This is a genomic window from Devosia sp. (genome assembly GCF_965229025.1).
Classification (GTDB): domain Bacteria; phylum Pseudomonadota; class Alphaproteobacteria; order Rhizobiales; family Devosiaceae; genus Devosia_A.
The window spans coordinates 3,058,314-3,511,573 of the sequence record NZ_OZ245853.1 but is presented as its reverse complement, the minus strand read 5'-3'; the positions used below and the strand labels follow the sequence as shown (position 1 = coordinate 3,511,573).

The window sequence follows — 453,260 nt, the reverse complement described above, 5'->3', positions numbered from 1 at the left end:
GGGCACCGAGCTCAGCGAGGCAGTAAAGAGCGGGGTGAAGACCAGCGCCAGCCCCAGCGACATCACCACATGGCCGGCAAGGATAGCCCAGACCGAGGTGTTGGGATCGACCAGTGTCAGCGCCCAGAGGACGAGACTGACGAGCACCGTGCCGGGAATTAGCAGCGGTCGCGTGCCGTATTTGTCATAGAGCCGGCCGACAACCGGACCGAGCAGGCCCATCAACAGACTGCCCGGCAGCAACAGCAGGCCGGTCTTCAGCGTATCGAGACCGAGCACGTTCACCAGATAGAGCGGCAAGAGAATGATGGCGCCGAACAGCGACATCATAGCGATGCCCATAGTGATGACTGAGAGCGTGTAATTGGCCGACTTGAAGGTGCGGAGGTCAAGTAGCGCCTTGTCATCGGTCTGCAATTTCAACTGGCGAAAAACAAAAACCCCCATGGCGACGATGCCGATGGCGAGCGGCATCCAGCTCGGGAAGGCGTGGGTGACGCCCACTTCGCCAAGGCTCGAAAGTCCGTAGACGATTCCGCCAAAGGCCAGCGCCGAAAGGACGACCGACAACACATCGAGCGGTGCAAAGCGTGGTGTGGTGACGTTCTTCATCAGCCGCGCGCCCAGTGCGAGAGAAGCAATGGCGATCGGAAGCACCAGGATGAACATCCAGCGCCAATCGAGATTGGTGAGGATGATGCCCGAGATGGTCGGGCCGATGGCCGGGGCCACCGACATCACGATCGAGATATTGCCCATGGTCTTGCCGCGCCCTTCGGGCGGCACCAGGGTCATGACAGTAGTCATCAGCAGCGGCATCATGATGGCGGTGCCAGTGGCCTGGATGACGCGGCCGAAGACCAGCAATTCAAGGCCGGGCGAGACGGCGCAGATCAGCGTGCCGACAGAAAAGATCGACATGGCGAGCATGAAGATTGGTCGGGTGTTCATGCGCTGCAGCAGGAACCCGGTGATCGGAATAACCACCGCCATGGTGAGGAGGAACGCCGTGGTCAGCCACTGCGCGGCACTGGCCGTGACTCCGAGGTCGCCCATCAGGTGCGGGATCGCGACGCTCATTATGGTTTCGTTGAGAAACACCACGAAGGTCGAGATCAGGAGCAGCGCGATCACCAGGCGATTGCGCGCCGCAGTCGACGCGTCGATTGGCGTGGCAGCGACGGCGGAGGGGTCGGCAAAGGTTTCGGAGGTCATGGCTAGGCCTGTCCTGAAATTGCTGTCGAAAACGGAAAGTCGCCCATGCGACCGAAACCGGCTAGCCCGGACGGCACATAGAGAGGATGCACGGGCTGCACATTCATTATGGCAGCACCATAGCTATGACGAATGACACGGCGTCATTTCGACAGACGCTGTGTCACAATCAGTTAAGCTGATACTTAACTGTCGAAACCACGGCCTGTCAATGCCGTAAAACACCAAGGCCGGGAGACACCCCGGCCCTGACCAAACCCATGATTTGGGGCGCCTGCAACCTACCTGAAACGGTAGGTGAGGCGGCCCTTGGTCAGATCGTAGGGGGTCATTTCGCACAGCACCTTGTCGCCGGTGAGGACGCGGATGCGGTTCTTACGCAGCCGACCGGCGCTGTGGGCGATGATCTCGTGGTCGTTCTCCAGCTTGACGCGAAACGTCGCGTTGGGCAGCAGTTCGGTCACTACGCCGGGGAACTCGAGAAATTCTTCCTTGGCCATTAAGTCTCCTGGGGCCCGCCAGCGCAGGCCGAGGGGTTCGGCGGGCCGCTTCCGGGGATGTGCATCAATGCCGCATGATGCCGAGGGCTTCGCCCCGGCCAGCACGATCGGCAAGACTGTTGAAGTAAGAGGGTATATAGGCAGTTCGACGCGTTTTGGAAACAGGCGCGGTGCAATTGGGGTTGCCAGCGGATTGACGGACAAGCAAAGCCGCGGCCAACCGCATGATCCTGCCAAGTTCATTGCCCAGAATTTGCGGCTGGAACCTGTGTCCGCCGTTCCCGAGATATCTCTCTATACAGCACATTCAGCCAGCGGGCTGTGGCGGCTGACCGGCCGCGACGGTCCCCCGCCCTACTGGGCGTATCGCTGGGCCGGGGGAACGGTGCTGGCGCGCTATCTGATCGACCATCCCGACGCCGTGCGCGGCAAGCGTGTGCTCGATCTGGGCGCCGGGTCCGGGATCGTCGGGATCGCGGCGGCGATGAGGGGTGCTGCCAGCGTTGTAGCGGCGGAGGTCGACCCAAATGGCATTGCGGCGTTGAAGCTCAATGCCGCGGCGAACGGCGTCGCCATCACCCCGATCGGGGATGATCTGCTCGATGGTCTGCCGCCGCATGTCGAATTGGTTGCGGTAGGGGACCTGTTCTATGAGGCTGCACTGGCGGTACGGGTGGCGGGCTTTCTCGACCGGTGCCTTGCCGCAGGGATCGCATGCCTCGTCGGCGATCCCGGTCGGGCGCCGCTGCCACTGCACCGGCTGGAGCGGATCGCAGAGTATGACGTGCCTGACTTCGGCGGAGGGCATGGCGGGTTGAGCAGAGTGTATCGGTTCGTCGCGGACCCTGCCCGACCAGGCTGACGGGCGCGGCTGGATATGGCAGTTTCAGATGATGCCGTAGCGACGGAACCCCGATGCCCCCGCCCCTCCACACCCCCTATGACGGATCTGCACGTCCGTTCCAGATTGGACTGAAGCCGCTCGACCCGGATACGTGGATCGATGTTGATGGGCGGCTGGGCGAGTATCTCGACGAGAAGGCGCGGCTGCGGGGGAGCCATCGCGACGAGGTGTTTGTCGCCGAGGCGGGCACCGAAGCGGCGCAGGGTGAGGTGCTTGCGATGCTGGTCGAGCATCTGCCGCGCCGATTTCCTGAGATTTATCAGCGGCGTGGGACGGAGATGGAGATTATTCCGCTCCGCCGCGCGGTTCCCCTGGCGGAAGCTGGCCTCGCGCCGCTGCAGGTGGCGGCGAGCCTGGTGCAGGAAGACCTGGTGCTGCTTCGGAGGAGCGAGAACGGCTGGCGGCTGGTGGCGGCGGCGCTGGATTTTCCGTCGTCTTGGTCGCTGAGGGCGAAGTTCGGGCGGCCGATGCATGAGGTGCATGGGCCGGTGCCCGGCTTTGGCGTGGGGACACGAAATGCCGCAATGATCGAGCGGATGTTCGACCATTTGCGGGTCGAAATGCCGGTCATAAGATGGAATTGGTCGTTGTTTGGCGATGAACGTCTGTTCCATCCCGAGGGCGGGCACCCGGACCAGCCGCGTTTCGGAGTGGATGGCGAGAGCGTCTACCTGCGGGTCGAGCGGCAGACGCTGCGTAAGCTGCCGGTGAGCGGCGACATTCTCTTCACCATCCGCATTTCGGTCGACCCGCTGGCGGCGCTGACCCAGCATGCGGAGGCCGCGACGATCGCCACGGCGCTGATCGAGCAACTCGAGGCGCTGAGTCCGGAGCAGGTGCGCTATAAGGGGCTACGGCACGACCGGGAGGCACTGGTGGCGCGGCTGAGTGCGATGGCTGGGCGGGCGCAATAGGCCCTCGCCCGAACGCCGCTGCAGCTACTTCATCACGCTGTAGGTCGAAACCACATTGCCCTTCGATGTCCGCTCGCTGGAGACCAGCGTGAGACGGGTCACCGGGTCATCGGCGGCGAAGAGGTGGCGGTAGCCTTTGCCGGCGATGACCGGATGGGTGATCAGCGTCAGCTCATCGAGGAGGCCGGCGAGGAACAGGTGGCGGACCACCGAGATAGAGGCCATGACCGAAATCTCGCCGCCGGTTGTGCCCTTGAGCTCGGCAACGAACGCATCGAGATCGCCCGCGATCAGGCTGGAATTCTGCCAGGCGAGCGGCGCAGTGAGGGTGCGCGAGGCGACATGCTTGGGCACAGCGTTGATGAAATCGCCAAAGGCGCCATCCTGCGTGGCATTGGGCCAGTAGCCCGCCCACTCGGAATAGCCCTTGCGGCCCATGATGACCTTATCGACACGGCTCAGGACGCCACCCAGCATCGCGCCCAACTCGTCATCGAATCGATCAAACTGCCACTCATTGGGCGCCTCGACGGCGCCATCGATCGAGTGAAATAGGCCGGCGGTTAGTTTGCGCATGGTGTTGTCCTCTCACTGCACGACGCCCTTTAAGGCGCCTTCACTAACATGACGAGTGGGGTGAGGAGAAATCGACAGGCAAGACGAAGAAATATCAATTGGTCCCTCTCGCGACCCGAGGGCACAAGAGGCCCCTGTAGCGCGCGATCTACTTTCAAGATGGAGAAAAGTTATTCCTGCTGATAAATGGGCATTTACAAACCCAACGGTCCAGCAGTAACGATGAAAGTCATTTCGTCGTTACTGCTGGACCGTTGCCAATCTAGTTGGGCATCACTCGGACGCTACTAACGCATTGATTTTAATCGCGAATGATATTCCGCAAGCCTCCAACTCACCGTCGTTGCAAGAAACGGCAGCACCCGGTAACGTCTCTGTAATGAGCGACCGCATGACGATTGAACTGCAGGCTAGGCGTGAAAGACTGGAGGTAGCATTGCGCGCCCTCCAAGAAGAACTCGCACTGGTGAACACCGAACTGGCAAAGCGGCCGGAGCAACCCGCGCTCAACGATGTATTCTTTTTTGAGCGCATTGTGCCACATCTGGTTCGTGTGAGCGGAGGACTGACGAGTTCCGCAATAATGGCGGCCTTAGTACGAAACGGACACGAAATAACTGAGGGGAGCTTGCGAACGTTCCTCAGTCGCCTAAAGGCGAGGGGCGACCTTACGACGTTTGGAGTTTCTCGGCCATTCAAATGGCAGGTCGGCCCTAAGTATGCGGAAAAGATCAGCAAGCTCGGTGTCGTGGTAGCTGAGCAACCCGCTAGCTGGCGGAATAAGTGATATGAGCGTGCGCTCAAAAAAGAAACCGTCCAGGGCGGTAACCCCGGACGTATGGAAGGTTGTCGGAACCCCCAGCACCACCGCTCCCATTGCAAAGGGAAACCGTGTTCCCCCTTACGGCGGCAAGGCGGTTACCTGGTCCCTGGTTAGCTACGCCTAACCAACAGCCTACCTCGCCGATGCCTTCGGCATCCCGGTGGAGGTTTCGTTTATCTGGCAGAATAGTCCAAAGCCTGCCCTACCGGGTCAGGCAGGACGGATGATGGTGGGATCGTCCATCACGAGATAGCGGCGCAGCTCGATAGATCGAGCACCGTAGGTTCTAGGATAGGTCAGCTCACACTTTCCTATACCGCCTTGGAGGTTGGAGGTGCAACTCCTCTCGCCGCTCCCAAAAAACGGAAGAAGCCCGGGATCACTCCCGGGCTTCGCTCTAATACGCCGGTGTCGAGCCTTAAGCAGCCCCACCCATATGCGCCAATACCGCCAGCAGCAGCAGGGCCACGATGTTCGTGATCTTGATCATTGGGTTCACTGCGGGACCGGCCGTGTCCTTGTAGGGGTCGCCGACGGTGTCGCCGGTGACGGAGGCCTTGTGGGCGTCGGAGCCCTTGTAGTGCTTGACGCCGTGGCTGTCGGTGAAGCCGTCTTCGAAGCTCTTTTTGGCGTTATCCCAGGCGCCGCCACCGGCGGTCATCGAGATGGCAACGAAGAGGCCGGTGACGATGACGCCCATCAGCATGGCGCCGAGCGCGGCAAAGCCTTCGGCGCGGCCGGCGATCCAGAAGATCAAAACGAAGATCACGATCGGCGACAGCACCGGCAGCAGCGAGGGGACGATCATTTCCTTGATCGCCGCCTTGGTGAGCATATCCACCGCCCGTGCATAATCGGGCTTCGAGGTACCGGCCATGATGCCGGGATCGGCCTTGAACTGGCGGCGGACTTCGACCACCACGCTCATCGCTGCACGGCCCACGGCGGTCATTGCCATGCCACCGAAGAGGAACGGCAGCAGGCCGCCGAACAGCAGGCCGACGACGACATAGGGGTTGGCGAGCGAGAAGTTGACCGCCGCCATGCCGTAAAAGAACGAGCCTTCAACAGCGTTGGCGACAAAGTACTGCAGATCCTGCGTGTAGGCTGCGAACAGCACCAGCGCGCCGAGGCCGGCCGAACCAATGGCATAGCCCTTGGTGATGGCCTTGGTGGTGTTGCCCACCGCATCGAGCGCATCGGTATTGTGGCGCACTTCCTTGGGGAGGCCCGCCATTTCGGCAATGCCACCGGCATTGTCGGTGACGGGGCCGAACGCATCGAGCGCCACCACGATACCGGCGAGTGCCAGCATGGTTGCAGCGGCAAAGGCGATGCCGAAGAGGCCAGCAAGGTTATAGGTGACGATGATGCCGGCGATGATGACGATGGCCGGCAGCGCCGTCGATTCGAGCGAGACCGCAAGGCCCTGGATGACGTTGGTGCCGTGGCCGGTAACCGAGGCTTCGGCAATCGAGTTGACCGGGCGACGGTTGGTGCCGGTGTAATACTCGGTGATGACGATGATCAGGCCGGTGATCACCAGACCGACGACACCGCACCAGAACAGGCTCCACGGTGTGAAGGCTTTTTCAGCTGTGCCGAGCGCGGCATTGAGATCGCCGAAGACGAGATAGAGCACCGGGAGCAGCGCGACCAGCGACAGGATGCCGGTGGCGATAATGCCCTTGTAGAGCGCGCCCATGATGTTGTTATTGGCGCTGAGCTTGACGAAATAGGTGCCGATAATCGAGGTGATGACGCACGCGCCGCCGATGGCCAGCGGCAAGACCATGCCGGCGAGCTTGAAGGCATCGGGCAGAACGATTGCGGCCAGCACCATGGTAGCAACGATGGTCACCACGTAGGTTTCGAACAGATCGGCCGCCATGCCAGCGCAATCACCGACATTGTCGCCGACGTTATCGGCGATGGTCGCCGGGTTGCGCGGATCATCTTCCGGAATGCCGGCTTCGACCTTGCCGACCATGTCGCCGCCGACGTCTGCACCCTTGGTGAAGATGCCGCCGCCGAGACGGGCGAAGATCGAGATCAGCGAGGCGCCGAAGCTGAGGGCCACCAGCGAATCGATGACGGTACGGCTGGTGAACTCGAAGCCGAGGAACTGGGTGAGGACGATGAAATAGAGCGCCACGCCCAAAAGCCCGAGGCCCGCCACGAGGAGCCCGGTAATCGCACCGGCCTTGAAGCTCAGATCGAGGCCCTTGGCGAGCGAGGTGGTGGCCGCCTGGGCGACGCGCACGTTGGCGCGGACCGAGACGTTCATGCCGATGAAACCAGCGGCGCCCGAGAGCACCGCGCCGATCAGGAACCCAATCGCTGCGTAGATGCCGAGGAAGAAGAACGCCAGCACCAGGATGACGAGGCCGACAATACCGATGGTGGTGTATTGGCGCTTGAGATAGGCCGATGCGCCTTCGCGCACGGCGGCGGAAATTTCCTGCATCCGGGCCGAGCCTGAATCGGCCGCCAGCAGGGTTTGCGTCGTGATGACGCCATATACGATCGAGAGTGCTCCGCACACCACGATCGCCCAAAGCAATAAAGTCATAGAAGGATCCCTCGGTTCAAAATTCCCGAGGGACGCTCCGTAGTTGTGGCAGAGGGGCCAAACCCGCCCTGCCCCTCCCCGCCCCCCAGGAATGGTCACTAGGTTGTGCCAAAATGTCACAATAGACGCAATGGAATTGCTGCGTCGGGCGTTCGGGGCGCCGGGATAATTCGGCGCCCCCGCAAATAGCCCTCAGGCTGCGCTGGCTTTGGCCGCAGTGTAGCGCGGCGCGGGAATAGACAGGGAGAGATGGGGCCAGAGGTCGGCGCGCTTTTCGACCCAGGCATCGAAGGCTGCCGGCGATTCGAGCGAGGGGATGGTGACGAGCTCGCCGCTATCGAAGCCAGCCAGTGCCGCATCGACCATCGCGTCAGCATCCATCACCACGGAATCGGGGAGACCGGCACCATCGCTGATCATCGGCGTGCGGGTGTAGCCCGGCAACACCGCCTGCACCTGTACGCCCTTGGGCTTCACGTCGAGATCGAGCGACAGGGAGAGGCTGAGGACATAGGCCTTGGAAGCGGCGTAGGCAGCGGCCCCGGCATTGTCGATCAGCGCCATGGCGGAGGCGAGATTGATGATGGCGCCGGTACCGCGGGCGGAAAATACCTTGGCGGCGACAGAAGCAAGGCGGGTGAGAGCCACGACATTGACCGCCAGCATCTGGCTCAGCGCATCGAGGTTGCCATCGCTCAGTGGCCCGCCGCCGATCAAACCGGCGGAATTGACCAGCAGCGTAATCGAGGCGTCGCTATCGAGGCGGCGTTCGACCTCGGAGAGACCAGCGGCGTCGCCAAGATCGGCGACAAGCGACTCGACCTTGACGCCGTGCTTAGCGGCTAGGCTGCTGGCGAGAGTACCGAGCTTTTCGGCATTGCGGCCGACCAGCACCAGATCATAGCCGCGCCGCGCGAGGCGATCGGCATAAAGTTCTCCTATGCCCGAAGAGGCTCCGGTTACGAGGGCGGTTCCGTGACGTGCGGCCATGATCAAACTCCTTCAAATGGCGACTGCAGAGTTAGATGATGATCATACTTTAACAGCGCAAGGGGCAGGCAGACTATTCTTTTCGGCGCAGCAGGCTCTCTACCGCGGAGCTCAGAATTTCGTCTGACATCACCGGATCGACAACCGTCCTGGAAAGCGTCAGGGCGCCCAGCATGGTGGCATAGATGGCCATGGCCTGGCCGCGCGACACCCCACCGAACTCGACCATCAGGTCGAGATAGCCCTCGATGCCGGCTTCGAACGCCGATCTCAACTCAGGGCTGCCACGCGTGGCGTCCTGGGACAACGCGGCGACTGCGCATCCCGCTTCCAGTGCGTCGCGGTGCTCGGGGGAGATATAAAGACGGATTATGGCAGCGAGCGGATCGGCCGCGCCCACGGCGACTTCCCGCAGCCGATCCCTGGTCTCGGCAAAGACACGCTCTACCGCTTCGACAGCCAGCGCGTCCTTACTCGGGAAATTATTGTAAAAGCCCCCATGGGTCAGGCCCGCAGCGTTCATCAGGTCAGCGACACCGATGCCGTCAAAGCCATGCTTGCGGAATTGTGTGCCGGCAACGTCCACGACATGGACCCGGTTCCTGGCAGCTTGCTCGCGACTGACCTTCATAGAACGCCCCAGTATAGATGCTGGGTGTAATATATGCGTTCAGATGAGTTTTGCGACAGCTGCGGCCAATATACCGGGGTCACCGGCGATAAAAACGGTCTTTTGACGCGCTGTATCGCCGCTGACGACACTGATCTGGGACTTTGACGTACCCAGCGCTTTGGCGAGCAGTACGATGACCGCTGCGTTGGCCTTGCCCTTGTCGGGCACCGCCTTGACCCGGAGCCTGAGCACTTCGTGCCCGTCGTCCCGGGTCTCGAACCCTTCGATGCGGTCGAGCCCGGCATTGGGCGTGACGCGCAGGTGCAGCGTCAGCCCGCCGGGCTCAACCCGATAGGGCGCCATTGGCCGCTAGATGATGCGCCCGACCGCGATCGAGGCGATCCAGTTCTGCAGAAAGAAGATGATCACGAACACGATGATCGGGGAGAGATCGAGCCCGCCCATCGGAGGGATCACGCGGCGGATCGGCCTGAGGATCGGCTCGGTGATCTGGTTCAGCACCCGCCAGACGTTGGCGACGAACTGGTTGCGCGTGTTGATCACGTTGAAATTGATCAGCCAGCTCATGATGATGACGATCAGGAAGATCCACCACACCAGGTTCAGGATGAAGCTCAGCGTCTGCAGCAAGGCGAATAGCATCGGGGCGGCCCTCGGTTTCAACGCCTATTTAGGGGGCGCTGTGCGAAGCGGCAAGCGGATCAGGGGATTATCCCGGCTCGTCGCGACAAAATGGCTGGCTAGCGGCTGCTGCTCGGACGCCAGGTAGCGAGGCGGAAGGCATAGAGCGCAACGACAGCGACCAGCACGGCCAGGGTCACGGGGTCGAGCCAGGCTTCAACGAGGTGATAGTGATCGGCGAGGAGATAGCCTGCGCCCGCCAGCAGCGTGTTCCAGACGACGATACCGACCAGCGAAGCCGCAAAGAAGAGAGGCGGCGGCATGCGTGCGAGGCCGGCCGGCACGGAGATCAGCGTGCGGATGATCGGCAAGAGGCGCCCGAACAGCACGATGGCGGGGCCGAACCGCTTGAACCAGCCGGTGGCGAGGTCGATCTCATCGGCATTGAGGGTGAACCAGCGGCCATAGCGATCGGCCAGTGCCCGCACGCGGCCCAGCCCGAACAGGCGCCCGGCGAAGTACCACGGGATCATGCCGGCGACGGAGCCGAGGGAGGCGGCTGCGACGACACCGATGAAGTTGAGATCGCCGTTGATCACCGAAAAGCCGGCAAACGGGATTATCAATTCCGACGGGATGGGCGGAAACACCGCCTCGACCAGCATCAACAGGAAGATGCCGAAATAACCGAGGCTCGAGATCGTCTCGATGATCCAGTGGGCCATGGGGGCGGGGGCTCCAGGGCGAAAGGGTGTGGTCCCTCGCGAGGGACCACACAGAGTTCAAAATCAGCTGGCCTTGGCCGACCGCATCTGGCGCTTGCGATCATTGGGATCGAGCCAGATCTTGCGCAGGCGGATCGACTTGGGCGTCACCTCGACATACTCGTCGTCGGCGATGTAGCCGAGCGACTGCTCGAGGGTGAGCTTCTTCGGGGTCGTCAGGCGCACCGCTTCGTCCTTGGACGTGGTGCGGATGTTGGTCAGCTGCTTGCCCTTGAGCGCGTTGACCTCAAGGTCATTCTCACGCACATGCTCGCCGATGATCATGCCTTCGTAGATGTCGACGCCGGCATCGATCATGATCGGGCCGCGGTCTTCGAGGTTCCACAAGGCGAACGCTACGGACTGGCCGGTGCCATTCGAGATCAGGACGCCTGTGCGGCGGCCCGGCAGGGCACCCTTGTAGGGCTGGTACTCATGGAACAGGCGGTTGAAGATCGCCGTGCCGCGGGTATCCGAGAGCAATTCCGGCTGGTAGCCGATGAGCGAACGGGTCGGCACGTGGAAGCGCAGGCGGCTGCGGCCGACGCCCGACGGACGGAGATCCACCAGGTCGCCCTTGCGCTCGGTGAGCTTCTGGACGACGACGCCGGTGTGCTCGTCATCAACGTCGATGATCACTTCCTCGATCGGCTCAAGCTTTTCGCCGTTCTCTTCCTTCATCACGACGCGCGGGCGGCCGATGGTCAGCTCGAAGCCTTCGCGACGCATGTTTTCGATCAGCACCGCGAGCTGCAATTCGCCGCGGCCAGCAACTTCGAACGAATCGTTGTCGGTGCCTTCGGTGATCTTGATCGCGACGTTGCCTTCAGCTTCGCGCATCAGGCGTTCACGGATGACGCGCGACTGCACCTTGTCGCCTTCGCGACCAGCGAGCGGGCCGTCATTGATGCGGAACGTCACCGACAGCGTGGGCGGATCGATCGGCTTACTCGGCAGTGGGACGTTGTTGGATGGAATGGTCAGCGTGTCGGCAACGGTCGTGATCTCGAGCCCGGCGATGGCGACGATGTCGCCAGCCTCGGCCTGGTCAACAGGAACCCGCTCGAGGCCGCGGAACGCCAGCACCTTCGAGACGCGGCCCTTTTCCACTTCCTTGCCGTCACGGCTGAGCGCGTGGATGGAGTCGCCGGCCTTAACCGAACCCGAAAAGATCCGGCCAGTCAGGATGCGGCCGAGGAACGCGTTGCGCTCGATGGTGGTGACGAGCATCCGGAACGGGCCCTCTTCCACCTTCGGCTCAGGCACGTATTCCAGCACTTTGTCGAGCAGGGGCCCAAGCGAGTCCTTCGGGCCTTCCGGCTTCTCGCTCATCCAGCCGAGCTTGGCGGCGCCGTACAGCACCGGGAAATCGAGCTGCTCGGGAGTAGCATCAAGCGCGATGAAGAGGTCGAAGATTTCCTCGAGCACTTCGAGGTGGCGCTCGTCGGGACGGTCGATCTTGTTGATCGCAACGATCGGGCGCAGCCCCTGCGCCAGCGCCTTGCCGAGCACGAACTTGGTTTGCGGCATCGGGCCTTCAGCGGCATCGACGAGGATCACCACGCCATCCACCATGGAGAGGATGCGCTCGACTTCGCCGCCGAAATCGGCGTGGCCGGGCGTATCGACGATATTGATGCGCGTGTCTTTCCAGACCAGCGAGGTTACCTTGGCAAGGATGGTGATGCCGCGCTCACGCTCCAGGTCGTTGGAGTCCATCGCCCGCTCTTCAACGCGCTGATTTTCGCGGAAGGAACCGGACTGCTTGAGCAGGACGTCGATCATGGTGGTCTTGCCATGGTCAACGTGGGCGATGATCGCAATATTGCGCAAAGGCATGTGGGACGGCCGATCGAAGAAGGGGAGCTTAGCGCGCCCCCATATCGGAGCGGCATTGCATTCTCAAGACAATTCGCCGAATGGCAGGTCTGCATGCGCCCAATGGTAAAGACCTGAAGAGAGCCTTGAGGGCTGACTCTGCCGCAGATTGGGCTCAGGACGCCCGGCGGAGAAGGGCCGGCACCGGCTTCTGCGCCGCCAGCATCTCGCGCACGGACGCAGCCGAGATCGGCGGCGAGAACAGGAACCCCTGCACCTCGTCGCACCCCTGCGCTCGCACGGCTGCCAGTTGGTCCTCGGTCTCGATACCTTCGGCCGTAGTCGACATGCCGAGCGACTGGCCAAGCCCAATCACAGCCTTGATGATTGCAAGGCTGTCGCCCTTCGACTTCAGATCCCGCATGAAGGTGCGGTCGATCTTGATCTTGTCGAACGGAAAGCTGCGGAGGTAGCTGAGTGAAGAATACCCCGTGCCGAAATCATCCATCGAGATGCGAATGCCGAGCGCCCGCAGGCGGTGAAGCGTCTTCAGCGTCGTGTCGTTGTCATCGAGCAGCAGAGACTCAGTGATTTCAAGTTCAAGCCGCTTGGGGCTGAGACCGGTCTCGCTGAGCGTGCGGACCACGGTTTCGTAGAGCTGCTTGTTGCGGAACTGCACGGCCGAAAGGTTGACGGCGACGCGGACGTCGGCTGGCCAGGTCACGGCGGTACGACACGCTTCCTCCAGCACCCATTGCCCAATTGCGACAATGAGACCGGTTTCTTCGGCCACCGGGATGAACTCGGCAGGCGAGATCTTGCCGCGATCCGGGTTTTCCCACCGTAGCAGTGCCTCAAGGCACGTCACCCGGTTCTGCTTCAGCCCGATCAGCGGCTGGTAGAGGACGCGCAACTCGTTCCGCTCCAGCGCGGTCCTGAGACCTGCCTCGATCGAGCGTCGCCGCTGGATGGAAGCATCCATGCTCGGCTCGAAGAAGTGGAAGGTGGAGCGCCCCTCGTTCTTGGCCTTGTAGAGCGCCAGGTCAGCGTTCTTCATCAGCGCCTCGGCAGTGTCCCCGTCCTGCGGCGCCATGGCAATGCCAACGCTTGAGCCGATGACAATCTGGTGGCCATCAATGGTGAACGGGGTCGCCATGACCTTGACGATCCGATCTGCTGTGGCAGCGGCGTCTGCCGGACGATCCGTGTTGCGCATCAACAGCGCAAACTCGTCGCCACCCAGACGGGCCAGCATATCGTCCTCGCGCGTTGCGCCCCACAGACGGGCCGAAACCTGCTGCAGCAGTTTGTCTCCGAGCGTGTGGCCGAGCGTATCGTTGACAGTTTTGAAGTGGTCGAGGTCGATGTAAAGCACCGCGAGTTTCTCGCCCCGCGAGATGCCCGCCTCGCTTGCTGCCATTTCCTCCAGAAACTGCAGTCGGTTTGGCAGCTGTGTCAGCGCATCGTGACGGGCCATGTGGAAGATCCGCTCCTCCTGCTGGCGCTGTTCGGTGATGTCTTCGTGCGTCGTGACCCATCCGCCATCCTTCATCGGATGATGCTGCATCAGGATGATGCGGCCGTTGAGTTCGTGGATGTTCTTGCCGTACTCGCCCTTTGAAATCACTTCGCGCCGCCACCGGACGTATTCCTCGCGGTCGCCGCCGGCATGCATGCCGTGTTCGAACAGGTAGCCGAGGATATCGTCGAGTTGGGTGCCGGGCTTCAGCAGCGTTTCAGGGAGGTTGTAGATCCGCTGGTAGGGCTGGTTGCAGATCACCAGCCGTCCCTTGGGGTCGTACATGCAGAGACCCTGGGAGATATTGTTCACCGCCGCATCGAGCCGAATGTTCTGCCGCTCGAGTTCGCGCTTGCGCTTCTGGACGATCTCGCTAGTAGCGATTTCTTCGGTGACATCTTCGTGGGTAACAACCCAGCCGAGACCCGGCGAATAGACGTGCCCCGTCTCGATAGTACGGCCGCCGCTCACCAGTTCGCGCACCTTGGCCCGGGCGCCGGACCGGTTCGCGAGCAGCTCTTTCTTGTAACCGGCAAGGAAATCAGCTGGGCCAATATCGGGGTGATTGCCCAGTTCGTCGGAAAGCTTGACGACAGCCGCCAGCGTCATCCCCTTGCGGATACGGCGCTTTGGAAAGCCATAGATGTCGAGGTAGTTCTGGTTCCACATCACCAGGTGAAAATTCGGCGACCAGACGCAAAAGCCGTAGGGAATCGTCTGCATTGCTGCGTCAAGCAGCAATGCATTGTCCCCCTCGACAGCTGGTTGCGTCGTTTTCGCCGTCACGCCGGACAGTCCTGATAGCCCAAATGCGGGTTCCGCGAGGCTATTCGCGCAGCGTTAACGGCCCATTAAATGTGAAGTATGCGTCAGCTTTTGTGATCAGCTGAAAAGGGACGTAACTCGAAAAAGTCGGGCTACGTCCCCATTCGTATTGTCAGAGCCTGCCTTTGAGCTTGAGCTGACGCGCCGCATAGGTCTTGAGCCTGAGCCCGTTGAGCCGGATGAAGCCTTCGGCATCGTGGTGATCGTAAGCCACGGCGCCTTCTTCAAAGGTGACGAGATCCATGTTGTAGAGCGAGTTTTCCGAACTGCGCGCGATGACGCTGGCCGAGCCCTTGTAGAGCTTCACGGTGACTTCACCCGCCACGAATTCCTGGCTCTTGTCGATCAGCGCCTGCAGCATTTCGCGCTCGGGCGAATACCAGAAGCCATTATAGATGAGCTCGGCATATTTCGGCATCAGCTCATCCTTGAGATGCGCCTGGCCACGGTCGAGCGTAATCGACTCGATGCCTCGATGCGCCGCAAGGAGGATCGTACCGCCGGGTGTCTCATAGAGCCCGCGGCTCTTCATGCCGACGAAGCGGTTCTCGACGAGGTCGAGCCGACCGACGCCATGCTTGCCGCCCAGTTCGTTGAGCTTGGTCAAGAGTGCCGCCGGCGACAACGCCACACCGTTGACCGACACCGGATCGCCCTTTTCAAAGCCGATGGTGATGATCTCGGGCGTATTGGGCGCCTTTTCGGGGTCGGTCGTGCGCTGAGCGACGTAGTCGGGAGCGGGGATGGCCGGATCTTCGAGCACCATGCCTTCGGACGAGGTGTGCAGGAGGTTGGCGTCGACCGAGAACGGCGCTTCGCCGCGCTTGTCCTTGGCGATCGGGATCTGGTGCTGTTCGGCGTAGCTCAACAGCGCTGTGCGCGACCGCAGGTCCCATTCGCGCCAGGGCGCGATGACCTTGAGTTCTGGCATCAGCGCGTTAGCTGTGAGCTCGAACCGAACCTGGTCGTTGCCCTTGCCGGTGGCGCCATGCGCAATGGCGTCGGCGCCGGTTTCGCGAGCGATGTCCACGAGATGCTTGGCGATCACCGGGCGGGCGATCGAGGTGCCGAGCAGATACTGGCCCTCATAGAGCGCGTTGGCGCGGAACATCGGGAAGACGAAGTCGCGCACGAATTCCTCGCGTACGTCGACGATACGGATGTCCTTGATGCCGAACATCTCGGCCTTCTTCCGTGCCGGCTCAAGCTCTTCGCCCTGGCCCAGATCGGCGGTGAAGGTGATGATCTCGGCCTGGTAGTGCTCCTGCAGCCATTTCAGCATGATGGAGGTATCGAGCCCACCCGAATAGGAGAGGACGATCTTCTTGATGTCTTTTGCCATGGGATGCGTTCCAACAAATGAGAGCGACAGGATAAACCGAGCGCCGCGCAACTATCTTGCGATTATCGCAAGCTAAGCGCAGTGTGTGGCACAATATGCCAATATGGAGCAATAGGTACGCAGCTCATGCCAGATACCCTGGATGCCATCGACCGCCGTATCCTCATGGCGCTGCAGCGTAACGGGCGCATCTCCAATGTCGAACTGGCCAATGAAGTGGGTCTGTCGCCCTCGCCATGTCTGCGCCGGGTAAAGCTCCTGGAGGAGTCTGGTGTGATCGACCAGTATGTCGCCGTGCTCAATGGCGCCAAGGTCGGGCTGGGGCTGACGGTGTTTGTGCGGGTGTGGTTCAAGACCCAGGATGCGGCCATCACCCAGCAGTTCGCCGAGACGGTGCGAGGCTTTCCCGAAGTGCTTGAATGCTATCTCACCACTGGCGAGTGTGACGCAATCATGCGAGTGGTGACCGAAGACCTGCACGCCTATTGGCGCTTCCAGTCTGACCACCTGACGCGCATCCCCAGCGTGCAGAGCGTCAAGACGGATGTACCGATGGAAACCATCAAGCGAAGCTCCGAGCTCTCTCTCATGTGAGGGGCCAGAGTAACGCCCAGCCGGAACCCGCCATGCCCGCCTTTGTCCCCGACCTGCCAGTTCTCCTCGCCTTTGCGCTCGCGACAGTGATCCTTGCCATCACGCCCGGCCCGGATATGGCGCTGCAGCTCAGCCGGGCCATCAATTATGGGCGGGCGCACGGGCTTGCCTGTGCCGCGGGTGCCATGAGTGGCATCCTGGTGCATACGTGCCTCGTCGCCTTCGGCATTTCGGTGCTGATCATTGCAGCACCGGCGGCGTTTCTGGCACTGAAGATTGCCGGGGCGCTCTACCTGCTATGGCTTGCTTACAACGCCATCGTGCATGGCGGTGGGCTGCGGATCGCCGAGGCCGCAAAGCGGACACCAACGCTGGCAGAGAGCTTTGCGACGGGGGTCGGCATCAACCTGCTCAACCCCAAGGTCGTGCTGTTCTTCGTGACCTTCCTGCCTCAATTCGTCGATGCGCATGACCCGGCGGCGACCGGCAAGCTGTTCTTCCTCGGTGCTGAGTTCATCGTGCTGTCGATCCCGCTGGCGGTGCTGACGGTGTTTGCGGCCGATTGGCTGGCCGCTGCGTTCCGTCGGACCAAATGGGTGGAGCGCGCTCTGAACTGGGGCTTTGCCGGCATCTTCACCGCCTTCGCCGTCACCATCCTCGCAGCTCAGGCGAAACACTGATGAACTACTCACACGCCTTCCATGCCGGAAATTTCGCCGATGTGATGAAGCACATCATCCTCACCCGGCTGATCGAGTATCTGAAGAAGAAGGACGCGGCGTTCCGCGTGATCGATACCCATGCCGGGATCGGCCGCTACGACCTGACCGGCGAGATCGCCAAGCGCTCGCCTGAGTGGGTTGACGGCATCGGAAAGGTCATCGCCAAAGGTCTGCCGCAGAAGGCGACCGCATTGGTGGCGCCCTATCTCGACGTGATCAAGGGCGAAAGCCCGGGCGAAAAGCTCGCGACCTATCCGGGCTCGCCGCTCCTGATCCGCCGCCTGCTGCGGCCGCAGGACCGGCTATCGGCGCTGGAACTCCACCCCGAATATGCCGACCGGCTGGCAAAGCTCTTCGAAGGCGATTTCCAGGTTCGCGTCATCCATCTCGACGGCTGGCTGGCGCTCAACGCCCATTTGCCACCCAAGGAAAAGCGCGGGCTGATCCTCGTCGATCCGCCGTTCGAGGAACTGGGCGAGTTCGACCGGCTCATCGATGGCCTGGTGAAGGCGCACAAGAAGTTCCCCACGGGCATCTACGCGCTCTGGTATCCGCTCAAGGACACGCGCGCGGTGCACGACTTCATTTCGGGGATGGAAGCGACGGGCATCCCGCGCATGCTGCGCGTCGAGCTCAGCGTGCGGCCCGCCTCGAACCCACCGCGGCTTCACGGCTCGGGCCTGATCCTCGTCAACCCGCCGTTTGTGCTGGAAGATGAACTCCGTGCCATCATGCCGGCGCTCGCGAGTCTTCTGGGCGACACCGGCGCCGGCCGTCACAAGATCGAATGGATCAAGGGCGAGTAGACGGCACTTACACTTCGTATTTCAGGTTATTTGTCGTGTCATTCCGTTCAAGCCTCGCACTGTTCAAGGTGCCCTCCCTCGCGCCGACAATGGTTGCCCTGTTGCTCGCAGTGCTCGCCGAGGCGGTGGCGGGTAGCTACACCGCTCTGCTCGCCATCGAAAAGGTCGGGATGAGCCCGCTGGAGCTCACCGCCTTTCTCATGCTGTCGGCAACGGCAGGGATTGTCGGAACGACTTTTCTTGGCGGCCTTTATGACCGCAAGCCCGGGCGGTGGCCGCTCTATGCGACGATGCTGGCCAAGATCGCAGGCTATGCGCTGGCTGGCTTTGTGACCGCGCCGTGGATGCTGATCGTCGTCGGCGTCACGCTGCTCGGCGTCGGCAGCGCCAGCTTTGCCTTGCTCTTCGCCATTGCAAAAGCGCAACTCGACCGCACCGACGAAACAACCTCATCGCGCGGCATGGCGGCGATGCGGCTGCTGACCTCCCTGGGCTGGGCGATCGGACCTGCCATCGGGGCGGTGCTTGTTGCGTTCGGGTCGTTCACTGCAGTTTATCTGGGCGCTGCGGCGCTGGCGCTGATCGGGCTGGCGACCGTGCTGCTGACCCGGCTGGACGTGGTGCCTGCCGCGATCGGGGAACGTCGCGAGCTTGACTTCGGCGTTGCGCGGCTTGCGGCACCTGCGGCGCTGGCCCTCACGCTGTTTCACACCACGATGTTCATGGGATCGACGGCCATGGCGGTGGTGGTGGTGCGCGAACTCGGGACGGCCACTGACGTCGGGCTGCTGTTCAGCCTGTGCGCTGCGCTGGAGGTTTTGGTCATGGGCATATTCATCGTGCGTCCGATGGCGCGGGTGAGCCACGGCCTGCTGATCGCCGGCTTCGTGATCTTCGCGCTGTACTTCGCGGCACCGCTGGTTCTGCCCACGCTCGCTGCGCTCTATTTCGCGCAGGTGCTGCGCGCCGTGGCCATCGCCATCATTTCCATCCTCGGCATGGCCTATATCCAGGAGCTGCTGCCGGGCCGGCCGGGCGCTGCAGCCGCGCTGTTCAGCAACACCATGAGCACCGGTGCGCTGCTCTCGGGACTGGGCTCCGGTCTGTGGGCGGGTGCCTTCGGCTTCTGGTCGATCTTTGACGTGTCGGTGGTGCTGAGCCTCGTGGCCGCCGCGGCGATTGCGCTGGGGCGGCCAGGCAAGCGCCGGCGCATCTCCGGCTAGGCAGATGTGAGCGCGTCGCGCTCCTTCTTGCTCAGGCGCTCCGACGCGCTCTTGAGTTGGCCGCAGGCGGCGAAGATGTCGCGGCCGCGCGGAGTGCGGACCGGCGAGGCGTAGCCGGCGCGGTTGACGATATCGGCGAACTGCTCGATCCGCGACGAGGTCGAGCACTCGTAGTTCGACCCCGGCCAGGGGTTGAACGGGATCAGGTTGATCTTGGCGGGAATGCCGGCGAGAAGGCGCACCAGTTCCCTTGCATCGGCATCGGAATCGTTGATGTCGCGCAGCATTACATATTCGAACGTGATGCGGCGCGCGTTGGATAGGCCCGGATAGTCGCGGCAGGCCTGGATCAGGTCCTTGAGCGGATACTTCTTGTTGATCGGCACCAGCAGGTCACGCAGGTCATCGCGCACGGCATGGAGCGAAATCGCCAGCATGACCCCGATCTCGCGGCCGGTGGGCTCGATGTGAGGGACCACGCCGGAGGTGGAGAGCGTGATGCGGCGCTTCGAGAGCGAAATGCCGGCCTCATCGGAGGCGATCAGCAGCGCCTGCTTGACGTTGTCGTAATTGTAGAGCGGCTCCCCCATGCCCATCATCACCACATTGGTGATGGCACGGCTGTCGCCCTCGGACCCACCCGAACCGCGCGGCGCCGGCACGAGCCCGCCATCATCGGGACGGACACCGCCAGGAAAATCCCCCAGCCGCTCGCGCGCCATCAGGATCTGGCCGAGGATTTCGCCCGCCGTGAGATTGCGAACCAGCTTCTGCGTGCCGGTGTGGCAAAATGTGCAGGTGAGCGTGCAGCCGACCTGCGAGGAGACGCAGAGCGTGCCGCGATCTTCTTCCGGGATGTAGACCGTTTCCACCTCGACCGGTGGCATCAAGGGCGTCTTGGGATCGCGGAAGCGGAACAGCCACTTGCGCGTGCCATCGATGGAAATCTGCTCGGAGACAATTTCCGGGCGATCCAGCACGAAGGTGTCGGCCAGCGTCTGGCGGAAGCCCTTCTGGATATTGGTCATCCGCTCGAAATCGGTGACGCCGTTGTGATAGATCCAGTTCCACAACTGGCTGGCGCGCATCTTGGCTTCGCGCTCGTTGAGCCCGATGCCCATCAGGGCGTCCTTGAGTTCGGGCTTCATCAGCCCGACAAGCGACGCACGCCCCAGCTTGGGGCGGTCAGGATGGGCGTGGTGGTCGAGATCGAGGGCGATGCTCATCGGCGGTCAGGGCTTTCTGCGGCGTCAAGCGCGCGCATAACATAATAGCGCCAGACGCGCAAAGCAGCCCCCGAAACGGTGAACGCGTGCTTAGCTGGCGCAGCTGCTCTCGACGGCCTTGGAAGCGGCAGTTGCGCCCGACAGCGAGAACGTCTCGGTGATCCGGATGCCGGCGTCGCTGGTGCCCTCGACCACGACGCTGGACCCTGCCCGCATCGCGCCCGCCAGATTGTTATTCTCGCTCGGGTTGAGCAGCCAGGCCGCATCCTTTTCCGTGAACAGCTCAAAGCTCTGCCCGTCGACGGTGGCCGTCGCTGGCTGGTCCTGTGCGAAGGTGAACCCGGCCACGATGTTCAGCTCGTTGCGGACGCCCTCAGACGGGCGGTGCGTGAGGTAGAGATACGCCTCGGTGAACCCATCTGGGCTGGGGGCCACATTGGTGGACCGTGTCAGCGCGAAACATACCGGACCGGTCGCCTCGGTCGCCGTATAGGCGGACCAATCGCGATACTGGCCCAGGAGCTTGACCGCCTGTGCCTCCGCTGGCGCAGCGAGCGCAATGACGGCAGCAAAGGCTATGGCGCCGGCAGCTTTGGAGATCATGGATTCGGCCTCATTTGTCGCCTGCTACCTAGCAGGCGGGGCGCGACCCGTCCAATCGTCCGAACCGCGCTGGAGCAGCGATCAGCTGCAGGCCTTGTTGATTTCGCCCAGAGCAGCAGTCACCCCGGCAAGGCTGTAGTTATCGGACATGTTATTGCCCTTTTGCGACGTGCCCTTGACCACCAGCTTGGTGCCCGCCTTCATCGCTTCGACAAATGCCGGCTCGTCGGCTTCGACAGCGAGCCAGGCCGCCTCACCTTCAGTGACCATCGGGAAGGTCTTGCCATCGATGGTCGCCGAGACATTTGCGGCGGTCGGGTTGAACGGATAGCCGACCAGCGTCTGCACTTCGTTCTTGGTGCCCAGCCCCTTGCGGTTGATCACGAGGAAGTGGATCGGGCTGCGGTTGACCGGCTTGCCGCCAACTTCCTTCGGAGACCAGTCATCGGGCTGTGCCGAGATATAGCACATGGCGCCATTGGCATCGGCGCCGGTCCAGGCCGTCCAGGTCTTGAAGGTTCCCAACTGTTTGATGTCCTGAGCCGCCGCTGGCTGCGCCAGTGATGCAGCAAGCAGGCCTCCTGTAAGGAGAAAAGCTAGTCCCAGTCGTTTTGATGTCATTGCCCGAACATCCTTGTCCGTGATTGCGCCATCGGCCGCGACGCTCTGGTATCCTGACACCGCATGGTTACCAAGACCTCAAACCGAAGGAGCATTTGATTTAAGTCGAGACCTTTAGTGGCAATCGTGTCGGCAATTTGACGCCGCCAAGCGCCGTGGATTCTGTTTGACCCTGCTTGGTAAAGGAATCGTTAAGCTGGCGCGCCCGACCCGGCCGTTAGGCGGCGAGCGGATAGGAGTGTTCGACGAGGTAGGGCCCCCCGCCCACCGAGTCCTTGCTGGAGAACAGCACGAACCGGCCCACTGGAAACTCCAGCGGCTGAAACCGGCCGGAAAAGGCCAGAAACTCTGCCATTTCTCCTGCTGAAGTGCCCCGAAGCCTTGCCAGGGCGACGTGCGGCACGAACTTGCGTCCTTCCGGCGTCAGACCTAGCCGCTGCAATACCCGCTCGTGCCCGGCCTGCAGGCGAAGCAGGGCCGCATTGTTTTCCACCCCCGCATAGAGGGCCCGCGGCTTGTCGCCGCCGAAACTCGCCAGATGATTGAGCTTGAGGGTGAAGGCCTCGGAATTGGCGAGCCGGTTGAGCCCATCCGCCACTTCATGTGCGACCTGGAAATCGACGTCGCCGATAAATCTCAAGGTAATGTGATAGTTCTCTGTATCGATCCAGCGTGCGCCGAACAGGCCGCCACGCTTGAGCGAAAGGGCCAGACCAACCGAAGCGGGGACTTCGATGCCGGTAAAGAGTCTGGGCACACCACCCTCCTCTCGACGCCAAAACAACGTGATTCGTGAAGCACGTAGCCTGACGGTAGCGGCGCAGAGTCTGCGCCGCAAGGATTGCCTCTGTCGCAATTGCGTCAAGTTGCACCGCCTGATCGAAGGACCCCGATTAAGCCCTTGAACTGCTACAAGATTAGCGGGGCAGCCGCGACAAAGGCTTCCCTTGTATTCAGCTTTACGAGCCCTCATATTATGACCCAAGCGCTCGTTCAGGGGAGGGACCGTCAGGTCCCGGCGAGCTGTGTTTTGCCAGGAAAGGGATTTGACCATGGCTGAATTCGACCGACCGACTATCGCCGGTGCGCGGGCCGGAACCGCCGCCGTGATCGATCAGGGCCTGCGCAGCTATATGCTGAAGGTCTATAACTACATGACCGTTGGCCTCGTGGTCACCGGCATCGTTGCCTACGGCGCCTTCGCAATGGCGTTCGATGGGTCCGGCCAGCTGACTGGTTTTGGCCAGGCGATCTACCTGAGCCCGCTCAAGTGGGTCGTGATGCTTGCCCCGCTCGCCTTCGTCCTGGTGCTGAGCTTTGGGATCCAGAAGCTTTCGACAAGCACAGCGCAATTGCTGTTCTGGGCGTTTGCCGCTGTGATGGGCCTGTCGCTCTCGTCGATCTTCGCCGTCTATACCGGCGGCTCGATCGCCAAGGTGTTCTTCATCACCGCCGGCACCTTCGGCGCGATGAGCCTTTACGGCTACACCACCAAGCGCGACCTAACCCAGATCGGTTCGTTCCTGATCATGGGCCTGATCGGTATCGTCATCGCCTCGCTGGTGAACCTCTTCCTGCAGTCTGATGGCCTGAGCTTCGCCATCTCGATCGTGGGCGTTCTGGTGTTCGTCGGCCTCACCGCCTGGGATACCCAGAAGATCAAGGAAAGCTACAACGAGGCGCACGGTGCCGAGCTGCTCGCCAAGGGCGCCATCATGGGTGCTCTGTCGCTCTACCTCGACTTCATCAACCTGTTCATGATGCTGCTCCGCCTGTTCGGCAACCAGCGGAACTGATTTCCGCAATCAGCAAGTCTGATTGGAACTTTTGGGGGTCGCGGTCTATCAAGATTGCGACCCTTTTGTTTTGTTGAGCAGCACATGCCCGAGATCACGTTTCGCAAATTCGCCTGGTCTGACGTGCCCGCGATCACCGCCATCTATCGGCACTATGTCGATGAGACGGTGATCACCTTCGAGACCGAAGCGCCGAGCGAGGCCACGATGGCGGACCGCTTCGGCAAGATGCTGGATCTCGGCCACCCAGTGATCATCGCGACTGAAGGCGACAAGGTGCTGGGCTACGCTTACGCATCCTTCTACCGCCCCCGCGCCGCGTACCGCTTCACTTGCGAGGATTCGATTTATCTAGGCCCCGATGCGGTCGGCAAAGGCATCGGCTCGGCCCTCCTCGCCAAACTGATCGAAGAGAGCCGCACCGCCGGCTTCAAGCAGATGCTGGCGGTGATCACCGCCGAACGCGCCAACTCCATCCGGCTGCATGAAAAGGCCGGGTTCCGATATATCGGCAAATACGATGCCCTGGGCTTCAAGTTCGACCGCTGGCTCGACATCGTCCATATGCAGATGGCGCTATGAGCGGCTACACCATTTATCCTCCGGGCGCGGTCGTGCCAGAAGGAGCACAATCGGCAGTTCCCAGCAAGGCGGAGCCGACCGGCGATCTGGTTGCGGACCTTGGGCGGCTGGCGGGGTACGTCCTCAATGCCATTCGCATCGAAAGCTTCAGCCGCCGCCGGATGACTACGATCCCGTCGCGCCGCTCACCCCCGAAGAGATCAAGCGGCTTCGTCCGGCCTCCGAGTTTTTCGCCGAGCGCGGCATTCCGATGCCGAAACCGATGGGACGGCCGAAGTCTGGGCGGACCAAGGTACCTGTGACCATGCGGCTCGATCCGGACGTGCTGGATTTCTACAAGTCCTCCGGCCCTGGCTGGCAGACACGCATGGGAGAAGTGCTGGCAAGAGCAGCGAAGAACTCCGCCTGATTACTTCACCAACGCCAGTTCCAGCACGCGCAACACCGTCGCCAGTTCGTGGCCGCGCTTCAGGATGCGGCCGTCCTGGCTCAGCACCATGTACTGGCCCTGCTTGTTGCGGAGCCTGGGGTTCTTTTCAACCACATAGAGCGGCCGCTCGGAGCTGCGCTTGTAGATCGAGAACAGCGCCCGATCCTTGAGAAAGTCCATGGCGTAGTCACGCCACTCGCCATCGGCGACCTTGCGGCCATAGAGATTGAGAATGGTCGTGAGCTCATGGCGGTCGAAGCTGACCACCGGAAGAATCCGGTTCGGGCGGTTGTTGAAGCCGGTCTGGCTCCCACCGACGAAGTCGATAAGGCGCCCTGCCTCGCCGCGCTCGCTGTCTTCCGCCATTCCCCTTCCCCGTCACCTGAGTGTCATGATTGCGGGATTTGCCGGGCTTGGCAAGCTGAAGTGCAGTTACTCAGAAGTCGCAACAAATCCCATTTCGGTCACATTGCTTCCCTGAACCCGCCAGATTGGCTGCCTAGCTTTTGGATGTTGCCTCCAGTGGCCGGCAACCGGGCTGACCGAGCCCCCAAACCATGATGTTCGGTTGCCGGCCGCCCTTTCATGCACAGTCATTCAAACTCTCGCCCGCGTCACAGGCGAGAGTTTTTTCTTGGTCGAGGGAGAAGCTAACGGGTAAAGCTTGAGGCACCGAGGATCGGGCCGGGCAGGCCGTTGCGCTCTTCCTGAACGAGGATGACCGCACCATTGGAATTGCCAGTCAGCACTTCGGACAGCGGGAGCTTCAGATGCGCGCCGGTGCCGGGCTCCCACATTCCCAGCACCTGACGTCCGGTGACGATCTGGGAGTAGGTCACCTCTTTGCCTTCGTTCTCGCCCCGCTCGATGGCGACGTTGGCGCGATCAATGAAGGTTACGAGCCAAACCACCGCGTCATCGAGGCCGGCCTTGGGCGCGACGGCAACATCGAGCATATCGTCACTGGTGGTGGTGAGGCCCACTTCAAGCGGCAGCGTCGCGCTGGCGAGAGCCGTCTTGACCTCGTCCTCGCGTGAACCGACGACGCTACCAGCACCATTTACCACCAGTTGTGGCGTGAAAATGCGCGACGAACCCCAGCTGTCGGCATAGTCGCGCTGGAGATCCGAATTCGCCTTGGCGCCAAACGTGTCGGCCCAGCCGATATAGTCCCAATAGTCGACATGGTAGGCGAGGGCCACGACGTCCCGGCGCTTGGCGAGTGCGTCGAACATCGCGTCAGCCTTGGGACAGGACGAACAACCCTGGCTGGTGAAAAGCTCGATAACAGCCTTGGCGCCCAGCCTGAGGTCTCCGGCAGCAGCGGGAGAGGCGATGGCGAGCGAGGCGGCAATGACGGCGAAATATCGACGAAAGTTCATGCCAACGTTTTAGGCACGTGGATGGGCGGGGGCGAGTCAAATCGCCGCGATATAGCGTGATCGAGTTAACACGAAACGCCACCCCGGACGCGAGCCCGGGATGGCGGGGGAATGAAGGTCAGGCAGCGACCAGGTTGCGCAGCACGTAGTGCAGGATGCCGCCGTTCTGGTAATATTCGAGCTCGTTGATCGTATCGATGCGGCAGCGGGTTTCGACCTGCTCCACCCGGCCATCGGCCCGCACGATCTTGACCGTGACGGTCGAGCGCGGCGTGAGCGTCGTGAGGCCTTCGATCGAGACGGTTTCCGACCCATCGAGAGCCAGGGTCTGCCAGCTCTGGCCATCGGCGAACTGCAGCGGCAGCACGCCCATGCCGATGAGGTTGGAGCGGTGGATGCGCTCGAAGCTCTGCGCAATTACCGCACGAACACCAAGCAGCCGCGTGCCCTTGGCCGCCCAGTCACGCGAGGAACCGGTGCCATATTCCTTGCCGGCAAAGACCACCAGCGGGGTGTTGGCCTGCTGGTAGGCCATGGCCGCATCATACATCGGCATGATCTCGCCGCTTGGGCCCTTGCTGAAGCCGCCTTCGACACCCGGCACCATCTGGTTCTTGATGCGGATATTGGCGAAGGTGCCGCGCATCATCACTTCGTGATTGCCGCGGCGGGCGCCATAGGAGTTGAAATCCTTGGGCGCCACCTGCCGCTCGACCAGGTACTTGCCGGCCGGCGTACCAGCCTTGAATGAGCCGGCAGGCGAGATGTGGTCGGTGGTGATCGAGTCGAGGAAAAGGCTCAGGACGCGGGCGTTGTGGATATCGGTGACCGCCTCGGGCTCCATCTTCAGCCCCTCGAAATAGGGCGGGTTCTGGACGTATGTGGAGGACGAATTCCACCGGTAGGTTTCGCCGCCATCGACGGCAATGCCCTGCCAGTTCTCGTCGCCCTTGAACACATCGGAGTAACGCCCGAGGAACATCTGCGGGGTGATGACGGTGCGGACGATCTCGGCGATCTCGTGGTTAGAGGGCCAGATATCCTTGAGGTAGACCGGCTTGCCATCCGACCCGGTGCCCAGCGGCTCCGTGGTGATATTCTTGTGCATGGAGCCAGCGAGCGCGTAGGCGACGACCAGGGGCGGCGAGGCGAGGTAGTTGGCGCGCACGTCCGGGTTCACCCGGCCTTCGAAGTTGCGATTGCCCGAAAGCACCGAGGCCGCCACCAGATCGTTGGCATTGATGGTCTCAGAGATGGCTTCCGGCAGCGGGCCAGAATTGCCGATGCAGGTCGTGCAACCATAGCCGACGAGGTTGAACCCCAGTGCATCCAGGTCGGCAGTGAGGCCTGCCGCATCAAGATAGTCGGTCACCACCTGCGAGCCGGGGGCGAGCGAGGTCTTGACCCAGGGCTGGGACTTGAGGCCCTTGGCGCGCGCCTTGCGTGCGAGAAGACCCGCTGCGATCAGGACGTTAGGGTTCGAGGTGTTGGTGCACGAGGTGATCGCTGCGATCACCACGTGGCCATCGGCGAGCTGAAAATTCTCGCCGCGAACCGGGAAATCTGTGCCGCGCGGCTTGCCGCCGGCAGTGAGATCCTTGAGCGCTTCGGCAAATTTGGGCGCAGCGTCTGTGAGCGACACGCGATCCTGCGGGCGCTTGGGACCAGAGAGCGATGGAACGACCGTTGTCAGGTCGAGCTCCAGCGTATCGGTGAACACCGGATCGGCCGAAGCGGTGGTGCGGAACATGCCCTGAGCCTCGGAATAGGCCTTCACCAGCGCCACGCGCTCCGGATCGCGACCGGAGGTGGTGAGATAGTTGAGCGTATCGCTATCGACCGGGAAGAAGCCGCAGGTGGCGCCGTACTCAGGAGCCATGTTGGCAATCGTCGCCTGGTCTTCGAGGCTCAAATAGTCGAGGCCGGGGCCGTAGAATTCGACGAACTTGCCGACCACGCCTTTCTTGCGCAGCATTTCGGTGACGGTGAGCACCAGGTCGGTCGCGGTGATGCCTTCGTTGATCTTGCCGGTCAGCCTGAAGCCCACCACTTCGGGGATCAGCATGGTGATCGGCTGGCCAAGCATAGCAGCCTCGGCCTCGATGCCGCCGACGCCCCAGCCGAGTACGGCAAGGCCATTGACCATGGTGGTGTGGCTGTCGGTGCCGACCAGTGTATCGGGGTAGGCGTAGGTTTCGCCGGTGACTTCATCGACGCGGGTCCAGACGGTCTGCGCCAGATATTCGAGATTGACCTGATGGCAGATGCCGGTGCCGGGCGGCACCACGCGGAAGTTGGCGAAGGCTTTCTGCCCCCAGCGCAGGAACTCGTAGCGTTCGCCGTTGCGCTCATATTCGAGATCGACGTTCTGGTGGAACGACTGGGCAGTGCCGAAATTGTCGACCATCACCGAGTGATCGATGACGAGATCGACGGGGACCAGCGGATTGATCTTTTGCGGATCAGCGCCAAGCTTGGCGGTAGCATCGCGCATCGCCGCGAGGTCGACCACAGCGGGAACGCCGGTGAAGTCCTGCATCAGGACGCGCGCCGGGCGGTATGAAATCTCGTGCTCGGAGGTGCGGGTGCCCAGCCAGGCGACAATCGCCTCGATATCGGCCTTGGTGACGGTAATGCCATCTTCAAAGCGCAGCAGGTTTTCCAGCACCACCTTCATCGAATGGGGGAGCGTCGAGGCGCCCTTGAGACCATTCTTTTCAGCCAGCGGGATGGAGAAGTAGCTGTACGTCTTCCCCCCGACACTGATGGTTGTTCTGGACTTGAAGCTGTCGAGGGATTTGGAGGTCACGGTGCCGCCTTCACGCGCTGGTGTTGCAAGGCGCCGCCTCGGCCCTGATGCGGAACCGGAAAAGTCCCGCTGGACCGGGGGGCAAGATCGACTGGTTGGAAGAATTCCAATCTAGCGAGGCTTATAGAGAAACAAGTTCACCCTTGCCAGTGCGGACTTGGGTTGAATGGGCTTCTGGCCTCGATTAAGCCATCTCTGTCATGACCTTGCCCGAGCCTGAATCCAGCACCGCTGCGCCGACCTCCCTGATCGCCCGCAGCCTGACGGTGTTGCGCGGCGAGCGCCTGCTGTTCGATGGGCTGAATTTTGCAGTAGCAGCGGGTGGTGTGCTGCTGTTGCGAGGTGCTAACGGCGCCGGCAAATCGACACTGCTGCTGGCGCTGGCCGGGATCGTGCGCCCGGACCTCGGGGACGTCGTCTACGAGATCGATGGCCGTCCGGCAGAGCGCGCCACCGAACTCCATCTCCTCAGCTATCAGTCGGGCATCAAGTCCAGGCTCACGGTCCTCGAAAACCTCAGCTTCTGGCGTGAGATGTACGGCCCAACCGGGCTTTCAGTGCACCATGCGCTGCAGGAACTCGGCATCGCAGGTCTGGCCGAGCTTGAGGCAGGCTACCTGTCGTCCGGCCAGAACCGCCGGCTAGCGTTGGCGCGGCTCGTCGCGTCACACCGTAAAATCTGGCTGCTAGATGAGCCAACTGCGACGCTCGATGCGGAGGGTGAGGCGTTGCTTGGGCGGCTGATCGACCGACATCGCGAACAAGGCGGCATTGTCGTGATCGCCACGCACCACGACCTATCGCTTGCCAATCGCTCGGGCATTGAGACCCTGACGCTGGGAGGCGCCCGGTGAGTGCGTTCCGCGCCCTGATCCTGCGCGATCTGCGTCTGTCGTTCCGGGCCGGGGGCGAGGCGCTGACGTTGGTGCTGTTCTTTGTGATGGTCGGGGTGATCGTCCCCTTCGCCATCGGCCCCGATCGTCCGCAATTGATGCGGCTGGCACCAGGCATCGTCTGGATCGCCGCCTTTCTGTCGATGCTGCTGGGGCTCGACCGGCTGTTCCGCACCGATGACGACGATGGCTCGCTCACCCTGATGCGGCACTCGGTGCTGCCGCTGGAAGCTGTCGTTGCCGCAAAATTGATTGCTCACTGGCTGGTGACGGCGATCCCACTGATCATCGCCACGCCAATCCTCGCGCTGCTGCTCTCGATGCGGGCCGATCAGTGGGGGCTGACGGTACTGGCGCTCGCCTGTGGCACACCGGCACTGACCGCCTTTGGCGGCATCGGCGCGGCGGTAACCGTGGGGTTGCGACGCGGCGGGCTGATCGCTCCGGTGCTGATCCTGCCCCTCGTCATACCGGTGATGATTTTCGGGGTGGGCAGCACCGACGCGCTGGTCGGCGGCAGTGCCGTGCTGCTGCTCTTCGCCTTCAGCCTTGTTGCCTGCGTCGTTGCGCCCTTTGCAGCGGCGCTTGCCTTGCGCGCGGCCGGGGAATAGATCGGATCATCATGACCGTCGACACCGCGCCAAAGCCCAACTGGTTCAGCCGGCTGGCCCATCCCGGCCAGTTTCTGGTGTGGACGCGACCGCTGCTTTTGCCGCTGGCGATTGCCACTGCGCTCTGCTTTGCGGTCGGCCTGTGGTTCGCGCTGTTCAACTCGCCCGAAGACTACCAGATGGGCGACATGGTGCGGGTAATGTACATCCACGTGCCCAATGCCTGGCTGAGCCAACTGGTCTATGGCGTGATGTCGGCCGCAGCGCTCGGAACGCTGATCTGGCGCCATCCACTGGCAGACGTCGCCAACAAGGCTGCAGCCCCCCTTGGGGCCGTCTTTACGGCCATGGCGCTCTACACCGGCTCGCTCTGGGGTCGCCCGACCTGGGGGACATTCTGGGAATGGGACGGCCGGATGACCTCCACCCTGGTGCTGCTGCTGATCTATCTCGGGATCATTGCGCTGTGGCGGGCTTTCGACGATCAGTTGAAGGCCGGGCGCATCATCGCCGTCGTTACCCTGGTGGGCGCAATCAATATCCCGGTGATCAAGTTCTCGGTCGACTGGTGGAACACGCTACATCAGCCGGCGAGCGTCTTCACGGCGCAGGGCCCGCACATGCCGGCCTCGATGCTGACGGCACTGCTGGTGATGACCCTCGCCTTCACCCTGCTGTTCGCCTTGCTCCACATCATCCGTATCCGCACCGAAATCCTCCGCCGCCGGGCCCAGAGCCTCAGCCGCCAGGCGGCCCTCAGCGGGGGCAATGCATGATCGGCGCCGGCACGCATCTTGAATTCATCGCCTGGAGCTATGCCGGGGTTGTAGTGCTGACCTTGGCGCTGATCGGCTACGTGATCTGGGACGCGCGGCGCGTCAAGGCGCGGCTTGAGGCGCTCGACAAAGCCGGCATTCGCCGCCGCTCCGCCGGGACACCGACTTGAACCGCAACAGTTTTCTTCGACTCGCTTTGGTGCTGCTCCCGCTGATCCTGCTTGGTGGGCTGGTGGCGGTTTTCGCGCTCAACATGGACCGCGACCCCAGCCTTATCCGCTCGGTGTTGATCAACAAACCGGCGCCGCAATTCGACATGATTGCAGTCGCGGGCACCGGCAAGGACGGCTTCGACACGTCATCGCTCACCGGCGAAGTGACCGTGGTCAACGTCTTTGCGAGTTGGTGCATTCCGTGCCGGGACGAGCACCCGCTGCTGAAGGCCTTGAAGGCGGAAAGTGGCGTGCGCCTGTTTGGGATTAACCAGAAGGATGCGCCGGAGAACGCGGCGGCTTTCCTCGCTGAACTCGGCAATCCCTACGACCGTATCGGTGCGGACCCGACCAATCGCGTTTCGATCGACTGGGGCGTCTACGGTGTGCCGGAGACCTTTGTGGTCAACGCCAAGGGCGTCATAACCTTCAAGCATGTCGGCCCGATCTCGGAGGACTCGCTGAAAAACGAAGTCCTTCCGGCGATCGAGAAAGCCAAGGCGGGCTAAGGCTTTACTCTGCCGCCGGGCTGACCGGATCGGGCGCGTACTTGCTGAGCAGCGGCATCTGCAGCATCGAGAACACAATGGTGATCGGCATCACGCCCCAGAGCTTGAACGCAGCGTAGAACTTGTCGGCAGCATTGGGGTCGGCAATGAAATAGGAGCCACCACGCCAAGCCAGCTCATTGAGCGCAGCCAGCAGAAAGAAGAACAGACCCCAGCGCACGGTCAGCTTCTGCCAGCCTTCGGGCTTGAGCTTGTAGACATCGCCAAAGACATATTTGAGCAGCGACTGGCCGAACAGCAACCCACCCAAGAGCGTGGCGCCGAACAGGCAATCAACGATGGTCGGCTTGATCTTGATGAAGATCGGATCCTGGAAATAGAGCGTCAGCGCGCCGAAGATCAGCACTACGACGCCAGTGACCAGCGGCATCAGCGCGATGCGGCGGAGCAACAGCCAGCTGAGGCTCAGCGCCACCACCATGGCCAGCATGAAGAGTGCCGTGGCGAAGATGATTGGCTTGCTGAACCAGGCACTTAGCATCGGGTTGGCAGCGAGCCAGCCCTCGCTGAAATTGGTGGCGATGAAGAACACCGCGAGTGGGCCGAGCTCCAACAGGATCTTGATAATCTGCGGGCGGAGTTCGCTCCAGTTGATCTCGGCGTCCTTTGTATCGTCAGTCACTTACGCATTCCCTGCAATTGCCGTGGCGAAATCCTGCGCCGCGAACGCTTCGAGATTATCTACGCCTTCGCCGACGCCGATGAAATGCACCGGCATGGCGAATTTCTTGGCGATGGCGACGAGGATGCCGCCGCGCGCCGTGCCATCGAGCTTGGTCATCACGAGGCCGGTGACCCCGGCGCGCTTGCCGAAGATTTCGACCTGGTTGAGCGCGTTCTGTCCGGTGGTGGCATCGAGCGTCAGCAGCGTCGCGTGCGGCGCGCTTGGCTCTACCTTCTTGATAACGCGAATGATTTTCTCGAGCTCACTCATCAGCTCGTCACGGTTTTGCAGCCGGCCGGCAGTATCGATGATCAGAACGTCAACGCCCTCGGCCTTGGCCCGTTCCACCGCTTCATAGGCGAGCCCAGAGGCGTCAGAGCCTGCGGGCTTGGTGACGACCGGGGCGCCGGTGCGCTGGCCCCAGACCTGCAACTGCTCGATTGCCGCAGCGCGGAAAGTGTCGCCGGCGGCCAGCATGACGCGCTTGCCCTGGTCGCGATAGAGCCCAGCGAGCTTGCCGATGGTCGTGGTCTTGCCCGACCCGTTCACGCCAACCATCAGAATAATATAGGGTTTTTGTCCCGCATCAATCACCAGTGGCTGCGCTACTGGACCGAGCACCTTGGCAACTTCTGCGGCCAGCACCTCGCGCACTTCCTCGCCGGAGATGTCGCGATCGAAGCGGTCGCGGCGCAGCGCGTCGGTGACCTGCGTCGCCATTTCCACCCCGAAATCGGACTGAATCAGGATGTCCTCAAGCTCTTCGAGCATTGCGGCATCGAGCTTCTTCTTGGTGAAGACGGCTGCGATATTGCCGGTGAGCTGCTCGGACGAGCGCTTGAGGCCACCGGCTAAGCGCTGGAGCCAATTGAGCTTTTTGGGTTCGACGAGCGGCGTGACCAGCGTCGGAGCGGGAGGCTGGGCCTCGACCTTTTCGACGTAGGCGATCGTGGCCTCGGGCGGGCCGGGTGGGGGCTCGATCTCGACGGGCTCGGCGATGGTGGCGCCAGCCTCGTGCAGCGCCTCTTCGAGAGCGAGCTCCTGATCTGGAGGCAAAATCAAGGGCATAGCGTCGCGGATGGTCTCTTCGACCAGCAACTCCTCGACCTCGAGCGGGGTGATTTCCGGCTCGGGCGCTGGCGTCGCGGGGGTGGGGCGGCCGAATAGGCGGCCGAAAAGCCCGGGTTTCTTCTGCTCAGCCATTATGCCGCCGACCTTAATGGCTCGCCAACGAGCCCGGTTTGAGAAACGCCGGTGATGCGCATGGACACAATTTCACCCTGCCGATGAACAGAAGCCAACACGGGCAGGAATTGTTCCTGACGCCCGATGCCGCCCCGTTCGACGAGCACGCTTTCGACCTGCCCGATGCGCGACTGCGCGAGCTTTTCGACCTGCGCTTCGCCGACGGCGCGCAAGCGGACAGCGCGCGCCTTCGCGACTGAAGTATCCACCTGCGGCATGCGCGCGGCGGGGGTGCCAGGTCGGGGCGAATAGGGGAAGACATGGAGATAGGTGAGGCCAGCTTCGCTGACGATGTTAAGGGTGTTCTCGAACATCGCGTCGTCTTCGGTGGGAAAGCCGGTGATGATATCGGCGCCGAATACCATGTCGGGCCGGAGGGCGCGGAGGCGGGCGACGACGGCGAGCGCATCAGCGCGGCTGTGCCGGCGCTTCATGCGCTTTAGAATCATATCGTCGCCGGACTGGAGACTGAGGTGGAGGTGGGGCATCAGACGGCGGTCTGACGCTACGGAATCATAGAACGCCTCGTCGGCCTCGATCGAATCGATCGACGAGATGCGAAGGCGCGGCAGATCGGGGACGTGGCGGAGGATCGCCTGGATGAGGGTTCCGAGCGTCGGGCTGCCCGGCAGGTCGGGGCCGTAGGAGGTAATATCGACGCCCGTCAGAACGATCTCGCGATAGCCGTTCCCAACCAGCCGCTTGATCTGCTCGACCACGACGCCCATCGGCACCGAGCGGGAGGGGCCGCGGCCGAACGGGATGATGCAAAAGGTGCAGCGATGGTCGCACCCGTTCTGCACCTGGACAAAGGCACGGGTATGCCCATCCATCGCCTCGATCAGGTGGGCGGCGGTTTCCCGCACGCTCATGATGTCGTTGACCTGCACCTTGTCGTTGAGCGGCACGCCGAACGCCATCGGCTGGTAGCTTGCTGACTTCATCTTGTCGGCATTGCCGATGACGAGATCGACTTCTGCCATATCGCCGAAGGTGCGTGCCTCGGTCTGTGCGGCGCAGCCTGTGACGATGATCTTGCGCTGAGGATACTCACGCCGGGCGCGGCGGATGGCTTGCTTGGCCTGCCGGACCGATGTGGCGGTGACGGCGCAGGTGTTGACGATGAGCGTATGGCTGAGCCCCGCCTTTTCGGCTTCGGCCTTCATCACTTCCGATTCATAGGCGTTGAGCCGGCAGCCGAAGGTCAGCGTTTCGACACTCATGTGCGGGGCCCTTGCATCAGGCCGCCGCCCCGTCGCGGGTCCAGATGCCGGTAGCGGGTTCAAAATTGCCCGAGAACTCGAACTCGGCCGGACCAGTGAGCAGCACATGGTCATCAGCACGCCACTCGATAAGGAGATCCCCGCCCGGCAGGGTGACGGTGACCTTGCGGCCGGTGCGATGCGTACGGGCACCATTGACCACGGCGGCGCAGGCGGCGGTGCCGCAGGCGCGGGTGAGCCCGGCGCCGCGCTCCCAGGTGCGAAGGATCAGGTGATCGGGCTTGACGACCTGCGCGATAGAGATGTTGGCGCGCTCGGGAAAGATCGGGTGGTTTTCGAGCAGCGGCCCGAAGCGATCGAGCGCATAGTTCCAGACGTCGTCCTCGACCCAGAAGGTCGCGTGGGGGTTGCCCATCGAAACGACCGACGGCGTGTGCAGCACCGGCGCATCGATCGGCCCGATCTGCAACTCGATGCCGGTGGTGTCGTAGAACTCTTCGGCCAACGGGATTTCGTCCCAGCCCATGCGGGGCTTGCCCATGTCGACGGTGAGGAGGCCATCGGCCCGCTCGTCGCCGGTCAAAATGCCCGCGATGGTTTCGAACACGAAGCTCTTGACCCCCGTCTCGGCCGCCAGGGCCTGGGTGACGCAGCGCATGCCGTTGCCGCAGGCTTCGGCGAGCGAGCCATCGGAATTGATGATCTCGATATAGGCGAAGGTGCCGGGCGCGCGCGGATCGTGGACGGCCATAATCTGGTCGAACTTGGTCGCGGGATCGGCATTGATGGCCACTGCAGCAGCCGGGGTGACCTTGTCCTTGCGGCCGCGCATATCGGCAACGATGATCTCGTTGCCGAGCCCGTTCATCTTGAGGAATGGGGCGGTAGCCATGACAAAGCCTTCCGGGGTCGCGTTCGGCCTGTATATGGCGGATGTGGGCGCAAATTGCCAGTGGCGGGGGTGGCGGGGTGAAAGACCCGGCGCGGACGCCAGGTCTTGTTTCTTGAGATGGCACCTAACCCCATCTCACACCGGAGCGTGCCGGCCGAGGGAGCGGCTGGCCCGGGCACAGCGGCGGGGTCAACAGCCCGAACGCAGCATGCGGGCCTTACGTGGCGCGCTTCCGCGCTTCGAGATGCGCGAGAAGCGGCGCCAGTTCCGGGGGCGGCACCTGCTCGATGCGGCGGTATTCGCGGCCGTTCTGGTTCCGCTCGAGCATTTTCGCATCGACCATGGCCCGGCGGATGATGGCGTGGTCGCCGAAGGCATGCCAGCCCTTGATCAAGGCGCTGATCCCGCGCTCGTCGTAGGTCTCGCCGCGTGGAATGCGCGACCAGAACGCCCACTGGGTCAGCGTCTGGTGGGCAAGGCGCGATGGCCAACTGGTGAGCACGCCTGCGTCATCGAAGTAGCGCGCGACCTTTGCCACCTGCTCGAGATCGGGGCGCGGCACCGGCTCAGTTGCCGCGACCAGCCGGTTGCTCGCTTCAGCATCGGCCCTGAGGTGCTGGTAATTGGCAAAGCCAGCGGCCTTCGCCAGCATGTTGAGCAGCTCAACATGCGTCGGCACGCCCTCATGCCCGCTGAGGCTCTGGCGCAGGGTTTTGGCGAAAGGCGAAAGATCATCCACCCGTAGTGGAACAGCGGTGCGTGACATCAGCTCATCCTCGTCAGTGCCGTCTCCCCCAGAGGGGAGGTCGTGGCCGCCGGCTTCCGAAAGGGCACGGGAGTGAGTGCTGTCTCGAACATGTCGTCGCAGGTTTAGCTCTCCAGTGGAGCGGCGGCGCCTGGGTGAACTGCTGACCCGAACGCAATATGCCGCGCCGTGGTTTCTGCCGCAACTGCTCTTCGGGATTGTCGCACGAGGCCAATCCTTACGAGACTTGACGTGCGACACCGAAGGGCGTGCGGGTGGCTGCTGGGGAGGTGAACAACCGCGCTCCGGCAGGGGACCTAGCCTAACCCTTCGTGCCCACGTCACTGGAGGAAAAGTGGATATAGGGAAAGAGTTCGGGGATATGGGAATCCCAGATGCCGTGGGCGTTCATCGCCCAGCCACCGGAATCCTCGGCGGGTTTGGCTTCGCGATAGGTATTGAAGCGGGAAAAATCCATCCGCCAGGTATCGCCGGGCCTTGGCGGCACAGCGCGGCCGTCGCCCTGGGCCAGAAGCTGCAGGCTCGACCAGGGGAGCGCGAGTTCGACCGTCCAGCCGCGATCGCGATCGGCATTGTCGTTGAGCGTGCCGTCAACCGCGACGGCGCTCTTCAGCCCAGACAGGTCCCAGTTGAAAAAGCCGAGCCGCGGGCCGCGCGGATGACTGGTAAAGCCGACCCCGTTCCACGGCTTGGCGCCTGGCGCGGTGCGGGAGAACTCGGGCCGTGTGCTGTAACCGCCTCGCTCGTAGGCATCCTCCCAAAGAAAGAAGGCCTCGTAAATCGTGCCCAGGGCGTTGATCTCGAACTCGTAGTAGCCATCCGCGCCGGAAACGAAGAGTTCGACGTCGTTCTCGCTCCAGATCAGCGAATCGCGCTCGCTAAGCTTGGCCTCTACAAACGGCTCCTCCACCCAGAACCCGACATAGAGATAGTCGTCGTCCCAGAGCACGGCGGCCCGCGTATCGTGCACCGTGGGGCGGCCGGTGATCAGGTCGACAAAGCGGGGCGAACGTGGGGCGTGCTGCCAACTGGGCTTGTCTAGCCGGCCATCAATGCTGAGCCCCTGAGGGACGCGATGGGCGGTGTAATGCACAATGCGTTCGTCCGGCCAGGGAAAGGACGATTCAGGGTTCTCAGTCATGGGAAGGCCTCAAATGGAGCACTGAGTTTATGGTCGGAAGCTCTGCCGGTGCCAACAGTTTTGCGGGGCCGAACCAGGTTGCGCCCGGTTTTCCTTGACTCATCGGCCGGCCCGCTCTAGTGGGACCACTAATTCCTCAGGTTCAAACGCCTGACTGCCGACCGGGACCCGTAAAGGTATAAAGAGATCCCGGAGGCCAACACCCGACAGCGCGATGCGCCCTCGGGTGGGTTTTGCGTTTGGGTTTTTGGATGTGAGCGACCATCTGGGTGCCGAGGCAAACGTGCAGCGGAACCAAAGGACCAAAAATGTTTGAAAGCCTGAGCGACCGGCTTGGCAAGATCTTCGAAGGCCTGCGTGGCCGCGGCGCCCTCTCCGAGAGCGACGTGGATGCGGCGCTGCGCGAAGTCCGCCGGGCGCTGCTCGAGGCCGACGTGTCACTCGAAGTGGTCAAGGCGTTTGTGGAGCAGGTGCGCGAGCGCGCCATCGGCGCCGAGGTCACCCGTTCGGTCACGCCCGGCCAGCAGGTCATCAAGATCGTCCATGACGAGCTGGTGAAGGTCTTGGGCGAGACCCAGGTGCCGATCGACTTCAATACCGCGCCGCCCATGACCATGCTGATGGTCGGCCTCCAGGGCGCGGGCAAGACCACGCTCTCGGCCAAGCTCGCCAAGCGCATGAAGGAACGTCAGGGCAAGAAGGTCCTGATGGCCTCGCTCGACGACCGCCGCCCGGCGGCAAAAGAGCAGCTGCGCGTCCTCGGCGAGCAGGTTGGGGTGGCAACGCTCCCGATCCTCGAAAATGAATCCCCGGTCGAGATCACCCGCCGCGCCATGCGCGAGGGGAGGCTCGGCGGCTATGACGTCGTCATCCTCGACACCGCCGGCCGCACCCATATCGACGAAGAGCTGATGGCGGAAACCGCCGCGGTGAAGGCCGAGGCCAACCCGCACGAAATCCTCTTGGTCGCCGATGCGCTGACCGGCCAGGACGCGGTGAACCTGGCGCGGTCGTTCGACAGCCGGGTGGATATCACCGGTATCGTTCTGACCCGTACCGACGGCGATGGCCGTGGCGGCGCGGCGCTATCGATGCGCGCTGCGACCGGCAAGCCGATCAAGCTGCTCGGTACTGGTGAAAAGCTCGACGACCTTGAAGATTTTCATCCCTCGCGTATCGCCGACCGCATTCTCGGCATGGGCGACATTGTCAGCCTCGTCGAAAAGGCCGCGCAGAACGTTTCGGTCGAAGACGCCCAGAAGATGGCGAAGAAGCTCAAGAAGGGCAGCTTCGACCTCGAGGATTTGCGCACTCAGCTGCTGCAGATGAAGAAGATGGGCGGCATGGGCGCGCTGATGGGCATGATGCCCGGCATGGGCCAGATGAAAAAGGCCATGGCCGGCGTCAATGTCGACGACAAGATCTTTGACCGCCAGATCGCGGTCATCAACTCGATGACCAAGGCCGAGCGCGAAAACCCCGACCTGCTCAACGCCAAGCGCCGCATCCGCATCGCCAACGGCTCGGGCACCAAGGTCGAGGACGTCAACAAGCTGATGAAACAGCACCGCCAGATGGCGGACATGATGAAAAAGGTTTCGAAGGGCGGCATGGGCTCGCTCGCTGGCATGTTCGGCGGCAAGATGGGCGGCATGATGCCGGGCCTCGGCAACATGCCCGATCCCGCCTCGATGGACCCCAAGGAACTCGAGCGGCTGGCGCGCCAGATGGGGATCGACCCCGCATCGATCCCGCAGCAGCAGGCAGCGCCCAAGCAGCTGGCGGAGAAACTGCCGACCGATGTCGGCAAGCTTTTGAATTCCGGTCCGGGCCTGCCCGGGCTTGGCGGGTCCGCCCGCTTCCCTGGCCTTCCCGGCCTCGGCGGCGGGTTCGTGCCCAAGAAGAAATAACCAACACCAAGATCAACCAAGCAAAATTAGTGAAGAAGGACTGACCCCATGGCTCTCAAACTCCGCCTCGCCCGTGCCGGCACCAAGAAGCGCCCCTATTACCACGTGGTGGTGGCCGATGCCCGTTCGCCGCGCGATGGCCGTTTCATCGAAAAGATCGGCACGTACGATCCCAAGCTCGTCGACAAGGAAAAGCGCGTGAACCTGCTCGTCGAGCGCTGCAGCCACTGGCTGAGCGTTGGCGCCCAGCCGACCGACCGCGTGGCACGTTTCTTTGACGCCGCAGGTCTCCTCAAGCGCGAAGCCCGCAACAACCCGGAACGCGCCGTTCCCGGCAAGAAGGCCACGGAGCGCGTTGAAGCCAAGGTGAAGGCCGAGGCCGACAAGATCGCCGCCGCTGAGGCCGCTGCAGAAGCAAAGGTTGCCGCTGCTGCCGCCGAGAAGGCCGCTGCTGCCGAGGCTGCTGAAGCCGCCAAGAACGCCCCGGCTGCTGAAGCCGAAGCTCCGGCTGCCGAGTAAGCCGTGGCTGCTGCCAGCAACGGCGCGCAAAAGCTCCTCATGGGCCGCATTGGTGCGGCCCATGGGATCAAGGGCGAAGTGCGCATTCAGTCCTATACCGAGGATCCGCTGGCGCTCGCCTCTTACGGGCCGCTGTCGACGAACAAGCCTGGCTTGTCGATCAAGATCGTCGCGGCACGCACCACCACCAATGTGCTGGTGGCTCGGCTCGAAGGCGTGACCGACCGCACCGCCGCCGAAAAGCTCAACGGCGTCGAGCTCTATGTCGACCGCGCCCTGTTGCCCGCCCATGACGACGAAGACGATTTCTACCACGCCGACCTGATCGGGCTCCGCGCCCGGCTGACCGATGGCTCGGAGATCGGCGAGGTTACTGCCGTGCCCAATTTCGGCGCCGGCGACCTGATCGAAATACGCGACAGCCGTTCGGGCGACACCTTCCTCTTCCCCTTTACCAAGGCCGTGGTGCCTGAGGTGCATGTGGGCGAGGGGTATCTCCTGATCGATCCGCCGGTCGAAGCCGAGCTCGGCGAAGAAGAGCCCGATTGAGCTTTTCAGCGGACATCGTCACGCTGTTTCCCGAACTGTTTCCGGGCCCGCTCGGCGCCTCGGTCATTGGCCGCGGCAAGGCCGAGGGGCTGTGGTCGCTGACCACCACGCAATTGCGTGATTTCGCCACCGACCGCCATCGCACGGTGGACGACACCCCGTCGGGTGGCGGCGCCGGCATGGTGCTGAAGCCCGATATTCTCGCCAAAGCGATCGATGCCGTTTCGCCCCAGGGAGATGCCCGCCCGCGCCTGTTGATGAGCCCGCGCGGCGTGCAGCTGACCCAGGCGCGCGTACGGGAGCTGGCGCTTGGGCCGGGCGTAGTGATCGTCTGCGGGCCGCTTTGAGGGCATCGACCAGGCGGGTGATCGAGGCGCGCGGACTTCAAGAGGTGTCGATCGGCGACTATGTGCTGGCGGGAGGAGAGGTGGCCGCCATGGTGCTGCTGGAAGCCGTGGTGCGGCTGATCCCTGGCGTGCTGGGGGCGGCCGAGAGCCATGCCGACGAGAGCTTTGAAAACGGGCTGCTGGAGTATCCGCAATACACGCGGCCGCAGAGCTTTGAAGGCCGCGAGATACCGGCAGTGCTGACGTCGGGCGACCATGCCAAGGTCGGCAGGTGGCGGCGCGCCGAGAGCGAGAAGCTGACGGCGGAACGGCGGCCGGATCTGCTGAAAAAGTAAGTTCGGGACTGCGGGGTGCGGAGCGCGTTGACCCCCACCCCTGACCCCTCCCCCCTAAGAATGGGGAGGGAGACGACTGCTGGGCCAGTGCGTCAGTGCATCGTGCTCATATCGGCATTGATAGCGCCGACGGTGAGCTGGATCTCGACGCTGCCGGCCTTTTCGAACGCCAGCGTCACCGGCACGCTCTGGCCTTCGACGAAGGGCTGGGTGAGGCCCATGAACATCATGTGCAGCCCACCCGGCGCGAGGGTAACGGTGCTGCCGGCTGGGATTTCGATGCCGTCGGGCATCTCGGCCATCTTCATCATCGTTCCGTCCATCTTCATGTCGTGAAGCGAGACGCTTTTGGCAAAGGGCGAGGTGACGGAGATGAGCCGGTCGGCCTCGGTGCCCTTGTTGACAACGGTGATATAGCCGCCACCGACAGGCGCCTTGGGCAGCGTGGCGCGGGTATAGCCATTGCTGATCTCAAGGCTGCCCGCCACTACGAGCGCCATTGCGAGCATCGGGGCGTCCATTGCCATTGGGCTCGCCATGGCATTGGTGTCCTCGGCGAGAGCCGGGCTGGCTGCAAAGAGCAGAGCAAGCGCGGCAATGAGCGGGAAGCGGGGTGTAGTCATGATGCGGGCCTCGATTTGCCGCTGATTTAGCGCAGGCGCTACATTGCCGTCATGCGGCAAATGCGCAGCACTTGGATTGATCTGTTGCAACGGACCTGACACAAAAGGGGCGACGGTGCGCGCTTGAAGGCGCGTGAAACGGGAAGCCGGTGCTCGTGCAAGAGCGAAACCGGCGCCGCCCCCGCGACTGTATCGGGCCACATCTCCCCCAAAACGCGCCACTGGTTTGCGACTGGGAAGGCGGGGGAGCAGGGTCCGGAGCCAGGAGACCGGCCGTCAGGATGACTGAACGCGAACGCGGGACGGTGGGTCCCGCCTGGAGAGATTTTATGCGCGCCCTACTTGCCCTGATCCTGATTGCTCTGCCGACGGCAGCTCTTGCCCATACCGGGCATGGCGACACCTCCGGTTTCCTCCATGGTTTCATGCACCCGATTGGCGGGCTCGACCATGTGCTTGCCATGGTGGCTGTCGGCGTGTTCGCCTATGTGCTGGGCGGCAAGGCCCTGTGGCTGGTGCCTCTGAGCTTTGTGGGGATGATGGCGGTGGGCTTTTTGCTCGGAATCGGCCAGATCAACGTGCCATTCGTCGAACTGGGCATCGCCCTGTCATCGATCGTGATCGGCGGCGTTGCGGCGCTTGGCCGGCCGATGCCGGTGGTTGGCGCCATGGCACTGGTGGGCGTTTTCGCCATTTTCCACGGTCACGCGCATGGCGCTGAAATGCCGGCTGATGCGTCCGGTCTTGAGTATGCCGCAGGCTTCATGGTGGCGACGGCGCTGCTGCATGCCGCAGGTATCGGCGCCGCGATTGGCGTCAGCAAGCTGACGGGCAAGTATGGCCGCATCGTTGCCCAGGTGGCCGGTGGGGTGTTTGCGCTCGGTGGTGTGGGCGTTCTCGCCGGCTGGCTCTGACACAGAACTGACATCGGGCGCCCGCCAGCCCTAGACTCGCGGGCGCTCTTGGTCTATAGGCCCGCACGCTGACGCCTTCAGGGCGCGGCCAATAACGCATAAAAATCCGTGCAACCAAGACCGGGCGGTCGGCCAAAAGCCGGCGAAACGCTCCTTTGAAAAAGACGAACGGAACCTCAGATGTCCAACATCATCGAAGAAATCAACAAGGAACAGCACGAAAAGCTGCTCGCCAAGTCAAACCATCCCGAATTCACCCATGGCGATACCGTCAAGGTCTGGGTGAAGATCCGCGAAGGCGACAAGGAACGCCTGCAGGCCTATGAAGGCGTCGTGATTGCCCGCTCCGGCGCCGGCATCATGGAAAGCTTCACCGTGCGCAAGATTTCGTACGGCGAGGGTGTCGAGCGCGTCTTCCCTGTGCTGAGCCCCAATATCGACCGTATCGAAGTGATCAAGCGCGGTAAGGTGCGTCGCGCCAAGCTGTACTACCTGCGCGATCGTCGCGGTAAAGCGGCACGTATTTTCGAGAACGTCGGCGCCCGCACCAAGAAGATCGAAGCCACCGAGCGCACCGCTGCGCAGGAAGCCAAGACCGCCCGCGAAGCCGAAAAGGTCGCCGCTGCCGAGGCTCTTGCCAAGGAACTGGCCCAGAAGGATGCCGAGGAAGCAGCAGCCGCTGCAGCCGCTGCGGCAGCCGCCGAGACCCCTGCCGCGTAGTCTCGCCGCACATCCGGCATCATGCCTTGCGAATTTCAAAGCCCGGCCTTACAGCCGGGCTTAGTTTTTGCGTGGTAAGGACGCCCACCAATGAATGACGCCGAAGAGCGGGCCCGCTTCGCCGACGAGTTGCGCGAGGAAACGCGCACCCTCCTGATCGAATCGGGGCTTTTGGGGCTCTTGCAGGAAAAGTTCGGCGAGGCGACGGTGACCGGCAGCGCCGGCTATGACCTGATGGCCTGGCGCGGCATCGACCTGCACCTGCCGTGCGAGGCGGACCGGGCAATCGAGTGGCTGGGGCTCGCGGCCGAGATCGCGACGACGCTCGACGAACGCGGCCTGAAGCTGCATCGCGCGCAGTTTGCCAATGATTATCTCGACCCCCAGCATCTGGGCGCCGGCCTGCGCTGGACGCTGGAGTTCGCCGATTTCGCGGACAACCACTGGAGCTGCGACATCTGGGGGTTCGAGCCGTTCGACTATGCCGTGCGGCAGGCCCGCGACGCCAACCTCCGCGCCGACCTCGCCAGCGCCGACCGCGACCTGATCCTGAGGCTGAAGCACGAGGCGCGTGAGCGCTTTGGCTATTATGGCGTGATGGTTTCGGCGATGGACATCTACCAGTTTGCCCTCGATGGGGCCGGCGAGACGCTGGATGAGCTTGAGCGCTGGCGCGGGCTGGTGGCGGAGTAGGCCTGGCCGTCGGTCGCAAGCATCGATCTATCCCCATCTCACCTTCTCCCCTTGCGGGAGAAGGTGGCGCGCAGCGCTGGATGAGGGGTCCGCATCGCTTTCGCGATGCGCGATCCGAGCGCAGCGAGGAGCGGCCCTTGCGGAGGAGAGAACCCCTCATCCGCCCTTCGGGCACCTCCTCCCGCAAGGGGAGAAGGCGATCACCGCCATCGCTTAAGATATATCTTGAGAGCTATCTTGCATGACTCGTGGTCTCAACCTATCTTCCGGCTATGATAAGATATATCTGGAGATACACTCATGCATGATCATCACCATCGGTGGGACAAGAGCTGGATGCGCATGGAGGCCATGGCGCGTCGCGGGTTCCGGGATTTCGGCTTCAACAAGGGCGGCGACTGGGGCGGCTTTGGCGGCAATTTCCGCATCGGGCGGATGCTGGCCTCGGGTGACCTGCGGCTCGTTGCGCTGTTCCTGATCGAACAGCAGCCGCGCCACGGCTATGACCTGATCAAGGCGGTAGAGGAGAAATCCGGCGGGTTCTATTCGCCGAGCCCCGGCATCGTCTACCCGGCGCTGACTTTCCTTGAGGAAGCGGGCTATGTGACCTCGGCAATGGAGGGCAACAAGAAGCTCTACACCATCACCGACGAAGGCCGCACGCACCTTGCCGACAACCGCGAGGCGATTGAATCGACGCTCGATTTCCTCGCCAAGGCGGGGGCCCGGATGCGCGAATGGGGCGAGATGTTCAACAACGCCGATCCGTCGAACCCTGATGCCCAGCGGCCGGACCCGACAGGCCCCGACTACCCGTTTACGACCGAGCAGGCGGAAAAGTTCCGCGAGATGGGCCGCGGGGTCTTTGGACGCGGTCGCCACGACGGACCAGGCTGGGGCGCAGGACGTGGCTTTGGCCCCGGCGCGCCCAATTCGCCGCCACGGCCCGAGGCGCCTGATCGCGACATGTCCGACGTGCCGCCGGAAGTGCACGACGCCCGCAAGGCGTTGAAGAAGGCGATCAAGCAGGCGGTGCAGCGTGGCGAAGCCGAACAGCGTCGCGTCGCCGATATTCTACGACGTGCCGCAGAAGAGATCCGCGGGCCGGCGGAGGACGATATCGACCTCTGACGCCTGCCGATTGACAGCGCTCCCGCCCGCTTCGATGCTAGGTCGTTGCGTGCGGGAGTTTTGTTATGAGCAATTGGTCGAAGCGGGATCTGGAACTTGGGATGGACCGGGCGATCAGTCGCCGGGACTTTCTCAACGGCGTGGCCCTGAGCGTCGGCGGCATGGCGGCAGCCAGCATCGGGATTGGAGCGCCAACCGCAGAGGCCTCAGTCACGGCGCCCTATCCTCCGGCCCTCACTGGGTTGCGCGGGCACTCCGAAGGCGCGATGACCGTCGGACATGCCCTGCGTGACGGCACGTTCTGGAAGACCGCAGGGACGCCGGAAGTAAGCGGCGAAGGCTACGACCTGGTGGTGGTGGGTGGTGGCATTTCGGGGCTGGCGGCAGCCGCGCTCTTCCAAAAGCACCAGGGCGGCAAGGTGCTGATCCTCGAAAACAACGACGACTTTGGGGGGCACGCGCGCCGCAACGAGTTTGTGACGGCGAGTGGTCGCACCGTGATTGGCTATGGCGGAAGCCAGTCGCTGCAGAGCCCGAGCTATTTCTCCGAGGCCGTGAACACGCTGCTCGCCGATATCGGTATTGAGCTCAAGCGCTTCGAGGAATTCTACGACAGTGACTGGGAAGAAGCGCACGGGCTGGGCTCGGCGGTGTTCTTTTCAAAGGAGAACTTTGGCGCCGATACTTTTGTGGTTGAGACTGAGGCTGCCGCCGATTGGGTGGCGCGCACACCGCTCAACGACAAGGCCAAGGCCCAGCTGATCGAACTGATCGATGCCCCACCCGACTATCTGGCGGGCAAGAGCCTCGCCGAAAAGTTCGACATCCTGTCAAAGACCACCTATGCCGATTTCCTGACCAAGACCTGTGGCTATGACACGGAGCTGGTGACCTATTTCCAGAACTCGACGCATGAGTATTTCGGCATGGGGATCGATGGCACCACGGCGCTCGACGCGTGGGGCAACGGCAATCCGGGTTTTGATGGCATGGCGCTGGGGGAGCACCCCTACAAGACCATGAGCCCCTCGGGCCGGCTCGTTCTCACCGACCCCGACGACTACATCTACCATTTCCCTGACGGCAATGCGGGTGTCGCCCGGGCGCTGGTGCGGAAGCTCATTCCGGATGCGCTGCCGGGCAGCACGATGGAAGACCTGGTCAACGCCCGGCTCGACTATGAAAAGCTCGATGCGGCAGCGGGCACGACGCGGCTGCGGCTCAATGCCAGCGTGGTCAAGGTCAAGCACGATGGCGACCCGGCGACGGCCGACAGCGTCACCGTCACCTATATCGAAGGCAGCGCGCTGAAGACCGTGACGGCAAAACAGGTGGTGCTCGCCTGCTGGCACCGGGTGATCCCCTATCTCACCGATGAGCTGCCGGACGCCCAGCGCGAAGCGCTGAACGACCAGGTAAAGATCCCGCTGATCTACACCAACGTGCTGCTGAAGAACTGGCAGGCCTTCGCGGAGCTCGGGATTTCGGGCTTTGAAATGCCCAAGAGCTTCTGGCTCGGCGCTTCGATCGATTTCCCCGTCAGCGTTGGAGACTACAAGTTCGGCGCTGACCCAAGCGAGCCGGTGCTGCTGCACGTGGCCAAGATCGTCGTCACCGGCGAGGCGGGCGTTTCGGCCCGCGACCAGGCCACGGCGGGACGCTACCAGCTGGCGGAAATGAGCTTCGAGACGATGGAGCGCGAGGTGCGCGACATGCTGAGCCGGGCGCTGGCCGGCACCAGCTTCAATGCCGCGACCGATATCGAGGCGATTACCTGCAACCGCTGGAGCCACGGCTATTCGCTCGAATATATGCGGCCATGGGACCAGTACTGGCCGGATGGGACCTTGCCGGTCGAGGCCTCGCGCAAGGGCTGGGGCCGCATCGCCATCGCCAATGCCGATGCGGGCGCCTACGCCTATGCGCACTCGGCGATCGATCAGGCGGCACGCGCTGTGGATGAGCTGCTGGGTGGCGACAAGATCACCGGCTTTGCCAAATTCCCCGGCCCGCCCGAGGACAAGCTCGACCTCGTGCGATAGCGACCAAAGCGCGACTCCCTATCGGGGCCAAATCGCACTAACATGTTTGTCGCGACGATAGGGTGGAGTGTGACGTGAACGAGATGGCGCCCCTTGGGGTGGACAAGGCCGCGGCGGGCGCCGGGGTGGCGGCAAGGCTGAAGGACGTGATCCGCAAAGACCGGATCATGACCGATGCGGTGATGACCTACGCCTATTCGGGCGATGCCAGCTCCTATCGCCTCGTACCCGCCGTGGTGGTGATCGTCAACACCGAGGACGAAGTCCGTGCCGTGATCGACGCCGCGCGTGCCGAGCGGCTGCCACTGACCTTCCGCGCCGCCGGCACTTCGCTCAGCGGCCAGGCCATCACCGATGGCGTCCTCGCCGTCTTGGGCGATGGCTGGAGGAAGGTGGCGATCGAAGCGGGTGGCGAGCGGGTGACGCTGGGGCCGGCCAATATCGTCGCCAACGTCAACAAGCTCCTAAAACCCTATAACAAGAAGCTCGGGCCGGACCCCGCGAGCCAGGCCACCTGCAAGATCGGCGGCGTGGTCAACAACAACTCGTCGGGCATGTGCTGCGGCGTGGCCTACAACACCTACCACACCATGGCGCGGCTGCGCGTCATGCTGGTCGATGGCACGGTGCTCGATTCGGGCGATGCGGCATCGGTCGCCGCCTTCCGCGCCTCGCACGCCCATCTGCTCGACGGGCTGCACCGGCTGCACCACGAGGTGATGGCGGATGCTGAACTGGTGGCGCTGATCCGGAAGAAGTACCGGATCAAGAACACCGTCGGCTATTCGATCAACGCGCTGGTCGATTTCCACGACCCCATCGATATCCTGATCCACCTGATCGTCGGCTCTGAGGGAACGCTCGGGTTCGTCTCCGAGGTGACCTACAACACCATCGACGAGCATCCGTTCAAGGTGACGGGGCTGATCCCTTTCCCCGACCCCCATTCCTGCGCCCGGGCGATCTCGAAGCTCGCCAATGGCGGGGTGCAGACGACGACCGGTGTGACCGCTGCCGAGTATATCGAGCGGCGTGCGCTGGCGACCGTGGAACACCTTCCCGCGATCCAGCCCTATGTGAAATTTTTCACCGAGACCTCGCCGGTGATCCTGATCGACGTTACGGCGCCGGACCAGGCAACGCTCGAGGCCGAGACCGCCAAGGCGACGGCGATCCTTGCGAGCGAAGGCGCCACCGACATCAGCTTTTCGCCCGACGAGGCGATTTCCCACGGCCTTTGGGACGTGCGGAAGGGGTTCTTCGCCACAGGTGGCGCGGCGCGGCCCAAGGGCACCTCGATGCTGACCGAGGACGTGGCGGCGCCGATCGACCGGCTGGCCGACTTCGTCATCGATATGCGCAAGTTGCTTGATGACTTCGGCTACGAGGACGCGATCATCTTTGGCCATGCGCTGGCTGGAAACCTGCATTTCCAGATGAGCGACAATTTCATGGACCCCGAGGCGGCGGGAAAGTTCGACCGCTTTTCGAAGGCGCTGAGTGACTTTGTCTCGGTCCGCTACGGCGGCTCGCTGAAGGCCGAGCACGGCACCGGCCGCGCCATTGCGCCGTTCGTCGAAGCGGAGTGGGGCACCAAGGCTTACCTGCTGATGCACGAGATCAAGCGCCTGTTCGACCCAGAGGGGCTGCTGAACCCCGGCGTGCTGCTGAACCCCGACCCCGATATCCACGTCAAGAACCTGAAGCTGATGCCGCTGGCCGATGAGATCGTCGACCTCTGCATCGAATGCGGCTTCTGCGAGCCGGCCTGCCCCAGCCACCACATGACTCTGTCGCCACGCCAGCGCATCGTGGTGACGCGCGAGCGGGCGCGGCTGCGCCAGACCGGCGAAGACCCGGTGCGGCTGAAGGCGCTCGACGATGGCTTCCAGTATGCCGGGCTCGACACCTGCGCCGCCTGCAACCTCTGCTCGCTCCGCTGCCCGGTAGGCATCGAAACCGGCACCATGGTGATCGGCGAACGTGGCCGGCGGCGTTCCGATGCGGACCGGAACACCGCCCACTGGGTGGGCGGACACACTGGCGCCGTAGAGGCGGGGATGAAGTTCGGCCTCGGGCTGCAATCGGTGTCGCGCAGCATTGTTGGCGACGCGGTGGTCGATGGCGTGGCAGGGGTTCTCCACGCGCTGGCGCCCAAGAAGGTGCCACGTGTATCACGCGCGCTCCGCCCCGGACCCGGGGCACCTAAGGCCGCGCCGGCCAATCCGGCGGCGCCGCTGGGGAAGGTCGTCTACTTCCCCTCCTGCGCGACGCGCATGTTTGGTGCCCCGACGCGCGAGAACGGGCTTTTGCCGACCACCGAAGCAATGCTGGAGCTGATGCGGCGGGCCGGGTTCGACCCGGTGGTGCCCGAGCACCTTGAGGGCCAGTGCTGCGGGCAGCCGTTCACCTCCAAGGGTTTCCCCGAGGAGGCTGAGCGCGTGGGCAAGCCGACTCGTGATGGGCTGGATGCCCTGGCCGGCGGCAAGCTGATGGTGGTGACCGATGCTTCAACCTGCGCCAAGCACCTGCGCGAGCATCCCGGAGAGAGCCCGGTGCTCGATTCGGCCGAGTTCATCCTGCGCGAAATCCTGCCGCGGCTGACCATCACCAAGCCGGTGCCGGTGATCGCTGTGCATCACAACTGCTCGGCCCAGCGGCTGAAAGAACAGGGCGCCATCGAAGCGCTGGCGGCGGCGATGGCAGAGAAGGTGGTGGTACTCGATGCCATCACCTGCTGCGGCTATGCGGGCGACAAGGGGCTTTATGTGCCCGAGCTCAACGCCCACGCGACGCGGTTCGGCAAGGCGCAGATTCCGGCGGACTGCCAGATCGGCATTTCCACCGTGTCGACCTGCGCAACCGGATTGAGCGAGCGCATGGGTATTCCGTTCGTGTCGATCGCCAGCCTTCTCGAGCAGGTGAGCCAGCCGCTCGCCTGAGGCGGCGGCCGCGCTTGCAGGTATCCATTGTCACCAAAGGCTGCTAGAGCGCGAAGATGACCGAAATCCTCATCACCGCCCTGGGCCAGCATGGCGACGGCATTGGCGACAGCGCCGGCACCAAGGTTTTTGTGCCGTTCACGCTGCCCGGCGAACGCGTTGAAGCAGAAATCGACGGCGAGCGCGGGACGCTCGTCGAGGTGCTGTCGCCCAGCGCCGACCGCATCGAGCCGTTCTGCCCGCATTTCGGCATCTGCGGCGGCTGCACGCTGCAGCATGCCGGCCCTGCACCGTACACTGCGTTCAAGGAGGCGCTGGTCGAGTCGGCGCTCGAGCACGCCAATGTCGAAACCGCGCTGACGCCGCTGCTCGATGGGCGCGGCACCGGACGGCGGCGGACGACTTTGCATGTGCGGAAGAACGCCACCGGCTATAATCGGGCCAAGAGCCACGACGTGCTCGATATCGAGATCTGCCCGATCCTCGTGCCGAGCCTCCAGAAGGCGGCGCCGCGCGTGGCGCGGGCGCTCTATCCGCTTGCCGGTGATTGCGACGTCTCGATCACCGCAACCGACACCGGGCTCGATGTCGCAGTTAAGTCGGAGCGGAAGCTGAAGCCCTCGGCGCTGGCTGACTATGCGACGACGCACAAGCTGGCGCGGCTGACCTTCAATGGCGAGGCGGTCTATATGACAAGGGCACCGGCGATACGTATGGCGAAGTCACTGGTCGAAATCCCGCCCGCGAGCTTTCTGCAGGCAACGATGGTGGCCGAAGAAACGCTGGCGCGGCTCGTGCTTGAAGGCATTGGCGCTGCGAAATCGGTCGCCGACCTGTTCTGCGGCGTCGGCCCGTTTGCGCTCCGCATGGCGGCGCAGGCCCGCGTCTATGCGGCCGACAGCGACCGGCCGGCGGTGGACGCGCTGAAAAAGGCGTTCAACCATACCCAGGGGCTGAAGCCGCTGACCGCGCAGGTGCGTGACCTGTTCCGCGACCCGCTGGCGCCGATCGAACTCGACCCCTACGACGCCGTGGTGTTCGATCCGCCGCGCGCCGGCGCCGAAGGGCAGGCGCGGGAACTGGCACGCTCACGGGTCAAGACCGTGGTGGCCGTCTCCTGCGAGCCCAAGACCTTTGCCCGCGATGCGGCGATCCTGATCGATGGCGGCTACAGCCTCAGGCGCGTCACGCCGGTGGACCAGTTCGCCTGGTCGACGCATGTGGAAGTGGTGGGAGTGTTCCGCAGGTGATGCGTGACGAACGTCCCCTCACCCTGACCCTCTCCCCAGAGGGGAGAGGGGACGGAAAGGCCGGTGGGTCATGACCTTTCGTCCCCGCATGACGCACGCCAACCTCGGGCCCGACTTCTACGATGCCGTACGGGCGGCAGATTTCCCTGAACACGTCCTCCGCTACCGCAATCAGCGCGCGGCCGCTTCGGTGGGGCTGGATGGGCTGAGCGACGCGGAATGGATTGCGCATTTCGGGCGCTTCGAACCGCTGCCGGGGAGCTTCCCGCAACCGCTGGCGCTCCGCTATCACGGCCACCAGTTCCAGACCTACAATCCCGACCTCGGTGATGGGCGCGGGTTCCTGTTTGCGCAGCTCGACGATCTGAACGATGGCCGGCTGATGGACCTTGGCACCAAGGGCTCGGGCCGTACGCCCTGGTCGCGGGGAGGGGACGGCAAGCTGACCCTGAAGGGCGGTGTGCGCGAGGTGCTGGCGACGTCGATGCTCGAGGCGCTGGGGGTGAATACCTCAAAGAGCCTCAGCCTCGTTGAAACCGGCGAGGAACTGGTGCGTGGCGATGAACCGTCGCCGACGCGATCATCGGTGCTGGTGCGGCTGAGCCATGGGCATGTGCGAATCGGCAGTTTCCAGCGGCTGAGCTATCTCGGTGAGGACGCCAACCTCTCCCGCCTGCTCGACCATTCGGTGAAGACCTACTACCCGGCGTTGTGGCAGGAGGGCGACAACGGACGGGCGGCGCACTTCCTCGGTGCCGTCACCGAGGCGGTAGCGGAGACCGGCGCACGCTGGATCGCCGCCGGCTTCGTCCATGGCGTGCTCAATACCGACAATATCAACATCACCGGCGAGAGCTTTGACTATGGGCCATGGCGCTTCGTGCCGACCTACGATCCCGCCTTCACTGCCGCCTATTTCGACGAGTACGGGCTATATGCGTTCAGCCGGCAACCGGAAGCGTTGGTCTGGAACCTGACCAAACTGGCCGAAGCGCTGCTGCCGTTGGGTGAGCACGCGCAGATGGAAGCGGCGCTCAACCGCTATTGGCCGGCCTTCCAGCGTTCGATCTGGGCCGCGGTTCTGGACCGGCTCGGGCTGGCGCCGCTCGGCGAGGAAGCGGATTCCGAGCTGGTGCGCGAAGTGTTCAACTATCTCGGCGAAAGCCAAGCGCCCTACGAGCAGTTCTTTTTCGACTGGCGTGGCGGCGATGCTGGGCGCGCAATGCGGAGCCCCGCCGCATCGCACTATCAAGGCGAGGCGTTCGAGCGGTTGCATGGATTGATGGCGGCGCATTCACGGGCCGCCAACGCCAATCTCGATCACCCGTACTTTGCGCGCGAAATGCCCCGCACCATGCTGATCGATGAGATGGAGGCGATCTGGGCGCCGATTGCCGAGGCCGATGACTGGACGGCGTTCGAGCAGGCGCTCAGCGAGATCGAGGAGATGCGCGAGGCCTATTCGGCGGCTGCGGCGGGCTGAAGCGTAGGGAAATCCTCACGCCGGTCGACGAGCTGATTGTAAAACTTCTTCAAACCCGGCTCAACCTGTGGCGCGAGGGCCAGGCATTCGGCAATGGCCCCGCCGGGATCGCGGCCATCCTGCAGCGCCTTGATCGCTTCGGCATGGGTGGCGCGCAGCAGCTTGAAGGCGCCGGTCTTTTCGAGCTCGGAGTCGCCGACAAGAAGATGGATCGCGACCCGCTCACTCTTGCCTTTCAGCGCAATCGAGCCCGCGTCTAGGAAGGCGAGGTCGCCTGCCGCGTCGCGGGTGGCCGAGGTGACCAGCAGGTCATAGCCCATTTCCTTGCAGGCGCTTTCAACGCGGCTTGCGACGTTGACGGTGTCGCCGAGGGCCGAATAATCGAACCGGGTTTCAAGGCCCATGTTGCCCACCAGCGCTTCGCCAGTGGAAATGCCCACACCGATCACCACTTCGTCGACCCCGACGGAATTGCGCTTGAGCCCGAATGCATCGGCATCGTTGAGGGCGCGCAGGCGCTTGCGCATGCCCAGCGCTGCTTCAGCGGCGAGGCGCGGGTGGTTGGGCACATCGACCGGAGCGTTCCAGAACGCCATGATCGCATCGCCGATGAACTTGTCGATGGTACCCAGCCGGCCGGTGATCTCGGAGCCGAGCGCCCCGAACATGGTGTTGAGCAGCGCGAGGATCTGCGGTGGCGTCAGCTTTTCGCTCAAGGGCGTGAAGCCGCGCACGTCAGAAAACATCACAGAGACCTCACGCATTTCACCACCCAGCGCTAAGGCATCGCGGTTCTTTTCGATCTGCGCCAAGAGCGTCGGATCGACATAATAGCCGAAGGCGCGCCGGATCTGGCGCTTGGCAGCGTCGGTGGTAACGAACCGGAAGAACACCATGGCGCCGAACAGCAGTGTGAGGCCGACCAGCGGAAAGCTGGGATCGACCATGGCGCCCTGCCCGGTGAACATCCACCACGAAAAGCCAAGCGACGCTGCGAGCGACACGGCGCCTGCAGCAAGCCCCGCCAGCGGGCCGAGTTGCAATACCACCAGCACCATCAGCGCGCCCAGCACGAGGAAACCGACGATCTCCAGCCCTTCGACCCAATCAGGCCGGGTGAGATAGGTACTGGAGAGGATTTGCTCTATCGCCTGGGCATGGATGGCCACGCCCGGGACATTGTCGCCAAGAGTGGTGGCGTGAATATCGAGGAGGCCACTTGCCGAGGTGCCGATCAGGACGATCTGGCCGGCAACCTTGTCGGCGAACTGGTGGTAATTGGGGCCGAGGATATCCTTGGCGGAGACGAAGAGATCGGCGCGCGGGCTGCTGTAGTAAAGCCACAGGTTGCCGCTCGAGGTGGTGGGAATGACGAAATCACCCAGCCGCACGCTGTCGACATAGCCGGCGGCGGCGGTGTCACCGAGGACGACGATGGTGCCGATGCCCATCGCGATGCGCAACGCTTCGAGCGACAGGGTGGGATAAATCTCCGTGCCGTCGGTCCATAGCATCGGCAGCTGCCGGATCGCACTGCTGGACTGCGATGTGTTGAGGCTGAGCGCAGCAAACCCATGTGCCGCCTCGCGCAACGGGACGAGAGGCGTCGCAACGCCGGTCAGAAACGGGATCGAATCCTTGGGATCGGGCCCGCTGACGGCAAAGCCGCTCTTGGGCCTGCCGGTGATCGGCTTGCCCGCCGGCGCGCGGGAAAAGCCGAGGATCGACGGGGAATTGGCGAGCGAGGTGGCAAAGATCGCGTCGTAGTCCGGCAGGTTGGCCGGATCGACCCCCGGCAGCGCCGCCGCGATGCGGCTGGGCGACATGCGGTCGGGCTCTGGAAAGAGGGCGTCGAATGCCACCGCGGCGGCACCAAGCTCGGTCAGCCGGTCACTGAGTTCCGCCAGCCGGTCACGCGTCCACGGCCATTGGCCGAGTTCGGCCAGCGAGTCTTCATCGATATCGACCACCCGCACGGGAAAATCACCGTCGGCCCGGGGTTGCAGCCGCTGGTAGAAATCGAAGGCGATCTCGCGCAGCACCTGCACCGGATAGGGATCGGCAATGCGCAGCAGGGTGAGCGCCACCACCAGCAGAAGTCCCAGCAAAGGCGGCAGCAGGCGACGGATCATTGGGTCAGCTTAGCGCGGTTTGACTCGCTCTCGAAAGCCCCCACCCCCACTCTGTCCTGCCGGATCCTGCACGACAGGCGGACCAACCGGGCGATTGAGGCAGAGCCGGGCCTGTTCGAGCCGGAAGGCGCCAAGCAGTTGCGACTGGGTTTCGGCATAGGGGAACATGGCACGCATCGCATCGCGGGCTGCCCGGTCCAGCGCATCGGTATTGCCCATGCTGATCGCCTCGGTGATATCGGTCTTGCCGACTTCGCACACCGCGCCGATCACCACGCACTGTTTTTTGAGATTGCAGAGGTTCACGGCACCATGGATGACCAGCAGCGTCGTGTGGTCATCGTGGACGTTGAAATCGAACGCCGTACCGCGCACCCCGATCGTACCGGTTGGCGTGGTGATCAGATACTTGTCCTTGGGCGCGCCGCCGGTGACGAAGCGAAAGGTCCCGGCCAGGGCGTTGATAGCAAGCTTGCCGACCGAACCGTCGTCGCGCAGCAGATAGTCTTCGATCAGCAGCGCGGAATTGGGACCGACCACCAGTTTGGTCTTGTCCGAGAAGAGAATTTGGACGAGGCCCTTGGCATCAGTGACGACGCGATCGCCGATGAAGACATCGGCTCCGGCCTTCAACACCCGCGTCTCGATTTTGCCGAGCGCCTGGGCGTCCTGATCGACGCCGACCGCTGTGCCGCTGGCTGCAAAAGCGGCGCCATTGGCGAGGAGCCAGCCCAACAACGCCAGAATGACTAGTTTGCGCACGGCCGATTCCCTCCAACCACAGCGATTTTGGCATGCGGCGGGGTCAAGATGGGCCCTACCCATGAACCGCCGCTGAACAACATTGTTCCTACACTGACATAATTCGTAACTCTGTGCTTGCCTCGCAACAATGAGGTTGCCAGCATGGCGCCGGGGAGAGCGGCCGTTTCACATCGCCGCTCAGGAGGCACGTCCCGGATGTTCGGTTTGTTCTTTGTGTTGCTCGTCGGGCTCGAACTCAAGCACTGCGTGGCTGATTACTTCCTGCAGCCCGGCTGGATCATCGCGGGCAAGGGCGACCTTCGCAAACCCGGTGGATACGCGCATGCGGGGATTCATGCCGCAATGACAGGCGTGCTGCTGCTGGTCACCGCCACACCGCTGATGACTGCCCTACTGTTGGTGCTGGCAGAATTTGTCGTCCACTACGCGCTGGACTATTCGAAAATCCAGTATTCCCGGGGCGTCCACGCCGAAACGTCCCCCGGCCGCTTCTGGGCGCTGCACGGCATCGACCAATTCGCCCACCAGCTGACCTATGCGGCGATCATCTGCGTGGCGATGTCGTCGCGCGGGTTCAGCTGATCAGGGGAGTTGCCGGCCCAGATGGGGCCGGCTGAGCGATCGGCTATTTGCGGCGCTTGGCGTGCCGCGCGTCGTCGGGTTTTTCGACCAGTTGCGCCAGGATCTTGTCGACCAGATCGAGATCGTCGCGCTTGCCCTCGGACTGCTGCTGCAGATCGACGAGGTACGACGTGGTGTAATAGAGCCGCCGAGCAAGCAGCGTGGCCACGTAGAGCGCAATCTCCGGCCGGCCGCCGAGAAAGGTGATGGCGTCGTCAATGACGTAGCATTTGACCGCCGAGAGCGCCTTGACCGTGGCACTGGCCGGCATATCGAGCAAAACCGCCATTTCGCCAAAGATCGAGCCTGGCTCGTCGATATAGCTGACCTGGGTATCCTTGCGGAGCACCTCAACCTGGCCTTCGACCAGAACGAACAGCTTACCCTCGTGGCCACCCTCGGTGATCATCACGTGACCAGGCTTGAAAGTGACCGTCTCGCGGCCTTTGCAGTATTCAAGAATATCAGACATCTAGCCCTCACCGGATGCAGCGCCCCATTGTGCGCCATCGCAGTCGCCGCCGTCAAACCCTGCGACCGCTGCTGGCGTAATGGGGTGCCGACTAAAAGGAAAGGGCCGGCGAACCGGCCCTCTCACAATTCGTCGCGACCAGCCCTGTGGGGATGATCAGTGATTGTCGCGCGGCAGACCGCGCTGCTGGGCGATACGCTGGAAATCGGTGGCGCCCTTGAGTACCGCACCCGAGCCCAGCTGATCGACGAGGCCGCGCTGGATCTGCTGCCACGGCGTCTGGTGGTCTGGGTACTTGTACCCGCCAGCAGCCGTGAGCGCGGTACGGCGCTCGGCAATCTCGGCGTCCGAGATCAGCACATCGGCCGAGCCCTTGTTGAGATCGATGCGCACCCTGTCCCCGGTCTTGAGGATCGCGAGATTGCCACCCGCCGCAGCTTCCGGCGAAGCGTTGAGGATCGAGGGCGACCCCGACGTGCCCGACTGCCGGCCGTCACCGATGCAGGCGAGCGAGGTGATGCCCTTGGTGAGGAGGTAGTTTGGCGGCCGCATGTTGACCACTTCAGCCGCACCCGGATAGCCAATCGGGCCAGCTCCGCGCATGAACAGCAGGCAGTGCTCATCGATGTTGAGCGAGGGATCGTCGATGCGCTTGTGATAGTCCTCGGGACCGTCAAAGACGATCGCGCGGCCCTCGAAGGCCTCCGGATCCTTGGGATTGGAGAGATAGCGGGTGCGGAATTCCGGGCTGATGACGCTGGTCTTCATCACCGCGCTATCGAACAGGTTTCCCTTGAGCACGATGAACCCGGCGTTTTCCTTGAGCGGCTTATCGACCGGGAAAATCACCTTGCTGTCCTGCACGGTGGTGTTGGCGCAGTTTTCGCCGATCGACTTGCCGTTGACGGTCGGCGCGTCCTTGCGGATCATCCCGGCCTTCATCAGCTCGTTCACCACCGCCGGCACGCCACCGGCATGGTAGTAATCCTCGCCGAGGTATTCGCCGGCTGGCTGCAGGTTGACCAGCAGCGGCACCTTGTGGCCGTAGGTCTGCCAATCCTCGATGGTCATATCGACGCCGATATGGCGGGCAATGGCCGCGAGGTGGATCGGGGCATTGGTAGAGCCGCCAATGGCCGAGTTGACCACGATGGCGTTGATGAAATTGTCCTTGGTCAGGATGTCTGAGGGCTTGAGGTCCTCATGCACCATGTCGACGATCCGCATGCCGGTGCGCCAGGCCATTTCCTGCCGGTCACGATAGGGCGCAGGAATGGCAGCCGAACCCGGCAGCTGCATGCCAAGCGATTCCGCCATCGAGTTCATGGTGGTGGCAGTGCCCATGGTGTTGCAATAGCCAGTCGAGGGCGCCGAGGAGGCAACCACGTCGATGAATTCCTGGTAGCCGATTTCGCCAGTCGCGAGGAGTTCGCGGGCCTTCCAGACGATGGTACCAGAACCGGTCCGTTCGCCCTTGAACCAGCCATTGAGCATCGGCCCGACTGAAAGCGCGATCGCCGGGATATTGACAGTCGCCGCACCCATCAGCATGGCCGGGGTGGTCTTGTCACAGCCGATGGTCAGCACCACGCCGTCGATCGGATAGCCGTACAGCACTTCGACAAGGCTGAGATAGGCGAGGTTACGGTCGAGCCCGGCAGTCGGGCGCTTGCCGGTTTCCTGGATCGGGTGAACCGGGAACTCCATCGGGATGCCGCCCTGGTCACGGATGCCATCGCGCACGCGCTTGGCCAGTTCCATGTGATGGCGATTGCACGGCGACAGGTCCGAGCCGGTCTGTGCAATCCCGATGATCGGCTTGCCCGACTGCAGTTCCTCGCGGGAAATGCCGTAGTTGAGATAGCGCTCAAGGTAGAGCGCCGTCATATCGGCATTATCCGGATTGTCGAACCAGGCGCGCGACCGCAGTTTGCGCTGACCGCTTTCGCCAGCGCCCTTACCCGAACTCATGATGGTCTCCTCAAAGGCATGCGTTTTCCCGGCCACCCATAGCCCAATCCGCGCGTGCGGGGCAGATATTCCTTCTGCTAATTGGCGCCGAACCGGAAATTCTGATCTCTATCGGAATATCAGCAGGTCCCGCGCCCGGCAAGGACGCGGTGTAAGGGGCGAAGCGATGGCGCGGGCTGAGCAACGTACCTCAGCCCTGGGTGCTCTCCCGAATCTGCAGCGTCACCGGCACCAGCCGCACGGGATCAGCCACCGGTTCTTCGTTCAGGCGCTTGAGCAGCATGCGGCCTGCCTCAAGCCCGAGATCGTAACTTGCCACATGAATCGTGGTCAGCGGCGGCACCAGGTGCGGCGCGAAATCGAGATCGCCAAATCCGGCAATCGCTACCTGCTTTGGCACTTCAATGCCCATCTTCCGCGCACCCAGCAGTGCGCCAGCGGCAAGGACATCAGTGCCGAAGAGGATGGCGTCGCAATTGGGCAGCCTGCTCATGATCTCGGTGAAGGCTGCAATTCCATCCGGAATGTTGCGCGTCCCCTCCATCGGCAAGACCAGCTCGAGCGACACGCCGAACTTGGCGAGCCCTTCGCCAAAGCCCGCAATCCGTTCTGCGCCGCGCTCGGTTGCGTGGCCTGAATAAGCGATGTGTCGAAAGCCGCGCTCCCCGAAATGCTCGCCCATCAGCCGCGCGCCATCGGCGTTGGAAAATCCCACCAGCATATCAATGGGATCGGGCCGATAGCCCCACATCTCCATCACAGGAGTGCCCAGCCGCTGCAGCGCGATGCGGGTTTCCTCGGAGCGGACAACGCCGGTAAACACCACGCCAGCCGGCCGGAATGGAAGCACCGAGTTGACGGCATCAATTTCCAGCAATTCCGAATAGCCGGTTTGCGAGAACATCAGGTGATAAGGGCTGTTCTCGAACGCATCAATCACGCCTTGCATCGAATTGGCGTAGTAGGGGTTGAGCAAACTGGAAACAAACACAGTCACCACCGAGGAGCGACCGGACCTCAGGCTCGACGCAAAGCTGTTGACCACATAGCCGGTCTGGGCCACCGCCTCGGTGACCCGTTGCCGTGTTTCGTCGCGAACCTTGTGAGGATGCGAGAGGGCTCTGGATACTGTGATCGGGGAGACCCCCGCCACACGCGCAACATCTTCAACCCGAACCGGCCGGCTCGGGTTATTGATTAGTTTGGAAATCACTTTCGGTCCCCCGACCCAAGTATTAACCCATATTATCGTCGCGGAATACGGAATTGCCAATAGGCGTTTTGAGCCGCAGCTTCTTCAATCCTGATAACTTCATTCCACTTTGCAGTTCGCTCTGATCGCGCCATTGATCCAACCTTGATCTGGTCGGAGCGGAGACCGACAGCAAGGTGGCTGAGTGTGATGTCTTCGCTCTCCCCGGAGCGGCCGGACTGGATGGCATTCCAGCCTGCTTGCCGGCAGACCTTGTTTGCGGCGATCAATTCAGTAAGCGTGCCGCACTGATTGACCTTCAACAACACTGCATTGCTGGCGCGCTTCGGCACTGCGGCCTCGATCCTTGGAGCATTGGTGGTGAAATAGTCATCGCCGATGATCTGGATGGTGCCGCCCAGACGTCGGGTGATTTCTTCAAAGCCCGAATCGTCGTCTTCGGCCAGGGGATCCTCGAGCGAGACGATGGGATAGGCCGCGACCCAGCGCTGCAGCAGCTCGATCATCGCCAGCGTATCAAGGGTTTTGCCTTCAAGTTGAAGGCGGTAGCCACCCTCGACGAAGAACGAGGTGGCGGCCACATCCAGCGCAATGCCGATATCACGCCCGGGCGCAAAGCCTGCGTCCTCAATGGCGCGGGTGAGATATTCGAGGCCTTCCTCGTTGGCGGAAAAGTCCGGCCAGACTCCGCCCTCGTCGGCGATGCCGTTCAATTTTCCCTTTTGGATCATAGCCTTGGCGGCGGCCATATAGACTTCGGCGATCTGTTCGGTGGCCTCGGCGAACGAGGTGGCACCCAGGGCGAGAACCAGGAAGTCCTGGATATCGATGCGGTTGCCGGCGTGGCGGCCGCCGCCGAAGATCTGGATCATCGGGGCGGGGATGTGATTGTGTGTGGGATCGAGCCCGGCGAGTGTCCTAAGGTGCTGCCACAGCGGGATTTTCTGGTGTGCCGACGCTGCCCAGGCGACGGCCTGCGACGTGGCGACGATGGCGTTGCCGCCGAGCCGGGTCTTTTGCGGCGTGCCGTCGAGAGCGATCAGTGCGGCGTCGATGCCTGCCTGGTCCAGCGCATCAAGTCCTTGGAGGCGTTGTGCAATTTCGCCGTTCACGGCAGCAAGCGCGCCGTTGACGCCGTAGCCGCCGAGGCGAGTGCCGCCGTCGCGACGGTCGAGCGCCTCGCGACTGCCGGTGGAGGCGCCCGAGGGGGCGATAGCGCGGCCAAGGGCACCAGAGTCGAGCAGAGCCTCGACTTCGACGGTGGGCCGGCCACGCGAATCCCAGACCTGGCGGCCATGGACGGAACGTATTTTGACCATGCGGATGAACGCCTTCTGAAGGATTTAGGAACGTAACGCAGCGAACACCCGGCCCAGATCAGCAACCGGCTGGCTGATCAGCGGCAGGGACAGGTCGCGGACCCGCTTCTGGGAGGCTGGCGTGAGGTACTCGACCGGCGACTTGCCATCGACACGCGCCAGCATCAGGCACGGGAGGAGCGCCGCGACATGCCCTTCCATCTCTGGCCGCAAGGCGGCGGGCAAATGACTGAGCCAGGTGACGGCGAAAGCCTCAGCCTGCCCGAGCAGCATCGGCTGCAGCATCGGCAGGTGGATGGACTTCAGCACCAGATGGTTGAGGCAGAAGGCGGCATCGAACGCCGGATCGCCATACCAGGCGCACTCGGCATCCAGCAGCACAGGATGGCCATCGTGGCGGGAGACGAGGATGTTCTTGGGGCTGACATCGCCGTGCACCAGCGCCAGCTTGGTCGAGGCGGTGACCTCGAGCACGCCGATGATCCGGTCAGCGACCTCAGGGTGCCTGGTGGCGGTGAAGCGCAGATAGGGATCGAGGCGCAGCGCGTCGATCAGGTGGTCAGTGGCAAATTCAGCCGCGACTTCCGGATCGTTGAGGGTCGCGGCGTGGATGGCGCCAAGCGCGTGGGCCACGGCTACCGGCACGGCGGGGTCGGCCCGGCCGGCCAAGAGTTCGGTCTTCCAGAGGAGGTAATCGGCGGCCGGCAGATATTCGAGCAGCGCAATCCCATGCGCCTGGTCTTCGCCGATCACCTTCGGCACCGCACCCGGGACAATCTGGCCGGCGCGCCGCAACCAGGCGATCTCGTAGTGGTTGCGCTCAACCGGCGCCTGCCACTCGGTCTTGACCTTGAGCAGCGACAGGGCGCGCTTGGCGCAGAAATCGCGCCCGTCGCTCAGTTGCACCCGCACAATATCTGACGAAACCCCGCCGGTCAGCGGCTCGATGATGAGCGGCCCCGAAACCGCGATTCCGGCGGCAGCGAACATGGGAGGCAGCAGCGTCTCCCAGTTGTCGGCAGTCATTGGTCGTCCCCCCGAGGCTTGAAAACCCCTATTGACTAACATGTTAGCCGATGGGACGGATGGCGACAACTGAGGAGGGCTGGGGCAGATGGGCCGGCTTGAAGGCAAGACGATTTTCATGACCGCTGCAGCGGCGGGCATAGGTGGGGCGACGGCGCTGGCCTTTGCGCGCGAGGGAGCGCGCGTCATTGCGACCGACCGCGACCCGGCGGCGATCGGCGTGCTGGATGGCATGCTCGAAGGCGCGTATCCCGGCGCCGGGCACGAGGCCTATACGCTCGATGTCACCGACCATGAGGGGCTGCGCGCGGCGGCGGCGCGGCACCGGGGCGTGAACGTGCTCTACAATGGCGCGGGCTGGGTGCATCAGGGCACGCTGGAGACGACCACACTCGCCGAATGGCAGCGCAGCTTCGACATCAATGTCACCCCGATGTTCGTTCTGACCCAGGCGTTTCTCCCGGCCTTCATCGCCCAGGGGGGCGCCTCCATCATCAATATTGCCTCGGTGGCGTCCTCGCTGAAGGGCGTGCCCAATCGGGTGAGCTATATGTCGACCAAGGCGGCGGTGATCGGCTTCACCAAGTCGGTGGCGTTCGACTACATGTCCAGGGGCATCCGCTGCAACGCCATCTGCCCCGGCAGCGTCGACTCGCCATCGCTGCATGAACGGGCCCATTCGCTGGGCGAGCATGACGAGGTCTGGAAGACCTTCATTGCCCGCCAGCCGATGGGCCGCATGGCCCAGCCCGACGAGATCGCCCACCTTGCCGTCTACCTCGCCAGCGACGAAAGCGCCTATGCCACAGGCGCCAACTTCATCGCCGATGGCGGGATCACGCTCTGAGGCGTCTTAAGACCGCTGAAAACATCAGGTGGGTTTGGAACTGTCGCGACGGAACGGACTGGTGGCAACCTCGTTGTAGCAGCGTTGTGGCTCCACCAGGTTCGTCCTCTATGTCCGTTGAACTTCCAGCCTTGGCGCGGTTCGCGATTGTAATCGCGGGTGCGGGCGCCATTTGCTTTGTCTCGTCGCAGTTCATGCTCACGAGCCTGAGCAACGCCATCGCGGCAGCGCCGACAGTGCAGCACAACATCCGTCAAACTTACGTCCCACACCTTCCCAAGGTGGAAGCAAACGCCCTCAATATCGCTTCATCGGTCGATGTCCGGCACGAGGCGGCTCCGCCCATAGCTGCGGGATCGGTCCCCGTCGCCAGCAACGGTGACATGTACAGCGTCGCCGTTGAATCGCTACGCGTCCGTTCCGGCCCGTCAAAGACCATGCCGCAGGTGCTCACCATCAAGGGCGGAAGGCTGGTTGAGGTGACCGACAGTATCAAGGGCTGGTTCAAGATCACCGACGAAGACGGAAATAGCGGCTGGGCCTATGGCAGCCTGCTGACCCCCGTCCAGCCTTTCGCCGAACAATAGGCGACATGCAACCTAATCAGGAACTGGCCGTTTTAAGATCAAAGAACATAACCAGAGGCCTGTCATGTCAATCGAGCGCGAAACTATCGTCACACCAGTTGAACGCGAAACAATCGTTACCGAACGCCGCGGTGGCAGCTCTGGAATTCTTCTGGGCATCGCAATTGCATTTGTCGTTCTGCTGCTGATCGGCGGCTACACTGCCTATAATGGCGGCTTCAGTTTCGGCGGCAAATCCGTCACGCTTGATATTCCCAAGGTTACCGTCACGCAGTGACAGACTGACGGATCTGATTAAGGGCGCCTGATCATATGACCAGGCGCCCTTCTCTATAATTGGCTCTGCTGCCGGGCTCACGGCACCATGACGACCTTGCCGAACACGCCGCGGGCTTCAGCAAATTCCAGCGCGGCACGGGCGTCCCGCAGTTGGAACGTCGCAGCGATCACGGGCTTGATGGCGCCCGACGACATGCGCGCAAGCACCTTGCCGAGATCCTCGCGCCGCCGGCTCTTCGAAGCGGCCGGGCCGACGATCATGCCTTCCCAGAAATCGTAGAACACGGCGTGCTTGCCATTGGGGAGCGCGCTCCACAGCGCCAGTTGCGACAGAAATCCGACAAAGGTCGGCAGCAGCGCTGTGGTCTTGTCGAGATCGGCTGCAATACCGTAGGCGACCAGCGTGCCGCCCTGATCGAGCAAATCGAAGCTCGCCTTGGCGCTTTTAGGCCCGAGATGGTCGAACACCGCATCGACGCCACTCGGGGAGAGCTCGCGGACCCGCGCCGAGAGGTTTGGATCGGCGTAGTCGAGCGGCTCCACCCCAAGCGCCCGCAGCGCCTCATGGTGCCGCGGGGACGCGGTGCCGATGACCCGGATGCCATCACTGACGGCCAGTTGCGCAAGGACGGTGGCAACGCCGCTGCTCGCCCCCAGCACCAGGATGGTCTGCCCCGGCTTGGCCTTCGCCTTGTTGTAAAGCATTTGCCAGGCGGTAACGCCGTTGACGACGACCGTTTCGGCATTGGCCGGCTCGAGACCGGCAGGAACGGCGACCACTTCGTCGGCGGGAACCAGCAGGTGCGTCGCCCAGCCACCGGTCTTGATGGCGGCGGCGACGCGCTGGCCCAAGAGCGCCACATCGACGCCCGGCCCTACCGCGAGCACCGTGCCGACGACGTCATAGCCGGGAACGAACGGGAATTTCGGCTGGCCCGGATAGCGCCCGCGCCGCATCGACTTTTCGGCGAACGAAACGCCCGTCGCCTCCATCTGCAGCAGCACCTGGTGTGCTGCGGGAGTGGGCAGCGCCGCCTGGCGGAGCTGCAACCCTGACGGGGCAACGATGCCGGGCAGGACGACTTCGAGGGTTTGATTTTTAACGGGAGAGAAGCTGGAGATGTTCATGGGATGGCCTTTCTGGGGACAATGTTGAGTGAGTAATCACTCACTATCGGGACGATGTTGAGGGGAGGTGGTGCTGTAAAACACGGAGCAAGAGGTATTGGCTTTGGCCGATGTCATTCCGCGGTCGTTCGCGGCAGTCGGGTCTGGGGTGGTCTTGGTCCGCGCTCGTCTGCGGTAGTGGGGTGAAACCTAGAGGTGCCGGATGCCGGCGGTGAGCAGTTTGGACCAGGCGGAACTATCGGCATCGAGATTGGTAACGACGATGAGGTGACAGAGCTGGCCATAAGCCATGAAGCGCTGCACGGCCTCGTCAGGCGCGCCGGAGCGCGCTTTGGCGAAGGTGGTGAGAATGCGGAGGCCGTTGCGTAGCGCCGTCCCGATTTCCGGAACCGATGCTGCCGACTGGGCATGGACCTGCAGCATCAGCAGCGCCCGGTCGACAATGAGTTCGGCATAGGCCTGGCCCATGTCGTAGAGGATGGCTTCCGGCGTCTGGCCGCGGCTCTCCGCCGCCCCACGCTCAAGCGACGCCAGCACCTGCTCAAAGCAGGCTTCCAGCGCGGTGACGAACAGCAATTCCTTGCTGGGATAGAGCTTGAAGACATAGGCCGGGGAAATCCCGGCATGTTCAGCGACCGCCGCCACCGAGGTGCCGAGATAGCCGCTTTGGGCAAACACCGCGATGGCGCTGGCGATAACGGTTTCCCGCCGGGCGTCTGCAGTGGAGAGTTTGAGTGCTGTGTTGTTCATGTGAGTGACTATACACTCACTCTTTGCGGTGTCAAGCGGGAGGATGATTGATTCAGTGCTGCCCAGTCGTGGCAGGGCAATCACAAGTGGCCAAGGCACCTGGAAGACAAGTCGATAGCGCCGACACCTCTCCCTGCGGGCGGGCTATCGCATATTGCCCACAGGCCTTCTTCCGTAGCGGCCGCTGTCACCGGACTGGAGGTCGGTAGCGTCGGGACGCGCAGTCGTCTTCCTTCCCCGTTGCGGGACTTCGAGACGCCTGGAAATTGCTCGGGTAGAGCAATTTCAGTCGAGAAGGCCACGGCAGTGGCGACCAGCGGGCAAGAAGACCCTGCTTCACAAATTGTCCACCGGCTCCGCGCACCCCACCCCATCCCTCCCCGTCAAGGGGAGGGTGTACGAAGAGCCGGGTGAAGGGGCCTTGTTTTCGAATGCGATGGCCCCGCGCGTCGTGCGGAACTGCAGGCAGCATCCCACTCAGAGAAAACGCGCATGTGCCGCGACAGGATTCCGCTTTCGCGTTCGGGGCGGAGTTTGTATTGGAGGCGCATCAACGCCCCTTCGCAATCGAGGATACATCATGACCATCACCCGCCTGCAGCCCGGCAAGCGCATGAGCCAGGCCGTCAAGCACGGCAATACCGTTTACCTCGCCGGTCAGGTGGCGACGGACTATAACGGCAGCATCGAAAAGCAGACCGCCGAAGTGCTGGCTGCCATCGACAAGCTGCTGGCGGAAGCCGGTACCAGCAAATCCAAGGTGCTGACCTGCCAGGTGATCCTCAACAACATCGCCGACTTTGCCGCGATGAACACCGTTTATGACGCCTGGATCGACCCGGCCAACCCTCCGGCCCGCGCCGCCATCGAGGCGCGCCTCGCGCACCCGGCCCTGAAGGTCGAGATCATCGCGGTCGCCGCGCTCGACTGACGCGGTTTCACTAAACCCTGCATCGGCGCCACCCTCAGGTTGGCGCCGATGGCGTTTTTGGGGCTATCTTGCCTTCTTGGGGGTCACGGCGGCGGCGCGTGGTTTGGTGGTAGCCTTCTTCGTCGGCTTGCCGGCCTCGGCTTTTTTCGTCGCCTTGGCGGGCTTGACGGCTTCGGCCTTTTTGGCCGCCTTCCCCGAGGCTTTTGGAGAAGCCGGCGGTTTTTTTGGCTTGGCGGCATCTGGAACAGCGGGAGCGATGGCGGCGGCCGTGAGTTCGGTGAGGGCCAGTCCCCAATAGTGATCGCCTCGTCCGTCTGGGCGGCCATCGGCTTCCCAGAGAAAATAGGCGCGATCGCGAATGGCATCGTCTGTGATGACGGTTGTGTTGGATCTGCTGGGCACTTACGGGTCCCCCAAATGGTGGCAAGGCAGGCGTGGTCCTGCCGCGAACCGGATGAGACTAGCAGCGCCGGCAATGGCCGCGAAGGGCCAGACCAGCACATGAGCCATGTGCACAAGCCGGATGACCGATGGCAAATTCGGTAAGTCGCCGCAAATTAAGCAAGAACTGTCAGCAAATTTGACTCATCGCCCCGCCGAATCGATGCTGGCGGGAGGGGGACGCGCCGTGACCGAGCCTGAGCTGAATCCAACCACAGTGGCGTTTCGCCTGAAGCGGGCCGAGCATTTTGCGCAGGCGTGGCGGGTGCACGCCAAGCGGCTGCAGGCATTGGCCAACAACCCACGCACCCCACCGCTGGTCCGCCATGAGGCGATCACCGAAGCGGAAACCGCCGCCGGCATCGTAGCGCAACGCGCGACCGAAATGGCCCAGATGGCCAAGGCGCGCGGCTACCCCACCTGGGAAGCCGACCCCAAGATCGGCCCGCTGGTGGTCGAGATCCGCGCCGTGGAGAGCGCCTTGCAGTTCATCGTCGAGGCACTGCGCAAGCAATAAGAGTGTGGCGCGAACGCCACGACTGGCTCACTTCTGCCATCACGCCTCCAAGGAACGGTGGCCGATTTCTGATGGTGCTGCTACCAACCGGCAAGGATTCGCCGTCAATTGACGGATCTGTAGAACCTGGGATTATTCAAATGAACAAGATTGCACTTCTGGCCGGCGCTGCGCTGGTAACCCTGTCAGGCTCAGCCTTTGCCGCCGACCTGATCGTCGACGAGCCCGCCGCGATGACCACTCCGGCCGCCGACACGACGCTCTATTTCGAACTCCTGGGCGGCGCATCGCTCGAAGGCAAGCTGAACTACGAGGGCGACGGCAGCGACGACCTCCAGGCCGGCGGCGCCGTTGCTGGCGTCATCGGTTTCGGCACGGGCATCGAAGGTCTCTCGGTTGAAGCTGACGCTTTCTACACGCAGCGCGACTACAGCGACAGCTCCGACGACTACACCCTGAAGACAGGCAGCCTGATGGCCGACCTGAAGTACACCGTCAACCTCAACGACTCATTCGCAGTTTACGGCGCTGTCGGCCTCGGTGGCGTTTACCTGCACGACGAGAGCTCAAGCGGCACAGTCTATGTAGACAGCTGGGGCGCTGGCTACCTGCTGAAGGCTGGCGTGACCGCCAAGGTCGCTGACCAGATCAGCCTCGTGGGCGAAGTGCGCTACACCAACTCGTTCGACTACATCGACGAGGAACAGTCGGGCACCACGTCGGTGCTCGCCGGCGTGCACTTCGGCTTCTGATCGCAAGATCCGAGCGCAAGATCAGGGCCTCCCTTCGGGGAGGCCCTTTTTGTTGGGCGATACAAAGTACAGGTGTTGCGATGCGCAACGCGGCGTGGATTTTTGCCACCAGGCTTTCCCGCCCCATCGTCCATTTACCTAGAACGCGTACTAATGCGTCATCTGGCGCCTTGCAGGCGGACCACATTGGGATGTGACATGAACAAGTTTGCAATTTTGACTGGCGTTGCGCTGGTTGCGCTCACGGGCGCAGCACACGCGGCCGACCTGATCGTCGATCAGCCTGCCGCGATGACGACGCCGGCCGCTGACACGACGCTCTATTTCGAGCTGCTGGGTGGCGTGGCGTTGCAGGGCACGCTGGATTTTTACGATCCCTCCGATGATGGCAGTGTGGACACCGAGGCGGGCGGCGCGATTGCTGGCGTCGTTGGTTTCGGCACCGGGATCGAGGGTCTTTCGGTCGAAGCCGACGCGTTCTACGCACAGCGCGACTACCAGGACAAGGGCGACTACACACTCAAGACCGGTACGCTGATGGCCGATCTCAAGTATACCGTCAGCCTCAACGACACGTTTGGCATCTATGGTGCAGTCGGTCTTGGCGGCGTCTACCTCAATGACTCGGACAGCGACGGCACAACCACCTATGTCGATGGCTGGGGCGCTGGCTATCTGCTGAAGGCCGGCGTGACCGCCAAGGTTGCCGACCAGATCAGCCTCGTTGGCGAAGTGCGCTATGCCAACTCGTTTGAGCCCATCGCCTCGGACGACATCAACTACGACGACGAACAGGCCGGCACCACCTCCGTGCTTGTCGGCGTGCATTTCGGCTTCTGATCGCAAGATCGGACCACAAGATCAGGGCCTCCCTTCGGGGAGGCCTTTTTGTTTTCGATCGGCTCAGACTTTCAGATGGCGACAAAATGCCAGTTGCTGGCGGGCTGGTTTAGCTCGACGCTGCCTCTCGGGCGGAATGCTCCGCGCGGAGGGCGAAGATGGCCGAGGATACTGCGTGGCGTGAGCACCGCTATCGCCGGGTGATCGACGAGGAAACCCATGCCCGCCCGGTACCGCCGATGACGGCGCCGCTGCGCATAAGGCGGCTCGCCTTCATGAGCGCCGATGGCGGCAAGGACCTCGCCGCGCTGCATGCGCAGATGGGGATGGTGGCCGGCGTCCGCGCGGACGGGCCGGCCTGGGCCCGCCAGCTGGTGTTTTCGCGCGACGGGCGCGATGTGACGTGGGAACTGCACAACGAGTTCGCGACGCTCACCTGGACGGCGGCACCCAACGACTGGACCAAGCGCCCCGAGGGCATCGGGCTCGAACTGCACCAGAATCTGCTGCTGATATCTGCCACCCGCATCGACCTGATGGCGACCGAAACCATTGCCGAACCGGCGCTCTCCGGCTTCAACCCGCTGAGCCTCTGCTATTCATCGGTCTTTGAGGGACAGGCGCAGGCGGCGACCGACTTTCACCTCGATGAGGCAGGCTTCGTGCGCTTCGAGGTGGCAGCGGGCGGCAATGGCGCACTGCGCTCGGGCGTGATCGTGCGGCGGCTGCTGGAGATCGAGACCTACCGCACCATGGCGCTGCTCGGGCTGCCGCTGGCGCGGGAACTGTCGGGCAAGGTCAGCCAGTATGAGGCAACGCTCGCCGCAATTACCCATGACATGGGCGAGCATGATGGCACAGCCGACCATCAGGCGATCCTCGCCTCGCTGCACCGGCTCTCGACCGATATCGGCCGCACCGTCGAGGAAACCAGCTTCCGCTTTGCCGCGACGCAGGCCTATGGCGAGGTGCTGGCCGAGCGGCTGGCCCGGCTCAAGGAACGCGCCATCGGCGAGTTCACCACCATCGAGCGCTTCCTCAACAACCGGGTCCAGCCGGCGCTCGCCACCTGCCGGGCCATGGAGAAGCGACTCACTGCAGTGACCGCGAAGGTGCAGCGCTCGATCGAATTGCTGAACGCGCGGATGACGCTGTCGATCCAGGGCCAGAACCAATCGGTTCTGGATGCCATTTCGGCGACCGGGGCGCGGCAGTACCGGCTGCAGGAGACAGTCGAGGGGCTGTCGATCATTGCGATCTCGTACTATGCGCTCGGCATCCTCGGCTACGGGCTCGAGAGCCTCCACGATGTGCTGCCTTGGCCCAAGCCGGTGATGCTGGGATTGGCGGCGCCGCTGGTGCTGCTGGCGGCGTTTTTCGGGATCCGGCGCCTGCGTCGGGGCGCGGGCAAACACTAGGCAAGACCAGCCAAGAATTGGGGTGCGACGGCAGGTCACTCCTGCCGCTGTTGACTTGCCTGCCGTAGCGTCGGCATGGATGAGTTGAAGTTGCGGCATTCCTCGCGACTGACAAAATCTGGAGGACGACGATGAAATCCATCGTGCTTGGACTGCTTGTTACGGCGCTGACAATAGGCGCCGCACATGCTGCTGGTGACCCGGCGGCGGGCGCGCAGGTGTTCAAGAAATGTGCGGCCTGCCACGCCGTGGGCGAAGGCGCCAAGAACCGCGTGGGTCCGGTGCTGAACGACCTCTTCGGTCGCACCGCCGGCACCGCTGCGGACTTCAAGTATTCGCAGGCCATGATCGATGCGGGCGCGGGCGGCATCGTCTGGACGCCGGCGGAACTCACCACCTACCTGCACAAGCCCAAGGATCTGGTGCCCGGCACCAAGATGAGCTTCCCGGGACTGGCCGAGCAGGCCGATATCGACAATGTTGTCGCCTATCTCGCGACCTTCTCGCCCAACTACGTGCCGCAGGCACAGTAACTATCAGGGCGCCGGGCGACCGGCGCCTTCACTCGCCTGAACCGGGCGGCCGGTCAGCGTGATGACGCGCTGCGCCAGCCGCTCGGCCTGGGCTTGATCGTGGGTGACGATGAGCGCAGTGGCGCCGGTTTGCGCCAGAACCTCACGCAGCAGCGCCTCCATTTCGGCCACAAGTGATTGATCCAGCGAGACGAACGGCTCGTCGAGCAGCAGCAATCCGCGATTGACTGACAGTGCGCGCGCCAGCGCAACCCGCCGCTGCATGCCGCCAGACAGCTGATGCGGATAGAGCGCCTCAGCGCCTTCCAGCCCCACCGTTTTGAGCTGCGACAGCGCCGCCTCGCGCGTGGTTCCCTCCCGCATGGCGCGGATATTGTCGAGGGCGGTGAGCCAGGGCAGCAGGCGGGGATCCTGGAAAACGAAGCCGGGCGGTAGGGCCTCTGACGCTGGGCGGCCGTCGATGGTGATGGTGCCGGTAAAGTCCCGATCGATGCCGCCGATCAACCGCAACAGCGTCGACTTGCCGACGCCGCTGGGGCCGGTGAGCGCGACGATGCTGCCGGGGGTGATGGCGAGGCCAAAGTTCTCGAACAGCGGCGGGCTGTCAGGGCCGAAGCGCTTGAGCGCGATATCGATTTTCAGGTCTGCACCGCGCGCCATCTGAGTACCCTCCCTTCGATCGGACGAAGGAGGAGGTACTCGAAGGCGAAGACGATGAGGATGAAGGCGGTGGTGTAGGAGAGGATGGCGGTGACGTTGAAGAACTGGAAGAACACTGAGATGCGAAAGCCGACGCCGCCGTCGGAGCCGAGTACCTCGAAAACGAGGACGATCTTCCAGATCAGGCTGAGGCCGGTGCGGGCGGCGGCGAGGAGGTAGGGGAGCAGCTGGGGCACTATGATCAGCCGCAATCGTCGGGCGAACGGCAGGCGAAAGACGGTCGCCAGGTCGCGGAAGTCTGGTGAAAGACTGCGCACCCCTTCGCGGACCGTGGTGATGACCAGCGGCAGCTTGTTGAGCACCACGGCGAGGACCAGCGCGAACTCGGTGAGCCCCAGCGAAATGTAGAGCACGATGGCGATGACGATCGCCGGAACGTTGAGCCCGATCACCACCCAGGTTGAAAACAGCCGGTCGGCACTTTTGAAGCGGCCGAGCGCCATGCCGATGGCTGTGCCGAGCGCCATGGCGACGATGAAGGCGATGGCGACGCGGGTGAGCGTCTTGCCCAGATCGGCGATGAGCTTGCCGTCGGTGAGTTGGTGAACGAGGTCGAAGGCGACGGCGATTGGGGTCGGAAACAGCCGGCCGGGAAAGAGCGTGGCGAGGAGTTGCCACACCACAAGCAGCAGGGCGAGGCCGATGGCCTCGAGCGGTAGACGGCTCCAGCGGGACGGGGGCGGAACTATTTGCGGTAACCCGGCCAGAACGTGCCGGGGCTGAGGGTCTTGGCATCGCCCACCACATCGGCGCCGCCATATTGGACCAGCAGCGCGAAGGTGGCCGAGGCGGCGGTGGTGTTGTCCGGATCGAAGTGCGAGACGATGCCGGCGCGGTAGCCATCGCGGAGGCTGCGGAACAGCGCGTCGTCGTCGCCGACATTCATCGCTGGGCGGATGGTGTCCCAGAGCGCATCGTCGCTGAGGAGTGCGGCCTTGGCGGCGAACGAGGCATCGAGGAAGGCCTTGATCGCCTCGGGTTTTGCGGCGGCAGTATCCTCAAAGAACGTCCAGCCGAGGAGCGGCGGGGTTTCGGTGACGCCGAGATCGTGAAGGAGGCTCGGGATGCTAGTGAGTTCCGCCTTGCCGGCGAGGGCGGCGCGGGCGTTCCAGTTCCAGAGGTTGAGCGCTGCCTGCGCCTGCCCGCCGGTGAGCAGTTCGTTGACCAAAGGCGGCGCGCCGAAGCGGACGGTGGCATCGGCGCTGAGCGTACTGCCGGTGAGCTTGGCATAGGCGGCGGCGAGGATGACGTAGCTCTTGTCGACCGGGCTGCCCGAGACCGCCAGCACCTTGCCTTTGAGATCGGCGATCGTGGAGATGCCCGCCGCCGGATCGACCATCAGCCCGCCGACAGCGAGCGAGTGCGGCACCAGGGTGACAAGATTGCCTGCGTCGCGCTGCAGCGAGACCCAGACGAAATCGGAGAGGATGACGTCAACTTGGTGTGCCTGCAGAGCGATCTGTCCGGCCTTGCTGTCAGCGAGTTCGCGCACCTCGAGGCTGAGCCCGTTGGCGGTATCGAGCCCAAGCGCCGTGATGGCCGCGAGCTCCCACTTGACGGTGCCGCTGGCCTGAACGCCCAGCACCAGATGCTGCGGTTCGGCGGCGAACGACGCCGTGACAAGCAGGGCGAGGGCCGAAAGGGCCTGAACGAGACGGCGCATATGCATCCTCTTGACGGGTGGGGCGCTCAATAGCCGAGCGCCATGCCGTCCTTGCGGTGATCCGAGCCGCCGATCAAGACCCCACGGTCGTGATCGATATAGATCGCCTGGCAACCACCGATCGGCTCATTGGACCAGGCAACGCGATGGCCGCGCGCTTCGAGATTGCCGCGCACCGCATCGCCGAAGCCGGGCTCGAGCGTGAGGAGCCCACCGAACGAGAAGCTGCGTGGCGCCTCGTTGGCGCGCTGCGGATCGTAGCCGCGATCGAGCACATGGGTGAGAAAGTGCGCGTGCCCGGCGGCCTGGAACTGCCCGCCCATGACGCCAAAGGGCATGACCGGCACGCCGTTCTTGCTGAGCAGCCCCGGAATGATGGTGTGGAGCGGGCGTTTGCGCGGCGCCAGCTCATTGGGATGGCCGGCAGTGAGCGAAAAGCCGCTGCCCCGGTTCTGCAAGAGCACGCCCGACTGGGGCGCGTAGATGCCGCTGCCCCAGGAGGCAAAGATCGAGTTGATCAGCGAGACGACGTTGCGGTCGCGGTCAACGACGGTGAGGTAGACCGTGTCGCGATGGATGGGGCCGTCCCAGGTGGCGGCATCGAGGGCCTGGTGCGGCTGGATCTTGTCGCGCAGCTTGCCGATGAAGGCGTCGCCGAGGATTTCCTCGACGCTGACCGTCATGTGCGCCGGATCGGCGATCAACAGGTCGCGGACACGATAGGCGGCCTTGGTGGCCTCGGCGAGGAGATGCACCCGGTCAGCCTCGCTGGCCGCACCATCGGTGAGGTCGAAACCGTCGAGAATGCGGGCAATGACGAGGGCGGCAAGGCCCTGGCCGTTGGGTGGACACTCGGAGATGTCGTGGCCACGGAACGGTGCACTGATCGGGGCGGTGGTAAACCCCTTGTAGGCGGCAAAATCATCGGCGGTATGGGTGCCGCCGAGGGCCTCGAGGGTCGCAACGATCTCGTCAGCCACGGCGCCGGAATAGAACGCATCGCGGCCATGCTTGCCGATGGCGCGGAGCGTCGCGGCCAACGCCGGATTGGCGACAAGGTCGCCGGTTTTGGGAACGGTGCCGAACTGCGCCTTGGCGGGGGCATGGTGTTCGACGCGCGCGGTGTAGCGCGACCAATCGAGTGCGACGCGGCCGGTAACGCGATAGCCGTTTTCGGCGAGCCCGATGGCGGGCGCGAGGATCTGCGCGAGGTCGAGCTTGCCGTAGGTGGCGTTGAGCTGGCACCAGGCATCGACGGCGCCGGGAATGGTGACGGCGTGCGGGGAGGTTTCGGGGATTGCCTTGTGGCCTTCGGCGCGCAGCTTTTCGGCCGACACGCCCGCCGGAGCCCAGCCCGAGCCGTTGAAGGCGGTGACGGGGCGGCCATCGGCTGGGGCGATGAGCGCGAAGCAATCGCCGCCGATGCCCGTCATTGCCGGCTCGACCACGCACTGCACCGCCACCGCCGCCAGCGCCGCATCCATGGCGTTGCCGCCAGCGCGCAGGGTGTCGATCGCGGCGAGCGTTGCCAGCGGGTGCGAAGTCGCCGCCATGCCGTTTTCGCCAAGCGCCGCCGAGCGGCCGGGGGTGATGTAGTCACGTTCGAGCATCAGAAATCTCCGGGAGGTTGCCGATTGTTAGTCGGAGCATGGGGGGAGCGCCAGAGAGCTGTTGGTTCTACTTGGAGATGGCGCGTGACGCGGTCCTTGCGGATCGCCGGACCACCCCCACCCTCAATCCCTCCCCTCAAGGGGGAGGGAGGCGGGCGGGTGTGATGTTCATGGATTGAGCCACAAGCTCGATCGGCACCTCCCCCGTGACGGGGGAGGTTGGGAGGGGGTGTGCGGCGCCACCATCGCAAAGGCACCTCATCCGGCGCTTCGCGCCACCTTCTCCCCGACGGGGAGAAGAAAAGGGAGTGCCCTACCCCAGGACGTGTGCTGTGCCGTTGACGGCGAGGCGGACGAAGGCGCCGACTTCGAGGGTGAAGAGGCTGGAGGTGACGAGGCTGATTTCGGCGCGGGGGCCGGCGGGGTAGCCGCGGGAGGGGGGTTGGACCACGACGCGACAGGTGGGGCCGCGATAGGCGCGGCTGACGACGCGGCCGCTGGTGGTCCACTGGTCGGAGACCGTATCGGGATCGATTGGCACCATCTGGATCTGCTCGGGGCGCAGCATCAACCGGGCCCGGCCATGGCGGCCGGGGGCATTGGTCTGGATGCGGCCGAAATCGCAGAGCGCCACACCATCGGCGAGCTCGGCATCGAGAAAGATCGCCTCGCCCAGAAAGCTCGCGGTGATGGCATCGGCGGGCTTGAGATAAATCTGCTGCGGCGCGCCGGTCTGGATCACCGCGCCATCGCGCATGACGACGAGGTGTTCGGCAAAGGACAGCGCCTCGGCCTGATCGTGGGTGACGAGCACGGTGGTGATGCCGGCTTTGCTGAGGAGCGTGCCGACCATTTCGCGCATCGACTCGCGAAGGCCCGCATCGAGCGCCGAGAACGGCTCGTCGAGCAGCATCAGGCGAGGGCGACGGGCGAGGGCGCGGGCGAGCGCGACGCGCTGCTGCTGGCCGCCGGAGAGTTCGTGCGGGCGGCGATCGAGCATGCTCAGCGGCAGCTCGACCCGCTCCATCAACTCGGCAACGCGCTTTTGCCGGTCGGGGGCCTTGCGATCGAGCCCGAAGCCGACATTGGCGGCGACGGTGAGATGGGGGAAGAGCGCGCCTTCCTGCGCCACATAACCGATGCTACGGCGATGGGCGGGAATGAAAATGGTCTCGTCGATCAGTGTTGTGCCACCGAGGACGATTTTGCCCTGATCGGGGGTTTCGAAGCCGGCGATGAGGCGCAGCAGCGTGGTCTTGCCGCAGCCGGACGAGCCGACGACGGCGGTGCGGCTGCCGGCGGGGATTTCGAGATCGACGCCGCGCACCGCTTCGGTCTCGCCATAGCGCTTGCTCAAATGGCTGATGGTCAGAAGCGTCATGAGCCCGGCGTGCCCTTGGGTTTGCGGTCGGCCTCGAGGCGCAGCAGCAGGACCAGCGGCAGCGACAGGATGACCATCAGCAGCGCATAGGGCGCGGCGGCCGAGAAGTCGAGTTCGCTGGTATAGGCCCAGAACCGCGTCGCCAGCGTGCGCGTGCCGTTGGGCGCGAGCATCAACGTGCCGGTGAGCTCGTTGGCGATGCCGAGCGCCACCAGCGCGGCGCTCGCCGCGGCGCCGGGCATGGCGAGACGCACCGTGGTCAGAAAGATCGCCAGCGGCGGCGCCTTGCCAAGGCTGATGGCGGCGCGTTCGAGCTCGACCGGCGCCTGCGCGATGCTGGCGCGGAGCCCGACCAGCGCGCGGGGCAGGAACATCAGGAGGTAGGCAAGGAGCAGCGTGAACACCGTCTGGTAGAGCGGCAGCGCGACTTTCACCGTGATGCTCACGAGCGCCAGCGCCACGATAACGCCAGGGAGCGCGCCGACATAGTAGTGGCTGGCTTCGATGAGCTTTTGCAGCTTGCCAGGCGCGCGGACGCTGAGCCAGGCGGCGGGGATGGCGGCGAGGGTTGTGAGCGCCGCACCAGCAAGCGCCAGCGCCAGCGTCTGGCCCAGCGCCGCGCCGACGAAATCAAGCCGCCACACACCGGCGCCGCCAAGGATGAGCCAGCGCATCAGGGTGAACAGCGGCACCCCGACAGCGCCCAGCGTGATGAGGACCGGGCCGAGCTGGATCAACGCTGACCAGCGCTTGAGCCGCCACTTGACCGCATCGCGCGGCGCACCGGAGCCGACCCGCGCATAGCGCGCATCGCCGCGCACCAGGGCCTCGAACCCGAGGAGCCCGATGCAGAGCAGCACCAGCACACCGCCGAGGAGGTTGGCGGCGGGGCCGTTATAGACGGACTGGAACTGATCGACGATGGCGGTAGCAAAGGTATCGAACCGCATCAGGACGAAGAGCCCGTATTCGGAGAGAAGGTGCAGCCCGACCAGCAGCGCGCCGCCGCAGATGGCGAGCCTGAGCTGCGGCAGGATCACCCTAAGGAAGATCGCCGTGGGGCGGAGGCCGAGCGAGGCCGCCGTCTCTTCAAGCGTCGGATCGAGGCGGCGGAGCTGGGCCGCGATGGGGAGATAGAGGAACGGGAAATAGGCGAGGATCGACACCAGCACCGCGCCCCAGAAGCCGTTGAGGCCGGGGGCAAAGCTGTTCCACGCATAGGACTGGACGAAGGCCGGGATGGCGAGCGGCGCGACCAGCAGCCACGACCAGATGCGCGCAAAGCGGAGATCCGTGCGCTCGACGAGGAAGGCGAGGCCTACCGAGAGCACGATGGCGATGGGGAGGGTGACGAGTTCGAGCAGGAAGGTGTTGACGAGGAGGTCGCCGACGCGGGGGCGGAACACCAGCTTGGCGACCGTCTCCCAGCCGCTGTCGATGCCGATATAGACGATGAAGCCGAGGGGAATGAGACTGAGCGCCGTAACGACAAGCGCCACCGCAAGGATGGGCAGGTTTGCCGGCATACGCCCCAGGCGACCCGCGGGCCGCGCCACAGTCTCAACCAGGCTCAAATCGGCCCGCCTTCCAAAGAACATCCCGCCGGCGGGACAAAACCAGCCGGCGGGGAAAACCTTGTACCAATCCGGCGCGGGGCTTTTGACCTACCGCATGTCCGGTGCAGAAAACCGCGTTACGCAGTTTTCTGCATAAGCCCCACTTAGAGCAGGCCGGCCGCCGTCATCAACTCGGTGACCTTGGCATTGTCAAGCAGCGAGGGATCGACCTTGGGCGCATCGAGATCGGCAATCGGGGTCAGCGCCGCGTTCGCCGCTTCGCCCACGCCGATTGCATATTCGAACGAGGTGCCGTCGCGGAGCTCGGCCTGGCCGGATTTGCCGGTGATGAACTTGAGGAACTTTTCGGCGTCTTCCTTATGCTTGGACGAGGCGAGAACCGCGCCGCCCGAAACCGATACGAAGGCGCCCGGGTCCTGGTTCTTGAAATAATGCAGCGCCACGTTGCCGCTGTTTTCCTTGGTCTTGGCCTGATCGCCGAACCAGTAATAGTGGTAGATCACCGCGCCTTCGACTTCGCCTTTGTTGACCCCGGCCATGGCGGCACGGTTGCCCTTATAGGCAACGAAGTTCTCTTTCATCGCCTTGAGCCAGCTGAGGGTTGCGTCTTCCCCCTTCAGCGCCAGAATGGCGGCAATGATGGCCTGGAAATCGGCACCGGCGGGCGAAGCGGCCCAGCGGCCCTTCCAGCTCGGATCGGCGAGATCGAGTATCGACTTGGGGAGCTTGTCTTCGGTGAGCTTGGTCTTGTCATAGGCAAAGACGGTGGAGCGGGCGGCAATGCCGGTCCAGTGGCCATTGGCCGGACGGAACTCGGGGGGGACCTGGTCAAGGATATCGGCCGGCAGCGGCTCGAACAGGCCGGCATTGTCGACCAGCACCATGGCGGGGGAGTTTTCGGTGAGGAACACGTCGGCCGGCGAGTTGGCGCCTTCCTGGATCAGCTGGTTGCCGACCTCGAGGTCGTCGCCCTGACGGAGCGTCACGGCGATGCCGGTCTCCTTGGTGAATTCATCGGCCCAGGCCTGGGTCAGGCTTTCGTGCTGGGCGTTATAGACCGTGATGCCGGCATCCTGCGCAAAAGCGGAAACGGACATCGCAGCCAGCGCCACGCCAACGGCCAGGGTACGGCCAATCATCGTAAAGCCGGGCATCGCGATCGAGAACTTCATAGTCACCTCACTTGAGACGCCCCCTCAGCGGAAGCGCCCTCCAACTACAAATCGTGAGTGCCACTGTCAACTTAATCAGCCGATCGTGATTGTCGCACCCTCGCGCTCACGCCAAGCCGATATTGGCCCCAGTGACGGGATCAAAGAACGAGGCGTGGGTGGTATCGGCGATGAGGTGGACCTGGCCGCCGCTGCTGATTTTGGTGCGGCCGGCGAGGCGGGCGGTGATCACCTTGCCGCCGAGGGTGGCGGTCAGGAAGGTGTCAGAGCCGGAGTTTTCGACCAGTTGCGGGGTGACGGCGAGGGCGTTGGGACCATCGCCCAGCTCCAGCGCCTCGGGGCGAAGGCCGACCACCAGATCCTGCCCATCGCGGCCATTAAGAGCGGGCGGTGGATTGGGAACGAGAAGCTGGTTGCCGTCGGAGAGGGCAAAGCGGGCGTCATCGGCGGAGAGGCTGAGCTTGCCATGGATCAGGTTCATCGGCGGCGAGCCCATGAAATCGGCGACGAAGAGGTTTGCCGGGTGGTCGAACACCTCCTCGGGCGTGCCGATCTGCTGCACCAGCCCCTGGTTGAGGACGACGATGCGGGTGCCCAGCGTCATCGCCTCGATCTGGTCGTGCGTGACATAGACGATCGAGGTGCCCATCCGCTCGTGGAGGCGCTTGATCTCGCCGCGGAGTTCGACGCGAAGCTTGGCATCGAGATTGGAGAGCGGTTCGTCAAAGAGGAACAGCACCGGATCGCGGACCAGCGCCCGGCCCATCGCGACGCGCTGGCGCTGCCCGCCAGAAAGCGCGCCGGGCTTGCGGTCGAGGAGGTGGGAAATCTGGAGGAGCGTGCTGACCTCGCGCACCTTTTCGGTCTGCGTCGCCTTGGGGACGTGGCGCACCTTCATGCCGAAGGCGATGTTTTCGCCCACCGTCATGGTCGGGTAGAGCGCGTAGGACTGGAACACCATGGCGATGTCGCGGTCGCGCGGTGGGACCTCGGTGACATCGTGCCCGCCAATCGCGATGCGGCCGCCCGAAGTGGTGTCGAGCCCGGCAATGCAGTTGAGCAGGGTGGACTTGCCGCAGCCCGAGGGCCCGACCAGCACCAGGAACTCGCCGGCCTTCATGTCGATGCTGATGTCTTTGAGCACCTCGACGGCGCCGAAGCGCTTGACGAGGTTGATGATGGTCAGCACCGACTGATCCGGTGCAGCAACCCGTGCTAGTGCGTCCATGCCTCTTCCCCCCATTTCGGCACCCGGCCGGTGGATGCCCTGACGATCAGGTCGGCCTTTTCAATGCGTTGCAGGCGCGCCGGCGCTACGTCATCCATGCGCGCCATGATCATTTGCGCCAGCGCCGGCCCGGCATTGCGGATCGGGGCGCGGGTGACGGTAAGCGGCGGCGCGAAATTTTCGCTGCGCAGATGCGGCAGCACGTCATCATGCGAAATGATCGAGAGCTCGCTGCCGATCGTGAGCCCTGCCTCGGCGGCGGCGCGCATCACGCCCAGTGCCTGCAGGGTTGAGGAGCAGATGAAGGCGGAGGGGCGCTGCGCCACCGGCTCGGCCAGCATGGCGGCGGCAGCGGCATAGCCAGTCTCCTCGGTCATTTCGCCGTGGACGACAAACCGCTGCGGTGTCCTCAGGCCGCGGCTTGCGAGGACCGCGTCATAGGCGCCACGGCGCTGGCGGGCAAAGCCCAGCCGCTCGGAGCCATTGAGGAAGGCGATACGGCGGTGGCCGAGTTCAACCAGCAGCGTCGTCGCGGCGCGGAAGGCGCCGGCATTGTCGATGTCGAAATAGGCGTAGCCCGCATCCTCGGTGCCACGGCCATGGACGACGAAGGGGAGGTTGCGGCTTTCCATCAGCGCGATGCGCGCATCGTCGGGCTCTGGGGCGCTGAGGATCATGCCGTCGACGACCCCGTCCTTGACGAAGCGCCGGTAGTGGCTGAGCTGGTCTTCCGCCGAGGCGACGTGGAACACCAGGTCGATCCGGCTGTCGGCCAATGCTTCGGAGAGCGAGGCGAGGAAATCGGCGAAATGCGGATCGATCGTGTAGCCGGGCAGCGTCCGGAACACGAGCCCGACCATGCCGCTCTTGCCGGTGGCGAGGCGCTTGGCGGTGACATTGGGCGTGTAGTTGAGCGTCTCGGAAGCGGCGAGGACGCGAGCGCGTGTCGCCTGCCCCACCTCCGGAAAGCCGTTGAGCGCCCGGCTGACCGTCGCCGGTGACAGCCCCAGATGGCGGGCGAGTTCTCGCAAGGTCGTCAAACCCCTGCCTCCCCGCCGGGTTGTTTAAACCGCTTTGAGGATTGCATGGGCCTTGTCACAATTCAACCGCCACGGCTCCCGGTCGTGGGGCGGGCACCGAGTCAAACCGGTTTGACAAACCGGACCGATCCTGCCCATAAATTGGCGGTAGAGGACTGCGCACCACTTTCTGGGAGGAAAAGTATGCGGCAGGCGAAGGCGGGAAGCAGGTGCCGGTTCCATGGCGCAAAGGCGCCTCTGAGCCACTCGATTGCACCCTGCGGGATGCGCGTTTCCGGCTTCACCAAGCTCGTGCTGACCACACCATACTGACCTCGGCGCCGCCCGCTTTGCTGCGGCGCGTTACCAATAATCTGTCTGTCAAAGACCTGTCTGGGAGGACACGCAATGAAGACCAAACTGAAGATTTTCGCCCTCGGCATGGCGGCGTTGCTCGCCTCGAGCTCGCTGGCGAGCGCCATGGAAGCCGGCAAGCTGCTGATCTGGATCAACGGCGACAAGGGCTTTAACGGGCTGCAGAAGCTCGGCGACAAGTTCAAGGCCGAACTGGGCGTCGACGTCGTGGTCGAGCACCCGGAGGCCGTGACCGACAAGTTCCAGCAGGCTGCCGCGACCGGTTCGGGCCCCGATATCTTCATCTGGGCCCATGACCGCTTTGGCGAATGGGCCGCGGGCGGGCTGATCCAGCCGGTCGAGCCGAGTGCCGCCGTCAAGGACGGGATTTTCGACTTCGCCTGGGATGCCGTGACCTTTGACGGCAAGGTGTGGGGCTATCCCCTGGCGGTGGAAGCCGTGGGCCTGATCTACAACAAGGACCTGGTGCCGACGCCGCCCAAGACCATGGAGGAGATCGCCAGCCTGAAGCTCCCCGCCGGGGTCAAGCCGATCCTCTGGGACTATAACAACACCTATTTCACCTTCCCGCTGCTGATGGCGAACGGTGGCTATGCCTTCAAGAAGGACGACGCGACAGGCAGCTATGACCCCAAGGACACTGGTGTGGCCGATGCTGGCGCCAAGACCGGCGCGGCGCTGCTGCGCAAGATGATCGACGATGGCGTGATGCCCTCGGGCGTCGACTATGGCGTGATGGACGCGGCGATCAACAAGGGCGAGGTAGCCATGGTCATCAACGGGCCCTGGGCCTGGTCGAACCTCAAGACCTCGAAGATCAACTTTGGTGTCGCCCCGATCCCGTCGGTGGCCGGCCAGCCGAGCAAATCGTTTGTCGGCGTGCTCGCTGCCAACATCAACGCGGCGACCCCCAACAAGGACCTGGCGATCGAGTTCATCGAGAACTACCTCACCACCGACGATGGTCTGAAGATGATCAACGACGACGTGCCGCTTGGGGCTGTCGCTGACAAGAGCTTTGCCGAAACGCTGGCCGGTGACGCCAATGTGGCAGCCACTCTCGCCAATGCGCAGGCCGGCGTCGCCATGCCCTCGACCCCCGCCATGGGCAAGTTCTGGGCCGCCATGGGCCCGGCCCTCGCCTCGATCACTGACAAGTCGTCGACGGTCGACAAGGCGCTCGACGACGCAGCGACGCGCATTCTCGCGCCGTAAGCAGAAGACCGCGAGCTCTGGGTGGAGGTCGATGGACCCCCACCCTCAATCCCTTGGGATTGGAGAAAAAGGCCCCCTCACCCGGCCCTTTGGGCCGACCTCTCTCCAGAAGGGAGAGGTAAGGCTGGGACAGGATCGGGCCGCCTCACCACCTCTTCCTTGGGGGAGAGGTCGCCGCGCAGCGGCGGGTGAGGGGGCCTTGCCGAGTGAGCGGAGTGGGCGGTGAGAACCCCTCATCCGCCCTTCGGGCACCTTCTCCCGCAAGGGGAGAAGGAAGAAACGAGAGGGCATATGACCACCATAAGCGAGCCCGCACCCGCTGTTGCGCCACGGCCAAACTTCAAGCTGGGCGATCTGGTGCGCTATGGCATCATCGCGGTACTGGGACTGGGGCTGATGTATGTGGTCTGGGGGCTCTACCTCGCCGGGGAGCCGCTGTTTGCCGCCGTGGTGATGGCGCTGATGGTGGGCATTGTCATCATCTTTGGCGCCAAACGCTTCTACACCGCGCGCTTCGTGTTTCCTGGCATTGCTGCAGTGCTGATCTTCATCGTCCTGCCTGTTGCCTACACCACCTATGTGGGCTTCACCAATTATGGGGCGCGGAACCTTCTGACCTTTGACCGGGTCACCGATCTGTTTCTCGGCCAGAAAACTGTCGACAAGACCACTGAGCGCCCGTTTGGGCTGGTGGCCGAAGGCACGAGCTACCGGCTGTTCCTGCCGGAGGGCACGGGCGGGCTGCTGTCGGACCCGTTTGCGCTCGATGGCGCGCCGGTGAAAGTGGGCGTCGCGCCGGTCGATGCGGCGCCGCCAACGCTGGCGATGAAGGACGTGATCAAGCTCCGCACCGCCCTGGCCGGGGTTACGGCCACGCTACCCGATGGCAGCGAGATCACCTCATCGGGCTTGCGCACCTTTGCCAAGGTGACGCCAGTCTATGAGCAGCAGCCGGATGGCTCCTTGGTCAGCCGCACCGACGGGAGCGTCCTCACCCGCGACGAAAGCGTCGGGTTCTTCCGCGATGCTGCCGGCAAGACCGTGCCGCCGGGCTGGCGCGTCAATGTCGGGTTCGAAAATTTCGCGCGCGTGCTGTTCAGCGAGGGCATCCGCCAGCCCATGCTGCAGATCTTTGTGTGGACGGTGACCTTCGCGCTGCTCTCGGTGTTCTTCGGCTTTGCACTCGGCCTGTTGCTGGCATCGGTGCTGCAATGGCCGCACCTCAAGGGCAAGGCCGTCTACCGGATCCTCCTGATCCTCCCCTATGCCGTGCCCGCCTTCATTTCGATCCTGGTGTTTCGCGGGCTGTTCAACCAGAACTTTGGCGAGATCAACCTGATCCTCAAATCGCTGTTCGGTATCCAGCCGCAATGGTTCACCGACGCGACGCTGGCCCGCACCATGCTGATCATGGTCAATGTCTGGCTCGGCTACCCCTATATGATGCTGCTGGCGATGGGGTACCTCCAGTCAATCCCGCAGGACCACTACAAAGCGGCGGCGCTCGAGGGTTCGGGGGTGTTGCAGAATTTCTTCTCGATCACCCTGCCGCAGATCCTGCCGCCTTTTGTGCCGCTCCTGATTTCGAGCTTTGCCTTCAACTTCAACAATGTGGTGCTGATCCTGCTGCTGACGCGCGGCGCCCCCGATATTGCCGGAACGATCGTGCCAGCAGGGCAGACCGACATCCTCGGCTCCTTCACCTTCCGCGTCTCGTTCCAGGATGCGGGGCAGAATTTCGGCATAGCCGGCGCCATCTCGACGTTGATTTTCCTGCTGGTCGGGCTCCTCGCCTACGCCAACTTCTTTGCGCTCAGGCGCGCTGCCGAAGCGCGCGGGAGGGGCTGACATGATCGTCGAACGCCCGCGCGAACTGTTCTGGAAGAAGCTGGCGGCGCACGCCTTCCTCATCGGCTTTATCGCGCTGATCCTGTTCCCGTTCCTGATCGTCCTCTCGATTTCGCTCAGGCCGGGGAATTTCTCGACCGGCAGCCTGATCCCCAATCCGATCAGCTTCGAGCACTGGTCGCTGGCCTTCGGCATTCCGTTCACAGCCGCCGATGGTACGGTGACCCAGCCGCCCTTCCCCGTGCTGCTGTGGCTGTTCAACTCGATCAAGATCGGCACCATCGCTTCGGCCGGGATTTTGATCCTGTCGATGACGGCGGCCTATGCGTTCTCCCGCCTGCGCTTCAGGGGCCGGAATGCGATTCTCGATACGCTGCTGATCGTCCAGATGTTCCCGGCCGCGCTGACCGTGATCGCGCTCTATACGATCTTTGATGCCCTGGGGAATGTGACGCCGATCTTCGGCATCGACAGCCACTGGTCGCTGATGATTGCGTATCTGAGCGGCATCACGCTCCACATCTGGACCATCAAGGGCTATTTCGACTCGATCGACCCGGCCATGGACAAGGCCGCCCAGATCGATGGTGCAACGCCGTGGCAGACCTTCCGGCTGGTGTTCCTGCCGATGTCGGTGCCGATCCTCGCGGTGGTGTTCGTGCTGAGCTTTATCGGGCTCGTCACCGAATATCCGGTGGCCTCGGTGCTGCTGCGCGAGACCGACAACATGACCCTCGCGGTAGGCGCGCGTTCGTATCTTTATGAGCAGCGCTATTTGTGGGGCGATTTCGCCGCCGCGGCGATCCTCTCGGGCCTGCCCATCACCGTGGTGTTCCTTCTTGCGCAACGCTATCTCGTTGCGGGGCTGAGCGATGGCGGGGTCAAGGGCTAGCGCCCAAAAGCCTGGCACAACGGAAGTCGGGTTTACGCCGCGCCCAATTCGCTGTTTCCTTCACCGCAAGGCGCAACGTCCGCGAATGCGCGGCGCCGTTTTGGAGGATAGTTATGAAATATCGTTATCTGGGGCGCTCGGGACTGCTGGTCTCGCGGCTCTGCCTTGGCACCATGACATTTGGCAATGCGCAGTGGGGCTGCGACCAGGCGACATCGAGCGCCATCGTGAAGCGCTTTGTCGAGGGCGGCGGCAATTTCATCGATACCGCCGACGGCTATTCGGGCGGCGAATCCGAAAAAATGCTCGGCGTGGCGCTGAAGGAGCACAAGCGCGACGACCTGGTGATCGCCACCAAGTGCTGGTTCCCCTCCAACCCGGCGCCGACCTCGCGCGGGCTGAGCCGCAAGCACATCGTTGAATCGGCCGAGAACAGCCTCAAGCGCATGGGGCTCGACTATATCGACCTCTACCAGTTCCACGGGCCCGACCCCTATACCCCGATCGAGGAGAGCCTCAGGGCCGCCGACGACCTGATCCGGGCCGGCAAGATACGCTATCTCGGCTGCTCGAACTTTTATGGCTGGCAGATCGCCAAGGCCAATGGCGTTGCGGCGCTGAAGAACTACGAGCCGCTGGTCTCGGCCCAACACCTTTACAATCTGGTCCGCCGCGATATCGAGCGCGAGATCCTCCCCGCCTGCGAAGACCAGGGGCTGGCCATGATCTGCTGGAGCCCGCTGGCGGCCGGCATGCTGAGCGGCAAGTATCGCAACCAGGACAAGCCGGATGAGAACACCCGCATCGGCATCCAGGCAGCGATCACGCTGCCGCGCTACTGGTTCGAGGACTCGCTCAGGATGATCGACATGGTGGTCGCGGTGGCGGACCAACTGGGCCAGACGCCGAGCCAGGTGGCGCTCAGCTGGCTGCTGGGTGACCAGCGCGTCACCGCGGCAATCATTGGCGCGCGGCGCGAGGACCAGGTGGCGGAGAACCTCGTTTCCGGCGACTTCGACCTGCCTCAGGACATCCGCCAGCAGCTCACCGACGCCATGCCGCTGAAGCTCGGCTATCCGTATGAGTGGATGGCGACCAATTTGCCGGGGACCTTCGGCAAGGCGGAGTTTGAGCCGGGGCACACGCAGAAGGTGCCGCTCTAGGGCGGCGAGTCGAAGGGAAGGCCCCCACTTCCTTCTCCCCTTGAGGGAGAAGGTGCCCGAAGGGCGGATGAGGGGTTCTATCCTCCGCAAGGACCGCTCGTCGCTTTGCTCCGATCGCGCAACACTAAGTGTTGCGGACCCCTCATCCGGCGCTTCGCGCCACCTTCCCCCTCAAGGGGGGGAAGGAAGACGTTGAGGGTGCTATTTTCAGTTCCAGATCGGCTCGCCCTTGAAGCGGTGGCTGACGAGGTAATCGGGGTCGAGATCGACGCCGAGGCCGGCGCGGTCGGAGATTTTCATCCGGCCGTTTTTGATCTCAAGCGGGTTGGTTTCGGCCCAGGCGAGAGAGGTGGCGGTGCGGGTGCATTCGATGCGCGGACAGTTGAAGATCGAGGCCGCGAGCTGCTGGCTCGCGGCGTTGAGAAGGAGTCCCGAGACGTTGTGGAGCGTGATCGGGGTGCGGTAGAGCGCGGCGAGGTCGGCGATTTTCTTGGTGCCGGTGATGCCGCCAGACATGACGATATCGGGCTGGAGGCAATCGACCGCCTGGGACTGGAGGAACGGCAGCGCCCCCTCCGGCAGCTCGATGTTTTCGCCGGTCATGATCGGGAGGCGCGTGGTGCGGCGGAGCGCCAGCCAGTTCTCCGAAAAACCCGGCTGCACCGGATCCTCGTAGTAGAGCGGCTTGATCGGCTCGACCGCTTCGGCCACTGCGATGGCGCTCGGGATATCGAGCTCGCAATGGCAGTGGACGATGATGTCGATCTCTTCGCCCAGATGCTCGCGGGCGAGCTCATAGGACCGGCGGACCTTGCGCACGTCGCCGGGGGAGAGGCTCGGCACATATTCCTGCATGTGGAGATCAAGGGCGCAGTGGATATCGACCTTGAAGGCCGTGAACCCGTGCGGGTCGGCCTTGAGGATCGCCGCGTGCTCGGCCCAGGCGCCAGGATCGGTCGAGTCGAAATGCGGGCAGTGCGAATAGAGCGCGATGTCGTCGCGGAACTTGCCGCCCAAGAGCTTGTGCACCGGCTGGTTGAGGAGCTTGCCCGCCAGATCCCACAGCGCCATGTCGATGCCGGAAAGCACCTGCACTTCAGCGGGGCGCTGCGGATAGGCGTAGAACAGGTTGTGGTGGTGCACCGCGATATCGAGCGGGTCCTTGCCGATGAGCTTGAGATGCTTCAGACGCCCGCCGCCCAGCGCGTGGAGGTCGATCGCCGCCCGCACATAATCGCCATCGAGGCTTCCGCACTCGCCATAGCCGGAAATGCCCGCGTCGGTATCGATGCGGATGAGGCAAAAGCCGCTGTCGAGCCGCATGGCACGGATGGCGGTGATCAGGGTTTGCCCCCGATCGGCTGGGGACAGGTGGCTGGGCGTGGGCATGAGGTCTCCTCCGTTTGAGACGAGCCATAGCGCATGAGGGCCGGTGTGTCCTCTCCCGGCTTGGCAAAAAAGCGAGACCCGCAGATCGGTGATCTGCGGGTCTTCGTCAGGCTGGTTGGCGGATGGGATCAGGAGATGTAGAGCTGCACGCCGCCCTTGCCGTCGGGGAGGATCGAGACGACCTGGTCGACCTTGATCTTGTGTTCAGCGAGGAGCTTGACCGCGGCGGGGTCGGCCTTGAGCCCCTCGCGCAGCTGGTTGATCGACTGGGCGTCCTCGGTGATGAGGTTGGTCGCCTCGCCCGTGCCCTTCTGGTTCACCCAGGCCTCGTCATACTTCAGCACCGAAACAGTCTTGGCCGAGATGAGGTCGGCGATATCCTGCTTGTTGTAGACCGAGAGGTCGGTCTTGAAGTCGCTCATGGCGACGCCATTGCCGGGCGCGAGATCCGTCCAGGTCTGCGACGCATAGCTGGCGCCGACCGAGCCGAGAGCCATGACCGAAGCGATGATGGCCAGTTTCGAGAATGTGTTCATTTTAAAACTCCTTCAAAGCGCCACTTACGTCGATCCGCTGGCGCCAGTCTGGATCGGGGTTCACTGCTCTTGCAGCGACAGGAAACGGTCTAGCCCCGCCAATTGTCCTGATCCTCGCCCGAACTATACATCGCGTTAACGTCGCGGGCCGGTGCGGGAGCGGGCAAAAAGAAAGGGCGGAAGCTCAGCTTCCGCCCTGCGCACCGGGAGAGTGTGCGTGTATCTGGTCGGCTTATTTCGCAGCGACGATCAGCGTTGCGTCATTGACCTTGCCATTGGCGGCCCAGGTGATCGCGACCTTTTCGCCGGCCTTCAGCTTCGAGAAATCGCACTTGGCCGGGAACTGGTAGACGCTCTTGTCAGCCAGCGTCACGGTGCAGGCCTTGGCGTCCATCGAGGCGATCGCGCCGTCGGTAACGGTGGCAGCAGCAAACGCCATCGAGGAAGCGCCGATGGAAGCAACGAGCACGAACGGGATGAGCAGATTACGCATGATGAGATCCTCTGTTGAACTTTGGCTTTCACTGAGTGCGTTGTGCGGTTCAGTGAGCGGCGCGTCGGCGCCAACGAGGAGGAGATTGCGGGGTGCGCTTGTCGGGCCCTTGGCCGCAACTATACAGTTTTGCAAGGGAGCGCCCGGCCGGTCAGGCGCGGTCGGACGGGGTTGCCGGAAAGCTGACCGTGACCCTCAGGCCGGGTGCATTGTCGTCAAGCGTAATACTGGCCCGATGCCGCTCGACGATGGCCTTGACCAGCGCCAGCCCGAGCCCGGTACCCGGCGTGCTGCGTTCCGGCCCGACGCGGAAGAACGGCTCGAGCACCCGGTGGCGAAGTTCAGGAACGATGCCGGGGCCCGTATCGGCAACGACCAGCGCGGTGGCCCCTGCGTCGACGCTGACCCGGACTGAGATGGCGGCGCCATCCCCGGCATAGCGGGTGGCATTTTCGATGAGGTTGACGAGGAGCTGCTGCACCATGCGACGGTCGCCGTGGATGATGGCGGGAGCGCTATCGGGAAGCGCCACTGCGAGGGTCTGCCCCGCCGCCTCGGCCACAGGCTCAAAGGTCTGCGCCAGATCAGCTACCAGCACCCCGGCGTCGAAATCGACAAAGGTCGAACTGTCGTCCGACGCCTCGATACGCGAAATGCGGAGGATGGTATCGAGCACGCCCTTGAGATTGGCGAGCTCGTCTTCGGCCACGGCGATGAGGTCGGTGCGAAGGTCCGGGTCGGTGCTGCTCGCGGCGTCCTGCAGTGCCATCGACACCTTGTTGAGCGGGGTCTTCAGGTCATGGGCGATGGCGACCGCGGTGTTACGCGTCGTTTCCATCAGCTCCGACAGCCGGTCGAGATGGATATTGACCTGGCGAGCGACGAAATCGAGCTGGTCGTCCTTGTGGCTCACCGGTAGCCTCAGGCTCGTTTCGCCGCGCGAGACCTTGTCCAGCGTCTGATAGGTTGCATAGAGCTTCGAAGCGGACCGGTAGCTGAGGAAATAGCCCAGGGTCAGACTGCAGAGCAGGATGCCCAGTCCGGAGAGGATCAGCGACAAGAGGATCTGGTTGGTGGTGCCATCGACGATATCGGACGAGCGCCCGACGACGATCAGGTGCTGGCCGACCACTTCGGCGTAGCCATTATACTCGGCGCGTTTGAGAGGCGCCGCGTCCGTTGAAACCAGTTGGCCCCAACCGCGGAATTTCGGCGCAACGGTGAGGTTGCCGCTGACATGGGTGCCGCCGGCGGTGAACATGCCGAAGATATAGGTGGCGTCCGAGCGCGTGTCCGTGGCGCCGCGGATGAAGGTTTCGAGCCCTTGCTCGCCGCCGGCGCTGAACGCGTCGCGCAACAGTTCTGCGTCCTCGATAATCCAGTCGCGCTGCTGGCTGACCAGCGCCGTGCGAGTGGAGAGGAGGACGAACAGCCCACCCAGCAAAAGCACCGGGATCACCACCAGCATCATCAGCGCGGTAGTGCGGAAGGCGGTGCCGACGAGGGCCCTAGCGCGGTGCATGCAGGGAGTAACCCGCGCTGCGCGTCGTATGGATCAGCGGCACCTCGAACGGCTTGTCGATCTTGGAGCGCAGCCGGCTCATATGGGTTTCGACGACGGTGGTGCGGGGATCGAAATTGAAATCCCAGACCTGTTCGAGGAGCATGGTCTTGGTGACGATGCGCCCCGTATTACGCATCAGGATTTCGAGCAGCGCGAACTCCTTGGCTTGGAGCTCGATATTGCTGCCGGCGCGGGTGGCGGTGCGGGTGAGAAGATCGAGCTCAAGATCGTGCACAGCGAGCTTGGTCGATTGCGGCACCACCTGCGGGCGGCGGCCGAGAACAGTGAGCCGCGCCAGAAGCTCAGAGAAGTGGAAGGGTTTGACGAGATAGTCGTCACCACCGGCGAGCAAACCTTCGACCCGGTCATCGACATCTCCCATCGAGGTGAGAAAGATCACCGGCATCTTGCGGCCTGCAGCGCGCAGCGATTTGAGGACGGTGAGCCCATCCATCCCCGGCATCATCCGGTCGAGCACCAGCAGGTCACAGGGGTTGTAGAGGCAGTAGGACAGCGCATCGCGCCCGTCGGTGACGCACTCGACGCTGTGCCCTTCCTGTGACAGCCCCTTGCGCAGGAACTCCGCCGACTTGAGGTCATCCTCAGCCACCAGGATCTTCATCGAAATCGTCTCCTCACCGCGCCAGGCTCCGGCTCATCGGGATGACCCGTTATGCGCCCCTACCCCAGAACTGTCCCGTTGACCTCGGCCCGGTGCCGTCGCGCCAGCTCGTGGGTGATGGCAAGCGACGAGCGCAGCCGAGTCTCCGCGACAGCACTCACCGGCACCCTTAGCACCGTGGCGCCCCGACTGCCCAATTGGCGTGCCACGAAATCCGCTGGCTCATCAGGTGACAGCAGGAACACCGCAGCCCGGCCCGGTTCCAGAAACCTGGTCAACTCGAAGGCAATGCTGCCATCGATGCCGAACTCTTCAAGCGAGGAAACGAGGCGGGATGATGTCGTCTTTTCGAGCACGCCAACAAGCGGCAACAGGAAGAGGAGGCTCGACAAAAACGCCCGGAAACCGGTGCCCGAGGGCGCCGCGGTCCAGAGGTTGAGCATCTGGTTGAGCTGGATGGCGCCGTTCCGGTCGACCGTGGCGATCACCGCTTCGCCGATCTGCGGCAGAAAGGCCCGCTCCACCCCGAATAGATCGGTGCGCGCTTCATCGGCAAGACGGGCATCGGCATAGCCACCAACTATCAACTCGGACATGAGGCGGCACCTCTAAAAGAGTGCTGACGCGCAACGGGCAGGCTAGATTTGGCCCACCCGTTTTGCATGCGGCTTTGCCCAAGTTTACGAAAAGTTAAACTGCATGCCGCGGCGTGAGCTCAGAGGCCGAACCAGCGCAGCCGGCGGCTGAAGCCGAAGTGCTGCTTGTCGACACGCAGCGCTTCAGAAACGCCGTAGAACGTGCCGGTGGGCTTGGGGCCCGAGAAGAAATCGACATCGACCCGCGCGATGCGTTCGGCGCCGAACTCGATATAGCAAGAGCCGAAGCCAGGATTTCTGGCGGTTTGCTCCTCGTGGCCCGATGCCGACCCGGAGGCGGCTGGAACCAGCTTGCGCAAAGCGGTGTATTTTGCCCGCAAGGCGCTGGGGCAGGCCGAGCTGATCGCCACGGTTGGCGATAGCGTCGCGCTTGGTGATGGCATTGAGGTGCGCATCGATGCGCAATACTTCGAGACGGCCGCCAGGGCCGCGCTGAAAGCGCCCTCTGCCGCCACTTGTGCTGCGGCCGCCGATCTCTATACGGGTGAGCTGCTGCCCGATGACCTCTATGTCGACTGGCTCGAGGCACCCCGATCTGAACTGGTGCAACTGCACCTGTCGCTGCTGCGTGCCGGGGCGCTCTGGGACCGGCTGATTGCGGCGGAGCCCAGCGATGAGCCCGCCTATCTCGAGCTGATGGAAGCGGCGCTGACTGCCGGAAACCGCGCCGAAGCAATCCGGCTGTTCAACGCCTTGCGCCAGAACCTCAATGTCGAGCTCGGCATCGGCCCCTCGGCCAAAGCAGTTGCGCTCTATGAGCAGGCGCTGGCGAACTCGCCAATCGATGCCAGCGGGCAGACCGACCGCATCCGGGCCGCTCTGGCCTGGGGGCTGCTGCATCTCAACAGCGGCGAATTCGACAAGGCGCGTGCTGTGGCTGAAGAGACGCGCCAGCTCGCCATGGCCGCAGGGCTTGTGCGCGAGGTGGGCGAAGCGAGTGCGCTGTTTGCGCTCTGCGCCCATATGCAGGGTCGGTGGAAGGAAGTGTTCCGAACCGAGTTCATCGATTGGGCCCGCAAGCGCCCGGACAAGGTTTCGCAGATCTTCGATGGCCACCTCTGCCTCGCCGAATTCTGCATGTGCAGCGCCAAGGGTCACCAGGAGATCGGCAGCGCGGCGCTGGAACTGCTGGCAGTGGCCGAGGGTGCAGGCTCGCTGCCGGGCCGGGGCCTTGCCTCTTTGATCCTGGGCGAAGCGGCGCTGTTTTCGGGGCAGATGAGCGAGGCCGAGCGGCTGCTGACGGCGGCCGAGGCACTGCTGGCCGAGGCAGATGCCCCTTCGGGCAGGGCGCTGGCGCTGGAACGGCTGGCTGAACTGGCGTTGTCGCGCGGCCAGAAGTGGCAGGCCGGGCGCCTGATCCAGCGAGCGCTGGGGATTGCCGCGCAATCGTGGATCGCGCCGCATCTGGTGATCCGCCTGCAGGGGCTGCTGGTGCGCGCCGCGCCGACCAAACCGAAGGCGCTGCAGGCGATTGCCGAGGGGGACCGGTTGCTGGCGGACCAGAGCCATGGCTGCCAGCCGTGCTCGATGGCATTCCGCGTCGCGTCGGCGACGGTGTTGGCCGAAATGCACGAGCTGTCGCAGGTTGGCCGCCGGCTCGACGAAGCTGAACGGATCGCCGGCATGTGGCAGGGCGGACCCTGGGCCGCCGCCGTGTGGGAAGCCCGTGGCGTGCAACGGCGCGCCGAGGGCGCTGAGAGCCGCGCCCTCTCAGCCTTCGAAGAGGCGGCGAGCAGCTATGCCGCGCTCGGCCGCCCCGCCGATGAGGCCCGCTGCCGCGATCGCATCGCCACGGCGGGCCTAAGTCAGGCCGTTTGAAGCGCAGGCGGCAGCTCGTCCTTACGTGCGGGTGGGAAGACCAGCGCCATGGCAGCGGCGGCGAGGCCCACGGCTGCAGAGGCGATGTAGAGCCAGTGATAGGTACCGAAGGTATCGTAGAGCCAGCCGCCGCCGAGCGGGCCGAAGGCCATGCCGATACTCGAGGTCATGGTCATGGCGCCCAGCACCGTGCCCATGACGCCAGCGCTGAAATACTCGCGCGCCAGCACCGAATAGAGCGGCATGACGCCGCCATAGACCATGCCGAGCACCACCGCGAGGAGGTAGAAATGGTTGAGTTCGGACACGTAAATATAGGCGTAGATGCCGACGGCCTGCAGCGCGAGGCCGACCACGATCACCCGCCTGACGCCGAGCCGGTCGGCCAGCGTGCCGAACAGCACCCGGCCGAAGAGGCCCGCGACGCCCTCGACGCTGTAGATGGTCGCCGCGCCCATCGCCGAGGCACCACAGATCATGGCGTAGCTGACGGTGTGAAAGATCGGCCCGGAATGGGCAGCGCAACAGAGAAAGAAGGTTGTGGCGAGAACGATGAACTGCGGAGTCTTGAGCGCCGAGATCGCGAGGGAGGGTGCGCGGGCCGCTCCCATCGCAGGAGCTGTGGTGGGCTCGGCGAGTAGTGGCGCGCGGCGGATCAGGAGGCTCGCCGGGACCAGGAGGATCATGGCGCCGAGCGCGATCCACAGCATGGCGCTGCGCCAGCCATAGGTCTGGATCAGGAGCGCTGCAAAAGGCGTGATCACCATCGGCGCGACGCCGCCGCCGATCGAGACCAGCGACACCGCGAGACCACGGTTCTTGTCGAACCAGCTGAGCGTTGCCGAAATGATCGGCGCAAAGAATGCGCCGCCCGAGGCGCCGACAAGACCGCCATAGGAGAGCTGGAACAGCCACAGCTCGTGGGCCTGGCTGGCAATGACGAGGCCGACGCCGAGCAGCACGGTCGCCATCAGCACCACGGGGCGCGCGCCGATCCGGTCGCTGAGCGTGCCCCAGCCGAAGCCCGCGACGCCCATAACCACAAAGCCGATGGTCATGGCGGTAGAGATGCCTGCTCGGGTCCAGCCGGTATCGGTGGCCATGGGCTGCAGATAAACCGGCAGCGCAAACAGCGCCCCCATCGCGACGCAGGTGATCACCGCCCCGGCGGCAACCACGACCCAACCATACCGATTACCCATCTGACCGATCCCTTCTGTCATCGCCCGATGAAGAGTCGTTCGGCCGGTGCCGAATTCGACATCAGGCGCCAGAAAAAGGTCAGGCCCGATACGTCACTTAGGCATATGCTTAAGTGAAATGTCAATCGGGAGAAGCGGGGCGGGGCTAATTCAGCCCTTCACAGCACCCTGCAGCAACGCCGCCACGAACTGGCGCTGGAAGATCAAAAAGATCGCGATGGTCGGGGTGAGGATCAGCAGCGCGCCGGCGCAAAGCAGAGGCACATCGGTGCCCCATTGCCCCTGGAATGCGCCGAGTGCGCCCGCCATGGTGCGCTGCAGCGGATCCTGGATCAACACGACCGGCAGCAGGAACTGGTTCCACGTCCAGAGAAAGAGGAGGATCGTCAGCGACATGATCGCGGGCTTCGCGATCGGCACTTGCACCAGCCAGAACTGCTTCCAGTCACTGGCGCCGTCGATCTGCGAGGCCTCCGCGAGTTCCTTGGGCACGCCGATGAAGTGCGTGCGCATCCAGTAGACGGCGAAGGGCATATAGAGCCCGATCAGCGGCAGGATGATCGCAAAGCGGGTGTTGAGGAGGCCCAGCGCCTTAATCTCGTAGTAGAGCGGCGTGATCACTGCCTCGAAAGGCAGGGTCAGGCCGAGGACGAAGACCAGGTAGAGCCAGCTGCCGCGACCCTTGTCGAACTTGGCGAGGCCATAGCCGGCCATGGTGGCAAACAGCACGCTGGCCGGCACGACGCCGAGGATGATCAGCGCGCTGGACCAGAGCAGCTGATCCATCTTGGCGACTTCAAAGGCCTTGGCGAAATTCACCCATTGCGGATCGGCCGGCCATTCGAGCCCCTGCGGATAGGTACCGGAAGGGGCCAGCGCGGCGGTGAACATGCTGAGGAAGGGCAGGAGCGTCAGGATCATCAGGACGATGATCAGAATGCGCGCCACCAGCGCGTTGGCGGTGAGGGTGGTGTTCATCGCCGCACCCGGGTCAGCCACTGGATGGGAAGGACGCAGACCAGCACCAGCACCATGAGGAAGATGGCGAGCGCCGAGGCGAGGCCGACCTGCCGGTGCGCAAAGGCCAGCCGGTAGATTTCGAGGCCGGGCACCGTGGTCTGGAGGCCGGGGCCGCCGCCAGTGGCGATGTAGACGATATCAAAACTCGCAAGCGCCGCGATCACCGTGACGGTGACACAGACGCCGAGCTCCTGCCGGAGGCCGGGCAGCGTGATGTAAAGGAATTCCTGCACCGGATTGGCGCCATCGAGCCGCGCCGCTTCATAAAGCGAGGGCTCGATCTTGGTGATGCCGGTGACCAGCAGCATGGTGCAGAGCCCGAGCAGCACCCAGGCGCCGATCAGCCCGACAGCGGGGAGCGCGAAGGTGAAGTCGCCGAGCCAGCCGCGCGCCAGATCGCCGAGCCCGATGCCACGCAGCACCTGGTTGACGAGGCCGGTCGAGGCAAACATCCAGCTCCAAGCAATGCCGGCTGCGACCAGCGGGATCACCTGCGGGAGAAAGAGGACGATGCGGGTGGCGGTACCGAACGGGCCGCTCAAATGCTCGCGGATCACCGCCGCGACGGCAAGTCCGAGCACCACCGGAATGACGGTGAAATAGAGCACCAGCTGGAAGGCGTTGCCGATGACCTGGAGCAGGTCGGAATCGGTGAGGACGATCAGGTAGTTATTGAGTCCGACGAACCGCATCTTGCCGATGCCATCCCAGCGCTGCAGCGAGTAGAAAAGCGACATCGCCAGCGGCACGAGGACAAAGGCGGCGTACATCAAGAAGGCCGGGGCGATGAACACCAGCGCGCCGACGGTCGTTCGGCGCATGCCCAATATTCCCCTGCCACTCTTGGGGGAACGAAGCGGGGCGGCCGAAGCCGCCCCGTCAGAGACTGTGCTGGACGACGATGGCGTCAACGCGAAAGTTCTTTCTCGTACTCGGCCTGCACCGCGTCGAGAAGGCCCTTCGCGGTCTGCTGACCACCGACCATCTTCTGCAGCTCAGGCGTCCAACCGGCAGCAAAGATCGCACCGGTGGCGTTGGCGATAAAGTCCATCGCGCCGTTTTCCTTGGCCAGAACCTGACCGGCAGAGAGCGTCGCCTCGGTCACCGAACCCGGCGTGACCGCAGGGATGGCGAGATCGGGCGGACCGCCCGGGTTGGAGCCGCCGACGGCGACGTTGATCTTGCGGGCTTCCTCGTCGGTCGCAACCCAGTTGAGGAAGAACGCCGCACAATCGGCATTCTTGGCCTTGGCGCCGATACCGTAGGTGAGCGGCGCCGACATCGCCGCATGACGGCCGCCTTCGGTGGCAGACGGCATCAGGAAGAAGCCGTATTTGCCCGCAGCCTGCTTGTCGAGATTGCCCGACTCCCAGTCGCCATTGAACAGGAACACGCCTTCACCGCCGATAAAGCGGCTCATCATCTGGAAGTACTCGATCGAGTTGGCATCGGCCGGGAAATAGCCCGCCTTGACCCAGCTTTCGAGATGTTCGGCCGCCTTCAGATTGTCCGGCGTGTTGATGGTGGCGCCGTCCTTCTGGAAGATCCAGTCATTGATCGGCTCGGGAGCCCCGAACGAACCCATCAGGTTCTGCAGCGGGAAGGCCAGACCACCGGTCGACTTGTTCCACTGCATGATCGGCTGCAGGCCGGTTTCCTTGGCCTTGGCGAGCAGTGCATCAAACTCGGCAAGCGTCTTGGGCGGCTCGGTCATCCCGAGCTTGGCGGCGAGATCCTTGTTGTAGAACACGCCGGTCAGCGAATAGTTGAGGCCCATCGCATAGAGCGAACCGGTGCCGCGCGGGCGGCCGCCGGCTTCGACGCGCAACTGCACCAGTTGGGCCGAGGGGAACTTGTCCCAGCCGAAATCGGTGTAGTAGCCATCGAGGTTCTTCAGCAGGTCGTTGGCGACGAGGTCGCTCATCGAGGGCAGGCGGATCAGGTCCGGTGCGTTATCCTCGGAGAGCACCCGCGGGCTGTTCTCCATGAGGTTGGCGAACTGGTCTTCCTTGATGTCGAACGTGACATTGGGGAACTGCTTGGTGAATTCCGCCGAGAGGTTCGTCGGCAGCGGAAAGCCCGTTTCGAAATATGAGTTCAGCACCACCGGGTCAGCGCCGCAGGTGGGCGCAGCCATTGCCGGGCCAAAGGCCAGGGCGGTGGACAAAATGACGGTCACGCGAAGCGCATGGCGAGAATGTGATCTCACAACTACCTCCTCCAGATAGGGTATGCAGTGGATATTTCCGGTCTGCTAAATGGATTTAGCGCATGGTGGGGGGAGGCTGTCAATATGCCTTTGGCCGCCCCTGAGGGATGCGATCGGTGCGGCTAGGTCACGATTTGTCGAAGCGCATCGAGAATGGCGGTAGCGCGCAGATCCCCTGCACCCTCCATCCAGTTGGTCACATAGCCGAAGCCGATGCGATGGCGCGGATCGGCAAAACCGACCTGTCCACCGGCGCCGTCATGGCCAAAGCTGCCCTCGCCGATAAAGCGGCGCGCTTCGGAATCGAGCTGGAGCCCCATGCCCCAGCGCGGAAATGGCGGCTGCGCTTCAAACACCGGCGCCCCTTCGGTTTCTGTCTGGGTGGCGCGCGCCATGATCGCATCGCCAATGAGGCGCACGCCCTTGGTGGGCACCACGGTGGCCGACCAGATGGTCGCGAGCGCCGCGGCCGTGGCGATGCCACCGGCGCCGGGGATTTCTGCAGCCTGCACCTGAGGATCGTTGAAGCCGCCATCGGCGGTGACCAGTGAGGGTGGCAGCGCTCCACCCAGCGTCATGGCGCGATAGGGCCAGTTTGGCGCGGGCTTTGCCGCTTCATCGACCCAGAGTTGAGCGAGGCCCGGGGCGACCTGGAGATGCGCCGGTCGGTTCATCTCGCTGGCGGGCAGCCCGACCCAGGCATCGACACCTAGGGGACTAGCGATAGCTTCGGCGAACACTTGCCCCACCGGCTTACCGGTGATCCGCCGGATCACCTCGCCGATCAGCCAGCCATGGGTGATGGCGTGGTAGGCATAGCCCTGACCCAAAGGCCAGAGCGGCTCCTGCGCGGCGAGGAGACTGGTGACCTTGGTCCAGTCCAGCATATCCTCAAGACTCAGATCCTGGCGCGGGGCGGAGAGCCCCGCTTTGTGCGCCAAAAGGTGCCGGACAGTGACGCTACCCTTGGAGGCCGCAGCAAATTCTGGCCAATAGCTGCTCACCGGCGCGTCGTAGTCGAGGCGGCCCGCTTCGACGAGCTGCGCCGCGAGGATCGACATCAGCCCCTTGGTACACGAAAAGATCACCGACGGGGTGGTGGCGGTCCAGGCCTGACCGGTCCGCTCATCGGCGATGCCGGCCCAGAGATCGAGCACGGTTTCACCATCGCGCCGGACGTGGAGCGCTGCGCCCATGCTCGGGCGGTCATCGAAGCCGGCCCGGAACGCTTCGGCCACCCGTTCAAGACCGGGGGCCACATGCCCCGAGATCGCGATTGTCATGAGCTCTGCTCCACGCTGAGGTAGCCATCCGCATCGAGGATGAGCGGCAGGGGATCGGAAATGCCACCGCCAAAGGTGCCATCGGCCGCGACGTTAACGAAAGCGAGAAGCTGCGGCTTGCCGCTGCGATCGAACGCGACGCGGCCGGCGTAAAGATGTTCGTCGACGATGAGCCGCGCCGCCGACGGATCGACCGGGCCGGGAAAGGCGCCGACCGGGAAGGTCCAGATGCCGCCCAGCTGCTCAGCCTTGCCACCGGCGAGCCGGCTTTGGTTGCAGCAGAACACCAGGTGCATTTGCCCGCCGACTTCGAGCAGCTGCAGCACTTCGAGATGGGCAAAACCGGCGCCGGGGACGCTGAGCGGCGGCTGCGCCTGCCAGCTGACGAGATCGGTCGAAATGGCGTGCCCGATGACACCGCGGTCAAACTCATCGCCAGCGCGGTCGCGCGCCGTGATCAGCATGTGCCAGTTGCTGTCACCGGGAACGCGGAACACCCATGGATCGCGCCAGGCCTCTTCCGGCCAGCTGGAGCTGCCCAGTACTTCGTAGAGCGCAGGGTCAGCGACCGAAACCGGACCCGGCTGCTTGGTCCAGGTGAACAGATCGGGCGAAGTGGCGACCCCGACGGTCTCGATGTTGGCAAAGCTATCGGGGCTAAGGAAACGCGAGCCGGTGTAGAACAGCCACCAGAGGCCGTTGTCGTCGCGGATCGTGCAGCCGGTCCAATTGGCGGTATCGTCGAAGGCACCCTTGGGGCCGGGCTCGAAGATCTGGCCGTGGCTGGTCCAGTTGCGGAGGTCCGTTGAGGTCGCGTGCCCGATGCGCGCGTTGCGATGCCGGAGATTGGGATCGCCCAGCGCCTTGGGGGCGTGGAGGAAGAACATGTGGTACCGCTCGCCATCATCGGCGAGCCAGAAATCCCACACCCAGTACGCGTCCAGTTGGAAGGCCATGCTCTACCCTTGCTAAATGGTTTTAGCAGATGCAATGCTATGCACTGGTTGTCAAGCGAACGCGGCGCGACTATCCAGTTCGCAATTGAGGTGATGCGGCCCGCGCCGCCAAGGGGAATACCGCCAGGTGGTGGCCAAAAAGCGTGTAACGCTCGCAGATGTGGCAAGGCTTGCGGGATTGTCGCCGACGGCAGCCTCGATGATCCTGACGGGGCGTCCCGACACGAGGCTATCGGCCGAAGCGCATGCCAAGGTGCACGCTGCCGCCGCCAGCCTCGGGTACCGGCCGAATGCCGCCGCCCGCGCGCTGCGCACCGACCGCTCGCGCTCGATTGCCTTCATTTCGGATTATGTGGCGACCACCCGTTACGCCAACGGCCTGATCCGCGGTGCGCTGGCAGCCGCCGAGGAGGCCGGGCATGTGATGCTGGTGCTGGAAACCGGCGGTGCCCCTGAGCGCGAGATCGAGGCGGTACGCGCCGCGCTCGACCGGCAGGTTGACGGCATCATTTTTGCCGCGATGCGGGCGCGTGAAGTGTTCGTGCCCGACGTGCCGATCGCGGCGCCGGTCGTGATGCTCAACGGCAGCAGTGCACGCTTTCCGATTTCAGTGGCGCCCGATGAATTCGCCGGCGGGCAGACCGTGGTGCGGCTTTTGGCCGAGGCCGGCGTATCGGAGCGGATCGTGCTGCTGGGTCATAACCCTGATGACGAGCGCGGACTGTTCCGATCCGAGTTCATTTCGCGCCGCATCGCCGGCATCAATCACGAGATGGCGGAGCGCGGACTGCGGTTTGAAAAGCAACTGAGTTGCTGGAACTGGGAGCCCGACCACGGTTACGACCTGACCAAGTCGATGCTGCGCGACACATCGCCCACCGCCATTCTCTGCCTCAACGACCGGTTGGCCTTTGGCGCCTATCAGGCCATTGGGCAAACCGGGCTGAGCATTCCCAACAACATCGCCCTCGTCTCCTTCGACAACGACGAAGTCGCGTCCTACCTGCGCCCCGGGCTCACCACGGTCGGACTGCCGCACGAAGCGATGGGACGGGAGGCGATGCGCCTGCTGCTCGACCCTGCGAGATCACCGGGCGAAACCCTGATCGAAATGCCGATCATGCGCCGCGGCTCGCTGCCGGAGCAGGCGCCAACGCGGTAGCGTTGATTACTCGAACACCGAACCGAAGCCGGTGATGGCAGCGGGGCTGCCGCCGCTGAGTTCGATACCGGCGCGGGCCGCCATGGCGATGGAATCGTAGACCGGAATGCCGAACTGGGCTTCCCAAGCTGCGGCATAGGGCGTTGCGGCAAGGTTGGTGCAGAACGGCAGGATCACATCGGGCCGGTCTGCAGCCGCATTGGCGACCATGCGGTTCATGGCGGCTGAGGGCACGGTGGCGAAGGCGAAGTTCTCCGAAATACCGAGGCAGGGCGAGGTGGAGCAGACAAAGCCCTCGCGTGTGAAGGTGTCGAGGATACGGGCCTGCACATCGCCGGTATAGGGCGTGACGAAGGCGATGCGCTGCATCTGCTTTTTGCGCAGGAGATCGACCAAGGCCAGCGTCATAGTCGTGGTGGCGATGCCGGTGCGCTCTTCGAGTGCGGCGCAGAGTTGCCGGTCCGCCTCGAGGCCGCGCCAGCCGCCGGACGTACCATTCCAGACAATGGCCTGGGGCCGCATGTCGGCGAGAAGCGACGCGGCTTCCAGCATCGGCGCGGCGTCGAACTGCGCGAGGCCCTTGGCGCCGATGGTGATTTCGGTGACCCGGATGCGCGCATAGTGCGCGGTGATCTCCGGCGCGCCTGCCAGGAGCAGCGCCGTCATCGGTTCGAGCGAGGTGTTGGAGGACGGGGTGATCATGCCGATGCGGATGCGGGTCACTTCAGTTGTCCTCTCACAGACCAATGCGCGGGTCGGCCAGCGACTGGCTGACTTCGACGACCATGTTGACGAGAATATAGAAGGCCCCGAACACCATCGAGACGCCGAGCACCGCCGAAAGGTCGGAACTGGCGAAGGCCTGCACCATGTAGAGCCCAAGCCCGGGCCAGGAGAACACGCGCTCGACGATGAGCAGATTGCCAAACAGCAACCCGACCTGGAGGCCGATCATCGATAGCGGTGCCGAGGCGGCGTTACGGAGGCCGTGGCGGAGCACAACGGCGGTTTCGCTCAGCCCCTTGCCGCGCCCGGTACGGATATAGGTCTGCTTCATCACATCGTGAAGCGAACCATTGAGGCTGCGCCCAACCGCCACCGCGATGGGCAGGGCCAGCGCGATACCAGGCAGGATCAGGTGCGCCAGCGCATCCAGCGCAATCTCGGGGCGGCCGACGAGGAACCCATCGATGAAGTTGAAGCCGGTTGGACCGACAAAGCGCCGGATGCTGAGACGCCCCGCCCCCGGCAGCCAGCCGAGCTTGAACCAGAAGAAGTAGACGAGCAGCAGCGCCGAGAGAAAGATCGGCGTTGACCCGGCTGCGAGCAGGGTAAGCCGGATGGCCCCTGAGCGGCGCAAGCTGTTCTGCAGCACCGCCAGCACCGCCGCCAGACCGACCCCGAGGAGCATGGCGAAGGCGCCGAGCTCAGCGGAAGCCGGCAGGTATTTGCGGACATCATCGCTCACCGGCTGGCGGGTTCGGACCGAGGTGCCGAGATCGCCCTGGGTGAGCCGGTAGAGGAACCGGCCGTACTGCACCGGCATCGGATCGTTGAGCCCGAGCTGCTGGCGCACCTTTTCGAGCGTTTCGACCGGCGCGGTGGGACCTGCAAGCGCGCGCGCCGGATCGGCCGGGATGATGCTTTGGAGGCAGAAGACGATGAAACTCATCGCCAGAAGGACGATAAACAGGCTGGCGATGCGCTTGACGAGATAGAGCAGCATATCAGGCGCCCCTGAGTGCGGCGCGGATGCCGTCGCCGGCGAGGTTGGCGAGGATGCACATCAGAAAGATCAGCACGGCGGGGAGGATCGGCAGCCACCAGTAGACGGTGAGGCTGTCGAGCGCGCGCGAGGTCATGGCGCCGAGTTCCGGCGCCGGGGCGGGCTGGCCGAGGCCGAGAAACGACATCAGCGACATCGTCATGATGATGTTGGCGACGTCGAGCGTCGCAGCGACGAGGAGCGAGGGGACCGCACCGGGCAACAGGTACCGCAGCAAGAGCCGCGGGCCGCGCACGCCAGCGACCCGCGCCGCCTCGACATGCGGCCGGCTCTTGAGCCGCCGGATCTCGTCGCGGCAGATGCGCGCGTACCAGGGCCACCAGAAGATCGCGATGGCGATCATGGTATTGAGCAGCCCCGGCCCCAGCGCGGCGACGACTGCCAGGGCGATCAGCGTCGAGGGGAGAACGAGGAACAGTTCGATGATGCGCTGGATGACCAGATCGACGACCCCGCCAGCCGCGCCAGCGATGGTGCCGATTACCGCCCCGACGATGAGGCTGAAGACGATCACCGCCAGCCCCGGCAACCAAGTGTATTGCACCCCGAGGACGACGCGCGAGAACAGGTCGCGGCCGATCTCATCGGTGCCGAACCAGTGCGCGCTGGTCGGTGGCAGGAAGGCTTCGGCGACGCGAAGTTGCGGATCGAACGGGGTGATCCACGGCGCGGCGAAGGCAAGGAGCGTGATCAGCAGCACGCCAACTATGCCCACCGTTTCGAGCCAGCCGACCCGGCGGAACAGTTCGCGCCAGTTGATGCGGGGACCCAATGGTGCGGCAGAAGAAGTAGGCATGCTCATGAGCTGAGTTCTGTCTGGAGGTGGGGCATGGCGGCGATCAGCGAGCGGGTATAGGCGGCCCTGGGTGCGGCGATCAGCGTGTCGGGATCGCCATCCTCGACCAGTTCGCCGTGCTGCAGCACTGCGATACGATCAGCGATGATGCGGGCCGCGGCCAGATCGTGCGTGACGAACAGCATGGCCATGCCGAGGCGGCGCCGGAGATCGCCCAGGAGATTGAGGGTGGTCGCCGCCAGCGACACATCCATGGCGCTGATCGGCTCGTCGCAGAGGAGGAGTTTTGGCGGCACCACCACGGCGCGGGCCACCACGGCGCGTTGGCACTGGCCGCCCGAGAGCTCGGCGGGGAGCGCGTGCATCAGCGCCGGATCGAGACCCACGAGATCGAGTGCTTCGGCAACCATTTCGCGCCGCGCGGCGGCACTGAGCCCTGATGGCCGCAGCCGCTCGCCGATCTGTTCGCCGATGGTGAGCCATGGCGTAAGCGCCGAGACGGCATCCTGGAACACCACCTGCGGCGCGATCCTGTCGACCCGCGAGACGTCGCCGCTATCGGGCTTGAGCAGCCCCGCCGCGATCCGGAGGATGGTAGACTTGCCCGAGCCACTCTCCCCCACCAGCGCCACGCACTCGCCCTGCCGGATGCTGAGATCGACCGATTTCAGCACCGGACGCGGCTGGCGGCCGCCCCAGAGGGTACGGGGACCGGTAGCGAAGCTCTTCGAGACCTTGAACAATTCGAGCGCCACCCCGCTTTTCTGGATGTCGTGGCCGGGCCAAGGCGCCGTCGCCACGCTCTCACGCACCAGCGTCTGGGTTTCTGCTGCGTGAAAGCAGGCGACTTCTCCTGGCCGAGTGCCCACAGCCATCAGTTGTGGCCGTTGCGATCGGCAGTCATCGGCGGCAAGCGGGCAGCGGTGGGCGTAGGCGCAGGCGGTTTCGATACTGACGGGACGCGTGCGCTCAACCGGCAGGGTGGGAAGCGGCCGCAGCCGGTCTGAGGAGAAGTCGAAACGGGCAGCGAGCAGCCCGGCTGAATAGGGATGGGCCGGCGCGCGAATCACGTCGCGCACATTGCCGATTTCGGCGACCCGCCCCGCATAAAGCACCAGCACCCGGTCGGCGAGCGCCGCCGCGACGCTGAGATCGTGCGTGACAAAGAGGATCGCGGTCTGCTGTTCCCGCGCCAGGTCGCGCAGCAAGTCGAGGATCTGCGCCTGAATGGTGACATCGAGCGCCGTGGTCGGCTCATCGGCGATCAACAGCTTGGGTCCCGCCATCATCGACATGGCGATCAGCACGCGCTGGCGCTGCCCGCCGGAGAGCCGGTGCGGGAAGGACTCAGCGATGCGTTGCGGATCGGGCAAGCCGGTACGGGCCAGCCAATCGAGGATCTTGTCATCGCTGCCGGTGGATTCGGCCATCTGGCGGCGCACCGTCATGGTCGGGTTGAGGGCACCCATCGGGTCCTGCGAGATGGCGCGGACGAGGTGACGGCGGGCGGCGCGCAACTGGCTGTCCCTGGCGTCGACGATTTCGACGCCGGCCAGCCGGATCGACCCGCTGACCTGCGGCTGGCTTTCGCGCGGCAAGAGGCCCTGCAGCGCCAATCCGATCGTCGATTTGCCCGAGCCGCTTTCCCCGACCAGCGCAATGATTTCGCCCGGCGCCGCGGAAAAGCTCACGCCATCGAGGACGCGGTTGGCCCGGCCGTCACGGCTGAGCACCACGCTGAGGTTGTCGATGATGAGGACGGGTTCAGTCATAATAGTCGGGGGCGAGCTTGATCTGCTGGATAAGTTCGGGGTCGTGGGTGAGCATCAGCATCGCGCCGCGTTCGGCCACTTCGCGGTTGATGCGGCGGATCGAGGCCAGCGCCTCTGCCTCGTCGGTGAGCCCACCGGGGAGGATCTCGTCAGTGAAATTGATCATCAGGTCGCCGACATCGGCCGCCAGCACCACCTGGCCGGTGTTCGGCAGCGTCACCACCAGCGACTGATGGCCCGGCGAATGACCTGGCGTGGCGATGATCGTCAAACCATCCATCAGCTCGACATCGCCCTCGACCACCTGCCATTCGAGGCCGGGAAGATCATAGTCGGAGCCGAAGAAATAGGACGGCGCCTTGCCGGAGCGGACGAAATCGAGCTCGCGCTGCGAAACGATGAAGCGCGCGTTCTTCATGTGCTTGATGTGGCCGGTGTGATCGGCGTGAAGGTGCGAGAGGATGACGGTCGAGATGTCATCAAAGCCGATGCCGATCTCGTTGAGCTGGCGCTCCATCTCGTGGTGCGGTTTCACCACCGGCGGCGGGTCCCAGCCGGTCGAGATATAGAGAGCATTGAGCCGCTCGGGGTCGCGGAGGTTCGCCTCGTCGAGCCCGGTGTCGAACAGCACCCAACCCGCATCGGTATCGAGCAGATAGGCCGAAATCGGCACCGATATGATGAAGCGCGCCCCGATATTGTGGGTGGAGACGGTCTTGGGGATAATCTCGAAGCCGCATAGCAGCACGAACAGTCGCTTGACGCTGGTCATGGATATTGCCTCGTCACGTGAAGGGGGAGCCGCGCCGGACCAGCCGGCGCGGCCAGAGCCTTATTTGGCCCAGTGGACAGTGGCGAAATCGATGTTGCCCGGCGGGAACACGGGGCGGAGGCCGAGGTCAACGAGGCCATCGGCGGCAACCACCACATCCTGCACATCGACCAGCGGGATGAAGAGCCCGGCATCGAAATACATCTGCCCGGCCTTTTCGTAGAGCGCGTTGCGCTTTTCGATATCGGTCAGGAGGCCCGCCTCGGCGACGATCGCATCGGCTTCCGGCAGTTCGACGCCGAAGAAGTTGATCGGTGCGCCCTTGGTGTAAAATACCGTCGCCTGGTTTTCCGGGTGCGCGGCATCGGGGCTGGAGCGCGAGATCAGCAGGTCCGGCGCGGCCGGATCACCCTTCACCGCGTAGGCGCCGCCCTGCGGCAAAACGTTCACCGTGGCATCGACGCCAATCTGCGCCAGCTGGGCCACCATCAGGTCGACGGCACGGCCGACATTGGTCGTTTCCTCGGTGGCATAGCCAAGCACCAGCTTGACCGGACCAGCCGCGGTGATGGCTGCCTTCGCGGCGTCCATGTCGGTGGGGAACACCACCGGCGTCTTGGGGTCGAGCATGGTCACCTGGTAGAGCGACTTCGCTGGCGTGGCGTAGTCGCCGAACGCATCCTTGACCCAAAGCGCGGGGTTGATGGCGGTGAGCACCGCCTCGCGGATCTCAGGGTTATCGAGCGGCGAGCCGGGCTTCACGAAGGCTTCGACCAGCGCCATGCTGGGGATCGCCGTTGCTTTGACGCCCGCGGGCAGGCTGGTCAGCTGCGCCCACGGATAGTTATTGGGCACGGCATCGATCTCGTTGGCCTGCAGCTGCAGGATCTGCTGGCCGACATCGGGGATCACGGGAATCTGGATTTCGCTGAAGAACGGCTTTTCGCCCCAATAGGCATCGTTCCGCTCGAGCGTATATTCTTCGCCGCGCTTGAACTCGGCGAGCTTGAACGGACCGGTGCCCACCGCATGCTCGTTGAGCCAGGTCTTGCCGACATCGTCGCCGGCATGTTCGGCCAAAGCCGCGGGACTGATGACCTTGGGCCCCCAAGGGCTCGACAGTGCATCAAGGAACGACGGCTGCGGGTGGCCCATGGTCAGCACCAGGGTCGCTTCGTCTGGCGCCTGCATGTCGGTGACGTTGGCGAGGAAGTAGCTGAGGATGAGATCGTTATCACGGCGGCGCTTGAACGAATTGATCACCGCATCGGCATTGAACGCCGTGCCGTCGTGGAAGGTGGCGCCGGTGACGAGATGGAAGGTGTAAGTCAGCCCGTCAGGTGACACTTCCCAGCTCTTGGCGAGCAGCCCGACCACCTTGGTGGTACCGGGCGCATATTCGACAAGGCCTTCATAGACATTGTTGATGGCGCTGAGGGCCCCGACCTCGAAGGCATTGTCGGGATCGAACGAGCCGATATCGGAGAAATATGGAACCCGCAGCGTTTCCTGCGCCGCGACCGGGGCCGCTGTCAGCAGCATGGCGGCTACGAGACTGATGGCGCCGAACCCTTTGGTAGCAAGACCAAGCCGGTGGAGTGCCGATGTCCGCGTTATCGCGGGTGAGGCATATTTTTGCATGTCGCTTCCCTTTCATCTGTTCAAGAAAGGGATTGGTTGAAGACCACACCGCAGCCAATCCCTTGGCTTACGAGGTCTCCCGGGCTTTTGTCCCGCCGTGTGTCCAGCCAGATGTCTCCTGGGCCGGTGGTAGCTCTCGGACCTGACGTGCACCTGGCACCGGAACCCTAGCCCCCAAACTCACCACTATCAAAGCAAGGCGCATGCCAGAAAATTATCGTTGAGAATCAAAGAGAGGAGCGAATCCATTTGCCGCCGTTGTGTGCAACGGATGGACACAAGATTACGAAATGAGCATAAAGGGCATCAGGCTATTTCTTAGGCGCATGGGCAGAGGGGCACAAAATGGCGGTTGAACTTGGGGCGACGATGCGCGTTGTCCGCCCCTATCCCAATGTCATCGGCTTTTATGATGGCCGCATAGTCGGGGTTCGCGCCCATTCGGCGGCGCCTAACTGGCTCGATGACGGCGCCTTCACGCTGGGGTGCTGCTCATTCGCCATCGTCGATGGCGACGAGGCGCTGGTTTACGACACCCACATGTCGATCCCGCATGCGCGGATCGTCAGGCGGACGCTGGAGGCGATGGGCATCACGCGGATGCGGGTGATCCTCAGCCACTGGCACACCGACCATGTGGCCGGGAACGCGGTGTTTTCAGATTGCGAGATCATTGCCAGCCCGCTGACCAACGCCGCACTGATCGACAACCGAGACTGGCTGGAAAACAACGACCCGCCAATCAAGCCGTTGGTCATGCCAACCACCGTGCTGGACGGAGAAACCACGCTGCATGTCGGCAATACCGTGGTGGAGGTGCGCTTTCTCGATATACATAGCCACGACGGCACGGTGCTGCTGCTGCCGCAATCGGGCGTGCTGCTGGCCGGCGATACGCTGGAAGATACTGTGACCTATGTGGTCCAGCCCGAGCGGCTCGCCATCCACCTGCGCGATCTCGACCGAATGGACTCGTGGGCGTTCACCAGGATCCTGCCCAACCATGGCTCGCTCGAGCAGATCGAGGCCGGCGGCTACGACCGCGCCTTCATTGCTGCCACCCGGCTCTATGTTGAGAATCTGACCCGCCTCGCCAATGAGCCTGAACTGGCGGTCCACGACCTGCGGAGCTTTGCTGCGGAAGCGCTCGCCACCAGCGGGATCGCCTATTTCTATGCCTATGAGCCAGTGCACCGGCACAATGTCGAGGCGGTTCTCGCGTTGGCCGCGAAGCCGGACAAACCTGCCTGAAGCCATTTTGCCAACGCAGAAAAACAAAAAGGGCCCCGAAGGACCCTTTGTCATCCACCCTTTGCGAAGGGAGGATATTGGAGCGGGCGAAGGGATTCGAACCCTCGACCCTAACCTTGGCAAGGTTATGCTCTACCCCTGAGCTACACCCGCACTCCAGTCTTTGCCCGCCGCGCTCCGTAAGGAACTTGGCACTGGCTCGACGCGCGCCTATATGCCCAATCGAAAGCACGTTTGCAACCCATAATTCTGGGTCCGCGCAAGCTGCGTTAATGCTTGCGCCAAACGGCCCGGAAGGCGCAAGAAATCAGCACACCTGATCTTCGAGTGGCAGGAAAGCAGCGCATGAGCCTCAACGATCTCTCGTCTTCGCCCGCGATGGGCGCCACCCCACCTGCAGCCCTCATAAAGGATTCGACCGATCGCGCCTTCAAGGCTGACGTCATCGACGCGTCGCTTGAGGCGCCGGTACTGGTCGATTTCTGGGCCCCCTGGTGCGGCCCCTGCCGCCAGCTGACTCCCAATCTCGAAAAGGTCATCAATGAGAAAGCCGGCAAGATCCGGCTGGTGAAGATCAATATCGACGAGAACCCGGGGGTTGCAGGCCAACTCGGCATTCAGTCGATCCCGGCGGTCTTTGCCTTTGCCGGCGGCCGCCCGGTCGATGCCTTCCTTGGTGCCATCCCTGAAAGCGAAGTGCGGAAGTTTGCCGACAAGGTGATCTCCGGCGCCCCCGCCGCGCCGCCTGCCGAAGGCTCGATGGAAGAAGAGATAAAGAACGCTCTCGCCGCCGCTGGCGAATCGCTTGTCGCCGGCGACCTCAACCGCGCCGCGCAGATTTTTGGCATGGTGCTGCAGCATCAGCCGGACAATGCCCCTGCCATTATCGGCATGGCCAAGGTGTTTCTGGCCGCGGGCGAACCCGATCAGGCGCAGGCCGTGCTCGACACCATGCCCGAAGCTGAGCGGAAGGGCGCCGACTATACCTCGACGCTCGCCGCGCTGAAGCTCTTGACCGAAGCCGCCGAGCTCTCCGAAACCGATGAACTGGCAGCCCAGCTCGAACGTAATCCTGATGACCACCAGGCCCGGTTCGACCTCGCGGTCAAATATAACGCCGAAGGCAAGCGCGTCGAAGCCGCTGAAGCGTTGGTGACGCTGATGCGCCGCGATCGCACGTGGAACGATGACGGCGCACGTAAGAAGTTGCTCGAACTGTTCGAAGCCTGGGGCCCCAAAGACCCCGCCACGCTCAAGGGCCGCCGGCTGCTGTCGGCACTGCTCTTTTCATGAGGCAAGAAAGCCATGCTCAAGCGCCCGAAATCGCCTGACGACCTGCCGACAAGCATCCCGATCTTTCCGCTTAACGGCGCATTGCTGCTGCCGTTCGCGCGGCGGCCGCTCAATATCTTTGAGCCGCGCTACCTCGAAATGGTGGACGCTGCGCTGCGCGGCGACCGGCTGATCGGGCTGATCCAGCCGCGCGAAGGCGACGACGAAAGCCCCAAGGGCCGCGCCCCGCTGCAAAGGATCGGCACGGTGGGCCGCATCTCGCATTTTGAGGAAGTGGAGGACAGCCGCTACTTTATCATTCTCGAGGGGTTATGCCGCTTCGAGCTGACCAAGGAACTGCCGGCGATGACGCCGTTCCGGCAGGCGATGATCGCGACGGCCGATTTCGCCTCAGATTTCGACCGCCAGTTCGGCGAAGAAAAGGTCGACCGCTCGCGCTTTCTCAAAATGATGCGCGACTATGCCGAATTCGGCAATTTCGACCTCAACTGGGACGAGATCGAAAAGACCGGTACCGCCGATCTCGTCAATTTTTGCTGCATGGTCTCGCCCTATGGCGCCGCCGAAAAGCAGGCGCTGCTCGAAGCAGGCAGCATCGAGGCGCGTGCTGAAACACTGATCGCCATGGCCGAGTTTGAAATGGCCGGCAGCGGCAGCAGCAACGCCACGCTGAATTGAGCCCGCCGGACGATCAGGGCGGAGCGGAGCCGATTGACCCGCGCCACGTGCTCGACGTTAAAACGCTCGAGATGCTGGTCTGCCCACTGACCAAGACGCGGCTATCGCTCTCCGCCGATGGCCGCGAACTGGTGTCGGTCGCCGCCCACCTCGCCTTCCCGATCCGCCGCGGCGTACCTATGCTCAGCCTCGACGAAGCGCGCGAAATCGACCCCGACGACATGGAAAAGCTCCACGGTCTCGGCAATGATGGACTGGCGCGCTAGCGGAACGGCCCTAGATCGGCCGGCCGCTCAGCAGTTTCGGGCCGGTGTTGTCGATGCCGGCGGCGCGGCTGATCATGAAGTTTTTGAGCGGGCCCATGCGATCAACGATTCCGAGGCCGAAATCGCGGAGCGCGCGCACCGGTGGGACGTCGTTTGAAAAGAGCCGCGTCATCACGTCCGTAACCATCGCCATTACCGACGTGTCGAACCGCCGCCAGCGCTGGTAGCTCTCAAGCACGTCGGCCGCCCCGTGATCGCGACCGAGCCGCATCGCCTCGATCACCACTTCGGCGAGCGCTGCCACATCTTTCAGCCCCAGATTGAGCCCCTGCCCGGCGATTGGATGCACTACGTGCGCCGCATCCCCGATCAGCGCAAGGCGGGGTGCGATGAAGCTTTCCGCCAGTTGCAGACGAAGGGGGTAGGCCTGGATCGATTCTTCAACCGTGATGCGCCCGAGGCACGAACCCATCGCCGCCTCGATTTCGATGGCCGCATCCTCTCGCGAGAGACCCTTGATGCGTTGCGCTTCGGCGGTCGTCTCAGTCCAGACCAGCGAGGAGCGGCGACCGGGAAGCGGCAGGCTGGCGAAAGGACCAGCGGGACGGAAATGTTCGTAGGCGGTGCCCTCGTGGTCGAACTCGTGGGCGATCGTCGTCACCACGCCGGACTGGTGGTAGTCGTGCCCGGTGACGGCGATTCCCGCCATACGGCGAAGGGCTGAGTTCACACCGTCAGCGGCGACCACTAGCGGCGCAGCAATGCTGTTGCCATCGGCAAGGCTGAGCCTGCCCATACTGGCGTCGGCCGCAAAGCCGGTGACCTCGACCGGGGCAATGAAGGTGACCTCCCCATCCAGCGCCGCAAGCAGCGCTGCGGCGACCTTTGTATTGGGAACGAGATACGCGAAGGGCTCGCCCGGTGTGACGTCGCCCTCGAACTTGAGGAACAGCGGGCGGGAGATATCGCCGCGGCCGGAATCGGTGATCTTCATCTTCCGCACCGGCTCGGCACCATCGGCAATGGCCGACCAGACGCCCAGCTGCTCGAAAATCCGCCGCACGCCTGCGGCCAGCGCCGAAGCACGCAGATCCTGCGGCACCATGAATGGACGGCGGTCGAGAACAGCGACTGACAGACCACGCATCGAGCGCACCAGCGCCAGGGCCAGCGTCAGTCCAGCGGGTCCGCCGCCAACAATCACGATATCAAACTGGCGCTCGCTCATTGGAGAGGCTCTCACTTTTCGTAGAGTGTATGTCGCCCTTTAAGGCAATCGCCGCAAGCGGCGCGATGCCGCGCTGGCACCTGCTTACGGTGCGAGCATTTTCTGTGCAATTGCACAACGAATAGGCACAATCTTGTTCAAACAGTGATGCGGGACCGCAGTGTGACGGCGGCGCGACGGCTTTTCGTAAACAGAATCATAATGTTGTTGGCACTTGCGGGAGTCTGGCACGCCTCTTGAGTCTCTAAGGCCATTGGAAGACGGTCCAACAGAACTATCGAAAGGGGCATCCATGAAACTGGTGATCGCCATCATCAAGCCGTCGCGCCTGGAAGAGGTCCGTCAGGCCCTCAACTCGCTCGACGTCCACGGCATGACCGTGACTGAAGTCAAAGGCTACGGCCGCCAGAAGGGGCACTCGGAAATCTACCGCGGCACAGAATATGCCGTGCATTTCCTGCCCAAGCTGAAGATCGAAATCGCGGTGGACGATTCCCTGTCCGACGCCATCGTCTCAGCCATCCGTGAGAGCGCGCAGACCGGTCGCATCGGCGACGGCAAAATCTTCGTTCTCGACCTCCTCGCCGTTACCCGCATCCGTACCGGTGAAACCGGTTCGGCGGCGCTGTGACGCGGTATCTTTTGGAGATTACCCAATGACAGATTTCAAGAAGGTATCGAAACTGGCCGGAACAGCAGCGCTTCTGTCGCTGCTGGTTGCGCTGCCAGCCTTTGCCCAGGACACCCCGCCCACAATCGATAAGGGCGACACCACCTGGATGATGATCTCGACGGTGCTCGTCATCGCCATGACCATTCCCGGCCTCGCCCTGTTCTACGGCGGCCTTGTGCGCGCCAAGAACATGCTGTCGGTTCTGATGCAGGTGTTTGCCGGCTTCAGCATGGTCGCCCTGCTCTGGGTGATCTACGGCTACTCTTTGGCCTTCAACGGCCCGACTGAAGGCGGTATCTCGGCTTTCATCGGCGACTTCTCCAAGCTCTTCCTGTCGGGCGTCACACCCTCGAGCACGGCAGCGACCTTCACCCCCGGCGTCGGCATTCCCGAACTCGCCTTCGTGGTGTTCCAGCTGACCTTTGGTGCCATTACTCCGGCCCTGATCGTCGGTGCCGTTGCTGAACGCATGAAGTTCGGCGCCGTGATGCTGTTCATCGCGCTTTGGTTCACCTTCTCGTACCTGCCGATTGCCCACATGGTCTGGTTCTCGGGCGGTCTGCTGTTCAAGATGGGCGCTTATGACTTCGCTGGCGGCACCGTGGTGCATATCAACGCCGGTGTGGCAGGCCTCGTCGCAGCCATCGTGCTGGGGCCGCGTATCGGCTTCCTCAAGGAACCGATCCCGCCGCACAACCTGGTCTATACCTATATCGGCGCCTGCCTGCTGTGGGTCGGCTGGTTCGGTTTCAACGCCGGCTCGAACCTCGAAGCAACCGGTCTTGCCGTGCAGGCCCTGTTGAACACCATCACTGCAACGGCGGCGGCAGCGCTTGCCTGGGCAACGGCTGAAAAGTTCATCCGTGGCCATGCCAGCCTTCTCGGTGCCGCTTCCGGCGCTGTGGCAGGTCTCGTAGCGATCACCCCTGCAGCCGGCTTTGCTGGCACGATGGGTGCGATCGTTCTGGGTGCGGTTGCCGGCGTGGTCTGCCTCTGGGCCGTCGTTACGCTCAAGCCGATGCTCAAGTACGACGACGCACTGGACGTGTTCGGCGTGCATGGCGTGGGTGGTATCGTAGGTGCCCTCGGCACTGCCGTGGTCGCTGCTCCATCGCTCGGTGGCTTTGCCCTCGGCGATCCGGCGGCCTACAGCATCTGGAACCAGCTGGTCATCCAGGCGACGGCAGTCGGCATCGCGGTGGTCTGGTCCGGCGTGGTCACTTTCGTCGCCATGCTGATCGTCAAGGCTGTGTTCGGCGGCGCCCGTGTCTCCGAGTCGGCCGAAAGCGATGGTCTCGATATCGCGAGCCATGGCGAGCACGCCTACAACTAAGCAAGCTTGGCGCGGCGGCGGACTTCCTCCCCTGTCCGCCGCGCCCTATCACGGGAGAGCCGGGTTTGCGGCTCGGCTCTCCAGCTCCCGCTGATCGCGGCGTGCAGCTCACGTACCTCTTGGCCCGCCACAGAGGCTTCCCACTCGCAAACCGCGTGGGCTGCACACCCCGGTCAACGACCGCAAGATCGCTCAAAAGGAAGCCAAGGTCGCCGGCCTTCCTTGGTCTGTCTGAACGCACCGAACGCGTTCAAGGTTAGCACCGGATTAACCCTACCGCTCTAGGATCAGTTTTCAATCGGCGAGTCCCCTGTCGGGATCGGCGGTAACGCGTTCCAGTTGTGTAGAGTGTACCTGACAATGCCGGCACAGCACTTGCTCGAAGACACCAATCGAGTCTCCGCCCCCGCCATTGCAATCCGGATCCCGGTCCGCCTGATTGGCGCGATCATTCTGGGTCTGGTGGCGATCCTGTTGGTTGCGCTCGCCACATGGTCGGTTGACGATCCCAGTTTCTCCTATGCGTCGGGCAAGCCAGCGCAGAACTGGCTCGGCTTTCCGGGCGCGGCGCTCGCCGATATCTCGATCCAGGTGTTTGGCCTCGGCATGCTGGTCGTCCTGGTGCCGCCCGCACTTTGGGGTTGGGCGATGATTCGCCTGCGCACCCCATCCAAGATGGGATTCAGGTTTCTCGCGTGGCTTGCCGCCAGTCTTTTGAGCTGCGGGATCTTTGCCTTCGTCGCTGCCCCCGAGAGCTGGCCACTGCCCACCGGGCTTGGTGGCCTCGTCGGCACAGGCTTTTCCAATCTCGCTACCCTGGTGACCGGCGAGAGCCCGCAGCCGGTGACGGCGACGCTGTTTGCCATCATCATCGCGGCACCGACTCTCGCGCTCTTCTGGATCGCAATGGGCCTGGGCAAGGTCAGCCTGCCCTCCCTGCCTGAAAAGTCATCCAAAGTTGGCAAGGGTGCCAAATCCGCCGCCGCCGGCAAGGTGGCGCAGCGGGCACTGCCCGAAGACGAGGATGCCCCCGAGCGCGACTCGATGTTCGATGTCGTTCTTGGTGCTGCAACGCACCTTGCGTACTCCGCGCATGCTGCCTTCCGCCGGGCTCGCGCTGGGCTGAAGGAGCGCCAGGTGGCCGAAGCTGATGAGAGCTGGCGCGATGTTGCGGTAGAGCCGAGCCTCAATGGCGCTCCGGTCAGCCCATCTCGGCAGGAACCGACCCTCGTCACCGAGCGCCGTGCGATCAACATCGAAACCGAAGAACCGCCGTTCGACGTCGACGATTACGAGGACGCTGAACCTGAGGTCGAGGAAGCCCCCCGCTGGGCCGTGCCCACCCCGCTCCGTGGACCAATGGCAGCACGCCCGGCAGCTCCGGCCCAGCAGAGCGCCGCGCCCGTTGCCTCACCGCGTGTCGCTGCGCCCGCCCCCCGTCCGCAGCCCGGCGCCCGCGCCGCCCGTGAAGCCCAGGGGTCGCTTCTCGATGACCCGCAGGGTTTCGAGCTCCCGCCGCTGAGCCTGTTGGCGCCGCCCAAGCACAAGGGCCCGAGCCCCGAGCATGCGCCGGAACGCCTTGAAGCCATGGCGCGTCGTCTCGAAGGCGTGCTGGCCGATTTCGGCGTCAAGGGCGACATCATCAACGTCCGGCCCGGTCCGGTCGTGACGCTCTATGAGCTGGAGCCCGCGCCCGGCATCAAATCGAGCCGCGTCATCTCGCTCGCTGACGACATCGCTCGCTCGATGAGCGCCATTTCCGCCCGCGTTGCCGTGGTGCCGGGGCGCAACGCTATTGGTATCGAGCTGCCCAACGAGATCCGTGAGACGGTCTACCTGCGCGAAATGCTGGCCTCGTCCGACTTCGAAAAGATGAAGGGCAAGCTCCCGATCTGCCTCGGCAAGACCATCGGCGGCGAACCAATCATCGCCGATCTCGCCCGCATGCCTCACCTGCTGATTGCCGGCACCACCGGCTCGGGCAAATCGGTGGGCATCAACACCATGATCCTGTCGCTGCTCTACCAGATGACGCCCGAGCAGTGCCGGCTGATCATGATCGACCCCAAGATGCTGGAACTCTCGATCTATGACGGCATCCCGCACCTATTGACCCCGGTGGTCACCGATCCATCCAAGGCCGTGGTCGCGCTCAAATGGGCCGTCCGAGAGATGGAAGACCGCTATCGCAAGATGAGCAAGATCGGCGTCCGCAACATCGATGGTTTCAACCAGCGCGTCTCCGAATCGATGGCCAAGGGCGAGGTCATCACCCGCACCGTGCAGACCGGTTTCGACAAGGAAACCGGCGAGCCGATTTTCGAGAGCGAAGAGTTCGATCTCTCGCCGCTCCCCTATATCGTGGTGATCGTTGACGAAATGGCCGACCTGATGATGGTGGCCGGCAAGGACATCGAAGGCGCCATCCAGCGCCTCGCCCAGATGGCCCGAGCTGCCGGCATCCATATGGTCACCGCTACGCAGCGCCCCTCTGTTGACGTCATCACCGGCACGATCAAGGCGAACTTCCCGACGCGTATCTCGTTCCAGGTCACCTCCAAGATCGACAGCCGCACCATCCTTGGTGAACAGGGCGCTGAGCAGCTGCTGGGCAATGGCGACATGCTCTATATGGCCGGCGGCGGCCGCATCCGGCGCCTGCACGGCCCGTTCGTCTCCGACAACGAGGTCGAAGCGATCGTTGCGCACCTGAAGTCGCAGGGCAGCCCGGACTATCTCGACTCGATCACCGCCGAGGAAGACGAGCTCCCGGCCGACAGCGATGTAGGCGGCGACGATTACGGCGGATCGGGTGACGAGCTTTACGACAAGGCCGTCAACGTGGTGCTGCAGGACAAGAAGGTTTCGACCTCCTATATCCAGCGCCGCCTCGCCATCGGCTACAACAAGGCGGCGACGCTGATCGAGCGGATGGAACGCGAAGGCGTGATCTCCCAGGCCAACCATGCGGGAAAGCGCGAAATCCTCGTGGGCAACAACGCCGACGGCTACTAGGGCTCAGCCGCCGGTCGCACTGCGGCGGGCCCACTCGCAAGTGGGCCCCCGCTCCATTCCGCCGCGCGCCGCAACCTTCCCGCTGTTGCCGCAATTGTTGGCTAGAAGCATGATTGTTGCCGACCCCAGATTAGGGAACCTCTTTCGCCATGATTCGACGCACGCTTCTCGCCCTCGCCACCGCCCTGCTGGTTTCGCCCGTCCTCGGACAGGATGCGGCGCAGCCCGTGCCGCGGGAGCTGACCGACGACGAGAAGGCGCTCATCACCGCCATCAACGAGCATAACTCATCGATCAAGACCATGGTCGGCCGGTTTCTCCAGATCGACACCCAGGGCCAGCGCATCGAAGGCACGTTCTTCCTCCAGCGCCCGGGCAAGATCCTGTTCCGATACAACCCGCCATCGTACGAGCAGATCGTGTCGGTCGGCCGCGGCTTTTACGTCGTGGACCGCAAGGAACAGACCCAATACGCCTATCCACAGGACAAGGTGCCGCTGCGCCAGTTCCTTGATTCGACCATCGACCTGTTCAAGGCAAATATCGTCGCCGTTGCGCAGTCTGCGGACTATTTTTCCGTGACGTTGCAGGACGATACACCCGCCGGTGTGGTGCGCGTGGCACTCGTCTTCGATATCGAGAGCAAGAATTTGAAGCAGTGGACGCTGACCCAGCCGTCCGGTGCCGAACTCACGTTCTCCCTCTATGACGTTGATTACGACGTCGAAATCCCGAGCACCTATTTCTCGATCGACGCCAGCTTCAAGTCGGTGACGGCGCCCAAGGAATAGGCTTTCACATTTCCGGCTTTGCTCGGGGTATCGGCTCAGCCATAAGAGGCGTTCCCTCATCTGCGGAATGCCCTTCATGCCAGTCAGCCTCGCCACCTGGAACATTAATTCCGTTCGCCTGCGGCTGCCGCTGGTGCTGGAGTTTCTGGCCAAATACCAGCCCGATATCCTGAGCCTCCAGGAGATCAAGTGCCTCAACGACCAGTTCCCAGCCAAGGATTTCGCAGCGGCGGGCTACCCCTATCAGGCGGTGCATGGCCAGAAAGGATATCACGGCGTAGCCATCATCTCGAAATTCCCGCTCGCTGATATATCGAGCCGGGTCTTCTGCGAAATCGAGGAGAGCCGGCACGTCTCGGCACTGGTCGACCTCGGCACCGCGTCCCCCGCCGGGCCGTTGACCGTGCACAATTTCTACATTCCTGCGGGCGGCGACGAGCCCGACCCCGAGATCAACCCCAAGTTCAAGCACAAGCTCGGCTTCCTGTCCGAGCTGAAGGGCTGGTTCACCGAGCCCGCCTTTGCTGGACGGCAGCTGATCTGCGGCGATTTCAACATCGCCCCGAATGAAAACGACGTCTGGAGCCACAAGCAGCTGCTCGGCGTCGTCTCGCATACCCCAGTTGAGACCGCAGCGCTTAACGAGTTGCTCACTGGCGGGCATGGCTGGGTCGATGTGGTGCGCAAGCACGTACCCTATGACCAGAAGCTCTATTCGTGGTGGAGCTATCGCGCCAAGGACTGGGACGCGGCCGACAAGGGCCGCCGGCTCGATCACATCTGGGCCACCGCCGATATCGCTACCCACTCGACCGGTTCTGAGATCATCCGCGCCGCCCGCGGCTGGGGCGACAAGCCCTCAGATCACGTGCCGGTCATCGTCCGCTTCAACTAGGGATTTCTCATGTCTGAACGTCAGCTGGTGAGCTCCGGCTCTTATCTTGAGCCGGTGATCGGCTTCTCTCGCGCCGTGCGCGTCGGCAATTGCATCGTCGTTGGCGGCACCGCGCCGATCGCCGCCGCCGGTGGCACCGCCGCGACGGGGGATGTCTACGGACAGACCAAGCGCTGCCTCGAAATTGTCGAGAAGGCCATCGCCGATGCCGGCGGCCGCATGGAGGATGTGACGCGCACCCGCATCATCCTCACCGACATCAGCCTCTGGAAAGATGCGGCGCGGGCTCATGCCGAAATGTTTGGGGTGATTCGCCCCGTAACGACGCTGATGCAGGTGACCGCCTTCGTCGATCCTGCCTGGCTGGTTGAGATCGAGGCCGAGGCGATCGTCGCTGGGTGATTCACGTGAAACGACCGGCGCGACATGCGCCGGTCTACTGCTTGCTCATCCGGCCGCGAACCGCCTCAATCGCCCCGAGGTAAGACGTGAGTTCACCGCGAATGCGCTCCGCCGCGCGCCCGGCAAGGTCCGGATACTGGTTGGCGAGCTTCATGAAAGCCGAGCGGGGGACGAACAGGGTTTCGACCGCATCAACTGCCTTGAGAGTAACCGGACGTGGCTTGGCCACGACCAGCGCCATGGCGCCCAGCACCGCACCCTGGCTGTGAATGAGAAACGGGTTGTCTTCGGCGCCATCCTGCGTGGTCGACACCGTGCCCGAAACCAGCACATGCGCGCCTTCCGGTACATCGCCCGACGCGTAAATGACCGTGCCCGGACGGAACTTCTTCCGTTCCGAGGCAAAAGCGAGCAAGCGCCGCTGTTCGGCGTCGCAGACTTCAAAGAAGTCAGCACGTCCCAGTATGGTCGCCGCGTCGTCGAGTTGCATCCCGCCCTATTCCTGATGCCGTCGCCACATGCCGACCGCCATTGCGCTCAGCGTGTGTCGCATCAGACGATATAGAGCATTTCTTGGGCGGGACCGGAATCCCTTTCCGCCCACATGCTTGCCGGAGGTGGTTTATGCACTTGCGATTTGCCGGATAGAGCCCGAAAGGGCCCGCCCGTCACGGCACCAGCCGGTAGCCGCCCTCTTCGGTCACCAGCAAGCGCGCATTGGACGGGTCGCGCTCTATCTTCTGGCGCAGCCGGTAAATGTGGGTTTCCAGCGTGTGCGTGGTGACGCGATTGTTGTAGCCCCACACTTCCTTGAGCAGGATTTCGCGAGTGATGGTCTTGGGACCCTGGCGATAGAGGTACTTGAGGATCGAGGTTTCCTTGTCGGTGAGCCGCACCTTGGCGCCATCCGGCGCCTCGAGGAGCTTTGCCGCCGGCTGGAAGCTGTAAGGCCCGATGGTGAAGACGACATCCTCGGACTGGTCATGCTGGCGCAGCGCGGCGCGAATGCGCGCCAGCAGCACCGAGAACCGGAAGGGCTTAGTCACGTAGTCATTGGCACCGGATTCGAGCCCCAGGATCTGGTCTGCGTCGCTGTCCTGCCCAGTGAGCATTATGATCGGGCTCTTGAAGCCCTCCCGGCGCATGATCTTGACCGCTTCGCGTCCATCCATATCGGGCAGGCCGACATCGAGCAGCATCAGATCAATATGCGCGTTCCGCACCTCTACCATGGCTTCTGCTGCCGTGCCGGCTTCCACCAGATCGAACTCGCGATACTGCGCCAGTTGCTCGAGGAGGTTCCCCCGAAGATCAGCATCATCATCGACCAGTAGAACGCGCCGTCTGTTCATTACTGTACCCCAAGCCATTGTCGTTATTCCTGAGTTAGGACGGGGACCCGCAGCCCGCCAATCAAAATGGCGTTACACAATACGCCTCTCTAGGAACGTGATTTGACAGCCTTGGGTTTCATCCTCTCGCAAATTTTCCTGCACGGGGTTGCCAGACGGTGAACATCTCCGTGCGCATGGGCCGGGAGATACAGGTCAAGATGCCGTACAGAAGGGATAGTATGGCTTCATAGTACCGCAGGGGCGGCAGAGCGGTGGCCGAACAGCGCGCTACCAACCCTTACATGGGTGGCGCCCATGGCGATGGCGACTTCAAAATCACCGCTCATCCCCATCGACAGATTGTTCACACCAGCATCGCGGCTGAGCGACGCCAAGTGCGCGAAGTAAGGTCCGGGCGGGTCGCTTTCGGGCGGAATGCACATCAACCCGATGACGTTGAGGCGATGGACCTGCCGGCAGCGGGCAACGAAATCGACGGTTTCGGAAGGCGGAATGCCGCTCTTTTGCGGTTCGCCGCCGATATTGACCTGTACGAAAACCGGCAACTGCCGTCCGGCGCGCTGCATTTCCTCGCTCAGCACACCCGCCAGCTTGTCGCGATCGACGGTGTGGATCGCATCGAACAGCGCCACGGCCTCGCGCGCCTTGTTTGTCTGCAGGGGGCCGATCAGATGCAGTTGTATGCCGTCATAGGACGCCCGCAAACCGGGCCATTTGTCCTTGGCTTCCTGCACACGGTTCTCGCCAAACATACGCTGACCCGCTTCGAGAAACGGCCGGATCGCCTCGGCGTCGAAGGTCTTGGAAACCGCAATCAGTTCCACATGCTCGGGCGGTGGTCCGAAGCGGCGCTGCGCCCGGACAATCCGGTTTCTGATGAGTTCGAGGTTTTGGGCGGCGTGATCCATTGGGCGCTACTGAATGCTGACCTGTTGACCGTCTGGTCGATTTCTGGTGATGGTCCGGGTAGCCAAAAAACCCCCGCAACGCAATGATCTCTGGCTCCCGAAGGACGTCCCGCAAGTGACTGGTAGAAGCGTCGAACGTTATAACCCGCGTGTCGAAGAACCGCGTTGGCAAAAGGCCTGGGATGACCAGCAGACCTTTGTTGTGCGCAACAGCGACGAGCGTGACCCGTATTACGTGCTCGAGATGTTCCCCTATCCGTCGGGCCGCATCCATATGGGGCACGTGCGCAACTATACCATGGGCGACGTGCTGGCGCGCTACAAGCGTGCGCGAGGGCACAATGTGCTGCACCCGATGGGCTGGGACGCCTTCGGACTGCCGGCCGAGAACGCGGCGATGCAGAACAAGGTGCATCCCAAGGCGTGGACATATGCGAACATTGCTGCGATGCGGAAGCAGCTGAAGTCCATCGGCCTCGGCATCGACTGGACGCGCGAGTTCGCCACCTGCGACGTCGCTTACTACTCGAAGCAGCAGAAGCTGTTCCTCGACTTCCTCCGCGCTGACCTGGTCACCCGCAAGAAGTCGAAGGTGAACTGGGATCCCGTCGACATGACGGTGCTCGCCAACGAGCAGGTGATCGACGGGCGCGGCTGGCGTTCCGGCGCCGTCGTCGAACAGCGCGAACTGACGCAGTGGTTCCTGAGGGTCTCCGACTACGCGGAGGACCTGCTTGGCGCGCTCGACACACTCGACCAGTGGCCTGAAAAAGTGCGCGTCATGCAGCGCAACTGGATCGGCAAGTCCGAAGGCTTGCGCCTGCTGTTCGAAGTGGTGGCAGACGAAAAGACCACTGCGACCAGCATAGAGGTCTTCACCACCCGCCCCGACACGATTTTTGGCGCAAGCTTCGTGGCGCTCTCCGCCGACCATCCGCTGGCCGCCGAACTCGCGCCCCATAATCCGGCGCTGGCTGAGTTCATTGCCGAGACACACCGGCAGGGCACGGCTACCGAGACCATCGAAAAGGCCGAAAAGATCGGAGTCTTCACCGGTATTCACGTGAAGCACCCAGTTAAGCCCGGCGCCACCCTGCCCGTCTACGTGGCCAATTTCGTGCTGATGGATTACGGCACCGGCGCCATCTTCGGCTGCCCAGCCCATGATCAGCGCGACCTCGATTTCGCCCGCCGCTATGGCCTGCCAGTCATCCCGGTGGTGCTGCCAGACGACGCCGAGGCGGCTACTTTTGAAGTTGGCACAGAAGCCTATGTCGGGCCCGGCAAGATCTATCACTCCGAATTCCTCGACGGGCTCGAAGTCGATGCCGCCAAGAAGCGGATCGCCAGTTATTTTGGCGAACGTACGGTCGATAACCGCAAACAGGGCGTGGTCGAGGTGAACTACCGGCTGCGTGACTGGGGCATCTCTCGCCAGCGTTACTGGGGCTGCCCGATCCCGGTGATCCATTGCGAGGTCTGCGGCACCAATCCGGTGCCCGACAAGGACCTGCCGGTGGTGTTGCCCGAGGATGTGACCTTCGACAAGCCGGGCAATCCGCTCGACCACCATCCGACCTGGAAGCACGTCAACTGCCCCCAGTGCGGCGGCCCGGCGCTGCGCGAGACCGACACCATGGACACCTTTGTCGATTCGTCCTGGTATTACGCGCGCTTCACCGACCCGACGGCCGAGACCCCGACCGTACCGGGGATCGCCAACCGCTGGCTGCCGGTCGATCAGTATATCGGCGGCGTCGAGCATGCGATCTTGCACCTGCTCTATTCGCGCTTCTTTGCCCGCGCCATGCACAAGACCGGTCATCTCAACGTGGATGAGCCGTTCAAGGGCCTGTTTACGCAGGGCATGGTCGTGCACGAGACCTATCGCGATGCGGCGGGCGACTGGCTCTCACCGTCCGACGTCGCGATCAGCGGCATGGACGTGCGCACCGCTCGACACATCCAGACCGGCGAGCCCGTTGAGATCGGCTCAATCGAAAAGATGAGCAAATCCAAGAAGAACGTGGTCGACCCCGACGAGATCGTCTCCACCTACGGCGCCGATACCGCCCGTTGGTTCATGCTGTCGGACTCCCCGCCTGAGCGCGACGTGCAATGGACTGAAGCCGGCGTCGAGGGCTCGCACCGCTTCGTGCAGCGCATCTGGAAGCTGGTGAACGACGCGGTTGAACTGTTCGACCAGCCGACTGCCGCTCCAGACGCGGGCGACGAAGAGACCACGGCGATCCGCAAGCTCGTTCACCGCGCCGTAGACAGCGTTGGCGGGGAGATTGAGGGCCTGCGGTTCAATCGCGCCGTGGCCCAGATCTATGAGCTGACCAACGGGCTGTCGAAGTTTCTCGGCACCGTCGTCGCTGCGCCCACGCCGGGGCGGATCGGTGCGCTGCGCGAGGGCATTGAGCGGCTGGTGCAACTGGTGGCGCCGATGATGCCGCATCTGGCCGAGAGCTGCTGGACGGTGCTGGGGCAGACGAAACTGGTCGTCGATACCCCCTGGCCCAAGGCAGATCCGGCGTTGCTGCAGGATTCGACTGTCGTCGTTCCGGTGCAGGTCAACGGCAAGCGCCGCGGCGAGGTCACCCTGCCGATAGGGGCGTCCCGCGAGTTGGTCGAGAAAGAAGTCTTGTCTCTCGAGGCCGTTGCTCGCATGCTGGACGGCAAGCCACCCAAGAAGCTGGTAATCGTGCCAGACAGGATCGTCAATGTCGTTCTCTAGTCGCACTCTTCGTAACGCATTGATTGTGCTGGCGCTTTGTGGCGCCAGCGGGCTCGCGGGCTGTACCAGCTACACGCCGGTCTATGGCGGCAGCGGCACCAACATGGCCCAGGCCAACTTCCAGTACGCCAAGCCAGTGAACCGGCTGGACCAGATTATCTATCAGGATCTGACGCTGAAGATGGGCCGCAGCGCCAGCGGCGTTGCACCTCTGCTGGAGATTGCGACGACAGCCAGCAGCCGCGATCTGACCAGCACCGATGTGACTCGCCCGTCGCAGCAATATGAAGCAGTGGTCACGGCGACCATAAAGGTCACCTCCCCCGCCGGCGCAGTGGTCTTCAACACCACCCGCTCAGCCAGCGCGGTGTACACCACCGACGGTCAGGGCCTCGCCGAAAACGAAGCGCAGCGCAGCGCCGAGGACAACGCGGCCCGCGAACTCGCCGAAACCATCCGGCTCACGCTGATGGGCGTGCTCGGCAACAAGCTCAGCTGATGGGTGCGCTGAAAGCGCATGAGGTCGGTCGCTTCGTGGATCGGCCCGACATGGATCGCGGCATCTTCCTCGCCTATGGGCCCGACGCCGGCCTCGTCCGTGAAACCGGGCAGCGCCTCGCGCGCCGGTTCGCCGGCGGCGACGCCGACAGCATGAACCTGCTGGTGCTGGACGCTTCCGAACTTGACGCCGATCCGTCCCGCCTCGCCGTTGAGGCCCGGACCACATCGCTTTTCGGCGATCGCCGGGTCATCCGCGTCCGCAGCGCCGGAAAGTCGCTGGTGATGGCACTGGCGGAACTGGTGGAGACCCCGATGGAGGCCGCCATTGTCCTCGAGGCCGGCAACCTTCTACCCAAGGATCCGCTGCGTGCGCTGGTTGAGACCTCCAAGCAGGGCCGCGCCCTGCCCTGCTATCCCGACAACGACGAATCTCTCGGTCGTCTGATTGCTGAGACTTTCAACAAGGCCGGCATTCGCGCCGACGCGGATGCGGTAGCCGCCTTGCGCGACGTGCTCGGCAATGACCGTGAGGTTACCCGCCGCGAACTGGAAAAGCTGGTGCTTTTTTCAGCTGAGTCCAAGCTATTGACCCGCAACGATATTCTGACGCTCTGCGCCGACAATGCAAGCCTGGTGCTCGACGAAATTGTTGACGCTGTCGGCGCCGGCCATACTGCCGATCTCGATGCCGCGCTGCAACGGGCGCTTGCTGCCTCGATCAACCCCCAGCAGATTTTGGCCAGCGCGCTGGGACATTTCTCAACGCTCCGGCGCTGGCGGTCAGAGGTAGATGCGGGTAAGCTCGGCGGAGCTGTGCTCGACGGCGCGCGTCCCAAACCACATTTTTCACGCCGCGCTGCACTGGAGCGCCAGCTGAGGCAGTGGAGCGACGATGGTTTGAGCCTGGCGCTGGACCGGCTGCAGACGGCCGTCAGCGACAGCCGGAAGCGCTACGACCTGCAGGAGCCGGTGGCCCGGCGTGCCCTGCTTGGGGTTTGCATGCTGGCGGTGGAGCGCTGAGTACGTTCCACGTGAAACATTCTGACTGCTAGACGCCGTAGCCAGTCAGCTTCATGCAGATGCCATCGAGCTGTTCCAGTGTACGATAGCGAATTTCCAGTCGTCCGCCCTGATCCTTGTGATCGATAGCGACATGTAGGCCCAGCGCGTCCGACAACCGCTTCTCCAGCGACGCCGTGTCCGCATCCTTCTCGACACTCGCCTGGGATGGTTTCTTCTTCGAAACGCCATCGCGCTGGCTCAGAGCTTCTGCTTCACGGACCGACAGCCCGCCGCCGACAATCCGCTTCGCCAGCGCTGCCGGATCATCCGACGTGATCAGCGTCCGCGCGTGGCCGGCGGTAAGTTCGCCGCGCGACAACATATCCCGGATATCCTGTGGCAGCTTTAACAGCCGCAGCGTGTTGGCCACATGCGAGCGGCTCTTGCCGATCACCTGCGCCAGATCTTGTTGTGTGTACTCGAACTGCTCGATCAGCTGGCCGTAACCCATTGCTTCTTCAAGCGGATTAAGGTCGACACGCTGCACGTTTTCGATGATGGCAAGCTCGAGCGCTTCCTTGTCGTCGACATCGCGCACCAGCACCGGCACTTCACTGAGCCCGGCGCGCTGCGACGCACGCCACCGGCGCTCGCCCGCAATGATCTCAAACAGGTTCGGATCCTGGGTCGGACGTACCAACAGAGGCTGCATCACGCCCTTTTCGCGAATCGAACTCGTCAACTCTTCCAGCTGCGCCACATCAAACTCGCGCCGCGGGTTCGAGCGGTTGGCCACGAGGAAATCAACCGGCAGGCGCTTGACCCCGCCTGATTCGGCAAAGCGGGCGCCTTCCATGGTCGCCATATCGCCAATCAGCGCTGCAAGGCCGCGCCCAAGCCGGGAAGGTTTGTCGTTCATCGCTTCGTCCTCACGCCGCCACGAGCTGCCGCTCGCGCCTGATCACTTCGGTCGCGAGGCGCAGATAAGCCTGGCTGCCGGCACACTTGAGATCATAGAGCAGGGCGGGCTTGCCGTACGACGGCGCCTCCGACAGCCTGACATTGCGCGGTATGACGGTATCGTAAACCAGCGACCCCATTTCACTACGCACATCGGCAAGCACCTGATCCGACAGGTTATTTCGCTTGTCGTACATGGTCATTACCACGCCCTGGATCGTCAGGCGCGGGTTAAGCGTCGAGCGTATCTGCTCGATCGTCTGCAGCAGCTGACTGAGTCCCTCAAGCGCAAAGAATTCGCACTGCAGCGGCACCACCACCGCATCGGCTGCCACCAGGGCGTTGATCGTCAACAGGTTCAGTGACGGCGGACAGTCGATCAGCACATAGCTGACGGGCCGCCCCTCGATGCGGAAATCGCCCATGGCGCGAAAGGCGTCGCGCAGCCGAAAGGCGCGATCGGCCTGTTGGGCAATGGTAAGCTCCACCCCAAGAAGATCCAGAGTCGAGGGAACGATAGCTACGTTGGGGACGCTCGTCATCACAGACGCCTGCGCCACACTTGCTTCGCCGACCAGAAGATCGTAGCTCGATACGTCACGCCCGGCCCGGGAGATGCCAAGGCCGGTCGAAGCATTGCCCTGCGGATCGAGGTCAACGATCAGCACGCGCTCGCCGATTGCCGCGAGTGCCGTTGCAAGATTGATGGCAGTCGTCGTTTTACCGACGCCGCCCTTCTGGTTCGCGAGGGTCAGGATGCGCGGAGCCACTTATACGGCCTCCCGAAATTGCCGCTAACTAACTGATTTCAGTCTCAAATTGCTGAGCTGAAGCAACACGCCAGCCTCATCGGTGACGCTGTTCGTTAATAACACGTCAACGTCCCACGCCAAACGGGTTTCTCTGAGCTCCTCCACATGTTCCCGGCCTTTGTGAAAGATCGCCCGGGTTTCGGGCCCAAAGAACGGCGCCGCCAACCCACACAGTAACGGCAGCGCCGCAAGAGCGCGGGAAGTCACGACGTCGATCGGGGCTGTTTCACGTGAATCAATGTCCTCGGCGCGACGCGTGTCGACGATAGCCGCAAGATCGAGTTCACGAATCACCGCACGTAGATACGCGGCCTTCTTGGCTGTGGGCTCGACGAGCCGGAACTTGGCCGCCGACCCTTTGAGTGCGATAGCCAGTGGCAGGGCGGGGAAGCCACCGCCGCTGCCGAGGTCTATGAAACCCCGGTCATCTGGGCGCAACAACGGCAGCACCTGTAGACTGTCCACGATGTGGCGAGACCACAGCGCCTTCTCTGTTTCACGTGAAACAAGATTCTGTACGGCGTTCCATTTCCTCAGCAGGACAGAAAGCGATTCCAGGTCCGCCGCCACATCGGCAACGGGCCGCACCAGGTGGCCCGCGTAGGCCTGTGCAGCCGCAATAGCATCCCGACTGGCCATCAGCCCGCCTTGCGCATGCTGCCGCGCCGCACCACAGACAGAATGAGCGTGATCGCTGCCGGTGTGACGCCATCCATGGCCTGCGCCTGTGCAATCGTGGCCGGACGCTGCGCCTTGAGCTTCTGGCGCACCTCCGTGGAGAGGCCAGGAAGCGCGTCATAGTCGAACCAATCGGGGATCTCGCGCCCCTCATCACGCCGCATTGCCTGAATATCGGCCTGCTGGCGATCGAGGTACACTGCGTATTGAGCGTCGATGCCCAGCTGCTCGAGCACAACCGGCTCAAGCTGAGCCACTTCGGGCCAGACGCGCATCAGGTCCTCAGTCGTAATGTTAGGATACGACATCAGTTCAAACGCCGAGCGCTCGTGGCCATCAGCATTGATCGGAACACCTGCCTTGCGTGCGGTCGTGGGCGACACCACCAGCCGGTCGAGCAGTTGCCGGCCGGCCTGAAGCTTCCCGCGCTTTGCCGCAAAGGCCTCAGCGCGCTGTGGCCCAACAAGACCGGCATCTAGCGCCAACTGCGTCAGGCGCTGATCAGCGTTGTCGCTGCGCAGATGCAGCCGGAACTCGGCCCGCGAGGTGAACATGCGGTAGGGCTCGGTCACGCCGCGCGTCACCAGGTCATCCACCATCACGCCGAGATAGCTTTCTGTGCGCGAGAGCCGTAGCGGCTCACGCTCCAGGGCAGACAATGCAGCGTTGGCCCCGGCAAAGAGACCCTGGGCACCGGCCTCTTCGTAGCCAGTTGTACCGTTGATCTGGCCGGCCAGATAGAGCCCCGGTAAGCGCTTCAGCTCAAGCGTCGCACGCAACTCGCGGGGATCGACATAATCATACTCGATGGCGTAGCCCGGACGGACGATACGTACGTTTTCAAGACCCGGCATCGACTTCAGAAAGGCCTCCTGAACGTCTGCCGGCAGCGAGGTAGAGAGGCCATTGGGGTAGATCGTTGAATCTCTAAGCCCCTCTGGCTCCAGGAATATCTGGTGGCTTTCACGATCAGCGAAGCGGACGATCTTGTCCTCGATCGATGGACAATAGCGCGGCCCGCGACTCTTGATGCGGCCGGAGTACATCGCCGAGCGATGAATATTGTCCGCAATGATCCGGTGGGTCTCTGCGGTGGTGCGGGTAATATAACAACTGATCTGTGGCGTGGTGATCGCCGCCGTCAGCATCGAAAAGGGCTCGGGCGGATCATCGCCGCGCTGCTCTTCAAGGGCGGAGAAATCGATACTGTCGCCGTCCAGCCGGGCAGGGGTGCCGGTCTTCAGGCGCCCGAGTGTGAGGCCAAGCGCTTCGAGCCGCACCGACAGTCCCAACACCGGCTTCTCACCGACACGTCCGGCCGGTACTGTCTCTTCGCCACGATGGATCAAGCCACGGAGGAAGGTGCCTGTCGTCAGCACTAAGGCACGCGTGGCAAACCGCCGCCCATCTAACAACACCGTGCCGGTGATGCGTCCGTCGTGCTCGATCAGATCGTCGACTTCGCCTTCGATGACTGTGAGATTGGGTTGTGACGTAATCGCGGCCTGCATCGCCTCGCGATAGAGCTTCCGATCCGCCTGGGCGCGTGGTCCGCGGACCGCGGGGCCCTTGCGGCGGTTGAGGACGCGGAACTGGATGCCAGCCGCATCTGCCACCCGGCCCATAAGACCATCCATGGCGTCGATCTCGCGCACCAAGTGACCCTTGCCGAGCCCGCCGATGGCCGGGTTGCAGCTCATCTCGCCGATGGTTGCGAACCGGTGCGTGATGAGGGCGGTCGGAACGCCAAGACGCGCAGACGCCGCAGCTGCCTCGCAGCCTGCGTGCCCTCCACCCACTACAATGACGCCGTACTCGATCATGGCCAACTCGGGAAACTGGTTTGAACGGCCGGTCTAGGCCAATGTTTCACGTGAATCAATTGCGACGACTGTTTCACGTGAATCACTTGCCAATGCAAAACGCGCTAAACAGGTGATCTAGAACGGACTCGGCATCCATCCGTCCGAGCAGCCGCTCAAGCGCATACGACGCCCTGCGCAGATCTTCGGCCGCCATTTCCGGCTCCGAGAGCCTTTCCCTGGCGCGACCCAGCGACATAACGGCCCCGAGCAGGGCTTCTCGATCGCGCTCATGGCTGACCAAGACACTCGCAATGGACACGGAACCTGCGCCGGAAGCCTCGTAGAGCTGCTCAAGAAGCTCCGGGACACCTTCCCCTGTCGTAGCCGACACGTAGAGATTGGCCCCGACCCCGCGCCCCAGGTCGGACTTTGTGCCGATCTTGGCCACAGGTACCCCCTTTGGCAGATGGGCCTCAACGACGAGTTCTGGCGGTTCTTCGACACCCACGTCTGGTGCCATAAGCCAAAGCACCTGATCAGCCTCAAGCATGGCTTGCCTCGCGCGGGAAACGCCGATCGCCTCCGCTTTGGAACTGGTTTCCCGTAAACCAGCGCTATCAATCAGCAGGATCAGCTGGCCCTTGACGTCCAGCGGCACTTCCTTGAGGTCGCGCGTTGTGCCCGGTTCATCTGAAACGATCGCCACCTCGGACTGCGACAGGGCGTTCAGAAGGCTGGATTTGCCGGCATTGGGTGGTCCAGCGAGCACCACGCGGAAGCCACTGCGAAGGATCCGGCCCTGGCCACGAAGTGCCAAGACCATTCCGATGTCACCTGACAGGGCTTCTACAGCATCGGCGAAATCATCCGGCAGTTCACCGACATCACCTTCGTCAGAAAAGTCGAGCTGCGCCTCGATCTCTGCCCGCAGGTCCAGGAGGCGTTCTCGCCATCCTTCCACCTGCCGGGTCAGGCCGCCTTCCATGCGGGTAAAGGCAAGTGCCCGCTGGTTCTCAGTCTCTGCCTCGATCAGGTCACCAAGACCCTGGGCTTCGACCAGATCCAGTTTGCCGTTCTCGAAGGCCCGGCGGGTGAACTCTCCGGCGTCGGCCAGTCTGATACCAGGGTGTGATGTCAGTGCGCGGAGGGTCGAGCGCACCACGGCGGGCGAGCCATGAAGCTGCAATTCGGCGCAGTCTTCGCCCGTAAAGCTCCGCGGCCCGGGCATCCAGGCAACAAGACCGCGATCGAATGTTGTGGGGCCGAAGCGGATATCAGCGAGGCTCAACACACGTGGCTGCGGTAATGCGCCAAGCATGGCCGCGAGCACCGGCCCGGTTTGAGGGCCAGACAACCGAATGACGGCGACGCCCGAGGGAACAGCGCCGGACGAGAGGGCGACGATTGTATCGCCGTCGCGCATGCCGCCTTAGGTGTTCATCGAGTCAAAGAAGTCGGAATTCGTCTTGGTCTGCCGGATCTTGTCCATCAGGAATTCCATGGCGTCGACTGTGCCCATTGGATTGAGGATACGGCGGAGCACGTACATCTTCCTGAGGATATCGGGTTCGACCAGCAGTTCTTCCTTGCGCGTCCCAGACTTGGTGACATCCATCGCCGGGAAGATACGCTTGTCGGAAACCTTGCGGTCAAGCACGATTTCCGAGTTACCGGTGCCCTTGAACTCTTCAAAGATCACTTCGTCCATGCGGCTGCCGGTATCGATCAGCGCCGTGGCAATGATCGTCAGCGAGCCGCCGTCCTCGATATTGCGCGCCGCGCCAAAGAAGCGCTTCGGGCGCTGCAGCGCGTTCGCGTCAACGCCGCCAGTCAGTACCTTGCCGGAGGAGGGCACAACCGTGTTGTACGCACGGCCGAGGCGGGTGATCGAATCAAGGAGGATGACCACGTCGCGCTTGTGCTCGACGAGGCGCTTGGCCTTCTCGATGACCATTTCGGCGACCTGGACGTGGCGCGATGCCGGCTCGTCAAAGGTTGAGGAGATCACCTCGCCCTTCACCGAGCGCTGCATGTCGGTCACTTCCTCAGGCCGCTCGTCGATCAGCAGCACGATGAGGTAACACTCGGGGTGATTAGTGGCGATCGACTGTGCGATATTCTGCAACAGTACGGTCTTACCGGTACGCGGCGGCGCAACAATGATGGCACGCTGGCCTTTGCCGAGAGGCGCCACCAGATCCATGATCCGGGCGCTCTTGTCCTTGACGGTCGGGTCGGGCAACTCGAGGCGCAGCCGTTCATCGGGATAGAGCGGCGTCAGGTTGTCGAAATTGATCTTGTGGCGGACCTTTTCGGGGTCCTCGAAATTGATAGTGTTGACCTTCACCAGCGCGAAGTAGCGCTCCCCCTCCTTGGGAGAACGGATCTGGCCCTCCACCGTATCGCCGGTGCGCAGCGAAAAGCGCCGAATCTGCGAGGGGCTAACATAGATATCGTCGGGGCCCGGCAGGTAGTTCGCATCCGGGGAACGCAGAAACCCGAAACCATCGGGCAGAACCTCAACCACACCCTCGCCGGTGATATCTACTTCGCGTGCCGCGAGTTCCTTGAGGATCGCGAACATCAACTCCTGCTTGCGCATGGTTGACGCGTTTTCGACCTCATAGCGCTCAGCGAACTCAAGCAGTTCGGCAGGCGTTTTGGCCTTAAGCTCGCTGAGCTTCATATTTTCCATTGCGCGGAAGACCCTTGGAGAACGGTATTCAAAGATGTGCGGGGGGTGAACAACCAGCTCAGCAGCACCGGGGAGGCGCGCATCAAACGAGCTTGCGTGGCCCTCAGATATCCAAAACGGCCGTTACATTCAAGTTACATTGTGAAAGCCGGCGGATTCACGTGAAACGCCGGCTCCGAGATCGAGCGTCGTCAGAACGGCTTCACCACCACGGCGATGACGATAACGATGGCGATCACGAACGGGATCTCGTTGATGGCGCGGAAGAATCTAGATGGCCGCACGTTCCGGTCATTGGCGAAATCCCTGAGCAGCCGGCCATAAAAGCCGTGAACGCCGCTCAGCAACAAGACCATCACGGCCTTCAGCCACATCCAGCCCTGACTGAAATCAACGATGCCAAACCCAAAGGCGAGCCAGAGTCCGAAGACCCAGGTCGCGAGCATCGCCGGCGTCGTAATACCCCGATAGAGCCGCCGCTCCATCACCTTGAAGGTTTCCGACTGCACCGAGCCCTTCTCGGCATCCGCGTGATAAACGAACAGCCGCGGCAGATAGAGCATCCCGGCCATCCAGGCGATCACCGACAGGATATGCAGCGCCTTGACCCATTCCATCCTTTAGCTCCCCCGGACGACTGCGATCAGCCGCTCGACATGGCTGATCGGGGTTTCCGGCACGATGCCGTGCCCCAGGTTGAAGATATGCGGCCGATCACGGAATGCCGCGACAATCTCCCGCGCCCGCTCTTCCATCTGTGCACCGCCGGCCACGAGGCGCAGAGGGTCCAGATTACCCTGCACCGTCAAACCCGCCGGCACCGCGCTCGCCGCATAGCCAAGCGGTGTCGAGTAGTCGAGCCCAACCGCATTCACGCCGACCTCCCGCACATAGGCAGGGATCATTGCCGCCGCGCCACGGGGAAACCCAATCACCGGAGCATTTGGGATGACCTTCCGGATACCTTCTACAATCCGCCGGTTGGGCGCGATCACCCAGTCCGCAAAGGCGCGTTCATCAAGGTTCAGCGCCCAGCTCTCGAACAGCTGCACCACATCGGCGCCGGCCCGGAACTGCGCCACCAGATAGGCCACACTCGCCTCAACGAGGACATCGAGCAGCTTGGCGAACGCCACTGGCTCGCGGAGCGCGAACAGCCGTGCCGCCGCCTGGTCCGAGGACCCCTTGCCACCGATCATGTAGGTCGCAACGGTCCATGGAGAGCCACAAAAGCCGATGAGGGTCTTGTCCAAAGCCAAGGCGGCACGCACCCGCCGAACTGTCTCGAGCACCGGGGCGAGATGATCCACCACGGTCTGTGGCGTCAGCCTATCAATGCCAGTGGCATCCAGAGGTTCGAGGAGCGGGCCTTCACCGGTCGCAAAGCGGACCTTCTGGCCCAGGGCGTCTGGGATCACGAGGATATCGGAAAACAGGATTGCAGCGTCGAGGTCGAAGCGCCGTAGCGGCTGCAGGGTCACTTCCGTCGCCAGCTCAGGGGTGTAGCAGAGCTCGAGGAAGTCCTGCGCCTTGACCCTGATCTCACGATATTCCGGCAGATAGCGGCCCGCCTGGCGCATGATCCAGATCGGCAGGCGCTCCTGTCTCCGTCCCAGCACCGTCTCCAGCAGGGGTTTTAGCACCGGTGTTTCGGTCATCGTCCCTGCCAATTCAAAGAATCTAGACTCTTCATCATCATTATCATGGCCGTGTTTTGCCGGAATTCTGGTTTACCCACAACCGAAGCCTGAGGTGGCAGAAGCGCGCAGCACACATCCCCCGATGCCTGTGGAAGATCGTCGCGGGAAAATGTGTCGACCGGTCGAAGGCTCGCCGTTTACTAAGCGTTAACCATGCCACAATGGTTTATGAAGTGTTAACGCGCCTGTGGACAGAGCCCGCTTATCCGCCAGGGGTTCTCCCCGGATTGCCCATTAACTTTTTGTTCACCATCCGGCTGGGCAAACCTGTTGAGCAATCGCGAGCCAGCGGGGAGAACCCGGTGCAATCTCTGAATGCCCGGGTTTTGCACCGGCACCGCCCTTGAGCCAGCGGGAACAGTGTGGAAAACCAGAGCCATGCTGATCCTTGCTTCGAAAAGTGCGACGCGACAGGCCCTGCTTTCGGGGGCCGGCCTGCGATTCGAGACGAGTCCAGCCCAAATCGACGAGCGCCTGCTCGAAGCCGAAGTGCTGGGGAAAGGCGGCGATGCCCCCGCAGTCGCCCGATCGCTCGCCGAAGCCAAAGCGCTTTCCGTATCAGCGAATCATCTGCAGGCGGTCGTGATTGGCGCCGACCAAGTCCTCGCGTTTGGTCATAGCCTGCTTCACAAACCGGCTTCGCTTGCGGACGCTGCGCGCCAGTTGGACCTGCTCAATGACGGCACCCATCACCTGCACGCGGGTGTCGCACTGGCTCAGGCTGGCACTGTGCTCTGGTCCAGCGTCGAGAGCGCGACCCTCACCATGAGGCGCTTCACCCAATCTGAGCGTGATGCGGTTCTGGCCCTTGAGGGCGAGGCCGTGCTCGGTTCTGTCGGCGCCTACCGGATCGAAGGGCCCTCTGTGCGGCTGTTCGAACGCATCGAAGGTGACTATTTCACTATTCTCGGCCTGCCACTTTTGCCACTGCTCGCCGCACTTCGAAAGCATGCACCCCATACCCTTGAGGGATTCACGTGAAACGCGCCTTCGTCATTGGCCACCCCATCAAGCACTCGCGCTCACCACTCATCCACCGTCATTGGCTGGATCGCTATGGAATCTCGGGGAGTTATGACGCCATAGAAGTGCTGCCGGAGGATCTGCCAGGTTTTTTCGGACGCCTGCGCTCGGGCGAGTTCACCGGCGGCAATGTCACGCTGCCTCACAAGGAGCAGGCCTTTGCCCTCTGCGATGAACGCGACCCCGCAACCGAACACCTCGGCGCCTTCAATACGCTCAGCACCTCGGACACAGCCGGGCACATCGTCATCCGCGGCACCAACACCGATCTCTATGGCTTTCTCGCCAATCTCGACCAGCGTGCGCCGGGCTGGGACGAGGGGCTCGACGAAGCAATCGTGCTGGGGGCAGGGGGCGCGGCACGCGCAGTCGCCGCCGCGCTCGATCTAAGGGCACGTGGCGCCGTCCATGTTCTCAATCGCGGCGTAGAGCGCGCCGCGGCCCTTGCCACTGAGCTGGGGGGCAAGCTTCGTGCCGGTGCGCTCGACACTTTTGCGGCGCTGGCGCCGCGTGCCGGCCTCGTCGTCAACACCACCACGCTGGGCATGCACGGCACCCGCTTCGAAGGCCTGGCGCTCGACCGGCTGCCCGCGACCGCGCTGGTGACCGATATCGTCTACACCCCGCTCGAAACCCCGCTCCTCGCGGAAGCGCGCGCTCTGGGTCTCCGCACCGCCGATGGGCTCGGCATGCTCCTCCACCAGGCCGTACCGGGCTTTGAGGCCTGGTTCGGCACCCGGCCAGAGGTGACTCCGGAACTGCGCGCTCTGATCGAAGCAACACTCTGATGTTCAAGCTGGGGCTCACAGGCTCAATCGCGACCGGGAAGTCCACCGTTCTCGCCGCATTCGCGGCACAAGGGGTACCCACCTTCTCCGCCGATGCCGCCGTGCACGACCTCTATGCCGGTGAAGCGGTTGCGCCGATTGAAGCCGAATTCCCCGGCGTATCTCACAACGGCAGCATTGACCGTGCCGAACTGGCCCGCCACCTCGTCGGCAACCCCGAGCGCCTCAGGGCGCTGGAAGCTATCGTCCATCCGCTGGTGAGGCAGAAGATCACACAGTTCCTCGCCAACGCGGAAGCCCAAGGCGCTGACCTCGTCGTCGTCGAAATCCCGCTGCTCTACGAAAATGGCGTCGACTGGGGCTTTGACGCCGTTGCCGTCACCAGTGTCGGCGCCGACGAGCAGCGCCGTCGCGCCTTGGCCCGGCCCGGCATGAGTGTGGAAAAGCTCGATGCTATCCTTGCTCGCCAGATGCCACAGGCTGAAAAGCTGAAGCGCGCCGACTACGCCATCGATACTTCGGTGTCGATCGCTCAGACCAGCGCCGCCGTAGCCCAGCTGGTGGGAAAACTGCGCAGGGAGAACCGCGCTTAATGACGAACCGGGAAATTGTTCTCGACACCGAAACCACCGGCCTCTCGCCCCTGACCGGCGATCGCGTGGTGGAGATCGGCTGTGTCGAGCTGATCAATCACATCCCAACCGGCCGGCACTTTCACGTCTATCTCAACCCCGAGCGCTCGATGCCCGAAGAGGCGTTCCGGGTACACGGACTTTCCAATGAGTTTCTCGCCAACAAGCCAAAGTTTGCGGCGGAGGCCGATCGCTTCCTCGATTTCATCGAGGACTCGACCCTCGTTATCCACAATGCGCCCTTCGACATGGGCTTTCTCGATGCCGAACTTGAGCGCAGCGGCCGCAAGCGGCTGAAGAACCCGGTGATCGACACGGTCATGCTGGCGCGGACCGTCCATCCGGGCGCGCGGGTCAGTCTTGATGCGCTCTGCAAGCACTATGGGATCGATACGTCCAAGCGCACGCTCCATGGCGCGCTGCTCGACAGCGAGATCCTCGCCGATGTCTATCTGGAACTTATCGGGGGCCGGCAGGTGGGCTTGGCACTTGTGGCCGAAACCCACATCGAGGCGGGGATCACCATCGAGATCGCCCCCGCTCGGCAACGCCCCGCGCCGCTGCCCTCACGCCTCACGCAAGCGGAACTGGCGGCCCATGCGAGCCTCGTCGGCACCCTCGGTGCCGACGCCTTGTGGCAGAGCTATCGAGACCCTGCGGCTTAGTTGGCGGGCGAGCTGGACGCGGCCTGCTGCGCCTGGAGGTTCCTGAGGTTCTGGATGTACAGCGCCTGGAAATCCACCGGTTCCATCATCAGCGGGGGGAAGCCACCGAGCTGCACTGTGCTAGCGAGAGCGTGGCGAGCGAACGGGAAGATCATCCGCGGGCATTCAACCATCAGCAGCTGCGGCAGCACGTTTTCCGGCACGTTCTTGACGCGAAAGACGCCGCCATACGAGAGCTCGACATTGAACAGCACGTTGGAGTCGCGCTCGGCCTTGGCGGTGATGTTGATTTCGACCGCGTAAAGGTCATCGGCCTGCTTCTTGACGCCGACATTGATCCCCACGGAAAACTGCGGGGCAGCGGTGCCCAAAAGCACCGAGCCGGGCGCGCCCGGGTTCTCAAAGCTCAGGTCGCGAATGTACTGGCCAACGAGGCTGTAGCTCGGGGCCGGAGTCTCAGTGGCCGGAGCCGGGGTTTCGTCAGCCATTCTCTCAAGTCCTCATGAACATCAGGTGGCGCGCTGGCTAGCATCTTTGGCTGTCAGCGACAAGACGAAGCCCGATCAGCGCGGGCGCCACTCGTCGGAATCGAGGTCGACCGTGCCATCGGGCAGGTCGCGCCGCGAAGGTTCCGCGTGTTCGGCATAGCCAAACCCCGCGCTGGTGGTCGAAACCACCTGCACCCTGGACCTCAGGAAGCTGTAAATGCCGCCGCGCACCGCGGGGATCAGCAGGATCAGCCCGATGACGTCCGAAAAATAGCCCGGTAACAACAGCAGCATCCCGGCGATGAACACCATCATCGCGTCAGCCAGCGCGCGTGCCGGCAATTGTCCCTGGCCAACGCTCTGACGTATCTCGTTGAGCAGCGACAGACCCTGCACCCGCAGCACCAGCGAGCCGATCACCCCCATCACCACCACTCCGGCAAGGGTCGGCCAGAGCCCGATGGCCTGGCCGATAACGATGAAGCAGCCGATTTCGATCAGCGGAACGGCCAGAAACAGCAAAAACAGCAGGCGTCCCACGGCAATCGCCTTTCGATGGATCACTGTCTTTCAGTCTCGCCGACGTGAACTGGTTTCCGGCTGAGGCTTTACCTATATATAGGCATATGATGGCGGCGCAGCGAGCCGCCCTTCCGATTTATCGCCCGGCCCAGTGAGACACAGATCCGATGGATGAGTTTTTCGATATCCCGACCCTGATTGTGATCGGTCTAGCCATTGTGGTCCTCTTCCGCCTGCGCCAGGTGCTGGGCACCCGCACCGGCCGGGAACGCTCGCCGCTCGAGCGGCGCGATGCCACGGTCAAGCCGGTGACCAAGCCGACCGAGAAGGCGACCGCCGACGATACGGTGGTGCAGCTGCGCCCACGGCCTGCATCCGATACGCCCGAGGATCTGGACAGGCAGACCCGCAAGTTCGAAACCGAGGTCACCCAGTTTTCGCACGGCGACGAAAAGGTCGCAGCGGGCCTCAAGGCCATCAACGAAGCCGACCCGAGCTTTTCGCCCAAGATCTTCATGGAGGGCGCCAAGGCTGCTTATGAGATGATCGTCACCAGCTTTGCCACCGGCGACCGGCAGACGCTGAAGAACCTCCTCGAAAAAGACGTCTATGACGGCTTCGAGCGCGCCATCAAGGATCGCGAAGCCGAGGGCAAGGCCATCGACTTCACTTTTGTCGGCCTGCCCAAGGTCGAAATCTCTGAGGCCGAAGGCGACAAGCGCAATGTCGCGGTGACGGTGCGTTTCCACGCCGAAGTGGTTTCCGCCACCCGCGGCAAGGACGGCGCGCTGATCGAGGGCAATTCCGACCAGGTGCAGTCGATTGCTGACGAATGGACTTTTGCGCGCAATCCCAAGTCACGCGATCCCAACTGGAAGCTTGTCGCCACCAGCCAGCTCGAGTAGCGCCGACGCCGGGAGCGGGGCATGGCCAAGCGCCGTCCGGACAAACCAGCGCTACCAGATTGGCACCTGTGGACGCAGGTGTCCGAAACCATTGCGCCGCTTCGCCGCAAGCGCCCGCCTATTCTCGAACTCGGCGACGAACCGCTGCCCATGCCGCCCGGCCCGCCGCAGGCCGTCTCGCGTCCCAAGCGCCCGCCGCCCGTCATGCCGGCCTACCAGTCTGATGGCCGACCCGCCAAAAAGCCGCGTGCGGGCATCGAGCCAAACCTCAAGCAGCGCCTGATGCGCGGCCGCGAGGAAATCGATGGCACGATCGATCTCCATGGCATGCGGCAGGTCGAAGCGCACGCGGCGCTGTCGCGGTTTATCCATGCCCGCTCCGCTCGTGGCGACCGGACGTTGCTGGTGATCACCGGCAAGGGGCTGAAAAAGCTGGAGGACGATGCGGCAGTGCTCATCGAGCGCGGGGTGTTGCGCGCCATGCTGCCGATGTGGCTCAGCCAGCCTGACCTTGCGCCGATGGTTTCGGGCTGGGATCTCGCAGCACAGGGCCACGGCGGGGATGGCGCGTTCTATGTCCGGCTCCGCCGGGTGAGGGAATATCGATGACACCGCTGGGGCAGAAATTGCGGGCGCTGCGCGAGGAGCGCGGCATCACGCTGAAGCAAATGGCCACCGCGCTCAATGTGTCGAGTGCCTATCTCTCGGCGCTGGAGCACGGCCGCCGCGGCAAGCCCACCTGGATGCTGCTGCAGCGCATCATCGCCTATTTCAATGTCATCTGGGACGATGCCGAGGATTTGCAGCGGCTCGCCGAAATGAGCGACCCCAAGGTCACCATCGATACTGGCGGGCTTTCACCGGAGGCGACCGAACTCGCGAACCGCCTGGCACGCGACATCAAGAAGCTCGACGCCGACGACCTCGCTTTCCTCAGCGCCGAACTGGTCCGCCGGCTCAAGTAGCTCAAAGCGACTTTTCCGCCAGTTCACGGAACGCGTCGGGCACCGACCGACCCGATTCCAGCACCACCGAGCCATAGCCGATCGCCTCCCAGCCAAACCGGTCGCGCACCGCATCCACTGCCCGGTCCGCCACCCATCGCGCCGCACCGCGCCGGGTCCCCGGCCGCTGCGCCTCGCCTGGCAGCCCCAACGGCAGTTCGAGCTGCAATAGCGGACGCCGTTCGAGGTGTGAGACCGAAATCGCCAGTAGCGTGATCACCCGCTCTTGCGAAAACTCCGTGAGGACGCCGCTGACCAGCGCTGTGGCGAGTTCGGCCAGCATGGCGGTGGCCGCGATCGGCTTGGGGAGTGTGACAGCCCGCGTCACCGCCCGCATATCGGCAAACCGCACCCGCACCGTCACCGTCCGCCCGGCCAGACCCTTGTTGCGCAACCGCGAGCCGATCCGGTCTGCGAGGTGCCAGAGGGCCGGGCGGTAGATCCGCTCTTCCGCCGGCTGCCGCCCCAGCGCCGACTGCGCCCCCGCTGATCGGGCCCGCCGGTCGGTGACAATTTTCCGTGGGTCTCGATTCGAGGCGAGGTCTGCGAGCTTTTCGCCCGCCGCCTCGCCCAGGAGCCGCTTCAATGCGTCCGGCGAGGCTGCGCTCATCTCGCCGATGGTGCGGATGCCTTCTGCCAAGAGCCGCGCCTCCGTCACCGGCCCAACACCCCACATCAGGCCTACCGGCAGGTCCTTCAGAAACGCCGTCTCTCCCTCCGGGTCGACCACCACCAACCCATCGGGCTTGGCGACCTGCGAGGCGATCTTCGCCAGGTGCTTGGTCCGCGCCACGCCCACCGAGATCGGCAGGCCCAGCTCATCCTTCACCCGCCGCCGCACCATCCGCGCAATCTCGACTGGCGGCCCGAACAGATGCGCCGTCCCCTCCACATCGGCGAAGGCCTCGTCGATCGAAATCCGTTCGACCAGAGGCGTGAAATCGTCCAGCACCTTGATCGCCGCATCGCCCAACCGCTGGTACTCGTCAAAGTGCCCGCCGACAAAGATCAGGTGCGGGCAAAGTTCCCTTGCCTTCCGTCCAGCCATCCCGCCCCGCACCCCAAACGCCTTGGCCTCATAGGACGCGGCCAGCACCACCCCGCCGCCCACCGCAATCGCCTTGCCGCGCAACGAGGAGTCGAGCAGCTGTTCCACCGAGGCGTAAAACGAGTCGAGATCGGCATGAAGGATCGTCGCTGCGCCTGGCATGGTGGACATCCGTGGACTCGGAATAAGAACATAAGAAGAACAGACGCACGCTTAGAGTCAACTCCGTCCGCCCCCTAGACCTTTTCCCCGCTTGCCTTCCCGCTCGGCCTTTGCTCGTCTCCCGCCGCGAATTGTGTTCTGGGAGGATGTCGTGAAGCGGGCTTTGGTGGTGTGGGGAGGGCTCGAACTGCACGAGCCCGAGGCTGGTGCGCATGTGGTGCGGCAATTGCTGGAGCCCGAGGGGTTCGCGGTCACCGTCACCGGCGACTATGCCGCCTTCGGCGGCGACGATATCGGCAGCTATGACCTGATCGTGCCGCAGATCACCGGCGGCGAACTCGACCGCGAGACCAGCATCCGGCTCTGCGCCGCAGTCGAGGCCGGTAGCGGGCTTGCCGCGTTCCACCACGGGCTCGCCACCAGCTTTCCCGGCAATGCCCGCTTCCGCTTCCTAGCCGCCTGCACTTTTGCCACCCATCCGGGCGACATCATCACCTACCGCGTCGATCCGCTGCGGACCGATGACCCCGTGATGGCCGGCATTTCGAGCTTCGAGCACACCTCGGAGCAATACTACATGCATGTCGACCCCGCCGTCGAAGTGCTCGCGACGACCACGTTCTCCGGCGAACATGCCAGCTGGAAAAAGGGCGTCGCCATGCCGGTGGTGTTCAAGACCAGCTATGGCAAGGCCCGGGTGTTCTACACCGCGCTCGGCCACAAGCCGGCCGAACTCGACAAGCCCGAAATCCGCACCATCCTGAAGCGAGGGCTGCTGTGGGCAGCGCGCTGATCGAAACCCGGCCGGTCGGCACCACTGGCCTCAACCTCAGCCGCATCGGCTTCGGCGCCGCCCCAATCGGCGACCTGAAGCGTGCGCCATCCGACGAAACCTCCCGCGCGCTGCTGCAACAGGTGTGGGATGCCGGCATCCGCTACTTCGATACCGCCCCCTTCTATGGCTCCGGCCTCTCCGAGCGCCGCGTCGGCGATTTCCTCCGCGATAAGCCGCGCGACAGCTACGTGCTCTCCACCAAGGTCGGCCGTCTCCTCGTCCCCGATCGCAACTGGGCGCAGAATCGCCACTCTGATCCGCGCGCTATGCCGTTCCGGCCGCAGTTCGATTTTTCCTATGACGGCATAATGCGCAGCCACGAGGCGTCGCTCCACCGCCTCGGGCTCGATCGCATCGATATCCTCTACCTCCACGATCTCGGCCGCTTCAGCCAGAAGGAGAACCACGAGGCAACGCTGAGCGCCGCGCTCAACGGCGGCATCCGCGCCCTACAGGAGCTCCGGGCATCCGGGGCTGTCCGCGCCATCGGCGCCGGGGTCAACGAGGCGCCGATCCTCGAAACCCTGCTCGACAATGGAAGCTGGGACGTCTTCCTCCTCGCCAACCGCTACACCCTGATCGACCAGGCGGTGGTCGAAGGCCTCCTGCCGCGCTGCCTCAAGGAAGGCGTCGACGTCGTCGCCGGTGCTCCGCTTTCGAGCGGCATCCTCGCCACAGGTCCCGTCCCCGGCGCACTGTTCGACTACGCCCCGGCCAGCGAGGCGATCCTCGAAAAGGTCCGGCTCATCGAGGCTATCTGCCGATCCTATGACGTCACACTGATCCGTGCAGCGCTGACCTTTCCGCTCGGCCACCCCGCGATCACCGCGCTGATCCCCGGCCCCGCCAACCCGGCCGAATTTGCCGACAACCTCACCCACTTCCGCGCCAGCGTTCCCGCGGGCCTGTGGGAGAAGCTGAAGGCCGAGGGGTTCCTCCACCCCGATGCGCCAGTGCCGCTCACTCCGATCTTACCGGCCGGTGTCTAGCGCTCGTCGCAACCGCCTTCTATGGTGCCGGCCGGATTTCCCCCTTCTCCCGGAGTAGACCATGGGCGAGCGCATCAAACTCACTGCCTCAGACGGCTTTACCTTTAACGCCTACCGTGCTGCGCCCGAGGGCAAGCCTCGTGGCGGTGTCGTCCTCATCCAGGAAGTCTGGGGCACCAATAACTGGATCCGCAGCGTCGCCGATCGTTTCGCAAAGCACGGGTATCTCACCATCGCCCCCTCGATGTTCGATCGCGTCGAGATGGGCTACGAGAGTGAGAACTACACGCCTGACCAGTTCGTCATCATCGGCGAGCTGATGAAAAAGTTCGATCATAGTGCCGCGCTGCTCGATGTTCAGGCAGCGATCGGTGCGGCTGCTGCCGGCGGCAAGGTCGGCATCACCGGCTATTGCTTCGGCGGCACCGTCTCCTGGCGCGCCGCCAGCCTCGCCTCGGGTCTCAGCGCTGCCTCGGGCTATTATGGCGGTGGCATCCCCAACTACCTCGAGCTCAATCCCAAGGTGCCGACCGAAATGCACTATGGCGACAAGGACACTGGCATCCCGCTCGATCAGATCGAAGCGCTGAAGGCCCGTCACCCGGAAGCAGATATCTACACTTACGACGCCGGACACGGCTTCTGTAACAGTGACCGTGCATCCAATTTCAACGAAGCCGCCTGCACCAAGGCCTCGGCCCGCACCCTCGCCTTCTTTCACAAGCACCTTGGCTGAAACTCTTAGCCTCAGTGAGCATCAGGCTTATCTTGAGGCAGCGGTTGCGGCAGCCAACGCCGCGCCGCTGTCTCAGCGCAAGGCCATGCTGGCGGTGGCGCTTGCCGACGCCTTCGCCGATCACCGCTTCGCTGCAGAAGCAGCAGGCGGCGATATCCTCGCCTACCGGGCAGCCCTCGCCGCCCGGTACGAGCCACTGGCGCTGGTGTTTTCGATCGCTGCGCATCGGCCCGACGGCGCGCAACTCGTCACCGAGGCCGTCACCATTCCGATCGCCGATTACGGCAGCCTGCAGGTCGAGGATTTCATGGTGAGCCTCTACAACAGCCACACTGTGCAACGCGTGCGGATCGTCACTCCCGACGGCACGCGCCACGATGTGCACAAAGTGCTGGCGGAGGCGTTGGTGACACTGTCAGCCTGAGCCGACACAGAAAAGACCCCCTCACCCGTCTCGCGCTACGCGCGATCCACCCTCTCCCCGACCGGGAGAGGAATGGTCCCGAGATCGGGCCACAGCGGTTCTTCTCCCCGTCGGGGAGAGTTCTGAGTGCTCTTGCAAAGCTCCAGTGGAGCTTTGCGGCGAAGAACGCCCGTCAGGCTACGCCTGCGGGCTACGGGCCCGAAGGGCCGGATGAGGGGTCTTTCTGGGTTCTTTCCCCGCTCCGCCAACTCTAAAGCACAAACCGGCTCAGATCCGTGTCCGCCGCCAGCGAGTCGATCCGGCCGCCCACGTAAGCAGCGTCGATCCTGATCGTCTGGCCTGACTTGTCCGGCGCATCGAAAGAGATGTCCTCGACCAGCCGCTCCATGATGGTCGCCAGCCGGCGTGCCCCGATGTTCTCAACCGTGGCGTTCACCTTCACCGCCGCGTCCGCGATTGCTTCCACTGCATCCTGGGTGAAATCGAGCGTCAGCCCTTCGGTCTGCATCAGCGCCACATACTGCTTGATGAGGCTCGCGTCCGTGTCGTTGAGAATGCGGATCAGGTCGTCGCGGGTCAGCGCCTTGAGCTCCACGCGGATCGGCAGGCGCCCCTGGAGTTCCGGCAAAAGGTCCGAGGGCTTCGCCACGTGGAAAGCGCCTGAAGCGATGAACAGCACATGGTCGGTCTTCACCGGCCCGTATTTGGTCGACACCGTCGTGCCTTCGATCAGCGGCAGCAGGTCACGCTGCACGCCTTCGCGCGACACCCCGCCGCCATAGCCGTCCTTGTTCACGATCTTGTCGATCTCGTCGATGAAGACGATGCCGTGGTTTTCAACGAGGTCGACCGCTTCCTTGTTGAGCTGGTCCTGGTCGAGCAGCTTGTCGGCTTCCTCGGCCATCAGCGGCGCATGGGCATCCTTCACCTTGACCTTGCGCTTGACCCCGCGCCCGCCAAAAGCCTTGCCCAGCATGTCCTGGATATTGATCACTCCGATATTGGCGCCCGGCATGCCGGGGATCTCGAAGCCACCGGGATTGCCGGTCGAGGTCAGTTCCACCTCGATCTCGCGGTCGTCGAGCTCGCCATCGCGCAGCTTCTTGCGAAACGAGTCGCGGGTCGAAGGCGCCGCCGAACTGCCGACCAGCGCGTCGAGCACGCGTTCCTCGGCATTGTGGTGCGCCTGCGCCTCTACATCAGCCCGCTTCTTGTCGCGCAGCAGCGAAATGCCGGCTTCAACGAGATCGCGAACGATCTGTTCGACATCGCGGCCGACATAGCCCACCTCGGTGAACTTCGTCGCTTCCACCTTGATGAACGGCGCCTGCGCCAGCTTGGCCAGGCGGCGCGAAATCTCGGTCTTGCCGACGCCCGTCGGCCCGATCATCAGGATGTTCTTGGGCGTCACCTCATGGCGCAGGTCTTCGCTCAGTTGCTGCCGGCGCCAGCGGTTGCGCAGCGCCACAGCCACGGCGCGCTTGGCGTCCTTCTGGCCCACGATATAGCGATCCAGCTCCGAGACGATCTCGCGCGGGGAAAAATTGGTGTCAGTCATTTTTGGTCCTTCCCGGTGCCTCATCGAGATAGCGCACCATCGAGTGATCGCCGTAGAACGTCCCGTCCCAGAAATAGGCCCGGGGGTCTGTGGCGTAGACTTTGAAACCGGCCTTCTCGTAGAACCGGATAGCGCCGGGGTTCTTGTCCCAGACGCCGAGATGGACTTCGAGCACTTCGGTCTCTGCATGCGCGATGACAGCGTCGACCAGCGCCATGGCACAGCCACTGCCCCGAGCCGTCTCGCGCACATACATCTGTACCAGCCAGCCGCGGTGGCGATCCTTGTCACCGTTCGAGCGGAAGTACCCAACGAGGCCGAGCACTGCGCCATCTTCTGCAAACGCCCCGAACAGGGTCATCCGTTCAGGAGAAGTCGCCCAGTGCTCGTCTGGAAGCGCTGAGGACGACTCCCATGTCGTGGCGTAGGCGTGCGGATGAAGTTTCAGGCTTTCGAGGCGGATGTCGCGATAGAGCGCGGCATCATCCCGGGTCAGCCGGCGGACGACGAGTTTCACGTTCCGGTCTCGATCGACTCGAGGGTCACGCTTTCGTTGGTGTAGATGCAGATTTCGGCCGCGATCTTCATGGCCCTGCGGGCGATGTCCTCGGCGTCGAGGTCGGTCGCTTGCCTGAGCGCCAGCGCAGCGGAATAGGCATAGTTGCCGCCTGAGCCGATGGCGATGGTGTCATGGTCCGGCGTCAGCACGTCGCCGGTACCGGTCAAAACCAGTGTCACATCCTTGTCGGCAACGATCATCATCGCTTCGAGGCGCCGGAGGTAGCGGTCAGTGCGCCAGTCCTTGGCGAGCTCGACCGAGGCGCGCATCAACTGGTCGGGATATTGCACCAGCTTGGCCTCGAGCCGCTCGAACAGCGTGAACGCGTCTGCCGTGGCACCGGCAAAGCCGCCGATCACCTTGCCATCGGCCAGCCGTCGCACCTTCTTGGCATTGTGCTTCATCACCGTGTTGCCCACGGAAACCTGGCCGTCGCCGGCGATTACCACCTTGTTGCCCTTGCGGACCGCAACAATGGTTGTCCCGTGCCAGCCGGGGAAGTCGTTGTCTTTCGACATGGGGGAAGAACTCCAGAACTCGTCGCCCCTATTTAGGCACGCCCCGCCCGAATGCAAAGCCGCCTGCCCGGTTGGGTAGTTGGGCGCACTTCTCATCCTCACCCGCAAAGCGGGGGAGGGGGACCGGCGAAGCCGGTGCAGGGGGCAAGTGCACTAGCCGCCCACCCCCTTCACCCCATCTTCACCGCTGAGGCGCTATCTGCTAAAGCCGCCGCGCCATATGGGCGCGACACCTGGGATTGACCGTCATGCGTACCGCCGAGATCATCCGCAAGACCAACGAGACCGACATCAAGGTGTCGGTGAACCTCGACGGCTCAGGCACTCATGACATGCAGACCGGCATCGGCTTTCTCGACCACATGCTCGACCAGCTCGCCAGGCACTCGCTGATCGATATCACGGTCAGGGCCAAGGGCGATCTCCATATCGACTTTCACCACACTGCCGAGGATGTCGGCATCGCGCTCGGCGAAGCCATCAAAAAGGCTCTTGGCGACAAGAAGGGCATCCGTCGCTACGCCTCGTCGGACCTGCCGATGGATGGCACGCTCACCCGCGTCGCGCTCGATGTCTCGGGCCGGCCGTTCCTCATCTGGAAGGTTGAGTTCACCCGCGACAAGGTGGGTGAGATGGATACCGAACTCTTCCGCGAGTGGTTCCAGGCCTTCGCCATGAACGCCGGCATCACGCTCCACGTCGAGACATTCTACGGTGACAATAACCACCATATCGCCGAGAGCGCCTTCAAGGCGCTGGCCCGGGCGTTGCGTGACGCTGTCGAGATCGATCCGCGTGCCGCCGACCGCATCCCATCGACCAAGGGAACGCTCAGCGCCTGAACCAGGCGGCCCTTAGTGGCCGATCGCGGCCGAGATCAGTACAAACAGCGTGAACAGCCCTGCAAAGGCACCAAGGCCGGCCGCCAGCCAGCCGATGAAAATGCCCTGCTGGGAGGCTTCGCCCTGGGGGATGTCGTGGGAATCGTGGCTCATGAAAATGTCTCCTCGCTCCTCTGGGGGACGGCCGCCTGTTGCGCCGGGGTATTCCCCGGTCTTTCAACCGCACGGGTTTTGCTCTAAGGCGAAACCTGACGACCGTACCGAACGCCAGGAGGCTACTCCTTGACCCTCTACTCCGTCTATGCGCGAAACGCTGATGCCCCCGAAGCGGTGGCAGACCGCTTCTCGTGGCTGGCTGCGCTTCTGCCGCCAGTCTACGCGCTGGCGCATGGACTCTGGCTGGTCGTGCTGGGCTGGGTTGTAGTGGTGGTCGGGCTTGCCATCCTCGGACAGTGGATCGGGGAGGATGCCGCCGCCGGGCTCTACATCCTCGCGGCAATTCTGTTCGGCTTTGAGGCCCATGGGCTGCGTGGCACAAGGCTCGCGCGCAGCGGCTGGTCGTATCGCACCGATGTGTTTGCTGCCGATCCCGATCTGGCCGCGGTTGATTATCTGAAGCAGGTCCAATGAGCACCGTCGCCATTATCGATTACGGCTCGGGCAATCTCCGCTCCGCCGCCAAGGCCTTTGAGCGCGCCGCGCGCGAGACCGGCACCGCTGACGAAGTGCTAGTCACCGACGATGTCGAGCTTGTCCGCCGCGCCGATCGCATCGTCCTCCCTGGCGTTGGCGCCTTCGCTGATTGCCGCGCCGGCCTTGATGCCGTGACCGGCATGGTCGAGGTGCTGGAAGAGCGGGTCATCCGTGGCGGCGTCCCCTTCCTCGGCATCTGCGTCGGCATGCAGCTGATGGCCTCAGAGGGCCGCGAAAAGACCATCACCAAGGGGCTGGGCTGGATCCCGGGCGCCGTGGTGCGGATCGAACCCCAAAGGAGTCCAGAGACCGGCGACCTCAAGGTCCCGCACATGGGCTGGAACACCTTGAACTTTCTCCGAGCCCACCCACTCCTTGCAAATATCAAGGACGGCCCGGATGGCCTCCATGCCTATTTCGTCCACTCCTACCACATGGCCGTGAGTGACCCGGAAATGCTGGTGGCGGCCGCCGACTATGGTCAGGCCGTCACCGCCATCGTTGGCCGCGACAATATGCTGGGCACCCAGTTCCACCCCGAAAAGAGCCAGACCCTCGGCCTGTCCCTGATTGGCAATTTCCTGAGGTGGAAGCCGTGAGCGCCACTGCCGCCACCGCGCTCGCCTGGCTCGCAGCGCTCGGCCGCCGCGAAGCACCGCGCCTGCTCTCGCTGTCCGATCCGGGGATCGTCATCTTCGGGCCGCGCGGCGCCACCAAGGGCTATGCCGCCCTCGGCATGTGGTTCGGCGAAACCCGCGTCGCTCTCACCCCGCGCGATGTGCTGCAGTGCGGCGACCGCATCCTCATCCGGCACCAGACCGATTGGCTCGATCGCGACGGCCGCCGCACCCACACCGCCGCCAACGCCTCGGTCATCGCCGTTCGCGACGGCAAGGTAAAATCCTTCCTCTGGGACGATGGCCCAGAGCCGGAACTGCGCCAGGGTTTTGGCAACGCATGGGCGGTGATGCTCGAAGGAATTCCGCAATGATCCTCTTTCCCGCCATCGATCTGAAGGACGGTCAGTGCGTCCGTCTGAAGCTGGGCGACATGGCGCAGGCCACCGTGTTCAACGACGATCCGGCAGCCCAGGCCAAGAGCTTCGAGGACCAGGGCTTCGAGTATCTCCACGTCGTCGATCTCAACGGCGCCTTCGCCGGTGAGAGCGTCAATGGCGCCGCCGTCGAAGCCATCCTTCAGGCCGTGTCATTTCCTGTTCAGCTCGGTGGCGGAATTCGGTCAATCGCCCATATCGAGCAGTGGCTGGGCCGCGGTCTCGCCCGCGTCATCCTCGGCACCATCGCCGTCCGCGACCCCGCGCTGGTCAAGGAAGCCGCCCGGCTGTTCCCCGGCCAGATCGCCGTCGGCATCGACGCGCGGGGCGGCAAGGTGGCAGTAGAAGGCTGGGCAGAAACTTCAGAGCTCTCCTCCATCGAGCTCGCCCAACGCTTTGAAGGCGCTGGTGTTTCGGCCATCATTTACACAGACATCGACCGCGACGGCGTCCTCGCCGGCATCAACTGGCCCTCAACCCTTGAACTCGCCAAAGCCGTCTCCATCCCCGTCATCGCCTCTGGCGGCCTCGCCTCGATGGACGATATCCGCACCATGGCCAAGCCCGAATACGCGCTCCTCGAAGGCGCCATCTCCGGCCGCGCCCTCTACGACGGCCGCATTGATTCACGTGAAGCAATCGCGCTGCTGAAAGCGGGGACGCCGCTATGACCCTGAAAACCCGCATCATTCCCTGCCTCGACGTCAAGGATGGCCGCGTCGTCAAGGGCGTGCAGTTCGTCGATCTGGTCGATGCCGGCGACCCGGTCGAAGCTGCCATCGCCTATGACGCTGCGGGCGCCGATGAGCTGACCTTTCTCGACATCACCGCCAGCCACGAAAACCGCGAGACCATCTTCGACGTCGTCGCCCGCACCGCCGAACACTGCTTCATGCCGGTCACCGTCGGTGGCGGCATCCGCAAGCTCGAGGACATCCGCAAGCTCCTCCTCGCCGGCGCCGACAAGGTGTCGATCAATTCCGCCGCCGTCAGCGATCCCGATTTCATCGCTCGTGCCGCTGACAAGTTCGGTGACCAGTGCATCGTCGTCTCGGTCGATGCGCGCCGCCGCCAGACCCGCGCGCCGGGGCAGCACAACATGGACGAGTGGGAAATCTACACCCATGGCGGCCGCAACCCGACCGGGCTCGACGCCGTCGAGTTCGCCGTCCGCATGGTGGAGCGGGGGGCAGGGGAACTGCTGGTGACCTCGATGGATCGAGACGGCACCAAGTCCGGCTTCGATCTGGCGCTGACGCGCGCGGTAGCCGACGCGGTGCACGTGCCTGTTGTGGCCTCCGGCGGCGTCGGTACCCTCGACGACCTCGTTGCCGGTGTCACCCAGGGGCACGCCAGCGCGGTCCTTGCCGCTTCGATTTTCCACTTCGGCACCTACACGGTTGGTGAGGCGAAGGCCTATATGGAGCAGCACGGCATCCCGATGCGCCACGACCTCAGTGATCAGGGCTAGGAGAACGATATGAGCTTTACCCTCGAGGCCCTGGACGAGCGGATCGGCAAGCGCGCCGGCGCCTCCATTGATGAGAGCTACACCGCCAAGCTGCTTTCGGGTGGGGTCGAGCGCTGCGCCAAGAAGTTCGGCGAAGAAGCCGCCGAGATCATCATCGCCAGCGTTACCATGGACCGCAAAGGTACCGAGAGCGAAGCCTCGGACGTGCTCTATCACCTCCTAGTTCTGCTCCGCGCCGCTGGCGTACCGCTTGCCGATGTGATGGCCCAGCTCGAACGCCGAACTGCCCAGTCCGGCCTCGAAGAGAAGGCCTCGCGTTCGAAAGCCTCCAGCTGATGGCCAAGCGCAAACTCGAGCCCTATCACCACTTCACCAAGGCCGAATGGTCGAGGCTCCGTGCCGATGAACCGATGACGCTCAATGCGTCCGACATTGAGCGGCTGAGGGCGCTGAACGATCCGATCTCCTACACCGAGGCCGAAGAGATCTACCTGCCATTGAGCCGGCTGATCTCTCTTTATGTAGAGGCGACGCAGCAACTGCACCGTGCATCTACCCGGTTCCTGGGCGCCGACGGGCGCAAGGTGCCCTACATCATCGGCGTCGCCGGCTCCGTCGCGGTGGGCAAATCCACCACCTCGCGCATCCTGCGCGCTATGCTGCAGCGCTGGCCGAGCTCACCCAAGGTCGATCTCGTCACCACCGACGGGTTCCTCTACTCCAACAAGAAGCTCGATGAGCTGAAGCTCGCCGACCGCAAGGGCTTCCCGGAGAGCTACGATCGTACCGCCCTGATCGCCTTTCTCTCCGACATCAAGTCCGGCAAGCCGGAAGTCGGCGTGCCGATCTATTCCCACCTCGTCTATGATGTCATCGAGGGCCAGCAGACCATCATCGACCGGCCCGATATCCTGATCGTAGAGGGGCTGAACATCCTGCAGCCAGGCGAGTTGCCGAAGTCAGGCCGGCCCATCGTCTTCGCCTCGGACTTTCTCGATTTCTCGATCTTCATTGACGCCGATGAGAAGGACCTCACAACCTGGTTCATGGAGCGCTTCCGCCGCCTGCGGCAGACAGCTTTCGCTGACCCCAAGAGCTTCTTTCACCGCTTTACCACCATGAGTACCGAAGAAGCCGAAGCGTTCGGCATGTGGGCCTGGACCGAGATCAACCTGCCCAACCTCAGGGACAATATCGTCCCTACCCGAAGCCGTGCGGACCTGGTGCTGACCAAGGGGCCCGGCCATACGATCGACCGGGTCGATCTGCGGAAAATTTAGCCTAGATCGCGACGCCGTTTTCGATCGCGAGTTGCTGCAGGTCCAGCACTGGGCGCGCGCCGATATGCGAGATCACTTCGCTTGCAGCGAGGCAACCGGCCTGCAGTGCGGTGCGCAAATCCCGCTGGCGGGCATAGGCGAGCAGGAACCCTGAGGCGAAAAGGTCTCCAGCCCCGGTGACATCGACGACATTTTCAACCGGATAGGCGGGTACTGTGATGATCTCGCCATCCGAGATAACCATCGCACCCTCGGCACCCATGGTGATGGCCGCCATCTCGGCATCCTTGGCGATCGCCTGCACGGCGCCATGGAAATCCGCCTGATAGAGCGCCTTGAGTTCTTCAATGTTGCCGAAGACGATATCGACGGTTTTCGACCGGATCAGGTCGAGGAACTCCTCGCGGTAGCGGTTGACGCAGAACGGGTCGGAGAGGGTGAACGACACGGCCCGCTCATGCTTGTGGGCATAATGCGCTGCGGTCACGAAGGCTTTCTTGGCTTCGGTGGGATCCCAGAGGAAGCCTTCCATGTAGATGACGGTTGCCGCGCCGATCTCGGCTTCCTTGATATCGGAGGTGGTCAACTGGTGGCAGGCGCCGAGATAGGTGTTCATCGTCCGCTCGCCGTCAGGTGAGAGGAGGATCATCGAGCGTGCGGTTGCAGGGCCATTGCTGAGCCGGGACACGCCGTAGTGAACCCCAAGCCGCTTGAGGTCATCGGCGAAGACATTGCCCAGATTGTCGTCGGCCACCTTGCCGATAAAGGACGCTCGGCCCCCGAGTGACGCGACACCAGCTGCCGTGTTACCGGCACTGCCGCCAGAGATCTGGCGCTTGTCCGCCGGCATGCGATCATAGAGGTAGGCTGAGCGCTCGGCATCGACGAGGTGCATGATGCCCTCGGTGAGACCTTCACGGGAAAGGAAGCCCTCTTCGATGGGGGCGATCACATCAACGATCGCGTTGCCGATGGTGAGCACGTCAAACCGGGTCTCGGCCATCGATAATCCTTCGTGTTCTCACCAAAGAGCCGCGCCGGAGATAGAGGAGAAGCGGGCGCGGCGCAATCTCTAGAGCGTGCCGGGTGCCGCTCCGTTGGCAGGGAATTGATGCGTCGATGCTTAGCCTCCCTTTGGCAGAGGCGTCTTGGGCTCGAACCTGCACCAGTCGCGGATGACGCAGCGCCAGCATTCGGGCTTACGGGCCTTGCAGACGTAGCGGCCGTGAAGGATCAGCCAGTGGTGGGCGTGGAGCAGGTATTGTTCGGGGATGGCCTTCAGCAGGCCCTGCTCGACCGTCAGCGGGTTGGCGCCGGGAGCAAGGCCGGTGCGGTTGGCGACGCGGAAGAGATGGGTGTCGACCGCGATGGTCGGCTGGCCAAAGGCAATGTTGAGCACCACGTTGGCGGTCTTCCGGCCAACCCCGGGGAGGCTCTCCAGCGCTTCGCGATCCTGTGGCACCTCGGAGTTGAAGCGCTCGACCAGGACTTGCGACAGGGCGTAGACGTTCTTGGCCTTGGTGCGGAACAGCCCGATCGTCTTGACCATCTCCTCGATCGTGGGCTGGCCGAGGGCTACCATTTTCTCCGGCGTATCGGCGATCTTGAACAGCGCCCGCGTCGCTTTGTTGACGCCGGCATCCGTCGCCTGGGCCGAGAGCACCACCGCAACCAGCAGGGTGAAGCTGTTCACATATTCGAGTTCGCCCTTCGGCTCGGGCTCAACCGCCGCAAAAGCGCCGAAAATAGCCTCAACATCGGCTTTCGGAAGCCCCTTCAATTTGCGCTTTGGCATTTTCGCCTCTCGATTCTCAGCCTATAGTGTTGCCCAACATGTCGACGCAAACGCAAGCAAAGCCGCTCTTTGCCGCCAAGCTGACCCCAAACCGGTCGCTGGGCACGAAGGGCATGCGCGTGGTGATCGCGCTGGTCGCGATTATGGCCAGCATTCCCGGCGTACTGTTCTTCTCGCTGGGCGCCTGGCCGATCGTCGGTTTTCTCGGCCTTGATGTGGTGCTCGTCGTCTGGGCGCTGTCGACCTCGTTCCGGCAGACAAAGCGCTACGAGGAGATCACGCTCTGGCCCGATCAGCTTGAGGTCAAGCAGGTCGATGGGACCGGCAAGGAAGTGCTGAACCGGTTTGCGCCCCGGCTGGTCAAGCTGGTGGTAGACCGCGACTTCAACGAGCGGACCACGGGGCTGCGCCTCAAGAGTGCCGACTGCGACCTGGTGCTGGGGGCGTTTCTCAACCAGGACGAGAAGTCGAGCTTCGCCAAGGCCTTCGGTACGGCCCTGAAGCGCTCGCGGCTCTAGCCGCACCATTGTCAAAATCGGGTCGATCTGCCGGAGCGCGCTGCCTATGGTGAGCGCATGAGCAAACATGACACCCTCATCGCCAATTCCGACTACGAAACCGTCAGGGCCGCTATCGCCTATCTGAGCGAGACCTCCCCTGAAGAGTCCGATCTGCCGCGTTTTGCCAACGCGCTGGGCCTGACCGAGCGGCAGCTGACCGATCTCTTCCGCCGCTGGTGCGGGCTGAGCCCCAAGAGCTTTGCCCAGGCCGTGGCGCTCGATCATGCCAAGCGGCTCCTCACAGACCGGCAGAGCGTGCTCGATACGACGTTTGAAGTGGGCCTTTCCTCCACCTCGCGGCTGCATGATCTGTTCGTCACCCATGAGGCGATGCCGCCAGGCGCCTACCGGCTTAAGGGGGAGGGGCTCGAGATGGTGTGGGGCGTGGCGCCGTCGCCGTTTGGCACCGCGGTGCTGACGCTCACGGAGTATGGCCTCTCCGGGATCGGCTTTGCCGACGCCGAAACCAGCATCGAGGCGGCGTTCGAGGACCTTGCCAACCGCTGGCCGAACGCCCGCTACCGCCGCGACGATGCGGCTGTAGCTCCCGTCGCCACGCGCGTTTTCGATCCGCAGCGCTGGAAGGCCGATGAGCCGGTGCGGGTGGTGCTGATCGGCACCGATTTCGAGGTGCATGTCTGGGAGACGCTGCTGAAGATTCCCGTCGGCATGGCCACCACTTACGCCAGTGTCGCGAGCCATATCGGCCGGCCGACATCGGCGCGCGCCGTTGGCGCGGCCGTGGGCAAGAACCCGATCTCGTTCGTGGTGCCGTGCCATCGCGTTGTCGGCTCGACGGGCGCACTGACAGGCTACCATTGGGGATTGCCGCGCAAGCGCGCTATCCTCGGCTGGGAGTGCGGCGTCTCCGCTTAGAGCTAGAGCGCCACGCGGTCCTTGAGCGAGCCATCGGCATTGATGGTGTAAACCACCGGCTCGCCAGTCGCGAGTTCGCGCTTCAGGATCTGCTCGGGCGTCAGCTTTTCGATCGCCATGACAATCGAGCGCAGGGAATTGCCGTGGGCGGCGACCAAGACGGTCTTGCCGGCCTTGAGCGCAGGCAGGATATCGGCATCGAAATAGGGGAGGGTCCGGGCTGCGGTGTCCTTGAGGCTTTCGCCGCCCGGCGGGGGCACGTCATAGGAACGGCGCCAGATCAGCACCTGATCTTCGCCCCACTTGGCGCGCGCGTCGTCCTTGTTGAGACCCGAGAGGTCACCATAGTCGCGCTCGTTGAGCGCATGGTGGCGGGTGATCACCAGGTCGGTGATGCCGAGCTCTTCGAGGATCAGGTCGAGCGTGTGCTGGGCGCGCTTCAGCGCCGAAGTGAAATAGACCTCTGGGACGAGCCCCGCCGCCTTCAGCCGCTTGCCCGCGCCGCGCGCTTCACCGACGCCCTTTTCCGTGAGGTCCGGATTGCGCCAGCCGGTGAACAGGTTCTTGAGGTTCCACTCGCTTTCGCCGTGGCGGACGAGGATCAGTGTGCCGGTCATGGAAAATCCTGTCAGTTGAGGCCGAGCACGTCGGCCATGGAATAAAGGCCGGGCTGTTGCTCCCGGGCCCATAGGGTGGCACGCACCGCGCCATCGGCAAACAGCGCGCGGTTATCCGCGATATGACGGAGTTCGAGCCGCTCGGACGGGCCGGCAAGGATCACCGAATGCTCGCCGATCACGCTGCCGCCGCGCAGCGTCGCAAATCCGATGCTGCCCGGCTCGCGCGCGCCGGTATGGCCATCGCGGACACGTACGGAATGGGTCGCGAGATCGATACCGCGCCCCTTGGCGGCGGCCGCGCCCAGCATGAGCGCCGTGCCGGATGGCGCGTCGACCTTGCGGTTGTGGTGCATCTCGAGGATTTCGACGTCAAAGCCCGGCAGTTCCGCCGCGGCCTTGCGCACCAGCCCGAGCAAAAGGTTGAGCCCGAGCGAGAAGTTGCCGGCCTTGACGATGGTCGCGCCAGCCTTCGCCGCGGCGGCGATCGCGGCGTCGTCCTCGACGCTGCAGCCCGTGGTGCCGATGATGTGGATCTTGCCCAGCGCTGCAGCACGCTGTGCAAGCGCGACGCTCGCGGCCGGGGCGGTGAAATCGATCACCGCGTCCGCCAGGGCGAGCGCAGCTTCCGGATCATCGCCGATCAGGACGCCCAGCGCCTCAATGCCAGAATTCTCGCCGGCATCCTTGCCGACGGCCGCCGAGCCCGGGCGGTCGAATGCTGCAACGACGCTGAGGCCTGCCGCTGTCGCGATGGCGCGGATATTAGCGCCGCCCATCTTGCCGCCCGCGCCGGCAATTGCGACCTTAAGATCTGCCATGATCGGTTCCTCATTCTGGTATCGGCCTATAGCCTACCGGCCGATTTCACGCCAGCCGCGTGCCGCCACCCGCCATTTCGGCGAGAATGGCCTTGGCCGCAACTGCCGGCTCGGCCGCTGCGGTGATCGGGCGGCCGACCACAAGATGGGTCGCTCCGGCGGCGAGCGCCTCCGTCGGACCCATGACGCGCTTCTGGTCGCCGAGTGCAGCGCCTTTCGGCCGGATGCCCGGCGTCACGATTGCGAGCTTCGGGCCAACGATCTGGCGCACCATTTCTGCCTCGAGCGGCGAGCACACCAGCCCGCCGATTCCGGCATCACGCGCCTGGCCGGCACGGAGCGCCACAAGGCCGGCCGTGTCGCGGGCAAAGCCGGCCTCGGCGACATCGGCATCGCTCATCGAAGTGAGGACCGAAACGCCGAGAATGGTGAGATCGGAGCCCGCAGCGCCGCGGACGGCAGCCCGCATGCATTGTGGATAGGCATGGACCGTCAGCATGTTGGCGCCGGTCTGGGCGAAGGCGGCGACGCCGCGTTCGACCGTGTTGTCGATGTCGAGCAGCTTGAGGTCGAAGAACACGCGCTTGCCAGCGGCGATCAGCGCCTTGCCTAGCGCCAGGCCGTCACCGCCATAAAACAGCTGGTAGCCGATCTTGTAGAAATCGACCGCGTCGCCGAGCTCGGCGATCAGGCGCTCCGCCTCGGCGCGCGTATCAAGGTCGAGCGCGACAATCAGCGTTCCAGTCGTCTGGGGCGTACCCGTCATGGCGATGTCTCCGGAGTTTCAGGTGAGTGGCACAGGCAGACGGTTCGGGCAAGACCAATCGCCCGACCGCCTGAGGCTTCGGGTGAACACCAGTGAGGACGTGCGCCGGCGAGGCCCAGGCCTCAAGGCGGGTAGTCCGCAGTTTGTGCGAGGTCGGACCCCGCCGGCGCGACCGGACGTTTCCACCTCGCTCCGGCGGACCGCGGGGACTTCCCCGGAACCGCAGTGCCTGGCCACCGGCGGATTGCTCCGACCGGCCTCCCGAAGGAGGGGGCTTATCCCCGCAGTCCAGATCCACGGAGCCGAAACCCCGGACGTTTCTGCGCAGGCACCCCGGCTCCCCGTAAAGGGAGCTCGGCCCCTGGCCGCCCGAAAGCGGCCGTGACACCACTGGCGGCCCTCGCCTCCCTGAAGAAAGCATCCGGCCGGCCGGAACTTCGGCAAGGAGGGCGCGACACCCTCCATCCGACCCTGTCCCCGCAAACCGTTCGCTCGCGATCCCGTCCAGCGCGGGGGCAGTGAGCGCAGTATAGGGCAGAGGGAACCGGCGGGGATAAGTTGGAGGAAATGGTGGGGGATCAGGGGGTTAGCGGGCAGGTGTCTACCTTCCCTCTCCCCTTGAGGGAGAGGGTGTCCGCGCAGCGGGCGGGTGAGGGGAAGGATAGCAGACGTCGCTCCTCACTCCGCTCGGATCGCGCGACGCTGTGCGTCGCGGACCCCTCATCCGGCGCTGCGCGCCACCTTCTCCCTCAAGGGGAGAAGGAAGACTGCGCGAGTGGGCACAGTCAGTACCCCCCTCATCCGGCCCCTAGCTTCGCTATGGGCCTGCAGGCTCAAGCTGCGCCACCACTGGCGCCTTTTGCCCTGCGGGACGGCTCGAAGTCCCCTGAGGGGCGAGGGGACGGAGAGGACTGTTCGAACAACGCCGTCGTAGTCTCCGGGTAGGCGGCAAGCTATGGTGCCATAGCACCGATTGATTCTCGTTTTGCCGGAGTGACTTACCTATGCAGCAGCAGGCGCTTTCGGTTTTGGTGGCGTGGGTGCGGCTGGAGCGGGCGATGGATGGGTTTCATGCCGAGCTACGGAAGGGCTTCGGCATTACCGGGCTGCAATTGTCGGTGCTGCGCATCTGTTCGGAGCGGCCACAGCTGCCGCTCGCGGCGTTGCGAAAGACGCTGGTGATGCACGCAGCAACGCTGGGGCAGGCGATCGACGAGTTGCGCCGCATGGGGCTGGTGACGGTGAGGACCGACCCCAATGATCGGCGCGCCCGCATGGTGGCGCTGACCGAAAAGGGTACCGCGCTGATCGCCGAGGCGCCGCTCGCCGGGCCGTTGCGGTTGCGTCAGGTCGACCACGATACGCGCCGGCTCGAGAACCTCGCGGCAGCGCTGGAAGACGCCATGGACCTGTTCGGGCTCGACGACTGGGCGCCGGGCAAGAAAGGCGCGGCTAAGCCGTAAGGGTTTCCGGCAAGGCTTCCATCGGTACCCAGTCCGACAGCAGCGTGCGGTTGGCCAGCCCGATGACGAGGACATTGCCGCCGCCCTTGTGGCCGATGCGGCTCTGGTCTTCGCTGCGCGAGATCACGCGGCCATCGAGCGCGCATTTGAGCAGCGTGCCCACCGCACCGTGACCGGCGAACAGCAGCGGACGGGCGGGGTCGTACTCAGCGAGCGTTGCTTCGAACGCCCCGACGATCCGCGCCTGGGCGGTGGCCGCAGGCTCCCAGCCTTCGACAGATTCCGTCGGGTGGGCAAAGAACGCGTCTGCCAGCTGCTCGAAGCGCTCGGACGGCACGTACCCGGTGGCCGAGCGGTCGTTCTCGCCAAAGGCGGGCTCGGCAATGAACGGGATGCGGTTGGCAACGCCAAGGATCTGGGCGAGCTGCACCGCCTTGGTCTCGGTGCTGGAAACGATCTGGCGCACGCCGCGCACCAGCGGATGATGCGCGAAAGCCTCCGCCCGCTTGCGGCCGGTCTCGGAGAGACTCCAGCGTGGCACGGGAACGGCGGGGTCGATGGCGACTTCGGGATGCGTCACATAGAGCGCGTACATTCAGATGCCGCCGCGAGAAAAATGGGTGAGCTCCTTCACCATCTGGCCGACCTTGAAATTGATCGCCGACTCGACCGGCGCGCCGTCTGCATCGAAGGCCTCGCTGTCAGGACCAACGCCCATCAGTGTCGGGACGACCAGCGCGCCGATCTTCGAGAGCGTTTCACGCAGGTGGGACTGGGCCCATATGGTGCCATACTTTCCCGAACTGACCCCGCCAATGCCGAAAATCGCGTGCCGGAACGGGCTCGGCTTCTGCCGGCTGAGCCAGGCGATGGTGTTGACGATCAGCGGCGGCAAGCCGCCATTGTACTCGGGCGTGATGATCAGGACGATGTCATGGGTCCGGAACGCCTCGGCCAGCCGCCCGGCGCTTTCGGGGATATGGTCGGGCTCGAGGTCTTCATTGAAGATCGGCATCTCGAAATCGGCGAGGCTGAGGTCCGTTACCTCGACCCCGGCTTCACGGAGTTTCCCCGAGATATGTCGGCGCAGGATCTCGTTGACGGAGCCCTTGCGGATCGAGCCGCAAAGGGTGATGGCAGTTTTGGGGGATGTGTCGGTCATTGTCTGAAAACGCTAGCCTATTCGGGTGGCGCGTGGAAGCTCTGGGAGAGGCGAGCAGGTGGGAGGGACTAGGTGGTGAAGAAACTAAGCTGGAGCGGTGGCGTCAACGCTTGCCTTGATCAACCTGTCGTTGAGTTGGTCGGATCAGTAGGTGTTGGCCGCTATGGCGGCTATGGCAGCACGAAGAACGAGGATGGGCTGGTGCTTTGGTCGGCCACGGACTGGACCTTTGCAGTCCTGCTCGATGGCCATGGTGGAAGTTCCAGTGTCGACGCCGTTCTCGACCTCTTCGGCAGTGCCGAACCGGAGCTGATGCCCCTCTGCACCGCAGCCGACGGTTCCGCTATTCCGCTCTTACAAAGAAAGTTGGTCGACTTGCTCACCAGCGAGGCAACCTCCCGGCACATGTCTAAGGTCGCCGGAGAGACCGCGTGCCTCGTCTGCTACCAATGGCGGCAGCATCTGCTCTGGCTGTCGATTGGCGACAATACTCTCTACCTGCTGCATCCCGAATTGTCCCGGCTCGGGCAGTTCACCCTCACAACGCGCAATTTCTTCGAGTGGATCGGCGAACGAAACAGCCTCGCGGGCGTGCCACCCTATTTCTCGACGGGCATACGCCAGTTGCGGACTGGCAAGAATGTGATCGTGCTCGCGACGGACGGCATTCAGGAACTGCCCGGCCGGACTTACGAAGAGCCGTCAGCCTTTGCAGCAGCATTCCAGTCGCAGCCCGACAACCTGTCCGCGCTAAAGTTCATGCTGTCCAACGCCAAGCTAGCACAGGGCCGCGACAGCTCTACGCTCATTGCATGGAACGTGGATAATGCCGAACCGGCGTTGATGCCGAGCAGTTAGGGGGCGTGTCGCGGGAACAAAACGGGTGCCAATAGCGCCCGCCCGTTGCCGTGCTAGTTGTCGAACAGGCTCTTGAGCTTGGTGAAGAACCCCTCGCTGGTCGGCGAGTTTTCGCGGGTCGATTCCTTTTCGAACTCTTCGAGCAGTTCGCGCTGGCGCTTGGTCAGCGATTGCGGGGTTTCGACGTCGAGCTGCACGTAGAGATCGCCAAAGTCCTTGGTGCGGAGGATCGGCATGCCCTTGGCCTTGAGCCGGACGCGCTGGCCGGGCTGGGTGCCGGGGGAGACCTTGACCCGGGCGCGCGCCGCATCGAGCGTCGGCACTTCGAACTCGCCGCCGAGCGCCGCCGTGGTCATGGCGATAGGGACGCGGGCGTAAAGATCGGCACCTTCGCGCTGGAACAGGTCGTGCGGCTTGATGGAGATGAAAATGTAGAGATCGCCCGGCGGTCCGCCGCGCAACCCCGCTTCGCCCTCATTGGCGAGGCGGATGCGGGTGCCATCCTCGATGCCCTTGGGGATATCGACCGAGAGCGTGCGGTTCTGCTGGCGCCGGCCCTGGCCACCGCAATCGGTGCAGGGCTGCTCGAGGATCTGGCCACGGCCATTGCAGATCGGGCAGGTGCGCTCGATGGTGAAAAAGCCCTGGGCGGCGCGGACCTTGCCCTGGCCGTTGCAGTGCCGGCAGGTCGACATGCCGGTGCCGGGCTTGGCGCCCGAGCCGTCGCAGGTGGTGCAGGCGGCGAGCGTTGGCACGTCGATATCGACGGTGCGGCCGGCAAACGCCTCTTCGAGGCTGATTTCGAGATTGTAGCGCAGGTCCGACCCGCGCAGGCGCGACTGGTTGCCGCCGCGGCCGCGGCCGCCCATGAAATCGCCGAAGATGTCTTCGAAGATATCGGACATCGAGGATGTGAATTCGGGACCGAAGCCGCCGGGGCCGCGCTGGCCGCCACCGTTTTCGAAGGCGGCATGGCCGAACCGGTCATAGGCCGCGCGCTTTTGCGGATCCTTGAGGGTGTCGTAAGCCTCGTTGATTTCCTTGAACTTGTGCTCCGCCTCTTCATTCCCCGGATTGCGATCCGGATGGAACTGCATGGCAAGCTTGCGGTAGGCGCTTTTCAGCACCGCCTCATCGGAGCCCTTGGGCACCCCGAGTACTTCGTAGAAATCACGTTTCGCCAACGGGCACGATCCTTAGCCGCCTGTCGCCCCCGCGCTCAGGCATTCGCCTAGATAGGCACTCTACCGCGCTCTTACCATAGCAGGGCGCGACTTCAACAGGATTGGGCGAATCAGTGTGCTTTTGCGTCAGGCCTCAAGGGCCATGCTGAGGCGGGAGGCGAGGTCGGCCTGCGCGAACATGGCCTTGTTGACGACCCGGTAGAGACCGAAGAAGCCGTTCGTTACGCCATGATAGAGCGTCTTGTCGACGACTGTGCCGCTGAGCCGCAGCGCATCGTAAAGCGCCTCGCCTTCCGAGCGCAGCGGATCGACCTCGGCGAGGACGATGCTGATCGGCGGCAGGCCGTTGAGGTCGGTGCGGCCGGCGAGGTTCATGCGGGGATCGCGCATGTCGTCCTTGCTGCGAAACAGCTTTCGCGCCGACCACTTCAAGGTCTCGGCGTTCACCGGGAAGCTCGTCGCCACTTCGAGGTGCGAGGGCAGGTCGAAGAGCATTGCGGCCATCGGGGTGACGAGACCGATGTGCTTGGGCTGGACAATATTTTCGTCACGGGCGCGGAGTGCCACGTTGAGCGCGAGATTGGCGCCCGAATCCTCGCCCACGATCGCCATATGGCGCGCGTTGCCGCCAAGCGTTGCCGCATGGTCGGCGAGCCAGCGCCAGGCGGCGAAGGCATCTTCGTGGGCTGCGGGGAAACGGTGCTCCGGCGCCTGTCGGTAGTGGCAGGAAACGACAATGGCGCCGGTGCGCACCGAGAGGCTGCGGGGTGTGGCGTCGAACTGGTCTACATCGCCGAGGACGAACCCGCCGCCGTGAAAATAGAGGATGACCGGGCGCGGCGTCGCGCTCGGCGCCTGCGGGGCATAGACCCGGGCGCGGATGTCGCCGGTCGGACCGGGGATCAGGTGCATCTCCATGCCGATGCCCATTTCGTCATGGCTATCGCGGAGGATCCGGCGCAGCGCCATGTCGAGGGTCGGCTGGGCGCGGGCCTCAGGCGCCCGGCAGGCGTCGATCGGCTTGCCGCCCATGCTGCCGAGTATATTGAGCACGTGTTGCATGTCGGCATCGAGATGGAAGGCGCGGGTGTAGTCGCGGGCGGGCATGGCATCGCGTGGCTCACCTTCGGGGAGCCCGCGCACCTCTATAGGTGACATGTCATGCTCTTCCATCATACGCCCGCCCCGGCTGTGGCGATCCGAGGATCGCCGTCACCCCGTTGCCGGAAGCGTCGCTGCTGACGACACCCATGCCCAGCAAGACTCAGAACCTAGAGTCTAGCGCGAGATGTGGGCACAGTTGGGCGGCGCCGCGGCAACAATGCGGAGGAAAAACTACAAAACCCCGGTAGGCCGGGGGCCACACCGATGATTCACGTGAAACGCCCTGTGGAAAACCGGATCAAGCGATCTGTTCGCGGGTGATGCCGTGGGCCTCGAGCTTTTTGGCAGCGTTGGCGACCGCTTCGGCCGGGAACTGTTCGGCATTGCGGACCACGACCGCTTCGCCGGTGAACTCGGCCTTGCCGTGCTGGACCAGGGCCTCAAACCCATCGGTGACCGCGGGCGCAAGCGCCATGTCGGTGAGGCATTGCACGGCGCCGAGACGCTTCTGCTTCTGCCGGGTCTGGGTGAGGCGTGCCGCCTTGCCGGTTTCGAGACGCTTGGTCTCCTCGCCATAGCTGACCGCAGTCCAGAACTCGCGCTCCAGACCCGAGAACGGCAGGCCGGCAAGCTCGGCAATGCGCATCTGGCACTCGAACGCATAGTCAGCGTGACCGAGGCGCAGGGCGTTGGACATCAGGTTCCGGAGCTTTTCCGGGTCGGTAAATTTCATCAGATCTGGGAACATAGGGCCACCCTATCCGCCTTTTCGGCCAAAAACAAAAGGGCCCGGCGCTGGCCGGGCCCCAAATGCTGCGATTAATTGCGATCAGAAGCGGATCAGGCCGACTTCTTGTCGTCCTTGACCTCTTCGAACTCGGCATCGACCACGTCATCGTCCTCGGGCTTGCCGCCCTCGGCCTTGGCTTCGGCCTCTGCCTGGCTCTGCTTGTACATCGCTTCGCCGAGCTTCATCGAGACTTCGGCAAGCGCTGCCGCCTTCTCCTTGATGACTTCAGCTTCGTCGCCTTCAAGCACGGCCTTGAGATCGGCCATCGCGGTTTCGATCGCCGTCCGGTCTTCTGCCGAAACCTTGTCGCCATAATCCTTCAGCGACTTTTCGGTCGAGTGGATCAGCGACTCGCCCTGGTTCTTGGCTTCGACGGCCTCGCGCTTCTTCTTGTCGGATTCAGCGTTGGCCTCGGCTTCCTTGACCATGCGCTCGATATCGGCGTCCGAAAGGCCGCCCGAGGCCTGGATGCGGATCTGCTGCTCCTTGCCGGTGCCCTTGTCCTTGGCCGAGACGTTGACGATACCGTTGGCATCGATGTCGAAGGTGACCTCGATCTGCGGCACGCCACGCGGCGCCGGGGGAATGCCGGCAAGGTCGAAATTGCCGAGCAGCTTGTTGTTGGCCGCCATTTCGCGCTCACCCTGGAACACCCGGATGGTCACGGCCGACTGGCTGTCCTCGGCGGTCGAAAACACCTGGGACTTCTTGGTCGGGATGGTGGTGTTGCGGTCGATCAGGCGGGTGAACACGCCACCCAGCGTTTCGATGCCGAGCGACAGCGGGGTCACGTCGAGCAGCAGCACGTCCTTGACGTCGCCCTGCAGCACGCCGGCCTGGATGGCGGCGCCCATGGCGACGACTTCGTCCGGGTTCACGCCCTTGTGCGGCTCCTTGCCGAACAACTGCTTCACGACTTCCTGCACCTTGGGCATGCGGCTCATGCCGCCCACCAGCACGACTTCATCGATCTGCGCAGCGGTGACGCCGGCATCCTTGAGCGCCTGCTTGCAGGGGTCGATCGTCTTCTGGACGAGGTCATCCACCAGCTGCTCGAACTTCGAACGGCTGAGCTTGAGCGTCAGGTGCTTCGGGCCAGAGGCGTCAGCGGTGATGAAGGGCAGGTTGATTTCGGTCTGGGTCGAGCTCGAAAGTTCGATCTTGGCCTTTTCCGCTGCTTCCTTCAGACGCTGCAGCGCGAGCTTGTCCTTACGAAGGTCAATGCCCTGCTCTTTCTTGAACTCGTCCGAGAAGTAATCGACGAGCCGCATGTCGAAGTCTTCGCCGCCGAGGAAGGTGTCGCCATTGGTCGACTTCACCTCGAACACGCCATCGCCGATTTCGAGCACGGATACGTCGAAGGTGCCGCCGCCGAGGTCATAGACCGCGATCAGGCCGGTGTTCTTCTTGTCGAGACCATAGGCCAAAGCGGCTGCCGTCGGCTCGTTGATGATACGCAGCACTTCAAGGCCGGCAATCTTGCCCGCATCCTTGGTAGCCTGGCGCTGGCTGTCGTTGAAGTAAGCCGGAACCGTGATCACCGCCTGGGTGACCGGCTCGCCGAGATAAGCCTCGGCGGTTTCCTTCATCTTGGTCAGGATCATCGCCGACACTTCGGACGGCGAGTATTTCTTGGAGTTGACCTCGACCCACGCATCGCCGTTATCGCCATTGACGATCTTGAACGGGACGAGACCCTTGTCCTTTTCGACCATCGGGTCGTTGTAGCGGCGCCCGATCAGGCGCTTGACCGCAAACAGCGTGCCTTCCGGATTGGTGACCGCCTGGCGTTTCGCCGGCTGGCCAACCAGACGCTCACCGTCCTTGGTGAAACCCACCATCGACGGCGTGGTCCTCGCGCCTTCCGCGTTTTCAATAACCTTGGGCATCGCGCCATCCATAACGGATACGCAGCTGTTGGTTGTACCCAGGTCGATACCGATAACTTTACCCATGCCTAGCCTCTTTCCTAGCGAACTCGAATGAAACCCCTGATCGGCAGTTCCTTAACCCCTCGCGGGGGTCCGAGTCCCTTGCTGAGTTGAAATCTGACCCGTTTCCGAGCCTTGAGGGCTATATAGGGGGGGGTGTTTGGGGGTGCAAGCACACCAGCACGAGATTTGCGCAGTTTGGGTGCGTTCAATCAGAACAACCCAAGCAGCGCGGGAGCAGGGCCCCCGCGCGCCTTTGCACGAAGGCTGCGGCTATTCCGAGTCGCTCAGTGTGTATTCACCGAGCGAGCAGAGATCGACGTCGTTCTCGGTGTATTCGCTGTCGTCCTCGAGGATGAACTTCATGTCGTAGGTGCACACATCCCGGCCATCGGCGATGGTGACGTTCACCTGGTTGCCCGAGGGCAGGTAGTTGTCGCCGAACACATCCTCTTCCCACTTGTCGACGCCGACCGGCGAGGTGAAGAAGCTTTTGACAGCGAGGGAAGAGCTATTGGTCAGCATGAATGTCAGGTCCTCGGCGAATGCCGAAACCGGCGCCGCGACCAGAGCAAGGGCGGCGAGGCCACCCAGAAGATATTTGCGCAAATTGAGCCCCCATGGCGTGCCTCACGGTGAGTCGCGAGGCAATAGAACGCATAGCATTATTCGAACATTTGCTTCAAAGGCGCCGATATCCGGGCGTCTATTTTCTTTTCCCGCCGGAGTACGGTCCCCTCTCGTCAGTCCTGCATCCGCCTTGTGGAGCGCCGCCCGGTTATGGTCTAAACAGTCGTTATTCGGTCCCGGAAGAACTGCACACATGCTGAGGTTGATCGCCGTCGCCCTGGTGCTGGTGCCAGCTGTCGCGCTGGCCCAGGACATTCCGCCAGCGGCCGCCAAGGACATGTGGTGCGGAACGGCCTTCATGCTGATGACCCGCGACGCACCCGCCGACGCCACCACTGGCAAGATCGCCTCGGCCAAAGTTTATGCCGAGGGCGCGGACATGCTGATCCAGCGCGCCCTGCCGATTTATCTCGAGGCTGGGTTCACCGATGCGGCGCTGGCGAGCTATCGCGAAAAGCTCGAGGCCTCGATCGATCGTATCGTCAATGGCGCCGGGCCTACATCCGACGAGGCCGCATACAGTTTTCAGGATTGCTCGGCCTTGATCGGCCAATAGGAGGCCCCCTCATGTCGATCTCGCTGAACGCCAAGGACCTGCTGCTGGTCATCGACGTGCAGTATGATTTTCTTCCCGGCGGCAGCCTTGCCGTGGCCGGCGGGGATGAGATTATCCCGCTGATCAACCAGCTGGGTTCGAAGTTCGCCAATGTGGCCCTGACCCAGGACTGGCACCCGGCGGGCCATATTTCCTTTGCGTCGTCACATCCGGGCAAGGTGCCGTTCGAGTTGATCGCGCTGCCCTATGGCCAGCAGGTGCTGTGGCCGGATCATTGCGTGCAGGGCACGCACGGCGCCGAGATTTCTGCGGCGATCGAGCTGCCGCATGCCCAGTTGATCATCCGCAAGGGCTATCACGGTGATGTCGATTCCTATTCAGGCTTCCAGGAAGCTGACCGAGCCACCAAGACCGGACTTGCCGGCTATCTCACCGAGCGGGGCATCACGCGGCTGTTTGTGGTGGGTCTCGCCACCGATTTCTGCGTCGGCTGGTCAGCGCTTGACGCGCAGAGCGCCGGCTTTGAGACCTATGTGGTCGAGGACGCCTGCCGCGCCATTGACGCCAACGGCTCGCTCGCAGCCGCTTGGCATGCCATGGCCGCCGCTGGGGTCAAGCGGATCACCAGCGGCGAGATTGCCTGAAACGAGCATGCTTAAGCGCCTCGCCCTCCTGCTGATCACCTTTGCGGCGTTCTGCGGGCCGGCTGCTGCCCAGCAACTGACCGAAGAGGAAGACGTGGTGCTGTGGTGCGGCAGCGCTTTCTTCTGGCTCGGCACCAACGCATCCGATTCTGGCGATAACAAAGAAGCGGACCTCTACCAGACGTGGTCCGAAACACTGATGGCCCGCGGAGTGTCGCTGCTTAAGGCCGATCAGCTCACGCCCGACCAGATCGCCCATGTCGTTGATGCCTATGACAATTCGGTGGTCGCCGAACTGGGCACCCCCAAGGCCCGCCACGACGTGACCAAGTGCCCGGACCTGTTAACCAAGACCAATTGACTCTCAGGGGTGTCCGCAGACGCAGACCTGCCGATACGTCTCCGCCGACAGCGGAGAACGATCAAAATTGCCATAACGCTCCAACAACTCCAAGCCGCCAAGCCTCGATAGGAGGGGCATTTCCTGGGGGAAGATCTGACGTAGAGTAAGCGAGTTGGCCCAGAAATCGGGAGCGTCCGGCGTTGACCAATACCAGTCCGCCTGGCTGATCTGAGTGACGGGATCATAGACAATGGTTTCCTCGAGCGTCACCTTGCCGAGGGCCGGGTGGGGGAAGCGGCCCACAAGCTGGCGATCATTCGGTGCGAGCGTCAGGAGCTTGAGGCTGGGAACGAAAACGTCGAAGAGCAGGCGGCCTTGAGGCGCGAGATGGCGCGCGACAGAGCTGAAGAATCCGGTGAACTCGGCATGGGTGTGGAGGTGCAGCAGCGAGTTGGCCGCAATCATGACCGTGTCGAAGGTCCGGCCGCTAAGGTCAAAGTCGCGCATATCGAGTGCGACGAAGTCGATGCTCAGGCCACGGACTTCTGCGCTCTGCCGCGCCCGGTCCAGCATGCTGGCTGAGAGGTCGCCACCGGTGACCGTGAGTCCGGCTTCCGCGAGCGCGATGCTGAACCGCCCCGTGCCGCAGGCCAGGTCGAGGACGCGCGGACCGAGTGAACGGGCCGTTTCGACGTAAAAGCCCTGCATCACCAGATCGGGTTGGGCGATCAGGTCGTAGAGGTCAGGTCTGTCGTAAAGGTCCCCACGCATGGGGCGAAGGTAGCGCGACGGCGCGGCTGAGACTAGCCAGCGCCGTCGGCATGCGATCTGGGATCAGACGCTCTTGTCGACCGCGTCTGCGGCGGCAGCGTGTGACGAGCCGCCCTTGGCAACGCCGACCATGGCCGGGCGCAGCACGCGGTCGCCAATGGCGAAACCGGCCTGCACCACCTGCACGACCGTACCTTCCGGACGGGTCGGATCGGGGACTTCGAACATCGCCTGGTGCTTGTGCGGGTCGAACTTCTGGCCCTCGGCCTCGATCGGCTTGACGCCATGCTTGGCGAGGAGGCGCTGCATCTCGCGCTCGGTCATTTCGATGCCGTCGATCAGCGACTTGACCGTCGGGTCGGCGCTGTCACGGGCTTCAGCAGGCAGCACCATCAGGGCGCGGCTCAGCGAATCGGTGGCGGTGAGCATGTCGCGGGCAAAGCCGGCGATGGCGTAGGAGCGGGTGTCGCTGACTTCGCGCTCGGTGCGCTTCCGAAGATTCTCCATCTCCGCGGCCGACCGCAGGATGCGGTCGCGCAGTTCGGAGTTTTCGGCGCGAAGCACTTCCACCGGATCGGGACCGGCGGTTTCGGGCGCTGCTGCGTCGGTCTCCACCTCGGCCTCGGGCGCGGGTTTGGTATCCTCGGGCTTGGCGGTATCGTCGTTCATGGTGACCCTGAAAGCTTGAGGCCGGCACTGCCGGCGATCTTGGACCCGCATATCGGCCAAGAATGCGAAACTTTCAAGTCCGGATGCCGGTTCAGCCTTTGCGGGCCATCATGGCCGAGACGACATTGGCGGTATAATCGACCACCGGCACGATGCGGGCGTAGTTGAGCCGGGTCGGCCCGATGACGCCCAGCACGCCCACTACCTTCTGGTTGGCGTCCTTGTAGGGTGAGAGGATCACCGACGAGCCCGAGAGCGAGAACAGCTTGTTTTCGGAGCCGATGAAGATCTTTACCCCTTGCGCCTTTTCGGTATCGCCGAGGAGCTCGATGAGCCCATCGCGGCTTTCGAGTTCGTCAAACAGCTGCCGGATGCGGCTCAGTTCTTCGGACGCCATGGTGTCGTTGATGAGGTTGGCCCGGCCGCGGACGATCACCGTTGGGGGCGCCATGGTGCCGCTACCCGAAAGCGTCGCGAGCCCGGCCTCGACGAGATTGCGTGTCAGCTCGTCGAGCTCCGAAAGCATCGCTTCGCGCTGCGTCTGCAGCGCCTTGCGGGTTTCGCTCAGAGTCTTGCCGACGGCGAGATGGGCGAGGAAATTCGAGGCCTGGGTCAGGGCGCTGGCGGCAAGGCCGGGGGGCATGGTGAGGACGCGGTTTTCGACCGAGCCGTCATCGCCCACCAGCACCACCATGGCGCGCTCGGCATCGAGCCGGATGAATTCGATATGGCGCAGCACCAGGTCGGACTTCTGCGCGATGACAACGCCCGCGCCATGGGAGAGCCCGCTAAGCAATTGGCTCGCCTGGGTGAGGAAATCCTCGACCGAGCCCTGCGCGGCTGGCCCTTCGATCTGCTTTTCGATGGCGGCACGCTCTTCTGCGTCGACTGCGCCGACTTCCAGCATGGCATCGACGAAGAACCGCAGGCCCTGCTGCGTCGGAAGCCGGCCGGCCGAGGTGTGCGGCGCCGCGATCAGCCCCAGATCCTCGAGATCGGCCATGACATTGCGCACTGAGGCGGGTGACAGGCCGACCGACAGCATGCGCGACAGGTCGCGCGACCCGACTGGAACGCCGGTGTCGAGGTAGCGTTCGACGATCTTGCGGAAGATATCCTGGCTGCGGCTGTTCAGAACCGACAGCACGTCTTCGGGGACTTTATCATTGCTCGCCATATTCACCATTTAGGCCGAAAGCCGTGCGCCGCCAAGGTCGCAGCGCTTGTGGCCGGTGTCTGCGAGGGTTAAGAGGCGGTTAACGACATTGTTGACTGGTGATTTGACCCCATGCGGCCATCCGGACGCCTCCCCGAGCAAATGCGCGAAGTGACCCTCGAGCGCAACGTTGCGCCCAAGGCCGAGGGCAGCTGCCTCGTGAGCTTTGGCTCGACCAAGGTGTTCGTCACCGCATCGGTTGAAACGACACTTCCCTCGTGGCGCCGCAGCTCGGGCATGGGCTGGGTCACCGCCGAATACGGCATGCTGCCGCGCGCCACCGGCTCGCGCACCAAGCGCGAAGCGGCGAGCGGCAAGCAATCGGGCCGTACCCAGGAAATCCAGCGCCTCATCGGCCGCTCGCTCCGCGCCGTGGTCGACATGCAGGCGTTGGGCGAAAACCAGATTACCCTCGATTGCGATGTGCTCGAAGCCGATGGCGGCACCCGCACCGCCTCGATTACCGGCGCCTATATCGCGCTCGCGGACGCTATCAAGTGGCTGGAGGCGCGTGGGCTGACCAAGGGCAAGGTGCTGCGCGACTCGGTTGCGGCGGTCTCCTGCGGCATTTATCGCGGCGCTCCGGTGCTCGATCTCGATTACCTCGAGGACGTCGAGGCCCACACCGACGCCAATTTTGTCATGACCGGCGGCGGCCAGTTCGTTGAAATCCAGGGCACCGCCGAACAGGTGCCGTTCAGCCGTGACGAGCTCAACAGCCTGATGGGGCTCGCGGAAAGCGGTATTGCCGAGTTGACCCGCCTGCAGCTGGCGGCATTGGCATAATGGCGGCTCCGCTCACATTGCGGCGTGGCGACCGACTGGTGCTGGCCACCCACAATGCGGGCAAGCTCGCCGAATTCAAGCAGTTGCTCGCGCCCTTCGGCCTCGAGCTGGTCTCTGCCGGGGAGCTCGGGCTGCCTGAGCCGGAAGAAACCGGCACGACCTTTGTCGAGAACGCGCGGATCAAGGCGCGCGCCGCCGCCGCCGCCTCAAACAACATCGCACTGGCTGACGATTCTGGCCTCGCGGTAGATGCCATCGGCGGGCGCCCGGGTGTCTATACCGCCAACTGGGCCATGTCCGGCACCGTGCGCGACTACGGCATCGGCATGCGCCGGGTCGAGGATTCGCTACAGGCCGCAGGCGCCACGACCCCCAAGGACCGGCGCGGCTCGTTCAATGCCACGCTCTGCCTCGCCCACCCAGATGGCCGCGAAGTGGTTTACGAGGGCAAAGTTGAGGGCACGCTGGTCTGGCCGCCGCGCGGCGACAAGGGCTTTGGGTTCGACCCGAGTTTCATGCCCGATGGCTATGACCTGACCTTCGGCGAAATGAGTTCGGACGAAAAGCACTCGTGGTCGCCCGGCAAGACCGGCCTCAGCCATCGCGCGCGGGCCTTTGCCAAATTCGTCGAAGACGCGCTGGGAGGTGGGGTTGAGCACTGAGAGCCTCGGTCACAACTCTGTCGATGCGCGCTCGAACGGCCTGTTCGGCGTCTATGTGCACTGGCCCTTCTGCGCCGCCAAGTGCCCCTATTGCGACTTCAACTCGCACGTTCATCGCGGCGCCTTCGACGAAGCGCACTATGTCGAGGCCTATGCGCAGGAACTGGCGCATTTTGCCAAGCACACGCAGGGCCGCGTTGTGCAGTCGGTGTTCTTTGGCGGCGGCACGCCCTCGCTGATGGATCCGCGCTCGGTCGGCGGCATTCTCGATGCCATTGCTAAGCACTGGATCGTCGACCCCAAGGCCGAAATCACGCTCGAAGCCAACCCGACCTCGGTCGAGGCCGACCGCTTCCGCGGCTACCGCGCTGCAGGCGTCAACCGCGTCTCGCTCGGTGTGCAGTCCTTGCGCGAAGGGCCGCTGGCCGAACTGGGCAGGAAGCACACAGTTGACGAGGCGATCGCCGCGGTGCGGCTGGCGCAGTCGATCTTTCCGCGCACCAGTTTCGATCTCATCTATGCCCGGCCGCGCCAGACACTCGACGAATGGCAGGACGAGCTGACGGAGGCGCTGTGGATCGCGCAGGGGCACCTGTCGCTCTATCAGCTCACCATCGAGATGGGGACGCGCTATTACGACCTGTTCCGGGCCGGTAAGCTCAAGATGCCCGACGAGGATTTGAGCGCCGATTTCTACGAGATGACGCAGGAAATGACCCAGAAGGCGGGCCTCCCCGCCTATGAGATTTCCAACCATGCGCGCCCCGGCCAGGAAAGCCGGCACAACCTGATCTACTGGCGCTACGGCGAATATGTCGGCGTCGGGCCGGGGGCCCATGGCCGCCTGCTGATCAACAACCAGCGCCACGCTACGGCCACCGAAAAGCTGCCCTTCGAGTGGGAAAAGCGGGTGCACGCCCGCGGCCATGGCATGGTCACGGACGATGTGCTGACCTGGGAAGAAGAAGGCGACGAACTGCTGGTGATGGGCCTGCGCCTCCGCGAAGGCATCGACCCCGCCCGCTTTGCCAAGCTCTCGGGCCGCAAGATCTCGGATCGGCAGATCAACGAGCTCAAGGCCATCGGCTTTGTCGAAACGCTGCCCAACGGCTTTATCCGTGTGACCGACAAGGGCTGGCCGGTGCTCGATGCAGTCGTGGCCGACCTCGCCGCCTAGTTGAGGCCCACCAGCCGCCTGAGCCGCGCCACAAGGCCGTGGCGCGCGATCCAGTCCGCATAGGCGACATAGTCGGGATCCTCTCGCATGTGCTGTTCCTCGGTGAGCGCACGCAGCCAGTAGATGGCGGTGAGGGCCGCTGGCGCGAGCCATTGCGCCGGCCCCAGCGAGACGTGCGCCGCCGGCAGGAAGATGAAGGTGAGGATCCAGGCGTTGCCAGCATGGGCGAAGTAGGCCGGATGCTTCATCCAGCGATAGGGTCCGGCACTGATCAGCCCGCGATTGCTGAGGTTGCAGAAGCGCAACCCGAAGCTGACCGTGGCCGAGACGAACAGCACCAGCAACGCCAGCAAAGCGATAGCGCCCGTGACCATCAGCAGATCGAAACGGACATCGGCTGGCCAGGTCATCTCCTTGGCGAGGATGGCATCGAGATCGGGCAGGTGGACGACGATCGGCCCGTAGCAGACGACGCAGACCAGCCAGCCCAATAGCCGGGTCTGGGTCGAGCGGATGGTGGAAACGAGGCTGTTCGAGGCCATCAGATAGCCGCTGAGGCCGAAACAGAGGTCGACCGTGTAGGCGAACGCGACCGCAAGGGCCAACCATGCCAGCGGGGATGACACCGGGTTGGCATAGGTGAAGCTCAGCATGGCGATAAGGCTGATCGCGTAGAGCGGGATGAAAAATGCCTTCAGCCCCCAAAGGCGGGCGGGGGCAGCCAAGGCCCGAAACTTCTCCCAGTCGCGCGACAGGATCGCCTGACCCAGCGTCGACGGAAAACCACCGGCAATGCTGCCATTCCGCCGCAGTTCCAGTCCCACCCGGATCAGGAAGGCAGGTGCCGCGACCAGCCAGGCCATGCCCCAGACGACGAGGCCAGTATGCTGGCCGTGGATCAGCAGGAACGGCAAGGTACCGAGCGCAAACCCCAGGACCCAGACGAGCGGGGTCGAGGGACCTTTGGTGCGGTCCCCAGGGGCGTGGCGCGCCAGTTCTCGCACCAGCATCGGCAAGGCTGTCGCCAGAACGAGCAGCCAGGCAGCTACCGGCAGCGGCGGCCGGGTCAGGTAGACCAGTAACCACACTGCCGATACCGAGCCTAGCCCGATCAGCCCGTCTGTGATCGGCACGGCTGAGCGCGGCGGCGCTTCAGCCCCGGCTTGGCGCGCGGGGCCGAGGTCGGCGAGGGGGCGGGCTTGGGTTTCGGCGAGGCTCATCAGGCCAGTATAAGGGCCTCCGGTTCAGAGACACTTAAGCGGCAGGACTGCATTGCATCGGCTCTCGTAAACCGCTTTACTAACTCGATCACAGCTCCCCCGGATAGTACCTCGATGACCCAGCCTGATGACCTGATCCTCAATCCCGAGGATGAAGTTGCCATTCGCCAGAACCTGACTCTGGTCGCCTTGGGCAAGCGCCCCGCCGATCTTGCGATCGAAGTCGGGCGGCTGCTGTCGGTGCATTCGCGGCACTGGCTCGTGGATCAGGAGATCATCGTTTCGGGCCGCCGCATCGCCTATGTCGGCCCGCGCGGCAGCTACAAGGGCGCAGTCGCCGGACGGGTGAGCTACCCCCATCTTTCGGCCGTGCCCGGCTTCGGCGAAGTGCACAAGCACATTGAATCGACGCATATTACCCCGGAGTTCGAAGCGGCGCTGGTGATCCCGCGCGGCAATACCTGGACCTGCGAAGCGAGCCACGAGTTCGCCAACGTCAACGGCCCTAAAAATCAGGAGTTCTGGCAGACGGCGCGGCTCGCTGGGTCGCCGCTGAAGGTCTTCATCCAGCCCGGCTCGGCCGTGCCGCCGAGCGCCTGGGAGGAATCGGGCGGCTATTACGGCTATGAGGAGCAGATCGCCTTCCTCGAAAACGACATGGGCACGGTCAGCCTCGACGAGGTGATGGACTGGCCCTCGGTCTGGAACCCGGACAACCCCGGCTATATCCGCATGTGGGGCATGATCGGCGCCACCATGGAAAAGCGTGGCGTCGTCGAAGGTCACGGTTCGGGGCTTATCGACCCGCACGACCTCAGCGCCTTTGCCGCCGCCGGCATTTCGTCCGACCACGAAGTCTGGGCCTTGCAGGAAGCCTGGGAACGGTTGAGCCGGGGCATTTTCACCGAGCTTCGCCCATTCTCCTATGACGTCATACTTCCCGGCCTCATCGGAAAGCTCGAGGACTGGTCGAACGTCGCCTTCACGACCGACGACCGCTCGGCTTCCGAAACGCTGGAGCTTGGCGCCTCGGACTACAACGTGCGCCACGCCATCCACTATGGCCTCGCGCCCGAAATCGCCATTCAGTGCGCCACCATCAACCCGGCGCGCCATATGCGGATCGACCAGTGGGTGGGCTCGATCACTCCGGGACGCTATGCCGACATAGTACTGCTCGACGACGTTCAGACACTCTCAATCGCCCATGTCTATGCCGATGGAAAGCTCGCCTCGAACGGCAAGCAGTTCGTCGGCACGGCTCCCGCGATCGACTGGCCCGACTGGGCGCGGAAGACCATGAATGTCGGGCGCCGTCTGCATGCCGCCGATTTCGCCATTGCCGCTGAGCCGGGCCGCGCCACCATGACCGCCGCCGTGTTGCGGCCCTTCCATTGGACCGACGATTATTTTGTCGAGGAATTGCCGGTGGTAGACGGCGAGGTGCAGCGCGATGCCGCCCGGCTGATCACCAAATGGGCGGTGATCGATCGGTATCGGGGCGACGGGGCGTTGTCGAAAATGTTCTGGACCGGATGCGGCCCAGCAGATCCGGAGACGGCGATTGCCTGTTCGGTGGCCCATGACAGCCACAATGTGTGGTCGGTCGGCTCGTCCGACGCGGCGATGGCGCTGGCGGTGAACCGGCTGCAGGAGATCGATGGCGGCTGGGTGTTGGTGCACCGGGGCGAAGTGGTCGCCGAAGTGCGTTTTGAGATCGGCGGGCTGATGACGGCGCGCCCTGCCGAGGCCTTCGATGTCGAAATGCAGGCCTTCTATCGGGCCGCCGAAAAGATCGAGTGGATGTACAAGCCGTCGGACCTCAACCTCTGGAAGCCCGGTTTCCCCGAATTCCTCAAGTTTGCGACCCTCACCTGCAGCCCCTGGCGCTGGGTGTTGGTGGCGCCCAGCGCGGCGGCGCCAGAAGGCTTCGTCAACGTGCAGACCGGCGAGCAGCACAAGGTCGTCTGGTGACGGCGGCAGATTGGCGCGGGCATCCGGTCCGCGGCACCTTCGTCCACGCCCCGGAGGCCGGGGCGATCGAGGTGCTGGATGACGCTATCCTGCTGATCGGCAGCGACGGCGGGATCGAGATCGTGGCGCGAGCGGGTGAAACAGAGCACGCGGCGCTCGCGGCGCGGTCGGACCTCATCGCGCTTGCGCCGGACCGGATTGTCATTCCCGGCTTTGTCGATCTCCATGTCCACGCCCCGCAATATCCGCAGCTTGGCGCGGCGCTGGATGTGCCGCTTGAGGTCTGGCTGGGCAAATACACCTTCCCGCTCGAAGCGAGCTATGCGGACCTCGACCTGGCGCGCGAGCGCTACGAGGTGCTGGTGGCGGACCTTCTCGCCAACGGCACAACCACCGCGCTTTACTTCGCCACGGTACATCGCGCGGCAACTGAGGCGCTGGCGGAAATCTGCCTGAGGCAGGGTCAGCGGGCGCTGGTGGGAAAGGTCGTGATGGATGATCCGGATGCGTGTCCGGACTATTATCGCGATGCCTCCGCCGCGGAAGCGGTGAGCGAAACGCGCGCCTTCATCGCGCATGTGCGGGCCATGCCCGGCAATGACCGGGTGCTGCCGGTGATCACCCCACGCTTCATTCCGTCCTGCACTGATGAGGCGCTGGCGGGGCTGGGGCAACTGGCGGCTGAATGCGATTGCCACGTGCAGACCCATTGCTCGGAGAGCGACTGGGCGCATGGCTATGCGATTGATCGCTTTGGCAAAACCGATACGGCAGCGCTCGATGGCTTTGGGCTCCTGCGCCGCAAGACCATCCTCGCGCACTCGGTGTTCCTGACCGACGCCGATATGGCGACGGTCAAGGCGCGGGGCGCCGGGGTGGCGCATTGCGCGCTCTCCAACATGTACTTCGCCAATGCGGTGTTCCCGCTGCGCCGGGCGCTGGAGCGGGGGCTCCATGTCGGGCTTGGCACCGATATTTCGGGCGGGCCGGGGGGATCGATGCTGGAGGCGTGCCGCGCGACGGCGCAAGCCTCGCGGATGCTGGAAGACGGGGTCAACCCGGACCTGCCGGCGGCGGAGCGAGGGGTGCCGCACTCGCGGATCGACATGCTGACCGCGTTCCACCTCGCGACCGCCGGCGGCGGTGTGGCGCTGGACCTGCCTGTTGGGCTGTTCCGGCCTGGCTATCAGTGCGATGCGGTGGTGATTGATCCGGGAGTGGCGCAGGGGACAGTCCGGCTGTTTGCCGCCAAGGCTACGGAAAGTCTGGAGAAAATCCTCTATACCGCCTCGCGCCCCAACCTTGCTGCGGTTTATGTGAGTGGCGCGCAGGTCGCCTGACAGGAGTGAGTAATGCCCAAAGCCGTGTACCTTGCCGGGCCGGAGGTCTTTCTCTCCAACGCCCGTGAAATCCTCAACGCCAAGATCGTGCTGACGCGTGAAGCGGGGTTGATCCCGATCTCGCCGGGCGACCTTGAGTTCCCCAAGACCGACAGCAAATGGGAGCTTGGGCTCGCAATCAGCCACATCGATGAACAGCTTATGAACAGCGCTGACGCGATTATTGCCAACCTGACGCCGTTTCGCGGGCTGGCCGCGGATACCGGCACCTGTTTCGAGCTCGGCTACATGTGCGCACAGGGGAAAGATGTCTTCGCCTACACCAATGTGAAGGCCGACCACGGCGAGCGGACCAGGGACTATTTCGGCGGCGTCTGGTCGACTGATGCCAACGGCCTGCCGCGCGGTCCCGACGGCATGCTGATCGAGGATTTGGGCTTCATCGACAACCTGATGCTGCATGGCGGCGTGGTGCGCCGCGGCGGCACCGTGAGCATCGGCGATGCACCCGCCGATGCGCTGTTCACCGACCTGACGGCGTTCAAAGAAGTACTAGCGGTCGCCGCCGGAAAGCTGAGGTAATTTGTCGCCATTTTCCGTTGTGTGGCCGGATTATCACGCCAGAGAAACAAATAATCACGAGCGTCGAACACAAATAGCTCATTAAGTGCGGAATCGTTACATTTGCACCAGTTGGGAAAACTGGGGGCCTCCATGAAACGTCTGTCTTTGGCAGCTTTGACGCTTGCCGCGATGAGCAGCACCGCATTTGCGGCTGACTTGATGATTGATTCCGGTGTGGTTGAAGCGCCTGCGGCGGCGGCCTCAACCCTCTCAGGTGACTTCGAAGGCTATGTCGGCGGGCTGAGCCTGACGGATGCCGACGAGACCTACTCATTCAACGGCTACCTGCTCGGCGGCGCTGCGCGCGTCAATGCCTGGCTGAGTGACCAGGTGTCGGCGCAGTTCGACCTCAGCGGCGAAATGCTCAACGGCGGCGATCCGGACGGCGAGTCATCCGATTATTCGGTGCTCGAGGCAGCAGCGCACGTCAACTGGCGGACCAGCGACCTGCTACTGGGCGTGTTTGGCTCGGTCGGCGCCATGAGCGACAGCGACTACGCGGCGCTCGGGGATGGCAGCTTCGCCACCATCGGTGGTGAAGCGATGAGCACCATGGACAAGATCCAGCTCTATGGTCAGGTCGGCTACACCAAGGGCTTCGGCGACGTCGATGACGTGTCGGCGCTCTATGCGCGCGGCGAGATCCGCTACTTCGTCAATCCCAACATGATGCTGTCCGCCGATATCGGAGTGGCACGGGTGGATTACGGCAAGAGTGACCAGATCGACGCCGTGAAGTGGGGCGCCAAGGCGGAATACCGCTTCGACGATTCACCGATCTCGATCTACGCGGCCTATCAGGGTAACTACCAGACCGAGAGCGACGAGGACGAGGAATGGACGGTGCATACCGCGCTGGTGGGTATCAAGTTCAACTTCGGCAGCGATACGCTTGAAGACGCCGCCAAATCCGGCGCGACCTTGCACGACTACAACCCGATCACCGGCTACGAGCACCTGCGCTACGTCGAGTGGGAATGATCGCGACGCGAAACGGCGAATAGTCAAAAGGCCCGGATGGTTTCATCCGGGCCTTCTTCTTTGTCAGTTAGGCTAGCCTACTTCACGCCCCTCAGCGCCAGGGCCCGCTGGGCCCGGATCGAGAACAGCACCAGGGCGAGGATGGTGACGACGAACGGGATCATGCGGACGAGTTCTGCCGGGAACCAGGAAAAGAGGCCGGGCAGCACCACCGCCAGTGCTTCGAAGGTGCCGAACAGCAGCGCCGCGAGGAGCGCGCCGACAGGGTGACGGGCACCCAGCAGCACTGCGCCCAGCGCGATGAAGCCGCGGCCGGCGGTCATGTCGCGGGTGAAGCCGACATAGTTGAACATCGCCAGCTGCGCGCCGCCCATCCCGGCAAGGGCGCCTGAGACGATGAGGCTCCAGGTGCGGACCTTGGCGACCGGGATGCCGGCGGCTTCGGGCGCCGCTGGATACTCACCGACGCCGCGCAGCCACAGGCCCCAGGGCGTGCGGTAGAGGAAGTACCAGATCGCAAACACCAGCAGCGCCGCGACCCAGCTGAGGATCGAATGGCCCGAAAGAAATGCGGTGAGCACCGGGCCGACCACCGGGATGGTGCTCAGAAAGCTGAGGTCGAGCGCCGGGATCGCCTGCGACTGCAGATTGATCGAGGTGCCCTTGTCGCCGCCCGTGGCGATGGAGAGGGCGAACACGGTGCCGCCGGCAGCGAGGATGTTGATGGCAAAGCCGACAAGGATGATGTCGGCCCTGAGCCGATAGGCAAAGAACGCCATCACCAGCCCGAGCAGCGCGCCGACGCCGAGCCCGGCAACGACCGCCACATACCAGGGCGCATAGACTGAAACGACCACTGCGGTGAGGCACCCGATCAGCATCATGCCTTCGAGCGCCACGTTGAGCGCACCCGAAAGGTCCGCGACGAGGCCACCCAACGTTGCGAGCAGCAACGGCGTGGTGGTGCGGATGATGGTGACAAAAAAGGTCGCGGAAAAGACCGTGATCAGCATTTCCATCATTTGGCGGCACTCCCCTGAGCGGCGGCAATCGGGGCCGGGGCACGCTTGAACCACCTGGTGATGAAGTTGAGCGAGAAGGTCGAGGAGACCAAGAGGATGATGATGGCGGTGACAACGCCGATCACCTCAGCGGGGACGTCGGTGCGGATATTCATCAGCGCCGCGCCCTGACGGAGATAGGCGTAAAAGATCGCGACGACCGGCACGGCGAGCGGCCGGGCGCGGGCGACGATGGCGACGAGAATGCCCTCGAAGGCGAGGCCGCCCTCGAACTGCACGGTCAGCTTGCCCCAGGTCTGGCCCTGAACGAACATGGCGCCCAAGAGCCCACCGAGCGCGCCCGAGGCGGTCATCGCCGAGACCATGATGAAGGTCGACTTGATGCCCGCATATTCGGCGAACTTTGCGTTATGCCCGACGAGCCGGAGTTTCAGCCCCCAGCTGGTGCGATAGAGCGCGAACCAGACCAGCACCACCGCGACGATGGCAAAGATCAGGCCGAGGTCGATGCGGGTGCCCGCGACGAGCGGTTGGAAGACCGCGGCCTTGGGAAAATCGATGGTGGTCAAGACGCCCGGCTGCGGCTTGGGCAGCGAGGCGCGGACGAGGAAATTGCAGAGTTCGATGGCGATATAGTTGAGCATCAGCGAGGAAACGATCTCGTTGGCGCCGAGCCGCGCCTTGGCAATGCCGGGAATGAATCCGTAGAAGGCGCCGGCGGCCATCGCGGCCAGCACACCCAGCGCCAGCCCGAACGGGGTATCACCGAGCGGCGAGAGCACGACGTAGGACGAGGCCAGCGCCCCGATATAGACCTGACCCTGGACGCCCATGGCGAACTGCCGGGCCTGGAACACGAGACTAAAGGCGAGCCCTGTGACGGTGAGCTTGGCGATATCGTCAACCCAGAGCCCGATCGTGCGGGTCTTGGCGGCGGGCGCAGTGAAGAGCTGCGTCAAGGCGTCGAGTGGCGCCTTGGAGGTGAGAAAGACGATGATCGTGGTGACGGCAAGCGCGATCAGCAGCGCGCCGACGGCGCGGATCACTTCGCTTTGAATCGCCTTTAGGCGTGACGCGCGATCGATGGAAGGGACATTGCTCATTTGAGGGCCAGCTTCATTTCTTCGGGCGTCTGCGTCGAGAGCCCGAGCATGTACGTGCCGAGCGTTTCAGGCGTCAGATCGGGGGTATTGAGGAAGGCAGCGACGATCCTGCCGCGGTAGAGCACCAGCAGGCGATCCGAGAGCGCGAGGAGCTCGGAGAGGTCAGCTGAGCTCAGAAGCACAGCCGCGCCCGCATCGCGCGTATCGGTAATGGTGCGCCAGATGAACTGGGTGGCGCCGAGGTCGACACCGCGCGTCGGCTGGTTGACCAGCAGCAGCCGGGGCTGCTCGCTCAACTCGCGCGCCACCACCACCTTCTGCATGTTGCCACCCGAAAGCGTCCCCACCGCATAGCCTGGCCCGCCGACGCGGATCGAGAAGCGCTCGATGAGCTTTACCGCATTGGCCTTGATCGCCTTGAGGTCGAGCAGACCTCGCCGCACGTAGCGCGGATCGTTGAGCCGCGTCGCGACGATGTTTTCAGCAACGCTGGCGCCGGTGGCGAGGCCGGAGGCGATACGATCTTCGGGGATCGAGGCAAGGCCGCGCCCGCGCCGCTCGAGGACGCTGAGGCTCGCGACATTCTCGTTGGCGATCTTGATGGTGCCGCCGGCGATCGACCGGAGCCCGGCAACCGCCTCGATCAGCTCGGCCTGGCCGTTGCCTTCGACGCCCACCAGCCCGACGATCTCGCCGGCGTGGACGTTGAGATCGAGCCCCGCGACGATTTCTGTGCCGCGCGCATTGACGACGCGGAGGTCGCGCACCTCGGCGACCAGCTCACTTTGGTCGGTTGGCTTGCGGTCCACCCGCAGGATCACCTCGCGGCCGACCATCAGGGCCGCAAGGCTCTGCTCGGTGACGTCGCTGGTTTTCACCTGCCCGACGGTCTTGCCCTGCCGCATGACGGTGATGCGATCGGAAATCTGCAGCACTTCGGGCAGCTTGTGGGCGATGAAGATCACGGTCTTGCCCTGCGCCACCAGGGAGCGGATGGCGACGAACAGCTCCTGCACTTCCTGCGGCGCCAAGACGGCCGTGGGCTCGTCGAGGATCAGCACGCGGGCGTTGCGGTAGAGCGCCTTCAGGATTTCGACGCGCTGCTGCTGGCCGACGGGGAGGGTGCCGACGGGCGGCAGCGGATCGACCTTCAGGCGGAATTTGTCGCTCAGCGCCTGCACTTCGGCAATGGCGCGCTTGCGGTCAAAGGTGATGCCGTTGCGCGGCTCCGAACCCATGACCACGTTTTCATAGACGGAAAAACTCGGAACCAGCGAGAAGTGCTGGAACACCATGCCGATGCCGGCTTCGATGGCCTGGCGCGGGCTTGGGAAACTCACCGGCTTGCCGTCAAGGAGCAAGGTGCCCGCATTGGGTTGTTCGATACCGAACAGGATCTTCATCAGGGTGGATTTGCCCGCGCCGTTCTCGCCGACCACGGCATGAACTTCGCCCGGCTCAATGACGAGATTGACCCCATCATTTGCCACTACACCGCCGGGATAGGTCTTGCCGATCCCGATTGCTTCCAGAAGCGCCATGCTGCCCCGCTGCACTTTTCTTGTTTTTGCGAACCGTGAACCACTGCCCAAATCTGGCAACGTCGCGGCCTCCGGTATCGCCCTCAACCGGTCCCCGCCGGAGAAGGTGTCCGGGACGGAGAGGGGGTGACAGCAAACGCCATAACCCCCTCCACCGCCTTCGGCGGTCCCCCTCCCCCGCCGCGCGGGGGAGGATTAAGGCCGTTACTTCATGTCAGAGGTGACGGCGATTTCGCCCGAGATGATCTTGGCCTCGAGGCCATCGACTTCGGTACGGACGTCAGCCGGGACCAGCTTTTCGTAGTAAGCGTTCTTGGCAATGCCAACGGCGCCTTCCTTGATGCCGAGCAGTTCGCGCGAACCGTACGGAGCCGTGCCATCGAGCGTGCCCTGGAGCGCGAGATAGAGCGAGTGACCGACCTTCTTGAGGACCGAGGTGAAGATCACGTCGGCCTGGGCCGCGTCGCTATCGGCAAAGATCGTGGCCTGGTCGCTGTCGACGCCGACGGCGAGCTTGCCCGAGTCCTTGACGGCCTGCAGCGCGCCGATGCCGGTACCGCCGGCGATCGGGAACACCACGTCAGCGCCCTGGTTGATCTGGGCGAGCGCGATTTCCTTGCCCTTGGCAGGGTCGTTGAACGAGCCGGCAACGGCGTTGAGGATGTTCACGCTGGCGTTCGCTGCCTTGGCGCCCTGGTCAAAGCCGGTCTTGAAGTCGGTGACGGTCGGGAATTCCATGCCGATGATGGTGCCGAGCGTCCCGGTCTTCGAGATCTTGGCAGCAGCGTAGCCGGCGAGATAGCCAGCAGCAGCAGTGGTGTACTGCACGCCGAGGACGTTCTTGCACTCGCACTTGGAATAATCCGGCGCGTCATCGAAATCGATGAACTTGACGTCGGGGTACTGCGGGGAGAGTTCGGTGATGTAGCCGGTCATATCGAAAGTGCCGGCGATGATCACGTCATAGCCCGAGTCAGCGGCATCGGCGAGGCCGGCCTGCCACTTGGAGCGATCGTAACCGAGTTCGATGATCTTGACCGAGACCGGCAGATCGGCTTCGGCCTGCTTCATGCCGGTGGCGGCATCGTCGAAGAAGCTCTTGTCGCCGAGCGTGCCGTGGAGAACCAGCGCCACCTTGAGCGGGTTGTCCTTGGTGTAGTCGGCGGCGTAGGTGGCGGGGATCGCCACGGCGGTCATGCTGGTGGCGAGCAGGAAACCTGCTGCGACCTTGGTGAAACCGGAAATAAGGGACATGCGCACTCCTGTTGTTTAGTTTGTCTGCTTGTTGGGTGTGTAGGCGGCCGATACGGCGTAGAGGGCGTCGACCTTGGCGACGTCGACTTCCTCGACGAACGTAATCTTGGGGGTTCCGAGGCGGCCTGAGGGATCGACCAGCGTCATTCCGCGGGTGAGGCCAGGGGCCAGCTCCACGCTCGATGAGGCAAAAGTCGATTTGGTCACCATCGAAGGATCGAGCACCACGGCAGCGGCCAGCGGGTCGACATAAAGGAAGCGGTCGGGATTACCGCGGCTGACGCTGTTGTTGCGGGCGTGAGCGGCGAGCGCCACGTTGAACTCGCGGAGCGGCGATGCCGCGATGCCTGCATAGAGCGCATCGACGCGCTCGCCTTCCATATAGTGGGTGAGACAGGGCTCCCAGGGGATGACCACTGTTTCGACACCGCAGGTAAAGACGATATGTCCGGCTTCAGGGTCGGCATAGATGTTGAATTCGGCTGCCGGCGTGGTGTTGCCGCGGCCATAGACATTGCCGCCCATGATGGTGAGCGTGCCAATGCCATCGACGATCGACGGGTCGATGCGGAGCGCCAGCGCCAGGTTGGTGAGCGGCCCGATCATCAGGATATCGGCCTTTTCGCCCTTTTGGGCAGCGGCCTTGAAGGTGCGGATCAGGACATTGACGGCGTCATCGGAGACCGGCAGCTCCTGCGTCGCGGGGCGCGGGGCGCCGCCGAGGCCATCATCGCCATGCACATATTTGGCATCGATCACCGGCTGGGTCAGCGGCCGGTCAGCGCCGCGATGGACGGGGATCGAGACGCCGAGCTGGGCGCAGACGGCGAGCAGGTTGGTCGTCGCCTGGTCGCGGCCGACATTGCCGAACACCGTGGTGATGAGGTCGGGAACGAGCCCGTTCGCCACGAGAAGAATCAGCGCCTGTGCGTCGTCGACGCCGCCGTCGCTGTCAAAAATGAAAAACCGTTTGCTCAAGTCAGGCTACTTCTTTCGTCTTTTTGGCTTCGGCGACACGGCGCCAGAAGTCCTGATAGGTCGCCGAGTACTCGCGGCGGATCGCGTCGTAGGGGCGCCGCATCAGCTGCCGGTCGCGGACCAGCATTTCGCCCCCGACCCACAGATGCCGCGTATCGCGCCCGCTGCCTGAGTAAATCAGGAGTGTCTCCGGATCGGGAGTCTCAGAATAGCCCGGACCCGAAAAATCGAACGCCACGATATCTGCGGCCTTGCCGGCCTCGAGACTGCCGATTTCATGATCGAGCCCCAGCGCCTTGGCGCCCTCGATGGTCGCCATGCGAATGAGGTCCTGGCTCGAGAGCGGCTGCGCCCGGCGCTCGCGGTGGCTGGCCACGAGGCCGGCGACGCGCATTTCGGCGACCATGTCATAGGAATTGTTGGCCGCGACATTGTCGGTGCCGAGCGCCACGGTGACGCCCGCAGCGCGCAACTCCACCACCGGGCAGATGCCCTCGCGGCCCGAGCGAAGCCCGGCCGAGGCATTGTGGGAGATGGACGCGTTCGGTGCGCGCGCGAACACCGCAATGTCCTCGGCAGAAAGGTCGAGGCAGTGTGCGGCGTGGATACGGCCGTTGAAAAAGCCGATCTTTTCGAGCGCGACGCTGGCAGTGGTGCCGTAGCGGCTGAGCGTTTCCTCGTTGTCTTCCGGCCCGCAGGCCATGTGGAGGTGGAGTCCGACGCCATATTCGTTGGCGACCTTCACCTCTTCGACCAGAAGGTCCTCGGTATTGTCGACATAGGGGGCGTGGGGGCCGAACCAGGGGATGACGCGGCCATCGGCGCTGCGCTGCTGGGCGAGGAAGGCGGTGGCCTTAGCCAATTCTTCCTTGCCGCGCTGTTCGTCGCCCAGTTGCACGATGCCATAGGCGATGACGGCGCGAAGACCGGACTGCTTGACGGCGCCGGCGATCTCTTCGGCAAAGAAATACTGGTCGCAGAAGGTCGTGGTGCCCGAAAGCGCCATTTCGGCGGCAGAGAGCGCCACGGCGGGAGCGATGTCGGAGGCAATGAGGGAGAGTTCGGGCTCGCGGATCGAGTTGTACCAGCCGTCCATCGTGAGAAGGCTCTGGCCTTCGGAGCGGCCGCGGAACAGCACCATCACCGAATGGGTGTGGGCGTTGACGAGGCCGGGCATCGCGAGGTGGCCGGGAAGGTGGAGAACCTCATCGAAACCGGAGGTATCAGGCCGAGTGGATTGGGGTCCGACGCCGTCGATTCGGCCATCGCGGATGGCGACCCAGCCATCCGTGTGCACGGTGTTTTCGGCATCCACGGTAAGGACAGTCGCCCCGTGGATAAGCGTTGAACCCATTTGACCCCCGTCCGGTAAACCGGTTTACATTGCAATGTAACGACACTCGGACAACGATTGTCAAACGCATTCTCCCCCAGCATTCTCGCAAGAACCGATGAGCCAGAACCCCTTTTCCGCCGATCCGGCCATCCGCCTAAGGCAGCAGCAACTTGCCGTTTCGGTGGGCAGCGCACTCGAGGGTGAAATCACCCGCCTCGTCACAGGCCGGAGGCGCGATCCGGCGCTGAACGAGGGCGCGGTGCTGCTCAAGCAAGAGGCAGACGCGCTGATCGCGCGCTACGGTCTCGCCGATGTTGAGGAGTTGATGCTGCTGGCGCTCGGTGCGGCCAAGAGTCTCGCCCGGCCGCCGATTTCGCAGTTCTTCGTTGGGGCGGTGGGGCTGGAGCAGGAGACCGGCAACCTGATTTTGGGCGGCAATCTCGAGTTTCCCGGCGTCCATCTCGGTTTCACAGTGCACGGCGAGGGGTTTGTGTTCACCCGGGCCTTTTCGCGCGGCACGACGATTGCAAAGATCGCCATTGGCGAGGCGCATCCCTGTGCGCATTGCCGGCAATATCTCTCCGAGTTCGCGGCAACGCGCGACCTGCTGCTGATCGATCCGCTGGGGCACCGGCTGACCATGGCGGAGCTTTATCCCTGGCCGTTCGATCCGGATTATCTCGGTGAGGCGGGGCTGGTGACGGGGGCTGTGCCGCAGCCCGAGCTGGCGTTTGGGGCCAACACGCTGGATGCAGGCGTGGCCGAGGCGTTGCTGAAGGCGGGACGGCGGGCGCATGCGCCCTATAGCAAATGTCCCGCAACGGTCGTGCTGTCGCTGAAGGACGGCGGTCGGGTCACGGGCGCGGCGATCGAGAGCGTGGCGTTCAACCCGACCATGGGACCGCTGCAGGCGGCGCTGATCGATCTGGTGGCGCATGGGTATGAGCCGGGCGATATCGCTGAGGCAACGCTCGGCGCGGTGACCGGCGGTGCGGTGGACTATGCGGCGAGTACGGGCGAACTTCTGGGCAAGTTGGCGCCTGGCGCGCCGCTGACGGTTTTGGGATGGGCATGATGCTGGATGCGGCGCGGGCGAGTTGGGACGAGGTTGAGGCGGCGATCAAGAAGGGGCTGATCGCGGTGCTGCCGGTGGGCGCCGTCGAGCAGCACGGCACGCACCTGCCGCTCTTGACCGACACGGTGCTGGCCACGGGCGTCGCCCGCCGGATTGCCGAGGGGTGCGGTGCGCTGCTGCTGCCCGCCATTGCCTATGGCGACGCGTGGACGGCGGAGGGCTGGGCCGGGACGCTGTCGCTGTCGCCGACGACGCTGCGCGCGGTGGTCGAGGATTTGGGGCGCGGGTTGCAGCGCATGGGGGTCAAGGGGCTGGTCACCATCAACGGCCATTTCGGCAATCGCGAACCGATCGCGCTCGCCGCACGGACGCTGAGCGAGATCGGGTTTCCGGTACTGCATCTCGACTATCCGCGGCTTGAGGCGCTGGCCGCCGAAGTGGTGGAGAGCGCGCCGGCGGGGCCGGGTTTTTATCACGCCGACGAGGTTGAGACCTCGATGATGCTGGCGCTGGCGCCTGACAGCGTGCGCATGGAGCGTGCCAAGGCGGAATATCCGGATTTCCCAGAGCTCTTCGGGGTGGAGCCGATGAAACTCTCCGCCTTCAATTCATCGGGCGTGTTTGGCGATCCGCGGCCGGCAAGTGCCGCAAAGGGCGAGCAGTTGATCGGGGGGATCGCGGCGGAGTCGCTGCGACTGGTACGGATTTGGCGGGAGACGCATAAATTATAGCACTCACCAAACGTCATCCCAGCGAAAGCTGGGACCCAACTCTCCGCCAGCGCTCAACGGGGCATGGGTCCCTGCTTTCGCAGGGATGACGACCGTGTGTGACGAGGCTTCCTGGACCACATCCGAATAGAGATACCATGACTGACCTCCCCTCCGACCTCCACATCACCGCCGCCGATGAGGTCAAGATCCGGCAGGACCTTCTGCTGGTGGCTTTGGGCAAACGCCCCGCCGACCGCATCCTCAGGGTTGGGCGGCTGTTCGATGTGCATTCGCGGCACTGGTTCGAGGACCAGGAGATCGTCATCAAGGGGCGCCGTATCGCCTGGGTCGGGCCGGCGGGTGCTTATACCGGGACGGCGGCCGAGCATGTGCATGAGCCAAGCCTTTCGGCGGTGCCGGGGTTTGGCGAGGTGCACAAGCATATCGAAAGCTCGCATCTGACGCCCGAATATGAAGCGGCGCTGGTGTTGCCGCGCGGCAATAGCTGGACTTGCGAGGCGAGCCACGAGTTCTCCAATGTCGATGGGCCGCACAATCTCGAACTGTGGTTCAAGGCGCGGGCTGCGGGCTCGCCGCTGAAGATCTTCCCGCAGCCGGGTTCCGCCGTGCCGCCTACAGCCTACGAATGGGGCGGCGGCTATTTCGGCCATGCCGAGCAGCAGGACTTTATGGCCAGGAGCCTGATGGTCACCGGGCTCGACGAGGTGATGGACTGGCCTGCGGTGTGGAACCCCGAAAACCCCTCGCACGGGCGGCTCTGGGGGATGATCGAGGCGACGTTTGCGGCGCGTGGCGTGGTCGAGGGCCATGCGGCCGGTTTGAGGGCGCTGCCCGAGATCAACGCCTTCGCGGCGGCGGGCATGGCCTCGGACCATGAAATGTTCACCGCCGAGGAGGCTTGGGACAAGCTGCGGCGCGGGCTCTTCATCGAAATCCGCATCCACACGATGACCGAGATCATCAAGGGGCTGCTGGACAAGGGCCTTGAGGACTGGAGCCAGGTGGCGTTTGCGACAGACGATCGCTCCTCGACCCTGACCCTCGATATTGGCGCTACCGACCACAATGTGCGCACCGCGATTGCAGCCGGGCTTTCGCCCGAGATCGCCATCCAGTGCGTCACCATCAATCCGGCGCGGCATATGCGACTGACGCCGTGGGTTGGGGCCATCGCACCGGGGCGCTATGCCGACATAGTATTGCTCGAGGATGTGCCCTCGCTGACGATCGCCAAGGTCTGGGCCGACGGGCGGCAGGTCTCTGAGGGGACGCGCTACCTGCCCGAGGTGCCGCAGATCGACTGGCCCGAATGGGCGCGGACCACCGTGAATATCCGCCGCGAGATCATTGCCGAGAATTTTGCCATCAAGGCCGCGCCGGGGCGTAGCACCATGCAGGCGGCGGTGATCCGGCCGTTCCACTGGCATCCGGAATTCTACACCGTCGAGATGCCGGTCGAAAATGGCGAGGTGCAGCGGTTGCCCTCTGAGACCATCACCAAGTTCGCCATCGTCGACCGCTTCTCCGGCGAGGGGAAGGTGTCGAAAATGTTCTGGCGCGGCTGCGGCCCGCGCGACGCCGACACCGCGCTCGCCTGCTCGGTGGCCCATGACAAGCACAATATCTGGGTCTGCGGCTCGTCCGATGCGGCGATGGCCAAGGCGGTCAATGCGCTCCGCGCGCAACAGGGCGGCTGGGCGCTGGTCCATGCCGGAGAGCTGGTCGCGACGGTGCGCTTCGAGATCGGTGGGCTGATGTCGCAGCGGCCGGCCGAAGCGGTGGCTGCCGATATGGCGGTGCTGCGCAATAAGGCTGAAAAGATCGACTGGATGTACGAGCCGACCTGGCATCCCCGCTGGCACCCGGGGTTCCCGGAGCGGCTGATGTTTGCCACGCTCACCTGCGCACCCTGGACCTGGGTGCTGGTCGCACCGTCTCCGCTGGCGCCGGAGGGTTTTGTGAACGTTGCGACGGGGGAGACGCATCCGGTTGTGTGGTGAGGGCATCGTGGCTCCGCGCGCCCCCTCCACCGGCTTCGGCAGTCCCCCTCCCCCGCTTCGCAGGGGAGGATCAGCGCCAACACCGCGCTCCTCTTGATCCTCCCCCGTTTACGGGGGAGGGGGACCAGGCGGAGCCTGGTGGAGGGGGCCGGCTCAACTCAAACTAAGAAAAGTGATCTATGAAACCGCTTTACTAAAGCGCTTGCACCGATCTAGCCTGACAGCCTGAGGGGAGAGGACATGGCGACGATACATGATGTGGCTCAGGATGCCGGCGTGTCGCCGACGACCGTGTCGCGCTATCTCAATAACCGTATCGAGCTGCCCGCAACCACCTCCGCCCGGATCGATGCTGCGATCCTTAAGCTCGATTACCGCCCCAACCTGCTCGCCAAGCGCCTCTCGACCGGCAAGAGCGAAGCGGTAGGGCTGGTGACGCCGGAAATCCGCGAGCCGTTCTTTGCCGAGCTCGCCTCGGCCTTCGAGGACGAGGCCGACCGGCACGGCTACACCGTGTTCATGAGTTCCACGCGCTCCAACCGCGATCGCGAGATCGCCTGCCTCGAACGCCTGCATGACCGGCATGTCGACGGGCTACTGATGATGACCAATACGCCCGATGACGGGACGCTCGCAAAACTGATCGGCACGCGCCGGAATGTGGTGCTGGTCGACGAAGACATCCCCGGCGTCAACGTCCCCCGCCTGTTCGTCGAAAATGAACAGGGCGCCCATGCCGCGACGCGTCACCTGATCGAGGCTGGACACAGCCGGATCGCCTATCTTGGGGGGCCGCGGGGCCTGCTGACCGTGGGCGAACGGCAGGCCGGCTTCACCCGCGCCATGACGGAGGCGGGCCTCACGGTCCGGCCCGACTATCTGGCGCTGGGCAGTTTCGCCCCGGATATGGCCCGCGCCGCCACAATGCGGTTCCTCGAGCTCGATGAGCCGCCCACCGCGATCTTTGCGTCATCGGATTATCTCGCCATCGGCGCCGTGACAGCGTTGCGGGATCGGTCAATAGGCATTCCCACCCAGATGTCGCTGATCGGCTTTGACGACATGCCGCTCGGTGCCTTGCTGACCCCGCCGCTGACCGCCATCCGGCAGCCGGTCGAAGCGCTTGGGCGGCAGGGCTTCCAGTTACTTCTCGCCCTGCTCAACGGCGAGCCAATCCCCATGCTGACCCGGTTGCCGGTGGAACTGATCCGCCGCCAGTCGGTCGGCACCCCCAGAACCGGTACATTGCAATAAGGAGTATCACCTTGGCCAAGCGCGTTTTGATCGCAGGAGAATCCTGGGTCACCCATTCGATCCACACCAAGGGGTTCGATAGCTTCACCACCACTGAGTACAATGAAGGCGTGCGCTGGCTGAAGGCGGCGCTCGAGCAGGGCGGCTGGGAAGTGACGTTCCTCCCCAATCACCTCGCGCCGCGCGAGTTCCCGCAGACCCCGGAAGCGCTGGCTGCCTATGACGTGGTGATGCTCTCCGACATCGGCGCCAACACGCTGCTGCTGCACCCTGACACGTTCGCCCGTTCGATCCCTTCGCCCAACCGGCTGGTGTCGATTCGCGAGTATGTGAAGAACGGCGGCGGGCTGGTGATGATCGGTGGCTACCTCACCTTCCAAGGCATCGAGGCCAAGGGCAAATATGCCGGCTCGCCCATCGAGGAGGTGCTGCCGGTGCAGCTCTATCACCACGACGACAGGGTGGAATCGCCGCAGGGCGTGACACCGCATGTTGGCGATCCGAGCCACCCGGTGGTGGCCGGACTCGATGGGGTCTGGCCGGATCTCCTCGGTTACAACGAAGTGCAGACCAAGCCCGAGGGCGAAGTGATCGTGCGCGTCGGTGGTGATCCGCTGATCGCGGTGGGCAATTTCGGCAAGGGCCGCTCGGTCGCTTTCACCTCCGATTGCGGTCCGCACTGGGCGCCGCCGCCGTTCTGCGACTGGGCCGGTTATGCACCGCTATGGAATAACATCGCCAACTGGGTGTCGGGCAAGTGAGCGAGGGGCCGGTCAAGGTCAAGCAGGCGCCGGACCCCTGGCAGCGCACCACCACCGCGAGCGGCTTTGCCGCCGACGAGGTGATCTCGGCACTGCAGAAATCGATCCGCCGCGGGCTGACCGAGAACGCACTGCTCCTCGGCTGGGAGATGTTTCTGACCAGCCCCGAGATGGAGGAAAAGCTCTGGGCCCGGCTCGGGGTGATTTCGGTCGAGGATGTCGGGATGGGTAACCCGCAGGCGCCCATCCTCACCGACACGCTCTACGGCATGCACCAGCGCTACCCGCGCCCCGAGCATGACCGGTTCCTGTTCGCCGCCCATGCCATCCGCGTCATGGCCGACGGCAAAAAGGACCGCACCACCGACGACATGGTCAACTGGGCCAAGCACTCCATGGCGTTCGGCGAGCGGCTGCCGGAGATCCCGGATTTTGCTGTCGACATGCACACGCTGCGCGGCGAAGAAATGGGCCGCGACTACCTTTACTTCATGGAGGAAGCCAGCAAGGTTTCACCTGAGGTTGAGGGCCGGAATGAAAAGTACCGGGAGTGGATTCTCGCGGCTTTGAAGGCGGGGAAGCTGAGCTAAACTGAGGGCGCCCGGCTCTGGGCGCCCCGCATCCCGGTGTCGTCCCTGCGAATGCAGGGACTTATGCCGCCGCTTGCGCGGGAGACGATTTGGGTCCCAGCTTTCGCTGGGATGACGTCCAATAAGAATGACGAACAAGGTGCGCAAAGCACCGGGACTTGGGAGACAAATCATGCGTGCGCCTGTTGCAGTGCTCGGGATATTTGTGGCCGACCTGGCGTTCCGGGCGCCGCGCCTGCCGGTGATGGGCGAGACCATCCTCGGCCAGGGGTTCAAGGATGGCCCGGGCGGCAAGGGCTCGAACCAGGCGATCGCGGCGGCGCGGGCCGGCGGCGATGCACGGATGATCACCCGCATCGGCCGTGACACGTTTGGCGAGATGGCGCAGAAGGCCTGGGCTGCCGATGGCATCGACACAAGTGCGGTCGTGATCGACGAGACGCTGCCGACGGGCGCAGCGTTCATTTTCGTTTCCACTGAAACCGGCAATAACGCCATCATCGTCGAGAGCGGTGCTGCAGCGAACCTCTCGCCCGCGGACGTGGCGGCGGCCGAACAGACCATCGTCACCTCAAAGGTGCTGATGACGCAGTTCGAGCAGCCGGTTCCGACCGCCATTGCCGGGCTGAAGCTGGCGCGCCAGCATGGGGTGACGACCATCCTCAACCCAGCACCGGCGGTGACGGTGCCCGACGAGATCTATGGGCTTTGTGACTATGTCACCCCCAACGAGACCGAGGCGGCAACGCTGACCGGCCTCAAGGTTGAGACCGAAGCCGATGCACTGCTGGCCGCCAAGGACTTCGTCCGCCGCGGCGCGCGCAATGCTTTGATTACGCTGGGGGAAAAAGGCGCGCTGCTCCATGGCGCGGTGGGCACCTTCATGGTGCCGGCGTTCAAAATCCCCAAGGTGGTCGACACTACGGGCGCAGGCGATGCCTTCAACGGCGGCTTTGCCGTGGCGCTGGCCGAAGGCATGTCGCCGGAAGCCGCCGTGCGGTTCGGCTGCGCCACAGCCGGGCTCTCGGTGCAAAAGCCGGGCACCGCGCCCTCCATGCCCAGCCGGGCAGAAATCGAAGCGCTGCTCGCCAGCCAACCCTGAGAGACACCATGCTCGACCGCCACAGCTTTCGCGGCATCTACGTCATCGTCGTTACCCCGTTTACCGCGAGCCATGAGCTCGACGAGCCGGCGCTGCGCCGCACTATGGAGTTCTGCCTTGCGGCGGGTGTCCATGGCGTCGTCGCCAATGCGCTGGCGAGCGAGGGCTTTTACCTGAGCGAGGCCGAGCGCCGCCGCGCGGCTGAAATCGTCGTTGGCGCAGCGGCGGGCAAGGTGCCCTCGATCATCGCGGTGTCGGCGCCGCATGCGAGCCTTGCCGTGCACCACGCGCGGCACGCCGAAAGCATCGGCGCTGATGCCATCATGGCGCTGCCGCCGCTGCTCCATCCGGCGAGCGTCAATGAGATCAAGGCCTACTACCGCGAGATTTCAGCCGCGACCTCGCTGCCGCTGGTGCTGCAGAATGCGCTGGTGCCGGGGGCGACGACGATGAGCGCGGCGCTGATCGCCGAGCTGGTGCACGAATTGCCTAATGCCCGCTTCGTCAAGGAAGAGTCGGGCTACCCGGCCCAGACCGTCGGCGACATCATCCGGCTCGCCGGGCATCGGCTGGAAGGCGTGATGGGCGGCAAGGCGGGGAAGACCTTCATGGAAGAGCTCCGCCACGGCGTTTCGGGTACCATGCCGGCCTGCGAGATCGCCGATGTGCATGTGGCGTTGTGGAACGCCATCGAGGCTGGAGATCATCAGAAGGCGCGCGGCATCTTCCAGCGCCTGCTGCCGCTGCTCGACCTTGAGGCCAGCTACGGCATGCCGCTGATGAAAGAGGTGCTGCACATGCGCGGCGTCATCGGCTCGACGGCAGTGCGCCAGACCGGTTTCCGGGCGCTCGACCAGGCGGCGCGCGAAGAGGCGCTGACCATCATGGACGACCTCGCCGAATTCATGCTCCCCGCCTACGCGCATCGCCGCTAGGCCAACTTCGAGAACAGCCAGATGACCGAACTGCAGCTTGGGCGGATCGAGAACGCCATCAACACCAACTCGGCCCCGACCGAACTCCGCATCACCGACATGCGGCTCGCGGTGGTGGCGGCGAACTATGACTACCCGATCCTCAGGATCGATACCAACCAGGGTATCTATGGGCTGGGCGAGGTGCGCGATGCCGGTCACGCCAGCAATGCACTGCAGTTCAAATCCATGCTGGTGGGGCAGAACCCCTGCAACGTCGACATGATCTTCCGCTCGATCAAGAAGTTCGGCAACTGGGGCCGCGAGGGCGGTGGGGTGTCGGGTATCGAGATCGCGCTCATGGACCTGATCGGCAAGGTCTATGGCGTGCCGTGCTACCAGCTGCTCGGCGGCAAATACCGCGACAAGGTGCGGCTCTATGGCGATACGCCGACGCCGGATAACCCGAGCCCCGATGATTTCGTGCGGGCGGTGCAGAGCCGGCGCGATCGCGGCCTCACCTTCATCAAGTTCGACCTGCGGCCGTCGCTGTTCGAAACCGGCGAGAACCCGCTGATCGGCCACGAGGCGCGCTTTGACTATAGTTACGAGGGCGGCCACCGTTGGCGCGCGCCGATGGCGGGGCGCGGCGTCAAGCTGACGCAAAAGAGCATCGAAGCGGCTGCCGAAGTGGTGGCAAATGTGCGCGAGTCGGTGGGGAGCGGCATCCAGCTCTGCGTCGACCATTTCGGCGAGGGCTATCTCAGCGCCGATGAGGTGATCCGGCTGGGCCACGCGCTCGAAAAGTACGACCTCGCCTGGATGGAAGATCCGGTGCCGTTCTTCGATACCCCGGCGCACAAGAAGGTCGCCGATGCGCTGCTGACCCCGATTGCCTCGGGCGAGAACCTCTATCTCCGCGAAGGTTTCCGCGAGGCCATCCGCACCCGGGCCTATGACATCCTCCACCCGGACCTCTTGAGTTCGGGCGGCTTGATGGAAACCAAGCGCATCGCCGACGATGGCGAGGACGAGGGGCTGCCGACGGCGCTCCACTGCGCCGGCTCGCCCATCGGCTTCATGGCCAATATCCATACCGCCGCGGCGATTTCGAGCTTCATCGCCTGCGAGCATCACGGTCTCGACCTGCCGTTCTGGGAGGGACTCGTGACCGGGCTCGATCCCAATTACATGGCCGATGGCTATGTCACGGTGCCGGAAAAGCCGGGGCTGGGAATTGATCTCAACCTTGAGGCGATCGAGGCGAATCTGCGCACGCCGGGGACGATGTTCCTCCCCACCGATGAGTGGAACACCCCCAAGCTCGGTTTCTGGCGTCCGGATGACCGCTGGCCCGAATAGCATCGGGGAGAGCTAAACTGTTGACGCACCAGCCGTAAATGTCACGGGTCAGCGGTTCTGCAAGCACCGTTTCACCGGGCTTTTGTAGTATTTACCCAGTCTTCAACTGTTAATGGGAACGTCGTGACTGATGTCAGGCGCGCAGGCGCGCCATGACCGTTTGTCACAGACCGTCTTCAGGACGGTGCGCCACCCGAACAGGAGTTCACCGTGGGGTTTTTCAACAAGCTGAAGATTGGCACCAAGGTCGCCATGGCGTCTGGCCTGGGTATTTTATTGGTGCTGGTGCTGCTTGGAGGCACGACGTTCTTTCTCAATGGTGCCAAGCTCTCAGTGCTGGAGGCGTCCGATCAGGCGGCGGCGGCCCATCTGTTGACTGGCGCCAATGAGGCGCTTCAGGCCATCGGCGTTGCCTCGCGTGATATCCGCCTGGCGCTCAAGCCCAAGCAGATTCCGGACTACGAAGCGGCGGCTGACAAGGAGCTCGGCGAAATCAACGACATGCTGACTGAGGCCGTCGGCTTGATGCAGCTCCCCGAAGATGTGGCGCGGGCACAGACGATTCTTGAACAGGCCAAGGCCTATCGCGCCGAAGTCGGCAAACTGGCGAAGCTCGTCTCCGATGAGCTTTCGATGGGTCTCGCAACCGGCGGGATATCGCTCAATCGGCAGAAGCTGATCGACTCCCTGCTGGCTACGTCCGACAAAACCCTGGCGCTGGCCGACGAGGGGGTGACTGCGGCCAATGCGCGGGCTGAAGAGGCGAAAGTCGCGGCTGACACAACCATCGACCAGGTCATCGTCGTCAATCTGATCCTGGGCGCCCTCGTGCTAATGGTCCTAGCCTTCTCCCTGTTCTTCATCCTTCGCGCCGTGGCAAAGCCGATCCGCGTCATTACCGGTAGCATGAACACGCTGGCCGAAGGCCATCTCGACGAGGCGATCCCCTATACGTCGCGGGGTGACGAGATTGGGGAGATGGCGGCGGCGGTGAAGGTGTTCCAGGTCAATGCCATCAAGGTGCGTGAACTGAACGATGCCGAAGCGATCCGCACCGGCCAGACCCGTGAACGCGCGGCGTCGATGACCCAGCTGATGGATGGGCTTGCCACCGCGGTGAATGCCGCCGTCGATGGTGACTTCACCCAGCGCATTGCCCTCTCGGTCCCCGATGAGGATTTGCAGGCCGTCGCCAAGAACGTCAACGACCTGCTTTCGACCGTAGATGCCGGGATCAGCGAGACCGGAGAGGTGCTGGCGGCACTCGCCCAGACCGATCTCACCATGCGCATGCAGGGCGAATATCGCGGGGCCTTCGCCAAGCTCAAGGCCGATACCAATGCCGTGGTCGATAACCTCTCGGACGTGGTGGGCCAGTTGCGGCATACTTCGGGTGGGCTCAAGACCGCGACTGGTGAGATCCTCGCCGGTGCCAACGATCTCGCCGAACGCACCACCAAGCAGGCGGCAGCGATCGAAGAGACCTCTGCTGCGATGGAACAGCTCAGCACCACGGTGATCGAGAACGCCAAGCGGGCCGAGCAGGCCTCCAGCAAGGCGCAGAACGTCTCCGATACCGCGGCGCTGACTGGCGAAGTGATGACCAAGTCGAATGCCGCCATGGAGCGGATCAGTTCGTCCTCCGCCAAGATCTCCAACATCATCGGGCTCATCGACGATATCGCCTTCCAGACCAACCTCCTCGCGCTCAACGCCTCGGTAGAAGCGGCGCGCGCCGGTGATGCGGGCAAGGGCTTTGCGGTGGTTGCCGTGGAAGTCCGCCGCCTCGCGCAGTCGGCAGCCAGCGCCTCATCTGAGGTCAAAGTGCTGATCGAGCAGTCTGCGGGTGAAGTGAGTTCAGGCAGCAAGCTGGTGGCAGAAGCCACCCAGAAGCTGATCGACATGCTGGGTTCGGTCAAGGAAAGCGCCGAGCTGATCAAGGACATCTCGAGCGCCAGCCGCGAACAGTCGAACGCCATCGCCGAAGTCTCGGGTGCGATCCGTCAGATGGACGAGATGACCCAGCACAATGCGGCTCTCGTCGAACAAACCAATGCCGCGATCGAGCAGACCGAGAGCCAGGCGAACGAACTCGACACCATCGTCGACCGCTTCGTGGTCGACCAGCACACCAGCCGCACCGCCACCCCGGCCCCGGCCGCGCGCCCGGCCGCTACTCCCCCTGCCACTGGCATCAAGGCGCTGCAGCAGAAGGTGAAGGCTGCAGCGAACTCCTATCTCTCCAAGGGCAACGCTGCGCTCAAGGAAGACTGGAACGAGTTCTGAGGCCAGCCAAACCTGCGAACATCAGAAGGCCGGTCCAATGGGGCCGGCCTTCTGCATTCTACTGGGTGGCAAGGGCGGGCTCGGCTGCAATGCGGTTAGCCCAGCGCTGGGCGATGATGGCGCAGACGAACAGCTGGATCTGATGGAACAGCATGATCGGCAAAATGATCAGGCTGACTGGCATGCCGACGAAGAGGATATTGGCCATCGGCACCCCGCTCGCCAGACTCTTGGTCGAGCCGCAAAACAGCAGCGTCATCCGGTCGGCATGCTTCAGCCCCACGAACCGTGACATCAGCCCCACGACGACCATGATCAGGGCCAGGAGCCCCGCATCGGCGGCAAACAGCAGCGCCAGCGCCCCGAGGTCGAGCTGCTGCCAGACACCCGCCACCATGCCCGCGCTGAAGGCGGAATAAACGATCAACAGGATCGAGCCGCGATCGACCACCAGGGTCACCCCTTTGTGGCGGCTGATCCACCCGCCCAGCCAGCGATGCAGCAATTGTCCGACGGCAAACGGCAACAGGATCTGCAGCGCAATGCTGCCGATGGCATCTGCATTGACCCCGCCGCCCTTGGTGTGGAGCAGCAGCGCCGCGAGTGCCGGGGTGAGGAACACACCGACAAGGTTGGAGACCGACGCCGCGCAGACCGAGGCCGGCACATTGCCATGCGCCATGCCGGTAAAGGCGATCGAGGAGTTGACCGTTGAGGGGAGCACGACGAGGAACAGCAGGCCCGTGGTGATCGAGGGCCCGAGGAACGGCGACAAGAGCAGCGCCAGCACCACCCCGATCACCGGGAAGGCGAGATAGGTGGTGAGGAACACCAGGCCCTGCAGGCGCCAGTTGGCGATGCCCGCCACCACGGCGGCGGTGTTGAGCCGCGCGCCATAAAGAAAGAACAACAGCGCCACGGCCCAGACCGAGATGGCTTTGACCCAAACTGCCGCATCGCCCGAGACCGGCAGCACGGTGGCCAGCAGCACCGTGCCGGCGAGCAGCAGCAGATAGGTGTCGATGCCGATTTTCTTGAGCCGGGCAACCAGGGACATCGCGCACTCCATACCAGCGGATGCCGCCAGCTTCAGCTCTCATTCGATAGCGCAGGACCGGCCGCCCCTCCAGCCCCGGAACGGGCCAAACCGTCTTCTCGGTGCGGTTGTCGACAATCTGGGCCTTGCAAAAATCGCCCTGCTTGATCTTGTGGACGGAGCGACCGCAAGAGCAGACCACAAGGCAGACTGACTATGACCAATCGGGTGAAGATCGGGGTGACGACCGGAGAGGTCATGACGGTTCTGGGACCGGTGCCGGTGGACGACATGGGCGTCACACTGATGCACGAGCATATCCTGCTCGATGGCAGCAAATCCTGGCAATGTCCCTGCCATCCCGACGAGCGCCATCTCGGCGAAATGCCGGTGAGCATGGAGATCATCGGCGAGCTGCGGATGAACCCCTATATGAACCGCGACAATCTCTCGCTCGACGATCCCGAGACGGCGCTGTCGGAACTGGCGCGCTACGAGGTGCTGGGCGGGCATACTGTGGTCGACCCCACCAATATCGGCATCGGCCGCGACCCCGAAAAACTCGCCGCAATCAGCCGTCGTTCGGGGCTGAAGATCGTAATGGGAGCTGGGTTCTATCTTGAGCGGACGCACCCCGATTGGCTCAAGGCCATGGATCTCGACGAGGTCACCGAATATCTCGTCAATGATGTGGGTGGCGGGGCGACCCAGCCGCCGATCCTTCCCGGCTTCATCGGCGAGGTGGGGATCAGCCGTGACTTCACTGACGAAGAGCGGAAGTCGCTCCGCGCGTCGGCGCGGGCGTCAAAGATCACCGGCGTGCCGCTCTCGATCCACCTGCCCGGCTGGGAGCGGCTGGCACATCAGGTGCTGGACGTGATCGAAGCCGAAGGCGCCGATTTGCGGCATACCATCCTCTGCCACATGAACCCGAGCCACGAGGACCTCGGCTACCAGAAGGCGCTGGCCGAGCGCGGCGCGTTCCTCGAATACGACATGATCGGCATGGACTACTATTATGCCGACCAGGATGCGCAGTCGCCATCGGACGAGCAGAACGCCACTGCCATCCGGTCGCTGGTCGATATGGGCCTCGTCGACCGGCTGCTGCTGTCGCAGGATGTGTTCCTGAAGATCATGCTCACCCGCTATGGCGGGTTTGGTTATGGCTATATCCTCAAACACTTCATCCCGCGGCTCGCGCGCCACGGCGTCGACCGGGCGGTCGTCGATCGCATGCTGATCGACAACCCGCGCACCTTCTTCAGGAAGACCATTGGAGCCTAGGCAGTGACGGTCTGGCTCTTCAACAACTCGGGCAGCACCTGCCGGGCGAACAGCGATGACGAGGGGCTAAGCCCGGTGGTCGGGCCGCGTAAATTGTCGAGCGCCTTCAGCGCATCGATCAGCAGCAGCGCGTCTTCCGCCTTCTGGTTCACCCGGTGTGCGCGATAGGCGGCGAGCAGCGCGGCGTGCTCGGGGGCGCTGAAGATCGCCGCATCGGTGCGATCCTTGAAAAAGATCGCGGCCGCGTGGTCGCGGATGGCGTGGTGATCAGCCTCTGTCATTAGGCCAAGCGCCTGCAGCTTTTCAAGCGTTGGCACCACATCGACCATGGGCTCGGTCAGCGGCGGATAGCCGAGTTCGGCCGGGCCGTGGGTCAGGGCCACCGCCGCATCGTCGTCCAGCGCGCCGCTGGCATAGGCATTGGCAACCACACCTATCGGCACCATGCCGTATGCAGCGCACTCTGCTGCCCGTAGCGCTCCCATCGAGGAGGAGCCCAGCATCGCAACGCCACTATCGAGGGCGTAGAGAATTTCCTTGTGCCACGGCGCCGCCACGGCGTCGAAATAGCCGTCGACAAGGCCAATCGCGGTTGCGCCGGCCAGCACAGCCTTGGCGATATCGCCCTGCATGGCGGGTGGATGGACGTAGAGCCCACTCATATCCGGGCTGACGCTCGCAATCGACGGGCCGATAAACAACACTTTCATCGGCCGAGCACCCGCAAGGCCCGGGGCCCCGGCACCCAGTTGATATTGGTCTCGCGGTCCTCAAGCACATCTGAGAGCGCACGGATCACCGAAATGCCATAGGGCGCGCCACCGAGCTCTGCCCAGGCGAGGTTGGCCACTGACCCGACGCGGTCTGCGAGGTGGGAAAGCAGTTCCGGCAAGGGCGTGCCGGTCTCGAGCCAGCTCGGGGCGCCGGCATCGCCCGCACGGGGCTCGGCGAGAAACAGCGTCGATTCATCGACACCTTCGAAATACTCGTCGGGGAGGAAGTCGTCTCGGCCACCTGCGATATTGGTGATCCGCGTCTGCGCCGCCTCGGTGATGGCGCGGGCGATAGCCCGTGACCCGACGGGGTGGCAGCCATAGCCGGCGGCCATGTCGAACATCCGCGCGCCGCCCATCGGGCGCTCGCGGACCACCGCCATTACGCAGGGAACGCCCAGATCGGTGGTCTGGTCGAAGAGGCGCAGTTCGAGCCCGGCAGCGCCGATGGCATCGCACATGGCGCGCACTTCCGGCTCGGTGATGGCCTCGGGCGCAAACTCGGTGGCCCGGCGCCGAGGGTTGTCCAAGAGCGACCAGAGCGAGGTCGCGTCGCGCTCGAGCAGCTCTGAGATGGCGTGAAACAGCGCTTCTTCGCGCGTATTGCCGGACGCGAGGCCGTTGGTGCTGCGGCTGATACTGGGAAGGTCTTCCGGTGTAGTGCCGATGGTGAGGGCGTCGGCGGGGAGGAAGATGGGCGTGCCACTGGGCCAGCTTTCACCCTCGAACCAGTGGATTGGGCGATCCGGTGGCAAATCCTCGGCCATCAGGTGCCGCACATCGGCACAAGCCGCACCGGCGCGCGCGAGATCGTCTGTTGTCGCGAGGCGGGTCGCAACACCGGGACGTTCGGCAATGGCGAATTCGGCCGCTTCCATGAGCGCGGAGGCCATGGCGCTGAAATCATCGACGCCCTTGCCCTGGCTGACGCTGAGGGTCAGCGCGGCGGGGCGGATGGCGGAAAAACAGGGAATGCCGACACGGTCGAGCCCGGTCTGCCGAGCAAGGCGTGTAATCCCGAGGGCGGCAAGGTGAGGCCGGAGCCGGGCAACAGTTAAATCGGCGGGAACACGGCGCTCGCCATGTTCCCACCAATCCTGGTCCGTCCCAGCGAGCGCGACGCTCACCAGTCCAGTGCTACTGACGATAGAACTTGCGGCTGGGGATCCGAGGCATCGCCGGCAGCGAGTCAGCGACGGCGGAACGCTGGTTGGCGTCCGAAACAGCCTGGGTATCAGCAGGGCGCAGGGCGGCGTCGTGGTCTACGAGAATGGGCGAAACGGTCATTGCGTTCATTTTGTGCCTCCTAAAAGCGCGACTAGGAGGCACATACGCGATTTAAAGATCAGTTAAGACCGAGTTGCAAAACCCGCCAATCTTAAAGCATCCAAGTAGTGCGCAGTATCAACTGAGTTTGGCTCAGGATAAAGGCTCGTCCACTTGTCGACCGTAAAGCTCGGATCGCGCTCTAGTGCACGCTCACGATAAAATGTCGCCGTTTCTACATTGTTATCCATGATCGCACAGGCTGCCATCAGTCGCAGTGCGAGGCCGGGCGAGCGCATGGCGGTCAAACGTCCAAGCGCTTCGCGGTAGCGACCGCGGAAGAAACTGACGGCGCCGCCGATCCAGTAATAGTCATCGGGTGCCAGCGGATTGAGCGACAGGGCGCGCGAAATCTTGGCCTCGGCATCCTCGTGCCGCGACAAGTGGGTCAGCACGTCGGCCTGGTCGGCGAGGAGGTCAGCATGGTTCGGCGCCAGCGCCTCGGCCGCCTCGTAGTGCGACAGCGCCGCATCGAGATTGTGGAGGTAGAGCGCCGAGTGGCCGATTTCGCGGAGGCTGCCGCTATCGGTGGGATCGTAGCGGTTGGCCCGCTGCGCCAGGTGCATCGCTTCGCTCAAGAGCGACCGGTCGGCACTGCCGCGTTCCAGCCATTCGAGCGTTTTGGTGCGTGCCAGCTGGCTGAGGGCGGGCACGAAATCGGGCGAGAGCTGCACCGAGCGGGTCAGCGATTTCTGTGCGCGCAAGAGCGAGGTCAGATCGCTCCGCTCACTGCGCTTCATTGCCAGCAGATAGTGAACGTAAGCGGAGGCGGCGCCGGTACGGCGGTATTTGAGGATTTCGCGCGTGCCGATCTGCCCGCAGATCTGGTCGACCAGAACGGCGCAGAGGCTGTAGTGGAGGCTCAGCAGCGTGCCTGAGCGCAATTCCACTTCGCTGCTATAAATGCTCTCACCCGTTCCGCCGGCCTGCACTTCGATGGTGAGCACAGAATAGGGGAGCGGCTTGTGACACATCACCAGTTCGGTGCGGACCACATAGTCGGCGGGAACCGTGTCACGGTCATCCGTACCCGCCTTGATCTGGGACGCCGTGAAGGGGGCGACCACTTCATAAAAGTGGCTGCGGCAGAGGGTGAGCGTCAGGTCGGTAACGAGCGAGCGGGCAATTTCGAGGTCTTGTGCGTCGGCAAGATGCGACGCATCAAGCGGCGGAATCACCAATAGTCGCGGAATGCCCGGCGCCTTGGCCTGTTCCCCTCGCGCTGCAGATGCACTCTGCAGAGTCTTCTGATCGTCTTCCGGCTCGCCCACGCAAAGTCCGTTCTTGACAAAATGCCGACCTGTTTACCGGCGTTGAGTCTACGCTAGATCACTCGCAAAGCTCCAGCAAGTAACAACGTGCTTTGGCCCTGAAATCACCAGTGGGAGGCAGCTGCGGCAAGGAATCGCATAGCAATAAACACTTGGATCGGGTGTTTAGTCTTGCAGTTATGCGCGTAGAAGCGGGCAGGCCGGCGGCCGATGGTGCGCCCCGCCAGCGCACGTCGATCGCCTGTCGGACGCGGCGGAACTGAGCGATCGCCGCCCGAAATCGAACCAATAAAGCGGCGCGATCAGGTGCGGTGGGTTCAAGCGTTGGGGTTCCAGAGATAGGCCAAAGAGCGATACCAGGGCCAATCGCGGACGAGGCGGAAGCCGAGATTGTCGGGCGGGGTGCCGGACGAGCAGCCGCCGGCGAGCGCGTCGCGGATAAAGCCACTGACGGCGGTGCGGTGCCGGCCTTCGAGATAGCGCACGCCGCAGGAGTCGAGATGGCCGACTGTTGCGCCTGCGGCGTCGAAGCTGGTGCGGCTGCCACAGGTTGTGGTCCATTCCCAGACCGTGCCGGCGAGGTCGGCGACGCCGAATTCATTGGTACCGAAGCTGCCGAGCGGCTGGGGTGCGGCCAGCGCATTGGCGCCGAGCGCGGCCTCTTTCTCATAGAGCGCGAGCCAGCGATCGGCTGGGTTGGTGGCGTCGGTGCTCCTCGTCAGTGCAGGGTCGCTGGCTTTGGAGCCAGCGGCGAAGGTCCATTCGGCGACGGTGGGCAGGCGCCAGGTCTGGCCGGTCTGCGCCGAGAGCCAGGTCGCATAGGCAGTCGCATCGCCGAAGTTGACGCCAGTGACAGGGACGTTGCCCTTGCTGTGGCGGCGGGGTTCGGCGGCAAGGCAGGCCGCAAACGCGACGCAGCGGGCGTAGTCGGCGGCGCTGACGGGGTAGGTCATGATGTCGAGCGGGTGGGCGGGCGTTTCGCTGACCAGCGGGCCATCAACAGGGATGCCATCGCGAAGGAAATCGCCGGTGAGGCGGTAGCTGTAGGCGTGGGCGGGGATGGTGGTGACGGCGGGCGCAAGTTCGGGACTGGTGGGCTGGAGGGCCTGCCATATGCCAGTCTGGACGCCGAGCAGGGCGACAAGGCCGCCAAGCAGCAGCGCGGGAAGCAGCAAGTCGAGCGGCCGGATGGCGGAAGTCGCCAGGGGCATTGAGGCCTCCTTGAGAGCACGGCGGCCCGCCTGAGCGGGCCACCAGGTTCCGTGATGCGTCAGGCGATCGGGCCGGGCGCAGCGACCTGGGTCATCAGGTCGGGATCCCACTCGCCTTCGACCTTGAAGTGTGCGGTGGCACCCAGTTCCACAGCCTCGATCAAGTTATGGTTGACATAGGCGTATATGCCCGGCTGCAGGAACCGGTAGGAGGCAACGCCTGCCGAACCGCCGGCGATGAACCAGGTCTCGAGGTCGACATCGGGTGCATTGGCGAACTTGCCGCCGGGCCAGACATTGTCGCCATGGCCGCCGATCAGGTGCGGGCGGGTGTCACGGTTGGCCTGCGAGTGGACGATCAGGACAGTTTCGCCGACCTTGGCCTTCAGCGCATTCTCGCCGGTGAGTGCACCGACGGCGCCGTTGAAGACTTCGTGGGTGGGCACGAGGCCGAGCATGACGGCCCGCATGTCCTCGTAGCCATCCGACGGGGAGTCGTAGGTCTTGAAGTCGCCGTTCTCGTCGCGGGGAATATAGAAATCCTGTTCGCCGACATAGTAGATGCGGTCATAGACCAGTGGCTTGCCAGCAGCGTCGGTGAGGCCGTTGCGCGGCAGAACCAGGATGGCGCCGTTCATGCCCGAGACGACGTGCCACGGGATCATCGCGCCACCGGGGGCGCAGTGGTAGACGAAGGCGCCGGCGCGGGTGGCGCGGAAGCGCAGCACAACCTGCTCGCCGGGATTGATCAGCGTCAGCCCGCCGCCACCGAGCGCGCCCGTCGAGGCGTGGAAATCGATGTTGTGCTGCAGCGTGTTGGTTTCGGGGTTGATGAGCGTCAGCTCGACATAGTCGTCCTGGTGCACCACCATGATCGGGCCGGGAACACTGCCGTTATAGGTGAGAGCCTGCACGGTCGTGCCGTAGTCATCGATGACCAGCGATTTCTCCTCGATGGTCATGGTGAACTGTATGACCTTTGGGCCGCCGACGGCGACCTGGTCGTGCGGGTGGACGAAGGGCGGCGCGACGAGATCAACCTTCACGCGCGGGAGGCTCGCGAGATCCGGAGCGGGGCCGGCAGTTGGCGCCGCTTCTTCTGCTTGTGCGGGGACACTCGCTAGAGCTGCACCCATGGCGCCGACAATAGCGGCCCCCGCAAGCAGCGTCCTGCGCGATACGGTGATGGCCTTGGCGGCGTCCATTTTGTTTCTCCTTGGTGTGCTCGCGAACGATCAGTCGTCCGGTGCTGATGGTGCATAGAGCGATGACGCAGGGTGCTCTTTGCGATGGCGCAAACGCGGAGCGCTTTGCTGATCTGCCTGCCAGCGCAATCGCTCCGCTGTTTGAGCCGCATCAAAGAGCGGCACGGGTGAAAGGCGCACATCACCGGCCATCAGACTGGCGTGTGCTGGTCCACCAATCAGGAGATGACGATGAAAATGCTCAGGGTCCTTGCGGCAGCAGCATTGGTTTTGATGGCAGCACCGGCGATGGCCGCCAATTTCGAGGTGCAGATGCTCAACAAGGGCGCCGATGGCGCCATGGTGTTCGAGCCCGCGCTGACCAAAGTGGCAGTTGGCGACACGGTGACGTTCATCCCCACCGACAAGAGCCACAATGTCGAAACCATCAAGGGCATGCTTCCGGATGGTGCCGAGCCTACCAAGGGCAAGGCCAGCGAAGAGACGGTGATCACCTTCACGGTGCCAGGCGCCTACGGCTTCAAATGCGCCCCACACTATACCATGGGCATGGTGGCCCTGGTGATCGTCGGCGATGCGCCGGCCAACCTGGACGCGGTCAAGGCGGTGAAAAATCCCAAGCCGGCGCAGGCCCGGTTCGACGCCGCGTTTGCACTGCTCGCGGCGCAGTGATTGACGGCTGGCGCTTCCGGAGCCCCAAGCTCCGCTAGCGCCGCAACCCATTTTCCGAGGAGGCGAACGAGATGAAGAAGCGAACTGTATTGGCAGGGTTAACTGCACTGGCGGTGCTCGGAATAACCGGGGTGGCATCAGCAGCCAATTTTGAGGTGCTGATGCTCAACAAGGGGACGGATGGGCGATCGATGGGCTTTTCCCCGTCGTTCCTCCAGGTTGAGCCGGGCGACACGGTGACCTTCATTCCGGTCGACAAGGGGCACAATGCCGAGACGATCCTCGACATGATCCCCGCCGATGCGGAGACGTGGAAGGGCAAGACCAACGAGCAGTTCACCGTCACGCTAACCGTGAAAGGGCTCTACGGGTTCAAGTGCTTTCCGCATTTCAACATGGGCATGGTTGGTCTGATCCAGGTGGGGAACGATCGCTCGAACCTCAACGACCTGATGAATGTGCGCCTGCCCGGCAAGGCACAGGCGCGGATGATGGAGCTTTACGCCAAGACCTCGCCGCGCCGTTGAGGGCGGACTGACTGCAGAACGGGGGCAGCGCGATGCACGCGCGGCCCCCGTTTGCGTTGTTGCCACGACGGACCGGGAGCCTGTAGCAAGGTGCAGGCTGCAAGGGGGGCGTGGCGTGTCGGGCAGGATCAATCGAGCGCTGGTGCAATCTCTGCCGCTTTTTGCGTCAATGGGGGCCGATGAACTTGACGACATTCTGAGCTCGGCTGCGAGCCTCAGATATGACGCCGGCGGCGCCGTGTTCGAGCAGGGTGAAACGGCGGACCGGTTCTTCGTCTTGCTTAACGGCAAGCTGCGAGTGACGCAGGTGACCGCCGAGGGCCAGCAGGTGATCGTGCGGATGGTGGTTCCGGGTGATCTGTTCGGCATCGCCAAGGCGCTCAGGCGTCCGGACTATCCCGGAACGGCAACGGCGATGGTCGAAAGTCTCACGCTGGCGTGGCCGATGGCGCTGTGGGACGTGTTCATGAAGAGCCACCCCGCGCTGGCGGTGAATGCGATCCAAACCATGGGTAGCCGATTGCAGGAGGCGCAGGCGCGGATCCGGGAGATGGCGACCGAAGAGGTGGAGCGCCGGGTCGCCCACACAGTGCTGCGGCTGGGCCACCAATCGGGCAAGAAAGAGCTGGGCGGGATCCGTATCGATTTTCCGGTCTCAAAGCAGGACATTGCCGAAATGAGTGGCACGACCCTTCACACCGTGTCCCGTATCCTGACGGCCTGGGAGGCCGCTGGACTGGTGGAAGGCGGGCGGCAGAAGCTGCTGCTGCGCGAGCCGCACAAGCTGCTGCTGATCGCCGACGGAATAACGCCCGGACTGCTATAGCCGACCTGTCGCCTCCAGGATGGCCGCAAACAGCAGTTTCGCATCAAGCTGATGCTCGGCAGCGGCCTCGGCAAGGGTATGGAAGATGGAAATCGGGCACCCTACGCAGTGCATGTCGAGAGCAATGAATACTCGAATGGTGCCTGGCCAGCGGGCCATGATCTCGGCTACCGGCAGATTGTCGATCGAGTGCGTCACCATGTTCGGCGCCTCACTTTCTGCCAGCAACGATAGTGCGGGCAACGCACAAGCTCGTTGAGCCAGGGCAAAGACCACGGCAATGGTGCGGGACAACGGGCACCGCCTGCCTCGACCCATTGTGGAGACTCCTGCTCGCGGTGGCCGCCCTGTGCTTCCTGCGCGGCCAAGCCATGCAGGCGGTGCTATTGAGTTCCCTGGCTCAGCGAGGGTAACTCAGCAGATGCTGCATGAAGACCTGTCCATTCTGGTGATCGACGAGAATCGCATTCGAGCCTCGATCATCGAGGAGGGGCTGCATGAGGCTGGCCATCGACGAGTCACGGTCTTGCATGACATAAATGCGGTGGCCCGGGTGATCGAACAGTCGATGCCCGATGTGGTCGTCATCGATCTCGAAAACCCCAATCGCGATCGTCTCGAGCACTTCTTCTCACTCAGTCGCGCCCTGCGCCGCCCGATCGCGATGTTCGTTGATCGCTCGGATGCTGCGGCTATTGCGGCGTCAGTTGAGGCGGGCGTTTCGGCCTATGTGGTGGATGGACTGAAAAAGGAGCGGGTGAAATCGATCCTCGACATGGCCGTCATCCGGTTCAATGCGTTCGCCCGGCTGTCGCGGGAACTGGAAGCCGCACGCGGTGAACTTGAGGACCGGCGCATCATCGATGCGGCCAAGGCAATCCTGTTGAAGACGCGCGGGCTGGCCGAGGCAGACGCCTACGCGCTGCTGCGCCGCACTGCGATGAACCAGAACCGCAAGCTCGTCGATATTGCCCAGAGCCTTGTGACCGCAGCCAGTCTGATGGAGCCCTAGAACCGCCATGGCCCCCACACACGAGATCACTGCCGGATTCCTACCGCTGCTCGACAGCATGCTGCTGATCATTGCCCGCGAGCGCGGCTTTGCCGAGGCCGAAGGCATTGCCCTGACGCTGACCCGCGAAACCTCCTGGGCCAATATTCGCGACCGGGTGGCGGTTGGCCATTTCGACGTCGCCCATATGCTGGCGCCCATGCCGATCGCCTCCGCACTTGGGTTGACACCTATCGCGACGGCAGTGATCGCGCCGATGGCGCTGGGGCTTGGTGGCAACGCGGTTACCGTGAGCATGCCGCTATGGGAGCGCCTCGCCGAATACGGCGCCAGCGCCGATTTCGATGCGCGCTCCACCGGCGCGGCGCTTGCCAAGGTGGTGGCGGCGGGTGGCAAGAAGCTGACGTTTGGCGTTGTGCACCCCTATTCGGGCCACAACTACGAGTTGCGCTATTGGCTGCGGGGCAGCGGCATCGATCCGGATCAGGATGTCGAGATCGTCGTATTGCCGCCGGCGCTTCTGCCAGACGCGCTTTCCGCCGGTGCCATCGATGGCTATTGCGTCGGCGAGCCCTGGAGCTCGGTGGGTGTCGAAACCGGTAAAGCCAGGATCGCCACGGTCAAGGCAGCGATATGGCGCTCAAGCCCGGAAAAGGTCCTCGGCGCCAGCGAGCGCTGGGCCGCCCACAATGCCGAGCCGCTCTCAGCGCTGCTGCGGGCGCTCTATCGCGCCTCCGAGTGGAGCGAGAACCCGGAAAACCATTGGGACGCTGCGACGATCCTCGCGCGCCCGGCCTATCTGGGGCTACCGGCCACCCTGTTGGAGCGCGGGCTGTCTGGACGTCTCGCGGCGGGTGGCGGCACCGAATTGCTCGTCGAGGACTTTTTCATCCCGCACGCCCGTGCCGCGACCTTCCCCTGGAGCAGTCACGCGCTGTGGTTCTACACCCAGATGGTGCGGTGGGGGCATGTCGAGCACAGCGCCGACAACGCCGACCGCGCCGCGGCGAGCTATCGCCCGGATCTCTATCGAGCCGCGATCGCGCCGCTGGGCGTGGCCGTACCGTCCGCTAACGCCAAGGTTGAAGGCGCGTTGCTGCGGCCAACTCCGGTCGGCGTGATGCGCGGCACGCTCAGCCTCGGTCCGGATGGATTCTTTGACGAGCAGGTATTCGACCCACTGCTGATCGACGCCTATATCGCTGCGCAACGCAGCGCCTAAGCCGGTCTGTGCAGACAATAGGCAAGAACTGGTATTGCCTATAAATTGATCGCATTGGCTGTGGTATAGTCTGCGCCCGTGCGAAGCCCGCGCATTGCCGCGCTCGCCTGATTCCAGCAAAGCCCTGATTCAGCAGGAAATTCGGCGTGCTCGTCATTCTGGCACGACGGTTGCATATCTAGTTTCGAAGCGAGAGATCGCGATCACTTCGGCGTCCAACGATGGGCGCTCCCTTACAGGCAAGGCTGCCAACAGGACTGCACCTGGTTTTCGAACCAGCGCGCAATACCTGCTGGCGGCCTTTTTGTTTTGGGGCATCGAGGGGCACCGGACGGCGCCGAAGTGAGCAACACCGGAGAACCCTATGCCGACCAAAGTGCCGACGCTGAATCGCCGCCTTTTTCTGACTGGGTCCACAGCCGCCGCAGCCACCCTCGCTGCCGCCCGGACGCTTTTCCCCTCGGGAGCCTTTGCGCAAGCTGCGGGACCCGAAGTGACTGGCGCCAAGCTGGGCTTCATCGCCCTGACCGATGCCGCACCGCTGATCATCGCCAAGGAAATGGGGCTCTTTGCCAAGTATGGCGTGCCCGATGTTGAAGTGCTGAAGCAGGCCAGTTGGGGCGCTACTCGGGACAATCTGGTCCTTGGTGGTGCCGCGAACGGCATCGACGGCGCTCATATCCTGTCGCCACTGCCCTACCTGATGGCTACCGGCAAGGTGACGCAGAACAACCAGCCGCTGCCGATGTCGATCATCGCGCGGCTGAACTATGACAGCCAGGGCATCTCGGTCTCGCAGGCCTACAAGGATGTCGGCGTCGGTCTCGATGCCACTCCGCTCAAGGAAGTCTTTGCGGCCAAGAAAGCTGCCGGAACCCCGGCGAGCGTCGCCATGACCTTTCCCGGCGGCACGCATGACCTCTGGGTCCGCTATTGGCTCGCCGCAGCCGGCATCGACCCCAATGTCGATGTGTCCACCATCACCGTGCCGCCCCCGCAAATGGTCGCCAACATGAAGGTTGGCAACATGGATGCCTTCTGCGTGGGCGAACCGTGGAACGAGCAGCTGGTCAACCAGGGGATCGGCTTCACCGCCGCGACCACCGGGGAGATCTGGAAGCATCACCCCGAAAAGGCGCTCGGCCTGCGTGACGATTTCATTGCCGCCAATCCCAATACCGTCCGCGCCATCCTGATGGCAGTGATGGAGGCCCAGCAATGGGCCGATGCTATGGAAAACAAGGATGAACTGGCCCAGATTCTTGGCAAGCGCGGCTGGTTCAACGTGCCGCCCGCCGACGTGGCCGGCCGCCTCAAGGGCGACATCAACTACGGCAATGGCCGCGTCGCCACCGCCACCGGGCTCGAAATGAAGTTCTGGAAGGACCACACATCCTATCCCTTCAAGAGCCACGACGCCTGGTTCCTCACCGAGGACATCCGCTGGGGTTATCTGCCTGCCACCACCGACGTGAAGGCGCTGGTCGATAAGGTCAACCGCGAAGACCTCTGGCGCGATGCGGCCAAGACGTTGGGCGTGGTGGAAGCCGACATTCCGACCTCCACTTCACGCGGGCCGGAAACCTTCTTCGACGGCAAGATCTTCGATCCCGAAAACCCGTCCGCCTATCTCGATAGCCTCACCATCAAGGCTCTCGCCTGACGTCCCTGACTGGGCGCCGGGTCATCCGGCCCGGCGCCGCTCTTTCCTGAATATCCAAAGCATCGGACCTGAGACCATGAGTGCAGAGGCCCAAATCGAAACGACATCACCGGCGAAACAGGCGAAGGTATTTTCCTTCCCCGCCCGATCTGCCCCGAAGCGGAACTGGCGCAAGCTTGGGATGAGCGTCGTCCATGCGGTGGTGCCGCCGCTCATGGTCATCGCGCTGCTCTTGCTGGTCTGGCAGATCGCCTGTGGCTCACCAGGCGCCTCGCTGCCGCCGCCTTCGCTGGTCTGGGAGCAGGCGGGCGAGTTGATCATCAATCCGTTCTTCGACTACGGCAATGGCGACATCGGCCTCGCCTGGCGCATCTTCGCGTCGCTGCAGCGGGTGGCCGTCGGCTTTGGGCTGGCTGCCGTTGTTGGCGTGCTGCTGGGCGCGTTTGTTGGCCAGTCTGTCTGGGCCATGCGCGGTCTCGATCCGATCTTTCAGGTGCTGCGCACCGTGCCGCCACTGGCCTGGCTACCTCTATCTCTCGCGGCGTTCCGCGACAGCCATCCGTCGGCGATCTTCGTGATCTTCATCACCTCGGTCTGGCCGGTCATCATCAACACCGCCGTTGGCGTGCGCCAGATCCCCGACGACTACCGCAACGTCGCCCGCATCCTGCAGCTCAACGCGATCGAGTTCTTCTTCGGCATCATGGTGCCGGCCGCAGCGCCCTACATCTTCACCGGGCTGCGTATCGGCATCGGGCTCAGCTGGCTGGCCATCGTTGCTGCCGAAATGCTCACCGGCGGCGTCGGCATTGGTTTCTTCATCTGGGATGCGTGGAACTCTTCCCGCCTGCCCGATATCATCGTGGCGCTGGTCTATATCGGCGTGGTCGGCTTTGTGCTCGATCGCCTCGTTGCCGGCTTCGGCGCCTTCGTCACCCGCGGCACGACCGCGAACTGAGGGAGAGCGCAATGACCGCCTACCTGAAAATCGATCACGTCGACAAAGCCTTCGAACGGAACGGCGTCCGCTCCGAAGTTCTCAAGGACATTTCGCTCGAAATCGGCGAGGGCGAAGTGGTCTCGATCATCGGCCACTCGGGCTGCGGCAAGTCGACCTTGCTCAACCTCGTCGCCGGGCTCACCGAAGTCACCTCGGGCGCCATCTTCCTTGAAGGCAAGACCGTGAACGCCCCCGGGCCTGAGCGTGCGGTGGTGTTCCAGAACCATTCGCTGCTGCCCTGGCTCACCGTCTACGAAAACGTTGCCCTTGCCGTCACCAAGGTCTTCGGCAAGACCCGCAGCAAGTCCGAGCGCCACGACTGGATCATGCGCAACCTTGACCTAGTGCAGATGGCCCATGCGGCCAACAAGCGTCCGGGCGAGATTTCCGGCGGCATGAAGCAGCGCGTCGGCATTGCCCGCGCGCTCGCCATGGAGCCAAAGATCCTGCTCCTCGACGAGCCTTTCGGCGCCCTCGACGCGCTGACCCGCGCCCACCTGCAGGATGCGGTGATGGAAATTCACGACCGGCTCAACAACACCATGATCATGATCACCCATGATGTGGATGAGGCCGTACTGCTCTCCGACCGGATCGTCATGATGAGCAACGGCCCCTCTGCCCATATCGGCGAGATCCTTGAGATCGCACTGCCCCGGCCGCGCCGGCGGCTGGAGCTGGCAGCGGACCGCGGGTACCTGAAGAGCCGCGAGGCCGTGCTCAAGTTCCTCTACGAGCGTCACCGCTTTGTTGAGGCTGCGTAATGACCCCGATCAAGGAAAGACTGGTCATCATCGGCAATGGAATGGCGCCCGGGCGTGCGCTCGAACGGTTGTTCGAGCTCGCCCCCGACCGGTACGAAGTCACCATCTTCAACGCCGAGCCGCGGGTGAACTACGACCGCATCATGCTCTCGCCTGTCCTCTCGGGTGAAAAGAGTTTCGACGACATCGTCATCCATGGCGACGCCTGGTACGTCCAGCACGGCATCACGCTCTACAAGGGCTGCAAGGTCGAGACCATTGACCGGGAGAACAAGACCGTCACCGCCACCAACGGCATCACCGAAAGCTACGACCGGCTGATCATCGCAACCGGTTCGGTGCCCTTCATCATTCCAGTCCCCGGCAACAGTCTTGCAGGGGTGGTGAGCTACCGCGACCTCGACGACGTCAACACCATGATGCTCGCGGCCAAGGCACGCGGCCGCGCCGTGATCATCGGCGGTGGCCTGCTTGGCCTCGAGGCCGCGGCGGGGCTCAACGAGCAGGGCATGGATGTGACCGTGGTCCATGTGCACCCGACGTTGATGGAACGCCAGCTCGACCCGGCCGCCGGTTACCTCCTCGGTACGGCCATCAAGGCGCGCGGCATCAAGGTCGTGACCGCGGCCAACACCAAGCAGATTCTCGGTGACAAACGCGTCACCGGAGTGGAGCTGAGCGACGGCACCGTCCTGCCGGCCGATCTGGTGGTGATGGCGGTGGGCATCCGGCCCAACGGTGTGCTCGCCAAGGACGCCGGGCTGGCGGTCAATCGCGGCATCGTCGTCGACGCGCAGATGCGGACCTCCGATCCCTCCATCTACGCCTTGGGCGAATGCGTGGAAGTGGCAGGCCAGTGCTTCGGCCTCGTGGCGCCGCTCTATGACATGGCCAATGTGCTCGCCGCGCAACTGGCGGATGAAGAGCCGGAGGGCTTCGTGCCCGTTGCGACCGCGACACGGCTCAAGGTTACCGGCATCAATCTCTATTCGGCAGGAGACTTTGCCGAAGGCGATGACCGCGAGGAAATCGTGCTGCGCGACGCCGCCGCTGGGGTCTATAAACGGCTGATCCTGCGTGACCACAAGATCATCGGCACCGTACTTTACGGCGATACCGCCGACGGCCCCTGGTTTTACGACATGCTCAAGCGGGGCGTCGACACCAGCGAGATGCGGGACACCCTGATCTTTGGCCAGAACTATCAGGGAGGGGCCCCCCTGGACCCTACGGCGGCCGTTGCAGCCTTGCCGGGTGAGGCAGAGATCTGTGGGTGCAACGGCATTTGTAAATCGAAGATCACGGACGCCATCACCGGCAAGGGGCTGAAGTCCCTCGACGATTTACGCGCCCATACCAAGGCCTCCGCCAGTTGTGGCTCCTGCACCGGCCTTGTTGAGCAGCTGCTGAGCCTGACGCTGGGCGGCGCCTACAATCCGGCGGCCGTGCTGCCGATGTGCAAGTGCACCGATCTGGGGCACGACGATGTACGCCGCCTGATCATCGCCAAGGATCTGCGCTCGATCCCGCAGGTGATGCAGGACCTCGAGTGGAAGACCTCTTGCGGCTGCGCCAAGTGCCGGCCGGCGCTTAACTACTATCTCGTTGCGACCTGGCCCGGTGAATACGAGGACGATAACCAGTCGCGCTTCATCAACGAGCGGGTGCACGCCAATATCCAGAAGGACGGCACCTATTCGGTTGTGCCCCGCATGTGGGGCGGCATGACCAGTCCCAATGAACTGCGCGCCATCGCCGATGTCGCCGACAAGTTCAAGATCCCGGCCGTCAAGGTCACGGGCGGCCAGCGCATCGATCTGCTGGGCGTCAAGAAGGAGGACCTGCCCGCCGTCTGGGCCGATCTCAACGCCGCCGGCATGGTGTCGGGCGCCGCTTATGCCAAGGGCCTCCGCACGGTGAAAACCTGTGTCGGCTCCGACTGGTGCCGCTTCGGTACCCAGGATTCGACCGGGCTTGGCATCCGGCTCGAAAAGTTCATGTGGGGCAGCTGGACGCCAGCCAAGGTGAAGATGGCGGTCTCCGGCTGTCCGCGCAACTGCGCCGAGGCCACCTGCAAGGACGTCGGCGTCATTTGCGTCGATAGCGGCTATGATATCGTCTTCGGTGGCGCTGCTGGGCTCGATATAAAGGGCACCGAGCCGCTCTGCCATGTCGACACCGAGGACGAGGCGGTCGAGGTTATTGCCGCACTGGTCCAGCTCTACCGTGAGCAAGGCCGTTATCTCGAGCGCATTTACAAGTGGATGAAGCGGGTGGGCAAGGAGTCGATCCTCGCCGCAGTGGTCACCGATCTCGACAAGCGCCGCCACTACCACGACCGCTTCGTCTTCAGCCAGACCTTTGCCCAGATCGACCCCTGGCAGGAACGCGTCAACGGCAAGGACGCTCACGAGTTTGCCGCCATGGCGGAGTTCGGCATGCCACAGGCTGCGGAGTGATGGCTATGCAGGATTGGGTTGAAATCGGACGGGTCGAACAGATTCCCCGCCGCGGTGCGAGATGTGTGAAGACCGCCTGGGGACCCATCGCGGTGTTCCGCACCATGGACGACAGGGTCTTCGCCATTGAGGACCGCTGCCCGCACAAGGGCGGCCCGCTGAGCCAGGGGATTGTTCATGGCGCACAGGTCACCTGCCCGCTCCATAGCTGGGTGTTTTCGCTTGAGACCGGCGAGGCGCAAGGGGCAGACGAGGGCAGGGTGCGCACCATCGCCCTCAACGTCGTCGACGGGAGCATCTTCATGGCTGCAGAGGCGATGCTGGCGGCTGCCGAATGAGCCCAGGCCAGCCGGTACGGACCACTTGTCCCTATTGCGGGGTCGGGTGCGGCGTGCTGGCCACCCCGCAAGCCGACGGCTCGGTTACCATCGCGGGCGACCCTGAGCATCCGGCCAATTTCGGGCGGCTCTGCTCCAAGGGCTCGGCGGTCGGCGAAACCCTCTCGCTCGACGGGCGCTTGCTTCACCCCGAGATCGACGGGCACCGCGTCACCTGGGACGCCGCTCTCGACAGGGTAGCGGCCGTTTTCAGTCAAACCATCGCGGAGTACGGTCCGGATTCGGTTGCCTTCTACGGCTCGGGGCAACTGCTGACCGAGGACTACTACGTCGCCAACAAGCTGATGAAGGGCTTCCTCGGTTCGGCCAATATCGACACCAATTCGCGCCTCTGCATGGCGTCCTCCGTGGCCGGCCACAAGCGCGCCTTCGGCTCGGATACCGTGCCGGGCAACTATGAAGACCTCGAACGGGCTGACCTGATCGTCCTCGTCGGTTCCAACCTCGCCTGGTGTCACCCCGTTCTCTACCAGCGCATCCTGAAAGCCAAAGCCGAGCGGCCGCAGATGCGGATTGTGCTGATCGACCCCAGACGCACCAGCACAGCGGATCAGGCCGATCTCCATCTCGCCATTGCGCCAGATGGCGACAGTGCACTGTTTGTCGGCCTGCTGCGGTGGCTCGCCGAAAAGGCGCTGCTGGACAGGGAATTTCTCTCCAACAGCACCAGCGAATTTTCGGCGGCGCTGGCCGTCGCGCGGCGCTGGAGCCTTGATGCCGTGTCGCAGGCGACGGGCCTCAGCGCGCGCGACATCGCAGTGTTCTACGACTGGTTCGGCGCAACCCCACGCACTGTGACGGTGTTCTCCCAGGGCGTGAACCAGTCGGCCGGTGGCACGGACAAGGTCAATGCCATCATCAACTGTCACCTCGCAACTGGCCGCATCGGACTGCCCGGCATGGGGCCGTTCTCGGTCACGGGACAGCCCAACGCGATGGGCGGTCGTGAGGTCGGCGGGCTTTCAAACATGCTTGCGGCGCACATGGACTTCGAACCCGAAAACGTCGAGCGCCTGCGCCGCTTCTGGCAATCGGCGGCCGTCGCGACCCGGCCGGGCCTCAAGGCGGTGGACCTCTTCGATGCCGTGGTCGATGGCCGGATCAAGGCACTCTGGATCATGGCCACCAACCCGGTGGATTCGATGCCCGAGGCCGACAAGGTGCGCGCCGCGCTGCGGGCCTGCCCGTTCGTCGTGGTCTCTGACATGATGTCCACGACCGACACGGTCGCGGAAGCCAATGTGCGCCTGCCGGCCGCCGGATGGGGAGAAAAGGACGGCACCGTCACCAACTCGGAACGCCGCATTTCCCGCCAGCGCCCGATGCTGCCGCTGCCCGGCGAAGCGCGGCCCGACTGGTGGATCATTTCCGCTGTTGCGCGCCGCATGGGGTTCGGCCCGGCCTTCCCCTATAGCAACGCAGCGGAGATCTTTGCCGAACACGTCGCGCTGTCGGCCTTCGAGAATGGCGGCCGCCGGGACTTCAACCTCGAAGGGCTTGAGGACACACCCTACGACGAGCTGATGCCCACGCAGTGGCCGGTGCGCGACGGCGGCACATCGCGGATGTTCACCGATGGAGTGTTCTACACGCCCGATAGACGCGCCCGTTTCATCGCGGTGGAGCCCATGCGGCCCGAGCCCCTAGCTGATATGCTGACGCTCAATACCGGCCGGGTGCGAGACCACTGGCATACGATGACGCGCACCGGCAAGGCACCGCGCCTCTCGGCCCATCTGGCCGAGCCGTTTGTCGAGATTTCCCCTGACGACGCCTTTGACCGCGGCATCACCGATGCCGGGCTCGTTGAATTGGCCAATGAACATGGTTGCGTGCACGTCCGCGCCCTGATTACCGAGCGCCAGCGCTCCGGCTCCGTGTTCGCGCCAATGCACTGGACGGATCAGTTTTCCTCGAACGGGCGCATCGACAAGCTGGTGACCGCCGCAAAGGATCCAGTCTCGGGTCAGCCAGCGCTCAAGATGGCCGCCATCACTGCGCGGCCCGCGAAAGTGGCATTTTACGGCTTTGCTGTAAGCATCGAGCGGCCGAACTATCGCGACGCCGACTATTGGGCGATGGCTGCCGCTGTTGGTGGCTGGCGGACGGAACTGGCGTTTGTGGCGGACAGCTTTAACCCCCTTGCCTGGGCGAGGCAGGCCTTTGGCGTCGAGGACAACGCCGAGCTAGTGAGTTTCGTCGACCATCACACCGGTCGGCACAATCTGGCGCTATTCGACGCCGGTCGGCTGGTGTTTGCGTTGTTCGTCTCTCCCGCTCCCGTCGCAGTGTCGAGACAATGGGCAGCAGCGCTCCTTGGCCAGCCCGTCGATGCCACCCGCCGTGTTGATATTCTCGCCGGTCGTCCTGGTGCCGATCGCCCGGACATCGGCCCGCTCGTTTGTGCATGCAACAACATCGGTGCAAACCAGATCGTCGCCGCCGCCCGCGCGGGAAGTTCTACCGTGGAAGCCATCGGCAGCGTGTTGAGAGCGGGCACCACATGCGGCTCATGCCGCCCGGAAATACGGGCACTGCTTGCGAAACTCAGCGCCGGCCTGGCGTAGCAGAGAAGCGGGCGCAGACTTTGGGCTAACCTGATAGGTGGCCACTCCCGACCCCTGTCGGTGTAAAAAACCCCGACCTCTTGCGAGGCCGGGGTTGATTGGTCGGAGTAGAGTGATTCGAACACTCGACCCCCTGCTCCCGAAGCAGGTGCGCTACCAGGCTGCGCTATACTCCGTCAGTGTGCTGAAGGGACCCATGGTGCCGGAACTCCGGGAGAATTCGGCGGGCGGCCATCGGCTGCGCGCGCTTTATAGACTCAGGTCGCCAGAGGTTCAAGCGCATTGAGGCTCCAAACTTTGGGGCGCTCCGATTGGTTGCGAAGGTTTGGTGAACCGTGTAGGAACGCGCGCGTTGGGGCGTCGCCAAGTGGTAAGGCAGCGGTTTTTGGTACCGCCATCCCTAGGTTCGAATCCTAGCGCCCCAGCCAGTCTATCTCCCTCACCCCTTCATCGCCTCCACCACGCCCCGGGTCAGGCTTCCCTTGGCCGGGTAGAGCGGGATCATGCACGCTTGCAGCGCGTGGTAGATGTCGCCCTTGCCCTTGAACAGGGTGTAGCTTGGGATCATGTCCTCGGTCAGCTGCTCGTTCCAGCCGCCGTTCTTCTCGTCGATGAAGTAGCGGGCGATGACGTCCCAGATCCGGCGATACCAGGTTTCGTGGAAGGCGCTGGGACGGTGCTCGACGAGGAACGCGGCAGCCGCCGCGCCTTCGCACATCGGCCACCAGTATTTGCCGCGCGTATCGGGCACATCGTTCCAGTCGAGCGTATAGAAGAACCCGCCAAGCGCATTGTCCCAGCCGAGCGCGACCGATTGCGCGAACAGCGCTTCGCCGGCTTCCGGCATCCAGTCGTGCCGCTTGCCGCCCAGCACCCAGAGCTGCAGGATAAGCCGCGACCATTCGAGCCAGTGGCCCGGCGTGGTGCCGGGCGGGCGGAACATCGGATCGCCCAGGTAATTCTTGTCGACGGCCCAGTTGCCGTCGAAATGCTCAGCCACCCGGTAGCCGTTCTCGCCGGCGCGGCGGCGGATGATCAGGTCGGCGATGCGCTCGGCCTTATCCAGATAACTCCGGTCCCCCGTCGCCTCGAACGCCGCCATCAGCGCCTCGGTCAGGTGCATGTTGGAGTTCTGGCCGTGATAGGTCGAAATCGGCGACCAGTCGCCGTTGAATTCTTCCGCGATTGCGCCGTTCTGCTCTTCCCAGAAGCGCGTCCCGATCACTTCGGTCACATCCGCGAGCATCCTGTCCGCGAGCGGGTGTCCGACCAGCTTGGCGCTGGACGCGGCCAGCATCACAAACGCATGGCCATAGCCTTGCTTCCGGCCATTGTCGCTCGCGCCATTGTCATCGACAGCCCAGTAATAGCCGCCGCGCTCGGTGTCACGGTGGACGTTCCACAAATACTGCATGCCGTGATCGACGACGATATCGGAGCCTGGCCGGCCGAGGAGGCTCCCGATGGCATAGCAGTGCACCATGCGGCCGGTGCTGTGGATGCCGCGCACCGGATTGTTCGGCGCGATCGGTTTGCCCGCGACGTCGAGATCGAAGAAGCCGCCCCTGGGGTTGATCATCCGGTTCTGAAAGAAGGCGAACAGCCCGTTCGCCTGCTCGGTGAGCCACTGCCGGTGGGAAGGGCGATTGCGCCAGGAATCGGGGGGCAGGGTGGACATCGGTAAAGTATCCTTGTGGGTAGCGAGCGGCTCACGCCCTTCTAGCTGAGCCGCCTGCGGAGCGTCGAGACGTTAGCTGCTAGCGGATGGTATATCCGCCATCGATCACAAGCACTTCGCCGGTGACGTAGCTGGATGCGGCTGAACAGAGGTAGAGCGCCGCAGCTCCGATATCCGTCGCCGTTCCAGCCCGCCGCATCGGCGTCATGTCCTTCCAGACCGGACCCCAGACCGGGTCTTTCAGACCGCCCGAGGTCATGTCGGTGTCGATATAGCCCGGGGCGATGGCGTTGACGCGGATGTTGTCGCCCACATAGTCGCTGGCAAGGCTCTTGGTCAGCATGTGCACGGCGGCCTTGGAGGCATTATAGGCGGCCTGCGGCTGCGGGATGTTGGAGACCAGCCCCGAGATCGAGCCGATATTGAGGATGACGCCGCTCTTTTGCTTCCGCATCGGCCCGAGTGCCGCCTGGCAGGCACGGAACACGGCATCGACATTGATGTCCATCAGCCGCCGGTAATTGGCTTCGGTGAACGAATGGGTGTCGCCATGCTGGGCGACGCCGGCATTGTTGACGAGAATATCGAGCCGGCCGGTGATGGCCGTGGCGTCGGCAATCAACTTGGCCGGCGCCGCCTGGTCCTGCATGTCGGCCTGCAGGTAATCGATCTTGTAGCCCTTGGCTTTCAGCGCGGCGATCACCTCAGGCTTGGGCACCTTGGACGAGACGATCACATGTGCGCCGGCCTCGGCAAAGGCTTCGACGATACCGAGCCCGATACCGCGTGTTCCACCGGTGACCAGCGCCACCTTGCTGTCGAGACGAAAGAGATCCTGGATCATGAATGGGCTCCCAGATTGGCTGTTTCCGGCCGGTCGAGGCCGAGGATGAAGTCGGCACAGCGGTCGCCCAGCATCATGGCGGGTGCCGTGGTATTGCCGGCGTTGATGTTGGGCACGGCGGAGAGGTCCGAGACGCGGAGATTGTCGACGCCGCGCACCCTCAGCCGGGCATCGAGCACCGCCATCGGGTCGCCGTCGGCACCCATGCGGGCGGTGCTGGCCGGGTGGTAGTTGGTCTTGACGAACCGCCGGCAATGCTCGGCCATCACCTCGTCGCTGAGATCGGGGCCGGCCGGAGCGATCACCTTCTCTATCCGCTGGCCGAGCGGGCCGGAGAGCAGCACGTCGCGGAAGAACCGCTGCCCCTCGATCATGATCTTCATGTCGTCGGGGTGCTTGAGCAGGTGCGGCGACACCATCGGCATCGCCATCGGGTCAGCCGACCGCAACTCGACAAACCCTCGCGACTTGGGCTTGACCAGCACAGTGGTGATCGTCACCCCATAGGTGTCGTCGAACACCTTCAACAGGTCGCGGTCGAGATAAACGATCGGCACGCAGAACGCCTGGATCGAGGGCGGCGCATCGCGGTCGATCGGGTTGATGAAGGCCCCGGCCTCGAGCCCTACCGACAGGATCGGGCCATTGCCGAACACCTTGAAATTGATGCCATTCTTCAGCATGCGCCAGCCGACGCCCTGCTTGAAATAGCCGTAAGGGCCATTGGCCACCGAGATCACCGGCACTTCCGGGTGATCGATGAGGTTCTGCCCGACGCCCGGCAGGTCGACCAGCGTGTTGATGCCGTGCTGCTTCAAATGCGCGGCGGGGCCGAGACCTGACAGCATCAGGATCTTGGGCGTGACCAGCGCGCCGGAACTGAGGACGATATCGCCATCGGAAAACGCGGTGCTCTCGTTGCCCGCCGCATCGCGATAGGTGATGCTGACGGCGCGGCCGTTCTCGATATTGATGCGGGTCACTGTCGCCCGGAGCTTCACGGTCAGCCGCTTGTCGGCCTTCAGCGGCTCGATATAGGCGTAAGCCGCGCTCGAGCGTTTCCCCTTGCGGTTCATGAACTGGTAAAAGCCTACCCCGCGCTGCGTCGGGCCGTTGAAATCGTTGGTAAAGGGCTCGCCCTTTTGCTGCACGCTCTGGACGAACCAGCGCGATACATCGTCGACATGGCCCGGGTCGGACACCAGCAACGGCCCATCGGCGCCGTGCAACTCGTTGCTCAGCCGGTTATTACCTTCAATGCGGCGGAAGTGCTTGAGGACGCTCGACCAGCCCCACGGCGCGCCGTCATTGTTGCCGCGGAGGATCTCGTCCCACTCGTCGTAATCGGACGGCCGGCCGCGCATGTAGACCTGGGCATTCACCGAGGTGCCGCCGCCCAGCACATTGCCCTGCGGGATATCGTGCACGCGCCCGTTGAGGTGCGCCTGCGGCACCGTCTGGTGGTAGGTCATGTACTTGCTGCCGTTGATCAATTTGAAGATCCCCGGCGGCATGTCGAGCAGCGGATGGTGGTTCGAATGCCCCGCTTCGAGCAACAGCACGCGACGCCCGCCATCGGTCACCAGCCGCGCCGCCGCAACGCAGCCCGACGCACCACCCCCGATCACGATGTGATCGTAGCTTTCCCGCATTGTCCCCTCCTCGCGGCATAACCGAGCGCCGACTGTTTCCGTCGGTCGCGTCCGCGCGACGCCATCCTGTCCGGATTGTCGGGCTCCGTCCAGCGGGTTAGGCCGGCGGTTAGCATTGTGTCGACAGATTGCAGATAGACTCGCGCGCGATTTGAGACATGAGCCGCCGTGTGACCGACCAGCCCTTCCACCTTGAGAGCGCCCTCGTAGAGGCATTTACGCTGACGCGCCAGGGCTGCTTTGGGGAAGCCCTTTCGCTCTGCAAGACGATCTTTGCCGCCGCACAGGAGCAGGATGCGCCGCAGGCAATTGCCGGCAGCCTCAGCGTCATGGCCTGGTGCCTGCTGCGGATGGGACAGTCCGAGACCGGCCACGAATGCGCGGCACTCGCGCATCGGCTCTGGTTCCGCGAGGGCAATACGCGCGAACAGGCGCGCATGCTGGGGATCAGGGCGCTGCTGCTCTTGGACATGGGGCTGACCGATGAGGCCTTCGACAGCGCCGAGACGGCGCTGACCGAGGCAGAAGAGGTGGGGGACAACCGTGTCATCGTGCTGGCTGCCAATGCCAAGGCATCGTGTCTGGCCATGGCGCGTCAGCCTGAGCTGAGCCTGCCGCTGCTGGAGCGCGCAGTGGCGCTGTCGCGCGAGCTTGGAGACGACGCCATGCTCGGCTGGCAGCTTCTTGACCTTGGCCGATGCCAGCGTCACCACGCCGAAAACGTGGACTCGACCGCTGATACCTCAGCGCCCACACACTGGCTGGACCTCTCCCTTGAATCGACCAAGGAAGCGGTAGACGTATCCGCGCGCTGCGGCGACACTTGGACCCTGCGCGCCGCGCTCGCTGCCGCTGCCGACCTGCACGGCCGGCTCGATGAGGTGGAACAGGCCATGGCCTGCATCGACCGCTGGTCCGATGTCCCTGGCGAGGCGGGGATCGGGCCGACAACCCAATATCTGTACACCGTGGGCGACCTCATGGCCCGGGCGGGTGAACTTGAGGCGGCCGAAGGGGCCTGCACCGAGGCCATCAGCCTCGCCGAAGCCAGCGGAAAGCTGGATCACCTGCTCAATGCCACCGGCCGGCTCGCCCAATTGTACGAGAAAAAGGGCGAGTTCGAAAAGGCACTGGATCTCCACAAGCGCTACCACGCGCTTTATGTCCGCCAATCCGGCAGCACCGCGCAGCGACGCGCGCGTGTCGCAGAAATCCGCTTCGAGAGCGACCTGCTGCGCTCGCGCGCCGACCGGTTGGAGGAGCAGGTGCTCCTCGACCCGCTCACGGGGATCGCCAACCGCCGCGGCCTCGATCAGATCCTGCAGCGGCTCGCCGGCCAGCCCTATGCCATTGCCATCCTCGATCTCGACCACTTCAAATCCGTCAACGATCGCTTCTCTCATGCCGTCGGCGATCGCGTGCTGCGGGCCGTTGCGACGCTGCTCACCGACCAGATCAGTGTGCATGGTCACCCGGTCCGGATGGGGGGCGAAGAGTTCGCCATCATCTTTCCCGATGCGGCGCCCACCACGGCTGCCGTGTTCTGCGAAATGGTCCGGGTGGCGATCGAAGGCATGGACTGGAACGAGTATGCGCCCGGCCTCACGGTCACTGTCAGCATCGGCGTTGCTGCCGGGACGGGGATGGAGCACGCAGACGAGATTGTCGCGACCGCCGACAGGCGCCTCTATAGCGCCAAGGCTGCGGGGCGAAACCGGGTCGTCAGCGTGGACGTTGTGCTGCTTGAGGCACGCCGCGAGGCGTGATCCAGCCGAAATAACATCCGAGCCATGCTTGCATGGGGCTTGCCGGGCGAGGCCGCGGGCCGCACTCTGCAAGTAAGGATGACCTCGACCACCATGCCACAGATCGCTTCTGCCAATACTTCCGCGCACGCGTTGCGGGAGCTTTCGCCTGCCGTGCGCGACGCTTGGCAGGTGATCTCTGCCGCCGAGGATATCGAGGAGGGGCACGAACGCCCCACCCTGCTGTTCGGCCAGCCGCTGCGCTATCTGCGCGAAGGGGGCGACATCCGTGTCTGGCACGCCGCCATGCCCGGCCAGCTGCTGCCAGTACTTGAGCGCTATGGTTTCGTGTGGACCAGCCTCGGCACCCCACCTGCGGGCCTGTTTGAGATTCCCGAATTCGCAGAGCCGGACCGCTTCAACATCTGCGCCGGCTCGATCGGGGTGAATGTGTCGGCACCCCGGGCCATCGAGAACTTCCTCGATATGGGGCACTTCCCCTATGTGCACACCGATATTCTGGGAGCCGAGCCACATACCGAGGTCAAGGAATACGACGTCGAGATTTCCTATGAGCGCGACGAAATCCTTGCCACTCGCTGCCGCTTCTTCCAGCCGCGGGCTGCGCTGAGCGCCAGCGAGGGCCAGGAGGTCGAGTATATCTATCGCGTGCCGCACCCTTATTGCTCGGTGCTGTACAAATCCTGCCCGGCCGAGCCGGAGCGGCTCGATGTCATCGCCATCTTTGCCCAGCCGACGGGCGAGGAAACCATGCGGACCCACCTGATGCTGTCGATGATCGATCACGAGAACTCCCTCGCGTCGATGCGCCGCTTCCAGCAGACCATTTTCGGCCAGGACAAGCCCATCCTCGAAAACCAGTATCCCAAGCGCCTGCCGCTCGATCCGCGCGCAGAAACCCCGATCCGGGCTGACAAATCCGCCATCGCCTATCGCCGCTGGCTGAGTCAGAAGGGCGTCAATTACGGGGTGATCCCGCAAAGCGCATGACCACCGAACTCTCATCTTCGGCCCAGTCCGCCTGGTATCCCATCGCCTCGAGCGAAGACCTGCCGTACCGGCACATTTTTCATGGCCAGCTCTGGGGCCGCGAGTTCGCCGTCTGGCGCGCCGACGACAACCACGTCAACGTCTGGGAGAACCGGTGCCTCCACCGTGGCGTGCGCCTGTCGATCGGGCTCAACGAGGGGGCCGAACTCAAGTGCCAGTATCACGGCTGGCGCTATGCCAACCGCTCAGCCGGCTGCACCTATATCCCGGCCCATCCGGCAGATGCGCCGGCCCGCCGCATCGTCAACCGTACCTATCGCGCCGTCGAGCATCTGGGGCTGATCTGGTCGAGCCTCGATGACGATGCAGCGTTCGCCCCGCCGGTCGATGACGGCCATTGGCTAGCCCTGCGACCGGTTCCGGTCAACGCGCAGCCTGGAGATACTCTCGCGGCCGTCATGACCGAAGGTGTGGCTGCAGAACTGGTCGCCCAGCTTACCGCCTGGGTCGAGTTCGCCGGCAGCCGGTGTCTGTTCGTGGTGCAGCCGGTCGATGCCGGCCGTGCGGTGATCCGCGGGCTCGTGCCGCGCCCCGACGATGAGCTTCAGACGCTCCGGCACTTCAACGGCATCTTGATCCGCCTGCGCGACAGCCTCGAGCTCGCCGCTGCTACTGAACAGGCGCCCGCGCCGATCATCCCCAGCTATGAACCGGTGTCGCTCGACCTCGCCACCATGCCCGATCTGGTGATCGGGCGGCAGGCAACGCTGCGCGTCATGGTCAAGCGCAAATGGCCCGTCGCCACCGACGTCACGGCGCTGGAACTGGCGCCGCTGGCGGGCCAGTTGCCGACCTTTCAGCCCGGCGCCCACATCGACCTCCACCTCTCCAACGGACTCATCCGGCAGTACTCGATCACCAACGGTCCCGGCGAGCAGCAGAGCTACACCATTGCGGCCAAGCGCGAGCCGGAGTCGCGTGGCGGCTCCAGCGCCATTGCCGAGACGGTGCGCGAGGGGGATGTGCTGGCGATTTCCGAGCCGCGCAACAACTTCCCCCTCCGCCGCGATGCGGTCCGCACCATCCTTGTTGCGGGGGGTATCGGGCTGACGCCGCTGCTCTCCATGGCCAAGGCGCTGCAGAGGTCACGCCTGCCGTTCGAGCTGCACGTCTTCGCCCGGTCGGGCTCGCACCTGCCGTTTGCCGATGAACTGGCGGCGCTCGGCGCCTCGGTGGTCCGTCACCTCGGGCGCACGCCGGCCGAGACGGAAGCCGACATCCGCGCCCTCGCCGGCGCCTTCAAGTTCGCCCATCAGCTCTACGTCTGCGGCCCCGCACCGATGCTGGAGCTGACGCGCAGTGTCGCGAAGGCCCTCGGTTGGCCCGACGAGGCGATACATTTCGAGTACTTTGCCAACACTCACCCGATCGACCAGAGCTCGAGCTTCACCGTCGAGCTCGCCCGTTCCGCCCTCACGCTGGCGGTTCCGGTCGGCAAATCGATCCTCGAAGTCATGCGCGACAATGGCCTTGAGGCCCCCTCGTCGTGTGAGCAGGGCGCCTGCGGCACCTGCATGACCCGGGTCCTTGAGGGCGTTCCTGACCATCAGGACGTCTATCTCAACGACACCGAGCGGGCGGCCAACGCTGTGATGATGACCTGCGTCTCGCGCGCCAAATCATCCCGCCTGGTGCTCGATATCTGATGCGCACGCTCTACGATTTCGAGCTGTCCGCCGAGTGTTACCGCGTTCGCCTGCTGCTGGGCTTTCTGGGGCTGAAATACGAAATCGTGCCAGTCGACATTTTCCCCGGCACCGACCACAACGCGCCCTGGTTCCGTGCCATCAATCCGCTGGGCACTCTGCCGGTGCTCGCCGACGCCGGAGCCAACCTCGCCTCATCACTCGAAATCCTGGGCTATCTGGCGCGCCAGTATGATGGCACGCGCCACTGGTATCCGCCGGAAGCGGCCAGCGAGATCGACGCTTTCCTCACCACCGCCGGGCAACTCGACGACACCGCCGGTGCGGCCCGGCTGGTACTGAACTTCGAGCAGGGCGATGACCTCGCCAGGGCGCAGGCCGATGCCCATCTGCTGTTGCGCCGGCTCGACGAGCATCTGTGGTTCGGCGAGCGCGCCGGCCGCGACTGGCTTTGCGCCCCCGCGCACCCCACACTTGCCGACCTTGCCTGCTTCCCGCCCATTGTGCTCTCGGAAGAAGGCGGGGTGTCGCGTCAGGATTACCCGGCGATCCGGCGCTGGCTCGATCGGTTCAAGCGCATTTCAGGCTTTTTGCCGATGTCGGGGGTATTCCCGACCGCTCCCGCCAAATGAAAAGGCCGGTCTAGGACCGGCCTTTTTGATACTGTGCTGTGAGGCTCAGGCCTTCTTGGACACCAGCATATAGGTGCCGGCAACGCTGACCGCCGCGAACGCCATCTTGAGGCCGTCCCAGAGGAGGAAGGGCTTGACCGCGCCGTCGAAGGCGCTGCCGAGGAGGTTATCGGCATGCAGCCAGCCCGGCAGTGCCGCGCCAGACTGGACGATGCCATTGGCAACCACATAGAGCCAGGCAAAGCCGAAGGCGAACAGCACGGCGTCGCCAACCAGCATGGCACCGAACAGCACGAACGGCTTGCTCGACGCGCCGCGATCGGCGGCAAAGCCGATGATGAAGGCCATGGCCAGGTAGCCGACGATGAAGCCGAAGGACGGGGCGAAAAGGTACGCAATGCCGCCGCCATTGGCGAACACTGGCAGCCCCGAGAGGCCCTCAACGATGTAAAGCAGCACCGTCGCGACGCCGATGCGCCAGCCGAAGCCAGCGGCCAGTACGGCGACGCCGAGCGAGGTCAGATTCACAGGTACCGGCATCACCGGCACCTTGATCTGCGCGCAGATCGCCAGCAGCAACGAGCCGAGCACTACTGTGACCACATTGGCCACGATCCGGGCCGTGCCGGACTTCGGAGAAAGTGCGCCGAGAACCGTGTTCGGCGTAGTGAGCGTCAAGGCCATTGCCAATCCTTCATCAAGAGGAGCATTCCTGTTCGGGTTCTATTCGCTCCCCCTGATCTGCGCAATGCCCGTGCCCGTCCCAGCCCTGCTCTTCGATAGAGATTTTGCACCTGAAGCCGGGCGCGCCATCACCGTGGCGCCCGGCCTGCAGCGGGTCACCGCACCCAATGCCGGCCCCTATACCTTCACCGGCACCAACAGTTTCGTCATCGGCGGCGAGCAGCCTTTCCTCATCGACCCCGGCCCCGATAGCGTCGCCCATTTCGAGGCACTGATGGCGGCATTGGCGGGCCGGACGCCGCTGGCGATTCTCCTCACCCACACCCATCGCGACCACTCCGACCTGGTGCCCAGGCTGAAGGCGGCCACCGGCGCGCCAGTCTGGTTTGGGGGAGCGCACCGGCTCAGCCGTCCCCGCAGATCCTTCGAGATCAACCCGGTGGCGCGGGAAAGCGACTGGGCGCTGGTTCCGGACCGAACTCTCTTCGACGGCGAGATCCTTGCTCTATCCGATGCGGCACTTGAGGTGATCGCGACGCCCGGGCACTGCGCCAACCATCTGGCCTTTGGCATCCGCGGCACGCCGGACCTCTTGAGCGGCGACCATGTCATGGGCTGGAACTCGACGCTGGTCTCGGTACCGGACGGGTCGATGAGCGACTATTTGGCCTCCCTCGTCCGGTTGCAGCACGCCGGCTACCGCCGCTATCTGCCGGCCCACGGTGGCCCGATCACCGATGGGCCTGCATACGCGTTCGCGTTGCAGGCGCATCGAGAGCATCGCAATGTCCAGGTCATTGCCGCCATTGCTGCAGGTGCGACGCGGATCGGCGACTTGCTGAAAATCATCTACCCCACACTCGCTCTGCCGCTGCAACCGGCCGCGCGCATGACGCTGAAGGCACATGTGGAATATCTCGCCGAGCGAGGGCAGATCGGGCTGGCGCACACCCTGTTCGGGCCGCGCCTCTATCCGTTGCCAGCCTAGTTGGCCGGTGCGTCGCTGCCAGCGTCCGGGGCCGCGTCTTCAGTATCTGCCGCCGGCGCCGTGGGCGCATCGCGCAGCAGCAGCGTCACCCTCTGGTCGAGGGCGAGCAGGAATTCTTCGACCAGCTTTCCGTTCTCGCCGAAATCGTGCAACGCGCTGAGCGGCACCGACCGCATGTCGACGGTGACGCCCTGCGCCGTTCCCGCCACCCGGATCACCACTTCGTTGCGCCAGCCCAAGAGCGTCAGCGCCATGGCATCGATCTGGCCACTATCGAGCGGCGTCGATGGGGTGCGCTGCATGCGCACATCCCAGCCACGATCATCGACCAGCGCGGAAACAATGGTGAACAGTTGCGTCGCGTCGATCGGGTAGCTGCGGGTCCGGGCATTGGGGAAGCGCGCCTCGATCAGCTCGCGCAGCGCCGCGCTGGTGGGCAGCACCCGCACGCCCGAGGTAAGCGGCAGCGGATCGACAAAGTTGGTCGCCACCTCGTTGACCTTGGGATAGCGGCTCGCCTCGTAGCCGAGATAGGCAAAGGGCGCGAGGCAGATCAGGGCAAACAGCATCCCCCACGTGGCCTTGCCCCAGCCGCGGTCCCCCGTCACCCACAGTCGGCCATAGGCGCCAAGCCCCGAGATCAGCGCCACGGCGGCGATCAGCGCCGCGATCGCTTCGATCGTCGCGAAATCCCGGCTTTCGATCAGGCCTTCGCGGTGCAGCAATACCGGCACGATGGTCATCGGCAGCGCCAGGCTGCCCAGGCGCCGCGACCAGATCGCCCATTTTGACGTGCGGATCAGAATACGCATCAGAAAAGCGGCACCGGTTGCGAGCGGGTCGAGCCCCTGTTGCTTGGCACGGCAGCCGCAACTACTAAAGCCCCTGCCGCGCCCATTCCACTGAACCCTTGCTGTCGGGGCTCAGGGATAGAGCCGCTGCCGGCTCCAGTCGCCCGCTGGCAGCTGGCGCGAAAACCGTACCCGGTCGTGCAGCCGGTTGGCGCCATCCTTCCAGAACTCGATGGTCTGCGGGATGACCCGAAAGCCCGACCAGTGCGCCGGCCGCGTCACCGCGCCATCGTCACCAAGGCTGGTCTTCAGTGTCTCGACGCGCTCAAGCAGGGCGTAGCGATTGGCCAGGGGCCGCGACTGCTTGCTGGCATGGGCGCCGATCTGGCTGGCCCGGCCGCGTGTCGAAAAATACGCATCCGCCTCGCTGTCCGACACAACTTCCACCGGCCCGCGTACCCGAATTTGCCGCCGCAGCGACTTCCAGTGCATGACGAACGCGGCCTTGGGGTGGGCCAGCAATTGCTTGCCCTTCTCGCTCTCGAAATTGGTGAAAAAGCAGAAGCCGCGGTGGTCGCGCGCATTCATCAGCACCATGCGCACGTCCGGCAGCCCATCGGCATCAACGCTGGCGAGCGCCATGGCGTGCGGATCGTTGGGCTCCTTGAGCTGGGCTTCAGCGAACCAGTCCTCGAACAGCGAGAACGGATCGATCGGTGAAGTGTCCGCGTCGTCGAACAGCTTGTCGGTCAGGTTATTGGCAGTCATGGATATCAATGCCTTGCGCAAGCCTCTGCGCCGGTCTGGACAAGGCGGCAGGGCGTCGCCATATAGGATGTTGAACACAGGGAAAGCAATTCCCCCAACTCTTCAAGGACACCAATGCGCGACCCATACAGCGTGCTCGGGGTGCCCAAGTCCGCAAGCGAGAAAGACCTCAAGGCTGCTTATCGCAAGCTGGCTAAGGCACATCACCCGGACCAGAACCCGGACGATCCAAAGGCCCACGCGAAATTCGCCGAGGTTTCGTCAGCCTATGACTTCCTCTCCGATAAGGACAAGCGCGGCGCCTTCGACCGTGGTGAAATCGATGCCGATGGCAACCCGCGCTTTGGCGGCTTTGCCCGCGGCGCCGGTGGCGGCCCACGGCCGGGCGCAGCCGGCGGCGGCGCCGGCTTTTCCGCCGAGGACATCCTCAAGGAATTCATGAGCGGCTTTGGCGGCCAGCCCCGCGGTGGCGCCGGGGCTGGTGCCGGCCGTGGCGCGGGCAGCGCCGGCTGGGACCCGTTTACCGGCTCGATGGGCGGCGGCGCCGGGCGCACCACGCAAGGGCGTGGCGAGGATATCAACGCCACTGCTGCGATTTCGCTGGAACAGGCGCATGTCGGTGGCAGCGTGCCGCTCAGGATGCCCAATGGCAAGACGCTCAACGTCAAGCTCCCCGACAAGGTCGAGGACGGCCAGCAGGTCCGGCTCAAGGGCCAGGGTCATGCCTCGCCCTATGGCGGTGAGCCGGGCGACGCCATGGTCACGGTGAAGTTCGAGCGGCACAAGCAGTTCCGCCGCGATGGCGCCGACCTCCGCGTCGATGTCCCGATCACGCTCTATGAGGCGGTGCTCGGTGGCAAGGTGCGCGTCCCGACGCTCGAAGGCTCGGCCGAACTCAACCTGCCGCCCGCGGTAAATACCGCCAAGGCGCTCCGGCTGAAGGGCAAGGGCCTCCATGGCGCGGGCGATCTGTACGCCACGCTGCGCATCGTGCTGCCCGAGGCAGGCGACCCCGACCTCGAAAGCCTGATGCGCTTCTGGCGCGAGCAGAAGCCTTACAAGGTCAGGGACAATTAACCGCGCGGCGCCGCGGCCCGTTTCAGCCGGTCGTTGATCGCCTCACCCAGTCCGTGGCGCGGAACTGGCGCCACGGCGATCCGGCTCGCAACCCCATCGAGCTGGTGCAGCATCGCGAACAGGTTCCGCGCTGCCTCACGCAGGTCGCCGGTCGGCGAGAGGTTTGCCGCCGCGCCGGGCGCCGCTCCAAAGCCCAACCAGGCCTCATCCGGTCCCGGCTGCGTGACGTTGAGCCGCAGCGCCGCGTTGGGCGCGTAGTGGCTCAGCATCATCCCCGGAGCCGCAATGGCCGCGTCCTCAGCAGCAATGGCAATTGCCCGCCCCAGCGCCGCCTCGATCTCCTCGCGCGGCAGCGCTCCGGCGCGCAACTGCGTTACCGTCTCGCCGTCGACCGCGATGATGGTGGATTCGACGCCAGCCTGTGCCGGCCCGCCATCAAGCACCGGCACGTTGCCCTCAAACCCCTTGATCACCTGCGCCGCCGTCGTCGGCGACAGCTTCCCCGAGCGGTTCGCCGAAGGCGCCGCCAGCGGCCGGCCGGCGGCACGGATCAGCGCCAGCGCCAGCGGATGATCGGGGATGCGGATGCCCACCGTATCGAGCCCGGCCGTGACGAGGTCGCTGAGACCCGCCTCTACCTTCCTTCGCAGCACCAGCGTCAGCGGTCCCGGCCAGAACTGCGCAAGTTTCCGCGCCAGTGGCGTCAGTTCCACCAGTTGCTCGGCCATCGTCAGGTCCGCAACATGGACGATCAGCGGATTGAAGCGCGGCCGGCCCTTGGTCTCGTAGATCTTCAGCACCGCATCCGAATTGGTCGCGTCCGCGCCCAGCCCGTAGACGGTCTCGGTGGGGAAGGCGACGATCTCGCCCGCGCGCAAAAGTGCCGCAAGGGTGTCGATATCGGAGGAAACGGTGGCTTTGCCGGTCATGAGCCGGTTTGACAAGCTGGAGCGGGCAACGTCAAGCTGTCCGACGTCACAACCAGAACCGGTCCATGGCCACTCTTTACGTCAGCCAGCGCAATTTCGCAGATCACGCCACCCCGACCGGCCACCCCGAGCGGGCCGATCGCATCCGTGCCGTCGAGGAAGCGCTGGGCGCTCCCGCCTTCGACCGGCTGGTGCGCCGTGATGCTCCCTCGGGTGACCTGACCCTCGCGGAGCTCGTGCATTCGCCCGATTACCTACAGCGCCTCAGCCGTGCCCGGCCCGCCGAAGGCATAGGCCAGATCGACGAGGACACCTTCATTTCCTCCCGCTCGCTCGATGCCGCTTCGACCGCGCTCGGCGGTGGCCTAATGGCGCTCGAAGCGGTGGTGCTGGGCGAAGTTCGCAACGCCTTCTGCGCCGTGCGCCCCCCCGGCCACCACGCCGAAATCGACCGCCCGATGGGCTTCTGCCTCGTCAATTCCATCGCCGTCATCGCCCGCGAGGCGCAGCGCAAGTACGGCGCCGAACGCGTCGCCATCGTCGATTTCGATGTTCACCACGGCAATGGCACCGAGGACATCTTCAAGGACGACCCAACGGTGTTTTACGCCTCGAGCCACCAGATGCCGCTCTATCCCGGCACCGGAGCACCGAGCTTCACCGGCGTGGGTAATATCTGCAACGCCGTACTCGCCTCGGGCAGTGGCGGCCCCGAAATGCGCTTGGCCTACGATGACAAGATCCTTCCCGCCCTCGATGCCTTCGCGCCAGACCTCCTGCTGATTTCCGCCGGTTTCGATGCCGATTACCGCGATCCCCTCGCCGGCCTCAACTGGCACCCCGATGACTTCGCCTGGGTCACCACCCGCCTGATGGAAGTCGCTGCCCGCCGCTGTGATGGCCGCATCGTCTCGATGCTTGAGGGGGGCTATGACCGCCAGGGCCTCGCCACCGGTGCTGCCGCCCACGTCACGGCGCTCATGGGCGGCTGACCAAACCTGTTTCACCCTCCCCCTTGTGGGGAGGGCCGGGGAGGAGGTAGCAACAGGCGCGATATCGAGGAGCACCCCGTGGCCGATTCCAGCACTGACGACATCAAGGCCCTCAGCTTCGAGGCCGCCCTCAAGGAGCTCGAAGCCATTGTCGGCAAGCTCGAAAGCGGCCAAGCGCCGCTTGCCGAATCGATCGCCATTTACGAGCGCGGCGAAGCCCTGAAGGCGCGCTGCGAGGCGCTGCTGAAAGAAGCCGAGATGCGGATCGAAAAGATCACCCTCCGCTCCGGCCAGCCCACAGGCACCGAGCCGCTCGATCCTCAATAACGCTTTCAATCCCGCGTGACTGCGCGCGTTTGACGCGCGCCTCAAGCGCCACCGGGCGCTATAAGCCGGGCCAATTGTTGGGAGGGCCAGATGGCTGAAACTTCGTCGCGGGCGCTACAGCGCTTCCGTATAGTGCTTTGGGTGCTGGTGGCCGTCGCCGCCATTGGCGCCACCGTGCTGTTCGTCGTCCGCCCCCCGGCCAACCCGTTGGCCGTCACCGGCAAGCCCTTCGCCCTCGAATCGACCGCCGGTGGCGTCTTCACCGAGGCCAACCTCAAGGGCACGCCGAGCCTCGTCTTCTTCGGCTACACCTCGTGCCCCGACGTCTGCCCCACAACGCTGGCAGAAACCGCCGCCTGGACCGCGCAGCTGGGGCTGACGCCTGACCAGCTGCGCACCATTTTCGTCACCGTCGATCCCGAGCGGGACACGAAGGCGGTGCTCGCCGACTATCTCAGCGCCTTCCCCGGCACCATCGGCCTCGTCGGCGATGCCACGCAGACCGAGGCGATCAAGGCCTCGTTTGGCGCGATGAGCGAAAGGGGCACGCCGGACGCCAGCGGCTTTTACCTCGTCAACCACACCGCAACCCTGTTCCTGCTCGACGAGAACGGGGCCTTCGAGGGTACCATCGCCTACGGCGAATCCAGCGATACCGCCGTCGCCAAGATCAAGAAGCTGCTCGCCAGTTGAGCACCCGGATCCGTCTCGATCAGGCGCTCGAAGCGCGTGGGCTGCTCCCGAGCCGCGCCCGCGCCCGCGATGCCGTGCTGCGCGGCACCGTCACAATCAATGGCGTCGTCGCCGTCAAACCGCACCAGCCAGTCGCCGACAGCGACGTCCTCGCGCTCCACGATCCTGCCGCGACCTATGTGTCGCGCGCGGCGCTCAAGCTCATCGCCGGGCTCGATGCGGGTAAAATCGCTGCCACCGGCAGGACCTGCCTCGATCTCGGCGCCTCGACCGGCGGCTTCACCCAGGTGCTGATGGAGCGCGGCGCGAGCAAGGTCTTCGCCATCGATGTTGGCCACCACCAGTTGCACAAGAGCCTCCTCGACGACCCCCGCGTTGTCAGTTTCGAGGGCCTCAACGGCCGCGACCTGAATCGCGACACGGTGCCAGACCCCATCGACCTGCTGGTCTGCGACATCAGTTTCGTCTCGGTGGTCAAGGTGCTCGACGTGCCGCTGTCCCTCTGTGCGGACCGAGCCGAGGCAGTGATCCTGATCAAGCCGCAGTTCGAGGTCGGCCGCGAAAATGTCGGCAAACGCGGCATCGTCACCGATCCGCTCGCGATCGAAAAGGCCTCAACTGACGTGATCGCCTATATGGCGGCGGCCGGCTGGAGCCACCGCATCTCGGTACCCTCACCCATTGATGGCGGCGACGGCAATACCGAGACGGTCGCGGTGTTCAGCCGCCCCTAGAGCGTTTCCAGGAAAAGTGGCAACGGTTTTCCGGTTCGGAAGCGCGACCAAACAAGGACTCTAAAATCCGATCCCGCCGTCCCGTCCCGTCTGGCCGCGGTGGCGAAGGAAATGGTCGGCGAGTACCAGCGCCATCATCGCTTCTCCGATCGGCACCGCACGGATGCCGACACAGGGGTCGTGACGGCCCTTGGTGATCACCTCGGTGTTCTCGTTGTCCGTGGTCACGCTCTGGCGCGGCGACAGGATCGACGAGGTGGGCTTGACCGCAAAGCGCACCACCACCGGGTCGCCATTGGAAATTCCTCCCAAAATGCCGCCCGCCTTGTTGGAGGTGAAATATGGTCCGGCATTACCCGCCCGCATTTCGTCGGCGTTTTCCGTACCCGTCAGGCTCGCGGCCTCAAACCCGGCCCCGATCTCGACGGCCTTGACCGCGTTGATCGACATCATCGCTGAGGCGAGGTCAGCGGAGAGCTTGCCATAGATTGGCGCGCCCCAGCCAGGCGGCACGCCCTCGGCCACCACTTCGATCACTGCACCAACCGAATTGCCGTCCTTGCGGATGCCATCGAGATAGCCCTCCCAGAGTTGCGCCGCCTTGGGGTCGGCGCAAAAGAACGGGTTCTGGTCCACCTGCGCCCAGTCGAAATTGGCATAGTCAATCTTGTGCGGCCCCATCTGGACAAGGCTCGCGCGAACCGTCACCTCGGGGATCACCAGCCGCGCCACCGCTCCGGCCGCCACCCGCGCCGCCGTCTCGCGCGCCGAAGCGCGGCCGGAGCCCTTGTAGTCGCGGATGCCATATTTCTGCTGGTAGGTGAAATCGGCATGCCCGGGACGGAACTTGTCCTTGATCTCCGAATAGTCCTTGGAGCGCTGGTCGGTGTTCTCGATCATCAGCGAAATCGGCGTACCGGTGGTCTTCAGTTGCCCGTCGCGCTCATCCTCGAACGTCCCCGAAAGGATCCGCACTAGGTCGTCTTCGCGCCGCTGCGTGGTGAAGCGCGACTGGCCGGGCTTCCGTCGGTCAAGGTCGCGCTGGATCATTTCGGCCGAAATCGGCAGCCCCGGCGGGCACCCATCCACCACGACGCCCAGCGCCGGCCCATGGCTTTCGCCCCAGGTGGTGAAACGGAACAGGTGGCCGAACGTATTGAAGCTCATGGTGTCGCCCCGGAGGATGAAGGGGTTCTAGGGGCTGGAGGGCGTTGGGGTCAACCGGCCCCTCAATCGTCCCAGCTTTGTCCCGCCGGGTAGACCACCGACTTGCCGCCGGTAAAATGCACCACGCAATCCTGCGGCGGGAACCAGTTCACGGCGCGCTCGGCCGGAAAATCCTCGATCAGGCGGCGGAGGATCCTGAGAATGCCGCCATGGGCGACAATGATCGCCGGGCCGTGCAATTCGTGCCCGAAGCTGATCACCCGCTGCGCCACATCCTCATAGCTCTCGCCCGATGGCGGACGGAAGAACCAGAACTCCGCCGTGCGCTCGCCGGCAATCGCCATCTCGCCGGCACTGAGTTCGGCATGGAGCCGGCCCTCGTAGACCCCGAACGACACTTCGACCAGCCGCTTATCCGGCACGGCTTCGGGCAAAGGCTCGGTGAACGCCGCGCGCACCCGCTGCATGGTCTCCTGGGTCCGCCCGAGCGGCGACACGTGCCAGCTGAAATCGCTGGGGCTCCGGCCGGAGCGCTGCAAGAGGTCCGCCAGCACCTTGCCGTTGAGGTCGGCCTGGGCCCGGCCGATATCGTTGAGCGGAATGTCCTTGCTGCCCTGGTAGCGTCCCTCGGCATTCCAGTCGGTCTGCCCATGGCGGATGAAATAGAGTTCGGGCCAGAGGATCGACATTTTCGGGGTGCGCTCGGATCGTTTGTGAAAGGGCGAGAGGGGGTTAGCCTTTGTCGCACGAGCCTCCTCGCCGCCGCAAGTTCGGCCTTCACGGCAACCGGGCGCCCGACTATCTTCGCCCCATGTCCCAAGCCCCTGAATTGCTCTCCTCAAAAGATATCATCGCCGGTCTCCGCGCCCTGCTTGGTGAAGCTGGCACCCTGCTGAGCTCTCCTGGAGAGATGGCCTCCTATCTCAGCGAACCGCGCAAGCGCTTCCATACTCCCGCTGTCGCCGTCGCGCTGCCGGGCAGCGTCGCCGCGCTGCAGGCGCTCTGCCGCTGGGCTAACGCGCATCGTGTCCCGTTGGTCCCGCAAAGCGGCAATACCGGCCTCGTCGGCGGCCAGGTGCCGCTGAGCGGCACCGAAGTCATCGTCAATTTGAGCCGCATCAACCGCGTGCGCTCAGTCGATGCTGCCGCCGGGCACATGACGCTCGAGGCCGGCGTCATCCTCGAGCATGCGCATCAGGCGGCAGAAGCTGCGGGGGCCATGTTCCCGCTCTGGATCGCCTCGCAAGGCTCCGCCCGCATCGGCGGCGTGCTGAGCTCCAACGCCGGTGGCGTCCAGGTGCTGGCCTTCGGCAACGCCCGCGAACTGACGCTCGGGGTCGAAGCCGTGCTGGCCGATGGCCGGCTCTACCAGGGGCTGAACGCGCTCAAGAAAGACAATACCGGCTATGACCTCAAGGACCTCTTGGTCGGTGCCGAAGGCACGCTGGGCTTCATCACTGCCGCCACGGTAAAGCTCTTCCCCATCCCCGAAGCGCACGAGACCGCGCTCTGCAATGTCGCCTCGCCCGCCGCCGCACTGGAGCTGTTCTACCTCCTCCGCGAGCGTACCGGTTCGCGCCTCACCGCGTTCGAACTGATGCCGCGCTTTGGCATCGACCTGCAGCTCAAGCACCAGATGCTGAGCCGCGACCCCACGGCGAGCCTCTCGCCCTGGTATGTGCTGGCCGAGGTCAACCGCATGCGCGGTGGTGTTCCCGGTGCGCTGCAATCGGCGCTGGAAGACGCGCTGGGGCAGGGGCTGGTGGGCGACGCCGTGCTCGCCCAGTCGGAATCCGACCGCACCCAGATGTGGGCAGCGCGCGAGCAGATGAGTGACGTGCAGTCGCGTGAAGGCGCGTCGATCAAGCACGATGTCTCGGTGCCCATCGCTGCCGTCCCGCAACTCCTCATGGATGGCATCGCTGCGGCGGAAAAGGTCGTGCCCGGCATCCGCGCCTGCGCCTTCGGGCACATGGGCGATGGCAATATCCACTTCAACTTCAGCCAGCCCGTCGGCGCCGACGGCAAGGCCTTCATGGCGGGCGCCGAACCCGTCCACGCCGCGATCTACGAGATCGTCATCCGGCTGGGCGGTTCAGTCTCCGCCGAGCACGGCATCGGCCAACTGAAAACCGGGCTGCTCAAACAGGTCAAGGACCCGGTGGCGCTCGAAATGATGCGGGCCATCAAGCACGCGCTCGACCCAAATGGGATACTGAACCCGGGCAAGGTGCTGGGGTAGGTCAGTCAGTCTCGGCTCTGGTCTGTCTTGTCACTGGGTGGGCTTGGCGTCGAGGGCCGCTTTGCCGCTGCAGCAATCACCAGCCAGCCGCCCCAGACCAGCAGCCCGCCCACGATCAGCCACGGGATGCTGAGCGCCCCCAGGCCGTACATGTCGCGGGCTGACAAACCGTCCAGCGCAAACATGCCGCCGAAGAACAGCGTGCAAAGTCCCGGCAACAGCAGCGCGATGCCGCAGAGCGCAACGATGATGCGGATGAAGGTGTTTATCGTACCGCCTCCTCAGCAAACTGTCGATCGAGCTTCGCCCTGATCCCGTCGATGCTCTTGTCCCGATAAAACAGATTATAGGTCTCGAATGGGATGATCTGGCCGTTCGGCGTCACGAAATGGATGCAACTGCGCTTGACGCTGGCGACCGAGAAATTGTGCCGGTCCATGAAGCCGATCACCGCCACGCGGAAGATCGAGGCATAGTCGAGCCCCTGTGGTACCGGCACCTCAGGCAGGCAGCAGAGCAGCGCCGACATCCGCTCGGTGATCGTCCCCTCGCCCACCGAAAGTGAGAACAGCTCGAAGATCCGCTTCTGCAGCTCGGGATATTTCTCGAACGCCACCGTGTTGGGCATCGTATCAAGCAGCACATCATGCGGAATCATCGAGGTCACCGGCACCACCTGCCGCCCGTTCCTGAGCCCATAGCCGATGGTAATCGCGTCGGGGTTGCAGGGCAGCGGGATCATGTCGGTTTCGCCGAACAGCCCATGCTCGTCGATGATCCGCCGCCGCACTTCCGACAGCACCAGCCGGTTCTTCCGTGGCGCGAAATCCTCGTTCCGCCCTGTGTCCTGGATCGGCTGGAAGGTGACGCCGCGCACGCAGGACCAGCCGAGCGCATGGTCGATGATCGCCGCCACCTCATGGTCATTGACGCCCTTTTTCAGCGTGCAGACCAGCGTCGTCGAAATCCCGTGCTGCTCCAGCGCCTCCAGCGCCTTCTGCCGGATCCGGCGCAGGTCCGCGCCGCGGATCGTCATCAGCGCCTCGCGCTCAAGGCTGTCGAACTGCAAGTAAATCTCGAGCGAGGTCTTCCGCTCGGCGAGCGCCGCAACGAACTCCGGATCATTGGCGATCCGCACCCCATTGGTGTTGATCATCAGATGCCGGATCGGCCGGCTCTTGGCCGCATCGATAATGGCGAGGATATCGGGGTGGATCGTCGGCTCGCCGCCCGAAAGCTGCAACAGGTCCGGCTCGCCCTCATTGGCAACCAGCGCGTCCATCATCTTTTCGATGGTGTAGAGCGGCAGGCTGGCGGTGGTTGCGGGGGATGACCCGGCAAAGCACACCGGGCATTCGAGGTTGCAATGCTCGTTCACCTCGATGATCGCGAGGCACGAGTGCTGCTCGTGATCGGGGCAGAGCCCGCAATCATAGGGGCAGCCGTAATGCGTGCGGCTCTGCAGCGCCAGCGGCCGGTCTCCGGGCTTCAGAAAGTCCTTCTGCCACTTGAAAAAGCGCGCATCGGTCGAGACCAGCACCTTCTGCACCCCATGCGTGCGGCAGCGCTTTTCGTAGTAGACCTCATCACCCTCGATCAGGATCTTGGCCGGCACCAGGCTGAGGCATTCGTCGCAGAGCGACGTCGTCTCGCCATAAAAGATGTAGGGCTTGACCTTCCGGACTGGCTCAATTGCCTTTGGCATCTGAAAGTTCATTGAATTGGCCCCTCAACATGAACAACGCATAGGCAATGAGCAGTAACGACGTCAGATGAAAGACTGACAGATTGCCAACAACGGCGCCATAGGGCTTCAAAAACTCCCAGGCGAAGCGCTGAGTGCCGTACCAGAGCACCACCACCGGAAAGCCAATGCTCACCGGCCATCGCCGACCCCGCACCAGCGCCACCACATAGACCAGCGCAAAACCGGCCATCGCTGCAGTCTCATAAAGCTGCACCGGGTGCCGCAGCACCCCATCGCCGAAATCATGCCCCCAGGGCAGATCGGTTTGGATGCCATAGGTGAAATCGTCCATCCCCGCGAGAAAGCACCCGATCCGCCCCACCGCGATCCCAACTGCCAGCGGCAGCGCAAACACCGCGCCGGTCCGCACCCGGATACCCGTTGCGAGCTTGTAGGCCTCGACCCCGACAATGGCGCCAAACAGCGCCCCTTCGATCGACCGCCCGATCCCCGGCTGCCCGCTGAGCCACAGGTTCAGCGTCCCCAGCCCAAACGCCCCGATCGCCGCACCCACCAGCAGCGCCGCATAATAGGGCCCACGCTGCCGCTGCCCCAACGGAAACACCACCGGCGACCAGCGCCTGAGCGCCAGCGCCGTGGCAGTCCCTGCCAGCCAGGCCAGCACATCGAAAATCGCATGAATATCGATTGGCGTGTCCCCCAGGCGCCGCGACTAGAACAGGTCCATCTGCCCGCCGCCACCAGCCACCTTCTTGGGCTTGGGCTGCACGTCCGCGGCGCTCGGGTCAATCGGCCGGATCAGCTCCGGCCCCTCGGCCCTGGCCGACCCGATCGCCTTGCTGACGGGATGGTACTTCAGCGAGCCCTCGGGCAGCGGCAGCGCCAACTGGGTCGCGGCCTTGGCGTCGATGTCACGGGTATTGAGCCACAGCTCGATCGTCTCGCCCTGAAGGATCGCCGGCATCCGGTCATAGACCGAGGAAATCTCGAGATTGGGTTCCACCGTCACGATGCAGGCGGTGTCGACCTCCTCGCCCTCCGGCCCCGCCCATTGCGAATAGAGCCCGGCAAAGATCATCGGCGAGTCGTCCGCCATGGTGATGTAATAGGGCTGCTTCTTGCCGTCCGGCCCCTTCATCCATTCATAGTAGCCCGAGGCGGGCACGATGCAGCGGCTGTTGCGCACCGCGTTCCGGAACGAGGGCTTGTCGGCCATCGTCTCTGCCCGCGCATTGATCAGCAGCGTGAACTCCCGCGGGTCCTTCACCCAGGTCGGCACAAACCCCCAGCGCACCAGCTGGATGGTGCGGCGCCCGCCTTGCTCCCAGATCACGGCGATAGGCTGAGTTGGGGTGATGTTGTAGCGCGGCGGGAAGTCGATCGCATTCAACAGCCCGAACAGCTCTGCCATCATCTCGGGCGGCAAGGTCGCCGCATAGCGTCCGCACATCGGTGCACACTCCCTCTTCACCTCCAAGTTAGGTGCTTGCCGCTTTTGCCGCAAACCCCGAAACTCAGCGTCATGACTCTCGCCCTCCCCAATGCCGCCAGCGTTGCGCTGCTCCATAAGTCCGAAGTGCTGCTCATCCAGCGCGCCCGCGCCCCGTGGCTGGGGATGTGGAGCCTGCCCGGCGGCCGGCTCGAGCCCGGCGAAGACGCCGAAACCTGCGCCACCCGCGAACTCAAGGAAGAGCTCGGCCTCGCCGTCTTTGCGCTGCGGCCGGTGATGCGCCTCAACCTCGGCGAACAGAACCGGTTCCTCCTCCAGGTCTTCGGCACTGAGGCCTTCGAGGGCGAGATCGTCCCCAATGACGAGATCATGGCCGTGCGCTGGGTGCGCTCCGACGGGCTCGACACGCTCCCCACTACCCCGCACCTCGGCGAAGTGCTGCACCGCGCCTTCCGCCTCTTCGATCGCAGTTGAGGCGAGGGGGTGTTTCGACTACCAATGCCCGCCATGCTGAACCTTCGCCCTCTCCGCGCCCTTCTGCTCTGCCTGCCGCTCCTCAGCGCGACACCGGCATTCGCGGTCGATCCGCCCTACGAGACGGAAATGGAGCGGCTCTCGGAAGTCCTGGGCAGCCTCTATTTCCTCGCTCCGCTCTGCCGTCCTGCGGACAAAGCCGATTGGCGCGCCGAAATGGCCGACCTCATCACCCTCGACCAGCCTGACGATGATCGGAAGCAACGCCTTACCGGTGCCTTCAATGCGGGCTATGGGGCTTATGCGCGGCTTTACCGCACCTGCACCGTTTCCGCCGCGGAAGCGCTGACCCGGCTCCTTGTCGAAGCCGAGAAGACGGCACGGGAAATCCACGCGCGCTACGCCGAATAGGTTGCCAGCGGCCGCCGCCTGTGGATTAAGGATAATTGCAGACTGCGTATTAACCTTTTGCTCACGTCTGGGGCGCGGCGCCCGACCCGAAATGCTAGGCCCGATGTCATGAAGCCAACCAAGACTCAGATCACCCCCGCCGAAATCGGCCTGCTCGCGGACGAGGATTCCGCCGAGCGCCAGGTGGCGCTGGAATATCTCGCCGAAGCCTGGAATGCCGCCGAGGACGATGGCGTCGAATCGCTCGCCCTCGCCCATGCCTCGCTTTTCGCCGCGCTCACTTCGCTGGTCGAGCGCCACGGCGAACAAGCCACCGCCGATCTGGTCGCCACCCTCCCCGACCGCCTGCGCTCCGGCGAATACAACCTGACCCGCTCGCTGCAGTAAGCAATTCCCCTCACCCGTCTCGGCCTTTGGCCGATCCACCCTCTCCCCGACGGGGAGAGGAATGCGCTGTGGCTCGATCCGGGCACCATTCTTCTCCCCGTCGGGGAGAAGGTGGCGCGCAGCGCCGGATGAGGGGTCTTTCTACAGCGCCTCCAGAAACCGCATCGGCTGCCCGACACTCGGCGTCACCAAATCCCCCTGCCACATCACCGTATGGCCCCGCACGATCGTGCCGACCGGCCAGCCGGTGACCGCCACCCCGTCATAGGGCGTCCAGCCGACCCGGCTTTTGACCCACTCATTGCGAATGGTCTCACGCCGCTTGAGGTCGATCACGGTGAGGTCGGCGTCATAGCCCACGGCGATCCGGCCCTTGTTGGCGATGCCGAAAAGCCGGTTGGGGCCGTGGCTGGTCATGTCGACAAAGCGCTCGAGGCTCAGCCGGCCGGCATTCACGTGGTCGAGCATGATCGGCACCAGCGTCTGCACGCCGGTCATGCCGGAATGCGACGCCGGGTAGGCGTGGTCCTTTTCCGCGCGCGTATGCGGCGCGTGGTCGGAGCCGAGGATATCGGCCACGCCATTGGCAACCCCCGCCCAAATTCCCTCGCGATGCGCCGCGTCGCGCACCGGCGGGTTCATCTGCACGTAGGTGCCGAGCCGAGTATAGGCGGTCTCGTCGAGCGTCAGGTGGTGCGGCGTCACCTCGACGCTCGCCACGTCCTTGTGCCCGGCGAGATAGACGATTTCTTCCTTGGTCGAAATATGCAGCACATGGATGCGCTTGCCGGTCTTTCGCGCCAGGTTCACCAGCCGCACGGTCGAGCTCATCGCCACTTCCGGCGAGCGCCACACCGGGTGGCTAGACGGGTCGCCCGGCACGCGCAAACCCTTCCGCGCCTCGAGCATGTATTCGTCTTCCGAGTGGAACGCCGCGCGGCGCGAAATAGCGCGGAGGATCGCCTCCACCCCATCATCGTCGGCCACCAGCAGCGAGCCGGTGGACGAGCCCATGAACACCTTTACGCCGGCACAACCCGGCAGCCGTTCGAGTTCCGTCAGCTCGCCGGCATTTTCGTGCGTGCCGCCGATATAGAAGGCGAAATCGCAATGCATGCGGTTGGTGCCCGCCGCGATCTTGGCCTCAAAGGTCTCGCGGCTGGTGGTCAGGGGGTTGGTGTTGGGCATTTCAAACACACCCGTCACCCCGCCCATCACCGCCGAGAGCGAGCCGGATTCCAGATCTTCCTTGTGCGTCAGCCCTGGCTCGCGGAAATGCACCTGCGTATCGATCACGCCAGGGAGGAGGTGGAGGCCGGTGCAATCGACGATAGTATCGGCACTCGACGCACCCAGACCACCCAGCGCCGTGATGCGGCCGGCGATGACGCCGATGTCGGACTGGTGCACGCCATCCTGATTGACCAGCGTGCCGTTCTTGAAGATCGTCTCGTAGTGCGCCATGTGTCCAACACCTCTCGTTCTTCGGGCATACTGGATTCCCGCCGTCGCGGGAATGACACGGTGAAAAATGACCATCTTCCTCCGCCCCACCCGCGCCGCCTTCCGCTTCTCGGGTCCTGAAGCGCAAAAGCTGCTGTTCGACGTGGTGACCGGGCGGCTTCTCGGCGAGCCCGGCCCCGCCGTCTGGTGGGCGCTGCTCTCCCCACAGGGCAAGGTCCAGGCCGAAGGCCTCAGCGGCTGGACCGAAGACGCCTTCTGGCTCGATGTCGACCAGTCCGTCGCCGATGCGTTCTTCAAACGCATGAAGATGTACCGGCTGCGCGCCGCCGTCCAGATCGACGACCTGCGGGAAACCCACTCCGTCGGCTGGAGTGATGGGGAGGTCTCCACCGGCATCGCCCACGCCGATCCCCGCGCCGGCGGCCTCGGCACCCGCATCATCGCACCGAAGGCGGAGGCAGTAGGCTGGGAGGACGGCAACGCCGTCTTTGCGTCAAAGCGCATCGCGGCCGGCGTGCCGGAGCAGGGGCCCGACTTCCCCACAGATGCCACCTTCGCCCACGATATCGGCCTCGACCTGTTGGGCGGCATCGATTTCCTCAAGGGCTGCTATATCGGCCAGGAGGTCGTCTCCCGCATGAAACACCGCGGTACCGCCCGCCGCCGCCCGGTACTCGTCTCCGGCGTTACCTCAGTTGCGGGCACGCCCGTCATCGCCAACGGCCGCGAAGCCGGGGTCCTCGGTGAAGTGGTGGGCGGCAAGTCCGTCGCCATCCTCCGCCTCGACCGCATCACCGACCCCGCTGCCGTCACCGTCGGCGACCAGCCCGTCACCCTCACCCTCCCCACCTGGGCCACCTACCAGTTCGGCGAAACCGCTGAGGACTAATTCTTCTCCCCGTCGGGTAGAGTTCTGAGTGCTCTTGCAAAGCTCCAGTGGAGCTTTGCAGCGAAGAACGCCCGTCAGGCCACGCCTGCGGGCTACGGGCGCGCAGCGCCGGATGAGGGGCCTTCCCTTTCTGTTCCCGAATCAGCCCCTCGCGACTAGCGTCGCGCTCTGGGCATCTGGGGGCGAAAATGGCGACAAAACCGCGAGCGTGGCAGCGCATGCTGAGCGGGCGGCGGCTCGATCTGCTCGATCCCTCGCCGCTCGATGTCGAATTGACCGATATCGCCCATGGCCTCGCCCGCGTCGCCCGCTGGAACGGCCAGACCGTCGGCGACTATCCGTTCTCCGTCGCCCAGCATTCGGTGCTGGTGCTTGAAATCTTCAAGGCGCTGAACCGCGACGCCGACGCGCGCGCGCAGCTCTATGCCGTGCTTCATGACGCCCCCGAATACGTGATGGGCGACATCATCTCGCCGTTCAAGGCGGCCATGGGCGGAAACTACAAGGATGTCGAAAACCGCCTGCTCGGCGCCGTCCACGTCCGCTTTTCGCTCGGCGCCATGCCGGCAGCGGCGCTGCAAAAGCAGATCAAGAAGGCCGATCGTGAGGCCGCCTATCTCGAAGCAGTGCACCTCGCCGGTTTCGGTCCGGAAGAAGCGCGCAAATTCTTCGGCGAACCGAGCTTCCCAGTCTTCGAACTCGAAGCCTTCGACCGCCTGATCCGCCCCTGGCCGACGCGCGAAGCGCACGACCGCTTTGTCTCCGCCGTCGAGGATCTCTCGGCTGCCCTCCCCGCCTGAGACGCAGTTAAATTAACCTTAACGGCTGTTCCATTTTGACGCAGTTTTCCCAGTATGGTTGATGAAGAGTTAATTTCATCAGGCAATTGGAATATCGGCGATGGACGAGACTCGGACGATCATGCTGGTCGGGGGCATTTTTGGCCTCGCCGCGCTGGCGCTGGCCCTGCCCAGCGTTCTGCCGCCCGCCATCGCCAACGAAGAGCCAGCCCGGACGCTGCTCTCATCCGGCAACGAGATTTTCCCACCACCGCTCAATCCCGAGGGGCTGGTGAAGTGGAATTTCAAAACTGACCCGGGCATCGCCACCGAGCCGCTGAAGCAGTCGATGGTCAAGAAGATCGGCTATGGCAGGGTCGAAACGGTGGAAATCGTCGAGACTGCCAGCGGCGTCTACTCGTCCGATGCCCTGACCGACCCCCATATCAAGTATCCCGGCATCCACACCAAAAGCCGCCACTCGCCGTTTACGAAATTATTCGTCTGGAGCGGCCGCCACTGGGCGCTTGCCGCACCATTCAGCGCGGGCTCGTTCACCACCGTGGTGCCGTTCAAGGGCGGCCGGCTGGTCATCCGCGACGGCAATACCTGCGCCTTCACCAAATATACTGCGGCCTGCTGACGGTCAGAGCTTTTTGGGCGCCGCCTCGGCGACGCTCGATCCGCCGATCGTCACCTGCCGGATCGAAAGTGCAAACTCGCTCGTCCCATCGGCGTTAAAGCGAAACACCCCGTCACGACCGTTGAACCCGGCCGGCAGCGTCAGCAGCGTCCGGTCATAGCGCGGCGTGCCCTTGGAGAGCGACGAGGCGTTGGCGAGAATCGTCGCCGTATAGGCAAGCGTCGCAAACGGATGCGGCACCGCGCCATATTTCGCCTGGTACTCGCCGGTCAGCGCCTGTAGCCCCGTCGCGTCGACCGCAGGAAAGATCGCCCCGGCCAGCGACGTCGTATTGGCGATCGACGCATCATTGTTCCAGTCCGCCGAGCCGATCAGCTGCACGCTGCCAGTCGCGATTCCCGCCTCAAGCAGCAGGTTGGCAATGCTCGGTGCCGTCGCGCGATCGGGGATGAACAGCGTATCGATCTGACCCGCCTGCAATTGCGGCACCAGCTGCGCCACCACATTGCGAACCTCGGCCTCCGACGAGAAATTATAGACCGCGCGGGTGTTCAGCCCCAGATCCGCCGTCGCCTGCTGGAACGCGCCCTGCTGGATGCTCCCGAACGCAGTGGTCGGAAACACCCCTGCAAAAGCTTTCTTGCCGATCTTTTTGGCGTAACTCATCGACCGCCGCACTTCAGTCTCAGGCAGCACGTTGAGCAGATAGACCCCGGGCGACGCCGCGCCGGTATTGTTGGAGAACCCGATCACCGGAATGCCGGCGGCCTTGGCCACCTGTCCCGCTGCCGTCACCTGATCGGCCCTGAGCGGCCCGAGGATCAGGCTGGCGCCTTCCGACACCGCCTCGCTCGCCGCCTGCGCCGCGCCTGCAGCCGTTGCGCCGGTATCCTTCAGCACCACGGTGATGTTTTCCCCGATATTGGGGCTCGTCTCGACGAACTGCATTGCCAGTTCCGAGGCATTCGCCATCGAGGTCCCGACGGTAACGAGGCCCGGATCGCCCGACAGCGGCAGCAGCAGCGCGACGCGCACCTCGCCCTTGCCATAGGTCTTGCCGGCGACCTTGGGCAGCGCCTGCCCTTGTGTTCCGCCCGCGCCGGGGCCCGCCGGGCCGAAGGAATAGTCGCCCATCGAGCAGCCCGCCAGCAGCGCTGCAGTGGCAAGGCCAAGGCCAAAGCCCCGCAGCCCGCGCGTCATGTCGCTCAAACTGCTCTTTGCCACTTGCTTTGCCTTCATCGTTTCCCGCAACCTGCCCTCGCCGGGCGCCCCTCCCGCGTCTATACAGAATCGCGCCCGGTGCATAAAGGGCGAGCATAACGTGCTGTTAACGATTGGGGACCGGCTTGGACGACAAAGCGAACGGCTTTTTCATCGCCGGATCCCCCTTCACCGCCCCGCCGCTCGCGGCCGGCCTCCACATCGTCTCGACCCCCATCGGCAACCTTCGCGACATCACCGTGCGCGCGCTCGAAACCCTTGCTGCGGCCGATCTGGTGCTCTGCGAAGATACCCGCCATTCGGCCACCCTCCTCGATCACTATGGCATCCGCACGGCGCGCCGGTCGCTGCATGAACACAACGAGCGCGAACGGGTCGCCGAAGTCGTGGCGCTGATCCAGTCCGGCAAGGCTATTGCGCTAATCTCCGATGCCGGCACCCCGCTCCTCTCAGACCCAGGCTTCCCGCTGGTGCGCGGGGCACGTGAGGCGGGAGTGGATGTCTTCGCCGTCCCCGGCCCATCGGCCCTGCTCGCCGCCCTCGCCATCGCTGGCCTCCCCACCGACAGCTTCAGCTTCATCGGCTTTCTGCCCGCCAAATTCGAAGCGCGCGAACAGACCGTGCTGGCCCTCGCCCCCCGCCGCGAAACCCTGGTGTTCTACGAATCCCCGCGCCGCCTCGGCGAAATGCTCGCCGCCCTCGCCCGGCAGTTCGGCGATACCCGCGAGGCGGCTGTGGCGCTCGAACTCACCAAGCGCTTCGAACGCGTCAAGCGCGGCACGCTGGCCGAACTGGCCGAGGCCTTCACCGACGCCGAAACCAAGGGCGAAGCCGTGGTGGTGGTCGCCGGTGCCGAGGAGCGCGAAATCGACGTCTCCGAATGGCGCCCGGCGCTGGCCGAACTCTTGAAGACCCAGCCGCTGCGGGGCGCTGTGGATGACATCGCCGCCCGCTATGGGCTCAAGCGCAAGGAGGTCTACGATGCCGCCCTCGCCCTCCGGCAACAGGAGTAAGCCGCGCCTCGCCGCCGAACTCTTCGGCCGCCGCGGCGAAACGCTGGCGGCCTGGTACCTGCGCCTTAAGGGCTACCGGATCATCGCCACCCGCTACAAGACTCCGATCGGCGAGATCGACCTCATCGCCCGCCGTTTCGGCGTCACCGTCTTCGTCGAGGTCAAATCGCGCCAGCGCCGCGACTCGCTCGCCGACGCGCTTTCCGCCGTCAACCCGCGCCGCATCACCCGCGCCGCGCAGTACTTCACGGCCCGACACCCGGCCCTCGCCCACTCCGACATGCGCTTTGATGTGATTTTCCTTGCGCCCCTCTCTTGGCCGCGCCATGTCAGGAACGCTTTCGACGCCAGTTAGGACCCACCCGATGTCCCTCAAGATCGCCGTCCAGATGGACCCCATTGCCTCGATCAATCCGGCAGGGGATTCCACCTTTGCCATGATGCTAGAGGCGCAGGCGCGCGGCCACGTGGTCCACTACTATGTGCCTGGTACGCTGGCGTTGCGCGACAACCAGGTCTCGGCTGACCTCGCGCCGATCGAAGTGTTCGACAGGCCCAAGGGTGAGCATTACGCGCTCGGCGCCTTCGCCCGCGCCGACCTCGCCACATACGATGTCGTCCTGATGCGTCAGGATCCGCCGTTCGACATGAACTACATCACCATCAGCCACATCCTTGAGCGGCTGCACCCCAAGACCTTCGTGGTCAATCCGCCGGCCGCCGTGCGCAACGCGCCCGAAAAGATCCTCGTCACCGAGTTCCCCGAGCTGATGCCGCCCACCCTGGTGACCCGCGACCGCGCGCTGATCCATGCGTTCAGGAAGGAACACGGCAACATCATTTTAAAGCCGCTCTACGGCAATGGCGGCGCGGGCGTCTTCTTCCTCCAGGAGGGCGACCAGAACCTCGCTTCCCTGATCGAGCTCTTCGAGCAGAGTTTCCGTGAGCCCTTCATGGTGCAGAAGTACCTGCCCGATGTCCGGAAGGGCGATAAGCGCATTATCATTGTCGACGGCGAGCCGGTGGGCGCCATCAACCGCGTGCCGGCCGATGGCGAGGCCCGCTCGAACATGCATGTCGGCGGTCGCCCCGAACTCATCGACCTGACGCCGCGCGACCGCGAGATCTGCGCCACCATCGGCCCGGCGCTGAAAGAGCGCGACATGATCTTCGTCGGCATCGATGTGATCGGCGACTATCTCACCGAAATCAACGTCACCAGCCCCACCGGCATCCGAGAAATCAAACGCTTCGGCGGCCCGGATATTGCTGTGCTGATCTGGGACGCGATTGAAAAGCGGCGGAAATAGAAACGGGCCGCACACAGTGCGGCCCGCTCGAAGTCTGCAGCGATCAGATCAGAACGCGAAGCGCACGCCGACCAGTGCGTTGAGCGTCGGGTACTGAATGTCGTACCCGTTTGCATCGATCTCGCTGAAGGAATTCTGGTACTTGAGTTCACCGAACAGCGACACGCCATCTGTGACATGCGCACGGGCACCAATCGCCACCTGATAGCCGGCGCCGACGCCGCTGTAATCGTCGCTATAGTAGACAGTATTGATAACGCCAACGCCCACTGCGCCGTAGACTTCGAACATGTCGTTGACGGGTACGCTGTACTCGCCATTGATCATGAGGCTGTAGTTCTCTACGCCATAGTCCTCGGTAGAATAATTGCCGCCGGACTTCATGACGTCGAGTTCAACGGCAAGGCCCGGCACGGGGGTCATGAGACCGAAAGACGCGCCAAATGCGGCGGCAGCGTCCATGTCGTAGTCGGTGCCATTATATGTGGAACTGCCTTCCAGCGTCGCGCCACCATAAATCTCGAAGTAGAAACCGCTGACGCCAGTGCTCGCTGCCTGCATTGCGGGCTCATCAACGATGAGGTCAGCTGCGGTAGCATGGCCCGCCAACATGGCACCGGAGAGGATCACAGCAGTCGAGAGAAGGAACTTTTTCATATTGAAGCACCCAAGTTTTCACTGACCTCCAGATACAGGAGTCGTTCCTAATCGAAACTTACTTCGGCCAAATCGCATCAAGTTTGCCGCTTTGCCGTTGCAGGATAGTCACAGCTTTGCCTCTCTACCGGACATGAACTCCGCGTTCGCCCGAGCGGACTGGCGAAGTGGGCGCCGATGCGGCATGTTTGAGGCATGCCCATAGACATCTTCCTCCTCGCGCTGACCACGTTCTTTGCCACCATCGGGCCGGCAGACCTTCTGGTCGTCTACGCCGCCCTGACCCACAAGAACACGCGAGCCGAGCGCAACGCCATGGCGCTCCGCGGCACCATCATTGCCGGCGTCATCCTGCTGTTCTTTGCGATCTTCGGCGATCTCCTGCTGCGCATGTTCGGCATCACGTTGCCGGCGCTGCGCATCGCTGGCGGTATTCTGCTGCTGCTGATCTCCATCGACATGGTGTTCGCCCGCCATTCGGGCGGCACCGGCACGACGCCCGAGGAAGAAAACGAAGCGCAGGGTCGCGCCGACATTTCGGTGTTCCCGCTGGCGACGCCCCTCCTTGCCGGGCCAGGCGCGATCAGCGCCGTGATCCTTCTGACCACCGGCACAGGCGGCTTCAACCTTGCCTGGTTCGCAGTGGTCGGCGCGCTGCTGGCGATCCTCGCGCTTTGCTATGTCGTGATGCGGCTGGCCAACCCGATCACCCACATGCTCGGCATCACCGGCCTCGCTGTGGTCAACCGCGTGGTGGGCGTCCTGCTGGCAGCGCTGGCCGTGCAGTTCCTGCTCGATGGCATCAAATCCAGCGGCCTGTTGGGTGCCGTCGCAGCAGCCGTCTCTTGAAACGGAAAAGGCCGTAGCTTAAGCCACGGCCTTCCAAAATCCTGTCGCCAGTGTGGCCTTACTTCTTCTTTGCCGGCGCGGCAGTCGCCGTGTTCAAGCCCGCTGTTGCCAGCACCTTCGGCTTTTCCTTCTTGGGCTTTTTGGCTTCCTTGTTCGACTTCAGTTGACCTTTAGCCATCGTGCTTCCCCTTTTGAGCGGTTGCGCCGGCGCCATCCGGCAAATCACCTCCAAAAGCTAGGCCTTGGGCGATGCACTGACAAGGGTAGCCACGCCAGAGCGTGCTATTTCATGCTGCGGCAACGGCCCTGCGCGGTAAGGACCTCGACCATTCTCGGGTCGCAGCCGGTCAGCTGGAACGTCACCCAGTCGTCGGGCGTGCCGTAGAACGAGTTGCGGTCCACTTCGGCGTTGATGCCCGACATCGTTCCAGTCTGCGTCCACTGCCAGATGAGGTACGGCCGGCCGTGATAGCGAGTGTGGGGCTCAGCGGCGGTCGAGCGCAGCCAGAACGGGTTGTCGAACTGTTCGCCCTCAAGGATATCGCGGTGAAACGTCATGTCGGTGTAGATCACCGGCACCTTGCCCGTATGCCGCTCCATCGCCGCCAGCATCACGCGCACTTTTTCGAGGATGTCGGCGCGATCATGCTTGTTCTTGCAACTCGAGGCATTGTTCCACTCGAGGTCGAGCACCGGTGGCAGCGCGTCGTCGTCATTGGGAACATTGGCAACGAACCAGGCCGCTTGTTCCGAAGCAAGGCTGCACCATGTCATGAAATGATAGGCGCCGAACGCCACCCCGGAAGCACGGGCGCGCTTCCAGTTGTCGTAAAAACTGGGGTCGATGTAGTCCTTGCCCTCGGTCGATTTCATATAGACGAAGTGCACGCCGCCAGCCTTCACCTTGTCGAAGTCGATCCGGCCCTGATAGCGCGCCACGTCCAGCCCCTGCACCGGCAGGCCCCAGGCCCGGCGCACGCCCTCGTGCGGGTCGTTGTCGCCCGGCACCCCCAAATGGCTGCTGGGCGAGCGGCCGCAGGCCGCCAGCAACACCAGCAGGCAGAGCATCGCCAGCGTTCTGGCGGTGTACGAAACGGGGCGGGCGTAGGCGGAGGGCATGCTGAACCGGCTCGCAAAACGAAAATCTGGAGCCTTTGATTCAACATGTGCGGCTTAACGAAACCTTGCGCTAACCCTTTGACATTCCAGCATGGTTAACGCCACAGCAGGAACGTGGACATCCCTGACGCATTCGACGGGAGCAACGAGTTGTCCACGTTGGCAGATGTTCCTGTAATGTTCTTGAGCCTCCGTACATCTCCTGATAGCGTTACTATAGTGTTTGAGGGCGATAGTGATGGTGACGCGGGTTGCGACCGTGGCGTTTCAGGGGATCGAAGCGGTTCCCGTCGATGTGCAGGTGCAGATTGCACCGGGATTGCCGAACTTCTTCATCGTTGGCCTGCCCGACAAGGCCGTCAAGGAATCCGGCGAACGGGTGCGTGCCGCGCTCTATGCCTCCGGTCTCAGCCTGCCGCCCAAGCGCATCACGGTCAATCTGGCCCCGGCTGATCTGCCCAAGGAGGGCAGCCACTACGACCTGCCGATCGCGCTCGGCCTGATGGCCGCCATGGGTGCCATTCCCTCCGATGCTCTCAATAGCCACCTCGCCATCGGGGAGCTTGGACTCGATGGCCGCCTCGCCGCAACGGCCGGCGTGTTGCCGGCCGCAATTGCTGCCGCGTCTCGCGATCTTGGCATTATCTGTTCTGCCGAGTCCGGCCCGGAGGCTGCATGGGCGGGCGACGACATCGATATCATCGCCCCCGAGAACCTTCTTGCGTTGGTCAATCATATCGGGGGCTTCCAGCTTTGCACCCGGCCGGTCGCCCGCCGCCGCACCGATGCCAGCGGCCTGCCTGACCTCAGCGAAGTTCGCGGGCAGGAAGTGGCGCGTCGGGCGCTCGAGGTGGCGGCCGCCGGAAGCCACAACCTCCTCAAGGTGTCTACATTGGACCTTCAAGGACGAGGACTCTGGTATCCGATAGAGTGGCACCTCGGTGCAGCTACTTAACGGGAGAGTGCCCAGTCCACGGGGACGACTAGTCACACACTGTTTTTCAGAAATCGAATCGTGCTAAGTGAACGTAAGCAGAACTGCAAGACTGGGAGGTCAAACGAGATTGCGAGGGAAGAGGATTCCAAATGAGCGCATCTTTAGTGACAACTCCAGCGCCCCAAGTTCCAAAGCTAGGACCATTCCGCCAACGCCCCGGCAAGTACCTGCGGCAAGAGTTTCTCGACTGGGTACGTGAAACCGGAAAGCCAGATACTTGGCAACATCACGATCCTTCTCGTCCACCTTCGGATCAAGAGTTTGAGGCAATAGTAACATTTGTAATTCCTGAGTCCGTTCGCTCAAGGGTGGGGATGGCATCGTGTCCCATCTGTTCACCAAGCGCTCCGAAGTACTTCAGTGGGACCTTGGCTTGGTTTCCCTCTGAAGGTGTCTTGCGGGCCATCGGAAACGAGTGCGCAAAGAGCCACTTCGGAGTGGAGCGAGTTAATGCTGCAATCGCGGCCGGTAAGCGCCAAGCTGCGGTGGGGGAGGCGCAGTACTTCCTTCTCGATGCTCTGCCCCTGATTGCCCCCCTGAGAGATGAGGTTCAGAAGCTGCATGCTGCGGCAGCCGATGTTGACCGCCTGCGCCAGCTATTCTGGCACGCGTCCAGCAAGACGGCTTGTCACAAGCTAGCAAAGATGGGGGCCGGTGGCCTTCTGGAAGTCGAACGCGTCAAGTCAGTGGAAGCCGTTGATAGCCAAGGGCAAGATACGACTAGATTTGAGAGCGAGGTGGTCGCCAGTTATCAGGTGGACGGCCTAGCGTTTATCAATCGGTCGTATCTCGTCGCAGGTCTAGCAAGGCAGACCGCAGATGCCCTCGCATTGGTCGAGGCCGCTGATGAACATGCGGCTCTTGATTTCATCTTGGACCGCTTGAAGGTAGACGCACATCTTTACGAGGCCGAACGTCTAGCCCGTAACGCACTCGATCAATTCGAGAAGTTGAAGGAGGCGATTGTCGATGCGAGACAGTTTCTATCTATCAACAACCTGAATAGCCTATCCGAGTACTCAAGGCAGAACCGTGGTGGAAGTCCGGTCACGTTTCACTTCAACCCTGCTTATCCGGCAAGGGTGCGGGTCAAAGGTGCGAATAAGAACTGGTGTGAGATTAGCATCCCACCAACGCTTCGGTAGTGCCGTTCGTAGATGATTGGAAAGGGTTAGCGCTGTGGCGTCGCAGACAGATGCTTGGGCGGCTATGCTAGGGGCACTTGTGGACCTCAAAGCGACCGTAGAGGAAATTGATGCAGCTCGTGCCCGACACGTTTTGCACGAAGACCTCGGCTACTTCGAGGGGGACTTGCCGAAGTACTCGCTGGAAGATGCCTCTCGGGACCGTCTCCTTGTGCACGTCCGGCAAGACGTAGCACACGCTGTCTATGCTGCTACAACGGCAAGCAAGAGGGTCAAGTCCCTCCAGGCTGCTGTGGGGATACTCACCCTAATAGCTTTGGCCTCTCTAGGTCTCCAGCTTTGGTCAATGTTCTCAAAGGTGGCTCTGTGACTGAGGGCATAGAAGGGCCTTACTGGCAAAGCGCGATAAGGGTGGGCGAGGAGACACTCTTTCCGTTCCACCAAGAGGCCGAGGCGGCCCTCTTTGCCGCTCACGGGGCTAACCGTCTGGGGAGCGATTCTCTTCCCCGAGAGCTGGCCCGGCTTGCGAGTGACCACTACCGCAAAGCAGCTCGTGAGACCGCCAAGAGATATTGGCAGCTTAAGGGAAGGAAAGCAGCCGCACGAAGCGAGGACCTCCGCAAAGCACTAAGCATTCTGGAGTTGTCGGTTCTGCAAACATTCGACACCTTCGATGGCACCGGCTCTTTGTTCGACAAGCCTATCGGTCAACGGAAGACGCTTCAGCTTGAATTGGCGAAGATCACCGACAACACTTGTGACGATCTAGCCATAGGGGCGTTTGACCTTCCGTCTGACCCAACAGAAACTTCTGGTGGCTCAGCGCCGCGCTTAGTCCCGAGCGACGTAGCCCTCGTGATTCTAGAAATATTCGCCCGAAGCTCCAAGGCTCACAAGATCAACGTGCTAGGGCGGCCCCATCAAAGTGGTCCCTTGGAGGCGCAGCTTGGCATGCAATTCACGAACGATGAGCGGGCAGAAGTAGCACAGCTTCTAGAACAGCTCATTAGCGACGGGTTGTTGCGGCCCACGTACTCGGACATTGCCGATCCTGAGAACTGGCTCGAAATCACCCAGACGGGAAGGGTGGCGCTGGCAACAGGTGCGGTGGATGAACTAGAGGCAGCTCTACTACCACTTGGCCAGCACCTGGTGGACATGCGGCGGGGTGCCAAAGCTGCCATGTCTGGACGTCAGCCGGACAGCCAGCGGCAGGCGGCTTTCTCCGCGAGGGAGCTATTGGTGCAGGTACTTCATGCGCTTGCGCCTGACGAAGATGTGAAGTCGCAGGCCGGCTTCGGCAACTCTACGGTCTCTAGGAAGGCTCGCGTTCGCTTTATCTTAAAGAACCAGACGATCCGCGAATACTCCGACAGCACTGCCGAGATGGTTGAGAGCTTAGCTGGCTGGGTTGAGACCGTTTACGGCAAGCTTAGCGCTGAAGGCCACGGCAGGGTGTCCGCGAGACAGGCCAAGCACCTTGTCCAATCGGTCGATCTGATTTTGGAGACGCTGCTACTCTAGCTCCTACTTCGGGCCAGAACTCGTGAAACCTGCTTCGCTGTCCACTTTCCGCCCCTTGAGGTCGCCACCTCCATACGGTCCAGCGCTGCGGCAATGGCCTCTAGGGTCTGCCCCGCGTCCCGCATGGGGCCGATGATCTGGAGGAGTATCTGGGCCTCGCTGACTGCCTTCTGCTGGATCGCAGCGTTGCGCCTCATGGTAGTGTCGCGAAGGCCTCCCAGAGCCTTCCCACGGGCCTTGGCGGCCTTTAGGGCAGTCTTGGTGCGGGCGGAGATAAAGTCGCGCTCCTGCTCGGCCAGCGCCGCATAGATGTGGAGCTGGAACTTGTCGGCCTGCGGCATGGTGGCGACCCGGAGCCGGAGCTTGGGGTCATCCATGAGCTGGGCAATGAAGGCGACCTTGCGGCTGAGCCGGTCCAGCTTCGCCACCAGAAGCTCGGCTCCGGAGCGGCGGCACAGCTCAAGGGCGGCGCGAAGCTGTGGCCGGTCGTCGTCCCCGCCAGACTGAACGTCTCGGAACGTCCCGGCGATCTCCCAAGGCACCTCCGAATAGTTGGTAAGGAACAGCTCGATGTCCCGCTCCTGAGCCTCCAAGCCTAGCCCGCTGCGGCCCTGCTCCTTTGTGCTGACGCGGGTATAGACAACGTACTGGCGCATGGCGGCGGGCTCCTCTCCGTGGGTGAGGGGAGTCTAGTTCAGCATATTGTCTAATGTCAACGTTCGTTGTGACTGACAATTACGGTCTAGCAGTGGTCCTCTGGTCCCAACTTGCGGTGCGGCTTGTAGGGGTTGGGCGGGCCGATGAGACGGGGCTTGCCGTCCTTGCCTACCGTAAGGCGCTCCATGCGCTCCCTTGATAGGGCGGCTTGGCGCTTGGCTTCAACAACGTCTGGCCGCTGCTCGTATTCAGCGCGGCGCTTAAGCTCCTCGCGGGTTGCCTGCTCAAGCGACAGGAGGCCGGGGATGCCTCCCCAATTGTAGCCCCCTCGACTCGCGCTGTCGTCTTCCATGCCCATGGGGCGATCATAGGAGTGAACGAAAAGGGAACAAGGCACTTCTTGCCACCCCCTAAGGGGGGGAAAAGCCGCGCTCGCCGTCACGTATACTAGACCTCGCGCGAGAGACCCCAAAAACCATACGGGGAGACCCCGGCAGTAGCGATGGTGTGGCGTGGCGTTGCTGGGGGAAGGATGGGGGTCTCCTCCCCCTCCCATCCGCCTTGGAAGCTTCCTTGCTGGAGCACTTGAGGTGTGCCCAGCCTTAGTGCTCTAGGTGTCTATGCTCCAGGTAGGACACTTGGTGGAGCCTCTCTGTGAAGGGGGATGGAGTGGTCAGAGATAATCCCTAGACGTACTTGTTGGGGAACGAACTTGGAGGCAGAATGAAGTCGGCCTTAGCCAAGTCGGGAGGTAAGGCGAGGCGAGGCGATCAGCTGGGGCGCACTAAAAGCGCAGACGATCCACTCCCGATCCCCCAGCACCAATACCCCACGCCCTCATCACGTGTGTGGGGTAGATTGCTTTGCGACAAGCAGGAATCTAGCTTGAAGCATGGATCATAAGCCTCTCTACACTATAGTTGGCGCGGTGCTTTCGACGCTTCCCTTCGCACTCTGGGCTGCCACGATTCGCGACCAAGTGCCCCTGCCCAGCAATCCTGTTGTTGGCATCCTCGCGTTTGGCGCGTGCGCGGCATTGGGGGTGACCGGGGTATTCCTGTGCTTTGGCCGACCATACTGGCGGCCGTTACTCGCCACCGTGATCTACGTATCGGTTTTATCAATGTTGCTTGTTGGCTTTGTCGTAGACCTAAACTGCAGGCTTAATATGCAATGTTTTTAGCGGCTCGGACCAAAGCATATGGCCGAAGAGTGGGCCCGCGACCTCACCACGGACGCCCCCACACCCGCACTACGGGCGTTGGCATCAAGGCGCGACTGATCGCGGGGTCAATCGGCAACGGCAAGCCCACGTTATTCGAGGGGTGGAGGGGGAAACTGCTGGCCAGACGCCACGTGGATACTGTGTGTCGCGTGAGAGACCCTTGGGTTGCCTCCGGGTACGCGCACCCAAACCTCCTCGGCATAACCGAATCTAAAAGGATGCTTCCCGCTCCCTCTTCCCCGTGACTAGATATCGCCGACAGACTTCAGCAGCCGGACAGCTTCGCCTAACATACCTAGGGCCGCATGGTAGCGAGCGCCCACAACACGATAATCGGCAATGCCCTCAAGGGCCTGCTTGACATAGGAATAGGCAACTTCACGTTTGCTAGCGTCACTCACAACGTTGCTCCTCAAAAGCGTTCTGGTGGTGGTGGGCAGCACAGATGTGGAGGGGCGCGGTCGCAAGATCAATCCTCGCAGCCAACCCTTGGATAGCCTCATGGCAGCATGGCGTCCCTCTCGGTCTCACTAAATTGCTTGTCCTCTCCCTCCCAACCACACTGTCCGGTAACAGGGCGGTCACTTTGAGCACAGACACACGCGGCCCCTCTGCGCGGCACCACTGATGGGACCGGACGGGAGGGGGGTATCCTTCTGACCACCTGATGTCCCGCCTAAGGTCGCCATGAAGTCAGCCTGAGGCTGGTGCATGACCCCTCTTCTCCCTCCTCTACGCTAGGTCAGGAGCTTTGAGCATGTGCATCAAGTGACCAGCCTATTGCGGAGGCTCATGGTGTCGCCCCACGGAGGAAGAGGGGGTCCAAGGCTATCCTCCCTCTGGGCTCCTTAGGAGAGACCGCAGCGATGGGCGGCACCGCGCACACGTCAAGGTACTGCGTTGAGAACGCGCCAATTGGGAGAAGGTGAACCGAAGCTCATCTCCTCCCCACCGTGCTCGTGCCTAGAGAGAACTCTGAGGTGTCACTCCCCTCAATCTCTGTCGGCTTCTACTAGATGGACCACTAAAGTATTCTTATACGGTGCCTATTGCTAACGCACTGTTCCCACTTGCTTTTCTGCCAAAGACGTAGGTGCTTTTCTCAGACGCTTTGGCCGTGGTAGAGCGGCTTCCAGTCCGGAGATAGGTGGCAACGGCACGGTGATATAGCGTTTCGCTCCCCACCGCCCACGCTCATCATAGACCGCGAGAAGGCCCCTCCCGTGCTGCCGCTGAAGCCACTTCGCTACCCTGTCAACGTGGTGCGTCTTGTACTTCCCCTTCACCTTTTCGGGCTTGTCAGGCTGACCCCGCCAGTTGCGATACCAAGCATCGACAAGGTCACGGGCCGATTTGGGCAAGTTTGTCCGAAGCATCCGGTTCCGGCACCATTCCATCAGTCCATCCGCGCCCTGCTTGATCGGGAAGGCCCTCATGCCCACACCCTGCGGCACACCATGAAGTGGAGAGGCCCCAAGTGAAAGGCCCACCCACCTTCCCCGACAAGCCCCTTCCCGAAGAGCCAGCGAGAGCGATCTAACAACGGGGCCTCGGGCTCCCAGCGTTGGGCTAGGCACTCGTAGCTGAACACACTGAATGTCATCATTCAGCGGCCTCAGGGTGGGCGGCGTTCCCGGCCTGCGACCCTGCCGTGGCGGCTCGGAAGAGAGCTTCAAGGTTGGTCAGGTAGGCGTCCACGGTGAAGGGCAGTGGCTTGCCTGCTGCGGCGGCTTCCTCTGAGGCCTTCTCCGCGTATCGCTTGCAATGGCCATAGACGGTTTCCCATGCCCCCTTCTTGGAAGCCCCGCCCGACTTCCGGTTGACGGCCCCCCTTAGGTCAGTGGGGATGATGTCAGCTCGGCTCACCCGCTCCCCGGCCTCGGCGCCACCCAAGAGGCGGTGAATCGTCATGTTGTCCTCTGCCGCGTCCGCGAACACTAGCTTGCCGTAGAGGGCCGTGGGGGTGGTGTGGCGCGGTGTGTCCCTGTTGGTCACAAGTGTGACGCCAGGAAACCTCATCGCCTCGCAGAGTAAGGCAGTCTGCATGGCGTCAGTGTGCATGATGTCTCTCTTACCGAGCTTACCTATGCCCCACGCGGTCACGCCCTCAGCAGGGCTGTCCTCGTTCGGGAGTTGCACCCATACGGGGCATGAGGCGGGTGGTGCCGCAGGGAGGGCGTCCGTACCTAGAGCTAGGATGTCGGCGGGTGTGATGAGGGGGCGATGGGTCGTCTTGTTCCCTGAGGGGATGGTATTCGGCATATCGGTTGTCATGAGTAAAGTCTTTCGATGGTATGTTGATGGCCTTGTCGTCTGTCCTGTGCCTGTGAGTAGTACAGTTCCTGTCATCATCCCTATTGACGTACCCATGATGGTACTCTAGTGTCCTTGTGACGGGGTGTGTCGGACTTGTAATCTTTCAAACGCACAAGATTTGGCATGTATCATTTGCCGTTCCGCGTGTCTATTATCAAAATAGACTATTCGCCTCTAACCGATTCCGACTTGACTTCCGTCTTCCAACGCAAAGCGAGCGCTGGTAAGGACTACCGGTCGTTGGGGTGGAGGGAGTGATGCGGTTGCTGATCCCAGCGGTGTTTTCGCGGGGAAGCATTCGGAAGGCAGTAGCCGGGCGACCCTTGGACAGCCATTTGGTACTCGGCCCCAAGCAGCCCTTATTCGTCTGCCGGGTATGTCCTGACAGGCGCTAGCGCGGGGCCTTCCCAAAGCCACCGAGTGGCACTGAGGACTGTCCCCCTTGCAGCCACAGAAACGCGATGCTTGCGGCGGTGCTGTTCACGGGGTCGGCGGGAAAGACGGTTACCGAGGAAAGGTTTTCTCGCAACACGGTGTTTAGCGCTGCGGCGCTGGTTTCCTTATTGTCTAGGGCGGCCTGCAACGCCCCTAAGCGGCGTTCCACGCTCTTTGCGGTCTCCACCCTCGCCCGGTCGGCCAAGGCACGGGCGCTTGCCTCGATGCCAGCCAGTTCGCGTTCAGCTTCTGCAAGGGCGTCCATAAGGGCGACGCTGTGCCCTCCTTCGGCTATGGCCTTCGTAAGGTTTGTCACGTGGTCCACAGTCCCATGCCGGGCGGCCTCAAGGCGCTCCCAAGCGGCCTGCGTCTCGGTGTTGCCCTTCGGGGCCGTCCCGGCGATGGGGTGACTGTGAAGCGCTGCCCAGATCTCCTCCACGGGGACGCTGTGGTAGGAGCATCCTGCCCCCACCTTGGCTCTGGAGCAGACCAAGACGGGCCGGGAGCGGTTGCCTTTTGCTACCTGCGTCATGCTTGAGCCACAGAGACCGCACCGGGCAATCCCAGCTAGAGGGTTGGTGATGGCTTGACCCCTGCGGACGTAGGGCGCTCGCTTACCGTCCAGGCGGGCCGTTAAGGTAGCAAAGGTGTCGGTGTCGATGATGGCAGGGAAATACCCCTCGATGGCCGGGCCGTCTGGTACGCGGGTCTTGCGACCGTTCTCATCGAAGGCGATCCGGTGGGGTTGGTAGGTGCCGACCACGGCTTCGCTCCTCACCACCTTCGCGACCATGCTCTTATGCCAGCGGGTGGAGCCTTCCTTGTGCTTCCACTTGCGGTCTCGACCGAAAGTCGGGATGGCATCCCGGTTAAGCCCTCTCGCGATGGCCTCTTGGCCGCGACCCTCTAGCGCCTCCTCAAGGATTCGGCGAGCGACAGCGGCACGGTCCTCTATGATCTCGTATGCTAGGCGGTCATCGGATAGTCGGAGCCAGTGAGGGCAAATGGCGGTGAGCTTGGCGGTAGCGGCATTGCGGCGCTTCTCGCTCCATGCCTTGGCAACGCGGTAGCCTTTCTTCTTGCTCTCGTCGTGGGCAACCTCGGCGCGGAGGAGCCACTTGAGCACCACCATAAACTCTTGGGTCATTCGCTGGCGGTCGTACTGCTGTCCATCGTCCAGCGTCACCACGGTGATGCCAAGCTTGCATATTTCGGAGAGGGCAGTGAGAGCGTCAATTGCCGGGAGACGGGAAAGGCGGTCCGGGCTTTCGATGAGGAGATAGCTGTCAGCCGGAACGTCTCCGTCCTCCACCGCCCTGCGGAACATGAACAGAGCGCCCTCCGCAAGGTTCTTCCCGCGATAGGCGGACCGTCCAAGGTCGTGCAATGTGAGTTCCGCGAGCTCTAGGCCGTGAGTAGCGGCATATGCCTCGGCGGCCTGCGTCTGGCGGCGCAAGCTGTCGCCACCTGCCTGCTCCATCGTGGAGAAGCGGACGTAAGAGAACGCGATGGGACGCTTTGGTTGCATGTCAGAACTCAAGGTTTTCAGCGCATTAGCACGCGGGGTCTAAACAGCACAACCTGCTCATGATCGGGCCCCCCGGCGCCGGCAAATCCATGCTGGCGGCGCGCCTTCCCTCCATTCTCCCTCCACTCAATCCTCGGGAACTGCTCGATGTGTCGATGATCCAGTCGATCGCCGGGGAGCTCGCCGGCGGCGCGCTGTCCGATCGGCGCCCCTTCCGCTCACCGCATCATTCGGCCTCGATGGCTGCGCTCGTCGGTGGCGGGCTCAAGGTGCGCCCGGGGGAGGTCAGTCTCGCCCACAATGGCGTGCTGTTTCTCGATGAGCTGCCAGAGTTCTCACCGGGCGTGCTCGACAGCCTGCGCCAGCCGCTTGAATCAGGTGAAACCGTCATCGCGCGGGCCAATGCCCGGGTCAGTTTTCCGGCGCGCTTCCAACTGATTGCCGCCATGAACCCCTGCAAGTGCGGGCTTGCCGGAACTCCGGGCCACACCTGCCGGCGGGGCGATGCCTGCGCTACAGACTATCAGGGGCGGGTCTCCGGTCCGTTTCTCGACCGCATCGATCTGCGCATCGATGTGCCGGCCGTCTCGGCCGCCGATATGCTGGCGCCGTCGAACGCCGAGTCTTCCGCGCCGGTAGCGCAACGCGTCGAACGGGCCCGCGAAATCCAGCGCTTGCGCTACATCGAAGCCGGCCATCCGGAGATCTTCACGAATGCAGCGGCCGGTCCAGCGCTGATCGAGCGGGTGGTCAATCCCGACAAGGATAGCCAGACGCTCCTGCTGCAGGCCTCCGAACGGTTCCGCCTCTCGGCTCGCGCCTATCACCGGGTGCTCAAGGTGGCGCGAACCCTCGCCGATCTGGGCGGCTCGGACCGGGTGGCCCGCCCGCATATTGCCGAGGCCCTGAGCTACCGGCTCAATTTCGCGCTCGCCTGAACGCGCTCCGCCGTCTCCGGCGAAGCACAGGTTTGGCTTTTCGACTTAGCTTGCCGCCTTGATCACCTTGTCGAGGTCTTCATATTCCTCGCAAGTGGTATTGCCGCACAGCTTGGCCAGAACCTGTAGGCGCTCCTTGGCCTTGTCCATATGGCCGGTCTCCACATAGAGCTCGCCCAGATACTCATTGGCGCCCTTGTGGCGCGGGTTGATCTTCAGCGCCTTGAGGTAAAATCCGAGAGCGTGGTCCATATCGCCCGACTTGCGCAGCGAATAGCCCAGAAGGTTCAGCGCATCCGCATTGTTGGGTGAGCCGGCCACGATCACCTTGAGCACCTTGATCGCCTGCGGCCACTTGCTGGCCTTGATGAAGGCGCGGGCGTCGGAAAGGCTGGGGCCGCTGGCCTCGCTCGACGAACTGGAGCCGCCACCGCCACCGCTGCTGCCACCGCCATCGCTGGAACCACCACCACCGCTGCCGCCGCCATTGCCACCACCGCTATCGACGGCAAGCACGGGCGTGGCGGCAAGGCATCCTGCGACCAGCAGGGCGCCCAGCCAATGGGTAACGGGCAGTCGTGTCGAACGTGTCATGGCACTCTCCATCTTTGGCGGCCACACGGCCGTCTAGTTGAAGAACACCGCACGGCGCCGGATCATCCCGGCACCGTGCTCAATCTTTGCAATGCGCTGTTCGAACAGCGCAGGGAGCGCCGCTGTTGGCCTAGCGCCAGCTCTTGAGACCAAGCAGTTTTTCACCCAGAGGGCTCAGTTCTGCGGTAGTGGCGTTGTGCTTTTCCCAGTCGCGCGGATCGCCGGGAAACGCGTCACGCTGGGGATGATCGAGTTCCCGCCAGAGCCGGATGCGCTCGACGCGGTCTGCCTCGTCATCCTCGTTTGCCGGGAACATGGAGATATACTGCGCCATCCGCACGCGGTCGCCGGAGTGGTTGGGGCGGACACCGTGAGCGAGGAGGGTGTTGAAGATCATCAGGTCCCCTGCCTCCATGTTGATATTGGTGATGGTGTATCCCGACCAGTCGGGGTGCATCGGGTCGCGGTCTGCGGGCTGGGTCTTCACCCATTTGTCAAAATCGTAGAACAACTCGGGAATGCACTGAAAGCCGCCCACCGCCTCATCCTGCTTGACGAGGCTGAGCACGCCCTGCACCCCGATCGGCAGCGGCACCAGTGAGGTGTCACTGTCCCAGTGGATAAAGCCGTTGGGGTTGCCTGGCACCTTTTTGGGCGGATTGAGGTTGGCCCGGTCGATCGAGACCCAGAGGTCTTCCATGTCCCAGATATCGACAAAGGCGTCATAGACCCGCTGGTACTGGCGGTTATCCCACAAATACTGGTGGTTGTAGATCTCCACCATGCCGGTGCCGTTGAGCTCCTTCATGATGTGGTCGCGGCGCTGCGGCGTGTACCAAGTTGAAGGGTCCTTGGGGTCCTTCTCCTCAAAACGCCAGAGCAAGTCCTTGAGCCGCTCTACATGATCCGCGGGCACCGCATTGCGCACAATCACATAGCCCCGGGTCTGCCAATGCTGGAAGTCCGCTTCCGACAGCACGCGGAGCGGCAGGGTCTTCTTGATGTCCTTGAGCTGGGTCGTGAGCTTCTGTGTCGTGGGGTGGCTGTCCCGCTTGATCCCATGCCCCATCCCTTGCGGCGCCATGCCCTGTGCCATCGACATCGTTGATCTCCTCCATGTGGCCCTCCTCCGAGGGGATTTATGAGCTTGAGATTAGCGTGGCCCACGGGCGCGAGTTGTCGCCAGACCGCCACTTCTGATACTATTACGGCGGTGCTGGAGGTCCTAACGCACGATGCGGCCAATTTTGGAGAAAGTGCGGCCACCTCCCGGCGCGTCCTGGGCGTGGCTTGACCGTCGGCTGGAGGATGCCATCCCGTTCCAGTGGCACCACCATCCCGAGTTCGAGTTGACGCTGACGCTCAATTCCCGCGGGCAGCGCTTTGTTGGCGACCATATCGGCGCCTATGACGATCTCGATCTGGTGCTGGTCGGCCCCAACCTGCCGCACACTTGGGCGAGCACGGCCAAGGTGCGGCCAGAAGCGCCCCATATGGCCAAGGTCATGTGGTTCCACCCCGACTGGGCGCGGCGGCTGACCGGCGTCCTCGTCGAGTTGAAACCCGTCGAAGCACTGCTCAATCGCGCCGTCCGCGGCCTTAGCTTTTCGCCCGTTGCCGCAGCAGCGGTCCGGCCGGCCGTTGAGCGGCTGTTCGCTCAGCCTCCTGCGGATCGGGTCACATCGCTGATCGATATCCTGCGACAGCTCTCTGCCGATACCAATGTCATCCCGCTCGCCACTTCCGGCGCTCAGTCCAGCGGCCCCTCCGTCGATCAAACCCGCATGGACCGGGTGCTCGACCACATCCACCTCAACTATGCCGACGCGCTGCGCCTCGACGATCTCTCAGAGATCGCGGCTCTCTCTCCCTCCGGTCTGCAGCGGCTGTTTGCCCGCCACATCGGGACGACGCTTTCGGACTATCTCAAGCGTCTGCGGATCGGCGAGGCTTCGGCGTTGCTGGCAGCGACGCGGCGTCCGATCGCCCACCTCGCGAGTGATGTCGGCTACGAGTCTCTTGCCAACTTCAACCGTCAGTTCAAGGCCGTGCACGGCGTCACCCCGCGCGCCTACCGGAGGCAGTTCGCCAGGATCGGCTAGAGCTTCGCCTGGTCAGGTGCGCCCGGCTCCGCCTCGACAAACCGCAGGATGTCGCCCGGCTCGCACTTCAAATAGGTGCATATCGCCTCGAGCGTATCAAAGCGGATGCCCTTGACCTTCCCCTGCTTAAGGAGGCTCAGGTTGGCTTCGGTAATGCCGATATGCTCGGCGAGGTCCTTCGACTTCACGTTGCGTTCGGCCATCATCACGTTGAGCGTCACACGGATCGGCATTGGCGCCCCTCAGACGAACTGGGCATGTTCGTCGGCAATGATAGTGGCTTCGGCCAGCACCCAGCCGACAATGGCGAGGAGCGCCGCGAGGAACAGCACCAGCAGCGTGTCCGAACTGATGGCGAAGGCCAGCTGCTTCTGTCCTTCCGGTGCATTCCAGCTGGTCAGTACGCTGAATGCCGCGCCGGCAAAGGGCTGGGCGAAGGCAGAGAGAAACAGCCCCGCCGCGAAATCCCTGAACCCCTTGGCCGCCGCCGCAGTGAACAGTTCACCCCGCGCAAAGCCCGAAAAGCAGTTTCGGATGCTCCACAGCGCCCGCACCAGAAAGCCCGCCGGCACCATTGTGATCAGGTAGCCGATCAGCCGCTGGCCGAGCCCGAAATCCCCCATCCACGCCACCGGCACCTGGGCCTGTCGGGCGAACTGCTCGGCCGGGACCAGCAGCCACATCGCCAGCAATCCAATCGGCAGCAACACGGACGCACCGTGTGCAACCAGTATCATGACGCGGCTCAACCGCCGGATCCGCATGCGGCGGGGGGGCACTTCAAGCGAGGGTGTCAGCATTTGGTGTTCTCCATTCAACACACTCAACATCGCACCAAAATTATTGTTGCGCAATAATTTATTTCTGTTTAGTTCGGCTACGTCGCAACCCTAGCTTAGGAAGCTCCCATGCGTATCTCATCGATCGCTGCCCTCGTCACCGCCAGCCTGCTCCTTGCCAACTCGCCAGTTCATGCGGCCCAATCCACGTCCGACGGTCGCGTTTCCGTGGCCCAGGTAATGGAAATGGTCGAAGCCGTCTCGACCAAACCCGAGGCTCTCCAGATCCTCACAGCGTATCTCGCCGGCGTGGGCGAAGCCGCCGGCATCCTCACCGCCGCCAAGGACAGCAAGGGACGCCGTTATGTCAGCTGCGCGCGTCCGCTCTCGGTCGATGCCAATGCCGCGCTCGCTGCCATGAATGCGGCAGCGCCCGATCGCGGCAAGTGGGGCCAGATCGCCGCCACCCCGATCCTTGTCGCGGAAATCACCGGCCGCGCGGGCTGCAAGTAGCCGGCGGCGCTTGCCCGGTCGCGCCACTCTCGGGTCCGGCCGGGTGACCCTCTTTCAAATTGGCCGCGAAAACGCGTCGAACGGGTTGTCGTGCGTCAACTGCGTGATCGCCGCCTCGTCAACCCCCGCCGCCCGCAGTTTCGGCAGCAGCACTAATGACAGGTGCGTATAGGGCAGCGGCGTGCCGCCGCCCGGCTGTGCGGGGTCGAACCAGCCCCGATCATGGCTCAGCAGCAGTTGCTTGCCATAGCCTGTGGTCAGAATCCGCGTCGTCAGGTCGACGATCTCGGCGTCCTCGCCTCGCCCGATATTGTCGATCTCGATCCACGCGCCACGCGCCGCCACCGCGCGATTGAGCCCAAAGTCCTTTTCCTCCTGGGTGTGGATCGAAATGAAGCGATCCGCCCGTCCGCCTTCTTTCTCGATGATGTCGAGCTGGTCCATCACCACCCGGCCCTTGATGGTGTGGCTGCCAATCACGGCGCCTGTCGCGATGGACGCGCGCACCGCCGCCCGCAGGATCTTCGCCTCGAGTGGTGTGATCCCCTCATCACCGGCCGAGAGCTTGATCCACCCGGCGCGAAAATCCGCCTCGTCGAAACACTCGGTCAGCTCACGCACCATCCAGCGCTCAAGCTCGGCTTCGGTCGCCGATTTCACCCATTCGGGGATCCACGGCTCGCGATAAATCCCGGTCGGCACCACGATGGGAAAACCGGTCGCTTTGGAGACCGCAAGGTCGAAATCCGCCCGGCGGCCCACTCCCGTGGGGGTGCATTCGACCAGCGCGGTTATCCCCAACGCCTTGATCCGCTCGATCTCCGGCGCCATCAGCGCCACCACATCGGCCTCGGCGCCGCTGGCATAACCGGGCTGGTCCGGTGTCCTCAAATCCACATAGACATGCTCATGCGGCAGGATCATCCCCAGCTGGCTGCGCACCAGGGGCCCAAGCGTCGTCATCAGATGGCGTTCAGTCATGTGGGCATTCCTCCTCTGCCCGATAGTCAGGCGAGAGCAGCGGCGTGGTCAAGCTTGCCCCTCAAATCCACCAGCGCTACGCGCAACGCATCGATCTCTTCGCCTGCGCATTCCGAAGCCGCGAGAATCTGTGTGGGGAAGCCCTCCGCGATTGCTCGCATCGACTGCCCCTTTTCCGTCAGGGCAACGATCACCACCCGCTCGTCCCGGCTGTCCCGCGCCCGGGTCACAAGACCCAGGCCCTCCAGTCGCTTAAGCATCGGGGTCAGGGTGCCCGAATCGAGCAGCAGGCGTTCGCCGATGGCGGAGACCGACAGCCCATCGCTTTCCCACAGCACCAGCATCACGAGGTACTGCGGATAGGTGAGGCCAAGCTGGCCCAAAAGCGGGCGATAGAACCGGTTGAACGCATGCGCTGCCGAATACACGGCAAAACACAGCTGCTGGTCGAGGCGGAGATCCTTTGCAGGATCGGGGGCAGTTGCCATGGGGCGCTCCAGAGGATGTAGATAAATAGCGCACAATTGAATTGCGCGCAATCTAAAACCCGGCTATCACGCCCCAGTTGTTCGCTCACTTTCTCAGATTGCCAAGGAGTTTCCCATGCAGGTCAAATACACCGCCCACGGCACCGCCTATCACGGTGGCCGCAACGGCACCGCTGCCACCGACGATGGCAAGGTCTCGGTCAAGCTCTCCGTCCCCAAGGCCATGGGTGGCGATGACGGCCCGGGCACCAATCCGGAGCAACTGTTTGCCATCGGCTATTCCGCCTGCTTCCTTGGCGCCATGCGCGGCGCTGCCGGCCGCCTTAAGGTTACGCTTCCCGAGGATACCTCGGTCGAAGCCGCCATCAGCTTTGTCGATCGCGAAGACAATGTCGGATACTCGATCAAGGCCCAGCTCACCGCCCGTGCCCCCGGCGTTGACAAGGCCGACCTCGAAAAGGTGGTCCATCTGGCCCACGACATCTGCCCCTATTCGGACCTGATCCGGAAGGTGCACGACACCGATCTGATCGTCGCCTGATCCCTCTGGAGGGCCGCCCCAACGGCCCTCCACCTACCGGCTGCTAGACCAAGCCGCCGAAGAACGCCCGGATATCCGCCACCAGCAGATCCGGTGCGTCAATCGCGGCAAAGTGCCCGCCGCGCGGCATTTCCGTCCAGTGGACGATGTTGTTGGCGCGCTCTGAAAAGCTGCGTACCGAGCGGTAATCCCACGGAAACACGGCGACGCCGGTCGGGGTTGGGTTCATCACCTCGCGGTAGCCGGCGCCTGTTTGTGCGTCTTCGAAATAGATGTTGGCAGCCGAGCCACCCGATGCCGTGAACCAGTAGATCGAGGCGTGCGCCAGGTAGCGGTCCCGGTCGACACAGGCGGCGCCTTGCCCCTCAAAACCGAAGAACAGCTCGGCATTCCAGGCCAGTTGCGCGACGGGCGAGTCGACAAGGCCATAGCCCAGCGTTCCCGGCCGCTTCTGCTGGATCGGCTGGTAGCCGGCATATTTCTGGTAGTTTTCGAGGTTCGCAAATCCCTCCATTTCGAATGGCGAGAGCCGGTCCATCTCGCCCGGTGTGCCGTTGGGGAAGGCAAAGATCTGTTGGAGGTGCACTCCCACCAGCCCCTCTGGCGCGAGAATTCCCAATTCCCGCGTGATCAGCGCGCCGAGGTCGCCGCCCTGCGCGCCATAGCGCGCGTAACCCAGCGCTTTCATCAGCGCGTCCCAAGCCCGCGCCGTCCGGGCACTATCCCAGCCCGGCCCGGCGAGTGGGGTCGAGAACCCGTAGCCGGGGGGCGAAGGGATCACGAGGTCGAAGGCCAGCGCCGGATCGAGGCCATGCGCGCGTGGATTGCTCAACGGCCCGATGACGTCGATGAATTCGGCGACGCTCGAGGGCCAGCCATGGGTCAGGAGCAGCGGAAACGCGTTCGGCTCCTTGGACTTGATGTGGAGGAAATGGATGGTCTGCCCCTCGATCGTGGTGAGGAACTGCGGATAGGCATTCAGCGCCGCTTCATGCTGCCGCCAGTCGAAATCCAGCAGCCACTTGTCAGCGAGTTCTCGGATGAAATGCAGCGGTTGCCCATGGCTCCAGTCATCGGTCGTCGGGTGCGGCCAGCGTGTGCCCTCGAGCCTCACCTTGAGGTCGTCGATATCCTTGTCGGCGATGGCAAGCGTGAACGGGGTGATGGTCATTTGTGTCGTCCTTTCAGTGTCTTGGCGGAACCGCGCCGCCGCTGAAAAGACCCTGCACTACCCCTCCTGACAGGTCGTGGCAGGAGTGTTCAGGCCCCTGTTGCCCAGTCCGGATGCAGCCTTGCCCATTCGGCGCGCCACTCCTTGGCCAGTACCGATCGGCGGCGGCCATACCGCTGCGAGGTCGCATCTGCCAAAACGATCCGGTCGGTGCGGAAGTGCCGCATCGCCTCCCGCAAGCAGCACCAGGCGACGACGATCTGCTTGCCTTCATAATAGGCCAGCTGGATCGGCCAGATGTCGCGCTCGCTGGTTCGCCCCGCTTCATCAGCATAGCCAATGTGCAGCGCCGTCTCGTCGCGCATCGCAGACCGCACGAGGCCGAGTACCGCGACCGGCGCTGCCGGGCCGCGGATCAGCACGGGCCAGAGCCCGCTATCGGCCATCCGGTCGCGCAGATCCTCGGGGGATGCGGTGGCGATCTTGCCGATTGCGTTCTTCGCCGCCCCAGCCAGCCCCGCATCGGGCTGTGCCTGCACCCAGCGGGCGCCGAGCACCAGCGCTTCCAGCTCCTCGGCGCTGAACATCAGCGGCGGCAGGAAGAACCCTGGCTTCAGCATATAGCCGATGCCCGCCTCGCCCTCGATCGGCGCCCCGAGCCCGATTAGCGTCTGCACGTCCCGGTAGAGCGTGCGGACGGAAACGCCCTGTTCGTCGGCCAAGGCCGCAGCCGTGACCGGCCGCCTATGCCGGCGCAACGCGTCCATGATCGAAAACAGTCGCTCGGTTTTGTCCAAGGCACATCCTCCGTGGCCCACACGATAGCCAGCTTTGCCTCCTCTGTCAGAGGCCTGCTGCCAGGTCCGGTCAGGAGGCTCCACTTGACATTTCGTCAAATTGCGAAATGATGGCCAAACCGAACAGGAGACCAGCATGACCGCCAAATCCCACACCATGAACGGCATCGGCCATTTCGACATCGCCGGCCCCGACTTCGCGGCGCTGAGCCGGTTCTACGCCGACGTGTTGGGCTGGCAGGTGACGCCACGTGGTCCGGGCTATGGCATGGTCACCACCCCAGAAGGTGGTCCGAACGGTGCGCTGGTCGAAGCTGAAGCCGCCTCACTCACCCTTGGCGTCGTCGTGCCCGATCTCGATGGCGCCTTGCGAACCGCTGAAGCAGAAGGCGGCGCGGTGGCCATGCCGGTGCTCGACAATGGCTGGGTCAAAAAGGCCCAGATCCGCGACCCGGCGGGCAACCTCCTCACCCTCATCCAGGGCTGATCGCCATCGACACCTTCGATCTCGACGAGGTGCTCCGCGCGCTGTCCCACCCGGACCGGCGGGCCTTTGTCGCGGCCTGCCGGGATGGCGCGAAATCCGCCGGTGAGCTGGCGCAACTCTCCGACCTCTCACTCGCTACGGTCTCCGAGCATCTGAAGGTCCTGCGCAAGTCGGGTCTGCTGACGCTCGAAAAGCGCGGTAAATTCTGGTTCTACTCGTCCAGCCCGGCGGTCCTTGCTGCGGCGATCGCCGCACTCAACCTGCTCGCAGAGGTCAGGAAATGAATATCATCCTCGCCGACTGGGGAGATGCTGGCCTCGATGTCCTGCGCCGTGGCAATACCGCCGCGCAGAAGCAGCATATCGGCGGACCAGAAATCGACGAGCAGGTGCTGCGTCGCCACCAGCGTTACATCCTCGCTGAGCCCGGCGTGACCGAAATGTTCCTGATCCTGGCCGATGGCCAGCCTGCTGGTGCCATCGGATATTGGGAGCGAACACCGTCTACGAAACGGGCTGGGAAATCCTGCCAGAGTTTCAGGGCAGGGGACTTGCCGGTTCAGCGACGCGCCTGCTGCTCGAACAACTGCGGCACAACGGGCGGCATGCATATCTTCATGCCTACCCGTCACCCCACAATGCGCCGTCCAATGCCATCTGCCGCCGTGCCGGCTTTGAACTTCTTGGTGTCCGGGCGTTCGAATATCCGCCCGGTACCATGATGGAGGTCAACGACTGGCGGCTAGCCCTCTAGCCTCAAGCGATCTCGATATCGCAGTGATGGAGGTAGTCCTTGCCCGGCTCATAGATGATCGAGGGGAAGTGCGAGTTATGCAGCGCGTCGGGGAAGCTCTGGTCCTCGAGGCAGAAGCCCGAGTATTTGCCGTAGACCTTGCCGTCAGCGCGCACGTCACTCCAGACGCTGTTGTAAACCTGCAGCCCCGGCCGGTCGGTCCAGAGCTTCAGCGTCAGTGCCCCGTCAGGCCCGTTCACTGTGGCCACCGGAACGTCAAGATCGCGGCCCTGGTCGAGCACCACGTTGCCGTCATAGTCGACGGGCTTGCCTGCCGCGTCCCGCATCGTGCGGCCGGCACGGAGATCCCAAATGGTCCCCTTGGAGGGCAGGATGCCGCCGGTTGGAATGAGGTCGCTATCGACCTCGGTGTAAGCGCCCGAATTCACCTGGTAGCGATGGTCGAGCACGTCCGGCCCGGTTCCAAGGTTGAAATACTGGTGCTGCACCAGGTTGATCGGCGTGCGCTGATCGGTCGTCGCGCGCAGCTCAAGCTTCAGCTTGCTACCCTCAAGCGTGTAAAGCGCGCTGAACGTCACATTGCCCGGAAACCCCATGTGCCCGTCGGGCGAGAAATGCGTGAAACGCACCGCATTGCGCGCTGTGTCCACCTCGCCATCCCACACCACCCGGCCCAGCCCTTCCGGCCCGCCATGCAGGGTATGCCGGTCCGCGAAATTGGCCGGCGTCGGATAGTGCTTGCCGTCGAGACCGAAGCTCGCACCGCCAATGCGATTAGCGACCCGGCCGGCGAGCGAACCGAAATGCGGCGAGTGGGCGGGGTAGGCGTCAAAGTGCTCGAACCCCAGCACCACCGAGCGCAGGCCGTCCGCAACCGGCACGCGCCAGTCGCGAACCGCCACACCCCAGCTGATCAGGTCGACCTCGACCCCGGTGCTGCTCCTGAGCTTGAACTGGTCGACGCGCTTGCCTTCAAAGGCGCCGAACTCTTCCACACCGATCGTCATGGTCTTTTCCCTCTTTGCTATGGGAGCGGTGATAGCCCGGATTCGGGCAGGGCGAAAGCTTCGGCTCACCCCCCTTTTGGGCGGAGTGCTTGACGATTGTGTGCGAAGCCGACAAGGCTTTGCCGCTCAACCAACGGATCCCAGTTCCGTTGCTCACCGGGGACGTCATGGACGATTTCAAACGGCGGACGACGGTCCATGATGTGGCGCGCGAGGCGGGCGTCTCGCTCGCCACCGTCGATCGTGTCCTCAATGGCCGCCCCGGCGTCCGCGCCGAAACCGCTGAAAAGGTCGCCGAGGCCATCCGAGTACTGGATTTTCAACGCGATATTTCCGCTTCGCTTCTGGCAAGGGCGCGCGACCTCAGCGTCACCTTCCTCCTCCCCGATGGCCGCAACGAGTTCATGCAGAGCCTCGCCGAAGCCATCGAGCGGCGCACCCGGGCGCTGAAGGGCGAGCGCGTCAGTATCACCACGCGCCTCGTCCATGCCTTCGACCCCGCCGCCCTCAGCGCAGCAATTAACGCGCTCCAGCCCAAGGCCTGCGACTGCGCCATCGTCGTCGCCAGCGAGGACCCCGAAGTGCGCCACGCCATCGATCAGGCCACCCGGCGCGGCATCGCCGTTGTCACTCTCGTCTCGGACCTTCCTAATTCCCTCCGCCGCGCCTTTGTCGGCATCGATAATGTCGCCGCCGGCCGCACCGCTGCCTCGCTGATGGGCCGCTTCTGCGCCAGCGGGCGCATCGGCCTGATCGCGGGCTCCCTCAGCCTCGCCGACCACCATGAGCGCCGCGAGGGCTTTGAAGCGGTGATTCGCGCCGAGTTCCCCAACCACGAACTCATCGGGCCGCTCGAAGGCCTCGACGATGACAAGAGGACCGAAGCCGCCGCCACGGAACTCCTGACCCGCCACGGCCCCATCGCCGGGATCTACAATCTCGGCGCCGGCAATGCCGGTCTCCTTGCCGCGCTTGCAACGACCGGCAAAGCCGGCGCGGTCCGCGTCATCGCCCACGAATTGACAGAACCGACCCGCGAGGGGCTGCGCAGCGGGGCGATCGATGTGGTCCTCGACCAGAACCCGGATGGCGAAATCGCCGCCGCCCTCGCCATGGCGCGCGCCGTCGCGCTGGGACAGGATGCGGATCGGCATGCCGAGCCCATTGAAATCGGGCTGTTTCTGCGCGACAATCTGCGCTGAGGGTAAATCACCACAAAAGCGATGCCCGCGGGAGGAGTGCCAAACATGCGTTTACGCCATCTGCATTTACGCCGTCTTGAGGTACGTGCCTCATGACCTATCTTGGCGTCGATATCGGCACCTCCGGGGTCAAGGTCATCCTCATCGACCGCGCCGGCAAGGCGCTGGGCGAGGCAACCGCCAAGTCGGTCGAACCCGTTCGTCCCCATCCCGGCTGGTCCGAACAGAACCCGGCCGACTGGTGGAACGCCATGCTCGAAGCGGCAGACAAGCTCGCCAAGGCCCATCCATCCGAGATGGCCGCGGTCAAGGGTATCGGCCTTTCCGGCCACATGCATGGCGCAACGCTTCTGGGTAAGAACGACGAAGTCCTTCGCCCCTGCATCCTTTGGAACGACGGACGCTCGGCTGCCGAATGCGCCGAAATGGAAGCCGCACTGCCAAGCCTCCGTGCCATCGCCGGCAACATCGCCATGCCCGGCTTCACGGCGCCCAAGATCGCCTGGGTGAGAAAGCACGAGCCGGAGATTTACGCCAAGATCGCCAAGGTGCTGCTGCCCAAGGCCTATGTGCGCCTGCTGCTGACCAGCGAACATGTCGAGGAAATGTCCGATGCCTCGGGCACGCTCTGGCTCGATGTCGGCAAGCGCGACTGGTCCGATGAACTGCTGGCTGTCACCGGCCTCAACCGCTCCCACATGCCGCGCCTCGTCGAAGGCTCGGCCTCTTCGGGTATTCTGAAACCCGAACTTGCCCGCCGCTGGGGCATGAGTGGCAGCGTCGTCGTCGCAGGCGGCGCCGGTGACAATGCCGCCGCCGCCTGCGGCATCGGCGCGATCAAGCCCGGCGAGGGCTTTGTCTCGCTCGGCACCTCGGGCGTGCTATTTGTCTCCAACGACCGCTTCCGCCCCAACACCAAGGGCGCCGTTCACGCCTTCTGCCACGCCATCCCCGATACCTGGCACCAGATGGGCGTCATCCTCTCGGCCACCGACAGCCTCAACTGGTTGAGCAAGATCACCAGCCAGGATCCCGCAAAACTCTCCGGCGCCGCAGAGACCGGCTACAAGGGACCGGGCGAGGAAATCTTCCTCCCCTACCTTTCCGGCGAGCGCACCCCGCACAACAATGCCGGCGCGCGCGGTAGCTTTGTCGGCCTCAGCCACTCGACCGATCCCGGCCTCATGGCCCAGGCCGTGATGGAAGGCGTCGCCTTTGCCTTTCGCGATTGCCAACGCGTGCTGAAAGATGCCGGCACCGAAATGGGGCGCCTCCTCGCCGTTGGCGGCGGGTCGCGTTCCGATCTGTGGCTGAAGCTCATTGCCACCAATCTAGATACCGAAATCGCCATCCCTGAGGATGGCGATTTCGGCGGTGCGCTTGGCGCTGCCCGGCTCGCGCTCTGCGCTGCCGAAGGCGCCGATCCCACCGAGATCATGACCATGCCTGGGATCAAGCGGGTGGTGAGCCCCGATCGCAGCCTTTCACAAGCCTATTCCGACCAATATGCGCGTTATCGCGCGCTCTACCCCGCCATCGAGGAGGCCCGTAAATGACTGATTTCTTCAAGGGTATTTCGCCCGTCAAGTTCGAGGGACCCAGTTCCCGTAATCCGCTCGCCTATCACCACTACAACAAGGACGAGATGGTCCTTGGCAAGCGGATGGAAGACCATATCCGTCCCGCCATCGCCTACTGGCACACCTTTGCCTGGGAAGGCGGCGACCCGTTCGGTGGCCGCACTTTTGATCGCCCGTGGTATGCCGGCAGCCCGATGGAAGGCGCCAAGGTCAAGGCAGATGTCGCATTCGAGCTCTTCGATCTCCTCGATGCGCCGTTCTTCTGCTTCCACGATGCCGACGTCGCTCCGGAAGGCGCAACGCTCGCCGAAAGCAACAAGAACCTCCGCACCATCACCGACATCTTCGCAAAGAAGATGCAGTCTTCGCGCACCAAGCTCCTCTGGGGCACGGCGAACCTCTTCTCCAACCGCCGCTACATGGGCGGCGCTGCGACCAATCCGGACCCATATGTATTCGCCTATGCCGCAGGTCAGGTGAAGACCATGCTGGAAATCACCCACGAGTTGGGTGGTGCGAACTACGTGCTCTGGGGCGGCCGCGAAGGCTACGAAACCCTGCTCAATACCGACATGAAGAAGGAACGCGATCAGGCCGGTCGCTTCCTTAGCCTCGTCGTCGAGCACGCCAACAAGATCGGCTACAAGGGCACGCTGCTGATCGAACCAAAGCCGCAGGAGCCCACCAAGCACCAGTACGACTACGACGTCGCGACGGTTTACGGCTTCCTCAAGGAATTCGGCCTCGAAAAGATCGTCAAGTGCAACATCGAGGTGGGCCATGCCTTCCTCGCCGGGCACTCCTTCGAGCATGAGCTGGCGCTGGCCCGCGCGCTCGGCATTCTCGGTTCGGTCGATGCCAACCGCAACGACCTGCAGTCTGGCTGGGACACCGACCAGTTCCCCAACAACCCGGGCGAAATGGCGCTGGCCTTCTACCAGATCCTGAAGAACGGCGGCCTCGGCACTGGCGGCTTCAATTTCGACGCCAAGGTCCGCCGCCAGTCGATCGACCCGGCAGACCTCCTTTATGGCCACATCGGCGGTCTCGATATCCTCGCCCGCGGCCTCAAGGGCGCCGTAGCGATGATCGAAGACGGCACCTTCGACAAGGCGCTCGATACCCGCTACGCTGGCTGGAACGAGAAGGGCGCCGCTGCCATGCTGAAAGGCGAGCGTACGCTTGAGCAGATCGCTCAGTGGGTCGAAGCCGACAACATCAACCCGCAGCCCAAATCCGGCCAGCAGGAATATCTCGAGAACCTGGTCAACCAGTTCGTGTGATCGAACTGTCCCACGCACAGGCTTCCTTCTCCCCTTGAGGGAGAAGGTGGCGCGAAGCGCCGGTTGAGGGGTCCCGTATCGATTGCGATGCGCGTTCCGAGCGTAAGCGAGGAGCGAACTCCTCCAACTTCCCCTCACCCGCCCGCCTTGCGGGCACCCTCTCCCTCAAGGGGAGAGGGAGGCAACCGAGACTCACATGCCCACCATCCGTAACCCCATCCTCCCCGGATTCAATCCCGACCCCTCGATCCTGCGCGTGGGTGATGACTATTACATCGCCACCTCGACCTTCGAATGGTATCCGGGCGTGCAGATCCATCACTCGAAGGATCTCGCCAACTGGGATTTGGTCACCCGCCCGCTGACCCGCGCCTCCCAGCTCGATATGCGTGGCGATCCGGATTCGTGCGGGGTGTGGGCGCCCTGCCTCAGCCATGATGGCGAGCAGTTTTTCCTCATCTATACCGACGTCAAGCGCAAGGATGGCTCGTTCAAGGACGCGCACAACTACCTCGTCACCGCGCCCTCGATCGAAGGTCCATGGTCCGATCCGGTCTACATGAACTCATCGGGCTTCGACCCGTCGCTGTTTCATGACGACGACGGCAAAAAGTGGTTCGTCAACATGCTGTGGGACCATCGTGTGCGCCCGCTGCTGTTTGCCGGCATCGCGCTCCAGGAATATGACCACAAGGCCAGAAAGCTCGTCGGCCCGATCAAGAACATCTACCAGGGCACAGACCTCAAGCTCGTCGAAGGCCCGCATCTTTATAAGCGCGACGGCAAGGACGGCCGGCCCTGGTACTATCTGCTGACCGCCGAGGGCGGCACGGGCTACGAACACGCCGTCACCTTCGCCCGCTCGCGCAACATCGATGGGCCCTACGAAACCCACCCCATCCAGCACATCCTCACCGCCAAGGATTCGCCGCTTAATGCTGTGCAGCGCTCGGGCCATGGCGATCTGGTCGAAACGCCCGACGGCAAGACCTTCCTTGTTCACCTGATGGGCCGGCCGACGACGCAAAAACGCCGCTGCGTCCTTGGCCGCGAAACCGGCATCCAGGAAGCCTATTGGGGCGCCGATGACTGGCTCTGGGTCAAGAACGGCCCGGTGCCGTCGCTCGAAGTCGAGGTTCCCGGCACTCGGGACGAAACCGAATACTGGGCCGAGCAGCGCTACAGCTTTGAGACCCTGCACCAGGACTTCCAGTGGCTCCGCACCCCTGAGACCGAGCGCATCTTCAGGCTCGAAGGCGGCGCACTGAAGCTGATCGGCCGCGAGGCGATCGGCTCGTGGTTCGAGCAGGCGCTCGTCGCCCGCCGCCAGACGCACTTTTCCTATGATGCCGAAGTGACGCTCGACTTCTCGCCGGTCGATGAGCGCCAGTTCGCCGGCATCACCGGCTACTATGGCCGCTACAACTTCCATTACCTCACGGTCACCGCCCATTCCGATGGCAAGCGCGAGCTGCTGATCATGAGCTCGCTTGCGAGCCACCCCGATGGCAAGCTCAGCTTCCCCTCCGACCCGGTGCCGTTGCCGCAGGAGGGGCCGGTCCGGCTGAAGATCGAAATCCGCGGCCCAAAACTGCAGTTCTTCTATGCAGCAGGCGACGCCAAGGCGGGCGGCAACTGGCAGCCGGTGGGCGCGGCTCTCGATGCATCGCTCCTCTCGGACGAGTGCGGTGGTCACGCCGAGCATGGCAGCTTTACCGGTGCGTTCGTTGGCATGGCCTGCTCAGACCTCAACGGCACAGCCAAAGAAGCGACCTTCACCGACTTTGTCTATCGGCCGGTGCACGACGCATCCGACCGATACTGACTTTGGCCATTTGAGGTGTTGAGGCGCGGCAGGGGGAGTTGGCAGGGCAGGCCAAAGCTCCTAACGTCGCGCCTTTCATTTTACTGAAATGGCCTGATGGACCAAACCCCTTTCGAAGCGCCCGACGCCGCCCAAACGGCTGCAGACCTGTCGGTCATCACCCCGATGATGGCGCAGTTCCTTGAGATCAAGGCGGTCAATCCCGGTTATTTGCTGTTCTACCGGATGGGCGATTTCTACGAGATGTTCTTTGAGGATGCCGAGATCGCCAGCCAGGCGCTCGGTATCGTCCTGACCAAGCGCGGCAAACACCAGGGCGCCGATATCCCGATGTGCGGCGTCCCCATCCACGCCGCGCAGGACTATCTCAAAAAGCTCATCAGCCTCGGCCATCGCGTCGCCATCTGCGAGCAGATGGAGGATCCCGCTGAAGCCAAAAAGCGCGGCTCGAAATCACCGGTGAAGCGCGACGTCGTCCGCCTCATCACCCGCGGCACGCTCACCGAAGACGACCTCTTGCCCGCCCGCGCCGCCAACTATCTCGCGGCGCTCGCCATGGTCCGCCATGGAGAGACCGATTATGCGCTGGCCTGGGCTGACGTCTCGACCGGCCAGACGGCGGTCCTCGATATCGCCGCCGACGCCATCACCGACGAACTCGCTCGCCTTGAGCCTGCCGAGCTGCTGGTCAGCGACCTGACCCTCGATGCGCTCCGCGCCCACAAAGTCGGCTTGCCGGAAGCAGCACTTGTGCAGATGCCGTCACAGCTTTTCGACAGCGCCGCTGCCAGCGACCGGATTGCCACGGCCTTTCCCAATAGCGAAGTCGACCCCACCGCCTTCTCGCGCGCCGGCCGCGCGGCCTTCGGCGCGCTCTGTGAATATGTGCGCGAGAGCCAGAAGGGCGTCCCGGTCGCCCTCAGCGCGCCGACCACCGAGACCATCTCGGAATTCATGGCGATCGATGCCGCGACCCGCGCCTCGCTCGAACTGCTGGTCACCCAGCGCGGCGAGGAAAAGGGCGCTCTGCGTTCCGAGATCGATCTCTGCGTGACCCCGGCAGGCTCACGCCTCCTCGCCCAGCGCCTCGCCGCCCCGCTTGCCGGTTCGGCGCCAATTAACTCCCGGCTCGATGCCGTGGCGGCACTGGTGGGTGATGGCCTCCTGACCCAGCGGTTGCGACAAGACCTCAAGACCATCCCCGACCTCACCCGCTCGTTGACCCGCCTGATGCTGGATCGCGGCGGGCCGCGCGATCTTCGTGCCGTGGCTTTGGCGGTTGAAGGCGCCATGGCCCTCGCCAGTCGGCTCGCAACCCTCACCGATGCCCCATCCGAGCTTTCCGCCATCGCGGCAACGCTCGCCAATGCGCCATCTGCCCTTGCCGCAGAACTGCTGGCTGCCATCGACGACGAGCCGCCTCTCTTGGCCCGCGACGGCGACTTTGTGCGCAAGGGATACGATGCGACCCTCGATGACGAGCGGGCGCTCGCCACCGAAACCCGGGGTGTCGTCGCCGCGCTCCAGGCCCGGCTGATGGACGAGACCGACGTCCGGTCCTTGAAGATCCGGCACAACGGCGTTTTGGGCTACTTCGTCGAAGTTCCGGCCAACCACGGCACCAGGCTGCTGGAGCCACCGCACCGCGACACCTTCATCCATCGCCAGACGCTCGCAAATGCAATGCGGTTCACCACCGCCGAGCTCGCCGAACTCGAAGGCCGCATCGCCAAGGCCCATGACGCCGCGCTGGCGCTTGAAGCAGCGGTATTCACCCGCCTGCAGGCCGCAATCGGCGCCGAAACCAGCGGCCTCCGCGCCGTCGCCGATGCGCTGGCCCAACTCGATGTCGCCGCGGGTCTGGCGCAACTCGCCATGACGCGCAGTTTCTGCCGGCCCGTGGTCGATGACAGCCTCGCCTTCAGCATCGCAGGCGGCCGTCACCCGGTGGTTGAGTCCAATGTCCGACGCCAAAATGGCGTCTTCGTCGAAAACGGCGCCGAGCTCTCCGGCGGCGCGCTGTGGCTGATCACCGGCCCCAACATGGGCGGCAAATCCACCTTCCTCCGCCAGAATGCGCTGATCGCCATCCTCGCCCAGATGGGGAGTTTCGTTCCGGCGACTTCCGCCCATATCGGGGTCGTCGACCGCGTCTTTTCTCGTGTCGGCGCATCTGACGATATCGGCGGCGGGCGCTCGACCTTCATGGTCGAAATGGTCGAAACCGCCGCCATCCTCAACCGCGCCACCTCGCGGTCCTTGGTCATCCTGGATGAAATCGGCCGCGGCACGGCCACCTTTGATGGCCTCTCGATCGCCTGGGCCGCTGTCGAAGCACTGCACGACGAAACCCGCTGCCGTGCGCTCTTTGCGACGCATTTCCACGAGATGACCGCGCTGGCCAAGACCCTCGCCCGCGTCACCAACCACACCATGAAAGTGCGTGAGTGGGAGGGTGAGGTGGTCTTCCTCCACGAAGTCGCCGAAGGCGCGGCCGACCGCAGCTACGGTATCCAGGTGGCCAAACTCGCCGGCCTGCCGGAAAAAGTCTTGGCCCGTGCGCGTCAGGTCTTGGGTGTTCTTGAGCAGCGCGCCGCCGCTGGCCAAAGGTCTTCCGGACACATTGTTGGCGTGCTAGACGATTTACCGCTCTTTGCCCACCAACCGCCGCCACCTAAGGCGACTGTTAATCCCCTCTATGACAAGCTCGACCAGGTCCGGGCCGACGATTTGACCCCCCGCGAAGCGATTGACCTGATTTACGAGCTCAAGAAAATCCGCGATGCAACTCGCCGAAACTGATAGCCGTCCGCGAAAACCGACATTTCATCTCGTCCACGCCGAGACGATCCTTGCTGCTATCAAGGCGCAGATCGGCGACCAGTCCCCCAAGGCCGCGCCCGCGCGCGCCCTGGTACTGCAGCACCTGCGCGGTGTCCTCGCGGACGCGCGCAAGAGCGCCGAAATGGAGCTGATGGCCAACGGCAAGGGCACCCGCTGCGCCATGAACCTGTCGGCGGCGGAAGACGAAATCATCCGCGCCATTCACCTCTTCGCCACGCGCGAAGTCTATCCGGTCGACAACCCCTCCGGTGCCGAAATGGTATCGATCGCAGCCGTCGGCGGTTATGGCCGCGGCACGCTCGCCCCCGGCTCCGACATCGATCTGCTGTTTATCCTGCCCTATAAGCAGACCCCCTGGGGCGAGCAGATCACCGAATACATCCTCTATATGCTGTGGGACCTCGGCCAGAAGGTCGGCCACGCCGTGCGCTCGGTCGATGACTGCATCCGCATGGCCCGCTCCGACATGACCGTGCGCACCGCCACCCTCGAGGCGCGCTACCTCACCGGCGACAGGGCGCTGTTTGCCGAGCTGCAGCAGCGGTTCGAAAACGAGATCATGCCGCGTACCGGCCCGGAGTTCATCGCCGCCAAGATGGCCGAGCGCGACGAGCGCCACCGCCAGATGGGCAATACCCGCTACGTCGTCGAGCCCAACATCAAGGACGGCAAGGGAGGCCTGCGCGACCTCCACACCCTGTTCTGGATCGGCAAGTACTTCTACCGCGTCAAGACCAGCGCCGAGCTGGTGGGGAAGGGCGTGCTCAGCGCCGAGGAGTACCGGCTCTTCATCCGCGCCGAGGATTTCCTCTGGGCCATCCGCTGCCACCTCCACTATGTCACCGGCCGCGCCGAGGAAAAGCTGACCTTCGACGTCCAGCCCGATCTCGCCGCCCGCCTCGGCTATTCCGAGCGTGCCGGCATGCTGGCGGTCGAGCGCTTCATGAAGCGCTATTTCCTCGTCGCCAAGGATGTCGGCGACCTGACCCGCATCTTTTGCGCCTCACTCGAATTCGATCACGCCAAGCCGCTCGATATGGTCGGGCGCGTCCTCGCCCCGTTCCGCCGCGGCAAGGTGGCGATCAAGGGCGAAACCGATTTCGTCATCGATTCCGGCCGGCTCAACATCGCCAATCCTGCCGTGTTCGAAAAAGACCCGCGAAACCTGATCAAGGGCTTTATGCTCGCGGGCCAGCGCGACCTGCATCTCCACCCCGATGCCATCAAGGCGATCCGCCGCTCGTTCCGGCTCATCGGCCATGACCTGAGGAACGACAAGCAGGCCAATGCCTGGTTCCTCCAGATCCTCACCGCCCCCACCTATGTCGAACGCATCCTTCGGCAGATGAACGAGAGCGGCGTGCTTGGGCGCTTCGTGCCGGAATTCGGCAAGATCGTCGCGCTCATGCAGTTCAACATGTACCACCACTACACCGTGGATGAGCACCTGATCCGCGCCGTCGGCGTCATGGCCGAAATCGCCAATGGCGGGCTGCGCGACCAGCTGCCGCTGACCCACGAACTGCTGCCCCACCTCAACGACACGCGGCTGCTCTATGTCGCGCTGTTCCTCCACGATATCGCCAAGGGCCGCCCCGAAGATCACTCGATCGCCGGTGCGCGCATCGCGCGCAAATTCTGCCCCCGCCTCGGGCTCGATGCCGCCGAGACCGATACCGTCGCCTGGTTGATCGAATATCACCTCTTGATGAGCGAGATCGCGCAGTCCCGCGACATCCAGGACCCCGATACCGCCAAGGCCTTTGCCGACATCGTCCAATCCCCGCAGCGTTTGTCGCTGCTGATGATCCTCACCGCCTGCGATATTCGTGCAGTTGGCCCGGGCGTGTGGACCGGCTGGAAGGGCTCGCTGCTCCGCTCGCTCTACTACGCCACCGAGCCACTGCTGTCCGGCGGCCATTCCCACGTCACCCAGCGCGATCGCATCGAGGCCGCCAAATCGGTGCTGCGCGGCGCGCTCAATGCCTGGCCGCAAGCGGACGTCGAAACCTATCTCGGCCGCCAGTACGACCACTACTGGCTGCGCGCCGAGCCCGAACTGCAGATCGAGCATGCACGCATGATCCGCGCTGCCGATCACGCCGAGCACATGTTTGCCGGCTCCATCCGCATAAAGGCCTTCGAGGGCATCACCGAGGTCAGCTTTTACACCCCGGACCATCCGCGCCTGCTGTCGATCATCGCCGGCGCCTGCACCATGTGCGATGCCTCGATCATCGGCGCCCAGATCTTCGGCACCCGCGATGGCCGCGCCATCGACACCTTCCGGCTGCGCCGGAGCTTCACCTCCGACGAAGACGAAAAAGTCCGCGCTACCCGCATCATCGATACGGTCAAGCAACTCCTCCAAGGCAAGCGCCAGGTGCTGATCGATCTCGGCAAGGAAAGCCGCCACAACCGCCGCCTCAAACCCTTCAGCCTTCCCGCCCAGGTGGTTGTCAGCAACACGATTTCGGAAAAGTTCACCGTCATCGAGGTCATGGGCCTCGACCGGACCGGGCTTCTTCACCAGCTCACCCGCGAGATTTCCGACCTCAACCTCACCATCGGCTCGGCCCATATCGGCACATATGGCGAAAAGGCGGTCGACGTTTTCTATGTGACCGATTTGACCGGCCATAAGATCGAGTCCAAAGCCCGCCAGAAGAAGATCCACGACGCCCTCCTCGGCGTCTTCAACGCCGTCCACGAAGAGCCCGTGCCCAAGGTGGCGCATGGGTAGGCAACTGGCTGCGGCTATCGCTTATGAACAGTAAGGCCCCCTCACCCGGCGCTACGCGCCGACCTCTCCCCCAAGGGAGAGGTGTCGAGGTGGCGCGATCGTGCCTCAGCTTGCCTCTCCCTTTGGGAGAGAGGTCGGCTGAAGGCCGGGTGAGGGGGCCTTACTTTCTGGATCCCGCCGGACTACGTCCGTGAGCCTCTTCCGTAACTTCATCAATGTCGGGCTGCTGACCACCGGCAGCCGGGTCCTCGGCTTTGTGCGTGATGCGCTGGTCGCGGCAGTGCTCGGCACTGGCCCCGCCGCCGACGCCTACCTGGCCGCCTTCCGTTTCCCCAATCTCTTCCGGCGCCTCTTCGCCGAAGGGGCCTTCAACACCGCGTTTATCCCGCTCTTTGCCAAGGCCATCGAGCAGGAAGGGATGGAACCCGCCCGGCTCTGGGCTGCGCGTATCATGAGCTGGCTGGTCGCGGTGGTGCTGGTCGTCACCGTCTTTGCCGAAATCGCCATGCCGTGGGTGCTGGCGCCGTTCGTTCCGGGCTTCCTCAACGATCCGGCCAAATACGAGCTGACGGTTCTCCTCACCCGGATCTGCTTTCCTTACCTCATGTGTATGTCGTTGATGGCCGCCTATGCGGCGATCCTCAACGGGCTGGGGAAGTTTTCGGCCGCGGCCTTCGCGCCGATCCTGCTCAACATTGTCATGATCGCCTTCATGGCGCCGCTGGTGCTCTGGCCAAACACCGATGTGCAAACCGCCATCTGGATCGCCATCGGCACGATCGCGGGCGGCATCGCACAGCTGGCGCTGGTCTATGCCGCCATCCGGCGCGCCGGCTTCGTGCCCCGCCTGCACTGGCCCAAGTTCGATGCCGATGTGAAGCGCTTCTGGATTCTCGCCATCCCGGCCGTGATCGCCGGCGGCATCACCCAGGTTAACATCTTCGTTGGCACCATCATCGCCTCATCCGCCGACAGCGCCATCGCCTATCTCTATTATGCAGATCGGCTCTACCAGTTGCCGCTCGGCATCATCGGCATCGCCATCGGCACTGTGCTGCTGCCCGAACTCTCACGGCATTTGAAGGGTGGGCGCGCCAAGGAAGCCGACGCGGCGCAGAACCAGTCGCTGCTGCTCTCGATGTTCCTGTCGATGCCCGCCGCCACCGCGTTGATCGCACTCTCGGTGCCCATCGTCCGCGTGCTGTTCCAGCGCGGCGCCTTCAGCGGCATCGATACGCTCGAAACCGCCAACACCCTGATCTGGTTCTCGGCGGGCCTTCCCGCCTATGTCTTGATCCGCGTGCTGCAGCCGGGCTTTTTCGCCCGCGAAGACACCCGCACCCCGACCGCTTTCGCCGGCATATCTGTGGTCATCAACATCGTCTTCTCGCTCGCCCTGTTCCCGTTTCTCGCCCATGTCGGCATCGCCATAGCGACCTCCGTTGCGGCTTGGGCGAACGCCGCGCTCCTCGCCATCTGGCTCGGTCGTCGTGGCCATTTCCGCCTCGCTTCCAGCGAATGGCGCCGGCACTTCCTGATCATTGCCATTTCGGTCGCCATGGCCGCAATGCTGTGGGGGCTGGCCATTCCGCTCGCGCCGTTCTTTGCCGTCGATGCGCCGCTCATCGTACAACTGCTGGCGCTCGGCGGTCTCGTCACCCTTGGGCTCGCGGTCTATTTCGGCCTTGCCCATGTTTCGGGCGCCCAGCGGCTCGATCTCGTGCTCAATCGCTTGCGGCGCCGGGGCTCGAAAGGGTAAAGCCTTCCCCGTTCAGCTTTCGGGATCATCATGGCCTTCATCCCTCGCGTCTTTTCCGGCATCAAGCCCTCCGGCGATCTGCACCTTGGCAACTATCTTGGCGCTATCCGCCGCTTCGTGCCGCTGCAGCAGACCCACGAGACGATCTATTGCGTCGTCGATATGCACGCCATCACCGTCTGGCAGGAGCCCGAAGACCTGCGCCGCTGGACCTATGAGATCGCCGCCGCCTATATCGCGTCCGGGCTCGATCCCAAAAAGTCGATCATCTTCAACCAGTCACAGGTCGTCGAGCACGCCGAACTCGGTTGGATCTTCAACTGCGTGGCGCGCGTCGGCTGGATGATGCGCATGACTCAGTTCAAGGACAAGGCGGGCGGCGAAGGCGGCGAAAACTCAGAAGCCGTGTCACTGGGCCTTTTTGCCTATCCTTCGCTGATGGCGGCCGATATCCTGCTCTACAAAGCTACGGGCGTGCCGGTCGGTGACGATCAGAAGCAGCACCTCGAGCTGACGCGCGATATCGCCAAGAAGTTCAACCACGATTTCCGCAAGCAGATCAAAGGGCTGGGCTTTGACGAGGACTATTTCCCGCTGACCGATACTCTGGTCACAGGTCCCGCCACGCGCGTCATGAGTCTCAAGGACGGCAAGAAGAAGATGTCAAAGTCCGACGCATCGGACATGTCGACCATCTACATGATGGACGATGCCGACACGATCTCGAAAAAGATCAAGCGCGCCACCACCGACCCCGAGTCCCTGCCAACCGAGGCTGCCGGCCTCGAAGGCCGCGCCGAGGCCGCCAATCTCGTCGCCATCTATGCCTCGCTGGCCGATCAGAGCGTCGATCAGGTGCTGGCCGAGTTCGGCGGCTCCGGTTGGGGCAAGTTCAAGCCGGCCCTAGCCGATCTCGCCGTTTCCGTCCTCTCCCCCATTGCCGGCGAGATGCGCCGGCTGGTGGGCGACCGGGCCGAGATGGATAAGATCCTCCGCGACGGCGCTGACCGCGCCCGCGCCATCGCCATCCCGCACATGGATGAAATCCGACAGATCGTCGGCTTTGTCCGCTGACTTGCTGGCAGGGCCTCGTTCTGGGACAATGATACCAATGTCAGATGGGGTGCGGCGCCTTGGCTGAGAGCGAACAGAGTTCGAAGCGGAAGTTTCTTGTCGTCATCGACGACACGCCCGAGTCCGACCGGGCCATCACCTTTGCGGCCAACCGGGTGCACCGGGTTGGCGGCACTGTAGTATTGCTGGCGGTCATCGAAACCCAGGATTTTGCGCAGTTCCTCGGTGTCGAGGAAGTCATGCGCGCCGAGGCCCGGGAAAACGCTGAGCGCCTGCTTGATGCGCGCCTGGCACGCATTTCAGCCATCGGCGATATCCGGACCGAAACGGTGATCCGCGAAGGCGACCTCCGTGAGGAGATCGAAAAGGTCGTCGCTGCGGACTCGGGCATCGGTATCCTCGTCCTCGCCGCCTCGAGCGCCAAGGAAGGCCCCGGCCAGCTCATCACCGATTTCGCCACCCGCGCCGCCACGAGTGCCCTGCCGGTGATCGTCACCATCATCCCCGGCACCATGAGTGACGACGAGATCATTGCGGCAACGTGATGGATGTGATGCCTTGCAATCTGTGGTTCAAAATCCTATTTTAGAACCATTCTAACGCGAACTTGCGGATCCCAACATGTTCATCCAGACCGAATCGACACCCAATCCGGCAACCCTGAAGTTCCTGCCCGGTCGCGACGTCGTCGTGGGTGAGCCGCGCGATTTCCGCACGTCCGAGTCGGCCGGCATTTCACCACTCGCCACCGCACTCTTCGAAGTTCCGGGTGTGGAAGGTGTCTTCCTCGGGTCCGATTTCATCTCCGTAACCAAGGATAGCGCCGAGTGGAGCCATATCAAGCCGGCCATCCTCGGCGTCATCATGGAGCATTTCCTCTCCGGCAAGCCCGTCATCGCCGATGGCACTGCTGAGCAGGAAACAGGCGACGAGTTCTTTGAAGAGTCCGATTCCGAGACCGTCGAAGTGATCAAGGAACTGCTCGCCACCCGCGTGCGTCCAGCGGTCGCCATGGATGGCGGCGATATCACCTTCAAGGGCTTCAAGGAGGGCACCGTGTTCCTCCACATGCAGGGCGCCTGCTCGGGCTGCCCGTCATCGACGGCGACGCTCAAATCCGGCATCGAAAACCTTCTCCGCCACTTTGTGCCTGGCGTCGAGGCCGTGCAGCAGGTCTGACTGCCTAAAGCATACGCAGCTTCGAGATCTTCCCTCTCCCCTTGAGGGAGAGGGTGCCCGAAGGGCGGGTGAGGGGAAGTAGCCTCTCGACGCCGGCCATCGCTGCGCCTATCTGTCTGACCATGCACACGCCCCTCCTCGCCATCGATACTGCCGCGCCTCGCCTGCAACTGGCGCTGCTGATCGGTGACCGCGCCGACACGCTGGTCGAGGACATGGCCCAGGGCCAGGCGGAGCGGCTGATCCCGGCCATCGATGAGTTGCTGGCGCGCAATTCCATCACCTATGCGGACCTCCGCCGCATCGCCGTCACCACCGGCCCTGGCTCCTTCACCGGCCTCCGCATCGGGCTCAGCGCCGCCCGTGGCTTCGGTCTGGCGCTCGATATCCCGGTGGTTGGCGTCCCCTCGCTCCTCGCGCTCTCGCTGGCGACCCAGTGCACCCAGCTGGCGGTCCTCCTCGATGCGCGTCGGGACGAGGCCTATTTCCAGGTCTTTTCGGGTCCAGGCATTCCCGTCGGACATCCCGAACTGCTGCCAATTGCCGAGGCGCGTCGTCAGGTCCCTGTGGGCGCCGACCTCATCACCTCCGCCTTTGTCGATATCGCCGCGCTCACCCGCTTTGCAGCAACCCTCGATCCTGCTGCCTATCCGCCGGACGCAGCCTATATTCGCGACGCCGATGCCAAGGCGCAGGAAAAGTTCCGCGTCGCCCGGGTGACCCCGTCATGAAACTCTGGATGGGCCCCGCCGGCCTCCATATCGAGCCCGCCCAGACCCGGGACGCCGACACCATCGCCAAGCTCCACACCATGGGCTTTTACCGCGGCTGGCCGCGCGAGGACTTCGTCTCCTACATCGCGGGCGAGGGCACGCCGCTCTTTGTCGCCTGTGACGCCAAGCGCAAGATCGCCGGCTTTTCCATGCTTCGCATCGTCGGCGACGAGGCGGAACTCATGACCATTGCGGTCGATCCGAAGTGGCGGAAGCGCGGCGTCGGCGTGGCCCTCCTCAGAGCAATGCTCGATGACCTCCTGATGTCCACCGCCAAGCGGCTGTTCCTCGAGGTGGCGGCCGACAACGTCGCCGCCCTCCGCCTCTACGCCAAATTCGGGTTCCAGAAGGTCTCGGAACGCAAGGGCTACTACCCCCGGCCTGACGGCACCCCGGCGACCGCTATTGTCATGGCGCGCGATCTTGGGTAACCCGGATCAGGTGAGAAACGGGGACCGCCGATGAGCAAGACCGGCATCCTGACGCTCGAAGAGCAGTGTGCTGAAAAAGGCATGCGCATGACCGACCAGCGTCGCGTCATCGCGCAGGTCATTGAGCAAGCCTCAGACCATCCCGATGTCGAAGAACTCTATCGCCGCGCCAGCGCCATCGACGGCCGCATCTCGCTCTCGACCGTCTACCGCACCCTGAGCCTCTTCGAAGAAGCCGGGCTCGTCACCAAGCACGACTTCCGCGACGGCCGTGCCCGGTTCGAACCCATCCCCGACGAGCACCACGACCACCTGATCGATATCCGCACCGGCAAGGTCATCGAGTTCCGCAACGAGGAAATCGAAGCCATCCAGGAGATCATCGCCAAGCGGCTCGGCTACAAACTGGTCGATCACCGGCTCGAACTTTATGCCGTCTCCATCACCCCCGAGGACAAGCAGAAATGATCTTCCGGATCCTGTTCTTCGTCTTCGGTTATTTACCGTTCATGATTGTGTTCGTTCCTGGCCAGTTCATCATCACGCGGCTGGGCCTGAGCTGGAATTTCATCCCACGCTGGTTCCACTGGTTCGGCTGCAAATTCCTGGGCATGAACGTCACCGTCATCGGCACGCCCTCTACCAATCGCGCCACCCTGTTGGTCTCCAACCACATCTCGTGGACCGACATCATCGCCGTGGGATCGAAGGCTGATGTGACGTTCGTTGCCAAATCCGAGGTGAAAAAGTGGTTCTTCGTGAGCTTCATGGCCACCCTGCAGCGCACCCTCTATGTCGACCGCAAGAAGCGCTCAGACGCCCACCGCGCCTCACGTGAGATGGGCAAACGCATGGCTTCGGGCGGCGCCGTGCTGCTGTTTGCCGAGGGACAGTCGGATATTGGCACTCACGTGCTGCCGTTCCGCTCGGCCCTGATCGGCGCCGCGCAACACGCCATGCAGGACGCCGGTGCCGGTGAAGTAATGATCCAGCCCCTCACCATCGCCTATACCAGGCTGCAGGGCCTGCCGGTCGGCCGCACGGATCGCTCCTTCATCGCCTGGATCAAGTCCAAGTCAATAAAGCAGAATTTGACCGAAATCCTCACCGGCGGCACCCGCGATGTGACCCTGGCATTCGGCACGCCACAGGTGCTGAGCGCAGGGTCTGACCGCAAGCTTGTGGCCAGGCAGATGGAAACCGAAGTCCGCCGGATGCTGGTCGCGCTCAATCGCGGCACGGCGCTGCCTACGGCGACGACCCCCGCCGAATAGGCGATAACGCGCCTTCCTTCACAGGGCCTCTGGTTGGGTGTATTGACCCCGCCATGACCGAGACCCTGATCCCAACCAAGAAGCTGTTCATCAAGACCTACGGGTGCCAGATGAACGTCTATGACAGCGACCGCATGGCGGACGCGCTGGCGCCGCACGGCTATGAGCCGGTGCAGGTCATGGAAGATGCCGATCTCGTTGTTCTAAACACCTGTCACATCCGGGAAAAAGCCTCAGAGAAGGTGTTCTCAGAACTCGGCCGCCTGCGCGATCTGCGCGAGGAGCGGCGGGCCAACGGGCAGGATCTGATGATCGGGGTGGCCGGTTGTGTGGCGCAGGCCGAGGGCGAGGAGATCGTCCGGCGCGCGCCATCGGTGGACCTGGTGTTCGGGCCCCAGAGCTATCACCGGCTTCCGGAGCTGATTGCCCGTGCGCACAACGGCGCGCGCGTGGTTGAAACCGAGTTTCCAACGGAAGACAAGTTTGAGCACCTGCCGCCAGCGAAGAAAGAAGTGACGCTGGCACGGGGACTTACGGCGTTTTTGACAGTGCAGGAGGGTTGCGACAAGTTCTGCTCTTTCTGCGTTGTCCCCTATACGCGCGGCACCGAGGTCAGCCGGCCGCTGGAGCAGGTGCTGCGCGAGGCAGCGAACTTGGCAGAGGCAGGAGTGCGTGAGCTGACACTGCTCGGCCAAAACGTCAATGCTTACCATGGGTTGGATGCCAAAGGGCGGAGCGTTGCGCTCGGCGAACTCTGCTATCGGTTGGCCGAAATCCCCGGCATTGCCCGCATCCGCTATACCACCAGCCACCCGCTCGACATGACCGATGAGCTGATCGAGGCGCATCGTGATCTCGCTGCGCTGATGCCCTATCTGCACCTGCCGGTGCAGTCGGGATCTGACCGGGTGCTCAAGGCGATGAACCGCCGCCACACCCGCGCCATCTACATGAACACGATCCAACGGATCATGGCCGCCAAACCGGACATGGCGCTGTCGGGCGACTTCATCGTCGGCTTTCCCGGCGAGACCGATGCTGAATTCGAAGAGACGCTGTCGATCGTCAAAGAGGTCGGCTACGCCTCGGCTTATACCTTCAAATACTCCTCCCGCCCCGGCACGCCCGGCGCGACGATGCAGGATCAAGTCCCCGAAGCGGTCAAGACCGAGCGGCTCACCCGGCTCAATGACCAGATCAACCTTCAGATGCACGCCTTCCATCGTTCCGTGGTCGGCAAGACCCTGCCGGTGCTGATCGAGAAGGTCGGGCGGCAGGCAGGCCAGATCGGCGGCCGCTCGCCCTACCTTCAGGCCGTGCACATGGATGGCCCGGCGCGGCTGATCGGCCAGATCGTGCCGGTCGAAATCATCGAGGCGCGAAATAATTCACTGGTTGGTAAGATTGTCACAGTCGGGGAACCGAATTCTGCTAGCGTTGTTGAGTCTCGCGCACAGGCGGCCCATATTTGAAGGGGTCCGCTATAAGGAGCCCCAGAGATTTGAGCAGGTACGTGTCCCCGACGTCCGATAACGCCCATTCCTCCCAGCTAGAACTCGCTTTCGAAGACAACAAGCTCGCCGCGCAACTCTACGGCGATTTCGACCAGAACCTCGCTCTGATCGAACAGCGGCTCAGCGTCCAGGCGACGCCCCGCGGCAACCACGTCATGCTCCGTGGCTCGGCCTCAGCGGTCGACCAGGGCCGGCGCGTCCTCGAATCGCTGTACGGGCTGCTCGAGGAGGGTCAACCGATCGACATCGCCAATGTCGACACCATGATCCGCATGATCGAGACCGAGGACAGCCAACTGGTGCTGCCGACGCTCGAAAAGAAGGGCAAGGTGCGCATGGCGCAGATCGCAACCCGCAAGGCGACGATTGTTGCCCGCACGCCCGCCCAGGACGCCTATATGCGCGCCATGGACCGGGCCGAGTTGGTGTTCGGCGTGGGCCCCGCCGGTACCGGCAAGACTTATCTGGCGGTCGCCCATGCCGCGACCCTGCTGGAACGCGGCGACATCAATCGCATCATCCTCTCCCGTCCGGCTGTTGAAGCCGGTGAGCGCCTGGGCTTCCTCCCCGGCGACATGAAGGACAAGGTCGACCCCTATCTCCGCCCGCTCTATGACGCGCTCTACGACATGATGCGTCCCGAGCATGTGGAACGCTGCATCACCTCGGGCATGATCGAAGTCGCTCCGCTCGCCTTCATGCGCGGCCGCACACTTGCCAATGCCGTGGTGATCCTCGACGAGGCGCAGAACACCACCTCAATGCAGATGAAGATGTTTCTGACCCGCCTGGGTGAGAACTCCAAGATGATCGTCACCGGCGACCCGACCCAGGTCGACCTGCCGCGTGGTGAAAAGTCAGGTCTGGTCGAAGCGATTGGCCTGCTTGACGGCGTCGAAGGCGTGCACATCTCGCGCTTCAACGACAAGGACGTGGTGCGCCACGCGCTGGTCGGCCGCATCGTTCGCGCCTACGAAGCCGATACCGCCAGGCGGCTGAGCGAACAGGCGGCGCCGAAAGCCTGATGTCGTCGCCGCTGGAGATTGCGTTCTCGGTCAATGCCGGGGACTGGCCCGATGGGCTCGAACCGATTGCCAACACCGCCATTCTTGAGGCGCTGAAGCAATCGAAAGCCAAGGTCAAAGGCGTCGCCGAAGTTTCGGTCGTTTTGACCGACGACGAGGAACAGCACGAGTTGAACCGCCAATGGCGCGGTGTCGACAAATCGACCAATGTGCTGAGCTTCCCGCAGATCGAGCCGTTCGGTCCGGTGATGGGCTTGCTTGGCGATATCACCTTCGCCCGTGAAACGGTGGGCCAAGAAGCCCAAGAGATGGGGATCACTCTCGAAGCCCATTTCACCCACCTCGTGGTGCACGGCTTCCTTCATCTTCTGGGTTACGACCATATCGAGGATGACGAGGCCCTTGTCATGGAAGGGCTCGAAACCCAAATCCTTGCCACCCTCGGCATTGCCGATCCCTATGCGGATGAGTAAACTCCGCGCTTTAGCAGGAATGGAACGGCCGCCTTGCGGCCAGGAACGATGAGCGACACTGATAGTCCGACCGCGCCGCAGCGGAAGTCTGCGCCCAAACCGACCACCGAACCTCCTTCTAGTCCCGCCTCCGCGGCCCCGCGGGGGCAAAGCTGGTGGACGCGCCTGAGGGGCCTGTTGGCCCTCCGCACGGTATCGCTGCGCGACGACCTTGAAGTGGCGCTCGAGTCGGAAAGCAGCGGCGAAACCGCCGACTTCACCCAATCCGAACGCACGATCCTGAAGAACGTGCTCGACCTCGCCGACAAGCGAGTCGAGGACGTGATGATCCCGCGCGCCGATATCGAAGCGATCGAAACCACCGCCTCGCTCGGCGAACTGGTGGCGCGCTTCCGGCAGGTCGGGCACTCGCGCATGCCGGTCTATACCGACAGCCTCGACAACATCACCGGCTTCATCCACGTCAAGGATGCGCTGCGTCGCATCACCGAACCGGTAAACACGCCGGACGCGCCGGTGCCGGTCAAGCTGGTTTCGCCGCCGCTCCGCCAGAAACTCGACCGTCTCGAAATCGTGCGCCAGGTGCTGTTCGTGCCGCCGCTGATGCCGGTGGGTGACCTCTTGCAGCAGATGCAGGTCAAGCGCGTCCATATGGCTGTGGTCATCGATGAGTATGGTGGCACCGACGGCCTCGTGACCATCGAGGATCTGCTCGAAGCCGTGGTCGGCGAGATCGAGGACGAGCACGATGATGATGTCGCGCTGGTGCGCAAGGTCAATTCCAACGTCTTCATCGCTTCGGCCCGCGCCGAACTCGAAGAGGTGCGCGAGGTGATCGGCGCAGATTTCGACCCCGGCGCCCACGCCGAGGAAGTCGACACGCTCGGCGGCCTGGTGTTCGAACTGGCTGGGCACGTTCCGGCCAAGGGCGAAATCGTCAGCGGCATCAAGGGGTTCGAGTTCGAAATCCTGCAGTCCGACAGCCGCCAGGTCAAACGCGTCAGGATAAAGCGCCTGAAACAGCGCGTGCCCCGCCCACCCAAGGCGCCGCAGTCGAAGGACGCTGACGAGTCAGCGACCGCGGCGGAATAGTCAGACACTGGCATCGATGGCCCGCCTGGCTAACTAGGGCCGCTGCAGGTTGGCGAGGACGATTTCGCGCCAGATGCGCGTGGGGGTGACCCACGCGTCCGGCTTGTTGTAATGGCCGGCGAAAACGACCGCGGCAGTGTTGGCAGCCGGGCATAGCCACAGGCGCTGGCCACCATTGCCGAAGCCGGCGACCCATCTACCTGGCCCGTCAAGGGCGGGTACCGGCGTTTCGCCGATGAACCACAGGCGCCCATAGCCGAGCCCATCCGCATTGATGGCCGAGGTGAACGACGCCTCGATCCAGGCCTCGGGAACGATCTGGCGCTCGCCGAGACGTCCTCCTGCCACAAGGAGTTCGCCGATCTTCAGCAGATCCCGCGCGCTGAGGCGCAAGCCCGAGGCGGCCGAGGCAACGCCGTCCGCGCCTTGCGCCCAGCTGAAATGCGTAATGCCAAGCGGGCCAAACAGCGCCTCTTCCGCAAAGCGCTGCAGCGGCATCCCAGTGCCGCGGGCAATCAGCGCGCCGATCAGGGCGACGGCGCCGCCTGAGTAGATCCAACGCGTCCCCGGCGCAGCAACGATCGGACGTTCGAGGATATACCGGTAGCGGTCAGCGGCCCGCTCCATGGCGATTTCGCTGTTTTCGGGATTTGTGTAGGGAAGGTCCTCATCCCACTCGAGCCCCATCGACATCGTCATGGCGTGTTCGACGCTGATCTTCTGCCGGTCTGCGTCATCGGCAAGGTCTGCATATTCGGGGAACTGCAGCACGATTGGACTGTCCAGCGCTGGCACCAGCCCACGGTCAAGCGCGATGCCGTAGAGCAGGCAGACGATGCTTTTAGTGACACTGCGCAGATCGTGCAGCACATCGGGGCCGAAGGTGACCTCACCAAGGGGCATGCCCCAATCCTCGTCCGCGCCGGAATAGTACTGCTCCAGCACCACGCCGCCCTCGCGGCTGACGATCACGGCGTGGAGGTAGGGCAGCAAGCCCGATTCCACTCCAGCGGCGAGCTTCCGGCTAAGGCCCGGTGTGAACCCGGCCGTCTCGGCGGCGTCCTGCGACGTAAGATGCGCCATGGTAATTTCCAATCTCTATGGGCCTACTCTGCCCAAACCGCCTGTTAAATGCGAGCCCGGGTGATCCGGCCTTGACCCCGCCCGGTTGCCCCGCGAGGTTGCCCCATGCCCCTTGATTCGAGCACTTCATGACCTGGCTCGCCGAGACCGTGATGCTAAGCCATGGCTGGCGCCGCTTCTTGATCCTCGTTGCGGCGGGAGCGGTGGCCGCGTCGTCAATTGCGCCGTTCTTCTTCCTGCCAGCGCTCTTTGTGACGCTGCCGATCTGGGTGTGGGCGCTTGATGGGGCCGAGCGGCGCCTTGGCTGGCGGCGGCTGGTCGGGCCGGCCTTCACCATCGGGTTTGCCTTCGGACTCGGCTATTTCACCGTCGCGCTTCATTGGCTGGGAGCGGCATTTCTCCAGGAAGGCGGGCTGTTCCTGCTGCTGATGCCCGTGGCGATCGTCGCCCTGGCCGCTGTGCTGGCACTGTTCTGGGGGCTGGGCAGCGCCCTGGCGCATATCTTCTGGTCGCACGGCGCGCTCCGGATCCTGACCTTCGCAACGTTCCTTGCGCTTTCAGAATATGCGCGTGGCCATCTGTTCACGGGCTTTCCGTTCGATCTTTTGGGTTATGCGCTCACCGCCAACGACCAGATGCTGCAACTCGCCTCAGTGATCGGCAGCTATGGGCTGACCTTTATGGTGGCACTGATCGCCGCCACCCCGGCGCTGATCTGGCCAGCCGACCAGCGCGGTCTGGTGCGCCGGCTGGTGCCATTCTTTCTCGCGGTCGCTGTGATCGCGGGGCAGGTCGGCTGGGGCAACTGGCGGCTGCAATCGACGGTGCTCACGCCGCGCACAGACATGAAGGTGCGCATGGTGCAGCCGATGATCCTCGCCCATGCCGACTGGGCCTCGGCCAACCCCGACGACATCGTGACGACGCTGATCACACTGTCCCAGAGCAAGCTCACCCTGTCCGATCCCGGCCTCGATGGCATCACCCAGTTGGTGTGGCCGGAATCGGTCTTTCCGTTCTTTCTCAACAATTACCCCGATGCCATCGCGCGGATTGCGCGCATGCTGCCCGACAAGACCTTGTTGCTGACAGGGGCGCCGCGCGAGGCACTCGATGAGGACGGCCTGCCGATCGCGGACAACCCCGGATACAATTCGATCCTTGCCATAAACACCAAGGGCGAGGTGGTGGCGAGCTACGACAAATCGCATCTGGTGCCATTCGGCGAGTACCTGCCGTTTCAGGATTTCTTCCGTCTGTTCGGCATCAACCAATTCGTGCCTGGCACCAACGGCTGGGCGCCAGGGGACGGCAAGCGGCTGATGAGCCCTCCCGGCTCGCCGCCGTTCCTTGCCCTGGTCTGCTACGAGGCGGTGTTTCCGGGTGACATCGGCGATCCGAAACAGGCCCAGTACATCCTCAACGTCACCAACGACGCCTGGTTCGATGGCTCGATCGGCCCGGCTCAGCACGCCCACCATGCAGCGATGCGCGCGGTCGAAACCGGGTTGCCCATGCTGCGCGCCGCCAATAGCGGGATGACGCTGGCGGTCGATCCGCTTGGCCGCATCACGGCGCAACTGGCTGCCGGAGAGCAGGGAGTGCTCGATGTCACCCCCGATGAACCGGTGCCGGGCGGCACGATTTTCAACCGCGTTGGCGACCTGCCGCTCTGGGTTGCTGTCGGGTTGGGGCTGCTGTTGGCATATATTTCGTCGCGGCGGCCAAAGCACGTTGCATGATTTCTCAACCATCGCCGCTGGGATATAAAGCTTTCTTTATATAAGCCTTGACCCTGCCCCTCCCCGGTGGCAAAGATTCTGTCAACAGGGCGATTTCTCGCCTTTTTTGGCCATTTCTGGGGGTTTCACCGTGGCACGGTCTTCCTATCTCTTCACATCGGAATCGGTTTCTGAAGGGCATCCGGACAAAGTCTGCGACCGGATCTCCGACGAGATCGTCGATCTGGTGTTCCGGGAAGCCAAAAAGGCCGGCATGGACCCGGCGCGGGTCCGCATTGCCTGCGAAACGCTGGCGACCACTAATCGCGTGGTGATCGCGGGTGAAGTGCGCGTGCCCGAAACGCTGCTGAAGCATGGCAAGGACGGCAAGGTTCTGCTCGATGCGGCCGGGCATCCGGTGGTCAATCCGGCCAAGTTCAAGTCAACGGCTCGCAAGGCCATCCGTGCCATAGGCTACGAGCAGTCGGGCTTTCACTGGAAGACCGCCAAGATCGATGTGCTGCTGCACGGCCAGTCGGCCGATATCGCCGCCGGTGTCGACGAAAGCGGCAACAAGGACGTGGGCGCCGGCGACCAGGGCATCATGTTCGGCTATGCCACGCGCGAAACGCCCGAACTGCTGCCCGCGCCGATTTACTACGCCCACAAGATCCTCGAGGCGCTGACCATCGCTCGGAAGGCCGGCGAGGGCGCTGCGATCAAGCTTGGGCCCGATGCCAAGAGCCAGGTGACGATCCGCTACGAAAACGGCAAGCCGGTGGGCGTGACGCAGATCGTTGTCTCCACCCAACATGTCGATGCGTCGCTCTCGTCGGACGATGTGCGCAAGATTGTCGAGCCCTATGTCCGCGCCTCGTTCCCCGACGGCTGGATCACCAAGGACACGGTTTGGCACGTCAACCCGACCGGTAAGTTCGTGGTGGGCGGCCCCGACGGCGATGCGGGCCTCACGGGGCGCAAGATCATTGTGGATACGTACGGCGGCGCGGCCCCGCATGGTGGCGGCGCGTTTTCGGGCAAGGATCCCACCAAGGTGGACCGCTCGGCGGCGTACGCTGCGCGCTATCTGGCGAAGAATGTTGTCGCCGCAGGACTCGCCGATCGCGCGACCATCCAGCTCAGTTATGCCATAGGCGTGGCGAAGCCGCTGTCGATCTATGTCGACTTGCACGGCACGGGCAAGGTCGACGAGGGCAAGCTCGAAACCATCCTCGGCGAAGTGTTCGACCTCTCGCCCCGCGGCATCCGCACCCACCTCGATCTCAACAAGCCGATCTACGCCAAGACCTCAGCCTATGGTCACTTCGGCCGGAAGCCGGGTCGCGATGGCTCGTTCAGCTGGGAAAAGATCGACCTGGTCCCGGCGCTGAAAGCCGCGGTGAAGGCTGCAGCCTGATCTTTTTTGTTCCCTCTCCCCTTGAGGGAGAGGGGTGCCCGAAGGGCGGGGTGAGGGGCAGTGAGATACGTCCGCTCACCCGGCGCTTGCGCGCCACCCTCTCCCTCAAGGGGAGAGGGAAAACGGAGTGCCGATGACCGACAAACCCCACCACCCGCTCAATATCGACGGCGAGCAGCGCGCGTTTTTTGGCCGCCGCTCAGGCAAGCGTTTGCACAAGGGCCAGGACCGGCTGTTCAAGGACCTCTTGCCCGAACTGGCGATCGAGCTTGGCGACAGGCAACTGGATCCGGCGGCGCTGTTCGTCGGCAAATCGGCCTATGTCATCGAGATCGGCTATGGCGGCGGTGAGCACCTGTCGCTCGAGGCGGGGCGGAACCCCGCGACCGGATATATCGGGTGCGAGGTGTTTTCGGGCGGCATCGCCAAGCTGCTGCAGCAGATCGAGGAGGACGAGCTCGAAAACATCCGGCTCTTTACCGATGACGCGCTGAAGCTGCTGGCGAAACTCCCCGACGGTTCGCTCGATGGTGCGTTTCTGCTCTATCCCGACCCCTGGCCGAAGACCCGTCACCACAAACGCCGGTTTATCTCGCCGGTAACGCTGGGTGAGTTGGCGCGAGTTCTGAAGCCGGGAGCGGTGTTTCAGGTCGCAACCGATATCGAGGACTATGCCGACTGGACGCTGGCGCACATTCTCCGCGCGCCGGCCTTCCGCTTTGCGCCGGAGCAGCCGGGCGGCTGGCACACGCCTTTCGAGGGCTGGGAGCCGACGCGCTATGAAGAAAAGGCCCGTGTCGAGGGCCGGCTGCGCAGCTTTTACATGAGCTTCACAAGGGTTTGACCGAACCCTACTGCAAGTTAATGGAACGTTTAGGCAACAGCCTATTGAAATTGTGCGTGCCCTCTAGAAAAACGGGAGGGCTGACCCACATCGGGACAAAGCAGAATCTGCACCCGCTTCCCCCTGCCGGTGCCATTCGGAGACTGACATGCCAAAAGCGCGCGCCACGCCGCCCAACTATGCGGCCATTGAAGAGCTGTTTTCGCATCGCAACAGCAAGTGGACCGCCTCGGTAGTGCTGCATCTGGGTGGTGAGACGATGCGGTTCACCGAATTGCAGCGCGATATCGGCACGATCTCGCAGAAGGCGCTGAGCGCCACTCTGCGTGCCCTCGAACGCGATGGGTTCGTCACCCGTACCAGCTTCCCCACAATTCCACCAAGGGTGGATTATGAGCTCACCGAGATCGGCGGCGAAATGCTGACGCTGCTGGAAGGTCTTGAGTCGTTTGCAGATCGCAACTGGGCGCGTGTTATCGAAGCGCGGCGCCAGTTCGATGAGCAGCAGACGGTGGTCCTGCTGCGCGCGAGCGGCCAGTAAACTGCCACTCCCGCCTGATCGGGGAGAGGTCGGACCCACTAGGGCCCTGGCCTCTCTGCCACGATCCATACAGGACGAGCCGGATGGCTCGGCCTCTTAGCGGACCGGCGGGGATGACCCGGCCGGTTCGGAGCTTGGCTTAGTCGAAGAAGTAGTCGGCGTTGGGGTACTGATCGACGACCGGCTGGTGACGGATGCCGTTGTCGACCTTGCTGAGAACGCGGGTCTGGGCAGCGTCAGCACCGGACTTCACCGGCTGCAGCGTATCTTCGTAGAAGTAAGCGAACTTCTGGCTGCCATCGGCCTGCTGGATCACGGCGCGGACGATATTGTCCGAGTTCTCGTACACGGCGACAGCGTTGACGCCCTTGTGCTGCAGAGCAGTGGTCAGGAAGTTGCCGTCGAACTTCGGGTCATCCGAAGATGCGAGAGCGGGAACGGCGAGGCCTGCAAGCAGAACGCCAGCGAGAGCAAAAGCTGAGATTTTCATTTTGATGTCCCTTTCATGGACAGAGTTGAAGTCAGTCAGGTTCAGTCGAAGAAGTAGTCGGCGTTGGGGTACTGATCGACGACCGGCTGGTGACGGATGCCGTTGTCGACCTTGCTGAGAACGCGGGTCTGGGCAGCGTCAGCACCGGACTTCACCGGCTGCAGCGTGTCCTGGTAGAAGTAGGCGAACTTTTCGCTGCCATCAGCCTGCTGGATCACGGCGCGAATGATGTTGTCCGAGTTCTCGTAGACGGCGACGGCGTTGACGCCCTTCTGCTGCAGAGCAGTGGTCAGGAAGCTGCTGTCGAACTTCGGATCATCCGAGGAGGCGAGAGCCGGGGCGGCCACGCCAGCGAGCAGAACGGCGGCAAGAGCAAAAGCTGAGAGTTTCATTTTAGAGGTCCCTTTCATGGACAGAGTGGACGTCAGTCAGGTTCAGTCGAAAAAGAAGTCTGCGTTGGGATACTGGTCAGCGACGGGCTGGGTACGGATGCCGTTGTCGACCTTGCTGAGAACGCGCGTCTGAGCGGCATCGGTGCCGGACTTCACGGGCTGCAGCGTGTCCTGGTAGAAATAGGCAAACTTGTCGGTGCCATCGGCCTGCTGGATCACGGCGCGGACGATGTTGTCCGAGTTCTCGTAGACGGCGACGGCATTGATGCCCTTGTGCTGCAGAGCGGTTGCGAGCGAGGCGCCGTCGAACGAGGAATCGTCATTGGCAAGCGTCGGAGCAGCAAGGCCGGCAAGCAGAACGGCGGCGAGTGCGATAACTGAGATCTTCATTTCCAAGTCCCTTTCGTTGGTTGGACAACAGGGAAATCGTACTGATCGGTTCGATCCGCAAGGGGGTGAATTTTTGCGGCCAGCCCTTGAAAAGATATAATCAATGCAGAGGGTTACGCGGGGGGATGCTGGTTGCCTTGCTGCCAGTCGGTAGCCCAAAAGGGGGTAGGTTTCGTTTTGGATACGGTACGGCAGCCGGGGCTTTGACGGCGATTCCAGACCCCGCTTCGGGGGCAAACCGACACGAAAGCGTCACACGGGAGAGCTGCAGTCGACGCTTGCAACGGAGCGAAAACACTCGGCTGTGATCAGCATTAAAAAATGGAAAGGCCCCGAATTATGGTTTCCAAGGCCTTAAAAACGGTCCCGATTGCGCCATCGGACGCGCAATAACTGCTTTCGACTGGCGAAAAGTCACAGACTTCTGCTGAAAAGCTGTGCTGGAGCTGTTCCCGGGCACCCGCTGAGCGCCCGAGAGACAAAAAAAGGGCCCCCGGAGCTTCCGGGGACCCTTCGTCGAGCGCGTGAATGCAGCAGCGGTCAGAAGCGCTGCGGTGCGGCCGGCTTGTTGCCCATGATCTCTTCGATCTTGGCGAGTACCTCAGGGGTCATCTTCGACTTGTGGTCGAGCGCCTTGAGGTTGTCCTTGAGCTGGCTGAGCTTGGAGGCGCCGAGGATAACCGTCGAGACGTTCGGGTTGGCATTGCACCAGAGCAGCGCGAGGTAGTGGATCGGCATGCCGACCTCGTCAGCGAGCTTCGCGAGCTTTTTGACCTTGGCAAGTTCGTCCTTGCCCTTTTCGCTATCGAGGCGGGCCTTGAGCCATTCGTAGCCGGGGAGGTTCATGCGGCTGTCGGCAGGGACGCCGTCATTATACTTGCCGGTGAGAATGCCCGAGGCGAGGGGCGACCAGATCGTGGTGCCAAGGCCGAACAGAGAATAGAGAGGCGAGAACTCAGCTTCGACCTTTTCGCGGCGGAACAGGTTGTATTCGGGCTGCTCCATGGTCGGGGGCGTCAGGTGCTCCTGGCGGGCGATGGCATAAGCCTCAGTCAGCTGCTGCGCGCTCCATTCCGACGTGCCCCAGTAGAGGACCTTCCCCTGCGTGACGAGATTGTGCATGGCGCGCACTGTCTCTTCGATCGGGGTGTCGACGTCCGGGCGGTGGCAGAAATAGAGATCGAGATAGTCGACCTGGAGGCGCTTCAGCGCCGCGTGGGCGGCGTCGGTGATGTGCTTGGCGGAAAGGCCCTTCTGAGTCGGCTTGGAACCGCCCCAGAACACTTTCGAGGACACCGCATAGCTGTCGCGGCTCCACTTCAGCGCCTTCAGCGCTTCGCCCATGACGATTTCGGCATTGCCGGCTTCATAGCCCTCGGCGTTGTCGAAGAAGTTGATGCCGTTGTCATAGGCATAGCCCATGATCGAAGCGGCATCGTCTTCGCCGACTTGTTTGCCGAACGTGACCCAGGCGCCAAAAGAAAATTCGCTGACCTTCAGGCCAGCCTTGCCGAGGCGGCGATATTCCATTTTTCAATGTCCATGATTGGGGTAGTCGGAAGAAGCCCAACGTATCGGCAGATGCCGATGAAAACAACCCGAACGGTACTCTTTGGCCGAGCCCCCGGAGCGAATCCTTAGTGGGCGCCTTGCCGGACCCGGCGCTACTGGGCCAATCTGCCGCCCAAATAGGGAGACAGGCCATGCGGTTCATTATCTATGGCGTCGGCGCTATCGGCGGTACGTTTGCGGCCGCCTTGGTAAAGGCCGGGCGTGAGGTTCTGGGAGTAGCACGCGGTTCCATGCTGGAGGCGATCGAACGGGATGGCCTGAGGTTCCGGACGCCGGCCGGCGACTCGCAGGTCAGTTTCCCCTGCCACGGCTCACCGTCCGCTATCGCGTTCAGACCGGACGACGTCATCGTGCTTGCGATGAAATCGCAGGATAGCGGCGCGGCGCTTTTGGCTTTGCGCGAGGCCGGCGTGACCACGCAAGCAATCGTCTGCGCCCAGAACGGGGTCGCCAACGAGCGGCTGGCGCTGCGGTTCTTCCCCAATGTCTATGCCATGACGGTGATGGTTCCTGGCGAATACACCAGGCCGGGGGAGGTCATCTGCTACGGCGAGCCGCGCCATGGCCTCCTCGACATTGGCCGCTATCCCAAAGGAACCGACGGAACCGTCGATGCCATTGCCGAAGCCTTCGACGCCGCCAATTTTGCCGTCACCACGATGGACGATGTGATGCGTTCCAAATACGGCAAATTACTTGAAAACATCGGCAACGTGCTCGAAGCGGCGCTGGGGCCGGCCATGCGCAGCGGCGAGGTGGCTGCGCTGGTCCGGGCCGAAGCAGAGGCCGCATACCGGGCGGCGGGCATCACCGACTGGCTCGTCATCAGCCGTGGCGAGGGACGGCAGGCCGACCTGTCGCGTGCCGGCGAGGTCGCAGGTGCCGTGCGGGATGGCGGATCGTCGACGCAGAGCCTCCGCCGCGGGGCCGGTAGTATCGAGACCGACTATCTCAATGGGGAGATCGTCCTGCTTGGGCGGCTGCATGGCGTAGCAACGCCGCTTAACGACGGGCTTGTCGCGCTCGGCCAGGAGTTGATCGCCAATGGAGCCAAACCGGGGAGCTACACTCTTATAAGCCTGAAGCAGCGCCTTGGCCTTGCCGCATAGCCTGTCTGAGGCTCCCCTTGCACCAGACTCCGTCTCCGGCTATATAGCTGCCAACATCTCTGGCTCTAAAGCGAGAGTGGGTGCCTGAACCGGCCCCCGCTCTTTTTGTTATCCAAGGGGCGTTGCACGCCACCCGGCGCAGCTTCCGCCCAGCAAGATTGCGCAATTGACCTTCGACCTGACAGAAAAACGCTACATCAAGGAAACCGGCCTCGAAGCGCGGATCGCGCGGATCGTCGAGCCGGTGGCCAATGACCTCGGCTATGCGCTGGTGCGCATCAAGATCACGCCGGAAAACGGCATGACGCTGCAGATCATGGCCGAGGACGGCAATGGCCGCTTCGCCATCACCGATTGCGAGCGGCTGAGCAAGGATCTGTCGCCGGTGCTCGATGTCGAGGACCCGATCGACCGCGAGTATCATCTCGAGGTCTCCTCGCCCGGTATTGATCGGCCGCTGGTCAGGGCGCGCGACTTCCGCACCCATCTGGGCCATGAGGCCAAGATCGAGCTTTCTGATCTGCTCGACGGCCGGAAGCGCTTCCGCGGCATCATCGCGGCCGTCGACGATGAATTCGTCACCGTGACGCTGCCCGACGTGCCCAAGGGGACCGACCCCAACCACCGCCTGCCGCTGGCGTTGCTGGCTGAGGCCAAGCTGGTGATGACCGATGCGCTGATGAATATGGCGCAGCTCGACCAGGCCGAGTTCCCGATCGACGACGACGAAGAAATCGAGACCGTCGAACTTACCGACACAGAAGACTCTACCGACTCTACCTCCGAGGAGATCCACTAAATGGCCGTTAGCGCGAACCGACTGGAACTGCTGCAGATCGCCGATGCTGTCGCCCGCGAAAAGTCGATCGATCGCATGATCGTCATCGAGTCGATGCAGGACGCGATGGAAAAGGCCGCCAAGTCCAAGTACGGCGCCGAGACCAATATCCGGGTCGAGATCAACCCCAAGACCGGCGAGACGCGCATGTGGCGCCTGCTCGAGGTGGTGGAGACGGTTGAGGAATACGGCCGCCAGATCGGGCTGAAGGATGCCAAGGCGCGCAACGATGCGGCCAAGCTCGGCGACTATGTGACCGAGCCGCTGCCGCCAATCGAATTCGGCCGCATCGCCGCCCAGTCGGCCAAGCAGGTGATCGTCCAGAAGGTGCGCGATGCCGAGCGCGACCGGATGCACGAAGAGTACATCAACCGCGTCGGCGAGATCGTCAACGGCACCGTCAAGCGCGTCGAATATGGCAACGTGATTGTCGACCTCGGGCGTGGCGAAGCCATCATCCGCCGCGACGAACTGATCCCCCGCGAGCTCTATCGCTACGGCGACCGCGTGCGTGCCTATATCTATGATGTGCGCCGCGAGCAGCGCGGCCCGCAGATTTTCCTCTCCCGCACCCATCCGCAGTTCATGGCCAAGCTGTTCATGCAGGAAGTGCCGGAAATCTACGATGGCATCATCACCATCCGCTCGATTGCCCGTGACCCGGGCAGCCGCGCCAAGATCGCCGTGACCTCGTCGGATTCTTCGATCGACCCGGTCGGCGCCTGCGTCGGTATGCGCGGCAGCCGTGTGCAGGCCGTCGTGGCAGAACTGCAGGGCGAAAAGATCGACATCATCCCGTGGACCGAATCGATCGCCGACCTGGTCGTTTCGGCGCTGCAGCCGGCTGATGTGGCCAAGGTCGTGCTTGACGAGCAGGCCGAGCGCATTGAAGTCGTGGTGCCCGACGAGCAGCTGTCGCTCGCCATCGGCCGCCGTGGCCAGAACGTGCGGCTTGCGTCGCAGCTGATCGGCTGGGATATCGACATCCTGACCGAAGCCGAGGAATCGGAACGCCGCCAGAAGGAATTCACCGAACGCTCCGCGCTATTCATGAATGCGCTGGACGTCGACGAGATGGTGGCCCAGCTGCTGGCCTCGGAAGGTTTCTCCTCGGTTGAGGAACTGGCCTATATCGATGCCGGTGAAATCTCCTCGATCCAGGGCTTTGACGAAGAGACCGCTGGCGAAATCCAGAGCCGCGCCGCTGAATATCTTGCCGCCATCGAGAAGGCCAATGATGACGAGCGCATCGCGCTTGGCGTCGAAGACGAGCTTTACGAGATCCCGGGCCTCAATGCCGCCATGCTGGTGGCGTTGGGCAAGGACGGGGTCAAGAACGTCGAGGACTTTGCCGGCTGCGCGTCGGACGACCTGACGGGCTGGACCGAACGCAAGGACGGCGAGACCAAGCGCTACGAGGGGACCTTCAAGGACTTCCCCATTTCGCGCGAAGAAGCCGAAGAAATGATTCTCCAGGCGCGACTGAGGGCCGGCTGGATCACCGAAGCCGATCTCGCCGGTGCCGATGGCGCGTCGGCCGAAGGGGAGCCCGCGTAACTGGACGATCCCGAGGACGCTCTGCTCGACACACCGTTGCTGGACGAAAAGACATTGGCCAGCAGCGATGAGACCAAACGGCAATGTGCATTGACCCGCGAGGTCAAGCCGATTGCCGACCTGATCCGCTTCGTCGTCTCACCCGACGGCGAAGTGGTGCCCGATACCGATGCCAAGGCCGAAGGCCGTGGTGTCTGGATTACACTGGGGCAAAAGGCGGTGGCCGAGGCGGTGCGCCGCAAGGCGTTTGCCAAGAGCCTCAAGGCTGACGTGAAGGTTGCCGGCGATCTCGCTGAGTTGACCCGCCGCCGGCTTGAAGAGCGGTTTCTGAATGCCCTGAGCATTGCCCGCAAGTCCGGGCAGCTTATATCAGGGGCAACCAAGGTGAAGTCGTCGATCGAGGCGGGACAGATTTCCGCGCTGCTGACGGCGACAGATGCGGCCGAAGATGGCCGAAACAAGCTGTTGGGCTCCATCAAGGGGTTCACGATGGCGGCGGCGGAAGCGGGGATGAACCCTTCGGAAACCGCCCATTTCGAATTGCTGAATTCAGACCAAATGGGTTTGGCACTCGGCATGGAAAATGTGATACATGCTGCGCTCACCAAAGGGGGCGCGGCCCAGGCGGCGGCAAAACGTGCAGATCGACTGGCACGTTACATCGCCAACTGAGCGGGACCAGCAGGAATTTTACCATTCCTGCTCTCGACCGCGCGACCAAGAGACGGATCGATTCTTTTGTGAAGCGATCCGGCTCCGAATGGGCTATTGAGCAGCGCGGTATCGCGCGGCCTCCCCGGTTGCCCGACCAGGACTGATACTTGAAGCCCCCGGGGCTTCGCATGCGAGTTTCGCAAGGAAGACGCGAGTTACATGGCTGATAACGACGACAAGCGCGACGAGACTGGTGCTGGCGGCAAGAAGACGCTGTCCCTCAAGGGTACCCCCGGTATGGGAGTGCGCCCCAATGTGGCACGTTCGTCGCGGAACACCGTGGTCGTGGAGAAGCGCACACGCTTCGTGCCGCCCACCATTCCGCACCGCCCACCCGTACTGCCGACCGTAACTCCGGTTGCCGCACCCGCGCCGCAGCAGGCGCGTCCGCAGACTGTGGCACCGACACCAGCCCCGACGCCGGCGCCCGCGCCAGCTACTGAGCCTGCGCCAGCGGCTGCCCCATCGGCAGCGCCTGCCGCGCCGGCCGCTGCAGTAGTCACCCCGACTGTCGCAGCGACGCCTGCCGCCACACCCGCGCCCGCCCCCGTGCGCCCGCCGCAGTCGAGCGCACCGCCGGTGCGGACGGCCCCGTCGTCAGTGCCATCCTCGCGCCCGTCCTCGGGTGCGCCGCAGGGCCGTCCCGGCTATTCGCAGCAGGGCCGCCCCGGCCAGAACAATTCACGCCCGCCGTTCCGTTCGTCCTCGGGTCCGCGTCCTGCCGGTGGCCTCAGCGCCACTGAGGCCGATGCCCGCGCCCGCGCCCTTCGCGAAGCTGCCGGCCGTCAGGTCGAAGAGCAGGCTCGTGCCGCCTCCGAAGAAGCACGCCGCAACGAAGAAGATGCGCGTCGTCGTGCCCTGCGCGAAGATGCGCAGAAGGCCGAGGAAGCCAAGCAGCGCGCCGCCGATGGCGAACGTGCGCTTGAAGCTGTTGCCGAACTGGCTGTGTCGCGTGAACCGCGCGTCTCGCCGGCTCGCCGCGCCGCCGCAACACCGGGCAACCGCACCGTCACCCCGATCGCCGACCTGCCGCCGGCCCCGCCGTCGGAAGCCGATGGCCGCAAGACCCGCACCATTCCGGCTGCGCGTCCGTCCGGCCTCGTCAATGCGACCGAACTGGAAAATGCCCGCCGTGGTGGCGTCGCCCGTGCGACACCGGAACGGCCGACGCGCCGCGCTGGTGAAGAAGCCTTCGCCCGTGCCCGCCTCACCGTCACCAATGCCGGCGCCGAGAGCGATCGCGACAAGGGCCCGTCCCTCGCCGCCATGCGCCGCCGCCGCGACAAGAAGATGGGCCGCAACCAGCAGCAGGCGGTCAAGATCAGCCGTGAAGTGGTGATCCCCGAGGCCATCACGGTCCAGGAACTCGCCAACCGCATGGCCGAGCGCGCTGTCGACATCATCAAGATCCTGATGGCGCAGGGCCAGATGGTGAAGATCACCGACACCATCGACTCCGATACTGCCGAACTGATCGCGACCGAACTGGGCCACACGGTGCGCCGCGTTTCGGATGCCGACGTCGAAGAGGGGCTCTATGATATCCCCGCCGACGACAAGGCCGAGGACCTGACCAACCGCGCGCCGGTGGTGACCATCATGGGTCATGTCGACCACGGCAAGACCTCGCTGCTCGACGCGATCCGCGAGACCAACGTGGTGTCGGGTGAAGCCGGTGGCATCACCCAGCATATCGGTGCCTATCAGGTCGAAAAGAACGGCCAGAAGATCACCTTCCTCGACACACCGGGCCACGAGGCGTTCACCGCCATGCGTGCTCGTGGTGCCCAGGCGACCGATATCGCGGTGCTGGTGGTGGCGGCCGATGACGGTGTGATGCCGCAGACGATCGAATCCATCAAGCACGCGAAGGCCGCCGGTGTGCCGATCATCGTGGCCATCAACAAGATGGACAAGCACGATGCCGACCCCATGCGGGTGCGCACCGAGCTGTTGCAGCACGAAGTGTTCGTTGAATCGATGGGCGGCGACACGCTCGACGTGGAAGTGTCGGCGATCAAGAAAACCGGCCTCGACAAGCTGCTCGAAACCATCCTGCTGCAGGCCGAAGTGCTGGAACTCAAGGTGGCCCGTGACGGGCGCGCCGAGGGCCTCGTCATCGAAGCCAAGCTCGATCGCGGCCGCGGTGCGGTGGCGACGGTGCTGGTGCAGCGCGGCACGCTCGCGATCGGCGACATCGTGGTTGCTGGCACCGAGTTTGCGCGTGTTCGTGCGCTGATCAACGACAAGGGCGACCATGTGAAGGACGCCGGCCCCTCCATTCCGGTGGAAGTGCTGGGCTTTACGGGCGTCCCCAGTGCAGGCGACCGCTTCTCGGTGGTCGAGAGCGAAGCAAGAGCCCGCGAAGTCACCGAATATCGCCAGCGCCTGTTGCGCGAAAAGACCGCCGGCGGTGGTGCAACGAGCCTCGAGCAGATGATGAATCAGCTCAAGTCCTCCGGCATTGCCAAGTTTCCGATGGTCATCAAGGGCGACGTGCAGGGCTCGGTCGAAGCGATCAACGCCTCGATCAACAAGATCTCGACCGACGAAGTTTCCGCGCAGATCCTCTATTCGGGTGTGGGCGGGATCACCGAGTCGGACGTGCAGCTGGCCTCGGCTTCCTCCGCGATCCTCATCGGCTTCAACGTCCGCGCCAACAAGCAGGCGACGGAACTGGCGGCCCGCGAAGGCATCGAAATCCGCTACTACAACATCATCTACGACCTCGTGGATGACGTGAAGGCGGCGATGTCGGGTCTCCTCAAGCCGGAGCGTCGCGAGACCTTCATCGGCTACGCCTCGATCAAGGAAGTGTTCCAGATCACCAAGGTGGGCAAGGTCGCCGGCTGCCAGGTCACCGAAGGCATCGTGGAACGCGGCGCCGGTGTGCGCCTGCTCCGCGACAACGTCGTGATCCACGAAGGCAAGCTCAAGACGCTCAAGCGCTTCAAGGACGAAGTCAAGGAAGTTCCGATGGGCCAGGAATGCGGCATGGCCTTCGAGAACTACGAAGACATCCGCGCCGGCGACGTCATCGAATGCTTCCGCGTCGAGAGCGTCATCCGGTCGCTTTAAGCGCCTTTGCACAACCAGTCATGATCGGGCATCAAGGTAACTTGGTGCCCGATTTTTTGTTGCTCACGCACCTGCCCGGATCCTGTCCCGTGCCGCTGTGGCGAGGAAGGCGGAGCGGGTGACGCCCCGGCGGGCTGCAGCTTCATCGATATCGGCGACCAATCCGGTGTCGAGCGAGATATTGGCCCGCGCCAGCTTGCCGGTCTCGAGGATCAGGGAAATAAGAGCGACAACGATGTCACTTGCAGAAATGTCCCAGGCAGACGTCAGGAATGCACTCAGCTCGCCGCTGTTCGCGCCACCCACAACATCTTGGCCCGTGATGCGGCCGAATGTCCGGACCCGCTGTTCAGGACAACTTTGTCCCATGCATCATCCGCCTTCGTGAGCATTGGTCTCCCCACACCGATAGTGCGACACGGGGGCGACAGAATGTTTCTCCCGCTTCAGAAAGTGCTTTGAATTCGGCATTGGGCGGGGCATCAAGGTGCATTTTATAGTGTTTGGATTGAAGTATGGGCCAGTATACGCTGACGTTCACCCCAAACGTGCTGGCGCAACTCCGGGATCGGAGCTGGATTAGGAAGCTGTATCCAAAGCCTCGTCGCCGATGGATTGCTCGCGCGCGTTATCTGGTTTGGGTTGGGATGATGCTAGGGTCGTTCCTTCTTTCGGGGTACATAGCATCAGCAAGCAATGGCGCGATTCCCGCGGTAGTCGGCTTCGGTGTCATATGGGCGACTTCGCTCTTTGCTTATAGCAAGTTCGTATTTCCATGGGCGCAGAAGGAAATTGCGCGGGCGTGGTACGAACTTGAAGCGCCGAGAGAATTTACTCTGGTCGCTGATGATGAAGGTATCCGGATTGAAGGTACCGGCTATTCTCTGTTCCAGAGCTGGACCCACATCAAACGAGTTGTAGAATTGCCGCACGGTGTAGCGATTCTGGCCGGTTTGGCCGTCTATCACGTGCCCATCTCAAGCTTCGGCGGCGAGAATGAGGTTAGCCATTTCGTCGCGTTTACCAGCGCACGGCTCGATCGTGGATAGGGTCTGGTCGGAGTCTTGCACTCACAATGCGATCTAGCACTACTCTCGCTTAGTGATGATCTTTTTTGGTGATGAGATCATGAATCGTTTTGCCGCCCAATATGTCCCCTCCGACAAGGGGCTGATCAATGCCATGCCGGTTATCCGGAGGAGGCTGAAGTTGCAGGGCGCTCTTCGTCCGGCGCTTTTGGCGGCGGGCGTTGGGGTGGGGTTGCTGACCACACTGATCGAGACGTTCTTGCGCAACCGCCTGCACCTGAATGTACCGCCTCATACGGGGTCTGTCGTCGCCATCGTGCTTTTCGCCCTGGTGCTGCTTTTGGGCGTGGCCCCTTGGGCCAGATCCCGCATGGCACGCCGGTTTGACCAACTGCTCCCGCCCGTCCCGACGCGGCTGCAGGCCGATGAGACTGGCTTTCAGCTGACGGACGACCACTCCTTCAGCCGGTATGAGTGGAGCTATGTCCATGGCGCCGCGGCAACCCGGGAGGGTGTGGCGATCATGGTGGGGTATGGTGCGCTCTTCGTGCCATCCAGTGCCTTCAGCGATACCTCAGAGCGCGATGCTTTCATCGAGCTGGTCAATCGGCGGTCGGCAGGGCCTTTGGCTTAGGCCGACTGCATAAGCGCTACCGCAGCGCCTCAGTCTGCCAAAGCCTGACCCGCAGCCCGCCGTGGAGCACGGGCTCGCTGGGCGCGCGGAATGGCAGGTGGGTGGCTTCGGCGAGGGTGCGGTCGGTGGTGATGAGGCCGACGCGCCAGCCGGAAAGGCGGGCTTTCAACGCGGCGCCGAGGCGGGCGTGGACGGAGCGGAGGTCGCTCTTGTCGCCCAGCCGCGCGCCATAGGGCGGGTTGCAGATGACGAGGCCGGGCGGGCCGTCCGGGCGGATAAGGTCGCCTGCATCGCGCACGTCGAACTGCGTGACGTTGGCCACCCCGGCGCGCTCCGCGTTGGTGCGGCTCATGGCGATGGCGTCGGCATCGGTGTCGCTGCCGGAAAAGCGGAGATCGGTGGTTGCTGGCGGTAGAGGCGTCCGCATCGCCTGCCATTGGCCGGGTGCGAAACCTGCGAGATGCTCGAAGCCGAATCCCCGGTCGCGACCAGGGAAGAGGGCTGAAGCGATTTCGGCGGCCTCGATGACGAAAGTGCCCGAGCCGCACATCGGGTCGAGCACTGGTTCGGTGCCGCGATAGCCGCACTGATACAAGAACAGCGCGGCCATGGTCTCGCGCATCGGGGCGCGGTTGACCTCGAGCTTGTGGCCGCGGCGGTAGAGGGCCTCGCCGGAGGTGTCGATGCTGATGGTGACGAGATCGTCCTCGATCCGCGCCATCACCGTGACATCGGCCTTTTCGGCGATGGGCGCGCCGAGTTCTTCCTTGATCGCGGTGGCGACACGCTGGGTCACGGCACCGGCGTGATAGATCTTGGATTTGCGGCAGCTGGCTTCGATAGCGACAGGCTGGTCGGGCTTGAGGAACTCGCCCCACGCGACCTTGCGGGCGCGTTTATCGAGCTGCGCGAGGTGCATGGCGCGGAACTGGGCGATCCGCACCAGGACGCGGGTAGCACCGCGCAAGCTGAGATTGGCGCGCCAGATCTCGGGCCAGCCACCTTTGAGCTCGACGCCTCCCTCGACGAGGCGGGCATCGGCAAAGCCGGCGCGCTGCGCTTCATTACAAAGCGCAGATTCCAACCCGGGGGCGGCAACCAGAAAGATATCGAAGGTGTTGTTGGCGTTCACCTCGCCCTCATAGCTGGCGCCGGACACGGGAGCACCACAAATCTCGCCTTCCTGGATAGGCGAGTCTAGACGGATGGGACGGCCGCTCGAAAGAAAGGCCCCCTCACCCGGCGCTGCGCGCCGACCTCTCCCCCGAAGGGAGAGGTAAGCTACGGCACGATCACGCCACCTCGCCACCTCTCTCTGGGGGGAGAGGTCGGTCCGAAGAACAGGGTGAGGGGGCCTTCGTCTTGATATGCGATTGCCATCCCCCAAATAGGCAGGTGGGACTGGCGGGGGCTTTGGCGCCATACTAGGTGTGATACTGATTGCGGTTCGGCGGTTGCGCCAGGAGTATTGAGATGGCGCGTGGGCCGATGGGCGGCGGTGGCGGAATGGGACGGGGCGGCGGGGCCGATATCCCCGAGGTCCTGCCGTTTGCCAAGGGCGCGCGGCTGAAGACCTTTAAGCATCTGGGGCGGCTGTTTGCGCAGATGTGGCGCACCAGCCCCGGGCTGATGTCGCTAAGCATCGGGCTCCGCGTACTCGTTGCCGTGCAGCCGCCGCTGGTGCTGCTGCTGACCAAGCTGATCATCGACGAAGTGCTGCGGCAGACCGGGCAGGGTGCGCCCGGCCCGCAACTGTCCGATTGGCTGGCGAGCGGGCGGCTGACACCGCTGATCTGGCTGCTGGCGATCGAACTGGTGCTGGTGCTGGCCCGTGACGGCTTCAACCGCGCGGTCAATGTCGTCGATACCATCCTGGGGGAGAGCCATTCCAATGCCGTCAGCCTCGACCTGATGCAGCATGCGGCCAAGCTCGACCTGAAGCATTTCGAGCAATCCGAATATCAGGACCGGCTGGAGCGGGCGCGGCGGCAGGCGGCGAGCCGCTCGACCGTGATCTCGCAGGTCTTCGGGCAGGGCCAGTCGATCATTACGGCAATGGCGCTGGCGGCGGGCCTGTTTGTGTACGCGCCACTGCTGATCGCCTTGCTGGCGATTTCGGTGGCGCCGGCGGTGTGGGGCGAGTTCCGCTTCAACCGGCTGGCTTACTGGATTTCGCACAACCGCTCGCCTGAGCGCCGGCAGCTGCAGTATCTGCGCGAGATCGGCGCCAGCGCCGACAGCGCCAAGGAGGTGAAACTCTTCGGGCTGGGTGAGTTCCTCTCGACCCGCTTCAAGACGCTGAGCCGGCAGATCCTTGAGGAAAACACCGCGCTCTCGATCAAGCGCGCCTGGCAGACCGGTGCGCTCGCGGCGATCTCGACGCTCACCTATTACGCCGCCTACGCCTATATCGTGTGGCGGACGTTGCATGGGGAGTTCAGCATCGGCGAGCTGGTGTTTTTGGCGTCCTCGTTCAACCAGCTCAACGGCTATCTGCAGCAGATCCTGATCGGCTTTACCCAGATCGCCGGGCAGAGCCTTTATCTCGACGACCTGTTCAGTTTCTTTGAGATTGAGCCGACGATTCTCGAACCGGCTGACCCGGCGCCGTTCCCGGTGCCGCTCAAAGAGGGGATCGTCTTTGAAAATGTCGGCTTCAAATACCCAGGCTCCGAACGCTGGGCCGTGCGCAATTTGAGCTTTGTCGTGCCAGCGGGGGAAACCTTGGCGCTGGTGGGGGAGAACGGGGCGGGCAAGACCACTATCGTCAAGCTGATGACCAGGCTCTACGACCCCGACGAGGGCCGCATTGTTGTCGATGGCGTCGATCTCAAGCGCTTTGCCACCACCGACCTTCGCCGCCATATCGGGGTCATCTTCCAGGATTTCCTGCGCTACAGCTTTTCGGCGTCGGACAATATCGGGGTGGGGCGGATCGAGGCGGCGGAGGATCGAGATCGGGTGATCGCGGCGGCCGAACAGAGCCTCGCCGATCCGGTGATCCGCAAATTACCTGGCGGCTACGACCAGATGCTCGGGCGCACCTTCCTCAAGGGGCAGGACCTGTCGGGTGGCGAGTGGCAGAAGCTCGCCATCGCCCGCGCCTATATGCGCAACGCCGAGATCATTGTGCTCGACGAGCCGACCGCCGCGCTCGACGCACGCGCCGAGGCGGAGGTCTTCACCCGCTTCAAGGCGCTGGCTGAGGGCACGACCGCGGTGCTGATCTCGCACCGGTTCTCGACCGTGCGGATGGCGGACCGGATCGTGGTGCTCGCCAATGGCGGGGTGGTTGAAGCGGGGACGCACGAGGAGCTGATTGCGCTCGGTGGGCGCTATGCGGAGCTGTTTGAGTTGCAGGCGGCGGGGTATCGGTAGGGTGGTCGACGATGGTCTGGACAACATCGCTCCTCGCTGTCGCTCGGAACGCGCATCGCAGGCGATGCGGCACCCCTCATCCGCCCTTCGGGCACCTTCCCCCTCAAGGGGGGGAGGAAGACCAGTGCCCAACTGGGGCAACGCAGCGAGGGTGCGCGTGTGACTGATACCCCGCTCCAGACCTACCGTTTCACTCTCACTGCCGCAGATGCTCTCGTGTGGGAGGCGCGGCCGCGCGAGTTGGGTAACCTTGCCAAGCTCACCTATCTGCTGCCGGTGGTGCTGGGTGGTTTTGGTATCGGGCTGATGCCGCCTGAATGGACCGAGGGATGGCGGTTCCTAGCGGTTGGGGCGGTCTTTGTTGTCCTCGTCTATGGCAGTTGGACGCTCGGCTTCAACTTTCTGGCCCGCCGTCGCGCCCGGAAGCGCTATCCGGCGCCGACCGAAGTGGTGGTCGAGGATTGGGTAAATCATCTTGCGATCGCCGAGGGAGGTCGCAAACGCTTCATCGCCCCGGAAGCAATTGCCAATGTCATGCGCGAGAAAGAGCACATGATCATCGTGACGGTCGACGATCAGGTGATCATGCCCCGCAGCGCGTTCGAAAAGGGGCGCTATGAGCCGTTTGCCAAGCGACTGGTGCTGCGGGCCAAGGGCCTTGGCGAGTTGTGAGCGCCCGGTTTGGCCTGCAAGAGTTGACGCGCCCGCGCTGAGCGCCTAATTCCGGCAAATGAAACGCGAACCCAACAAGCCCCAAGGCCCCAACCAGCGCATGCTGCGTGTCGGCGAACTGGTCCGTCATGCGCTGTCGGCGCTGTTTGCCCGCGGCGAGATCGACGATCCGCTGCTCGAAGGCAAGATCATCACCGTGCCCGAAGTCCGCATGGCGCCGGACCTCAAGCTCGCCAACTGCTATATCATGCCGCTTGGTGGCGAGGGCGCCGAAGAGGTGGCGGCAGCGCTGAACCGCCACCACAAGTTCATCCGCGGCCGCATCGCGCCCGACCTCGAACTGAAGTTCGCGCCGGACTTCCGCTTCTTTGTCGACGAGACGTTTGAGCAATACGGCCGGATCGACGCCATCCTCCGCTCCGACAAGGTGCAGCGCGACCTCGCCAAGGATGGTGACGAGGACGAGCAGGGTAGCGACTAGTTGGCCCAGTCCAAATCCAATAAGCGCGACGTCTCTGGCTGGCTGATCCTCAACAAGCCCTATGACATGACCTCCACCCAGGCGGTTGGCAAGGTCCGCTGGCTGTTTGGCGCCAAGAAAGCCGGGCATGCGGGAACGCTCGATCCGCTGGCGACAGGGATTCTCCCGATTGCGCTGGGCGAAGCCACCAAGACCGTTTCGGCGATCCAGGATGGCGAAAAGCTCTATCGCTTTGCCATCAAGTGGGGCGAAGAGACCACCACCGACGACACCGAAGGCGAGGTCGTCGAGCGCTCCAACATGCGCCCGGATGCCGAGGCGATCCGGGCCATGCTGCCGGCCTTTACCGGGGAAGTGATGCAGACCCCGCCCGCGTTTTCGGCCATCAAGGTGGATGGCGAGCGCGCTTACGACCTGGCACGCGCGGGGGAAGAAGTGATCCTCGCGGCCCGGCCGGTCTATATCGCGTCGCTGACGTTGCTCGAGCATTCAGGCGATATCAGCCGGCTCGAGATGACGTGTGAGAAGGGCACCTATGTGCGGGCGCTGGCGCGCGACCTGGCACGGGCGCTCGGAACACGCGGGCATGTGGTGGAACTCCACCGTGCCGCCGTTGGCCCCTTCACCGATCTCAAGGCCATCACCATTGAGGAGCTCGAGGCGGCAGCCGATCGCGACGCGCTGCTGCTGCCGATCGCGGCCGGGCTGGGCGAGTTTCCCGAATTGCGGATGAGCGCGGATCAAGCGGCCGCGATCCGGCATGGCAATCCGGTGCTGCTCGTCGGCGCTAACGCCCCGATTGCCATCGACCTCGCCTGGGCCAGCCTCGCGGGTGTACCGGTGGCCATGGGGCGAGTGGAATTCGGCCAGTTCAAGCCGCAGCGGGTATTTGTCTAGACATTCTGAAAAATATCCTGAGTTCGATGGAACTAATGCCGAAACCGCGCATTTTGGTGGATTGGGCGGGTGTATTGACGGTGTTATGGCTTGCAAGGACGCGATATGGCTGAGGGCGTAGGCGCGGCCGTATCTGAACCACGGCGGCCCCGGCAGGGTGCGCGCCCTATTTCCGTTTATCTCGCTATTCTCGCCCTGGTGGCGCTGGTTCCCGCTTTCGTATTTTCCGCGTTGCTGATCCAGCGCAACAACGAGGCGCAGGAGCGGGTCGTCGAAACGCTGACCACCGGCAATGCCCGCTCGATCGTGCAGGCGGTGGATCGCGAGATCGTCGCCAATATCAATACGCTGCGCGTGCTGGCGACCATGCCGGAACTGCTGGATGGGGACCTTGCCGGGTTTCATGCCCGGGTCAGCGAGGCCCTCGCGGGCACGGGGTCGTATGTCTACGTCGTCGACAGCGACTTCAATTCCATTCTCAGCACACGCGTGCCGTTCGATGAGCAGCAAAAACTGCCGATGTCCGACGTCGCGACGGCAAAGCGAGCCCTGACGACGCGCGATGTCGCAGTGTCCGATGCGGTGTTCGGCAAGCTGGCGCAGCGCTGGGTGGTCAATATCCTCTTGCCGATGTTCCCGCCCGACCGGCCGCCTTTGCTGCTGGGGTTCAGCCGCGATGTTTCACAGCTCTCCAACACCATGCTCGCCAACAAGATGCCCGACGGCTGGAGCGTGGCCCTCGTCGACCGCCAGAGGATCGTCATTGCGGGTTCGGGGAGCAGCCCCGAGGCCGGCAAGACGCTGGGCTTTGATTTCGGCACAGACCCGTCGGAAGCTGGCTGGCACCAGGTGGGCGAAGGTGACAACCGGCTCACGGTGGTGACGCAGCAGTCGCAGCTGACCGGCTGGACGCTGGTCGCCTGGGCGCCTTATGCGCTGGTGACCAAGCCGCTCTCCGATACCTTCTGGTCGCTGCTGGGCGGCGGCATCCTGCTGGCGGCGCTGGTGGTGTTCGTCGTCTACCGGGTCAGCATCAGCATCAACCGCTCGGTGCGCGGGCTCGAAGCGGATGCCAAACGGCTGGGTTCGGGTCAGCCGGTCGAGGCGCGGCCGTTCCCGATCGCCGAAATCGAGACTGTCTCCACCGCACTGGGCGAGGCCTCGCGGCGGCGGCAGGCGGCGGAAACCGAGGTGCGGTTCCTGATGCGGGAACTGGCGCATCGATCCAAGAACCAGATGACCGTGATTGCCGCGATGGCCAAGCAGACCGCGCGCGGCGCCGATTCCGTGCCTGATTTCGTCACGAGCTTCGAGCGCCGGATCATGGGTCTTGCGCGTTCGACCGATTTGCTGCTGGCCCATGGCGTTGCGGGTGTCGATCTACGCGAACTGCTGACCAGCCAGATCGATCCGATCTGCCCGGTCGAGGACGAGCGCACCTATATCGAGGGCCCATCACTGCGCATCAACGCGCAGGCGGCCCAGATTGTCGGAATGGCGGTGCATGAACTGGCGACCAACGCGGTCAAACACGGCGCCTTTGCCACCGAGAACGGCAAGCTGAAGCTGACCTGGAGCCGGGTGGGCGACGCGGTGGCGATCGTCTGGACCGAGACCGGGTTTACGCCGCCAGAGGATATCCACCGCCGCGGCTTTGGGACCACGGTGATGGAAAACATGGTCGGCCGTGCACTGGGCTCCGACGTGGTGCGCGAAATGCTGGCCGACGGGATCGAATGGCGGATGACGATTCCGCTCGCCTCGCTCGACCCCGACAACAGCCTCAACGGTTCGGCTGTCCCAGAGACAGACCACGCCATGGCGGCTGTCCAGAAATAGCTGGCTCTTTTTGGGCTGATCGCCTATAGCACCCGCGAGTTCAGGACGCCGTTCTTTGCGGCAGCCTGGCTCGTTTCATGGCTCCGTCTGGACGACATCCCGGGCGGCAGCGACCCTTAGCCCTCTATTTGAAAGGACTTGTCCGATGTCGATTACTGCAGAGCGCAAAGCGGCACTCATCAAGGACTACGCCACCAACAAGGATGATACCGGTTCGCCGGAAGTCCAGGTTGCGATCCTCTCTGAGCGCATCGCCAACCTCACCGAACACTTCAAGCTGCATGGCAAGGATAACCATTCCCGCCGCGGCCTGCTGAAGATGGTGTCGACCCGTCGCAGCCTGCTTGACTATGTCAAGAAGTCCGACGAAGCGCGCTACAAGACGCTCATCGAGCGCCTCGGCCTCCGTCGCTGATCCAGCGGCAAGGTTACGAACTGGATTGCGAGGCACGCCTCGCCGTCCGGCCCGGTCAAAAGGGCCCGGGAGCGTGATCAGCAAAAGTTGCTAGACTTTTGCGGTTCGAGAGCGCGACCAGAGAGAAAAGGCGCCGGGATCGGTTCAGCATGAAACGATCCTGCGCTCGCGTAGGCTGACAAGACTACGCGGAGCATGGCGAGATCATCGGCCGCTCATTGCGCTCTGACAGCGCTTCCCCCGAGGAAAATGAGCGGCTCATCGTCTTGTCCATGTTCCGTACCGATTGAAAATCGGATCGTCAGCGCGGAAACCGTGCCCATTTTGGGCCCGTCCGAGCACATGGGGTGCTGGAGGGGCTGGCACACCGGATGAGTTCGCGGGGTGGCTACGCCCCCGCGTTCCCGCTCATTCCGGCAGAATGGAAAGACAAGACAATGACCATCAAGTTCGATCACCATAAGGTGGAACTGAACTGGGGCGGCCAGCCGCTCACCCTCGAGACCGGCAAGATCGCCCGTCAGGCCGACGGCGCCGTGCTCGCCACCCTCGGCGAGACCGTGCTGCTCGCGACCGTTGTTTCGGCGAAAACCGCCAAGCCCGGCCAGGACTTCTTCCCGCTGACCGTCAACTACCAGGAAAAATACTTCGCCGCCGGCAAGATCCCGGGCGGCTACTTCAAGCGCGAAGGTCGCCCGACTGAAAACGAGACGCTGACCTCGCGCCTGATCGACCGTCCGATCCGTCCGCTGTTCCCCGATGGCTACAAGAACGAGACCCAGGTGGTCATCACCGTTCTGCAGCACGACATGGAAAACAACCCGGACGTCCTCGCGATGGTCGCGGCTTCGGCTGCCCTCACCATCTCCGGCGTGCCCTTCATGGGCCCGATCGGTGCAGCGCGTGTCGGCCTGATCGATGGCGAATATGTGCTGAACCTCGCCGTTGACCGCCGCGCGGAATCCAAGCTCGACCTCGTCATGGCCGGCACCCAGGACGCCGTGCTGATGGTGGAATCGGAAGCCCAGGAGCTCTCCGAAGAAGTCATGCTCGGCGCCGTCATGTTCGGCCACGAAGCCTCGCGCAAAGTCATCGACGCGATCATCAAGCTCGCTGAAATGGCTGCCAAGGAGCCGCGCGAGTTCAATGCACCGGACTATTCCGATCTCGAAAAGGACGTGCTCAAGGTCGCTGAAAAGGACCTCCGCGCCGCCTACAAGATCACCAAGAAGGACGAGCGCTACGCTGCCGTCGACGCTGCCAAAAAGAAGGTCAAGGAGCACTTTGCTTCCGCCATCGAAGCCGGCACCGTTTCGGGTGAAGCGCTTGGCGAAGTGGTTCACAATCTCCAGGCCAAGATCGTGCGCTGGAACGTGCTCGATACCGGCTACCGCATCGACGGCCGCGACCTGAAGACGGTCCGCCCGATCGTGGCTGAAGTCGGCGTCCTGCCGCGCACCCATGGCTCGGCCATCTTCACCCGCGGCGAGACGCAGGCCCTCGTGGTCGCGACCCTCGGCACCGGCGATGACGAGCAGTATGTCGACAGCCTTGAAGGCACCCAGAAGGTGAACTTCATGCTGCACTACAACTTCCCTCCCTACTCGGTGGGTGAAGCCGGCCGCATGGGTTCGCCCGGCCGCCGTGAAATCGGCCACGGCAAGCTCGCCTGGCGCGCCATCAACCCGATGCGCCCCAAGGCCGAAGACTTCCCCTACACCATCCGCGTTGTCTCCGAGATCACCGAGTCGAACGGCTCGTCCTCGATGGCGACCGTCTGCGGCACCTCGCTGGCGCTGATGGATGCGGGTGTCCCGATGAAGAAGCCGGTCGCCGGTATCGCCATGGGCCTGATCCTCGAAGGCGAGCGCTTTGCCGTGCTCTCCGACATCCTCGGTGATGAAGATCACCTCGGCGACATGGACTTCAAGGTTGCCGGTACCGCTGACGGCGTCACCTCGCTGCAGATGGACATCAAGATCGCCGGCATCACCGAAGAGATCATGAAGGTCGCGCTTGCCCAGGCCAAGGACGGCCGCGAGCACATCCTCGGCGAAATGGCCAAGGCTCTCGATACCTCACGCTCCAGCGTTGGCGAGTTCGCCCCGCGCATCGAGACCATCACCATCCCGACCGACAAGATCCGCGAAGTGATCGGCACCGGCGGCAAGGTGATCCGCGAGATCGTCGAAAAGACCGGCGCCAAGATCGACATCAACGACGACGGCACCGTGAAGGTCTCGTCCTCGGACGGCGCCTCGATCGATGCGGCCATCAAGTGGATCAAGTCGATCACCGACGAAGCCGAAGTCGGCGCCGTCTACCAGGGCACCGTGGTCAAGACCGCCGATTTCGGCGCGTTCGTGAACTTCTTCGGCGCCAAGGACGGCCTCGTCCACATCAGCCAGCTGGCCGAAGCCCGCGTCGCCAAGACCACCGATGTGGTCAAGGAAGGCGACAAGGTCTGGGTCAAGCTTCTGGGCTTTGACGAGCGCGGCAAGGTCCGGCTCTCGATGAAGGTCGTCGACCAGGCCACCGGCAAGGAAATCAAGCAGGAAGCCGCCGCCGAGTAATCGGCGGACCTTTCGCCTCGGCCGGAAAGCTGAGGAAGGTCACAGTTCTGAGCATTGTGAAGGCCCGGGAGCAATCCTGGGCCTTTGCTGTTGATGGGGCGAAGCCGATCATCGCCCTCAATAGCCTTGGAGGCCGATGAGAACGTTGTCATCTCGCAACTTTACCTTGGCCGTATGACGCCGAGGGCAGGGCGGGGCCGAGTTCGGCGGGCACGTTCACGCAGCAATACAAGAGGGCCAAGCCTGGCCAATTGGCAACGTTGTCATTTCTAGCCGAGGGAGCAGGTGGTGTTGCAAGAGTTGGACTTGATAGGTCCTACCCTGCGAAAAAGCGGAGGAGTTGAAGGGCTCAGCGCTGTCGCGGCTCCGGCCGGATCAAGCCTGGATGCGATTCTGGTCGGTTGACACGAACACTTCCCAACGGCCTAGTGTGTTCAAGACGAACGTTGCGTCGAACTGCCTCTGCAGAGTGTAGAGAAGATGGGTGCAGCAAAGTCGCGTCTGTTGAAGCTTCAGAAGACGCAGCCCCACTGCATCTATTGCGGAGGAATCGTTCCGACAACGTCGTGCGATCATTGTCCTCCAGTCAGCATATTTGAGGGGGCCGATCGGCCAAGAGGGCTTGAGTTTGGCGCGTGCTACGACTGTCACCAGGGGACCAGAGAGCTCGACCTCATCGCGGCGATGGCTAGTAGGATTTTCCCGGACCCAACAACGGACATCGGCAAGGCTGATGTGCGTAAGCACATTCACGGCTTTGTAAACAACCACCCAGATCTGGCCGCCATGTTCATAACGGGCGATGAACCGGCTCTCGACTGGCAGGGCAGGCAGGCCTATCCGATAGATGTACACTCCCAACCGCGACTTCACAGAGCGCTGAATGCATTTTCTGCGCGAATAGGACTGGCGCTATTTCGAGAACTGACGGGCGGCGCAGTCCCACGCGACTCGGTAGCTATTGCTCGCTGGTACTCAAATTTTGAGTTGGAAAACGAGAGCACTATCGAAAGTCTGCTTCATTCGCTGGGTGCGCCTCGGACGCTGGCAATGGGTCGCAAAAACGTCTTGGAGCAGTTCAGGTACTGGGGCGGAGCAGCGACGGATGACTCAAGTCAGTTTGTTAGTTTTGCCGCCTTTCGGGAATCGTTTGGAACGCTGACCATCATACGCACAGCCGATGGGCCAGAAGTCGATCTGGAGGACACTCAGAATGCGTTCCGACCAGGATTTCTAAACGGTTTCAAAGTGTAGGTCTGGAGGCAAACGGGTAGACGCGCAACGGGGTTGCAGGCAATCCGACCGGTCGAGAGCCATGTCGCCATTGCTCAAACCGGCGACCGACCCCATCTTCTCGGAATGGAAGAAGAGCTACTCGAAACCTCACCTGCCGCCGTTTGGGCGAGGCTTGTGGCCTGGCCGCAGGGGTGGTTTGTGGCGCGCTATCTTGGGCGGCGGTATGGGGTGAGTAATGTGGCACATGCGAATGGACGGAGCTTCAAGCTTTTTGCCGAAGAGCTTGGCGGCCCGGACCGGATCAGCCTCAATATCTATGCGCCGCCTTCGGGCGAGTTGGCGCTGCGCCCCTGTGAGATGCCCATCGACAAGGTCACCGCCTTTGTCCTCGGGGCCGAACCCGAGGCTCAAGACGACCGCTAGCCGATGAAGCCGAGGAAGGGTTGGCCCAGGAGCGCTTCGACGAAGCAATAGGCGACGAACGCGACAAACAGCATCGCTCCGGCGCGGACGGGCCAGAGTGCGGTCCGGCCAAACACAGTGCTTGAGACCAGCGCCAGCGCGGGGACGACATGCAGCGCGTGCGTGGCAAAAAAGTGCGCAACGCGCAGGTCGCCGCCATCGCGCGACCAGCCCATCAGCCAGAGCCCGCCCGCGTCGGACGCACTGCCGCTCATGTGGTGGCTGCCCCAGCCGCTCATGAACCCGGCCGTGATCAGCGTCAGCGGCAGCACCAGGCCGAGGCCAAGGACGATGCCGTGCTTCAGCGCCGGATTGCCGAAATCCGCACCACGCCGGGCGATGACCACTGCGTAGACCATGGTGATTGAGGTGAGCCAGACCGCGAGGCCGCCCATGGTGCGGTAGATCAGCGTGCCGAGCTCGGTGGTGTTGAAATGCGAGGCGACCCCGAGCGCCGCTGCGCCCATCAGCCACGCCATTTCGCCCAGGATCGCGGCAATGACGCTGGCGCGGTAGAGGCGGTAGCCACGCGAGTTGGTAAAGCCGACGGGAAGCCAGTGCGCAAAGAGCGACAGCGTCAACGTGTAGACGCTGAGCGCGAACTGGAACTTCAGCGGCTTGTCCCAGATATCGACACCCTCCATCGTCCGGCTGTCGAGCAGCGCCGCAATGCCTGTCGGCAGCATCAGGAACAAGAGGAACAGCCCGGTCGCAGCAAGGGCGGGTTCGCTGCGTAGCAGGCGGGGCAGCGTGGCCCTATGGATCGGCATGGCCGTGGCAAAGGTCTCAGACATGGGAAGGCTCCAGGTGCGCGGTAGGGGTCTGGCCGCGCGAGAGACGCGAGGCGAGCCGCAGGCAGAGGAAGAGGACGAGCCCGGCAGGGCCAAAGAGGAATGTCAGGACGAGGCACGGAATGACGAGGACGAAGGCAATGCCCTCTGCCCGGGCGCGCCGCACTTCCCAGGCGCCGACCAACAGGTCGAAGGCGAGATAGTGCACCCAGCCGGCGAGCAGCAGCTCTCGCGTCTCGAACAGCGCAGCGACCTGATCAAGGCTGCCAAAGCCGCCTTTGGTGCTGCTCCAAAAGGCGAGGGCTAGGCCGGCATAGAGCGTTCCGAGCAGCGCTGGCACAACCAGACCGGCGATGATTTGGCTGAGTCGCGGCAGCAGCGGGCTCATCAGCAAGCCGAGCCAGCCGGCCAGCGCCGCCATGTTGGCAAGCTCGAACAGACGATCGCTACTCATTGAACATCCCATCCTGACAGTGTCCAGATTAATAGCCGACTAAAATAGACGTTGTCAAGATGGCGGCGAGAGCCTAGGGTTTTGGGGATTGGTCGGCTTGTTTCCCGGCCGGAAGTTATGGTTCAGATGCCAGAAATCCCAACGCCGTCGCGCCGCAGCTATCACCATGGTGACCTGCGCGATGCTTTGCTCACAGCCGGCGAAGCGGAACTGCGTGACAAGGGCATTGAGGGCTTTACCCTGCGTGGCTGCGCGAAACGTGCGGGGGTTTCGCATGGAGCCCCGGCGCATCATTTTGCAGACTCGGATGCGCTGCTGACGGCCCTTGCCGCCGTCGGCTATCGCCGCTTCCTCGCCACCCAGCAGCGCCGCAAGGATGAGGCAGAGGCCGATCCGCGTGCCCAACTGGTTGCGGCAGGGCTCGGCTACATCGATTTTGCGCGCGATAATCCCGAAATGTTCCGGCTGATCTTTTCATCGGCCCGGCCAAAACATACTGACCCTGAGCTCTCTGCGGCGGGGCGGGATGCCTTCAACCAGCTGGTGGCCGATGTGGGCGCGGTGCTCGGCAGGGACCCGATGCTGAGCGAAGACGGACTGCTGGTGGTCAGTACTGCTTGGTCGCTGGTCCATGGCGCGGCAGATCTGCTGATCGGTGGGCGTCTGCCCATCAGTTGGGGCGATGCCGCCCGCACGCACCGACTAGCCGCGGAACTGCTTGCCCGCGCCATGGGGCAGCTTGGAGGCGACGGAGAGGGCCTACTCGGCCGCGACCCGGGGGTAGCTTTCTGCCCCTGAGTCCTCGGCGGGCCGATCCAGCCGGAACGGCTTCAGCGGCGCGGTGACGACGCAGTTGCGGCCGGATTCCTTGGCCTTGTAGAGCGCCGCGTCTGCGGAGGCGAGGAGGTCGGTGATGTTGTTCGAGGTGTGCGGGATCGAGGCGACACCGAACGAGGCGGTGATCTCGGCACCATGCGCGCTGCTGAGGCTTTCGATGCGAAGCCGCAGCGCCTCGGCCTTTTCGGCGGCGCGTTCGATCGGGCAATCGGGGAGGATCACCACAAGCTCTTCGCCGCCGTAACGGCAGACGATATCGGTTTCGCGCAGGGCCGAAACCAGCGCCAGGGCGCTTTCGCGCAGCACCTGGTCGCCAAAGGCGTGGCCGTGCTCGTCGTTGAGGCGCTTGAAGTGGTCGAGATCGACCATCACCAGCGAGACTTCGCGGTTCTCGCGCTCCGCAAGGCGCACGAAGCGCTGCAGGCTGTCTTCCATGTAGCGGCGGTTGTAGAGGCCGGTGAGCGGATCGCGCAGCGCCTGATTGCGGAGCTTTTCCCTCAGCGCCATGTTGGCGAGCGCCAGGCTCATGCCGTCGGCGAGCGCAGAGCCGAGATTGGTCACCGCCTCGAGCCGCGCTTCCGCATCGGCGCCCGAGGCAAACAATTGCAGCAGCCCGACGATTTCGCCGCGCGCGATCATCGGGATTTCGAGCAGCGTCTCGCCCGGCGCGTGGTGGGCGCAGCAGAGCCGCCCGCTGTCGGACTGGTTGAGATGCGGCTTGCCGCGCTTCAGCGCCCAGCAATCGGCCGGGCTGATGGTTTCGGGCAGGCGCTCACCGGCCGGTCGCTCCCAGTCTGTCGAGAGCACAAGCCGGTCGCGCGAATTGTTGAACACGTAGAGCGCGCCGGAAAAGCCGGGGACGAGTTCGGCGGCGGTGGCTTTCAGTACCGCATTGGCATCGGCATGGTCGGTGGCGCTTTGCAATACGTCCGCCATTTCGAACAGTCGCGCCACCTGCTCGCGCGAGGCGTCGGCGGAGGCGACAGCTGCAGCGCGGCCATCGGCCTCGGAGACGCTGGAGCGGAAGGCATAGACGAGCCCGAGGATCGCGAGCCCGCCGCCAATCACCTGCAGCATCAGGACAAACAGCGTGCCGACCCAGATGCGCTCGTCATGGCCGCGGAACGCGATGTCGGCATTGTTGAGCACCCGCTGCACCGCGTCGCCGACCACCGAGACCGCTTCACCGGTCTTCTGGGTCGAGAGCAGGACGCGGCCCGCTTCGCTGTTGCCGGCCGTGGTCAGGCGGATCGCTTCGGACCAGACGCCATCGAGCCCATCGATGATGGCGCCGACCGATTGCACACCGCTGCCGGCGGCGCTTGCAGGCGCTTCGAGCGTGCCGATCAAGCCGGCGCGGCCTTTGCGCAGCAATTCGAGATTGGCGTAAAAACCGGGCAGTGCGCCGGGCTCGCCCGCGAGGTAGTGAAGGACGTTGGCATCGGCTTCGACCAGCGCCTGGTTGACCGTGCTGAGTTCCTGGCCCTGTTCGCGCAACGCCGTCAGCGCCTGTTGCTGGCTGCTGACATTGACGAAGCCGAAGATCGCGGCGGCGATCACGGCAGCGACCAGCAGCACCGTCGCGATCGACAGCATGCGCGAGCGCACCGGCATTGGCGCTATCAGCGGCTCAGTCGGCGGGGCAAGGCCAGAAAGCTTCACGGTGCTCGCCCCCTCCTCTGGAACGTCGAATAGCCGATATTGCCTCATCTGCGCGCGCTTGCCCCGTGCCATCGCTTTGTGCACTTAGCGAGGGGTGAAAGCGGCTGGTGAATGGCGGGCTGACACAGTTGATAAAGTTTGCTGCATGCCGCGTGTCGAAACCGCGCCGTGCCCATCGACCAGATGGCAGACCCATTTGAGGAGACGGACCATGAAGTATCTCTGCCTGGTGCATCTGGCGCCCGAGGCGTTTGCGAACTTCGACGCCAAGGCGAGCCAGGAGCTCGATCGCGCCTCGCTCGGCTATGATCGGACGCTGGCCGAGGCGGGGCATCTCGTGGCAGCGGCGGCGCTGCAGGCGGCCGATACGGCGGTGCTGGTGCGGGTGCGCGAGAGTGGCGTTTCGACCACCGATGGGCCGTTCACAGAAACTAAGGAGCAGTTGGGCGGGTTCATCCTCATTGAGGCGCGCGATCTCAATGAAGCGGTGCGGCTGGCGGCGGGGATCCCGATCGCGAAGTATGGGACTATTGAGGTGCGGCCGATCTACGAAATCCCGGTTCTACCTGAAGTGAGCTGAGGCCCATGACGCCAGTAACCCCGCGTGAGATCGAGGCCATCTGGCGCACCGAGTCGCGGCGGGTGCTGGCGACGCTGATCCGTCTGTTGCGCGATTTCGACCGCGCCGAGGAAGCGCTGCATGACGCGTTTCTGGCGGCGGCCGAGCAATGGCCAACCCAGGGCGTGCCCGCCAACCCGCGCGCCTGGCTGGTGTCGGCCGGGCGCTTCAAGTCCATCGACCGGATCCGCCGCAAGGCGCGGTTTCAAACGATTGCTGCCGAGCTGTCGCTGGCCGAGGAGGCCCAGATGCCACCCGAAGCCGAGCCGATTGCCGACGACCAGTTGCGGCTGATCTTTGTGTGCTGCCACCCGGCGATTGCCCCCGACGCGCAGATCGCGCTGACCCTGCGGGAGGCCTGCGGGCTGACCACCGAGGAGATCGCCGCGGCGTTTCTCGCTAAGCCTTCTGCCATCGCGCAGCGCATCGTGCGCGCCAAGACCCGCATCCGGGAAATGGGGTTGCCCTATGAGGTGCCTGAGGGCGACGCGCTGGCAGCGCGGCTCGACCAGGTGCTGCATGTCATCTACCTGATCTTCAACGAGGGCTATGCGGCATCGCGCGGGGACGCGATGTTGCGCGCGGACCTGTCGGCCGAAGCCATCCGGCTGGCCCGGCTGCTGCTGCAATTGCAGCCGGAAGCCGATGTGGCCGGGCTGCTGGCACTGCTGCTGCTGCAGGATTCTCGCCGGGCAGCGCGGGTTGGCGCGGATGGGACGCTGGTACTGATCGCGGATCAGGACCGGACGCTGTGGGACAAAGACGCGATAACCGAAGCAGCGGCATTGCTGCGGCGGGCCTTCGCCCAACCGCCGCTTGCTGCCTACACGATTGAAGCCGCGATTGCGGCCGAGCACGCGCTGGCACCTCGGGCGGAAGAGACCGACTGGTCGCGCATTGTCGCGCTCTACGACGTGCTGCTCCGGGCCGACTCCTCGCCGATCGTCGCCCTCAACCGCGCTGTGGCTGTTGCGATGCGGGATGGCCCCGAGGCGGGACTGGCGCTGATCGATAGTCTGGCGGCGGGGGAACTCGCGAGTTTCCGCTATCTCCACGCCGCGCGGGCCGACCTGTTGCGGCGGCTGGGTCGGAAAAGCGAAGCGCGCCTTGCCTACGAGGCGGCGCTGCAGCGTACCGAACAGGCGATCGAGCGGCAATTCCTTGCCAGCCGGATAGAGGAGCTCAGCTCCTGAGCTTGCCCTTGCTCTCGGGCAGGACGCGGTGAGGTGGCTGCGCGCCGTCAATGAAGGCCCGGATATTGACGATCACCGTCTCGCCCATCTCGAGCCGCGCCTCGAGCGTTGCCGAGGCCATGTGGGCGGTGAGCACCACGCGATGCTCGCGGGCGAGCTTGAGGAGCCGCGGGTTGAGCCCGTTGCGGTTCTCGAACACGTCGAGCGCCGCGCCTGAGAGGTGTCCGCGCTCGATTTCACCGATCAGCGCCTCTTCATCCAGCAGTTCGGGACGCGAGACGTTGACCACGAACGCATCTTGCCGCATCGCCGCGAGGCGCTGGGCGTTTAGGATATGGTGGGTCGAGCGGGTCAGCGGGGTGTGGAGCGAGACGATATCGACCGTCGCAATCATCGCGTCGAGATCGTCCCAGAAGGTCGCTGCAAGTGCCTCCTCGACCTGGGGCGGCCGGCGGTTGCGGGAAAAATAGTGGATATTGAGCCCGAAGCTGCGGGCGCGGGCGGCGACGGCGGTGCCGATCCGGCCCATGCCGACAATGCCGAGCGCTTTGCCGCGGAGGCGCCGTCCCAGCATCCAGGTCGGCGACCAGCCGGCCCACGCGCCATCCCGTGGCAACACGCCTGCGCCTTCGACCAGCCGGCGCGGCAGTGCCAGCATCAGCATCACCGCCATATCGGCGGTATCTTCGGTCAGGACGCTCGGCGTATTGGTGACTGTCAGCCCGGCGGCGTAGGCGGCCTCGACGTCGATATTGTCAAAGCCGTTGCCGAACTGGGCGATCAGCCGGACGGATTTGGGCATGCTGGCGATGAAATCGGCATCGATCCGGTCATTGATCGAGGAGACCAGCACCTCGGCCCCGGACACCCCATCAAGCAGTGCTTCTGTAGAGAGGGGCGAATCGGTCATATTGCCGCGCGTCTCGAACAGCGTCGCCATCCGCTCCTCGATCTGCTCGGGCAAGCGGCGGGTCACGAATATCCTGGGTCGGCTGAGGGTCAAGCGGCGCGCCTTTTAGCGACCATTAAGGTCTTTTGCCTAGTGATAGGAAAAAAGCACTTCCCTGCAAAGTCATGTTTGGCCAAGTCGCTCCCGTGCTTCATTTCATCCGCTCATTTGCTCCCGTCCGCGCCGCCAGCATAGCGCTTCTGGCAGGCCTCGGCATGTTTGTTGCAACGCTGGCGATTGCCGCCGACAATCCCAGCGGCCTGCCGCTCCCGCGCTTTGTCACCACCCGCTCCAACCCGATCAATGTACGGGTCGGGCCAGGTACCAAGTATGGCGTGGCCTGGGTCTATCTCAAGTCCGGCACCCCGGTGGAGATTATCCAGGAATTCGATACCTGGCGGAAGATCCGTGATGTGGATGGCTCAGAAGGCTGGCTGCACCAGAACCTCTTGCAGGGGAAGCGCGCCGGTCTCGTGGTGTCAGCAAGCGGCGACGGCAAGGACGTGCCGCTGCTCAAATCCAAGGATGCAGATAGCGGAGTGCGGGCCTGGCTTGAGCCTAACTTCCGCGTCGATCTGAAGGAATGCGACGGCACCTGGTGCGAAGTGATCGCCACCTCGCACCCCGCAGGCGGCAGCGCCCAGAGCTTTGACGGCTATTTGAAACAGGGCGACCTGTGGGGCGTCTACAAGGACGAAGTGTTCGACTGAGCCGCGGGCCTTGTGCCCGGCCATCGAAGGGGACGGAATGCTGGGTCTCACCCATGGCCAGAATCGCCTCGTGCCCTACGACCCCACCTGGCCGCTACTCTTCGAAGAAGAACGTCTCCGGCTGGAGTTGGCCCTGGATGGCGTGTTTGAAGCGATAGAGCACTACGGCTCAACAGCGGTACCCGGCCTGACGGCCAAGCCCATCCTCGATATCTTGATTGGCGTTGCGCCGCTTCAACGGTGGCAGGAGTGTCACGATCCGCTGCTGGCGCTTGGCTACGACTACGCGGCTCACGCAGGAGTTCCGGGCCACCACATCTTCGGGCACGGCAAGGACCGCAGCGAGCGGACGCACCTCGTGCACGTGGTCGAGTTCTGCGGGCCGTCCTGGGTTTCGAACCTGGCGTTCCGCGATGCGCTCAGGACGCAGCCGGAGCTGCGCGCGGCATATCTCGCAGCAAAGCAGAACGCTATGGCGGGCGCGCCGGAAAACCGGCCGCGCTACAACGAACTGAAACAGGGATTTATCGATGCTGCCAAGAAGGCGTTGAACGTCTGAGCCGCGCTTCAGCGCAGCTTTCTGACCCGCACCACGACATCAACGTGAGTGATGCCCATGCCTTCGGGGGGCTCGGGGAGGTTTTTGATGACGATGGCCGACGCCGGAATATCGACGACCCGCTGCTCGTCCTCGAGATAGAAATGGTGGTGGTCCGAGGTGTCGGTATCGAAATAGGAGCGCGACGCGTCGACGGCCACTTCGCGCAAGAGCCCCGCTTCGCGGAACTGGTGCAGGCTGTTGTAGATGGTGGCGAGCGACACATTGACCCGGGCCGAACTCGCCTCGTCATGCAGCTGTTCAGCACTCACATGGCGGTGCGGACCGGCAAACAGCAACTCGGCGAGCGCCACGCGCTGCCGGGTGGGCCGCAGCCCCGCCATACGCAGCACGGCCGTAAGGCACGGGCGGCGCGAAGGAACTGGCCGGGAGATCAGGCTGCGGTCTGTCATCGTATCCTGTTGAAACCTTGGGCTTCTGTAGGTGCACATATAACTTTCGCAGCGCCTTGATACAAGCGCCGCGGCCAGCAGCCGTCTGTGGGGTCAAGCCGAGTAAGCTTGACCCTCCTCCTCCCCATCACTAGTAACGGCTGGACCATCTGATTGGAGAAAGCCTGCCCCATGGCGGACCGCAAAAGCGCGTATGGCTACGACGACCTGATCCTCAGCGGCAAAGGTGAGCTGTTCGGGCCCGGCTATGCCCAGTTGCCTGCTCCGCCGATGCTGATGTTTGACCGCATCACGCATGTCGATGCCGATGGCGGATCGCACGGCAAGGGTCAGGTGCGCGCCGAACTCGACGTCAACCCGGACCTGTGGTTCTTCAAGTGCCACTTCATCGGTGATCCGGTGATGCCGGGTTGCCTTGGTCTCGATGCGCTGTGGCAGATGCTGGGCTTTTATCTCTGCTGGAGTGGCTCGCCAGGCCGTGGCCGGGCGCTGGGCGGGGAAGTCAAGTTCACCGGCCAGGTGACCGATGACGTCAAGCTTGTGGAATACGGTATCGACCTGCGCAAGGTCATGCGCTCCAAGCTCGCCCTCGGTGTCGCCGACGGCTGGGTGAAGGCGGACGGCAAGGTGATCTACGAGGCCAGCAACCTCAAGGTCGGCCTGTTCAACTAATTCGAACGCCCCGTGGACCATGGTTCAGGGGCGGTGGGAGGCAAAATGCGGCGCGTTGTCATTACGGGCATGGGGATCGTCTCCTCGATCGGAAACAACCTCGACGAGGTGCTGCTGAGCCTGCGCGAAGCGCGGCCGGGCATTGTCTTTGCCAAGGACTATGCCGACCTCAACTTCCGCTGCCAGGTGCATGGCGCCCCCAACCTCGATCCGTTCGAAGTACTCGACCGGCGCACCACCCGCTTCATGGGCAAGGGCGCGGCCTGGAACTACATCGCCATGCAGCAGGCGATCGCCATGGCCGGGCTCGAAGAAAAAGACATCAAGAACCCGCGCACCGGCATCATCATGGGCTCAGGCGGGCCGTCGACCCGGACCGTGGTCGAGGCTGCCGATATCACCCGCGAGCGCGGACCCAAGCGCATTGGGCCGCTGGCCGTGCCAAAGGCGATGAGCTCGACCGCATCGGCAACGCTCGCCACCCCATTTGGGATCAAGGGCGTCAACTATACGATCACTTCGGCCTGCGCGACCTCCAAGCACTGCATCGGTAATGCCTATGAGATGATCCAGTGGGGCAAGCAGGACGTGATGTTTGCCGGCGGCCACGAGGATCTCGACTGGACACTGAGCGACTTGTTCGATGCCATGGGTGCCATGTCGTCGGATTTCAACGATACGCCGTCAAAGGCCTCCCGCGCCTATGATCTGAAGCGCGACGGCTTTGTGATTGCCGGCGGCGCCGGAGTGCTGGTGCTCGAAGAACTCGAGCACGCCAAGGCACGCGGCGCGACCATCCTTGCCGAGCTGATCGGCTATGGCGCGACCTCGGACGGCCAGGACATGGTGGCCCCCTCGGGTGAGGGCGCGGTGCGCTGCATGCAGCTGGCGCTGGAGACGGTCAAGGGCAAGGTCGACTACATCAACCCGCACGCCACCTCGACGCCGGTTGGCGACGTCAAGGAAATGGAAGCTATCCGCGAAGTGTTCGGCACGGGCGACAAGTGCCCGCCGATCTCGGCGACCAAGTCACTGACCGGCCATTCGCTCGGCGCGACCGGCGTGCAGGAATCGATCTATTGCATCCTGATGATGCAGAACCGGTTCCTCTGCGAGAGCGCCAATATCGAGGAACTGGACCCGGTTTTTGCCGACATGCCGATCCTCCGCCAGCGCCGCGACAATGCCGATATCGGCATTGCGCTCTCCAACAGCTTCGGCTTTGGCGGCACGAATGCAACGCTGGTGTTCAAGCACCCCGACGCCTGAGTGAGAGCGTTTCCGGGAAACGCGACAGCACAATAAATACTGCGCTCAGGCGTAGCGCATCTCATCAAAGCGCGCCGCGCGGCCGTCATAGAGCAGGAGGCGGCCGATTAGCGGTTCGCCGAGCCCGGTGACGAGCTTGATGGCCTCCATGGCCATCAGCGTACCGATGACGCCCGTGACAGCGCCCAGCACCCCGACAACTTCGCAGGCGGGGAGGTCCGCCTCGTCAGGGGTGGTTGGGTAGAGGTCGGTGAAACTAGGGCCACCCGGGGCAAACACCGTGACCTGCCCGTCAAACATCGAAACCGCGCCTGAAACCAGCGGCAGGCCGGCGGCGCGTGCCGCTTCGGCGGCGATGGCGCGGGTGCCGAAATTGTCGGTGCCATCGAGGATCAGATCGTAGTTTGCAAACAGCGCTGTGGCATTGGCGGTGGTTAGCCGCTCGGCATGGGCGACGAAGCTGACATGGTCGTTGAGCGCGGCAACGAAGGCGCCCGCGCTTTGGGCCTTCGATGTACCGATGCCGGCGCTGGTGTGGATCATCTGGCGCTGGAGGTTCGAGAGCGACACCGTGTCGTGGTCGACCACACCGAGCGTGCCGACACCGGCGGCCGCGAGATAGGCGATTACCGGGCTGCCGAGCCCGCCCGCGCCAATCACCAGCACCCGCGCCGCCTTCAGCGCCTGCTGGCCCTCGCCGCCCACCCCGCGCAGCACGATGTGGCGCGAGTAGCGTTTGATTTCGTCTGAGGAGAGACTCATAGACGCCCCTTGCAGCTAACGCCCAGTAGAGCCGAAACCGCCGGTGCCGCGCTGCGTTTCATTAAGCGTCTCCGCAAGTTCAAAAGCCACCGCCGAAACCGGGGCCACCACCATCTGCGCAATACGGTCGCCGCGGCTGATGATGAAGGACTCGCTGCCGTGGTTGATCAGGATCACTTTGATCTCGCCCCGGTAGTCTGCGTCGATCGTACCGGGGGAATTGAGCACCGTCACCCCGAACTTGGCGGCAAGGCCGGAGCGGGGCCTGACCTGCGCCTCGTAGCCATTGGGCAGCGCCATGGCAAAGCCGCAGGGGACCAGCGCGCGGGCGCCGGGGGCGATGGTCATGGTCTCAGAAGCGCCGAGCGCGGCGAGGAGATCAACTCCTGCCGCGCCCGCCGATTGCTGGCGCGGGGCATCAAGCCCCTTGCCGTGATCGAGCCACGTGAACCGGACGGCGACCCGATCTGTCATGATCAGTTGGTGTCAACGACGGCGTAGAGTTCAGCCGGCAGGTTCGCCGTGCCGTCGAACAGCGCGGTGAACGGGATCACGATTTCCGACGAGGTGCCGTCAGCCGACAGCGTCATGTTGGTATCGGTGATCTTTTTGCCCTTGATACGGATGGTGGCCGTGTGACCGGCAAAGTACTGCTGCATCATGGCTTTGGTCTGCTCGTCCTGGTCCTTGGTGACTTCGCCCGACATGTTCTCGGTCTTGAAGGCGACGCGAACCACGCCAGGGCTGACGACGGTGTAGGTGGCGTCTTCGGTGGGGCTGTCAGGGCTCGAGAGGGCGGTCAGGTCGCCTTCCTTGACGCTGGTGCAGGTGGCGCTGCCGTCGGCGTTTTCGACTAGCACGTCGCCCTCGTCCTTGCAGAACGCCTCGTCGGTCTTGGCGTCGGGCGCCTCGGCCATCTGCTTGATCATGGGGTAGAATTCCTTGCCCATGGTCATGGTGGTCGTCGCCTTGCCGGCGGTCTCGGATTTGACTTCGAGCTCGGCAGTCATATCGATACAGCCGGCGAGACTTGCGGTCAGCGCCAGCACGCCGGCGAGCCGGCCCAGAATCTTCAGGTTCATTGGTAACTCCTCAACGGTCGCCCTTGCCACCCAGGCCGCCAATCTAGGGGCGCCGCCGGGGGGCTGCAAGCTTGCCTTGCCGTGGTATGGCCTTGATGATGAACGAGTGCTGAACCTGTTGGTCAGACTGTCAGCAGGCGCCAGATCATCACCACGACAAGGATCGCGGCCACCCAGAATCCGCTGACCAGCATGAAGCGGGTAAAGCGCCGGTTGGGGGCGTGCCTGTCGCGCTCATAATCATCGAGCGCGGCCTCCGCCTTGTCGAGGATGGCGGGGAGGCGACCCATACTGGCGATGGCGGTGTCGAAATGGACTTTGAGCTCCTCGAGCCGGCCGAGTGGCCCGGCCTCGCGCCGCACCCAGTCGCCGACGATGGGCTCGCTCACCGTCCAGATGTCGAGTTCGGGATCGAGCGCGCGCGCAACGCCTTCGACCAGCACCATGGATTTTTGGAGAAGGATCAGTTCCGGCCGCGCCCGCATCTGGAACAGTTCGGTGGTGGCAAACAGCTGCCCCAAAACCTTCCCCATCGAGATATCGGCAGCGCGGCGGCCATGCTGCGGCTCGCCGATGGCGCGGAGCGCCAGGGCAAAGTCATCGACCGACTGGCCCTTGGGTACGTAGCCGATCTCGAAATGCCGCTCGGCAATCAGCCGGTAGTTGCGGGTGATGAAGCCATAGAGGATTTCGGCGAGGAAGCGCCGCTCGCGCTTGCTGAGCCGGCCCATGATGCCGAAATCGACCGCGACGATGTCGCCGGTGCGCGGATCGGCGAAGAGATTGCCCGGGTGAAGGTCGGCGTGAAAGAAACCGTCGCGCACCGTGTGGCGGAGGAACGACTGGAGGAGGTTGGTCGCAAGGAGCTTGCGATCAACGCCGGCTGCATCGAGCGCCGCACTGTCGCGGATCGGGATGCCATCGACCCAGGAGGTGGTGAGGACGGTCTCGGCGCTGTGATTCCAGTGCACAGCGGGGATGACGAAGCCCTTGTCGTCCTTGATGTTTTCGGCGAACTCCGAGATCGAAGCGGCTTCCATCCGCAGGTCGAGCTCGATGCGGGCCGAGCGGTCGAGCATCTTGAGGATTTCCACCGGACGCAGCCGCCGGAGCCGCGGCACCAGCCGTTCGGCAAGACGCGCGCCGGCATACTGGCTCTCGATATCGGCGTAAAAGCGCTCGGCGATGCCGGGGCGGAGGATCTTGACGGCCACGGCGCGGCGCCCGGTCTCGTCCTCGAGCATCGCCTTGTGCACCTGGGCGATGGAGGCGGCGGCGATCGGGGGTGAAATCTCCTTGAGCTCGGCGGCACGTTCGCCCAACGCCTCAATGAGCATGGCGGGCACCAGGGCCGAATCGAACGGCTCCATCTTGTCCTGGAGCGTCGCGAGATCGGCCGCGACGTCAGCTCCAACGATATCGGGGCGCGTCGCGAGGGTCTGGCCGAACTTGACGTAGGTGGGGCCGAGCCGGTTCAGCGCCCGGGTCAGACGGTCGACGCGGCCGCTGCTGCGCACTTCCGCGCGTTCGAACAGGCGGCCGAGCTTGACCCCGGCACGCATGGCTGGTGGCAGGGCCGGATTATCGAGCAGCGACAGTGCCCCTTCACGGGCCAGCACATAGCCGGCGCGGAGCAGGCGAAAATAGGCGGAAAGCCCCATGAATCAGAGCTTCCAGGCGGCGTGCAACGCCGCGATATTGCCGGTCATCGGCGTGTGGGTGACGCGCTTGAACCCGGCATTCGCGATCATCTGCGAAAAGCGCGCGGGGTTGGGGAACTTGCGGATCGATTCAACGAGGTACTGGTAGGGCTGCGCGTCGCCGGTGACCGCCTTGCCGATGGGCGGGATGACGCGGTCGGAAAACGCCGTGTAGACCTCGGAGAGGAGCGGTGTGTCGACCTGGCTGAACTCGAGGCAGAGCAGCCGCCCGCCCCGCTTCAGCACCCGGTAGGCTTCCGAAAGCGCCAGATCAATGCGCGGCACGTTCCGGATGCCGAAGGCGATGGTGTAGGCGTCAAAGCTCTCGTCCGCGAAGGGCAGGGCCTCAGCGTTGGCCTCAACGAAATTGACCTGCGACGGAAAGCGCCAGGTCTTGGCGCGCTCGGCGCCGACCCGCAGCATGTCGGTATTGATGTCGGAAACGGTGACCTCGGCAAAGCCGACCGAGGCATTGACGATCCGCTCGGCGATATCGCCGGTACCGCCCGCCATATCGAGGACGCGATAGGGGACCGAGCCGCCCTTGGGCGGCGCCAGCCGGGCGACCAAGGCGTCCTTCCAGAGCCGGTGCACACCACCGCTCATCAGGTCGTTCATCAGGTCATAGCGATCGGCGACGCGATGGAACACGTCATTGACCAGCTCTTGCTTCTCCGCCAGCGGCACGGTGCGCTCGCCGAAATGGGTGGTCTCGCCCGTCTCTGTCTCGCCTGTCTGTGCCATGGGCCTGTCTCCGAATTGGCGGCGTTATAGCCCAATGGGGCTGGCCTTGCCATTGTCCAAAGCAGCGCATGGTTGAGGGGATAGGACAGCTCGTCCAGGGGCAAGCCCGCGACAAATGAGTTTGCCGACCCCCACCCGGGCCCTCCTGCTAAGAATAGGGAGGGAGCAGAAGGGGCGGCCTTGTCATCTTTGGGTGATCCCGCCACATAGGGGCGCGAGATGAGGATGTGCCCATGCCTGAACTGCCCGAGGTTGAAACGGTCCGCCGCGGGCTGGCGCCTTATGTCGAGGGCGCGCGGATCGAGCGGGTCATACTGAACCGCCCAGACCTGCGCTTCCCGTTTCCAGCTGGCTTTGCCGAAGCCCTGATGGGCACGACCATCACGCTGGCCGACCGGCGGGCGAAGTATCTGCTCTTCCGGCTGTCGAGCGGTGCCACCTGGCTCAGCCATCTGGGCATGACCGGCAGCTACCGGTTCGAGGACTTCAAGTTCAAGGAACCCTCGCGCTATTACGAGCCCGATGAGGACCGGAAACACGATCACCTGGTGCTCGAACTCGACCATCCCGAGCATGGCAAGCTGCGGCTGATCTATAATGACGCGCGCCGCTTCGGCTTTGTTGACCTCTTCACCGAGGAGTCGGAGAGCGCTTACCTCAAAGGCCTCGGCCCCGAGCCGCTTTCCAACGCCTTTAATGCCGTGGAAATGGCTGAGCGCTTCAAGGGCAAGAAGGCCCCGATGAAGGCGGCGCTGCTGGATCAGCGCGTCGTGGCGGGGCTGGGCAATATCTATGTGAGCGAAGCGCTGCACCGCGCCCATATCCGCCCCGATGTTGCGGCAGCCAGGCTGGTGCTGAGATCGGGCGCGCCGTCCAGGCGCCTCGAGGACCTCGCCGACGGGGTGCGCACGGTGCTGACCGAGGCGATTGAGGCGGGTGGCTCGACGTTGCGCGATTTCCGGGCGGCAGATGGCACGTCGGGCTATTTCCAGCACCGCTTTGCCGTCTATGATCGGGAGGGCGAGCCCTGCCCGACGCCGCTCTGCCGGGGGACGATCAAGCGCATCGTGCAATCGGGGCGCTCGAGCTTTTTCTGCCCCACATGCCAGCACTAGGCCGTGATCGGGGCGCCGGCCTGAATCCAGTTGACGTCACCGGTCGTCGCGACTATACAGCGCCCACCTTGGCGGCCGGAAAAAGCCGCCGATTTCATTTCATCGCCTGAGCAGATGCAGCACGTGCTGCAATGAGCGGGCTGAAGCGCCAAGAGGATTTCATGGCCAATACGACATCGGCTAAAAAGGCCACCCGCAAGATCGCTGCCCGCACCGAAGTGAACAAGTCGCGCCGCTCGCGTATGCGCACGTTCATCCGCAAGGTCGAGGAAGCCATCACTGCTGGTGACCACAAGGTCGCCGTCGAGGCCCTCACCGCTGCCCAGCCCGAGATCGCGCGCGCTGCTCAGAAGGGCATCGTCCACGCTAACGTGGCCTCCCGCAAGGTGTCGCGTCTCAATCACCGCATCAAGGCGCTGCAGCCGGCCTGATCGGCTCGCTCCTGACGCTTTGTCAGCGCTGAAGAATTAAAGGCTCCCGGATGGGGGCCTTTTTGTTTTGCCGCGAATTTTCCATAAAATCGTCACATATTGGGCGCGCCCAGTGTGACACGATTGCGACACTCGCCAGCAGATTTATTTCGGACGAAATCACGAGCGATTGCTGACACTTAGGGGTGCGGCAAAACGACAATCCGGCCCCCAGGGCTCTGTCACAATGGAATGAAATCTCCTTCAGCCCGTTTGACTGCCACAATTCTCACTCCCGGAAAAAGGCAATGAAAATCGGATTCCGCGTGGAGTCACAGCGCCTTAATTTTTAGTTACCGCCGAGTCCCCGGGAAAGGTTTTTGCGAACGTGAGAGTCAACCCCCAGATGGCAAAAAACCCCCGTTGATTGCCATAACCCCCCCGTCTAGAATGGTCCTCAGCGGTCAGGAGTAAGGACTTATAAGTCGCAACTCTGAGCGCGGAGTATGTGTTGAATCCGAGTAGAGCCTGCAGCTGAATAGAAACAGACAACGGCGAACAGTCTTGACCAAGATCAATCACATTTCTAACTGGCGGCGTAAAATTTTAGTCTTGTGCTGAAGTAAGACTAAGATAAATCCGGACCCTCTGGCGGACCGGGCTCAACTGAAAAGACTTGAATAACACAACCGCGACATGGATCGCGGACAAGAAACGTTTGTCTGCGGGGCGGAGACAGGCAGGATTGGCGGAGCTGTGCCCAAACGGGCCGGCTAACAGAAGTGAATTGGGGCTAAAAACTAATGACGATGAACGCGGCGGCGGGTCGTTCCGATTGGATTTCAAGCAATGTTGGAGCAGCGAAAAAGGACCCGGACGACGAACGGCGGGAGGTGACTGTCATGGGCAAGGATGGCAGCAATGTCTCCTCACGCGAAATGTTCCAGCGCGTCAGGGCCCGCCTGCGGGCTGCCGTCGGCGAAGATGTCTATAACTCGTGGTTTGCCCGGCTCGAGCTGGAAGAGGTCGTCGACGATCTCGCCCATCTGTCGGTGCCGACCCGGTTCCTGTGCTCGTGGGTGCAGTCGAACTATTCCGAAAAGATCCTCGAAGCTTTCCAGGCTGAGCTCGGGGCGCTGAACCGGCTGCACTTCACCGTGCGGGTCAATGGCCAGGCGAGGCCACGCCTGCCGCAGCCCGATCAGGAAATCGAGATCGAGGACACCAAGCAGAACGCCGTACCCGCGGCGCCCCGCCTTGTGCGCGAAACGATGACGCAGGCGCCGCGGGGCGATGCGCTGTCGGGCAGTGCGCTCGACCCGAAGATGACTTTCGATACCTTTGTCTCCGGCGCACCGAACGAAATGGCGCTGCAGGTGGCAAAACAGGTGGCCCATGCCGCCGCCAACAATGCGGTGAGCTTCAACCCGGTTTATGTGCATTCGAGCGTCGGGCTGGGCAAATCGCACCTGCTCAATGCTATCGCCTGGGCGGCTGGTGCCGCCGAGCCCGGCCGGAACATCGTCTACCTGACGGCCGACCACTTCATGTACCATTTCATCACTGCGGTGCAGCGCCAGTCGGCGCTGGGCTTCAAGGAATGGCTGCGCCGGGTCGACCTGCTGCTGATCGACGACATGCAGTTCCTGCAGGGCAAATCCGCTACCGAGTTCGGCCATACGCTGGGCACCCTGCTCACGGGGGCGAAGCAAGTGGTGGTGGCTGGCGACGCGCCGCCGCGTGACCTCGAAATGCTCGATGAACGCGTGCGCTCGCGGCTCTCGGGCGGGCTGGTGGTGCCGATTACCACGTTCGATCTCGACCTGCGCAAGGCGATCGTCACCCGCCGCGCCGAACAGGCGACGCTGCGCTTTGCCGATGCGCATTTCCCACCGGCCGTGATCGACTACATCGCCCGCGTGGTGGTGAGCCATGGCCGCGACCTCGATGGCGCCGTGAACCGGCTGCTGGCCGCAAACCAGTTGACCAAGGAACCGATCACCGTTTCGCTGGCAGAGCGGACCCTTGCCGATCTCGTCCGCTCGCGCGACGCGCGCCGGGTGCGGATCGAGGACATCCTCCGGATCGTCTCGCGCCACTACAAGGTGCCGCGCAATGACCTGCTCTCCTCGCGCCGCTCGCGCGATGTGGTGCGGCCGCGCCAGATCGCGATGTATCTCGCCAAGGCGCTGACCTCGCGCTCCCTGCCGGAAATCGGTCGCCGTTTCGGCGGCCGGGACCACACCACCGTTCTCCACTCGGTCCGCAAGGTCGAGCAGATGATGAAGGACGATGGCGACCTGGCGCAGGAGATCGAACTCTTGAAGCGCATGCTTGAGGAGTGAGCTGTTTCCGGCCCTGCGGGGCCGGCTAAGGCCCTTTTTGCCGTTGCGGGCAGAGGGGGAAGGACTGGGCCGGAGCTGCGTGTTTTGCCCGAGCCCGCCCCCGCATTAAGGGGGGCGTTCCCGCATTGGGCGCGCGCGTTGTGAGGCGTGTTTTCTGTGTTGGCCCGCGTTCGGGCCTGTTTGTCCGTTGTTGCGTAAGTCGGGGATGCGTCGTGGTAAAACCGCGTTTGCTGTTGCGTATCGGGAAGAGCCTGAAGCGGCTCGACCTTAGGGGCCATATTGAGGCAGAGGCCGAGCCGGCCGATCGGGCCTGGCATGAGATGCTGCGGCGTCTCGATGTCGAGGAGACCGAGCGGCGGCTGGAAGCGATGGAGACGGCCCTGAACGGCCGGAACTAGCGCTTCAGTCTTTGCCTTGCTGCGTTTCCGAACCGGAAAACCGTTGCCACTTTTCCCGGAAACGCTGCTGGCGCCTTGTGGGCGAAATATTCGGGGACGCCGGGCCTCTGGCCGTTGGCGCGCCCTTGCCTTTTGTCGCCACCCTTGCAAATGTCGCAGCCCGGTTTCACCGGGGTTTCGGGCTGTCCACGGGGCGGCGAGCGGTAGGGAAATTGAGTTTATGAAAGTCACTCTCGAGCGCAATCATCTGCTCAAGTCGCTAAGCCACGTGCATCGCGTGGTGGAGCGGCGCAATACCTACCCCATTCTCGCCAACGTGCTGCTCAAGGCCAGTGATGGCAAGCTCGACCTGCGCGCCACCGACCTCGATATCGAAGTGACCGAAAGCGTGCCCGCCATGGTGGGGACGGCCGGAACGACGACGGTGCCGGCGCACACCCTCTATGAAATCGTGCGCAAGCTCTCCGATGGCGCCGAAGTGCGGCTCGAAAACGAGGGCACCGAGCAGCTGCTGCTGACCTCCGGGCGCTCGCGCTTCCACCTCGCCTGCATTTCGCCCGACAGCTTTCCCGATCTCAAATCGGGCACGTTCACCCACAATTTCTCGGTACCGGCCGCGACCTTTCGCGAGCTGATCGAGCGCACCCAGTTCGCGATCTCCAACGAAGAGACGCGCTACTACCTCAACGGCATCTACGTGCAGGCGCTGGAGGTTGGCGGCGAGCTGACGCTGCGCGCCGTGGCGACCGACGGCCACCGCCTCGCGCGCGCCGACGCAGCGGCTCCTGCGGGAGCCAAGGGCATGCCGGGCATCATCGTGCCCAAAAAGACCGTTTCGGAAGTGCAGAAGCTTCTCGATGGCGCCGATGGCGACGTGGCGATCGAGATTTCAGACACCAAGATCCGCTTCACGCTGGGCAGCGTCGTGCTGTTGTCGAAGCTGATCGAGGGCACCTTTCCCGACTATGAGCGGGTGACGCCCAAGAACAACGACAAGCAGATGAACGTCGATCGTTCGAGCTTTGCGATTGCCGTCGACCGCGTCTCGACCATTGCGTCCGAGCGCGGCGGCAAGGCGGTGAAGCTGCAGATGAAGGCGGGGCAACTGGAGCTTTCGGTCACCAATCCGGACCACGGCACGGCGAGCGAAGAGCTGGCCGTGGAGTTCGAGCCCGAGAGCTTCGAGATCGGCTTCAATGCGCGCTACCTTCTCGATATTTTGGCGCAGATCCGCTCGGAAAACGCGGTCTTCATGTTCAACGATGCCGGCTCGCCTACGCTGGTGAAAGAGGACGGCGAGGCCAAGGCGCTCTATGTGCTGATGCCGATGCGGGTTTAGCCCTTTCTTCCTTCTCCCCTTGAGGGAGAAGGTGCGGAGCCTTCGCGAGGCGGATGAGGGGACGTCTTCGCTCATCGACTTCCCCTCACCCGGCCGCTGCGCGGCCACCCTCTCCCTCAAGGGGAGAGGGGAGAACCGGAGGCCGTTGCCGCCTTCATGATCCCATCCCGATACATTTCCCGGCTGCGGCTCAGCCATTTTCGCAATTATGCGAGTGCCGCCCTCGATCTCGATGGGCGGCATCTGGTGCTGGTGGGGCCGAACGGGGCGGGAAAGACCAATCTGCTCGAGGCGATCTCCATGCTGACGCCCGGCAGGGGACTGCGCGGGGCAAGCTTCGAGGAGGTCGCGGCGCAGGGCTCTGACGGGGCCTGGGCGGTCGCGGCGACGGTGGAGGTGCCGGAGGGGCCGGTCGATATCGGCACCGGGCTCAATGCCGGGGAAACCGGCCGCCGCGTGCGCATCAATGGCGCCAATGCCAAAACCATCGAGGAAATGAGCGCCTATCTCCGCGTCCTCTGGCTGACGCCGGCGATGGATGGGCTGTTCACCGGACCAGCGAGCGAGCGGCGGCGATTTCTCGACCGGCTGGTGACCACCCTGATCCCCGGCCATTCGGCGACGGTGTCGGAATACGAAAAGGCCATGCGCCAGCGCAACCGGCTGCTCGAGGAGGATGCCGATCCGCTCTGGATCGGGGCGATCGAGGCGCAGATGGCCGAGCGCGCGGCGGCGATGCATTTTGCGCGGGTGGATTCGATCACCGAACTGCAGGCGCTGATCCTTGAGAGCCTCGATGACCAGAATTTCCCGGCCGCCTGCCTGGCGCTGACGCCGCTGTTCGAGGACCGGCACGCGCCGGAATCCTCTTCCGAACTCGAGCGGGAATTGCGGGCCCTATGGGCCAGATCGCGCGGTATCGACCGGGCGGCTGGGCGGACATTGACGGGACCGCATCGCGTCGATTTCGAGGTGCGGCACGCCCAAAAGGACATGCCGGCGGCTTTGGGCTCTACCGGGGAGCAGAAGGCATTGCTGGTCGGGCTGATCCTCGCCAATGCCCGCCTGACGCGGCGTACGGCGGGAATCGCGCCATTCCTCCTCCTCGACGAGATCGCCGCCCACCTCGATCCGGGCCGCCGCGCGGCGCTGTTTTCGGCGCTGGACGGACTGGGCACGCAGTGCTTCATGACCGGCACGGACCCGATGCTGTTCGAGGCGCTGCGCGATGACGCACAGCGGGTAACGGTGCGGGATGGGCGGCTCAGCCGCGAGCCCGGCTGAAATAGGCTCTAAGCCTTGTAAAACGGGCTCAAAATAGCCATTTGGCTTGGGTATCGACGGTCATTCCGCTAGACCGATTCGAGCGGAAAAGCTGACCTGATTCGGGACCGATTTGAGCACCTCCGAGACCCCCTACGATCCGAACGAATATGGCGCCGACTCGATCAAGGTCCTTAAGGGCCTCGATGCAGTGCGCAAGCGCCCCGGCATGTATATCGGCGATACCGATGACGGCTCGGGCCTGCACCACATGGTCTATGAGGTGGTCGACAACGCCATCGACGAAGCGCTGGCAGGCCATGCCGACCTCGTGACGGTGACGCTCAATGCTGATGGTTCGGTGTCGGTGAACGACAACGGCCGCGGCATCCCGACCGATATCCACAAAGAAGAGGGCGTCTCGGCGGCCGAGGTCATCATGACCCAGCTGCATGCGGGCGGTAAGTTCGACCAGAATTCCTACAAGGTTTCGGGCGGCCTCCACGGCGTGGGCGTCTCGGTGGTCAACGCGCTGTCGATCGCGCTGAAACTCAACATCCGTCGCGACGGCAAGGTTTTCGAGATGGGCTTCACGCACGGCGTCGCCGATGCGCCGCTGGAGCAGGTCGGCACCTATGTGCCGCGTAACACGCCTGGCACGTTTGAAGGCCGCAGCGGCACCGAGGTGACCTTCACCCCGTCCGCCGAAACCTTCACCATGGTGGAGTTCGACTACAAGACGCTCGAACATCGCTTGCGCGAACTGGCCTTCCTCAATTCGGGCGTCCGCATTTTCCTCCGCGACCAGCGGCATCCCGAGCATGTCGAAGTGGAGCTGCATTACGAAGGCGGGCTCGAGGCGTTCGTGCGGTATCTCGATAATGCCAAGACGCCGCTGATTTCGAACCCGATCATGCTGAAATCCGAAAAGGACGGCATGACGGTCGAGGTCGCCATGTGGTGGAACGACAGCTACCACGAGAACGTGCTGTGCTTCACCAACAACATCCCGCAGCGCGATGGTGGTACGCACCTGGCGGGCCTCCGCGCCGCGCTCACCCGGCAGGTGACCTCCTATGCGGAATCAAGCGGCATCCTGAAGCGCGAAAAGGTCTCGCTCACTGGCGATGACACCCGCGAAGGGCTGACCTGCGTGCTGTCGGTGAAGGTGCCTGACCCGAAGTTCTCTAGCCAAACCAAGGACAAGCTGGTCTCGTCCGAAGTGCGGCCGGTGGTTGAGAACGGCGTCAACGACAAGCTGCAGCAATGGCTTGAAGAGCATCCGATGGAAGCCAAGGTCGTCGTCGGCAAGGTGGCTGAGGCGGCGATGGCCCGCGAAGCCGCGCGCAAGGCGCGTGAACTGACCCGCCGCAAATCGGCGCTGGACGTCAACTTCCTCGCCGGCAAGCTCAAGGATTGCTCGGAAAAGGACCCCGCCAAGTCGGAATTGTTCCTCGTCGAGGGTGACTCCGCCGGTGGCTCCGCGACGCAGGGCCGCGATCGTGGCAACCAGGCGGTGTTGCCGTTGCGCGGCAAGATTTTGAACGTTGAGCGCGCGCGGTTTGACCGCATGCTGGGTTCCGAGCAGATCGGCAACCTGGTGATGGCGCTCGGCACCTCGATCGGGCGCGAAGAGTTCAATATCGAAAAGCTCCGCTACCACAAGATCATCATCATGACGGACGCCGACGTTGACGGCGCCCATATCCGCACCCTGCTGCTGACGTTCTTTTATCGGCAGATGCGCGAACTGGTGGATCGCGGGCACGTCTATATCGCCCAGCCGCCGCTCTATAAGATCAAGCGCGGCCAGTCCGAGCAGTATCTGAAAGACGAGCGCTCGCTCGAGGACTACCTGATCAACACCGGCGGCGAAGATGCCGTGCTCGCCACTCGCGACGGCATGACCCATGCCGGCGAGGACCTGCTGTCGATCATCCGGCAGGCCCGCGAGATCGTTCACGCCATCGAGGGGCTCAACACCCGCTACAACCGCTCGATCATCGAGCAGGCAGCGATTGTCGGCGCACTCGATCCGGATCTGCTGTCCGATCCGCAAAAGGCCATCGAGACCGCAACGCGCGTGGCGCGCCGGCTCGACCGGATTTCCGACGAGGTCGAGCGCGGCTGGGCCGGCGAGAGTGACGGGCAGGGCGGATTGCGCTTTTCGCGCACCGTGCGCGGCGTGATGGAAACCCATGCTGTCGATGCGCAACTGCTCGCCAGCGCCGATGCGCGCCGCATCCGGCAGTTCGTCGACAGGCTCGACGACCTCTATGGCGGCGTGGCCAAGTTGACCCGCAAGGACCAGAGCTGGGACATCTTTGGGCCCTCCTCGCTGTTCCAGACCGTCACCGGCGTCGGCCGCAAGGGCGTCTCGCTGCAGCGCTACAAGGGCCTCGGCGAAATGAACCCCAGCCAGCTGTGGGAAACAACGCTCGACCCGAACGTCCGCACGCTGCTGCAGGTGCAGGTCAAGGACAGCGACGACAACGACCGGCTGTTCTCCGAACTGATGGGCGACCTCGTCGAACCCCGCCGCGACTTCATCCAGGACAACGCGCTCAACGTCGCGAATCTGGACGTCTAGCGGTGAGCCTGAGCGCAACGGGCGCTCAGGCGTCGCAAGGGTGACCCGGCATGGCTGACCAGAGTGCCCTTCGCCGGGTTGTGCTCATTGTTGCACTGCTCAACCTCGGCTACTTTGGCATCGAGTTTGCTGTGGGTCTCGCCATCGGCTCGGTGTCGCTGTTCGCCGACAGCGTCGATTTCCTTGAAGACGCGTCGGTCAACCTCTTGATCTTTTTTGCCCTCGCCTGGGCGGCGAGTACCCGGGCGCGGGTTGGGATGGTGCTTGCCGGTATCCTCCTGGTGCCAGCGCTGGCCCTGCTCTGGGCGCTCTATGGCAAGTTCTCGCACCCCGTGCCGCCCGAGCCCTTCATCCTGTCGCTCACGGGCGGCGGGGCGCTGGTGATCAACCTCTCCTGCGCATTTCTCCTCGCCCGCTTCCGCGAACATAGCGGCAGCCTGACCCGCGCGGCCTTTCTTTCTGCCCGCAATGACGCCATCGCCAATGTCGCGATCATCGCTGCAGGATTGGCGACGGCCTATGTGTGGTCCTCCGTCTGGCCGGACGTCATCGTCGGCCTCGCCATTGCCGCCATGAACATCGACGCGGCCCGCGAAGTCTGGGAAGCGGTCCGCGAGGAGCATGACGCCGTCTCGTAACGTCTGAACCGCCGGACGCTATTCCCGCGACACCGCGATGCACTCTGCGATCAGCCCCGCCATCCGTGTGCCCGGCAGCGCAAGGTCGCGAACGATGCTGACGTGGTTGTGGTGGGGAATGGTAAGGCGTTCGATGGCGATGTTGCGGCGGGCGGCGGCGAAGCAGAGGTCTTGCGCCTGCTGGTGAAAGGGCGGGGTTTCGTCCTGGCCGACGGCGAGGACGACGCGCGGGCCGTGCCGTTGTTCGGCCTCGAGCGGCGAGAAGTTGGCGACCTCTTCGTCGGTCAGATTGAGTTCGGGCTGGAGGAAGCTCGTGGTGATCGGCCTCAGATCATAGATGCCACTGACCAGCAGCAGTGAGCGGACAGGCGTCGCCGGAAAGCTGTGCTCGTGCGGGGCTTTGGCGGCAAGGTAAGAGGCAAGGTGCGCCCCGGCTGAGTGCCCGGTGGCGGAAATGCGCGTGCCGTCGCCACCGAACTCGTGTGCGTGAGTGGCGAGCCAGGTGACAGCGCTCCGCACCTCGTTGACCAGTTGCGCCATGCGCGCCCCGCTGGGGATCAGCGTGTACTGGACGATCGCGGCGATAGCCCCCTCGGCGAGGATGGTGTCGGCCATCAGGGAGAAATTCTCCTTGCCGTTGGCACGCCAGTAGCCGCCGTGGATGAACACATGGATCGGCGCCGGCGCCTTGAGTTCGGGCGGAAAGAACAGGTCGAGCCGCTGGCGTGGTTGATCGCCATAGGGCAGGTCGAGGGTGCTGCGGTGGCCCGCGCGGCTCGTCATGCTGTCGCGCACGAACCCGGCATTGAGGGCGTCGAAATCGGGCACCAGCGCCCGGATCATGAAGGGATCGATATCGGTCATAGGAGTCCTCGCTGCGCCGATCTTGGCGAAAACGGGCGGGCTTGTCGCCTCTGTCGTGCGGCGCAGGTGAGATTTGTCCCTGAGAGATGTCGAGTGCGGTGGGCATTGTGCTTTTCGGCAAAGTTCTCATTTTGTACTTGCGCCGATTCTTGTAGGGTCGCCGCAATCAGTGCTGGGATCGATCATGCCGAACTACGTCATTTCGCCGCCGCCGCAGGTTGCCGTCCCGGTTTCGGGGGGCGGGCTGTTTCCGGTGCGCCGGGTCTATTGCGTGGGACGGAACTATGCCGAGCACGCGCGCGAGATGGGGCACGACCCTAATGCCGAACCGCCGTTTTTCTTTTCAAAGCCCGCCGATGCGCTGGTGCTCGACGGCGCTTCGGTAGCGTATCCAAGCCAGACCGCGAACTTTCACCATGAGATTGAGCTGGTGGCGGCGATCGGTACCGGCGGCAAGGATATCGCGGTCGAAGACGCGCTGACCCATGTCTGGGGCTATGCCGCCGGCATCGACCTGACGCGGCGCGACCTGCAGGCCTGGGCTAAAAAGGCGGCAAAGCCCTGGGAGATTGCCAAGGGCTTTGACCATTCGGCGCCCATCGGCACGCTGGTGAAGGCGTCCGCGGTGCCACTGCCGCTGCGCGGGCGGATCGAGCTCAAGGTCAATGACGAGATGCGCCAGTCGGGCGATATCGCCGACATGATCTGGGACCTCGCCCATGTGATTGCCGAGCTCTCGAAATACTTTGAACTCTTCCCAGGTGACCTGATCTTCACGGGCACGCCCGCGGGGGTCTCGGCGGTGGTGAAAGGCGACCGGCTGGAAGGCACGATCGCCGGTATCGGCACGGTTTCGACCACGATAAGCTGATGGAATGGTCTCCACAACAGGATGAGGCGCTGCAGGCGGTCTCGCGTTGGCTCAAGGACAAGGACGGCCCGCAGGTCTTCCGTCTGTTCGGCTGGGCCGGGACTGGCAAATCGACGCTGGCGCGACATCTGGCGCAGGGCGTGAAATCGGTCAAATACGCCGCTTTCACCGGCAAGGCAGCGATGGTGATGCGGAAATACGGGGCGCGTGGTGCCTCGACTATCCATAGCCTCATCTATGCGCTGGTGAGCGAAAAGGACGGCGAGCCCAAGTTCGCCATCGACCCCGAGAGCGAGGCGGCGACGGCGGACCTGATCGTCATCGATGAGGTGTCGATGGTCGACGAGCAGTTGGGCCGGGACCTGCTGAGCTTTGGCACCAAGGTGCTGGTGCTGGGCGATCCGTTCCAGCTGCCGCCGGTGCAGGGCGCCGGGTTTTTCACTGCCGATGAGCCTGATTACATGCTGACCGAAATCCACCGGCAGGCGGCGGATAACCCGATCATCCGCATGTCGATGGAGATCCGCGAGGGCGGCTACCTCGAGCACGGCCGCTATGGTGAGAGCCTCGTGATCCCGCGCTCCGAGGTCGATCGCGATGCGGTGCTGGAAGCCGACCAGGTGCTGGCCGGGCGCAACAAGACGCGCGTTGCCTATAACGACCGGCTGCGCGAGTTGAAGCTCTTGCCGCGTCACGAGCCGGTGGTGGGCGACCGGCTGGTGTGTTTGAGGAACAACCCGGTCAAAAAGCTGCTGAACGGGCAGATCTGGATCGCCGCGGAAGTGAAAAGGCGCAATACCACGCGGTTTTCGATGACCCTCGATCCCGATGAGCCGACCAGTGGCAAATCGAAGGCGCAGGCCAAAGTGGTGACCCACGCCGCGTTCTTTTCAGGCGAGGAAGACGCGCTGAGCTGGCCCGAGCGCCGCCAGTTCGACGAGTTCACCTTCGGCTACTGCCTCACCGTGCACAAGGCGCAGGGCTCGCAGTGGGACAATGTCTATCTCTTTGACGAGAGCTACGTGTTCCGCGAGGAGAGGAGCCGATGGCTGTACACGGCGGTGACGCGGGCGAGTGAGAAGATCACGGTGGTGACGTAGAAGCCGGCGCGTGTGGCCCCCCACCCTTGATCCCTCCCCACGAGGGGGAGGGAGACGACTGCGGTATCGGTTAGCTCGCCGGCACGAGGTAAAACTCCGAGGTCAGGTCGGAATTGGTCCAGGGGCGCTGGGGGCGTTCCTTCTTGCGGGTCATTTCGACGACCTTGGCTTTGACGCGGGTCATCAGGGTCTGGAATTCGACGCCGGGCGTGGGGAGTTCTTCGATGAGCGCGGTGGTGAAGGGGCTGTGGTCGCCCTCGCCGTCGGCCGCGACATCGCCGGGGGCGGTGGCAAAGCCGATGATCATGCCGCCGCCATCGCCGACGGCCGCAAGGCCTTTTTCGACCGAGGTCGAGCGCGAGGCGCTGAGGCTGCGCTTGAGGGTGGAGGCGAACGGGTTATCGCGGCACGCATCGAGGAGGATGATCGCCACCTTCTCCTTGCCGGTCGCATTGTCAAAGCCGGTCATGAAGCTGGTGATCTTTTCGATATCGAGTAGCTCAAAGCTGATCGACGTGGCGTCCTCGACCCGCGCATCGACCGGCACTAGGTAGTTGTGTCCATCGACCTGCAGCCCGTGGCCGGCATAAAAGAACAGTGACGTGCTGGCATTGGCCGCGGCCTTGGCGAAATCGCGCGCCTTTGCTTCCATGCCGGCCTTGTCGAGATCGGTGCCGAGCGTCACCTTGAAACCAAGCAGCGTCAGCATCTGCGCCATGGCTTGGGCATCGCAGGTAGGATTGGGGAGGGCCGGGGCGTTCTGGTAGGCGGAATTTCCGATCACCAGAGCGACACGGACTTCGTCCGGCTTGACCTGCGGGATGCCGGTCACGTCGCAGCCGGAACTCGCCGCCACGTCGGTTGCGCCGAAATCGACGCTGGCGGTGTCGCCGCCGGCGAGTTCCTTCCAGCGCTTTGATTCCTTGAGGTCGGCCTTGACGCCTTCGCCGCGCTCATAGGCGGAGGCGAGCGCGATCTGCGCGTCGGTGTCGCCCTGGTTGGCGGCAAGCGTCCACCACTTTACGGCCTCGGCCGGGTCCTTGGTGACTCCCTCGCCATAGGCATAGGCATTGCCGAGCTTGCGCTGCGCGGGCGCGTAACTCTGGTCGGCCGCCTTCTGCCACCAGCTGACCGCCTCGGTGTCGTCCTCGGGGACGCCGGTGCCATCGGCATACATCGAGCCGAGGTTGGATTGAGAGACCATAAAACCCTGGTCGGCGGCGGCGCGGTACCATTTGACCGCTTCGGTCTGGTCCTGATCGACCCCGAGCCCGAGATCGTAGGCATAGCCCATCGAGTTCTGGCCTTCGGGGAGGTTCTGCTCGGCGGCCTTCCGATACCAGTTCACGGCCTCGGCGAGGTCCTGATCGACGCCGGTACCGTCGGCATACATGATGCCGAGATTGTTCTGCGCCCGCGCCATGCCCTGCTCGGCGGCGGCGCGATACCAGCGTACGGCTTCCACCGAGTCCTGGTCGACCCCGAGCCCGAGGTCGTACATGTAGCCGACATTGTTCTCGCCATCGGGATGGCCCTGCTGGGCTGCCTGCATGTACCAGTCGAATGCGGTCTTGAGGTCGACATCGACGCCACGGCCGTTCTGGTACATCACGCCCATGGCGTTCTGGCCCCAGGCGCTGCCAGCCGCCGCCGCTTGCCCGTACCAGCGCAGCGCTTCGGCATAGTCCTGATCGACGCCGCGGCCGGTCTCGTAGGCAAACCCCACATTGTTCATGCCATCTAGCGAGCCGGCATCGGCCGCCTTCTGATACCAGCTCAGGGCTTCGGCCGGGTCTTTGTCGACGCCGTAGCCGTTGTCGTAAAAGATACCGATGGCGTTGAGGGCGAAGGTATTGCCCTGCTCGGCGGAGATCCGGTACCAGCGCAGCGCCTCGTCGTAATCCTGCTTGACCCCGGCCCCGGTCTCGTAGGCAAAGGCGAGGTTGGACTGGCCAGCCGCATTGCCCTGGGCAGCCGCCTTGCGGAACCAGCGCAGTGCCTCGGTCTGGTCCTGATCGATGCCGCGGCCATAGGCGAACATGTTGCCAAAGTTCGACTGTGCCAGCGGATTGCCGCTTTCCGCGGCTTTGCGATACCACTTGACCGCTTCCGTCAGGTCCTGCTCGACGCCGGCGCCGGCCTCGTAAGCGTAGCCGAGGTTGTTTTCGGCGTCGTGGTTCCCCTTGTCGGCGGCCTTCTGGTACCAGTTGAAGGCCTCCGCATCGTCTTCTGCGACTCCCGTGCCGTTGTCGTAATAGACCCCGATGGCGTTTTCGGCGTAGTCCGAGCCCTGGTCAGCGGCCTTGTGGTACCACTTGAGCGCCTGCTCGTAGGACTGCTTCACGCCCCCGCCGATCTCGTAGAGATAGGCAACGAGCGTCTGGCCATCGACAAATCCTTCATCGGCGAGGGGCCGGGCGAGACTGTAGGCCTTGTCGTAGTCGCCCTTGTTGAAGGCGGCAAAGGCCTGGTCGGAGCGCTCCTGCTGGGTCTGCGCCAGCGCCGGTTGCAGCGACAAAAACAGCATCAGAAATGCCGCGCCGATGAGCTTGCCCAAGCCGTTGATCCGCATAACCCTCAAGTCTCCCCTGACGCCCCTGCAAATGCTAGCAAAGACTATGTATTTGAGTCCATCTATCGCCCGTGTGTCGCGCGCTCGTGATCGAGCCTGATCCCAAAGCGCTACATCACGATGACTCCCCAATACGAGCAGCCTGTTCTAGGGTTTGCCGCAATAACAAGACCGCTTCGCGATAATTTCTGGAGGACATAATGGACTATCGACTGCTCGGCCGATCCGGCCTCAAGGTTTCCGCGCTCTCGATGGGCACCGTCACGTTTGGCAATGACGGCAGTTGGGGCGACACCGAACTGAAGGACGCGCAGCGCCAGATCGATGTGTGCCTCGACCACGGAATCAACCTGATCGACACTGCCAACGTCTACAATGCCGGCAAGGCCGAGACCATGATGGGCGAGGCGCTGACCGATGGCCGCCGCGACCGGCTGCTGATCTCGTCCAAGGTGCGCTTTCCGATGGGCGCCGGCCCCAATGACCGGGGCCTCAGCCGCTGGCACATCATCCGCGAGGCGGAGAATTCGCTGAAGCGGCTGAAGACCGACGTGATCGATATCTACCATGTGCATGAATGGGATGGCCTTACTCCACTCGATGAGACGGTTGAGGCGCTCGATACCTTGGTCAAGCAGGGCAAAATTCGTTACGCCGCCTGCTCGAACTTTTCCGCCTGGCATTTGATGAAGGCCCTGGGGGTCGCCGATGCCGCGCACTACCAGCGCTTCGTCGCCCAGCAGATCCACTACACGCTCTATTCGCGCGAGGCCGAGTTCGAGCTGATCCCGCTCGGAATCGACCAGGGCGTGGGTGTTCTGGTGTGGTCCCCGCTCGCCGGCGGGTGGTTGTCGGGCAAGTACACCCGGCATTCAAAGCCCGAGAGCGGGCGGCAGGTGGCGGGCTTCCGCGAGCCGCCGATCTATGATGTGGGCAAACTCTGGGACATCGTCGATGTGATCAACGAAGTTGCGGGCGCGCATGGCGTATCCGGGGCGCAGGTGTCGCTCGCCTGGCTGCTGCAGCGCCCGCTGGTCGCCTCGGTGATCATCGGCGCGCGCTCTATGGCGCAGCTTGAAGACAACCTGAAGGCGGCGAGCCTTGTGCTCACCGCCGACGACGTCGCCAAACTCGACAAGGTGAGCCAGCCCAACCTGCCCTACCCGTATTGGCATCAGCAGTTTACGGCCACCGACCGCATGGGCGAAGCCGACTTGCTTCTGCATCAGCCCTATATCGGCAATTGATCGCTAGATCAGTCGGCGCGCAACAAGACTCTGTCCGGCCGCGACCACTGCGTCGCGTGCCGGGCGGAAAACCTGCCCCGTCGCAGCCGTGACATAGCCGGTTTCGGCCAAAGGCACCGTGCCGAGGTCAGGTGTCACCGCCCGAACAGCCGGATCAACGAGCGCAATCGCCCGGACCAAAAGCCCGGGTAGGACCCGACGCGGAATCTTTTGCGCCTCGGGGCCAAGGGCCTCGCGCAGGATATCCGCGATTTCAAAGAGGCTGAGCGTATCGGCTGCGGCGATCAGCCGGCGAGCACCGAGGCCGGGTTGCGTCATGGCGCGAATGTGCAGTTCGGCGACGTCCCTGACATCGGCTACCGCATAGCTGACCGGCGTAAGCGCTGGATATTTGCCACCCAGAAGCAGCGCGATGAGGCCCACCGAGGTCCCAAAACTGTCACTCAGCAGTGGCCCGAGAACGAGGCCGGGGTGGATCGTCACGACGCGCTCGGATGCCCCCCAACTCTTCAGGCGTTCCCAAAGCGCCAGCTCGGCCCGCGTTTTGGAAACGATGTAGGGCGAGAGCCCGCGCCATTCTGGGTCGGTCCAGTCGGTCTCACCGACTCTGATCCGGCCGGGCCGGCCGGCGCGATACATCATGGTGACGATCGACGAGGTGACAACGATGCGCTCGACCCCGGCGCCGAGCGCCGCCTCGACAACGTTGATCGTGCCGTCCCGCGCGGCATCGACCAGAGCTTCGCGGCCGCTGGGTTGCCGCATGGGGAAGGGCGAGGCAACGTGCTGGACATAGCGGCAGCCTTCGACGGCTTCACGCCAGGCGCGGGTATCACCGAGATCGGCAACGATCAGGCGGAGACGGCTGATGTCTCCACCCGCCGCCGCAAGGGCATCGCGAATGTCCTTGCCCCTTGCCGGATCGCGCAGTGTACCGCGGACCTGATGCCCGGCCTGGAGCAGCCCCAGCGCAACGTGAAGGCCTATGAACCCACCGATGCCCGTCACCAGAACCTGGTCTGCCATCCTGCTGCCCCGCTCAACGATGCTGAAATTACGGGACGACGGAAGAGGTGGTTCAGTGCGCTGGGTCAGCAAAAATCCTGAACATGACGATCAAGTTTACTTGACGTATCTTAGAACCGTTATAAACTGCCAACCAGTGATCCGGGCTGCAGATCGAGCGCGTAGCTTCAGCGTGGCGTCAGGTTCGGGGATCATTGCGGCCCAAAGGCCGCAATTTTGGAGAGACTTTATGCGATTGACCCGCCAGTCCAGCTACGCCATCCGCACCCTGATCTATTGTGCGGTCAATGAGCCGGGGCTGAGCCGTGTTGCCGACATTGCAAAGGCGCATGCGATTTCCGAGCTGTTCCTGTTCAAGCTGATCAAGCCGCTGGTCGAGGCCGGGCTGATCGAGACGGTGCGTGGCCGCCGTGGCGGCATCAAGCTGGGCCGTCCCGCCGAGGACATCACGCTGCTCGATACGATCAAGCTGACTGAAGAGAACTTTGCCATGGCGGAGTGCTTCGAGGGTGGCGATGTGTCGTGCCCGCTGGTCGACAATTGCGACGTCAACTCGGCGCTGCGCGAGGCGCTGGGCGCGTTCTTCAACGTGCTCGACAGCTACACCATAGCCGATCTTGCCAGCAAACGCCGCTCGCTACGGGACCGGCTGGGCCTCAGGTTCGAGGACATGGAGCCGGTGCTGATCGCCGAGGCCGCCCACTAACCGGCCGCGCTGCACGGCGCCAGAGCCGCCCTGCACTTGGCGCGCGGCAGCCGCGCGTTGATCTTCACGCCCTCACGTGCTCTATGCGGCCCGATCCCTCGATTGGAACTGCTTATGGCCGCCGCGCCCATCCTCGCCTTGCAACAAATCCGCCTGACGCTGGGGTCGACCCAGCTGCTGGAGAACGCCGAACTCTCGTTGCTGCCGGGGGAAAAGGTCGCGCTGGTCGGGCGTAACGGGTCGGGCAAGTCGACGCTGCTGAAGATCGCGGCGGGCCAGATCGAGGCCGATGGCGGACGGCGGTTCCTGCAGCCCGGCGCCACCATCCGCTATCTTGCGCAGGAGCCCAACCTTTCGGGCTTTCCGACGACGCTCGAATATGTCGAGGCGGGGATGCAGGCGGGCGACGATCACTATCGCTCGACCTATCTGCTCAACGCCCTTGGCCTCAGCGGCACCGAGGACCCGATGCGGCTTTCGGGTGGTGAGGCGCGCCGTGCGGCCCTCGCGCGCGTACTCGCGCCCGAGCCCGATATCATCCTGCTCGATGAGCCCACCAACCATCTCGATCTGCCGGCCATCGAATGGCTGGAAGCTGAGCTCACCAGTATCCGCTCGGCGCTGGTGATCATCAGCCACGATCGGCGCTTTCTCGCCGATCTGACGCGCTCGACAGTCTGGCTCGATCGCGGCGCGACGCGCCGGCTCAACAAGGGCTTTTCGGGCTTTGAAGAGTGGCGGGACACCGTGCTCGAGGAAGAAGAGACCAACCGCCACAAGCTCGACCGCCAGATCGTGCGTGAAGAGCACTGGCTGACCTACGGAGTCACCGCACGCCGCAAGCGCAATGTGCGCCGGCTGGAGGGGCTCTCGAACCTCCGCCAGGAACGCCGCGACCAGCGCCGCGTCGTCGGCGAGGTGAAGATCTCGGTGTCGGAGGGCGAAACCTCGGGCAAGCTCGTCGCCGAGGCCGAGGGCGTGTTCAAGAGCTACGACAAGCCGATTGTCGCGGACTTCTCGACCCGCATCATCCGGGGCGACAGGGTGGGGATTGTCGGGGCCAACGGCGCGGGCAAGACCACCCTGATCAAGCTCCTGACCGGCGAGATCAAGCCCGATGCGGGGAAGATCCGTCTGGGTTCGAACCTGCAGCTCGCCACGCTCGACCAGCGCCGCGCCTCACTGACCGACGATACGACGCTGAAGCAGGCGATCACCGGCGGCGGTTCGGACACGCTGATGATCAACGGCACGCCCAAGCATTTCATGGGCTACCTCAAGGACTTCCTGTTCACCCCCGAGCAGGCCGGTACCGCGGTGGGCAAGCTCTCGGGCGGGGAGCGCGGCCGACTGGCACTGGCGCGGGCGCTGGCGCTGCCCTCGAACGTTTTGGTGCTCGACGAGCCGACCAACGATCTCGACCTTGAAACGCTCGACCTCCTGCAGGAAATGCTGGCGGACTATCCGGGCACTGTGATCCTTGTCAGCCATGATCGCGACTTCCTCGATCGTGTCGCCACCTCGGTGATCGTTGCCGAGGGCGAAGGCGTCTGGACCGAGTATGCCGGCGGCTATTCCGACATGGTGGTGCAGCGCGGCTTTGGCGTCACTGCGCCGACGACGCAGAGCAAGCCGCGCGGCGGCCGGCAGGTCTCGTTGGCACCGACGACGCAGGCGACGAGCAAGCCCAAGCTCACCTTCAAGCACAAGCACGCGCTCGAAACCCTGCCCAAAGAGATCGAGCGGCTCGGTGCCGAGATCAAGGCGCTCGATCTGAGCCTTGCCGACCCCAAGCTCTATCAGCGCGATCCCAAGCGCTTTGCCGAAACCAGCAAGAAGCTCGATGCGGCGCGGGCAGCGCTCGACAAGGCCGAGACCGACTGGCTGGAACTGGAAGCGCTGCGCGAGACCATTGAGGGCTGACCGCAGCGCCATTCTGCGCTGGCGGACGGGGAGGGTCGAATATTTCCCGCGCCGGTTTTCCCGTGCAACCCCTGCTCTGGCGGGGACTGGCAGACTCGGCTAGCTTCATCTCATCCTGAGGTCGACTTAAGCCGCATTTCGCAGCGGCCGAGATTGCCCTACAAGGATCGTGAGGTGGACATTTTTGTGCCGCCAAATAGCTGCGGTGCGGAACTAACTTTCGTACCATTGGTTCAACTGGCAGACCGCCGAATACCGGAAGGAGACGACCATGCATCAAGCACTGTGCCATGCACTCCACGCCCGGATTATCGGCAAATGGGTACGTCAGTCCTCAGGGTGTTACCGACCCAAACGAATGTGACCTCTGTCACGTCATCGTCTCACACATCAGGTAACACCCCGGCCGTCCCCAGAGACGGGCCGATGGAGGTATTCCATGCAGCATGCCCATTTCGAAAAGCCCCATAGCGCAAAGCCCGTTGCGGTGGATATTGACGGCCAGCCCAAGGGCGTTCTCGTGGCCCACGAGGAAGGCTTCCGCTTTCTTGCGGTCAAGCTCGATGCGTTCAGTGTGGATGGCCAGATATTTGCCAGCATCGCGGCGGCGGAAGCCGCTGTGCGCGACGCCCTTTTGCGCGCGGCTTGAGCCGCACGCTTTCTGTCATTAACGCGCCCGCAACCCGCCCCCCCTAAGCATAGAGGCGGGAATGCATCGGGGTCGGGGACGCGACCAATGAAGGCTTGTGCCTATATCGTAGGACCGCCCGACGGGCCGGGCGCCGCCTTGACGCATATCGCCAAGGGGCTCGGATTTTCGACCGTGTTGCCCTATGCCGGACCGGCGGCAGCAGAGGCGCAATCGCAGCAGACGCCCTTGCTGTTTTTCCTGTTCACCGAAGTCGCGAACGTCGCCAGCCTCAAGCCGGTCGCTGACGATATCCGCTTTTCCGCGAGCCGCAGGCTGCGCTTTTCGCCGCTGATCTATTTTGCCGAGAGCCCATCTACCGAAGCGATCTCAAGCTGCATCGAGATGGGGTTCGATGACGTCATCACCATGCCCTTCACCAGCGAGCGGGTGCGTGTCCGCATCGCCCGGCTGATCGACCACACCCAGGTCTATTTCGAGACCCCGGCCTATCTCGGGCCCAACCGGCGCGTGTCGATGGCCAGCGAACGCCGGCCCGGGCAGTACCGCCGGCTCGAGATCATGCGTTCGGCGCTGACCGGGGTGAATGTCCTTCGCGACGATTCCCACGCTGCTTAAATCTTCGGCACCTTGTGCGATTGAACCGATTTAATTAGGGTAGCGCGGTTTCGATCCGCAGGTTTTTCCCATGAGATTCGGTCTTGAGTTGCCGCCCCAGCAGCGGGTCTATGGCGGCTTTTTTGTTTATTCGTTCACCATGGGTAGCCTGCCACCCCGCCTTCCCGACATTCAGCGGGCGATGGGCGTGGCCGAGGGGGCGCTCGGGCTCGGCCTGATCGGCGTCGCCGTTGGCACGCTGATTTCATTGAGCTTTGCCGGGCCGCTGCTGGAGCGTTTCGGCTATCGCCGCTCGATCCTGACGCTGATCCCGCTGATGGCGCTGCTCTATGCGGTGGCGAGCTTTGCGACCGGGCCGCTGGCGTTCTTTCTGCTGCTGCTGCCCGTTGGGCTGGTGATCGGCGGGATCGAGATCATTTTGAACCTCGAAGCCGATCGGACCGAGCACCTGATCGGCCACCGCATCATGAACCGGGCGCATGCGTTCTGGAGCTTCGGGATTTTCGCGGCCGGGCTTGTCAGCGCCGGCATCGCGCAGACCGGGATGAGCGTGCAACTGCACCTGGCGCTGATGGTGCCGGTGGTGGCGCTTGGCGTGGCGGTGGTGCTGGGGCGGTTTGACCCCGCGCCACACCGGACGGGCAATGCCGCCGGACCCGCGGCGCGCTTTCCTGCGCCAACCCTTGCGATCATGATCCTCGTTGCGGTGACTCTGTCGGCCGCGCTGATGGAAGGCGCGGGCATCGATTGGTCCGCCATCTATATGCGCGACCAGTTCGCGGTTTCGCCATTCCTCGCAGGTTTTGCCGTGGCGCTGGGGGCGTTCGGGCAGGCGGTGACGCGGTTTTTCGCCGACCCGTTCGTCGAGCGCTACAGCCCGACACTGGTGTCGCGCGTGCTGCTGAGCGTTCTTGGCGTGGGAACGATCCTGGTGTTTTTCTCGCCAGCCGGCTGGTTGTCGCTGGTTGGCTTCGCGCTGATGGGCGTTGGCACCAGCGTCATATTCCCGCTCGCCATGTCGGCTGCTGCGCAGCGCACAGATCGGCCGGCGGCGACCAATGTCGCGGCGTTCGCGCAGATCGCCTTCGGTGCGTTTCTGGTCGGCCCGCCATTGCTGGGTTATGTTGCCGAGCACTTTGGCATCCGCTGGTCGTTCGGCATCGGCATCCCGCTGGTGGTGCTGAGCCTTGTTTTTGCCGGTGCCCTCGGCGCCAAGCCGCTGCGGCATGAAGTGGACTGAACGTATGCGTATCCCTGCTCACATCCGCATCTATTCGGTGTTCTTTCTCTTCGCGCTCTCCCTCGGCGGGCTGCTGTCGCGCGTGCCCGATCTGCAGCGCCAGCTCGGGCTGACCGAGTCGCAACTGGGTCTCACCCTCATCGGCATGGCGATCGGCTCGCTCATTTCGCTGACCACGGCGAGCCCCTTGATCCATCGGCTGGGGGCACGGGCTACGGCGTTCATCACCGTGTTCGGCACGGCCGTCATCTATGCCCTCGTCCCCTGGCTGCCCAGCGCGCCGGTGGTGTTCGTGGCGCTGTTCTTTGCAGGTGGGCTCGCTGGGGCGCTTGAGATCAACGTCAATATCGAGACCGACAAGCTCGAGGCGCAACTTGGTCGGCGGATCATGAACCGCGCGCATGGCATGTGGAGCCTCGGCTTCTTTGTGACGGCGCTGGTTGGTGCCGGGATCCGTCAGTTGGGGATCTCGATCCAAGTGCACACCGCGTTGCTGCTGGTGCTGGTGGTGGCGGTGGGTTTCCTGACCTTTTCGGGGATGCGGACCACGCCCGAGCGCGCCGACGCGCATCAGGGCGAGACGCCACGCTTCGCGCTGCCGACCATCGGTCTGTTGCCGCTCTGCCTGATCGGTATCGCCGCGTTCCTCGTTGAGGGCGCGGGCGTCGACTGGTCGGCGATCTATATGCGCGACGTGTTCCATGCCGAGCCGTTCGTCGGCGGTTCGGGCCTGACGCTCTTTACCTTTTTCATGGCCATCACCCGCATCTACATCGACCCCTTCGTCGAGCGCTACGGGCCTCGGGCGATAGCTACGCTGCTGTTGGTGATCTGCCTCGTTGGCGCCCTCGCCGTTGGTCTCGCGCCGGCGACGTGGGTGGCGCTGTTGGGCTTTGCGCTGCTGGGAATTGGCTGCAGCGCCGTCTATCCGCTGGCGGTTTCTGCAGCAGCGCAACGCACCGACCGGCCGGCCTCAGTCAATGTCGCGGCCATCGGGCAGGTGACCTTTATCGTCTTCTTCCTCGCCCCGCCGCTGCTCGGTTTCGTCGCGCAGTATTTCGGCATCCGCACCTCCTATCTCGTGTGCCTGCCGGTGATTCTCCTCGGCCTCTGGGCCGTGCCGGCGCTGAGCAGGACGGCACGGGCAGACACCGTGCCGCTCAACGAGCCGGCAACGCCCCATGGCTGAGCTGCCGCAGATCGTTGATCTGCGGCAATCGCCGACAGCGCTCAGGGTGCAGCGCGGGGTGATGCGCTTCCTGCGTGCCGCCCACGACTTCTGCTGTTACGCCGAAGTGCCGCTCGGCAATGGCCGCCGCGCCGATGTGCTCGCGGTGGGCCCCAAGGGCGAGATCTGGATCATCGAGATCAAGTCGAGCCTTGTCGACTTTCAGGTCGACCGCAAATGGCCGCACTACAAGGAATTCTGCGACCGCTTCTTTTTCGCCAAGCCGCCCGAACTGAGCCCCGATATTTTCCCGGCTGATGAGGGGCTGATGGTGGGCGACGGGCATGACGCCGCGATCCTGCGCATGGCGGCAGAGACCGGGATGGCTGGCGCACGGCGCAAGGCGATGATGCTGAGGCTCGCCCGGCTGGGCGCCGATCGAATCCATACCCTGATGGACCCGCCAGGCGAGTTGTAACCTACTCGCCGCTTGGCTCGCCATGGAGCACCGTGGGTCCGGCCTGGGTCTTCATCGGCAGGGGTGGGGTCACCGGTCCGGTTGTGGCCAGTACCGACTTCAGCCCCTCGATCAGCGCCTTGCGACGGCTGTCGTCGGCACCCTGCAACTGGTGGCTGAGATCGATGATGAAGCTGGCATAGGCGTTGTGCCAATCGGACGTCACTTGCGCCATGTCGATACGCGGCGCTGCCGGTTTGGCGACGCCCGCAATGCCCTCGGCGCGCAGCTCGAACGCGTCATCGAGTTGCGGCGTCAGCACCTGATCGGCGGCGAGGCCGTCATCGTGCATGAGTGCGGCTTTGAGCGCGGCGCGTTCTTCGTCCTCGCCATGGGTCAGAAAGATCGCGCCATGGGCGGGCAGGCGCTTGGTGACCCAGGCGACGAGCTCGGAATGATCGGCATGGGCAGAGTAGTTGCCGAGGCTGCGGATTCGGGCGCGGACCGGCACCAGTTCGGAATGGATGCGCACTTCCTTGGCGCCCGACTGGATGATCTGGCCGAGCGTGCCGGGCGCCTGGTAGCCGACGAACAGCACGGTGGCATTGGCGCGCGGCAGGTTGTTGCGCAGGTGATGCTTGATGCGGCCCGCGTCACACATGCCCGAAGCGGACATGATGATGGCGCCGCCCTTGATGGTGTTGATCGCCTTGCTCTCGTCCACCGCCTCGATGATGCGGAAGCGCGGATCGGAGAACAGTTCGCTGGCGCTGAGTTCGACATCGTCGAACATCGATGCGTATTTGCGGTAAACTGCGGTGACCTTCGAGGCGAGAGGGCTATCGAGGAAGACGAGGCTCGGGTTGATCTCGCCATTCTTGATCAGATAGCCGATGTCGTGCAGCAGCTCCTGGCTGCGCTCGACGGCGAAGGCCGGGATCACCAAATTGCCGCCGCGCGCCAGCGCCGAGTTGATCTCGGTCTTCAGCGCCTCGCGGCGTTCAACCAGCGTGTAGTCCTGCCGCTCGCGGCCGCCATAGGTGGATTCAGAGAGGATGTAGTCATAGTCGGCCGGTGCGTCGGGGGCGTCGTAGAACACCTTCTGGTCAGGGCCGAGATCGCCTGAAAAGAGGATCCGGATCGCCTTGCCGCTGCCGTCCTGCACCTCAACCTCGATCGAGGCGGAGCCGAGGATGTGGCCGGCGTTCCAGTAGCGGGCGCGAACGCCGGGGCCAGGGGTGATCCACTCGCCATATTTGACGCCCGTGCGATGCTTAAGCACCTCGGTCGCATCTTCCATCGTATAGAGCGGCTCGAACGGCGCTTCGTCGCGACGGGCCCGCTTGGTGCTCTCGCGCTCGGCCTCGCTCTCCTGGATGCCGGCAGCATCAGGGAGCAGATATTCGAGGAGACCGGCAGTGGGCTCGGTCATGTACATCGGCTTGGCAAAACCCTTGTGCGACAGCTTGGGCAACAGCCCCGCATGGTCGATATGGGCGTGCGTCAAAAGCAGGTAGTCGATCGATTCCGGATTGAACGGGAAGGGCTTGTAGTTGAGGTCCCGAACCGTCTTGTTGCCCTGAAACATGCCGCAATCGACGAGAAACTGCCCGCCCGGATGCACGACCCGGTAGCAGGAGCCGGTGACAGTGCCAGCCGCCCCGTGAAAATGTAGCGTGACGGTCATGGTGGCTCCTCATAGTCTTGTTGGGCTGAACGTGGACTGAAGCGGGGAGGCTGTCACTAGGGGATGACGCAGTTGTGGCGGGAGGCGAACAACCGTGTCCTAGTGAAGATCAGTGAACGGAGAGGTAGGATGCGTCTCACGATAGCGGCTATTGGGTGCCTCGCAAGCTTGATTCCTTGGGCACAAAGCGCTGAAACTAGGAGGATAATCACCGAGGCCGACGCTTTGCTTGCCTGTCGGAAATTTGCGGAACACAGTGACTATTCTGTCCTGCCGGGCGGCAACGCAGGCCATTTGGATGGCGTCCCTAGTAGATTTGTGTCGGTAGAAGCGGTCGACAAGCAGGGTCAACTGGTAACCGCGATTTGTGAGTACACGTTGACGCCCCTGCACCTGAAGAACGTAATGTACACTCCTAGCGACTGTGACTGCGTATCATGGTTCGAATCGCAGGAGTCGCTGGCGGAGTTCAACGCAGAGCTTGCGAAGCAGAAGTGACTGCCGCCGGCTCCTTCATTTGGGCGCGCGCTTCGCCAATATGCGTTGCAGCGTGCGCCGGTGCATGTTGAGACGGCGCGCTGTCTCAGAAACGTTCCGGTCGCACAACTCATAGACGCGTTGGATATGCTCCCAGCGCACCCGGTCGGCCGACATCGGATTTTCCGGTGGCTCGGGCGGCTTGCCACCGGTGGCGAGGAGCGCGTGGATCACGTCCTCGGCGTCGGCTGGCTTGGAGAGATAATCCACCGCGCCGAGCTTCACCGCTGTGACGGCGGTGGCGATATTGCCATAGCCGGTCAGCACCACGGCGCGTGCATCTTCGCGCTTCAAGTGCAGGGCCGCGACGACATCTAGGCCGTTGCCGTCCTCGAGGCGGAGGTCAACCACTGCATAGGCCGGCGCGGACTCGCTGACGGCCGCGAGGCCGCCCGCGACGGTATCGGCAATGCGGACGTCAAAACCGCGCTTCTGCATCGCCCGTTCGAGCCGGGTGAGGAAGGTCTTGTCATCGTCCACGAGGAGGAGACTGCGGTCGCCCGCAAGGAGTTCATCGACTGTGCTCATCTTGTCCCCGATGTAAGGCGTTTGCATCGCAATGTCATCCCTTACGCGACTTCAATCGCCTGGCGGGGCCAGATGATGCGGACGCGTGCATGGCCCTCAAGGCCCTCGTTTTCGAAGCGGAGCCGGGCACCCGTGCGCTCCAGCAGTGTCTTGGCGATGAAGATGCCGAGCCCGAGCCCGCCGGGTTCCGGACTGCCGGGAGCGCGGGCGCGGGTAGTGAGGTAGGGCTCGCCGAGCCGTGTCGCCAGTTCCGGCGGAAAGCCCGGACCGTCATCGGTGATGGTGACGGTGAGCGCCGCCTTGTCCCAGCTGGTATCGATTTCGACCGAGGTCATCGCGAACTGTGCTGCATTCTCGATCAGATTGCCGAGGCCATAGAGGAGGCCGGCATTGCGCTTCACCACCGGTTCCGGCCCCGCCATCGGGTCGGTGCGGATGGTGATAGTCTTGCCCATGCCGCCGAGCGGATTGATCACCTCAGCGAGGAGCGCGCTCACCGGCACGGCTGCAAACGGATCGCCGGGGGTTTCGCGGAGGCTGCGGAGCTTGCCGAGGATTTCGCGGCAGCGCGCCGCCTGCGACATGATGAGTTCGATATCGTCGCGCATCGGGCCGGGCGGCGCTTCGTCGCGCATTTCGCGGGCGGCGAGCGCAATGGTGGAGAGTGGCGTGCCGAGTTCGTGGGCGGCAGCGGCGGCGAGGCCATCGAGGGCGGAGAGCTGCTCGTGCCGGGAGAGTGCCAGTTCCGTCGCGCCGAGCGCATCCGCAAGCTGGCGGCCCTCGTGGGCTACCCGGTTGGTATAGGCGGCAATGAACGTGACGCCGCAGATGAGACTGACCCAGATGCCGATGACATACACTCGGTCGAACACAATGCGGTCGTCGGGCCGCCACGGCAGCTCGAGGTGAAACACCGCAAGCACTGATGCAGATACGACCGCGAGGCCCGCGAGGATCAGTGTAGAGCGCTGCGGCAGGGTGGTCGCGGAGACCGAGACGGGCGCGAGGAGCAGCAGCGAGAACGGATTTTCGAGTCCGCCGGTCAGCGCGAGGAGCCCGCTCAGGAGGCAGAGATCGAGGCCCAGCTGCGCGGTGGCGACCATGGCCGAGGGGCGGTAGCCGGCACCGAACCGGAACACCAGCCACAGGTTGAGCAGCACCGAAAGCGCGACGAGTCCGAGGCATTCGGCCAAGGGCAGCGGAAAGCCGAGCCCGAATTGCACGAACAGCACGCCGATGGTCTGCCCGGCGATCGCCAGCCAGCGCAGTCCGACCAGCGTTGCCAGCCGCAGCGGCCGCCAGCTGCCGGGCGACACAGCCGCTCCATTTTCAACGACGCTCATCGGATGTCCTTTTTTAGGCCGTCTGCAGCACAATTTTGCGCCATGCATGGGAAGTCTAGCACGGCTATTCAAGGGTCAAAATGCGCCGGTTACACGCTTGACCCTACCCCGGGGCGGGCCACATCAGCCGTGTTCGTGACTGGGAGACTGAAAATGCACACTGCAATTATCAAGCCGCAATGGGGTCCCTTGACCATCGCTCTGATGGTTCTGGGCTTTGTTGTGTGGTGGCCCGTCGGGCTCGCCGTGCTCGCCTACATCCTGTGGGGCGAGATGTTCGGTGGTACGTCCGACAAGGCAGAGCGGTTCATGCACCGCTCCCGCAACTGGGCCGAAAACTGCGGCCGTGGCAACCATGGCTTCCGCCATGGCGGCTTCGGTCAGTCGAGCGGCAATGCCGCGTTCGACGAATATCGTGCCGAGCAGCTGCGCCGGCTCGAAGAGGAGCGCAAGCGCCTCGACGAGGAGATCAACGCGTTCCAGGAGCATATGCGGAACCTCCGCATGGCCCGTGACCGCGAAGAGTTCGACCGCTTCATGCGGGACCGGAACGGCAACCGCCCGACTTATGGCGACGGCAATAATAACGGCACCAACGTCTGAAAAGACGCCAAGCCGCATCGACCTCCTGACGACTGACGCCCCTTGGAAAAGAGGGGCGTCTTTTTTTGTCGTCCGCTTCGGCTCGAATCGGCGATGCTCATGCCCATGAACTTCCTGTTTCCCAGCAAAGTCCCGTCCGGCACCTTCCTCACCATCGATGGCGCGCGCGTCGAGGTGTCGGTCAAGATTTCGGCGCGGGCGCGGAGCTACCGCCTGACGGTGCCGCATCACGGCCACCCGGTCCTGACCGTGCCCAAGCACGGGCGCTGGAACGAGGCCGAGGCCTTTCTCAACCGGCAGGTCAATTGGCTCGCTACACGGCTGAAGCGCGCCGCGCCGCGGGTGACGCTGGCCGATGGTGAGTATGTGCCGCTGCGCGGCGTCCGCCACCGCATCCACGCGACGGGCAAACTCCGTGGCCGCGTCGAGATTGCCGAGATCGATGGCGAGCCGGTGCTGCTGGTGCCCGGCGATGCCGAGCATCTGGCGCGTCGCCTGATCGAGTGGTTGAAGACCGAGGCCCATGCCGACCTCACCGAGCGATCCGCCGTCCATGCGGCAACGCTGAGCGTCGCCATCACCTCGATCGCGATGCGCAGCCAGTCGACGCGCTGGGGCTCCTGCTCATCGAGCGGCAAGCTCAATTATAACTGGCGCCTGATCCTCGCACCGCCGCACGTGCTCGACTATGTCGCGGCCCACGAGGTGGCGCATCTGCTCGAAATGAACCACTCGCCCGCCTTCTGGGAGGCGGTGGAAGACGCGCTGCCCGACATGTCGCGCGGCCGCGCCTGGCTGAAAGCCCACGGCAAGGACTTGATGGCCTACGGCGTCAGCTAGTTGCCGCCGCCGAAGATGTCGCCGAGGAGATCGACCAGCGTCTTTTTGGGACGATCGGCGGCCGGCTGTTCCATCGGCTGCAGCGGCTGCTGATCGGCGGCGACCGTGATGTCGGCGCCGGCGCCGGGGAGATCGGCAACGGCCATGCCCTCATGTGCCTTGGCCATGAACTGGCTCCAGATCTCGACAGGCACATTGCCGCCCGAGAGCGTCGTGCCCTTGTCGTCGTCATTGCCCAGCCAGACGCCGGTGACCATGCGGGCGGTGTAGCCGACGAACAGCGCATCGCGCGCTTTCTGGCTGGTGCCGGTCTTGCCGGCCATCGGCCAGCCGTTGAGCTGCGCCCGCTTGCCGGTGCCGATCTCGATGGCGGCATGCAGCATGTCGTTCATTTCAGCCACGATATTGGGCTCGATCACGCGCCCCGGGCCAGTCGGCACGGCGTCGTAGAGCACCTTGCCATCGGGGGTCTCGATGCGAGTGATGACATTGGCGATCACCCCGATGCCGCCATTGGCAAAGGGTGCGTAACCAGCAGTCAGCTCGAGCAGCGACACTTCCTGGGTGCCGAGCGCAATCGACGGGACCGCCTGCAGCGGGGAGGAGATGCCCATGCGCATGGCGGCTTCGACGACCTTTTCGGGCCCGACATCGTTGGCGAGAATCGCCGCGACGGTATTGCGCGACTTGGCCAGCGCTTCGCGCAGCGTCATCGGGCCAGCATATTTGCCGTCGGCATTTTCCGGCTTCCAGCCGTTGATATCGACCGGCGAGTCGTCGGCAACGGTGTCGGGCGTGTAGCCCTTTTCCATGCCGGCGAGGTAGACGAAGGGCTTGAAGGTCGAGCCCGGCTGACGGCGCGCCGTGACCGCGCGGTTATACTGGCTCTTCTGGTAATCGACGCCGCCGACGAGGGCCCGCACCGAGCCATCGACATCCATCGCAACCAGCGCGCCCTGTGAGAAGCCCTTGTCCGCGCCGTACTTTGAGATGGCTTCGCGCACGTCGAACTCGGCTTCCTTCTGGAGGTCCCAGTTGATCGTGGTGTGAACGATCACATCCTGGTTCACTTCGCCGAGATAAGACGTCATCAGGCTCTCGACCCAGTCCGCGACATAGGATTCGGAGCCGGTGACCTTGGTGCGGATGGTCTGGCTCGGATCGATCGTCGCAGCCTTGGCTTCGGCCGCCGAGATATAGCCTTCCTTGGACATGGCCTGCAGCACCAGCGACTGGCGCGCCTTGACCAGATCGGCATTGCCGCGCGGGTTGAGGCGCGACGGGGCCTGCAAGGAGCCCGCCAGCATTGCCGCTTCGCTCAGCGAAATGTTGCGGGCGGATTTGCCGAAATAGAACTGCGCCGCGGCTTCGATGCCGTACTTCTCGTGGCCGAAATTGACGCGGTTGAGATAGAGCTCGAGGATCTCGTCCTTGGTGTAGGTCTGCTCGAGCCACACCGCCAGCACCGCTTCCTGCACCTTGCGGCCGAGGGTCTGGTCGGGGGTGAGAAAGAGGTTCTTGGCGACCTGCTGCGTGATGGTCGAGGCGCCACGGGTGACTTCACCGGCCTTGACGCTTTCGAGTGCCACCGAGGCGAGGCCGATCACGTCGATGCCGAAGTGCTGGTAAAAGCGCCGGTCTTCGATGGCGACGAACGCGGCGGGCACATAATAGGGCAATTCGTGCAGCGAGACCGCCTCGCCACCGGATTTGCCGCGGTTGGAGATCAGCTGTCCGTCGGCGGCCACGATGCGGATATTGGCCGCGCGATCCGGCACTTTCCAGGTGCTGGAGGAGGGCAGCTGCATGCCGTAGTAGAGCACCACGCCGCCGATGGCGAGGATGCCCCAGACGGCGAGGATGATGCCCCAGCTGAACAGCCGGAAAATGATGCGACCAAGGGTCAGCGGCTTCTTCTGGCGCCGGCCCCGCTTGGTCTTCGCCGCCGGTTTGGCCTTGCCGCGAGAGGTTTTGCTGCGCTGCGGGCGCTCGTCGTCGACACGGACGCTATCGGAATCGACAAAGCCGGGCTCGATCCGTTCGCCACGCGCGGGCTTGCGCGCTGCGGGCTTGCCGGTCGCCTTCCCACGCGTCTTCGTGGGCTGGCCCCCGACGCGGTCATCAGGCGAGACGTGAAAATCCATGAACAGGGCCCCGGCGTTCTTCTTGCGCATGGCGTCGTTCCGGCGTGCCGATCCTTCTTGGACCGTTGCGGATGCCATTGGGCAGTCCGACCGTCACGCCGGTGACGTGTGCCCGATATCCGGGCGCTTCGCCAGCGCGGTCCCTCTGGCTATCAAAGGTAATTGTGGCTGGTTTATGTGGCCTTAAGCGCTGTATCACCGTGCTGTTGCGCAAACGAGACATGCGCGGCCGGGGCGAGGACCGCGCTAGACCTCGATGTCAAAGACCAGGAGGCCCTTGGTTCCGCCCTCAAGCGCAGCGACGAGGCGCCCGCCGGCAGCCTGATGCGCCGGATCGACCAGGTAGGCATCACGTGCCGTGGCGTCGGCGAAATCGATGGTGAAGCCATCTGCGAAGCCCTGATGGAGGCCCTCGGGGCTGACATTGGCGCCAAAGCTCATGGCACCAATCCCCTTGAGATGGGCGCGCAGCGCCGCCAACTGGTCATAGATGGCCTGGCGTTCCGCGCGCGGGACATCAGCGCGGAACTTGACGAAAACGCAGTGCCGGATCATGCGAACGAAATCCAATCAGTAAGTGGTGCGGCCGCCCGAAAGATCGAACACCGAGGCTGTGGTGAAGCTGTTTTCCTTGCTGACCAGCCACGACACCATGTTGGAGAGTTCCTCGACCTCGAGGAAACGGCCGCGGGGAATGCGCGTCAGCATGTATTCGATGAATTCCTTGGTCAGCGACTCAAGGATGCGGGTGTTGGCGGTGGCCGGGGTGATGGCGTTGACCGCGATATCGTACTTGGCGAGTTCCTTGCCGAGCGACTTGACGAGCCCGAGCACGCCCGCCTTGGCGGCTGAATAGGCGGAAAGGTTGGGGTTGCCTTCCTTGCCCGCGACAGAAGAGATGTTGACGATCCGGCCGTAATTGTGGGCCTTCATCGAGCCGATCACCACCTTGTTGACGTAGAAGGTGCCGTTGAGGTTGACCTCGATGATGCGACGCCACTCGTTCGGATCGAAATCCTCAACCGTCGAGTTGGCACCTGCTATGCCGGCGGAGTTGACGAGGATCGAAACTGGTCCGACAGCCTTCTCGACGGACGCGTGGGCCTCGGTAAGTCCCGGCAGGTCGGTGATGTCGACCACCTGGCTCGATGCGGCGGAGCCGAGGAGGTCGACCGCGGCCTTCAATGCGTCGCCATCGCGGTCCCAGAGGCTGACCTTGGCGCCCGAGGCGATGAAGCGGCGGGCGCAGGCAAGCCCGAAACCCTGGGCGCCACCGGTGACGACGGCCACCTGTCCATTGAGATCGATCTGGTTCATTGTGTCCTCGCCTGCATCCGGATGTGTGGTCCATTTCGGACCTGTTGCCAGCATGTTAGGCGGTCTCAGGCCTGGGCGCGAGGCCTACCAATGTTGCCCACAGGCTGGCACCGATCTTGCACGCTTTCGCCGCGGCGACCGGCAAACCGTTAACCGGTATTCAGACACTGTATGCAACGCGCTACTTGGTGCCTAAATTATAAGCACAATTTTGGACGCTGCATACAGTCTCATCATTTGATGTCTGTCTCCGCTGCAATGGACCCCCGGTGTTTTTGGCCTCCACTTCGGGAAACCTGATCTGAATCAGCGCACTGCGCCGGGAGCCCTGCCTCCGTTCGGCATTGGCACAGGGTTTGCACAAGTAAGGCCAGAGGCGCGGCCTAGCTCAATTGGGCGTGCTGACTGGTGCAACAGGGAACCTCGTCATGACTCTCCACTCACTTTCGCGGCGTTCGCTGCTCAAGGTCGGCGCTGCCGGCCTCGCAGCCACCGCCCTGCCTTTCGGCTTTGCCAAGGCCCAGACCAATGTCGTCCTCGGCATCGTCTATGTCGGTCCGAAGGACGATTTCGGCTGGAACCAGGCGCATGCCGTCTCCGTCGCGTCGCTGAAGGCCCTGCCGGGCATCACCGTGGTCGAAGAAGAGAACGTTCCCGAGACGGACGCTGTGTCCAAGTCGATGGAATCGATGATCAACCTCGACGGGGCGAACCTGATCCTCGCCACCTCGTTTGGCTACTACAACCCGTTCGTCATCGAACTGGCCAAGAAGTACCCCGACGTGCAGTTCCGCCATGCGGCGCCGCTGTGGAACAAGGACAAGGACCCGGCCAATGCCGGCTCCTACTTCCCCTACCTGAACCAGGCCCACTACGTGGACGGTGTTGCGGCCGGGCTCTCCTCTTCGGGCAAGATCGGCTTTGTCGCCGCAAAGCCCATCCCCTCGGTGCTGTCGAACATCAACTCGGTGCTGCTGGGCGCCCGCTCGGTCAACCCCAATGCCACAGTGCAGGTGATCTTCACCGGCGACTGGAGCCTGCCGGTGCGTGAAGCCGAAGCCACCAACGCGCTGATCGATGCGGGTTGCGAAGTCATCACCTGCCACGTCGACAGCCCCAAAGTGGTGGTCGAGACCGCCGAAGGTCGTGGCGTCAAGACCTGCGGCCACAATGCCAGCCAGGCCCCGCTCGCGCCAAAGGGCTTCATCACCGGCGCCGAGTACAAGTGGGAAACCATCTACAAGTCCTACGCCGACGACATCGCCGCCGGCAAAGTGCCGCCGAACTTCCTCGTCGGTGGCTACAACAACGACATGCTGCGCAACACGCCGTACGGCGCTGGCGCGACGCCGGAAGCCATCAAGGCCGCTGACGCCGCCATCGAAGCGCTGAAGGGCGGCGCGCCGATCTACAAGGGCACGCTCAAGGACAATACCGGCAAAGTCGTCGTCGACAAGGACTACGACAACTACGACCCCTACCTCGACGGCATGAACTGGCTGCTCGAAGGCGTCCAGGGTTCGCTCACCTGATCCCGGTTTGCGGTACTGGAGGCGGGTGCACGCCTCCGGTACCGCGATCTGTTTGCTGGAGGGGGGCCGCACAGACGGCCCCTCTCGCCCCCTCCACCGGCTTCGCCGGTCCCCCTCCCCCGTTTCACGGGTGAGGATCAACAGTGACCAGCGCGGAGCCCCTGCATGACCGCTGAAACCGCCGATAGCGCCGCATCCATCAAGTCCGAAGCGAACAACCTGCAGCTGCTGCGTTTTGCCGAGTCGATCGCAATCCCAGTGGGCGCGCTGATCGTTTCCGCGCTGGTGTTTGCGGTGTTCCTGCTGATCATCGGCAAGGACCCCATCGAGTTCTACAGCCTGATCTGGACCGGTGGCTTCGGCTCCTCATTCTCCTTCCAGAACTCGCTGCAGCGCGCCGCGCCACTCATTTTGACGGGCCTCGCCTTTGCCATCCCGGCGCGTATCGGCCTGACCATGATCGGTGGTGAGGGCGCGCTGGTGCTGGGCGGCTTTGCTGCTGCGGCGATCGCCATTCCCCTGGTGTCAGGCGGCGTTACGCCCTTCCTCACCCTACCGATCATGGCACTGAGCGGCATGCTGATCGGCGGACTTTGGGTTGGCTTTACGGGTTGGCTCAAGCACGCCCGCGGCGTCAACGAAACCATCGCCTCCCTGCTGATGAGCTACATCGCCATCGCCATCATGAACTTCTTTGTTGAAGGCGTGTTGCGCGACCCCTCCTCGGCCAACAAACCCTCCACCATGCCAATCGGCGACGCCTACCGCATCGGCTCAATTCCAGGCACCGACGTGCACTGGGGGTTCGCTGCAGGAATATTGCTTGCCATTGTGCTCTGGGTGCTGATGAGCCGCACCACCTTTGGTTTTGCGGCGCGCATGACCGGCGGCAACACCCGCGCTGCCAAGGCGCAGGGCCTGCCGGTCGGCTGGCTGATGGTGGTCTGCTGCATGATCGCCGGAGCCTGCGCTGGGCTTGCGGGCTTTTTCGAGGTCGCGGCCATCCATGGCCAGGCCAATGCCTCGCTGGTCGCGGGCTATGGTTTCACGGGAATCCTTGTCAGCTTCCTCGCGCGGCATAACCCCCTTGCGGTGGTGCCGGTGGCGATCCTGTTTGGCGCGCTGGCTGCGGCCGGGGGCGTCATCCAGCGGCGCATGGGCATGCCGGATGCCACCGTGCTGGTGCTGCAGGGCACGATGTTCGTCATCCTGCTGGTCAGCGAGACCTTTTACGGCCGCTTCAAGATCTTCACACCCAAGAGCACCGGGGACCGCACCTGATGGACAATGCAGTCGTCACCGTCCTGATCGCCATGCTGGGCGGCGCCATCCGCGTCTCCACCCCCTTCATGTTCGTGGCGCTGGGGGAAACCCTCACCGAAAAATCGGGCCGCATCAATCTCGGGCTTGAGGGCAATCTGGTGCTGGGCGCCATGGTTGCCTACGCGGTCTCCTACCTCACCGGCTCGCCCTGGCTGGGCGTCTTGGCGGCGGGCGGTGCGGGCGTCGTCCTCGGGGCGCTGCACGGCTATATCTGCAAGCTTCCGAAGGTGAACGACATCGCCGTCGGCATTGCCATGATGAGCTTCGGCACGGGCGTGGCGTTCTTTTTCGGCAAGCCCTTCATCCAGCCGCAGGCGCCGCATCTCGAGGCGATCCCACTTGGCGCCTGGACTGGCAATGATGCGCTGGCGCAGGCGCTCGAGGTCAATCCGCTGTTCTTTGTCGGCATCATCCTCGCTATCGCCATGGCCTGGGCGTTCAAGAACACCAAGTGGGGCCTGATCGTCAGGATGACCGGCGACAGCGCCGCCGCCGCCAAGGCGATGGGCGTTTCGGTGGATCTGGTACGCTTCCTCGCGACCAGCGCCGGCGGTTTCCTCGCTGGCATCGGCGGGGCCTTCCTGTCGCTGAGCTATCCGGGGATCTGGAACCAGGGTCTCAGCTCCGGGCAGGGGCTGATGGCCGTGGCGCTGGTGATCTTTGCGCGCTGGGACCCGATCAAGTGCATCCTTGCCGCCCTGTTCTTCGGCGCTGCGGGTGCCATTGGTCCGTCGCTGCAGGCGGTGGGCATCACCCAGGGCTACTACTTCTTCAACGCCGCTCCATACATCCTGACGCTGATCATAATGGTGATCTCTGCCGGCTCCAAGACCGCCGCACGGGATGTTCCGGGCGAGCTGTCCATCACCAAATAGGAGCAGCAGATGAGCGGAGCCTTTTCATGAGCGGTCTTGGCGGCCTAAACAAATCTGAAAACGGCGTGGTCATCGGGCTGGTGCAGCTACAATTGCCGGTGACGGTGACCAAGGCAGACCTCAGGCGCCAGACCGACCGCATCGTCGAACTGGTGGGCAAGGCGCGGCGGAACCTTGGGACCATGGACCTCGTGGTGTTCCCCGAATACGTGCTGCACGGGCTCTCGATGGACATCAATCCCGAGATCATGTGCTCGCTCGATGGCCCGGAAGTTGCAGCCTTCAAGGCGGCGTGCAAGGCCAACCGCATCTGGGGCTGTTTCTCCATCATGGAGTACAACCCCGGCGGCAATCCCTACAATTCCGGCATCGTCATCGACGACCAGGGCGAGCTGAAGCTCTACTATCGGAAGCTCCACCCCTGGGTACCGGTTGAGCCGTGGGAGCCGGGTGATCTCGGCATTCCGGTGATCGACGGCCCCAAGGGCTGCAAGCTGGCGCTCATCATCTGCCACGACGGCATGTTCCCTGAAATGTCGCGCGAGGCCGCCTACAAGGGCGCCGAGATCATGCTGCGCACCGCCGGCTACACCGCCCCGATCCGCAAGTCCTGGTGCTTCACTAACCAGTCCAACAGCTTCCAGAACCTGATGGTCACCGCCAATGTGTGCATGTGCGGCTCGGACGGCACGTTCGACTCGATGGGCGAGGCGATGATCGTCGATTTCGACGGCACCATCATCGCCGAAGGCACCACCGGCAGGGCCGACGAGATCATCACCGCCGAAGTGCGGCCCGATCTGGTGCGCGAGGCGCGGGCCAACTGGGGCGTTGAAAACAACATCTACCAGCTCGGCCATCGCGGTTTCACTGCGGTGAAGGGCGGCGCGCAGGATTGCCCCTATACGTTCATGCAGGATCTCGTGGCCGGCCAGTACCGGCTGCCGTGGGAAGCGAGCGTCAAGGTCACCGACGGCACCAGCTCTGGCTTTGCCGCCCCGACCCGCCTCTATGGCGAAAAGTTCCAGGAGGCCGCCGAATGAGTCTGGTCGACGAACGGGTCAATGAAGCGTGGGTGAAGGGGGGCGTGACCATCGCGTCCGATCCCTATCCCTGGCCGTTCGATGGCGATTTCGGGCCGCATAACACCGCGCTGGTCGTGATCGACATGCAGACCGATTTCTGCGCGCCGGGCGGCTATGTCGATTCCATGGGCTACGACATCTCGCTGACCCGCGCCCCGATCGGGCCGATCCAGTCGGTGCTCAAGGCGTTTCGCGCCAAGGGCTATCCGATCATCCACACCCGCGAGGGCCACAAGCCCGATCTCAGCGACCTGCCCGCCAACAAGCGCTGGCGCTCGCAGCGCATTGGCGCCGGCATCGGGGATCAAGGCCCCTGCGGCCGCATCCTGATCCGCGGCGAAAAGGGCTGGGAGATCATCCCCGAACTGCAGCCTGAGCCGGGCGAGGCGATCATCGACAAGCCGGGGAAGGGCAGCTTTCTCGCCACCGATTTCGACTTGGTGCTGCAGACGAGGCGCATCCGCAACATCGTTCTGACCGGAGTGACCACCGATGTGTGCGTCCACACCACCATGCGCGATGCCAATGATCGGGGCTACGAGTGCCTGGTGCTTTCCGACTGCACGGCGGCGACCAAGCATGAGAACCATCTCGCAGCGCTCGATATGATCAAGATGCAGGGCGGTGTGTTTGGCGCGGTCGCGACTTCTGCGCAACTGCTGGCGGCGTTGCCCTGATGCGCGAAGCCCGTGTCCACCGCATTGCCACCAGCAGTCCTGACGACGTCACTGGGCTGATGGCCGCCATCGAAGCCGGCCGGATCGACCCCGGCGGCATCATTGCCATCCTCGGCAAGACCGAGGGCAATGGCTGCGTCAACGATTTCACCCGCGCCTTCGCGGTCCTGGCGCTGAAGCAGGCGCTCTCGGTCTACCTCAACACCGCTCGGATCGAGGCCATCGCCTATGTCATGTCCGGCGGCACCGAAGGCGCGCTGTCGCCGCACCTCCTGGTGCTGGAACGGGCGGAGGGGGCAAAGGCGGACGGCGCCTCGCTCGCCATCGGCAGCGCCCTGACCGCGCTGCTGCCGCCCGAAGGGCTGGGCCGGCTCGCTCAGGTCAAAATGGTCGCCGATGGCGTCCGCGAGGCGATGGCGGATGCAGGGATCGTCGATCCCAACGATGTGCATTTCGTCCAGATCAAGGTGCCGCTCTTGACCTCCGAACGCATCGCGGCGGTGGAGACGGCGGGCAAAACGGTGGCGACGCGCGATACGCTGAAGTCGATGGGCCTGTCCCGCGGCGCCGCGGCCCTCGGGGTCGGAGTGGCGCTGGGCGAGCTTGATCTGTCCCAGATCGACGACAGCCTGATCGGCCGTGACACCTCGATCTGGTCGTCGCGCGCCAGCACCTCGGCGGGCATTGAACTAGGCAACCACGAGATCGTGGTGCTGGGAATGAGTGCGGATTGGTCCGGGCCCCTGTCGGTCGACCACGCCGTTATGAACGACGCCATCGATACCGCCCCGGTGCGGCAGGCGCTCGACCGGCTGGGAATCGCCAGTGATCCGTCGCGGCTGGTGGCGCTGCTCGCCAAGGCCGAACCGGGCACCACCGGGCTGCTGCGCGGTGCGCGTCACACCATGCTCGACGACAGCGACATCTCCGCCACCCGCCACGCCCGCGCCTTCGTCGGCGGCGTGCTCGCGGGGCTCGTCGGCACCTCGGAAATCTTCGTTTCCGGAGGCGCCGAACATCAGGGCCCCGATGGCGGCGGACCGGTTGCCCTGATTGCCACCCGAACCTCTGGAGCCGCGCAATGAACACGCCCCACACCGGCCGTGCCCCCTCGCTCGAAGCCATCGGCATGACCAAGATCTTCGGACCGCTGGTGGCGCTCGACAATGTCTCGATCAAGGTCGAGGCGGGCTCGTTCCATGCGCTCCTGGGCGAGAACGGCGCCGGCAAGTCGACACTGGTCAAATGCATCATGGGCTTTTACAGCGCCGACAAGGGCAGCGTCATGCTCGATGGGCAGGAGGTGAATATCCGCTCGCCGCGCGACGCCCGCGCCAATGGCATCGGCATGGTCTACCAGCAGTTCACCCTGGTGCCGTGCCTGACGGGCTCGGAAAACCTCGTGATCTCGCGCGCCGATGCGCCGGCGATCATCGATTGGGCGAAAGAGAAAAAGCACCTCGACGCCTTCATGGAAACGATGCCGTTCCGCGTGCCGATGAACACGCAGGTGAGCCAGCTTTCGGCCGGTGAAAAGCAGAAGCTCGAAATCCTGAAGCTGCTCTATCTTGACCAGCGCTTCATGATCCTCGACGAGCCGACGTCGGTGCTGACCCCCGGCGAGGCCGACGAGATGCTGGGTCTGCTCGGCGGCATGGCAGCGCGCAAGGAAATCACTGTCCTGATGATTTCGCACAAGTTCCGCGAGGTGAAGGCCTTCTGCGACCACTTCACCGTGCTGCGGCGCGGCCAGTATACCGGCTCTGGCGACGCCAAGGCCGCGACCGTGGGCGACATGAGCACGATGATGATCGGCGACACCGCGATCCGTGAACGCGCCGCTCGCGAAAAGCGCATCCCCGGCCCGGATGCGCTGGAACTCGCCGGCCTGTTTGCCGACGACAATGACGGGATGCCGGCGATCAAGGCGGTGAACCTCAAGGTCAAGGCTGGTGAAATTGTCGGCATCGCAGGGGTTTCCGGCAATGGCCAGTCAGCGCTGGTTGAAGTGCTGTCGGGGCAGCGGCCGATGTCGGATGGCGCGATCTTCATTCGTGGCGACCAATTCGAGCCCAAGCGCAAATCCTATGACAAATACAAGGTGTTCGGGCTCCCCGAGGAGCCGCTGAAGAACGCCACGGTGCCCAAGATGAGCGTCGCCGAAAACATCGCCTTCCGTTCTTTCGACAAACCGCCGGTCGCCAGCATGGGCTGGTGGATGAGCCCCGGCCCGATGAAGCAGAAGGCGCGCGAGCTGATCGCCAAATACCGGGTGAAGACGCAAGGGCCGGATGCGCCGATCGAAACGCTGTCGGGCGGCAACGTGCAGCGCGCCGTGCTGGCGCGCGAGCTCAGCGGCGACGTCGACGTGCTGATCGTCGCCAACCCGTGCTTCGGGCTCGATTTCGCCTCGGTGGTCGATATCCGCAGCCAGATCATGGAGCAGCGCAATCGCGGCGCGGCCGTGCTGCTGGTGTCGGAGGATCTCGACGAGATCCTCGAGCTTGCCGACCGGGTGGCGGTGATGTCGGGCGGCACGATCAACTATGTGTCGGCGATCGAGGACACCGACCGCAATACCATCGGCCAGCATATGGCGGGGCACTGAGAGATGCCGCGGCTGCATGTGCCCCCTCCACCGGCTTCGCCGGTCCCCCTCCCCCGTTTCACGGGTGAGGACCTGCCTTGGCACGATCTCGCCTTGATCCTCCCCCGCATGCGGGGGAGGGGGACCACCCGCAGGGTGGTGGAGGGGGCGCCCTCGTCTCCCGGCATTGGAGACTCGCTATGATCCCCGTTCCCGCCCAGCCCTATCCGTACCCGCTCGATCCCGCGCACACCGCGCTGGTGGTGATCGATATGCAGCGCGACTTTATCGAGAAGGGGGGGTTTGGCGATTCGCTCGGCAATGATGTGGCGCGCCTTGAGGCTATCATCCCGACCACTGCAGCGTTGATCGGATTGTTCCGACAGCAGGGCTGGACAGTTATACACACCCGCGAAGCGCATAAGCCTGACCTTTCTGATTGTCCGCCCGCCAAGATCCGGCGCGGCAACCCGAGCCTCCATATTGGGGAGACGGGTGCAATGGGGCGGCTGCTCATCGCCGGCGAACCCGGCAATCAGATCGTCGACGCACTGGCCCCGATCGATGGTGAAATCGTCGTGGACAAGCCGGGAAAGGGCATGTTCTGGGCCACCGGCATCCACGAGCGGCTGCAGGCGCTGGGGGTCACGCATCTGGTATTTGCCGGAGTGACCACGGAAGTGTGCGTCCAGACCTCAATGCGGGAGGCCAATGACCGTGGTTACGAGTGTCTGCTGATCGAGGACGCGACGGAAAGTTACTTCGCTGAATTCAAGGCTGCGACCATCAAGATGATTGCCGCACAGGGCGGTATCGTGGGATGGGTAACCCCGCTTTCGGAGCTCGCAAAGGCCGTAGGGGCGGCCGCATGACGGGCCCTAACACCGGCGAGGCGTCCACCGACATGGCCTACAAACCCTTCGATGCAGATGCAGTGATTGATGCGACCGCGCCGCTGCTGAACCTGCGCATAGCCGAGGCCCACCGGGCCGGGATCAAGCTCAACCTCAAGACCGCCAGCAAGATGGCGGCGCTGGTCGAACAGGTGAAGCTCGGCGACGGCGCCGAACCGGCGCCGGTCTACCGCCCATGAGCAAAACGCCCGGACTGTCGGCCAATGATAGCGCTGCCACGATAGCCACCGAGGTGCGCGCCGGACGCGTCAAGGCACGCGCCGTGGTCGAGGCGGTGCTGGCGCGCATCGACAAGCACAATGCCATGCTGGGCGCCTTCACCGATGTCACTGCAAAGCGCGCGCTGGAGCAGGCCGACCTGATTGATGGCAAGGTGGCCAATGCGGTCGACCCTGGCCCCTTGGCCGGCGTGCCGTTCGCGGTCAAGAACCTCTTCGATATCAAGGGCGTGGTGACCCGCGCCGGCTCCAAGATCAACCGCGACAATGCCCCGGCGGATCAGGATGCAACGCTTGTAACGCGCATGGAAACCGCCGGCGCGGTGCTGGTGGGCGGGCTGAACATGGGCGAATACGCCTATGATTTCACTGGCGAGAATGTCCATGACGGCCCGTCACGCAACCCGCATGCGCTCGACCGCATGGCCGGCGGCTCATCGGGTGGCTCGGGGAGCGCGGTTGCCGGCGGGTTGGTACCGCTGGCGCTGGGCTCGGACACCAATGGCTCGATCCGCGTGCCGTCCTCGCTCTGTGGCCTTTTCGGGTTGAAGCCCACATATGGCCGCCTGAGTCGGGCGCACAGCTTTCCGTTCGTCGCGAGCCTCGATCATCTCGGCCCCTTCGGGCGCTCAGCGCGGGACCTGGCGCTTGCCTATGACGCGATGCAGGGTTTTGACGAGGCCGATCCGGCGCAGAGCAAGCGCGCCAACGAGCCTACGGCGGCGCGGCTGAAGAACCCGTTTCCGGGTACGCGGATCGGCGTTGCCGATGGCTATTTTTCCGGCGACGCCGAGGCGCAGGCGCATGTGCAGCACGTCGCCAAGGCGCTCGATGCCTCGCGCGCTGTGACCATTCCCGATGCGCAGTCGGCGCGCGCCGCGGCCTTCCTGATCACCATGGCGGAAGGCGCCGCACTGCACCTCGATCGGCTGCGGGAGCGACCGGACGATTTTGACCCGGAAGTGCGCGATCGGTTGTTGGCGGGCGCCATGCTGCCCGCCGTGTGGGTGGAAAAGGCGCAAAAGCTGCGGCGGGATTTTCGTGAAAAGGTGTTGCGCCTGTTCGACGATGTCGATGTGATCCTCGCCCCAGCGACGCCGATGAAGGCGCCGAAGCTTGGGCAAAAGACCGCGATGTTCGGTGGGGTCGAAATGCCGATCCGCCCGAACATGGGGATATTCACCCAGCCGATTTCCTTCATCGGTCTGCCGGTCTGCGCGGTGCCGGTGTGGTTGCCCGGGGCGGACCTGCCGTTGGGCGTGCAGGTGATTGCGCCGCCCTGGCGCGAAGACACCTGCCTCAGGATTGCCCATCAACTGGAGAGCTCCGGGGCCTGCGTGGCGCCTGTTGCCAAGGGATTTGCCGATGAGTGAAGCGGGACGCTGGGCCGGACGCAATCCGGACAAGGACGTGGTGCGCAACGATGTGTGGCGGACGCTCGAAGCCGATGGCCTTGCCGTAGGCCCGGCCTGGAGCATGATCCCCAATTTCGTCGGCGCCGATGTCGCGGCCTGGCATCTGGCCCAGACGCCGGAATGGAAGACGGCGCGGACAATCAAGACCAACCCCGACGCCGCCCAGATCCCGATCCGCATCCGCGCGCTCTATGAGGGAAAGCTCGTGTTCGCGCCGGTGCCGTACCTGACGGAGGGCTTTCCCTACCTGCGGCTCGATCCCACCCGGCTCAAGGCCAACGGCATTTCGTTCGAACTGGCGGCTACGGCGCAGGGCTTCATGGAGCACGGCGAACGGATCGAGTTCGAGGATGTGAGCCCGCTCGATTTCGCCGTTGTCGGCTCGGTGGCCGTCAGCCGGCTGGGTGGCCGCACCGGCAAGGGCGCCGGCTTTGCGGATCTCGAGACGGCGATCTTCCGTGAACTCGGGATCATCGGCGATCGCACCCCGATCGCGACCACCATCCACTCGGCCCAACTGGTGGATGCGGCGCGGGTCGTGCTCGAAAGCCACGATTCCCCGCTTGATTACGTGGCGACCGAGCGTGAACTGATTGCGACCGGCAACACCACGCAGCGCCCCGGCGGCGTCGATTGGGACCGGGTGCGGCCCGATCAGTTCGAAACCATCCCGTTCCTTGCCAAATTACGTGACCGGATGTTGAAGCGGCGGGCGGGCTGATGGAGATCAACGATCCGGCAACCCTCGCCGAAGTGACTGCAGCCTTCGAGCGCTACGAAGTGGCGCTGACCGGCAACGATGTGGAAACGCTCGATGAGCTGTTTCTGCCCAGCGCGCAGACCATCCGCTACGGCATCACGGAGAACCTTTACGGCATTGAGGCGATCCGCGCCTTCCGCAAGGCCCGGCCTTCGCAGGGGCTGGCGCGGAGCCTTGAGAATACGGTGATCACCAGCTATGGCCGCGACATGGCGATTGCCGCAACGCTGTTCCGCCGCGCCAGCGCTCCCGGACGGATTGGCCGGCAGATGCAGACCTGGGTGCGCACTGCCGACGGCTGGCGCGTTGCCGCGGCCCATGTCAGCGTCATCGACGAGCCGGCGTAAAGACCGGCGGAGAGCACCAAGATGCTGAAGCGCACATCGGCGGACGAAATCCGGCGCGGCCTTGCTGACCGGATCATTTCGGGGGACCTGCCTCCCGGCACGCCGCTCGATGAAACCCAGATTGCCAGCGACTTTGCGGTGTCGCGCACGCCGGTGCGGGAGGCCTTGCGGCTGCTCGCTGCCAGTGGCCTCGTGGACCAGCGGCCGCACGCCAAGGCGCTGGTGGCCAAGCCCGACGAGGTGGAACTCGCCGGCATGTTCCAGGTGATGGCTTATCTCGAAGCGCTGTGCGCCGGTCTGGCTGCGGAGGCAATGACCATCACCGAACGCGACGCGCTCGATGCCCTCCATGGCGAAATGGCGGCAATCGTGCGGGGTGGGGATACCGCCCGCTACGCGGAGGCCAATGACCTGTTCCACACCCGCATCTACGATGGTGCGCATAACGGCTATCTGAGCGAGATCACCCGCTCGACCCGGCAGCGGCTGCAGCCATTCCGTCTGGCCCAGTTCGGTGCACTCGGGCGCCTCGCAAAATCACATGCCGAACATGGACTTATCGTCGAGGCGATCCTCCGCGGTGACCGCGCCGAGGCCGAAGGCATGATGCGCAGCCACATCGTCATTGTCGGTGACGAGGTGCAGCGGCTGGGACATCCGTCTTAGGCCGCGATTGCCGTCGCGATCCCTGCCAAAGCCCCGTCGCTCTGGGCTTTTCCGATCAGCGTCAGGCTCGAGGGGTGGCCGTCGCCGCGCATGCCGACCGGCACGCTGATCGCCGCGAGGTCCAGCAGGTTGACGAAGTTGGTGTAGGTGCCGAGGTTCGAATTGTAGAGGATCGGCTCGGCCTCGAGATCGGCCAGCGTATAGAGGCGCGGCAGGGTGGGGACCGCGAGGCAATCGACACTCTCAAAGATCGGCGCCGTCTTGCGCTTGAGATCGGCCAGCTTGTACATCGCTTCGAACGCCGCGACTGCCGTTAACCCCTTGGCGCCACCAATGATTTTGAGCGTCGTTGGGAAGAACGCCTCGGGATGCTCCTCGATCAGCGGCTTGGTGGCGGCATAGCGTTCGGCGACCCACGGGCCCTCATAGAGGAGGCGTGCGACGGCGTGGAGCGGCTCGAAATCGAGTTCCACCAGGTCCGCGCCATGGCTCTTCAACCGCTCCAGATCGGCGGCATAGGCAGCTTCCGCATGGGCGTCGCCGAAGAACTTCCGCTGTCCTGCTGGGGGTACGCCGACGCGGAGCTTGGCCGGTTTGGCCTTGAGTTCGAACGGCGCGAGGGGACGGGAGTAGGCGTCGGCTTCGTCGTAACCTGCTGCAACTGCTGCAACTTTCGCTGCGAATTCGACGCTGCGGGCGAAGATCGAGATAGTATCGAGGGTGCGGCAGGCGGGCACCATGCCGGTACCTGAGAGGAGCCCGAGGGTGGGTTTCAGCCCAACGATACCGTTCATCCCTGCCGGGATGCGGCCGGAGCCTGCGGTGTCGGTGCCGAGCGAGAAATCGACGATCCCGGCGCCAACCGCGACGGCTGAGCCCGAGCTGGAGCCGCCGGGAATAAGCTTGGCATTCAACGCGTTGCGCGGCACGCCATAGGGCGAGCGGACGCCGACGAGGCCGGTGGCGAACTGATCGAGGTTGGTCTTGCCCAGAACAATGGCCCCAGCCGCTTCGAGGCGTGCGACGACGAACGAGGAGGCCTTGGGCTGGTAGGAGAAGGCGGGGCAGGCGGCGGTGGTGGGAAGACCTGCGGCATCGATATTGTCCTTGACCGCAAAGAGCAGCCCGTAGAGTGGCTTGCCTGCCGGGCCAGCAGCCTCAATTTCACCCGCCCGATGAACAGAAGCTTCCTCATCATGAACGGAGAGGAAAAGAGCCGGGTCATTGTAGGCGCGGAGCGCCGCATAGGCGGCACGGACAGCGGCGACAGGAGAGCGTTCAGACATCAACAAACTCACTTCAAGGGCATGAAGTAAGTTGTGCCTATATTCTGAGCGATGACAAGGCGGATGTATGCAAGGCTGGAGTGAGGACGGCTATGGACTGCCCCTCACCCGCCTCGCTTTGTTCGGCACCCTCTCTCCGGAGGGGAGAGGGGACGCGCGCCGTCGCGTGACGATCTTAAGCCGTCCAGCCGCCGTCGATGGTGTGGGTTTGGCCGGTGGTGTACGTGGCGCCGGCGAGGTAAACGGCGAGGTCGGCGATTTCTTCGGGTTGGCCGATGCGGCCGATCGGTTGGCGGGCGATGAACGCCTTCTTGGCGGCTTCGAAATCGCCGGTCGCGTGCCAGCGCTCATGCAGCGACGGGGAATCGACGGTGCCGGGGCAGATGGCATTCACGCGGATGCCCTTGTCGGTGTAGTCGGCGGCGATCGACTTGGTGAGCCCGATGACCGCGGCCTTGGAGATGGTATAGGCGGCGCGGTTGGGAACGCCCTTCAGCGAAGATGCGACGGTTGCCATGTTGATGATCGCGCCATCGCGGCGCTCCAGCATCTGCGGCAGGATCGCCTTGATGGTGCGGATCTGCGCCCAGACATTGAGGTCAAAGGCGAACTGCAGGTCCTTGTCGGGCATGTCGAGGATGGTGCCGCCATGGACGACGCCGGCGCAGTTGAAGAGAATGTCGATGCGGCCGATCTCGGCCACCGCCTTGTTGACGGCGTCGGCGTCGAGCACATTGAGAACGCGGGTGGTCACGCCCGGCGTGCCGTCGAGTTCCTTGAGCTTGGTGGCGTTGATATCGGTGGCGATCACCTTGGCGCCGGCCTTGACGAACGCCTGCACTGAAGCAAGGCCGATGCCCTGGGCCGCGGCGGTGATGAGAACGATCTTGCCGCTGATGTCGGCCATGGGAAACTCCACGAAGGGTTGAGGCGATGGCGGCAACATGCCCCATGCCAGCGATCTGCTCAATTGTGCCCGAGCCATAGCGCGCCCGGTCTCAGGTGTCGCCATAGCATTTCGGGGTGGTATCCGTTCAGTCGTCAATTGGTCTAGCGCGGGTGCTCGGTCCTGAGACAGGCCTTGGGTCTTTGCCGGTGTTGGGGCTAGTCTCCGCGCCAACCTGAGGAGGACCCCGATGAACCAGCACACCCCGTTTGTGCCGCCGCGCCTGAGCGACCCCCGCCTGACTGCCCGCCGCTATCAGATGCTGATCGATGGGAAGTCTGTCGATGCGGAAACCGGCGAGACCATCCGGCGCGAGAGCCCGGCCCATGCACCCACGCTCGTCTCCGAAATTCCCAAGGGTTCGCACGCCGATGCCGAACGCGCCATCATGGCAGCGCGCCGTGCCTTCGACGAAGGCCCGTGGCCGAAGATGACCGGCTCCGAGCGCGGGCGGATCCTCCAGCGCATCAGCGACGCCATCCGCAAGCACCGGGAAGAACTGGCGACCATTGAGGCGCTGGAAGGCGGCAAGGCGATTGCCGGCGTGCGCGGTGAGGTGGCGTTCTCCGCCGAACTCTGGCGCTACGCTGCGGGCCATTGCGTGGGCCTTACCGGCGAAACCCACAATAGCCTTGGCACCAATGTGCTCGGCCTGATGCTGCGTGAGCCGATTGGCGTCGTTGGCGTCATCACGCCGTGGAACTTTCCGCTGCTGATTGCCTCGGAACGCCTGCCCTGGGCGCTGGGCGTCGGTTGTACCGTGGTGCTGAAGCCGTCGGAATTCACGTCCGGCTCCTCCATCCGGCTGGCAGAACTGGCGCGAGACTGCGGGCTCCCCGATGGCGTGCTGAATGTCGTAACCGGCTACGGAGACCCGGTGGGCCAGAGCTTTGCCGATCATCCGGCGACGGATTTCCTTAGCTTTACCGGCTCCTCGCGCGTCGGCCAGATCGTCGGCGGCCTCGCGGCGTCCCGCATCAAGCGGGTGGGGCTGGAACTGGGTGGCAAGGGGCCGAACATCGTCTTCGCCGACAGCGACATGGAAGCGGCCGCCGACACGGTGGCGAGCGCCGTATTTGGCAATGCCGGGCAAGTCTGCATCGCCGGCAGCCGCCTGTTGGTCGAGGCCAGCGCCAAGGACGAATTGCTGGAACGGGTGGTCGCCATTTCGCGGAAGGTGCGGATCGGCGACCCGCTCGATGAGACGGTTCAGGTCGGCTCGCTCATCCACCGGCCGCACCTCGAAAAGGTCGAGCGCTATATCGGGGAGGGCAGGGCAGCCGGTGCGGAAGTGATCACTGGCGGCGAGCGGCTGGGCAATGTCGGCAATTACTTCGCGCCGACGATCTTCACCAATGTGACACCCGACATGTCGATCGCGCGGGAGGAAATCTTCGGGCCCGTGCTGGTGACCACCAGCTTTGAAACCCCCGAGGAAGCGATCCGGCTGGCCAACGACACCGGCTACGGGCTGTCGGCGATGGTCTGGAGCAATGACCTGCAGAAGGCGATCAACACCATCCGCCAGGTGCGGGCGGGCCGAACCTGGATCAACGGCCACGGCGACGGGACGCCGGAAATGGGGATCGGCGGCTACAAGCAGAGCGGCATTGGCCGGGAGACGGGCAAATACGGTTTTGACGAATATTCGTCATTCAAGAACGTCTATGTGCAACTGGGCGGCAAGGGCCGCTGGGTGAGCTGAGGAGCTCTCCCAGTCGTCACTTGTCGGTGTCTTCGAGCTCTTCGTGGATGCTGGCGATGATTTCGCTGCGCTGTTCGGCCGATTTGCCGGCTTCGGCCGCGTAGGTGACGGCGAGGAGGCGAATGGCGCTACCGATGGCGGTGTGGGAGGGGCCGAGGCCGAAACTTGCGACGTGGCAGGGCAGCACGACGCGGGAAAAGCGCTGCGCTTCGAGCGCGAAATTGCGGTCGGCAATGGTCACCACGTTGACGCGCGTGGTTTCGAGATAGTCGAGCAGCGGCTTCAGCATGCGCGGGCGGGGCGGCAGCGAGATGAGGAGCAGCACGTCCTTGGGGCCGGTCATTGCGAGATCTTCGGCCCACGAGCCCTGGTTGATGCCGAGGATCATCACCGAGTGGCGCAGGCGCGAGAACAGCAGGCGGGCATAGCGGGCAAAGCCCTCTTCGGCGCCGAGGCCGAGCACCCATAGGCGCGGCGCCTCCTTGATCAGGTCGGCCGCCTCGCGCACCTTGTCGGAGCGCAACTCCTCAAAGGTCTTGGTGAGGTTGCGCAGTTCCAGTTCGAGATGGGTGCCGATGGCCTTGCCCAGCGCAATGCGCTCCGAGCCGCCGACCGAATAGCCATAGGGCTCGGTACGGTTGCGCTCCTCGCGCGCCTGCAGTTTCACCTCGTTGAAATCGGCATAGCCCAGATGCTGGAAAAACCGCGCCGCCGTGGCCTTCGAAACGCCGGCCATTTCAGCGATTTCGGTCGCCGAATGGGTGAGAATGTCGTCCTGCCGATCCAGCATGAGCTGCGCCAGCTTCTGCTCGCCCGCAGTAAGCCGCTGGAATCGTTCCTGAATTCTGAGCACCAGGCGTGAGGCCATGGCAGTTCCCGTTCTAATGTCAACGCGATGAAAAATACTTTATCACCCGGCTTGTCATGATGAAACAAGTGTTTCATGATCATGAAACACTGAAACACATGACGAGGGCACCCGGTGTCGACTTCCAAGATCATCCGGCAACGAATCTGGGACAAGCTGCAAGCCGTTGCGCTGCCCGATACGCGGTTTCACATGAACTTTGCCGAGGTCATCCCCGACTTTGTGGGCAGCGACGCGGCGACCGACCGGATCACCGATCTTCCGGCCTACAAGGCCAGCAAGTTCGCCTTCATTACGCCCGACAACTGCCTCGTCGAACTGCGCCGGCGTATGTTGGCGGAGGGGAAGCCCTTCGTCATGTCGACCTACGGAATCTTCCGCGGCTTTCTCTATGTCGAGCCGGGAAGCGTGCCCAAGGGCGCTGAACTCTACGCCGCCTGGCTCGACGGCATGGAGCATTTCGGCCGGCCGATCACGCTCGAAGAGATCACCAAGATGGGCCGGTTCGACTTCATGGTCACCGGCGCTTCGGCGGTGTCGGTCGATGGCGTGCGCTTTGGCAAGGGCCACGGCTTTTTCGATATGGAATGGGGCATGTTCACCGATCTCGGCCTCGCCGATGACGCGACCCCGGTGGTCGCCGCCGTGCACGACGTGCAGGTTGTCGAGGACAAACTCCACCCCAGCGAAACCGACATTCTGGTCGATGTGATCGCGACGCCCACCCGCACCATCACTGTGGGCAATCGCGGCAAGCGCCCGCGCGGCATCAAATGGGATCTGCTCAGCAAAGAGCAGATCGACGCGACGCCGCCCTTGCGCGAACTGGCGCGCATTCGCGGCCTCGCCTGAGTTTTCCGCCTCCCCCCTCTTCCCCGAACCCGGAGCCTCCCCCGATGAAACTGCAGATGAACAGACGACACGTCCTTTCGATGATGGCCGCTGGTGCCGCGCTGCCGCTGACCGGCGGGCTGGCGCGCGCAGCATCGCCCCTGACCTTCCAGGCGAGCTGGATCAACGACGCCGAGTTTGCCGGCTACTTCACCGCCATCGACAAAGGTTATTACACCGCCGAAGGGCTGGACCTGACCTATCTCTCGGGCGGCCCGGACGTGATCCCGGAATCGGCGCTGATCGCCGGCAAGGCCGACATCACGGTGACGACGCCCGACACTACCGTTACCGCCATCACCCAGCAGCAGGCGCCGTTCAAGATCATCGGCGCGCAGTACCAGAAGAACCCGATCGGCATCGTGTCGCTCGCCAAGAACCCGATCACCAAGCCGCAGGACCTTGTGGGCAAGACCCTCGCCGTGCCGCCGGTGAACGTCGTTTCTGTGGAAGCGATGCTGAAGATTTCGGGCGTCGATCGCGCCTCGGTCAATATCGTGCCCTATGCCTACGACCCGACGCCGCTGATCAAGGGCGAGATCGATGCCTCGCTCGATTTCACCACCAACGTGCCCTACACCATCAAGCTGGCGGGTGCGGAAGCGACGAGCTTCCTGCTCTATGATTTCGGCTTCACCATCTTCAACGACACGCTCGTTGTCACCACCGACACGCTGAAGGCCAAGCGCAAGGAAATCGTTGCCTTCCTCAAAGCCTCGCGCATGGGCTGGGAAGAAAACCTCAAGGACCCGGCCGTCTATCCCCCGACCTTTGCCGAAACCTGGTTCAAGGGCACCGGCCGCGAGATCGACAACGAGGTCTATTTCAACACCGCGCAGAAGCCGCTGATCGAGGCCGTAGGCGGCATTTTCTCGATGAGCGAGGAGGCGATTGCTGCCAATATCGAGGCGCTCGCCGCCGTTGGCATCGTCGCGACGCGCGACATGTTCGACACCACGGTGCTCGAGGAGATCTGATGGGCGAGGCTTCCGGCATCAGGCTGGACGGGGTTTCGAAGCAATTCGAGGCGCGGGGCCAGACCACCGAGGCGTTGCGGTCGGTGTCGCTTGATTGCGCACCAGGCTCGTTCACCGCGCTGATCGGCCCCTCCGGATGCGGGAAGTCGACCATCCTGCGGCTGGCCCTTGGGCTCGAAGCCGCCGATTCCGGAGAGGTCGCCGTTGGCGGCCTCACACCCGCTGCTGCAACGCGCAGCGGCATCACCGGCGTCGCCTTCCAGGATGCGGCGCTGCTGCCCTGGCGATCGGTGGAGCACAACATTGCCCTGCCGCTCGACGTGCTGGGGCTGAAGCGCGTAGATTTTCGCGACAAGATCGCCGAGCTGATCGCGCTGGTGGGGCTCAAGGGCTTTGAGCATGCGCTACCGGCAGAGCTTTCTGGTGGTATGCGCCAGCGCGTGGCGATTGCACGGGCACTGGTGACGGCGCCGCAAGTGCTGTTTCTCGATGAGCCGTTCGGGGCGCTCGACCAGATTCTGCGCCGCCAGATGAATATCGAACTGCAGCGCATCTGGATGGAAAGCCGCGCGACGACGCTGCTGGTCACCCACGGCATCGACGAAGCGATATTCCTCGCCGACCGCGTGGTGGTGATGGCCAGCCGGCCCGGGCGGATCGTGCGCGAGATTGCCATCGATCTGCCAAGGCCGCGCCGGCCGGAACTGTTTGCCGATCCGGTGTTTCACCGGCTGGAGGCGGAGATTGCAGGGGCGCTGGATGGGCATTGATTGCGGCATCGTGGCTCCGGACCCCTCATCCGCCCTTCGGGCACCTTGTAACTTGATCCCGCAGTTATCTGATATCGATAGCGCTGCGGTGATGCCGGGCAGCCCGATGGCACCAGGAGTTGAAAAACTCGTGGAGAAGCGAGGGGCGCCTGGCATCGATCCATCGATCCCGAACAGTCGCCGGGGCCGCAACAAGGCGAGCCCGCTTAGGCAAGGAGGGGACAAGATGGAGATCACCGTAGGTATCGATGTGAGCAAGGCGCGGCTGGATGTATATATCCATCCGCTGGGCGAGAGCCTTGTGTCCGGCAATGACGAGGCTGGCGCGAGTGAACTCGTCGAGCGGCTGCGCAGGCTGGAGGGGCTTGTGTCGGTCGGCATCGAGGCGTCGGGCCGCTATGAGCGGCTGGCGGTGGCCGAACTTGCTGCCGCAGGTCTGCCGGTGGTGGTGCTCAACCCCGCTCAGGTCCGGCACTACGCCCAGGCCATCGGGCTCAAGGCCAAGACCGACCCAATCGATGCCCGCCTCATCGCGCTGTTCGTTGCGGCAGTAAAGCCTGAGCCAAGGCCGATAGCCGATGCGCACACCGAGGATCTGGCGGCGCTAATGGCCAGACGCCGGCAACTGGTGCAGATGCTGGCTGCCGAGCGCATGCGGCGCCAGCAGGCAGCACCGGGGCTGATCCGCACATCGCTCGCCCGCATTGTAACCACGCTGGAGGACGAGCTCAAAGACCTCGACCGCCATATAGATACCACCGTGCGTGACACCCCTGTGTGGCGCGACAAGGAGAACCTGCTCGCCTCGGTGCCTGGCATCGGCAAGACCATCGCCCGCACGCTGCTGGCCGAACTGCCCGAACTGGGACAGCTCAATCCCAAGCAAGTCGCGGCCCTCGCCGGGCTCGCCCCCTATACCCGCCAGTCCGGCAAATGGCGCGGCAAGAGCCTTATCGGTGGTGGCCGCACTGCCGTGCGCACCGCCCTGTTCATGGGCGCCCTCGTTGCCGCACGGCATAATCCCACCCTCAAGGCCTTCCGGGACAGGCTCGTGGCCGCAGGCAAACCAAAGCTTGTCGCCATCGTCGCCACAGCTCGAAAGCTCCTCACCATCCTCAACGCCATCGTCAGGGACAAAAAACCATGGTCACCAGCTTGACCAACAAGACAGTCGCTTCTCCCTCAAGGGGAGAAGGCGATGGGGCCGCGATGTCTCAGTCGGTTGCCTTCTCCCCTTGTGGGAGAAGGTGGCTGCGGAGCAGACGGATGAGGGGTGGGAAGCCCCGATGATGGTGGGTCCACGAGTCAAGGCGGCCCTCAACACCCTGATCATACTCGTCATCTGGGAAATCCTCGGCCGCTTCCGGCTGGTGGCGGATGGGGCGTTGCCGCCGCCCAGTGCGGTGTTGCTGCGGCTGATCCATGACTGGGCCGATTACCCCAACCATATTGCCGCGACGCTTTATGGGGCGGGGGCCGGCTTCATCATCGGCAACGTGATCGCCATCGCAGCGGGGGCGCTGTTTGCGCTTTATCCGGTGACGGCGCGGGTGGCGCGGGGGCTGAATGTGGCGATCTTTTCGCTGCCGCCGATCGCCATATCGCCGATCCTGGTATTGACGCTCTCCGACATGCAGCCGCGCATCGTTCTGGCGGCGATCGGCTGTTATTTCGTCACCATGACTTCGACGCTGGTCGGCCTCACGCAGGCCGATGCGCGCTCGGTCGACGTGGTGCGCGCCTATGGCGGCGGCAAGCTGAAGGCCCTGCGGCTGGTGCAGGCGCGGAGCGCCTTGCCGGTGATCCTCTCGGGGCTGCGGATCGCGGCGCCCAATGCGGTGCTGGGCTCAATCCTAGCCGAATTCGGCGGCGGTGGGCGCTGGGGGCTGGGCGTCTACCTCTTGGGCTCGCTGGGGCGCGCCGAACCGGAGCGTCTCTGGGGCATCGGCATGGTGGCGACGCTGATCTCGGGGCTGGCTTTTCTGCTGTTCGCACTGATCGCCCGCCGCATCACCAAGGGCTCAGAGGCGGTGACGGTGCCGACCAGCGTGCTGCGCGGAGGCGACAGGGCACGACCGGCCTGGCAGCAGGCGGCGATCGTGCTGGCGTCAGTGGCCTTGCCGTTTGCGCTCTGGTGGGTGCTGCTGGCGGTGCTGAAAGTACCGGCGATGATTGCCAAGACCCCGCCGGGGCTGTTCGACTATCTGTTCCTCCTCCCCAGCGCGCCCATCGCACAGGGCAAGCTCCTCGCGGCGCTGGCGCAGACGCTGCCAATGACGCTGATCGGCATGCTGGCCGGGCTGGCGCTGGCTTTTGCGTTGGCGCTCGGGGCGCAGATCGCGCCGCGGCTGGTCAAGGCACTACTGCCGGTGGCGCTGGTGACTCAAACCATGCCGTTGGTGGCACTGACCCCGCTCCTCGTGCTGATGCTGGGGCGCGGGCCCGCCGTGATCCTCTGGATCACCATTTCGGTGACCTTCTTTCCCGCCTTCGTCACCATGGCGCAGGGCCTCCTGCTGGTTCCGCGCGCCGCCCTGGAGGTGTCAAAGGCCTATGGCGCCAACCTCATTACCCAGTTGCGGCTGGTCTCGATCCCGGCCTCGCTCCCCTACCTCTTCGCGGCAACCCGCCTCACCGCGCCACGCGCGCTGCTGGGCGTGATGATCGCCGAATGGCTCGCGACCGGCACAGGGCTGGGGAACCTCCTCAACCAGTCCCGTGGCTATCTCGACTACGGCATGATCTGGGCGGTGGCGGTGGTGTCGGTACTGATCTCGGTGGCGTTCTATCAGGCCGTAGTGCTGGTCGAGCGGCGGGCGCTGGGGCGGATGGGGATGGCGACGGCCGAGTAGCAGGGCTTTTCCATCAGGTTTTCCTGGCAGTTTCCCACAAGCCGGACGGGCGGCGTTGACCGAACCATACTTCCTGATACAAACGAGTTTCGAACTCAAAGTTTGGAACTGTCATGAGCCGCAACTTCCTGCTGGTCGATCCCGAGGAGCGACCGGAAGTGCTGAAAGCACTGGCCTCTGAGGTGCGTGTGGCCATTCTGAAACTGCTGCATATCGAGGGCGCCATGAACGTCAACGATATTGCGGGTAAACTCAAACAGCCCCAATCCACCGTGTCTTCAAACATGCAGATTCTGGTGGAAGCCGGACTGGTCAGGACCGAGACGCAGAAGGCGCGCAAGGGCAACCAGAAAATCTGCCACTCGCTGTTCGACGAAGTGCTGGTGATGTTCAAGGAGGATATCCGTCCCCTCCGCGCCAAGGCCATCGAAGTGGCGATGCCGCTCGGGCTCTATACCAGTTGCGAAGTCTCGGCGCCGTGCGGGCTCTGCTCACAGGACGGCATTATTGGCCTTCTCGACGTGCCCGACACGTTCCTCGATCCCGACCGCATGAAGGCGGGGCTGATCTGGTTTACTCGCGGCTATGTCGAGTACCAGTTTCCCAACAATGCGCGGCTCGCCAAGCACAACATCACCTCGATGGAGTTTGCCATCGAGCTGAGCTCTGAAGTGCCGGGCACCAGCGCCGACTGGCCCAGCGACATCACCGTGGGCGTCAACGGCAAGGATATCGGCACCTGGACCTCGCCGGGCGATTTCGGCGACAAGCGCGGCGTCTATACGCCCGACTGGTGGAAACTGAAGGGCAGCCAGTACGGCAAGCTCAAGACTTTCCGGGTCAATGCCACTGGGACTTTCGTCGATGGCATCAAGATTTCGCCGGTTTCGCTGAAGGACCTCGATATCGATACGCACCACTCGATCCGGCTGCGCATCGGCGTCAACCAGGACGCTAAACACCCGGGCGGCATCAACATTTTCGGCCGTGGCTTCGGCAATTACGACCAGGATATCGTCCTGCGCCTTGAGACCGATCAATAGCCTCGACACCATCTCCGGAGACAAAAACCTCGCCCATGCCTCTTGACGTGCGGGGGCAGTTTGTATCACTTCATCCGATATAGATCACCATTGCGGGTGACCGGGAGGACATGATGCGAGCGACGGTTACGGCGCACAAGGACTATACTATTTCACCCATCGACGATCGCGTGTACGGGGCATTCCTCGAGCACCTCGGTCGCGCTGTCTATACCGGCATTTATGAGCCGGACCATCCGACGGCGGACAAGGACGGCATGCGCGGCGACGTCGCCAAGCTGGTCAAGGATATCAATATTCCGGTGGTGCGCTACCCCGGCGGCAATTTCGTTTCGGCCTATAACTGGGAAGACGGCATCGGCCCGCGCGAGCAGCGGCCGGTCCGGCTGGACCTCGCCTGGCATACGTCCGAGAGTAACGCCGTCGGTGTCCACGAATTCGCCGACTGGTGCGCGACAGTTGGCACCGAGATGATGCTGGCTGTGAACCTCGGGTCGCGCGGCGTCGATGAGGCTCGCAACTTCCTCGAATACGTCAACCATCCGGGCGGCAGCTACTGGAGCGACCTGCGCATCAAGAACGGCCGCAAGGAGCCCTGGAACGTCAAGATGTGGTGTCTCGGCAACGAGATGGACGGGCCCTGGCAGGTCGGTCACAAGGACGCCGCCGAGTACGGCAAACTCGCTGCCAACACCGCGCGTGCCATGCGCATGTTCGACAAATCGCTCGAACTGATCGTCTGCGGCTCGTCGAACTCGGACATGCCGAGCTATCCCGATTGGGAACGGATCGTCCTCGAGCACACCTACGATCACGTCGACCACATCAGCCTGCACATGTATTTCGCCAACCGCGAAAAGAACACGGCGAACTACCTGGCGCTCAACCACAAGCTCGAAACCTACATTGAAACAGTGGCTTCGACGATCCGGCAGGTGAAGGCCAAGCGCAAGTCGAAGCGCGACGTCTATATCTCGTTCGACGAGTGGAACGTCTGGTACCACTCCAACCAGCAGGACCGGAAGATCCTCGAAGGCGCCGGCGGCTGGCCGCATGCCCCGGGCCTGCTCGAGGACATCTACAATTTCGAAGACGTGCTGATGGTGGGGTTGATCCTCAACAGCTTCATCAGGCGTTCGGACGTGGTCAAGATCGCCTGCATCGCGCAACTGGTCAACGTCATCGCCCCGATCATGACCGAAAAGGGCGGCCCGGCCTGGGCCCAGACCATCTATTACCCGTACTACTTTGCCTCGATCTATGGCCGTGGCACGGCGCTCAACCTCGTGGTCAACTCGCCGGGCTATGAAAGCCCGCATGCCGAAAAGACGCCCTATGTCGATGTTTCGGGCGTCCACAATGAGCAAGATGGCACGCTGACCTTCTTCCTCGTCAACCGTCATGCCACCGAGACCATCGAGACCGAGGTGAGCCTCGAAGGCTTTGCCGCGGCGCAGATCGTCGATCATCAGGTGATGACTCACACCAGCCTTGAGGCGGTCAACACCGCCACCAAGCAGACCGAAGTGGCGCCCAAAAAGGGTTCAGGCGCTTCGGTCGGTGGCGGCAAACTCAGCGCCAAGCTGCCGCCCTACTCCTATCAGATGATCCGCCTCAAGGCCTGACCCGGCCTTTCTGGCGGCCTCCCGGGACCCTTCGGTACACCAATTCAGCGGTGTGCCGGAGGGTTCGTGAGGCATGGCGAAGCCGGCTAACGGCTTGACCATATTGAATATTCGATTAGCTGATTTGTATCACGATACGCGTTGACAATCAGTGATCATCGGTTAGCATCTGGCTCGGAATGCTGGAGGGCGTTCCCAAGGGAGGACTACATCATGGATAGACGTGGCTTTATGACCGGCACAGCCGTGGCTGTGCTTATGCTTGCCGCCAACAACCTGGCGATTGCCCAGGACGAGCCGGCCGCGCCGCCGATCACCAATTTTCCGCGTAACGAAACGCTGATCATCAACAATCCGGAGAACCCGGCCGCCAGCCCCGGCCAGTTCAATATCTGGGTTGCCGGTAATGGTGGCGGCTGGTCGAACGGCTTGCACCAGCTGGTGATGGACACATTGTGGTTCATCGACCCCGATGCCGGCCTCAAGGGCTCGCTCTACAACGAGCTGGCGACCGGCCCGTGGGAATACAACAAAGACTTCACCGAAATGACGGTCCACCTCAAGAAGGGGATCCTGTGGAGTGACGGCGTCGAGTTCACCGCCGCCGACGTGAAATACACGGTCGACACCCAGGCCGCGACGCCGGGTTATGTCTGGAGCGCGCCGTTCGCCGATGCGGTGGCGAGCGTCGATACCCCAGACGATTACACCGTGCACTTCGTGCTCAAGAAGGCCAATGCGCGCTTCCATTCGCTGTTCGCAGTGCGCTGGAATGCCGCCTGGATCATGCCCAAGCACATCTTCGAAAAGGTCGCGGACCCCAAGTCCTACGATTTCAATCCGCCGGTCGGCCTTGGGCCCTATACCCTCAACTCGTTCGATCCGAACGGCTCGTGGTATATCTGGGAAAAGCGCAAGGACTGGGACAAGACGGGCATGGCGGAGTGGGGTGAACCCGCGCCGAAATACGTCATCTACCGGTCGATCCCGAACAACGACAAGCGCCTGATCGAGATGGTCAACGGCGATCTGGACATGATCCACGATCTGTCGCCGGAAGGCATGTTCAGCCTGGCCAAGCAAGATCCGACCGCACGCGGCTGGTTCCCGGGCTTCCCCTATGCGCATCCCGATCCGACCCTGCCCATGGTCATATTCAACGACCAGAACCCGATGTTTACGGACAAGCGCGTCCGTTGGGCCCTGACCCTGATGCTCGATCCGGTCGAGATGTCGATGTCGTCCTATCGTGGCGCCGCGACGCTTTCGGCCATCGCCATGCCGCCCACGGGCACGCATACCGATGACTACCACGCCAAGCTGCAGGATTGGCTGATCGGCTACGAGCTCGATACGGGCAAGCAGAAGATCAAGCCGTATGACCCAACGGTAGGTGACAAGATCGCCGCCATGGTGAAGCCGCAGTTCGGCGACGCCGTGCCGACCGATCCCAACGCCATCCACAAGTCGTTCGGTTATGGCTGGTGGAAGAAGGACCTCGCCGCCGCTGGCGAACTGCTCGAAGCCGCCGGCTTCACCAAGCAGGGCGACAAGTGGATGAAGCCCGATGGCACGCCGTTCAAGTTCACGCTCAACACCTTTACCGATGGCGTGATCAACCGCCTGGGCACCGATATCGCCCAGCAGTGGAGCCAGGCTGGCGTCGATGCGACGGCATTTGCCGATCCCAACATCTACAGCCAGAACCTGCCGCTCGGCACCTATGAAGCCGCAACGGCCTGGTCGATCGAAACCTGGGGCGGCAACCCCGACCTCTCGTTCTTCCTCGACAGCTGGCACTCGAGCTATCTGGCCAAGCCCGGCGACCGTCAGTCGGCGCGTAACTGGCAGCGCTGGGGCGATCCGCGCCTTGACGCCATCATCGAAAAGATGCGGGTGACCGAGTTCACCGACCACGACGCCAACGTCGCGCTCGGCAACGACTTCATCAAGCTGATGGTCGATGAGATGCCAATCATCCCGATCATGTCGTTCAACGTCTTCTCGGCTTACGACACGCGCTACTGGACTGGCTTCCCGACTGCCGAGGCCAACCCCTACGCCAACATCGTCAACAACTGGTCGAACTCGAAATACATCCTCACCCAGTTGAAGCCGACCGGCAAGTAACGCCGCGCGCTCCATTCCTGACGTCCGGCCAAGGCCGGACGTCAACCTTGGCGGGGATATGAGTACACGATGAAGGCCTATCTGCTTTTTGCTCTGAAACGGCTGATCCAGTTTATCGCCGTGGTTTTCGCCGGCTGTTCCGCCGCCTTTTTCATTTCGCACCTCTCGCCCATCAGTCCGGTTGACCAGATCATCGGGCGCGTGAGTGGCCAGTCGAGCTACAGCCCCGAGGCGATTGTTGCGCTGCGCGCCACCCTCGAGGAGCTGTTCGGGCTGAACGTTCCGCTCCATATCCAGTATTTCAACTTCCTCGCTCGGCTCGGCACCGGCGATTTCGGCCCGGCGCTGATCGCCTTCCCGCGTCCGGCGATCGAACTGGTGATGCTCGCGCTGCCCTGGACGGTTGGCCTGCTGACCGTGACCACGATCTTCCACTGGATCATCGGCAATATCCTCGGTGGCCTCGCCGGCTACTACCAGAACTCCCGGTTCTTGAAGGCGTTTGGTATCGTTGCCATCGGGGTGCAGCCGATCCCCTACTACATCGTCGCCTTCCTGATGGTGATCATCTTCGGCTTCCTGTGGCCGGTGCTGCCGATCAGCGATGGTTTTGCCATGAACGTGCGGCAGGGCTGGACTCTCGAATTTGCCGGCTCGGTGCTGCACCATGCTATCCTCCCCGCCGCATCGCTGACCATCGTCGGGCTGGGCACCTGGTTCCTCGGGATGCGGGCGCTGGTCTCCAACATCGTCACCGAAGACTACGTCACCTATGCAGAACTGGCTGGCGTGCGGCAGAACCGCATTGTTTTCTCCTACGTCATCCGCAACGCGCTGGTGCCGCAGCTGACCGCGCTCGCCATGGCGCTAGGCGGGATCTTTTCGGGCACTGTCATCACCGAGCAGGTGTTCTCGTATCCGGGGCTCGGCTCGTTGCTCGTAAGGGCGGTGAACGGCGGTGACTCGACCCTGGTGCTGGCCATCAGCTGTATTGCGATCGTTGCTGTCGCCGGCGCGATCTTCGTTATCGACCTCGTTCACCCGCTGCTCGATCCACGCGTCAAAAGCGAGTGACAGAGATGTTTTCAGTCCTACGCGACCTCATCCGCTACAATATCGAGTTTGCCATCGGGGTGGTGCTGGTTGGCGCTATCGTTATCTTTGCCTGCCTGAGCTTTGTTTCGCCGATTGATCCGACCGCGGTCTACACCGCCATCCCGGACCAGCCGCCGAGCGCGCAATACCTGTTCGGCACCAACTCGCGCGGACAGGACATGTTCTGGCAACTGACCTTCGCATTCCGCAACACGCTGAGCTTTGGCATCACCGTGGCCATCGTCAGCCGTGTGATTTCGATCGCCGTTGGGCTGACCGCCGGCTATCTCGGCGGCTGGCCGGATCGCGTGCTGATGTTTTTCAACGACATCTTCGTTGCGATCCCGATCTTCCCGATCCTGATCCTCTTCTACTACGTGCTCCGCACCAACATGAACTCGTTCACGCTGGCGCTGATCATGGCCTGCTTCGGCTGGCCGTTCGATGCGCGGCTGATCCGGTCGGTGGCACTGAGCCTCAGGCATCGCGAGTTCACCCGGCAGGCGGTATTTTCCGGCATGTCGCCGCTCCGGATCATGGGCGGGGAGCATCTGCCCTATGTAATGCCGATCATCTTTTCGACCGCCATGGCCAACATGATCTGGTCGATCGGGCTTGAGGTGACGCTGGCGGTGCTGGGCTTTACCAATCTCAACATCCCAACCGTCGGCACGACGCTGTACTGGGCCAACAATCACTCGGCGCTGCTGGTGGGCACCTGGTGGTGGATCCTGATCCCGGTGGTGATCCTCGTGCTGATGTTCCTCGGCCTGTTCTTGCTTGCCGTGTCGCTCAACGAATACATCGATCCGCGCAGCCGCCTGCGCCGGATGGGGGCATAAAACCATGAGCGACAATGGAACGCCGTCGACCGCTTCTGCCAACGATGTCCTGACCGTCAAGGACCTCAAGGCCTATTACATGATGAACTATTTCGGCGTGTCGCGCGAAGTGCGGGCCGTCGACGATATCACCATGACCATACATGAGGACGAAGTGTACGGCATTGCCGGCGAGAGCTCGTCGGGCAAGACCAGTTTCATCAAGGTGCTGGCCGCCGCCATCCGGCCGCCGCTGCGCGTGGTGGCGGGCAGTGCCACCTACACCTTCCGAAATGGCACGACCATCGATGTGACCAAGGCGACACCGGACGAGATCGAGGCGATCCGCTGGAAGTCGTTGAGCTACATCATGCAGGGCTCGATGAGCGTGTTGAACCCGCTCCGCCGTATCGAAAAGACCTTCCAGGATTTTGCGGCGCGCCCGCTCGGGCTCTCCGGTGCTGCGTTGCGCCAGCGGGTGATCGAGCATCTGGGGAAGCTGAAGCTCAGCCCCGATGTGCTGCGCGCCTATCCGCATGAATTGTCGGGCGGCATGCGCCAGCGCGTCACCATCGGGCTCGCGACCATCTGCAACCCGCAGTTCATCATCGCCGACGAGCCCACCACCGCGCTCGACGTGGTGGTGCAGAAAGACGTGCTGTCGCTGATCCGCGACCTGCGCCGGGAGATGGGCTCGTCCATCATCTTTGTGACGCACGACATGGCCGTGCACGCCAACATGGCCGACCGGATCGGCATCATCTATGCCGGACGGCTGGTGGAAGAAGCGCCAACCCGGGCGCTGTTCACCACGCCGCGCCACCCCTATACCGCGCACCTGGTCGCGAGCCTGCCGCGCATCGGCGACACCACGCAGCGCCCGGCGCTCGATGGCCGCCCGCCGAGCCTGGCGGCGCCGCCGCAGGGCTGCCGCTTCCATCCGCGCTGCCCGCTGGCGATCGACAAGTGCAAGACCGAGTCGCCGCCGCTCGAAACCGTGGGACCCCAGCATCGCACCGCCTGCTGGCGCTGGCGCGATGTCGAGCCGCTGGGCCCGGGCATCCACGGCGCAAAGCTTGAGGTGCACGCGTGAGCGACCTGCTGGAAATCTCTGACGTCTCCAAGCACTTCGCCATGGGCGGGCTGCTGTCGCGCAAGGAAGTGCGCGCCGTCGACCGCGTCAGCTTCACGCTCTCGGCCGACAAGCCGGAGATTTTCACCATTATCGGGGAAAGCGGCTCGGGCAAGACCACGCTTGCCCGCATGATCCTGGGGCTGGAGCGCCCGACCAGCGGCGAAATCCGCTTTCGCGGCGAGTCTGTGACCAAGCCCAGCCGGGCCGAGCGACTGAAGTTCATGGCGAGCGTCCAGCCGGTGTTCCAGAACCCCTTCGAGGCGTTCAATCCGCTAAAGAAGGTCGATCGCTACCTCGCCTCAACCGCTCAACGGTTCCTGGGGCTCCGCGACAAGACCGCGATCGATGCGGCGATGGACGCGGCGCTGCAAAAGGTGGGGCTGAGCCTTGCCGAAGTCGGCGGGCGCTTCCCGCATGAACTGAGCGGCGGGCAATTGCAGCGCGCCGCCATCGCCCGCGCCCTGATCCCCAACCCGCCGCTGCTGGTGGCCGACGAGCCGGTGTCGATGGTCGATGCGTCGCTGCGCATGTCGATCGTCAACCTGCTGCGCTCGCTCCGCGACGATTTCGGCGTATCGGTGATCTACATTACCCACGATCTCGCGACCGCCTATTATATCTCGGATCGGCTGATCATCATGCAGAAGGGCCGTGTGGTGGAGATGGGCCCGGCGCGGACCGTGCTCGACAATCCCGAGCACCCGTATTCTCGGTTGCTGAAAGCATCGGTGCTTTCGGCCGATGATGCCGGCGACGGCAAGCTCGCCCCGGCCATGGATCTGGTCGCCCTGAGCGAGGAGCGGGTCCGGCTCGCCGGCAACAGCAGGCTTTCGGAACGGCCGGATGGTCGTCTGGTGCGGACCTATACGGAGGCCTGAGTGGCAGGCTAGAAGCAGGTTTTCCGATTGCAGGGTCTGCCCGTGCTGAAGTTTGCCGCCAACCTGTCGTTTCTCTACCCCGACCTGCCGTTTCTGGAGCGCTTCAAAGCTTCGGCAGCCGATGGGTTCAAGGCGGTGGAGTACGCCGTGCCCTATATGGCGAGCCCCGAGGTGCTGGCGGAACAGCTGGCAGCAAATGGGCTGGTGCAGGCGCTGTTCAACCTGCCGGCGGGGGACTGGGACGGCGGTGAGCGCGGCATCGCCTGCCACCCCGATCGCATTGACGAGTTTCGCGCCGGTATCGATACCGCGATCCGCTTTGCCAAGGCGCTCGACTGCAAGACGGTCAACTGCCTCGCCGGCATCCGGCCCGACAAGGTGACGACGGCGGCGCTCGACAAGACGTTTGTCTACAACCTGCGCTACGCGGCGCCGCGCCTCGCGGACGCCGGGATCGCGCTGGTGATCGAGCCGATCAACCGCCGCGATATCCCGGATTTCCACCTCTCGACCACCGGGCATGCCGAGCGGATCCTCGATGCGGTGGGCTCGGACAACCTCCGCATCCAGTACGATTTCTACCACATGCAGATCGTGCAGGGCGACCTGGTGCCCACCTTTCAGCGCCTGCAGCAGCGGATCGGCCATGTGCAGATCGCCGATACGCCGGGCCGGCATGAACCGGGCACTGGCGAGATCAACTATGGCTTCGTCCTGTCAGAACTCGAACGCCTCGGCTACGACGGCTGGATCGGCTGCGAATACCGGCCGAAGGCCGGCACCAGCGAAGGTCTGGGCTGGATCGCGCCCTACCGGAACAGTTAAGCGCGCGAGGCGAGATAGGCGCGCCAGCCGCCGAACTGGGTGATCTCGGTGGCGCCCGCCAAGGCATGTGCTTCGCAGAGGAACCCCGAAACGCTGCTGCCATCGTCGAGCGTCAGCTTGCCGATGCCGAGCGGCGCCGGGATTTTTGCGACGAACCGGCCGAATGCCTCGGGCGGCAGCGCCCAGACCTCGACCTCAAGCCCCGGCCCGATAAAGCCGGGTTCACGGATGAGGCCGGGCTTGGGCGGGGTGGTGTTGGGCAGCGCGTAGAGCCGGTAGTCGGCTGCCGTGCGGCTGCGCTTCAAAAGATGCCCGCCCGGTCCGGTCAGTTCGTGATTGAGCGGCAAGCCCGTGAGGTGGGCGCCCACGACGACGATCGGGATCAGCTCGTTGGTATCTGCTTCGGCCATTCCTAGATCTCCTCGAGGACGACGACAACGTCGCCGGTTTTGACATTGCGGCCGGGCAGGGCGCGGATTTCGCGGACCCGCCCCGGCTGGTGGGCGGTGACAGTAATTTCCATCTTCATGGATTCGATGATAGCCACCGGCTGGCCGGCCTCAACGGCAGTGCCGGTTTCCACCAGGACTTTCCAGACATTTCCCGGCACGCTGCTGCCAACGCCGAAGCAGCCCGCGGGGATTTCGCCTTCGGTGGCGCCATTGCCGGCATCGTCGGCAATGAAGCTGTCGAGTCCCTCATCCTTCCAGCGCTGCCGTTCGGCATCGAACGCTGCCTGCTGGCGGGTCTTGAACCGGGTGATGGCGTCGGAGTTGGCAGCGAGTTCCTTGGCGTAGTCTGCATAGGAAAAATGCGTCTCTTCGATCTTCAGCGGATAGGCGCCATGGGGGAAAGCCGCGCGGGCCTCGGTGAGTTCCGCATGGCTGACCGGAAAGAACCGAATCTGGTCGAAAAAGTTGAGGAGCCACGGCTTATCAGCGCCGAACACCGGCGTCTGCCGCCACGTGTTCCACACCTGGATGGTGCGGCCGAACAGCTGGTAGCCGCCCGGACCTTCCATTCCATAGATGCACATATAGGCGCCGCCGATGCCGACGGCGTTCTCCGGCGTCCAGGTGCGGGCCGGGTTGTACTTGGTGGTCACCAGCCGGTGGCGCGGATCGGTCGGGGTCGCGACCGGGGCGCCGAGATAGACGTCACCGAGGCCCAGCACCAGATAGCTCGCGTCGAAGATCGTCTGCTTGACCGCCTCGATGCTGTCGAGCCCGTTGATGCGACGGATAAACTCGATGTTGTCGGGCGCCCAGGGCGCATTGGGACGCACCAGCTCCTGGTATTTCCGCATCGCCAGTTGCGCATCGGGGTCGTTCCAGCTCAGCGGGAGGTGGACGATCCGGCTCGGCACCGTAACGGCTTCCGCCGGCGGCAGGCTCTGCTCGATTTCGGCGAGGAGGCCGAGAAGGCGGGTGCGGCTCAGCGCCGTGCCGTCATAATGGATCTGCAGCGAGCGGATGCCGGGGGTCAGGTCGATGGCGGCGAACCTGGCCTCCTTCAGCGCCTCCATAAGCAGGTGGACACGAAGGCGGAGCGCGATATCGAGCGACATAGAGCCGTATTCGACCAGCAGATTGTCGTCGCCCTGCCGACGATAAACCACCGGCACCGGGCCATCATCACGCCGCCCGACGATGGCCGAGGCGGCCTCGCTCGGCCGATGGACGGCTGGACCGGCGACCGGGTCGGCCGGCCGGGCGACTGGGTAAAAGCGGATGGTGTCGCCGGGCTTGAACTGGCCCATCTTCCACTGTTCGTCGCGCGCGATCACCGCCGGGCAGACGAAGCCGCCAAGGCTCGGGCCATCGGGGCCGAGGATGATCGGCATGTCGCCGGTGAAATCGATGGCACCAATGGCATAGGCATTGTCGTGGAGGTTGGAGGGATGGAGCCCTGCCTCGCCGCCATCGGTGCGCGCCCATTTCGGCGCCGGGCCGATCAGCCGCACACCGGTACGGGCGGAGTTGAAATGCACCTCATAGGCAGTCGAGAACAGCGTCTCGATATCGGCTTCAGTGAAGAAATCCGGCGCGCCATGCGGGCCATAGAGCACGCCGACCTGCCACTCCCGCGTCAGTGGCGCCGGATCGTTGGCGGGCTGCGCAGATTGTGGCGTGCGGGCAAGATGCAGCACCTCGCCGGGCTTCAGCGTGCCGGTGGCGGGGCCGCCGAACTGGCCGAGCCCGAAGGTAGCGCGCGAGCCCATGATCAGCGGCGCCGCGATGCCGCCCGCGACCGCGAGGTAACTCCGTTGTCCTGCGCCCGCGATGGCGCCGATGCTGAGCACCTGGCCGGGGGCGATGGTGATGGCCGTATCGTGCGGCACGAGGGTGCCGTCGAGCTTCATCGGCATCTCCGCGCCAGCAAGCGCCACGACCGCGCCGCTGTGAAAGCGGAGCGTCGGGCCGTTGACGGTCAGTTCGAGCGCCGTCGTCTCGTCAGCATTGCCCACCAATCGGTTGGCGTGGCGGAACGAGCGGGCATCCATCGGGCCAGAGGGCGGCACGCCCACATGCCAGAGGCCGAGCCGGCCGGGCAGTTCCTGAACGCTCGATTGCGCGCCGGGTGCCATCACCTCGATGACATCGGGAACGAATGCGAAATCGCGCAGCGCCGTGGTCGCGACCTTGCCGGAGGCGAGAAGGTCTGACCCGGCAATGGCGCGCAGGTAGCTGAGGTTGGTCTCGATGCCGGAGATCGCCGTGCGCTCCAGCACCGAGCGGAGCTTGGCGATCGCCGCCTGGCGATCCTCCGCCGCGACGATGATCTTGGCGAGCATCGGGTCATAGAACGGTGTGACCTCGGTGCCGGTCTCGATCCAGGTATCGACCCGCGCGTCGGCGGGGAAAGAGACCTCGGTGAGCAGCCCGGCGCTGGGCCGGAACCCGGCATGGGGGATTTCGGCATAGAGCCGGACCTCGATGGCCGCGCCCTTCGGCGTGGGCAGCACAGCCGGGATCACCGGCTCACCAGCGGCCTGCCGGATCATCCATTCAACGAGGTCGATACCGAGCACCGCCTCCGTTACCGGGTGCTCGACCTGCAGCCGTGTATTGACCTCGAGGAAATAGAAATCCTCGCGGATAGGATCGTAGATGAACTCGACGGTGCCCGCGGACGCATAGTTCACCGCCGCACCGAGATCGGTAGCGGCCTTGTGGAGGCGCGCCCGGACGGCGTCGGAGAGACCCGGGGCGGGCGTCTCCTCGACCACCTTCTGGTTGCGCCGCTGCAGCGAGCAATCGCGCTCGCCGAGCGCAACCACATTGCCCTTGCCGTCGCCGAAGATCTGCACCTCGACATGGCGCGCATCGGAAACGAAGCGTTCGAGATAAACCCGCGCATCGCCAAAGCTCGCATTGGCCGTGCGCTGCACGCTGTCGAAGGCGGCCGCGAGAGCCTCGGCGTCGGCACAGAGCGACATGCCAATCCCGCCGCCGCCGGCGGTGGATTTGAGCATCACCGGATAGCCAACGCTTTCGGCAGCGGTCAGCGCTTCGGCCGCGGACGACAGCAGCCCGGTGCCGGGCAGCAGTGGCACGCCACTCGATTTGGCCAGCTCTCGCGCCGTGTGCTTGAGCCCGAAGGCTTCGATATTGGACGGGCTGGGGCCGATGAAGACGATGCCTTCCTCGGCGAGGCGCTGCGCAAAGCCGATATTCTCGCTGAGGAAGCCATAGCCGGGATGCACCGCCTCGGCGCCGGTCGCCTTGCAGGCGGCAATGACGGCCTCGACATTGAGGTAGCTCTCGGTAGCGGGTGCGGGGCCAAGCCGGACGGATTCATCAGCGAGCGCGACGGCACGGGTGAACCGGTCGGCATCGGAATAGACCGCGACCGAGGCAATACCGATGCGCTTGAGCGTGCGGATCACCCGGACAGCGATCTCGCCCCGGTTGGCAATCAGGACCTTGGTGAACATCAGGCAGCTCCGCCTGCGCACTCACCGGCGACCGCAGCGATCGCCTTCTCCCCTTGTGGGAGAAGGTGGCCAATGGCCGGATGAGAGGTCGGCGTCGCGGAGCGATGCCCGGCTGGAGCGCAAGCGACGGACGATTGGAATGCGAGGTGAGAACCCCTCATCCGCCCTTCGGGCACCTTCTCCCACAAGGGGAGAAGGGGATCCGCCGCACCTTCGAGCTTCACAAACAAAGTCTGCCTCATGCCCCCGCCTCCCAGATCAGCACCTGGATGGGAGTAGGGTTGAAGCCGTTGCAGGGGTTGTTGATCTGCGGGCAGTTGGAGATGACGCAGAGGACGTCCATTTCGGCGACGAGTTCGACATAGTCGCCGGGCTTGGAAAGCCCATCGACAATGGTCATTTCGCCCGAGGGCTCGATCGGGACGTTCATGAAGAAGTTGATGTTGGGGACGATATCGCGCTTGCCCATGCCGTGCTTGGTGACTTCGAGCACGAAATTGTCGCGGCAGGCGTGGAGGTAGCGGGTCTCGTGGCCGAAGCGGACGGTGTTGCTTTCGCACGAGCAGGCACCGGCAGAGGTGTCGTGGCGGCCGCTGGTGTCGGCGGTGACGATCAGCATCACATTGCCCTCGTTGGACATCACCTTGGTGCCGACCCCGACATAGGCGGAACCCTGGACGCGCAGGGTATCCTGGGCGCTGTAGCGCTCAGAGAAGTCATCGGCCCGGTAGAAGATCGTATCGACGGCCTGCTGGCCTTCGCTGTCGATGATGCGGATAGTCTCGCCCTTTTTGACGAGGCCGGACCAGGGCGCTTCGGCGGGGATCAGGTGGGACTGCGCGGCAGTGGCGGGAGTGTGGGTCATTGTGCTCTCCCTCAGGTTTCAGCGCGGGCGTTGTTTTCAAAGCCGCGGACGGCTTCGGCGGTAGCAGTGCGGCAGAGATCATCCGCACCGCTTATCGCCACATAACGCGTTATATCGACTGGATTTGGTGCGTAGTCCGGGCGCGGGTCGAGGGGGTGCGGGCAGTTGGAGAGGCCGACGATCAGGTCCATTTCGGCGCGGAGATCGATGTAGTCGCCCGGGTGGCTGAGCTCGGGGCGCCAGACAAAGCTCCCATCGGCAGTGACGCGAACCGGGGCAAAGAGCGTCAGCGCCGAGGGGATGTCGCGCCGGTCGAGCCCGAGCTTGCCTGCGACCAGCACGAAATTGTCGCGCGTGTTGCGGGTGACGCCGGGATAGCGGGCGGCGTTCGAGGCAGCGGTGGAGCCGCCCACCAGCCCGTCATGGGCGCCCGAGGAATCCTCGATCACCGAGAACATTACCCGGCCCATGTCGGAAAAGATCACCCTTCCCTTGGTCATCGCAGTGGTCCATTGCACCTTGACCGTATCGGGGAGGTTGAGCCGCTCGCTGGTATCCCTAGCGCTCCAGGCGATGAGCGCCACCGAGGAGGGGCCATGTGACTGGCCGATGAGGAGCGCTTCGCTGGCCTTGAGTCGGGTCGACCAGTACCAACCGCCGGGGATGGTTTCGGTCGCAATGATACGGTCGGCAGCAAGGGCGGGGGCGGGCAGCGGGCTTGAACCCGGCAGCGCCTTGGGCGCGAAGAGCAGCCCCTTGCGCTGGTGCTCTTCGTAACGGGCGCGGTCCTGAGCGATCTGCTCTGCGGTGCGGCTCATGAGGCTATTCTCCTGTGAGCGGTGCGGCCGGGTCGTCCTGGCGAGGGCCCGAAAGGCTGACCGGGTCGTCCCGGTCCGGGCTGGGGAAAGGGGTGCCATCGGGATCTGCGCCGGCAATGCGCGGCGGCCAGATGGTGATGTCCTGGGTCAGCGAGGCGCCATAGCGCTCGCGCTCTTCGGGCCGGTCGCGCGGCCGCTCGAAGGCGACGACGCGGCTGGCGAGCGTGAAGGCCTCGCGCATGTCGTGCGTGACCATGACCACGGTGAGTTCGGTCTCATGCCAGAGCCGCTTCATCAGCACATGGATTTCGGCGCGGATACCGGGATCGAGCGCACCGAACGGCTCGTCGAGCAGCAGCACCTTGGGGCGCATGATCAGGGCCTGCGCCAGCGCCAGGCGCTGCTGCATGCCGCCGGAAAGCTGGGCCGGATATTTGGTTTCGGAGCCGGCGAGCCCGACATCGGCGATGAGCTTTGCTGCCTCCTCGATTGCAGCGCGGCGCGCCTTGCCGAAGAGGCGCCCGCGGAGTTTCGAGGCCTGTAGTTCCTTGCCGAGGAGCACGTTGCCGAGGACGGTGAGGTGCGGGAAAACCGAGTAACGCTGGAACACCACGCCGCGATCTGGGCCGGGTTCGGGGCTGAGCGGCTTGCCATCGAGCGTGATAGTGCCGCGCGTCGCCTGCTCCTCGCCGAGCAGCAGCTTGAGGAACGTGGTCTTGCCGCAGCCCGACGGCCCGACCAGCGCCACGAAGGCGCGCGAGGCGATGGTCAGCGAAACTTTTTCGAGAACGATCTGCTCGCCATACTCTTTCCAGACCTTGTCGATGACGATCTCGCTCATGCCTTGGCCCCGAGTTCGGACCAGGGGAAGACGACGATGCGCAGCCGATCGAGGACGATGTTGGTGATCACCGCCAGAAGCGTGATCCAGACCACATAGGGAAAGATCACATCCATCGCGAGATAGCGGCGGACGAGGAAGATGCGGTAGCCGAGCCCGGAATCGGACGAGATGGCCTCGGCTGCGATGAGGAACAGCCAGGCCGGCCCAAGCTGCAGGCGGAGGCAGGTGATCAGCCGCGGCAGGATCTGCGGCAGCACGACGCGCAGCGCGATCTGCCATGACGAGCCGCCCAGCGTCTCCGCCTTGACGATCAGTTCGCGCGGCAGTTCCAGCACTTTCAGCGCCAGATCGCGGACCATGATGGGCGCCACGCCGATAACGATCAGCGTGATCTTGGAGGTCTCACCCAGCCCCAGCGCGATGAAGAGGATCGGCAGCAGCGCCAGGGGCGGCACCATCGAGACCACGGCAAAGAACGGCGCCAGCAGCGCCCGCACATAGGGCAGCATGCCGATCAGCATGCCGATGACCAGCGCGATGGCGGTGGAAATGACGAGTGCGGTGAACAGCCGGCCAAGGCTCGCGGCAGTATCGGCCCAGAGCAGGTAGTCTCCGGTACGCGGGTCTGGCTGGAAGGCCATACGGTTGATGGCGTCGGCAAAGGCGGCAAAGCCGGGCAACAGCTTGTCGCCGGGGTTTTCGCTGAGCCGGGCGACCGAGCCGAGCGCATAGGCAAGGATCAACAGCGCAAACGGCGCGAGCGCCAGCACCAGCTGCAGCGTTCGGTTTGGTTTGGTGTTGATCCAGCGCATGGGGCTCGGTTTTCTTTGCAAAGTGATCGACTTCCCCTCACCCGGCGCTGCGCGCCACCCTCTCCCTCAAGGGGAGAGGGAAGAGGAAACAAGATGCCGCCGCAGCGTCCCTCTCCCCTTGAGGGAGAGGGTGCCCGAAGGGCGGGTGAGGGGACGTTTCGAGGCCTACAGCGCCCCGTCAGCCGCTGCCTTCATGTACTCAGACGAAAACCTGAGCTTCACATTGGCGCTGTCGCCCAGCACCTTGCCGTCTGCCAGTTCAATGCCGATGACGTCGGCCGAGGCGGCGCCGGAGCCCAACAGCCCCTTGTCGAAGAGGAAGGTGCGGACGAGGTCCATGGTCTTTTCGAGGTCGGGCGAGGCGGTGAAGGCCACGGCGTCGGCCGGCTTGTCGAAGAGCTTGGTGGCGGCAAGCTGGCTTTCAAAGCCGGCCTGATCTGTGCCGGAGGCGACGCCCATCGCGGTGCGGGCGGCGGCGCCTTCCGGTGTGTCGGCGGTCATCACGGCCATGGTGTCATACCAGATGCCGGCCAGCGCCTTGCCGAAGTTGGGGTTGTCCTTCAGCACCTCGGTATTGGCGGCCATCATGTCGATGATCTCGCCGGGGATCTGGGTGGAGTCGAACACCTTGGTGGCGTCGGGGAGCTTCAGGAGTTCCGACACCATCGGGTTCCAGGTGACCATGGCAGTGACGTCCGGCGTCTGGAACGCGCCGACCATGTCCGGATCGGCGGTGTTGATCACCTTGACGTCCTTTTCGCTCATCCCGGCGCTTTCGAGTGCGCGGGCGAGGAGGTAGTGCGAGACCGAGTATTCGACGAGGTTGACCGACTGGCCCTTGATATCGGCGAGCGCGGCCTTGTCCTTGAGGATCACCGCGTCATTGCCGTTCGAAAAGTCGCCGACGATGACGGCGGTGGTGTCGACGCCGCCGGCGGCCGGGATCGAGAGACCATCCATGTTGGTCAGAGTCACCGCGTCATAGGCACCGGCGGTGTACTGGTTCATCGACTCCACATAATCGTTGAACTGGGTCACCTCGATGGTGATGCCGTACTTGTCGGCCCATTTCTTGACGATGCCGGTGTCCGAGGCATAGCCCCAGGGCATCCAGCCGACATAGATCGACCAAGCGACCTTGAAATCGGTCTTCGGTGCGGCGTGCGCTGTGGTGCTGCCCGCGAGCAGGGCGGCGAGCGCCAAGCCTGACAGCAGTCGTCTCGAAATCAGCATATGCAATCCCCTGTTCCAGTTCTGGGGATTGGCAAGACCCGGCGCCGCCAATCCCTTGGCTAACGAGGTCTCCCGGGCTTTTGTCCCGCCGTGTGTCCGCCCGGATGTCTCCCGCTGCGGTGGATGCTCTCGGACCAGACGCGCGATGCTCTCACGCCGGAACCCTAGCTCCTAACTCGGTTCAAGAGTTGCAAGGGCTGTGCCAGCGGCAAGAGGTGTGGAGTCTGAGGCACTTAGGTGGGGCAGTGGGGAAGAACCGCCGGCCGGTTTGGCCAATCAGCAGTCAGTTTGCTGCTTTAGTGGGCAGTCACGAGCAGATGCGCAAAGGAGTGGCGATCAGCCTATCGCCTTGGTGAGTTCCGGCAGGATAGTGAAGAGATCGCCGACAAGGCCATAGTCCGCGACCGCAAAGATCGGGGCGTCGCGATCGGAATTTATGGCGACGATGACCTTGCTCTCTTTCATTCCCGCAAGGTGCTGGATGGCACCGGAAATGCCGCAGGCGATATAGAGATCGGGGGCGACGATCTTGCCAGTCTGGCCGACCTGCAACTCGTTGCTGGCATAGCCCGCATCCACCGCTGCCCGGCTGGCGCCGATGGCCGCGTTGAGTTTGGCCGCGAGCGGCACCAGCAGGGTGTCAAAGGCCTCTTTCGAGCCGAAGGCGCGGCCGCCGGAAATGACGACGCGAGCCGCCGTGAGTTCGGGCCGATCGCTTTCGGCGCTGGTTGCGGAGACAAAGCGCATGGGCTGGGGCAGGTTGGGTACGGTGAGGGTGACGAGCTCGATTGCGCCACCACTCGAAGCCTCGGCGAAGGCGGCGGCGCGGATGGTGACGACGCGGATGGGGTCGGTGGTCTGCACCGTCTCCAGCGCGTTACCGGCGTAGATCGGTCGCTGGAAGGTATCGGGCGCGAGGACGGCGACGATCTCGGATATCTGCATCACGTCGAGCAAGGCCGCGACGCGTGGCAGTACGCTTTTTCCAATGCTGGTGGCGGCGGCGACGATGCCGTCATACCCAGCTGCGAGCGAGACAATGAGCGCCGCAAGCGCCTCGGGGCTCTGGTGCGCCAAAACCGGCGCATCGGCGAGCAGCACCTTTTCGGCGCCCAGCGTACGCGCGGCTTCGGCGACCGCGGTGCAGTTGGATCCGGCAACGAGGATATGCACCCCACCGCCCATGGCGCGGGCTGCCGTGAGGGCGCGGGCGGTCTGCGGGTCGAGGCGGTGATTGTCGTGTTCGGCAAGGAGCAGGATGGTCATCAGAGCACCTTGCTATCGCGCAGGCGGGCGACCAGTTCGCTGACCGAGCCGAGGATTTCACCGGCCTCGCGAGCCGGCGGCTCGGTGGTGGCCAGCACCTTGAGGCGGGGTGTCAGGTCGATGCCGAAGTCGGCAGCAGCGGCTTTGCGCAGCGGTTTGGCGCGGGCCTTCATGATGTTCGGCAGCGAGGCAAAGCGCGGCTGGTTGAGGCGGAGGTCGACGGTGACCACCACCGGAAGCGGCGCGGCGACGGTTTCGAGCCCGCCATCGACTTCCCGCGTGATGGTCGCAACGCCATCGGCGATCTCCAGCTTTGAGGCAAAAGTGGCCTGCGGCCAGCCCAGCAGCCCGGCCAGCATCTGCCCGGTCTGGTTGGCATCATCATCGATAGCTTGCTTCCCCAGCAGCACCAGGTCGGCGCCTTCTTCCAAGGCAATGGCTTTCAGCAGCTTGGCGATGCCGAGAGGCTCGATGCGTTGCTCGGTCAGCACCAGCACTGCACGATCGGCCCCCATGGCGAGTGCGGCGCGGAGCGTGTCCTCAGACTTGGCGACACCGATCGAGACCGCGATGATCTCGGTCGCAATGCACTTTTCCTTGAGGCGCACAGCCTCCTCAACCGCGATCTCGCAGAAGGGGTTCATCGCCATCTTGACGTTCTCGAGGTCGACGCCAGAGCCATCGGTCTTGACCCGCACCCGAAAACTTGCGTCGACCACGCGCTTGACCGCGACCAGAACCTTCATGCCTTCACCCGTGCGGCGCTCGGGTCATAAAGCGGCTCCTTGTACAGCACCGCCTTGACCACCTCATTGGCAACGACAAGCTCATAGGTTGCCCCGCTGAGCCATTCGTCGCTGACGCCGTCGGGATTGCGCACATACCCGAGCCCGATGGGCTTGCCGATTGTGTAGCCATAGCCGCCCGAGGCGAGATAGCCGGCGAACTCGCCATTGCGGAGGATGGTTTCGCGGCCCAGCAGCACGACGTCCTCGCGCTCGGTGGTAAAGGTCATCAGGCGCTTCTTGAGCGGCTTGCCAGCCCTCTTCTCCAGCGCCTCTCGGCCGAGGAACGGTGTGCCCGACTTCAGCTTGACGGCCCAGCCGAGCCCGGCCTCGAACGGCGTGTCGTTGGGCGTGATGTCCGAGCCCCAGGCCCGATAACCCTTTTCGAGCCGGAGCGATTCCAGTGCGCGATAGCCGACCGGACGGAGGCCATGGGGGGCACCCGCGGTGAGCAACGCGTCGAACACCTCACCGGTCTTTGCGAGCGGGATGTGCAACTCCCAGCCGAGCTCGCCGACATAGGTGACGCGGAGCGCGCGCACTTCGGTTCCGGCAATCGGCAGGATGCGGACATGGCCGAAGGGGAAGGCGGCGTTGGAGACATCGGCACCGGTGACCGCTGCCAGCACCTCACGGGCGCGCGGCCCCATCAGGCTCAGCGTGCCATAAGCCTCGGTGACATCGGTGAGGCTGGCTTTGGCGCGAGCGGGGATATGCTCGTTGATCCACGCAAAGTCGTGCGTCCGGAACCCGGTGCCGGTGACGATGTAGAAGTGGTCGTCGGCAAGGCGCGCCACCGTGAGGTCGCACTCAATGCCGCCGCGGGTGTTGAGCAGTTGCGTATAGGTCAGCCGGCCCGGCGCCTTGTCGACGCTGTTGGCGCAGATCCAGCTCAGCGCGCTGGCGGCATCGGGGCCACGCAGCTCATATTTGGCGAACGAGGACTGGTCGAAGAGGCCGACCTGCTCCCGCACCAGCTGGTGTTCCTCGCCGACCGGCCCGAACCAGTTCTGCCGGCCCATCGAGTAGATGTCCCTGGGCTCCGTGCCCTTGGGGGCGAACCAGTTGGGCCGCTCCCAGCCGAGCTTGGCGCCGAAGACCGCGTTGTGACCCTTGAGGCGCTCGTAGAGTGGCGAGACGATGCGCTGCCGCCCGCTCTGATATTCCTCGTGCGGAAAGCCCACGGTGTAGTGCTTGCCATAGGCTTCGAGCGTGCGGTCGCGCACCCAGTCGCGGTCGCGGTGCATCTCCGAAAAGCGCCGGATATCGACGACCCAGAGGTCCATCGGTGCTTCGCCGGCCATCGCCCACTCGGCCAGCACCCAGCCGGCACCGCCGCCCGAGGCGATACCGAAGGCGTTGAACCCGGCGCCAACGAACATGTTGGTGCATTCGGGCGCCGCCCCGAGGATGAAATTGCCATCCGGGGTAAAACTCTCCGGCCCGTTGATCATCTGGCGCACGCCGGCGGTTTCGAGCGCCGGGATACGAGCTATTGCGGCCGTGAGGTGCTGCTCGAAATGCTCCCAGTCGTCGTCGAAGAGCTTGAACTGGAAGTCGGACGGCACGTCGCCCGTGGTCCAGGCGATCGGGTTGGGCTCGTACCCGCCCATCACCAGCCCGCCCACCTCTTCCTTGAAATAGGTCAGCCGGTCGGGATCGCGGATGGTGGCGCTGTCGGGCGACAGGCCCTCGAGCTTTTCGGTGACGATGTACTGGTGCTTGACCGGCTGCAGCGGCACGTTGATGCCGGCCATGGCCCCGATCTGCCGGGCCCATTGCCCGCCGCAATTGACCACTGTCTCGCAGGCGACATCGCCATCGGTGGTCTTGACCCCCGTGATGCGGCTGCCATCCATCACAAAGCCGGTGACGGTGACGCCCTCGAAGATCTTTGCCCCGTGCATGCGGGCGCCCTTGGCGAGCGACTGCGTGATATCGGAGGGGCTCGCCTGCCCGTCGGTGGGGAGGAAACTCGCGCCGACAAGATCGCCCACTTCGAGCAGCGGCCACATGCGCTTGACCTCGTCGGGGGAGATCAGCTCCATCTCCATGCCGAAGCTGCGGGCTGTGGTGGCAAGGCGCCGATACTCGGTCCAACGGTCCGCGTTGGTCGCGAGGCGGAGGCAGCCGGTCATCTTCCAGCCAGTATCGAGCCCGGTCTCATCCTTCAAAGTCTTGTAGAGCTCGACCGAGCGCTTCAGCACCTGCGTCACCGAGGCCGAGGAGCGGAGCTGGCCGACAAGGCCTGCCGCATGCCAGGTAGAGCCCGAGGTGAGCTTGCCCTGTTCGATCAGGATCACATCGGCCTTGTGGTCGCGGGCGAGGTGATACGCGGTCGAGCAGCCGATAATGCCGCCGCCGATGACGACGACCTGCGCGTGAGAGGGGAGCGCCATCGGGGATCAGGCCTTTCCGTAGCTGCCGCGATAGGCCGCAAGCGCACTATCGAAACGGGCAAAATTATCTTTGGCGTAGCTGTCAAAGTCGACGCCGGGGGTGGTGAGATAGAGTTCTGAAACGAGCCCCCACAGCGCCTCGCGCAGCAGCGACGCGCATTGCATCGCCGCATGGCTGCGAAGGAGATCGGGCGAGGAGGAATGGCCGAAATAGGCGGTGAGCAGCGCCGTGGATTGGGCCATATCGAACCCGGCGTTGGAGGCAAGGCCAGCAAGGTCGAACATCGCGGTGCCGTAGCCCGCATACTCGAAATCGATCAGCCACAGGCGCTTGCCGTCATCGATCAGGTTGGCGGGGAGCAGGTCATTGTGCCCGAAGCGCACCGGAAGGGGGATTTGCGCTGCTTCGAGTTCGGCGTTGATGGCCAACAATTCGGGCAGGCGCGCGGTCAGCGGGTTCGATGAGGTCTTGAGGGTCGCGGCATAGTCGCGGATGACGTGGAAGACCCAGAAGAAGAACGCGGCGCCGGTAATCCCCTCGGCCACATTGTCGTGGTAGCGCCGGATAAGGTCGGCCACCGGCTCGATCCGGCCGCGCACATCGGCAGCCTCAAGCGAGCGCCCTTCGATGAAGCGCGACACCATCAGGCCGGGCTCGTCGTAGATGACTTCCGGCCCGAGGCCCGCAGCGAACGCGGCGCGCGCCGTCATGATTTCGCGGGTGCGAAACACATGATGGAACGGATAGTCCTTACCGGTGCGGACCACGTATTTGCCGCTGGCGTCGGTGGCCACGAAACTGATGTTTGAAAGCCCGCCGACCAGCGGCTCAAGCCGGGGCCTGCCCTGCCAGAGCGGCAGCCCGGCGATATGCCCCTCAAGTTCGTGCATCGGCAGTCTGTCCCCCTCAGACCGGGAGGATCGTTGAGTGACCTCGCCACCAGCCAGATTGGAGTGTTGGCTTCAACCCTGTCAATGCGACCAAGGCAACTGGCGCGCCCGAAAAGAACAGGACGCTTCTCGCTGCCTGTTCCTTTGCAGCATTTATGACGATCTGCACATTTTCTCTTTAGGGATCGACCTTTACCCGCCACAATCATCCTCTTACTATGGATAAGAGCCGGGGGGCTTGAACTGCAGGGTGAGGGTAATATGCTGCCACTGTTCCGGTCTGCCGCATGGTTTTGTGCGGCCATAATTCTGGCCATGGGGCTTTCGGCCCCCGTGAGCGCCGCCGACCGGAGCGCCACGCTTCTCCCATCCACCGACCTGCCCGGCTTCGATTATTCGGTGCTCAAGGACTCCTCGGTTAATGCCTGTACCAAGGCGTGTACCGACGACAAGCTCTGCAAGGCCTTCACCTTCAACGAGAAGGCCAATTGGTGCTTCCTCAAGGGCGATGTTGGCCCCGAGACCAAATTCGATGGGGCCACCTCCGGCCGCATCTCGATGGCCCCCACGGCTGAGTCGATTGCCGCCGACCGCCAGTCCGAGCTGCCGTTCCCAGCGCAGGACCTGATTGATTCCGCGCGTTACTTCCTTGTCGGGCTGCCCAAGTCCGATCCGCCGCCGCCCAAGGTGAGCTATGCCGACCTGGTGGTCGCTGGCGATGCCGCGGCAGCCAAGGAAGATCCGGCCGGTGCCATGGTCTCCTACCGTCAGGCGCTGGCCACCAACGCCAACGACCCGGCGCTCTGGATGAAGCTCGCCGAGATGGCGCTGGTGCGGGCCGACATCGAAGCGGCCGCGACCGATTCCAGCGGCAGCGTCTATGACTTTGCCACCACCGCGACCTATGCCGCGCTCAATGCCTTCCTGATCTCCGAAGACGTCGCCGACCGCGCCCCGCAACTGGCGGCGCTCGCCCACGGGCTTGAGCTGCGCCAGATGTGGCGCGAGTCGATTGCAACCTACCGCGCCAGCCTCGCGCTGGTCGAAGACGCCACGCTCGAAGCCCGTCTCGACAAGGTAGTGGCCGAACACGGCTTCCGCATCACCTCCAACGCCGTCGATGCCGAGGCGGCAACGCCGCGTATCTGCGCCGTGTTCTCCGATCCGCTACCGGCCGCTTCGACCGATCTTTCGGGTTATGTCGTGGTCGATGATGCGCCGCAGGTGGCCGTCGAGACGGAAGACAGCCAGATCTGCATCACAGGGGTTGAATATGGACGCCGCTACCATATCCGCCTGCGCGCCGGCCTGCCGTCGGCCGGCGGCGAGACGCTGCGCAATGATGTGGCGCTCGATGTCTATGTCCCCGATCGCGCGCCTTTCGTCGGTTTTGCCAACAATTCCTACGTCATGCCCGCCGGGCTCGGCGGCGGCCTGCCGATCACTTCGGTCAACGCCAAGACAGCCGATGTCGTGATCTACCGCATTGGCGACCGCTCGATCGCGACCGCCGTGCGCAATGGCATCTTCCAGCGCACGCTTGACGGCTATTCGGCCGAGGACGTCGCCAATTCCTATGGCGAAAAGACCTGGGAGGGCCAGGTTGACCTCGCCCAGGGTGCGGCAAACGCGCTGACCACCACGGCGATCCCGGTCACGGATGTGCTGGGTGATATCCCGCCCGGCGCCTATGTGATCACCGCCAAGGTCGCCGGCATCGAGCAGGAATACTGGAAGGAAGTCGCGACCCAGTGGTTCATCGTCACCGACCTCGGCCTCACCACCATTGCCGGCGATGACGGCGTTCACGCCTTCGTGCGCAGCCTCAGCACAGCCCAGCCGGTGGCCGGCTCGCATGTGCGGATGATCGCCGTCAACAACGAGATCCTCGGCGAAGCGGTGACCGACGCCAATGGCCGCGCCGATTTCGCGCCGGGCCTGGCCCGTGGCGAAGGGGGCCGCGCCCCGCAATTGCTGGTGTCGGAAACCGATGCCGGCGATTACGCCTTCCTCGATCTCACCAAGCCTGCTTTTGATCTGACCGATCGCGGTGTCGCCGGTCGGCCCTCGCCGGGACCGCTCGACCTGTTCGCGACCACCGAACGCGGTGTCTATCGCCCGGGCGAGACGGTGTTCCTCACTGCGCTGCTGCGCGACGTGCATGCCAAGGCGGTCGCCGACCTGCCGCTGACGGTCGAACTCGAACGCCCCGATGGCGTCGTGTCCTCGCGCGCCGTGATCAACGACGCCGGTGCAGGTGGCTATTTCGACGCCGTCACGCTGAACGCCGACGCCATGCGTGGCTCGTGGACCGCGCGCTTCTATGCCGATCCCAAGGCCGATGCGCTCGCCAGCACCACCTTCCTCGTTGAGGATTTCGAGCCCGAGCGGCTGGCTTTCGAGGTCACCGCTGAGGACAAGCCGATCGTTGTCGACGAGGCAACGCCGGTCAGCGTCATGGCCAAGTACCTCTATGGCGCCACCGCGCCCGATCTCTCGGTCGAGGCTGACACGGTCATCTCCGCCGTCACCTCGCTCGCCAAGTATCCCGGTTACACCTTCGGCCGCCTCGACGACAGCTTCGAGACCGACCGCGAAGAACTGGGCGTCGTTGGCGTTACCGATGCCGATGGCAATGTCACGGCCGATGTGACCGTGCCGGCGCCGCAGGCGACGACGCGGCCGCTCGAGGCCAAGCTCATCATGCGGCTGGTCGATTCCAACGGCCGCGCCATCGAGCGGAGCCTCACTCGTCCGGTGCTGGCCGATGTCGACCGGATCGGCCTCAAGCCGCAGTTCAGCGAAGCCGACGGCCTCGCCGAAGGCAGCCAGGCCGGCTTTGACGTGATTGCCGTCGCGCCGACGGGCGAGACCGTCGACAAGGCGGGCCTCAACTGGAGCCTCTCGCGCATCGAGACCAACTATCAGTGGTATCGCGACAACGGCACCTGGAAGTGGGAAGCCGTGACCACCACCCGCGAAGTGGCCAATGGCAGCGTCGACGCCAAGGCCAGCGGCCCGGTGACCATTGCATCCGCCATCGACTACGGCCGTTACCGGCTCGAGGTCGAAAGCACGGGCGATAACCCGACCTCGTCGAGCTACGAATTCTATGCCGGGTACTACTATCCTGATGCGGGCTCGGACACGCCCGACACGCTGCAGGTCGCACTCGACAAGCCGGCCTATCGCGCCGGCGAGACGGCCATGCTGCACCTCGATCCGCAGTTTGCCGGCACCGCGCTGGTGATGGTGGTCGACGACCGCATCATCGACATGAAGGCGGTCGAGGTCCCGGCTGAGGGGACGACTGTCGCCCTGCCGGTCACCGATGACTGGGGCCCGGGCGCTTACGTCACCGCGATCCTCTATCGTCCGGCCAGCGCCACTGAAAAGCGCATGCCGGCGCGTGCCCTCGGGCTCGCTTTTGCCGATGTCGATCCGGGTGACATGAAGCTCGACGTCCAGATCGATGCGCCCGAAGTGACCCTGCCGCGGCAGGCCGTCGCGACGACCATCAAGCTTGCCAACGCCAAGGCAGGCGACAAGGCCTATGTCGCCGTCGCGGCGGTGGACCTTGGTATCCTCAACCTCACCAAGTTCCAGACACCCGATCCGGACGGCTGGTATTTCGGCCAGCGCGAGCTCGGCATGGAAGTACGCGATCTCTATGGCCAGTTGATCGACCCGACCCAGGGTCTCCCCGGCGCTCTGCGCGTCGGCGGTGACGGCGCGGCCTCGCGTCTGGGCACACCGCCTGCAACTTCGGTGTTGGTGGCGCTCCATTCGGGCGTTGTGGAAGTCGGTGCCGACGGCACGGCAACCATCAGTTTCGACATGCCGGACTTTGCCGGCACGGTGCGGCTGATGGCCATGGCCTGGACCGACAAGGCTGTAGGCCATGCCCAAAAGGACATGGTGGTTCGCGATCCGGTGGTCGTGACCATGAGCCCGCCGCGCTTCATGCGGCTCAATGACCAGTCGCGACTGCTCGTCGAAATCAACAATCTCAGCGGTCCGGCCGGCACCTACAAGGTGACGCTCAGCACCGATGACGGGCTCTCCACCGACAGCCCCGAAACCAGTGTTGACCTCGCTGCCGGTGGCCGCACCGCGCTCGAACTTGGCCTCACTGGCCGCGAGCTCGGTGATCACAAGCTGAAGCTCCTCGTCACCGACCCGAGCGGCAATGCGCTCGCCAAGGAACTGACCCTCGGCGTCCGCGCCGCGAGTGCGCCGGTGACCACCGCCAAGCTGATCCCGCTGAAGCCCGGTCAAACCGTGACGCTTGATGCGAGCTACTTCGATGGGCTGGTGCCGCACACCTCGTCCCTGACCCTCGCGGTTGGGCCGATCGCGCGGCTCGGCGTACCGCAACTGCTGATGGAGCTCGACCGCTACCCCTATGGCTGCGCCGAGCAGATCACCAGCCGCGCCCTGCCGTTGCTCTATCTCAACGACGTGGCGCGGATGATTGGTCTTGGCACCGACGATGCGCTGAGCCAGCGGATCAATGACGCCATTGCCAACCTCCTGACCAAGCAGACCTCGACCGGCGGCTTCGGCCTCTGGGGGCCCTATGACAACTCGGAGCTGTGGCTCGACTCCTACGTCACCGAGTTCCTGCTCCGCGCCAAGGCGGCTGGCTTTGCCATCCCCGAACTGGCCCTGAGCCGGGCGCTCGATAACCTCGGCAACCAGGTCTCCTACGCGGCCGACTTCTCCAATGGCGGTGAAGACGTGGCCTACGCGCTCTACGATCTGGCGCGCGGCGGCCGGGCTGCTATCGGTGACCTCCGCTACTATCTCGAAGCCCGCCTTGACGCCTTTGGCTCGCCATTGGCCAAGGCACAGCTCGGGGCGGCGCTGGCGCTCTATGGTGACCGGACGCGTGCGGCGACTGCCTTTGCGGCGGCCGTTGCGGCGCTCGACACAAAGCGCCCGCGCTACGACTACCGCGCCGACTACGGCACGCAGCTGCGCGACACCGCAGCGGTGCTGGCGCTGGCCGCCGAGTTCACCCCCGCCGGGGTGGATCTGGCGGCGCTTGCGGCAAAGCTCGCCGATGAGCGCGAAATCCAGAACTACACCTCGACCCAGGAAGACGCCTGGACGCTGCTGGCGGCTGCCGCCCTCGGCAACGAGGCGACGAGCGGTGCGGTGACCATCGATGGCACCGCGCTCGATGGCGCCGTCTACCAGCGCTACGACCAGGAGCACTTCGACAACTCCGGCACGGTAACGATCGCCAACACCGGCAATGCGGCGACGGAGATGCAGGTCTCGGTGACCGGCATTCCGTCGGCGCTCGCTCCGGCATCCGATCAGGGCTTTGGCATCACGCGGGAATACTTCCTGCCCGATGGCACGCCCGCCGATCTCAACACGGTGAGCCAGAACGACCGGTTCGTCGTGCTGCTGACGGTGACGCCGTCGGCGCTGGGCTCGGGTCAGTACATGATCGCTGATCCGCTGCCGGCCGGCTTCGAGATCGAGAACCCCGACCTGACCCAGGGCGGCGGCGTGGGCGACATGAGCTGGCTCAACGTCAACACGCCGGCTCATGTCGAATCACGCACCGACCAGTACGTGGCGGCATTCCGCTACGTTTCTGACGTGACGCCGTTCTCGACCGCCTACATGGTCCGCGCCGTGACCCCCGGCACCTTCGTGCTCCCGGGTGCGACGGTCGAGGACATGTACCGGCCGGAACTCCGCGGCAACACCGATGCCGGCAGCATCGAGGTCACCAAGACCGGGCCGTGAGCGAGCGGCTGGAGACAGACGTGAAACCGAAGTCGCGCCTATGGGCGCGGCTGGCATCCGGTGGGGCCTATGGCCTCGCCGGGCTGCTGCTTGGCGGGTTGCTGGGCGCCCATGTGCTGATCCGCGAGCTGACGCCGACCCTTCCGCCCACGCCCGATGTCGCCACCCTGCCGGTCTCGCCAGCCGTAGTGGATCGTGCCGGAGTGCTGCTCAGGCCCTTTACGACGCCTGATGGCCGCTGGCGGCTGCCGGTCGGCATCGACCAGGTCGATCCGCACTTCATCGATATGCTGGTCGCCTACGAGGACCGGCATTTCAGGGATCATGGCGGCATCGACTGGGGCGCGATGCTGCGTGCGGCCGGGCAGTTTGTCGTGGCAGGCGGGCATATCGTTTCGGGCGGCTCGACCCTCACCATGCAGGTAGCGCGCCTGATCGAGGGCGAGCCCACCCGCAACATGACCGGCAAGCTCCGCCAGATGGTGCATGCCGAAGCGCTGGATCGGCAGTTGAGCAAGGACCAGATCCTGACGCTCTACCTGACGCTTGCGCCTTATGGCGGCAACATCGAGGGGATCCGCGCTGCGAGCCTTGCCTATTTTGGCAAGGAGCCGGCCCGGCTCACCACCGCCGAATGCGCGCTGCTGGTGGCGCTGCCGCAATCGCCGGAAGCCCGCCGCCCCGATCACGATCCGGCGGCAGCGCTCGCTGGACGCAATACCGTGCTCGACCGCATGGTCACCGAGGGCGTGCTGACCGCTGACGACGCCGAAATGGCCAAGCGCGAACCGCTGCCAGCCGCGCGGCGCGAATTCCCCATGCTGGCCGCCCACCTCGCGCAAGAGGCCGTCGCCGCCCAGCCGCAAGCCCGCCGAATTGCGCTGACCGTCGATAGCCGTCTTCAGGCCGCGCTCGAAAAGCTCGGCGCCGAGCGCGCGGCAAGGCTTGGGCCAAAAGTTTCTGTGGCGATCGTCGTAGCCGACCAGGAAACCGGCAACATCCTCGCTTCGGTAGGCTCGGCGGGCCTGTTTGCGCAGCAAAGCGATGGCTTTGTCGATATGACCGAAGCCGTCCGCTCGCCGGGCTCGACCCTGAAGCCGCTGATCTACGGCTTGGCGTTCGAGCTTGGCCTCGCGCATCCCGAAAGCCTGATCGCCGACCGGCCTACTGCCTTCGGCGCTTACGTCCCGGTCAATTTCGACGGGCTGAACCGCGGCACTGTCACCATGCGGCAGGCGCTGACGCAGTCCCTCAACATTCCCGCGATCATCACGCTCGATGCGGTAGGCACCGCGCGCCTGATGCAGCGGCTGAAGCGCGCCAACGCCAACCCGCTGCTGCCCGACGATACGGCGCCGGGGCTGGCAGTGGGGCTTGGCGGCGTCGGCGTCACGCTGCGCGACTTGGTATCCCTCTATGCGGCCATTGCGCGCGGCGGCTCGCCAGTGCGGCTCCAGGACGGGGTAACCGTCGCCGCGCCCGAACCAGCAGATGCCGCGCCCGTGCTGGATCCGGTCTCGGCGTGGTATGTCGCCGATATCCTTGCCGGCGTGCCGCCGCCGCTCAACGGCTCGGCAGGGCGCATCGCTTACAAGACCGGCACCTCCTATGGCTATCGCGACGCCTGGTCGATCGGTTTTGACGGCAAGACCGTCATCGGCGTCTGGGTGGGCCGCCCGGACGGCGCGCCCGTACCGGGGATTTCCGGCGTACTCGCGGCAGCACCGATCCTGTTCGAGAGCTTTGACCGGCTGGGCACGCCCGCCGTGCCGCTGCGCAAAGCGCCGCCGGGAACCCTGTTTGCTGCCAACGCCGATCTTCCCACCCCGCTCCGCCGCTTCCGCCACCCAGATGATGACAAGGTGGCCAAGGACGCGGGCCCCGAGATCGCCTTCCCGGCCGATGGCGTCGATGTCGATCTCGGGCTCGCTTCGGGTGAAGACCGCCCGCTGATGGTCAAGGTCAGGAACGGCGCGCCTCCCTTCACCTTTTTTGCCAATGGCGCCCCGTTCGGCCGCTCGGCCTTTGCCCGGCAGAACAGCTGGACGCCGGATGGCCCGGGCTTCGTGACGCTCTCGGTTGTCGATGCCGAAGGCCGCTCGGCTGCGGTAAAGGTATTCCTCGAATAGGGCGCTCCGCCCTTTGGAGCATTCGACCCCACCACCGAAAGCCGCTATCAAAGGTAAGCCGCTATATCGGCAGGATTTTGAGGAGGGTCCCCGATTGAAAATTACCGATCTCAAATGCGCTGTCATTGCCAGCAGCCCCGTCATCCGTATCACCACCGATGAAGGCATCACCGGCTGGAGCCAGATCGAGACGCCCAAACCCTATGTCCAGCCGCAGGTCTTGCAGCTCAAGGATTGGATCGTCGGCCAGGACCCGCGCGACGTCGAGCGCGTCATGCGCCGCATCCGCGTGCGCGGCGGCTTCAAGCCGTTCGGCGCCGCCGTCAGCGCCATCGAACACGCGCTCTGGGACATTGCGGGCAAGGCCGCCAATGCGCCGGTCTACCGGCTGCTGGGCGGCAAGGTCCGTGACCATGTCCGTACCTACCGCACGCTCTATCAGGCCGAAGTGCCCGGCGGTGCGGAACATACGCCCGAGGGCTACAAGCGCTGGGCCGAGTACGGCAAGTCGCTGAAGGGCGAGTTCACGCTCTTCAAGCTGCCGACCGCCTATCACTCGTCAATGGTCCGCGACTTCCCCGATTACTTTTACGGCGACGTGCAGCACGATGCGCCGTTCCCCTATCCCCACAAGGGGGTGATGACCAAGGAGGGCATGGACCATCTGGTCGCCTGCGTCACCGCCGCACGTGAGACGTTGGGGAAAGGCTACAATACCGCCGTCGACGCCGGTCCGGGCTTCATGCCGCTCGACGCGCTGCGCTTTGCCAAGGCGGTGGAGCACCTGCATCTGATGTGGGTCGAGGATTCGATCACCGGCGACTATTCGCCTTACGTGAACCCCGGCGTCTACAAGGACGTCACCCACCACACGACGACCCCGATCCATACCGGCGAGCAGATCTACCTGCGCCAGAACTACATGCAGCTGATCGAAAGCCACGCCGTCAACGTCATCGGTCCCGATCCCTGCGACGTCGGCGGTATCGCTGAACTCAAATGGATTGCCGAGCACGCTGACCTCCACGGCATTGCGGTAGCGCCGCACGGCACCGCCAATGGCATCCTCGGGCTCGGCGCGCTGGTCCAGATGTCGGCAACCCTCCCCGATAACTTCATCGCCTTCGAGTACCCGGCCCGCTTCGAACCATTCTGGTACGACATCACCGAGGGCTTTGACGGCATGCCGGTCAAGAACGGACTGATCGAGGTGCCGGATCGTCCGGGCATGGGCGTCGATATGATCCCCTCGAAGGCAAAGAAGTACCTCACCGAGGGCGATTCCGACTTCTTCGACTGAGTCCCGTATCGGGCGCTGGCTTGCGTCAGATCAAGGTGGGCCAGGCGGCGCCCGGCTATCAAGCTGGACGCCGGAGCGCTGCGACCTGCCGGTCCTGAACCCGCCGTGCCCATCGGGAGGTCTCTTCAGCATGCCCTCAAACCAAGTGACGTCCAGCTCGCTGCCCTGGGCGCGTGCACATTTCAGCCTGCTGCTCGCCGGGCTGGCTGTGCTGGGGCTCGCCACCGGCACTGTGCTCTGGGCTTTGCAGATGGGCGGTCTCGCGGCATGGGCCTGGGCCGCCGGGACCGCGCCGGTGCTGCTGGCGCTGCTCTACGAGATCGTCATGTCGCTGCGTCGTGGCGATGTGGGGCTCGACGTGGTCGCCGCCCTGTCGATGAGCGCCGCACTGGCGTTTGGCGAGCCACTGGCCGGCAATGTTGTCGCCCTGATGTATGCGGGCGGACAACTGCTCGAAACCTTTGCCGCTGGGCGGGCGCGGCGGGAGATGACCGCTCTCCTCGGCCGGGTGGCTAAGACCGCACTGAGATATGGGCCGAGCAGCCTCGACGAAACGCTGATCACCGAACTCGTGCCCGGCGACCGTCTGCTGATCCGGCAGGGGGAAGTACTGCCCGTCGATGGCCGGGTGTCCGGGGCAAGTGCAGAACTCGACCTTTCCGCACTGACCGGAGAGTCTGTGCCGATGAAGGTCACTGACGGTGGGGAAGCGCTGAGCGGCAGCACCTCGGTGGGTGCATCGTTCGATCTAGTGGCAACCCGACCCGCCGCCGAGAGCACCTATGCGGGCATCGTGCGGCTGGTCGAGGCGGCCCAATCGAGCAAGGCCCCCATGGTGCGGCTCGCCGATCGCTACGCCATGGCTTTTCTCGCCCTCACGGTCGCGATGGCGGGTGCGGCCTGGCTGTTCACCAGCGATCCGCTGAGGGCGCTGGCAGTACTGGTGGTGGCGACGCCCTGTCCGCTGATCCTCGCCGTCCCTGTCGCCCTCATTTCGGGCCTCTCGCGGGTGGCGCGCGTCGGCGTGCTGGTCAAGGGCGGTGGCGTGCTCGAGACCCTTGCGCGCATCAAGATTGCGATCCTCGACAAGACCGGCACGCTCACCCACGGGCAGGCCACCGTCACGCGCATCCTTGTCGCCAAAGGGCAGACCGAGAACGAAGTGCTGCGGCTTGCCGCCAGCCTCGACCAGGCCTCGAGCCACGTCGTCGCCACCTCGCTGATCAAGGCCGCAGCAGAGAGGGGACTGGTCCTCTCGCTCCCCAAGGACACTTCGGAAGCCGCGGGCGAGGGCATTTCCGGAACTGTGGATGGCCAGACGATTGCACTCGGTGGCAAGGGCTATATGGCGGGGTTGACGGCGCCGAACGGCGGCGGCGCGCTGCTCGCGGACGTGCCAGCCGGCGCAATGTCGGTCACAGTTGCCGTTGGAGGTGCGCTTGCCGGCGTGATCGTGCTGGAAGACCGGATCCGCGACGACGCCCACGAGGTATTGGCCGGACTGCGCGCAGCAGGCGTCGATCGCATTGTGCTGGCCTCCGGTGATCGCCGCGACATCGCCGCAGCGATCGGTGCCGAACTCGGCGTCGACCTCGTCGAGGCCGAACTCACCCCTGAGGGCAAGGTCGCCGTGATCCAGCGTGAGGCGAAGGCCGGGGCGGTCATGATGGTCGGCGATGGCGTCAACGACGCCCCCGCCCTTGCTGCAGCCGATGTCGGGGTGGCGATGGGCGCACGGGGGACCGCCGCTTCGTCCGAAGCAGCGGGCGTGGTGCTGCTGGTCGACGAACTGGCGCCACTGGCACGGGCCATCGTCATCGCTAAGCGGACACGGGCCATCGCGCTTCAAAGCGTGTTCGCCGGCCTCGGCCTTTCCGTCGCCGCCATGATCGCAGCTGCCTTCGGTTTCCTGCCGCCAGTACAGGGCGCGCTGCTTCAGGAGGCGATCGATGTCGCGGTTATCCTCAATGCACTACGTGCATTGCGCTAGTTTTTATTTGTGCAAGGACCAACTGTTTGGCAATACCTCTGAGCTTGCGTCACCCCTGTCGCAATGCGGGAAGTGCAAGAGTTGGACGGCTCGACCAGCAACCGGCCAGATGAGGATGTCTTCGACCTGGGCGCCCGGAAGATGGCGGCCGGAGAGATGCGGCTGAACAACGAGCGTGCCGTGCTCACCGCGGTGGCGACCCGTCAGGGCGTATCCGGTGCAGAAATTGCGCGCCGGACCGGGCTCGGCCCACAGACCGTGTCGCGGATTATCTCCGATCTCGAAGAGCGCGGCCTTGTCCTCAGGGGTGAAGTGCGGCGAGGCCATCGCGGCCAGCCAGCAACGCCAATTCTCCTCAATCCTGGTGGTGCCTTCTCGCTGGGATGCGAGATCGGCTGGCGCCACATGGAGATTGTCCTCCGCGGCCTGGCTGGCGAGATCCTCGCCCATCATCGACGGGACTATGATTTTCCCCATGCAAGCTCAATTTTCGAGGAAATAGGTTCCCTCAGCCGGCTGATGATGGGGCGGCTCAATGCCGTCGAGCAGCATCGCGTCGTTGGCATGGGCCTCGCCATGCCGGGCGGCATCGCCCGCAATATAGACCTGGTCGGCGGCGGCCCGGAGGATGCGGCGTCCTGGCGCGATCTTGATTCCGTCAAGGCCATGGAAAAAGCAACCGGCCTGCCGGTCTGGCTCTACAATGACGGCAATGCCGCATGCTGGGCCGAACTGACGGCGCTACCGCGTCCACGTCCCAACAACATGTGCTATTTTCTGGTCAGCACATTCATCTGTGCCGGAATCATCGCCGATGGCCGGTTATGGGAAGGTCCTTCGGGCAATTCCGCCAACATGGGCTCAATGATCATCACCGATAGCGCCGGCCAGCCGAACTTTGTGCACCTCGTTGCATCTTTGATGGCGCTCGAAACCAAACTGCGGGTTGCCGGCCTGCCGGTGCCAACCGGCGACCCGCAGCGATGGGATTGGTCAGCGCTCGAGCCCGTGTTGAGCGAATGGCTCAACGAAGCGGGGAAGGCTATTGCTACGGCCATCGCCAACACCGGCGCCGTAACCGAGTTTCCCCTCGCGGTGGTTGACGGGGTCATGCCGCGCCCAATCGTTGAGCGGCTGGTCGAGCGGGTAAGGCGCCATACAGCGCAATTGCCCACCCTGACCTTCGATCACGTCGAAATCCGCAGCGGCATCCGGGGCGTGTCGGCCCCGTCGATCGGCGCGGCCCTGCTGCCGGTCTACCGGCAGCTGTTTTCCCGCGAGACAGGCGACATCGAACTTTCGGTCCGCGCCTGAGCTTCCAATGTGCGCGCCGCCGGCAGACTGCGTCGTCAGCCTGTCGAAAGGCTTTGCCGCTTTGCCGCCCGTGCTAGCCAGTCTAGGCCGCAACGATCTTCCAATGCTTTGCGATTAACCTTCTATTCACCTTGACCAACCTTCCTCGCGGCAACTAGCGTCAAATGCGGGGGTAGTTGTAACCATGTTGAAGTCACTGGAAAGGCTGCGGGGCGCACTTGGCCGGCCGGCGCACACCTACCGGCCCACTGTCCAGACCTTCAACGATCTTGATGTGCAGCGGCTTGAGCGGGAGCTCGACCTCAAGACCAGGGGTGCCGAGAGAGGTACGGCTAACCAGCCCGCAACCGATGCCCGTACGATCGACGCCGTTGAGGCGGAAATCGTCGAGCAGATCGGCGCCGCGCAGAAACTTGCCTATGACGAACTGCAGGCCCAGCTTGCCACCTTCCATGAACGGCTGACGGATCTTGATTTCGAGTCTCGCTTCGGCGCTATCGAGGAGGTGTCCCACGGCGGCCTCGCCGATCTGAAGGCCGAGCAGCAGATGGCGCTCGACGACCTGCATGGCCTGCGCAAAGACCTGACCGAGGCCGAAGACTCGCTCAAAGGCTTCAAAAGCGACAACCGCATCCGGCGCCCGGCCGAGAAGAAATCGGCGCTGGGCCTAGTCACCAAGCTGCTGGTGATCGCCCTGCTCGTCGTTGCCGAGATCGTCGCCAACGGCTATTTCCTCTCGGGTGGGAATGAGCTTGGGCTCGTTGGCGGGATCATCGAGGCGCTGCTGTTCTCGGTGCTGAACGTGGGCGTTGCGGTGTTCTTTGCCGTGATCCTGGTGCCTAATCTCTATCACCGGAATTTCTTCCGAAAGTTGTTCGGATTCCTATCGCTTCTGCTGTTTTTTGCCTGGGCCGCGGCCCTCAATCTGGGGCTGGCGCATTATCGCGAGGCGGCCGGAACGCGCGCGCCAACCGCCGCCTTCGCCGAGCAGGCGCGTGATGCGGTGATGGCGCGGCTGCAGTCCCGGCCATTGCAGCTGGATCAGTTCGAATCCTGGCTGCTGTTCGCCATCGGGGTGCTGTTTGCGCTGGTGGCGCTGGTCGATGGGCTGAGCCTCGTCGACAAGTTCCCCGGCTACCAGAAAGTCGCCGACACGATGCGTAAGGCGCGCCAGGCCTATGCCGATGAGCGGCGCGCCAAGATCCAGGACCTGAGCCAGGTCCGGCAGGACTATCAGGACGCGGTCTCGGAGTTGCGCACCGACATCGCCAAGCGGCGGACCGAGCACCAGGCGATCCTGGCGCACCGGCTAAAGCTGCTGAACCTGTTCCAGGAATATCAGGGCCAGCTCGAAAAGGCCGCCAACCAGCTGCTGCGCACATATCGTGATGCCAATACCGCCGCGCGATCCGCCCCGGCACCGGCGGATTTTCTTGAGCCGTTCAAGCTCGACCGCCTCGCCGGCAGCATTGATGGCATGAACGAGATCACAGCCGAGGCGCTTCAGCAAAAAATCGATGCCGCGCAGCAGAACCTGCAGCAGGTGATGGCCGATGTGACGGCCGAGTTTGAACGTGGTCTCGACCGCTACCGCGAACTCGACAAGCTGGCGCCGGACGCTCCCTATGGCACGGCCTAGGCGCGGCCGACGTCAGCGGGGGCGCGCCGGACAGGTAGCCCTCGTCCTCATGCTGGCAGGCCTCTTGGTCGCGCTCGCCGGCGGCCTGACCTGGCTATTGCTGAAAGCCCGCGCCGACTATGTGCCGAGGGATTTAGCGACCCTCTGCCCCAAAGCCGGCTACAGCTCACAGACGCTGGTGCTGATCGATACGACCGATGCCCTCGCTTCGGTCACCCAGACCCAGGTGCTGCAGAAGTTGCACGATCTGGTGGCGACAATTCCCAAGGATGGGTTGCTCGAACTGCGCCTGTTGAAGACTGATGCCGAAAGCTCCCCCATAGTGCTGGCAAGATGCAATCCCGGTGATGGTTCGGACATCGACCCCGTCACCGGCAACCCGCAGCTGGCCAAAAAACGCTGGGAGACGGAGTATTCGCAGAAGGCCGAGGAGGCGTTGCAGACCGGGATTGTCGGGACAGAGCAGGACTTCTCGCCCATCCTCGAAACCATCCAGCGCATCGCTGCAGAGCACCTGACTTCGGCCCATGACCGGGCCATTCCGTCCCGTCTGGTGGTGATCTCCGATATGATCGAACACACCAAAGCCTATTCACATTTCCGGGATGGGCTCTCACTCGAAGCGTTTGACCGCCTCGCCAAGGATCGGCTCGCAACGGACCTTGCCGGTGCCGATATCGAGTTCTGGCTGGTGCGGCGTGGTATTGCCAGGATTGACCCGGCAGAACTGAGCGCGTTCTGGTTGCAATGGGCAGAAGCGAGCAACTCCAAGCGCCCCGCCAGGCTCACAGCGTTGATGGGGATGTGAAAATGACCGAACCCAAGATGCGCAAGGCCGATCCGACCGGTCCAGTGGTGTTCATCGTCTTTTCGGTCGCCGGTGTCCTCTACATCGTCTTCGCCAAGGCGCTGAACGTCGACGCGGTGCTGGTGACTTTGGTGCCAGTGCTGCTGATGATTTCGTACGCGCTCTGCATCTGGCTGTTCCGCGGCCTTAGGCTGCGCAGTGACCAATCCGGCGATAATTTCTACTATATGGGTTTCATCTATACGCTCACCAGCCTCGCGGTGACGCTGATCCAGTATTCCAACGGCACCAACGCTGCCGAGATCATCCGCAATTTCGGCGTCGCGGTGGCCTCGACCATTGCCGGCATCGTTTTGCGGATCGTCTTCAATCTCTTTCGCCGCGATCCCATCGAGGTGGAGCACGAGTCGCGCCTCGAGCTGTCCGAAGCCGCCCGCAAGGTGCGGCAGGAACTGAACGGCATGCTGCTCGAGTTCTCCCATTTCGGACGTACCCAGCAGCAGATGGCCGTTGAAAGCATGGAGGAGTATCGCAGCCGCGCGGAGGCGACCTCCAAAGTTCTGGTCGATATGCTGGGCTCCGAAGCGCACGCGGAGACCTTGGCCAAAGCGCGCGCAGAGCTCGAAACGACACTGACGCTGCTCCAGGATATCAACGCGGCAATGGCCGAGATCCCCGATAGCCTGCGCCGCCGGCGGAACCGGGGGAGTTGGTGGAGGCGGCTGGCGTTCTGGGCTCCACTTCCAGAGCCCCGTAATGAGGCGCGTCGATGAGCGTCGCGGAGAGCGAGCGGGGTCATCGGCGCGGCGTAGTCCTAGGCTTCACCATGGCCGAAATCCTGCTGTTGCTGCTGTTCTGCCTGCTGCTGATTTCGACCACGGCGCTGCTCGACAAGGACAAGGAAATCGAAGGGCTGAAGCAGCAGGTCGCTGTTGCCGCAGGCCTCGATGCCAGGGCGCTCCCCGAAGCGGCATTGCAGTTGCAGATGTTGCTTCTGAAGCTGTTCCCCGGCGGAGTGCCAAAGCTTTCGGCAGCCGATTTTTCCAAGCTCTGGGAGACCATCGTCCTCGCCCGCGACATGCAGACAGTCGCAGCGGCCTCTGGGGTCGAGAGTGCAGATGAACTTGCCCAGGTGTTAACGGTGTTCGGCGACACGACCGGACGTTCAGCCAGTGCCGAAGAGGTGCAAAAACTGATGGCCGTGCTCGACCGTCTGGTCAGCGCCGGGGCAGGGAGCCTGACGGAACCTCAGCTTGAGAGCCTCGTCGGCTCTGTGGCTGCTGGGCCGGCCGCGGAGAGCACTCCGCCTGGCAACCGCTGGCCGCCCATCATCTCGCTCGATGGCAACAAGTATCGGTTCAAGACCGGAAGCGCTGAGATCACGCCCGATTTCGAGAGTTATCTGGTTGAGGACGCGGCCGCCAAGATCGCCGCGCTGCTCCGCCAGTACGATGCCGATGTCATCGAGATTGTCGGTCACACCGACGAACAGGTGATCGAGCCGAGAGAGCAGAAGGAATCCAATCTCGATCGCGTGGCTCTACCGGCGCTGAACGGTGAGACGGACCAGGAACTGATCCCGGTCGACAATGCGGGCCTCGGTCTGGCGCGTGCCATCGAAGTTGCACGGGTGCTGCGCAACCAGCCTGAACTCAAGGGGATGAAAGTCGTGCCCCTGTCTGCAGGTCAGTTGCTGCGGAAAGGTGACCTGCTCTCGCCCGGTGGCGGCGCGGCACTGAATGATCCGGATCGCCGCAGGATCGAAATCCGCGTCCGGCGCAGCACGCCAGAGACCAACTGATCCGCGCAGGCGGCCCGCCCGGTAGGGCGGACCGCTCAGGAGACCTGGTCTAGAACTTGACCGAGGCCAGGTGGAACGGCGTGAAGGCGCTGGCGGCGCTGCTATCGAGAGGACGTTCCAGTCCATCGACATAATGCCAGGCCTGTCCGTTGGTGAGGCTCAGCTTGAAGTCGCCGCGGCGACCGCCTGTTTCCGAGACGCGGAGGACATATCCTTCGCCAGACTCGGCCGGCTTGAGCGCGTGCAGCCGCATGTTGAGCCCGGACCATGCGATGGGCGCAACGTCGTAGGAAGCGGCGGCTGTCGCCGGGGTAAAGCGCAGCGGGTCGACCACCAGATCGGCCTCGGCCTGCACCTCGTCGCTCCACCACCGGCCATCATGGGGCATGATGGCATAGGTGAAGTGGTGATGGCCCTCGTCCGCCAGCATGTCGGGGAACATCGGGCCGCGGATCAGGCTGAGGGTCAGCACATTGCCCTTGGCCGAGAACCCGTACTTGTCGGCCGAAAGCAGCGCCGCACCCCAGTCGGCCTCGCCGAGCGAGGCAAACCGATGGCCGCAGGCCTCGAACTGCGCCAGCTGCCAGGTGGTGTTGTCATGCGTCGCGCGCTGCGTCACGCCGATGGCCTGGTCGAACACCGCCTGTTCCGCCAAAACATTCACCGGGAATGCAGCCCGGAGGTAGGTGCGGCGATCATGCCAGTCGATATCGGTGACGATGTCGAGCCGCGGGCTGTTGCACCAGAGGCGGAGCTTCTGCGTGATGCGGCTGGCGCCGAGGCTGCGCACGATGGTGATCTCGCCCAGATACGGGCCGGTGGCGGTCACTTCGCAGCTGTCGAACGCCAAGAGTTCCTCACCGCCGAGGCTGAAGCCGGGCTCGATGTCCCAGGCGTCAAAGTTGCGCGGCAGGTCGTTGCGATAGACCATCAGCCGGTTGGCCGCACCATCGACCAATTCACGCTTGCGCCCCTTGTCAAAGATTGAGGCGATGCGGCCGTGGCTGTCGAGGACAACCTTGACCAGATCGTTCTCGAGCAGGCGGTCGGCGACAGTGACCCTCTGCTGGCTGGCCTCGGCGACAAAGCCGACGCTGAGCGGGGCGAGCGCCCGGTCGGAGGCGACGACATAGCTGTCACCCACCTGCTGGGCTGCGAGGCCTTCGGGGAGGGGGGTGCTAGACTCAATCTGCCAGTGCGGCTTGGCGCTGCCCGAGAAATTGGCAACGGCGACGCCGGCGACATCGCCTGTGTTTCGGGATGCAATGCTCGCAAGCGCTGCAGCAGCGATGGCTTCCGAGCGCGCGACGACGCCGGAGAGCTCTGCGCCAGTCTGCTCATAGGCCTCGTGGATCGATGAGCCGGGCAGGATGTCGTGGAACTGGTTGCGCAGCGTCAGTTCCCAGTCGTCGGCAAGCGCCGGCATCGGTGTTGCGTCACCCGCAAGCGCGGCGAGTACGCTAGCGGCTTCGGCCGCGACGAGGGCCAGCTCGGCACGGCGGTTGAGCTGCTTGGTGCGCGCCTGCGTGGTCAGCGTGGCGCGGTGATATTCGAGATACATCTCGCCCGACCATGTCGGAACCGCCGCGTCCTTCAGCTCGATGCCGAGGCGGTCGATATGGGCCTGCAGATTGCCGTGGGTGATCGACGGCAGCGCCGGCATCAGGTTGAGGATCGGGAGTGCCTCGATCTGGTCGGGGTCCGGGCCGCCGCCGCCGTCGCCCCAGCCATAGGTGGCGATCACCGTGTCCGAGAGGTCCTTGCCGGCATGCTTGCGCCAGACTTCGTCGAGCGCCTGCGGCAGCATCAGCATGTTGTAGCCGTCATTGTCATAGGCATTGTAGGTGTGGACCAGCACGGTGGAGCCGTCATTGCCTTTCCACTGGAACAGGTTCTCCGGCATCTTGTTGGTCTCGCTCCAGCTCACCTTGATGGTGACCAGGGTTTCGATCCCGGCGTGGCGCATGATCTGCGGCATGGCCCCGGTGAAGCCGAACGTGTCGGGCAGCCAGGCGGTCTTGTTGATGGCGCCGAAGTGCCGCTCGAAATAGGACTGGCCGAACAGGAACTGGCGGACGAACGCCTCCGCCGAGGGCATGTTGGTGTCGCATTCGATCAGCATGCCGCCGTTGACCTCCCACTGGCCTTCGGCGATGCGCTGCTTGATCGCTTCAAACAGCGGCGGATCGAGCTGTTCCACATGCTTGTACATCAGCGATGACGACTGCAGGAATGTGAACTCGGGATGCGATTTCATCAGCGAGTTGACGCTGTTGAAGGTGCGGACGATCTTCCGCTCTGTCTCGGGCTGCGGCCAGAGCCACACATAGTCGATATGGGCGTGGCCGGTGGCGAGGATCTTGCCCTGCTTGGGGTACTTGGCCCGCAACTCGGCGAGGCCAGCATCGATCGCGGCGACAGCCGCTGCCGCCGAGGCGAGCGCTGCGTCGTCGAGCTTGGTGAGCACCTCTGCCGGCTCGAAGCTGCGCTCCCAGATGTCCCGGGCCCAGTTCTGATCGGCAAGCCTCGGACCGACCACAGCGGTCGCTGTCGGGAGGCGCAACTGCGACAGCCCGATTGCGGCCACTTCATAGAGCGCCCGCGCCAGCTCGGCGTCCTCTACCGTCAGTGCGGTGTTGCGGATGGTCTCGACGCGGCGGCGCAATGCGCGGATCTCGGTGTGAACGCTGACCAGCTCCGCCATCTCGAGATGGGGGTCACGGTTCGGAATGCCGAACAGCGACCGGGCTGCAACTTCGGCCTCGATGTAGAATGGCGTGCTGGGAACGGGCGCAAAGCGCTTGTGCTTGGGGTTGGCGCCGAAGGCATCAAGCTGCGCACCATCCGCGCCACGGAGGCGCACCAGGGCCTCGCCGCCGAAGTCCAGGCGCAACTCGGCTGCGGGCGCGGCGTCGGAAATCAGCTCCGAACGGAATCGATGAATGCCAAACCGGTTGGACCAGGCGTCGCCCGCCGAAACGGTGCGAACGTCCCCGTCGGGGGCTGTCAGCGTCCACGATCCCAGACGGCGACGGTCATAGAGCTCCCATGCCGTCAGCTCGTTTTGCCAAACTTCAAGGTGCTGCGCCAGCTGCTCAGGGTTGCGCTGACGATCACGATAGTCCCGCATTTTTGCTCTCCAGAGATTTTCCAGCGTGATAACTCGGACCTACGGTCGGCGTCGATCACAGAATAATTGATAAGACTGGACTTAAAGCACTGCCCCGTATTTCTCCACGTTTCTGGAGATTTTTCCATACATATGAGGGAGTTTTTCCATTCTGCACCCTGCAGGTGATGGTGGCGTCCAGCTCGGTTTTGACGCTTGACAGGTCTGAATAAATACCGGCTACCTTATTAAATTCGTGACGACCGCCTGCGACGGATGGCTAAGGGCCATCCAGCACAGAGCGTTTTGATCTGCGCCGCTGCTCGGCACAGATCGACATCCAGGGGTAGGGAACTAGGAGGCCTGATATGGTTTTGAAACGGCGTGACTTTCTGAAGGGCAGTGCAGCTATCGGCCTTGGTGGGCTGACAGCCGGTTTGATGGGCGGTACGGCCAATGCGGCCGCAGGCACCCTCGATATCTTCTTCAACTCGGACACCAACGTCGTCGAGTTCTGGGCCTCGGCGATCAAGCCGGCCTTCGAGGCGGCCAATCCGGGCACCAGCCTGAACCTCGTTTCGGGTGGTGGCGGCGCGTCCATGGATGCCTTGTCGGAGCGCGCTTTTGCCGCGCTTCAGTCCAAGACCGATCCGCAGATCGACATGATGGAAGCCATCGGACCCTATCACCCCGCAGGCGCCATCGAAGCCGGGCTCTGGGTCGACTTCTCGACGCTCGGGCTGCCCAACATGGCCAAGGTCAACCCGGCCGTGATCGACAACAAGTGGGCGCTGCCGTATCGCGGCTCGCAGGTTGTCATGATGTACAATGGCGAAAAGGTCCCGACCCCGCCCAAGACGTTCGAGGAACTGATTGCCTGGATCAAGGCTAACCCCGGCCAGTTCGCCTACGCCCGCCCCGATCAGGGCGATAGCGGCGCGTGCTTCATCGAGCGGGCGCTGCAGGAAGTCATGGGACGGGACGAGAGCCTGTTTACCAATGATAACTACTCCGACGACTACGCCAACCCGATGTTCGACAAGCTCTGGGTGCTGCTGAACGATATCGCACCTTCGCTCTATAAGGGTGGCGAATATACGGGCGGCAATACGCCGTCCATCCAGCTGCTCGCGAGCGGTGTGATCTCGATGACCATCGCCTGGTCCGACATGGCGCTGGTGGCGATGAATGAGGGGGTCGTTCCCGACACCACTTCGGTTGCGCAGTTGCAGGACCTGGCGTTTATCGGCGGCTATTCCAGTGTGCTGGTGCCCACCGTTGCCGCCAACAAGGACCTGTCGCTCAAGCTCGCCGACTTCCTGATCTCTGCGGAAGTTCAGAACAAGGTGGTGAGCGATCTGGGCGGGTTCCCAAGCATCAACTGGTCGGAAATGTCGCCCGAGCTGCAGAAAAAGTTCGCCAATGTCGCGACGACCTCGATCCCGACTTTCCCCGGCCCGTGGGAACCGCACCTGTTCGATGGCTGGTACCGCAAAGTTGCCTCCAACCTCACCCGCGGATAAACTGCGCCGATGAGCGACACGCTTCAAAGCTCCGTCCCATTAGCCAATGGGGCGGAACAGAAGGGGAGGCCAGTCGGCCTCCTCTTTGTGGCCCTGCCGATCCTGCTGATCGCGGTGTTCCTGTTTTTTCCGGCGCTTCGCAGCATCTTCAGCACCATCTACGTCAAGCAGCCGGACGGCACCTACAACTGGTCGATCGCCAGCTACCTGTTCTTTTTCACTGACGGCTACAGCCTCACCAATCTGGGACGCACGCTGTGGACCACGGTGGTGACCATGATCCTGCTGATCGTGGTGAACCTGCCGATTGCGATCTACCTGCGTTTTTCCAAGAGCAGGCTGGCGATCTTCGTCCAGGTGCTGGCGCTGTTCCCGATGTTCGTTCCCGGCATCATCATCGTTTATGCGCTGATCCGATACATGGGCCCGAACGGGCTGCTGCAGACGCTTCTGGAACTTGTCGGCATCAATGGCTTTCAGTCGCCCTATCTCACTCCATGGGGTCCGGTCATCGGCATGCTGTGGGATGCGATGCCGTTTACCTTGCTGGTGCTGACGGCCGGCATGTCGAGTATTCCCACCTCGGCCATCGAGGCCGCTGAGGATGTTGGCGCCGGGCGCCTGCGCATTCTCACCAGCATCATCCTGCCGCAGATCAAGAATTCGCTGCTAGTGGTGACCTCGCTCAATTTCCTCGGGCTGTTCGGGCAGGCCTTCATGCCCTTCATGCTCGGGCCGACCTCGCCTGAAATGATGGGGCCGTTCATGCTGAGGACGTTCTCGACCGTGCGCGATCCGTTGCAGGCTTCGACACAGGCAACAATCGTCTTTGCGCTCTGCTCCGTGGCTGGCCTCGCCTATGTGCGCTCGATTGCGAAGCGCCGTGCCGCGGAGGCCGTCAAGTGATCGCATTCCTCAAGCGCCTCGACTGGCCGGGTTATGTGCTGGCCATCTTCCTGATCTTTTTCGTGCTGCTGCCGATCGCCACGGTGTTCCTCTGGGCGTTCACCGAGCAGTGGTTCTATCCCTCGATCCTGCCGACCAAGTGGGGCCTCAAATACTGGTTCAAGGTGCTGGAGCGGCCCGATGTCTGGGCGGCGTTCTTCACTTCCGTCCAGCTCTCGACCATCGTTACCGCGCTCTCAGCCCTGATCTGCCTGCCCGCAGCCTATGCCTTCGCCCGGATGCAGTTTCCTGCCAAGCAGTGGCTGATGATGTCGTTCCTGATGGGCAACGCCTTTCCGCGCTTTGCGCTGATCATCTCGATCGCGGTGCTGTTCCTCAGCCTCAACCTCGTTGGCACCTATCTAGGCGTCATCATCATCCAGCTGCTCAACACCATCCTGCTGATGATCTGGCTGCCCACGGCGGCGTTCCAGGGCGTCAGCAAGAATATGGAAGAGGCAGCAATGGATGTCGGCGCATCTCCGCTGCGGGTCTTCTGGCACATCACCCTGCCGCAGGCGCTGCCGGCGATCGGCGCCGCGCTGCTGATGACCTTCGTCTGGACCTTCTATGAAACCGAAGGAGCCTGGCTTGTCGGCGCGCCGCGGGTGCAGACCATGCCGCTATTGATGATGTCGATGATCAACAACCAGTTGGTCGTCCAGTATGGCGCCGTGCTCTCGGTTGCGCTCTGGGTTCCCTCGCTGGTGGCTCTGTTGCTTGCTCGCCGCGTCATGGGCTCGGACTCCTTTGCCAAGGGGCTCGGCGGATGATGCGCATGTCACAATTGCAGTTCGGAAAGTGGATGTATGGCCAGGCTTAGTCTTGCTGGGGTCTCGAAAGTGTTCGGGTCGGTTGCCGCCGTCAGCCCGCTGTCGCTCGATATCGGCGATGGCGAACTGGTGTGCCTGCTCGGACCATCCGGCTCGGGCAAGTCGACCCTCTTACGCATGATCGGCGGCTTCGAATTGCCGAGTTCCGGACAGGTGCTGATCGATGGGCAGGACGTCGCCAGCGTCCGCCCGAACAAGCGGCCAACGGCCATGGTGTTCCAGAGCCACGCACTGTGGACCCATATGAACGTCTTCGACAATGTCGCCTTCGGGCTCAAGCTCAGGAAGATGTCGCGCGGTGACATCACCCGCAAGGTGATGGAGGCTTTGGCTCTGGTCGGGCTTGAGGGTTACGACAAGCGCATGCCGCGGCAATTGTCCGGCGGCCAGCAGCAGCGTGTGGCGATTGCGCGATGCCTAGTGCTGGAACCCAAAATCCTGTTGATGGATGAACCCTTTGCCAGCCTCGACCAGCATCTGCGCGAGCGGCTGCGCGAGGAAGTGCGCCTGATTCAGCGCAAGCTCGGGATCACTACGCTGTTCGTTACCCACGCCCAGGACGAGGCCCTGGCGCTTGCCGACCGCATCGTCGTGATGTCGATGGGCGCCATCGAGCAGGTTGGGACGCCCGATGAGATCTATGCCAATCCGGAATCGACCTTTGTCGCCAACTTCATCGGCACGATGAACATGGTGAAGGGGGCGGTGGCAGGTGGAAAGATCGCCGCTGGCGCCTTCACCCATGACGCACCGATAGCGGACGGCGAGGCCATCCTCGGGATTCGGCCGGAGGATTTCGAGATCGCCGACACTGGCACCGAACTGGTCGTCAAGCGCGTCGTCAACCTCGGCCCGTTCCTTCTCGCCGAGGGGGCGCATGCCGATGGCACGGCGATCACTGTCCACCTCGACAAGTCCAACCCGGTGCGGGAAGGCAGTGTGCTAAGGGTGAAGCCCAAGCGTTACGCCGTCTATCGCGATGGTGCGCCGCCCTATCGCAGTCTCTAGTCCGGCTCTATGCGACCCTGATTGTCCCGCTGACCGTCCCGAGCCGCTCACTGGTCACCTCGACGGTGATCTCGCCCGGTCCAGTGGCCTCGATCCAGAACCCTGTAGCGCCGGCACGGAGCGACACCAGCGCCGGGCCAATCCTCCGCCCCGGCCCATGCACCGCAATGGCGACCGGTTCGGAAAAGTGCGCCAGTTTGTTGCCGGCCTGGTCGAGTGCCCGCACCATGATGCGCACAGTGTCTGCTGTGCCGATCGCCGGACGGTCAGCAATGACCTCCAATTCCGTCGCCACCGGATTGGCCAGCAACTGCACCTCAGCGACCTTTTCGCCACCGACAAAGCCGCTGATCGTGCCATCGACCCAGGCGTCGCCCCAAAGGCCCAGTTCCCCATCGGTGAAATGCCGCCGGTCGAAGACCACGGGAGCGTGCGGCAAATGCGGGTAGCTCTCGCGGTCCGGCCCGAGGCGCTTCGGCTCATGGTTGCCGTAGCGCAGCTCGACCTCGTCACAATTGGTGAGGATCATCAGCGGCAGCACGCCGCCAATGTTGCGCTCGCCATTGGCCCAGATGGTAACGGGCTTGAGGATCACATCCTCAGCCGGGTCGCACTGGCTGGCATAGACCGAGGCTGCAAACTTCGGCTCCCGGAACATGTCCATAACGCCGTGATGGCAGATGTGGTCGCCCGAGCCAAAATCCTTGTGGGTGTTGTAGTCGAAGGCACACCAGCCGAGGACGCCCGAAATCTGGGGGTCTCCAAATGCCGCATCGAGAACCTGCAGGTGCCGCGTCACATGCTCGATCTGCCGCTGTTCCTGGTCGGTGATCTTGGTGGGGTACATGTGGCCGCTATATTCAGTGACAAGGTACGGCACAAGATGGTCGAGCCCGGTCACTTCCTGCTGCGGCCTCAGCGGTGTGCGGGGACGATTGCCGCCGAGCTCGTCAAGGCCGAGGATGAAGTCGTTCATCGTATAGACGTCTTCGAGCAACTCGCTATCGGTGTAGCAGCGTACCCCGCCGCGGGCCCGGGTCGGGTCGAGTTCGGCGGCAACGCGGTTGGTCTCGGCGTAGAACGCGTGGTCATCCCGTGACTCGTTGATGCGCACGCCCCAGATGACGATCGACGGGTGGTTCCAGTCACGGCGGATCATGCGGCGCACGTTCTCCACCGCCTCACGCTGCCACTCGGCGCCGCCGATATACTGCCAGCCGGGGATCTCCTCGAACACCAGCAGCCCCAGCTCATCGCAGCGATCGAGGAACCAGCTCGATTGCGGATAGTGCGAGGTGCGCACCATGTTGAGCTTCAGCTCGTGCTTAAGGATTTCTGCATCCCGCTCCTGCGCAGCGCGGCCCATCGCATAGCCGGTATAGGGAAACGACTGGTGCCGGTTGAGACCCAGCAGCTTCACCCCGCGGCCGTTGAGCCTGAACCCGTCTACGGTGAACTCCGCCTGCCTGAACCCGAAGCGGGTATTGGTCGTGTCTTCGCCATGCGGGGTGCGAAGGGTCAATCGTAGCGTGTAGAGCGCCGGATCGGAGAGATCCCAGAGCCGGATGTCGGCAAGCCCGTCGATCCCGATCCCGATCTCGACCTGCTCGGACGTGACCTCGACCTCCATGTGGGCGATCACTGCTCCGGAGGCTTCCACCAGCTCAGCGTGCAAGGTCCCCGCGATGGCGCGCTGCTGCGGATTGGCGAGCTCGATACTGGCCTTGACACGCTTGTTCCGCGCCAAGGCATCAGGGGTCTCGACTTTCACCGACGCAATGAACACCGGCGCCGTAGCGCGGAGCCAGACGTCGCGATAGATTCCGGCATAGGTCAGGTAATCGACCAGTTCACCGAAGGGCGGTATCGCCGGGTTCTCGCTGCCATCGATCAGGACCGTGACTGTGTTGGTGCCGGGCTCTAGCAACCCGGTCAGCCGCGCCTCGAACGGCGTGTAGCCATCCTTGTGGGCGGCAACCTCCGTGCCGTTGACCAGCACCCGCGCATCCGCCATGGCCCCGTCAAAGATCAGGGACACTTCGCGTTGGGCCCAGTCTGCGCCCGCCTCGAATGTCTTGCGGTAGGTGAAGCCGCGCTGGTAGACGCGTTCGTCGAAGTGGGAATAGGGCAGTTCCACCGCTGTGTGCGGCAGGCGGACGATGTGCTCGTCCTCGAACACCCAATTCTCGTTGAACGACGTCACCGACCGCATTGGCGATCCCCTTGCTCGGGCCTCAGGAAGCGCCTCCATTTAAGTTCCAATAGCATGTTTTATCAAGGCTATCGGTCAAGCAAATCGCCTGACAGGATATGAAGTGTGAGGCGTGGCGCGGCAATCGTCCCCGAGCACCGTTGTCAAACCATTGGATCATCTGCAGCTTTCCTACCGGCCGCGATGTGAGTTGCATCTCCGATGATTATTGTACAGTATCATGATTTAAATAGCACTTTTGCGAACCGAGGCCGTCCCATGATCCGACTCGCGACCGCACCTGACGCTTGGGGCGTCTGGTACGCCGATGATCCCCGGCAGGTGGGCTGGGAACGCTATCTGGATGAAGTGCGCGACGCGGGGTTCACCGCAACCGAGACCGGCCCCTGGGGCTACCTGCCCACCGACCCGGCCCAGTTGGCGGACGAACTGGAAAGCCGTGGGCTCAGCATTTGCGGTTCCGCGCTGGTGCACCCCTTGGCGCCAACGGATGCGCTCGACAGCCTCCGGCCGCGCCTGGCGCAGACTTGCCAACTGCTCAACGCCATGGGCGCCGAGTGGGTTGTGCTCATGGATGACTGTGGCCTCCCCACCGAGGGTCAGAGCCGGGCGCTGGCGCCGGACGCCTGGCGCCAGATGATTGCCAACACCACCGAAGCCGCCCGGTTCGTAGTCGAGGAGCATGGGCTCAAATTCACCTTTCACCCCCATGTCGGCTCGGGCGTCGAGACGGAAGAGGAGGTAGAGCGGCTGTTGGCCGAAACCCCCGCCGATCTGGTCGGCCTCTGCTTCGATTTTGGCCATCACGCCTATACGGGTGCTGATGCTGTCGCCTTCATGCGGCGGCACGCCACGCGGATTCCGTACTACCATTTCAAGAATGTCGATCCGGTGCTGCTCAAGACCATCCAGGATAACAACATCGACTACATCACCGGCTTCCAGTCGGGCGTCATGTGTGAGCTCGAGCGCGGGATTGTCGATTTCGCCGAGGTGAAGGCATTTCTCGATGCCGCCGGTTTCGACGGTTTCGCGGTCTACGAACAGGATATGTATCCCTGTCCCCCTGATAAGCCTCTCCCGATCGCCCGGCACAACCGGGCGGTTCTGAAATCCCTTGGCCTTTAGGTGAATAACCCCGCTCGACACAGGTCCGCGCGATGACTTGTGGTACAGCTGCTGCTGTGAATTGTGACGCGACGCGATCAGGCTGGAACGCTCCAGGTATAAAATATGTCGGCTGCAAAAAAGACCTCTGACAATGGTGGGGTGGTGATCGAGGCGCGGCGGGCCGAGGACGCCCGCATCTCCAATCGCCGTCTGGTTTTCGAGACCATCTGCCAGAAGGGGCCGATCAGCCGGGTGGAGATCGGTGGCGTCATTGGGCTGAAGCCGCAGACGATTTCCTCGATCACGCGCGAACTGCTGGATCAGGGCTTGATCACCGAAGCCGGCCGCTCCAGCGGTCTGCGCGGGCAGCCGCAGATCTATCTTGAACCCAACGCCCGGGCCGGCTTTTCGGTTGGTGTGCACCTCGACCGCAACGTGTGCCTGCTCGTCGTCAGTGATCTGAAGCGCGACGTGCTGGTGCGCCGTCAGATTGCCTGCGACACCCGCTTGCCCAAGAACACGCTGGCGCGCGTCGCCGCTGAGCTGGATTCTGCCCTCGCCGAGGCGGACGTGCCGCGCGACAAGGTGTGGGGGGTCGGGCTGGTGCTGCCGACGTTCGGCTCGGCCGTCTACGACTTCGATTTTTCGATGCCGCATTGGGAAGCCTGGCGCGATGTCGGCTTTGCCGAGGAACTGCAGACGCTCTGCGGCTTGCCGGTGCTGGTCGAAAACGATGCGACGGCTGCAGCCATCGGCGAGCGGTTCCATCGCGGCGACACCGGAACCAGCACGTTTGTGTATTTTTATGTCGGGCAGGGCACCGGTGCCGGCCTGATTATCGATGGCGCGCCGTTCAAGGGTGCTTTCGGCAACGCCGGAGAGATGGGGCTGCTGCCAGTATTCGGCCTCGACGGTTCCCCCGTCTGGCCCGATCAGAAGACCGTGGACGTGCTGTCGATGGGCGGTCTTGCCAAGGCCTGCGGGGTCAACGAGACGGACCTCTTGCCTGAGCTGGTGGTTCGCCTGCACCAGGTGCGCGACCAGCGGCTGATGGAGTGGCTGAAGTCCGCATCAGAGACATTGCGCGACGTAACAGCGGTCTTCGAAGTGCTGTTCGATCCCGAGTTCATCGCCGTCGGCGGCGCCATGCCGCGGCAGATCATCCAGACCCTCGTCGATATGGCCTACCCACTGCGCCCCACGCCGGCGGCGCGCCGCGACCGGAGCAAGGCCAGGCTGGTGGCGGCCGAACTGATCGAGGATGCAGCGGTGCGGGGCGCCGCCATTCTCCCCATCTTCGTCAACACCAGCCCGAACTTCCGGCACCTCTACATCCGGCAGGTCACCCAGGACCGCCGGCCGTTTGATCGGTAGGTCCGGGTCCTAGTTCGATTTCCAAGCCGCCAGCCGCAGGCCGGAGACGGCGTTGGCGTGCGCGTCAAAGCCCTCATAGGTCGCAAAGCGGTGGGTATGGGGCGCCATCTCGTCAAAGCCGGTGCGGGTCATCTGCCCGATCGTCGAACTCTTGAGATAGTCGCGAACGCCCAGCGCCGAATGGGTGCGTGCCCAGCCCGAAGTAGGAAGCACGCAATTGGGGCCCATCATGTAATTGGCGATCGAGCCCGCCGCGAATTCGCCGAGGAGAATTTCAGCGGCATTGCGGATATGG

General features: G+C 63.7%; 431 protein-coding genes, 3 tRNA genes, 4 pseudogenes and 3 riboswitches (2 of these 441 cut by a window edge). Of the genes and pseudogenes, 250 read left to right on the top strand and 188 right to left on the bottom strand.

The genetic code is table 11. The features are described from left to right. Both ACO06J_RS17065 and infA read right to left on the bottom strand, forming a co-directional pair. Positions 1-1,215, bottom strand: the 5' portion of a protein-coding gene (locus ACO06J_RS17065; RefSeq protein ID WP_421761916.1) for an MDR family MFS transporter. It extends 267 nt beyond the left edge of the window; 1,215 of the gene's 1,482 nt are visible here — the first part of the coding sequence; its start codon is at positions 1,213-1,215; its stop codon lies beyond the left edge, outside the window. 281 nt (positions 1,216-1,496) lie between these two features. Beyond that, positions 1,497-1,715: a translation initiation factor IF-1 gene (gene infA / locus ACO06J_RS17060; RefSeq protein ID WP_421761915.1), complete on the bottom strand. Its 219-nt coding sequence runs from the start codon at positions 1,713-1,715 to the stop codon at positions 1,497-1,499. 193 nt (positions 1,716-1,908) lie between these two features. On the opposite strand from infA, the gene ACO06J_RS17055 reads away from it, so the two are divergent. Beyond that, positions 1,909-2,577: a class I SAM-dependent methyltransferase gene (locus ACO06J_RS17055; protein WP_421761914.1), complete on the top strand. Its 669-nt coding sequence runs from the start codon at positions 1,909-1,911 to the stop codon at positions 2,575-2,577. 53 nt (positions 2,578-2,630) lie between these two features. After that, entirely contained in the window at positions 2,631-3,533 is a 903-nt protein-coding gene (locus ACO06J_RS17050; protein WP_421761913.1) for a heme-dependent oxidative N-demethylase family protein, read from the top strand. A 24-nt stretch (positions 3,534-3,557) separates the two neighbouring features. Here ACO06J_RS17050 and ACO06J_RS17045 read toward each other — a convergent pair whose 3' ends face one another. After that, positions 3,558-4,109: a dihydrofolate reductase family protein gene (locus ACO06J_RS17045; protein ID WP_421761912.1), complete on the bottom strand. Its 552-nt coding sequence runs from the start codon at positions 4,107-4,109 to the stop codon at positions 3,558-3,560. A gap of 391 nt (positions 4,110-4,500) precedes the next feature. Between ACO06J_RS17045 and ACO06J_RS17040 the strand changes: the two genes are divergently transcribed. Continuing rightward, positions 4,501-4,896, top strand: a complete 396-nt coding sequence (locus ACO06J_RS17040; RefSeq protein WP_421761911.1) for a hypothetical protein — start codon at positions 4,501-4,503, stop codon at positions 4,894-4,896. Between the two features lie 454 nt (positions 4,897-5,350). On the opposite strand, the gene ACO06J_RS17035 is transcribed toward ACO06J_RS17040, so the two are convergent. The 9 genes from ACO06J_RS17035 to ACO06J_RS16995 form a co-directional block, all read right to left on the bottom strand. Continuing rightward, on the bottom strand, positions 5,351-7,504 hold the full coding sequence (locus ACO06J_RS17035) for a sodium-translocating pyrophosphatase (RefSeq protein ID WP_421761910.1): 2,154 nt from the start codon (positions 7,502-7,504) through the stop codon (positions 5,351-5,353). 192 nt (positions 7,505-7,696) lie between these two features. Beyond that, on the bottom strand, positions 7,697-8,494 hold the full coding sequence (locus ACO06J_RS17030; RefSeq protein ID WP_421761909.1) for an SDR family NAD(P)-dependent oxidoreductase: 798 nt from the start codon (positions 8,492-8,494) through the stop codon (positions 7,697-7,699). 73 nt (positions 8,495-8,567) lie between these two features. After that, a complete protein-coding gene (locus tag ACO06J_RS17025; RefSeq protein WP_421761908.1) occupies positions 8,568-9,125 on the bottom strand; it encodes a TetR/AcrR family transcriptional regulator in 558 nt (185 codons plus the stop codon). Between the two features lie 39 nt (positions 9,126-9,164). Further along, complete coding sequence (locus tag ACO06J_RS17020) at positions 9,165-9,470, bottom strand: DUF167 family protein (RefSeq protein ID WP_421761907.1); 306 nt, start codon at positions 9,468-9,470, stop codon at positions 9,165-9,167. A 6-nt stretch (positions 9,471-9,476) separates the two neighbouring features. After that, a complete protein-coding gene (locus tag ACO06J_RS17015) occupies positions 9,477-9,770 on the bottom strand; it encodes a YggT family protein (RefSeq protein WP_421761906.1) in 294 nt (97 codons plus the stop codon). A gap of 98 nt (positions 9,771-9,868) precedes the next feature. Then, positions 9,869-10,474, bottom strand: coding sequence for a DedA family protein (locus tag ACO06J_RS17010; RefSeq protein WP_421761905.1), 606 nt, complete (start codon positions 10,472-10,474; stop codon positions 9,869-9,871). A gap of 63 nt (positions 10,475-10,537) precedes the next feature. Beyond that, positions 10,538-12,352, bottom strand: coding sequence for a translational GTPase TypA (typA, locus tag ACO06J_RS17005; protein ID WP_421761904.1), 1,815 nt, complete (start codon positions 12,350-12,352; stop codon positions 10,538-10,540). A 154-nt stretch (positions 12,353-12,506) separates the two neighbouring features. After that, the gene (locus ACO06J_RS17000) at positions 12,507-14,573 is read right to left on the bottom strand and encodes an EAL domain-containing protein (RefSeq protein WP_421761903.1); all 2,067 of its coding nucleotides are present in this window, start codon (positions 14,571-14,573) and stop codon (positions 12,507-12,509) included. A gap of 214 nt (positions 14,574-14,787) precedes the next feature. After that, positions 14,788-16,017: an argininosuccinate synthase gene (locus tag ACO06J_RS16995; RefSeq protein ID WP_421761902.1), complete on the bottom strand. Its 1,230-nt coding sequence runs from the start codon at positions 16,015-16,017 to the stop codon at positions 14,788-14,790. Between the two features lie 126 nt (positions 16,018-16,143). On the opposite strand from ACO06J_RS16995, the gene ACO06J_RS16990 reads away from it, so the two are divergent. The 4 genes from ACO06J_RS16990 to ACO06J_RS16975 are packed head-to-tail and all read left to right on the top strand — an operon-like array spanning position 16,144 to position 19,362. Continuing rightward, positions 16,144-16,611 carry an Lrp/AsnC family transcriptional regulator gene (locus ACO06J_RS16990; RefSeq protein WP_421761901.1) on the top strand — a complete coding sequence of 156 codons (468 nt, stop codon included), beginning with the start codon at positions 16,144-16,146 and terminating at the stop codon, positions 16,609-16,611. Between the two features lie 32 nt (positions 16,612-16,643). Next, positions 16,644-17,291, top strand: coding sequence for a LysE family translocator (locus tag ACO06J_RS16985; RefSeq protein ID WP_421761900.1), 648 nt, complete (start codon positions 16,644-16,646; stop codon positions 17,289-17,291). Next, a complete protein-coding gene (locus tag ACO06J_RS16980) occupies positions 17,291-18,139 on the top strand; it encodes a 23S rRNA (adenine(2030)-N(6))-methyltransferase RlmJ (RefSeq protein WP_421761899.1) in 849 nt (282 codons plus the stop codon). Before ACO06J_RS16985 ends, ACO06J_RS16980 begins: the two co-directional genes overlap by 1 nt. Positions 18,140-18,174: 35 nt before the next feature. Next, a complete protein-coding gene (locus ACO06J_RS16975; protein ID WP_421761898.1) occupies positions 18,175-19,362 on the top strand; it encodes an MFS transporter in 1,188 nt (395 codons plus the stop codon). Here ACO06J_RS16975 and rlmN read toward each other — a convergent pair. The 4 genes from rlmN to thpR form a co-directional block, all read right to left on the bottom strand. Then, positions 19,359-20,588 (bottom strand): 23S rRNA (adenine(2503)-C(2))-methyltransferase RlmN, encoded by a 1,230-nt coding sequence (gene rlmN / locus ACO06J_RS16970; protein ID WP_421761897.1) that lies wholly within the window; start codon positions 20,586-20,588, stop codon positions 19,359-19,361. The two genes, ACO06J_RS16975 and rlmN, sit on opposite strands and share 4 nt — an antisense overlap. Positions 20,589-20,678: 90 nt before the next feature. After that, positions 20,679-21,191: a hypothetical protein gene (locus ACO06J_RS16965; RefSeq protein WP_421761896.1), complete on the bottom strand. Its 513-nt coding sequence runs from the start codon at positions 21,189-21,191 to the stop codon at positions 20,679-20,681. Between the two features lie 81 nt (positions 21,192-21,272). Further along, a complete protein-coding gene (locus ACO06J_RS16960) occupies positions 21,273-21,812 on the bottom strand; it encodes an invasion associated locus B family protein (RefSeq protein ID WP_421761895.1) in 540 nt (179 codons plus the stop codon). Positions 21,813-22,029: 217 nt separating this feature from the next. Beyond that, positions 22,030-22,569, bottom strand: coding sequence for an RNA 2',3'-cyclic phosphodiesterase (thpR, locus tag ACO06J_RS16955; protein ID WP_421761894.1), 540 nt, complete (start codon positions 22,567-22,569; stop codon positions 22,030-22,032). A gap of 295 nt (positions 22,570-22,864) precedes the next feature. Here thpR and ACO06J_RS16950 point away from each other — a divergent pair, with 295 nt between their 5' ends. The 3 genes from ACO06J_RS16950 (at position 22,865) to ACO06J_RS16940 (ending at position 24,599) form a co-directional block, all read left to right on the top strand. Next, positions 22,865-23,608, top strand: a complete 744-nt coding sequence (locus ACO06J_RS16950) for a Bax inhibitor-1/YccA family protein (protein WP_421761893.1) — start codon at positions 22,865-22,867, stop codon at positions 23,606-23,608. Positions 23,609-23,692: 84 nt separating this feature from the next. Next, complete coding sequence (locus ACO06J_RS16945; RefSeq protein WP_421761892.1) at positions 23,693-24,190, top strand: GNAT family N-acetyltransferase; 498 nt, start codon at positions 23,693-23,695, stop codon at positions 24,188-24,190. Beyond that, complete coding sequence (locus ACO06J_RS16940; RefSeq protein ID WP_421761891.1) at positions 24,093-24,599, top strand: BrnA antitoxin family protein; 507 nt, start codon at positions 24,093-24,095, stop codon at positions 24,597-24,599. The genes ACO06J_RS16945 and ACO06J_RS16940 overlap by 98 nt, the downstream gene beginning before the upstream one ends. Here ACO06J_RS16940 and ACO06J_RS16935 read toward each other — a convergent pair whose 3' ends face one another. The 3 genes from ACO06J_RS16935 to acnA form a co-directional block, all read right to left on the bottom strand. Beyond that, positions 24,600-24,986, bottom strand: a complete 387-nt coding sequence (locus ACO06J_RS16935) for a DUF2794 domain-containing protein (RefSeq protein ID WP_421761890.1) — start codon at positions 24,984-24,986, stop codon at positions 24,600-24,602. A 284-nt stretch (positions 24,987-25,270) separates the two neighbouring features. Beyond that, positions 25,271-26,002, bottom strand: a complete 732-nt coding sequence (locus tag ACO06J_RS16930; protein ID WP_421761889.1) for a DUF1223 domain-containing protein — start codon at positions 26,000-26,002, stop codon at positions 25,271-25,273. 118 nt (positions 26,003-26,120) lie between these two features. Next, on the bottom strand, positions 26,121-28,811 hold the full coding sequence (acnA, locus tag ACO06J_RS16925; protein WP_421761888.1) for an aconitate hydratase AcnA: 2,691 nt from the start codon (positions 28,809-28,811) through the stop codon (positions 26,121-26,123). A gap of 200 nt (positions 28,812-29,011) precedes the next feature. Here acnA and ccmA point away from each other — a divergent pair, with 200 nt between their 5' ends. From ccmA to ACO06J_RS16900, 5 genes are read left to right on the top strand one after another with little or no spacing between them, the layout of a single operon-like run. Further along, a complete protein-coding gene (ccmA, locus tag ACO06J_RS16920) occupies positions 29,012-29,665 on the top strand; it encodes a heme ABC exporter ATP-binding protein CcmA (RefSeq protein WP_421761887.1) in 654 nt (217 codons plus the stop codon). Further along, a complete protein-coding gene (ccmB, locus tag ACO06J_RS16915) occupies positions 29,662-30,315 on the top strand; it encodes a heme exporter protein CcmB (RefSeq protein ID WP_421761886.1) in 654 nt (217 codons plus the stop codon). Before ccmA ends, ccmB begins: the two co-directional genes overlap by 4 nt. A gap of 11 nt (positions 30,316-30,326) precedes the next feature. After that, positions 30,327-31,091, top strand: a complete 765-nt coding sequence (locus ACO06J_RS16910; RefSeq protein ID WP_421761885.1) for a heme ABC transporter permease — start codon at positions 30,327-30,329, stop codon at positions 31,089-31,091. Next, positions 31,088-31,261: a heme exporter protein CcmD gene (locus tag ACO06J_RS16905; RefSeq protein WP_421761884.1), complete on the top strand. Its 174-nt coding sequence runs from the start codon at positions 31,088-31,090 to the stop codon at positions 31,259-31,261. Before ACO06J_RS16910 ends, ACO06J_RS16905 begins: the two co-directional genes overlap by 4 nt. After that, positions 31,258-31,812 (top strand): DsbE family thiol:disulfide interchange protein, encoded by a 555-nt coding sequence (locus tag ACO06J_RS16900; protein WP_421761883.1) that lies wholly within the window; start codon positions 31,258-31,260, stop codon positions 31,810-31,812. Before ACO06J_RS16905 ends, ACO06J_RS16900 begins: the two co-directional genes overlap by 4 nt. A 4-nt stretch (positions 31,813-31,816) precedes the next feature. Here ACO06J_RS16900 and ACO06J_RS16895 read toward each other — a convergent pair whose 3' ends face one another. The 6 genes from ACO06J_RS16895 to ACO06J_RS16870 form a co-directional block, all read right to left on the bottom strand. Then, complete coding sequence (locus ACO06J_RS16895) at positions 31,817-32,494, bottom strand: septation protein A (protein WP_421761882.1); 678 nt, start codon at positions 32,492-32,494, stop codon at positions 31,817-31,819. After that, positions 32,495-33,739, bottom strand: a complete 1,245-nt coding sequence (ftsY, locus tag ACO06J_RS16890) for a signal recognition particle-docking protein FtsY (RefSeq protein WP_421761881.1) — start codon at positions 33,737-33,739, stop codon at positions 32,495-32,497. Next, entirely contained in the window at positions 33,739-35,004 is a 1,266-nt protein-coding gene (gene mtaB / locus ACO06J_RS16885) for a tRNA (N(6)-L-threonylcarbamoyladenosine(37)-C(2))-methylthiotransferase MtaB (RefSeq protein WP_421761880.1), read from the bottom strand. Before mtaB ends, ftsY begins: the two co-directional genes overlap by 1 nt. Positions 35,005-35,020: 16 nt before the next feature. After that, positions 35,021-35,896 (bottom strand): diaminopimelate epimerase, encoded by an 876-nt coding sequence (dapF, locus tag ACO06J_RS16880; RefSeq protein WP_421761879.1) that lies wholly within the window; start codon positions 35,894-35,896, stop codon positions 35,021-35,023. A 217-nt stretch (positions 35,897-36,113) separates the two neighbouring features. Next, entirely contained in the window at positions 36,114-36,662 is a 549-nt protein-coding gene (locus ACO06J_RS16875) for a DUF2087 domain-containing protein (RefSeq protein WP_421761878.1), read from the bottom strand. 301 nt (positions 36,663-36,963) lie between these two features. Then, a complete protein-coding gene (locus ACO06J_RS16870) occupies positions 36,964-37,803 on the bottom strand; it encodes a carbohydrate-binding family 9-like protein (protein ID WP_421761877.1) in 840 nt (279 codons plus the stop codon). A 308-nt stretch (positions 37,804-38,111) separates the two neighbouring features. Between ACO06J_RS16870 and ffh the strand changes: the two genes are divergently transcribed. The 4 genes and pseudogenes from ffh to trmD all read left to right on the top strand — a co-directional run bounded on the left by ffh (position 38,112) and on the right by trmD (position 41,463). Next, positions 38,112-39,713, top strand: coding sequence for a signal recognition particle protein (ffh, locus tag ACO06J_RS16865; protein WP_421761876.1), 1,602 nt, complete (start codon positions 38,112-38,114; stop codon positions 39,711-39,713). A 48-nt stretch (positions 39,714-39,761) separates the two neighbouring features. Continuing rightward, entirely contained in the window at positions 39,762-40,232 is a 471-nt protein-coding gene (gene rpsP / locus ACO06J_RS16860) for a 30S ribosomal protein S16 (protein ID WP_421761875.1), read from the top strand. 3 nt (positions 40,233-40,235) lie between these two features. Beyond that, complete coding sequence (gene rimM / locus ACO06J_RS16855) at positions 40,236-40,781, top strand: ribosome maturation factor RimM (RefSeq protein WP_421761874.1); 546 nt, start codon at positions 40,236-40,238, stop codon at positions 40,779-40,781. Then, a pseudogene (trmD, locus tag ACO06J_RS16850) lies at positions 40,778-41,463 on the top strand (tRNA (guanosine(37)-N1)-methyltransferase TrmD). Before rimM ends, trmD begins: the two are co-directional and overlap by 4 nt. Positions 41,464-41,555: 92 nt before the next feature. Here trmD and ACO06J_RS16845 read toward each other — a convergent pair. After that, entirely contained in the window at positions 41,556-42,086 is a 531-nt protein-coding gene (locus ACO06J_RS16845; RefSeq protein WP_421761873.1) for a copper chaperone PCu(A)C, read from the bottom strand. Between the two features lie 96 nt (positions 42,087-42,182). Continuing rightward, positions 42,183-42,378, top strand: a riboswitch (cobalamin riboswitch). 37 nt (positions 42,379-42,415) lie between these two features. Between ACO06J_RS16845 and ACO06J_RS16840 the strand changes: the two genes are divergently transcribed. From ACO06J_RS16840 to ACO06J_RS16805, 8 genes are all read left to right on the top strand, one after another. Continuing rightward, the gene (locus ACO06J_RS16840; protein ID WP_421761872.1) at positions 42,416-43,000 is read left to right on the top strand and encodes a HupE/UreJ family protein; all 585 of its coding nucleotides are present in this window, start codon (positions 42,416-42,418) and stop codon (positions 42,998-43,000) included. 180 nt (positions 43,001-43,180) lie between these two features. Then, positions 43,181-43,720, top strand: coding sequence for a 50S ribosomal protein L19 (rplS, locus tag ACO06J_RS16835; protein ID WP_421761871.1), 540 nt, complete (start codon positions 43,181-43,183; stop codon positions 43,718-43,720). A gap of 90 nt (positions 43,721-43,810) precedes the next feature. Then, a complete protein-coding gene (locus ACO06J_RS16830; RefSeq protein WP_421761870.1) occupies positions 43,811-44,413 on the top strand; it encodes a hypothetical protein in 603 nt (200 codons plus the stop codon). A 300-nt stretch (positions 44,414-44,713) separates the two neighbouring features. Continuing rightward, on the top strand, positions 44,714-45,544 hold the full coding sequence (locus ACO06J_RS16825) for a PadR family transcriptional regulator (RefSeq protein WP_421761869.1): 831 nt from the start codon (positions 44,714-44,716) through the stop codon (positions 45,542-45,544). A 65-nt stretch (positions 45,545-45,609) separates the two neighbouring features. Next, a complete protein-coding gene (locus ACO06J_RS16820; RefSeq protein WP_421761868.1) occupies positions 45,610-47,586 on the top strand; it encodes an NAD(P)-binding protein in 1,977 nt (658 codons plus the stop codon). Positions 47,587-47,669: 83 nt separating this feature from the next. Beyond that, positions 47,670-50,528, top strand: a complete 2,859-nt coding sequence (locus ACO06J_RS16815) for an FAD-binding and (Fe-S)-binding domain-containing protein (protein WP_421762532.1) — start codon at positions 47,670-47,672, stop codon at positions 50,526-50,528. Positions 50,529-50,584: 56 nt separating this feature from the next. Next, positions 50,585-51,778, top strand: a complete 1,194-nt coding sequence (locus tag ACO06J_RS16810) for a class I SAM-dependent RNA methyltransferase (protein ID WP_421761867.1) — start codon at positions 50,585-50,587, stop codon at positions 51,776-51,778. A 70-nt stretch (positions 51,779-51,848) separates the two neighbouring features. Beyond that, positions 51,849-53,261 carry a protein adenylyltransferase SelO gene (locus ACO06J_RS16805; RefSeq protein WP_421761866.1) on the top strand — a complete coding sequence of 471 codons (1,413 nt, stop codon included), beginning with the start codon at positions 51,849-51,851 and terminating at the stop codon, positions 53,259-53,261. Here ACO06J_RS16805 and ACO06J_RS16800 read toward each other — a convergent pair. Both ACO06J_RS16800 and ACO06J_RS16795 read right to left on the bottom strand, forming a co-directional pair. Beyond that, complete coding sequence (locus ACO06J_RS16800; protein WP_421761865.1) at positions 53,237-55,393, bottom strand: CHASE2 domain-containing protein; 2,157 nt, start codon at positions 55,391-55,393, stop codon at positions 53,237-53,239. The genes ACO06J_RS16805 and ACO06J_RS16800 overlap by 25 nt on opposite strands. A 9-nt stretch (positions 55,394-55,402) precedes the next feature. Beyond that, positions 55,403-56,155 (bottom strand): FecR family protein, encoded by a 753-nt coding sequence (locus ACO06J_RS16795; RefSeq protein ID WP_421761864.1) that lies wholly within the window; start codon positions 56,153-56,155, stop codon positions 55,403-55,405. A 198-nt stretch (positions 56,156-56,353) separates the two neighbouring features. Here ACO06J_RS16795 and ACO06J_RS16790 point away from each other — a divergent pair, with 198 nt between their 5' ends. Continuing rightward, entirely contained in the window at positions 56,354-56,740 is a 387-nt protein-coding gene (locus ACO06J_RS16790) for a DUF3307 domain-containing protein (protein WP_421761863.1), read from the top strand. 43 nt (positions 56,741-56,783) lie between these two features. On the opposite strand, the gene ACO06J_RS16785 is transcribed toward ACO06J_RS16790, so the two are convergent. The 5 genes from ACO06J_RS16785 to ACO06J_RS16765 all read right to left on the bottom strand — a co-directional run bounded on the left by ACO06J_RS16785 (position 56,784) and on the right by ACO06J_RS16765 (position 62,780). Next, positions 56,784-57,251: a Crp/Fnr family transcriptional regulator gene (locus ACO06J_RS16785; protein WP_421761862.1), complete on the bottom strand. Its 468-nt coding sequence runs from the start codon at positions 57,249-57,251 to the stop codon at positions 56,784-56,786. Between the two features lie 156 nt (positions 57,252-57,407). Further along, on the bottom strand, positions 57,408-59,222 hold the full coding sequence (locus ACO06J_RS16780) for an IlvD/Edd family dehydratase (protein ID WP_421761861.1): 1,815 nt from the start codon (positions 59,220-59,222) through the stop codon (positions 57,408-57,410). A gap of 190 nt (positions 59,223-59,412) precedes the next feature. After that, a complete protein-coding gene (locus ACO06J_RS16775; RefSeq protein ID WP_421761860.1) occupies positions 59,413-60,435 on the bottom strand; it encodes a substrate-binding domain-containing protein in 1,023 nt (340 codons plus the stop codon). Between the two features lie 32 nt (positions 60,436-60,467). Beyond that, positions 60,468-61,754, bottom strand: coding sequence for a phosphopyruvate hydratase (gene eno, locus ACO06J_RS16770; protein ID WP_421761859.1), 1,287 nt, complete (start codon positions 61,752-61,754; stop codon positions 60,468-60,470). 24 nt (positions 61,755-61,778) lie between these two features. After that, positions 61,779-62,780, bottom strand: coding sequence for a phosphotransferase family protein (locus tag ACO06J_RS16765; RefSeq protein WP_421761858.1), 1,002 nt, complete (start codon positions 62,778-62,780; stop codon positions 61,779-61,781). Positions 62,781-62,868: 88 nt separating this feature from the next. On the opposite strand from ACO06J_RS16765, the gene ACO06J_RS16760 reads away from it, so the two are divergent. The 3 genes from ACO06J_RS16760 (at position 62,869) to ACO06J_RS16750 (ending at position 64,491) form a co-directional block, all read left to right on the top strand. Next, complete coding sequence (locus ACO06J_RS16760; protein WP_421761857.1) at positions 62,869-63,627, top strand: SDR family oxidoreductase; 759 nt, start codon at positions 62,869-62,871, stop codon at positions 63,625-63,627. Positions 63,628-63,737: 110 nt separating this feature from the next. After that, positions 63,738-64,214 (top strand): SH3 domain-containing protein, encoded by a 477-nt coding sequence (locus tag ACO06J_RS16755; RefSeq protein WP_421761856.1) that lies wholly within the window; start codon positions 63,738-63,740, stop codon positions 64,212-64,214. A 64-nt stretch (positions 64,215-64,278) separates the two neighbouring features. Beyond that, complete coding sequence (locus ACO06J_RS16750) at positions 64,279-64,491, top strand: hypothetical protein (RefSeq protein WP_421761855.1); 213 nt, start codon at positions 64,279-64,281, stop codon at positions 64,489-64,491. A 77-nt stretch (positions 64,492-64,568) separates the two neighbouring features. On the opposite strand, the gene ACO06J_RS16745 is transcribed toward ACO06J_RS16750, so the two are convergent. Beyond that, positions 64,569-65,621 carry a zinc-binding dehydrogenase gene (locus tag ACO06J_RS16745; protein ID WP_421761854.1) on the bottom strand — a complete coding sequence of 351 codons (1,053 nt, stop codon included), beginning with the start codon at positions 65,619-65,621 and terminating at the stop codon, positions 64,569-64,571. Between the two features lie 189 nt (positions 65,622-65,810). Then, positions 65,811-66,371 (bottom strand): TetR/AcrR family transcriptional regulator, encoded by a 561-nt coding sequence (locus ACO06J_RS16740; protein WP_421761853.1) that lies wholly within the window; start codon positions 66,369-66,371, stop codon positions 65,811-65,813. A 580-nt stretch (positions 66,372-66,951) separates the two neighbouring features. On the opposite strand from ACO06J_RS16740, the gene ACO06J_RS16735 reads away from it, so the two are divergent. Further along, a complete protein-coding gene (locus ACO06J_RS16735) occupies positions 66,952-67,302 on the top strand; it encodes a RidA family protein (RefSeq protein ID WP_421761852.1) in 351 nt (116 codons plus the stop codon). Positions 67,303-67,365: 63 nt separating this feature from the next. Here ACO06J_RS16735 and ACO06J_RS16730 read toward each other — a convergent pair whose 3' ends face one another. Continuing rightward, entirely contained in the window at positions 67,366-67,704 is a 339-nt protein-coding gene (locus ACO06J_RS16730; protein WP_421761851.1) for a DUF2934 domain-containing protein, read from the bottom strand. Between the two features lie 226 nt (positions 67,705-67,930). Here ACO06J_RS16730 and ACO06J_RS16725 point away from each other — a divergent pair, with 226 nt between their 5' ends. The 5 genes from ACO06J_RS16725 (at position 67,931) to ACO06J_RS16705 (ending at position 71,803) form a co-directional block, all read left to right on the top strand. Next, on the top strand, positions 67,931-68,260 hold the full coding sequence (locus ACO06J_RS16725; protein WP_421761850.1) for a hypothetical protein: 330 nt from the start codon (positions 67,931-67,933) through the stop codon (positions 68,258-68,260). Positions 68,261-68,400: 140 nt separating this feature from the next. Continuing rightward, positions 68,401-69,012, top strand: coding sequence for an outer membrane protein (locus tag ACO06J_RS16720; RefSeq protein ID WP_421761849.1), 612 nt, complete (start codon positions 68,401-68,403; stop codon positions 69,010-69,012). 198 nt (positions 69,013-69,210) lie between these two features. Beyond that, entirely contained in the window at positions 69,211-69,852 is a 642-nt protein-coding gene (locus ACO06J_RS16715) for an outer membrane beta-barrel protein (protein ID WP_421761848.1), read from the top strand. Between the two features lie 158 nt (positions 69,853-70,010). Next, entirely contained in the window at positions 70,011-71,270 is a 1,260-nt protein-coding gene (locus tag ACO06J_RS16710) for a DUF3422 family protein (RefSeq protein WP_421761847.1), read from the top strand. Between the two features lie 131 nt (positions 71,271-71,401). Next, on the top strand, positions 71,402-71,803 hold the full coding sequence (locus ACO06J_RS16705; RefSeq protein WP_421761846.1) for a c-type cytochrome: 402 nt from the start codon (positions 71,402-71,404) through the stop codon (positions 71,801-71,803). Positions 71,804-71,806: 3 nt separating this feature from the next. Here the strand turns inward: ACO06J_RS16705 and ACO06J_RS16700 are convergent, their stop codons facing one another. The 9 genes from ACO06J_RS16700 to ACO06J_RS16660 all read right to left on the bottom strand — a co-directional run bounded on the left by ACO06J_RS16700 (position 71,807) and on the right by ACO06J_RS16660 (position 82,194). After that, positions 71,807-72,463, bottom strand: coding sequence for an ABC transporter ATP-binding protein (locus tag ACO06J_RS16700; protein ID WP_421761845.1), 657 nt, complete (start codon positions 72,461-72,463; stop codon positions 71,807-71,809). Then, positions 72,442-73,143, bottom strand: coding sequence for an ABC transporter permease (locus ACO06J_RS16695; RefSeq protein ID WP_421761844.1), 702 nt, complete (start codon positions 73,141-73,143; stop codon positions 72,442-72,444). The genes ACO06J_RS16700 and ACO06J_RS16695 overlap by 22 nt, the downstream gene beginning before the upstream one ends. Positions 73,144-73,208: 65 nt before the next feature. Continuing rightward, complete coding sequence (locus ACO06J_RS16690; protein WP_421761843.1) at positions 73,209-74,186, bottom strand: ABC transporter substrate-binding protein; 978 nt, start codon at positions 74,184-74,186, stop codon at positions 73,209-73,211. Between the two features lie 26 nt (positions 74,187-74,212). Next, the gene (gene ggt / locus ACO06J_RS16685; protein ID WP_421761842.1) at positions 74,213-75,796 is read right to left on the bottom strand and encodes a gamma-glutamyltransferase; all 1,584 of its coding nucleotides are present in this window, start codon (positions 75,794-75,796) and stop codon (positions 74,213-74,215) included. A 313-nt stretch (positions 75,797-76,109) separates the two neighbouring features. Then, the gene (locus tag ACO06J_RS16680) at positions 76,110-77,177 is read right to left on the bottom strand and encodes an ABC transporter ATP-binding protein (protein WP_421761841.1); all 1,068 of its coding nucleotides are present in this window, start codon (positions 77,175-77,177) and stop codon (positions 76,110-76,112) included. Then, a complete protein-coding gene (locus tag ACO06J_RS16675) occupies positions 77,174-78,703 on the bottom strand; it encodes an ABC transporter permease (protein WP_421762531.1) in 1,530 nt (509 codons plus the stop codon). The genes ACO06J_RS16680 and ACO06J_RS16675 overlap by 4 nt, the downstream gene beginning before the upstream one ends. A gap of 194 nt (positions 78,704-78,897) precedes the next feature. Continuing rightward, complete coding sequence (locus ACO06J_RS16670; RefSeq protein WP_421762530.1) at positions 78,898-79,893, bottom strand: iron ABC transporter substrate-binding protein; 996 nt, start codon at positions 79,891-79,893, stop codon at positions 78,898-78,900. Between the two features lie 139 nt (positions 79,894-80,032). Next, entirely contained in the window at positions 80,033-81,154 is a 1,122-nt protein-coding gene (locus ACO06J_RS16665) for an ABC transporter ATP-binding protein (RefSeq protein ID WP_421761840.1), read from the bottom strand. Then, positions 81,142-82,194 (bottom strand): substrate-binding domain-containing protein, encoded by a 1,053-nt coding sequence (locus ACO06J_RS16660; RefSeq protein WP_421761839.1) that lies wholly within the window; start codon positions 82,192-82,194, stop codon positions 81,142-81,144. The genes ACO06J_RS16665 and ACO06J_RS16660 overlap by 13 nt, the downstream gene beginning before the upstream one ends. A 387-nt stretch (positions 82,195-82,581) precedes the next feature. Here ACO06J_RS16660 and malE point away from each other — a divergent pair, with 387 nt between their 5' ends. From malE to ACO06J_RS16640, 4 genes are all read left to right on the top strand, one after another. After that, on the top strand, positions 82,582-83,763 hold the full coding sequence (malE, locus tag ACO06J_RS16655) for a maltose/maltodextrin ABC transporter substrate-binding protein MalE (RefSeq protein ID WP_421761838.1): 1,182 nt from the start codon (positions 82,582-82,584) through the stop codon (positions 83,761-83,763). Positions 83,764-84,054: 291 nt separating this feature from the next. After that, the gene (gene malF / locus ACO06J_RS16650) at positions 84,055-85,611 is read left to right on the top strand and encodes a maltose ABC transporter permease MalF (protein WP_421761837.1); all 1,557 of its coding nucleotides are present in this window, start codon (positions 84,055-84,057) and stop codon (positions 85,609-85,611) included. A gap of 1 nt (position 85,612) precedes the next feature. Then, complete coding sequence (gene malG, locus ACO06J_RS16645; RefSeq protein WP_421761836.1) at positions 85,613-86,503, top strand: maltose ABC transporter permease MalG; 891 nt, start codon at positions 85,613-85,615, stop codon at positions 86,501-86,503. A gap of 113 nt (positions 86,504-86,616) precedes the next feature. Continuing rightward, positions 86,617-87,666 carry an aldo/keto reductase gene (locus tag ACO06J_RS16640; protein WP_421761835.1) on the top strand — a complete coding sequence of 350 codons (1,050 nt, stop codon included), beginning with the start codon at positions 86,617-86,619 and terminating at the stop codon, positions 87,664-87,666. A gap of 207 nt (positions 87,667-87,873) precedes the next feature. Here ACO06J_RS16640 and ACO06J_RS16635 read toward each other — a convergent pair whose 3' ends face one another. The 7 genes from ACO06J_RS16635 to ACO06J_RS16605 all read right to left on the bottom strand — a co-directional run bounded on the left by ACO06J_RS16635 (position 87,874) and on the right by ACO06J_RS16605 (position 93,225). Then, on the bottom strand, positions 87,874-89,055 hold the full coding sequence (locus tag ACO06J_RS16635; RefSeq protein ID WP_421761834.1) for a mandelate racemase/muconate lactonizing enzyme family protein: 1,182 nt from the start codon (positions 89,053-89,055) through the stop codon (positions 87,874-87,876). A 128-nt stretch (positions 89,056-89,183) separates the two neighbouring features. Further along, positions 89,184-89,591, bottom strand: a complete 408-nt coding sequence (locus ACO06J_RS16630) for a hypothetical protein (RefSeq protein ID WP_421761833.1) — start codon at positions 89,589-89,591, stop codon at positions 89,184-89,186. A gap of 232 nt (positions 89,592-89,823) precedes the next feature. Further along, positions 89,824-90,084, bottom strand: a complete 261-nt coding sequence (locus ACO06J_RS16625; RefSeq protein ID WP_421761832.1) for a DUF1344 domain-containing protein — start codon at positions 90,082-90,084, stop codon at positions 89,824-89,826. Between the two features lie 151 nt (positions 90,085-90,235). After that, entirely contained in the window at positions 90,236-91,606 is a 1,371-nt protein-coding gene (locus ACO06J_RS16620; RefSeq protein ID WP_421761831.1) for a sensor histidine kinase, read from the bottom strand. Next, positions 91,593-92,270 carry a response regulator gene (locus ACO06J_RS16615; RefSeq protein WP_421761830.1) on the bottom strand — a complete coding sequence of 226 codons (678 nt, stop codon included), beginning with the start codon at positions 92,268-92,270 and terminating at the stop codon, positions 91,593-91,595. The genes ACO06J_RS16620 and ACO06J_RS16615 overlap by 14 nt, the downstream gene beginning before the upstream one ends. 59 nt (positions 92,271-92,329) lie before the next feature. Then, complete coding sequence (locus ACO06J_RS16610; RefSeq protein WP_421761829.1) at positions 92,330-92,866, bottom strand: DUF1269 domain-containing protein; 537 nt, start codon at positions 92,864-92,866, stop codon at positions 92,330-92,332. Positions 92,867-92,985: 119 nt separating this feature from the next. Beyond that, positions 92,986-93,225 (bottom strand): hypothetical protein, encoded by a 240-nt coding sequence (locus tag ACO06J_RS16605; RefSeq protein ID WP_421761828.1) that lies wholly within the window; start codon positions 93,223-93,225, stop codon positions 92,986-92,988. Between ACO06J_RS16605 and ACO06J_RS16600 the strand changes: the two genes are divergently transcribed. Next, the gene (locus ACO06J_RS16600) at positions 93,218-94,744 is read left to right on the top strand and encodes an AfsR/SARP family transcriptional regulator (RefSeq protein ID WP_421761827.1); all 1,527 of its coding nucleotides are present in this window, start codon (positions 93,218-93,220) and stop codon (positions 94,742-94,744) included. The two genes, ACO06J_RS16605 and ACO06J_RS16600, sit on opposite strands and share 8 nt — an antisense overlap. Here the strand turns inward: ACO06J_RS16600 and ACO06J_RS16595 are convergent. From ACO06J_RS16595 to ACO06J_RS16570, 6 genes are all read right to left on the bottom strand, one after another. Further along, the gene (locus ACO06J_RS16595) at positions 94,732-95,946 is read right to left on the bottom strand and encodes an MFS transporter (protein ID WP_421761826.1); all 1,215 of its coding nucleotides are present in this window, start codon (positions 95,944-95,946) and stop codon (positions 94,732-94,734) included. The two genes, ACO06J_RS16600 and ACO06J_RS16595, sit on opposite strands and share 13 nt — an antisense overlap. Before the next feature lie 150 nt (positions 95,947-96,096). Further along, positions 96,097-96,924: a carbohydrate ABC transporter permease gene (locus ACO06J_RS16590; RefSeq protein WP_421761825.1), complete on the bottom strand. Its 828-nt coding sequence runs from the start codon at positions 96,922-96,924 to the stop codon at positions 96,097-96,099. Continuing rightward, positions 96,921-97,787, bottom strand: coding sequence for a carbohydrate ABC transporter permease (locus tag ACO06J_RS16585; RefSeq protein ID WP_421761824.1), 867 nt, complete (start codon positions 97,785-97,787; stop codon positions 96,921-96,923). Before ACO06J_RS16585 ends, ACO06J_RS16590 begins: the two co-directional genes overlap by 4 nt. An 86-nt stretch (positions 97,788-97,873) precedes the next feature. After that, positions 97,874-99,175 (bottom strand): ABC transporter substrate-binding protein, encoded by a 1,302-nt coding sequence (locus tag ACO06J_RS16580; protein WP_421761823.1) that lies wholly within the window; start codon positions 99,173-99,175, stop codon positions 97,874-97,876. 122 nt (positions 99,176-99,297) lie between these two features. Next, positions 99,298-100,458 carry a serine hydrolase domain-containing protein gene (locus tag ACO06J_RS16575; protein WP_421761822.1) on the bottom strand — a complete coding sequence of 387 codons (1,161 nt, stop codon included), beginning with the start codon at positions 100,456-100,458 and terminating at the stop codon, positions 99,298-99,300. Continuing rightward, a complete protein-coding gene (locus tag ACO06J_RS16570) occupies positions 100,455-101,414 on the bottom strand; it encodes a hypothetical protein (protein WP_421761821.1) in 960 nt (319 codons plus the stop codon). The genes ACO06J_RS16575 and ACO06J_RS16570 overlap by 4 nt, the downstream gene beginning before the upstream one ends. 130 nt (positions 101,415-101,544) lie before the next feature. Here ACO06J_RS16570 and ACO06J_RS16565 point away from each other — a divergent pair, with 130 nt between their 5' ends. After that, entirely contained in the window at positions 101,545-102,576 is a 1,032-nt protein-coding gene (locus tag ACO06J_RS16565) for a LacI family DNA-binding transcriptional regulator (RefSeq protein ID WP_421761820.1), read from the top strand. Between the two features lie 6 nt (positions 102,577-102,582). On the opposite strand, the gene ACO06J_RS16560 is transcribed toward ACO06J_RS16565, so the two are convergent. The 6 genes from ACO06J_RS16560 to ACO06J_RS16535 are packed head-to-tail and all read right to left on the bottom strand — an operon-like array spanning position 102,583 to position 109,343. Beyond that, entirely contained in the window at positions 102,583-103,299 is a 717-nt protein-coding gene (locus ACO06J_RS16560) for a maleate cis-trans isomerase family protein (protein WP_421761819.1), read from the bottom strand. Positions 103,300-103,312: 13 nt separating this feature from the next. Next, positions 103,313-104,302, bottom strand: a complete 990-nt coding sequence (locus ACO06J_RS16555) for an ABC transporter permease (protein ID WP_421761818.1) — start codon at positions 104,300-104,302, stop codon at positions 103,313-103,315. 1 nt (position 104,303) lies between these two features. Beyond that, positions 104,304-105,164, bottom strand: coding sequence for an ABC transporter permease (locus tag ACO06J_RS16550; RefSeq protein WP_421761817.1), 861 nt, complete (start codon positions 105,162-105,164; stop codon positions 104,304-104,306). After that, positions 105,161-106,930 (bottom strand): oligopeptide/dipeptide ABC transporter ATP-binding protein, encoded by a 1,770-nt coding sequence (locus ACO06J_RS16545; RefSeq protein WP_421761816.1) that lies wholly within the window; start codon positions 106,928-106,930, stop codon positions 105,161-105,163. The genes ACO06J_RS16550 and ACO06J_RS16545 overlap by 4 nt, the downstream gene beginning before the upstream one ends. Continuing rightward, positions 106,923-107,702, bottom strand: coding sequence for an N-acyl homoserine lactonase family protein (locus ACO06J_RS16540; protein ID WP_421761815.1), 780 nt, complete (start codon positions 107,700-107,702; stop codon positions 106,923-106,925). The genes ACO06J_RS16545 and ACO06J_RS16540 overlap by 8 nt, the downstream gene beginning before the upstream one ends. A 60-nt stretch (positions 107,703-107,762) precedes the next feature. After that, entirely contained in the window at positions 107,763-109,343 is a 1,581-nt protein-coding gene (locus tag ACO06J_RS16535; RefSeq protein ID WP_421761814.1) for an ABC transporter substrate-binding protein, read from the bottom strand. 74 nt (positions 109,344-109,417) lie between these two features. After that, a riboswitch (guanidine-I (ykkC/yxkD leader) is annotated at positions 109,418-109,525 on the bottom strand. A 163-nt stretch (positions 109,526-109,688) separates the two neighbouring features. Between ACO06J_RS16535 and ACO06J_RS16530 the strand changes: the two genes are divergently transcribed. Continuing rightward, positions 109,689-110,594 (top strand): MBL fold metallo-hydrolase, encoded by a 906-nt coding sequence (locus ACO06J_RS16530; RefSeq protein ID WP_421761813.1) that lies wholly within the window; start codon positions 109,689-109,691, stop codon positions 110,592-110,594. Between the two features lie 78 nt (positions 110,595-110,672). Here the strand turns inward: ACO06J_RS16530 and ACO06J_RS16525 are convergent. Further along, positions 110,673-110,747, bottom strand: a tRNA-Gly gene (locus ACO06J_RS16525). Positions 110,748-110,939: 192 nt separating this feature from the next. On the opposite strand from ACO06J_RS16525, the gene ACO06J_RS16520 reads away from it, so the two are divergent. The 3 genes from ACO06J_RS16520 to ACO06J_RS16510 are packed head-to-tail and all read left to right on the top strand — an operon-like array spanning position 110,940 to position 112,831. Further along, positions 110,940-111,887 carry a tetratricopeptide repeat protein gene (locus tag ACO06J_RS16520; RefSeq protein WP_421761812.1) on the top strand — a complete coding sequence of 316 codons (948 nt, stop codon included), beginning with the start codon at positions 110,940-110,942 and terminating at the stop codon, positions 111,885-111,887. 12 nt (positions 111,888-111,899) lie between these two features. Continuing rightward, a complete protein-coding gene (locus ACO06J_RS16515; protein ID WP_421761811.1) occupies positions 111,900-112,565 on the top strand; it encodes an LON peptidase substrate-binding domain-containing protein in 666 nt (221 codons plus the stop codon). A 47-nt stretch (positions 112,566-112,612) separates the two neighbouring features. Further along, the gene (locus ACO06J_RS16510) at positions 112,613-112,831 is read left to right on the top strand and encodes a Trm112 family protein (protein ID WP_421761810.1); all 219 of its coding nucleotides are present in this window, start codon (positions 112,613-112,615) and stop codon (positions 112,829-112,831) included. 10 nt (positions 112,832-112,841) lie between these two features. On the opposite strand, the gene ACO06J_RS16505 is transcribed toward ACO06J_RS16510, so the two are convergent. Beyond that, the gene (locus ACO06J_RS16505; protein ID WP_421761809.1) at positions 112,842-114,059 is read right to left on the bottom strand and encodes an FAD-dependent monooxygenase; all 1,218 of its coding nucleotides are present in this window, start codon (positions 114,057-114,059) and stop codon (positions 112,842-112,844) included. 292 nt (positions 114,060-114,351) lie between these two features. Between ACO06J_RS16505 and ACO06J_RS16500 the strand changes: the two genes are divergently transcribed. The 6 genes from ACO06J_RS16500 to ACO06J_RS16475 all read left to right on the top strand — a co-directional run bounded on the left by ACO06J_RS16500 (position 114,352) and on the right by ACO06J_RS16475 (position 121,168). Beyond that, positions 114,352-114,690 (top strand): P-II family nitrogen regulator, encoded by a 339-nt coding sequence (locus tag ACO06J_RS16500; RefSeq protein WP_421761808.1) that lies wholly within the window; start codon positions 114,352-114,354, stop codon positions 114,688-114,690. A 25-nt stretch (positions 114,691-114,715) separates the two neighbouring features. Further along, entirely contained in the window at positions 114,716-116,065 is a 1,350-nt protein-coding gene (locus ACO06J_RS16495; RefSeq protein ID WP_421761807.1) for an ammonium transporter, read from the top strand. A 360-nt stretch (positions 116,066-116,425) separates the two neighbouring features. Beyond that, positions 116,426-119,080 (top strand): DNA translocase FtsK, encoded by a 2,655-nt coding sequence (locus ACO06J_RS16490; protein WP_421761806.1) that lies wholly within the window; start codon positions 116,426-116,428, stop codon positions 119,078-119,080. A 149-nt stretch (positions 119,081-119,229) separates the two neighbouring features. Next, positions 119,230-119,871: a LolA family protein gene (locus ACO06J_RS16485; RefSeq protein ID WP_421761805.1), complete on the top strand. Its 642-nt coding sequence runs from the start codon at positions 119,230-119,232 to the stop codon at positions 119,869-119,871. Between the two features lie 76 nt (positions 119,872-119,947). Continuing rightward, on the top strand, positions 119,948-120,766 hold the full coding sequence (locus tag ACO06J_RS16480; protein WP_421761804.1) for an exodeoxyribonuclease III: 819 nt from the start codon (positions 119,948-119,950) through the stop codon (positions 120,764-120,766). Positions 120,767-120,775: 9 nt separating this feature from the next. Beyond that, positions 120,776-121,168, top strand: a complete 393-nt coding sequence (locus ACO06J_RS16475) for a RidA family protein (protein WP_421761803.1) — start codon at positions 120,776-120,778, stop codon at positions 121,166-121,168. A gap of 34 nt (positions 121,169-121,202) precedes the next feature. Here ACO06J_RS16475 and ACO06J_RS16470 read toward each other — a convergent pair whose 3' ends face one another. From ACO06J_RS16470 to ACO06J_RS16460, 3 genes are all read right to left on the bottom strand, one after another. Then, entirely contained in the window at positions 121,203-121,658 is a 456-nt protein-coding gene (locus ACO06J_RS16470; RefSeq protein WP_421761802.1) for a cyclic nucleotide-binding domain-containing protein, read from the bottom strand. 178 nt (positions 121,659-121,836) lie between these two features. Then, positions 121,837-122,520, bottom strand: coding sequence for a response regulator transcription factor (locus ACO06J_RS16465; protein WP_421761801.1), 684 nt, complete (start codon positions 122,518-122,520; stop codon positions 121,837-121,839). 227 nt (positions 122,521-122,747) lie between these two features. Then, positions 122,748-123,431, bottom strand: coding sequence for a YggS family pyridoxal phosphate-dependent enzyme (locus tag ACO06J_RS16460; protein ID WP_421761800.1), 684 nt, complete (start codon positions 123,429-123,431; stop codon positions 122,748-122,750). Between the two features lie 49 nt (positions 123,432-123,480). Between ACO06J_RS16460 and leuS the strand changes: the two genes are divergently transcribed. Genes leuS through holA form a run of 3 tightly spaced genes read left to right on the top strand, consistent with a single transcriptional unit; the run spans position 123,481 to position 127,692 of the window. Further along, a complete protein-coding gene (leuS, locus tag ACO06J_RS16455) occupies positions 123,481-126,171 on the top strand; it encodes a leucine--tRNA ligase (protein WP_421761799.1) in 2,691 nt (896 codons plus the stop codon). Further along, the gene (lptE, locus tag ACO06J_RS16450; protein ID WP_421761798.1) at positions 126,158-126,670 is read left to right on the top strand and encodes an LPS assembly lipoprotein LptE; all 513 of its coding nucleotides are present in this window, start codon (positions 126,158-126,160) and stop codon (positions 126,668-126,670) included. The genes leuS and lptE overlap by 14 nt, the downstream gene beginning before the upstream one ends. Further along, on the top strand, positions 126,670-127,692 hold the full coding sequence (gene holA, locus ACO06J_RS16445; protein WP_421761797.1) for a DNA polymerase III subunit delta: 1,023 nt from the start codon (positions 126,670-126,672) through the stop codon (positions 127,690-127,692). Before lptE ends, holA begins: the two co-directional genes overlap by 1 nt. A 28-nt stretch (positions 127,693-127,720) precedes the next feature. Here holA and ACO06J_RS16440 read toward each other — a convergent pair whose 3' ends face one another. The 8 genes from ACO06J_RS16440 to hemE all read right to left on the bottom strand — a co-directional run bounded on the left by ACO06J_RS16440 (position 127,721) and on the right by hemE (position 136,282). Beyond that, positions 127,721-128,593, bottom strand: a complete 873-nt coding sequence (locus ACO06J_RS16440) for a ParB/RepB/Spo0J family partition protein (RefSeq protein WP_421761796.1) — start codon at positions 128,591-128,593, stop codon at positions 127,721-127,723. A gap of 10 nt (positions 128,594-128,603) precedes the next feature. Beyond that, positions 128,604-129,404: a ParA family protein gene (locus ACO06J_RS16435; protein WP_421761795.1), complete on the bottom strand. Its 801-nt coding sequence runs from the start codon at positions 129,402-129,404 to the stop codon at positions 128,604-128,606. Between the two features lie 24 nt (positions 129,405-129,428). Continuing rightward, positions 129,429-130,085, bottom strand: a complete 657-nt coding sequence (rsmG, locus tag ACO06J_RS16430) for a 16S rRNA (guanine(527)-N(7))-methyltransferase RsmG (protein WP_421761794.1) — start codon at positions 130,083-130,085, stop codon at positions 129,429-129,431. Next, positions 130,085-131,947 carry a tRNA uridine-5-carboxymethylaminomethyl(34) synthesis enzyme MnmG gene (gene mnmG, locus ACO06J_RS16425; RefSeq protein WP_421761793.1) on the bottom strand — a complete coding sequence of 621 codons (1,863 nt, stop codon included), beginning with the start codon at positions 131,945-131,947 and terminating at the stop codon, positions 130,085-130,087. Before mnmG ends, rsmG begins: the two co-directional genes overlap by 1 nt. Before the next feature lie 82 nt (positions 131,948-132,029). Then, positions 132,030-133,352, bottom strand: a complete 1,323-nt coding sequence (mnmE, locus tag ACO06J_RS16420; protein WP_421761792.1) for a tRNA uridine-5-carboxymethylaminomethyl(34) synthesis GTPase MnmE — start codon at positions 133,350-133,352, stop codon at positions 132,030-132,032. A gap of 6 nt (positions 133,353-133,358) precedes the next feature. Continuing rightward, positions 133,359-134,624, bottom strand: a complete 1,266-nt coding sequence (gene rho / locus ACO06J_RS16415; RefSeq protein WP_421761791.1) for a transcription termination factor Rho — start codon at positions 134,622-134,624, stop codon at positions 133,359-133,361. 191 nt (positions 134,625-134,815) lie between these two features. Continuing rightward, positions 134,816-135,241 carry a protoporphyrinogen oxidase HemJ gene (gene hemJ / locus ACO06J_RS16410; protein ID WP_421761790.1) on the bottom strand — a complete coding sequence of 142 codons (426 nt, stop codon included), beginning with the start codon at positions 135,239-135,241 and terminating at the stop codon, positions 134,816-134,818. A gap of 3 nt (positions 135,242-135,244) precedes the next feature. Next, on the bottom strand, positions 135,245-136,282 hold the full coding sequence (gene hemE / locus ACO06J_RS16405; RefSeq protein ID WP_421761789.1) for a uroporphyrinogen decarboxylase: 1,038 nt from the start codon (positions 136,280-136,282) through the stop codon (positions 135,245-135,247). Positions 136,283-136,702: 420 nt separating this feature from the next. Between hemE and ACO06J_RS16400 the strand changes: the two genes are divergently transcribed. The 4 genes from ACO06J_RS16400 to dnaQ are packed head-to-tail and all read left to right on the top strand — an operon-like array spanning position 136,703 to position 139,432. After that, a complete protein-coding gene (locus tag ACO06J_RS16400; protein ID WP_421761788.1) occupies positions 136,703-137,305 on the top strand; it encodes a Maf family protein in 603 nt (200 codons plus the stop codon). Further along, entirely contained in the window at positions 137,302-138,135 is an 834-nt protein-coding gene (locus ACO06J_RS16395) for a shikimate dehydrogenase (protein WP_421761787.1), read from the top strand. The genes ACO06J_RS16400 and ACO06J_RS16395 overlap by 4 nt, the downstream gene beginning before the upstream one ends. Further along, positions 138,135-138,728, top strand: coding sequence for a dephospho-CoA kinase (coaE, locus tag ACO06J_RS16390; RefSeq protein WP_421761786.1), 594 nt, complete (start codon positions 138,135-138,137; stop codon positions 138,726-138,728). Before ACO06J_RS16395 ends, coaE begins: the two co-directional genes overlap by 1 nt. Continuing rightward, a complete protein-coding gene (dnaQ, locus tag ACO06J_RS16385; RefSeq protein WP_421761785.1) occupies positions 138,728-139,432 on the top strand; it encodes a DNA polymerase III subunit epsilon in 705 nt (234 codons plus the stop codon). Before coaE ends, dnaQ begins: the two co-directional genes overlap by 1 nt. On the opposite strand, the gene secB is transcribed toward dnaQ, so the two are convergent. Together secB and ACO06J_RS16375 are read right to left on the bottom strand one after the other, a co-directional pair. Next, positions 139,429-139,920, bottom strand: coding sequence for a protein-export chaperone SecB (gene secB, locus ACO06J_RS16380; RefSeq protein WP_421761784.1), 492 nt, complete (start codon positions 139,918-139,920; stop codon positions 139,429-139,431). The genes dnaQ and secB overlap by 4 nt on opposite strands. 75 nt (positions 139,921-139,995) lie before the next feature. Continuing rightward, on the bottom strand, positions 139,996-140,484 hold the full coding sequence (locus tag ACO06J_RS16375) for an FxsA family protein (protein WP_421761783.1): 489 nt from the start codon (positions 140,482-140,484) through the stop codon (positions 139,996-139,998). A gap of 125 nt (positions 140,485-140,609) precedes the next feature. Between ACO06J_RS16375 and ACO06J_RS16370 the strand changes: the two genes are divergently transcribed. The 3 genes from ACO06J_RS16370 to ACO06J_RS16360 are packed head-to-tail and all read left to right on the top strand — an operon-like array spanning position 140,610 to position 142,312. Next, the gene (locus ACO06J_RS16370; protein WP_421761782.1) at positions 140,610-141,347 is read left to right on the top strand and encodes a Tim44/TimA family putative adaptor protein; all 738 of its coding nucleotides are present in this window, start codon (positions 140,610-140,612) and stop codon (positions 141,345-141,347) included. 21 nt (positions 141,348-141,368) lie between these two features. Continuing rightward, on the top strand, positions 141,369-141,956 hold the full coding sequence (locus ACO06J_RS16365) for a Smr/MutS family protein (protein ID WP_421761781.1): 588 nt from the start codon (positions 141,369-141,371) through the stop codon (positions 141,954-141,956). Then, the gene (locus tag ACO06J_RS16360; protein ID WP_421761780.1) at positions 141,953-142,312 is read left to right on the top strand and encodes a helix-turn-helix domain-containing protein; all 360 of its coding nucleotides are present in this window, start codon (positions 141,953-141,955) and stop codon (positions 142,310-142,312) included. Before ACO06J_RS16365 ends, ACO06J_RS16360 begins: the two co-directional genes overlap by 4 nt. A 1-nt stretch (position 142,313) precedes the next feature. Here ACO06J_RS16360 and dinB read toward each other — a convergent pair whose 3' ends face one another. Next, on the bottom strand, positions 142,314-143,561 hold the full coding sequence (dinB, locus tag ACO06J_RS16355) for a DNA polymerase IV (RefSeq protein ID WP_421762529.1): 1,248 nt from the start codon (positions 143,559-143,561) through the stop codon (positions 142,314-142,316). A 151-nt stretch (positions 143,562-143,712) separates the two neighbouring features. On the opposite strand from dinB, the gene ACO06J_RS16350 reads away from it, so the two are divergent. The 4 genes from ACO06J_RS16350 to ACO06J_RS16335 all read left to right on the top strand — a co-directional run bounded on the left by ACO06J_RS16350 (position 143,713) and on the right by ACO06J_RS16335 (position 146,545). After that, on the top strand, positions 143,713-144,354 hold the full coding sequence (locus tag ACO06J_RS16350) for a ThuA domain-containing protein (RefSeq protein ID WP_421761779.1): 642 nt from the start codon (positions 143,713-143,715) through the stop codon (positions 144,352-144,354). Next, positions 144,339-145,385 (top strand): aldo/keto reductase, encoded by a 1,047-nt coding sequence (locus ACO06J_RS16345; RefSeq protein ID WP_421761778.1) that lies wholly within the window; start codon positions 144,339-144,341, stop codon positions 145,383-145,385. Before ACO06J_RS16350 ends, ACO06J_RS16345 begins: the two co-directional genes overlap by 16 nt. A 61-nt stretch (positions 145,386-145,446) precedes the next feature. Further along, positions 145,447-146,121, top strand: coding sequence for a dienelactone hydrolase family protein (locus tag ACO06J_RS16340; RefSeq protein ID WP_421761777.1), 675 nt, complete (start codon positions 145,447-145,449; stop codon positions 146,119-146,121). Next, positions 146,114-146,545 (top strand): hypothetical protein, encoded by a 432-nt coding sequence (locus tag ACO06J_RS16335; protein WP_421761776.1) that lies wholly within the window; start codon positions 146,114-146,116, stop codon positions 146,543-146,545. Before ACO06J_RS16340 ends, ACO06J_RS16335 begins: the two co-directional genes overlap by 8 nt. A 250-nt stretch (positions 146,546-146,795) precedes the next feature. Here ACO06J_RS16335 and hslU read toward each other — a convergent pair whose 3' ends face one another. Genes hslU through hslV form a run of 3 tightly spaced genes read right to left on the bottom strand, consistent with a single transcriptional unit; the run spans position 146,796 to position 149,180 of the window. Next, positions 146,796-148,103, bottom strand: a complete 1,308-nt coding sequence (hslU, locus tag ACO06J_RS16330; protein ID WP_421761775.1) for an ATP-dependent protease ATPase subunit HslU — start codon at positions 148,101-148,103, stop codon at positions 146,796-146,798. After that, complete coding sequence (locus tag ACO06J_RS16325; protein WP_421761774.1) at positions 148,096-148,620, bottom strand: GNAT family N-acetyltransferase; 525 nt, start codon at positions 148,618-148,620, stop codon at positions 148,096-148,098. Before ACO06J_RS16325 ends, hslU begins: the two co-directional genes overlap by 8 nt. After that, positions 148,617-149,180 (bottom strand): ATP-dependent protease subunit HslV, encoded by a 564-nt coding sequence (gene hslV / locus ACO06J_RS16320; RefSeq protein ID WP_421761773.1) that lies wholly within the window; start codon positions 149,178-149,180, stop codon positions 148,617-148,619. Before hslV ends, ACO06J_RS16325 begins: the two co-directional genes overlap by 4 nt. Positions 149,181-149,428: 248 nt before the next feature. Here hslV and hisB point away from each other — a divergent pair, with 248 nt between their 5' ends. After that, complete coding sequence (gene hisB / locus ACO06J_RS16315) at positions 149,429-150,022, top strand: imidazoleglycerol-phosphate dehydratase HisB (RefSeq protein WP_421761772.1); 594 nt, start codon at positions 149,429-149,431, stop codon at positions 150,020-150,022. Positions 150,023-150,034: 12 nt separating this feature from the next. Here the strand turns inward: hisB and ACO06J_RS16310 are convergent, their stop codons facing one another. Beyond that, the gene (locus tag ACO06J_RS16310; protein WP_421761771.1) at positions 150,035-150,175 is read right to left on the bottom strand and encodes a hypothetical protein; all 141 of its coding nucleotides are present in this window, start codon (positions 150,173-150,175) and stop codon (positions 150,035-150,037) included. A 129-nt stretch (positions 150,176-150,304) separates the two neighbouring features. Between ACO06J_RS16310 and ACO06J_RS16305 the strand changes: the two genes are divergently transcribed. Genes ACO06J_RS16305 through coaA form a run of 7 tightly spaced genes read left to right on the top strand, consistent with a single transcriptional unit; the run spans position 150,305 to position 154,520 of the window. Then, complete coding sequence (locus ACO06J_RS16305; RefSeq protein WP_421761770.1) at positions 150,305-150,652, top strand: DUF2628 domain-containing protein; 348 nt, start codon at positions 150,305-150,307, stop codon at positions 150,650-150,652. Beyond that, positions 150,649-151,314 (top strand): imidazole glycerol phosphate synthase subunit HisH, encoded by a 666-nt coding sequence (hisH, locus tag ACO06J_RS16300; protein WP_421761769.1) that lies wholly within the window; start codon positions 150,649-150,651, stop codon positions 151,312-151,314. The genes ACO06J_RS16305 and hisH overlap by 4 nt, the downstream gene beginning before the upstream one ends. Next, positions 151,311-151,706, top strand: a complete 396-nt coding sequence (locus ACO06J_RS16295; RefSeq protein ID WP_421761768.1) for a nuclear transport factor 2 family protein — start codon at positions 151,311-151,313, stop codon at positions 151,704-151,706. Before hisH ends, ACO06J_RS16295 begins: the two co-directional genes overlap by 4 nt. Beyond that, positions 151,703-152,440 carry a 1-(5-phosphoribosyl)-5-[(5-phosphoribosylamino)methylideneamino]imidazole-4-carboxamide isomerase gene (gene hisA, locus ACO06J_RS16290; protein ID WP_421761767.1) on the top strand — a complete coding sequence of 246 codons (738 nt, stop codon included), beginning with the start codon at positions 151,703-151,705 and terminating at the stop codon, positions 152,438-152,440. The genes ACO06J_RS16295 and hisA overlap by 4 nt, the downstream gene beginning before the upstream one ends. Continuing rightward, a complete protein-coding gene (hisF, locus tag ACO06J_RS16285; protein ID WP_421761766.1) occupies positions 152,437-153,240 on the top strand; it encodes an imidazole glycerol phosphate synthase subunit HisF in 804 nt (267 codons plus the stop codon). The genes hisA and hisF overlap by 4 nt, the downstream gene beginning before the upstream one ends. Before the next feature lie 9 nt (positions 153,241-153,249). Beyond that, positions 153,250-153,576 carry a phosphoribosyl-ATP diphosphatase gene (locus tag ACO06J_RS16280; RefSeq protein WP_421761765.1) on the top strand — a complete coding sequence of 109 codons (327 nt, stop codon included), beginning with the start codon at positions 153,250-153,252 and terminating at the stop codon, positions 153,574-153,576. Further along, entirely contained in the window at positions 153,576-154,520 is a 945-nt protein-coding gene (gene coaA / locus ACO06J_RS16275) for a type I pantothenate kinase (RefSeq protein WP_421761764.1), read from the top strand. The genes ACO06J_RS16280 and coaA overlap by 1 nt, the downstream gene beginning before the upstream one ends. A 1-nt stretch (position 154,521) precedes the next feature. On the opposite strand, the gene ACO06J_RS16270 is transcribed toward coaA, so the two are convergent. Both ACO06J_RS16270 and nth read right to left on the bottom strand, forming a co-directional pair. Then, positions 154,522-155,523, bottom strand: a complete 1,002-nt coding sequence (locus ACO06J_RS16270) for an adenosine kinase (RefSeq protein ID WP_421761763.1) — start codon at positions 155,521-155,523, stop codon at positions 154,522-154,524. A gap of 120 nt (positions 155,524-155,643) precedes the next feature. After that, on the bottom strand, positions 155,644-156,315 hold the full coding sequence (nth, locus tag ACO06J_RS16265; RefSeq protein WP_421761762.1) for an endonuclease III: 672 nt from the start codon (positions 156,313-156,315) through the stop codon (positions 155,644-155,646). Positions 156,316-156,353: 38 nt separating this feature from the next. Between nth and ACO06J_RS16260 the strand changes: the two genes are divergently transcribed. Both ACO06J_RS16260 and ACO06J_RS16255 read left to right on the top strand, forming a co-directional pair. Continuing rightward, entirely contained in the window at positions 156,354-156,833 is a 480-nt protein-coding gene (locus ACO06J_RS16260) for a DUF2244 domain-containing protein (RefSeq protein WP_421761761.1), read from the top strand. Between the two features lie 57 nt (positions 156,834-156,890). Further along, on the top strand, positions 156,891-157,751 hold the full coding sequence (locus tag ACO06J_RS16255) for a methylated-DNA--[protein]-cysteine S-methyltransferase (RefSeq protein WP_421761760.1): 861 nt from the start codon (positions 156,891-156,893) through the stop codon (positions 157,749-157,751). A gap of 2 nt (positions 157,752-157,753) precedes the next feature. On the opposite strand, the gene ACO06J_RS16250 is transcribed toward ACO06J_RS16255, so the two are convergent. Genes ACO06J_RS16250 through pyrF form a run of 3 tightly spaced genes read right to left on the bottom strand, consistent with a single transcriptional unit; the run spans position 157,754 to position 159,955 of the window. Further along, the gene (locus ACO06J_RS16250; protein ID WP_421761759.1) at positions 157,754-158,368 is read right to left on the bottom strand and encodes a 2,3-bisphosphoglycerate-dependent phosphoglycerate mutase; all 615 of its coding nucleotides are present in this window, start codon (positions 158,366-158,368) and stop codon (positions 157,754-157,756) included. Positions 158,369-158,379: 11 nt separating this feature from the next. Next, positions 158,380-159,189 (bottom strand): 4-hydroxy-tetrahydrodipicolinate reductase, encoded by an 810-nt coding sequence (gene dapB / locus ACO06J_RS16245; protein ID WP_421761758.1) that lies wholly within the window; start codon positions 159,187-159,189, stop codon positions 158,380-158,382. A 46-nt stretch (positions 159,190-159,235) separates the two neighbouring features. Beyond that, positions 159,236-159,955: an orotidine-5'-phosphate decarboxylase gene (pyrF, locus tag ACO06J_RS16240; RefSeq protein WP_421761757.1), complete on the bottom strand. Its 720-nt coding sequence runs from the start codon at positions 159,953-159,955 to the stop codon at positions 159,236-159,238. 1,004 nt (positions 159,956-160,959) lie between these two features. Between pyrF and ACO06J_RS16235 the strand changes: the two genes are divergently transcribed. After that, the gene (locus ACO06J_RS16235; protein WP_421761756.1) at positions 160,960-161,418 is read left to right on the top strand and encodes a MarR family transcriptional regulator; all 459 of its coding nucleotides are present in this window, start codon (positions 160,960-160,962) and stop codon (positions 161,416-161,418) included. On the opposite strand, the gene ACO06J_RS16230 is transcribed toward ACO06J_RS16235, so the two are convergent. Together ACO06J_RS16230 and ACO06J_RS16225 are read right to left on the bottom strand one after the other, a co-directional pair. Next, a complete protein-coding gene (locus ACO06J_RS16230; protein WP_421761755.1) occupies positions 161,408-162,013 on the bottom strand; it encodes a histidine phosphatase family protein in 606 nt (201 codons plus the stop codon). The genes ACO06J_RS16235 and ACO06J_RS16230 overlap by 11 nt on opposite strands. Continuing rightward, on the bottom strand, positions 162,014-162,580 hold the full coding sequence (locus ACO06J_RS16225) for an NADPH-dependent FMN reductase (protein WP_421761754.1): 567 nt from the start codon (positions 162,578-162,580) through the stop codon (positions 162,014-162,016). A gap of 72 nt (positions 162,581-162,652) precedes the next feature. On the opposite strand from ACO06J_RS16225, the gene ACO06J_RS16220 reads away from it, so the two are divergent. After that, the gene (locus ACO06J_RS16220) at positions 162,653-163,438 is read left to right on the top strand and encodes a protein phosphatase 2C domain-containing protein (RefSeq protein WP_421761753.1); all 786 of its coding nucleotides are present in this window, start codon (positions 162,653-162,655) and stop codon (positions 163,436-163,438) included. A 53-nt stretch (positions 163,439-163,491) separates the two neighbouring features. Here the strand turns inward: ACO06J_RS16220 and dnaJ are convergent, their stop codons facing one another. The 5 genes from dnaJ to ACO06J_RS16195 form a co-directional block, all read right to left on the bottom strand. Beyond that, the gene (dnaJ, locus tag ACO06J_RS16215) at positions 163,492-164,622 is read right to left on the bottom strand and encodes a molecular chaperone DnaJ (protein ID WP_421761752.1); all 1,131 of its coding nucleotides are present in this window, start codon (positions 164,620-164,622) and stop codon (positions 163,492-163,494) included. Positions 164,623-164,748: 126 nt separating this feature from the next. Continuing rightward, the gene (locus ACO06J_RS16210) at positions 164,749-165,780 is read right to left on the bottom strand and encodes an alpha/beta hydrolase (RefSeq protein ID WP_421761751.1); all 1,032 of its coding nucleotides are present in this window, start codon (positions 165,778-165,780) and stop codon (positions 164,749-164,751) included. Between the two features lie 244 nt (positions 165,781-166,024). After that, positions 166,025-166,474, bottom strand: a complete 450-nt coding sequence (locus ACO06J_RS16205) for a hypothetical protein (RefSeq protein WP_421761750.1) — start codon at positions 166,472-166,474, stop codon at positions 166,025-166,027. A 92-nt stretch (positions 166,475-166,566) separates the two neighbouring features. Next, positions 166,567-168,471 carry a molecular chaperone DnaK gene (gene dnaK, locus ACO06J_RS16200; RefSeq protein ID WP_421761749.1) on the bottom strand — a complete coding sequence of 635 codons (1,905 nt, stop codon included), beginning with the start codon at positions 168,469-168,471 and terminating at the stop codon, positions 166,567-166,569. A gap of 249 nt (positions 168,472-168,720) precedes the next feature. Further along, entirely contained in the window at positions 168,721-169,056 is a 336-nt protein-coding gene (locus tag ACO06J_RS16195; RefSeq protein WP_421761748.1) for a hypothetical protein, read from the bottom strand. A gap of 214 nt (positions 169,057-169,270) precedes the next feature. Here ACO06J_RS16195 and ACO06J_RS16190 point away from each other — a divergent pair, with 214 nt between their 5' ends. The 3 genes from ACO06J_RS16190 to ACO06J_RS16180 are packed head-to-tail and all read left to right on the top strand — an operon-like array spanning position 169,271 to position 170,638. Further along, positions 169,271-169,633 (top strand): hypothetical protein, encoded by a 363-nt coding sequence (locus ACO06J_RS16190; protein ID WP_421761747.1) that lies wholly within the window; start codon positions 169,271-169,273, stop codon positions 169,631-169,633. Between the two features lie 11 nt (positions 169,634-169,644). Next, complete coding sequence (gene pncA / locus ACO06J_RS16185; RefSeq protein WP_421761746.1) at positions 169,645-170,277, top strand: bifunctional nicotinamidase/pyrazinamidase; 633 nt, start codon at positions 169,645-169,647, stop codon at positions 170,275-170,277. Positions 170,278-170,284: 7 nt separating this feature from the next. Next, on the top strand, positions 170,285-170,638 hold the full coding sequence (locus ACO06J_RS16180; protein ID WP_421761745.1) for a hypothetical protein: 354 nt from the start codon (positions 170,285-170,287) through the stop codon (positions 170,636-170,638). A 3-nt stretch (positions 170,639-170,641) separates the two neighbouring features. On the opposite strand, the gene ACO06J_RS16175 is transcribed toward ACO06J_RS16180, so the two are convergent. The 3 genes from ACO06J_RS16175 to hrcA all read right to left on the bottom strand — a co-directional run bounded on the left by ACO06J_RS16175 (position 170,642) and on the right by hrcA (position 173,237). After that, positions 170,642-171,391 carry a class I SAM-dependent methyltransferase gene (locus ACO06J_RS16175; RefSeq protein WP_421761744.1) on the bottom strand — a complete coding sequence of 250 codons (750 nt, stop codon included), beginning with the start codon at positions 171,389-171,391 and terminating at the stop codon, positions 170,642-170,644. A 63-nt stretch (positions 171,392-171,454) separates the two neighbouring features. Next, positions 171,455-172,060 (bottom strand): nucleotide exchange factor GrpE, encoded by a 606-nt coding sequence (grpE, locus tag ACO06J_RS16170; protein ID WP_421761743.1) that lies wholly within the window; start codon positions 172,058-172,060, stop codon positions 171,455-171,457. A 91-nt stretch (positions 172,061-172,151) separates the two neighbouring features. Continuing rightward, complete coding sequence (gene hrcA / locus ACO06J_RS16165; RefSeq protein WP_421761742.1) at positions 172,152-173,237, bottom strand: heat-inducible transcriptional repressor HrcA; 1,086 nt, start codon at positions 173,235-173,237, stop codon at positions 172,152-172,154. A gap of 111 nt (positions 173,238-173,348) precedes the next feature. On the opposite strand from hrcA, the gene rph reads away from it, so the two are divergent. Genes rph through hemW form a run of 3 tightly spaced genes read left to right on the top strand, consistent with a single transcriptional unit; the run spans position 173,349 to position 175,901 of the window. Beyond that, positions 173,349-174,062: a ribonuclease PH gene (gene rph / locus ACO06J_RS16160; RefSeq protein WP_421761741.1), complete on the top strand. Its 714-nt coding sequence runs from the start codon at positions 173,349-173,351 to the stop codon at positions 174,060-174,062. Then, on the top strand, positions 174,062-174,724 hold the full coding sequence (gene rdgB / locus ACO06J_RS16155) for an RdgB/HAM1 family non-canonical purine NTP pyrophosphatase (protein ID WP_421761740.1): 663 nt from the start codon (positions 174,062-174,064) through the stop codon (positions 174,722-174,724). The genes rph and rdgB overlap by 1 nt, the downstream gene beginning before the upstream one ends. Next, the gene (hemW, locus tag ACO06J_RS16150) at positions 174,714-175,901 is read left to right on the top strand and encodes a radical SAM family heme chaperone HemW (protein ID WP_421761739.1); all 1,188 of its coding nucleotides are present in this window, start codon (positions 174,714-174,716) and stop codon (positions 175,899-175,901) included. Before rdgB ends, hemW begins: the two co-directional genes overlap by 11 nt. Here the strand turns inward: hemW and ACO06J_RS16145 are convergent. Continuing rightward, entirely contained in the window at positions 175,898-177,121 is a 1,224-nt protein-coding gene (locus tag ACO06J_RS16145) for an isoprenylcysteine carboxylmethyltransferase family protein (RefSeq protein WP_421761738.1), read from the bottom strand. The two genes, hemW and ACO06J_RS16145, sit on opposite strands and share 4 nt — an antisense overlap. Before the next feature lie 114 nt (positions 177,122-177,235). On the opposite strand from ACO06J_RS16145, the gene ACO06J_RS16140 reads away from it, so the two are divergent. From ACO06J_RS16140 to ACO06J_RS16125, 4 genes are all read left to right on the top strand, one after another. Next, on the top strand, positions 177,236-179,095 hold the full coding sequence (locus ACO06J_RS16140) for an adenine deaminase (protein ID WP_421761737.1): 1,860 nt from the start codon (positions 177,236-177,238) through the stop codon (positions 179,093-179,095). Next, positions 179,092-180,435, top strand: a complete 1,344-nt coding sequence (guaD, locus tag ACO06J_RS16135) for a guanine deaminase (protein ID WP_421761736.1) — start codon at positions 179,092-179,094, stop codon at positions 180,433-180,435. Before ACO06J_RS16140 ends, guaD begins: the two co-directional genes overlap by 4 nt. A gap of 12 nt (positions 180,436-180,447) precedes the next feature. Further along, a complete protein-coding gene (locus tag ACO06J_RS16130) occupies positions 180,448-181,017 on the top strand; it encodes a nucleoside 2-deoxyribosyltransferase (RefSeq protein WP_421761735.1) in 570 nt (189 codons plus the stop codon). Positions 181,018-181,149: 132 nt separating this feature from the next. After that, positions 181,150-182,040, top strand: a complete 891-nt coding sequence (locus tag ACO06J_RS16125) for a hypothetical protein (protein ID WP_421761734.1) — start codon at positions 181,150-181,152, stop codon at positions 182,038-182,040. 77 nt (positions 182,041-182,117) lie between these two features. Here ACO06J_RS16125 and ACO06J_RS16120 read toward each other — a convergent pair whose 3' ends face one another. From ACO06J_RS16120 to ACO06J_RS16095, 6 genes are all read right to left on the bottom strand, one after another. Next, entirely contained in the window at positions 182,118-183,062 is a 945-nt protein-coding gene (locus tag ACO06J_RS16120) for an ABC transporter permease (protein WP_421761733.1), read from the bottom strand. Continuing rightward, a complete protein-coding gene (locus ACO06J_RS16115; RefSeq protein WP_421761732.1) occupies positions 183,059-184,165 on the bottom strand; it encodes an ABC transporter permease in 1,107 nt (368 codons plus the stop codon). The genes ACO06J_RS16120 and ACO06J_RS16115 overlap by 4 nt, the downstream gene beginning before the upstream one ends. After that, positions 184,162-185,706, bottom strand: a complete 1,545-nt coding sequence (locus ACO06J_RS16110) for an ABC transporter ATP-binding protein (RefSeq protein ID WP_421761731.1) — start codon at positions 185,704-185,706, stop codon at positions 184,162-184,164. Before ACO06J_RS16110 ends, ACO06J_RS16115 begins: the two co-directional genes overlap by 4 nt. 204 nt (positions 185,707-185,910) lie before the next feature. Continuing rightward, positions 185,911-186,960, bottom strand: coding sequence for a BMP family lipoprotein (locus ACO06J_RS16105; RefSeq protein WP_421761730.1), 1,050 nt, complete (start codon positions 186,958-186,960; stop codon positions 185,911-185,913). 15 nt (positions 186,961-186,975) lie between these two features. Further along, positions 186,976-187,938 carry a nucleoside hydrolase gene (locus tag ACO06J_RS16100; protein ID WP_421761729.1) on the bottom strand — a complete coding sequence of 321 codons (963 nt, stop codon included), beginning with the start codon at positions 187,936-187,938 and terminating at the stop codon, positions 186,976-186,978. A 1-nt stretch (position 187,939) separates the two neighbouring features. Then, on the bottom strand, positions 187,940-189,292 hold the full coding sequence (locus ACO06J_RS16095) for an amidohydrolase family protein (protein ID WP_421761728.1): 1,353 nt from the start codon (positions 189,290-189,292) through the stop codon (positions 187,940-187,942). Positions 189,293-189,389: 97 nt separating this feature from the next. Between ACO06J_RS16095 and ACO06J_RS16090 the strand changes: the two genes are divergently transcribed. From ACO06J_RS16090 to ACO06J_RS16045, 10 genes are all read left to right on the top strand, one after another. Continuing rightward, complete coding sequence (locus ACO06J_RS16090; protein WP_421761727.1) at positions 189,390-190,349, top strand: hypothetical protein; 960 nt, start codon at positions 189,390-189,392, stop codon at positions 190,347-190,349. After that, complete coding sequence (locus ACO06J_RS16085; RefSeq protein ID WP_421761726.1) at positions 190,340-191,080, top strand: creatininase family protein; 741 nt, start codon at positions 190,340-190,342, stop codon at positions 191,078-191,080. The genes ACO06J_RS16090 and ACO06J_RS16085 overlap by 10 nt, the downstream gene beginning before the upstream one ends. A 137-nt stretch (positions 191,081-191,217) precedes the next feature. Next, positions 191,218-193,083 (top strand): adenine deaminase, encoded by a 1,866-nt coding sequence (locus ACO06J_RS16080; RefSeq protein WP_421761725.1) that lies wholly within the window; start codon positions 191,218-191,220, stop codon positions 193,081-193,083. Between the two features lie 240 nt (positions 193,084-193,323). Continuing rightward, positions 193,324-194,337 carry a LacI family DNA-binding transcriptional regulator gene (locus tag ACO06J_RS16075; protein ID WP_421761724.1) on the top strand — a complete coding sequence of 338 codons (1,014 nt, stop codon included), beginning with the start codon at positions 193,324-193,326 and terminating at the stop codon, positions 194,335-194,337. A 5-nt stretch (positions 194,338-194,342) separates the two neighbouring features. Further along, on the top strand, positions 194,343-195,098 hold the full coding sequence (locus tag ACO06J_RS16070) for a glutamine amidotransferase (protein WP_421762528.1): 756 nt from the start codon (positions 194,343-194,345) through the stop codon (positions 195,096-195,098). After that, entirely contained in the window at positions 195,095-195,688 is a 594-nt protein-coding gene (locus ACO06J_RS16065) for an AAA family ATPase (protein WP_421761723.1), read from the top strand. Before ACO06J_RS16070 ends, ACO06J_RS16065 begins: the two co-directional genes overlap by 4 nt. Before the next feature lie 172 nt (positions 195,689-195,860). Next, entirely contained in the window at positions 195,861-196,790 is a 930-nt protein-coding gene (gene rbsK, locus ACO06J_RS16060; protein ID WP_421761722.1) for a ribokinase, read from the top strand. 8 nt (positions 196,791-196,798) lie between these two features. Continuing rightward, the gene (locus tag ACO06J_RS16055; RefSeq protein ID WP_421761721.1) at positions 196,799-197,725 is read left to right on the top strand and encodes a dihydrodipicolinate synthase family protein; all 927 of its coding nucleotides are present in this window, start codon (positions 196,799-196,801) and stop codon (positions 197,723-197,725) included. 21 nt (positions 197,726-197,746) lie between these two features. Beyond that, positions 197,747-199,066 carry a mandelate racemase/muconate lactonizing enzyme family protein gene (locus ACO06J_RS16050; RefSeq protein ID WP_421761720.1) on the top strand — a complete coding sequence of 440 codons (1,320 nt, stop codon included), beginning with the start codon at positions 197,747-197,749 and terminating at the stop codon, positions 199,064-199,066. Between the two features lie 210 nt (positions 199,067-199,276). Next, positions 199,277-201,352, top strand: a complete 2,076-nt coding sequence (locus tag ACO06J_RS16045) for a methyl-accepting chemotaxis protein (protein ID WP_421761719.1) — start codon at positions 199,277-199,279, stop codon at positions 201,350-201,352. A 58-nt stretch (positions 201,353-201,410) separates the two neighbouring features. Here ACO06J_RS16045 and ACO06J_RS16040 read toward each other — a convergent pair whose 3' ends face one another. After that, positions 201,411-202,409: a bile acid:sodium symporter family protein gene (locus ACO06J_RS16040; RefSeq protein WP_421761718.1), complete on the bottom strand. Its 999-nt coding sequence runs from the start codon at positions 202,407-202,409 to the stop codon at positions 201,411-201,413. 195 nt (positions 202,410-202,604) lie between these two features. On the opposite strand from ACO06J_RS16040, the gene ACO06J_RS16035 reads away from it, so the two are divergent. Next, positions 202,605-203,675: a phosphotriesterase family protein gene (locus ACO06J_RS16035; protein WP_421761717.1), complete on the top strand. Its 1,071-nt coding sequence runs from the start codon at positions 202,605-202,607 to the stop codon at positions 203,673-203,675. Here ACO06J_RS16035 and ACO06J_RS16030 read toward each other — a convergent pair. The 6 genes from ACO06J_RS16030 to nirK all read right to left on the bottom strand — a co-directional run bounded on the left by ACO06J_RS16030 (position 203,672) and on the right by nirK (position 209,461). Then, positions 203,672-204,385, bottom strand: coding sequence for a TfuA-like protein (locus tag ACO06J_RS16030; RefSeq protein ID WP_421761716.1), 714 nt, complete (start codon positions 204,383-204,385; stop codon positions 203,672-203,674). The two genes, ACO06J_RS16035 and ACO06J_RS16030, sit on opposite strands and share 4 nt — an antisense overlap. Further along, on the bottom strand, positions 204,382-205,575 hold the full coding sequence (locus ACO06J_RS16025; protein WP_421761715.1) for a YcaO-like family protein: 1,194 nt from the start codon (positions 205,573-205,575) through the stop codon (positions 204,382-204,384). Before ACO06J_RS16025 ends, ACO06J_RS16030 begins: the two co-directional genes overlap by 4 nt. Positions 205,576-205,585: 10 nt before the next feature. Beyond that, a complete protein-coding gene (locus ACO06J_RS16020; protein ID WP_421761714.1) occupies positions 205,586-205,744 on the bottom strand; it encodes a hypothetical protein in 159 nt (52 codons plus the stop codon). A gap of 53 nt (positions 205,745-205,797) precedes the next feature. Further along, entirely contained in the window at positions 205,798-207,045 is a 1,248-nt protein-coding gene (locus tag ACO06J_RS16015) for a hypothetical protein (RefSeq protein ID WP_421761713.1), read from the bottom strand. A gap of 317 nt (positions 207,046-207,362) precedes the next feature. Beyond that, complete coding sequence (locus ACO06J_RS16010) at positions 207,363-208,256, bottom strand: SUMF1/EgtB/PvdO family nonheme iron enzyme (RefSeq protein ID WP_421761712.1); 894 nt, start codon at positions 208,254-208,256, stop codon at positions 207,363-207,365. Between the two features lie 59 nt (positions 208,257-208,315). Further along, complete coding sequence (nirK, locus tag ACO06J_RS16005) at positions 208,316-209,461, bottom strand: copper-containing nitrite reductase (protein WP_421761711.1); 1,146 nt, start codon at positions 209,459-209,461, stop codon at positions 208,316-208,318. Positions 209,462-209,686: 225 nt separating this feature from the next. Here nirK and ACO06J_RS16000 point away from each other — a divergent pair, with 225 nt between their 5' ends. From ACO06J_RS16000 to ACO06J_RS15990, 3 genes are all read left to right on the top strand, one after another. Then, positions 209,687-210,133, top strand: a complete 447-nt coding sequence (locus ACO06J_RS16000) for a pseudoazurin (RefSeq protein ID WP_421761710.1) — start codon at positions 209,687-209,689, stop codon at positions 210,131-210,133. Positions 210,134-210,204: 71 nt separating this feature from the next. Then, the gene (locus ACO06J_RS15995) at positions 210,205-210,660 is read left to right on the top strand and encodes a pseudoazurin (RefSeq protein WP_421761709.1); all 456 of its coding nucleotides are present in this window, start codon (positions 210,205-210,207) and stop codon (positions 210,658-210,660) included. Positions 210,661-210,829: 169 nt separating this feature from the next. After that, on the top strand, positions 210,830-211,486 hold the full coding sequence (locus tag ACO06J_RS15990) for a Crp/Fnr family transcriptional regulator (protein ID WP_421762527.1): 657 nt from the start codon (positions 210,830-210,832) through the stop codon (positions 211,484-211,486). On the opposite strand, the gene ACO06J_RS15985 is transcribed toward ACO06J_RS15990, so the two are convergent. Continuing rightward, on the bottom strand, positions 211,481-211,780 hold the full coding sequence (locus tag ACO06J_RS15985; protein ID WP_421761708.1) for a DUF1858 domain-containing protein: 300 nt from the start codon (positions 211,778-211,780) through the stop codon (positions 211,481-211,483). The two genes, ACO06J_RS15990 and ACO06J_RS15985, sit on opposite strands and share 6 nt — an antisense overlap. 127 nt (positions 211,781-211,907) lie before the next feature. On the opposite strand from ACO06J_RS15985, the gene ACO06J_RS15980 reads away from it, so the two are divergent. From ACO06J_RS15980 to ACO06J_RS15945, 8 genes are all read left to right on the top strand, one after another. After that, positions 211,908-212,498 carry an ANTAR domain-containing response regulator gene (locus ACO06J_RS15980; RefSeq protein WP_421761707.1) on the top strand — a complete coding sequence of 197 codons (591 nt, stop codon included), beginning with the start codon at positions 211,908-211,910 and terminating at the stop codon, positions 212,496-212,498. 7 nt (positions 212,499-212,505) lie between these two features. Then, the gene (locus ACO06J_RS15975) at positions 212,506-213,720 is read left to right on the top strand and encodes a CmpA/NrtA family ABC transporter substrate-binding protein (protein ID WP_421761706.1); all 1,215 of its coding nucleotides are present in this window, start codon (positions 212,506-212,508) and stop codon (positions 213,718-213,720) included. A 364-nt stretch (positions 213,721-214,084) separates the two neighbouring features. Beyond that, complete coding sequence (locus ACO06J_RS15970; RefSeq protein ID WP_421761705.1) at positions 214,085-215,383, top strand: CmpA/NrtA family ABC transporter substrate-binding protein; 1,299 nt, start codon at positions 214,085-214,087, stop codon at positions 215,381-215,383. A 76-nt stretch (positions 215,384-215,459) separates the two neighbouring features. Then, positions 215,460-216,341: a nitrate ABC transporter permease gene (ntrB, locus tag ACO06J_RS15965; protein WP_421761704.1), complete on the top strand. Its 882-nt coding sequence runs from the start codon at positions 215,460-215,462 to the stop codon at positions 216,339-216,341. Positions 216,342-216,352: 11 nt separating this feature from the next. Continuing rightward, on the top strand, positions 216,353-217,147 hold the full coding sequence (locus tag ACO06J_RS15960; RefSeq protein WP_421761703.1) for an ABC transporter ATP-binding protein: 795 nt from the start codon (positions 216,353-216,355) through the stop codon (positions 217,145-217,147). A gap of 8 nt (positions 217,148-217,155) precedes the next feature. Beyond that, positions 217,156-219,606: a nitrite reductase large subunit NirB gene (nirB, locus tag ACO06J_RS15955; protein WP_421762526.1), complete on the top strand. Its 2,451-nt coding sequence runs from the start codon at positions 217,156-217,158 to the stop codon at positions 219,604-219,606. Between the two features lie 5 nt (positions 219,607-219,611). Further along, on the top strand, positions 219,612-219,944 hold the full coding sequence (nirD, locus tag ACO06J_RS15950; RefSeq protein WP_421761702.1) for a nitrite reductase small subunit NirD: 333 nt from the start codon (positions 219,612-219,614) through the stop codon (positions 219,942-219,944). Further along, entirely contained in the window at positions 219,941-222,571 is a 2,631-nt protein-coding gene (locus ACO06J_RS15945; protein WP_421761701.1) for a molybdopterin-dependent oxidoreductase, read from the top strand. Before nirD ends, ACO06J_RS15945 begins: the two co-directional genes overlap by 4 nt. 99 nt (positions 222,572-222,670) lie before the next feature. Here ACO06J_RS15945 and ACO06J_RS15940 read toward each other — a convergent pair. Beyond that, positions 222,671-222,747: transfer RNA gene (locus tag ACO06J_RS15940), tRNA-Pro, on the bottom strand. Between the two features lie 177 nt (positions 222,748-222,924). Between ACO06J_RS15940 and ACO06J_RS15935 the strand changes: the two genes are divergently transcribed. Beyond that, positions 222,925-222,999, top strand: a tRNA-Gln gene (locus ACO06J_RS15935). A gap of 11 nt (positions 223,000-223,010) precedes the next feature. Here ACO06J_RS15935 and ACO06J_RS15930 read toward each other — a convergent pair. From ACO06J_RS15930 to ACO06J_RS15920, 3 genes are all read right to left on the bottom strand, one after another. After that, positions 223,011-224,249 (bottom strand): AGE family epimerase/isomerase, encoded by a 1,239-nt coding sequence (locus ACO06J_RS15930; RefSeq protein WP_421761700.1) that lies wholly within the window; start codon positions 224,247-224,249, stop codon positions 223,011-223,013. Positions 224,250-224,328: 79 nt separating this feature from the next. Beyond that, positions 224,329-225,093, bottom strand: coding sequence for an SDR family NAD(P)-dependent oxidoreductase (locus tag ACO06J_RS15925; RefSeq protein WP_421761699.1), 765 nt, complete (start codon positions 225,091-225,093; stop codon positions 224,329-224,331). Then, positions 225,090-226,745: a GMC family oxidoreductase gene (locus ACO06J_RS15920; protein WP_421761698.1), complete on the bottom strand. Its 1,656-nt coding sequence runs from the start codon at positions 226,743-226,745 to the stop codon at positions 225,090-225,092. Before ACO06J_RS15920 ends, ACO06J_RS15925 begins: the two co-directional genes overlap by 4 nt. A 158-nt stretch (positions 226,746-226,903) precedes the next feature. Here ACO06J_RS15920 and ACO06J_RS15915 point away from each other — a divergent pair, with 158 nt between their 5' ends. From ACO06J_RS15915 to ACO06J_RS15900, 4 genes are all read left to right on the top strand, one after another. Beyond that, a complete protein-coding gene (locus tag ACO06J_RS15915; RefSeq protein WP_421761697.1) occupies positions 226,904-228,511 on the top strand; it encodes a diguanylate cyclase in 1,608 nt (535 codons plus the stop codon). A gap of 93 nt (positions 228,512-228,604) precedes the next feature. Further along, complete coding sequence (locus ACO06J_RS15910; protein WP_421761696.1) at positions 228,605-229,501, top strand: aromatic ring-hydroxylating dioxygenase subunit alpha; 897 nt, start codon at positions 228,605-228,607, stop codon at positions 229,499-229,501. Then, on the top strand, positions 229,498-231,207 hold the full coding sequence (locus tag ACO06J_RS15905) for a Rieske 2Fe-2S domain-containing protein (protein WP_421761695.1): 1,710 nt from the start codon (positions 229,498-229,500) through the stop codon (positions 231,205-231,207). The genes ACO06J_RS15910 and ACO06J_RS15905 overlap by 4 nt, the downstream gene beginning before the upstream one ends. Then, entirely contained in the window at positions 231,207-231,839 is a 633-nt protein-coding gene (locus tag ACO06J_RS15900) for a glutathione S-transferase family protein (protein WP_421761694.1), read from the top strand. Before ACO06J_RS15905 ends, ACO06J_RS15900 begins: the two co-directional genes overlap by 1 nt. A gap of 45 nt (positions 231,840-231,884) precedes the next feature. Here the strand turns inward: ACO06J_RS15900 and ACO06J_RS15895 are convergent, their stop codons facing one another. Further along, on the bottom strand, positions 231,885-232,523 hold the full coding sequence (locus ACO06J_RS15895) for a biotin transporter BioY (RefSeq protein ID WP_421761693.1): 639 nt from the start codon (positions 232,521-232,523) through the stop codon (positions 231,885-231,887). A gap of 64 nt (positions 232,524-232,587) precedes the next feature. Between ACO06J_RS15895 and ACO06J_RS15890 the strand changes: the two genes are divergently transcribed. Beyond that, positions 232,588-233,511: an MBL fold metallo-hydrolase gene (locus ACO06J_RS15890; protein WP_421761692.1), complete on the top strand. Its 924-nt coding sequence runs from the start codon at positions 232,588-232,590 to the stop codon at positions 233,509-233,511. On the opposite strand, the gene ACO06J_RS15885 is transcribed toward ACO06J_RS15890, so the two are convergent. Together ACO06J_RS15885 and pdxH are read right to left on the bottom strand one after the other, a co-directional pair. Beyond that, the gene (locus ACO06J_RS15885) at positions 233,508-234,323 is read right to left on the bottom strand and encodes a DUF1499 domain-containing protein (protein ID WP_421761691.1); all 816 of its coding nucleotides are present in this window, start codon (positions 234,321-234,323) and stop codon (positions 233,508-233,510) included. The genes ACO06J_RS15890 and ACO06J_RS15885 overlap by 4 nt on opposite strands. 111 nt (positions 234,324-234,434) lie before the next feature. Continuing rightward, positions 234,435-235,070 carry a pyridoxamine 5'-phosphate oxidase gene (gene pdxH, locus ACO06J_RS15880; protein WP_421761690.1) on the bottom strand — a complete coding sequence of 212 codons (636 nt, stop codon included), beginning with the start codon at positions 235,068-235,070 and terminating at the stop codon, positions 234,435-234,437. A 114-nt stretch (positions 235,071-235,184) separates the two neighbouring features. On the opposite strand from pdxH, the gene ACO06J_RS15875 reads away from it, so the two are divergent. Continuing rightward, entirely contained in the window at positions 235,185-236,147 is a 963-nt protein-coding gene (locus tag ACO06J_RS15875; protein WP_421761689.1) for a DnaJ C-terminal domain-containing protein, read from the top strand. Here the strand turns inward: ACO06J_RS15875 and ACO06J_RS15870 are convergent. Next, on the bottom strand, positions 236,144-237,076 hold the full coding sequence (locus ACO06J_RS15870; protein ID WP_421761688.1) for an L-threonylcarbamoyladenylate synthase: 933 nt from the start codon (positions 237,074-237,076) through the stop codon (positions 236,144-236,146). The genes ACO06J_RS15875 and ACO06J_RS15870 overlap by 4 nt on opposite strands. A gap of 65 nt (positions 237,077-237,141) precedes the next feature. On the opposite strand from ACO06J_RS15870, the gene ACO06J_RS15865 reads away from it, so the two are divergent. The 4 genes from ACO06J_RS15865 (at position 237,142) to ACO06J_RS15850 (ending at position 239,822) form a co-directional block, all read left to right on the top strand. Further along, complete coding sequence (locus ACO06J_RS15865) at positions 237,142-238,068, top strand: histone deacetylase family protein (RefSeq protein ID WP_421761687.1); 927 nt, start codon at positions 237,142-237,144, stop codon at positions 238,066-238,068. A gap of 78 nt (positions 238,069-238,146) precedes the next feature. Then, positions 238,147-238,395 carry an exodeoxyribonuclease VII small subunit gene (locus ACO06J_RS15860; RefSeq protein WP_421761686.1) on the top strand — a complete coding sequence of 83 codons (249 nt, stop codon included), beginning with the start codon at positions 238,147-238,149 and terminating at the stop codon, positions 238,393-238,395. A 90-nt stretch (positions 238,396-238,485) separates the two neighbouring features. Next, the gene (locus ACO06J_RS15855; RefSeq protein ID WP_421761685.1) at positions 238,486-239,088 is read left to right on the top strand and encodes an SCO family protein; all 603 of its coding nucleotides are present in this window, start codon (positions 238,486-238,488) and stop codon (positions 239,086-239,088) included. Continuing rightward, positions 239,085-239,822, top strand: coding sequence for a TlyA family RNA methyltransferase (locus tag ACO06J_RS15850; RefSeq protein ID WP_421761684.1), 738 nt, complete (start codon positions 239,085-239,087; stop codon positions 239,820-239,822). The genes ACO06J_RS15855 and ACO06J_RS15850 overlap by 4 nt, the downstream gene beginning before the upstream one ends. Positions 239,823-239,882: 60 nt before the next feature. Here ACO06J_RS15850 and aroC read toward each other — a convergent pair whose 3' ends face one another. Next, complete coding sequence (aroC, locus tag ACO06J_RS15845) at positions 239,883-240,989, bottom strand: chorismate synthase (RefSeq protein ID WP_421761683.1); 1,107 nt, start codon at positions 240,987-240,989, stop codon at positions 239,883-239,885. A gap of 62 nt (positions 240,990-241,051) precedes the next feature. Next, complete coding sequence (locus ACO06J_RS15840) at positions 241,052-241,678, bottom strand: histidine phosphatase family protein (RefSeq protein WP_421761682.1); 627 nt, start codon at positions 241,676-241,678, stop codon at positions 241,052-241,054. Between the two features lie 221 nt (positions 241,679-241,899). On the opposite strand from ACO06J_RS15840, the gene ACO06J_RS15835 reads away from it, so the two are divergent. Then, entirely contained in the window at positions 241,900-243,231 is a 1,332-nt protein-coding gene (locus tag ACO06J_RS15835; protein WP_421761681.1) for an FAD-binding oxidoreductase, read from the top strand. A gap of 5 nt (positions 243,232-243,236) precedes the next feature. Here ACO06J_RS15835 and ACO06J_RS15830 read toward each other — a convergent pair whose 3' ends face one another. From ACO06J_RS15830 to ACO06J_RS15815, 4 genes are read right to left on the bottom strand one after another with little or no spacing between them, the layout of a single operon-like run. Next, positions 243,237-243,449 (bottom strand): hypothetical protein, encoded by a 213-nt coding sequence (locus ACO06J_RS15830; RefSeq protein ID WP_421761680.1) that lies wholly within the window; start codon positions 243,447-243,449, stop codon positions 243,237-243,239. 47 nt (positions 243,450-243,496) lie between these two features. Next, entirely contained in the window at positions 243,497-244,936 is a 1,440-nt protein-coding gene (locus ACO06J_RS15825; RefSeq protein WP_421761679.1) for a radical SAM protein, read from the bottom strand. Next, complete coding sequence (locus tag ACO06J_RS15820) at positions 244,920-245,603, bottom strand: prolipoprotein diacylglyceryl transferase (RefSeq protein WP_421761678.1); 684 nt, start codon at positions 245,601-245,603, stop codon at positions 244,920-244,922. The genes ACO06J_RS15825 and ACO06J_RS15820 overlap by 17 nt, the downstream gene beginning before the upstream one ends. A gap of 48 nt (positions 245,604-245,651) precedes the next feature. Beyond that, a complete protein-coding gene (locus tag ACO06J_RS15815) occupies positions 245,652-246,389 on the bottom strand; it encodes an SOS response-associated peptidase (RefSeq protein ID WP_421761677.1) in 738 nt (245 codons plus the stop codon). A gap of 72 nt (positions 246,390-246,461) precedes the next feature. Here ACO06J_RS15815 and ACO06J_RS15810 point away from each other — a divergent pair, with 72 nt between their 5' ends. The 3 genes from ACO06J_RS15810 to ACO06J_RS15800 all read left to right on the top strand — a co-directional run bounded on the left by ACO06J_RS15810 (position 246,462) and on the right by ACO06J_RS15800 (position 247,661). Further along, a complete protein-coding gene (locus ACO06J_RS15810; protein WP_421761676.1) occupies positions 246,462-246,863 on the top strand; it encodes an NUDIX domain-containing protein in 402 nt (133 codons plus the stop codon). Positions 246,864-246,887: 24 nt separating this feature from the next. Continuing rightward, positions 246,888-247,274: a TIGR02301 family protein gene (locus tag ACO06J_RS15805; RefSeq protein WP_421761675.1), complete on the top strand. Its 387-nt coding sequence runs from the start codon at positions 246,888-246,890 to the stop codon at positions 247,272-247,274. Positions 247,275-247,382: 108 nt separating this feature from the next. Beyond that, a complete protein-coding gene (locus tag ACO06J_RS15800; protein WP_421761674.1) occupies positions 247,383-247,661 on the top strand; it encodes a hypothetical protein in 279 nt (92 codons plus the stop codon). A gap of 141 nt (positions 247,662-247,802) precedes the next feature. Here ACO06J_RS15800 and ACO06J_RS15795 read toward each other — a convergent pair whose 3' ends face one another. Continuing rightward, the gene (locus tag ACO06J_RS15795) at positions 247,803-249,125 is read right to left on the bottom strand and encodes a dihydroorotase (RefSeq protein WP_421761673.1); all 1,323 of its coding nucleotides are present in this window, start codon (positions 249,123-249,125) and stop codon (positions 247,803-247,805) included. A 67-nt stretch (positions 249,126-249,192) separates the two neighbouring features. On the opposite strand from ACO06J_RS15795, the gene ACO06J_RS15790 reads away from it, so the two are divergent. From ACO06J_RS15790 to ACO06J_RS15780, 3 genes are all read left to right on the top strand, one after another. After that, a complete protein-coding gene (locus tag ACO06J_RS15790) occupies positions 249,193-250,014 on the top strand; it encodes a YgfZ/GcvT domain-containing protein (RefSeq protein WP_421761672.1) in 822 nt (273 codons plus the stop codon). Positions 250,015-250,202: 188 nt separating this feature from the next. Then, the gene (locus tag ACO06J_RS15785) at positions 250,203-250,814 is read left to right on the top strand and encodes a hydrolase (RefSeq protein WP_421761671.1); all 612 of its coding nucleotides are present in this window, start codon (positions 250,203-250,205) and stop codon (positions 250,812-250,814) included. A 100-nt stretch (positions 250,815-250,914) separates the two neighbouring features. After that, positions 250,915-251,436: a hypothetical protein gene (locus ACO06J_RS15780; protein WP_421761670.1), complete on the top strand. Its 522-nt coding sequence runs from the start codon at positions 250,915-250,917 to the stop codon at positions 251,434-251,436. Between the two features lie 3 nt (positions 251,437-251,439). Here ACO06J_RS15780 and ACO06J_RS15775 read toward each other — a convergent pair whose 3' ends face one another. Further along, positions 251,440-252,660: a penicillin-binding protein activator gene (locus tag ACO06J_RS15775; RefSeq protein WP_421761669.1), complete on the bottom strand. Its 1,221-nt coding sequence runs from the start codon at positions 252,658-252,660 to the stop codon at positions 251,440-251,442. 122 nt (positions 252,661-252,782) lie between these two features. On the opposite strand from ACO06J_RS15775, the gene rsmI reads away from it, so the two are divergent. The 3 genes from rsmI to gshB are packed head-to-tail and all read left to right on the top strand — an operon-like array spanning position 252,783 to position 254,980. Next, positions 252,783-253,670 carry a 16S rRNA (cytidine(1402)-2'-O)-methyltransferase gene (gene rsmI, locus ACO06J_RS15770; protein WP_421761668.1) on the top strand — a complete coding sequence of 296 codons (888 nt, stop codon included), beginning with the start codon at positions 252,783-252,785 and terminating at the stop codon, positions 253,668-253,670. Next, the gene (locus ACO06J_RS15765) at positions 253,639-254,025 is read left to right on the top strand and encodes a YraN family protein (protein WP_421761667.1); all 387 of its coding nucleotides are present in this window, start codon (positions 253,639-253,641) and stop codon (positions 254,023-254,025) included. Before rsmI ends, ACO06J_RS15765 begins: the two co-directional genes overlap by 32 nt. Before the next feature lie 10 nt (positions 254,026-254,035). Next, positions 254,036-254,980, top strand: a complete 945-nt coding sequence (gene gshB, locus ACO06J_RS15760; protein ID WP_421761666.1) for a glutathione synthase — start codon at positions 254,036-254,038, stop codon at positions 254,978-254,980. Between the two features lie 48 nt (positions 254,981-255,028). On the opposite strand, the gene ACO06J_RS15755 is transcribed toward gshB, so the two are convergent. After that, positions 255,029-255,637, bottom strand: a complete 609-nt coding sequence (locus ACO06J_RS15755) for an outer membrane beta-barrel protein (protein WP_421761665.1) — start codon at positions 255,635-255,637, stop codon at positions 255,029-255,031. Positions 255,638-255,832: 195 nt separating this feature from the next. On the opposite strand from ACO06J_RS15755, the gene ACO06J_RS15750 reads away from it, so the two are divergent. Further along, positions 255,833-256,486: a MarC family protein gene (locus tag ACO06J_RS15750; protein WP_421761664.1), complete on the top strand. Its 654-nt coding sequence runs from the start codon at positions 255,833-255,835 to the stop codon at positions 256,484-256,486. Between the two features lie 282 nt (positions 256,487-256,768). Here the strand turns inward: ACO06J_RS15750 and ACO06J_RS15745 are convergent, their stop codons facing one another. Further along, the gene (locus ACO06J_RS15745) at positions 256,769-257,605 is read right to left on the bottom strand and encodes a GH25 family lysozyme (protein WP_421761663.1); all 837 of its coding nucleotides are present in this window, start codon (positions 257,603-257,605) and stop codon (positions 256,769-256,771) included. 238 nt (positions 257,606-257,843) lie between these two features. Here ACO06J_RS15745 and ACO06J_RS15740 point away from each other — a divergent pair. The 3 genes and pseudogenes from ACO06J_RS15740 to ACO06J_RS15730 all read left to right on the top strand — a co-directional run. Beyond that, positions 257,844-258,491: pseudogene (locus ACO06J_RS15740) on the top strand (magnesium chelatase domain-containing protein); the annotation flags it as partial. A 200-nt stretch (positions 258,492-258,691) separates the two neighbouring features. Beyond that, complete coding sequence (locus ACO06J_RS15735; protein ID WP_421761662.1) at positions 258,692-259,747, top strand: hypothetical protein; 1,056 nt, start codon at positions 258,692-258,694, stop codon at positions 259,745-259,747. Between the two features lie 366 nt (positions 259,748-260,113). Then, entirely contained in the window at positions 260,114-261,271 is a 1,158-nt protein-coding gene (locus ACO06J_RS15730; RefSeq protein ID WP_421761661.1) for a hypothetical protein, read from the top strand. Here ACO06J_RS15730 and ACO06J_RS15725 read toward each other — a convergent pair. The 4 genes from ACO06J_RS15725 to ACO06J_RS15710 all read right to left on the bottom strand — a co-directional run bounded on the left by ACO06J_RS15725 (position 261,268) and on the right by ACO06J_RS15710 (position 267,432). Further along, positions 261,268-261,927 (bottom strand): recombinase family protein, encoded by a 660-nt coding sequence (locus ACO06J_RS15725; RefSeq protein WP_421761660.1) that lies wholly within the window; start codon positions 261,925-261,927, stop codon positions 261,268-261,270. The genes ACO06J_RS15730 and ACO06J_RS15725 overlap by 4 nt on opposite strands. Positions 261,928-263,398: 1,471 nt before the next feature. Next, a complete protein-coding gene (locus tag ACO06J_RS15720) occupies positions 263,399-263,554 on the bottom strand; it encodes a hypothetical protein (protein ID WP_421761659.1) in 156 nt (51 codons plus the stop codon). Between the two features lie 1,201 nt (positions 263,555-264,755). Then, positions 264,756-265,415 carry a hypothetical protein gene (locus ACO06J_RS15715; RefSeq protein ID WP_421761658.1) on the bottom strand — a complete coding sequence of 220 codons (660 nt, stop codon included), beginning with the start codon at positions 265,413-265,415 and terminating at the stop codon, positions 264,756-264,758. Positions 265,416-265,860: 445 nt separating this feature from the next. Beyond that, positions 265,861-267,432: a recombinase family protein gene (locus tag ACO06J_RS15710; RefSeq protein WP_421761657.1), complete on the bottom strand. Its 1,572-nt coding sequence runs from the start codon at positions 267,430-267,432 to the stop codon at positions 265,861-265,863. A gap of 32 nt (positions 267,433-267,464) precedes the next feature. On the opposite strand from ACO06J_RS15710, the pseudogene ACO06J_RS15705 reads away from it, so the two are divergent. Continuing rightward, a pseudogene (locus ACO06J_RS15705) lies at positions 267,465-268,370 on the top strand (YifB family Mg chelatase-like AAA ATPase); the annotation flags it as partial. A gap of 45 nt (positions 268,371-268,415) precedes the next feature. Here ACO06J_RS15705 and ACO06J_RS15700 read toward each other — a convergent pair. Beyond that, positions 268,416-268,964: a tetratricopeptide repeat protein gene (locus ACO06J_RS15700; RefSeq protein WP_421761656.1), complete on the bottom strand. Its 549-nt coding sequence runs from the start codon at positions 268,962-268,964 to the stop codon at positions 268,416-268,418. A 130-nt stretch (positions 268,965-269,094) separates the two neighbouring features. After that, positions 269,095-270,033, bottom strand: a complete 939-nt coding sequence (locus ACO06J_RS15695) for a phytanoyl-CoA dioxygenase family protein (protein WP_421762525.1) — start codon at positions 270,031-270,033, stop codon at positions 269,095-269,097. 166 nt (positions 270,034-270,199) lie between these two features. Here ACO06J_RS15695 and ACO06J_RS15690 point away from each other — a divergent pair, with 166 nt between their 5' ends. Then, positions 270,200-271,066 carry a helix-turn-helix domain-containing protein gene (locus ACO06J_RS15690; protein WP_421761655.1) on the top strand — a complete coding sequence of 289 codons (867 nt, stop codon included), beginning with the start codon at positions 270,200-270,202 and terminating at the stop codon, positions 271,064-271,066. Here ACO06J_RS15690 and ACO06J_RS15685 read toward each other — a convergent pair. Together ACO06J_RS15685 and ACO06J_RS15680 are read right to left on the bottom strand one after the other, a co-directional pair. Further along, positions 271,063-271,299 carry a helix-turn-helix domain-containing protein gene (locus ACO06J_RS15685; RefSeq protein ID WP_421761654.1) on the bottom strand — a complete coding sequence of 79 codons (237 nt, stop codon included), beginning with the start codon at positions 271,297-271,299 and terminating at the stop codon, positions 271,063-271,065. The two genes, ACO06J_RS15690 and ACO06J_RS15685, sit on opposite strands and share 4 nt — an antisense overlap. Before the next feature lie 9 nt (positions 271,300-271,308). Beyond that, the gene (locus ACO06J_RS15680; RefSeq protein WP_421761653.1) at positions 271,309-271,866 is read right to left on the bottom strand and encodes a DUF2975 domain-containing protein; all 558 of its coding nucleotides are present in this window, start codon (positions 271,864-271,866) and stop codon (positions 271,309-271,311) included. Between the two features lie 108 nt (positions 271,867-271,974). Here ACO06J_RS15680 and ACO06J_RS15675 point away from each other — a divergent pair, with 108 nt between their 5' ends. Then, entirely contained in the window at positions 271,975-272,358 is a 384-nt protein-coding gene (locus ACO06J_RS15675) for a chlorophyllide reductase (protein WP_421761652.1), read from the top strand. A 54-nt stretch (positions 272,359-272,412) separates the two neighbouring features. Here the strand turns inward: ACO06J_RS15675 and ACO06J_RS15670 are convergent, their stop codons facing one another. Continuing rightward, complete coding sequence (locus tag ACO06J_RS15670) at positions 272,413-273,339, bottom strand: phosphotriesterase family protein (RefSeq protein ID WP_421761651.1); 927 nt, start codon at positions 273,337-273,339, stop codon at positions 272,413-272,415. Between the two features lie 26 nt (positions 273,340-273,365). Continuing rightward, positions 273,366-273,827 (bottom strand): MarR family winged helix-turn-helix transcriptional regulator, encoded by a 462-nt coding sequence (locus ACO06J_RS15665; protein ID WP_421761650.1) that lies wholly within the window; start codon positions 273,825-273,827, stop codon positions 273,366-273,368. A gap of 115 nt (positions 273,828-273,942) precedes the next feature. Between ACO06J_RS15665 and ACO06J_RS15660 the strand changes: the two genes are divergently transcribed. Then, a complete protein-coding gene (locus tag ACO06J_RS15660) occupies positions 273,943-274,368 on the top strand; it encodes an Ohr family peroxiredoxin (protein ID WP_421761649.1) in 426 nt (141 codons plus the stop codon). Between the two features lie 43 nt (positions 274,369-274,411). Here ACO06J_RS15660 and ACO06J_RS15655 read toward each other — a convergent pair whose 3' ends face one another. Both ACO06J_RS15655 and ACO06J_RS15650 read right to left on the bottom strand, forming a co-directional pair. Beyond that, positions 274,412-275,539 carry an epoxide hydrolase family protein gene (locus ACO06J_RS15655; protein ID WP_421761648.1) on the bottom strand — a complete coding sequence of 376 codons (1,128 nt, stop codon included), beginning with the start codon at positions 275,537-275,539 and terminating at the stop codon, positions 274,412-274,414. 89 nt (positions 275,540-275,628) lie between these two features. Further along, positions 275,629-276,336 carry a helix-turn-helix transcriptional regulator gene (locus tag ACO06J_RS15650; RefSeq protein ID WP_421761647.1) on the bottom strand — a complete coding sequence of 236 codons (708 nt, stop codon included), beginning with the start codon at positions 276,334-276,336 and terminating at the stop codon, positions 275,629-275,631. A gap of 136 nt (positions 276,337-276,472) precedes the next feature. On the opposite strand from ACO06J_RS15650, the gene ACO06J_RS15645 reads away from it, so the two are divergent. The 3 genes from ACO06J_RS15645 to ACO06J_RS15635 all read left to right on the top strand — a co-directional run bounded on the left by ACO06J_RS15645 (position 276,473) and on the right by ACO06J_RS15635 (position 277,576). Next, positions 276,473-276,823 carry a VOC family protein gene (locus ACO06J_RS15645; RefSeq protein WP_421761646.1) on the top strand — a complete coding sequence of 117 codons (351 nt, stop codon included), beginning with the start codon at positions 276,473-276,475 and terminating at the stop codon, positions 276,821-276,823. Between the two features lie 29 nt (positions 276,824-276,852). Then, the gene (locus ACO06J_RS15640; RefSeq protein WP_421761645.1) at positions 276,853-277,107 is read left to right on the top strand and encodes an ArsR/SmtB family transcription factor; all 255 of its coding nucleotides are present in this window, start codon (positions 276,853-276,855) and stop codon (positions 277,105-277,107) included. Positions 277,108-277,309: 202 nt separating this feature from the next. Further along, complete coding sequence (locus ACO06J_RS15635; protein ID WP_421761644.1) at positions 277,310-277,576, top strand: GNAT family N-acetyltransferase; 267 nt, start codon at positions 277,310-277,312, stop codon at positions 277,574-277,576. Between the two features lie 2 nt (positions 277,577-277,578). Here the strand turns inward: ACO06J_RS15635 and ACO06J_RS15630 are convergent, their stop codons facing one another. After that, complete coding sequence (locus tag ACO06J_RS15630) at positions 277,579-278,583, bottom strand: aldose epimerase family protein (protein ID WP_421761643.1); 1,005 nt, start codon at positions 278,581-278,583, stop codon at positions 277,579-277,581. A 167-nt stretch (positions 278,584-278,750) separates the two neighbouring features. On the opposite strand from ACO06J_RS15630, the gene ACO06J_RS15625 reads away from it, so the two are divergent. The 18 genes from ACO06J_RS15625 to ACO06J_RS15540 all read left to right on the top strand — a co-directional run bounded on the left by ACO06J_RS15625 (position 278,751) and on the right by ACO06J_RS15540 (position 300,654). Beyond that, entirely contained in the window at positions 278,751-279,785 is a 1,035-nt protein-coding gene (locus ACO06J_RS15625; protein ID WP_421761642.1) for a LacI family DNA-binding transcriptional regulator, read from the top strand. A gap of 92 nt (positions 279,786-279,877) precedes the next feature. Continuing rightward, positions 279,878-281,341 (top strand): xylulokinase, encoded by a 1,464-nt coding sequence (gene xylB / locus ACO06J_RS15620; protein ID WP_421761641.1) that lies wholly within the window; start codon positions 279,878-279,880, stop codon positions 281,339-281,341. After that, positions 281,338-282,648: a xylose isomerase gene (gene xylA, locus ACO06J_RS15615; RefSeq protein ID WP_421761640.1), complete on the top strand. Its 1,311-nt coding sequence runs from the start codon at positions 281,338-281,340 to the stop codon at positions 282,646-282,648. Before xylB ends, xylA begins: the two co-directional genes overlap by 4 nt. A gap of 196 nt (positions 282,649-282,844) precedes the next feature. Beyond that, on the top strand, positions 282,845-284,473 hold the full coding sequence (locus tag ACO06J_RS15610) for a glycoside hydrolase family 43 protein (RefSeq protein ID WP_421761639.1): 1,629 nt from the start codon (positions 282,845-282,847) through the stop codon (positions 284,471-284,473). 96 nt (positions 284,474-284,569) lie between these two features. Further along, a complete protein-coding gene (mutS, locus tag ACO06J_RS15605) occupies positions 284,570-287,275 on the top strand; it encodes a DNA mismatch repair protein MutS (protein WP_421761638.1) in 2,706 nt (901 codons plus the stop codon). Further along, positions 287,256-290,060 carry a [protein-PII] uridylyltransferase gene (locus tag ACO06J_RS15600; RefSeq protein ID WP_421761637.1) on the top strand — a complete coding sequence of 935 codons (2,805 nt, stop codon included), beginning with the start codon at positions 287,256-287,258 and terminating at the stop codon, positions 290,058-290,060. The genes mutS and ACO06J_RS15600 overlap by 20 nt, the downstream gene beginning before the upstream one ends. A 190-nt stretch (positions 290,061-290,250) precedes the next feature. Next, a complete protein-coding gene (gene murJ, locus ACO06J_RS15595; protein ID WP_421761636.1) occupies positions 290,251-291,819 on the top strand; it encodes a murein biosynthesis integral membrane protein MurJ in 1,569 nt (522 codons plus the stop codon). A 27-nt stretch (positions 291,820-291,846) separates the two neighbouring features. Beyond that, the gene (gene trpS, locus ACO06J_RS15590) at positions 291,847-292,893 is read left to right on the top strand and encodes a tryptophan--tRNA ligase (RefSeq protein WP_421762524.1); all 1,047 of its coding nucleotides are present in this window, start codon (positions 291,847-291,849) and stop codon (positions 292,891-292,893) included. Positions 292,894-292,952: 59 nt separating this feature from the next. Further along, on the top strand, positions 292,953-293,438 hold the full coding sequence (locus tag ACO06J_RS15585) for a universal stress protein (RefSeq protein ID WP_421761635.1): 486 nt from the start codon (positions 292,953-292,955) through the stop codon (positions 293,436-293,438). 76 nt (positions 293,439-293,514) lie between these two features. Beyond that, entirely contained in the window at positions 293,515-294,072 is a 558-nt protein-coding gene (locus tag ACO06J_RS15580; protein ID WP_421761634.1) for a NifU family protein, read from the top strand. 122 nt (positions 294,073-294,194) lie between these two features. Continuing rightward, a complete protein-coding gene (gene tsaB, locus ACO06J_RS15575) occupies positions 294,195-294,803 on the top strand; it encodes a tRNA (adenosine(37)-N6)-threonylcarbamoyltransferase complex dimerization subunit type 1 TsaB (protein WP_421761633.1) in 609 nt (202 codons plus the stop codon). Further along, a complete protein-coding gene (gene rimI, locus ACO06J_RS15570; RefSeq protein ID WP_421761632.1) occupies positions 294,800-295,276 on the top strand; it encodes a ribosomal protein S18-alanine N-acetyltransferase in 477 nt (158 codons plus the stop codon). Before tsaB ends, rimI begins: the two co-directional genes overlap by 4 nt. Positions 295,277-295,306: 30 nt before the next feature. Beyond that, positions 295,307-295,744 (top strand): Fur family transcriptional regulator, encoded by a 438-nt coding sequence (locus ACO06J_RS15565; protein ID WP_421761631.1) that lies wholly within the window; start codon positions 295,307-295,309, stop codon positions 295,742-295,744. Next, positions 295,741-296,550, top strand: coding sequence for a lysophospholipid acyltransferase family protein (locus ACO06J_RS15560; protein WP_421761630.1), 810 nt, complete (start codon positions 295,741-295,743; stop codon positions 296,548-296,550). The genes ACO06J_RS15565 and ACO06J_RS15560 overlap by 4 nt, the downstream gene beginning before the upstream one ends. Before the next feature lie 53 nt (positions 296,551-296,603). Further along, positions 296,604-298,022, top strand: coding sequence for a tRNA (N6-isopentenyl adenosine(37)-C2)-methylthiotransferase MiaB (miaB, locus tag ACO06J_RS15555; RefSeq protein WP_421761629.1), 1,419 nt, complete (start codon positions 296,604-296,606; stop codon positions 298,020-298,022). A gap of 29 nt (positions 298,023-298,051) precedes the next feature. Then, a complete protein-coding gene (locus ACO06J_RS15550) occupies positions 298,052-299,089 on the top strand; it encodes a PhoH family protein (protein ID WP_421761628.1) in 1,038 nt (345 codons plus the stop codon). Then, a complete protein-coding gene (gene ybeY / locus ACO06J_RS15545; protein ID WP_421761627.1) occupies positions 299,089-299,562 on the top strand; it encodes an rRNA maturation RNase YbeY in 474 nt (157 codons plus the stop codon). Before ACO06J_RS15550 ends, ybeY begins: the two co-directional genes overlap by 1 nt. Before the next feature lie 177 nt (positions 299,563-299,739). Then, entirely contained in the window at positions 299,740-300,654 is a 915-nt protein-coding gene (locus ACO06J_RS15540; protein WP_421761626.1) for a hemolysin family protein, read from the top strand. A gap of 33 nt (positions 300,655-300,687) precedes the next feature. Here ACO06J_RS15540 and ACO06J_RS15535 read toward each other — a convergent pair whose 3' ends face one another. Continuing rightward, positions 300,688-301,737 (bottom strand): serine hydrolase domain-containing protein, encoded by a 1,050-nt coding sequence (locus ACO06J_RS15535; RefSeq protein ID WP_421761625.1) that lies wholly within the window; start codon positions 301,735-301,737, stop codon positions 300,688-300,690. A gap of 128 nt (positions 301,738-301,865) precedes the next feature. On the opposite strand from ACO06J_RS15535, the gene lnt reads away from it, so the two are divergent. The 4 genes from lnt (at position 301,866) to ACO06J_RS15515 (ending at position 306,260) form a co-directional block, all read left to right on the top strand. After that, a complete protein-coding gene (lnt, locus tag ACO06J_RS15530) occupies positions 301,866-303,479 on the top strand; it encodes an apolipoprotein N-acyltransferase (RefSeq protein ID WP_421761624.1) in 1,614 nt (537 codons plus the stop codon). Between the two features lie 130 nt (positions 303,480-303,609). Next, a complete protein-coding gene (gene metK / locus ACO06J_RS15525) occupies positions 303,610-304,875 on the top strand; it encodes a methionine adenosyltransferase (RefSeq protein WP_421761623.1) in 1,266 nt (421 codons plus the stop codon). 133 nt (positions 304,876-305,008) lie between these two features. Further along, positions 305,009-305,719 (top strand): tRNA (guanosine(46)-N7)-methyltransferase TrmB, encoded by a 711-nt coding sequence (gene trmB / locus ACO06J_RS15520; protein ID WP_421761622.1) that lies wholly within the window; start codon positions 305,009-305,011, stop codon positions 305,717-305,719. Positions 305,720-305,867: 148 nt separating this feature from the next. Further along, positions 305,868-306,260, top strand: coding sequence for a winged helix-turn-helix transcriptional regulator (locus ACO06J_RS15515; protein ID WP_421761621.1), 393 nt, complete (start codon positions 305,868-305,870; stop codon positions 306,258-306,260). A gap of 139 nt (positions 306,261-306,399) precedes the next feature. Here ACO06J_RS15515 and ACO06J_RS15510 read toward each other — a convergent pair whose 3' ends face one another. The 4 genes from ACO06J_RS15510 to ACO06J_RS15495 all read right to left on the bottom strand — a co-directional run bounded on the left by ACO06J_RS15510 (position 306,400) and on the right by ACO06J_RS15495 (position 309,062). Continuing rightward, on the bottom strand, positions 306,400-306,750 hold the full coding sequence (locus ACO06J_RS15510; RefSeq protein WP_421761620.1) for a hypothetical protein: 351 nt from the start codon (positions 306,748-306,750) through the stop codon (positions 306,400-306,402). A gap of 41 nt (positions 306,751-306,791) precedes the next feature. Beyond that, positions 306,792-307,142 (bottom strand): hypothetical protein, encoded by a 351-nt coding sequence (locus tag ACO06J_RS15505; RefSeq protein ID WP_421761619.1) that lies wholly within the window; start codon positions 307,140-307,142, stop codon positions 306,792-306,794. A gap of 42 nt (positions 307,143-307,184) precedes the next feature. Beyond that, positions 307,185-307,532, bottom strand: coding sequence for a hypothetical protein (locus tag ACO06J_RS15500; protein ID WP_421761618.1), 348 nt, complete (start codon positions 307,530-307,532; stop codon positions 307,185-307,187). A gap of 540 nt (positions 307,533-308,072) precedes the next feature. After that, positions 308,073-309,062, bottom strand: coding sequence for a potassium channel beta subunit family protein (locus tag ACO06J_RS15495; RefSeq protein WP_421761617.1), 990 nt, complete (start codon positions 309,060-309,062; stop codon positions 308,073-308,075). Positions 309,063-309,235: 173 nt separating this feature from the next. Between ACO06J_RS15495 and ACO06J_RS15490 the strand changes: the two genes are divergently transcribed. From ACO06J_RS15490 to infB, 5 genes are all read left to right on the top strand, one after another. Next, positions 309,236-310,213, top strand: a complete 978-nt coding sequence (locus ACO06J_RS15490; protein ID WP_421761616.1) for a ketopantoate reductase family protein — start codon at positions 309,236-309,238, stop codon at positions 310,211-310,213. Between the two features lie 166 nt (positions 310,214-310,379). Then, positions 310,380-311,012 carry a ribosome maturation factor RimP gene (gene rimP, locus ACO06J_RS15485; protein WP_421761615.1) on the top strand — a complete coding sequence of 211 codons (633 nt, stop codon included), beginning with the start codon at positions 310,380-310,382 and terminating at the stop codon, positions 311,010-311,012. Beyond that, positions 311,013-312,608, top strand: coding sequence for a transcription termination factor NusA (gene nusA / locus ACO06J_RS15480; protein ID WP_421761614.1), 1,596 nt, complete (start codon positions 311,013-311,015; stop codon positions 312,606-312,608). 36 nt (positions 312,609-312,644) lie between these two features. Beyond that, the gene (locus ACO06J_RS15475) at positions 312,645-313,280 is read left to right on the top strand and encodes an RNA-binding protein (protein ID WP_421761613.1); all 636 of its coding nucleotides are present in this window, start codon (positions 312,645-312,647) and stop codon (positions 313,278-313,280) included. A gap of 201 nt (positions 313,281-313,481) precedes the next feature. Further along, positions 313,482-316,400: a translation initiation factor IF-2 gene (gene infB / locus ACO06J_RS15470; RefSeq protein ID WP_421761612.1), complete on the top strand. Its 2,919-nt coding sequence runs from the start codon at positions 313,482-313,484 to the stop codon at positions 316,398-316,400. 63 nt (positions 316,401-316,463) lie between these two features. On the opposite strand, the gene ACO06J_RS15465 is transcribed toward infB, so the two are convergent. Further along, a complete protein-coding gene (locus ACO06J_RS15465; protein ID WP_421761611.1) occupies positions 316,464-316,706 on the bottom strand; it encodes a type II toxin-antitoxin system HicB family antitoxin in 243 nt (80 codons plus the stop codon). Between the two features lie 209 nt (positions 316,707-316,915). Between ACO06J_RS15465 and ACO06J_RS15460 the strand changes: the two genes are divergently transcribed. Next, entirely contained in the window at positions 316,916-317,449 is a 534-nt protein-coding gene (locus ACO06J_RS15460; protein WP_421761610.1) for a hypothetical protein, read from the top strand. Between the two features lie 55 nt (positions 317,450-317,504). Continuing rightward, positions 317,505-318,062, top strand: a complete 558-nt coding sequence (locus ACO06J_RS15455; protein ID WP_421761609.1) for a hypothetical protein — start codon at positions 317,505-317,507, stop codon at positions 318,060-318,062. Between the two features lie 16 nt (positions 318,063-318,078). On the opposite strand, the gene ACO06J_RS15450 is transcribed toward ACO06J_RS15455, so the two are convergent. Continuing rightward, the gene (locus tag ACO06J_RS15450) at positions 318,079-319,221 is read right to left on the bottom strand and encodes a THUMP domain-containing class I SAM-dependent RNA methyltransferase (protein WP_421761608.1); all 1,143 of its coding nucleotides are present in this window, start codon (positions 319,219-319,221) and stop codon (positions 318,079-318,081) included. Positions 319,222-319,535: 314 nt separating this feature from the next. Here ACO06J_RS15450 and ACO06J_RS15445 point away from each other — a divergent pair, with 314 nt between their 5' ends. The 9 genes from ACO06J_RS15445 to ACO06J_RS15405 all read left to right on the top strand — a co-directional run bounded on the left by ACO06J_RS15445 (position 319,536) and on the right by ACO06J_RS15405 (position 329,976). After that, complete coding sequence (locus tag ACO06J_RS15445; RefSeq protein ID WP_421761607.1) at positions 319,536-321,440, top strand: ABC transporter ATP-binding protein; 1,905 nt, start codon at positions 319,536-319,538, stop codon at positions 321,438-321,440. A 159-nt stretch (positions 321,441-321,599) separates the two neighbouring features. After that, a complete protein-coding gene (locus ACO06J_RS15440; protein WP_421761606.1) occupies positions 321,600-322,112 on the top strand; it encodes a hypothetical protein in 513 nt (170 codons plus the stop codon). A gap of 58 nt (positions 322,113-322,170) precedes the next feature. Beyond that, a complete protein-coding gene (rbfA, locus tag ACO06J_RS15435) occupies positions 322,171-322,593 on the top strand; it encodes a 30S ribosome-binding factor RbfA (RefSeq protein ID WP_421761605.1) in 423 nt (140 codons plus the stop codon). Then, complete coding sequence (gene truB / locus ACO06J_RS15430) at positions 322,594-323,490, top strand: tRNA pseudouridine(55) synthase TruB (RefSeq protein WP_421761604.1); 897 nt, start codon at positions 322,594-322,596, stop codon at positions 323,488-323,490. Between the two features lie 105 nt (positions 323,491-323,595). Next, complete coding sequence (locus tag ACO06J_RS15425) at positions 323,596-325,329, top strand: sensor histidine kinase (RefSeq protein ID WP_421761603.1); 1,734 nt, start codon at positions 323,596-323,598, stop codon at positions 325,327-325,329. Positions 325,330-325,384: 55 nt separating this feature from the next. Then, positions 325,385-325,744: a 30S ribosomal protein S15 gene (gene rpsO, locus ACO06J_RS15420; RefSeq protein ID WP_421761602.1), complete on the top strand. Its 360-nt coding sequence runs from the start codon at positions 325,385-325,387 to the stop codon at positions 325,742-325,744. A 437-nt stretch (positions 325,745-326,181) separates the two neighbouring features. Continuing rightward, the gene (gene pnp, locus ACO06J_RS15415; protein ID WP_421761601.1) at positions 326,182-328,317 is read left to right on the top strand and encodes a polyribonucleotide nucleotidyltransferase; all 2,136 of its coding nucleotides are present in this window, start codon (positions 326,182-326,184) and stop codon (positions 328,315-328,317) included. A gap of 480 nt (positions 328,318-328,797) precedes the next feature. After that, complete coding sequence (locus ACO06J_RS15410) at positions 328,798-329,571, top strand: hypothetical protein (RefSeq protein WP_421761600.1); 774 nt, start codon at positions 328,798-328,800, stop codon at positions 329,569-329,571. Between the two features lie 219 nt (positions 329,572-329,790). Next, on the top strand, positions 329,791-329,976 hold the full coding sequence (locus ACO06J_RS15405; RefSeq protein ID WP_421761599.1) for a hypothetical protein: 186 nt from the start codon (positions 329,791-329,793) through the stop codon (positions 329,974-329,976). Here the strand turns inward: ACO06J_RS15405 and ACO06J_RS15400 are convergent. Next, positions 329,973-330,809 carry a hypothetical protein gene (locus ACO06J_RS15400; RefSeq protein ID WP_421761598.1) on the bottom strand — a complete coding sequence of 279 codons (837 nt, stop codon included), beginning with the start codon at positions 330,807-330,809 and terminating at the stop codon, positions 329,973-329,975. The genes ACO06J_RS15405 and ACO06J_RS15400 overlap by 4 nt on opposite strands. Then, positions 330,802-331,260 (bottom strand): ABA4-like family protein, encoded by a 459-nt coding sequence (locus tag ACO06J_RS15395; RefSeq protein ID WP_421761597.1) that lies wholly within the window; start codon positions 331,258-331,260, stop codon positions 330,802-330,804. Before ACO06J_RS15395 ends, ACO06J_RS15400 begins: the two co-directional genes overlap by 8 nt. A 126-nt stretch (positions 331,261-331,386) precedes the next feature. On the opposite strand from ACO06J_RS15395, the gene ACO06J_RS15390 reads away from it, so the two are divergent. Further along, on the top strand, positions 331,387-332,058 hold the full coding sequence (locus tag ACO06J_RS15390; protein WP_421761596.1) for a TetR/AcrR family transcriptional regulator: 672 nt from the start codon (positions 331,387-331,389) through the stop codon (positions 332,056-332,058). Here ACO06J_RS15390 and ACO06J_RS15385 read toward each other — a convergent pair. Then, positions 332,020-333,759, bottom strand: coding sequence for a sensor domain-containing diguanylate cyclase (locus ACO06J_RS15385; protein ID WP_421761595.1), 1,740 nt, complete (start codon positions 333,757-333,759; stop codon positions 332,020-332,022). The two genes, ACO06J_RS15390 and ACO06J_RS15385, sit on opposite strands and share 39 nt — an antisense overlap. A gap of 211 nt (positions 333,760-333,970) precedes the next feature. On the opposite strand from ACO06J_RS15385, the gene ACO06J_RS15380 reads away from it, so the two are divergent. Continuing rightward, positions 333,971-334,339 (top strand): YciI family protein, encoded by a 369-nt coding sequence (locus ACO06J_RS15380; protein ID WP_421761594.1) that lies wholly within the window; start codon positions 333,971-333,973, stop codon positions 334,337-334,339. A gap of 5 nt (positions 334,340-334,344) precedes the next feature. Further along, on the top strand, positions 334,345-335,571 hold the full coding sequence (locus ACO06J_RS15375) for an RNA polymerase sigma factor (RefSeq protein WP_421761593.1): 1,227 nt from the start codon (positions 334,345-334,347) through the stop codon (positions 335,569-335,571). On the opposite strand, the gene ACO06J_RS15370 is transcribed toward ACO06J_RS15375, so the two are convergent. After that, on the bottom strand, positions 335,561-336,511 hold the full coding sequence (locus ACO06J_RS15370; RefSeq protein WP_421762523.1) for a 2-hydroxyacid dehydrogenase: 951 nt from the start codon (positions 336,509-336,511) through the stop codon (positions 335,561-335,563). The two genes, ACO06J_RS15375 and ACO06J_RS15370, sit on opposite strands and share 11 nt — an antisense overlap. Positions 336,512-336,666: 155 nt before the next feature. On the opposite strand from ACO06J_RS15370, the gene ACO06J_RS15365 reads away from it, so the two are divergent. Both ACO06J_RS15365 and ACO06J_RS15360 read left to right on the top strand, forming a co-directional pair. Continuing rightward, positions 336,667-337,230 (top strand): SH3 domain-containing protein, encoded by a 564-nt coding sequence (locus ACO06J_RS15365; protein WP_421761592.1) that lies wholly within the window; start codon positions 336,667-336,669, stop codon positions 337,228-337,230. Positions 337,231-337,267: 37 nt separating this feature from the next. Then, positions 337,268-337,789 carry a GrpB family protein gene (locus ACO06J_RS15360; protein ID WP_421761591.1) on the top strand — a complete coding sequence of 174 codons (522 nt, stop codon included), beginning with the start codon at positions 337,268-337,270 and terminating at the stop codon, positions 337,787-337,789. 8 nt (positions 337,790-337,797) lie between these two features. On the opposite strand, the gene irrA is transcribed toward ACO06J_RS15360, so the two are convergent. Continuing rightward, on the bottom strand, positions 337,798-338,241 hold the full coding sequence (gene irrA / locus ACO06J_RS15355) for an iron response transcriptional regulator IrrA (RefSeq protein WP_421761590.1): 444 nt from the start codon (positions 338,239-338,241) through the stop codon (positions 337,798-337,800). A 171-nt stretch (positions 338,242-338,412) separates the two neighbouring features. Between irrA and fabA the strand changes: the two genes are divergently transcribed. Beyond that, the gene (gene fabA / locus ACO06J_RS15350; protein WP_421761589.1) at positions 338,413-338,913 is read left to right on the top strand and encodes a 3-hydroxyacyl-[acyl-carrier-protein] dehydratase FabA; all 501 of its coding nucleotides are present in this window, start codon (positions 338,413-338,415) and stop codon (positions 338,911-338,913) included. Positions 338,914-338,958: 45 nt separating this feature from the next. Beyond that, positions 338,959-340,182, top strand: a complete 1,224-nt coding sequence (gene fabB, locus ACO06J_RS15345) for a beta-ketoacyl-ACP synthase I (protein ID WP_421761588.1) — start codon at positions 338,959-338,961, stop codon at positions 340,180-340,182. A gap of 45 nt (positions 340,183-340,227) precedes the next feature. Here the strand turns inward: fabB and ACO06J_RS15340 are convergent, their stop codons facing one another. The 5 genes from ACO06J_RS15340 to ubiE form a co-directional block, all read right to left on the bottom strand. Then, the gene (locus ACO06J_RS15340) at positions 340,228-340,944 is read right to left on the bottom strand and encodes a HesA/MoeB/ThiF family protein (protein ID WP_421761587.1); all 717 of its coding nucleotides are present in this window, start codon (positions 340,942-340,944) and stop codon (positions 340,228-340,230) included. 15 nt (positions 340,945-340,959) lie between these two features. Continuing rightward, positions 340,960-341,418, bottom strand: a complete 459-nt coding sequence (gene dut, locus ACO06J_RS15335; RefSeq protein WP_421761586.1) for a dUTP diphosphatase — start codon at positions 341,416-341,418, stop codon at positions 340,960-340,962. Positions 341,419-341,420: 2 nt separating this feature from the next. Next, on the bottom strand, positions 341,421-342,026 hold the full coding sequence (locus ACO06J_RS15330) for a hypothetical protein (protein WP_421761585.1): 606 nt from the start codon (positions 342,024-342,026) through the stop codon (positions 341,421-341,423). Between the two features lie 122 nt (positions 342,027-342,148). Then, positions 342,149-343,687 carry a 2-polyprenylphenol 6-hydroxylase gene (gene ubiB, locus ACO06J_RS15325; protein ID WP_421761584.1) on the bottom strand — a complete coding sequence of 513 codons (1,539 nt, stop codon included), beginning with the start codon at positions 343,685-343,687 and terminating at the stop codon, positions 342,149-342,151. Positions 343,688-343,690: 3 nt separating this feature from the next. Beyond that, positions 343,691-344,470, bottom strand: coding sequence for a bifunctional demethylmenaquinone methyltransferase/2-methoxy-6-polyprenyl-1,4-benzoquinol methylase UbiE (gene ubiE / locus ACO06J_RS15320; RefSeq protein WP_421761583.1), 780 nt, complete (start codon positions 344,468-344,470; stop codon positions 343,691-343,693). A gap of 233 nt (positions 344,471-344,703) precedes the next feature. Between ubiE and mutM the strand changes: the two genes are divergently transcribed. The 8 genes from mutM to ACO06J_RS15280 all read left to right on the top strand — a co-directional run bounded on the left by mutM (position 344,704) and on the right by ACO06J_RS15280 (position 354,568). Next, the gene (mutM, locus tag ACO06J_RS15315) at positions 344,704-345,585 is read left to right on the top strand and encodes a bifunctional DNA-formamidopyrimidine glycosylase/DNA-(apurinic or apyrimidinic site) lyase (RefSeq protein WP_421761582.1); all 882 of its coding nucleotides are present in this window, start codon (positions 344,704-344,706) and stop codon (positions 345,583-345,585) included. Positions 345,586-345,746: 161 nt separating this feature from the next. Next, positions 345,747-346,016, top strand: coding sequence for a 30S ribosomal protein S20 (gene rpsT / locus ACO06J_RS15310; RefSeq protein ID WP_421761581.1), 270 nt, complete (start codon positions 345,747-345,749; stop codon positions 346,014-346,016). Positions 346,017-346,897: 881 nt separating this feature from the next. Then, on the top strand, positions 346,898-348,340 hold the full coding sequence (gene dnaA, locus ACO06J_RS15305; RefSeq protein WP_421761580.1) for a chromosomal replication initiator protein DnaA: 1,443 nt from the start codon (positions 346,898-346,900) through the stop codon (positions 348,338-348,340). 212 nt (positions 348,341-348,552) lie between these two features. After that, complete coding sequence (locus tag ACO06J_RS15300) at positions 348,553-348,738, top strand: hypothetical protein (protein WP_421761579.1); 186 nt, start codon at positions 348,553-348,555, stop codon at positions 348,736-348,738. Positions 348,739-348,958: 220 nt separating this feature from the next. Continuing rightward, positions 348,959-350,077: a DNA polymerase III subunit beta gene (gene dnaN / locus ACO06J_RS15295; protein WP_421761578.1), complete on the top strand. Its 1,119-nt coding sequence runs from the start codon at positions 348,959-348,961 to the stop codon at positions 350,075-350,077. 156 nt (positions 350,078-350,233) lie between these two features. Then, positions 350,234-351,361, top strand: coding sequence for a DNA replication/repair protein RecF (gene recF, locus ACO06J_RS15290; protein ID WP_421761577.1), 1,128 nt, complete (start codon positions 350,234-350,236; stop codon positions 351,359-351,361). 112 nt (positions 351,362-351,473) lie between these two features. After that, positions 351,474-353,930: a DNA topoisomerase (ATP-hydrolyzing) subunit B gene (gene gyrB / locus ACO06J_RS15285; RefSeq protein WP_421761576.1), complete on the top strand. Its 2,457-nt coding sequence runs from the start codon at positions 351,474-351,476 to the stop codon at positions 353,928-353,930. Between the two features lie 50 nt (positions 353,931-353,980). After that, entirely contained in the window at positions 353,981-354,568 is a 588-nt protein-coding gene (locus tag ACO06J_RS15280; protein ID WP_421761575.1) for a cation transporter, read from the top strand. 18 nt (positions 354,569-354,586) lie between these two features. Here ACO06J_RS15280 and ACO06J_RS15275 read toward each other — a convergent pair whose 3' ends face one another. Continuing rightward, the gene (locus tag ACO06J_RS15275) at positions 354,587-355,432 is read right to left on the bottom strand and encodes an alpha/beta hydrolase (protein WP_421761574.1); all 846 of its coding nucleotides are present in this window, start codon (positions 355,430-355,432) and stop codon (positions 354,587-354,589) included. Between the two features lie 184 nt (positions 355,433-355,616). Here ACO06J_RS15275 and ACO06J_RS15270 point away from each other — a divergent pair, with 184 nt between their 5' ends. Together ACO06J_RS15270 and ACO06J_RS15265 are read left to right on the top strand one after the other, a co-directional pair. After that, a complete protein-coding gene (locus ACO06J_RS15270; RefSeq protein ID WP_421761573.1) occupies positions 355,617-356,303 on the top strand; it encodes a fumarylacetoacetate hydrolase family protein in 687 nt (228 codons plus the stop codon). Continuing rightward, the gene (locus tag ACO06J_RS15265) at positions 356,303-357,403 is read left to right on the top strand and encodes an ATP-dependent DNA helicase (RefSeq protein WP_421761572.1); all 1,101 of its coding nucleotides are present in this window, start codon (positions 356,303-356,305) and stop codon (positions 357,401-357,403) included. Before ACO06J_RS15270 ends, ACO06J_RS15265 begins: the two co-directional genes overlap by 1 nt. 70 nt (positions 357,404-357,473) lie before the next feature. Here the strand turns inward: ACO06J_RS15265 and ACO06J_RS15260 are convergent, their stop codons facing one another. After that, positions 357,474-359,975: a caspase family protein gene (locus ACO06J_RS15260; RefSeq protein ID WP_421761571.1), complete on the bottom strand. Its 2,502-nt coding sequence runs from the start codon at positions 359,973-359,975 to the stop codon at positions 357,474-357,476. 200 nt (positions 359,976-360,175) lie between these two features. Here ACO06J_RS15260 and ACO06J_RS15255 point away from each other — a divergent pair, with 200 nt between their 5' ends. Further along, entirely contained in the window at positions 360,176-361,222 is a 1,047-nt protein-coding gene (locus tag ACO06J_RS15255) for an aldo/keto reductase (RefSeq protein ID WP_421761570.1), read from the top strand. Positions 361,223-361,225: 3 nt separating this feature from the next. On the opposite strand, the gene ACO06J_RS15250 is transcribed toward ACO06J_RS15255, so the two are convergent. Further along, complete coding sequence (locus tag ACO06J_RS15250; protein WP_421761569.1) at positions 361,226-362,248, bottom strand: NAD-dependent epimerase/dehydratase family protein; 1,023 nt, start codon at positions 362,246-362,248, stop codon at positions 361,226-361,228. 229 nt (positions 362,249-362,477) lie between these two features. Between ACO06J_RS15250 and rirA the strand changes: the two genes are divergently transcribed. The 7 genes from rirA (at position 362,478) to ACO06J_RS15215 (ending at position 369,030) form a co-directional block, all read left to right on the top strand. Continuing rightward, entirely contained in the window at positions 362,478-362,954 is a 477-nt protein-coding gene (gene rirA / locus ACO06J_RS15245; RefSeq protein ID WP_421761568.1) for an iron-responsive transcriptional regulator RirA, read from the top strand. 114 nt (positions 362,955-363,068) lie between these two features. Beyond that, positions 363,069-364,877 (top strand): ABC-F family ATP-binding cassette domain-containing protein, encoded by a 1,809-nt coding sequence (locus ACO06J_RS15240; RefSeq protein ID WP_421761567.1) that lies wholly within the window; start codon positions 363,069-363,071, stop codon positions 364,875-364,877. 439 nt (positions 364,878-365,316) lie between these two features. Beyond that, positions 365,317-365,526 carry a hypothetical protein gene (locus ACO06J_RS15235; protein ID WP_421761566.1) on the top strand — a complete coding sequence of 70 codons (210 nt, stop codon included), beginning with the start codon at positions 365,317-365,319 and terminating at the stop codon, positions 365,524-365,526. 87 nt (positions 365,527-365,613) lie between these two features. Further along, positions 365,614-366,144 carry a hypothetical protein gene (locus ACO06J_RS15230; RefSeq protein ID WP_421761565.1) on the top strand — a complete coding sequence of 177 codons (531 nt, stop codon included), beginning with the start codon at positions 365,614-365,616 and terminating at the stop codon, positions 366,142-366,144. Positions 366,145-366,214: 70 nt separating this feature from the next. Next, complete coding sequence (locus tag ACO06J_RS15225; RefSeq protein ID WP_421761564.1) at positions 366,215-367,384, top strand: MFS transporter; 1,170 nt, start codon at positions 366,215-366,217, stop codon at positions 367,382-367,384. 4 nt (positions 367,385-367,388) lie between these two features. Next, the gene (locus ACO06J_RS15220; RefSeq protein ID WP_421761563.1) at positions 367,389-368,573 is read left to right on the top strand and encodes an MFS transporter; all 1,185 of its coding nucleotides are present in this window, start codon (positions 367,389-367,391) and stop codon (positions 368,571-368,573) included. Then, positions 368,566-369,030: an MmcB family DNA repair protein gene (locus ACO06J_RS15215; protein WP_421761562.1), complete on the top strand. Its 465-nt coding sequence runs from the start codon at positions 368,566-368,568 to the stop codon at positions 369,028-369,030. The genes ACO06J_RS15220 and ACO06J_RS15215 overlap by 8 nt, the downstream gene beginning before the upstream one ends. A gap of 1 nt (position 369,031) precedes the next feature. Here ACO06J_RS15215 and ACO06J_RS15210 read toward each other — a convergent pair whose 3' ends face one another. The 3 genes from ACO06J_RS15210 to ACO06J_RS15200 form a co-directional block, all read right to left on the bottom strand. Then, positions 369,032-370,696 carry an MBL fold metallo-hydrolase gene (locus ACO06J_RS15210; protein ID WP_421761561.1) on the bottom strand — a complete coding sequence of 555 codons (1,665 nt, stop codon included), beginning with the start codon at positions 370,694-370,696 and terminating at the stop codon, positions 369,032-369,034. A gap of 513 nt (positions 370,697-371,209) precedes the next feature. Beyond that, entirely contained in the window at positions 371,210-371,761 is a 552-nt protein-coding gene (locus ACO06J_RS15205) for an ActR/PrrA/RegA family redox response regulator transcription factor (RefSeq protein ID WP_421762522.1), read from the bottom strand. A 41-nt stretch (positions 371,762-371,802) separates the two neighbouring features. Further along, complete coding sequence (locus ACO06J_RS15200) at positions 371,803-373,104, bottom strand: ActS/PrrB/RegB family redox-sensitive histidine kinase (RefSeq protein ID WP_421761560.1); 1,302 nt, start codon at positions 373,102-373,104, stop codon at positions 371,803-371,805. A gap of 153 nt (positions 373,105-373,257) precedes the next feature. Between ACO06J_RS15200 and ACO06J_RS15195 the strand changes: the two genes are divergently transcribed. Together ACO06J_RS15195 and ACO06J_RS15190 are read left to right on the top strand one after the other, a co-directional pair. Further along, a complete protein-coding gene (locus ACO06J_RS15195; protein WP_421761559.1) occupies positions 373,258-373,707 on the top strand; it encodes a DUF2852 domain-containing protein in 450 nt (149 codons plus the stop codon). A gap of 99 nt (positions 373,708-373,806) precedes the next feature. Continuing rightward, a complete protein-coding gene (locus tag ACO06J_RS15190; RefSeq protein WP_421761558.1) occupies positions 373,807-374,547 on the top strand; it encodes a M48 family metallopeptidase in 741 nt (246 codons plus the stop codon). Here the strand turns inward: ACO06J_RS15190 and ACO06J_RS15185 are convergent. From ACO06J_RS15185 to ACO06J_RS15175, 3 genes are all read right to left on the bottom strand, one after another. Then, the gene (locus tag ACO06J_RS15185; protein WP_421761557.1) at positions 374,544-376,721 is read right to left on the bottom strand and encodes a transglycosylase domain-containing protein; all 2,178 of its coding nucleotides are present in this window, start codon (positions 376,719-376,721) and stop codon (positions 374,544-374,546) included. The genes ACO06J_RS15190 and ACO06J_RS15185 overlap by 4 nt on opposite strands. Positions 376,722-376,937: 216 nt before the next feature. Then, on the bottom strand, positions 376,938-377,246 hold the full coding sequence (locus tag ACO06J_RS15180; RefSeq protein WP_421761556.1) for a Dabb family protein: 309 nt from the start codon (positions 377,244-377,246) through the stop codon (positions 376,938-376,940). Between the two features lie 15 nt (positions 377,247-377,261). After that, positions 377,262-378,008, bottom strand: coding sequence for an SDR family NAD(P)-dependent oxidoreductase (locus ACO06J_RS15175; protein ID WP_421761555.1), 747 nt, complete (start codon positions 378,006-378,008; stop codon positions 377,262-377,264). Between the two features lie 428 nt (positions 378,009-378,436). Between ACO06J_RS15175 and ACO06J_RS15170 the strand changes: the two genes are divergently transcribed. From ACO06J_RS15170 to ACO06J_RS15110, 13 genes are all read left to right on the top strand, one after another. Beyond that, complete coding sequence (locus tag ACO06J_RS15170; RefSeq protein WP_421761554.1) at positions 378,437-379,540, top strand: BMP family ABC transporter substrate-binding protein; 1,104 nt, start codon at positions 378,437-378,439, stop codon at positions 379,538-379,540. Between the two features lie 165 nt (positions 379,541-379,705). Next, on the top strand, positions 379,706-380,821 hold the full coding sequence (locus ACO06J_RS15165) for an ABC transporter permease (protein WP_421761553.1): 1,116 nt from the start codon (positions 379,706-379,708) through the stop codon (positions 380,819-380,821). Continuing rightward, positions 380,821-381,738, top strand: coding sequence for an ABC transporter permease (locus tag ACO06J_RS15160; RefSeq protein WP_421761552.1), 918 nt, complete (start codon positions 380,821-380,823; stop codon positions 381,736-381,738). The genes ACO06J_RS15165 and ACO06J_RS15160 overlap by 1 nt, the downstream gene beginning before the upstream one ends. Positions 381,739-381,764: 26 nt before the next feature. Continuing rightward, a complete protein-coding gene (locus ACO06J_RS15155) occupies positions 381,765-382,781 on the top strand; it encodes a formamidase (RefSeq protein ID WP_421761551.1) in 1,017 nt (338 codons plus the stop codon). Beyond that, complete coding sequence (locus tag ACO06J_RS15150) at positions 382,778-383,500, top strand: cysteine hydrolase family protein (protein WP_421761550.1); 723 nt, start codon at positions 382,778-382,780, stop codon at positions 383,498-383,500. The genes ACO06J_RS15155 and ACO06J_RS15150 overlap by 4 nt, the downstream gene beginning before the upstream one ends. Further along, complete coding sequence (locus ACO06J_RS15145; RefSeq protein ID WP_421761549.1) at positions 383,500-384,585, top strand: ring-opening amidohydrolase; 1,086 nt, start codon at positions 383,500-383,502, stop codon at positions 384,583-384,585. Before ACO06J_RS15150 ends, ACO06J_RS15145 begins: the two co-directional genes overlap by 1 nt. Beyond that, positions 384,582-386,108, top strand: coding sequence for an ABC transporter ATP-binding protein (locus ACO06J_RS15140; RefSeq protein WP_421761548.1), 1,527 nt, complete (start codon positions 384,582-384,584; stop codon positions 386,106-386,108). The genes ACO06J_RS15145 and ACO06J_RS15140 overlap by 4 nt, the downstream gene beginning before the upstream one ends. Positions 386,109-386,287: 179 nt before the next feature. Beyond that, entirely contained in the window at positions 386,288-386,959 is a 672-nt protein-coding gene (locus ACO06J_RS15135) for a cysteine hydrolase family protein (RefSeq protein WP_421761547.1), read from the top strand. Next, entirely contained in the window at positions 386,956-387,180 is a 225-nt protein-coding gene (locus ACO06J_RS15130; protein ID WP_421761546.1) for a DUF4089 domain-containing protein, read from the top strand. Before ACO06J_RS15135 ends, ACO06J_RS15130 begins: the two co-directional genes overlap by 4 nt. Beyond that, complete coding sequence (locus tag ACO06J_RS15125; RefSeq protein ID WP_421761545.1) at positions 387,177-388,592, top strand: AtzE family amidohydrolase; 1,416 nt, start codon at positions 387,177-387,179, stop codon at positions 388,590-388,592. The genes ACO06J_RS15130 and ACO06J_RS15125 overlap by 4 nt, the downstream gene beginning before the upstream one ends. Continuing rightward, positions 388,585-389,355, top strand: coding sequence for a 5-formyltetrahydrofolate cyclo-ligase (locus ACO06J_RS15120; RefSeq protein ID WP_421761544.1), 771 nt, complete (start codon positions 388,585-388,587; stop codon positions 389,353-389,355). The genes ACO06J_RS15125 and ACO06J_RS15120 overlap by 8 nt, the downstream gene beginning before the upstream one ends. Beyond that, a complete protein-coding gene (gene hpxZ / locus ACO06J_RS15115; protein ID WP_421761543.1) occupies positions 389,355-389,741 on the top strand; it encodes an oxalurate catabolism protein HpxZ in 387 nt (128 codons plus the stop codon). The genes ACO06J_RS15120 and hpxZ overlap by 1 nt, the downstream gene beginning before the upstream one ends. Positions 389,742-389,762: 21 nt before the next feature. Next, positions 389,763-390,407 (top strand): GntR family transcriptional regulator, encoded by a 645-nt coding sequence (locus ACO06J_RS15110; RefSeq protein WP_421761542.1) that lies wholly within the window; start codon positions 389,763-389,765, stop codon positions 390,405-390,407. On the opposite strand, the gene atzF is transcribed toward ACO06J_RS15110, so the two are convergent. Then, positions 390,404-391,693, bottom strand: a complete 1,290-nt coding sequence (atzF, locus tag ACO06J_RS15105) for an allophanate hydrolase (protein ID WP_421761541.1) — start codon at positions 391,691-391,693, stop codon at positions 390,404-390,406. The two genes, ACO06J_RS15110 and atzF, sit on opposite strands and share 4 nt — an antisense overlap. Positions 391,694-391,868: 175 nt before the next feature. Beyond that, entirely contained in the window at positions 391,869-392,600 is a 732-nt protein-coding gene (locus ACO06J_RS15100; protein WP_421761540.1) for an SDR family oxidoreductase, read from the bottom strand. A gap of 229 nt (positions 392,601-392,829) precedes the next feature. Here ACO06J_RS15100 and ACO06J_RS15095 point away from each other — a divergent pair, with 229 nt between their 5' ends. After that, positions 392,830-394,344 carry an aldehyde dehydrogenase family protein gene (locus ACO06J_RS15095; protein WP_421761539.1) on the top strand — a complete coding sequence of 505 codons (1,515 nt, stop codon included), beginning with the start codon at positions 392,830-392,832 and terminating at the stop codon, positions 394,342-394,344. A 16-nt stretch (positions 394,345-394,360) separates the two neighbouring features. Here the strand turns inward: ACO06J_RS15095 and ACO06J_RS15090 are convergent, their stop codons facing one another. Beyond that, positions 394,361-395,212: a MurR/RpiR family transcriptional regulator gene (locus ACO06J_RS15090; protein ID WP_421761538.1), complete on the bottom strand. Its 852-nt coding sequence runs from the start codon at positions 395,210-395,212 to the stop codon at positions 394,361-394,363. 114 nt (positions 395,213-395,326) lie between these two features. Here ACO06J_RS15090 and ACO06J_RS15085 point away from each other — a divergent pair, with 114 nt between their 5' ends. From ACO06J_RS15085 to hyi, 13 genes are all read left to right on the top strand, one after another. Next, positions 395,327-396,064: a 5-formyltetrahydrofolate cyclo-ligase gene (locus tag ACO06J_RS15085; RefSeq protein ID WP_421761537.1), complete on the top strand. Its 738-nt coding sequence runs from the start codon at positions 395,327-395,329 to the stop codon at positions 396,062-396,064. Positions 396,065-396,120: 56 nt separating this feature from the next. After that, positions 396,121-397,080 (top strand): ABC transporter substrate-binding protein, encoded by a 960-nt coding sequence (locus tag ACO06J_RS15080; protein WP_421761536.1) that lies wholly within the window; start codon positions 396,121-396,123, stop codon positions 397,078-397,080. Continuing rightward, complete coding sequence (locus tag ACO06J_RS15075; protein ID WP_421761535.1) at positions 397,080-397,850, top strand: ABC transporter ATP-binding protein; 771 nt, start codon at positions 397,080-397,082, stop codon at positions 397,848-397,850. Before ACO06J_RS15080 ends, ACO06J_RS15075 begins: the two co-directional genes overlap by 1 nt. Before the next feature lie 226 nt (positions 397,851-398,076). Then, complete coding sequence (locus tag ACO06J_RS15070; RefSeq protein WP_421758802.1) at positions 398,077-399,009, top strand: IS110 family transposase; 933 nt, start codon at positions 398,077-398,079, stop codon at positions 399,007-399,009. 127 nt (positions 399,010-399,136) lie between these two features. Beyond that, complete coding sequence (locus ACO06J_RS15065) at positions 399,137-400,702, top strand: ABC transporter permease (protein WP_421761534.1); 1,566 nt, start codon at positions 399,137-399,139, stop codon at positions 400,700-400,702. Between the two features lie 113 nt (positions 400,703-400,815). Continuing rightward, entirely contained in the window at positions 400,816-401,745 is a 930-nt protein-coding gene (locus ACO06J_RS15060; RefSeq protein ID WP_421761533.1) for an ArsR/SmtB family transcription factor, read from the top strand. A gap of 113 nt (positions 401,746-401,858) precedes the next feature. Beyond that, the gene (locus ACO06J_RS15055) at positions 401,859-403,370 is read left to right on the top strand and encodes an alpha-N-arabinofuranosidase (RefSeq protein WP_421761532.1); all 1,512 of its coding nucleotides are present in this window, start codon (positions 401,859-401,861) and stop codon (positions 403,368-403,370) included. Positions 403,371-403,583: 213 nt separating this feature from the next. Next, on the top strand, positions 403,584-405,500 hold the full coding sequence (locus ACO06J_RS15050; RefSeq protein ID WP_421761531.1) for an ABC transporter substrate-binding protein: 1,917 nt from the start codon (positions 403,584-403,586) through the stop codon (positions 405,498-405,500). 69 nt (positions 405,501-405,569) lie between these two features. Beyond that, on the top strand, positions 405,570-406,574 hold the full coding sequence (locus tag ACO06J_RS15045) for an ABC transporter permease (protein ID WP_421761530.1): 1,005 nt from the start codon (positions 405,570-405,572) through the stop codon (positions 406,572-406,574). Between the two features lie 5 nt (positions 406,575-406,579). Further along, positions 406,580-407,437 (top strand): ABC transporter permease, encoded by an 858-nt coding sequence (locus tag ACO06J_RS15040; protein WP_421761529.1) that lies wholly within the window; start codon positions 406,580-406,582, stop codon positions 407,435-407,437. A 4-nt stretch (positions 407,438-407,441) separates the two neighbouring features. After that, a complete protein-coding gene (locus ACO06J_RS15035; RefSeq protein ID WP_421761528.1) occupies positions 407,442-408,509 on the top strand; it encodes an ABC transporter ATP-binding protein in 1,068 nt (355 codons plus the stop codon). 41 nt (positions 408,510-408,550) lie between these two features. Further along, on the top strand, positions 408,551-409,429 hold the full coding sequence (locus ACO06J_RS15030; protein ID WP_421762521.1) for an ABC transporter ATP-binding protein: 879 nt from the start codon (positions 408,551-408,553) through the stop codon (positions 409,427-409,429). A gap of 42 nt (positions 409,430-409,471) precedes the next feature. After that, complete coding sequence (gene hyi, locus ACO06J_RS15025; protein ID WP_421761527.1) at positions 409,472-410,254, top strand: hydroxypyruvate isomerase; 783 nt, start codon at positions 409,472-409,474, stop codon at positions 410,252-410,254. Here the strand turns inward: hyi and ACO06J_RS15020 are convergent. The 11 genes and pseudogenes from ACO06J_RS15020 to ACO06J_RS14970 all read right to left on the bottom strand — a co-directional run. Then, a pseudogene (locus ACO06J_RS15020) lies at positions 410,251-410,637 on the bottom strand (allophanate hydrolase-related protein); the annotation flags it as partial. The gene hyi and the pseudogene ACO06J_RS15020 overlap by 4 nt on opposite strands. Before the next feature lie 29 nt (positions 410,638-410,666). Further along, positions 410,667-414,191 carry an urea carboxylase gene (gene uca / locus ACO06J_RS15015; RefSeq protein WP_421761526.1) on the bottom strand — a complete coding sequence of 1,175 codons (3,525 nt, stop codon included), beginning with the start codon at positions 414,189-414,191 and terminating at the stop codon, positions 410,667-410,669. Positions 414,192-414,429: 238 nt separating this feature from the next. Next, positions 414,430-415,056 (bottom strand): urea amidolyase associated protein UAAP2, encoded by a 627-nt coding sequence (locus tag ACO06J_RS15010; protein WP_421761525.1) that lies wholly within the window; start codon positions 415,054-415,056, stop codon positions 414,430-414,432. 11 nt (positions 415,057-415,067) lie between these two features. Further along, a complete protein-coding gene (locus ACO06J_RS15005) occupies positions 415,068-415,874 on the bottom strand; it encodes an urea amidolyase associated protein UAAP1 (protein WP_421761524.1) in 807 nt (268 codons plus the stop codon). A gap of 4 nt (positions 415,875-415,878) precedes the next feature. Beyond that, the gene (locus ACO06J_RS15000; RefSeq protein ID WP_421761523.1) at positions 415,879-416,715 is read right to left on the bottom strand and encodes an ABC transporter ATP-binding protein; all 837 of its coding nucleotides are present in this window, start codon (positions 416,713-416,715) and stop codon (positions 415,879-415,881) included. Continuing rightward, entirely contained in the window at positions 416,712-417,530 is an 819-nt protein-coding gene (locus ACO06J_RS14995) for an ABC transporter permease (RefSeq protein ID WP_421761522.1), read from the bottom strand. The genes ACO06J_RS15000 and ACO06J_RS14995 overlap by 4 nt, the downstream gene beginning before the upstream one ends. 165 nt (positions 417,531-417,695) lie before the next feature. Further along, positions 417,696-418,763, bottom strand: a complete 1,068-nt coding sequence (locus ACO06J_RS14990; RefSeq protein ID WP_421761521.1) for a putative urea ABC transporter substrate-binding protein — start codon at positions 418,761-418,763, stop codon at positions 417,696-417,698. Between the two features lie 67 nt (positions 418,764-418,830). Beyond that, a riboswitch (guanidine-I (ykkC/yxkD leader) is annotated at positions 418,831-418,942 on the bottom strand. 157 nt (positions 418,943-419,099) lie between these two features. Further along, the gene (locus ACO06J_RS14985) at positions 419,100-420,029 is read right to left on the bottom strand and encodes an electron transfer flavoprotein subunit alpha/FixB family protein (protein ID WP_421761520.1); all 930 of its coding nucleotides are present in this window, start codon (positions 420,027-420,029) and stop codon (positions 419,100-419,102) included. Further along, complete coding sequence (locus tag ACO06J_RS14980) at positions 420,029-420,775, bottom strand: electron transfer flavoprotein subunit beta/FixA family protein (RefSeq protein ID WP_421761519.1); 747 nt, start codon at positions 420,773-420,775, stop codon at positions 420,029-420,031. Before ACO06J_RS14980 ends, ACO06J_RS14985 begins: the two co-directional genes overlap by 1 nt. Then, on the bottom strand, positions 420,772-423,213 hold the full coding sequence (locus ACO06J_RS14975; protein ID WP_421761518.1) for a GcvT family protein: 2,442 nt from the start codon (positions 423,211-423,213) through the stop codon (positions 420,772-420,774). The genes ACO06J_RS14980 and ACO06J_RS14975 overlap by 4 nt, the downstream gene beginning before the upstream one ends. Positions 423,214-423,219: 6 nt before the next feature. Further along, the gene (locus ACO06J_RS14970; RefSeq protein ID WP_421761517.1) at positions 423,220-424,104 is read right to left on the bottom strand and encodes a phosphotransferase; all 885 of its coding nucleotides are present in this window, start codon (positions 424,102-424,104) and stop codon (positions 423,220-423,222) included. Between the two features lie 261 nt (positions 424,105-424,365). Between ACO06J_RS14970 and ACO06J_RS14965 the strand changes: the two genes are divergently transcribed. From ACO06J_RS14965 to ACO06J_RS14925, 9 genes are all read left to right on the top strand, one after another. Continuing rightward, positions 424,366-429,870 carry an alpha-2-macroglobulin family protein gene (locus ACO06J_RS14965; protein ID WP_421761516.1) on the top strand — a complete coding sequence of 1,835 codons (5,505 nt, stop codon included), beginning with the start codon at positions 424,366-424,368 and terminating at the stop codon, positions 429,868-429,870. 20 nt (positions 429,871-429,890) lie between these two features. Next, a complete protein-coding gene (pbpC, locus tag ACO06J_RS14960; RefSeq protein WP_421761515.1) occupies positions 429,891-431,999 on the top strand; it encodes a penicillin-binding protein 1C in 2,109 nt (702 codons plus the stop codon). 94 nt (positions 432,000-432,093) lie between these two features. After that, positions 432,094-433,299, top strand: a complete 1,206-nt coding sequence (locus ACO06J_RS14955; RefSeq protein ID WP_421761514.1) for a mandelate racemase/muconate lactonizing enzyme family protein — start codon at positions 432,094-432,096, stop codon at positions 433,297-433,299. A gap of 130 nt (positions 433,300-433,429) precedes the next feature. After that, on the top strand, positions 433,430-435,289 hold the full coding sequence (locus ACO06J_RS14950; RefSeq protein ID WP_421761513.1) for a heavy metal translocating P-type ATPase: 1,860 nt from the start codon (positions 433,430-433,432) through the stop codon (positions 435,287-435,289). 81 nt (positions 435,290-435,370) lie between these two features. Beyond that, positions 435,371-436,603 (top strand): ROK family transcriptional regulator, encoded by a 1,233-nt coding sequence (locus tag ACO06J_RS14945; RefSeq protein WP_421761512.1) that lies wholly within the window; start codon positions 435,371-435,373, stop codon positions 436,601-436,603. A 184-nt stretch (positions 436,604-436,787) separates the two neighbouring features. Further along, positions 436,788-438,242, top strand: coding sequence for an OmpH family outer membrane protein (locus ACO06J_RS14940; RefSeq protein WP_421761511.1), 1,455 nt, complete (start codon positions 436,788-436,790; stop codon positions 438,240-438,242). After that, complete coding sequence (locus tag ACO06J_RS14935; protein WP_421761510.1) at positions 438,229-439,050, top strand: hypothetical protein; 822 nt, start codon at positions 438,229-438,231, stop codon at positions 439,048-439,050. Before ACO06J_RS14940 ends, ACO06J_RS14935 begins: the two co-directional genes overlap by 14 nt. A 2-nt stretch (positions 439,051-439,052) precedes the next feature. Further along, positions 439,053-439,823, top strand: coding sequence for a hypothetical protein (locus ACO06J_RS14930; RefSeq protein ID WP_421761509.1), 771 nt, complete (start codon positions 439,053-439,055; stop codon positions 439,821-439,823). Next, a complete protein-coding gene (locus tag ACO06J_RS14925) occupies positions 439,820-440,851 on the top strand; it encodes a hypothetical protein (RefSeq protein ID WP_421761508.1) in 1,032 nt (343 codons plus the stop codon). Before ACO06J_RS14930 ends, ACO06J_RS14925 begins: the two co-directional genes overlap by 4 nt. Before the next feature lie 49 nt (positions 440,852-440,900). Here the strand turns inward: ACO06J_RS14925 and ACO06J_RS14920 are convergent, their stop codons facing one another. Next, the gene (locus tag ACO06J_RS14920) at positions 440,901-443,981 is read right to left on the bottom strand and encodes an alpha-mannosidase (protein ID WP_421761507.1); all 3,081 of its coding nucleotides are present in this window, start codon (positions 443,979-443,981) and stop codon (positions 440,901-440,903) included. Positions 443,982-444,328: 347 nt separating this feature from the next. Between ACO06J_RS14920 and ACO06J_RS14915 the strand changes: the two genes are divergently transcribed. Genes ACO06J_RS14915 through ACO06J_RS14900 form a run of 4 tightly spaced genes read left to right on the top strand, consistent with a single transcriptional unit; the run spans position 444,329 to position 448,269 of the window. After that, positions 444,329-445,483, top strand: coding sequence for an extracellular solute-binding protein (locus ACO06J_RS14915; protein WP_421761506.1), 1,155 nt, complete (start codon positions 444,329-444,331; stop codon positions 445,481-445,483). Between the two features lie 9 nt (positions 445,484-445,492). Beyond that, entirely contained in the window at positions 445,493-446,389 is an 897-nt protein-coding gene (locus tag ACO06J_RS14910; protein ID WP_421761505.1) for an ABC transporter permease, read from the top strand. Beyond that, positions 446,386-447,201: an ABC transporter permease gene (locus ACO06J_RS14905; RefSeq protein WP_421761504.1), complete on the top strand. Its 816-nt coding sequence runs from the start codon at positions 446,386-446,388 to the stop codon at positions 447,199-447,201. Before ACO06J_RS14910 ends, ACO06J_RS14905 begins: the two co-directional genes overlap by 4 nt. 36 nt (positions 447,202-447,237) lie before the next feature. After that, on the top strand, positions 447,238-448,269 hold the full coding sequence (locus ACO06J_RS14900) for an ABC transporter ATP-binding protein (protein WP_421761503.1): 1,032 nt from the start codon (positions 447,238-447,240) through the stop codon (positions 448,267-448,269). Between the two features lie 7 nt (positions 448,270-448,276). On the opposite strand, the gene ACO06J_RS14895 is transcribed toward ACO06J_RS14900, so the two are convergent. Continuing rightward, complete coding sequence (locus ACO06J_RS14895) at positions 448,277-450,481, bottom strand: glycoside hydrolase family 2 TIM barrel-domain containing protein (protein ID WP_421761502.1); 2,205 nt, start codon at positions 450,479-450,481, stop codon at positions 448,277-448,279. Positions 450,482-450,739: 258 nt separating this feature from the next. Between ACO06J_RS14895 and ACO06J_RS14890 the strand changes: the two genes are divergently transcribed. Both ACO06J_RS14890 and ACO06J_RS14885 read left to right on the top strand, forming a co-directional pair. Further along, the gene (locus ACO06J_RS14890; RefSeq protein WP_421761501.1) at positions 450,740-451,609 is read left to right on the top strand and encodes a sugar phosphate isomerase/epimerase family protein; all 870 of its coding nucleotides are present in this window, start codon (positions 450,740-450,742) and stop codon (positions 451,607-451,609) included. 105 nt (positions 451,610-451,714) lie between these two features. After that, positions 451,715-452,965, top strand: coding sequence for an ROK family protein (locus ACO06J_RS14885; RefSeq protein WP_421761500.1), 1,251 nt, complete (start codon positions 451,715-451,717; stop codon positions 452,963-452,965). A gap of 9 nt (positions 452,966-452,974) precedes the next feature. On the opposite strand, the gene hisD is transcribed toward ACO06J_RS14885, so the two are convergent. Next, positions 452,975-453,260 carry the 3' end of a histidinol dehydrogenase gene (hisD, locus tag ACO06J_RS14880; protein WP_421761499.1) on the bottom strand. The gene runs 1,043 nt beyond the window's last position, so 286 of the gene's 1,329 nt are visible here — the last part of the coding sequence; its start codon lies beyond the right edge, outside the window; the stop codon is at positions 452,975-452,977.

Excerpts from the sequence above, each read along its gene's own strand:
- infA (WP_421761915.1), bottom strand. The coding sequence starts at position 1,715 with ATGGCCAAGGAAGAATTTCTCGAGTTCCCCGGCGTAGTGACCGAACTG.
- ACO06J_RS17050 (WP_421761913.1), top strand. The coding sequence starts at position 2,631 with ATGCCCCCGCCCCTCCACACCCCCTATGACGGATCTGCACGTCCGTTC.
- ACO06J_RS17045 (WP_421761912.1), bottom strand. The coding sequence starts at position 4,109 with ATGCGCAAACTAACCGCCGGCCTATTTCACTCGATCGATGGCGCCGTC.
- ACO06J_RS17040 (WP_421761911.1), top strand. The coding sequence starts at position 4,501 with ATGACGATTGAACTGCAGGCTAGGCGTGAAAGACTGGAGGTAGCATTG.
- ACO06J_RS17035 (WP_421761910.1), bottom strand. The coding sequence starts at position 7,504 with ATGACTTTATTGCTTTGGGCGATCGTGGTGTGCGGAGCACTCTCGATC.
- ACO06J_RS17030 (WP_421761909.1), bottom strand. The coding sequence starts at position 8,494 with ATGGCCGCACGTCACGGAACCGCCCTCGTAACCGGAGCCTCTTCGGGC.
- ACO06J_RS17025 (WP_421761908.1), bottom strand. The coding sequence starts at position 9,125 with ATGAAGGTCAGTCGCGAGCAAGCTGCCAGGAACCGGGTCCATGTCGTG.
- ACO06J_RS17020 (WP_421761907.1), bottom strand. The coding sequence starts at position 9,470 with ATGGCGCCCTATCGGGTTGAGCCCGGCGGGCTGACGCTGCACCTGCGC.
- ACO06J_RS17015 (WP_421761906.1), bottom strand. The coding sequence starts at position 9,770 with ATGCTATTCGCCTTGCTGCAGACGCTGAGCTTCATCCTGAACCTGGTG.
- ACO06J_RS17010 (WP_421761905.1), bottom strand. The coding sequence starts at position 10,474 with ATGGCCCACTGGATCATCGAGACGATCTCGAGCCTCGGTTATTTCGGC.
- typA (WP_421761904.1), bottom strand. The coding sequence starts at position 12,352 with ATGCCTTTGCGCAATATTGCGATCATCGCCCACGTTGACCATGGCAAG.
- ACO06J_RS17000 (WP_421761903.1), bottom strand. The coding sequence starts at position 14,573 with ATGCAGACGATTCCCTACGGCTTTTGCGTCTGGTCGCCGAATTTTCAC.
- ACO06J_RS16995 (WP_421761902.1), bottom strand. The coding sequence starts at position 16,017 with ATGGCAAAAGACATCAAGAAGATCGTCCTCTCCTATTCGGGTGGGCTC.
- ACO06J_RS16990 (WP_421761901.1), top strand. The coding sequence starts at position 16,144 with ATGCCAGATACCCTGGATGCCATCGACCGCCGTATCCTCATGGCGCTG.
- ACO06J_RS16985 (WP_421761900.1), top strand. The coding sequence starts at position 16,644 with ATGCCCGCCTTTGTCCCCGACCTGCCAGTTCTCCTCGCCTTTGCGCTC.
- ACO06J_RS16980 (WP_421761899.1), top strand. The coding sequence starts at position 17,291 with ATGAACTACTCACACGCCTTCCATGCCGGAAATTTCGCCGATGTGATG.
- rlmN (WP_421761897.1), bottom strand. The coding sequence starts at position 20,588 with ATGAGCATCGCCCTCGATCTCGACCACCACGCCCATCCTGACCGCCCC.
- ACO06J_RS16965 (WP_421761896.1), bottom strand. The coding sequence starts at position 21,191 with ATGATCTCCAAAGCTGCCGGCGCCATAGCCTTTGCTGCCGTCATTGCG.
- ACO06J_RS16960 (WP_421761895.1), bottom strand. The coding sequence starts at position 21,812 with ATGACATCAAAACGACTGGGACTAGCTTTTCTCCTTACAGGAGGCCTG.
- ACO06J_RS16950 (WP_421761893.1), top strand. The coding sequence starts at position 22,865 with ATGGCTGAATTCGACCGACCGACTATCGCCGGTGCGCGGGCCGGAACC.
- ACO06J_RS16945 (WP_421761892.1), top strand. The coding sequence starts at position 23,693 with ATGCCCGAGATCACGTTTCGCAAATTCGCCTGGTCTGACGTGCCCGCG.
- ACO06J_RS16940 (WP_421761891.1), top strand. The coding sequence starts at position 24,093 with ATGAAAAGGCCGGGTTCCGATATATCGGCAAATACGATGCCCTGGGCT.
- ACO06J_RS16935 (WP_421761890.1), bottom strand. The coding sequence starts at position 24,986 with ATGGCGGAAGACAGCGAGCGCGGCGAGGCAGGGCGCCTTATCGACTTC.
- ACO06J_RS16930 (WP_421761889.1), bottom strand. The coding sequence starts at position 26,002 with ATGAACTTTCGTCGATATTTCGCCGTCATTGCCGCCTCGCTCGCCATC.
- ccmA (WP_421761887.1), top strand. The coding sequence starts at position 29,012 with ATGACCTTGCCCGAGCCTGAATCCAGCACCGCTGCGCCGACCTCCCTG.
- ACO06J_RS16910 (WP_421761885.1), top strand. The coding sequence starts at position 30,327 with ATGACCGTCGACACCGCGCCAAAGCCCAACTGGTTCAGCCGGCTGGCC.
- ACO06J_RS16905 (WP_421761884.1), top strand. The coding sequence starts at position 31,088 with ATGATCGGCGCCGGCACGCATCTTGAATTCATCGCCTGGAGCTATGCC.
- ftsY (WP_421761881.1), bottom strand. The coding sequence starts at position 33,739 with ATGGCTGAGCAGAAGAAACCCGGGCTTTTCGGCCGCCTATTCGGCCGC.
- mtaB (WP_421761880.1), bottom strand. The coding sequence starts at position 35,004 with ATGAGTGTCGAAACGCTGACCTTCGGCTGCCGGCTCAACGCCTATGAA.
- dapF (WP_421761879.1), bottom strand. The coding sequence starts at position 35,896 with ATGGCTACCGCCCCATTCCTCAAGATGAACGGGCTCGGCAACGAGATC.
- ACO06J_RS16875 (WP_421761878.1), bottom strand. The coding sequence starts at position 36,662 with ATGTCACGCACCGCTGTTCCACTACGGGTGGATGATCTTTCGCCTTTC.
- ACO06J_RS16870 (WP_421761877.1), bottom strand. The coding sequence starts at position 37,803 with ATGACTGAGAACCCTGAATCGTCCTTTCCCTGGCCGGACGAACGCATT.
- ffh (WP_421761876.1), top strand. The coding sequence starts at position 38,112 with ATGTTTGAAAGCCTGAGCGACCGGCTTGGCAAGATCTTCGAAGGCCTG.
- rpsP (WP_421761875.1), top strand. The coding sequence starts at position 39,762 with ATGGCTCTCAAACTCCGCCTCGCCCGTGCCGGCACCAAGAAGCGCCCC.
- ACO06J_RS16845 (WP_421761873.1), bottom strand. The coding sequence starts at position 42,086 with ATGACTACACCCCGCTTCCCGCTCATTGCCGCGCTTGCTCTGCTCTTT.
- ACO06J_RS16840 (WP_421761872.1), top strand. The coding sequence starts at position 42,416 with ATGCGCGCCCTACTTGCCCTGATCCTGATTGCTCTGCCGACGGCAGCT.
- rplS (WP_421761871.1), top strand. The coding sequence starts at position 43,181 with ATGTCCAACATCATCGAAGAAATCAACAAGGAACAGCACGAAAAGCTG.
- ACO06J_RS16830 (WP_421761870.1), top strand. The coding sequence starts at position 43,811 with ATGAATGACGCCGAAGAGCGGGCCCGCTTCGCCGACGAGTTGCGCGAG.
- ACO06J_RS16825 (WP_421761869.1), top strand. The coding sequence starts at position 44,714 with ATGCATGATCATCACCATCGGTGGGACAAGAGCTGGATGCGCATGGAG.
- ACO06J_RS16820 (WP_421761868.1), top strand. The coding sequence starts at position 45,610 with ATGAGCAATTGGTCGAAGCGGGATCTGGAACTTGGGATGGACCGGGCG.
- ACO06J_RS16815 (WP_421762532.1), top strand. The coding sequence starts at position 47,670 with ATGGCGCCCCTTGGGGTGGACAAGGCCGCGGCGGGCGCCGGGGTGGCG.
- ACO06J_RS16810 (WP_421761867.1), top strand. The coding sequence starts at position 50,585 with ATGACCGAAATCCTCATCACCGCCCTGGGCCAGCATGGCGACGGCATT.
- ACO06J_RS16805 (WP_421761866.1), top strand. The coding sequence starts at position 51,849 with ATGACCTTTCGTCCCCGCATGACGCACGCCAACCTCGGGCCCGACTTC.
- ACO06J_RS16800 (WP_421761865.1), bottom strand. The coding sequence starts at position 55,393 with ATGATCCGTCGCCTGCTGCCGCCTTTGCTGGGACTTCTGCTGGTGGTG.
- ACO06J_RS16790 (WP_421761863.1), top strand. The coding sequence starts at position 56,354 with ATGTTCGGTTTGTTCTTTGTGTTGCTCGTCGGGCTCGAACTCAAGCAC.
- ACO06J_RS16785 (WP_421761862.1), bottom strand. The coding sequence starts at position 57,251 with ATGTCTGATATTCTTGAATACTGCAAAGGCCGCGAGACGGTCACTTTC.
- ACO06J_RS16780 (WP_421761861.1), bottom strand. The coding sequence starts at position 59,222 with ATGAGTTCGGGTAAGGGCGCTGGCGAAAGCGGTCAGCGCAAACTGCGG.
- eno (WP_421761859.1), bottom strand. The coding sequence starts at position 61,754 with ATGGTCAAAATACGTTCCGTCCATGGCCGCCAGGTCTGGGATTCGCGT.
- ACO06J_RS16765 (WP_421761858.1), bottom strand. The coding sequence starts at position 62,780 with ATGACTGCCGACAACTGGGAGACGCTGCTGCCTCCCATGTTCGCTGCC.
- ACO06J_RS16760 (WP_421761857.1), top strand. The coding sequence starts at position 62,869 with ATGGGCCGGCTTGAAGGCAAGACGATTTTCATGACCGCTGCAGCGGCG.
- ACO06J_RS16755 (WP_421761856.1), top strand. The coding sequence starts at position 63,738 with ATGTCCGTTGAACTTCCAGCCTTGGCGCGGTTCGCGATTGTAATCGCG.
- ACO06J_RS16750 (WP_421761855.1), top strand. The coding sequence starts at position 64,279 with ATGTCAATCGAGCGCGAAACTATCGTCACACCAGTTGAACGCGAAACA.
- ACO06J_RS16745 (WP_421761854.1), bottom strand. The coding sequence starts at position 65,621 with ATGAACATCTCCAGCTTCTCTCCCGTTAAAAATCAAACCCTCGAAGTC.
- ACO06J_RS16740 (WP_421761853.1), bottom strand. The coding sequence starts at position 66,371 with ATGAACAACACAGCACTCAAACTCTCCACTGCAGACGCCCGGCGGGAA.
- ACO06J_RS16735 (WP_421761852.1), top strand. The coding sequence starts at position 66,952 with ATGACCATCACCCGCCTGCAGCCCGGCAAGCGCATGAGCCAGGCCGTC.
- ACO06J_RS16720 (WP_421761849.1), top strand. The coding sequence starts at position 68,401 with ATGAACAAGATTGCACTTCTGGCCGGCGCTGCGCTGGTAACCCTGTCA.
- ACO06J_RS16715 (WP_421761848.1), top strand. The coding sequence starts at position 69,211 with ATGAACAAGTTTGCAATTTTGACTGGCGTTGCGCTGGTTGCGCTCACG.
- ACO06J_RS16710 (WP_421761847.1), top strand. The coding sequence starts at position 70,011 with ATGGCCGAGGATACTGCGTGGCGTGAGCACCGCTATCGCCGGGTGATC.
- ACO06J_RS16705 (WP_421761846.1), top strand. The coding sequence starts at position 71,402 with ATGAAATCCATCGTGCTTGGACTGCTTGTTACGGCGCTGACAATAGGC.
- ACO06J_RS16700 (WP_421761845.1), bottom strand. The coding sequence starts at position 72,463 with ATGGCGCGCGGTGCAGACCTGAAAATCGATATCGCGCTCAAGCGCTTC.
- ACO06J_RS16690 (WP_421761843.1), bottom strand. The coding sequence starts at position 74,186 with ATGCGCCGTCTCGTTCAGGCCCTTTCGGCCCTCGCCCTGCTTGTCACG.
- ggt (WP_421761842.1), bottom strand. The coding sequence starts at position 75,796 with ATGCTCGAACGTGACTACATCACCCCCGGCCGCTCGGCGGCGCTTGGC.
- ACO06J_RS16680 (WP_421761841.1), bottom strand. The coding sequence starts at position 77,177 with ATGACGCTTCTGACCATCAGCCATTTGAGCAAGCGCTATGGCGAGACC.
- ACO06J_RS16675 (WP_421762531.1), bottom strand. The coding sequence starts at position 78,703 with ATGCCGGCAAACCTGCCCATCCTTGCGGTGGCGCTTGTCGTTACGGCG.
- ACO06J_RS16670 (WP_421762530.1), bottom strand. The coding sequence starts at position 79,893 with ATGATTGGCCGTACCCTGGCCGTTGGCGTGGCGCTGGCTGCGATGTCC.
- ACO06J_RS16665 (WP_421761840.1), bottom strand. The coding sequence starts at position 81,154 with ATGGACGCACTAGCACGGGTTGCTGCACCGGATCAGTCGGTGCTGACC.
- malE (WP_421761838.1), top strand. The coding sequence starts at position 82,582 with ATGAAGACCAAACTGAAGATTTTCGCCCTCGGCATGGCGGCGTTGCTC.
- malF (WP_421761837.1), top strand. The coding sequence starts at position 84,055 with ATGACCACCATAAGCGAGCCCGCACCCGCTGTTGCGCCACGGCCAAAC.
- malG (WP_421761836.1), top strand. The coding sequence starts at position 85,613 with ATGATCGTCGAACGCCCGCGCGAACTGTTCTGGAAGAAGCTGGCGGCG.
- ACO06J_RS16640 (WP_421761835.1), top strand. The coding sequence starts at position 86,617 with ATGAAATATCGTTATCTGGGGCGCTCGGGACTGCTGGTCTCGCGGCTC.
- ACO06J_RS16635 (WP_421761834.1), bottom strand. The coding sequence starts at position 89,055 with ATGCCCACGCCCAGCCACCTGTCCCCAGCCGATCGGGGGCAAACCCTG.
- ACO06J_RS16630 (WP_421761833.1), bottom strand. The coding sequence starts at position 89,591 with ATGAACACATTCTCGAAACTGGCCATCATCGCTTCGGTCATGGCTCTC.
- ACO06J_RS16625 (WP_421761832.1), bottom strand. The coding sequence starts at position 90,084 with ATGCGTAATCTGCTCATCCCGTTCGTGCTCGTTGCTTCCATCGGCGCT.
- ACO06J_RS16620 (WP_421761831.1), bottom strand. The coding sequence starts at position 91,606 with ATGCACCGCGCTAGGGCCCTCGTCGGCACCGCCTTCCGCACTACCGCG.
- ACO06J_RS16615 (WP_421761830.1), bottom strand. The coding sequence starts at position 92,270 with ATGAAGATCCTGGTGGCTGAGGATGACCTCAAGTCGGCGGAGTTCCTG.
- ACO06J_RS16610 (WP_421761829.1), bottom strand. The coding sequence starts at position 92,866 with ATGTCCGAGTTGATAGTTGGTGGCTATGCCGATGCCCGTCTTGCCGAT.
- ACO06J_RS16595 (WP_421761826.1), bottom strand. The coding sequence starts at position 95,946 with ATGGGTAATCGGTATGGTTGGGTCGTGGTTGCCGCCGGGGCGGTGATC.
- ACO06J_RS16590 (WP_421761825.1), bottom strand. The coding sequence starts at position 96,924 with ATGAACACCACCCTCACCGCCAACGCGCTGGTGGCGCGCATTCTGATC.
- ACO06J_RS16585 (WP_421761824.1), bottom strand. The coding sequence starts at position 97,787 with ATGCGCCGAACGACCGTCGGCGCGCTGGTGTTCATCGCCCCGGCCTTC.
- ACO06J_RS16575 (WP_421761822.1), bottom strand. The coding sequence starts at position 100,458 with ATGACAATCGCGATCTCGGGGCATGTGGCCCCCGGTCTTGAACGGGTG.
- ACO06J_RS16570 (WP_421761821.1), bottom strand. The coding sequence starts at position 101,414 with ATGGCCTTCCAACTGGACGCGTACTGGGTGTGGGATTTCTGGCTCGCC.
- ACO06J_RS16555 (WP_421761818.1), bottom strand. The coding sequence starts at position 104,302 with ATGCTGCTCTATCTCGTCAAGCGCATCGCCAGCCTGTTTATCGTCCTT.
- ACO06J_RS16550 (WP_421761817.1), bottom strand. The coding sequence starts at position 105,164 with ATGAGCATGCCTACTTCTTCTGCCGCACCATTGGGTCCCCGCATCAAC.
- ACO06J_RS16545 (WP_421761816.1), bottom strand. The coding sequence starts at position 106,930 with ATGACTGAACCCGTCCTCATCATCGACAACCTCAGCGTGGTGCTCAGC.
- ACO06J_RS16540 (WP_421761815.1), bottom strand. The coding sequence starts at position 107,702 with ATGACCAGCGTCAAGCGACTGTTCGTGCTGCTATGCGGCTTCGAGATT.
- ACO06J_RS16535 (WP_421761814.1), bottom strand. The coding sequence starts at position 109,343 with ATGCAAAAATATGCCTCACCCGCGATAACGCGGACATCGGCACTCCAC.
- ACO06J_RS16530 (WP_421761813.1), top strand. The coding sequence starts at position 109,689 with ATGGCGGTTGAACTTGGGGCGACGATGCGCGTTGTCCGCCCCTATCCC.
- ACO06J_RS16520 (WP_421761812.1), top strand. The coding sequence starts at position 110,940 with ATGAGCCTCAACGATCTCTCGTCTTCGCCCGCGATGGGCGCCACCCCA.
- ACO06J_RS16515 (WP_421761811.1), top strand. The coding sequence starts at position 111,900 with ATGCTCAAGCGCCCGAAATCGCCTGACGACCTGCCGACAAGCATCCCG.
- ACO06J_RS16505 (WP_421761809.1), bottom strand. The coding sequence starts at position 114,059 with ATGAGCGAGCGCCAGTTTGATATCGTGATTGTTGGCGGCGGACCCGCT.
- ACO06J_RS16500 (WP_421761808.1), top strand. The coding sequence starts at position 114,352 with ATGAAACTGGTGATCGCCATCATCAAGCCGTCGCGCCTGGAAGAGGTC.
- ACO06J_RS16495 (WP_421761807.1), top strand. The coding sequence starts at position 114,716 with ATGACAGATTTCAAGAAGGTATCGAAACTGGCCGGAACAGCAGCGCTT.
- ACO06J_RS16490 (WP_421761806.1), top strand. The coding sequence starts at position 116,426 with ATGCCGGCACAGCACTTGCTCGAAGACACCAATCGAGTCTCCGCCCCC.
- ACO06J_RS16485 (WP_421761805.1), top strand. The coding sequence starts at position 119,230 with ATGATTCGACGCACGCTTCTCGCCCTCGCCACCGCCCTGCTGGTTTCG.
- ACO06J_RS16480 (WP_421761804.1), top strand. The coding sequence starts at position 119,948 with ATGCCAGTCAGCCTCGCCACCTGGAACATTAATTCCGTTCGCCTGCGG.
- ACO06J_RS16475 (WP_421761803.1), top strand. The coding sequence starts at position 120,776 with ATGTCTGAACGTCAGCTGGTGAGCTCCGGCTCTTATCTTGAGCCGGTG.
- ACO06J_RS16470 (WP_421761802.1), bottom strand. The coding sequence starts at position 121,658 with ATGCAACTCGACGACGCGGCGACCATACTGGGACGTGCTGACTTCTTT.
- ACO06J_RS16465 (WP_421761801.1), bottom strand. The coding sequence starts at position 122,520 with ATGAACAGACGGCGCGTTCTACTGGTCGATGATGATGCTGATCTTCGG.
- ACO06J_RS16460 (WP_421761800.1), bottom strand. The coding sequence starts at position 123,431 with ATGGATCACGCCGCCCAAAACCTCGAACTCATCAGAAACCGGATTGTC.
- leuS (WP_421761799.1), top strand. The coding sequence starts at position 123,481 with ATGGTCCGGGTAGCCAAAAAACCCCCGCAACGCAATGATCTCTGGCTC.
- lptE (WP_421761798.1), top strand. The coding sequence starts at position 126,158 with ATGTCGTTCTCTAGTCGCACTCTTCGTAACGCATTGATTGTGCTGGCG.
- holA (WP_421761797.1), top strand. The coding sequence starts at position 126,670 with ATGGGTGCGCTGAAAGCGCATGAGGTCGGTCGCTTCGTGGATCGGCCC.
- ACO06J_RS16440 (WP_421761796.1), bottom strand. The coding sequence starts at position 128,593 with ATGAACGACAAACCTTCCCGGCTTGGGCGCGGCCTTGCAGCGCTGATT.
- rsmG (WP_421761794.1), bottom strand. The coding sequence starts at position 130,085 with ATGGCCAGTCGGGATGCTATTGCGGCTGCACAGGCCTACGCGGGCCAC.
- mnmG (WP_421761793.1), bottom strand. The coding sequence starts at position 131,947 with ATGATCGAGTACGGCGTCATTGTAGTGGGTGGAGGGCACGCAGGCTGC.
- mnmE (WP_421761792.1), bottom strand. The coding sequence starts at position 133,352 with ATGCGCGACGGCGATACAATCGTCGCCCTCTCGTCCGGCGCTGTTCCC.
- rho (WP_421761791.1), bottom strand. The coding sequence starts at position 134,624 with ATGGAAAATATGAAGCTCAGCGAGCTTAAGGCCAAAACGCCTGCCGAA.
- hemJ (WP_421761790.1), bottom strand. The coding sequence starts at position 135,241 with ATGGAATGGGTCAAGGCGCTGCATATCCTGTCGGTGATCGCCTGGATG.
- hemE (WP_421761789.1), bottom strand. The coding sequence starts at position 136,282 with ATGACCGAAACACCGGTGCTAAAACCCCTGCTGGAGACGGTGCTGGGA.
- ACO06J_RS16400 (WP_421761788.1), top strand. The coding sequence starts at position 136,703 with ATGCTGATCCTTGCTTCGAAAAGTGCGACGCGACAGGCCCTGCTTTCG.
- coaE (WP_421761786.1), top strand. The coding sequence starts at position 138,135 with ATGTTCAAGCTGGGGCTCACAGGCTCAATCGCGACCGGGAAGTCCACC.
- dnaQ (WP_421761785.1), top strand. The coding sequence starts at position 138,728 with ATGACGAACCGGGAAATTGTTCTCGACACCGAAACCACCGGCCTCTCG.
- secB (WP_421761784.1), bottom strand. The coding sequence starts at position 139,920 with ATGGCTGACGAAACCCCGGCTCCGGCCACTGAGACTCCGGCCCCGAGC.
- ACO06J_RS16370 (WP_421761782.1), top strand. The coding sequence starts at position 140,610 with ATGGATGAGTTTTTCGATATCCCGACCCTGATTGTGATCGGTCTAGCC.
- ACO06J_RS16365 (WP_421761781.1), top strand. The coding sequence starts at position 141,369 with ATGGCCAAGCGCCGTCCGGACAAACCAGCGCTACCAGATTGGCACCTG.
- ACO06J_RS16360 (WP_421761780.1), top strand. The coding sequence starts at position 141,953 with ATGACACCGCTGGGGCAGAAATTGCGGGCGCTGCGCGAGGAGCGCGGC.
- dinB (WP_421762529.1), bottom strand. The coding sequence starts at position 143,561 with ATGCCAGGCGCAGCGACGATCCTTCATGCCGATCTCGACTCGTTTTAC.
- ACO06J_RS16340 (WP_421761777.1), top strand. The coding sequence starts at position 145,447 with ATGGGCGAGCGCATCAAACTCACTGCCTCAGACGGCTTTACCTTTAAC.
- hslU (WP_421761775.1), bottom strand. The coding sequence starts at position 148,103 with ATGACTGACACCAATTTTTCCCCGCGCGAGATCGTCTCGGAGCTGGAT.
- hslV (WP_421761773.1), bottom strand. The coding sequence starts at position 149,180 with ATGTCGAAAGACAACGACTTCCCCGGCTGGCACGGGACAACCATTGTT.
- hisB (WP_421761772.1), top strand. The coding sequence starts at position 149,429 with ATGCGTACCGCCGAGATCATCCGCAAGACCAACGAGACCGACATCAAG.
- ACO06J_RS16310 (WP_421761771.1), bottom strand. The coding sequence starts at position 150,175 with ATGAGCCACGATTCCCACGACATCCCCCAGGGCGAAGCCTCCCAGCAG.
- hisH (WP_421761769.1), top strand. The coding sequence starts at position 150,649 with ATGAGCACCGTCGCCATTATCGATTACGGCTCGGGCAATCTCCGCTCC.
- hisA (WP_421761767.1), top strand. The coding sequence starts at position 151,703 with ATGATCCTCTTTCCCGCCATCGATCTGAAGGACGGTCAGTGCGTCCGT.
- hisF (WP_421761766.1), top strand. The coding sequence starts at position 152,437 with ATGACCCTGAAAACCCGCATCATTCCCTGCCTCGACGTCAAGGATGGC.
- ACO06J_RS16280 (WP_421761765.1), top strand. The coding sequence starts at position 153,250 with ATGAGCTTTACCCTCGAGGCCCTGGACGAGCGGATCGGCAAGCGCGCC.
- coaA (WP_421761764.1), top strand. The coding sequence starts at position 153,576 with ATGGCCAAGCGCAAACTCGAGCCCTATCACCACTTCACCAAGGCCGAA.
- ACO06J_RS16270 (WP_421761763.1), bottom strand. The coding sequence starts at position 155,523 with ATGGCCGAGACCCGGTTTGACGTGCTCACCATCGGCAACGCGATCGTT.
- nth (WP_421761762.1), bottom strand. The coding sequence starts at position 156,315 with ATGCCAAAGCGCAAATTGAAGGGGCTTCCGAAAGCCGATGTTGAGGCT.
- ACO06J_RS16260 (WP_421761761.1), top strand. The coding sequence starts at position 156,354 with ATGTCGACGCAAACGCAAGCAAAGCCGCTCTTTGCCGCCAAGCTGACC.
- ACO06J_RS16255 (WP_421761760.1), top strand. The coding sequence starts at position 156,891 with ATGAGCAAACATGACACCCTCATCGCCAATTCCGACTACGAAACCGTC.
- ACO06J_RS16250 (WP_421761759.1), bottom strand. The coding sequence starts at position 158,368 with ATGACCGGCACACTGATCCTCGTCCGCCACGGCGAAAGCGAGTGGAAC.
- dapB (WP_421761758.1), bottom strand. The coding sequence starts at position 159,189 with ATGGCAGATCTTAAGGTCGCAATTGCCGGCGCGGGCGGCAAGATGGGC.
- pyrF (WP_421761757.1), bottom strand. The coding sequence starts at position 159,955 with ATGACGGGTACGCCCCAGACGACTGGAACGCTGATTGTCGCGCTCGAC.
- ACO06J_RS16235 (WP_421761756.1), top strand. The coding sequence starts at position 160,960 with ATGCAGCAGCAGGCGCTTTCGGTTTTGGTGGCGTGGGTGCGGCTGGAG.
- ACO06J_RS16230 (WP_421761755.1), bottom strand. The coding sequence starts at position 162,013 with ATGTACGCGCTCTATGTGACGCATCCCGAAGTCGCCATCGACCCCGCC.
- ACO06J_RS16225 (WP_421761754.1), bottom strand. The coding sequence starts at position 162,580 with ATGACCGACACATCCCCCAAAACTGCCATCACCCTTTGCGGCTCGATC.
- ACO06J_RS16210 (WP_421761751.1), bottom strand. The coding sequence starts at position 165,780 with ATGTCACCTATAGAGGTGCGCGGGCTCCCCGAAGGTGAGCCACGCGAT.
- ACO06J_RS16205 (WP_421761750.1), bottom strand. The coding sequence starts at position 166,474 with ATGTTCCCAGATCTGATGAAATTTACCGACCCGGAAAAGCTCCGGAAC.
- dnaK (WP_421761749.1), bottom strand. The coding sequence starts at position 168,471 with ATGGGTAAAGTTATCGGTATCGACCTGGGTACAACCAACAGCTGCGTA.
- ACO06J_RS16190 (WP_421761747.1), top strand. The coding sequence starts at position 169,271 with ATGCTGAGGTTGATCGCCGTCGCCCTGGTGCTGGTGCCAGCTGTCGCG.
- pncA (WP_421761746.1), top strand. The coding sequence starts at position 169,645 with ATGTCGATCTCGCTGAACGCCAAGGACCTGCTGCTGGTCATCGACGTG.
- ACO06J_RS16180 (WP_421761745.1), top strand. The coding sequence starts at position 170,285 with ATGCTTAAGCGCCTCGCCCTCCTGCTGATCACCTTTGCGGCGTTCTGC.
- ACO06J_RS16175 (WP_421761744.1), bottom strand. The coding sequence starts at position 171,391 with ATGCGTGGGGACCTTTACGACAGACCTGACCTCTACGACCTGATCGCC.
- grpE (WP_421761743.1), bottom strand. The coding sequence starts at position 172,060 with ATGAACGACGATACCGCCAAGCCCGAGGATACCAAACCCGCGCCCGAG.
- hrcA (WP_421761742.1), bottom strand. The coding sequence starts at position 173,237 with ATGGCGAGCAATGATAAAGTCCCCGAAGACGTGCTGTCGGTTCTGAAC.
- rph (WP_421761741.1), top strand. The coding sequence starts at position 173,349 with ATGCGGCCATCCGGACGCCTCCCCGAGCAAATGCGCGAAGTGACCCTC.
- rdgB (WP_421761740.1), top strand. The coding sequence starts at position 174,062 with ATGGCGGCTCCGCTCACATTGCGGCGTGGCGACCGACTGGTGCTGGCC.
- ACO06J_RS16145 (WP_421761738.1), bottom strand. The coding sequence starts at position 177,121 with ATGAGCCTCGCCGAAACCCAAGCCCGCCCCCTCGCCGACCTCGGCCCC.
- ACO06J_RS16140 (WP_421761737.1), top strand. The coding sequence starts at position 177,236 with ATGACCCAGCCTGATGACCTGATCCTCAATCCCGAGGATGAAGTTGCC.
- ACO06J_RS16130 (WP_421761735.1), top strand. The coding sequence starts at position 180,448 with ATGCCCAAAGCCGTGTACCTTGCCGGGCCGGAGGTCTTTCTCTCCAAC.
- ACO06J_RS16125 (WP_421761734.1), top strand. The coding sequence starts at position 181,150 with ATGAAACGTCTGTCTTTGGCAGCTTTGACGCTTGCCGCGATGAGCAGC.
- ACO06J_RS16120 (WP_421761733.1), bottom strand. The coding sequence starts at position 183,062 with ATGATGGAAATGCTGATCACGGTCTTTTCCGCGACCTTTTTTGTCACC.
- ACO06J_RS16115 (WP_421761732.1), bottom strand. The coding sequence starts at position 184,165 with ATGAGCAATGTCCCTTCCATCGATCGCGCGTCACGCCTAAAGGCGATT.
- ACO06J_RS16110 (WP_421761731.1), bottom strand. The coding sequence starts at position 185,706 with ATGGCGCTTCTGGAAGCAATCGGGATCGGCAAGACCTATCCCGGCGGT.
- ACO06J_RS16105 (WP_421761730.1), bottom strand. The coding sequence starts at position 186,960 with ATGTCCCTTATTTCCGGTTTCACCAAGGTCGCAGCAGGTTTCCTGCTC.
- ACO06J_RS16095 (WP_421761728.1), bottom strand. The coding sequence starts at position 189,292 with ATGGGTTCAACGCTTATCCACGGGGCGACTGTCCTTACCGTGGATGCC.
- ACO06J_RS16090 (WP_421761727.1), top strand. The coding sequence starts at position 189,390 with ATGAGCCAGAACCCCTTTTCCGCCGATCCGGCCATCCGCCTAAGGCAG.
- ACO06J_RS16085 (WP_421761726.1), top strand. The coding sequence starts at position 190,340 with ATGGGCATGATGCTGGATGCGGCGCGGGCGAGTTGGGACGAGGTTGAG.
- ACO06J_RS16080 (WP_421761725.1), top strand. The coding sequence starts at position 191,218 with ATGACTGACCTCCCCTCCGACCTCCACATCACCGCCGCCGATGAGGTC.
- ACO06J_RS16075 (WP_421761724.1), top strand. The coding sequence starts at position 193,324 with ATGGCGACGATACATGATGTGGCTCAGGATGCCGGCGTGTCGCCGACG.
- rbsK (WP_421761722.1), top strand. The coding sequence starts at position 195,861 with ATGCGTGCGCCTGTTGCAGTGCTCGGGATATTTGTGGCCGACCTGGCG.
- ACO06J_RS16055 (WP_421761721.1), top strand. The coding sequence starts at position 196,799 with ATGCTCGACCGCCACAGCTTTCGCGGCATCTACGTCATCGTCGTTACC.
- ACO06J_RS16050 (WP_421761720.1), top strand. The coding sequence starts at position 197,747 with ATGACCGAACTGCAGCTTGGGCGGATCGAGAACGCCATCAACACCAAC.
- ACO06J_RS16040 (WP_421761718.1), bottom strand. The coding sequence starts at position 202,409 with ATGTCCCTGGTTGCCCGGCTCAAGAAAATCGGCATCGACACCTATCTG.
- ACO06J_RS16035 (WP_421761717.1), top strand. The coding sequence starts at position 202,605 with ATGACCAATCGGGTGAAGATCGGGGTGACGACCGGAGAGGTCATGACG.
- ACO06J_RS16030 (WP_421761716.1), bottom strand. The coding sequence starts at position 204,385 with ATGAAAGTGTTGTTTATCGGCCCGTCGATTGCGAGCGTCAGCCCGGAT.
- ACO06J_RS16020 (WP_421761714.1), bottom strand. The coding sequence starts at position 205,744 with ATGAACGCAATGACCGTTTCGCCCATTCTCGTAGACCACGACGCCGCC.
- ACO06J_RS16010 (WP_421761712.1), bottom strand. The coding sequence starts at position 208,256 with ATGCCCCTGGCGACTTCCGCCATCCGGCCGCTCGACTTGCTGCTTCCC.
- nirK (WP_421761711.1), bottom strand. The coding sequence starts at position 209,461 with ATGGACGCCGCCAAGGCCATCACCGTATCGCGCAGGACGCTGCTTGCG.
- ACO06J_RS16000 (WP_421761710.1), top strand. The coding sequence starts at position 209,687 with ATGACGATGAAAATGCTCAGGGTCCTTGCGGCAGCAGCATTGGTTTTG.
- ACO06J_RS15995 (WP_421761709.1), top strand. The coding sequence starts at position 210,205 with ATGAAGAAGCGAACTGTATTGGCAGGGTTAACTGCACTGGCGGTGCTC.
- ACO06J_RS15990 (WP_421762527.1), top strand. The coding sequence starts at position 210,830 with ATGGGGGCCGATGAACTTGACGACATTCTGAGCTCGGCTGCGAGCCTC.
- ACO06J_RS15980 (WP_421761707.1), top strand. The coding sequence starts at position 211,908 with ATGCTGCATGAAGACCTGTCCATTCTGGTGATCGACGAGAATCGCATT.
- ACO06J_RS15975 (WP_421761706.1), top strand. The coding sequence starts at position 212,506 with ATGGCCCCCACACACGAGATCACTGCCGGATTCCTACCGCTGCTCGAC.
- ACO06J_RS15970 (WP_421761705.1), top strand. The coding sequence starts at position 214,085 with ATGCCGACCAAAGTGCCGACGCTGAATCGCCGCCTTTTTCTGACTGGG.
- ntrB (WP_421761704.1), top strand. The coding sequence starts at position 215,460 with ATGAGTGCAGAGGCCCAAATCGAAACGACATCACCGGCGAAACAGGCG.
- ACO06J_RS15960 (WP_421761703.1), top strand. The coding sequence starts at position 216,353 with ATGACCGCCTACCTGAAAATCGATCACGTCGACAAAGCCTTCGAACGG.
- nirD (WP_421761702.1), top strand. The coding sequence starts at position 219,612 with ATGCAGGATTGGGTTGAAATCGGACGGGTCGAACAGATTCCCCGCCGC.
- ACO06J_RS15945 (WP_421761701.1), top strand. The coding sequence starts at position 219,941 with ATGAGCCCAGGCCAGCCGGTACGGACCACTTGTCCCTATTGCGGGGTC.
- ACO06J_RS15930 (WP_421761700.1), bottom strand. The coding sequence starts at position 224,249 with ATGTCCACCCTGCCCCCCGATTCCTGGCGCAATCGCCCTTCCCACCGG.
- ACO06J_RS15925 (WP_421761699.1), bottom strand. The coding sequence starts at position 225,093 with ATGATCCAGGATCTCTTTCGTCTCGACAGCAAGGTGGCGCTGGTCACC.
- ACO06J_RS15920 (WP_421761698.1), bottom strand. The coding sequence starts at position 226,745 with ATGCGGGAAAGCTACGATCACATCGTGATCGGGGGTGGTGCGTCGGGC.
- ACO06J_RS15915 (WP_421761697.1), top strand. The coding sequence starts at position 226,904 with ATGAGCCGCCGTGTGACCGACCAGCCCTTCCACCTTGAGAGCGCCCTC.
- ACO06J_RS15910 (WP_421761696.1), top strand. The coding sequence starts at position 228,605 with ATGCCACAGATCGCTTCTGCCAATACTTCCGCGCACGCGTTGCGGGAG.
- ACO06J_RS15905 (WP_421761695.1), top strand. The coding sequence starts at position 229,498 with ATGACCACCGAACTCTCATCTTCGGCCCAGTCCGCCTGGTATCCCATC.
- ACO06J_RS15900 (WP_421761694.1), top strand. The coding sequence starts at position 231,207 with ATGCGCACGCTCTACGATTTCGAGCTGTCCGCCGAGTGTTACCGCGTT.
- ACO06J_RS15895 (WP_421761693.1), bottom strand. The coding sequence starts at position 232,523 with ATGGCCTTGACGCTCACTACGCCGAACACGGTTCTCGGCGCACTTTCT.
- ACO06J_RS15890 (WP_421761692.1), top strand. The coding sequence starts at position 232,588 with ATGCCCGTGCCCGTCCCAGCCCTGCTCTTCGATAGAGATTTTGCACCT.
- ACO06J_RS15885 (WP_421761691.1), bottom strand. The coding sequence starts at position 234,323 with ATGCGTATTCTGATCCGCACGTCAAAATGGGCGATCTGGTCGCGGCGC.
- pdxH (WP_421761690.1), bottom strand. The coding sequence starts at position 235,070 with ATGACTGCCAATAACCTGACCGACAAGCTGTTCGACGACGCGGACACT.
- ACO06J_RS15875 (WP_421761689.1), top strand. The coding sequence starts at position 235,185 with ATGCGCGACCCATACAGCGTGCTCGGGGTGCCCAAGTCCGCAAGCGAG.
- ACO06J_RS15870 (WP_421761688.1), bottom strand. The coding sequence starts at position 237,076 with ATGACCGGCAAAGCCACCGTTTCCTCCGATATCGACACCCTTGCGGCA.
- ACO06J_RS15865 (WP_421761687.1), top strand. The coding sequence starts at position 237,142 with ATGGCCACTCTTTACGTCAGCCAGCGCAATTTCGCAGATCACGCCACC.
- ACO06J_RS15855 (WP_421761685.1), top strand. The coding sequence starts at position 238,486 with ATGGCTGAAACTTCGTCGCGGGCGCTACAGCGCTTCCGTATAGTGCTT.
- aroC (WP_421761683.1), bottom strand. The coding sequence starts at position 240,989 with ATGAGCTTCAATACGTTCGGCCACCTGTTCCGTTTCACCACCTGGGGC.
- ACO06J_RS15840 (WP_421761682.1), bottom strand. The coding sequence starts at position 241,678 with ATGTCGATCCTCTGGCCCGAACTCTATTTCATCCGCCATGGGCAGACC.
- ACO06J_RS15835 (WP_421761681.1), top strand. The coding sequence starts at position 241,900 with ATGGCCTCCTATCTCAGCGAACCGCGCAAGCGCTTCCATACTCCCGCT.
- ACO06J_RS15825 (WP_421761679.1), bottom strand. The coding sequence starts at position 244,936 with ATGCCAAAGGCAATTGAGCCAGTCCGGAAGGTCAAGCCCTACATCTTT.
- ACO06J_RS15815 (WP_421761677.1), bottom strand. The coding sequence starts at position 246,389 with ATGTGCGGACGCTATGCGGCGACCTTGCCGCCCGAGATGATGGCAGAG.
- ACO06J_RS15810 (WP_421761676.1), top strand. The coding sequence starts at position 246,462 with ATGACTCTCGCCCTCCCCAATGCCGCCAGCGTTGCGCTGCTCCATAAG.
- ACO06J_RS15805 (WP_421761675.1), top strand. The coding sequence starts at position 246,888 with ATGCCCGCCATGCTGAACCTTCGCCCTCTCCGCGCCCTTCTGCTCTGC.
- ACO06J_RS15800 (WP_421761674.1), top strand. The coding sequence starts at position 247,383 with ATGAAGCCAACCAAGACTCAGATCACCCCCGCCGAAATCGGCCTGCTC.
- ACO06J_RS15795 (WP_421761673.1), bottom strand. The coding sequence starts at position 249,125 with ATGGCGCACTACGAGACGATCTTCAAGAACGGCACGCTGGTCAATCAG.
- ACO06J_RS15790 (WP_421761672.1), top strand. The coding sequence starts at position 249,193 with ATGACCATCTTCCTCCGCCCCACCCGCGCCGCCTTCCGCTTCTCGGGT.
- ACO06J_RS15785 (WP_421761671.1), top strand. The coding sequence starts at position 250,203 with ATGGCGACAAAACCGCGAGCGTGGCAGCGCATGCTGAGCGGGCGGCGG.
- ACO06J_RS15780 (WP_421761670.1), top strand. The coding sequence starts at position 250,915 with ATGGACGAGACTCGGACGATCATGCTGGTCGGGGGCATTTTTGGCCTC.
- ACO06J_RS15765 (WP_421761667.1), top strand. The coding sequence starts at position 253,639 with ATGCCGCCCTCGCCCTCCGGCAACAGGAGTAAGCCGCGCCTCGCCGCC.
- gshB (WP_421761666.1), top strand. The coding sequence starts at position 254,036 with ATGTCCCTCAAGATCGCCGTCCAGATGGACCCCATTGCCTCGATCAAT.
- ACO06J_RS15755 (WP_421761665.1), bottom strand. The coding sequence starts at position 255,637 with ATGAAAAAGTTCCTTCTCTCGACTGCTGTGATCCTCTCCGGTGCCATG.
- ACO06J_RS15750 (WP_421761664.1), top strand. The coding sequence starts at position 255,833 with ATGCCCATAGACATCTTCCTCCTCGCGCTGACCACGTTCTTTGCCACC.
- ACO06J_RS15745 (WP_421761663.1), bottom strand. The coding sequence starts at position 257,605 with ATGCCCTCCGCCTACGCCCGCCCCGTTTCGTACACCGCCAGAACGCTG.
- ACO06J_RS15735 (WP_421761662.1), top strand. The coding sequence starts at position 258,692 with ATGAGCGCATCTTTAGTGACAACTCCAGCGCCCCAAGTTCCAAAGCTA.
- ACO06J_RS15725 (WP_421761660.1), bottom strand. The coding sequence starts at position 261,927 with ATGCGCCAGTACGTTGTCTATACCCGCGTCAGCACAAAGGAGCAGGGC.
- ACO06J_RS15715 (WP_421761658.1), bottom strand. The coding sequence starts at position 265,415 with ATGCCGAATACCATCCCCTCAGGGAACAAGACGACCCATCGCCCCCTC.
- ACO06J_RS15710 (WP_421761657.1), bottom strand. The coding sequence starts at position 267,432 with ATGCAACCAAAGCGTCCCATCGCGTTCTCTTACGTCCGCTTCTCCACG.
- ACO06J_RS15700 (WP_421761656.1), bottom strand. The coding sequence starts at position 268,964 with ATGACACGTTCGACACGACTGCCCGTTACCCATTGGCTGGGCGCCCTG.
- ACO06J_RS15695 (WP_421762525.1), bottom strand. The coding sequence starts at position 270,033 with ATGGGGCATGGGATCAAGCGGGACAGCCACCCCACGACACAGAAGCTC.
- ACO06J_RS15690 (WP_421761655.1), top strand. The coding sequence starts at position 270,200 with ATGCGGCCAATTTTGGAGAAAGTGCGGCCACCTCCCGGCGCGTCCTGG.
- ACO06J_RS15685 (WP_421761654.1), bottom strand. The coding sequence starts at position 271,299 with ATGCCGATCCGTGTGACGCTCAACGTGATGATGGCCGAACGCAACGTG.
- ACO06J_RS15680 (WP_421761653.1), bottom strand. The coding sequence starts at position 271,866 with ATGCTGACACCCTCGCTTGAAGTGCCCCCCCGCCGCATGCGGATCCGG.
- ACO06J_RS15675 (WP_421761652.1), top strand. The coding sequence starts at position 271,975 with ATGCGTATCTCATCGATCGCTGCCCTCGTCACCGCCAGCCTGCTCCTT.
- ACO06J_RS15670 (WP_421761651.1), bottom strand. The coding sequence starts at position 273,339 with ATGACTGAACGCCATCTGATGACGACGCTTGGGCCCCTGGTGCGCAGC.
- ACO06J_RS15665 (WP_421761650.1), bottom strand. The coding sequence starts at position 273,827 with ATGGCAACTGCCCCCGATCCTGCAAAGGATCTCCGCCTCGACCAGCAG.
- ACO06J_RS15660 (WP_421761649.1), top strand. The coding sequence starts at position 273,943 with ATGCAGGTCAAATACACCGCCCACGGCACCGCCTATCACGGTGGCCGC.
- ACO06J_RS15655 (WP_421761648.1), bottom strand. The coding sequence starts at position 275,539 with ATGACCATCACCCCGTTCACGCTTGCCATCGCCGACAAGGATATCGAC.
- ACO06J_RS15645 (WP_421761646.1), top strand. The coding sequence starts at position 276,473 with ATGACCGCCAAATCCCACACCATGAACGGCATCGGCCATTTCGACATC.
- ACO06J_RS15630 (WP_421761643.1), bottom strand. The coding sequence starts at position 278,583 with ATGACGATCGGTGTGGAAGAGTTCGGCGCCTTTGAAGGCAAGCGCGTC.
- ACO06J_RS15625 (WP_421761642.1), top strand. The coding sequence starts at position 278,751 with ATGGACGATTTCAAACGGCGGACGACGGTCCATGATGTGGCGCGCGAG.
- xylB (WP_421761641.1), top strand. The coding sequence starts at position 279,878 with ATGACCTATCTTGGCGTCGATATCGGCACCTCCGGGGTCAAGGTCATC.
- xylA (WP_421761640.1), top strand. The coding sequence starts at position 281,338 with ATGACTGATTTCTTCAAGGGTATTTCGCCCGTCAAGTTCGAGGGACCC.
- ACO06J_RS15610 (WP_421761639.1), top strand. The coding sequence starts at position 282,845 with ATGCCCACCATCCGTAACCCCATCCTCCCCGGATTCAATCCCGACCCC.
- mutS (WP_421761638.1), top strand. The coding sequence starts at position 284,570 with ATGGACCAAACCCCTTTCGAAGCGCCCGACGCCGCCCAAACGGCTGCA.
- ACO06J_RS15600 (WP_421761637.1), top strand. The coding sequence starts at position 287,256 with ATGCAACTCGCCGAAACTGATAGCCGTCCGCGAAAACCGACATTTCAT.
- ACO06J_RS15580 (WP_421761634.1), top strand. The coding sequence starts at position 293,515 with ATGTTCATCCAGACCGAATCGACACCCAATCCGGCAACCCTGAAGTTC.
- tsaB (WP_421761633.1), top strand. The coding sequence starts at position 294,195 with ATGCACACGCCCCTCCTCGCCATCGATACTGCCGCGCCTCGCCTGCAA.
- rimI (WP_421761632.1), top strand. The coding sequence starts at position 294,800 with ATGAAACTCTGGATGGGCCCCGCCGGCCTCCATATCGAGCCCGCCCAG.
- ACO06J_RS15565 (WP_421761631.1), top strand. The coding sequence starts at position 295,307 with ATGAGCAAGACCGGCATCCTGACGCTCGAAGAGCAGTGTGCTGAAAAA.
- ACO06J_RS15560 (WP_421761630.1), top strand. The coding sequence starts at position 295,741 with ATGATCTTCCGGATCCTGTTCTTCGTCTTCGGTTATTTACCGTTCATG.
- miaB (WP_421761629.1), top strand. The coding sequence starts at position 296,604 with ATGACCGAGACCCTGATCCCAACCAAGAAGCTGTTCATCAAGACCTAC.
- ybeY (WP_421761627.1), top strand. The coding sequence starts at position 299,089 with ATGTCGTCGCCGCTGGAGATTGCGTTCTCGGTCAATGCCGGGGACTGG.
- ACO06J_RS15535 (WP_421761625.1), bottom strand. The coding sequence starts at position 301,737 with ATGGCGCATCTTACGTCGCAGGACGCCGCCGAGACGGCCGGGTTCACA.
- lnt (WP_421761624.1), top strand. The coding sequence starts at position 301,866 with ATGACCTGGCTCGCCGAGACCGTGATGCTAAGCCATGGCTGGCGCCGC.
- trmB (WP_421761622.1), top strand. The coding sequence starts at position 305,009 with ATGACCGACAAACCCCACCACCCGCTCAATATCGACGGCGAGCAGCGC.
- ACO06J_RS15515 (WP_421761621.1), top strand. The coding sequence starts at position 305,868 with ATGCCAAAAGCGCGCGCCACGCCGCCCAACTATGCGGCCATTGAAGAG.
- ACO06J_RS15510 (WP_421761620.1), bottom strand. The coding sequence starts at position 306,750 with ATGAAAATCTCAGCTTTTGCTCTCGCTGGCGTTCTGCTTGCAGGCCTC.
- ACO06J_RS15505 (WP_421761619.1), bottom strand. The coding sequence starts at position 307,142 with ATGAAACTCTCAGCTTTTGCTCTTGCCGCCGTTCTGCTCGCTGGCGTG.
- ACO06J_RS15500 (WP_421761618.1), bottom strand. The coding sequence starts at position 307,532 with ATGAAGATCTCAGTTATCGCACTCGCCGCCGTTCTGCTTGCCGGCCTT.
- ACO06J_RS15495 (WP_421761617.1), bottom strand. The coding sequence starts at position 309,062 with ATGGAATATCGCCGCCTCGGCAAGGCTGGCCTGAAGGTCAGCGAATTT.
- ACO06J_RS15490 (WP_421761616.1), top strand. The coding sequence starts at position 309,236 with ATGCGGTTCATTATCTATGGCGTCGGCGCTATCGGCGGTACGTTTGCG.
- nusA (WP_421761614.1), top strand. The coding sequence starts at position 311,013 with ATGGCCGTTAGCGCGAACCGACTGGAACTGCTGCAGATCGCCGATGCT.
- infB (WP_421761612.1), top strand. The coding sequence starts at position 313,482 with ATGGCTGATAACGACGACAAGCGCGACGAGACTGGTGCTGGCGGCAAG.
- ACO06J_RS15460 (WP_421761610.1), top strand. The coding sequence starts at position 316,916 with ATGGGCCAGTATACGCTGACGTTCACCCCAAACGTGCTGGCGCAACTC.
- ACO06J_RS15455 (WP_421761609.1), top strand. The coding sequence starts at position 317,505 with ATGATCTTTTTTGGTGATGAGATCATGAATCGTTTTGCCGCCCAATAT.
- ACO06J_RS15445 (WP_421761607.1), top strand. The coding sequence starts at position 319,536 with ATGGCGCGTGGGCCGATGGGCGGCGGTGGCGGAATGGGACGGGGCGGC.
- rbfA (WP_421761605.1), top strand. The coding sequence starts at position 322,171 with ATGAAACGCGAACCCAACAAGCCCCAAGGCCCCAACCAGCGCATGCTG.
- ACO06J_RS15425 (WP_421761603.1), top strand. The coding sequence starts at position 323,596 with ATGGCTGAGGGCGTAGGCGCGGCCGTATCTGAACCACGGCGGCCCCGG.
- pnp (WP_421761601.1), top strand. The coding sequence starts at position 326,182 with ATGACCATCAAGTTCGATCACCATAAGGTGGAACTGAACTGGGGCGGC.
- ACO06J_RS15410 (WP_421761600.1), top strand. The coding sequence starts at position 328,798 with ATGGGTGCAGCAAAGTCGCGTCTGTTGAAGCTTCAGAAGACGCAGCCC.
- ACO06J_RS15400 (WP_421761598.1), bottom strand. The coding sequence starts at position 330,809 with ATGTCTGAGACCTTTGCCACGGCCATGCCGATCCATAGGGCCACGCTG.
- ACO06J_RS15395 (WP_421761597.1), bottom strand. The coding sequence starts at position 331,260 with ATGAGTAGCGATCGTCTGTTCGAGCTTGCCAACATGGCGGCGCTGGCC.
- ACO06J_RS15390 (WP_421761596.1), top strand. The coding sequence starts at position 331,387 with ATGCCAGAAATCCCAACGCCGTCGCGCCGCAGCTATCACCATGGTGAC.
- ACO06J_RS15380 (WP_421761594.1), top strand. The coding sequence starts at position 333,971 with ATGAAGTATCTCTGCCTGGTGCATCTGGCGCCCGAGGCGTTTGCGAAC.
- ACO06J_RS15375 (WP_421761593.1), top strand. The coding sequence starts at position 334,345 with ATGACGCCAGTAACCCCGCGTGAGATCGAGGCCATCTGGCGCACCGAG.
- ACO06J_RS15370 (WP_421762523.1), bottom strand. The coding sequence starts at position 336,511 with ATGGCGACGCTGTTCGAGACGCGCGGCAATATGACCGATTCGCCCCTC.
- ACO06J_RS15360 (WP_421761591.1), top strand. The coding sequence starts at position 337,268 with ATGCTGGGTCTCACCCATGGCCAGAATCGCCTCGTGCCCTACGACCCC.
- irrA (WP_421761590.1), bottom strand. The coding sequence starts at position 338,241 with ATGACAGACCGCAGCCTGATCTCCCGGCCAGTTCCTTCGCGCCGCCCG.
- fabA (WP_421761589.1), top strand. The coding sequence starts at position 338,413 with ATGGCGGACCGCAAAAGCGCGTATGGCTACGACGACCTGATCCTCAGC.
- fabB (WP_421761588.1), top strand. The coding sequence starts at position 338,959 with ATGCGGCGCGTTGTCATTACGGGCATGGGGATCGTCTCCTCGATCGGA.
- ACO06J_RS15340 (WP_421761587.1), bottom strand. The coding sequence starts at position 340,944 with ATGAGTCTCTCCTCAGACGAAATCAAACGCTACTCGCGCCACATCGTG.
- dut (WP_421761586.1), bottom strand. The coding sequence starts at position 341,418 with ATGACAGATCGGGTCGCCGTCCGGTTCACGTGGCTCGATCACGGCAAG.
- ACO06J_RS15330 (WP_421761585.1), bottom strand. The coding sequence starts at position 342,026 with ATGAACCTGAAGATTCTGGGCCGGCTCGCCGGCGTGCTGGCGCTGACC.
- ubiB (WP_421761584.1), bottom strand. The coding sequence starts at position 343,687 with ATGGGGCTTTCCGCCTATTTTCGCCTGCTCCGCGCCGGCTATGTGCTG.
- ubiE (WP_421761583.1), bottom strand. The coding sequence starts at position 344,470 with ATGGCACAGACAGGCGAGACAGAGACGGGCGAGACCACCCATTTCGGC.
- mutM (WP_421761582.1), top strand. The coding sequence starts at position 344,704 with ATGCCTGAACTGCCCGAGGTTGAAACGGTCCGCCGCGGGCTGGCGCCT.
- rpsT (WP_421761581.1), top strand. The coding sequence starts at position 345,747 with ATGGCCAATACGACATCGGCTAAAAAGGCCACCCGCAAGATCGCTGCC.
- dnaA (WP_421761580.1), top strand. The coding sequence starts at position 346,898 with ATGGGCAAGGATGGCAGCAATGTCTCCTCACGCGAAATGTTCCAGCGC.
- dnaN (WP_421761578.1), top strand. The coding sequence starts at position 348,959 with ATGAAAGTCACTCTCGAGCGCAATCATCTGCTCAAGTCGCTAAGCCAC.
- recF (WP_421761577.1), top strand. The coding sequence starts at position 350,234 with ATGATCCCATCCCGATACATTTCCCGGCTGCGGCTCAGCCATTTTCGC.
- ACO06J_RS15280 (WP_421761575.1), top strand. The coding sequence starts at position 353,981 with ATGGCTGACCAGAGTGCCCTTCGCCGGGTTGTGCTCATTGTTGCACTG.
- ACO06J_RS15275 (WP_421761574.1), bottom strand. The coding sequence starts at position 355,432 with ATGACCGATATCGATCCCTTCATGATCCGGGCGCTGGTGCCCGATTTC.
- ACO06J_RS15270 (WP_421761573.1), top strand. The coding sequence starts at position 355,617 with ATGCCGAACTACGTCATTTCGCCGCCGCCGCAGGTTGCCGTCCCGGTT.
- ACO06J_RS15265 (WP_421761572.1), top strand. The coding sequence starts at position 356,303 with ATGGAATGGTCTCCACAACAGGATGAGGCGCTGCAGGCGGTCTCGCGT.
- ACO06J_RS15260 (WP_421761571.1), bottom strand. The coding sequence starts at position 359,975 with ATGCGGATCAACGGCTTGGGCAAGCTCATCGGCGCGGCATTTCTGATG.
- ACO06J_RS15255 (WP_421761570.1), top strand. The coding sequence starts at position 360,176 with ATGGACTATCGACTGCTCGGCCGATCCGGCCTCAAGGTTTCCGCGCTC.
- ACO06J_RS15250 (WP_421761569.1), bottom strand. The coding sequence starts at position 362,248 with ATGGCAGACCAGGTTCTGGTGACGGGCATCGGTGGGTTCATAGGCCTT.
- rirA (WP_421761568.1), top strand. The coding sequence starts at position 362,478 with ATGCGATTGACCCGCCAGTCCAGCTACGCCATCCGCACCCTGATCTAT.
- ACO06J_RS15240 (WP_421761567.1), top strand. The coding sequence starts at position 363,069 with ATGGCCGCCGCGCCCATCCTCGCCTTGCAACAAATCCGCCTGACGCTG.
- ACO06J_RS15235 (WP_421761566.1), top strand. The coding sequence starts at position 365,317 with ATGCAGCATGCCCATTTCGAAAAGCCCCATAGCGCAAAGCCCGTTGCG.
- ACO06J_RS15230 (WP_421761565.1), top strand. The coding sequence starts at position 365,614 with ATGAAGGCTTGTGCCTATATCGTAGGACCGCCCGACGGGCCGGGCGCC.
- ACO06J_RS15225 (WP_421761564.1), top strand. The coding sequence starts at position 366,215 with ATGAGATTCGGTCTTGAGTTGCCGCCCCAGCAGCGGGTCTATGGCGGC.
- ACO06J_RS15220 (WP_421761563.1), top strand. The coding sequence starts at position 367,389 with ATGCGTATCCCTGCTCACATCCGCATCTATTCGGTGTTCTTTCTCTTC.
- ACO06J_RS15215 (WP_421761562.1), top strand. The coding sequence starts at position 368,566 with ATGGCTGAGCTGCCGCAGATCGTTGATCTGCGGCAATCGCCGACAGCG.
- ACO06J_RS15210 (WP_421761561.1), bottom strand. The coding sequence starts at position 370,696 with ATGACCGTCACGCTACATTTTCACGGGGCGGCTGGCACTGTCACCGGC.
- ACO06J_RS15205 (WP_421762522.1), bottom strand. The coding sequence starts at position 371,761 with ATGAGCACAGTCGATGAACTCCTTGCGGGCGACCGCAGTCTCCTCCTC.
- ACO06J_RS15200 (WP_421761560.1), bottom strand. The coding sequence starts at position 373,104 with ATGAGCGTCGTTGAAAATGGAGCGGCTGTGTCGCCCGGCAGCTGGCGG.
- ACO06J_RS15195 (WP_421761559.1), top strand. The coding sequence starts at position 373,258 with ATGCACACTGCAATTATCAAGCCGCAATGGGGTCCCTTGACCATCGCT.
- ACO06J_RS15190 (WP_421761558.1), top strand. The coding sequence starts at position 373,807 with ATGCCCATGAACTTCCTGTTTCCCAGCAAAGTCCCGTCCGGCACCTTC.
- ACO06J_RS15185 (WP_421761557.1), bottom strand. The coding sequence starts at position 376,721 with ATGCGCAAGAAGAACGCCGGGGCCCTGTTCATGGATTTTCACGTCTCG.
- ACO06J_RS15180 (WP_421761556.1), bottom strand. The coding sequence starts at position 377,246 with ATGATCCGGCACTGCGTTTTCGTCAAGTTCCGCGCTGATGTCCCGCGC.
- ACO06J_RS15175 (WP_421761555.1), bottom strand. The coding sequence starts at position 378,008 with ATGAACCAGATCGATCTCAATGGACAGGTGGCCGTCGTCACCGGTGGC.
- ACO06J_RS15170 (WP_421761554.1), top strand. The coding sequence starts at position 378,437 with ATGACTCTCCACTCACTTTCGCGGCGTTCGCTGCTCAAGGTCGGCGCT.
- ACO06J_RS15165 (WP_421761553.1), top strand. The coding sequence starts at position 379,706 with ATGACCGCTGAAACCGCCGATAGCGCCGCATCCATCAAGTCCGAAGCG.
- ACO06J_RS15160 (WP_421761552.1), top strand. The coding sequence starts at position 380,821 with ATGGACAATGCAGTCGTCACCGTCCTGATCGCCATGCTGGGCGGCGCC.
- ACO06J_RS15155 (WP_421761551.1), top strand. The coding sequence starts at position 381,765 with ATGAGCGGTCTTGGCGGCCTAAACAAATCTGAAAACGGCGTGGTCATC.
- ACO06J_RS15150 (WP_421761550.1), top strand. The coding sequence starts at position 382,778 with ATGAGTCTGGTCGACGAACGGGTCAATGAAGCGTGGGTGAAGGGGGGC.
- ACO06J_RS15145 (WP_421761549.1), top strand. The coding sequence starts at position 383,500 with ATGCGCGAAGCCCGTGTCCACCGCATTGCCACCAGCAGTCCTGACGAC.
- ACO06J_RS15140 (WP_421761548.1), top strand. The coding sequence starts at position 384,582 with ATGAACACGCCCCACACCGGCCGTGCCCCCTCGCTCGAAGCCATCGGC.
- ACO06J_RS15135 (WP_421761547.1), top strand. The coding sequence starts at position 386,288 with ATGATCCCCGTTCCCGCCCAGCCCTATCCGTACCCGCTCGATCCCGCG.
- ACO06J_RS15130 (WP_421761546.1), top strand. The coding sequence starts at position 386,956 with ATGACGGGCCCTAACACCGGCGAGGCGTCCACCGACATGGCCTACAAA.
- ACO06J_RS15125 (WP_421761545.1), top strand. The coding sequence starts at position 387,177 with ATGAGCAAAACGCCCGGACTGTCGGCCAATGATAGCGCTGCCACGATA.
- ACO06J_RS15120 (WP_421761544.1), top strand. The coding sequence starts at position 388,585 with ATGAGTGAAGCGGGACGCTGGGCCGGACGCAATCCGGACAAGGACGTG.
- hpxZ (WP_421761543.1), top strand. The coding sequence starts at position 389,355 with ATGGAGATCAACGATCCGGCAACCCTCGCCGAAGTGACTGCAGCCTTC.
- ACO06J_RS15110 (WP_421761542.1), top strand. The coding sequence starts at position 389,763 with ATGCTGAAGCGCACATCGGCGGACGAAATCCGGCGCGGCCTTGCTGAC.
- atzF (WP_421761541.1), bottom strand. The coding sequence starts at position 391,693 with ATGTCTGAACGCTCTCCTGTCGCCGCTGTCCGTGCCGCCTATGCGGCG.
- ACO06J_RS15100 (WP_421761540.1), bottom strand. The coding sequence starts at position 392,600 with ATGGCCGACATCAGCGGCAAGATCGTTCTCATCACCGCCGCGGCCCAG.
- ACO06J_RS15095 (WP_421761539.1), top strand. The coding sequence starts at position 392,830 with ATGAACCAGCACACCCCGTTTGTGCCGCCGCGCCTGAGCGACCCCCGC.
- ACO06J_RS15090 (WP_421761538.1), bottom strand. The coding sequence starts at position 395,212 with ATGGCCTCACGCCTGGTGCTCAGAATTCAGGAACGATTCCAGCGGCTT.
- ACO06J_RS15080 (WP_421761536.1), top strand. The coding sequence starts at position 396,121 with ATGAACAGACGACACGTCCTTTCGATGATGGCCGCTGGTGCCGCGCTG.
- ACO06J_RS15075 (WP_421761535.1), top strand. The coding sequence starts at position 397,080 with ATGGGCGAGGCTTCCGGCATCAGGCTGGACGGGGTTTCGAAGCAATTC.
- ACO06J_RS15070 (WP_421758802.1), top strand. The coding sequence starts at position 398,077 with ATGGAGATCACCGTAGGTATCGATGTGAGCAAGGCGCGGCTGGATGTA.
- ACO06J_RS15065 (WP_421761534.1), top strand. The coding sequence starts at position 399,137 with ATGATGGTGGGTCCACGAGTCAAGGCGGCCCTCAACACCCTGATCATA.
- ACO06J_RS15060 (WP_421761533.1), top strand. The coding sequence starts at position 400,816 with ATGAGCCGCAACTTCCTGCTGGTCGATCCCGAGGAGCGACCGGAAGTG.
- ACO06J_RS15055 (WP_421761532.1), top strand. The coding sequence starts at position 401,859 with ATGCGAGCGACGGTTACGGCGCACAAGGACTATACTATTTCACCCATC.
- ACO06J_RS15050 (WP_421761531.1), top strand. The coding sequence starts at position 403,584 with ATGGATAGACGTGGCTTTATGACCGGCACAGCCGTGGCTGTGCTTATG.
- ACO06J_RS15045 (WP_421761530.1), top strand. The coding sequence starts at position 405,570 with ATGAAGGCCTATCTGCTTTTTGCTCTGAAACGGCTGATCCAGTTTATC.
- ACO06J_RS15040 (WP_421761529.1), top strand. The coding sequence starts at position 406,580 with ATGTTTTCAGTCCTACGCGACCTCATCCGCTACAATATCGAGTTTGCC.
- ACO06J_RS15035 (WP_421761528.1), top strand. The coding sequence starts at position 407,442 with ATGAGCGACAATGGAACGCCGTCGACCGCTTCTGCCAACGATGTCCTG.
- ACO06J_RS15030 (WP_421762521.1), top strand. The coding sequence starts at position 408,551 with ATGGGCGGGCTGCTGTCGCGCAAGGAAGTGCGCGCCGTCGACCGCGTC.
- uca (WP_421761526.1), bottom strand. The coding sequence starts at position 414,191 with ATGTTCACCAAGGTCCTGATTGCCAACCGGGGCGAGATCGCTGTCCGG.
- ACO06J_RS15010 (WP_421761525.1), bottom strand. The coding sequence starts at position 415,056 with ATGACCCACACTCCCGCCACTGCCGCGCAGTCCCACCTGATCCCCGCC.
- ACO06J_RS15005 (WP_421761524.1), bottom strand. The coding sequence starts at position 415,874 with ATGAGCCGCACCGCAGAGCAGATCGCTCAGGACCGCGCCCGTTACGAA.
- ACO06J_RS15000 (WP_421761523.1), bottom strand. The coding sequence starts at position 416,715 with ATGAGCGAGATCGTCATCGACAAGGTCTGGAAAGAGTATGGCGAGCAG.
- ACO06J_RS14995 (WP_421761522.1), bottom strand. The coding sequence starts at position 417,530 with ATGCGCTGGATCAACACCAAACCAAACCGAACGCTGCAGCTGGTGCTG.
- ACO06J_RS14990 (WP_421761521.1), bottom strand. The coding sequence starts at position 418,763 with ATGCTGATTTCGAGACGACTGCTGTCAGGCTTGGCGCTCGCCGCCCTG.
- ACO06J_RS14985 (WP_421761520.1), bottom strand. The coding sequence starts at position 420,029 with ATGACCATCCTGCTCCTTGCCGAACACGACAATCACCGCCTCGACCCG.
- ACO06J_RS14980 (WP_421761519.1), bottom strand. The coding sequence starts at position 420,775 with ATGAAGGTTCTGGTCGCGGTCAAGCGCGTGGTCGACGCAAGTTTTCGG.
- ACO06J_RS14975 (WP_421761518.1), bottom strand. The coding sequence starts at position 423,213 with ATGGCGCTCCCCTCTCACGCGCAGGTCGTCGTCATCGGCGGCGGCATT.
- ACO06J_RS14970 (WP_421761517.1), bottom strand. The coding sequence starts at position 424,104 with ATGCACGAACTTGAGGGGCATATCGCCGGGCTGCCGCTCTGGCAGGGC.
- ACO06J_RS14965 (WP_421761516.1), top strand. The coding sequence starts at position 424,366 with ATGCTGCCACTGTTCCGGTCTGCCGCATGGTTTTGTGCGGCCATAATT.
- ACO06J_RS14950 (WP_421761513.1), top strand. The coding sequence starts at position 433,430 with ATGCCCTCAAACCAAGTGACGTCCAGCTCGCTGCCCTGGGCGCGTGCA.
- ACO06J_RS14940 (WP_421761511.1), top strand. The coding sequence starts at position 436,788 with ATGTTGAAGTCACTGGAAAGGCTGCGGGGCGCACTTGGCCGGCCGGCG.
- ACO06J_RS14935 (WP_421761510.1), top strand. The coding sequence starts at position 438,229 with ATGGCACGGCCTAGGCGCGGCCGACGTCAGCGGGGGCGCGCCGGACAG.
- ACO06J_RS14930 (WP_421761509.1), top strand. The coding sequence starts at position 439,053 with ATGACCGAACCCAAGATGCGCAAGGCCGATCCGACCGGTCCAGTGGTG.
- ACO06J_RS14925 (WP_421761508.1), top strand. The coding sequence starts at position 439,820 with ATGAGCGTCGCGGAGAGCGAGCGGGGTCATCGGCGCGGCGTAGTCCTA.
- ACO06J_RS14920 (WP_421761507.1), bottom strand. The coding sequence starts at position 443,981 with ATGCGGGACTATCGTGATCGTCAGCGCAACCCTGAGCAGCTGGCGCAG.
- ACO06J_RS14915 (WP_421761506.1), top strand. The coding sequence starts at position 444,329 with ATGGTTTTGAAACGGCGTGACTTTCTGAAGGGCAGTGCAGCTATCGGC.
- ACO06J_RS14910 (WP_421761505.1), top strand. The coding sequence starts at position 445,493 with ATGAGCGACACGCTTCAAAGCTCCGTCCCATTAGCCAATGGGGCGGAA.
- ACO06J_RS14900 (WP_421761503.1), top strand. The coding sequence starts at position 447,238 with ATGGCCAGGCTTAGTCTTGCTGGGGTCTCGAAAGTGTTCGGGTCGGTT.
- ACO06J_RS14895 (WP_421761502.1), bottom strand. The coding sequence starts at position 450,481 with ATGCGGTCGGTGACGTCGTTCAACGAGAATTGGGTGTTCGAGGACGAG.
- ACO06J_RS14890 (WP_421761501.1), top strand. The coding sequence starts at position 450,740 with ATGATCCGACTCGCGACCGCACCTGACGCTTGGGGCGTCTGGTACGCC.
- ACO06J_RS14885 (WP_421761500.1), top strand. The coding sequence starts at position 451,715 with ATGTCGGCTGCAAAAAAGACCTCTGACAATGGTGGGGTGGTGATCGAG.